The 362,604-nt window shown below is 43.7% G+C and carries 327 protein-coding genes, 3 tRNA genes, 1 rRNA gene, 1 other RNA gene, 1 pseudogene, 7 riboswitches and 1 other annotated feature (1 of these 341 only partly in view); of the genes and pseudogenes, 133 read left to right on the top strand and 200 right to left on the bottom strand.

Annotation, left to right across the window (positions count from 1 at the left end; translation table 11 throughout):
• On the top strand, positions 1-529 hold the 3' portion of the coding sequence (locus JOC33_RS04080) for a YpmS family protein (protein ID WP_205091117.1). The gene continues 107 nt to the left of window position 1, outside the view; only the last 529 of its 636 coding nucleotides appear in the window; its start codon lies beyond the left edge, outside the window; it ends in the stop codon at positions 527-529.
• A 42-nt stretch (positions 530-571) separates the two neighbouring features.
• Here JOC33_RS04080 and helD read toward each other — a convergent pair whose 3' ends face one another.
• Positions 572-2,893, bottom strand: coding sequence for an RNA polymerase recycling motor HelD (gene helD, locus JOC33_RS04085; protein WP_205091118.1), 2,322 nt, complete (start codon positions 2,891-2,893; stop codon positions 572-574).
• Positions 2,894-3,162: 269 nt separating this feature from the next.
• Here helD and cysK point away from each other — a divergent pair, with 269 nt between their 5' ends.
• Positions 3,163-4,092, top strand: coding sequence for a cysteine synthase A (gene cysK / locus JOC33_RS04090; RefSeq protein WP_205091119.1), 930 nt, complete (start codon positions 3,163-3,165; stop codon positions 4,090-4,092).
• A 130-nt stretch (positions 4,093-4,222) separates the two neighbouring features.
• Here cysK and JOC33_RS04095 read toward each other — a convergent pair whose 3' ends face one another.
• On the bottom strand, positions 4,223-4,834 hold the full coding sequence (locus tag JOC33_RS04095) for a trimeric intracellular cation channel family protein (protein ID WP_205091120.1): 612 nt from the start codon (positions 4,832-4,834) through the stop codon (positions 4,223-4,225).
• A 225-nt stretch (positions 4,835-5,059) separates the two neighbouring features.
• Here JOC33_RS04095 and JOC33_RS04100 point away from each other — a divergent pair, with 225 nt between their 5' ends.
• Both JOC33_RS04100 and sda read left to right on the top strand, forming a co-directional pair.
• Entirely contained in the window at positions 5,060-5,584 is a 525-nt protein-coding gene (locus JOC33_RS04100) for a helix-turn-helix domain-containing protein (RefSeq protein WP_205091122.1), read from the top strand.
• A 25-nt stretch (positions 5,585-5,609) separates the two neighbouring features.
• Entirely contained in the window at positions 5,610-5,750 is a 141-nt protein-coding gene (gene sda, locus JOC33_RS04105; protein WP_205091124.1) for a sporulation histidine kinase inhibitor Sda, read from the top strand.
• 84 nt (positions 5,751-5,834) lie between these two features.
• Here the strand turns inward: sda and JOC33_RS04110 are convergent, their stop codons facing one another.
• The 11 genes from JOC33_RS04110 to pxpB all read right to left on the bottom strand — a co-directional run bounded on the left by JOC33_RS04110 (position 5,835) and on the right by pxpB (position 17,709).
• Entirely contained in the window at positions 5,835-7,784 is a 1,950-nt protein-coding gene (locus tag JOC33_RS04110) for an aconitate hydratase (RefSeq protein ID WP_205091126.1), read from the bottom strand.
• A 160-nt stretch (positions 7,785-7,944) separates the two neighbouring features.
• Entirely contained in the window at positions 7,945-8,451 is a 507-nt protein-coding gene (locus JOC33_RS04115) for a DUF6933 domain-containing protein (RefSeq protein WP_205091128.1), read from the bottom strand.
• A 146-nt stretch (positions 8,452-8,597) separates the two neighbouring features.
• Positions 8,598-9,326 (bottom strand): trehalose operon repressor, encoded by a 729-nt coding sequence (gene treR, locus JOC33_RS04120; RefSeq protein ID WP_205091130.1) that lies wholly within the window; start codon positions 9,324-9,326, stop codon positions 8,598-8,600.
• A gap of 29 nt (positions 9,327-9,355) precedes the next feature.
• Positions 9,356-11,035: an alpha,alpha-phosphotrehalase gene (gene treC, locus JOC33_RS04125; protein ID WP_205091132.1), complete on the bottom strand. Its 1,680-nt coding sequence runs from the start codon at positions 11,033-11,035 to the stop codon at positions 9,356-9,358.
• A gap of 30 nt (positions 11,036-11,065) precedes the next feature.
• Positions 11,066-12,475: a PTS system trehalose-specific EIIBC component gene (gene treP / locus JOC33_RS04130; protein ID WP_205091134.1), complete on the bottom strand. Its 1,410-nt coding sequence runs from the start codon at positions 12,473-12,475 to the stop codon at positions 11,066-11,068.
• 20 nt (positions 12,476-12,495) lie between these two features.
• Positions 12,496-12,990 carry a PTS sugar transporter subunit IIA gene (locus JOC33_RS04135; RefSeq protein ID WP_205091136.1) on the bottom strand — a complete coding sequence of 165 codons (495 nt, stop codon included), beginning with the start codon at positions 12,988-12,990 and terminating at the stop codon, positions 12,496-12,498.
• Positions 12,991-13,176: 186 nt separating this feature from the next.
• A complete protein-coding gene (locus JOC33_RS04140) occupies positions 13,177-13,968 on the bottom strand; it encodes a putative hydro-lyase (protein ID WP_205091138.1) in 792 nt (263 codons plus the stop codon).
• A 33-nt stretch (positions 13,969-14,001) separates the two neighbouring features.
• Positions 14,002-15,195, bottom strand: coding sequence for an NRAMP family divalent metal transporter (locus JOC33_RS04145; RefSeq protein WP_205091139.1), 1,194 nt, complete (start codon positions 15,193-15,195; stop codon positions 14,002-14,004).
• An 11-nt stretch (positions 15,196-15,206) separates the two neighbouring features.
• A complete protein-coding gene (locus JOC33_RS04150; protein WP_205091140.1) occupies positions 15,207-15,983 on the bottom strand; it encodes a LamB/YcsF family protein in 777 nt (258 codons plus the stop codon).
• An 11-nt stretch (positions 15,984-15,994) separates the two neighbouring features.
• Positions 15,995-16,996 (bottom strand): 5-oxoprolinase subunit C family protein, encoded by a 1,002-nt coding sequence (locus JOC33_RS04155; protein WP_205091141.1) that lies wholly within the window; start codon positions 16,994-16,996, stop codon positions 15,995-15,997.
• Positions 16,993-17,709 carry a 5-oxoprolinase subunit PxpB gene (gene pxpB / locus JOC33_RS04160; RefSeq protein ID WP_205091142.1) on the bottom strand — a complete coding sequence of 239 codons (717 nt, stop codon included), beginning with the start codon at positions 17,707-17,709 and terminating at the stop codon, positions 16,993-16,995. Before pxpB ends, JOC33_RS04155 begins: the two co-directional genes overlap by 4 nt.
• 315 nt (positions 17,710-18,024) lie before the next feature.
• Here pxpB and JOC33_RS04165 point away from each other — a divergent pair, with 315 nt between their 5' ends.
• The 9 genes from JOC33_RS04165 to JOC33_RS04205 all read left to right on the top strand — a co-directional run bounded on the left by JOC33_RS04165 (position 18,025) and on the right by JOC33_RS04205 (position 29,767).
• Positions 18,025-19,209, top strand: coding sequence for an MFS transporter (locus tag JOC33_RS04165; RefSeq protein WP_205091143.1), 1,185 nt, complete (start codon positions 18,025-18,027; stop codon positions 19,207-19,209).
• A gap of 138 nt (positions 19,210-19,347) precedes the next feature.
• Positions 19,348-20,508 (top strand): CapA family protein, encoded by a 1,161-nt coding sequence (locus JOC33_RS04170; protein WP_205091144.1) that lies wholly within the window; start codon positions 19,348-19,350, stop codon positions 20,506-20,508.
• Positions 20,509-20,661: 153 nt separating this feature from the next.
• Positions 20,662-21,615 carry an oxygen-dependent tRNA uridine(34) hydroxylase TrhO gene (trhO, locus tag JOC33_RS04175; protein WP_205091145.1) on the top strand — a complete coding sequence of 318 codons (954 nt, stop codon included), beginning with the start codon at positions 20,662-20,664 and terminating at the stop codon, positions 21,613-21,615.
• A 164-nt stretch (positions 21,616-21,779) separates the two neighbouring features.
• A complete protein-coding gene (locus JOC33_RS04180) occupies positions 21,780-22,649 on the top strand; it encodes an SDR family oxidoreductase (RefSeq protein WP_205091147.1) in 870 nt (289 codons plus the stop codon).
• 184 nt (positions 22,650-22,833) lie between these two features.
• Positions 22,834-26,514: a nitrate reductase subunit alpha gene (locus JOC33_RS04185; RefSeq protein WP_205091149.1), complete on the top strand. Its 3,681-nt coding sequence runs from the start codon at positions 22,834-22,836 to the stop codon at positions 26,512-26,514.
• Positions 26,504-28,051 (top strand): nitrate reductase subunit beta, encoded by a 1,548-nt coding sequence (narH, locus tag JOC33_RS04190; protein WP_205091151.1) that lies wholly within the window; start codon positions 26,504-26,506, stop codon positions 28,049-28,051. Before JOC33_RS04185 ends, narH begins: the two co-directional genes overlap by 11 nt.
• Positions 28,038-28,583, top strand: a complete 546-nt coding sequence (gene narJ, locus JOC33_RS04195) for a nitrate reductase molybdenum cofactor assembly chaperone (protein ID WP_239533965.1) — start codon at positions 28,038-28,040, stop codon at positions 28,581-28,583. Before narH ends, narJ begins: the two co-directional genes overlap by 14 nt.
• A 6-nt stretch (positions 28,584-28,589) precedes the next feature.
• Positions 28,590-29,300 (top strand): respiratory nitrate reductase subunit gamma, encoded by a 711-nt coding sequence (narI, locus tag JOC33_RS04200; protein ID WP_205091153.1) that lies wholly within the window; start codon positions 28,590-28,592, stop codon positions 29,298-29,300.
• A 50-nt stretch (positions 29,301-29,350) separates the two neighbouring features.
• On the top strand, positions 29,351-29,767 hold the full coding sequence (locus JOC33_RS04205) for a hemerythrin domain-containing protein (protein WP_205091155.1): 417 nt from the start codon (positions 29,351-29,353) through the stop codon (positions 29,765-29,767).
• 615 nt (positions 29,768-30,382) lie between these two features.
• Here JOC33_RS04205 and JOC33_RS04210 read toward each other — a convergent pair.
• The 3 genes from JOC33_RS04210 to JOC33_RS04220 are packed head-to-tail and all read right to left on the bottom strand — an operon-like array spanning position 30,383 to position 33,287.
• Positions 30,383-31,216, bottom strand: coding sequence for an ABC transporter ATP-binding protein (locus tag JOC33_RS04210; protein WP_205091157.1), 834 nt, complete (start codon positions 31,214-31,216; stop codon positions 30,383-30,385).
• A gap of 14 nt (positions 31,217-31,230) precedes the next feature.
• On the bottom strand, positions 31,231-32,286 hold the full coding sequence (locus tag JOC33_RS04215) for a FecCD family ABC transporter permease (RefSeq protein WP_205091159.1): 1,056 nt from the start codon (positions 32,284-32,286) through the stop codon (positions 31,231-31,233).
• Complete coding sequence (locus tag JOC33_RS04220) at positions 32,283-33,287, bottom strand: FecCD family ABC transporter permease (RefSeq protein WP_205091161.1); 1,005 nt, start codon at positions 33,285-33,287, stop codon at positions 32,283-32,285. The genes JOC33_RS04215 and JOC33_RS04220 overlap by 4 nt, the downstream gene beginning before the upstream one ends.
• 200 nt (positions 33,288-33,487) lie before the next feature.
• On the opposite strand from JOC33_RS04220, the gene JOC33_RS04225 reads away from it, so the two are divergent.
• Positions 33,488-34,471 carry an ABC transporter substrate-binding protein gene (locus tag JOC33_RS04225; protein WP_205091162.1) on the top strand — a complete coding sequence of 328 codons (984 nt, stop codon included), beginning with the start codon at positions 33,488-33,490 and terminating at the stop codon, positions 34,469-34,471.
• A 451-nt stretch (positions 34,472-34,922) separates the two neighbouring features.
• Here JOC33_RS04225 and argH read toward each other — a convergent pair whose 3' ends face one another.
• The 3 genes from argH to thiD (JOC33_RS04240) form a co-directional block, all read right to left on the bottom strand.
• Positions 34,923-36,347, bottom strand: coding sequence for an argininosuccinate lyase (gene argH / locus JOC33_RS04230; RefSeq protein ID WP_205091163.1), 1,425 nt, complete (start codon positions 36,345-36,347; stop codon positions 34,923-34,925).
• Complete coding sequence (locus JOC33_RS04235; RefSeq protein WP_205091164.1) at positions 36,344-37,603, bottom strand: argininosuccinate synthase; 1,260 nt, start codon at positions 37,601-37,603, stop codon at positions 36,344-36,346. The genes argH and JOC33_RS04235 overlap by 4 nt, the downstream gene beginning before the upstream one ends.
• Before the next feature lie 620 nt (positions 37,604-38,223).
• Entirely contained in the window at positions 38,224-39,027 is an 804-nt protein-coding gene (gene thiD, locus JOC33_RS04240; protein WP_205091165.1) for a bifunctional hydroxymethylpyrimidine kinase/phosphomethylpyrimidine kinase, read from the bottom strand.
• A gap of 138 nt (positions 39,028-39,165) precedes the next feature.
• Between thiD (JOC33_RS04240) and JOC33_RS04245 the strand changes: the two genes are divergently transcribed.
• The 6 genes from JOC33_RS04245 to JOC33_RS04265 all read left to right on the top strand — a co-directional run bounded on the left by JOC33_RS04245 (position 39,166) and on the right by JOC33_RS04265 (position 44,187).
• Positions 39,166-40,308 carry a conserved virulence factor C family protein gene (locus JOC33_RS04245; RefSeq protein WP_205091166.1) on the top strand — a complete coding sequence of 381 codons (1,143 nt, stop codon included), beginning with the start codon at positions 39,166-39,168 and terminating at the stop codon, positions 40,306-40,308.
• A gap of 21 nt (positions 40,309-40,329) precedes the next feature.
• Positions 40,330-40,758: a BrxA/BrxB family bacilliredoxin gene (locus tag JOC33_RS04250; protein ID WP_205091167.1), complete on the top strand. Its 429-nt coding sequence runs from the start codon at positions 40,330-40,332 to the stop codon at positions 40,756-40,758.
• A 187-nt stretch (positions 40,759-40,945) separates the two neighbouring features.
• Positions 40,946-41,071: a hypothetical protein gene (locus JOC33_RS20510; RefSeq protein ID WP_275576959.1), complete on the top strand. Its 126-nt coding sequence runs from the start codon at positions 40,946-40,948 to the stop codon at positions 41,069-41,071.
• Entirely contained in the window at positions 41,068-41,871 is an 804-nt protein-coding gene (locus JOC33_RS04255) for a PD-(D/E)XK nuclease family protein (RefSeq protein WP_239533966.1), read from the top strand. The genes JOC33_RS20510 and JOC33_RS04255 overlap by 4 nt, the downstream gene beginning before the upstream one ends.
• Before the next feature lie 320 nt (positions 41,872-42,191).
• Positions 42,192-43,712: an acetaldehyde dehydrogenase ExaC gene (gene exaC, locus JOC33_RS04260; protein ID WP_205091168.1), complete on the top strand. Its 1,521-nt coding sequence runs from the start codon at positions 42,192-42,194 to the stop codon at positions 43,710-43,712.
• A 106-nt stretch (positions 43,713-43,818) separates the two neighbouring features.
• On the top strand, positions 43,819-44,187 hold the full coding sequence (locus JOC33_RS04265; protein WP_205091169.1) for a DUF779 domain-containing protein: 369 nt from the start codon (positions 43,819-43,821) through the stop codon (positions 44,185-44,187).
• 394 nt (positions 44,188-44,581) lie between these two features.
• Here JOC33_RS04265 and JOC33_RS04270 read toward each other — a convergent pair whose 3' ends face one another.
• From JOC33_RS04270 to hutP, 8 genes are all read right to left on the bottom strand, one after another.
• Positions 44,582-45,349, bottom strand: a complete 768-nt coding sequence (locus JOC33_RS04270; RefSeq protein ID WP_205091170.1) for a GNAT family N-acetyltransferase — start codon at positions 45,347-45,349, stop codon at positions 44,582-44,584.
• Between the two features lie 26 nt (positions 45,350-45,375).
• The gene (locus tag JOC33_RS04275) at positions 45,376-45,909 is read right to left on the bottom strand and encodes a DinB family protein (protein ID WP_205091171.1); all 534 of its coding nucleotides are present in this window, start codon (positions 45,907-45,909) and stop codon (positions 45,376-45,378) included.
• Between the two features lie 91 nt (positions 45,910-46,000).
• The gene (locus JOC33_RS04280) at positions 46,001-46,504 is read right to left on the bottom strand and encodes a hypothetical protein (RefSeq protein WP_205091172.1); all 504 of its coding nucleotides are present in this window, start codon (positions 46,502-46,504) and stop codon (positions 46,001-46,003) included.
• A gap of 335 nt (positions 46,505-46,839) precedes the next feature.
• The gene (gene hutG / locus JOC33_RS04285; RefSeq protein WP_205091173.1) at positions 46,840-47,775 is read right to left on the bottom strand and encodes a formimidoylglutamase; all 936 of its coding nucleotides are present in this window, start codon (positions 47,773-47,775) and stop codon (positions 46,840-46,842) included.
• Positions 47,765-49,027: an imidazolonepropionase gene (hutI, locus tag JOC33_RS04290; RefSeq protein ID WP_205091174.1), complete on the bottom strand. Its 1,263-nt coding sequence runs from the start codon at positions 49,025-49,027 to the stop codon at positions 47,765-47,767. Before hutI ends, hutG begins: the two co-directional genes overlap by 11 nt.
• Before the next feature lie 20 nt (positions 49,028-49,047).
• Positions 49,048-50,706: a urocanate hydratase gene (hutU, locus tag JOC33_RS04295; RefSeq protein ID WP_205091176.1), complete on the bottom strand. Its 1,659-nt coding sequence runs from the start codon at positions 50,704-50,706 to the stop codon at positions 49,048-49,050.
• Positions 50,707-50,719: 13 nt separating this feature from the next.
• Positions 50,720-52,240 (bottom strand): histidine ammonia-lyase, encoded by a 1,521-nt coding sequence (gene hutH, locus JOC33_RS04300; protein ID WP_205091178.1) that lies wholly within the window; start codon positions 52,238-52,240, stop codon positions 50,720-50,722.
• A 181-nt stretch (positions 52,241-52,421) separates the two neighbouring features.
• Positions 52,422-52,859: a hut operon transcriptional regulator HutP gene (gene hutP, locus JOC33_RS04305; RefSeq protein WP_205091180.1), complete on the bottom strand. Its 438-nt coding sequence runs from the start codon at positions 52,857-52,859 to the stop codon at positions 52,422-52,424.
• A 174-nt stretch (positions 52,860-53,033) separates the two neighbouring features.
• Between hutP and JOC33_RS04310 the strand changes: the two genes are divergently transcribed.
• The 4 genes from JOC33_RS04310 to JOC33_RS04325 all read left to right on the top strand — a co-directional run bounded on the left by JOC33_RS04310 (position 53,034) and on the right by JOC33_RS04325 (position 55,804).
• Complete coding sequence (locus tag JOC33_RS04310) at positions 53,034-53,213, top strand: H-type small acid-soluble spore protein (protein ID WP_205091182.1); 180 nt, start codon at positions 53,034-53,036, stop codon at positions 53,211-53,213.
• A gap of 223 nt (positions 53,214-53,436) precedes the next feature.
• Entirely contained in the window at positions 53,437-53,910 is a 474-nt protein-coding gene (locus tag JOC33_RS04315) for a DinB family protein (RefSeq protein WP_205091184.1), read from the top strand.
• 145 nt (positions 53,911-54,055) lie between these two features.
• Positions 54,056-54,604 carry a TetR/AcrR family transcriptional regulator gene (locus JOC33_RS04320; RefSeq protein ID WP_205091186.1) on the top strand — a complete coding sequence of 183 codons (549 nt, stop codon included), beginning with the start codon at positions 54,056-54,058 and terminating at the stop codon, positions 54,602-54,604.
• 60 nt (positions 54,605-54,664) lie between these two features.
• The gene (locus JOC33_RS04325) at positions 54,665-55,804 is read left to right on the top strand and encodes an MFS transporter (protein ID WP_205091188.1); all 1,140 of its coding nucleotides are present in this window, start codon (positions 54,665-54,667) and stop codon (positions 55,802-55,804) included.
• Between the two features lie 424 nt (positions 55,805-56,228).
• Here JOC33_RS04325 and JOC33_RS04330 read toward each other — a convergent pair whose 3' ends face one another.
• From JOC33_RS04330 to JOC33_RS04350, 5 genes are all read right to left on the bottom strand, one after another.
• Entirely contained in the window at positions 56,229-57,662 is a 1,434-nt protein-coding gene (locus tag JOC33_RS04330) for a PAS domain S-box protein (RefSeq protein WP_205091189.1), read from the bottom strand.
• Positions 57,663-57,788: 126 nt separating this feature from the next.
• Positions 57,789-58,610 (bottom strand): MetQ/NlpA family ABC transporter substrate-binding protein, encoded by an 822-nt coding sequence (locus JOC33_RS04335; RefSeq protein WP_205091190.1) that lies wholly within the window; start codon positions 58,608-58,610, stop codon positions 57,789-57,791.
• 20 nt (positions 58,611-58,630) lie between these two features.
• On the bottom strand, positions 58,631-59,296 hold the full coding sequence (locus tag JOC33_RS04340; protein ID WP_205091191.1) for an ABC transporter permease subunit: 666 nt from the start codon (positions 59,294-59,296) through the stop codon (positions 58,631-58,633).
• A complete protein-coding gene (locus JOC33_RS04345; RefSeq protein ID WP_205091192.1) occupies positions 59,286-60,299 on the bottom strand; it encodes a methionine ABC transporter ATP-binding protein in 1,014 nt (337 codons plus the stop codon). Before JOC33_RS04345 ends, JOC33_RS04340 begins: the two co-directional genes overlap by 11 nt.
• 79 nt (positions 60,300-60,378) lie before the next feature.
• Positions 60,379-60,488, bottom strand: a riboswitch (SAM riboswitch).
• 95 nt (positions 60,489-60,583) lie between these two features.
• Positions 60,584-61,366 (bottom strand): carbon-nitrogen family hydrolase, encoded by a 783-nt coding sequence (locus JOC33_RS04350; protein ID WP_205091193.1) that lies wholly within the window; start codon positions 61,364-61,366, stop codon positions 60,584-60,586.
• Positions 61,367-61,479: 113 nt separating this feature from the next.
• On the opposite strand from JOC33_RS04350, the gene JOC33_RS04355 reads away from it, so the two are divergent.
• The gene (locus JOC33_RS04355) at positions 61,480-62,652 is read left to right on the top strand and encodes a pyridoxal phosphate-dependent aminotransferase (RefSeq protein ID WP_205091194.1); all 1,173 of its coding nucleotides are present in this window, start codon (positions 61,480-61,482) and stop codon (positions 62,650-62,652) included.
• 578 nt (positions 62,653-63,230) lie between these two features.
• On the opposite strand, the gene JOC33_RS04360 is transcribed toward JOC33_RS04355, so the two are convergent.
• Entirely contained in the window at positions 63,231-64,250 is a 1,020-nt protein-coding gene (locus tag JOC33_RS04360; protein ID WP_205091196.1) for an AimR family lysis-lysogeny pheromone receptor, read from the bottom strand.
• 197 nt (positions 64,251-64,447) lie between these two features.
• Entirely contained in the window at positions 64,448-65,347 is a 900-nt protein-coding gene (locus JOC33_RS04365; RefSeq protein ID WP_205091198.1) for a phosphatase PAP2 family protein, read from the bottom strand.
• Between the two features lie 132 nt (positions 65,348-65,479).
• On the opposite strand from JOC33_RS04365, the gene JOC33_RS04370 reads away from it, so the two are divergent.
• Entirely contained in the window at positions 65,480-66,190 is a 711-nt protein-coding gene (locus tag JOC33_RS04370) for a nucleotidyltransferase domain-containing protein (RefSeq protein WP_205091200.1), read from the top strand.
• A gap of 108 nt (positions 66,191-66,298) precedes the next feature.
• Here the strand turns inward: JOC33_RS04370 and JOC33_RS04375 are convergent, their stop codons facing one another.
• The 4 genes from JOC33_RS04375 to JOC33_RS04390 all read right to left on the bottom strand — a co-directional run bounded on the left by JOC33_RS04375 (position 66,299) and on the right by JOC33_RS04390 (position 71,461).
• Positions 66,299-66,694, bottom strand: coding sequence for an HIT family protein (locus JOC33_RS04375; RefSeq protein WP_205091201.1), 396 nt, complete (start codon positions 66,692-66,694; stop codon positions 66,299-66,301).
• Positions 66,695-66,977: 283 nt separating this feature from the next.
• Complete coding sequence (gene nagE, locus JOC33_RS04380) at positions 66,978-68,915, bottom strand: N-acetylglucosamine-specific PTS transporter subunit IIBC (protein ID WP_205091202.1); 1,938 nt, start codon at positions 68,913-68,915, stop codon at positions 66,978-66,980.
• A 219-nt stretch (positions 68,916-69,134) separates the two neighbouring features.
• Entirely contained in the window at positions 69,135-70,856 is a 1,722-nt protein-coding gene (pabB, locus tag JOC33_RS04385) for an aminodeoxychorismate synthase component I (RefSeq protein WP_205091203.1), read from the bottom strand.
• A gap of 2 nt (positions 70,857-70,858) precedes the next feature.
• Positions 70,859-71,461 carry an anthranilate synthase component II gene (locus JOC33_RS04390; RefSeq protein ID WP_205091204.1) on the bottom strand — a complete coding sequence of 201 codons (603 nt, stop codon included), beginning with the start codon at positions 71,459-71,461 and terminating at the stop codon, positions 70,859-70,861.
• 197 nt (positions 71,462-71,658) lie between these two features.
• Between JOC33_RS04390 and JOC33_RS04395 the strand changes: the two genes are divergently transcribed.
• Positions 71,659-72,072, top strand: coding sequence for a hypothetical protein (locus JOC33_RS04395; protein ID WP_205091205.1), 414 nt, complete (start codon positions 71,659-71,661; stop codon positions 72,070-72,072).
• A gap of 22 nt (positions 72,073-72,094) precedes the next feature.
• Positions 72,095-74,329 (top strand): molybdopterin oxidoreductase family protein, encoded by a 2,235-nt coding sequence (locus tag JOC33_RS04400; protein WP_205091207.1) that lies wholly within the window; start codon positions 72,095-72,097, stop codon positions 74,327-74,329.
• A gap of 179 nt (positions 74,330-74,508) precedes the next feature.
• Here JOC33_RS04400 and JOC33_RS04405 read toward each other — a convergent pair whose 3' ends face one another.
• The gene (locus tag JOC33_RS04405) at positions 74,509-74,886 is read right to left on the bottom strand and encodes a DUF2512 family protein (protein WP_205091209.1); all 378 of its coding nucleotides are present in this window, start codon (positions 74,884-74,886) and stop codon (positions 74,509-74,511) included.
• A 274-nt stretch (positions 74,887-75,160) separates the two neighbouring features.
• On the opposite strand from JOC33_RS04405, the gene JOC33_RS04410 reads away from it, so the two are divergent.
• The 6 genes from JOC33_RS04410 (at position 75,161) to JOC33_RS04435 (ending at position 82,156) form a co-directional block, all read left to right on the top strand.
• Positions 75,161-75,319, top strand: coding sequence for a hypothetical protein (locus tag JOC33_RS04410; protein ID WP_205091211.1), 159 nt, complete (start codon positions 75,161-75,163; stop codon positions 75,317-75,319).
• Between the two features lie 186 nt (positions 75,320-75,505).
• Positions 75,506-76,708: a M20 metallopeptidase family protein gene (locus tag JOC33_RS04415; RefSeq protein ID WP_205091213.1), complete on the top strand. Its 1,203-nt coding sequence runs from the start codon at positions 75,506-75,508 to the stop codon at positions 76,706-76,708.
• A complete protein-coding gene (locus JOC33_RS04420) occupies positions 76,709-78,007 on the top strand; it encodes an amidohydrolase (protein WP_205091214.1) in 1,299 nt (432 codons plus the stop codon).
• Positions 78,000-79,259, top strand: coding sequence for a M20 family metallo-hydrolase (locus tag JOC33_RS04425; protein WP_205091215.1), 1,260 nt, complete (start codon positions 78,000-78,002; stop codon positions 79,257-79,259). Before JOC33_RS04420 ends, JOC33_RS04425 begins: the two co-directional genes overlap by 8 nt.
• Positions 79,249-80,553 carry a hypothetical protein gene (locus JOC33_RS04430; protein WP_205091216.1) on the top strand — a complete coding sequence of 435 codons (1,305 nt, stop codon included), beginning with the start codon at positions 79,249-79,251 and terminating at the stop codon, positions 80,551-80,553. The genes JOC33_RS04425 and JOC33_RS04430 overlap by 11 nt, the downstream gene beginning before the upstream one ends.
• A gap of 76 nt (positions 80,554-80,629) precedes the next feature.
• Positions 80,630-82,156, top strand: a complete 1,527-nt coding sequence (locus JOC33_RS04435) for an AbgT family transporter (RefSeq protein ID WP_205091217.1) — start codon at positions 80,630-80,632, stop codon at positions 82,154-82,156.
• Between the two features lie 56 nt (positions 82,157-82,212).
• On the opposite strand, the gene JOC33_RS04440 is transcribed toward JOC33_RS04435, so the two are convergent.
• The 9 genes from JOC33_RS04440 to JOC33_RS20715 all read right to left on the bottom strand — a co-directional run bounded on the left by JOC33_RS04440 (position 82,213) and on the right by JOC33_RS20715 (position 89,390).
• Complete coding sequence (locus tag JOC33_RS04440; protein ID WP_205091218.1) at positions 82,213-82,734, bottom strand: RDD family protein; 522 nt, start codon at positions 82,732-82,734, stop codon at positions 82,213-82,215.
• Between the two features lie 288 nt (positions 82,735-83,022).
• A complete protein-coding gene (locus tag JOC33_RS04445; RefSeq protein ID WP_205091219.1) occupies positions 83,023-84,312 on the bottom strand; it encodes a TRAP transporter large permease in 1,290 nt (429 codons plus the stop codon).
• Complete coding sequence (locus tag JOC33_RS04450; protein ID WP_205091221.1) at positions 84,309-84,788, bottom strand: TRAP transporter small permease; 480 nt, start codon at positions 84,786-84,788, stop codon at positions 84,309-84,311. The genes JOC33_RS04445 and JOC33_RS04450 overlap by 4 nt, the downstream gene beginning before the upstream one ends.
• Before the next feature lie 81 nt (positions 84,789-84,869).
• On the bottom strand, positions 84,870-85,892 hold the full coding sequence (locus JOC33_RS04455) for a TRAP transporter substrate-binding protein (RefSeq protein WP_205091222.1): 1,023 nt from the start codon (positions 85,890-85,892) through the stop codon (positions 84,870-84,872).
• Positions 85,893-85,947: 55 nt separating this feature from the next.
• Positions 85,948-86,499, bottom strand: coding sequence for a 6-phospho-3-hexuloisomerase (gene hxlB, locus JOC33_RS04460; protein WP_205091223.1), 552 nt, complete (start codon positions 86,497-86,499; stop codon positions 85,948-85,950).
• The gene (gene hxlA, locus JOC33_RS04465) at positions 86,483-87,121 is read right to left on the bottom strand and encodes a 3-hexulose-6-phosphate synthase (RefSeq protein WP_205091224.1); all 639 of its coding nucleotides are present in this window, start codon (positions 87,119-87,121) and stop codon (positions 86,483-86,485) included. The genes hxlB and hxlA overlap by 17 nt, the downstream gene beginning before the upstream one ends.
• 16 nt (positions 87,122-87,137) lie before the next feature.
• The gene (locus JOC33_RS04470; protein ID WP_205091225.1) at positions 87,138-88,091 is read right to left on the bottom strand and encodes a sugar kinase; all 954 of its coding nucleotides are present in this window, start codon (positions 88,089-88,091) and stop codon (positions 87,138-87,140) included.
• 13 nt (positions 88,092-88,104) lie between these two features.
• The gene (locus JOC33_RS04475; protein WP_205091226.1) at positions 88,105-89,124 is read right to left on the bottom strand and encodes a LacI family DNA-binding transcriptional regulator; all 1,020 of its coding nucleotides are present in this window, start codon (positions 89,122-89,124) and stop codon (positions 88,105-88,107) included.
• Positions 89,125-89,312: 188 nt separating this feature from the next.
• Positions 89,313-89,390, bottom strand: a complete 78-nt coding sequence (locus JOC33_RS20715; RefSeq protein WP_420825697.1) for a putative holin-like toxin — start codon at positions 89,388-89,390, stop codon at positions 89,313-89,315.
• Positions 89,391-89,531: 141 nt separating this feature from the next.
• Here JOC33_RS20715 and JOC33_RS04480 point away from each other — a divergent pair, with 141 nt between their 5' ends.
• Positions 89,532-89,936: a VOC family protein gene (locus JOC33_RS04480; RefSeq protein ID WP_205091228.1), complete on the top strand. Its 405-nt coding sequence runs from the start codon at positions 89,532-89,534 to the stop codon at positions 89,934-89,936.
• Positions 89,937-90,005: 69 nt separating this feature from the next.
• Here JOC33_RS04480 and JOC33_RS04485 read toward each other — a convergent pair whose 3' ends face one another.
• The 4 genes from JOC33_RS04485 to JOC33_RS04500 form a co-directional block, all read right to left on the bottom strand.
• Entirely contained in the window at positions 90,006-91,052 is a 1,047-nt protein-coding gene (locus JOC33_RS04485) for an ATP synthase beta subunit C-terminal domain-containing protein (RefSeq protein WP_205091229.1), read from the bottom strand.
• Positions 91,053-91,406: 354 nt separating this feature from the next.
• Positions 91,407-91,658, bottom strand: a complete 252-nt coding sequence (locus JOC33_RS04490) for a hypothetical protein (protein WP_205091230.1) — start codon at positions 91,656-91,658, stop codon at positions 91,407-91,409.
• A 90-nt stretch (positions 91,659-91,748) separates the two neighbouring features.
• Positions 91,749-93,065, bottom strand: a complete 1,317-nt coding sequence (locus tag JOC33_RS04495) for a diguanylate cyclase (RefSeq protein WP_205091232.1) — start codon at positions 93,063-93,065, stop codon at positions 91,749-91,751.
• A gap of 279 nt (positions 93,066-93,344) precedes the next feature.
• Entirely contained in the window at positions 93,345-94,169 is an 825-nt protein-coding gene (locus JOC33_RS04500) for an aldo/keto reductase (protein ID WP_205091233.1), read from the bottom strand.
• Positions 94,170-94,319: 150 nt separating this feature from the next.
• On the opposite strand from JOC33_RS04500, the gene JOC33_RS04505 reads away from it, so the two are divergent.
• Together JOC33_RS04505 and JOC33_RS04510 are read left to right on the top strand one after the other, a co-directional pair.
• A complete protein-coding gene (locus JOC33_RS04505) occupies positions 94,320-94,928 on the top strand; it encodes an HD domain-containing protein (protein WP_205091234.1) in 609 nt (202 codons plus the stop codon).
• A 14-nt stretch (positions 94,929-94,942) separates the two neighbouring features.
• A complete protein-coding gene (locus JOC33_RS04510; RefSeq protein ID WP_205091236.1) occupies positions 94,943-95,368 on the top strand; it encodes a CBS domain-containing protein in 426 nt (141 codons plus the stop codon).
• A gap of 35 nt (positions 95,369-95,403) precedes the next feature.
• On the opposite strand, the gene JOC33_RS04515 is transcribed toward JOC33_RS04510, so the two are convergent.
• On the bottom strand, positions 95,404-96,306 hold the full coding sequence (locus JOC33_RS04515; protein ID WP_205091237.1) for an NAD(P)/FAD-dependent oxidoreductase: 903 nt from the start codon (positions 96,304-96,306) through the stop codon (positions 95,404-95,406).
• Positions 96,307-96,458: 152 nt separating this feature from the next.
• Positions 96,459-96,560, top strand: a riboswitch (purine riboswitch).
• A gap of 85 nt (positions 96,561-96,645) precedes the next feature.
• On the opposite strand from JOC33_RS04515, the gene ade reads away from it, so the two are divergent.
• Entirely contained in the window at positions 96,646-98,373 is a 1,728-nt protein-coding gene (gene ade, locus JOC33_RS04520; RefSeq protein WP_205091238.1) for an adenine deaminase, read from the top strand.
• Between the two features lie 61 nt (positions 98,374-98,434).
• The gene (locus JOC33_RS04525) at positions 98,435-99,265 is read left to right on the top strand and encodes a 5'-methylthioadenosine/adenosylhomocysteine nucleosidase (protein ID WP_239533968.1); all 831 of its coding nucleotides are present in this window, start codon (positions 98,435-98,437) and stop codon (positions 99,263-99,265) included.
• A gap of 226 nt (positions 99,266-99,491) precedes the next feature.
• Here the strand turns inward: JOC33_RS04525 and JOC33_RS04530 are convergent, their stop codons facing one another.
• From JOC33_RS04530 to JOC33_RS04575, 10 genes are all read right to left on the bottom strand, one after another.
• The gene (locus JOC33_RS04530) at positions 99,492-100,352 is read right to left on the bottom strand and encodes a hypothetical protein (RefSeq protein WP_205091239.1); all 861 of its coding nucleotides are present in this window, start codon (positions 100,350-100,352) and stop codon (positions 99,492-99,494) included.
• A gap of 301 nt (positions 100,353-100,653) precedes the next feature.
• Positions 100,654-100,920 carry a hypothetical protein gene (locus JOC33_RS04535; RefSeq protein ID WP_205091240.1) on the bottom strand — a complete coding sequence of 89 codons (267 nt, stop codon included), beginning with the start codon at positions 100,918-100,920 and terminating at the stop codon, positions 100,654-100,656.
• 249 nt (positions 100,921-101,169) lie between these two features.
• Entirely contained in the window at positions 101,170-101,757 is a 588-nt protein-coding gene (locus JOC33_RS04540; protein ID WP_205091241.1) for a hypothetical protein, read from the bottom strand.
• 9 nt (positions 101,758-101,766) lie between these two features.
• Complete coding sequence (locus tag JOC33_RS04545; protein ID WP_205091242.1) at positions 101,767-102,957, bottom strand: ParM/StbA family protein; 1,191 nt, start codon at positions 102,955-102,957, stop codon at positions 101,767-101,769.
• Between the two features lie 474 nt (positions 102,958-103,431).
• Complete coding sequence (locus JOC33_RS04550; protein WP_205091244.1) at positions 103,432-104,415, bottom strand: Gfo/Idh/MocA family protein; 984 nt, start codon at positions 104,413-104,415, stop codon at positions 103,432-103,434.
• A 450-nt stretch (positions 104,416-104,865) separates the two neighbouring features.
• Positions 104,866-107,259, bottom strand: a complete 2,394-nt coding sequence (locus JOC33_RS04555; protein ID WP_205091246.1) for an immune inhibitor A domain-containing protein — start codon at positions 107,257-107,259, stop codon at positions 104,866-104,868.
• 283 nt (positions 107,260-107,542) lie between these two features.
• Positions 107,543-109,369 (bottom strand): ABC transporter ATP-binding protein, encoded by a 1,827-nt coding sequence (locus JOC33_RS04560; RefSeq protein ID WP_205091247.1) that lies wholly within the window; start codon positions 109,367-109,369, stop codon positions 107,543-107,545.
• Positions 109,369-111,084 (bottom strand): ABC transporter ATP-binding protein, encoded by a 1,716-nt coding sequence (locus JOC33_RS04565; protein WP_205091248.1) that lies wholly within the window; start codon positions 111,082-111,084, stop codon positions 109,369-109,371. Before JOC33_RS04565 ends, JOC33_RS04560 begins: the two co-directional genes overlap by 1 nt.
• A 105-nt stretch (positions 111,085-111,189) precedes the next feature.
• A complete protein-coding gene (locus JOC33_RS04570) occupies positions 111,190-111,786 on the bottom strand; it encodes a DNA-3-methyladenine glycosylase (RefSeq protein ID WP_205091249.1) in 597 nt (198 codons plus the stop codon).
• Positions 111,787-111,925: 139 nt separating this feature from the next.
• Positions 111,926-112,381 carry a hemerythrin domain-containing protein gene (locus tag JOC33_RS04575; protein ID WP_205091250.1) on the bottom strand — a complete coding sequence of 152 codons (456 nt, stop codon included), beginning with the start codon at positions 112,379-112,381 and terminating at the stop codon, positions 111,926-111,928.
• A 234-nt stretch (positions 112,382-112,615) separates the two neighbouring features.
• On the opposite strand from JOC33_RS04575, the gene JOC33_RS04580 reads away from it, so the two are divergent.
• Entirely contained in the window at positions 112,616-114,400 is a 1,785-nt protein-coding gene (locus tag JOC33_RS04580; protein WP_205091251.1) for a Xaa-Pro dipeptidyl-peptidase, read from the top strand.
• 63 nt (positions 114,401-114,463) lie between these two features.
• Here JOC33_RS04580 and rpoN read toward each other — a convergent pair whose 3' ends face one another.
• From rpoN to JOC33_RS04615, 7 genes are all read right to left on the bottom strand, one after another.
• A complete protein-coding gene (gene rpoN / locus JOC33_RS04585; protein ID WP_205091252.1) occupies positions 114,464-115,774 on the bottom strand; it encodes an RNA polymerase factor sigma-54 in 1,311 nt (436 codons plus the stop codon).
• A gap of 251 nt (positions 115,775-116,025) precedes the next feature.
• Positions 116,026-116,643: a thiamine phosphate synthase gene (gene thiE, locus JOC33_RS04590; protein WP_205091254.1), complete on the bottom strand. Its 618-nt coding sequence runs from the start codon at positions 116,641-116,643 to the stop codon at positions 116,026-116,028.
• A gap of 6 nt (positions 116,644-116,649) precedes the next feature.
• Entirely contained in the window at positions 116,650-117,414 is a 765-nt protein-coding gene (thiM, locus tag JOC33_RS04595; RefSeq protein WP_205091255.1) for a hydroxyethylthiazole kinase, read from the bottom strand.
• Positions 117,401-118,219, bottom strand: coding sequence for a bifunctional hydroxymethylpyrimidine kinase/phosphomethylpyrimidine kinase (gene thiD, locus JOC33_RS04600; RefSeq protein ID WP_205091256.1), 819 nt, complete (start codon positions 118,217-118,219; stop codon positions 117,401-117,403). Before thiD (JOC33_RS04600) ends, thiM begins: the two co-directional genes overlap by 14 nt.
• Entirely contained in the window at positions 118,216-118,905 is a 690-nt protein-coding gene (gene tenA, locus JOC33_RS04605; RefSeq protein ID WP_205091257.1) for a thiaminase II, read from the bottom strand. Before tenA ends, thiD (JOC33_RS04600) begins: the two co-directional genes overlap by 4 nt.
• Positions 118,906-118,979: 74 nt before the next feature.
• A riboswitch (TPP riboswitch) is annotated at positions 118,980-119,083 on the bottom strand.
• An 11-nt stretch (positions 119,084-119,094) separates the two neighbouring features.
• A complete protein-coding gene (thiW, locus tag JOC33_RS04610; RefSeq protein ID WP_205091258.1) occupies positions 119,095-119,589 on the bottom strand; it encodes an energy coupling factor transporter S component ThiW in 495 nt (164 codons plus the stop codon).
• A gap of 183 nt (positions 119,590-119,772) precedes the next feature.
• Positions 119,773-119,889, bottom strand: a riboswitch (TPP riboswitch).
• A gap of 163 nt (positions 119,890-120,052) precedes the next feature.
• Positions 120,053-120,769, bottom strand: coding sequence for a sulfite exporter TauE/SafE family protein (locus JOC33_RS04615; protein WP_239533969.1), 717 nt, complete (start codon positions 120,767-120,769; stop codon positions 120,053-120,055).
• A gap of 200 nt (positions 120,770-120,969) precedes the next feature.
• Between JOC33_RS04615 and JOC33_RS04620 the strand changes: the two genes are divergently transcribed.
• Together JOC33_RS04620 and JOC33_RS04625 are read left to right on the top strand one after the other, a co-directional pair.
• A complete protein-coding gene (locus JOC33_RS04620; RefSeq protein ID WP_205091259.1) occupies positions 120,970-121,665 on the top strand; it encodes a DsbA family protein in 696 nt (231 codons plus the stop codon).
• Entirely contained in the window at positions 121,658-122,083 is a 426-nt protein-coding gene (locus JOC33_RS04625; RefSeq protein WP_205091260.1) for a disulfide oxidoreductase, read from the top strand. Before JOC33_RS04620 ends, JOC33_RS04625 begins: the two co-directional genes overlap by 8 nt.
• 49 nt (positions 122,084-122,132) lie before the next feature.
• Here the strand turns inward: JOC33_RS04625 and JOC33_RS04630 are convergent, their stop codons facing one another.
• The gene (locus JOC33_RS04630) at positions 122,133-122,837 is read right to left on the bottom strand and encodes a DsbA family oxidoreductase (RefSeq protein WP_205091262.1); all 705 of its coding nucleotides are present in this window, start codon (positions 122,835-122,837) and stop codon (positions 122,133-122,135) included.
• 323 nt (positions 122,838-123,160) lie between these two features.
• Here JOC33_RS04630 and JOC33_RS20645 point away from each other — a divergent pair, with 323 nt between their 5' ends.
• Positions 123,161-125,095 carry a sulfatase-like hydrolase/transferase gene (locus JOC33_RS20645; protein ID WP_205091264.1) on the top strand — a complete coding sequence of 645 codons (1,935 nt, stop codon included), beginning with the start codon at positions 123,161-123,163 and terminating at the stop codon, positions 125,093-125,095.
• A 187-nt stretch (positions 125,096-125,282) separates the two neighbouring features.
• On the opposite strand, the gene JOC33_RS04640 is transcribed toward JOC33_RS20645, so the two are convergent.
• The 9 genes from JOC33_RS04640 to JOC33_RS04680 all read right to left on the bottom strand — a co-directional run bounded on the left by JOC33_RS04640 (position 125,283) and on the right by JOC33_RS04680 (position 137,148).
• Positions 125,283-127,067 (bottom strand): S9 family peptidase, encoded by a 1,785-nt coding sequence (locus JOC33_RS04640; RefSeq protein WP_205091266.1) that lies wholly within the window; start codon positions 127,065-127,067, stop codon positions 125,283-125,285.
• Positions 127,068-127,159: 92 nt separating this feature from the next.
• Positions 127,160-128,428 (bottom strand): MFS transporter, encoded by a 1,269-nt coding sequence (locus JOC33_RS04645; protein WP_205091267.1) that lies wholly within the window; start codon positions 128,426-128,428, stop codon positions 127,160-127,162.
• Between the two features lie 196 nt (positions 128,429-128,624).
• On the bottom strand, positions 128,625-129,944 hold the full coding sequence (locus JOC33_RS04650; RefSeq protein ID WP_239533970.1) for a murein hydrolase activator EnvC family protein: 1,320 nt from the start codon (positions 129,942-129,944) through the stop codon (positions 128,625-128,627).
• A 58-nt stretch (positions 129,945-130,002) separates the two neighbouring features.
• Positions 130,003-130,896, bottom strand: coding sequence for a permease-like cell division protein FtsX (gene ftsX, locus JOC33_RS04655; RefSeq protein WP_205091268.1), 894 nt, complete (start codon positions 130,894-130,896; stop codon positions 130,003-130,005).
• Between the two features lie 562 nt (positions 130,897-131,458).
• Entirely contained in the window at positions 131,459-131,791 is a 333-nt protein-coding gene (locus JOC33_RS04660) for a hypothetical protein (protein ID WP_205091269.1), read from the bottom strand.
• A gap of 57 nt (positions 131,792-131,848) precedes the next feature.
• Complete coding sequence (locus JOC33_RS04665; protein WP_205091270.1) at positions 131,849-133,375, bottom strand: Mur ligase family protein; 1,527 nt, start codon at positions 133,373-133,375, stop codon at positions 131,849-131,851.
• 30 nt (positions 133,376-133,405) lie between these two features.
• The gene (cuyB, locus tag JOC33_RS04670) at positions 133,406-134,122 is read right to left on the bottom strand and encodes a cysteate racemase (RefSeq protein WP_205091271.1); all 717 of its coding nucleotides are present in this window, start codon (positions 134,120-134,122) and stop codon (positions 133,406-133,408) included.
• 41 nt (positions 134,123-134,163) lie between these two features.
• Positions 134,164-135,708, bottom strand: a complete 1,545-nt coding sequence (locus JOC33_RS04675) for a UDP-N-acetylmuramyl-tripeptide synthetase (protein WP_205091272.1) — start codon at positions 135,706-135,708, stop codon at positions 134,164-134,166.
• 243 nt (positions 135,709-135,951) lie between these two features.
• Positions 135,952-137,148 (bottom strand): carboxylate--amine ligase, encoded by a 1,197-nt coding sequence (locus JOC33_RS04680; RefSeq protein WP_239533971.1) that lies wholly within the window; start codon positions 137,146-137,148, stop codon positions 135,952-135,954.
• 240 nt (positions 137,149-137,388) lie between these two features.
• Here JOC33_RS04680 and JOC33_RS04685 point away from each other — a divergent pair, with 240 nt between their 5' ends.
• Positions 137,389-138,342 carry an MBL fold metallo-hydrolase gene (locus tag JOC33_RS04685; RefSeq protein ID WP_239533972.1) on the top strand — a complete coding sequence of 318 codons (954 nt, stop codon included), beginning with the start codon at positions 137,389-137,391 and terminating at the stop codon, positions 138,340-138,342.
• A 327-nt stretch (positions 138,343-138,669) separates the two neighbouring features.
• Here the strand turns inward: JOC33_RS04685 and JOC33_RS04690 are convergent, their stop codons facing one another.
• The 3 genes from JOC33_RS04690 to gltB form a co-directional block, all read right to left on the bottom strand.
• On the bottom strand, positions 138,670-139,932 hold the full coding sequence (locus tag JOC33_RS04690; RefSeq protein ID WP_205091274.1) for a M48 family metallopeptidase: 1,263 nt from the start codon (positions 139,930-139,932) through the stop codon (positions 138,670-138,672).
• Between the two features lie 615 nt (positions 139,933-140,547).
• Complete coding sequence (locus JOC33_RS04695) at positions 140,548-142,032, bottom strand: glutamate synthase subunit beta (RefSeq protein WP_205091275.1); 1,485 nt, start codon at positions 142,030-142,032, stop codon at positions 140,548-140,550.
• A gap of 18 nt (positions 142,033-142,050) precedes the next feature.
• The gene (gltB, locus tag JOC33_RS04700; protein ID WP_205091276.1) at positions 142,051-146,640 is read right to left on the bottom strand and encodes a glutamate synthase large subunit; all 4,590 of its coding nucleotides are present in this window, start codon (positions 146,638-146,640) and stop codon (positions 142,051-142,053) included.
• Between the two features lie 505 nt (positions 146,641-147,145).
• Here gltB and JOC33_RS04705 point away from each other — a divergent pair.
• Positions 147,146-149,050 carry an LTA synthase family protein gene (locus JOC33_RS04705; protein ID WP_205091277.1) on the top strand — a complete coding sequence of 635 codons (1,905 nt, stop codon included), beginning with the start codon at positions 147,146-147,148 and terminating at the stop codon, positions 149,048-149,050.
• A gap of 73 nt (positions 149,051-149,123) precedes the next feature.
• Here the strand turns inward: JOC33_RS04705 and JOC33_RS04710 are convergent, their stop codons facing one another.
• The 7 genes from JOC33_RS04710 to JOC33_RS04740 form a co-directional block, all read right to left on the bottom strand.
• Positions 149,124-150,446, bottom strand: a complete 1,323-nt coding sequence (locus tag JOC33_RS04710; RefSeq protein ID WP_205091278.1) for a S8 family peptidase — start codon at positions 150,444-150,446, stop codon at positions 149,124-149,126.
• 162 nt (positions 150,447-150,608) lie between these two features.
• Positions 150,609-151,331: a 3-ketoacyl-ACP reductase gene (locus JOC33_RS04715; RefSeq protein ID WP_205091280.1), complete on the bottom strand. Its 723-nt coding sequence runs from the start codon at positions 151,329-151,331 to the stop codon at positions 150,609-150,611.
• A 53-nt stretch (positions 151,332-151,384) separates the two neighbouring features.
• Positions 151,385-151,996, bottom strand: a complete 612-nt coding sequence (locus JOC33_RS04720; RefSeq protein ID WP_205091282.1) for a YczE/YyaS/YitT family protein — start codon at positions 151,994-151,996, stop codon at positions 151,385-151,387.
• Between the two features lie 208 nt (positions 151,997-152,204).
• Positions 152,205-153,689 carry a Na+/H+ antiporter NhaC family protein gene (locus JOC33_RS04725; protein WP_205091284.1) on the bottom strand — a complete coding sequence of 495 codons (1,485 nt, stop codon included), beginning with the start codon at positions 153,687-153,689 and terminating at the stop codon, positions 152,205-152,207.
• 468 nt (positions 153,690-154,157) lie between these two features.
• The gene (locus JOC33_RS04730; RefSeq protein ID WP_205091286.1) at positions 154,158-155,417 is read right to left on the bottom strand and encodes a CYP152 family fatty-acid peroxygenase CypC; all 1,260 of its coding nucleotides are present in this window, start codon (positions 155,415-155,417) and stop codon (positions 154,158-154,160) included.
• A 463-nt stretch (positions 155,418-155,880) separates the two neighbouring features.
• Positions 155,881-156,705 carry a hypothetical protein gene (locus JOC33_RS04735; protein WP_205091288.1) on the bottom strand — a complete coding sequence of 275 codons (825 nt, stop codon included), beginning with the start codon at positions 156,703-156,705 and terminating at the stop codon, positions 155,881-155,883.
• A gap of 51 nt (positions 156,706-156,756) precedes the next feature.
• Positions 156,757-157,692 carry a hypothetical protein gene (locus JOC33_RS04740; RefSeq protein WP_205091290.1) on the bottom strand — a complete coding sequence of 312 codons (936 nt, stop codon included), beginning with the start codon at positions 157,690-157,692 and terminating at the stop codon, positions 156,757-156,759.
• 169 nt (positions 157,693-157,861) lie between these two features.
• On the opposite strand from JOC33_RS04740, the gene JOC33_RS04745 reads away from it, so the two are divergent.
• Positions 157,862-160,174, top strand: a complete 2,313-nt coding sequence (locus JOC33_RS04745; protein ID WP_205091291.1) for an EAL domain-containing protein — start codon at positions 157,862-157,864, stop codon at positions 160,172-160,174.
• A gap of 301 nt (positions 160,175-160,475) precedes the next feature.
• On the opposite strand, the gene pdxA is transcribed toward JOC33_RS04745, so the two are convergent.
• From pdxA to JOC33_RS04840, 19 genes are all read right to left on the bottom strand, one after another.
• Positions 160,476-161,468, bottom strand: coding sequence for a 4-hydroxythreonine-4-phosphate dehydrogenase PdxA (gene pdxA / locus JOC33_RS04750; protein WP_205091292.1), 993 nt, complete (start codon positions 161,466-161,468; stop codon positions 160,476-160,478).
• 21 nt (positions 161,469-161,489) lie between these two features.
• Positions 161,490-162,098, bottom strand: coding sequence for a class I SAM-dependent methyltransferase (locus JOC33_RS04755; protein ID WP_239533973.1), 609 nt, complete (start codon positions 162,096-162,098; stop codon positions 161,490-161,492).
• 35 nt (positions 162,099-162,133) lie between these two features.
• Positions 162,134-162,988, bottom strand: a complete 855-nt coding sequence (locus JOC33_RS04760) for an STAS domain-containing protein (RefSeq protein WP_205091551.1) — start codon at positions 162,986-162,988, stop codon at positions 162,134-162,136.
• Positions 162,989-163,042: 54 nt separating this feature from the next.
• Positions 163,043-163,531: a PaaI family thioesterase gene (locus tag JOC33_RS04765; RefSeq protein ID WP_205091293.1), complete on the bottom strand. Its 489-nt coding sequence runs from the start codon at positions 163,529-163,531 to the stop codon at positions 163,043-163,045.
• 179 nt (positions 163,532-163,710) lie between these two features.
• Positions 163,711-165,891, bottom strand: coding sequence for a malate synthase G (locus tag JOC33_RS04770; protein ID WP_205091294.1), 2,181 nt, complete (start codon positions 165,889-165,891; stop codon positions 163,711-163,713).
• A gap of 212 nt (positions 165,892-166,103) precedes the next feature.
• The gene (locus JOC33_RS04775; RefSeq protein ID WP_205091295.1) at positions 166,104-166,274 is read right to left on the bottom strand and encodes a DUF1427 family protein; all 171 of its coding nucleotides are present in this window, start codon (positions 166,272-166,274) and stop codon (positions 166,104-166,106) included.
• A 15-nt stretch (positions 166,275-166,289) separates the two neighbouring features.
• On the bottom strand, positions 166,290-167,357 hold the full coding sequence (gene mtnA, locus JOC33_RS04780; protein ID WP_205091296.1) for an S-methyl-5-thioribose-1-phosphate isomerase: 1,068 nt from the start codon (positions 167,355-167,357) through the stop codon (positions 166,290-166,292).
• 19 nt (positions 167,358-167,376) lie between these two features.
• Positions 167,377-167,979, bottom strand: coding sequence for a class II aldolase/adducin family protein (locus JOC33_RS04785; protein ID WP_205091298.1), 603 nt, complete (start codon positions 167,977-167,979; stop codon positions 167,377-167,379).
• Between the two features lie 16 nt (positions 167,980-167,995).
• Positions 167,996-169,420, bottom strand: a complete 1,425-nt coding sequence (locus JOC33_RS04790; protein ID WP_205091300.1) for an amidohydrolase family protein — start codon at positions 169,418-169,420, stop codon at positions 167,996-167,998.
• A 9-nt stretch (positions 169,421-169,429) separates the two neighbouring features.
• Positions 169,430-170,230, bottom strand: coding sequence for an MTAP family purine nucleoside phosphorylase (locus JOC33_RS04795; RefSeq protein ID WP_205091301.1), 801 nt, complete (start codon positions 170,228-170,230; stop codon positions 169,430-169,432).
• A gap of 75 nt (positions 170,231-170,305) precedes the next feature.
• Positions 170,306-171,160, bottom strand: a complete 855-nt coding sequence (locus JOC33_RS04800) for a nucleoside phosphorylase (RefSeq protein ID WP_205091303.1) — start codon at positions 171,158-171,160, stop codon at positions 170,306-170,308.
• On the bottom strand, positions 171,144-171,992 hold the full coding sequence (locus JOC33_RS04805) for an energy-coupling factor ABC transporter ATP-binding protein (protein ID WP_205091305.1): 849 nt from the start codon (positions 171,990-171,992) through the stop codon (positions 171,144-171,146). The genes JOC33_RS04800 and JOC33_RS04805 overlap by 17 nt, the downstream gene beginning before the upstream one ends.
• A 27-nt stretch (positions 171,993-172,019) precedes the next feature.
• Positions 172,020-172,868, bottom strand: coding sequence for an energy-coupling factor ABC transporter ATP-binding protein (locus tag JOC33_RS04810; RefSeq protein WP_205091306.1), 849 nt, complete (start codon positions 172,866-172,868; stop codon positions 172,020-172,022).
• Complete coding sequence (locus JOC33_RS04815) at positions 172,868-173,761, bottom strand: CbiQ family ECF transporter T component (RefSeq protein WP_205091307.1); 894 nt, start codon at positions 173,759-173,761, stop codon at positions 172,868-172,870. Before JOC33_RS04815 ends, JOC33_RS04810 begins: the two co-directional genes overlap by 1 nt.
• Positions 173,762-173,794: 33 nt before the next feature.
• Positions 173,795-174,883, bottom strand: coding sequence for a substrate-binding domain-containing protein (locus JOC33_RS04820; protein WP_205091308.1), 1,089 nt, complete (start codon positions 174,881-174,883; stop codon positions 173,795-173,797).
• 171 nt (positions 174,884-175,054) lie between these two features.
• Entirely contained in the window at positions 175,055-175,837 is a 783-nt protein-coding gene (locus JOC33_RS04825) for a fumarylacetoacetate hydrolase family protein (protein WP_205091309.1), read from the bottom strand.
• A gap of 180 nt (positions 175,838-176,017) precedes the next feature.
• Positions 176,018-176,635 carry a hypothetical protein gene (locus tag JOC33_RS04830; protein ID WP_205091310.1) on the bottom strand — a complete coding sequence of 206 codons (618 nt, stop codon included), beginning with the start codon at positions 176,633-176,635 and terminating at the stop codon, positions 176,018-176,020.
• A 457-nt stretch (positions 176,636-177,092) separates the two neighbouring features.
• Positions 177,093-178,004, bottom strand: a complete 912-nt coding sequence (locus JOC33_RS04835) for a branched-chain amino acid transaminase (protein WP_205091311.1) — start codon at positions 178,002-178,004, stop codon at positions 177,093-177,095.
• 71 nt (positions 178,005-178,075) lie between these two features.
• Positions 178,076-179,077 (bottom strand): DUF3231 family protein, encoded by a 1,002-nt coding sequence (locus tag JOC33_RS04840; RefSeq protein WP_205091312.1) that lies wholly within the window; start codon positions 179,075-179,077, stop codon positions 178,076-178,078.
• A gap of 372 nt (positions 179,078-179,449) precedes the next feature.
• On the opposite strand from JOC33_RS04840, the gene JOC33_RS04845 reads away from it, so the two are divergent.
• The 8 genes from JOC33_RS04845 (at position 179,450) to JOC33_RS04880 (ending at position 186,935) form a co-directional block, all read left to right on the top strand.
• Positions 179,450-180,193: a C40 family peptidase gene (locus tag JOC33_RS04845; RefSeq protein ID WP_205091313.1), complete on the top strand. Its 744-nt coding sequence runs from the start codon at positions 179,450-179,452 to the stop codon at positions 180,191-180,193.
• A gap of 148 nt (positions 180,194-180,341) precedes the next feature.
• Positions 180,342-181,931 (top strand): DcuS/MalK family sensor histidine kinase, encoded by a 1,590-nt coding sequence (dcuS, locus tag JOC33_RS04850; protein WP_205091314.1) that lies wholly within the window; start codon positions 180,342-180,344, stop codon positions 181,929-181,931.
• A 12-nt stretch (positions 181,932-181,943) separates the two neighbouring features.
• Positions 181,944-182,660: a response regulator gene (locus tag JOC33_RS04855; RefSeq protein ID WP_205091316.1), complete on the top strand. Its 717-nt coding sequence runs from the start codon at positions 181,944-181,946 to the stop codon at positions 182,658-182,660.
• Positions 182,661-182,799: 139 nt separating this feature from the next.
• Positions 182,800-184,128 (top strand): 2-hydroxycarboxylate transporter family protein, encoded by a 1,329-nt coding sequence (locus JOC33_RS04860; protein ID WP_205091317.1) that lies wholly within the window; start codon positions 182,800-182,802, stop codon positions 184,126-184,128.
• A 131-nt stretch (positions 184,129-184,259) separates the two neighbouring features.
• On the top strand, positions 184,260-185,174 hold the full coding sequence (locus JOC33_RS04865; RefSeq protein ID WP_205091318.1) for an AEC family transporter: 915 nt from the start codon (positions 184,260-184,262) through the stop codon (positions 185,172-185,174).
• A gap of 121 nt (positions 185,175-185,295) precedes the next feature.
• The gene (locus JOC33_RS04870) at positions 185,296-185,565 is read left to right on the top strand and encodes a hypothetical protein (RefSeq protein ID WP_205091319.1); all 270 of its coding nucleotides are present in this window, start codon (positions 185,296-185,298) and stop codon (positions 185,563-185,565) included.
• A 173-nt stretch (positions 185,566-185,738) separates the two neighbouring features.
• Positions 185,739-186,320 carry a TIGR00730 family Rossman fold protein gene (locus tag JOC33_RS04875; protein WP_205091320.1) on the top strand — a complete coding sequence of 194 codons (582 nt, stop codon included), beginning with the start codon at positions 185,739-185,741 and terminating at the stop codon, positions 186,318-186,320.
• A 216-nt stretch (positions 186,321-186,536) separates the two neighbouring features.
• Entirely contained in the window at positions 186,537-186,935 is a 399-nt protein-coding gene (locus tag JOC33_RS04880; protein ID WP_205091321.1) for a (deoxy)nucleoside triphosphate pyrophosphohydrolase, read from the top strand.
• Positions 186,936-186,950: 15 nt separating this feature from the next.
• Here the strand turns inward: JOC33_RS04880 and JOC33_RS04885 are convergent, their stop codons facing one another.
• The 3 genes from JOC33_RS04885 to JOC33_RS04895 all read right to left on the bottom strand — a co-directional run bounded on the left by JOC33_RS04885 (position 186,951) and on the right by JOC33_RS04895 (position 191,945).
• Positions 186,951-189,764: a DEAD/DEAH box helicase gene (locus JOC33_RS04885; protein WP_205091322.1), complete on the bottom strand. Its 2,814-nt coding sequence runs from the start codon at positions 189,762-189,764 to the stop codon at positions 186,951-186,953.
• A gap of 127 nt (positions 189,765-189,891) precedes the next feature.
• Positions 189,892-191,100 carry a M14 family zinc carboxypeptidase gene (locus JOC33_RS04890; RefSeq protein ID WP_239533974.1) on the bottom strand — a complete coding sequence of 403 codons (1,209 nt, stop codon included), beginning with the start codon at positions 191,098-191,100 and terminating at the stop codon, positions 189,892-189,894.
• A gap of 353 nt (positions 191,101-191,453) precedes the next feature.
• The gene (locus JOC33_RS04895; RefSeq protein WP_205091553.1) at positions 191,454-191,945 is read right to left on the bottom strand and encodes a DinB family protein; all 492 of its coding nucleotides are present in this window, start codon (positions 191,943-191,945) and stop codon (positions 191,454-191,456) included.
• Positions 191,946-192,034: 89 nt separating this feature from the next.
• On the opposite strand from JOC33_RS04895, the gene JOC33_RS04900 reads away from it, so the two are divergent.
• A complete protein-coding gene (locus tag JOC33_RS04900) occupies positions 192,035-192,703 on the top strand; it encodes a hypothetical protein (protein WP_205091324.1) in 669 nt (222 codons plus the stop codon).
• A 26-nt stretch (positions 192,704-192,729) separates the two neighbouring features.
• Here the strand turns inward: JOC33_RS04900 and JOC33_RS04905 are convergent, their stop codons facing one another.
• A complete protein-coding gene (locus tag JOC33_RS04905; protein ID WP_205091326.1) occupies positions 192,730-193,635 on the bottom strand; it encodes an endonuclease I family protein in 906 nt (301 codons plus the stop codon).
• A 36-nt stretch (positions 193,636-193,671) separates the two neighbouring features.
• Positions 193,672-194,922 carry a vWA domain-containing protein gene (locus JOC33_RS04910; RefSeq protein ID WP_205091328.1) on the bottom strand — a complete coding sequence of 417 codons (1,251 nt, stop codon included), beginning with the start codon at positions 194,920-194,922 and terminating at the stop codon, positions 193,672-193,674.
• A gap of 274 nt (positions 194,923-195,196) precedes the next feature.
• Between JOC33_RS04910 and desA the strand changes: the two genes are divergently transcribed.
• From desA to JOC33_RS04925, 3 genes are all read left to right on the top strand, one after another.
• Positions 195,197-196,252, top strand: a complete 1,056-nt coding sequence (desA, locus tag JOC33_RS04915; protein WP_205091329.1) for a Delta(5) desaturase DesA — start codon at positions 195,197-195,199, stop codon at positions 196,250-196,252.
• A 96-nt stretch (positions 196,253-196,348) separates the two neighbouring features.
• Positions 196,349-197,485 carry a sensor histidine kinase gene (locus tag JOC33_RS04920; protein ID WP_205091330.1) on the top strand — a complete coding sequence of 379 codons (1,137 nt, stop codon included), beginning with the start codon at positions 196,349-196,351 and terminating at the stop codon, positions 197,483-197,485.
• Positions 197,482-198,081 carry a response regulator gene (locus JOC33_RS04925; RefSeq protein ID WP_205091331.1) on the top strand — a complete coding sequence of 200 codons (600 nt, stop codon included), beginning with the start codon at positions 197,482-197,484 and terminating at the stop codon, positions 198,079-198,081. The genes JOC33_RS04920 and JOC33_RS04925 overlap by 4 nt, the downstream gene beginning before the upstream one ends.
• 253 nt (positions 198,082-198,334) lie before the next feature.
• Here the strand turns inward: JOC33_RS04925 and JOC33_RS04930 are convergent, their stop codons facing one another.
• From JOC33_RS04930 to JOC33_RS04940, 3 genes are all read right to left on the bottom strand, one after another.
• A complete protein-coding gene (locus JOC33_RS04930; protein WP_205091332.1) occupies positions 198,335-198,871 on the bottom strand; it encodes a DUF4352 domain-containing protein in 537 nt (178 codons plus the stop codon).
• Positions 198,872-198,904: 33 nt separating this feature from the next.
• Positions 198,905-199,258 (bottom strand): DUF4064 domain-containing protein, encoded by a 354-nt coding sequence (locus JOC33_RS04935; protein ID WP_205091333.1) that lies wholly within the window; start codon positions 199,256-199,258, stop codon positions 198,905-198,907.
• A gap of 111 nt (positions 199,259-199,369) precedes the next feature.
• Entirely contained in the window at positions 199,370-200,368 is a 999-nt protein-coding gene (locus JOC33_RS04940) for a helix-turn-helix transcriptional regulator (RefSeq protein WP_205091334.1), read from the bottom strand.
• Positions 200,369-200,530: 162 nt separating this feature from the next.
• Between JOC33_RS04940 and JOC33_RS04945 the strand changes: the two genes are divergently transcribed.
• Positions 200,531-200,854: a YrhK family protein gene (locus JOC33_RS04945; protein WP_205091336.1), complete on the top strand. Its 324-nt coding sequence runs from the start codon at positions 200,531-200,533 to the stop codon at positions 200,852-200,854.
• Between the two features lie 64 nt (positions 200,855-200,918).
• Here JOC33_RS04945 and metH read toward each other — a convergent pair whose 3' ends face one another.
• From metH to JOC33_RS04965, 4 genes are all read right to left on the bottom strand, one after another.
• On the bottom strand, positions 200,919-204,371 hold the full coding sequence (metH, locus tag JOC33_RS04950) for a methionine synthase (RefSeq protein ID WP_205091338.1): 3,453 nt from the start codon (positions 204,369-204,371) through the stop codon (positions 200,919-200,921).
• Positions 204,352-206,211 carry a bifunctional homocysteine S-methyltransferase/methylenetetrahydrofolate reductase gene (locus JOC33_RS04955; RefSeq protein WP_205091339.1) on the bottom strand — a complete coding sequence of 620 codons (1,860 nt, stop codon included), beginning with the start codon at positions 206,209-206,211 and terminating at the stop codon, positions 204,352-204,354. The genes metH and JOC33_RS04955 overlap by 20 nt, the downstream gene beginning before the upstream one ends.
• A 10-nt stretch (positions 206,212-206,221) precedes the next feature.
• On the bottom strand, positions 206,222-207,403 hold the full coding sequence (gene metC, locus JOC33_RS04960) for a cystathionine beta-lyase (protein WP_205091340.1): 1,182 nt from the start codon (positions 207,401-207,403) through the stop codon (positions 206,222-206,224).
• A 103-nt stretch (positions 207,404-207,506) separates the two neighbouring features.
• A riboswitch (SAM riboswitch) is annotated at positions 207,507-207,619 on the bottom strand.
• Positions 207,620-207,810: 191 nt separating this feature from the next.
• Positions 207,811-209,043 carry a molybdopterin-dependent oxidoreductase gene (locus JOC33_RS04965; protein WP_338054472.1) on the bottom strand — a complete coding sequence of 411 codons (1,233 nt, stop codon included), beginning with the start codon at positions 209,041-209,043 and terminating at the stop codon, positions 207,811-207,813.
• A gap of 155 nt (positions 209,044-209,198) precedes the next feature.
• Here JOC33_RS04965 and JOC33_RS04970 point away from each other — a divergent pair, with 155 nt between their 5' ends.
• Complete coding sequence (locus JOC33_RS04970; protein WP_205091342.1) at positions 209,199-209,555, top strand: hypothetical protein; 357 nt, start codon at positions 209,199-209,201, stop codon at positions 209,553-209,555.
• A 136-nt stretch (positions 209,556-209,691) separates the two neighbouring features.
• Positions 209,692-210,750, top strand: coding sequence for a hypothetical protein (locus JOC33_RS04975; protein ID WP_205091343.1), 1,059 nt, complete (start codon positions 209,692-209,694; stop codon positions 210,748-210,750).
• 223 nt (positions 210,751-210,973) lie between these two features.
• Here JOC33_RS04975 and JOC33_RS04980 read toward each other — a convergent pair whose 3' ends face one another.
• From JOC33_RS04980 to JOC33_RS04990, 3 genes are all read right to left on the bottom strand, one after another.
• Positions 210,974-212,110, bottom strand: coding sequence for a 5-methyltetrahydropteroyltriglutamate--homocysteine S-methyltransferase (locus JOC33_RS04980; protein WP_205091344.1), 1,137 nt, complete (start codon positions 212,108-212,110; stop codon positions 210,974-210,976).
• Positions 212,111-212,311: 201 nt separating this feature from the next.
• A riboswitch (SAM riboswitch) is annotated at positions 212,312-212,422 on the bottom strand.
• 78 nt (positions 212,423-212,500) lie between these two features.
• The gene (locus tag JOC33_RS04985) at positions 212,501-212,872 is read right to left on the bottom strand and encodes a YbaN family protein (RefSeq protein WP_205091346.1); all 372 of its coding nucleotides are present in this window, start codon (positions 212,870-212,872) and stop codon (positions 212,501-212,503) included.
• Between the two features lie 128 nt (positions 212,873-213,000).
• Positions 213,001-214,350, bottom strand: a complete 1,350-nt coding sequence (locus JOC33_RS04990; protein ID WP_205091348.1) for a dipeptidase — start codon at positions 214,348-214,350, stop codon at positions 213,001-213,003.
• Positions 214,351-214,489: 139 nt separating this feature from the next.
• On the opposite strand from JOC33_RS04990, the gene JOC33_RS04995 reads away from it, so the two are divergent.
• The 3 genes from JOC33_RS04995 (at position 214,490) to JOC33_RS05005 (ending at position 216,971) form a co-directional block, all read left to right on the top strand.
• A complete protein-coding gene (locus JOC33_RS04995) occupies positions 214,490-215,629 on the top strand; it encodes a M14 family metallopeptidase (RefSeq protein ID WP_205091349.1) in 1,140 nt (379 codons plus the stop codon).
• A 100-nt stretch (positions 215,630-215,729) separates the two neighbouring features.
• Positions 215,730-216,524, top strand: coding sequence for a TIGR00266 family protein (locus JOC33_RS05000; protein ID WP_205091350.1), 795 nt, complete (start codon positions 215,730-215,732; stop codon positions 216,522-216,524).
• An 87-nt stretch (positions 216,525-216,611) separates the two neighbouring features.
• Positions 216,612-216,971: a DoxX family protein gene (locus JOC33_RS05005; RefSeq protein WP_205091351.1), complete on the top strand. Its 360-nt coding sequence runs from the start codon at positions 216,612-216,614 to the stop codon at positions 216,969-216,971.
• A 398-nt stretch (positions 216,972-217,369) separates the two neighbouring features.
• On the opposite strand, the gene JOC33_RS05010 is transcribed toward JOC33_RS05005, so the two are convergent.
• Positions 217,370-217,564 carry a DUF378 domain-containing protein gene (locus JOC33_RS05010; RefSeq protein ID WP_205091554.1) on the bottom strand — a complete coding sequence of 65 codons (195 nt, stop codon included), beginning with the start codon at positions 217,562-217,564 and terminating at the stop codon, positions 217,370-217,372.
• Between the two features lie 142 nt (positions 217,565-217,706).
• Between JOC33_RS05010 and JOC33_RS05015 the strand changes: the two genes are divergently transcribed.
• From JOC33_RS05015 to JOC33_RS05040, 6 genes are all read left to right on the top strand, one after another.
• On the top strand, positions 217,707-218,396 hold the full coding sequence (locus JOC33_RS05015) for a response regulator transcription factor (protein WP_205091352.1): 690 nt from the start codon (positions 217,707-217,709) through the stop codon (positions 218,394-218,396).
• A complete protein-coding gene (locus tag JOC33_RS05020; protein WP_205091353.1) occupies positions 218,393-219,403 on the top strand; it encodes a sensor histidine kinase in 1,011 nt (336 codons plus the stop codon). The genes JOC33_RS05015 and JOC33_RS05020 overlap by 4 nt, the downstream gene beginning before the upstream one ends.
• 139 nt (positions 219,404-219,542) lie before the next feature.
• Positions 219,543-220,100, top strand: coding sequence for an NAD(P)H-dependent oxidoreductase (locus JOC33_RS05025; RefSeq protein WP_205091355.1), 558 nt, complete (start codon positions 219,543-219,545; stop codon positions 220,098-220,100).
• A gap of 410 nt (positions 220,101-220,510) precedes the next feature.
• A complete protein-coding gene (locus tag JOC33_RS05030) occupies positions 220,511-221,272 on the top strand; it encodes an ABC transporter ATP-binding protein (RefSeq protein ID WP_205091356.1) in 762 nt (253 codons plus the stop codon).
• On the top strand, positions 221,262-223,199 hold the full coding sequence (locus tag JOC33_RS05035; protein ID WP_205091357.1) for an ABC transporter permease: 1,938 nt from the start codon (positions 221,262-221,264) through the stop codon (positions 223,197-223,199). Before JOC33_RS05030 ends, JOC33_RS05035 begins: the two co-directional genes overlap by 11 nt.
• 455 nt (positions 223,200-223,654) lie before the next feature.
• The gene (locus JOC33_RS05040; RefSeq protein ID WP_205091358.1) at positions 223,655-224,275 is read left to right on the top strand and encodes an NUDIX hydrolase; all 621 of its coding nucleotides are present in this window, start codon (positions 223,655-223,657) and stop codon (positions 224,273-224,275) included.
• Between the two features lie 61 nt (positions 224,276-224,336).
• Here JOC33_RS05040 and JOC33_RS05045 read toward each other — a convergent pair whose 3' ends face one another.
• The 4 genes from JOC33_RS05045 to JOC33_RS05060 form a co-directional block, all read right to left on the bottom strand.
• Positions 224,337-225,326: a LacI family DNA-binding transcriptional regulator gene (locus JOC33_RS05045; RefSeq protein ID WP_205091359.1), complete on the bottom strand. Its 990-nt coding sequence runs from the start codon at positions 225,324-225,326 to the stop codon at positions 224,337-224,339.
• 70 nt (positions 225,327-225,396) lie between these two features.
• A complete protein-coding gene (locus JOC33_RS05050) occupies positions 225,397-226,227 on the bottom strand; it encodes a carbohydrate ABC transporter permease (protein ID WP_205091360.1) in 831 nt (276 codons plus the stop codon).
• Between the two features lie 18 nt (positions 226,228-226,245).
• Positions 226,246-227,133, bottom strand: a complete 888-nt coding sequence (locus JOC33_RS05055) for a carbohydrate ABC transporter permease (RefSeq protein ID WP_205091361.1) — start codon at positions 227,131-227,133, stop codon at positions 226,246-226,248.
• 87 nt (positions 227,134-227,220) lie between these two features.
• Positions 227,221-228,453 carry a sugar ABC transporter substrate-binding protein gene (locus tag JOC33_RS05060; protein ID WP_338054473.1) on the bottom strand — a complete coding sequence of 411 codons (1,233 nt, stop codon included), beginning with the start codon at positions 228,451-228,453 and terminating at the stop codon, positions 227,221-227,223.
• Between the two features lie 220 nt (positions 228,454-228,673).
• Here JOC33_RS05060 and bglX point away from each other — a divergent pair, with 220 nt between their 5' ends.
• On the top strand, positions 228,674-230,827 hold the full coding sequence (gene bglX / locus JOC33_RS05065) for a beta-glucosidase BglX (protein WP_205091362.1): 2,154 nt from the start codon (positions 228,674-228,676) through the stop codon (positions 230,825-230,827).
• A gap of 127 nt (positions 230,828-230,954) precedes the next feature.
• On the top strand, positions 230,955-231,704 hold the full coding sequence (locus tag JOC33_RS05070; protein ID WP_205091363.1) for a LysM peptidoglycan-binding domain-containing protein: 750 nt from the start codon (positions 230,955-230,957) through the stop codon (positions 231,702-231,704).
• 59 nt (positions 231,705-231,763) lie between these two features.
• Here JOC33_RS05070 and JOC33_RS05075 read toward each other — a convergent pair whose 3' ends face one another.
• The 3 genes from JOC33_RS05075 to JOC33_RS05085 all read right to left on the bottom strand — a co-directional run bounded on the left by JOC33_RS05075 (position 231,764) and on the right by JOC33_RS05085 (position 234,315).
• Positions 231,764-232,474 (bottom strand): GDSL-type esterase/lipase family protein, encoded by a 711-nt coding sequence (locus JOC33_RS05075; protein ID WP_205091364.1) that lies wholly within the window; start codon positions 232,472-232,474, stop codon positions 231,764-231,766.
• Between the two features lie 501 nt (positions 232,475-232,975).
• Complete coding sequence (locus JOC33_RS05080) at positions 232,976-233,338, bottom strand: VOC family protein (RefSeq protein ID WP_205091365.1); 363 nt, start codon at positions 233,336-233,338, stop codon at positions 232,976-232,978.
• A 71-nt stretch (positions 233,339-233,409) separates the two neighbouring features.
• The gene (locus tag JOC33_RS05085; RefSeq protein WP_205091366.1) at positions 233,410-234,315 is read right to left on the bottom strand and encodes an AraC family transcriptional regulator; all 906 of its coding nucleotides are present in this window, start codon (positions 234,313-234,315) and stop codon (positions 233,410-233,412) included.
• Positions 234,316-234,438: 123 nt separating this feature from the next.
• Between JOC33_RS05085 and JOC33_RS05090 the strand changes: the two genes are divergently transcribed.
• The 5 genes from JOC33_RS05090 (at position 234,439) to JOC33_RS05110 (ending at position 238,228) form a co-directional block, all read left to right on the top strand.
• Positions 234,439-234,987, top strand: coding sequence for a Gfo/Idh/MocA family protein (locus JOC33_RS05090; RefSeq protein WP_205091367.1), 549 nt, complete (start codon positions 234,439-234,441; stop codon positions 234,985-234,987).
• On the top strand, positions 234,924-235,505 hold the full coding sequence (locus tag JOC33_RS05095) for a Gfo/Idh/MocA family protein (protein WP_338054477.1): 582 nt from the start codon (positions 234,924-234,926) through the stop codon (positions 235,503-235,505). The genes JOC33_RS05090 and JOC33_RS05095 overlap by 64 nt, the downstream gene beginning before the upstream one ends.
• A 13-nt stretch (positions 235,506-235,518) precedes the next feature.
• Complete coding sequence (locus JOC33_RS05100; protein ID WP_205091369.1) at positions 235,519-236,310, top strand: sugar phosphate isomerase/epimerase family protein; 792 nt, start codon at positions 235,519-235,521, stop codon at positions 236,308-236,310.
• A 57-nt stretch (positions 236,311-236,367) separates the two neighbouring features.
• Entirely contained in the window at positions 236,368-237,237 is an 870-nt protein-coding gene (locus tag JOC33_RS05105) for a phosphorothioated DNA-binding restriction endonuclease (protein ID WP_420825698.1), read from the top strand.
• A 100-nt stretch (positions 237,238-237,337) separates the two neighbouring features.
• Entirely contained in the window at positions 237,338-238,228 is an 891-nt protein-coding gene (locus JOC33_RS05110) for a fructose bisphosphate aldolase (RefSeq protein ID WP_205091371.1), read from the top strand.
• 53 nt (positions 238,229-238,281) lie between these two features.
• Here JOC33_RS05110 and JOC33_RS05115 read toward each other — a convergent pair whose 3' ends face one another.
• The 4 genes from JOC33_RS05115 to JOC33_RS05125 form a co-directional block, all read right to left on the bottom strand.
• A complete protein-coding gene (locus JOC33_RS05115) occupies positions 238,282-238,869 on the bottom strand; it encodes a hypothetical protein (RefSeq protein ID WP_205091372.1) in 588 nt (195 codons plus the stop codon).
• A gap of 99 nt (positions 238,870-238,968) precedes the next feature.
• Positions 238,969-239,103, bottom strand: coding sequence for a hypothetical protein (locus tag JOC33_RS20515; RefSeq protein ID WP_275576960.1), 135 nt, complete (start codon positions 239,101-239,103; stop codon positions 238,969-238,971).
• An 82-nt stretch (positions 239,104-239,185) separates the two neighbouring features.
• A complete protein-coding gene (locus tag JOC33_RS05120; RefSeq protein WP_205091373.1) occupies positions 239,186-240,694 on the bottom strand; it encodes a malate:quinone oxidoreductase in 1,509 nt (502 codons plus the stop codon).
• Between the two features lie 512 nt (positions 240,695-241,206).
• Entirely contained in the window at positions 241,207-241,560 is a 354-nt protein-coding gene (locus JOC33_RS05125; protein ID WP_205091374.1) for a hypothetical protein, read from the bottom strand.
• 512 nt (positions 241,561-242,072) lie between these two features.
• On the opposite strand from JOC33_RS05125, the gene JOC33_RS05130 reads away from it, so the two are divergent.
• Entirely contained in the window at positions 242,073-244,166 is a 2,094-nt protein-coding gene (locus JOC33_RS05130; protein ID WP_205091375.1) for a DUF262 and DUF1524 domain-containing protein, read from the top strand.
• A gap of 89 nt (positions 244,167-244,255) precedes the next feature.
• Positions 244,256-244,624 carry a hypothetical protein gene (locus JOC33_RS05135; protein WP_205091376.1) on the top strand — a complete coding sequence of 123 codons (369 nt, stop codon included), beginning with the start codon at positions 244,256-244,258 and terminating at the stop codon, positions 244,622-244,624.
• Between the two features lie 309 nt (positions 244,625-244,933).
• Here JOC33_RS05135 and rlmH read toward each other — a convergent pair whose 3' ends face one another.
• From rlmH to ltaE, 6 genes are all read right to left on the bottom strand, one after another.
• Positions 244,934-245,413, bottom strand: coding sequence for a 23S rRNA (pseudouridine(1915)-N(3))-methyltransferase RlmH (gene rlmH / locus JOC33_RS05140; protein ID WP_205091377.1), 480 nt, complete (start codon positions 245,411-245,413; stop codon positions 244,934-244,936).
• Positions 245,414-245,522: 109 nt separating this feature from the next.
• Positions 245,523-246,224, bottom strand: a complete 702-nt coding sequence (locus JOC33_RS05145) for a DUF4352 domain-containing protein (RefSeq protein ID WP_205091378.1) — start codon at positions 246,222-246,224, stop codon at positions 245,523-245,525.
• An 80-nt stretch (positions 246,225-246,304) separates the two neighbouring features.
• Positions 246,305-247,735 (bottom strand): alkaline phosphatase, encoded by a 1,431-nt coding sequence (locus JOC33_RS05150; protein WP_205091379.1) that lies wholly within the window; start codon positions 247,733-247,735, stop codon positions 246,305-246,307.
• A 404-nt stretch (positions 247,736-248,139) separates the two neighbouring features.
• Positions 248,140-249,402, bottom strand: coding sequence for a S8 family peptidase (locus tag JOC33_RS05155; protein ID WP_205091380.1), 1,263 nt, complete (start codon positions 249,400-249,402; stop codon positions 248,140-248,142).
• Positions 249,403-249,757: 355 nt separating this feature from the next.
• Positions 249,758-251,014, bottom strand: a complete 1,257-nt coding sequence (locus JOC33_RS05160; protein ID WP_205091381.1) for a S8 family peptidase — start codon at positions 251,012-251,014, stop codon at positions 249,758-249,760.
• Between the two features lie 425 nt (positions 251,015-251,439).
• On the bottom strand, positions 251,440-252,465 hold the full coding sequence (gene ltaE / locus JOC33_RS05165; RefSeq protein ID WP_205091382.1) for a low-specificity L-threonine aldolase: 1,026 nt from the start codon (positions 252,463-252,465) through the stop codon (positions 251,440-251,442).
• A gap of 173 nt (positions 252,466-252,638) precedes the next feature.
• Between ltaE and JOC33_RS05170 the strand changes: the two genes are divergently transcribed.
• From JOC33_RS05170 to JOC33_RS05180, 3 genes are all read left to right on the top strand, one after another.
• On the top strand, positions 252,639-253,499 hold the full coding sequence (locus JOC33_RS05170; protein WP_205091383.1) for a DMT family transporter: 861 nt from the start codon (positions 252,639-252,641) through the stop codon (positions 253,497-253,499).
• 276 nt (positions 253,500-253,775) lie between these two features.
• Positions 253,776-253,973: a cold-shock protein gene (locus JOC33_RS05175; RefSeq protein ID WP_205091384.1), complete on the top strand. Its 198-nt coding sequence runs from the start codon at positions 253,776-253,778 to the stop codon at positions 253,971-253,973.
• Between the two features lie 188 nt (positions 253,974-254,161).
• A complete protein-coding gene (locus JOC33_RS05180; protein ID WP_205091385.1) occupies positions 254,162-255,595 on the top strand; it encodes an alanine/glycine:cation symporter family protein in 1,434 nt (477 codons plus the stop codon).
• 64 nt (positions 255,596-255,659) lie between these two features.
• On the opposite strand, the gene JOC33_RS05185 is transcribed toward JOC33_RS05180, so the two are convergent.
• The 18 genes from JOC33_RS05185 to JOC33_RS05270 form a co-directional block, all read right to left on the bottom strand.
• A complete protein-coding gene (locus tag JOC33_RS05185; RefSeq protein WP_205091386.1) occupies positions 255,660-256,502 on the bottom strand; it encodes an MBL fold metallo-hydrolase in 843 nt (280 codons plus the stop codon).
• A gap of 54 nt (positions 256,503-256,556) precedes the next feature.
• Complete coding sequence (locus JOC33_RS05190; protein WP_205091387.1) at positions 256,557-256,874, bottom strand: MGMT family protein; 318 nt, start codon at positions 256,872-256,874, stop codon at positions 256,557-256,559.
• 92 nt (positions 256,875-256,966) lie between these two features.
• Positions 256,967-257,476, bottom strand: coding sequence for a hypothetical protein (locus JOC33_RS05195; RefSeq protein WP_205091388.1), 510 nt, complete (start codon positions 257,474-257,476; stop codon positions 256,967-256,969).
• 88 nt (positions 257,477-257,564) lie between these two features.
• The gene (locus JOC33_RS05200) at positions 257,565-257,942 is read right to left on the bottom strand and encodes a hypothetical protein (protein WP_205091389.1); all 378 of its coding nucleotides are present in this window, start codon (positions 257,940-257,942) and stop codon (positions 257,565-257,567) included.
• 39 nt (positions 257,943-257,981) lie between these two features.
• Positions 257,982-258,170, bottom strand: coding sequence for a hypothetical protein (locus JOC33_RS05205; protein ID WP_205091390.1), 189 nt, complete (start codon positions 258,168-258,170; stop codon positions 257,982-257,984).
• 438 nt (positions 258,171-258,608) lie between these two features.
• Positions 258,609-259,832, bottom strand: coding sequence for a S1C family serine protease (locus JOC33_RS05210; protein WP_205091391.1), 1,224 nt, complete (start codon positions 259,830-259,832; stop codon positions 258,609-258,611).
• 66 nt (positions 259,833-259,898) lie between these two features.
• Entirely contained in the window at positions 259,899-260,693 is a 795-nt protein-coding gene (locus tag JOC33_RS05215; protein WP_205091392.1) for an MBL fold metallo-hydrolase, read from the bottom strand.
• A 15-nt stretch (positions 260,694-260,708) separates the two neighbouring features.
• On the bottom strand, positions 260,709-261,626 hold the full coding sequence (locus JOC33_RS05220; RefSeq protein WP_205091393.1) for a two-component system regulatory protein YycI: 918 nt from the start codon (positions 261,624-261,626) through the stop codon (positions 260,709-260,711).
• Positions 261,607-262,974 carry a YycH family regulatory protein gene (locus tag JOC33_RS05225; RefSeq protein ID WP_205091394.1) on the bottom strand — a complete coding sequence of 456 codons (1,368 nt, stop codon included), beginning with the start codon at positions 262,972-262,974 and terminating at the stop codon, positions 261,607-261,609. The genes JOC33_RS05220 and JOC33_RS05225 overlap by 20 nt, the downstream gene beginning before the upstream one ends.
• Entirely contained in the window at positions 262,971-264,803 is a 1,833-nt protein-coding gene (gene walK / locus JOC33_RS05230) for a cell wall metabolism sensor histidine kinase WalK (protein ID WP_205091395.1), read from the bottom strand. Before walK ends, JOC33_RS05225 begins: the two co-directional genes overlap by 4 nt.
• Before the next feature lie 6 nt (positions 264,804-264,809).
• A complete protein-coding gene (gene yycF, locus JOC33_RS05235; RefSeq protein ID WP_205091396.1) occupies positions 264,810-265,514 on the bottom strand; it encodes a response regulator YycF in 705 nt (234 codons plus the stop codon).
• A 164-nt stretch (positions 265,515-265,678) separates the two neighbouring features.
• Positions 265,679-267,103 (bottom strand): peptidoglycan DD-metalloendopeptidase family protein, encoded by a 1,425-nt coding sequence (locus JOC33_RS20650; protein WP_205091397.1) that lies wholly within the window; start codon positions 267,101-267,103, stop codon positions 265,679-265,681.
• Between the two features lie 645 nt (positions 267,104-267,748).
• A tRNA-Phe gene (locus JOC33_RS05245) sits at positions 267,749-267,821 on the bottom strand.
• Positions 267,822-268,288: 467 nt separating this feature from the next.
• Positions 268,289-269,578 carry an adenylosuccinate synthase gene (locus JOC33_RS05250; protein ID WP_205091398.1) on the bottom strand — a complete coding sequence of 430 codons (1,290 nt, stop codon included), beginning with the start codon at positions 269,576-269,578 and terminating at the stop codon, positions 268,289-268,291.
• Between the two features lie 280 nt (positions 269,579-269,858).
• Positions 269,859-271,217 (bottom strand): replicative DNA helicase, encoded by a 1,359-nt coding sequence (dnaB, locus tag JOC33_RS05255; protein WP_205091399.1) that lies wholly within the window; start codon positions 271,215-271,217, stop codon positions 269,859-269,861.
• Between the two features lie 28 nt (positions 271,218-271,245).
• On the bottom strand, positions 271,246-271,692 hold the full coding sequence (rplI, locus tag JOC33_RS05260; RefSeq protein ID WP_205091400.1) for a 50S ribosomal protein L9: 447 nt from the start codon (positions 271,690-271,692) through the stop codon (positions 271,246-271,248).
• The gene (locus JOC33_RS05265; RefSeq protein WP_205091401.1) at positions 271,689-273,665 is read right to left on the bottom strand and encodes a DHH family phosphoesterase; all 1,977 of its coding nucleotides are present in this window, start codon (positions 273,663-273,665) and stop codon (positions 271,689-271,691) included. The genes rplI and JOC33_RS05265 overlap by 4 nt, the downstream gene beginning before the upstream one ends.
• Before the next feature lie 35 nt (positions 273,666-273,700).
• Positions 273,701-274,645 (bottom strand): YybS family protein, encoded by a 945-nt coding sequence (locus JOC33_RS05270; protein WP_205091402.1) that lies wholly within the window; start codon positions 274,643-274,645, stop codon positions 273,701-273,703.
• A gap of 195 nt (positions 274,646-274,840) precedes the next feature.
• On the opposite strand from JOC33_RS05270, the gene JOC33_RS05275 reads away from it, so the two are divergent.
• Positions 274,841-275,656, top strand: coding sequence for a histidinol-phosphatase HisJ family protein (locus tag JOC33_RS05275; RefSeq protein WP_205091403.1), 816 nt, complete (start codon positions 274,841-274,843; stop codon positions 275,654-275,656).
• A gap of 252 nt (positions 275,657-275,908) precedes the next feature.
• Here JOC33_RS05275 and serA read toward each other — a convergent pair whose 3' ends face one another.
• The 9 genes from serA to JOC33_RS05320 all read right to left on the bottom strand — a co-directional run bounded on the left by serA (position 275,909) and on the right by JOC33_RS05320 (position 283,639).
• Positions 275,909-277,495, bottom strand: a complete 1,587-nt coding sequence (gene serA, locus JOC33_RS05280; RefSeq protein WP_205091404.1) for a phosphoglycerate dehydrogenase — start codon at positions 277,493-277,495, stop codon at positions 275,909-275,911.
• Positions 277,492-278,649, bottom strand: a complete 1,158-nt coding sequence (locus tag JOC33_RS05285) for a pyridoxal-phosphate-dependent aminotransferase family protein (protein ID WP_205091405.1) — start codon at positions 278,647-278,649, stop codon at positions 277,492-277,494. The genes serA and JOC33_RS05285 overlap by 4 nt, the downstream gene beginning before the upstream one ends.
• A 354-nt stretch (positions 278,650-279,003) precedes the next feature.
• Positions 279,004-279,231 carry a 30S ribosomal protein S18 gene (gene rpsR, locus JOC33_RS05290; RefSeq protein WP_028784459.1) on the bottom strand — a complete coding sequence of 76 codons (228 nt, stop codon included), beginning with the start codon at positions 279,229-279,231 and terminating at the stop codon, positions 279,004-279,006.
• A 24-nt stretch (positions 279,232-279,255) separates the two neighbouring features.
• Complete coding sequence (gene ssb, locus JOC33_RS05295) at positions 279,256-279,735, bottom strand: single-stranded DNA-binding protein (protein WP_205091406.1); 480 nt, start codon at positions 279,733-279,735, stop codon at positions 279,256-279,258.
• 12 nt (positions 279,736-279,747) lie between these two features.
• Positions 279,748-280,038: a 30S ribosomal protein S6 gene (gene rpsF, locus JOC33_RS05300; protein WP_205091407.1), complete on the bottom strand. Its 291-nt coding sequence runs from the start codon at positions 280,036-280,038 to the stop codon at positions 279,748-279,750.
• A gap of 145 nt (positions 280,039-280,183) precedes the next feature.
• The gene (gene ychF / locus JOC33_RS05305) at positions 280,184-281,284 is read right to left on the bottom strand and encodes a redox-regulated ATPase YchF (protein WP_205091408.1); all 1,101 of its coding nucleotides are present in this window, start codon (positions 281,282-281,284) and stop codon (positions 280,184-280,186) included.
• 202 nt (positions 281,285-281,486) lie between these two features.
• Entirely contained in the window at positions 281,487-281,684 is a 198-nt protein-coding gene (locus JOC33_RS05310) for a DUF951 family protein (protein ID WP_205091409.1), read from the bottom strand.
• An 11-nt stretch (positions 281,685-281,695) separates the two neighbouring features.
• On the bottom strand, positions 281,696-282,583 hold the full coding sequence (locus JOC33_RS05315) for a mechanosensitive ion channel family protein (protein ID WP_205091410.1): 888 nt from the start codon (positions 282,581-282,583) through the stop codon (positions 281,696-281,698).
• A 33-nt stretch (positions 282,584-282,616) separates the two neighbouring features.
• Entirely contained in the window at positions 282,617-283,639 is a 1,023-nt protein-coding gene (locus JOC33_RS05320; RefSeq protein ID WP_205091411.1) for a YkvI family membrane protein, read from the bottom strand.
• A 94-nt stretch (positions 283,640-283,733) separates the two neighbouring features.
• Here JOC33_RS05320 and yyaC point away from each other — a divergent pair, with 94 nt between their 5' ends.
• On the top strand, positions 283,734-284,330 hold the full coding sequence (gene yyaC, locus JOC33_RS05325) for a spore protease YyaC (protein ID WP_205091412.1): 597 nt from the start codon (positions 283,734-283,736) through the stop codon (positions 284,328-284,330).
• A gap of 637 nt (positions 284,331-284,967) precedes the next feature.
• On the opposite strand, the gene JOC33_RS05330 is transcribed toward yyaC, so the two are convergent.
• The 12 genes from JOC33_RS05330 to rpmH form a co-directional block, all read right to left on the bottom strand.
• Positions 284,968-286,008 (bottom strand): phosphotransferase enzyme family protein, encoded by a 1,041-nt coding sequence (locus JOC33_RS05330; protein WP_205091413.1) that lies wholly within the window; start codon positions 286,006-286,008, stop codon positions 284,968-284,970.
• 121 nt (positions 286,009-286,129) lie between these two features.
• A complete protein-coding gene (locus JOC33_RS05335) occupies positions 286,130-286,834 on the bottom strand; it encodes a DUF554 domain-containing protein (protein WP_205091414.1) in 705 nt (234 codons plus the stop codon).
• 71 nt (positions 286,835-286,905) lie between these two features.
• Positions 286,906-287,751 (bottom strand): ParB/RepB/Spo0J family partition protein, encoded by an 846-nt coding sequence (locus JOC33_RS05340; RefSeq protein WP_205091415.1) that lies wholly within the window; start codon positions 287,749-287,751, stop codon positions 286,906-286,908.
• Positions 287,732-288,505 (bottom strand): ParA family protein, encoded by a 774-nt coding sequence (locus JOC33_RS05345; protein ID WP_205091416.1) that lies wholly within the window; start codon positions 288,503-288,505, stop codon positions 287,732-287,734. The genes JOC33_RS05340 and JOC33_RS05345 overlap by 20 nt, the downstream gene beginning before the upstream one ends.
• Positions 288,506-288,709: 204 nt before the next feature.
• On the bottom strand, positions 288,710-289,579 hold the full coding sequence (noc, locus tag JOC33_RS05350) for a nucleoid occlusion protein (RefSeq protein ID WP_205091417.1): 870 nt from the start codon (positions 289,577-289,579) through the stop codon (positions 288,710-288,712).
• Between the two features lie 290 nt (positions 289,580-289,869).
• Complete coding sequence (rsmG, locus tag JOC33_RS05355; protein ID WP_205091418.1) at positions 289,870-290,586, bottom strand: 16S rRNA (guanine(527)-N(7))-methyltransferase RsmG; 717 nt, start codon at positions 290,584-290,586, stop codon at positions 289,870-289,872.
• Between the two features lie 18 nt (positions 290,587-290,604).
• Positions 290,605-292,494: a tRNA uridine-5-carboxymethylaminomethyl(34) synthesis enzyme MnmG gene (gene mnmG, locus JOC33_RS05360; protein WP_205091419.1), complete on the bottom strand. Its 1,890-nt coding sequence runs from the start codon at positions 292,492-292,494 to the stop codon at positions 290,605-290,607.
• Positions 292,495-292,523: 29 nt separating this feature from the next.
• The gene (mnmE, locus tag JOC33_RS05365; protein ID WP_205091420.1) at positions 292,524-293,900 is read right to left on the bottom strand and encodes a tRNA uridine-5-carboxymethylaminomethyl(34) synthesis GTPase MnmE; all 1,377 of its coding nucleotides are present in this window, start codon (positions 293,898-293,900) and stop codon (positions 292,524-292,526) included.
• A gap of 296 nt (positions 293,901-294,196) precedes the next feature.
• On the bottom strand, positions 294,197-294,928 hold the full coding sequence (gene jag, locus JOC33_RS05370; protein ID WP_205091421.1) for an RNA-binding cell elongation regulator Jag/EloR: 732 nt from the start codon (positions 294,926-294,928) through the stop codon (positions 294,197-294,199).
• The gene (gene spoIIIJ, locus JOC33_RS05375) at positions 294,925-295,689 is read right to left on the bottom strand and encodes a YidC family membrane integrase SpoIIIJ (RefSeq protein WP_205091422.1); all 765 of its coding nucleotides are present in this window, start codon (positions 295,687-295,689) and stop codon (positions 294,925-294,927) included. The genes jag and spoIIIJ overlap by 4 nt, the downstream gene beginning before the upstream one ends.
• 143 nt (positions 295,690-295,832) lie before the next feature.
• Positions 295,833-296,192, bottom strand: coding sequence for a ribonuclease P protein component (rnpA, locus tag JOC33_RS05380; protein ID WP_205091423.1), 360 nt, complete (start codon positions 296,190-296,192; stop codon positions 295,833-295,835).
• Positions 296,193-296,248: 56 nt separating this feature from the next.
• Positions 296,249-296,383, bottom strand: a complete 135-nt coding sequence (gene rpmH, locus JOC33_RS05385) for a 50S ribosomal protein L34 (RefSeq protein ID WP_205091424.1) — start codon at positions 296,381-296,383, stop codon at positions 296,249-296,251.
• Between the two features lie 879 nt (positions 296,384-297,262).
• On the opposite strand from rpmH, the gene dnaA reads away from it, so the two are divergent.
• The 8 genes from dnaA (at position 297,263) to JOC33_RS05425 (ending at position 307,858) form a co-directional block, all read left to right on the top strand.
• Complete coding sequence (gene dnaA / locus JOC33_RS05390; RefSeq protein ID WP_205091425.1) at positions 297,263-298,618, top strand: chromosomal replication initiator protein DnaA; 1,356 nt, start codon at positions 297,263-297,265, stop codon at positions 298,616-298,618.
• A 187-nt stretch (positions 298,619-298,805) separates the two neighbouring features.
• Positions 298,806-299,939, top strand: a complete 1,134-nt coding sequence (gene dnaN, locus JOC33_RS05395; RefSeq protein ID WP_205091426.1) for a DNA polymerase III subunit beta — start codon at positions 298,806-298,808, stop codon at positions 299,937-299,939.
• Between the two features lie 160 nt (positions 299,940-300,099).
• On the top strand, positions 300,100-300,321 hold the full coding sequence (yaaA, locus tag JOC33_RS05400; RefSeq protein WP_205091427.1) for a S4 domain-containing protein YaaA: 222 nt from the start codon (positions 300,100-300,102) through the stop codon (positions 300,319-300,321).
• A 27-nt stretch (positions 300,322-300,348) separates the two neighbouring features.
• Entirely contained in the window at positions 300,349-301,467 is a 1,119-nt protein-coding gene (gene recF, locus JOC33_RS05405; RefSeq protein WP_205091428.1) for a DNA replication/repair protein RecF, read from the top strand.
• Between the two features lie 9 nt (positions 301,468-301,476).
• A complete protein-coding gene (remB, locus tag JOC33_RS05410) occupies positions 301,477-301,770 on the top strand; it encodes an extracellular matrix regulator RemB (RefSeq protein ID WP_205091429.1) in 294 nt (97 codons plus the stop codon).
• 104 nt (positions 301,771-301,874) lie between these two features.
• Positions 301,875-303,782, top strand: coding sequence for a DNA topoisomerase (ATP-hydrolyzing) subunit B (gene gyrB, locus JOC33_RS05415; RefSeq protein WP_205091556.1), 1,908 nt, complete (start codon positions 301,875-301,877; stop codon positions 303,780-303,782).
• A 171-nt stretch (positions 303,783-303,953) separates the two neighbouring features.
• A complete protein-coding gene (gene gyrA, locus JOC33_RS05420) occupies positions 303,954-306,494 on the top strand; it encodes a DNA gyrase subunit A (RefSeq protein ID WP_239533977.1) in 2,541 nt (846 codons plus the stop codon).
• A gap of 278 nt (positions 306,495-306,772) precedes the next feature.
• Positions 306,773-307,858, top strand: coding sequence for an HD domain-containing phosphohydrolase (locus JOC33_RS05425; RefSeq protein ID WP_205091430.1), 1,086 nt, complete (start codon positions 306,773-306,775; stop codon positions 307,856-307,858).
• A gap of 42 nt (positions 307,859-307,900) precedes the next feature.
• Here the strand turns inward: JOC33_RS05425 and JOC33_RS05430 are convergent, their stop codons facing one another.
• A complete protein-coding gene (locus JOC33_RS05430) occupies positions 307,901-308,857 on the bottom strand; it encodes a YaaC family protein (RefSeq protein ID WP_205091431.1) in 957 nt (318 codons plus the stop codon).
• 176 nt (positions 308,858-309,033) lie between these two features.
• Here JOC33_RS05430 and guaB point away from each other — a divergent pair, with 176 nt between their 5' ends.
• The 6 genes from guaB (at position 309,034) to JOC33_RS05460 (ending at position 315,805) form a co-directional block, all read left to right on the top strand.
• Entirely contained in the window at positions 309,034-310,503 is a 1,470-nt protein-coding gene (gene guaB / locus JOC33_RS05435; RefSeq protein ID WP_205091432.1) for an IMP dehydrogenase, read from the top strand.
• A gap of 106 nt (positions 310,504-310,609) precedes the next feature.
• On the top strand, positions 310,610-311,941 hold the full coding sequence (locus tag JOC33_RS05440; protein WP_239533978.1) for a serine hydrolase: 1,332 nt from the start codon (positions 310,610-310,612) through the stop codon (positions 311,939-311,941).
• Between the two features lie 111 nt (positions 311,942-312,052).
• Entirely contained in the window at positions 312,053-312,937 is an 885-nt protein-coding gene (pdxS, locus tag JOC33_RS05445) for a pyridoxal 5'-phosphate synthase lyase subunit PdxS (protein ID WP_205091433.1), read from the top strand.
• A gap of 16 nt (positions 312,938-312,953) precedes the next feature.
• Positions 312,954-313,544 (top strand): pyridoxal 5'-phosphate synthase glutaminase subunit PdxT, encoded by a 591-nt coding sequence (pdxT, locus tag JOC33_RS05450; protein ID WP_205091434.1) that lies wholly within the window; start codon positions 312,954-312,956, stop codon positions 313,542-313,544.
• Positions 313,545-313,585: 41 nt separating this feature from the next.
• Positions 313,586-313,805 (top strand) — a binding site (T-box leader).
• A gap of 58 nt (positions 313,806-313,863) precedes the next feature.
• Positions 313,864-315,138: a serine--tRNA ligase gene (gene serS / locus JOC33_RS05455; RefSeq protein WP_205091435.1), complete on the top strand. Its 1,275-nt coding sequence runs from the start codon at positions 313,864-313,866 to the stop codon at positions 315,136-315,138.
• 574 nt (positions 315,139-315,712) lie between these two features.
• Positions 315,713-315,805, top strand: a tRNA-Ser gene (locus tag JOC33_RS05460).
• 126 nt (positions 315,806-315,931) lie between these two features.
• Here JOC33_RS05460 and JOC33_RS05465 read toward each other — a convergent pair.
• A complete protein-coding gene (locus tag JOC33_RS05465; RefSeq protein ID WP_205091436.1) occupies positions 315,932-316,615 on the bottom strand; it encodes a deoxynucleoside kinase in 684 nt (227 codons plus the stop codon).
• Positions 316,612-317,253, bottom strand: coding sequence for a deoxynucleoside kinase (locus JOC33_RS05470; RefSeq protein ID WP_205091437.1), 642 nt, complete (start codon positions 317,251-317,253; stop codon positions 316,612-316,614). The genes JOC33_RS05465 and JOC33_RS05470 overlap by 4 nt, the downstream gene beginning before the upstream one ends.
• A gap of 171 nt (positions 317,254-317,424) precedes the next feature.
• Between JOC33_RS05470 and JOC33_RS05475 the strand changes: the two genes are divergently transcribed.
• Positions 317,425-317,497: transfer RNA gene (locus JOC33_RS05475), tRNA-Arg, on the top strand.
• 182 nt (positions 317,498-317,679) lie between these two features.
• On the opposite strand, the gene JOC33_RS05480 is transcribed toward JOC33_RS05475, so the two are convergent.
• Together JOC33_RS05480 and JOC33_RS05485 are read right to left on the bottom strand one after the other, a co-directional pair.
• Positions 317,680-318,198 carry a DUF6241 domain-containing protein gene (locus tag JOC33_RS05480; protein WP_205091438.1) on the bottom strand — a complete coding sequence of 173 codons (519 nt, stop codon included), beginning with the start codon at positions 318,196-318,198 and terminating at the stop codon, positions 317,680-317,682.
• 452 nt (positions 318,199-318,650) lie between these two features.
• Positions 318,651-318,800 carry a hypothetical protein gene (locus JOC33_RS05485; RefSeq protein WP_205091562.1) on the bottom strand — a complete coding sequence of 50 codons (150 nt, stop codon included), beginning with the start codon at positions 318,798-318,800 and terminating at the stop codon, positions 318,651-318,653.
• A 172-nt stretch (positions 318,801-318,972) separates the two neighbouring features.
• On the opposite strand from JOC33_RS05485, the gene JOC33_RS05490 reads away from it, so the two are divergent.
• The 3 genes from JOC33_RS05490 to JOC33_RS05500 all read left to right on the top strand — a co-directional run bounded on the left by JOC33_RS05490 (position 318,973) and on the right by JOC33_RS05500 (position 322,813).
• Entirely contained in the window at positions 318,973-320,145 is a 1,173-nt protein-coding gene (locus tag JOC33_RS05490) for a CaiB/BaiF CoA transferase family protein (protein ID WP_205091439.1), read from the top strand.
• Positions 320,135-321,328 (top strand): acyl-CoA dehydrogenase family protein, encoded by a 1,194-nt coding sequence (locus JOC33_RS05495; RefSeq protein ID WP_205091440.1) that lies wholly within the window; start codon positions 320,135-320,137, stop codon positions 321,326-321,328. Before JOC33_RS05490 ends, JOC33_RS05495 begins: the two co-directional genes overlap by 11 nt.
• Before the next feature lie 72 nt (positions 321,329-321,400).
• Positions 321,401-322,813 (top strand): glycoside hydrolase family 18 protein, encoded by a 1,413-nt coding sequence (locus JOC33_RS05500; protein ID WP_205091441.1) that lies wholly within the window; start codon positions 321,401-321,403, stop codon positions 322,811-322,813.
• A gap of 184 nt (positions 322,814-322,997) precedes the next feature.
• Here the strand turns inward: JOC33_RS05500 and JOC33_RS05505 are convergent, their stop codons facing one another.
• From JOC33_RS05505 to JOC33_RS05520, 4 genes are read right to left on the bottom strand one after another with little or no spacing between them, the layout of a single operon-like run.
• Positions 322,998-324,164 carry a saccharopine dehydrogenase family protein gene (locus tag JOC33_RS05505; RefSeq protein ID WP_205091442.1) on the bottom strand — a complete coding sequence of 389 codons (1,167 nt, stop codon included), beginning with the start codon at positions 324,162-324,164 and terminating at the stop codon, positions 322,998-323,000.
• Positions 324,165-324,191: 27 nt separating this feature from the next.
• On the bottom strand, positions 324,192-325,691 hold the full coding sequence (locus JOC33_RS05510) for an aldehyde dehydrogenase family protein (RefSeq protein ID WP_205091443.1): 1,500 nt from the start codon (positions 325,689-325,691) through the stop codon (positions 324,192-324,194).
• Positions 325,692-325,718: 27 nt separating this feature from the next.
• Positions 325,719-327,377: a thiamine pyrophosphate-binding protein gene (locus JOC33_RS05515; RefSeq protein ID WP_205091444.1), complete on the bottom strand. Its 1,659-nt coding sequence runs from the start codon at positions 327,375-327,377 to the stop codon at positions 325,719-325,721.
• Entirely contained in the window at positions 327,374-328,552 is a 1,179-nt protein-coding gene (locus tag JOC33_RS05520) for an LL-diaminopimelate aminotransferase (protein WP_205091445.1), read from the bottom strand. The genes JOC33_RS05515 and JOC33_RS05520 overlap by 4 nt, the downstream gene beginning before the upstream one ends.
• Positions 328,553-328,735: 183 nt before the next feature.
• Between JOC33_RS05520 and JOC33_RS05525 the strand changes: the two genes are divergently transcribed.
• Positions 328,736-329,314: a cell wall hydrolase gene (locus JOC33_RS05525; RefSeq protein WP_205091446.1), complete on the top strand. Its 579-nt coding sequence runs from the start codon at positions 328,736-328,738 to the stop codon at positions 329,312-329,314.
• Positions 329,315-329,492: 178 nt separating this feature from the next.
• On the opposite strand, the gene JOC33_RS05530 is transcribed toward JOC33_RS05525, so the two are convergent.
• Together JOC33_RS05530 and JOC33_RS05535 are read right to left on the bottom strand one after the other, a co-directional pair.
• A complete protein-coding gene (locus JOC33_RS05530) occupies positions 329,493-329,708 on the bottom strand; it encodes a hypothetical protein (RefSeq protein WP_205091447.1) in 216 nt (71 codons plus the stop codon).
• 24 nt (positions 329,709-329,732) lie between these two features.
• Positions 329,733-329,990 carry a 2Fe-2S iron-sulfur cluster-binding protein gene (locus JOC33_RS05535; RefSeq protein WP_205091448.1) on the bottom strand — a complete coding sequence of 86 codons (258 nt, stop codon included), beginning with the start codon at positions 329,988-329,990 and terminating at the stop codon, positions 329,733-329,735.
• 212 nt (positions 329,991-330,202) lie between these two features.
• On the opposite strand from JOC33_RS05535, the gene JOC33_RS05540 reads away from it, so the two are divergent.
• From JOC33_RS05540 to JOC33_RS05590, 11 genes are all read left to right on the top strand, one after another.
• A complete protein-coding gene (locus JOC33_RS05540; RefSeq protein ID WP_205091449.1) occupies positions 330,203-330,409 on the top strand; it encodes a DUF1657 domain-containing protein in 207 nt (68 codons plus the stop codon).
• A 75-nt stretch (positions 330,410-330,484) separates the two neighbouring features.
• The gene (locus tag JOC33_RS05545) at positions 330,485-330,934 is read left to right on the top strand and encodes a YhcN/YlaJ family sporulation lipoprotein (RefSeq protein WP_205091450.1); all 450 of its coding nucleotides are present in this window, start codon (positions 330,485-330,487) and stop codon (positions 330,932-330,934) included.
• Between the two features lie 15 nt (positions 330,935-330,949).
• Positions 330,950-331,426, top strand: coding sequence for a stage V sporulation protein AC (gene spoVAC / locus JOC33_RS05550; RefSeq protein ID WP_205091451.1), 477 nt, complete (start codon positions 330,950-330,952; stop codon positions 331,424-331,426).
• A complete protein-coding gene (gene spoVAD, locus JOC33_RS05555) occupies positions 331,426-332,430 on the top strand; it encodes a stage V sporulation protein AD (protein WP_205091452.1) in 1,005 nt (334 codons plus the stop codon). The genes spoVAC and spoVAD overlap by 1 nt, the downstream gene beginning before the upstream one ends.
• Positions 332,427-332,777, top strand: a complete 351-nt coding sequence (gene spoVAE, locus JOC33_RS05560) for a stage V sporulation protein AE (RefSeq protein WP_205091453.1) — start codon at positions 332,427-332,429, stop codon at positions 332,775-332,777. Before spoVAD ends, spoVAE begins: the two co-directional genes overlap by 4 nt.
• A gap of 12 nt (positions 332,778-332,789) precedes the next feature.
• Entirely contained in the window at positions 332,790-332,996 is a 207-nt protein-coding gene (locus JOC33_RS05565; RefSeq protein WP_205091454.1) for a DUF1657 domain-containing protein, read from the top strand.
• Positions 332,997-333,011: 15 nt separating this feature from the next.
• Positions 333,012-333,872, top strand: a complete 861-nt coding sequence (locus JOC33_RS05570; protein ID WP_205091455.1) for a DUF421 domain-containing protein — start codon at positions 333,012-333,014, stop codon at positions 333,870-333,872.
• Positions 333,873-334,103: 231 nt separating this feature from the next.
• Positions 334,104-335,564 (top strand): PTS mannitol transporter subunit IICBA, encoded by a 1,461-nt coding sequence (locus JOC33_RS05575; protein WP_205091456.1) that lies wholly within the window; start codon positions 334,104-334,106, stop codon positions 335,562-335,564.
• Between the two features lie 34 nt (positions 335,565-335,598).
• Positions 335,599-337,692, top strand: a complete 2,094-nt coding sequence (locus tag JOC33_RS05580) for a BglG family transcription antiterminator (protein ID WP_205091457.1) — start codon at positions 335,599-335,601, stop codon at positions 337,690-337,692.
• Between the two features lie 11 nt (positions 337,693-337,703).
• On the top strand, positions 337,704-338,141 hold the full coding sequence (locus JOC33_RS05585; RefSeq protein ID WP_205091458.1) for a PTS mannitol transporter subunit IIA: 438 nt from the start codon (positions 337,704-337,706) through the stop codon (positions 338,139-338,141).
• A gap of 2 nt (positions 338,142-338,143) precedes the next feature.
• The gene (locus JOC33_RS05590) at positions 338,144-339,292 is read left to right on the top strand and encodes a mannitol-1-phosphate 5-dehydrogenase (protein WP_205091459.1); all 1,149 of its coding nucleotides are present in this window, start codon (positions 338,144-338,146) and stop codon (positions 339,290-339,292) included.
• Between the two features lie 629 nt (positions 339,293-339,921).
• Here JOC33_RS05590 and JOC33_RS05595 read toward each other — a convergent pair.
• A complete protein-coding gene (locus tag JOC33_RS05595; RefSeq protein WP_205091460.1) occupies positions 339,922-340,320 on the bottom strand; it encodes a hypothetical protein in 399 nt (132 codons plus the stop codon).
• Between the two features lie 148 nt (positions 340,321-340,468).
• Here JOC33_RS05595 and JOC33_RS05600 point away from each other — a divergent pair, with 148 nt between their 5' ends.
• On the top strand, positions 340,469-341,275 hold the full coding sequence (locus JOC33_RS05600) for a metallophosphoesterase (protein WP_338054476.1): 807 nt from the start codon (positions 340,469-340,471) through the stop codon (positions 341,273-341,275).
• Between the two features lie 13 nt (positions 341,276-341,288).
• Here the strand turns inward: JOC33_RS05600 and JOC33_RS05605 are convergent, their stop codons facing one another.
• Complete coding sequence (locus JOC33_RS05605) at positions 341,289-341,867, bottom strand: YkoP family protein (RefSeq protein ID WP_205091462.1); 579 nt, start codon at positions 341,865-341,867, stop codon at positions 341,289-341,291.
• Positions 341,868-342,061: 194 nt separating this feature from the next.
• Between JOC33_RS05605 and JOC33_RS05610 the strand changes: the two genes are divergently transcribed.
• On the top strand, positions 342,062-342,403 hold the full coding sequence (locus tag JOC33_RS05610; protein WP_205091463.1) for a YolD-like family protein: 342 nt from the start codon (positions 342,062-342,064) through the stop codon (positions 342,401-342,403).
• 32 nt (positions 342,404-342,435) lie between these two features.
• On the top strand, positions 342,436-343,152 hold the full coding sequence (locus JOC33_RS05615) for a nucleotidyltransferase domain-containing protein (protein ID WP_205091464.1): 717 nt from the start codon (positions 342,436-342,438) through the stop codon (positions 343,150-343,152).
• A 75-nt stretch (positions 343,153-343,227) separates the two neighbouring features.
• Here the strand turns inward: JOC33_RS05615 and JOC33_RS05620 are convergent, their stop codons facing one another.
• Together JOC33_RS05620 and JOC33_RS05625 are read right to left on the bottom strand one after the other, a co-directional pair.
• Positions 343,228-343,836: a hypothetical protein gene (locus JOC33_RS05620; protein WP_205091465.1), complete on the bottom strand. Its 609-nt coding sequence runs from the start codon at positions 343,834-343,836 to the stop codon at positions 343,228-343,230.
• 163 nt (positions 343,837-343,999) lie between these two features.
• The gene (locus JOC33_RS05625) at positions 344,000-344,191 is read right to left on the bottom strand and encodes a hypothetical protein (protein ID WP_205091466.1); all 192 of its coding nucleotides are present in this window, start codon (positions 344,189-344,191) and stop codon (positions 344,000-344,002) included.
• Positions 344,192-344,326: 135 nt separating this feature from the next.
• On the opposite strand from JOC33_RS05625, the gene aldA reads away from it, so the two are divergent.
• Positions 344,327-345,781, top strand: a complete 1,455-nt coding sequence (gene aldA, locus JOC33_RS05630; RefSeq protein WP_205091467.1) for an aldehyde dehydrogenase — start codon at positions 344,327-344,329, stop codon at positions 345,779-345,781.
• A 121-nt stretch (positions 345,782-345,902) separates the two neighbouring features.
• Here the strand turns inward: aldA and queF are convergent, their stop codons facing one another.
• Entirely contained in the window at positions 345,903-346,400 is a 498-nt protein-coding gene (gene queF / locus JOC33_RS05635) for a preQ(1) synthase (RefSeq protein ID WP_205091468.1), read from the bottom strand.
• Between the two features lie 61 nt (positions 346,401-346,461).
• Positions 346,462-346,508: riboswitch (PreQ1 riboswitch) on the bottom strand.
• Between the two features lie 257 nt (positions 346,509-346,765).
• On the opposite strand from queF, the gene acsA reads away from it, so the two are divergent.
• The gene (gene acsA / locus JOC33_RS05640; RefSeq protein WP_205091469.1) at positions 346,766-348,475 is read left to right on the top strand and encodes an acetate--CoA ligase; all 1,710 of its coding nucleotides are present in this window, start codon (positions 346,766-346,768) and stop codon (positions 348,473-348,475) included.
• Positions 348,476-349,023: 548 nt separating this feature from the next.
• Here acsA and hmpA read toward each other — a convergent pair.
• The gene (gene hmpA / locus JOC33_RS05645) at positions 349,024-350,259 is read right to left on the bottom strand and encodes an NO-inducible flavohemoprotein (protein ID WP_205091470.1); all 1,236 of its coding nucleotides are present in this window, start codon (positions 350,257-350,259) and stop codon (positions 349,024-349,026) included.
• A 209-nt stretch (positions 350,260-350,468) separates the two neighbouring features.
• Here hmpA and JOC33_RS05650 point away from each other — a divergent pair, with 209 nt between their 5' ends.
• The 4 genes and pseudogenes from JOC33_RS05650 to JOC33_RS05665 all read left to right on the top strand — a co-directional run.
• Positions 350,469-350,909 (top strand): Rrf2 family transcriptional regulator, encoded by a 441-nt coding sequence (locus JOC33_RS05650; RefSeq protein ID WP_205091471.1) that lies wholly within the window; start codon positions 350,469-350,471, stop codon positions 350,907-350,909.
• Positions 350,910-351,193: 284 nt separating this feature from the next.
• Positions 351,194-352,504 carry a lysine N(6)-hydroxylase/L-ornithine N(5)-oxygenase family protein gene (locus JOC33_RS05655; protein ID WP_205091472.1) on the top strand — a complete coding sequence of 437 codons (1,311 nt, stop codon included), beginning with the start codon at positions 351,194-351,196 and terminating at the stop codon, positions 352,502-352,504.
• Positions 352,505-352,600: 96 nt separating this feature from the next.
• On the top strand, positions 352,601-353,116 hold the full coding sequence (locus JOC33_RS05660) for a type 1 glutamine amidotransferase domain-containing protein (protein WP_205091473.1): 516 nt from the start codon (positions 352,601-352,603) through the stop codon (positions 353,114-353,116).
• Between the two features lie 239 nt (positions 353,117-353,355).
• Positions 353,356-353,616, top strand: a pseudogene (locus JOC33_RS05665) (transposase family protein); the annotation flags it as partial.
• Between the two features lie 293 nt (positions 353,617-353,909).
• Here the strand turns inward: JOC33_RS05665 and JOC33_RS05670 are convergent.
• A complete protein-coding gene (locus JOC33_RS05670; RefSeq protein WP_205091475.1) occupies positions 353,910-354,314 on the bottom strand; it encodes a PH domain-containing protein in 405 nt (134 codons plus the stop codon).
• Between the two features lie 60 nt (positions 354,315-354,374).
• Here JOC33_RS05670 and JOC33_RS05675 point away from each other — a divergent pair, with 60 nt between their 5' ends.
• Both JOC33_RS05675 and JOC33_RS05680 read left to right on the top strand, forming a co-directional pair.
• Positions 354,375-355,145, top strand: a complete 771-nt coding sequence (locus JOC33_RS05675) for a DUF3891 family protein (RefSeq protein ID WP_205091476.1) — start codon at positions 354,375-354,377, stop codon at positions 355,143-355,145.
• A gap of 3 nt (positions 355,146-355,148) precedes the next feature.
• Complete coding sequence (locus tag JOC33_RS05680) at positions 355,149-355,859, top strand: GNAT family N-acetyltransferase (protein WP_205091477.1); 711 nt, start codon at positions 355,149-355,151, stop codon at positions 355,857-355,859.
• Between the two features lie 36 nt (positions 355,860-355,895).
• On the opposite strand, the gene JOC33_RS05685 is transcribed toward JOC33_RS05680, so the two are convergent.
• Positions 355,896-357,185: a glycoside hydrolase family 18 protein gene (locus JOC33_RS05685; protein WP_205091559.1), complete on the bottom strand. Its 1,290-nt coding sequence runs from the start codon at positions 357,183-357,185 to the stop codon at positions 355,896-355,898.
• A gap of 167 nt (positions 357,186-357,352) precedes the next feature.
• Here JOC33_RS05685 and tadA point away from each other — a divergent pair, with 167 nt between their 5' ends.
• The 8 genes from tadA to JOC33_RS05725 form a co-directional block, all read left to right on the top strand.
• Positions 357,353-357,841, top strand: coding sequence for a tRNA adenosine(34) deaminase TadA (gene tadA, locus JOC33_RS05690; RefSeq protein WP_205091478.1), 489 nt, complete (start codon positions 357,353-357,355; stop codon positions 357,839-357,841).
• A gap of 45 nt (positions 357,842-357,886) precedes the next feature.
• Positions 357,887-358,152, top strand: an RNA gene (ffs, locus tag JOC33_RS05695) — signal recognition particle sRNA large type.
• Positions 358,153-358,379: 227 nt separating this feature from the next.
• Positions 358,380-360,062 carry a DNA polymerase III subunit gamma/tau gene (gene dnaX / locus JOC33_RS05700; RefSeq protein ID WP_205091560.1) on the top strand — a complete coding sequence of 561 codons (1,683 nt, stop codon included), beginning with the start codon at positions 358,380-358,382 and terminating at the stop codon, positions 360,060-360,062.
• Between the two features lie 18 nt (positions 360,063-360,080).
• Positions 360,081-360,398 (top strand): YbaB/EbfC family nucleoid-associated protein, encoded by a 318-nt coding sequence (locus JOC33_RS05705; protein WP_205091479.1) that lies wholly within the window; start codon positions 360,081-360,083, stop codon positions 360,396-360,398.
• An 11-nt stretch (positions 360,399-360,409) separates the two neighbouring features.
• Positions 360,410-361,006, top strand: a complete 597-nt coding sequence (recR, locus tag JOC33_RS05710) for a recombination mediator RecR (protein WP_205091480.1) — start codon at positions 360,410-360,412, stop codon at positions 361,004-361,006.
• 13 nt (positions 361,007-361,019) lie between these two features.
• Complete coding sequence (locus JOC33_RS05715) at positions 361,020-361,232, top strand: YaaL family protein (protein WP_205091481.1); 213 nt, start codon at positions 361,020-361,022, stop codon at positions 361,230-361,232.
• 69 nt (positions 361,233-361,301) lie between these two features.
• The gene (locus tag JOC33_RS05720; RefSeq protein ID WP_205091482.1) at positions 361,302-361,565 is read left to right on the top strand and encodes a pro-sigmaK processing inhibitor BofA family protein; all 264 of its coding nucleotides are present in this window, start codon (positions 361,302-361,304) and stop codon (positions 361,563-361,565) included.
• Between the two features lie 710 nt (positions 361,566-362,275).
• Positions 362,276-362,604: ribosomal RNA gene (locus JOC33_RS05725) — 16S ribosomal RNA — on the top strand; the annotation flags it as partial.

Consider the following 362,604-nt stretch of genomic DNA (forward strand, 5'->3'; position numbering starts at 1 on the left):
TTCTTACACGCTGGTTAACGTAGAAGGAAAAGAGGAAACAGAAGAAGCAGAGTTCACGATCGTTTCCACAAAAGAGAACCTGGAACAATTAGCGAACGAGTACCTGGATCAATTATCACAGCAAAGCGCTTTTGATTATTCTATTTCACTGGATAGAAGTGTGGAGCTGAAAGGCAATATCAAAGCATTTGATCAGACCATTCCATTGACAGTTTCTTTTCACCCGGAAGTCCAGAAAAACGGAGATATTATCTTGGAGCAAGAAGGCATTTCCTTAGGGAAGCTGCCACTCCCTAATAAAAAAGTGCTGGAATATGTGAAGAAAAGCTACAACCTGCCAGAATGGGTTATCGTGAATCCTAACGAAGAGAGCATCTATGTAGCTGTAACTGAGATGGAACCTGCCAGTAATTTTAATGTGGCCGTCGATCGTTTCAATTTAAAGACAAACCATCTGGCATTTAAAATCTCTGTACCTAATGATACTTTCAAATTCGCAAAACAGCTTGCTAAAAGAAACTTTGAATAAATTCAAATCGGCCAGGCACCTCGAAGTGCCTGGCTGATTTGATCATTCACGATAATATTCTGAAGGGACTCCCTGCAGGAATCTACTCTTTTCATTCATATAAACAATATCCAATTCATGCATAGCCCGCGTGCAGGCTGTATAGAATAATTTGCGCTCCTCTTCTTTGTCATATGTTTCATAGGAGGCTTCCGGTAAAATTACTGCGTCAAACTCTACTCCCTTCGCCAGATAAACAGGTAAGATAAGCAAGCCTTTTTCAAAGTTCTGTGACTCATTATGGATAAACCTGGCCGATCGGCTTTCCGATAACTTTTCATAAAGGCTATGGCATTCTTTTTTTGACCTTCCCAAAACAGCTATTGTCTGATGGCCTTCCATCTGACGTTGTGAAATTACACTCTCGATTGTCTTCATCCGCTCATGTTCATCTGCCGCGTAGTGGATGCGTGGTTTCCGTCCTTCCCTATTGAAGGCTTCAATCCTTTCTCCATCTGGAATCAGCCATTTAGTGAATTCTACAATCGGGCGTGTGGAACGGTAACTCCGCATCAAAGTCATACGTTCGACGTGTTTGCCAAAATGCGTTTCTTCTGTCAAAACAGAAGTGTGGCTGCCATGAGAATGGATGGCCTGGTTATAATCACCTAATAAGGTAAAACGAGCATACGGGAATAGACTCTTTATCAATGCAAATTGAAAGGGAGAGTAGTCTTGTGCTTCATCAATAAAAACATGCCGAATGACTGTATTCGCTTTACGTCCTTCTAATTGATCCTGCAAATAGAGATAAGGGGTAATATCCTCATGCCGAAGTTCCAGTTGTTTAAGCCTGACTTCTGTTTCTTTCTGGACCTTGTGCCACATTTCACGACTTATTCCATCTGGAGCATCTATTCTTTCTACCAATTGCTGATAGAGCTTCCTCATAAAGATGAAATTCATTTTTTTGATTTTCTGCCGCAGTGGTTTCAAACTTTTCTTCACAACAAGTTTAGTCAGCAATTTCTCTTCCCGCTCATAGTCATCAAATGTCTCATCATTGAACCGTTGTTCCTTTTCGAGTTTGTTATACGCATCTAAATAAACTTTTTTGTCAAGATAGGCCGCTTTTTCCATTGGCCAATCTTTTTTTCTTTCCTGCTTTTCCACCTTGTCGATTGTTGCGAGAAGCCATTCCATAACCTTTTCCATTCGGTTAGGGATGCTGATATCTTCGCTTAAACTGTAAAAATAGTCTCTGATTTCAGCCGCTTTAACAATCGTTTTCTTCCGGAATCTGATATTCCTGAAGACCATACCCTCCCGTGACAGGTGCCGGACATAATCATCAATGATCTGTTTAAAATCAAGACTTGATTTAAAAGTGATTCCAGACAGTCTTTCTTGATAACCTATTTGTGCAGTGAGCAGGCCTTCTAATTGTTCAAATGAGGTTTCGAGATCATATTCTTCATCGAGACGATGGGAGGCATACTCGTGAAAGGTCGTTTGCCGCATATTCTCTTCCCCTAATTCCGGAAGGACGGATGCCACATAACTGATAAACATTTGATTCGGCGAAAAAAGAAGGATTTGATCTGCATCGATTGTTTCCCTGTAACGATATAAAAGGTAAGCGATTCGCTGCATGGCAGCTGAAGTTTTGCCACTTCCCGCCACTCCCTGTACAACCAGCATGTTCTTTTTCTCATAGCGGATAATCTGGTTCTGTTCTTTTTGGATAGTGGCAACAATGCTCTTCATCTGGTTATCAGCATTTCCGCCAAGTACCTGTTGCAGCAGTTCATCGCCAATGGTTACACCAGTATCGAACATACCATTTATTACTCCATTTTTGATTAGGTACTGTCTTTTCAGTTCCATTTCCCCGTCGATTATGCCTTCTGGCGTTTCGTATTGGGCAGGTCCCGGTGAATAGTCATAATACATACTTGCAATCGGAGCTCGCCAGTCATAAATCAGGAAATCTTCATCTTCCCTGTCCATAAGAGAGCCTATTCCCAGATAGACAGATTCCTTACTGTTTGTTTCTTCTGAGAAATCAATCCTGCCAAAATAAGGCGAATCCTTGAGGCGTTTATAAAGCTTGACGGTTTTATGAAACTGACCGTGGCTTCTTTCTCGTTCAGAAAGTAATTCAGCCTGCTGCTTGATACTTGCATACGTTTCAATCACTTCATCAGGCTCATCAATGTTTACCGTAACATCATCCCAGAAATTTTTGCGCAATTCGATGATGTCTTCCTTCAAATGTCCTGTACTTTTTTCTAACAATAGTTTTTTTTCTTCAATCAAGTCAACAATACTGTCCACCCGCCGCTGTTCCTTACTCCATTCAAGTGATTTTTCATTATCTTCCACTAGAACCGCCCCCAGTTTCTAAAATTCCTCTATTGACATCCCTTTCGTAATCATGTAAAATTTAATGTGGGTAAATATTAAATAAATCAGACATGACCGATAGACGTTAATTATTTTACTATATTATGTAAGTAGACACAATACTAGAAGGACACTTTTGTGTCCTTTTTTTGTTGAGCTATTTAAACCCCAGTTCTCTAATAGGAATGATTTTCTTTCCTATGTTAAAATGTAGGCATGAATGAAATCAAAGAAGGATGTGGCCTGATATGCGTGTTGTAAATAATATCGCTGAACTGATCGGAGATACACCATTAGTAAAACTGAATAAGCTTTCTCCGGAAAATGGTGCAGATATTTATATGAAACTGGAAATGTTTAATCCAAGCGGAAGCGTCAAAGACCGAGCCGCTTACAATATGATTCTCCAGGCAGAAATGGACGGACATTTGAAAGAAGGTTCTGTAATTATTGAGCCGACAAGCGGTAATACAGGAATAGGGCTTGCCATGAGTGCGGCAGCTCGTGGTTATCGCTCCATATTAGTAATGCCTGATACGATGACACAGGAGCGAATCAACCTGCTAAAAGCATATGGTGCAGAAATCTATTTGACTCCGGGGGATGAAAAAATGCCTGGAGCAATTGAAAAAGCAAAGCAATTAGTAAAAGAAACTCCAGGGGGTTTTATGCCCATGCAGTTTGAAAATCCCGCAAATGCCGATGCCCACCGGGACACAACTGCCAGAGAAATCATCGAAGCCGTCGAAAATATCGGCCGTCCGTTTGCTGCTTTCGTTTCCACTGCTGGAACGGGCGGGACAGTCACCGGAACAGGAGAAGAACTCAAGAAACATTTCAAGGATTTGACTATTCACGTTGCTGAACCAAAAGGCTCACCTGTTTTATCAGGTGGAAAGCCAGGCAAACACAAACTGGTTGGCACCAGTCCTGGCTTCATCCCGGATATTCTGAACCAGAACGTCTATGATGAAATTTTTCAAATCAGTGATGAAGATGCTTATGACACCACACGGCGGCTTGCAAGGGAAGAAGGTATACTGGTGGGGACTTCAGCAGGTGCCGCTTGCTATGCAGCTATGAAAGTTGCTGAACGGAAAACAAAAGAAGAAATTATCATCGCAATTGCGCCTGATACTGGTGAGCGATACCTGTCTGGGGACCTGTTTAAATATTAAATACATGGTTGGTAAGTATTGCAGACTAACCAGTTGATCTATCAGTAAAGCGTGCTGAAATTCGTCTGGTTGACCAAGCCCGCATGGTTATTAATGCAGCTGCCCGCCTCTTTGAAAAGGGGCGGGTTTATTATATTCTATAAAGGTCCCGAAATCTGAGATGCCACCCGGAATGATAGGAAAATACCCTTAGTGCAATGACAAGAAAGAATAAAAGATACATTTGCCAGACCTGGTTTACATCTACCCAGTCCATTCCAATCACGAAACCTGCAAATAAAGCCCAAACAGCATATATTTCCTGGTGAAGAACCATTGGTTTTCGCTGCGCAAGTACATCCCTCGTCATACCGCCTCCTACTCCCGTCAAAATAGCCGCGAAAATGACACCTCCCAAAGGAAATCCAGCTGATAAGGCAAATGCCGCCCCTTGAATGGCAAAGGCAGAAAGCCCTATCGCATCTAAATATACATTCCACTTATCCCAGAGCATAACCCAGTTTTTCGGAAAAAAATATACGATTGCAATCGTTATAATGGCAATATAGAATAGATACCCTTGCTCCCAGACATGCACAACAGGAACATCAAGGGTGATATTCCTTATGATACCTCCCGCAAATGGAGTGGCAATCCCAAGCATGAAGGTGCCAAAAATGTCATAACGTTCCGTTAGTGCCACAATAGCCCCGCTGAAAGCAAAGGCTGCAACTGCGATTATATTCAATAAATCCCAATACATTATCCATTACTCCTCTACCACAGAAAGCTATGACACTTATCTTACCAATAATTTAAAGACATGCCTAGAAATCAGAATATGGCAATTGAAACAGGTTTCACAAATGGTAATATATCCCTAATAAAATAGAACTTTTTCACCGGTGTTGCAATTTGCCACAAGGATATTCTATGGTAATGGCGAATTATAAATTACTAACTGAAGTAACTACAGGTGGGAACAACTATGAGAAGATGGCTGATTAAATTAAGAAAAGAAAAATCCTATACCCAGCAGGAGGTGGCGTCCAACGTCCATATTGACCGTGCTTATTATGCCCAAATAGAAAATGGAACAAGAAACCCAAGCATTTATGTGGCAAAACAGATTGCCGCATTTTTCAACATTAATCCTTCTACTTTTTTCATGGAACATATCAGCGATCCGTTCCAGGTGGCAATAGCTAATTCTCCCATCATCGTGGCTCACAATGGGTTGGATTTACGATACACATGGATTTTCAACCCGCATAAGGACTTTGATCCTGGATTTATTATGGGGAAAAGGGATGATGAACTGGCCAATAACGATGGTACCGTTGCTCTCATGAAATTAAAGGAACAAACGATCAAAGAAAACAAACCAATGCGCAGACAAATTCAATTTCCACTTTCGGATGGATTAGTAACGTACGATATTTTCGCCCAGCCCATTCTGGATAATCATGGTAACGTAATAGGGGTGGCTTCAACTTTATCCCTGCTACCCTGACCTTTGGAAGGAGCGATAGCAAAGCATGGAAAGTTTATCATCTGAAATGTTGCTCCAAGCCTATCTTGCAGCCAAAGAACTGGATGTTGATGAGGCATTCCTCGACTTATTGGAGAAAGAAATGGATCGAAGACAAATAAAAATTGCATCTGATACAGCAAGATAAAAAGGGCCCGAAAGATGTGCCCAGCTTGAACAACCATTTCTCTTTCGGAGTCCCTTATAGAATGCAATTTAATGAAAAAGGTTTTTATTTTTCCAAACGATCTTTGACCCAGTTAATAAGACCACCCATAAGGATGAATTCCAATTGTCGTGGAGATAGAGCATGTTCCACCTTAATATTCTTACCTTTATCTTTTACCGTAACTTCAAATTGGTTCGACTTCGCCAGCTTTTCACGTAACTCATTGAACTGCAGGACATCCCCTTGTTCTAACTCTTCCCAATCCTCTTCGTTGACAAATGTTAACGGCAGCACTCCAAAATTGGCAAGGTTCTGCCAATGTATTCTGGCAAAATCCTGTACAATAGCTACGCGAAGACCAAGGTATCGCGGAGCGAGAGCGGCATGTTCCCGACTCGATCCCTGACCATAATTTTGCCCGCCGACAATTGCATGACCTCCTTGGGCCCGAATATCCATTGCACGATCATAATAGGTTTCATCTACAATCTCAAAGGAAAACTTACTGATTTCAGGAAGATTGCTTCGGTAAGGGAGGACACGGGCTCCTCCTGCCAAAATTTCGTCAGTGGAGATATCATTACCCATTTTCAGGAGAATTGGAAGCTCCATATCGTTAGGTAACTCTTCCATTTTAGGAATGGAAGCAATATTCGGACCTTTAACTAATTCCACTTGTTGCGCCTCGTCATGCGATACAGGCGTTTGAAGAAGATCTAAATCAACCGTAGGCTTTTTTGGTTCATCCACTTTCGGATAATCAAAGTCCAGTGACCTCGGGTCTGTAATCTCCCCGGTCAATGCGGAGGCTGCAGCTGTTTCAGGACTGACAAGAAAGACCCTGTCCTCTTTCGTCCCCGATCTTCCTGGAAAATTCCTAGGTGTTGTACGGAGACTATTTCTCCCGGTAGCAGGCGCCTGTCCCATTCCGATGCAGCCGTTACAGCCTGCCTGATGCAAGCGGCCCCCTGCCTGGATAAAGTTTGCAATATGTCCTTCTTTTGATAAGTCTAACAGCATCTGGCGGGACGTAGGATTAATATCAAAAGAGACGTTCTCATTAACTTTCCTGCCTTCAACTATTTTGGATGCGATTGCAAAATCTCTATACCCCGGGTTCGCAGAGGAGCCAACATAAGCCTGATAAATAGGTTCCCCTTCCACTTCACTTACTTTGACAACGTTTCCCGGGCTTGTCGGTTTTGCTATCATTGGCTCGAGCTTGGACAGATCAATCTCCTCTTCAATATCGTAAGTTGCATCTTTATCAGCCGTTAATTCTATCCATTCGTCTTCTCTTTGCTCCTGTCTCATAAAACGCTTCGTTTCTTCATCTGAAGGAAATACGGTCCCTGTAGCACCTAATTCTGCACCCATGTTGGCGATGACATGACGGTCCATGGCGCTGAGATTTTCTATCCCCGGGCCATAGTATTCAAATACATGGTTAGCCGCTGCTTTTACACCATGCCTGCGCAGCATTTCCAAAATGACATCTTTGGCGCTGACCCAGTTAGGCAATTTTCCAGTAACCTTCACGCCCCATACTTTCGGCATTTTTACATAAAATGGCTCTCCTGCAATGGCCATCGCTACATCTATTCCTCCGGCTCCCATTGCAAGCATTCCCATACACCCATTGGCACATGTGTGACTATCAGAACCAAGCAGGGTTTTGCCTGGTCTTGCCAGCCGCTGCATATGGACGGGATGACTTACTCCATTACCCGGTCTACTGTAATACAATCCAAACCGTTTGGCTGCACTTTGCAGGAACAAGTGATCATCAGGGTTCTTACTATCTTCCTGAATCAAATTATGGTCAACATACTGGGCAGAAGCTTCTGTTTTAGCACGGTCTACACCCATAGCCTCCAGCTCCAACATCACCATTGTCCCAGTCGCATCCTGTGTCAATGTCTGATCAATTTTCAGGCCGATTTCACTTCCCGGTTTCATTTCTCCTTCAAGTAAATGGTCTTTAATCAATTTCTGTGTCACATTCAACCCCATCAGACTTCCTCCTTTTCAAAAACTTATGCGCAGATAGCGTCATACCAATCATTTACCCGTAAAGAAATGGCATTATTCGTAAAAAACCAGCAATGCCATAAAAAATGCCATCCATAAGTTACGGATGGCTTTAAAAGGTTCGAATTAATAAATGTGGTCCTCATTTGTTCTCTTCAAAATATTTTTTAAAAGCCTCCAAAGGATAGGAATGCTTTAAATTAAGAAAAATCTGTTCATTATTTCGGATGTTGAGTTGGACAGCATCAATTTGTTCAAAGGTTTCATCCTCATAGAAGATATCACACACCTTTTTAAGCTCTACCATCCTTCCAATTGCTGTACGGTTATGCGTCTTTGTGTAGACGATTTCTTTTCCCGCTTGCATCATATCCTCAATGATATCCTGATCGATTTCCAGTACCCTTAGCAATTCCCTGAGGGAGCCCATTATCACCTGATCGATATTATCGAATTGCTCCCTTTTTAATCCGAGGAGTATCATATTAAGACCGGTCGCATCGTTTAGCAATAATACACTTTTCCTCCGTCGAAAGGTAAAGACGTTCATATGCCAGCGATAGATATCAGGGATATCGACTGCATCAGCTGGTTGAATTTCTTTCCTGAGTTCCTTTGCCATTTTTTGTGTTACGGCAATTTGCATCATGTTTACTCATCTACCCTTTCCATAGTTTGTCCCTTCAGCTTACCATTCCGTTATTTAAATTGAAAATTACAGCGGGTCTGCTACAAGTGAAAAAGTTTTATACGTTCCAGCCAAATGTTTTTTTCACAGAAAAAAGGTCCCCATTTTCACAGGAACCTTTCTCCTTTACTGCGTCTGGCAAAATCGACGAACCGGAACTTGTCCGGCCGATGCCTGGACTCTGTATATTGAAATAAAGTCGTATCCTCCAAGTAGACGAAACTTCGAATGACGACAACCTGATCGTGTGTCTCCACGTCTATGTGAGTCTCATCTTCTTCCGTTACAGGTTCGACGACGATTTCCTTTTTGGCGAAACTAATCGCAAGACCCAGATCATCCTCTATAAATGAATAAATAGAATCTTCACAGATCGTTTTCGTCAGTCTCTCCACAATATCTCCACGAATATAGTCTTTATCGAGAATGACTTTTTCTCCGTCCATTTCACGTGTCCGTACGATTTTCCAAACGTAGGAATCCTTCGGGCATTGCAGCAATTCCATAACCTTTTGATTCGGCTCTATCTGATATAACTCTACTACCCTGGTGTTGGTTTGTTGACCAGATTCCTCTGCCAATTCTTTGAAACTGGTCAGGCCGGAAACAGGAAACTCAATTTTGTTTCGGTCTAACACGATAGAACCTTTACCTCTTACCTTCTGGATGTAACCATTTTGTGAAAGCAGGTTCAGAGCTTTTCGAATTGTCTCCCGGGAAGTGCCATAACGGCTGCAAAGTTCATGCTCGGAGGGCAGCCGTTCTCCTGCCAGAAGCTTGCCTTCTCTTATTAACAATACGAGCTCTTGATAAATGTCTAAATACTTCTTTTTCATAGAATCACCAAAACCATTATACTCTCCGTTTAATGGATATGGAATACCAACGATTCGTATGGACGCAATTCAAACGAACCCACTTGTTCAGGTACCTCTTCATAATTGCTGATAAGAACGTCGATATTCTCGCCTTCAAAATTATGGTCATCCGGCAGCCGCCACTCGGTTTTCTTACCATAGAAATTATTGATTACTAACAAGGTTTCCCCGTTCCATTTCCTAATATAAGCGAAAATCTGTTCATCTTCTTTAAGAATCCACTCATAATCGCCATGGGTAATTATGTCATAGTCCTTCCGGAGTTGAATCAGCTTTTGGTAATGATGGAAAATGGAATTCTCTTGTTCAACTGCCTTTTCTGCGTTGACTTCCTGATAATTGTCCGCTACATCAATCCAAGGGATACCCTTCGTGAAACCGGCATGCTCCCCGGCATTCCATTGTACAGGTGTCCGGGAGTTATCACGGGACTTCTGTTTCAGTATAGAAAGAAGCTCCTTATCGGAATAACCTTGTTCTTTTAAAATTTTATACATGTTGAGAGATTCGACATCCCGATATTTTTCAATAGAGTCAAAATAAGGGTTCGTCATGCCGAATTCTTCCCCTTGATAGATATAAGGGGTCCCCTGCATCATGTGAATCGTTGTCGCAAGCATCTTCGCTGATTTATCCGGATAATTTACATCATCCCCAAATCGGGACAACGCTCGGGGCTGGTCGTGGTTATTCCAGAACAAGGCGTTCCAGCCCTGCCCTTCATTCATTTCTTTTTGCCAAATGGATAAAATCTGCTTTAACTGCTTGAAATCAAAATCAGCAACTGTCCATTTTTCACCATTCGGATAATCTACTTTCAAATGATGGAAGTTAAACGTCATACTCAGCTCTTTACGGTCAGGCTTAGTATAGAGGATGCAGTGTTCGATTGTCGTAGAAGACATCTCACCTACTGTCAATAAATCATAAGGAGCAAAAACTTCCCTGTTCATTTCCTGCAAATATTCGTGAACTCGGGGACCATCGGTGTAAAACTTCCGTCCATCCCCAGGCAATGTACTGCCGTCATCATCCGGGAACAATTGATTTTTGGAAATTAAGTTGATGACGTCCAGACGGAAACCGTCGACACCTTTATCTGCCCAAAAGCGCATCATCTCATAGACTTTCCTTCTTACCTCTTCATTTTCCCAGTTCAAGTCAGCCTGAGTCACATCAAATAAGTGAAGGTAATATTGGCCGGAGCTCTCATCATATTCCCATGCTGACCCGCCGAACTTGGACTTCCAGTTGTTCGGTGGGCCGCCATCTTTGCCATCTCTCCATATATAGTAATCACGATAAGGATTATCTTTTGATTTTTTGGCTTCCTGGAACCATTCATGTTCCGTTGAGGTATGGTTAACCACAATATCCATGATCAATTTCATTCCACGCTGGTGGACACCGGAAAGAAGCCTGTCCATATCTTCCATCGTCCCATATTCTGAGTGAATATCATAATAGTCACTGATGTCATAACCGTTATCTCGCTGTGGAGACTTATAAGGAGGAGTCAGCCAAAGTACATCGACCCCTAACTCTTTCAAATAATCAAGTTTTTCTATGATGCCTTGTATATCACCGACACCATTTCCTGTTGTATCATTGAAGCTCTTCGGGTAAATTTGGTAAACTACCGCCTTCTTCCACCAAGCCTGATCCATTTTAACACCACCAAAAATTATAGTTGTTCCTTAGCAATCCTTCGCCTTTTTTGCCCAGGCATATGTGACGATCAGGGGTACGATAATGACAATTGCCATTCCAATGAAGAAGTTGAACCAATCTCCATTACTGATAGATAGGAAGCCAGGTACACCGCCGATCCCAATGGAAGTTGCCGTTACTCCCGCCCAGGTTATATATGCACCAGCAATGGCTGAGGATGAGATTGCAATTACAAATGGATATTTAAATCTCAAGTTAACACCAAACAGCGCCGGCTCCGTAATACCCAGATAAGCGGAGAGCCCTGAAGTACCTCCAAGTCCCTTCAACTTCTCGTCTCTAGCTGCCAGAGCCATAGCAAATGCTGCTGAACCCTGGGCAATATTGGAAAGGGCAAGCATCGGCCACAAGAATGTGGTACCAGTATTACCGACAAGCTGAATATCGACAGCCAGGAACGTATGGTGCATCCCGGTAATGACCAGGACACCATAAAGGCCACCGTAGATCAAACCGCCAAGAACCGCAAATTGGTCAAATATGGATACTAACCCATCCGTCAAAAGATTACCGACATAAAACATTGCCGGGCCAATGAATAGGAATGTTAGAAAACCAGTGACAAGCAGTGTCGTAGGGGCAACGATCAAGAGCTGGAGAGAATCAGGTATTTTCTTCCGGAGCCAGACTTCCATTTTCGCCAGCACCCATGAAGCGATAAGAACTGGCAGCACCTGACCCTGATAACCAATTTTTTCAATTGTCAGCCCTAAAATATTCCATGTCGGAATATCACCGGCTTCTTTAGCACTTCCATAACTCCATGCATTCAATAAATCTGGATGAACAAGTACGAGTCCGAGAACGATACCAAATAATGGACTGCCGCCAAATTTCTTGACTGCTGACCAACCTAGCAAACCTGGTAAAAATACGAAAGCAGTATTAGCAATCAGGTTGATCATATTCGCAATACCTGCCCACTGCGGATAAACCTGAATCAACGATTGTTTGTCATAAAACACGCCTTCTCCGGCCAGGATATTGTTCAGACCCATCAAAAGACCAGCAGTAACAATCGCAGGCAGAATAGGAATGAATATATCTGCAAGCGTTTTGACAGCTTTTTGAAGCGGATTCATTTTTTCAGCTGAAGCAGCTTTAACGTCCTCTTTAGTTTGTTCACCGATACCTGCGAGACTGATAAATTCACCATATACTTTGTCAACGGTTCCTTGCCCGATGACAATCTGGAACTGTCCATTCGTTGAAAAGGAACCTTTTACAGCGTCAATATTATTCAACTTTTCCTGATCGACTTTACTTTCGTCATTCAGCGCTAGGCGTAAACGCGTCACGCAATGGGTGGCTGCATTGACGTTTTCCTTACCGCCAATGGCCTCCAGTATCTCCTGGGCCGATTTATTTAAATCCATTGTGTCTTCCCCCTGTAGAATTATTTGTCTTTAGGATTTATTTTCATAAACTCGGTTTCGCCTGCTGTTACACTGGCATTGTCATGATATTCCAATGAAAATTCGTTACTGTTGGTGATAATAACAGGCGTAATAGTGCTGGAGGCTTTCTCTTCAATCTTTTCAAGGTCAAAAGTCACCAATGTCTGCCCTGCTTTCACTTTATCTCCCTGCTTGACATGAGCTTCAAAGCCTTCCCCATTCATACCGACGGTTTCCAATCCAATGTGGACAAGAACTTCAACGCCCCCTTTGTTTTTCAAACCTACAGCATGCTTTGTAGGAAACAATTGAACAACTTCTCCATCGAAAGGCGCGACTGCTTTGCCCTCTGTTGGTTTGATGGCAAGACCTTCTCCCATCATTTTTTCTGAAAAAGTAGGATCCGGGACTTCTTCCAGTCCGACTACGCTTCCTGAAACAGGCGCCACTAAGGTTACATCTTTACTTTTATTTCCAAATAATTTATTTAGCATTAATAAAAACCTCCTATAATTAATTACTTCTAAATTTAACATGTATATACAAGCGACGAATTTATTATAATTTGTATATACATGTAATGCAAGCGTTACCAACTAATTTCTTAAAATAATTCCCCTTATCAATTTCTTTCCGCTGAGAGAGGTTGGAAAACACAATTTTTAATAAACAATTTTTCCTTAAAGGACGCTGTAATTCTCATTTTTCAGATCAGTGATGAACATGTGGCCTGGGGCATGAGTAAGCATCAGTTCTGGCTTCGACTTCATTGCAACAGCCTGAGGAGTCACACCGCAGGCCCAAAATACGGGTAGTTCTCCTTCTTTCACAGAAACACTATCTCCAAAATCAGGCTTCTCCAGGTTAGTGATTCCAATTGTTTCAGGGTTTCCAATGTGCACCGGCGCTCCATGAACGGAAGGAAACCTGCTGGTTACTTGTACTGCCCTTACGACCTTCTCTTCTCTGATTGGACGCATACTGACTACCATCGGTCCTTGGAACCTTCCAGCAGATACACAATCAATGTCAGTCCTATACATCGCTACGTTCTTCCCTTCTTCGATATGGCGAAGAGTAATATCATTTTCAAGTAATGCCTTCTCAAAGGTAAAACTGCAGCCTAACAAAAAGCCGACCATGTCCTCCTTCCAGTAGTCAATAATATCTTTCCGTTCATCGACTAACTCTCCATTACGAAAAACACGGTATTTAGGTACATCAGTCCTCAAATCCGCTTCGGGAGCTGCCATCCTTGGCACCGGTGAACCAGGTTCTGTTACATCTAGAACCGGGCAAGACTTTGGATTCCTCTGACAGAAAAGCAGAAACTCAAATGCCATTTCTTTTGGGAGAATGACCAGATTTCCTTGAATATATCCCTGGGACATGCCTGCAGTCGGTTCTGTCCAGCTTTGATTACGAATCATAAAACGAGATTCATAAGGCATGAGATTGACAGAATCAATCATAAACCTCCTCCTTTTCAACAGAAAAAGCATACATTAATCAAATAATCTAGGAATTCCTTCCACCATGGAAATGACGCCCATATAAGCCATTGCCAGGACAATAATCACACCGAATACGGTCATCCAGACAGGATGTTTATAATTGCCTACAATATTCACTTTATGTGCTGCGACCAGCATGACAGCAAGTGCAAGAGGGAGGATCAGTCCATTCAGGGAACCTACTAATATCAAAATACTTACAGGTTCTCCGACAGAAACAAATACCAAGGTGGAGATCGCTATAAAACCGACGATGAACCACTTCTGATAGGTTTCGATTGTCTTGCTGAAGGTCTTTATGAACGATACAGAAGTATAAGCAGCTCCCACAACAGAAGTTACTGCAGCCGACCACATGACAACACCGAAAATCTTATAACCGATATTACCGGCTGCCGACTGGAAGACAGAAGCAGGAGGATTGTCCGGATTTAGCTGTATACCTTGCGCAACTACTCCAAGGGCAGCCAGAAACAGGAAAATACGCATAATAGATGCAATTCCTATCGCCGAAATAGCACTACGATTGACATACCCAAGTGATTCCTTCCCTTTAACTCCGGCATCCAGAAGTCTGTGTCCACCTGCAAATGTAATGTAGCCGCCTACTGTACCACCGACCAGGGTAACGATCGCTAGAAAATCAATCGTATCAGGAGCAAACGATTTTACCACTGCTTCTCCTACCGGAGGCTGTGCAGTAAACATGACATAGACAGTGAGGCCGATCATGACAAATCCAAGAACTTGAGCGAACCGATCCATCACTTTTTTAGCTTCTCTGACGAGAAAAATCCCAATCGCCACAATGCCACTTAATAAAGCTCCCATTTTTGGCGACACGCCAAATAATACATTGGTTCCAAGACCAGCGCCGGCTATATTTCCGATATTAAATGCTAGTCCACCGGCAACAATTAAAGCCGAAAGCACAAATCCCAAGCCGGGAAGAAGTGTATTAGCAATATCCTGGGCTGGTTTTTCAGAAATAGCTATGATTCGCCAAATATTCAACTGAGCACCGATATCAATAATAATAGAAACTAAAATGACAAAACCGAAGCTTGCTGCCAGCTGTTCCGTGAAATGAGTTGTCTGTGTCAGGAATCCCGGCCCAATAGCGGAAGTAGCCATCAGGAAGGCGGCCCCTAGCAACAACTGCCGTCTTGACTGCTTGTCCTCCATGATGACCACTCCTATTCTGATTTTAAAAATTCTCCAATTCTCTTCTTTTCTATTCCAGCATCAGTTAATGCAGATGAAATGTAACTTGCAAATTCCAATGCATTTTCACCGTCGCCATGAATGCAGACTGTGTCAGCATCTATCTTGATGTCCTGTTGCTGGAGTGTTTTTACCTTTCCCTCCTTTGCCATCCGGATAACCTGAGAAACAGCCTCCTCATAGTCAGTAATTAATGCATCCGGCTGCTTTCTCGAGGTCAATGAGCCGTCCTTCTGATAGGTACGATCGGAAAACACCTCACTTGCGGTGCGAAGACCAGCTTTTTTCCCGGCCCTTACAAGTTCACTGCCTGCGAGTCCAAATAAGATCAATTCCGGATCGACTTTATACACCGCTTCGGCAATTGCTTCTGCCAGATCTTTCTGTTTTCCTGCCATATTGTATAGGGCTCCATGAGGTTTAACATGCTGCAGCTTTCCTCCTTCTGCTTTTACAAAAGCATTAAGGGCTCCGATTTGATAAACGACAAGATCATATGCATCCTGCGGATAAATATCAATATTCCTTCTTCCAAAGCCTTGCAAGTCAGGCAGTCCAGGATGAGCGCCTATTCCTACTCCTTTTTCAAGAGCCATCGTCACTGTCTTTCTCATGGTCGTCTGGTCTCCTGCATGATAGCCACAGGCTATATTAGCAGAAGTAATATAATCCAGGATTTCTTCATCTCTTCCCTTCACATAAGTGCCAAAGCTTTCTCCCATATCACAATTCACATCTATGACTGTCATGAACAAACCTCCTATTGAAATTTCAGGCGGATGCCTTGGATTAACTGATGTATTCTATATTCACGTTCCAGAAGCAGCATTTCCGCTTCCCGATGGGAAATTTCTACGAATTTCATTTTCTCCCCTGGCTTCATCTGGGCAATTACCGGCAGGTCGACTGTTGCTATCTGGGCAATTTTTGGATAGCCTCCTGTCGTCTGTCTATCCGCCAATAGAATAATGGGCTTTCCATTGGACGGCACCTGAACAGTGCCAAAGGATACCGGCTCTGAAAGCATGTCCTCACTTTTTTCTACATGCAGAGCTGGCCCTTCCAGACGATACCCCATCCGATCGGATTTGCTGTCAATTTGAAAATCTTCTTGAAAAAATGCTGCCTTACTTTCCTGATTGAACAAGTCAAACTGGCGCCCAGGCATTACCCGGACCGGCTGTACCTCCTGGGAAACGAGAAGGAATTCAGAAGCGATATACCAGTCCATGGAAGCGAAGCTGCTATCTTCTGCCTCCTGGCGCAGTTCTTCCATTATTTTTTGAGATCTTTCGGAAGCTTCTCCGAAAACTAATTCATCTGCTTCCTTCACAGCCCTTCCGTGAAACCCGCCAATCCCGGCACGTAAATACGTTGACTTACTTTCCATAACCTCCGGCACATCAAAGCCTCCTGCTACAGCAAGATAGAGCCGGCAGCCTTGTTTGGCCTGGCCAAACCTTAATTCACTTCCTGGTTTGACGTAAACTGGACGCCACATTTCCACACTCTCCCCATCAATGACTGGTGATAAATCTCCACCACATAGGGAAATCAGCCCTTCTTCCTGAAATTCAAGTACCGGCCCTGATAAAGTAATTTCCAAGGCTGCAGAATTATCCTTATTTCCAACCAGCAGGTTGGCGATCCGATGAGCGAGGGGATCCATAGCACCGCTGGTGATTACCCCGTATTTTTGATATCCCCGCCTGCCAAGATCCTGAATACTTGTCAGGAGGCCAGGCTTCAATACCTTTATCATTTCTCTTCCTCCTTATAAGCATCGAATTCTTCCCGGGTGATTGGCTTGAAATTTATTTTATCCCCGGCTTGCAGCAAGGAGGGAATTTCATTTTCCGGTCTGAATAGCGCTTTTGGTGTCTGACCGATCAACTGCCATCCTCCAGGTGTTTCAATCGGATATACTCCTGTCTGTTTTCCGGCGATACCGACTGACCCTGCCGAAATCTGAAGTCTCGGTTCCTTTCTGCGCGGGGTAGCTATTTCTTCAGGCATCCCCCCGATGTAAGGAAAACCAGGAGCAAAACCAATCATGTAAACTAAATAATCTCCACCCACATGGAGATCGATGACTTTTTCTTCGCTGATATCGTTCGACTCGGCTACATATGCTAAATCGGGGCCGAATTCCCCGCCATAACAAACTGGAATTTCTACTGTTCTCGGTGCTTCTGAGTGACTGGGGGTGATCTTTTCCAGCTCCTTTTCCACATAGGCGCACACAATCTCATATGCGTACAGAGAAGAATCCCCCTCCTTTTCCATCACTTTCATCGGATCATAATGAATCGCTACACTAGCAAAAGCGGGCACATATTCGATGACCCAGTCCCAGTTCATTTTCTCTAAATGGGCCGAAACACTTTTCACCCGCTCATGTACCTTTAAATTGATATCTTCCCCAAGCTCAATTAAGACTCCCTGATCTCCTAACGGATATAAATGATAGTCCAAATTCCCGCCTCCCTCATCGTACAGCGTTGCTGTTTTTATCTTTTATTAAGCCGTAAAATTACTGTATTTTCAAATAATTTAATAGTGTATATGTTATACCACTAGCATTCTCATATTAAACGCGTCGCTCCCCTGCTCTTCCACTACCTTCTTTCCTGTATGTCCATCTGCAAGTGCGTTTCCCTTTCCACCCTGCCGGGAATGTGTTATATATTTATAATGACAAAATTATTTAGTGTATCGAAATAAATTCATCGAAAGAAGTGGTTCATTATCGTTGACCAAGCACAACTTGCGAAACGAAACTTATTTATCATGTGGTTTGCCAACTTTTTCATAGCTGGCAGCATCACTATGGTTCTGCCTTTTTTATCTTTATATATTGAAACACTTGGTACTTTTTCTGATTCCTATGTGCAGCAATGGTCGGGCTGGGTGTTCGGAATCACATTTGTGACTGCCTTCATTTTTGCACCTTTATGGGGAAAGATTGGTGACAGATACGGAAGAAAAAAGATCTTGATCATGTCCGCCCTTGGGCTGGGATTTTCCGTGTTTCTTATGAGCTTTGTCACCTCTGTCCTGCAATTATTTCTGCTTCGCTTATTTATGGGGGTTTTCACTGGTTTCATACCGATGTCCCAGGCTCTGATTGCAACACAGACACCGAAAAATATTGCCGGAAGGACGCTGGGAACCCTTCAGACAGGGAGTATTACCGGGACACTGATGGGGCCATTACTTGGCGGTCTCCTGGCAGACTCGATCGGTTATGCCACTACCTTCCAGTGGACATCTATTGCCGTTGGAGTTTCTGCGGTGATTGTTTTGTTTGGAATCAAAGAATTCAAAGTGAAGGATAAAGAGGAAAGTAAATCAAGCTATTCCAGCAAGGAAGTCATTCGTCATATTATCCAGCATCCCTTGTTATTGATGGTGATGATCGTCTCCTTGTTTGTCCAGATCGCTCACTTCAGTATCCAGCCCATCCTTTCCCTTTATGTCGGCGAGCTGCATGGTCCCGAAAATCTTGCTTTTTTTTCAGGAATAGCATTTTCCGCTGCCGGTCTTGGAAACCTGCTGATGGCGAGACGCTGGGGACGCCTTGCTGATCGGATCGGATACGTAAAAATCCTGATCATCCTCCTTTTGATGGCAGGTATCGTATACTTTCCTGGTGCGTTTGTGACCAACGTCTGGCAATTAGTCGTGCTTCGCTTTTTACTTGGAGTATCAATTGGAGGGATCATTCCTGTACGCTCGGCTTATATACGTCAGGAAGCACCGATTTCCATGCAAGGAGAAGTACTCGGATATAATACCAGCATTCGCTTCTTAGGAAATATAATTGGCCCTGCGCTAGGTGGAATGCTGGCTGGGAATTTCGGTTTTTCCTCCGTTTTTTATGTAACCAGCACGCTTCTCGTCTCTTGTGGTATTATGATGTTTCTTGCCATGCATCGACACCCTGGGGCAGTCAAGCACGTACATTCCGTTTGAATAATGACAACAAACGTCAGCTTTCCTCCTTTTTCGAAGGAAAGCTGACGTTTTTCTTTTCAGGGAAGTAAATGAAGGTATTTTATACTATAATAAAAGGTAAATAGTCATAGACTTCTTTGAAAAGGGTGTCGATATATGCCTTCTAAACAAAAAACACTTTGCTTTATCTTTCTATTATTCTTGTCAGCATGTATGGGGCAGGAAGAAAGCACTCGAAAAGGTGCTGACCATGCCTCTTCCGACCGTAAAGTTACAGAAAAGGAAACACCTCCGCCAAAAAGCATAACAATAGCTGCTGTCGGTGACCTGCTGATTCACCGTCCAGTGTTTGAGGATGCCAAGACATCTTCCGGCTACAACTTCACTCCAATATTCACCCCAGTCAAAAAGTACCTTAAGGAAACTACTCTCACTGTCGCCAACCAGGAGACAATGATCGGCGGCAAGGAATTGGGATTATCAAGCTACCCAACCTTCAATAGCCCGTATGAGGTAGGCGACGCATTAAAAAATATTGGGGTGGATGTCGTTTCCATAGCCAACAACCATACCCTTGACCAAGGTGAACAAGGGATTAAGAACGCCATCAGCCACTGGAAAGCCATTTCTATGGTTTACACCGGAGCTTACCTGAATGAGCAGGACCAGAAAAACATCAGAGTTGTCCAGACGGAAGCAGGAATCGATGTCGCTTTTCTCAGTTATACTTATGGCACCAATGGCATCCCTGTTCCCGACGGAAAAGCCTATTTGGTCAATCTAATTGACAAAGCAGCCATAGAGGCTGATATCAAAAAGGCTGAGAAGCTATCCGATGCGATTGTCGTCAACGTTCATTTCGGTGATGAATATGAGCGATACCCGAATCAATCTCAAAAACAAACTGCTCAAATGATGGCTGACGCTGGGGCTGATGTCATTCTTGGCCATCACCCTCATGTGCTGCAGCCGATCGAAAGGCTTGAGGGTAAAAACGGAAACGATGCTCTTGTCATTTACTCACTGGGAAATTTCCTATCTGCCCAGGAAAACATCTACAGGAGGATTGGCGGCATTTTACAATTGGAGATGGAAAAAGCACCGAAGCAGGACAAACGTGAAATCATCATCAAGAATCCTGTCTTCATTCCAACTGTTGTAGATTATGAACTGAATGCCAATAACATTGCAGGTCGTGACTTCAGGGTGCTGCCGATGAGCAAAGCGGATGAATCGGTCATGCCTGATGTGAAAAGCATTCATAACGATATTCGTAAGCATATGTCCCAGTGGCTGCCAGAGCTGACTTTCAAATAAGTGCCCTCTCCCTCCTGTTTTTTCCAAACAGTCGATGACAGTTGAAATTCTGGGCAAAAGTGGATATGATGTATTGTGGTTTAGAAAACTCATACTTTCTTAATGTATAAAAAATGTTATCACACTTGCAATGTGAAACAGGAGGAATAAATAATGACAACAAAAGATTACCGCGTATTATTGTATTATAAATACGTAGATTTGCCGGAGTTTGAGGAATTCGCTGAACAGCACCTTGCCTACTGTAAAGAAATGGGGCTGAAAGGCAGGATTATCGTCGCACCTGAAGGTATCAACGGAACTGTCTCTGGAACAATTGAACAGACAGATGAGTATATGGCTCATTTACGAGCAGACAAACGTTTTGCAGACATGACATTTAAAATAGATGAAGTGGAACGTCACGCATTCAGGAAAATGCATGTCCGCCCCAAACCCGAATTAGTCAATTGGAGTATCGAGGATGATGATGTCGATCCGAAAACCTTTACCGGCAAGCATTTGAAGCCTAAAGAGTTTTATGAAATGCTCCAGGATGATGACACCATCGTCATCGACGGACGCAATGAATACGAATACCGGATCGGGCATTTCCGTAATGCGATAAAACCCGCTGTGAACACTTCCCGAGAATTCCCGGAATGGATAGAAAAAAATGCAGATCAGTGGAAAGACAAAAAAGTACTGACTTATTGCACGGGCGGAATCCGTTGCGAGAAGCTGACTGGCATCCTCAAGAAGAATGGGGTGGAAGATGTCTATCAATTAGAAGGCGGTATCACCACTTATAGTAAAGATCCGGAAACAAAAGGACGCTATTTTGATGGTAAAATGTATGTTTTCGATGAACGCATTGCCGTCCCAGTCAATCAAACAGAAGAAGATACCGTAATTGCTGAATGTGAACATTGTGGTAAAAAAGAAGATCGTATGATCAATTGCAGCAATCCGCTCTGCAACAGGCAATATGTATGTTGTGAAGAATGTGAAATTGAAAAACACGCTGCATGTACGGACGAGTGTCGTGAGCATCCAGAAAACCGCTGGGATGTTGAAAAAAGAAAACAAATCGATAAATATGAGCGTGCCCAATCACGCCAAGCATAACAACTCAGGTAAAGCCTGCAGAGAAGACAACTGTTTTCTCTGCAGGCTTTTTTTGTACCTATCACACGAATTCACAACTTTCCTCAAAGCCAAAACAAGGTTTATATCCTTCCTATATGTGGTAAATGACCACTATTCATCAAACATTTAGGAGGTAAGCCTACATGAAACCAACAGACCGTCAAACTGAAGGACAACCACCCCAGCAGCAGGAACGGCAGCCTGGTGTAAGAGGCGAAATGGATCCTCTTCCAATTTTGGAGGATGATGATTATAAAGGTAGTGATAAGCTGAAAGGGAAAGTCGCTATGATTACAGGCGGCGACAGCGGCATCGGCCGTGCGGTTGCTATCGGTTATGCCAAAGAAGGTGCTGACCTTGCCATTGTTTATTTGGAAGAGCATGGGGATGCCAAAGAAACGAAACAACGTGTGGAACAAGAAGGTGTCCGTTGCCTGTTGATTTCCGGGGATGCAGGGGAAGAAGACGTGGCGAAGGATGCCATCCAACAGACGATTGATGAATTCGGGAAACTGAATATACTTGTCAATAACGTAGCTGAGCAGCATCCTCAGGATGGTATTGAGGATATTTCAAAAGAACAATTGGAAAGGACATTCAAGACTAACTTCTATTCCTATTTCCACTTTACAAAAGCGGCTGTCCCTCATTTGAGCAAAGGCGACGCCATCATTAATACAACATCGATCAATGCCTACCGCGGAAATAAAACGTTGATCGATTACACAGCCACTAAAGGTGCTATCGTTGGATTCACCCGTTCCATGGCACAAGTACTCGTAGACAAGGGGATCCGTGTGAACATGGTAGCCCCCGGCCCGATCTGGACACCTTTGATCCCTTCATCCTTTTCCGAGGACAAGGTGGAAGAGTTCGGTACCAATACACCGATGGATCGTCCAGGTCAGCCGGTAGAGCATGTTGGAAGCTATGTCCTGCTGGCATCGGATGATTCCTCATATATGACTGGCCAATGTATCCACATAAACGGCGGCCAATGGATGAGCAGTTAAACACCACGAACCAGACAGCCCAAAGAAAATTTTTCTTTGGGCTGATTTATGTATTCATATTTGTGAATAATTGGTTAAATTTTCAGTAAATTGCGTTTAAAAACAGGATAATTTTGTTAACATAGAGATAACAAGGTTTTGAAATACATGTTTTACCATCATAAAAATGTAAGGAGATGGAAAAATGCCCAGAAAAACTCCACCATTTTTACAAAAGTTGAAGTACTTAGGTAAGACACAGCCAGAAACCGACCACAGCGAAATGTCTCCAAAATCACGGACTAATACAGAAAACTACTATCGAAGTCGCTGGCAGCATGATAAGGTAGTCCGCTCCACCCACGGGGTCAACTGTACTGGCTCCTGCAGCTGGAAAATTCATGTGAAAGACGGAATCATCACCTGGGAAACACAGCAGACAGATTACCCAACCACCGGTCCCGATATGCCGGAATATGAGCCCCGCGGATGTCCCAGAGGAGCAAGCTTTTCCTGGTATACATACAGTCCCCATCGCGTTCGCTACCCTTATATCAGAAGTTCCCTTTTAAAAATATGGAGAGAAGCCGTAGAAAGGCATAAAGATCCAGTTAATGCCTGGGCCTCTATCGCCGATAACAAGGAGCTATCCACTCAATATAAACAAGCACGCGGAAAAGGCGGTTTCGTCCGAGCAGAATGGGAGGAAATCGAAACACTTATTTGCGCCCAGCTTATATATACCATCCAGCAATATGGTCCGGATCGTATTTTTGGTTTCTCTCCGATTCCAGCGATGTCGATGGTCAGTTATGCAGGCGGCGGCCGTTTCCTTAACCTGATCGGCGGCGTATTGCTCAGCTTCTACGACTGGTACGCAGACCTTCCGCCAGCGTCTCCGCAAATTTGGGGTGAGCAAACAGACGTACCGGAAAGTGCTGACTGGTACAACTCCAGCTATCTGCTTGTCTGGGGGTCAAACCTCCCTCAAACAAGAACACCAGACTCCCACTTCATGGTCGAAGCCCGCTACAAAGGTACCAAAGTAGTAGCCGTAAGCCCTGACTACGCGGAGTTTGTTAAATTCGCAGATGATTGGCTGCCTGTCCAGGCTGGAATGGACAGTGCACTCGCCATGGCAATGACCCATGTTATCCTCCAGGAATTCTACATAGACCGTCATGTGCCTTATTTCGACAACTACGCAAAAACCTACACAGACCTTCCCTATTTACTGACATTAAAACAGACAAAACACGGCTTAAAAGCTGACCGTTTCCTTCGTGCCAGTGACCTGTCTCTAGCTACTGATAAGGCTGAATGGAAAACGATCATATATGATGAAAAAACAGGAGACTTTGGTGTTCCTAATGGTTCTATCGGCCACCGCTGGGACGGAAATAAAGACTGGAACCTGCTTAAAGCGGACAAAGTCAACAAAGTGGAAACCCTCTCCCCTGCTTTATCCATAGAAGGACATGAAGACACAATAGAAGAAATTTGCGTTGCAGCCTTTGAACAGGATGACAACCGCGTATTCAAAAGCCCGATCCCTGTCAAAAAGGTGGAAACGAAGGATGGCCCCACCCTTGTCACAACCGTATTTGACCTGATGTGTGCCCAAAGCGGTGTCAAAAGAAATTTAGCCGGAGAGACCTTTGGAGGGTACGAAGAAGACCGGCCGTACACACCAAAATGGCAGGAGAAATACACCAATGTCAGCTCAAAACTGGTAGCACAGATAGCACGGGAGTTCGCTCAGAATGCCATTGATAGTAAAGGACGCTCCATGATCATCATGGGTTCCGGCATAAATCACTGGTACCATTCCGACACGATTTACCGGGCGGTATTGAACCTTGTTCTGTTGACTGGTTCTCAGGGTGTGAATGGCGGTGGATGGGCGCACTATGTCGGCCAGGAAAAGGTCAGGCCGCTTGAAGGGTGGCAGACCATTGCTATGGCCCGGGACTGGGGTGGACCTCCACGTCTCCAGAACGGTACATCATTTTTCTATTTTGCAACAGAACAATGGAAATACGAAGAACAGAAAACCCGGGATCTTGCATCCCCGCTCATCGAAAAACCGAAATACCAGAACCTTGCCGATTACAATGTGCTGGCTGCACGTCTTGGCTGGCTGCCGTCCTATCCGCAATTCAACAGGAATTCAACTACCATGTATGACGAATCGAAATCACCGGAAGCGAACATCGATGATTTAGTTAATTCTATCAATGAAAAGAAAATGAACTTTGCTATTGAATCACCTAATGACCCTGTTAATTTTCCAAAAACGATGTTTGTCTGGCGGGCTAATTTAATTGGCAGCTCCGCGAAAGGCCATGAATATTTTCTTAAGCATTTACTCGGCACTCATGGTCATAATCTCAGTGAAGAAAACGACGATCTGGAAACTACCGAAATCAACTTGGACATTCCATCGGCGACAGGAAAATTAGACTTGCTCATTAACCTTGATTTCCGGATGTCCGGGACGGGACTATATTCTGATATTGTCCTTCCGGCAGCGACATGGTACGAAAAATATGACTTAAGTTCAACGGATATGCACCCTTTTGTCCACCCTTTCAACCCGGCGATTACACCACCTTGGGAAAGCCGGTCGGATTGGGATATTTTCAAGAAACTAGCCAAACGCTTCTCTACCATGGCAAAAACTTACTTGCCGGAAACTGTGAAAGACACCGTGTCTACTCCGTTACTTCATGATTCTACAGATGAAATTGCTCAGCCTTATGGCCAGGTAAATGACTGGAAAACAGATGGTACGAAACCAGTACCAGGTATGAATTTCCCTAAGGTCACGGTAGTAGAGCGGGAATACCATAAAGTCTTTGACAAATTCATATCCCTCGGGCCGAAAATCAAGGATTCCATCGGTGCCAAAGGAATGGCATGGGATGCAAAAGAGGAATACGAAAAACTTTTCGATATGCTTGGACCTTCAAAAAAATCCGAATATTATCAGAGCTGCCCGAGTCTTTACAACGATATTGATGCAGCGGAAGCCATTTTGACACTATCCAGTACTACAAATGGGTCCCTTGCCATGAAGGCTTGGAAAACACTTGAAGCAAAATCAGGCCAGAAGCTGAAGGACCTGGCTGAAGAACGAGCAGAGGAGCATATTTCATTCGCGGAAATCACTGCCCAGCCGCAAAAAGTGATTTCATCCCCGGTTTTCAGTGGGACAGAAACCGGTAACCGTCGCTATTCCCCGTTCACGACCAATGTGGAGCGAATGATTCCATGGCGGACGCTGACCGGACGACAGCACTTTTACCTGGATCATGAAACCATGCTTGAATTTGGTGAAGAACTCCCTACTTTCAAACCGCCATTGAAAAAAGCATCTTTTTACACAAATGATAATCAGCCAGCTGGAAATGAGAAAGAAATTACGCTTCGATACTTGACACCACATTACAAGTGGTCCTTCCATAGTACTTATGCAGACACCCTGCCGATGCTGACTTTATTCCGGGGCGGTCCGCATGTATGGCTCAATAACCTGGATGCCGATGAAGTAGGAATCAAAGACAACGATTGGCTGGAAATGTACAACCGTAATGGTGTCGTCGTAGCACGCGCTGTTACGAGTCACCGTATGCCTAGAGGTGTTGTGTTTATGTACCATGTCCAGGACCGGCTGATCAATGTGCCGGGATCGAAAATCACGAAAGACCGTGGCGGGACTTTTAACAGTCCGACAAGAATTCATATCAAACCTACACAAATGATCGGTGGTTACGCTCAGTTAAGTTACGGATTCAATTACTATGGCCCAACCGGAAACCAGCGTGATGAACAAGTACAAATCCGGAGAATGGACCGAAGCGAGGTGGATTGGCTTGAAGATTAAAGCACAGTTCGGAATGGTGATGAATTTGGATAAATGCATCGGCTGCCACACGTGCAGTGTGACGTGCAACAATACTTGGACAAACAGGCCGGGTGCAGAATACATGTGGTGGAATAACGTAGAAACAAAGCCTGGGATAGGTTATCCAAAAGAATGGGAGAATCAGGAGAAAAACAAAGGCGGCTGGGAAATGCGCAATGGCAAGCTTTCCTTGAAGGCTGGCGGAAAAGCCAATAAACTTCTGAATTTATTTTATAACCCGAACATGCTTGATATAGATGAATATTATGAACCTTGGACCTACGATTATGAGAATCTGGTCCACAGCCCGGAGAAGAAACATCAGCCGGTAGCCCGCCCTATGTCCCAACTGACTGGCGAATATATGGATATCCTGTGGGGTCCGAACTGGGAAGACGACTTGGCCGGTGTCCACGAAACCGGTAAAAGAGACCCTAACATGCAGGGCGTCGATGAGAAAGTTAAATTCGAGTTTGAACAGGCCTTCATGATGTATCTTCCTAGGATATGCGAACACTGCGTCAATCCGTCATGTGTCTCCTCCTGCCCATCAGGTGCGATGTACAAGCGCGAAGAGGACGGGATCGTACTCGTCGACCAGGATGCCTGCAGAAGCTGGCGGTTCTGCATGTCCGGCTGTCCTTACAAAAAAGTCTATTTCAATTGGCATACAAAGAAAGCGGAAAAATGCACTTTCTGCTTCCCTCGTATTGAGAACGGCGACCCTACGATCTGTTCCGAAACATGTGTCGGCAGAATCCGCTATATTGGAATTGTGCTGTACGATGCAGATCGTGTCGAGGAGGCTGCTTCCGTACCGAATGATCAGGATCTCTATCAGGCACAACTTGATCTGATTCTTGACCCGAACGATCCTGAAGTGATCGCCCAGGCTAAAAAAGATGGCATCCCAGAAGACTGGATTGAATCAGCACAAGAGTCTCCTGTCTATAAGCTGGCTTGTGAACAAAAAATCGCCCTGCCGCTCCACCCGGAATATCGGACCCTTCCGATGGTATGGTATATTCCACCACTTAGTCCGATCGTTGACGCATTTAATGGTCATTTTAACGACCTGGATCCAAATGTGGTCTTTCCTGCAATTGACCAATTCCGGATTCCGATCGAATATTTGGCGAATCTGATGACAGCAGGTGACACAAAGCTCGTTTCCCATGTGCTGAAGAAGCTTGTGGCCATGCGGACGTACATGCGCTCGGTGGACCTTGGTAAGGAGCCGGATACCACCTTAATTGATGAGGTAGGCATCTCTGAACAAATGGCCCGGGACATGTATGAATTATCAGCCATCGCGAAATACGGTGACCGATACGTCATTCCTAAGGCCCACCGTGAACAGGCAGAAGACATGTTCTCTCATCAGGGAAATGCCGGTTTTGATTTTATGGAAGGTTGTGAATCCTGTGCCCTGAACGGGGAATGGAAAGATCCATACGAATTCGGAGATTCTTACTGGGATGATGTCTCTGGAGGTGCGAAGGATGGAAGACAATAGAAATATACTTAAACTGTGCTCTATCTTCCTTCGCTATCCGGAGGAAGAATGGTACCAGCAGGAAGAAACATACCAATTCATCAAAAGCCTGAAAGACAGTCCGCCTAGAAAGAATCTTGAATATTTTTGGAATTACGTGACAGCAGTCTCATGGCTGGAGTACTGTCAAAATTATGTGAAGCAATTCGACTTCAGCAGAGAGCATTCCCTCTACCTTACTTATGGCGTATTTGGAGACAAACGGGAACGTGGCCTCGGGTTTGTAAAATTGAAACTAGAATTCGCTAAGGCAGGCTATTTCATTAAAGATGATGAGCTTCCTGATTACTTTCCCCTGATTCTGGAATTTCTCTCAGAAGCAGAGGATGAATTCATCCAAAAACTATACTATATCCATAAAAAGGCGATCGATCAGTTATATGCAGAGCTGAAAAATCAACGTTCCCCTTATGCGTATGTAGTCGCAGCAGCTTTAGAAACCTTGGACACCATCGTTGCAAGCCGTGAAGCCAAAACGATAGGAAAGGGATGAAGCTAGTTGACACCAATTGATTTTCTATTATGGGTTGCCTACCCGTATATTACACTTACAATTTTTATTGTCGGACATATCTACCGGTATAACCATGACCAATTCGGCTGGTCTGCACAATCCAGCCAGTTTTTAAAATCAGATCCTCTCTTGAAATGGGGAAGCATTCTGTTCCACTATGCCGTAATCTTCGTGTTTTTCGGTCACATCGGAGGTATTGTCGTACCCCAATCCTTCTATCCAATGATAGGCGTGACAGAAGAAATGTACCACTTTGGCGCAGTGTGGTTCGGAGGACTTGCTGGTGCCGCTATGGTTATCGGCGGTGCATTGCTAACCGCCCGCCGGCTGAAAAACAAACGTGTCAACAGAAACAGCTCCCGAAAAGACCTATTCGTGCTTTTACTCCTGGGTGTCGTTACGGTCGTCGGTTTCACCAATACAGCCTGGTATACAGCGACAGGCGGGGAATTTGATTATCGTGACACAATCGGCCCCTGGTTCCGTGGTATTTTAAGTTTCCGGCCGATGCCGGAGATGCTTGCTACTGCTCCTTGGGGCTTCCAGGCCCATGTTCTCGCTGCATTCACTTTGTTTGCTGTCTGGCCATTCACACGTCTTGTTCACGTATGGAGCCTGCCGCTTGAATATATCAAGCGCAGATACATTATTTACCGCCGGGGGCGTACCAATCCGGAAAGATCCAAGAGAGCGTGATAACGACGCGGTATTCATCTAAAAGACTTTCAAAAAAGGAATGATTATTGATGTCCGGACCTGCATTACGACAATTGAATGCCCACCGCTCCATTCATGAAGCGGCTTACGGGCAGGTAAAAGATATGACTGATGTTTTAAAACGTTTATACCAAGAGGGCAGGAATGAAGAAGGAAAGCAGGCGGAGGAAATCCTGATCGAACATTGGCGTGATCATATCATTTCCCATGCTGATTCGGAAGAGGAAGGTTTGTATCAGGACTTCAAAAAAAAATACCCGGAAATGAGTGAAACTATTGCGCAATTGACCAGAGATCACGACCTCCTCAGGAAAATCCTAGCGCAAATCGAAGCGGACCTAGAAAAGGAAGATAAAACGAAAGACCGTCTGGCTATGTATGATAGCCTGCTAATTGTCAACTGGCATCATAGCCGTGATGAAGAGCGCTATTTGTTAGGAGAGTAATAAATTTAAACTAGCTCAAAGCCTCATAATCAAAGGTAAACCCGAACAATTTGTGTACAAGTTGTTCGGGTATTTTGTTGTTGAAAATTCCTTTCTAATCTAGAAGAGCTTTTAAAGGTTGTTATATTTTTCGTTTTAATCTTTTGATTTTTGCCCCATGTTTATAACATCCCATCTAAAAAGTAGAGTTTACACTTTTCGACATCAAAATAGTGAAACATCGAGTCCATCACTATTGCTCTCATTGTAGAAGAAAATCATTCTTTTTCGATTTACCTCTGTTGATTCCACGATGAGCGTTCAGTGGTGACGCCTGCGGGAACAGCGCGAGCCGAAGGTCCACTTGGTCAAGGGATCTTCTTGACCAAGAAGGCTTGAGGACATGTCCGCGGCAAGCATCCACCGCTATGCGATTCACGAGAATCAACCGAATTGAAGCATAGACACGGATATGAGGTCGCCCCAACTTCGGGTTTTGAAAGCATGTGCATCCAAGCCGTGATGGCGATTTTTACAGCTAATGTGAAACGAATCGTTAAACTAATGAAGAATAGAAGGCACAAACCCCCTTGAAATTAGAAAAAAGCTTCTGCAACAGCAGAAGCTTGGTGTATATTAAGATGATATTTGACGTTGTTGTTCCTGGGCTACTTGCTTAACGATACAGCGCCCTTTGCCGTGGGGTATGCACATCGGCGTTCCGAATAAAGGATCTTCCCGGACATCACATGTCATTTCAAATACATCCTGTACCATCTGGCAAGTGACAATTTCTTCCGGTCTTCCTTGGGCATACACCTTTTTATCCTTCAGTGCAACGATATGATCCGCATATCTGCAGGCCAGATTGATATCATGCAGCACCATGACTACCGTGCGGCCATGTTCCTGGTTTAAATCAAACAATAGATCAAGGATTTCGATCTGGTGTGTCATATCCAGGTAGGTTGTGGGCTCATCCAACAGCAGGGTGTCTGTGTTCTGAGCCAATGTCATCGCAATCCATGCACGCTGCCGCTGTCCGCCAGATAAGGAATCGACAGAGCGGTCCTTCAATTCCATCAGGTTTGTCGCTTCCAATGCATGAACTACCGCTTCCTCATCCTGTTTTGACCACTGCCTGGCCCAGCTCTGATACGGGTAACGTCCCTGTTTTACCAGCTGCAGTACTGTCAATCCATCCGGAGTCACAGGGGTCTGCGGTAAAATGGCCATTTTCTTGGCGACTTCCTTCGTCCGCATTTTTGCAATATCCTTATTATCCAGCACGATTGTACCTGTTTTCGGCTTTAGCAGACGTGCCAAAGAACGAAGCAGAGTCGATTTACCGCACCCATTGCCACCAATAAGGACGGTGACTTCTCCTTTAGGAATAGTAATGTCCAGTGAATCAATGATGAGCTCTTCCCCATAGCCTAACGACAAATCATTAGCAATCAGCGTTTTCATATCATTCTCTCCTTTTAAGAGCGCTTGCTTCTATACAGTAAAAAGATGAAATACGGTGCGCCTATCGTTGCGGTGAATACACCTGCCGGAACTTCGAGCGGCGAGAACATCGTCCGCCCGATCAAATCAGCCCCCAGTACAAGTATGGCTCCAATCAGGGCTGAAACTGGTATCAATGCTCCATAAGAGGAACCCGCCAGACGTCTTGCGATATGCGGTGCCATTAGACCGACGAAGCCGATTCCGCCAGCGAAGGCTACTGCCACTCCGGTCATTGCGGTACACAAGGTTAGGAATATCAACCGGTCTCGCTGGAGATGAGCCCCTATCCCTGCTGCGGTTTCCTCCCCTAATTCCTGAGCATTGATTCTTCTTGCTACCAGTAATGAAAAAAATAGTAATACAAGAATTATAGGTATTAAGATTTTAACTTCAAGCCAATTAGCGCCATACACGCTTCCAGTCAGCCATATATTAGCCTGGGAAGCCCGGAAAATCGGTCCCATGATCATAAACATGGTAGTAAGCGCCTGTGCCAGTGCCGATATACCGATACCTATCAAAATCAAAGTCATCGGTGCTATTCCATTTTTATAGGCAAGTACATATACCATGAAACCTACTGCCAATGCTCCGAGAAAAGAAGCAAATGGCATCCACTGGATACTTACCGTAAGGGCATTGTCTTTATTACTGAACATAGCCAGAAATGCCACTACTGCTACCCCAGCTCCCCCAGTTATTCCGATGATATCCGGGGAGGCAAGTGGATTTCGAATCATACCTTGCAGAATTGCCCCACTAACCGCAAGCCCTATTCCTACAAAGATGGCAGTCAGAATCCGCGGCATCCGGAAGGAATTTACGATAAGAGCATGCATTTCCGTCCCCTCTCCTATGAATAGCTTAAGCACATCAACCGGGTGGACAAAAATTTCTCCCAAAGCAGCTGAAAACAAAAACAATATTAGTAGACCGATCAGCAGTAAACTGAATATGATGATCGATTTTGGATCGTAAATAAAGGAGAACCAATCTTTTTTTGTACGGAATACGCGATATCTGCTCATGTGCTTTTCAATCCTTTGCGGGCAATGTAGATAAAGAATGGCGTTCCGATGATTGCAGTCATGACACCGACCGGAACTTCTTCCGGCATGATGACATATCTTGCACTTATATCTGCAACCAGTAGTAATGCAGCACCTAAAATGCCTGCATATGGAATCACCCAGCGATGATCCTGCCCTACAATCGATCTTGCAAAATGAGGAACCACGATTCCAATAAAGCCGATTGGACCAGCGACGGCCACCGCTCCCCCGGCTAATAAAATAATAAGGATACCTGCCACCGCCTTAATCCATCCGGTACTCTGCCCAAGTCCCTGTGCGATATCCTCACCCATAATCAAAATGTTGATGTGGCGGGAAATGATCAGCGCACCGATCCAGGCAATAACCAGATATGGCAATACAGGCGTAAGGTTTTCCAGATCCCTTCCCTGAACGGATCCAGCCAGCCAGAATAACACTTCATCAAGAGCCTTTTCATTTAAAACCAGCAGGCCCTGTGTAAATGATGAAAACAAGGCAGCAATAGCTGCTCCTGCCAGGGTCAGCCGGATCGGGGTCAGCCCCTGCCTTCCAACTGCACCCACGATATAGACAATCAACGCTGCGACAGCAGCTCCTGCGAAGGAAATCCAGGTCATACCCTGCAAGGAAATCGCTTGAATATAGGAAACCGCCAAAACAACAAATAATGCTGCTCCAGCATTTATTCCGAATATCCCTGGTGATGCCAATGGGTTTCTCGTCAAAGCCTGCATTAATACGCCGGCTATCGCCAACGAGGCTCCGACACACCCGGCAATCAATGATCTTGGAAGTCTTACATCTCTAATGATGATATGTTTGTTGGTATGATCAAAGTGAAAGAAAGCCTGGTAAACTTCCGTCATTGCTACATCCGTATAACCCAAGACGACACTCGCCCCCATACATAAGATGAGCAACAGGAGTCCCCCAATGATTCCGGCTCCTTTCGCCTTGGCAGTCCTCAAAACCATAATAGTTATCCTCTCAAACGAAAACTAGAAATTTTCCCTACAATATTAGTCTATTTGTCCCTCTTCCCGCTGTCAATGATTTTGAGAATCATTTTCAATTCTGTAACAAAATCTTTGCAAAATCAGTTGACGAAGGCATCTTTTTTTTATAAGCTACTAATTGTGAATGATAATCATAATCAATTAGGGGAGAGTAGCATATGATAAAAAAATACTTACCAACTTTCTTATTACTGCTAGCTGTTTCATTGGTCCTGGGGGCTTGTGGCGGTACTTCTAATAAGGATGCTTCTGAGGACAAAGAAAGTGAAAGTAACCAGAGCTCGGAAGGTTTTGAACCATACACCGTTAAGCACGCCATGGGTGAAACGACTATCAAAGAAAAGCCTGAACGTGTCGTCATTTTGACCAATGAAGGCACAGAGGCATTGCTTGCCATGGGAGTAAAGCCAGTCGGTGCGGTAAAATCCTGGACAGGTGACCCATGGTATGACCACATTAAAGGCCAAATGGAAGGCGTTGAAGTAGTAGGTGACGAATCCAACGTTAATATTGAAAAAATTCTTTCATTGAAGCCTGACCTCATCATCGGTAATAAAATGCGCCAGGAAGATATCTATGAAAAACTGAGTAAAATAGCCCCGACAGTATTCTCCGAAACACTGCGCGGGGAATGGCAAACAAACTTTATGACATATGCCAAGGCTTTAAACATGGAGGATAAAGGTAAACAATTGATCGACGAATACAATCAGCGTTTAAGTGAGTTTGCTGAAAAAGCAGGTGACAAACTGAACCAGAAGGTTTCTGTCATCCGTTTCATGCCTGACCATGTGCGAATCTATCATAAAGACTCTTTCTCAGGCGTCATTCTTGAGCAGATTGGCTTTAAACGCCCGAAATCACAAAATAAAAATGATTTCATGGAAAAAGCCACCAAAGAACGGATACCTGCCATGGATGGAGACATCCTCTTCTATTTCACCTATGAAACTGGTGACGGGGCAGCTACCGAACTGGAAAAAGAATGGCTGAACGACCCATTGTTCCAAAACCTTGATGTTGTGAAAGAAGGAGACGTCCACGAAGTAAGTGATGCTATCTGGAACACAGCAGGTGGATATATCGCAGCGAATAAAATGGTCGATGATCTCGAGCGCATCATCCTGAACGAAAAAGAATAAATAAAGAAAAGTTTTTACCAGCCTCAGCTTGTGGAGTAACCTTTGGTTCTCCGCAAGCTTTTTTCTTGCCGCCAGGAACGAAGGACCCTTCCCTTTCCGCGGACGAGCGCCCGAGCTTCCTCGCTAAACCCACGATCGGCGATCTCGGCCCACTTGTTCTTCTGCAGGAGTGGGAGAGTCCTCGCTCCTTGGAAATTCCTTATGACGGAAAGAACTCTCCTTCATCTGGCTCACCTTTGCTAGATGAATCTTTTTCATGTTCTGGCAGGCAGTTTCCGTGCCTGACCAGCCCATCTTTTTTAAATCCAATACTTGCAGACCGTATCTTTTTTCTGAATTCCACGCAGTAAATGGACTTCTGGCATTTTGCTGTGCTTTTTATATTGGAACAAAAAACCAGGCTGCTGGATAATTTCTTAACCTGGCAGCCTGGTTTATGTTTTTGTCACAGTCAGTCGTCAAGCTTAACAGCGGCCTGAAGAGATTCCACCCAAGCCTCGCTTGTCTTGATCGATCTTTCTGCTCCTTCTATTTGATCTGTCACTCTGTTTTTCGCTGTGCCTCCTGCAATATCACGGGCTGCTACCACCGCTTCAGGAGTAAGTGCTTCATAAATATCTTCTTCGATATCCGGTGAAAAGCTACGGAATTCATCAAGAGATAGATCCAATAAATAGCGTCCTTCGTTAATGCAGTGAAGGACTACCTGCCCCACCACTGCATGGGCTTCACGGAAAGGCACCTGTTTGCCTACCAGGTAATCAGCTAGATCCGTCGCATTGGAATAGTCTTCTGCTACTGCTTTGTACATTGCTTCTTTGTTTACATCCATGGATGCAATCATCGGGGCAAACAAAGCAAGAGCACCTTTAAGCGTCTCGGCCGTATCGAACATTCCTTCTTTGTCTTCCTGCATATCTTTGTTATAAGCAAGCGGCAGAGATTTCAAGGTAGTCAGCATGCCCATCAGATTTCCATAAACACGCCCTGTTTTACCTCTTACAAGTTCGGCTACGTCAGGGTTTTTCTTCTGGGGCATCATACTGCTCCCCGTGCAGAAAGCATCATCCAGTTCAATGAAGTTGAACTCCGTGCTCGACCATTGTACGAGTTCTTCCGAAAGTCTCGACAAGTGCATGGACAGCATCGAAGCATTCGATAAATATTCCACTACAAAATCACGGTCGCTGACAGCATCCAGACTGTTTTCACATAGCCCGTCAAAATTCAGATGCTCTGCAACAAGCTGACGGTTAATTGGAAAAGTAGTTCCGGCAAGCGCGCCGGCACCAAGTGGCAGACGATTGATACGTTTAAAGCTATCCATCAAACGCTCTGCATCCCTCTGGAACATAAACACATACGCCATCATGTGATGAGCGAACAGGACAGGCTGTGCACGCTGGAGGTGCGTATATCCAGGCAATATCGTGTCCAGATTCACCTTCGCCTGTTCGACGAGCGATTTTTGCAGGGCTGCGAGCTGTTCTACTGTATCGACAACAACTTCACGCAGATAAAGGCGCATATCCAGGGCGACCTGATCGTTTCTGCTTCTTCCTGTATGCAATTTTCCAGCAACAGCACCAATTTCGTTATGGAGTAATTTCTCCACATTCATATGAATGTCTTCATGGGCGATATCCAGCTCGACTTTTCCAGCTTCCAGCTTATAATCAACTTTATTTAATCCCTCCATGATGATGGCTGCTTCCTGATGGGTGATTATCCCACAGGAAGCAAGCATATCAACATGGGCCATACTGCCAATGATGTCAAACCTGGCAAGCTTGCGATCGAAGCCGATGGATGCTGTATATTCTTCCACGAGTTGATTGGTCGCTTTCGTGAAACGACCTCCCCATAGTTTAGTCACGATTTAACCGCCTCTTTCAAGTCCAGCTTGACTTTATCAAGCGAACTACCCGTGATTTTTTTATCCTGTGTGACGGACGCATGGACTTTCGTCGGCAATCCCCATAGCTTGATGAATCCCAGTGCTGCTTCATGATCAAATGCATCATCAGGCTTGTAGGTAGCAAGGTTGAAATCATAGAGCGAGTACTCAGATTTACGGCCGATTACTTGCGCCTGGCCTTTGTACAGCTTCATCTTCACTTTCCCAGACACGTACGTTTGCGTTTCCTCTACAAATGCCTTCAGTCCGTCCATTAAAGGTGAGTACCAGAGACCTTCGTAAATCATCTGTGCGAATTTCTGTTCGATGATCGGCTTGAATTGTGCGACTTCACGCGGCAATGTCAAAGCTTCCAACGCCTGGTGGGACTTAATCAATGTGGTGGCAGCAGGCGTTTCATAAATTTCTCTTGATTTGATGCCGACAAGACGATTTTCCACGTGGTCGATACGTCCAACTCCGTGCTTGCCTGCTATTTCGTTCAGCTTCAGTATCAATTGGTCATACGGCGCCTGTTTCCCATTGATGGCTACAGGCTTACCTTTTATATAGGTGATTTCCAATTCTTCTGGTTCATCCGGGGCCTCTTCTGGAGCAACTGTCAAGTCGTATGCCTCTTCCGGAGGCTGTACCCAAGGGTCTTCAAGTACTCCACATTCGTTACTTCTTCCCCACATATTCTGATCAATGCTGTATGGGTTATCGACGTCGACTGGGACAGGGATTCCGTGTTCCTTGGCATAAGCGATTTCTTCATCTCTGGACATCGCCCACTCTCTGACTGGAGCGACAATTTTCAGCTCAGGATTCAAAGCAGTGATTGCCACATCAAATCTTACCTGGTCATTCCCTTTTCCGGTGCAGCCATGCGCAACAGCGACTGCCCCCTCTTTTTCGGCGATTTCAACCAGAATTTTGGCAATCAATGGACGGGACAACGCGGAAACCAATGGATACTGCCCTTCATACATGACATTCGCTTTAAGCGCAGGTAATAAATAATCTTCAGCAAACAGCTCTTTGGCATCAACAGTGTATGATTTTACCGCTCCGACGTCCAACGCTTTCTTTTTGACAAACTCAAGATCTTTTCCTTCACCAATATCAAGTCCTACTGCAATAACCTCATAATTATATTTATCCTGCAGCCACTTTACTGCGACTGAAGTGTCAAGACCGCCTGAATATGCTAAAACTACTTTTTCTTTTTCCATTACTTAAGCTCCCCTTTGCTGTGAAAATTTCTTCGCTCAAAATGAGATATGAATTATTATGCAATATAAAGTATATTAATTCAACCTTTATTCGTGTCTTTTTTAAAATTTTTTCTCCTATTTTATTTTTTAAAGAAAAAAAAGTGCAGGAAACAATGTTCCAGCACGCTTAAGAATATCGAATAATCTCGTCAGCTTTTTCATTACCATAATGCCCATTTAAACAAAACCTGGATGGTCACATAGGAGTAGCACGTTCTTGAAATCATCTGTTTTCTAGTAAGACGATCTTTGCTTTGGAAAAGCTCAGTTTCCCTGTCAGGAGCAGGGAGATCTGTAAGTATAGGAAAAGAATTATCTCAATCTAGCGATGATGACCAAGTAAAAGGAGAGTCCTTTTCTTACTAAATGAATTTACAGGAGCGAGCCCCCTTCCACTCCTGCGGAAGAACGAGGGAGCCGAGATCGCCGAGCGTGGGTTTCGCGAGGAAGCTCGGACGCTCGTCCGCGGAAAGGGAAGGGTAACTCGCTCCTTGAGGCAAGAAGAGCAGTTTGCTGGAAAACCAGGTACTTTTCCCAAGATGAAGTTCTCAAGAAACAATGTTCCAGCATGCTTCGTGTCATTTATAATTTTTTCGGTATGCCGCATGATTGGTTGAGCCGATTCCTCTGCCAAAAGAAAGGGAGTGTCGGATTGCCTCGGTGACAAAATTCTTGGCAAAGTCCACTGCCTGTTCCATGGAGCTGCCTTTTGCCAGCTCAGCTGCTATTGCTGCTGAGTAGGTGCAGCCTGCTCCGCTTGTATGAATCGTTTCCACCCGCTCGGCATAAAGCTCCTTAAATTCGTTTCCATCATAAAGAATATCGACTGCTTGGTGCGTGGTAAGAGAGCCTCCCTTGACCAGCACATACTCCGGACCAAGCTGGTGCAACGCTTTTGCTGCTTCCTTCATTTCCTCCGGCTCTTCCGGAACCTTGTCCTCTAATATCCTCCCTGCCTCGTTCAGATTAGGCGTAATGATGCTTGCTAAAGGGAAAAGCTTTTCTTTCATGGTTTCAATGGCATCATCCTTTAATAACTGCGATCCCATTTTACCGATCATTACTGGATCGACGACGATTTTTTTCACCCCGGAATCTTTTATCAGTTGTGCTATCAGATCAATAATTTCTGTGGTGAACAGCATGCCCGTTTTGATGGCATCGGACCCTACATGTTCCAGTGAAGCATGTACCTGGGCTTCTATGGAATCCAGTGATTGGGTAAAGATGCCCTGCTCCGTCCTAGAATTATTCGCAACGATCGCTGTAATAGCGCTCATCCCATAGACTTCAAGCTCTTGAAATGTTTTCAAATCTGCCTGGATGCCGGCACTTCCCTGGGAAGCGGATCCGGCAACCGTCAATGTCCGTGCCATTGTCATTACATAAAATCCTTTCTATCCTTATATATAACCATCTTACTACGGCAGCTTTCCAGCCACAAAAATTTGAATAATGGATAGTGTCGGCTAATTTTGATAAAATCATCATGAATGACAAGAACGAGAGGGGGAAATAGGATGAAAATTGTATCAATAGAACCAACCCCAAGCCCCAATTCGATGAAAATCAACTTGGATGAAGAGCTTCCTCAAGCTCAAACCTATAATTATAAACAGGGCGATGACCTCGATGAAGCACCAGCTCATGTTAAAGACCTGCTTTGCATTGAAGGAGTCAAGAGTCTTTATCATGTGATGGATTTTATCGCTCTCGACCGTAATCCGCGTGCTTCTTGGGAGGATGTGCTTCCCGAAGTGAGGCAGGTGCTGGGCACCCAGGAAGCGTCAACGGAAGAAAAACCGGAGGAGCCGTCACCTTCCGAGGATCCATTCGGTGAGGTAAAAGTATTCATTCAAATGTTCCGAGGCATTCCGATGCAAATCAAGCTGGACGATGGCCAGGAAGAAAAACGCGTCGGCCTGCCGGAAATGTTCATGAATGCAGCCATGGAAGCGTCGCCCGCCTCCCCAAACATGGTGATGGAGCGTCAGTGGGTCGAACAGAACCCCCGTTATGGCTCGATGGAAGAAATCGGACAGGAAGTAGCAGAAGAAATTTCTGCCAGCTATGATGCTGGTCGTCTCCAGTCATTGGTGAAACAGGCATTCGAGGAGGAACCATCGGAGGAAAAATCAGACGGTCAGTCTTCCCATGAGGTTACTTTGTCGACGCTGGACGATCCTGACTGGAAAGTCCGTTATGCAGCGCTCGATCGGATGAATCCGACATTTAAAGACCTCCCGGTTTTGGAAAAAGCATTAGATGACGAAAAGGGTTCGATCAGACGGCTTGCGACAGCCTACCTCGGTATGATTGAAGAACCAGAAGTACTCCCATACCTTTACAAAGCTCTGCACGATAAATCCGTTACAGTCAGACGGACGGCAGGCGATTGTCTGTCCGATCTTGGTTTTGAAGAAGCAACGCCCGAAATGATCAAGTCTCTATCCGACCCAAACAAGCTTGTCCGGTGGAGAGCTGCTATGTTTTTATACGAAATCGGTGATGAATCTGCGATTCCCGCCCTTAAGGAAACCATTAACGACCCTGAATTCGAAGTCCGTATGCAAGCCAAAATGGCGCTGGAACGTATCCAAGGGGGCGAAGAAGCCAAAGGCTCTGTTTGGCACCAGATGACAGAAGCGAGGAAAAACAATTAATACAATGAAGGAGGAAACACGATGAACGCCTATGAAGAATATATGAAACAAATGAGCCAGCCAATGCGGGAGGAATTGACCCGCGCAGGTTTTGAAGAGTTGACAACCCCGGAGGAAGTAGACGATTTCGTCAAAAGCACGAATGATTCAGCACTTGTGGTCGTCAATTCCGTTTGCGGCTGTGCAGCAGGGCTCGCCCGCCCTGCAGCAAGGGAGTCACTTGCATTTGAAAAACGTCCGGAAAAACTCGTAACTGTATTCGCTGGTCAGGATCGGGATGCCACTGCCCGTATGCGCGAATACTTTGAAGGAATCGAGCCTTCTTCCCCTTCCATGGCTCTTATGAAAGACGGAAAAGTTGTCCACTTTGTTCCGCGCGAAGACATTGAGGATCACGACGTAGAGGAAATCGTCAATAACCTTATCAAAGCCTATGAAAAATACTGCTGATAAAAACAGGAAAGCTGCCGAGGTAATTCGGCAGCTTATATTTTTGCCATGATTGCTGCCCAGCTTGTGGTCTGCTGACTTTTTTGTTATCCCTTCTTCCATAGCTGCAGCGCTGCCATGTTATAATTAGGATTAATTTCTTTCAGCAATTAAAATGTGCTTTTACCGAACGATTTGGAGTGATGAGATGTTTGAAGTAAAACCTTATCCGGAATTATCCTGGTCCATTTCCCGCCATAAAACATTGATGGAATGCCCGCGAAAATATGGCTACGTGATGCTGATTCCCTCTCAAAGCATACCTACCGTTTGAAAAAAATCACCAGTCTGGAAATCCTGTTTGGAAGTATCGTCCATGACACAGTTTACCAGGTGATCCAGCATATGTTGAATGGCGGGAGTATCCCGGCGGAAGATAAATTAGTAAATACGATTCGCAAGCAATTGAATCAGGGGTTTTTAGATTCAATCAAACGAGAACATTTGTGGTTCGATAAGCCGAAGCATTACACCATGCTGCATGAAATCTATTATTCACAGGATGACCAACTGCCAGATTATAAGGTTTCCAAAATTCAAGAGCGATTGCGCGCAGTCATGAGAAACTTTCTGAACAGCCGTACCTTCCAGGATATTCAGGACCAGCAGCGATTTTATTTTGTCGAATCGGAAAATTTCCGTTATATGAGCAGGCAAGGCGTCAAAATTTATATCGTGATGGACTTTGTCTATCGAGATCGTGAGACTGGCAAGTGGATCATAGTTGATTGGAAAACTGGTAAGGCTTCCGAAGAAGATCGTAACCAGTTAGCGCTATATGCGCTTTACTTAAAAGAAAAATTCGATATCGAATCTCTCGATGACATTGTTATCCGTAATGAATACCTGCTTGATGGGAGTCATAAGGAGCATCAGTTATCACCTTCTGAACTTTCAAATGTAGAAACATTGTTCAATATGAGCCTGACTGAAATGTCTCATTATTTGGCGGATATCTACGAAAACAAACCCTTGGACATTGAAGAATTCCCCATGCAGCAGGACGACAGAAAATGCGCCCGCTGTAACTACCAGGAATTATGTTTTGGAAGTACTCTCTCAAGATGTAAGTGAGTAATTCTGCTTACCTCACTGTAATACTCCTACTTTCTATTCATTTACTTCTTTACTTTTATGCGTTACAGTGTTGTAGAAAGGGTGACCTTCCTTTCCCCCACGCCTTCTGTTCAGCAGAAGGCTTTTTTTTATTTTTTTAACACCCCAGGAGAACCAGAATTTGTATACCCCGTGAGAACCAGAAAGCCACTAAAAATGCTAATAATTGACATTATTATGGCAGAGTGATAGACTCAAACCAAAATCTACGAATCTCTTTTTTTGTAGATTTTTGTAAGCGGTTTCAATCAAGAAAAATGTGAATGGAGGAATAGTACATGGTTTATGCATTTCCAAACACGGAAGGATCAATGGTTGAATTCAAGAAACGTTACGACAATTTCATTGACGGTAAATGGACACCTCCAGTCAAAGGACAATATTTTGATAATGTCACACCTGTTACCGGCCAGGCATTCTGCCAGGTTGCAAGATCGACAGAGGAAGATGTCGAGGTTGCGATTGATGCAGCCCATAAAGCAAAAGAGTCATGGGGGAAAACTTCTGTTACGGAGCGCTCCCTTATATTGAACAGAATTGCAGACCGAATGGAAGAAAACCTGGAAAAATTAGCAATCGCAGAAACGTGGGAGAATGGGAAAGCAGTCAGGGAAACATTAAACGCCGACCTGCCGCTCGCTGTCGATCATTTCCGTTATTTTGCTTCTGTCATTCGATCTCAGGAAGGCACTATCGGTGAAATCGATCAGGATACTGTTGCCTATCATTTTCGTGAGCCTCTTGGGGTTGTAGGTCAGATTATCCCTTGGAACTTCCCGCTTCTCATGGCAACATGGAAGCTTGCACCGGCTCTTGCTGCAGGAAACGCCGTCGTACTTAAGCCGGCCGAACAAACACCTGTCTCTATCCTTTACTTCTTTGAAATGATCGAAGACCTTCTTCCGCCAGGTGTTGTTAATATCGTCAATGGCTTTGGCTTGGAAGCTGGGAAACCGCTCGCCTCCAATCCACGCATCAACAAAGTCGCATTCACTGGCGAAACCACTACCGGCAGGATGATCATGCAATATGCTTCACAAAATATCATACCAGTGACCCTGGAGCTTGGCGGTAAATCACCGAACATATTCTTTGAAGATGTCATGCGTGAAGATGATGACTTCCTCGATAAGTCGATTGAAGGACTTGTTATGTTTGCATTGAATCAAGGGGAAGTTTGCACCTGTCCGTCCCGCGCTTTGATTCATGAGTCGATCTATGACAAATTTATGGAAAAAGCGATCGATCGTGTCAAACAAATTAAGACTGGCAACCCACTTGATCCAGAGGTTGCCATGGGAGCTCAAGCCTCTTCTGAACAGATGGAAAAGATTCTTTCCTATCTGGAAATCGGAAAATCCGAAGGTGCCGAGTGCCTGATCGGCGGTGACCGCAATTCCATGGAAGGCGACTTTTCGGAAGGGTATTACGTCCAGCCAACCATTTTTAAAGGTAATAATAAAATGAGGGTTTTCCAGGAAGAAATCTTCGGTCCAGTCCTTTCTGTCACTACTTTCAAAAATGAAGAAGAAGCGATGGAAATTGCCAATGACACGTTATACGGCCTTGGGGCTGGTGTCTGGACCAGGGATATGAACACAGCATATCGTTTCGGCCGCGGCATCGAAGCAGGAAGGGTCTGGACCAACTGCTACCACGCCTACCCTGCCCATGCGGCATTCGGCGGTTATAAAATGTCAGGTGTCGGACGTGAAAACCACAAAATGATGCTCGATCATTACCAGCAGACCAAAAACTTGCTCGTCAGCTATAGCCCGAAAAAACTCGGCTTTTATTAAAAAATTTGGCTTGTCGCTAAGTTCTTATAGCGACAGGCCTTAGTTTTACTTATACTTTAACAAAGTTAAGCTTTCTTAAAGTGTTAAAAAAGGAGCGTGACATACAATGGTTGAACGCGTAACAGCAACAGACAAAGCGCTTGAGCTGATTGAACAATTGAAGGAAAAACACGGTCCACTAATGTTCCACCAATCCGGCGGCTGCTGTGATGGCAGTTCCCCCATGTGCTACCCGGAAGGAGACCTGATCGTCGGAAATCAGGATGTGCTGCTAGGCAGAATCGGAGACAGTCCATTTTACATCCATAAAAAACAGTATGACTACTGGAAGCATACCCAGCTGATCATTGATGTTGTTGATGGTCGTGGAGGGATGTTTTCACTGGAGGGTGTAGAAGGAAAACGTTTTTTAAGCCGCTCCCGTCCGTTCACCGATGAGGAATATCAGGAATTGAAGACAGAAGGCGTTTTGTAAAGTACAAGAAGAAACCTCCGCATTCGAGGTTTCTTCTCAAGCTGTCGAGAAAGTCTCGACAGCTTTTTTTATCGGTTGCTTGGAAAAGAAAAAAGAGTGACTTTCTTATATACGTTAGGATAATATAAGATTTTTGCAAAAACCTTGACGTAGTAAAAATTTTAAAGTTCCAAGTATAAGAGGTTCTCTCTTTTTAGATTGGCCACTGTTGATTCCACGATCAGCGAGAGGTGGTGACGTCTGCGGTAACAGAGCGATCCGAAATTCCACTTTGGTCAAGCCAAGAAGGATTGAGGCCGTGCCCGCGGCAAGCATCCGCCGGCAAGCGATTGGTGAAAGCCAACAACAAGCTTTTAACGGCTTTGAAAAGAACCACATAATTTAAGGGGGGTCCTTAACGCACAGGTGCCTGGCAGCCATAAGAATAAGCAAGACACTTGAAACCGAATTTTTCTAAGATTGGTCTGCTCATTGGGCTGGCATCCACCATCAGATATGGATGCTGTTTTTCATAAGCTTTCTTAGCTCTTTCCGCTAAAAGTGCGCTATAATACCCTTTTCCACGGTATGGTTCTAATGTAGAGCCACCCCATAAACTGGCAAAAGATGAATTCGTCTCTAAATACATCCATGCCGCGCTTACTAACTTATCCCCATCATAGACACCATACAGATATAAGGATTCAGGGTCCTGTTGCTTGTCTCTTATAAGTCTGTTGCCTAAATCCTCATGGGACTCTTTCCAGACTTCCTCCTCTAATGCAATAATGTCTTCTATCCCGGCCTCACTTGTAATCTCCTCAACTACTGGAGAGCTGCCAGTTTGAAGCAAACCATTATTTCCTTCCAGTTTCAATACCATCAATGCTTCCGCCTCATCAATGGTAAATCCTTTTTCCTTCAAAATATCTACTAAATAAGGCGGAGTATCGTGGCTATAGACTTTCCATTCAAACTCTTGGCCGATCCCCTTGAAATATTCCACCTCTTGTCTGACAATTTCCCTCACTTTATCCTCCGGCAGGCTGGAATAAATGATGTAGCCACCTTCATCATGATTAGAAACATGACGGACCACATAGTCTGTTTCTTCCCTTGTAAACCCCGGCACTTCCGCTACGATACGGAGTTCCTTTTCAAATAAGGCTAGTAAATCATTCATACCTTTTCCCCACTTCTATTAAGAAATTACTTTTCTCCCTTTTTTAGTATACCTAAATAAGCAGCCCATGGCCCGACATCTTCTCTGTATCTTTCTGCCATAACACGTGAAATTTGAGAAATATGGGTAAGGTCGTGGACCACCCACGCAGCTATCAGTTCCCTTACCTTTACTGTCCCAAAGGCAGGATGGATGCCTGTTAGCTCCAGGTCTGTTTCCGGGTTCACCAATTCTTTCAGCTTTGTAATGTTCTGCTCACGAAGACGTTGGAATTCTGCCAGTCTCTTTTCGAGAGATTCCTGTTTCATAACATTCAAATGGGAAAAGCGGTCAAAAGGAGGGAATGGTTTGTTTTCTCCCTCTTGGTTAATAATTTCCAGCCTCGGTATCCAGTTCACCTTTTCCCCTTCGATGAGATGGTCAATTACTTGAGAAGCATTCCACGTACCTTCGCCTTCGTTACTCTTCAGCCATCCGTCAGGCAATCCCGATAAAAGATTCCTGACCGATACCGGTGTCCTTTCCAGAATCTTTATTGCTTCCCTCATCTCAAAACGCAATAAGCATCTTCCTTTCATAAATAATTAAATGTTGCAAATGGAGGTAAAAAAACACTCTTTAGTATCACATATAATCATTCCTTAGCCCCTGCTAGATTTCCTTTTTCTTTAAGATTAATTGCTCATAGAATTTCAGAAAACCGATGAAAATCAAAACAGATCCAATGACATTATAAGCAACCCTAAAACCGTGAATGACAAGGAATTCCTGTGCGGTTTGTTTTAAAAATTCAATCGAATGAACAGTTGTTCCTTCAATGAACATGATTTCATTGCGCGGCCATTCAAAAAGGATGGAAGTTGCTCCTTCGAAAATAATCATTACCATACTCCACAAAATCCAATACCTGGCCGGCTTAACTTTCCATGCAAGAATCAATGCGAGAATCCCGGTTAGTATACTGGCCATCCCCAGCGGCGGAAAATAAGTGTGCGGGCTGGCAACTTCCATAAAAGCCATTGCCGTTTTAAAAGACTGGGGAATATCGTGGAAAATGTTCGGATAGACCATGAAGGTATCGAGCAGGATGCTGCCGAGCATGATCCATTGTATCCAGAGATGGGATAATACCGATAAAAATGTAATTTTTTTCATAAAAACCTCTCCCTTTTTTCGAGTCTAGATGTATCATAAAAAACAAATCTATCCTTCCAATTAAGAGAAGCTTAAATAATTCTTAAGACTACACAAAAGTGGAAGCGCCTCGTTCACCCCCCGTCCAGCTTAAGACAAGCCTCGCCTTGACAATCTTTGTCACAGAGAGGAATGGCTTAAGACCTCGAGGGGGGGAGCTGGAGCTGGATGCAGCCTTTCAAAGAGTAACTCGCAGACACCAATCAGTAAATTCTGACCACAAAAAAACGAAGCTCCTATCGGGAACTTCGCTTATTTCTCTTAGGCTATTAAACTGTAGTTTGCTATTTCTAATTTTAAAATATGAATCGGAGCATGACATGGGCTGCGAGACGGCTGGTTATGTCGCGCACATCCTTAGAAGGATCGATTTCCACAATGTCCATCGCTTTCACTTTTTCATGCTGTGCTGCCAGACGGACGCTGGATAACAGCTCCCTGCTGGTCAAGCCTCCGGGACCGATAGCCGGGCAACCGGGGGCAAATGCCTGGTCGACGGCATCCATGTCAACGGATAAATAAATCATATCGACTTGCTGACTTAATCGCGTTAACTGCTCACTTATAATTCTATTCAAACCATACTGGTCGATGTCGTCCATTGTATAGACTTTAATCCCCTGTTCACGAGCATAATCATGATATGCCTTGGCATTGGAAAAATCGCGAATGCCCACCTGGACGAGGTCTTCTCCTTTTATTATTCCCGCTTCCAATAAACTCCTGAATGGTGTTCCGTTTGTACGCCCTCCATCTTCAAGGTTTCTAAGGTCATGATGGGCATCCCATTGAATAATGCCTACCCGGCCATAGTGCTCCTTGAATGCGGAAATGGATGGAAAACTGATGCCATGGTCACCGCCAAGCATGATGTATCTGTCACAGGCTTCCTTTTCGAGCATTTCTTCGATGCTGATCCGCATCCTCTCGAGCGATTCTTCTATACTAGTTGGATGAATAGGAACGTCACCGAAGTCTAATATCTTTTTTTCGGCAAAGTCTCGTTCCTGCTCTCCTGAATAAGTAGAATAGGAGGCTAAGGCACTTCTGATAGTCGCAGGGGCTTCTGCAGCACGTGATAAGGAAATGGACGATTTGGATGAAGGCAAACCGATCAAGCCAATATCACCACTATTTCCCTCCACGAATGGCTGCACGCATTCATTCACTTTTGTTGTATGCCGGTCTTTAAAAACCGCTGATTCTCCTGGCTTTAAGTAACTAAAAGACATGGCTGTCTGCTCTTTCCCAAACAACTTCACCATTTTTCATAACCGTTCGAGTGTGATTGACCCCATAATGGTAAGGTATATATTTATAGTTTGGTGCATCCCAAACAACAATATCAGCTGGCTTGCCAATTTCTATCGTTCCCGCCTGTTTTTCCATTCCTATGGCATGTGCTGCATTGACTGTGGCTGCATTCCAGATTTCTTCCGGAGTCATTTTTAATTTCAAAGCGGCAATCGACATGATCAGCTGCAGGTTTTCCGTGACACAGCTCCCCGGGTTGAAATCGGTCGCAAGCGAGACGGCAGCACCACTGTCGATCATCTTCCGGGCACGGGCATACGTATCCTTACCAAGGTAAAATGTTGTTCCTGGGAGAAGAACCGCAACGGTACTACTGTCAGCGAGCTTGGAAATACCAGCGTCAGAAGCCGCTACCAAATGGTCGGCACTTACAGCATCCATATCAACAGCAAGCTCTGTTCCTCCCAGTGGATCTATTTCATCAGCGTGAATTTTGACTCCAAAGCCTTTTTCTTTAGAAGCCTCCATGAACCTTAAGGACTGTTCGGTCGTAAATACCCCTGTTTCACAGAAAATATCTGTATACTGGGCCAGGTTTTTCTTCTTAATTTCATCAAGCAGGCCGATCATTTCATCCAGAAAAGCATCTTCCCTGCCCTTATAATCCTCAGGGATAGCATGTGGTCCAAGAAAGGTGGCTGTAATATCAAGCTTAGAGGTCTCATTCAATTTTTTAACGACTTTCAGCTGCTTTAACTCGGTTTTCTTATCGAGCCCGTAGCCACTCTTTGCTTCCATCGTGGTCACGCCGTGGGAAGCGATCCGCTCCAGATGGAATTTCCCTTTTTCAAATAACTCTTCTTCGCTTGCATCCCTGGTTGCCTGAACCGTAGACAGAATGCCGCCGCCCTGTTTCAGTATATCGAGATAGGCAACACCTGCCTGTTTGAGAGCCATCTCCTCTTCTCTGGACCCTCCAAAGACGAGGTGGGTATGGGGATCAACAAGCCCTGGGGATACCAGCTTGCCTTCCGCATCGATAACCCTGTCTGCTTCTTTTTGCCTTGACTCCTCATGGCTTCCTAACCAGGAAACCTTTCCTCCCGAAATTGCCACCGCCGCATTTTCCATAGTTTCGAGCTGCTTCATTGCTTCCCCTTTTAAAGGAGTTTCGGTATTCTTCGGAAGAAGCAACTGGCCAATGTTATTAATAAGTACATCATGTCTCATATGCTTTGACTCCTTTCCGTCTAATCCAGCATCGGTATATCTACATTTTTATCTTTAGCCACTTGGACAGCTTTGTCATATCCTGCATCGGCATGTCGGACGATCCCCATCCCAGGGTCTGTCGTAAGCACTCGTTCCAGACGTTCCTCAGCAAGTTCAGTTCCATCCGCGACGACAACCATCCCTGCATGAAGGGAGTAGCCCATTCCTACTCCTCCGCCATGGTGGACAGAAATCCATGAACCGCCGGCTGCAGTATTGACAAGGGCATTCAAAATTGCCCAGTCTCCCACTGCGTCACTGCCATCAATCATAGCTTCTGTTTCCCTGTTAGGTGATGCTACAGAACCACAGTCAAGGTGATCACGCCCAATGACGATCGGCGCTTTCAGCTCACCGTTCCGGACAAGCTCATTAATGGCTTTCCCCATCTTTACCCGCTCTCCATAGCCCAGCCAGCATATCCGGGAAGGAAGCCCCTGGAAGCTGACTTTTTCCTGAGCCATTTCAATCCAACGGTTAAGCGGTTCATTGTCGGGGAAAAGCTCTTTGATCAAACGATCGGTACGATAGATGTCTTCCGGATCGCCTGATAATGCTGCCCAACGGAACGGCCCCTTTCCTTCACAGAATAACGGCCGGATATAGGCCGGTACGAATCCTGGAAAGTCAAACGCATGTTTTACTCCATAATCTTTTGCTACCTGTCGTATGTTGTTTCCGTAATCAAAGACGATCGAACCTTTTTTCTGGAAAAATAACATCGATTCCACATGCTTTGCCATCGACTCTGAAGCAAGTGTCACATAACGCTTTTCATCAGCTTTCCGTAATTCCTCCGCTTCCTGCAAGGAATAACCTGCCGGGACGTAGCCATTTAACGGGTCGTGTGCGGACGTCTGGTCGGTCACAATATCGATTTCGACATTTCGCTTCAATAGTTCATGATGGATTTCAGCCGCGTTTCCTAGCAGACCGATAGATAGCGCTTCTTCCTTTTGTTTTGCCTCTTCTGCCCATCGGACTGCCTCATCAAGGGAATCCGTCATTCTATCGCAATATTTTGTCTGTAGGCGCTTCTGGATTCGTTGTTCATCGACCTCGACCGCGATAACTACACCTCCATTCATCGTGACAGCAAGCGGCTGTGCTCCACCCATGCCACCTAATCCCGCTGTAAGTGTAATTGTTCCTTTAAGGGAACTGTCAAAATGCTTTTTGGCAAGAGCCGCAAATGTTTCATAAGTACCCTGTAAAATTCCCTGTGAACCGATATAAATCCAGCTTCCGGCTGTCATCTGGCCGTACATCATCAGCCCCTTTTTATCAAGTTCATGAAAATGATCCCAATTCGCCCATTTTGGGACGAGGACTGAATTGGACAGAAGCACGCGCGGAGCTGCAGGGTGTGTTTTAAAAACAGCAACCGGTTTACCTGATTGGACAAGCATCGTCTCATCACTTTCTAACCTTTTCAGTGTTTTTACGATTGCATCGAAAGATTCCCAATTACGGGCAGCTTTCCCAATGCCGCCATATACGACAAGTTCTTCCGGCTTTTCTGCCACATCAGGATCCAGGTTATTCGATAACATCCGCAGCACAGCTTCCTGTTCCCAGCCTTTACACTCCAACTCCAAACCCATACGAGCTTTGATGTTCCGTGACGTTTTTTCCATCCTTGTTTCCTCCTTATTTCAATACTGTCCTATGAAGGGATGTATTCCATTCAAAACCACTTTCCTTAAGCCAAATGGCAAGCTTTTCAATATCCTCCGAAAAAATCCGATCTTCATCAATCGTTGGAACCACTTTCCGGCATGCCGCGTATAATTTACGTGTCATGGGAGACATATTATCCACGCCCCGATGTTCCACTGCCTGCATGGCACAGATCAACTCGACCGCCAGCACCCGTCTCAGGTTGGAAATGATTTGATAAGCATGACGGGCAGCAATCGTTCCCATGCTCACATGATCTTCCTGGTTCCCAGATGATGGGATGGAATCCACACTGGCCGGATGGGCAAGTGTTTTATTTTCAGAAACCAGGGAGGCTGCTGCATATTGCATGATCATTGCTCCTGACTGTAATCCTGGCGATGGACTTAAGAATGGCGGTAAATCACTTAGCTGTGGATTAACAAGCCGCTCAATCCGACGTTCCGAAATATTGGCCAGCTCTGCAACAGCGATTTTCATGAAATCCATCGCAAGAGCAATCGGCTGACCATGAAAGTTCCCTCCAGAGACGACCATCTCTCCATTTTCAAAAATGAGCGGGTTGTCTGTCGCTGCATTTGCTTCTATATTCACTTTGTCGTGAACATAATTGAGACTTTGCCAGGAAGCGCCATGGACCTGAGGAATGCATCGCAAGGAATAGGCGTCCTGTACACGTTCTTCCCCTTGCTTTGTAACCAGATTACTCCCTGCAAGAAGTGTCCTGATCCGTTCCGCGACAGTAATCTGCTCCTGGTAACCACGAGCTTCATGGATTGCCGGGTGGAAGGCATCTATTATCCCTCGCAGCCCCTCCATCGTCATCGCCGCAATCCACTCGCTTTGAATAGCGAGCTGTTCCGCTTCCAGAATATTGACAGCTCCCATGGCGGTCATTGCCTGTGTACCGTTGATTAATGCCAGACCTTCTTTGGCCTTCAACTGGATTGGCTCAAAGCCTGCTATCTCCAGCGCCTTTTTAGACGGCATCACTTTACCCTGGTAATGGACTTTTCCTTCTCCAATTAACACCAGGGCAAGGTGGGACAGCGGGGCCAGGTCTCCTGAGGCTCCAAGCGATCCCTGACTTGGTATAACCGGATGAATTTCCATATTGATCATCTGGCAGAGCCTTCTTACTACCACTTCACGCACACCGGAAAATCCCTTTAACAGAGCATTCAGCCTCAGCAAAACCATCGCACGTGATACCTGTTCTGGAAAAGGATTTCCAATCCCACAAGCATGCGACCTGATCAAATGAAGCTGGAGATCATGGACATCCTGCTCATCAATGGTCACATCACTAAACTTCCCGAAACCAGTTGTAATACCGTATACCGTTTTATGTTCTGCCACAATTTTTTCGACAGCCTTCCTGCTTGCTCTCACCGCATTTAGACTTGCTTCCGAAAGGCTTACCTTTTCCCCATCGTGACAGACACGTTTAATTTCATTAAGGGATAAGGATTTGCCATCCAATTCCACCATAAAGTCTCCTCCTCGCTGCTTTCGGATTAGAAAAACTTGGCTTGTCGCCTAGTCCTTATGGCGAAAGCCTTAGTTTTTCTTTTACTTGGGAGCTTTCTTAATGTACAAGAAAAAGGAGACGACAATGGCATAGTAAAGCCATGTCGCCTCCTCTTAACTTTTGACTGTAGGCAACAGTTTCTTATATATGATTGATACCAAGACCCATTGTTTCATGCTCCAAGCCTTTGACAGGTGCGCCGATTGTCCCGTAAAAAGCAACAGCGATCCATTCTCCTTCACCTTTTCGATCATAAGGTTCTCCGCGAACGACAGAAAATTTCAGTCCTACCGTCCGCATCATGTCGCCGATAGCAATCTGGCCGCGGGTCACACCTTCTAATGCTTCCAATATAGCATGGTACAAAGCGTGCGTTTCCCTATATACTTCTTCTGATATGATGCCATTCCGTTTAGCAGCTGTTTCAACAGATGAAATGACCTTCTGCATGTTCATCGATCCCGCTTTGCCTGTGCAATAACGTACTTCTTTGAACTGCTTATTAAACAGCTGAATTTCTTCCTCATCCAAAGAGGCCAATAAAACAGCCAGCTTCCCAATCTGAATCGTCTGCGCCACAATCTCCACCAAATTTCCATGTAATAAAATCGACTAATCACTATTATCTATTCTTTATTGTAACCGCTTTCTAAATTGTCTGTCAATCAGCAGACAAGCACTAAAAAGGATTTACTACTTGGTATATTTGCTTCCATTCGTTACAAACTAAAACCAATAATGGAGGTGTTACATATGGAAACGCATCGCGCCAAAGAAATCACAGATTCCCCGAACATGATTCCTGTCACCTATAACGGGACTCCTGTTTTTATCCAGCATGTCGATGAAAAGAACGAAACAGCGAGAATCTATCCCCTCGATTCCCCAGAGGAAGAACTCGAAGTTGCCGTCCGAGGGTTAAACGAGGAATAAAAAGGCTTAGTTGGTCTTCAAGCAGTAATAGAGAACGCAATGAAAGGATCGAGTATGAAACCACGCTGGTTTTAGGCTCGATTTTTTTTAAGAAATTCTTTTCTGGATATAGTAAACCGAGCCAAAGTGGTATTTCCTGCTTAATAAAGGATTTTAGGGACCCTTAGAGGAACATATAAAATAAAGAAAATTCCTTCAAACCTTTAAAAAGAGGAGTATGTTAATGCAAAAATTATTTGAATACAACTGGCAGGTGCGGGATGACTGGTTTACGTGGTGTGAAACGGTTCCGGAAAAAGAATTATTGAAAGAAAGGGTTGGCGGTGTTGGCAGCATTCTATATACACTGTTTCACATAGTTGATGTCGAATACAGTTGGATATGCGGATTGCAAGGCAAACCAGAACCTGAAGAGCCACCATTTGCAGCCTATTCAAGCTTACCCAAACTCCGGGAACTGTCGAACTTCTATCATAAAGATGTAAAGTCTTTTGTGACCTCTTGGAGAGATGAAATGGAAAACTGGAAGCTGACAGAAACAGCTCCCCATGGGGAAACGGTCAGTTTTCGATATGGCGAAGTTATGCGTCACGTCATTGTCCACGAAATCCATCATATTGGCCAATTATCTGTATGGTCACGTGAATTGGGCAAAAAGCCTGTTACGGCAAACCTCATTGACAGAGGGTTATATTAATAAAAATACTCTAGCACTCATTCAAAGACTCCGTTCAGAGACAGATAACAGCTTCTCCTAATAAAAATAGTTGACGAGAATATCGTGGAATTGATATTCTCTGTATAGAAAGGTCGTTCTACCTAATATAAGGAGAAGTGATGATATGACAGTAAAAAAAGACACATTACTTAAGGTAGCTGAGCGCTTATTTTATGAGCACGGATTTCGCGGAGTAGGACTGAAACAAATCATTAGTGAAGCGAATGTTGCAACAATGACGCTTTATAACCATTTTTCTTCTAAGGACAACCTGGTGGAGGAAGTCCTTAAGCAACGGGAGGAACGCTATTGGTCTTATTTGGATTCCCATGTAGAAATGGATTCAGATTCCCCTTTCATCCTTGCTGTTGAAGCTCATGGCCGTTGGTTAAAGGAGCAATCCTACAAAGGGTGCATGTTCTTAAGGGCAATAGAAGATTATGCAGGGACTGATAATGAGATAGAGAACATTGCAAGGGGACACAAATCAAAATTGCTCGAGTATTTTCAACGTCTGGCACAAAGGAAAGGGAAAGATAACGAACGAGATTTAGCTCATCAATTTACACTGCTGCTTGAAGGGACTACTTCCATGACCACATTGATTGGTGCAGAGAAAGCAACAGATCATTCTATTGCGATGGCGCGGACACTTGTCCAGCATACATCGTAATTTTTTCACCCATAAATTAGAAAGGTCGTTCTATATAATTCGAGGTTAAGGAGGGATACCGTGAAATTTTCCAAATTAGTTTTACCCGGTGTTACCATGATTGCTGTCACTTATGGATTGGCGAGGTTCAGTTTTGGGCTGCTTCTCCCTGAGATTAATAAATCACTTGAGATATCCGACTTGGTATCTGGGATGATTTCTTCGTTATTTTATTTAGCCTATTGCTTTACTATCATTTATTCCACGGTTATTACCACAAATGAAGGGCCAAGAAGAATGATTATCTCAGCTGGAATATCTGCTTTTACTGGGTTGTTTCTGATGTGTTTTTCTCCAAATGTATGGGTGCTTGCGTTAGGTGTGTTATTTGCCGGGGGAAGCACCGGCCTGGTGTCCCCTCCTTATGGCGCAGCGATTTCACTTTGGATCAAAGAAGATATGCAAAAACGAGCGAATACATGGATTAATTCAGGTACAAGCTTTGGCATCGGCCTTTCAGGAGCAGGAGCGATTTTATTAACATCAAATTGGCGGCTGACTTATTTCATTTATGCTATGTTGGCGTTGTTCATATTAGTTTGGAATTTTAATTCGATTCCGAAAGATAACAAAAATCCGGGATTAATGTTTAAAAAAGGTGAACTCTCCATAAAAGGTGTACAAGGATCGATTCCTTTGATTTTGGCATCTCTAACTCTAGGTATTTCCACATCAGCTTTTTGGACATTTTCCAGGTCATTCATTGAAGTGACTGGTGATTATAGTGAGTGGCAGCTTTCTGGATTTTGGGTAATATTAGGACTATGCGGAGTTCTTGGAGGGTTTTCCGGTTCATTAGTTGAAAGAAAAGGGTTACCTTTTGCATATAGGTTAGGAAGCATATCGATTGCCGCTGCTTCTATTATGCTATCTGTGTCACCTGGGAATTGGTTATTGTCTTACTTATCCGCCGGAATCTTTGGCTGCTTCTATATATTTTTAACAGGCGTCCTGCTCGTCTGGGGAATCCATGTATTTATATCGAATGCATCTTTAGGTATTGGCGCTCCTTTTTTACTTTTGGCGGTAGGCCAAGTAATAGGTTCCATACTTGCCGGATGGTTTGTTGGGTTATGGGATTATGCTGCCACTTTTATAATCTACGGATTAATTGGTTTCGGGGCTGCCCTTATTGGACCAAAAAAAGAAGTAGAAAGATAGTGTAATCAAAAAAGTCTGATTAGTAAAAGGAGGCTGGGAAAAAAATTAATTAAGCATAAAATAATCCGAACATTTTAGAAATCAGTTCGGATTATGTATGTGCTAAGAAATCGGTTTAACTACCGCTCCGTCCAAACACTTCGCTTTCCGCGGCACTGCCTCAGCTAACTTGGCCAAGAAGGTCGCTTGACCAAGTGGATCTTCGGCTCGTGCCGTTCCCGCAGGAGTATGCGTATTTGGACTACGCTAATGTTCTGTATATACAATTCTGTTCGCTTCTTATGCCAATATTTTATTAATGTTCCAACCTCTTCAGGTGACAGCTTTAATTATGTTTTGAGTAAAATACCGTTTACAATTTGATAATTATTTTTTTCCCAAAGTGTCTTTTCTCACGATAAAGATTTAAAGCAGTCGCTTTGTTTCATGTCACAGGCAGCTGAATTTCAACTGTTGTGCCTACGCCTTCACGGCTATCAATATGAAGAGAACCTTTGTGACTGTGAATAATGTTATTGGTAATCATCATTCCAAGTCCTGTTCCCTCCGATTTCGTCGTAAAAAATGGTGTAGTTACTTTCCTTAAAATTTCTCCCGGTATGCCTTCCCCTTCATCAATGAATTGAAGCTGCAGTCCCCTTTTCCCCGTAGTGATTCCGATTCTGAGGGTTCCTCCGTCCGGCATAGCTTCTATGGCATTTTTTATAATATTGATGAACGCCTGCTTCAGTTTATTTTCCATTCCGAAAACCATTGGGAGATCAGCATCTGATGATATTTGGATTGTTACCTTCCGGGTTGTTGCAAACATGTGCATCAGCCTGACCACTTGGCTGACCGTCTGAACAACATCCAACTCTTCCAACTCCTCACAGGATGGACGGGCAAGGGTAAGAAATTCGTTCAGCATTAAATTAATTCGATCAATTTCCGAAAAAATCAGACCTTCATATTTAGAAGCAGGGCCTTCTTCTTTATGAAGCTCTAACAGTTGAATAAACCCCTTCAGAATGGTCAGGGGGTTTTTAATTTCGTGGGCCACACCTGCAGCAAACTCTCCGACTAGATTCATTTTTTCATATTGCTGCAGCAGATAATTACTTTTCATTTCAAATTCTTTTTGTGCCGTGTTATCACGGAATACAACTTGGACCGCTCGCTGATTTTGGAAGTTTATTACTGTACCAGAACTAAGTATATCCATTCTTCTTCCTTCAGGGAGGTTCAATTTTAATTCGATGACACCTTCAGCCTCACCGCTTTCCAAAACTTTAGAGATTAATTCATGAAACCAGTCCCAGTCCTCCTCGTGGATGTAAGCTTTTAATGGTTGTCCAATGAAGTTCTTTTCTGAAACATTCAGCAAATTCATCGCTGCCCGATTGATGTACAGGAATTTCTCATTATTATGTATGACCATTGGGTCTGGTACTTCTGCTACAAGCTGACGATATTCCATTTCACTTTTTTTCAGTTCAGTTTCTTCTTTCTTTCGATCCGTAATGTCCTGAAGTTGGACAATCAAGTAAACGTCCCCATTTTCCTTATATACAGAAACACTCAGGTGTCCCCAGATCACCGTCCCGTCTTTACGGTAATATCGTTTATCCATTGCGTAGAAGTCGTGTTCTCCGAGAATCAGCGACCTGTTGTTATCCCTATTCATTTGATAATCATCCAGATAAGTGACATCTTTAACAGACATGCCAACTAATTCCTCCTCGGAATAACCAAGGATTCGGGCGAAGGATGAGTTAGCCATAAGAAACGTTTCTGTTTTATCCAAAATGGCCATTCCAATAAATGCATGAGAAAAAGCATTCATGAATGCACCTTGTTTAGCAATATTATCCAGCATAGGTAAGCAATCCCCTAAAATATATTTATGTTTACATTATAATACAAATGAGCAGGGAATCCTGTTGTTATTTGAAAAAAAATATGCCCTTCCCGGCTTTCATACCACCAGGCAGGGCATATTTCTTTATTCCATCCATTTCGGTTTACCAAAACCTTTGAATTCTTCATCAATCACTTTTTCAAATTGATCAGCTTTTACAACTTCAATAATATCTTTCGCAAGTTGGCTGTCTTTGTTCTCTGTTTTGACTACGACTCGGTTGCGGTAATCATCAGGCATGTTCTCAAGGGCAAGCGCTTCCTGCAAGTCCATCTTGGCAGCAAGGGCATAGTTTCCTGGAACAGCTGCTAAATCTGTACCTTCTACTGCTCGTGGCAGTTGTCCTGCTTCGATTGGCTGGAACTTAAGATTCTTTTTATTTTCGATGATATCTTTCTCTGATACAGTAAGAGGATTAGCCTCTGGGTCAAGTTTTACTAGTCCTTGATCCTCAAGAATCAAAAAGGCGCGGGCAGCATTCGTCGGATCATTAGGAACAGCGATGCTGGCCCCTTCTTTAATTTGTTCAATAGACGTAAATTTGTTGGAATAGATTCCCATTGGTGCTGTTGGTACAATCACAAGTCCAGAGAGCTTCATACCATGTTGTTTGGCAAAGGTGTCCATATAAATTTTATGCTGGAAAAGATTCGCATCCAGAGCACCCTTGTCTAACGCCATGTTCGGCTGGATATAATCACTGAATTCTACTACTTCCACCGTATAACCTTTTTCTTCAAGACCTGGTTTGATCGCTTTCTTGACCATGTCGCTGTATGGACCGGCGGTAGCCCCAATCCTGATGTTTTTATCTTCTTTTCCTTCCGCACTGGAACCGCCTGAGCCGCATGCTGCCAGCAGAGAGATGCTTGAGATAATAACAAGAAATAATAGAATATTCTTCATAGCTAGTTTCCTCCTAGTAGTTAACGTTTATCGACTAATTTAGCGAAGCGATCGCCCGCTAATTGCAGTATTTGTACAAATAAAATCAGAACAATGACCGTAGTGACCATAATCGTATTATCATAACGGTAATATCCGAAACGGATGGCCAGGTCTCCAATGCCTCCGCCGCCGACGACTCCCGCCATGGCCGAATAGGCAACCAGGCTGATAGCTGTCAGCGTCAATCCCTGAATAATGCTTGGCTTTGCCTCAGGGAGAAGCACGTCTTTAATGATCATCCACGGAGAAGCTCCGACAGCAACAGATGCTTCGATAACCCCTTTATCGATTTCCCTTAAGGAGGTTTCGACGATCCTTGCGAAAAAAGGAATGGCAGCTACTGATAAAGATACAGAAGCAGCAGTTGGTCCGATGGTCGTTCCAACGATCCATTGTGTAATAGGTATAAGTGCCACTAATAAAATAATGAATGGAATGGAACGAACCATATTAACGATGAAGCCGACGACTGTTTTGACTGGACCATTTTCTAAAAACAGCCCCTTGTCCGTGACGAATAGAATGACACCGAGCGGCAGACCGATAAGCACTGCAACGCCGAGCGAAATTCCGACCATGTAAAGCGTCTCCAAAAATGCCTGGTTTATTTCCGGCAGTAATTCAATGACATGATCAAGCGACACCTTTCAACACCTCCACCTGCTTCGTCCTTTCCTCAATATATTCAATAGCACGTTTTATTTCGACAGGGTCCCCTTTAAGCTCAAGGACAAATATCCCAAGTGGTATTTCCTGGATGTACTCGATCTTTCCGTGAAGGAAATTGCCCTGGACGGCATATTGCTTTAGCATATCTGAAATGACTCCCTCTCCGGCAGTAGTGCCTTTGAACTGGACCTTGACGAGTGTTCCTTCGACCTTTTCCAGAGCCTGATCCGGGATATCGAATTGAAGAATGCTGGAAGTGAATTCCCTCGTCAGCTCATTTTTAGGATCGGCAAAAATATCGTAGACGGAACCTTGCTCGACAATCTTCCCGTCCTGCATGATCGCCATTCTGTCACAAATTTCTTTGACAACCTCCATCTCATGAGTGATAAGAATGACAGTGATACCTAGCTCACGGTTGATTTTTTTCAGCAAAGCTAAGATCGATTTGGTTGTACTAGGGTCAAGGGCAGAAGTCGCTTCATCGCACAGCAGAACAGAAGGTTCGTTTGCCAACGAACGGGCGATACCGACACGCTGCTTCTGTCCGCCGCTCAGCTGGGATGGGTAAGCATCTTTTTTATCTGATAAGCCCACCATTTGCAACAGTTCGTTCACCCTGGCTTTTCTTTTTTTCTTCGGATAATGGGCGGCCTTTAAAGCGAATCCTATGTTTTCACCAATTGTTTTGGAGCTGATCAAATTAAAATGCTGAAATATCATTCCCATCTTTACACGCGCTTTACGCAGCTCCCGTTCCGGAACCCCCGTCAATTCTTGTCCATTCACTTTGACAGAACCGGATGATGGACGCTCAAGCAAATTGATGCAGCGAAGCAAGGAGCTTTTGCCTGCGCCTGAATAGCCGACAATGCCGAATATTTCGCCTTTGGCAACTGTCAAAGAAACGTTGTCAACAGCTGTAACGAGCTTCTCCTTTGAGTGATATTTCTTAACCAGATTCGTGATTTCAATCATTCTGTTCCCCCTCTTGCAGTAAAATAAATATGCCTCTTTCATTTTGAAAGAGGCATCGAATTAAAAATTAACTTTAATCGACTTATCTCTCAGAATGAATTTCATTCTGTAGGAAGTGGCACCGTTCCTTTTAATAAGGAGGTTGCCGGACGTCATCGGGCCTAATCCCTCAGTCGCTCTTGATAAGTAATTCGAATATGAAATTTTTCGTATGACAATCATCTTACCGATACAGGTTGTAAAAGTCAATATCTTTACAGTTGTAAAAAATATACACTGGACACTCAGCTGTAGCGGTCGGGACGGCGGTCTTCGAATATTGGTATTCGCTTTCGAATTTCGGTTACTTCGTCAAGGTCGATTGTTCCTGTCATGATTTCTTCCTGATCCGACGCTTCTGCAACAATTTCTCCCCATGGATCGATTATCATCGAATGTCCTGCAAAGGTATTTTTCGGATCAGCGCCAATACAGTTACAGGCAATCACATAGCATTGATTCTCAATAGCCCTTGCCTGCAGGAGTACACGCCAGTGATTCACCCGTGGTGCAGGCCATTCTGCAACCACAAACAACGCTTTTGCTCCTTTGTGGACAGGCTTGCTCATCCACTCAGGGAAACGAAGGTCGTAGCAGATGAACCCGGCAAGGGAATGACCGTCGAGATGAAAACCGCTTTCGTCCTCTCCCTGCTGAAGATATAAGTGCTCATCCATTAGTTGGAACAGATGCAGTTTGCTGTATTGATGGACCAGCTCCCCTTCACGATTGATGACAAGCAGGGTATTTCTGACACCATCCTCATGCTCACTTGCAACGGAGCCGCCAACTAAATGAATATCATGTTTTTTGGCCAGTTTTTGTAAAAAGTTCACTGTTTTTTCAGCATTTTTATCAGCAATTTCATCCAGACGTGTCAAGTCATAGCCTGTCGTCCACATCTCAGGTAATACGACAAGATCTGCCTGTTCCGCTGCTTTCGCAATTTTTTCTTCTGCTTTCTTATAATTTGTTTCTGGATCCCCATATGCGACATCCATTTGGATACATGCAACTTTCCAACTCAAAAATAGCCCTCCTCTATTATTTACGGTACTTTACAAACATTATTTTTCGTTATAACATTTTAAACTATAAATTGAAAGAAGTGTTAGAAAATTTGTAAATAAAGGGTGGCTTTATGAAAACATACGAACATTCCGATATGCTGAAGCAATTACCGGATCAGTTTTTTGCAATTCTTGCGGAACGCGTGCAAAAAGCAATTGCTGCCGGACATGATGTGATCAATCTCGGACAGGGAAGCCCTGACAAACCAGCCCCTTCCCATGTGATAGACCGGCTGAAAACAGCCGCCGAGGAAGACTCCAATCACCGCTACCCGCCATTTCGCGGAAAGCAGAACCTTTTGGAAGCTATTGCAGAATTTTACGACCGTGAATACGGTGTCGAAATCGATCCAAATACAGAAGTAGCTATTTTATTTGGCGCAAAGGCAGGTTTGGTCGAATTGCCCCAGTGCCTGATGAATCCCGGTGATATCATGCTTGTTCCTGATCCCGGTTATCCAGATTACTGGTCAGGTCCGGCGATTGCCAACGTCGATATGCACCCGATGCCGCTACGCCCGGAAAACGGTTTCTTGCCAGATTATAAAGAAATCCCTGAAGACGTTCTTAAAGCCTCTAAGCTGATGATATTAAATTACCCAAACAACCCGACAGGAGCGATGGCATCACCTGAATTCTTCCAGGATACCATTAAATTTGCTGAACAGCATGATCTTTGTGTTGCCCACGATTTCGCATATGGGGCAATCGGATTCGACGGGAACAAACCGGAAAGCTTCCTTCAGCAGCCTGGCGCGAAGGAGGTCGGCGTGGAGATTTACACCATGTCAAAAACCTATAATATGGCTGGATGGCGGATTGCGTTTGCTGTGGGTAACCCGTCCGTAATTGAAGCGATCAACATTATTCAGGATCACTACTACTGCAGTGTATTCGGCGCTGTCCAGGACGCTGCCGCTGAAGCACTCACTTCCTCCCAGAAAGGTGTCGATGAGCTTGTAGACCTGTATGAGGAACGACGGGAAGCACTAATAAAAGGGGCACACGCAATTGGCTGGGATGTCGATGCGCCAGAAGGGTCATTTTTCGCGTGGCTGAAAGTTCCGGAAGGGTATACATCTGAATCCTTTTCCGACCTTCTCCTGGAAGAAGCCAAAGTTCTTGTTGCCCCGGGCATCGGGTTTGGTAAACATGGGGAAGGTTACGTGAGGGTTGGTCTTGTTACAGAACAATCTCGTATTGAAGAAGCACTGGACAGAATTAAACAGCTGCATATATTTTAATAGCAAAATCGCGAAGCTTCCTGCCCCTCCGACATGTTAAGCCCTGCCTCAACGTGGCGTTCTTTATCACAGAGAGGATAAGTACGGAGGCTAATGTAAAATGGAAGATTTAGAAACGGTCTGTTTTTTTAAGAACTGTCTGTAGGGATTTTTATGTCCCTGCAGACAGTTTTGTCTATATTTTCATGGGATTCGTAATTCTCAATTCGTTAATAATTAGTTATTATGCAGTAATTTCATAGTATAAGTTAAGAAAGTAAATTTCTTTTGTACATTTGATTCTGTGATGAGCGATAGGCGATGACGCCTGCGGGAACAGCACGAGCTGAAGAGCCACTTGGTCAAGCGACTTTCTTGACCAAGTTAGCTGAAGTCGTGCCCGCAAGCATTCGCCGGCAAGCGATTCGGGAGAATCAACAACAAGTTTAAAGAGCTCCTTTCGATTATAAAGGGCTTTTTCAGAAGCTTTGGGGTAAGCGCTGGGAAGCTCAAGAGCGCTGCAAAAGGTAACCCACAACCATCCATTTTTATAATCAATACTATAGTAAAAGGCCTCCCAGCAGAAAGGGAGACCTTTTTTAACGCAAATATTTTTTATAATGCATCGGCAGCTTTGCAAAAAATTGGTCACAGTATTCTTTACGGAAACGGAAATGTGCTCTATTTAATGCAAAACTGTCATTACGAGCTACACCAAGATAGCATTCCTGAAAAGGCGTCAATGTTTCAAATGTCGAAAAAATCCTCTCTGCCTCCAGGTAATTTCCGGCAGCAACAGCTAAATGCCCGCTCTCCGTGACATTCCTGGTCGTAACATTTTCTGTCTTGCAATGATAAGCAGCAATAAATGGGAAAACGTTTTCTTTTATGACATGGTAAAGCCGTGACAACTGGTGCTCTTCCGCTAGTTCAAGCCCAGCCATTACATGTGACATTGCCGCATCATACCCGTTAAATACATCACACAGAGCAAGATCCCGGTAAACCCCACATTGGCGGTCGTAGGACAAAGCAGAATGTAAAATGCGGTAGGCATACTTCTTAGCAACAACAGGCATATCCGCTTTCCAATAATACTGGAACAGTACCTCATCGAGTCGGAGCTGAAAATAATATTTTACCAGGGGTCTTCGTATCCAATACAGCAAATCTTGTATTTCCTCGACATATTTATTCATTATGGCAAATTGACAGCAGTCATGATAACCATAGACCAGCAAAAATAAACGCAGGCCTTGAAGATGGGGATCCTGATATCTAAGTCTTTCAATTTTATGTAATTGTTTGATAGACAGCCTTTTATTGAACATCCGGTCACACAGTAATCCGTATAGTTGTTTATAGGAATTTTTCATAGATGCTTCTTCCAGCAACATTCTCATATCTGCTCTATACCCATTCATATAAAGGAATTCCAGAGCGATGGGCACTTCCTTTTTAGCCCTCAGATGCTGCATACAATAGTCCCTGGTCCGATCCGCAGCTATTTTCCGCGGTAATTCCCTAAGGAGTTGATGATAAATAGTATATATGCTTGAAGGGTCTTCCATCTGAATCCTGTCCAGCCGGCTTGGCTCAATAATCTGATAATCTGGCATAATTTCATCAAACACCTTTTTGAATTTATTTTCGTTATAGTTATAAAATCGTGGTGTCTTTTGTTTATTATCGACATATTTTGATAAAAGTTTATGTCGATTTCCATAAACAAATAGTAATGTTATTTATTGGCAGCGCTTCCATTAATATATAATTATAAAAGAGGATCAATACTGCATTTGATCCTCTTCTGCAATTACAAAAACAATCGAGGTTCAGGTATGCTTGATATTGAATTTGAACGGGGCTCCTCAACGTCTTCGATTAAAAGGGACCCACAGCTTTGATCAAATTCAAACGGTACAGCTTGTTCATATGGCGGGGGAGCAAGCTCAGCCTTTCGGTACTTTCTGTAAGGAGTATCGACCGGCAGTCTGTCAGACCCTTTTTCCGTTCGCAGCTGCTCCACTACAATCCTACCTATTTGCCGGCCCAATCTCAACCCCTGTTCATTATCAATCGGAAAATGTACACCCGCGTATAGGCGGGATTTGGCATCCTCCTCAGCAAGCTGTTGGATACGTCTTCTTTCAGCAGGAAAAAAATAGCTTAAAATTATTTCTGCAGCCCCAGACACAGTGGCATGGCCAGATGGATAGGATGGATGCTTCGGTGTACATATCACAGTAGCCAGATGCTCATCCAATTGATTCGGCCGGGGCACAAGCCATTTATACTTCAAATACCATGTCACCACAAGCGCGTCATTAATCCCGGTAAACAATGCACCGAGAATCCGTCCGGCCCTTGGCGCTTCCACTTTATAGGTATCAATTAGACGGTCAGCAATCGGAGCCCATTGTTTAGATGGAGGGCCGGAACCCCAATATCGTGCAATTACTTTCTTTTTATCCGTTAAATTTCCTAGAACTCGCTGTACTGTTTGCAACTGGTCATACCACTGGATTTTCTCAGGATATCGAATGTCAAAATCTACTATTCTTCCATCCAACGTCACAAAGTTTCCATTCTGATCATGTTTCAGGAAATATGTTTCCCACTTTCCAGCAGAGGGTTCAATACCTGAGGATGGAGGCCGCTTTTCCCCAGCATAGGAAAGCTCATTCCAGAGCGGGTATTTATTATTCTTTGTCATACTTTCACCTCATTTTTCTTTATCCTATGCTGATTTTCCTGCAAAGGCTGCAAAGAATGGATAAATAACCAATAAATGAACGCCGATCCTAAATAGAGCATAGAATAATTGGATGAGAGGAGCGGAACTGATATGAAACCAGCAATAAAATCCGTTGCCGAGAGATTCATAGCGGAGCATTTTCCTGAAGCAGAACTGGTGTTTATCGGCGGTAGTCATGTATGGGGGAAACCTACTCATGAATCCGATATTGATTTAGTCATTATTGATGAAAATCAGCATTCTTCTGGATTGTCCTGTCACAAATTCGAAGGCTGGAAGATCGAGGCTTTCCGTTATCATCCTTCCTCCCTCCCCATCCACTTCGAAGCAGCCAAATATAAAGGAATTGCAACACTAATAAAAATTTGCGCGGATGGATATTTACTGCTCGGTGATTCTGAAAAAGGAGAAGAGCTGAGAAGGGAAGCCGCAAACATTTATGAACATGGACCCTCCCCCTGGGGAGAAAAACAAGTGGATCAGGCCAGATACTTGATTACCGATTTGTTATCTGACTTTCAAGCTTCAGAAGATCCTCAAGAAGACATTTATATTGTGAACGAAATTTTAAACGAAATGACACAATTGATACTTAGAGCAAACAAAGAATGGATAGGCTGGGGTAAATGGAATGGCAGAAGGCTTTGGGAGAGCTTTCCACATATATCGGAATCTCTGACGCAAAGTTACCGCCAATATTTTCAAAAGGATGATAAAGCCCCTTTCATTGCAGCTGTTAAAGATCAGCTGGCTATGTTTGGCGGAGAGATATTTGCCGGATATAAAGAGGATTATTTATAATCTAAGACTGAATCCTGAACGTATGATTCAGTCTTATTTTCCAGTAAGCATAATAAGAACAATAGTGCTCATAGACAATTATCAGAAAGGCTTTAATAAAAATTATCTTCAGGCTTTTGCTCTTTTGTTCTCAGGCTGTTTTAACCAGTAACGGATCCCCTTGTATGCATGTGGCTCATCGGCAAAGCGCGGGATGACATGAAGGTGTGCATGGGGGATCGACTGGCCGCCTGCCTCTCCTGTATTCCAGCCGACACTGTAACCGTCCGGCTGGTAGACATCTCCCAATAATTCCTTTGCTCTTAGCAAGAGCTCCCGGGTATCCCTCCACTCTTTCTCGGTCAATTCGAACACATTTTCACGGTGAGTTTTAGGGATGATCAACCCGCTCCCTTCAAGGATTTTCTGCTCTGACTTTTTTTTTATATAATAGCATGTTTCGTTTTGTACAACGATCGTCTGATCGCCATCTTCCACAATGTTACAAAAAATGCATTCTTTCAAATATAATCCTCCTCCAGAGTTGTTGGCGGCATTCTACTTATCAACATAAAGAACGTTTGATGGCTAATATGGCTAATAAGTGAAGGTATTCATTGGCGTGATGAATCCAATTCGCCTTGTTCTCTCTTTGTTCCAACTACAGTATTTTCTTCTCGCAACCTTAAATCTCCTCCATACATTTTTCATTTACCCTCTTAAACTCCTCATCCTGTACCAGCCTTTACCGTTATATAGTTATAACAAAAAGAGCGGTTGTCCGACTTAGACAACCGCTCTTTATCATTTATTTAACATCAAGTATATTTTCCTGACTCGCTTTCACCAGCCCAGATTGTTTTACAGTGATTACTTCACCATTAGACAGGTTAGTAAAAACTACTGGCGTTATTGCAGAAGGGGCATTTGCTTTTAAATAATCCAAATTCACCTGCATCAATGGATCTCCTTTTTCCACTTTCTCTCCTTCAGACACCAATACTTCAAAACATTTTCCCTCCAGTTTCACGGTGTCTAAACCAATATGGACGAGAACTTCATGTCCACTTTCCATTCGCAGCCCGATAGCATGCTTCGTTGGGAAAATATTGATGACTTCTCCGTTGACAGGAGCAACAAATTGTCCATCCTCCGGTTCGACGGCAAATCCCTCTCCCATCATTTTTTGTGCAAAAACCTGATCAGGTACCTCTGTAAGGTCCAGCAATTTACCGTTTACAGGTGAAACTATTCCTTCTGCGTGTAAGCGCGGGATTGTTTCGACACCTTCAGATGATGGCTGAGGTGACGATCCTTCAGGATGGTCCATGTTATTACTGTCCATCCTCTTTCTCATAGCATCGGCAAGAAAATCGACAGTTGTACCAACGATCACCTGCAGATTCGTCTTGCTGAGTTTCATGACACCACTCGCCCCTTGCTTCTTCAGGGCATTTTCATTTACAGCATTTATGTCGTTAACTTGGAGGCGGAGTCTCGTTGCACAATAGTCGAGTGAGGTAATATTCTCAGGTCCGCCGAGTGCTGTCAGATAGTGATAAGCTTTGGTGTCATAATTTTTTCCGCTTTTACCACCTTCAGGCTTACCAATTTGCTGGCTTTCTTCAGCATAATCTTCATCTTCCTCTTCACGTCCAGGAGTTTTTAAATCCAGCTTGACGATCAAGAAGTAAAAAACCACGAAATAAATTATTCCAAAAGCAATCCCTTGTACAAAGAGCAGCAGCGGTTTTTCTGCAATTCCGAAGTTCAATACATAATCTATGAAACCTGCTGAAAAGCCAAATCCATGTCTGATATCCAGCCATAAGGAGACAATCATGGACAATCCGGTCAAAAATGCATGTACAACGTACAACAATGGAGATAAGAACATGAATGAAAATTCAATTGGTTCCGTTACCCCTGTTAAAAAGGATGTAAAAGCAATACTGAATAACATTCCACCTACAGCGGCACGACGATGCTTTTTAGCCGCCGCATACATAGCAAGACATGCTGCCGGCAGACCAAACATCATAATCGGGAAGAAGCCTGCCAGGAACCGTCCAGCAGAAGGATCTCCTTGTAAGAAACGATTGATTTCGCCGCGTACGGCTTCATCTGCACCAGGCGGCATATAAGAACCGAAGTCAAACCATACCATAAAGTTAATGACATGGTGCAGACCGATTGGAATCAGCAGACGATTGAAAAATCCGTACGAGCCGACGCCAAGTGCTCCGGCACCAAGAATCCATTCCCCTAATGCATTGATTGCATCCTGGATAGGCGGCCAAATAAATCCGAACACCCCGGAGATAAGAACCATCACAACGGAAGTGATGATAGGAACAAACCGTTTGCCTCCAAAGAAAGCCAGCCATTCTGGAAGTTGAATCTGATAAAAGCGGTTATATAACTGTCCGGCTACAATACCTGCTAACAGGCCGCCAAACACACTCATATCCAATTCATCCCCAAAAGAACTGAGCCCTCCCTTGAGTACAAGATAAGCGACAGCACCCGATAACGCTGCGGCACCGCTGCCATCTTTTGAAAATCCCATCGCCACACCTATGGCAAAGATTATTGGCAGATTGGTTAATATGCCGTTACCAGCTGCTGCGACAAATGCAATATCCAGCATATCCTCTGCGCCAAGGCGTACCAATAAGGCTGCTGCCGGCAGCATTGCAATCGGGAACATCAATGATTTACCGATTCTTTGTAAAAAAGCTAACATTCTTTCTCCTCCTAATAAATAATTATGGAAACGCTTTATTGGCATTATACCATCAACTCATATAGAGGTATAGACCACACAAACAGGAAATATTTATAAATATACCCGCAACTTGCAAACAAATGGTTGGAACAAGGTTTTTTTGATAATACGTGCGAAATATACTTGCTTATAGAGCTTACCCAGGAGCAGCGAATTTACCCCTCCTGGGGGTGCGCTTTATATAATTTGAGCTTTCACCCATCCTCGGACGCTGTTTATCATCCATACTGAATCAAAATCAAAGAGATGCTTTTTCTTAATCACTTTTTCTCTTAAAACTTTTTCATCCAATAATTTTTGTCGATAGGTTCCCTGTAACAGGCCACAACTTACAGGAGGTGTGAAGTATTCACCTTCACTCTCCACAACTATATTGCCAATAGTAAACTCAGTCAATTCATTATTTTCGTTATAAAGCAGTACTACATCGGCTCTTTCCGGCGCCCGGATTACATGTGACTCATATGCCTCCCGATTGGTTGTCTTATGATATAAGAAAGAATTTTCTGTGTTGATAGGCCTATCTGCCAAACTATACTTAATAGAATCCATCCTTATTACCGGCGCACTTTCGACATGAATTTCCCCTCTGTGATCCATTAACAACCGGACTTTGTGTGTACCTGAGGGAATCTTGTCAGCTATATCATCAAGTTCATTTATTACCCGGGAAATATCAATTAAAAAACCAAAATACCGGGCTGAGTCCGACAGTCGTTTTAAGTGATACTTCAGCAGAGGAAACTGCCCTTCCTCTAACTTTATAGATTCCAACAGCTGAAATACTTTTCTTCTTTCTGTCAACAGCCTTGCCTTCGTTTGCAGTTCTTCGTATTCACCTTCCGCAGTTGAATCCCATGTGATTCCTCCGCCAGCTCCATATATCGCTTCACGCTCCCTTTTATCAAGGACAACAGTACGGATTGGCACATTGAATATCGCTTCCCGATACGGAGTGATATAACCGATGGCCCCGCAATAAATTCCCCGTGGAGATTGCTCCAGCTCGTTTATGTATTCCATTGTACTTATTTTCGGTGCACCGGTGATAGAACCACATGGGAAAAGCGCTTCAAACCAGTCAAAAACACGCTTTCCTTCTTCCAGTTCTGCTTTGATTGTCGATGTCATCTGGTGGACGGTGGGGTATTTTTCCACTTCGAATAACTGTGGAACGGTTACTGTTCCCGGTTTTGCTATCCGTCCAATATCGTTCCGAAGTAAGTCTACAATCATTAAATTCTCAGCTCGTTCTTTTTCCGATTCAGTAAGTCCATTAACCAGTAATTGGTCTTCTTCAACCGTTTTGCCTCTTCTCGCCGTACCCTTCATCGGTTTCGCGATAATTTGCCTATCACGGATTTGAAAAAATAACTCCGGGGAAGCGGACAACACTGCATAATCGCCGATATCCAAATAGGCGCTGTAAGCCCCCTGCTGATTCTTATATAGTTGTTGATAGAAAGCATATTCATCCCCGTGAAAGGAAGCCTTCATCCGTGCTGTATAGTTGACCTGGTAAGTGTCCCCCGCCTCTATCGCGTTTTTAATCTGATTGATTCCACTTCCATATTCTTTCATATCAATATCCATCTTCCATTCTCCCACCTGGAATCCCCCATTTGGGTAAACCCGGCTTTTCGGAACATGAGCTTGTTCATATATTCCAAACCACACAAGTGGTGTCTTGGTATTTCCATGCACTTTGTAAGCCGGGTCAAAAGCTGGGGCTGCCTCATAAGCAATAAACCCTGCTGCATAATAACCTTTCTCTAAAGCCTTTTCTATGCGTTCGAAAGCCCCTTGTACTTCATGAATATAATCAGCAGTAACGATTTCCAGGGGTTCTGAAAAGGACAACGGTCTATCTTTAAAATCGAATTGTAAAAATGATTCCATCCCTACACCTTCTCTTTCTTTGAAGCTGTCCGCCATTTAACAGCATAATCATAATAATTTTTAAGCATCTGAAACCCGAAGTTCGTCATAATCGATTCCGGGTGAAACTGTACTCCTTCTACAGGGTAACTACGATGCCTCACTCCCATGATTGTCCCGTCTTCACCTGTCGCTGTGATATGCAGACATGGAGGAAGATCAGCTGGGTTGGCAACGAGTGAGTGATAACGGGTGACCTTTGCAGGGGAGGGCACATCGCGGTAAGTAATAGCTTGATCATGTTCAATGGCTGTCACTTTTCCATGCATAGGCTGATGCCCCTTCACGATACTTCCTCCATAATATTCGACAATAGCCTGATGTCCGAGGCAGACACCTAATATCGGTATTGTTGACTGATATATTGCAACGATTTCCTTGCATATGGCAGCTTTTTCCGGGGTCCCTGGACCTGGGGATAATATGATTAAATCAGGCTCCAGCTTATTGATTTGATCTGTCGAAATATGGTCATTACGCACCACTGAAACTTCCGCGCACAGCTGTTGGAAATATTGGGAAAGATTGTAGGTAAATGAATCGTAGTTATCTATGATGAGAATCATGTTTTTCACCGCTTTATTTAATGTCTTTAGCTTCTCTTATTATATCCCCTAAAGAATGATAAAAAAAGACTGATTGCCTCTCCTCCCCCCACTCCCCATTGACTTTCCAGTAATGGTAATAGTTTGTAATTTGTTTCTTCAGGGAAACGCCGAATTAAAGCTGTCTATGCACCTTACAAAGGGAAGGAGATAAGCATATGTCTTTGCGTGTCCATTTTCAATATGTGGGAAAACTGGCAGAAGAACTTCTCGAAGAGGCAGATTTAACCAACACCCCTTTAGAATACCGCTATCGCACAGCCCTCCGCGAAAAAGAAACACATGTAAGAAAAACACTTGATTTATTAAAACAAAAAAATCATGATCCTGATAATTTACTGAATGCTATTTCCATCGTCTACAAAAGTGACGAAGTAGAAAAATTGCATTTTAATGGCTGGAAGAGGTTATGCCAGCAAAACAAAACGATTAAGGAAGAGGTCCTTTCAAAACTGGAAACCAAGTTTTCTCGAATGAAGACAGAACTCGAAGAAGCAGTCCCTTATGTAAAAAGCATTGCAAAAGGTCATAAGGACAGCAGAATTATCGTCCCTGCTCTATACCGGGATTAAATTTTGTAAGGAGGAGTCTACAATGACAGGAAAAGAAAATATTCCAGACGCTAATGTTGAAGCAAATGAGAATGTTGATCACTGGGTGCACAGTACCTGCAACTTATGTTCCATTGGATGCGGGTGTGAAATCGGAGTTAAGGATGACAAAATAGTCGGAATCAAAGGGGAGGTTTCTCACTCCATTAATATGGGGAAGCTTGATCCGAAAGCAAAAGATCAGTGGTATGCAAATTACAGTAAAGATCGGCTGCTTACTCCGATGGTCCGTAACGAAAACGGGGAACTGGAAAAAGCGACATGGGAGGAAGCAATGGATCTGATGGTCGAGCAAGCCAAAAAAACTTTGAAGAACAAAGGGCCGGATGGTTTTTCAATCTACTCCACTGGTCAAGGGTTCCTGGAGGACTTCTACACAATCGCCAAAGTTGGGCGGGCTGGAATCGGTACACATTTACTTGATGCCAATACCAGATTATGCACGGCCACTACGGAATGGTGTTTGCTCCAATCATTTGGTTCAGATGGAGTTCCCGCATCATTTGAAGATTTCGACCACGCTGAAACAGTGATGTTGTTCGGACATAACCCGGCAGAAACAGGTACCGTTTTATTTGATAGAATCATGGAGAGAAAAAACAGGACAGGTAAACCTTACTTAATTGTCGTTGATCCCAGGGAAACCGCATCTGCAAAAGAAGCAGATCTTCACTTGAGTTTGAAACCTGGAACAAATGCGGCACTCTTAAATGGAATCATTCGTCAAATCATATCAGATGGAAACATTGATCGTGACTATATTAGCAGAAATACCATCGAGTTTAACAGTATGCGCAATTCCATCGAGGAATGGACACTTGCGAAAACCTCAGCAATGACAGGTATACCGGAAGAACAGCTTACTCTGGCAGCTAAGGTACTGGGAGAAACTCCTTCCCTTGTATCCACCACCCTGCAAGGAGCATTCCAGAGCAGTGATGCTACAACAGCATGTGTGGCCATCAATAATCTGCATCTTATGCGCGGCCTGATAGGAAAGCCAGGATGTGGTCCATTCCACATGGCTGGTCAGCCAAGTTCTTCTGGCAATCGTACTGTAGGCGGTGTCGGTACTTATCCAGGGAATCGCAATCCTGCCAACCCTGATCATTTGAATGAAATGGCAGAATTATGGAATATTGATGCAGAAAAACTCGAAATCGGACCAGAAAAAGGAATCATGAAACAGATTGAAATGATTGAAAATGATAAAATCAGCTTTTTCTGGAACATCCATACTAATCCACTGGTATCGTTACCAAACAGACAACGTGCCAAAAAGGCGTTGGAGAAAGCCTTTGTCGTAGTACAAGATCCATTTTTAACTGAAACGACAGAAGTGGCGGATATTGTCCTGCCGCCGGCCATGTGGGGAGAAAAGGAAGGCACAATGGAAAACGCAGATCGTACCATCAATTTATTAAGGAAGGCAGTGGAACCGCCTGAAGGTGTCAAATCAGATTTTGAGATATTAGTAGAGTTCAGCAACCGTATGGGCTTTAAGGATAAAGACGGTAATCCATTAATTCAATATACTACTCCAGAGGAAGCCTTTGAAGAGTGGAAAAAGGTATCTAAAGGACGCCCAAGTGATATGTCCGGTATGACCTATGAATTATTGGAAAAAGAAAAAGGCATTCGCTGGCCGGCAACGGAAGACAAACCCGAAGGAACAACACGCTTGTATGAAGATCAGACCTTCCCCACCAATATCGACTATTGCCAAAGCTTTGGAAAAGATCCAATCACAGGAAGGCCTAAAACAAAAGCAGAATTCCAACAGAAAAATGCCGATGGGAGAGCCATTTTCCAACCCACCTATTACTTTGGTTCACCTGAAATGCCACAAGATGAGTATCCTTTCTGGCTAAATACTGGCAGGCTGCTCTGGCACTGGCATACACGAACGAAAACTGCCCGTTCTAAAAAGTTAGAAGAAAAAGCACCTCGAGCTTATGTGGAGATGAATGAGGATGACGCTTACTCTCTTAGAATCAATCAGGATGACCTTGTACGCGTCACTTCCCCACGAGGCGAAATTCAACTGCCTGTCCACGTTGATAACAGAATTAATCAAGGTGAGGTATTCATTCCTTTCCATTATGGAAATTGGGACGGTGAGCAATCGGCAAATGAAATGACCATGGATGTTGTCGACCCTGTATCTCATCAGCCTATTTTGAAACAAGCTGTCTGTAAGGTCGAAAAAATTTCATAAATCGGCCGGAAGAAAAAACCATGTCAAAAATTCCACTTACATTAAATACGAGGCGCACTTCCTTTCCCACCGGGAATGAGAGCATGGTTTTATATTGGAATTTCCCTCAAACAAAATGACTCTGCTTCACCTAGCTCACCCTGGCTAGATGAAGCAGAGTCTTTTTCACAGTCTCTATTTCAATAATTATGCAATTGAAACGGCCGCTTCTTATGCAGCACTAATTTAGCGATATGCTTGTGGAAGAACCATTCTCCTAACGCAAGTACAGCAGCAGTAAGGATGCCCGCCTGTACGAGGGAGACCATATGATTTGTCAAAGCGAGCCCATAACCAAAAACAACAGCGAACACCAAGACGAAATCTGTTATAGTCGCCATACTGTTACCTGTTTTTGGGAAGATGTTTAAATCCCCTATAGGATAAGATAGACCCCCTACTACTGCGGTCAGAATTAATACATCTATCAACGAAACATTAAAAACAAACCCCAAAATCACAAGCAAGACAGCAAAAGTCATAACCCCCTTGATCGTCAAGGCTTTTAGGTGGTCCATCTAACCCCTCCTTTTTGACTCATCCTATGGAAAAAGTTTCCCATTATTTTTTTGTGTAAACTTATCTAACCAAGTAGTAACAAAATTGTAAACTAAGCCCATTTCATGGAGAGTAACATCAAAAACTATGTTTTAAGACACGCTTCACCGGATATAACTTTAATAAGCATAAGCTAATGGCGCATTATTGCTTGAACAGTTAGCAAACAACTGATTTGCTGGCTGAAAAAGTCAATGAAGCGTCATTTTCATTTTCCTTGAAAAGGTGATTCGAATGGCAAATGAACAAGAACGTTCCTACAGAAATTCTGATCCCCCTGAACAAAAAAGCAAGGAACAAGACCCTAATAAGGATATTGATCCACAACGCGAACAAAGTGAAGCACAGAAAAATAAATCCAGCGAAAAAAACCCTGACGACTTTAATGGATAGACCTCTTCCCCCGTCACTAAAACAGGCTCCTGACATATAAGGAGCCTGTTTTAATTATATTTTCCCATTTCTGAAAATTTAAAATATATCCGTGACATATTTATTATTTTTGTTATACTGTTTTGTAATGAGTCATTTAAGGAATATTTACGGAATATTTCCTTAAATAATTAGAGGAGTGCAATCATGGTAATAAATACTATTTCGGGTCATGTGCAGGAAATAAAGAATGAAATTATCGAAACCAGGCGAAAGTTGCATCAAAACCCTGAACTGAGTGGAGAAGAATATGAAACGTCTGCGCTAGTCCAGCAAAAGCTTGAGGAATACGGTATCCCTTATCAAACCGGCTTCGCTGGAACTGGTGTACTTGGCATTATAAAAGGATCTTCGCCAGGGAAGACTGTAGCGCTCAGGGCTGACATGGATGCTTTGCCAATCCAGGAAATGAACGATCTTCCCTTTACTTCACAAAAAGAAGGTATCATGCATGCCTGTGGACACGATGCCCATACTGCCATGCTTTTAGGAGCAGGCTATACGCTTCGACAAATGAAAGAACAGATTAACGGGACTGTCCTGTTAGTTTTTCAGCCCTCGGAGGAAAATGCTCCTGTCGGTGGAGCTCAGCAGATGATGGACGATGGAATATTTTCAGAATACAGACCAGATGTTATTTATGGCCAACATGTATGGCCGACATTGCCAGTGGGTGAAATTGGCGTCCGCGATAAGGAGATGATGGGTGCTTCTGACCGCTTTAAAGTGACAGTGACCGGTCGAGGAGGGCATGCAAGCATGCCACAGGAAAGTAATGATGCCATCATTATCACAAATCAGATTATTTCGAGCCTCCAAACGATTGTTTCGAGAAATGTCGACCCTTTGGAAGCGGCAGTCGTAACCATCGGAAAAATAGAAGGTGGTTATCGATATAATGTCATTGCCGATAAAGTGACATTGGAGGGCACTGTGCGCACCTACCTCCCCCAAATCAAAGAAAAAGTGAAGGATCGCCTTCACACGATTATCCGGCAAACTGCCTCCGCCTTTGATGGTAATGCCGAAATAGAATACCTGGATGGCTATCCGGCGACAATCAACACACCAAAATGGGCAAACCAGGTACGTATGTCCGCCCAGGAATTATTAGGAGAACAAGCTACACCGGATGTAGCACCTGTGTTAGCAGGGGAAGATTTTTCCCGGTTCCTGCAAAATATTCCTGGAGCATTCATATGGCTGGGAACACAAATACCAGATAAAGAAAACCAAAAGCCGCTCCATGACCCTCGTTTCCAACTGGATGAACATGCTCTTCCAAATGGATGCAAGCTTTTAGCAAAAGTAGCAATCGACACACTGACCAATCTAAAAGGGAGTGATTAAATGAAAGATGATTTCATGGCCCGCGTGTTACCAGACCTTTTCACATGGCGAAGGTGTCTTCATCAGCAGCCTGAACTTGGTTTTATGGAGTACAAGACAACTTTTCTGTTAAGTAAAGAATTAGAGAAGCTGGGGTTTGAACTGCATATAGGCAAGGACGCTTTAAAGAGTGAGTCACGTCTTGGATTACCAACAGAGGAAGAACTGAATGAACAGGAACAAAAGGCATTAAGATGGGGGGTGGATGAAGAATCATTGGAAAAAATGAGTGGGGGAAACACGGGACTGGTAGCCATTTTAGACACAGGCAGGCCGGGAGACCATGTCGCCTTTCGTTTTGATATTGATGCGCTTCCTATTAACGAAAGTGAAGATTCCAGCCATTTACCTTTCCAAAAAGGCTTTCGTTCCCGGGAGCATGATGTGATGCATGCATGCGGACATGACGGCCATACTGCGATCGGTATTGGTGTCGCTCGTTATATCTCCGAAAAGAAAGATACATTAAGAGGGAAATTCACCTTGCTTTTTCAGCCCGCGGAAGAAGGCGGCCGTGGTGCAAAGGCTATGACAGATAAAGGATGGCTGCATGGGGTCCATCGCTTCTATACAGGTCATATCGGAATAGAATCGATGCCGGCCGGGACGATTGCCGCAACAACAGAAGGGTTTCTGGCTTCCTCTAAAATGAATATCCGTTATAAAGGGACAGCTGCCCATGCAGGCATGAAGCCGGAGGATGGAAAAAATGCGCTGCTCGCAGGGGCTACCGCAGCCACACAACTATACGCTATTCCCCGTCATAGCGGCGGCACTACGCGGATTAATGTTGGCAGGCTGGAAGCAGGAAGAGGAAGAAATATCATCTCAGATACAGCCTATTTAGAAGTGGAAACACGGGGAGAAACGAAAGATATCAACAACTATGTGTGGAATGAAGCAAAAAGGATGCTGCATGCGTCTGCCTCCATGCATGACGTTGAATTAGATATTGTTTTTGTTGGGGAAACAGAGGAAATTAACTGTGATGCAGGTATGATCGACCGGGTTACTCATTTTTGTGAAAAAAGTGATTACGTCCAAAGAGTCCTTCCTGTCGCTCCTGTATCCGGTTCCGAGGATGCAAGTTTCATGGTAAATGCGGTGCAAAAGCAAGGTGGGGAAGCTACCTATATGTTATTTGGCACCCAGTTACCTTACGGGCATCATCATCCTGCTTTTGATTTTGATGAGGCTGTACTCCCTGTGGCTTTGGATACTTTTATCCATATTTTAAAAGGGGGTTCGTCCTATGAGTGATATAAGAATGTGGCTCGAAAAAAAGCTTCTGCAATTGAATCTTACAAATTCCATGGATGTCCCTGAAGGGTTTACAAGACTCAGCTATACAGAAGATGAAGCAAGGGCTCACCACGAATTTCGTTCCATTGCAGCTGATTTGGAATTATCGACATTCACGGATAACGCCGGAAACCAGTGGGCGGTATGGGAAACAGACAGTAATGCCCCTACTGTAGCAGTAGGCTCTCATCTCGATACGGTACATAATGGTGGTGGTTATGACGGTGTCGCAGGAGTATTATGCGGGCTTGCCGCAGTAAAGATACTTAAGGATCAACATTTTACACCGCAAAAAAACATTGCCATCATCTGCTTTGCTTCAGAGGAATCAGCAAGATTCGGGGTATCTACAATTGGCAGCAAGGCCATTGCAGGATTGCTGGACAAAGAGGAGCAGGCGGGAGTGACGGATGCTGAAGGGACTACCATAAAAGATGCTGTAAACAGCTTTGGGGCAGATTGGGATGTTATAGAACAAGCTGAGCAGACGAAAGATGCTTTAGAGAGTTTCATTGAACTGCATATTGAGCAGGGAACCCGAATCGAAAACAATAATGCTGATATTGGGATTGTCCGTGGTGTCGCCTGTCCAATTCGATTAAAAGTAACAGCAAATGGGATGGCCAATCATACTGGTACTACTCCAATGCATGCACGGAAGGATGCATTTGCAGCCATTTCTCCCTTAGTCAGCTTTGTGGAACAGGAAGCCAAAATGGTCTCAAGTACAAAAGCTATACCGCTGGTTGCAACTGTCAGCACCGTCAAACTATGGCCCAATGCTATGAACGTCATTCCAGGAAAAGTAGAATTTGGAATTGATATCAGAAGCGTGGATGATGCTTCCAAGCATAATATGGTAACTGCTATAACAGCCTATTCCGCCCAAATAGAAGCGAGAACAGGTGTGGAAATCGTGATTGACACATTGGTTGATAATAATTCTGTCTTCCTTGCTCCTTCCATTCAGGAAAAGTTAAGACAAGCGAGTCAAAACCTTGGATTTAAGTCGTTACTGATGGATAGCGGCGCAGGACATGACGTCATGAATATGGCAATGAAATGGCCATCAGGACTGATTTTTATACCGTGCGAAAAAGGTATAAGTCATCACCCTAATGAGCATGCACGGTTAGAAGACCTTCAAAAAGGTACACATGTCATAGCTGAGTACTTACGAAAGGAAACAGGTGAGATACATGGAAACTAAAATCGGAGTTATTGGGCCAAAGGATTCTATGGAAAGAATTCAGTATGTCGCCCAGGAATTTAAAAACATTGAATTCATTCCATTCATTTATGAAAAACTTTCAGACATTAAAGGCATCCTTTCCAAACATCGCCATGAAGTCGACCAATGGTTCTTTTCCGGAGTACTAAATTACACCTATGCAAGTGAAAACGGACTGATAACAGCAGATGAGGCGAGCTATCCACCATTGCATGGAGCCAGCTTTTTCGGAGTATTGCTAGAAGCACAATTAACAGAAAATAAAGTCTTTAAAAGCGTTGGGATTGATACTGTATCCAATGAAGAAATTGAAAAAATTCTTTCCTTTTATCATTTAGAGCCGCTCACCTATCACAACCACCCTTTTGAAGGCTACAACCACATAGAAGATCTCGTAAATCACCATAAAACTTTATATGAACAAGGAAAGACAGAAGTGGTCATTACTTCCATTAAGAATGTCTATTACGAACTGAAAAACCTCGGTATTCCGGTGTTTCGGGTAACCCCTTCTTACCTGTCCATACGGCTGATCATTCAATACCTGGAAGAACGGGCCCAATCGAACAGGTATCGCAATTCCCAGATAGCTATAATTGGATGCAAAATCCTCTTTAACCTTGATAAACTCGACGAGGTCTATTATTCCTTCAAAATGAAACACCAGGAACTTGATTTAAAACGTTATCTATTAAAAGTCGCTGAAAAAACAAATGGATCACTGATGCAGCTTGGGGATGGTTTATTTTTCATTTTTACAACACGTGGCGAAATGAGTGAAGCAGCATACGAGGATCTAGTCAGTTTAATGGAAGATTTAAAGTTACAGGCTGACATCGACTCGAACATTTCCATCGGATTTGGAGAAACAGTATCCCAGGCTGAACAAAATGTACGACTGGGGTTCCGAAACAGCAAGCAGTATCCCGAGGCAACTATCCTTCTGGTAGACGAAGACCAATCCATCACTTTAAAAAGCAGGCAGACGGAAGACCTCTCTTACCAAACCAGGGAAACAGGCATTTCGTGGCGTGAAAAAATCAAGGGAGCCTCCATCAGCCCTGGTGTAGTTTCAAAGATCCTTGCCTATACCAGTCAATACCATCGCCCCCAGTTTACTTCTCAGGATTTAGCACGATGGCTCCAGAGTTCGGAGCGAAACGGACGCAGAATTATAACTGAGATGGAAAAGGCTGGACTTATCGAGCAATGTGGAGAAGCTCAATCAGGAGAACGCGGACGACCAAGGAAGGTATTTACTTTTATTAAATAGCTCTCAGGCATTTCCAAATCACTATTTCGGAATATTTTAGGTAAATTTCCAAAAATAACTAGAAAGGGTGAAGAAAATGACTACACAAACGAACACTTCAGGAGGAAAGGGTTTAAATCGATTTTTGAATGTGATCGAACGTGCGGGAAACCGCTTGCCAGATCCTTTCATGCTATTTGTCTACCTGGCTTTTTTTGTCATCATATTGTCCTGGGTCATTTCTCTTTTCGATGTAACATTCACCAAACCAGGCGGCGAAGAAACCGTTGCCATTAAAAGCCTGATTTCCGGAGAAGGTCTCCGCTATATTTTAAGTTCGATGCTGGAGAACTTTGTCGGCTTCAAACCGCTTGGACTGGTACTTGCTATGATGCTCGGAATCGGATTGGCGGACAAAGTTGGCCTGCTTGAGACAGCAATCAAAAGCACAATTTTAAAAGCGCCCCCTGCCCTTATCACTTATGCTGTCATATTTGTCGGTATCCTAGGTAACCTGGCATCCGATGCTGCCTTTGTCATCGTACCTCCCCTTGCAGCAATGGTATTTTTCACGGTAGGCAGACACCCGCTTGCCGGTCTTGCAGCTGGCTTCGCCGGAGTTGGGGCTGGTTTCACTGCAAATATCATTATTGCCGGAACAGATGCTTTGCTATCTGGTATTACTACCGAGGTAGTCCAGACACTTGACCCTGATATGGTAGTTACGCCAGTGGATAACTGGTATTTCATGATGGTTTCTGTCGTTGTCCTTTCCATAACTGGAGCCTTAATTACGGAAAAAATAGTAGAACCGAGGTTAGGACAATATGATGGTAAAGGTGGAACAGAGCTGGAAAAGTCTACATCTATAGAAAAACGCGGTTTGCGTAATGCAGTAATTGCAGCAGGTATTTTTATTGCTGTTTTGTTAATCGCTTTATTTTTCCCAGGCACCCCGTTAAGAAATGATGAAGGCGGCCTTATTCCTTCCCCGTTTCTGGATGGTATTGTTCCAATCATCCTGCTGTTTTTCATTACGGTCGGTATCACCTATGGGAGAACAGTCAATAAAATTGAAAGCAACAGGGATATAGCTACTTTCATGAGTGAAGCAATGAAGGATATGTCAGGGTTCATTGTCCTTATCTTCGCAGCCGCACAATTCATCGCTTACTTTGACTGGACTAATATTGGTACATGGATAGCGGTCAGTGGAGCTAGCTTTCTGGAATCTATTGGGTTAACGGGAATTGCAGTTATTATCGGTTTCGTACTCCTTACTGCGGTAATGAACCTGTTAATATTCAGCGGCTCTGCCCAATGGGCACTTGAAGCACCAATTTTCGTAAAAATGTTCTATCTATTAGATTTTCATCCAGCATTCATACAAGCGGCATTTCGTATAGCCGATTCTTCAACAAATATTATTACTCCAATGAATCCATATATCATTATCGTACTGGCATTCATGAAAGAATACGATAAAAAAGCTGGCCTTGGTACATTGATTGCCTTGATGCTCCCATACAGTATTATCTTTCTTTCCGTATGGATCGTGCTGTTACTTGCGTTTGCTTTTTTTGGAATTCCATTCGGACCAGGCATCCATATGTACATGAATTAAGAAATGCGCCCAGGGTATAGTGCCCTGGGCGCTTAATTTTGTGATTTTCTATTTTTCTATTCATTCTTAACTATCACTGTCGTTCCAGCCGCCATATCATAAATGTTTTTTCTCTTTTCATTAAACAACGGAAATACCAGATATGCTATTGCTGTCAAATTAGCAGCACTGAGGGCAAACAGGGCAGCCCCTTCAGGAAAATCAGTCGGCATTACTAAGCGCCAAATGCCAAAATGAGCAATTTCCCAGGGTAAGAATTTTACCGCAGAGCGGATGGCAGACTGGAAAACCCCTATCCTTCCCCCTGCTTTATTAATTACGTGGAGCCCTAAAACTCTTTTTCCCCATGACCCTTGCCAGCTTGACTGTTCACTGATAATAAAATACAGGGAGACAGGCAGTGTCATCATAAAGAAACCTAGTAATTGGGCAATCGCAGGAGACTCAGAGAACAAGCGCTCCATATCTGTCCAAAGTAAAAAGGAAATGCCTCCTACCACCAGGACTCCATATGAAGCGATAAGGACATAATCGATCAGGAAAGCATATATTCTTGATTGAAAAGAGGCAACAGGCAAATGAAGCACTCCTTTGCATATGGTTTCCTCTTATTCTACCATTAGATTTGCTAAATATTAGACAAGACTTTTTTGCCTTGTTGAGTCTCACCAATCGCTTGCCGGTGGATGCTTGCCGCGGGCACGGCCTAAAGCTATAGTGGATCTTCGGCTCGCGCTGTTCCCGCAGGCGTCACCACCTCTCCCTCCTCGTGGAATCAACCATGCTATAACCGTATGTTGTTATGCGATTAATTCATTTACCTTCATTGAACAGCCAACACCTAACGTCTTAGCTGTCTGAATTATTCAAAATAATCCCGGGTTTATTTTCTGAGGTAAATAAAATGCAATATCCGGGAAGAATGCTAATCCGAACAATACTACTAATATGACTGCGATATATGGCATGACCGCACCGAACGACCGCTCTATCGACAGCTTCCCTATTTTTGCTGCCAACAATAAACACAATCCATACGGCGGTGTTACCAGCCCCACAGCCAATGTGATTACTGTAATCAGCCCAAGTAATACCGGGTCTATTTCAAAGGTGATGGCCACAGGAAGTATAACTGGTATGAACAGAATCATGGCTGGAATTGCGTCCATAAATGTTCCGATAAACAAGAAAAACGCTATGATAATAAGAAGGAAAACCCACTTACTATCAATATTTTCTGTAAAGAATTGATTAGCCCATGCAGATAATTGATAATAACTCATCAGTTCCCCAAGCGCACTAGCTGCCGCCAATGCGAATAGAGACAGCGAACTGAGTGTAATGGTGTCAATCAGGATTCTTGGAAAGTCTTTCAACTTCAATGTTTTGTAAATAAACATTCCTACAAACACGGTATATAGTGATGCAAATGCAGCGGCTTCTGTTGCTGTGAATATACCGCTGATAATCCCGCCAATCAGGATGACCGGCGTCATCATTGCCGGAATGGTCTGGACGAACTGCTTCATGAAATTCTTGGCAGACGCACGCTGATAAGTCGGATAACCCCGCTTTAGAGCAAGCATATAGACAATCGCCATCATTCCTAGTCCAATCAACACACCAGGAACGATACCGACGATAAATAATGCCCCTACTGAAACATTGGTAAGACCTGCATAAATGATCATCGGGATACTAGGCGGGATGACTACCCCTATCGTCGAAGAGGCAGCAGTGACACCTACAGCGGTCTCTTTATCGTAACCCTGCTTTTTCATGCTCGGAATCAGAATTTTCCCCACACCTGCTGTATCTGCCTGTGCCGCACCGGACACACCGGCAAATAGCATTGAAACCAGAATATTAGCATGTGCCAATCCTCCGCGGATGTGTCCTACGACAGACAGCGAAAAATCAATCAGTTTCTGTGAGATCTGACCGCTGTTCATGAGGTTAGCAGCCAGAATGAATAAAGGCACCGCTATAAGCACGAAAGAATCCAGCCCATTCAGCATTTTCACAGGAACTGTGACTTCAGGTATATATGGAATATTCATGATTCCTAACATCGCCACAATTCCGATTACAAACGCAATAGGAATGCCGATAACCATTAAAATGACAAATAAACCTACTAGTATCGGACCAATCATTCGACTGCCTCCTCTCTATTAAAATTCTTTATGGTTTGGAAAATATTATTCAGTATATAGATGACCATGGTTCCCCCCATAATTGGCACAGAAATCCATACATACCCCATCTTCATTTCTGAAAGAGATACCCAATTATAGTTCCAGAAGCTTTGAACAGCTTGCATTCCGTAAAAAAAGATCGCAAAACTGAAAGCTAGCAATATCAAATCATTGAAAATATACAGGGAATTGCGCTTTCTCCCTTTAAGCTTCTTCAATAATAGATCAAATTTGAAGTGCTCTCGTCTATTCACCATGACCGCCGCTCCCATAAAGACTGACCAGATGAATGCATAGTTTGCCACTTCACCTGTCCAGACCACCGATACTCCTAAGTATCTGGTGATTACCTGAATGAGAATGGCAATGAAAAAGATACACAGAAATAAGATTCCTATTGTCAACTGTATACGTTCCAGCCATTTAATGAACATGCTATTCTTACCTCCTTAAGAGTTATAAGGAAAGGGCACTTATAGGTGCCCTTTGTATTCCCTTAAACTCCATATTGCTATTTATTTCAACTCTCTGATCTTCTTCAGCATTTCTGTTGCTCCGATTTCTTCAGCAGTCTTATCTTGAAGAGGTTTAGCCAGTTCGATAAATGGTTTACGGTCGATTTGGTTGACCTTCGCCCCATCCTCAATAGCTTTTTGTTTATATTCCTCTTCCTGTTTTTTGACAGCTTCTCTTTCTGCTTTTACAGACGCCTTTGCAGCTTCCATAATGATCTCTTGCTGTTTTTTGCTGTAAGATTCAAATTTCTTTCCATTGACCAGCAGGAAACGGGTCGTGTAGTCATGTGCTGTTTCGGTAATATACTTTCCGTTTTCTGTTTTGTGGTGGTTTTGCTGCACAAAATAAGGATAAGCATTCTCGGCTGAATCAACGACATTCTGCTCAAGAGCCTGGTAAAGTTCACCCCATGCTACGGAAGTAGGGACAGCTCCCGTCTGTTCCCAATAGCTTGCTACAGCACCAGAAGTCTGTGTCCTGAATTTCATGCCTTCAATATCTTCCATGGATTGAAGAGGTTTCTTACCGTAATAATGACGTACACCTGCTGACCAATATCCGAGCAATTTGAAGTCGTTATTGGACTTTTTATTAATGATTTTTGCCATCTTATCGCCAACTTCACCATCGACTACTTTTTCCCAATGCTCATAGCTGTCGAACATATACGGGATAGCAAATAGATCGATTTCATCAATTCCGGTTTTACTCATGAAACCAGGGGATACAAGCACAACATCTGCACCGCCGAGCTTAAGTTTCTCGACAAGCTCGGACTCGCTTGTCCCAAGTGTACCAGCATGTACTTCAACTTCTATCTTTCCTCCAGACTTCTCTTCAGCTACTTCTTTGAATTTCAGTAATCCTGTTTGATAAGGGTTTTCCGGAGATGTCTGGTTGTGGGCTGCTACGATTTTTATCTTTCCATCTCCGCCCCCTGCTCCGCTTCCTGAACCTCCACAGGCCGTCAATGTAAACAGCCCGGCTGCAAGGGTTAAAAATAGTGCGATAAATTTTTTCATATTATGAATCTCCCTTCCAAATAATTGAATTCGCTTTCATAAAGGATAGTAGAATTTATTCCATGTTGGCATGTCTTTCTGTCATCTCTTTATATCCATTTTCATCCGTATTAAGGGTGTGGATGATGACAGCATCAAGCAATAAATGAACAGATTGATCGAATTGATTCCCCAGCGGCTGAATTGTTTCTGGCTCATTCGGTTTCCGCTTTTTCGTGGCTGCTGGTATCGTCAATACGCCTTCACTTAAACCTGCAAGTTTTGACTCTGGATTGGTTGTTATCAAAAACACATTAGCCCCTGACTCTTTAGCTTTCTCTGCGTATTGGACAATGGACGACGTTGTTCCAGAACCTGAAATTGCCACGAGTAAATCACTTTCTCCAATACTTGGTGTAATGGTCTCTCCCGTTACATAGACTTCAAACCCGCCGTGCATCAAGCGCATAGCAATCGCTTTTCCCATTAAACCAGAACGTCCTTCACCGGTTATGAAGATGCGCTTACTGTTTTTTAAATGCTCCGATAAATCAATGGCCTCGTTCTCGTCAACAAGACGAAGTACTTTTGAAATCTCTTCACTGACCGTATCAATTACCTTTCTCATGATCCCGCATCACCTCTTTCAATTCCCGGGCGGCTTTTTGTCGATCCTTTTGCTTTGTTATAGCAGAACCGACGATGACCGTATCCGGTTGATATACCAGCACTTCCGGCAGGGACTGCAAATTTATCCCGCCAGCCACTGCGATTTCCATCGCATGAGTATCTTCTACCAATGAAAAAACCTCTTTGCCCATTGTCCCTGTTTCCTGCATATCTTTTCCAAAATGGATACTGACCAGATTAACACCAAGACTTCTCAACTGCTCGATTCTTTGTTTATTTGTAACACCAAGCAGGTCTACCATTACCCGCTTGTTGTGCTCCCGGGCAGCTTCCAATGTGTCCGAAATGGTTTTATCAGCTGCGAAAGCCATTACCGTCATGATGTCTGCTCCTGCTTCGAAAGCCTGGGTGGCTTCAGCTCTCCCAGCGTCACAGGTTTTCATATCGGCAACCAGTGTCTTATCGGGATAAGTCTTTTTTATCTGTCTTGTTAATTCCATGCCATATTCCTTGATGATGCCAGTACCTATTTCAATCCAATCAATATTATCACTCGTCTCTTTTAAAATCCCGAAACATTCTTCCTTCGTCAGACGATCAAGCGCCAGCTGTAAATTCATTACCTCACCTCCCAGACTATCTTTCTATCAATTCTTTTTCTCCCATTTGGATAAGTACCTCTTCCAGATAAGGAAGCCCTTCATTATCGCCATCTACACTGACAACCATGGAGCCGATTGTATTGGCAAACTGTAAAACCTTATCCAGCGGCCATTTTTGTAAAATACCATAAACGAATCCAGCATCGAATCCATCACCTGCCCCAACTGTGTCTACTACCTTGTCTGGTATAACAGCGTTCGCTGTTACCATCTCTCCTTTGTGATAGCCGACAGCTCCTTCGTCACCAAGCTTTATGGCAACAGTTTCAATATTATAATTACTGCTCTCCCGGAAAATTTCCTTTAGATCATCTGTGCCAAATAACAGTTCTGCTTCCTCTAAGCCGGTTAATAAAATATCTACATATGGGAGAAACTCTACCAAGGCAGCTTTCGCCTCTTCCCTGCTCCATAGTTTCAGACGGATGTTTGGATCAAATGAAACCATGCTGCCGCTTTCTTTTGCCAGCTTACAAGCGTATTTAATCAGTTCGATGTTTTTGGCTTGATCAATCGCCGGAAACACCCCAGTGATGTGAAGCAGGTTGGAATTCTTGATAGCTTCCGTATCAAGGGTCGCTTTCGTCAGCGTACTGGTAGGAGAGTTTTCCCGGTAATAAAAAGTCCTCCCGCTTCCATCTCCTCTCACCTCTTTGAAATTCAATGATGTCGGATACCCCTCCATCATCTTTAAAGAAGTGACGTCGATGCCTTCCCCGCGGACAAAATTATGAATATATCTGCCAAACTCATCATTGCCAAGCCTGCTTATCCATCCTGTATTTAACCCCAGGCGAGCACAGCCGATAGCAAAATTCAGTTCAGCTCCACCTACCTTCCGTTCAAATGAAGTGGCATATCTCATTGGTCCTTTATGGGAAGGGTCAAACGTAATCATGGCATCTCCAATTGTTATGACATCCTTCATGCTTATCCTCCTTTCATCCATTTCGGTATCCAACCGAATCCCTGACCATCAATTGCGGTTCAAACCGATAATCAGGAAGGTTGTCCTTACCTTGCTTCTTGCTGATTTTTGTAAGTAACACATCCGCAGCTTTTTTTCCCATCTCAAATGTAGGCTGAGCCACAGTAGTAATGGATGGCGTATAGAAGCTGGCGAATGAGACATCATCAATACCAATGACTGCTAAATCTTCAGGTATTTTAAGTCTGTTCTGTTTGACATATTTCAATATTTCAATCAATGCCAGGTCATTTCCGGCAACTACAGCTTCAGGAGGCTCTTTCAAAGAAAGCATACTTTTCATCCCGTCCTGAATCTGTTCCAGGTCAAGGCTTTTCATATATTCCTTTTGTACAGGCAAGCCATTGTCATTCATAGCTTCCTTGTAGCCTTCGATTCTTTCTACTCTTGGAGAAAGATTACGGATAATTGATGTGGTCATGATGCCGATTCGCTTATAACCTCTTTCAATAAAATGCTCGACTGCAAGCCTTGCTGCTTTTTTATTTTCCAGCATGATGGAGGAAACAGGAATACCTTGAACTTCCCTGTCGACAAAGACTACCGGATATTTTTCATCCAGCATTTTTTGATACAATTCCTTGTTACCACCAGTAGGGAAGATGATAATTCCATCCACCTGCTTGGCGCGAAGCATTTCCATATATTTTTTTTCTTTTTCCGGGTTGTCATCTGCATTACAGACAATCAGATGGAAACCATGCTCATTGCAGGCATCTTCAATGGCCCGGCTGACCTCTGTAGAAAAGTTATGAAGAATATTGGCTACTATCACACCAATCGTTTTCGTTGATTTCTGCTTTAAACTTCTGGCTACATAATTAGGCTGGTAACCCAAATCCTTAATCGCCTGTTCAATCCGCTGTTTGGTTTTTTCGCCCATATAGTCATAGCGTTTATTTAAAAATTGGGAAACAGTACTTTTAGATACCTTGGCATGCAAGGCCACATCAGCAATTGTTACCGGTTTCATGACAACCTCTCCAAGCTCTTAATGTATTAAATTAACTAACAATGGTTTTAATAAATCGGTTTAGTAAATCGGTTTAGTGACATTATAGATGTTGTGTAAGCGTTTTACAACCCTAAAATCGAAATTCCAAAATAATCATGAAAAGGCAAAAAAAGAAACACGCTGAAGGAGCGTGTTCGAAAAGGGAATCAATCATCAAACTTCAGGACAGCGATTACAAACATTCCGAAGCTGAGCATCAACGACAATACTTCAAAAGTATTCATGTTCTACCGCCTCCTTATGTAAAGCTTCCCCTGACCCAAGATTGTCCTATACACATTATTTTATTTTTTATTTAAAAATGGCAAAGGAGATTTTTCAGTCTTTATCGAAAAATAACTTTGACAAAAAAAGGAGGTTTATATATGACGGAACTGCACCGCGTTGGTACTACCTACATACCAGTAAAGAATCCGAAAGAGGCAGCAGAATGGTACCAGGATAATTTACATGCACGCATCAACCATTTAGATGAGACCAAAGCAATTCTGGACCTTGCCGATCAAAGTTTTTTTCTAGTGAAAGGGAAAGCAAAGCAAACTGCGAATTTCCTCACTTTAAAAGGGGTGGAACATTTTACCCTGACATTTGAAGTGAATGGAAGCGAAGCTCTTAAATCCTTGCATCACTCTTTCCAAAAGAAAGGAATAGAGGTAGGCGATATTGAAAACCGGGGACATCCAGGGTTGAATTTTGTATTCAAAGACCTTGATGGAAACATGTTTGATGTGTGGAGTGAATTAAGTCCGAACTTTAAACTCAAAAAGTAGTTAGGAAGGCTGCCAGAAGTATCGGCAGCCTTCCTTATCTCTGCTATAGGAATAATGGAAAGAGATAAATCATACGACACTTCCGATATAACGCAATTCCCCGGATTCTTTTGAGTCCAAGGAGCCATCAATAATCTTCCTGACATCTTTAATGGTATCCTGCAAGGCTACTGTCTCGCCTTTTTGTCCGGTAAATGCTTCTGCTACATAGAACGGTTGTGTCAAATAGGCTTCCAGCAATTCCCCTCGTTTATAGGTTATGGTCTCCACACGCGGGATACTGTCTATTCCTTTTACATTGACCACTGCCCTTAGCTCCCGGTATCTCCTTAGCAGTTTTTGCGCACGCTGCTGAATCTGCTGATGTGTTTGATCCAGATGTAATCCTTCTAAAACGGATGAAGTAGAATAGATGGGATTAACTGCAGGAAACAGTTGTCTTGCGGCCAGGTCAGCATCCAGTTGAAGCAGCGTTTCCAATGGCCCATAAGGAAGTTCTTCGTCTACTACCTCTCCTTTCAAATCTACTAACAGGGTAGTCACGGAATCCATGCCAACCTGCTGAAGTCTTTCTTGCAGATCAAAAATCTCACCAGTCAGAACATGGGAGCGATCTGCAGCAAATATAATATTCTTATCCGGCGAGGTTCCAGCTATCACTTGATAGGCAACATCGATCGTTTCTGGAAGAGAATCTGCGTATTCTGTAATGTCTTCCACCTCTTCATGTTCCTCTTCCGGCTTCAATAATACTGTCATGTAGTTTTCTTTCCTTAACCGATGGAACAATTCCGCCAAAATCACTAATTGACCCATACCCGGCCGAGCCACCAGGCCCACAGTACCCCCTTTTGCTAATGGAGCGAACAAATCAAGCGTTTTAATACCGGTCTCAATCATGTCAACCTTCTCCCCTCTAATTATCAACTCATCAAGACTACATTCTGCCAGTGAAGCTAACGTGACTAAAGTACGTACTTCTGCCCTGCCTACTGGTATTTTTCCTGTACAAAGGTTGGACACTGTTGCCGGCCTTAAGCCTACTGAACGGGCTGCACTGGTCAAGTTCGGGACTTTTCTTCGAAGCAGCGCCACATTTAATCGAATGTCTTTCAATACACTCACCACCTTATTACTCTTAATAGTATGTTAAGTTACTCTAAAAAGCAACATTTATTTACTCTACAACGTAATTATTATTACAAGTAGGGGGGGTTTCAATGAATAAGACTAAGGGACAGCAGTCTTGCTCTCCCCCTGAAAGCTTAAGGTAAGCCTCGCCGCTCTTTTCAGACCTTCACTTCTATCATTCCTGACCAATTAGAAACACAGGCATTCACTTGTCCTTTCGTGAATGCCTGTGTTTTCTTCTACTAGGAACTTTAACATCTGCACTACGTTGATGGACTTCTTTGCAAATACTTCCCCAACGCAAAAAAACGACCACCTTATGGTCGCCGAATGACAATACTAGTGAATGTTCGAACGTTTTTGTTCCGGTTTTGTGAAAACCATGGCAATCAGGGATAGAATGCTCACTATTCCGCCAATAATCATGATTTTATCGCCTATTCCTCCCGTAATAAAAAATGTACCGATAAGTGAGGCAGTAATACATATAAGTGAGAGCGTGTAAAAAACCCCTACCACTTTAGATTTTTTGGCATGTTTAGTAAAGCCAAGGGTTCCGATAAGGCATAATAACACTGCAACCAGTATCAAGGCTGACCAACCTTTCTGCATCTGAGCTTATAATAGTCTGTTCAGTTGGTTTACCCGGCTTTCCGATAAATCATGCTCCTATCATTGGGATTAACTATATTTTTTAGCAGGGTCATAAATACAAACGCGATTTTTCCCGGACCCTTTCGCCTGGTATAGTGCTTTATCCGCGTAACTGATAAGCTCCTGTCCATCTGATCCGTGCAGGGGAAAAAGAGACACCCCGATGGAAACCGTTACGTGAAAGCTCTCTCTATTAAGGATCACTGGCTTTAGTACCTGATCAAGTATTCTCTGTGCTACCCGTTTCACTTGTCCATGATTTGCACCAGGTAATAAGATGACAAACTCATCGCCACCAATTCGGGCAAAAACATCCTCTTTTCGAAGAATCTTTTTCACCCGCCTGGTAATAATAATCAAGGTTTCGTCCCCAACAAAGTGACCATGAGTATCATTAATTTCCTTGAAGTTATCAAAATCCAGATATACTATAGCAAATTCCCTGTTTATCTCGGATGCTTGCTCCACTTCTTCCTGCATTTTGGAAAAGAAAAATCTTCTGTTATATATTTCTGTCAACTGGTCACGATACGCCAGTATTCTCAGTTGATCCTGTTGTTCCTTACGCTCTGTGATATCGCGACAAATGGTTTGGACTGCAAATTTCCCGCCATATTCAACCCGGGCGGCATGGATTTCAACAAAAAATGGAGTTCCATCAACTTTATGAAAGCAGTGCGTATTTGGACCTGATTTCATGCCAGTAGCCAGGATAGATTTAATTCTTTCCTTAATCGTGCTGGCTGAGTCTGTATGGATAAAACGATATATGTTTTGTCCCACCATATCCTCTTTTGAAATTGCGTTCACCAATTGAACTCCTGCATCGTTCAGGTATATGATTCGATCCTGTTCATTATGGACAAAAACAGCATCAGGCGACATTTCCACAAGACTCCGGTAACGGTTCTCCACTTCCTTCAATAACCTTTCATTTTCTTTAAGTTGGTTATTTTTCCGGAAAACCTGGATGTTTTTCACGATAATAACTAAGCGGTGGCATTCCTTCCCTTGACCTAAAATAGGGTGAACAGTCAGCTCCCCTTCAAAACTCAAACCATTTCTGGAAGTAATTTCTTCCCAGTGCCTTGTCTTCAACTTAAGCGCCCGTCCCAATCGTTCTCTTAGAAAACCGCATGTAATTGGGTCATGGACTTCTCCAATCGAACTCCCCACAACCTTAATAGAGGAAGAAAAATACTTTTCAGCTTCCCTATTCACGAAAACATAATAAAATTCGCCGCCCTTCTTTTCAAATACACCAATTCCATCGCTGACTGCATCTAAAAACTCTTTGGCAAAGACTCCATTATTTTTGAACAGATCGGCTGAAAATATGTCCACTCTTCTCCCCCCTTATGTTCAAACTCCCATAAAAGCCCATATATATAGTGCTTATAACTTATTTAATGATACTATTTACCTACCTTATACATATTACTATATACTTTAGAACAAAACTTATCTACTAAAATTATCGAAACAATCAATAATTTTCTAAAAATTTTATTATTTATAAAAAAAAATGACCCCGTTTTAATAACGGAGTCACTAAATAGGGAGCAAAAATTAAAGCTTTTCAATCTTCAGGTACAGTTCACTTTTCGACATCGTGTTTTTTACTCATCTAATATTCATTTCTGAAGGTAGAGGTCCTTTTCTTTCATTTCTGTCCAGACTATTCATTTCATTTATTTCATTCGTGTTCAACTCAAAGTCAAAAACCTGGAAATTTTCTTCAATTCTTGATGGCGTAACAGATTTTGGAATTACAATCGTATCATTTTGCAAATGCCAGCGTATGATGACCTGGGCTGGAGTCTTGCCGTGTTTTTGTGCAATTTTTCTTATAACGTCATCCTTCAGCACCTCTCCCCCCTGCATCAAAGGACTCCATGCTTCTACATAAATACCTTGCTGCTTGCAAAAATCCTTTAATTCGTGCTGGGCTAAATATGCATGGCATTCCACTTGATTCAACGCAGGAAGAACGTCGCACTCATCTAATAAACGCCTGAGGTGCTCTATATCAAAATTACATACTCCAATGGCTTTCACTTTTCCTTTGTGATAAAGCTTTTCCAGTGCTTTATAGGTATCTACATACTCGTCAAACTCCGGGGTTGGCCAATGGATTAAATATAAATCAACATAATCAAGTTCAAGCTTATCCAGACTTTCTTCCAATGCCAATAGTGTTCTTTCATACCCTTGGTCACTATTCCAAACTTTTGTCGTTATAAATAACTCTTCCCGTGGAAGTCCACTTTCCTTAATCGCTTTCCCGACACCCCGCTCATTTTTATAAATGGCAGCTGTATCAATTGAACGATATCCTGTTTCCAGCGCTTTTTTGACAGCTGTAACTGCCTCTTTCTCTTCCACCTGCCACACCCCAAAGCCAAGCTGCGGCATTTTCACACCATTATGAAGGCTGATCTTTTCCATCAATGTCCACTCCCTTTTTTAATTAAAGCTCTGCTTCATGTTGGCTTAAGGAACCTGCTATTCTAAGGAAGTTAACAGAACTTTTGTGTAGTGTACCATAACTGTTTCGGGTAAAGCCTACTAAAGGATTCCAAAATCGGAGGGAGCATTATGCTGAAAAAAGCAAAACTTTTTGCAGAAAAAGCCCATGAAGGGCAAAGACGAAAGTCAACAGGTGAGCCGTATATTACGCATCCTATACGGGTCGCTGATATTTTAATGGAAGCAGGATTCAGTGATGAAGTGGTCTGTGCCGGTTATTTGCACGATGTAGTCGAGGATACGAATGTTACGTTAAACGATATCCAACATGCTTTCGGCAACAGTGTTGCAAACCTTGTTGCCGCTCACACAGAAGACAAGAAGAAATCCTGGAAAGAACGCAAACAGCATACGATAGATACAGTGAAAACCGGTTCGCTCGAGGTGAAAAGCCTGATTGTTGCTGATAAACTGGATAACCTTTTGTCAATGGAAGCGGAATATGCTGCAAAAGGAGAGGAGATCTGGAAACACTTCAACGCCGGTTATGAAGCTCAACAGTGGTATAACCAGGGTATAGTCAGCCATATGAACAAAGGATTAATAGAAAGACCCGCATTTTTTACAACATATGAAAAGCCGTCAGAAGATTTTTCTGATTTTACAAATCAATTACAACTTAACATTGACGTTTTAGGAATCCCAGTTATTGGTTATTGTTTACTGAAAGATTCCTAAAGGAGGTAATTCAGATGGCAGTACTGCAAGAAGTTATGACAGAAAACGTGAAAAGCTGTAAGCCAGGAGAAGACCTTCAAACATTAGCGCGAATGATGAAAGAAGAAGAGGTCGGCTTCCTTCCGATCGCCAATGAAAATGAATATTTAGGGGTAGTGACAGACCGCGACATTGTAGTTAAAGGTTTAGCAAAAGGATCACCCGACCAGGTGAAGGCTGCAGATATTATGACTGAAAATGTTATAACAGGATTACCTGACATGGAGGTTCAAGAAGCGGCAAGACTCATGCAGGATCATCAGATACAACGTCTCTTGGTAGTAAAAGAAAAGGATGTCAAAGGTGTGGTTTCACTGGGTGATTTAGGTATAAATGATGCTGAAAATACAGTCGGTGACACTGTAAGCGAGATGAAAAAAGGACAAGCGAATAACGCTTGAGGCAAATAAAGCAGTCCGGTATCTGCCGGTCTGCTTTACTTTTTTTCCAGTAAATATTTATGGATCCATATTGCTGCCTGGTGGCCATCCCCCATAGCAATGGCTACTTGTTCAGAATGAACAGCAACGTCTCCAGCTGCCCATACCCCTTCAACATTGGTCATTTTGGTCCTTGGGTTGGAAAGTATATGTTTGTTATGAAAAAGCTCCACTCCCAGCCCTCTGGCCAGTTCGGACTTAACTTTATTCCCTCCAAACGCAAGGAATGCATAATTGCCGGTAACCTTTGTCCCATTTTTTAAAATTACTCCATGTAAATGGCGTCCATCGCATAGTACTTTTTCTACGGATTCACATATATAAGTTACATTGTTTTCGTTCAACTTCTCCATTAGTTCCTCGTCGACATCCCTTTGTTCATGATTGATGAATATCAGTTCGTTCGTCCAATACGTCAGAGCCATTGCCAAATGTGCTCCAGGGTTGCCTGTTCCTAATACAAGAGTACGCTTATTTTTCACTTCGTGTCCATCACAGTCCGGACATATGAATACACTTAAACCAAGGCAAGGAAACAATGGCAAGAATTTAGGCGGGATGCGATCCACTACTCCTGTAGCCAGTAACACCGAGTCAGCCTCTATTGTCTTGTTAGTGGTTTTAACCATAAATTTTCCGTCTTTTTGGGCAACATCTACAACAAGGTCCTCCATAAACATTACACCAAAATCGATTGCCTGTTTTTTTCCAATACTTCGAAGTTTTTGCCCACTGACACCTTCCGGCCATCCAAGTATATTATGGTAACAATGACTTAAATTCGACCTTCCCTTATCAGAATCAACAACTATTATACGGTGAGAATACCGTCCCAGCTGAATGGCAGCCTGCAATCCAGCAATCCCACCGCCCACGATGACGCAATCATACTTTTTCATCTTCTTCCCCCTCATCCATTCATCATCTCCTTAGTTTCACTTTAAATTTTCTTCTGATACACGCAATTATTAATTTGAAAATTTTTATTGTTTAGTCAATTCATAATCCCATTGACACCATGAGCACCTCTATGTAGAATTTGAATTACTTTCAACCGAATAAACGAACTTTTCGTATAATCTTGGAGATATGGTCCATAAGTTTCTACCAAACTACCGTAAATAGTTTGACTACGAGAGGATTGGATAGATTAGTGCAATTGACATTAATCCTCTTCTCTATGTCAAACTCCAGGAAAAACCTGGAGTTTTTTTATTTTTCAGGAGAGGGTGCTAAAGATGAACAAACAGGTACTGAAGAAACGGATAGCCGTAGCAGATAAAGAAATACCCGCTGACTTGGTCATTAAGAACGGGAGAATCGTCGACGTATTTAATAACGAAATCTTCAAAGCGGATATTGCTATTACAGATGGCACGATCGTTGGCATCGGTGAGTTTGAAGGAAAAGAAATTCTTGATGCAAAGGGCCGCTACGTTTCACCATCTTTTATTGATGGGCATGTCCATATCGAATCTTCGATGCTGATACCCAGTGAATTTGCAAAAGTTACTGTCCCACATGGCGTGACTACTGTTATTACCGATCCTCATGAGATTGCCAATGTCTCCGGAAAAAAAGGCATTGAGTTTATGTTGGCGAACGCTGAGGGTATTTCCCAGGAAATTTTATTTATGATGCCTTCGTGTGTTCCAGCCACCCCTTTTGAAAATAACGGTGCCACATTGACTGCAGAAGATTTAACCCCTTATTTCCAGCACCCTAAAGTCTTAGGTCTGGCTGAAGTGATGGACTATCCTACTCTTCGCTCTGGCGATAACAGTATAGTCGATAAAATTGCCGCCAATACCGGAGGATACACTGACGGGCACCTGGCTGGACTTAATACTCATGCAGTAAATGTCTATCGTGCTGCAGGGATAAAAACGGATCATGAATGCACTACATCTGAGGAAGCGAAGGAACGTCTCCAGAGAGGTATGTATGTCATGATAAGAGAAGGATCGGCCTCAAGGGATTTACAGAGATTAATTAATATTGTTACACCATATAATGCCCGACGCTGCCTTTTTTGTACGGATGACAAACATATCGATACTCTTGTTAATGAGGGGAGCATCGACCATAACGTCAGAAAGGCTATAAAACTTGGTCTTGACCCGATTACTGCATTGCAAATGGCCACTTTGAATGCTGCTGAATGTTATGGGCTTACAAGAAAAGGAGCAATTGCCCCGGATTTTGATGCAGATTTTCTTTTGCTTGATGATTTGGAGACTTTGAAAATTTCCGAAGTTTATAAAGGTGGAAAACTGGTTGCCAAAGAAGGTACTTATCTAGGAGATGAATCTGTTGCCAACAAACACTTCAGCAAGCTCACTGGATCCGTTAACATACCGGAACTTACTGAGAAAGATATCAAAATACCATTAACCCAAAGCCAGGCAAAAGTTATGGAAATCGTGCCCAATTCTATTCGTACAAATAAGCTGATGGCTGATGTAGATATGGTAAACGGCTTCTTTATACCGTCCTCCGATAAAGACTTCTTGAAAATAGCAGTAGTCGAACGTCATAAATGCACGGGAAATATTGGCTTAGGAATAATTAAAGGGTTAGGGTTGAATGCAGGAGCGATTGCCACCACTATAGCCCATGATTCGCATAATATCGTGGCTGCCGGAGCAAATGACAGGGATATAATACAAGCTATCCAGGAACTTAAGCACATTCAGGGAGGGTTAGCAGTTGTAGTAGATGGGAAGGTGGCAGCATCCATCCCCCTTCAGGTAGGCGGGTTGATGTCCAGCCAGCCATATGACGTCGTTTATAAGCAAGTCCATCAGCTCCATGAAGTAATGGCAGAGCTAGGATTCAAAGGGGATTTCGATCCTTTTTTAACCCTTGCCTTCATGACTCTGCCGGTTATACCTACCTTGAAACTGACGGATTTAGGATTATTTGATGTAAATAAAGGTTCACATGTTAATATCCATGACGAATGAAAAATGTCTGCGATAAGCATTCATATAAATAAAAAATCACATCACTAGAAGGAGTTGCAGAATGAATATCATTACCTACAGTAAGCAAGCATTATTTATGTTCATCCTTTTATTCACACTGATCGGGTGTTCCTCTCAAGGAGAAGATAAAGCTCAAGCCGAGACAAATAACGCAGACAAAAAAAAGAGCGAAGACATCGTTGGTATCATTGGTCCTATGAAAGAAGAAATCGCCTTATTGCATGAAGACATGAAAGTGGAATCTGAGGAGAAAGTCGCTGGAATGACCTTTTACGAAGGAACCTTAAATGGACAGGACATCGTTCTAGTACAGTCCGGTATCGGGAAAGTAAACGCGTCCATGGCTGCTCAATTATTAATCACCCAATTTGAAGCAGATAAACTGATTAACTCGGGTATTTCCGGTGCACTTCATCCTGATGTGGCACTTGGGGATATAGTTATTTCCAAAGATACCGTTCATCACGACATGGACGAAACAGCAAAAGGGCTTGAGCCAGGCGTAATTCCACGTATGGAAGAAAGCTATTTCAAGGCGGATGAACAGTTAATAACCCTGGCACAGGAAGCAGCAAAAAAGCTGGACAATGATATCCAGGTATTCACTGAACGAATTGCGACTGGAGATCAATTCATAGCTGACGAGGAAAAAAAGCAATGGATTCTGGATACGTTCAATGCTTATGTAGTGGAAATGGAAGGTGCCGCCGTTGGACAAGTAGCTCACCTCAATGATGTTCCTTATATCGTCATCCGCTCGGCTTCAGATGATGCAGGAGAAGAAGCTTATGTAAAATGGGAAGATTTCAAACAGGATGCCATTGATAATTCCTCATTCATTATCAAAAACATGCTGAAAAATATGGAATAACAACAAAAGCCGGAAGCGCCTTGCTCACTCCCGACCAGCTTAAGCCAAGCCTAGTCGTGACGTTTCTTTGTCACAGAGAGGATCGGCTTAAGACCTCGAAGGGGTAGGCGCTGGAGCTGGATGAAGCCCACTATAGAGGGTTAATCCACAGCCATCCATTTATTAAATTTCTTAATCACACAGAAAGACGCCAGCCACTTCCTATTATGGATGCAGGCTGGCGTCTTTAGCTTTCCGATTTTTCTAAAGAATATAGACCTAATTCCGCAAACGAAAATAATAATAATTCGAATTCAATTCCTAAAGAAGCCCCAGCTGATTTATAATCTGCTAACTTTTCCTTTAATTCGTTTTTTACGCCTTCCTCAAACGAATTGACAATGACAAACGTGACAATTAATTTTTTATTGTCGGGAAGTAATTTCTTATAGTCGAAAGATTGTTGTAATAAGCGGTCTACAGAATGTACGACAGGTTCAAACGGAAACGGAGAATGAGGAATGATTTTTGAAGTACAGACTACACAAGCATCTGCCAGCTCAATCAGACCATCAAATTCAAACTGCTGACTATCCCCAATGATGCGTATATGCCTTTGAATAGGTTTATTATAGGCTCTTTCGATTTTCTTAAATGCAAATTCTTCAGCAATCAGCGCAAGCTGAACAGGTTCTGGCTGAGTATGTGGAGATGCTATTACCATTTCAGCATCATCCCTTGCTTGCCGTTCCTCATTTTGAAATCCTTTAAGCTCTTTCAACTTCTGCTCAAACACTTCATTATGGGAGACAAATTCTTTCTTATAGTCAAAATAATCCTTATTTCCCCTGATAATCGCTATCAGATTTTGCAGGTAATCGAGACGGGTCACAGCTGTCGCAACAATGAAAATCCCTGCCAGGTAACTCCATTCACTATCCGAAAAAAGACATAGCCCTAGTAGTAAAAATAAGCCTCCGACCTTCAAGGCATGCGACATCCATTTCTTCCGGAATGAAGCAATCACACTGATAAACCCCAGCAAAATCGCAACTGCAGCTATCCCTTCCCTGAGGGTGCTGGGAATCAATATCTCGATGCTCCCCACCTCCTGTCGCTCTTTACTACATTATATGTACGCCCAAAACTGACATAACGTTATTTTTATGCATGATAAATAGGCCAGGCACCTATTTCCGCAGAGGTCCTGGCCTCTATGTTCTGTATTTTATTATTTAAATAGGCATACCCCTCCCTTGAATCAGCTGCCCCTTTTAACGAAAACACATACTTGTGATGAAAGGCGGATTTCCGTTTTTTTAGAGTGTCAGGTGTCCTCTAACAATTGTCCACCATCATCTTAAGTATTAATAAAATACATCTCTATGTGAATGGATAATTTTTATACTTTATTCAATAAGTACCTCTGGCGGCCCTCTATCCGTAACTCGTCCCAGCGATTGTGGCTCTACATAAATACTTGTTCTTCTGTTCAACTGTGCATTTTCCATATCCTCCACAACTACTCGGAAGGATCTTTCCCTGACTTCATCCAGAACATTGCCTCCTAAAAGATTTAAGCTCAGTAAGCTGCGCTGGTAACGAAGCATTCCTATTCCCATTAAAATCACTAGCATCGCCATTACCTGTGAAATCATTTCAGAATTGATGATCATTTCCTTTTCACTCCTTTTAATCTAATTTAGTGGTGACTAACTTGCTCCTCCTTTCCTGCTTTTTTGTGTTATTACACATATTCGTCCTCCTCTTTTCTTTCCCTCCAGGTCTATATACCTATTCGATAGACAGGATTCTTTAAACAATCCGATGGTTTTACGGCATTAGTGTTTTCAAAACATCGTTCGCTCAAAGTAGACAAAAAAAAGACCTTCATGAAAAGCAGGAACTTTTCAGAAAGTCTTTGTTTAACTATTCATTTTGGAAAGGAAGCCGCCCAGAAGGTCATCGTCCGATTCATCCTGGTCAGGCTCCTCTGATTTCGTATGATGGATTTCCTCTTTCATCTGGTCAAAATTCAATTCATCCAATGCCCGGTCCATATCATCCCATTTTTTATCATCATTTTGAAGATCACTTACAGGTGTGGCTTTGTCCGATTCTTCCGTGGCAGCAGTTTCTTCCTGTAAATAGAGTGCCTCATCAATATCAACGGCACTGCTATTCAAGGAAGCAAGCAGCGCTGTCGCACGAACTGGATCGGCGAGCAAATGATGAATGACACTGCCGAGTAACGCTTCAGAGTGCTCGTGCTTAATCCAATTACGCTGTTCCTTCGTAAGTTGTCTTGGAAGTGGTATCGTAATGGTTTCTCTTTCCTTTGAAAGCGACTCATTGACCCCCTGCAAAACAAACTGAGCTATCTTGCTTGAAAAATTCCTTCTTTCGGTTTCTTTCAAGTTACTCAGCTGCTTCAGCAGATGATCCGGCGTATCAGAAGGGACACGAAAAGTAATCGACTGCCCCCGCTGTATACCTTTTTGTGAATTACTCATACAATCACCCTATTTAGATGAAGAAGCTTTTTGTTTTTCACCTTTTTTCTCTTCTACTTTCCGGTTTTTACGAATGTAGTCGGAAATCAGCTTATAGTAAGCATTAGACATCATCCAGATGCTCTCTTTCTCATCTTCGAAAAATTCGATATTAAATCCATCCAGATTATTATTCAGACTCTTCAGGTAATCTTTCAGTACAGAAGCACCACCACCGACAAAATAGCATATTTCAGACTGGGAATTCTTCTGCCAGACATTACGAAGGAAACGGTATTCCTTCTTAGCAAGTTCAAGTAAAATTCGATCGGTAATATCGTGGACACTTGTCCGGCTGCCTTTCACCATGATGTGGTTCCGGTCATTCTTCCTGGTAATGATATCGACAACGTCTCTTCGGCTGTCCAGCTCAACGCCATGTTTACTGCGAATTTCCTCCCGGATCGCTTCCAATGATTCGGAAACACCCAGGTTGAATCCCTGCGCCTTATCATCATCAACATTACGATTGCGGATGACAGCAATATCTGTAGACAAGCCACCGATGTCCTGAATAAGGATCTGTTTATCAATTAAATCTTTGTTAATGATATTTAAATCATTATCCATGACAAGGTTCACATAAGCAGCGAAGCCTTCCGGATATACTTTTACTTCGTCAAACTTAATGTTGACCTTTTTCCCTTGATACTTTGGTGTTACCAGGAACTCCACCTGATGAACGGATCCAAGCAGCTGGGAACGATAGCCCACATCTTTGCCTTCTTTTACTTCTCTAAGTGGAAGTCCTGTTCCAAGCGTGTAATTAGCATCGATGACACCATTATTTGTTTTGAACCCTTTGTCTGGTGTATTTCCATTTACTGCATCTAAAGCAAGGGAAGCAAACAGCATTACCAATGTCTGGTCTTCCTCTGATTTACTGCTTCCAGGATCGATTTCAGTTGAATTATTACTTTTTGTTGCCAATGTACCTACACGATAAATGGCGTTATTTTCTTGCAGGGCAGGGGAGTGAACACGAATGTGAATGTTATCAATCGGATCTTTGTCATCCAGTTCCTCAATTCCAATTACTGGACGATCTTCAATATCTCTCGCGATTACATTTGGTATGTATAAGTCGGAGTCCAGTTTTCCAAAGAGTGCCTTGACAGCATCATTACCAACATCTACAGCTGCAATTCTAGAATTAGTCATAGTTAACAACTTTCCTTTCTAATTTTGAAGTTACTTACAAGCTTCGTGAGCAACTAGACTTTTATTACTGTTACTAGATTTAAAGTTATCCGAGATTACGCCAACCGTCAATAAGAAATTAGTTGCACACAATCACGTACACTTGCGTACAAAAACGTACACTTGAACACATTTCCGCACACATGCCTTAAAAACAATATGTATACACTTTTGTATACTTGCACACTGATTTGCATACACAAAGTATACTTTTTGTTTACATGTGTGCATTATTGTATACATGAAATGCATGGTAATATAGGCTTATCATTCCAGTGGGTAATTCAGCATATAAAATCGAGTTTGTGACAGAAGAAGAATGGGGGGAAAGGGGAAAGTTGAGAAAAACATGATAAGAAAGGAGCGAATGTGAAGGAAAATAGAGAATAAAAAAAGGCATTGCAGAAAAGCAATGCCTGAATTTCTAATGATCTATTATTGATCTGCAGGATAAGTGATACCAATTTGCTTCCTGGCTGTTTCTATAGTTTGGATTGTTGCAAAAGAGTGAGAAAAAGAATTGATAGAGGATTCCCTTTTACCTTCTTTGATAAGGTTAATGAAGGCATCCACTTCATAATACATAGATGGATAAGCGTATTCCTTGGTAATATCCTCTTTTCGACCATCTTTATACCGAATTTCGACAAAAGCTGGATCCGAAATATTATCAATCAGGATGCTGCCCAGCTCCCCTTGTATTTCAGAGGGGGAAAAAGAGGTCGAAATCTTTGAATGCATCACGACGCCTTCCATTTCCTCATATTGAAATAAAACACTTCCCTCTCCATCTACCCCTGTTTCCAGTTTCACACCGGAAGCCTTGGTCTGATGGGGAGTCCCAAATAAAACTATCATGGGATAGATGCAGTAAACACCTAAATCCATCAAGGACCCATTTGAAAAAACAGGGTTGAATGTATTTAAAACTGTACCTTCTTTGTAGGCATCATAGCGCGATGAATATTTACAATAGGTTCCGACATATCGTCTTATTTTCCCTATCTTACTAAGGTGCTGCTGGATACTTAGAAAGTTAGGAACAAAAGTTGTTTTCATGGCTTCCATCAATAAAACGTCATTTCTCCGCGCTGCTGCAAACATTTTTTCAACTTCTGAGGATGTGGAAGCCAGGGGTTTTTCACAAAGAACGTGCTTCCCACAGTTCATCACAGTGATCGACTGGCTGACATGGAGGGAGTTAGGGCTTGCAATATAGACAGCATCTACATTAGCACTGGCTGCCATTTCTTCAATGTCGGTATATGTTTCCGCAGCTCCATACTTGTCAGCAAAAACTCTTGCTTTTTCATTTGTACGTGAATAAACGGCTGTAAGCTTAAAATCCTCCATATCTTTAACATGTTCAAGTAGTCTTTCTGTAATGAAATTCGTACCGATCACACCAAAACGTACCATAATCTCTTCCTTTCTCCCTAATAATCTTAAAGCACTTCTATACGCGATATAGGCGATCCCGTTATTACTCTAATAGCTTCTAAGAGGTAGTGTACCATAACCTGTCTCTCTCCTGTAAAAAACGCTTGAAAAGAGTATATAAACCATCCTTATCGGAGGGCTTTCGTTTGCGTAGGAACCACTGTTTTTACTGCAAGTTTTATTTTGCCGCCTGGAGCAAAAGACCCTTCCCTTTCCGCGGACGAGCGCCCGAGCTATCTCGCAAAACCCACGCTCGGCGATCTCGGCTCACTCGTTCTTCCAGAGTGGAAGAGGCCCCGCTCCTTGGAATTCCTCCAGAAAATAAAAGCCCTTGTTCACTTAGCTCATCTCGCTAGGTACTGGAAAAAATAAACTATGAAGAGTTTTTTTGAAAACCTAAAAGCCACCCTTAATCGGGTGGCTTTTTTATCATTTATATATCAGCACTTTGCCTGCTGTTCCGTCATCACTTTGACCGACAACCCTGAATTTCAACCCATAACCCGGTACATTGCGTCCGGCATCTGTCATGTCTTTATTACTGTAATCAAATCTATCATCAAAAAGCGGTGTCCGCTTTGTATGGTTATCCTTCATCGTAATTCCTATCAGGTCAGAGTAATCAAGATACATTTTCTCCGACTTATTCAATGAGAAGGCTGCATCATGGACCTGGTAGCGAGTGGAACCGGCTAAACCATCACTCCAGTAGTTTGTATGCTGTTCTGCATCCACCACACCCAGGAAGCCGTCTCCTGGATGTACTCCCGTCCAGTTGTTGTCATAGCTTTCGTCTACATACCAGACTAACAGGCCAGCGTCATAAGACATAAGGCTTGAACCGCGTCGGATATGAGCGAGTCCTTCGTCGACTCCATTGTGTGAACGCCATTCCAGCAGGTAATAATGTTCGAAAGTGCTTGAACCTGTATCAACGGCAAATCCATCCAAAGTAAATGCACCAGATTGACTTTCCGCACCATCAGTCAGGACTTCCGTTCCGTCGGAGGTCACCTTTATGTTGTCTACATACATCCCGTCCAAAGATGTCGCCCAATCAGTCATGTACCGAAATTGGATATGGATTTTCTCTCCAGCATATGAGCTAAGGTCAATAACTTCATGTATCCATCCATTACTTGTGCCGGTATATCCAGGGAGGTTCTCTATTATATCAGGATAACCCTCTTCTACAATACCCTCGCTTGTGTACGGAGTATCAAGCGACTCCCATGTGGAGCCTCCATCCTCTGATATTTGTACCATTCCATAATCCCAATTTTCTTCAATGTTATACCATATATCATACTCTAAAGTTGCTGAAGTTTTATTTCTTAAATCTATCACCGTAGACTTCATCGAGTGGTCAATTTCATCTCCATTGCCGCCATAGTACTCAAATTCACCATCAGCAGGAGTGTTTGTCACGGTAACTTTATCAGGCAAATTCACACGTACGGCATCATTGTTTGTCCCTTTGGAAGATGCTTCGTCAAGCAACACACTGGTTCCTTTACTGGTAATATCATTGGCATGCACAGTCGACCCGCTCAGCCAGTTACTTTCTGGCATAGAAGATTGTAAGAACTCTTTTGACCAGGCACTAAAGCCAGTCGGTTCTGTACCTGGCACTTTTCCTGCCCAGCTTCCGCTTGCCATGATAGACCAGTAGGCAACAGCTTCACCGCTGCCCGAATAAATCGTATCATACTCATCAGGAAGGCCAAGGTCATGGCCATATTCGTGAGCGAACACACCAGCTGCTCCGTCAGCAGGTTCAATGGTGTAATCAAATGCAGCCAATTTGCCGCCCCAGTAATCTACCTCTGCACTGGTATCAGGAAGAGTTGTGATTTCTGCTAAACTCCAGCGGTGGGACCAGATCGCATCTGCACCAAGAGCTCCCCCTCCCGCTTCTTCCCCGACAGAGGAATGAACGATCATCAGATGATCAATCATACCATCGGGTTCCCGCTTATTGCCATCCCCGTCAAGATCATAACGGTCTTCCTGATCATATTCTGCAAGATTTACATCTTGATCTGCAGCAACCTCCTCAAGTGCTTCTAATACCAGTCCTCTGGCATCCGTATCATTATCGCTGCTGTTGTTAGCCCCATATGCCGCCGCAGGCTTTGAAGCCTCATACCAGCCGGCAACCTCACCTTCTATAGAATAGCTTCCTCCTGACTGCTGCTCATAAAATTGTTTAACGGATAGCAGATCTTCCCCATTGGGACCCGTATATCCATTGTCTCCGAACAACATTTGTTCATAATGTTCTTTCTGATATTCTTTATAATACATATCGGTATCGGAAGGTTTTATATTAGTTGCCGGGAAATGAGGGAATTCTATTAATATAGCCAATACTTTATCTGTTCTGACTTCCCCATTCCAGTTTTCTTCTTGTAAGGAATCGACCTCGTTTTTCTTCGCCTGTCCAAGTTTATTACCTGACCCGCTGGTGACTCCATTTTCTTTCAGCTGTTGTTTGAGTTTAGCGGCTTTTTCTTTATCACTCTTTGTTAAAGTTTTATCTTTCGTTGTATTCCCACGTTTTTTCAGGTAATCCCTTAGAGCTTTTTCCGCTTCCCCAATAGTTGCATCCTTTGCAATTTTCCCATCTTTTTTCAGCATTTCTATCAATCTTTCATCGTTTGCGATGCCCAGATCGATCGGTGTTCCTTGATAGGTAGTCTGCAAATTTGATTCTGTCATGTTGGCATCAGCCTGCTGAACAGGAGAAGATGCACCAAACAGGAAGGTGCTCACTCCAATAACCACAGCTAATACCGTGGACGTGACTTTTCTCTTTCTCAAAACCGTTTCCTCCCTCAAAAGAGTGATATGTAAAATCAGCGTTACTAGATAAATACTAGATTTATATTTGAATATTGTAAATATTTCCAACAAAACTAGTCACATACCCTTAATAGATGGCATGAATCTTCCTATTACGCCTCTACAAAAAGAATTTTAAAGGCGTGAATTTGACAAAAAAAGAGTCCTATGACGATGAAAAACATCTTATTGAATGAGGATAATAATAGAAAAAGGAGGACACAGAAGCCTGTTTTCAAGACTTTTGGGTCCTCCCTTGTATTTACCCCGTATCAAGCGTTTCGTTCTGCTGGGTCCGCACAAGATCAGCATAGAAGCCGCCTTGTTCGAGTAGTGAATCGTGGTTCCCTTGTTCAATGATTTCCCCGTGGTTCAATACCAGAATCTGATCTGCTGACCTTATCGTGTTGAGTCTGTGGGCGATCACGAAACTGGTCCTTCCCTCCATCAAAGTTTTCAAGGCATCTGTGATTTTCATTTCGGTAACTGTATCAATGCTGCTCGTTGCTTCATCAAGTATAAGCAGGGATGGTTCTGCAAGCATGGCCCTTGCAATGGATATCAGCTGTCTCTGCCCATGGCTGATCCCTTTTCCATCAGAATCCAATACCGTATCATAACCCATCGGGAGCTTTATGATAAATCCATGAGCATTGGCAGCTTTTGCTGCCTCCTCAACTTCCTCATCAGTCGCCTCCAGACGACCATAGCGCAAATTTTCACGGATGGTAGTATGAAACAACGTGGCATCCTGAAGGACCACCCCCATCTGGCTGCGTAAGCTGTCCCTTGTAATCGTTTTGATATCTTTACCGTCTATCATAATTTTTCCACGGTTTGTTTCATAAAACCGAGACAACAGGGAGATAATCGTCGTTTTCCCGGCACCTGTTGGGCCTACCAGTGCCACAGTATCTCCTTGTTTGGCATGAAAGCTGATATTCTTTAATGTTGACTCTTCATCCTTGTAAGAGAAATAAACCGAATCAAAGGTGATATTCCCGTTTATCTGCTTTATGGAATCAGCTTCCTTTTCATCTGCGTTTTCTTCTGCTTCATCAATGATTTGGAAAACCCGCTCTGCTCCGGCAACCGCTGATAGAATCATATTGAACTGGTTGGCAAGATCATTCAATGGCCTGGTGAACTGCCGTGAATACGTCGTAAAAGTAACGATCACCCCGATAGAAATGGCACCATTCAATGCAAGCAGACCTCCAGCACCAACTATAATGGCGAAGCTCACATTGTTCAGCATGTTCATAAGTTTCGGTATAAACCCGGAATAAGTCTGGGCCCAGTAACTGGAGTGCTTCAGGGAATTATTTTTTTCCTCAAATTCCTGGATTACTTTGTTTTCCCTTGAAAACATTTTGACGACCAAATGTCCGGAAAACATCTCCTCGATATAGCCATTCATTTCACCGAGGTCTTTTTGCTGGTCTTTGAAATATTTCCCTGTCCGTTTTGTGATCCACTTCATACCAAAGTACATGACAGGCACAATGGTCAATGTGAGGAGGGTAAGCAGCGGGCTGAGCCAGACCATCATGATGATGGTTCCTGTAATCGTTACAATGCTGGTGGTAAACTGTACGACAGAGGTATTGAGCGTCCTGCTGACATTCTCCATATCATTGGTCAGCCTGCTCATCAGCTCCCCGAATTGCCGTTCCTGAAAAAATAAAACCGGTAAGCGCTGCAGATGGGAGAATAGGTGGTTTCGCATGTCAAAAACCGTATTTTGAGCAATTCCGATCATCCAATAATTTTGCAGCCACAGGCTTAAAGAGTGGCAGACATAAACTCCTGACAGGATAGCAATCATACGGAGCAAAGTGCTGGTCTTAGGGTCGGCTATAACCTTATCCACGGCGACTCCAAGAAGGTAAGGACCGAGCAGAGAAAGAAGCGAGCTGACCATAATGATACCGATGACGAAAAAGAAAAGCCTTCTCTGCTTGGCCATATACCCCCAGATCCGTTTTAACGTATCTTTAAAATTTTCAACCTTAGGAGGTCTTGTTCCAATGCCATGATGTCTTGGAGGAGAGTGGCGTCCGCTTACCTTGGCAGATTTGTCTGACATCAAATCGCCTCCTCTCGCTGTTGAGATTGGTAGACCTTCTGGTAATAATCATTATGGTTTAATAGATGCTGATGGGTCCCTCTCGCAATAACTGTCCCCTCGTGCATCAGCAAAATCTGATCAGACTCTTTCAAGGAACTGATCTTTTGGGCGACAAGTATGATTGTACAATCCTGCTGTTTAAGCGTCTGCATCAGTTTATCTTCGGTATGGGCATCAAGGGCACTCGTACTGTCATCTAAGATTAGTATCTTAGGATTACGGATTAGCGCCCGGGCTATCGCCAGCCGCTGCTTTTGTCCTCCAGAAAAACTTACCCCTTTTTGGCCAAGTTTTGTATCATACCCATCTGGGAGAGACATGATAAAATCGTGAATTTGAGCCTGCCGGGCAGCTTCCTCCACGGCTTCCATAGTGGCGTCTTCCTTCCCCCAGCGAATATTTTCCCCCACACTGCCTGAAAACAAGTGGTTTTCCTGAGGAATGAGGCTGATCTGCTTTCGAAGGGAAACTGGGTCATATGCCTCTATCGGCTTCCCATCAATGTAAATCTTTCCAGATGAACGCACATGAAGCCGGGGAATAAGGTGAAGCAAAGTGCTTTTCCCAGAGCCCGTTTCTCCCAATATTCCGATAACATCTCCTGCTTCTGCCTGGAACGTCACATCATGTAAGTCTGCTTCCTTCACACCCGGGTAAATAAAGCCCACTCCTTCAAATGTAAGCGCGCCTTTGATCGCCAGCACTTCACCTTTCTTTTCTAAAAACTCCTGTGCCGGAGCATCCAATACTTCACCAATCCTGGTGGCGGAAGCTTTTCCACGTGAAAACGTCATAATCAGAAAAGTGAATACAGAAAAGGTAAACATCATCTTTGTTGCGTAATTAATGATAGCGACTACTTCCCCCGCTTTCGCCCCTCCCGTATCCAGTTCCATCGCTCCGAACCATAGGATGATTAAGATGATGATGTTCATGCCGAGCATCACTACAGGCATTGCCAATTCCATCAGCCATAAAGCTCGTTTATTTACATCCATCAACGAATTATTGACGTTACGAAATCGGCCTTCTTCATACTTCCCACGATTGAAACCTTTGATCAGACGGATACCTGATAAGTTCTCACGAATGACGGTATTCGCCCGGTCAAGCTTGGTTTGTACGCGCCGGAACAGCTTGACTCCTTTCGTAAGTATCCAGAATAAAAAGAGGAGGATGACAGGAACAGAAACGAGCAGAATCATCGCTAACTGTTTATGTACTGTAAACGCCATGACAAGACCGCCAATGATGAACAATGGCGCCCTTAGAGCAATTCGCATGCTCATGAAAATCAGGTTTTGGATCTGGGTGACGTCGTTCGTCATTCTTGTTATTAACGAGGGTGTTGAAAAGGATAAAAAATTATTGTTCGTAAAGTATTGAACTTTTCGGAATAGATCGCTACGCATGTCATAACCGGCACCCTGACTGACATTGGCGGAAAAATACGAATTGATCACTCCTGCTGCAAAGGCAATAAAAGAAATACCCAGCAATACCCCGCCCCAAACGGCAACAGTTCTGAAATCCTCCTGCATGATTCCATCATCAATGATTTTCGCCATAAAAAGCGGCTGGACAAGTTCCACAATTAGTTCGACAATCATTAAAAACAATCCGATCCACATCGATGTTTTATATGTATAAGCGTAAGAAAATACCCGTTTCATCTGTTGTCCCCCGATAAATCTGAAAGTTCCTATAATTATACAGGAAAAGAGCTTCCAGAGCGATATTTATGCTGTTCTATCGAGTTTATGGTGCTATCCCGCATGTTATCTTCGTGATTTCGAGACAAAACGATTTCCTGTAACCCAGAAGCGCCACGGATAATCCCTGGCTTCCCCGCTATTATCGATACCCACGCGAGGACCAGCAGTGACTGAGTCCGGCTTTTTGCCATCCGCGATATAAAGAGGCGGCTCCCAGAAAGGACGCCCATAGTCAGGTTTTATAATACCCAGCGCTTTTGTTAATTTACCTGGACCATTTGTCAGATCCAGTTCTTTTTTGTTTTCCCCGCGTCTCTTATACATCAATTCTATTCCAATGTGTGGCTCTACTGCCCGTATGAGAATTGCTTCCGGCTCCAGCACGCCCCCGCTCACAACATTTACCAGACAATGGGTATGCATGACATAAGTATAGACATAGCCCGCCTGGCCGAACATGACTTCTGTACGCTTTGTCTTTCTGTTACCATAACTATGAGCAGCCCGGTCTCCTGGCCCGATATATGCTTCCGTTTCGACGATATATCCTGCAGCAGTACCATCATCTGTTTCTTTTATAAGCAGTTTACCTAATAATGCCTCGGCCAGCTCAAGTGTCGGCTTTTCATAAAATTCCATGGGTAATGGCTGAAAATCCATATGCTCACCTTCCTTCCTATTGCCTGTTACCTTTAATTGAATGTTTTACACCACTTTCCTGACTGAGGTTAAACCAAATTTAAAAGGAGCTCAATTTAAGCTCCTCATAAATACTTCGTCAATTATTTCCCGGGAAATCTTAACGGCCGCTGACAGAATCACGATGGAACCGGCCATTTGCCTGGTAGAGGAGTTTTTCCGGAACAACCTCTTCAATCATCGGAAAAATCGTGCGCTCCTCTAAACGGACATGAGCATCAAGCAATTCTCCCAACTCCCGGAATTGCTCTGCAGATAAGCGAGCCTGCTCACGAAGTTGTTCGACCATTCCCCGAATTTTCGCATGCTGAATGAGCATTTCCTTCACTGGCTCCTGATCAACATCACCATAATGGGCAAACAAAGGCAGTAAAACTTCTTCCTCATCACGAAAATGATTGCGCCCATTTTGTTCCCAAAATTCGATGACGCTCCTTCTGTAATCCTGAAGGCTCTTTTCCGCTTTTTCCGTTCCTGCCTTCTTCAACTCAACTGCCGTCACCAGCGCGTGGTGGTGATGATGTGATAAAGGATACAATGCTTCATGCCGCTTCATTCATTTCATCCTCTCAGTTAATATTTGTATATCCAATTCTTTCTCTATTATACCTTATCAACCTTAAGAAAGAAGTGATGAAGCCCACTTGATTTTTCCCCTTCCTGGCAAATTTCCCGTGAAATTATTCCTACAATAACATGACTTATGTATGAATTTCAGACTTTTCAATAAATTTAGTCATATTTTGACTTATACTCTTGTTATCACGTGTTTTAAAGGGAGGAATTTGGTGTGAAAAAGTCAGGATTAATACTTACCCTTTGTGCCGGACTAATGATGCCGGCCACAGTGGGTGCAGCCACCGACCATGACAACACGGATACATACAACACGAAAATTGAGGTCGAAAATGGCATGACACAGCCGATTTATGCAATGGAAAATTCCGTACAGGAAGAGGTTTACATCGAAACATCGGTTGATAGTGACAGTGATGGAGAAAAAGATCGTGTCCATGCTACAATCATCCGTCCTGGGGCGACAGAAACTGGCGCTGATGTCCCTGTCATTTACAGCATGAGCCCTTATCGTGCAGGTCTTAATTTTCCACTGGAATTCTATGATGTGGACCGTGAATTAAATGTAGTCGATCATCCAGGTAAGCCGATGCTTACAGGAAATGGAGCAGATGCGGGACTGCCCGGATACCTGGATGATTACTTTCTCCCGCGTGGGTACGCGATAGTTTTGGCAGAAAGCATCGGAACCGGCGAGTCAGAAGGATGTGCAACCACTGGCGATTTCCGGGAGATTGAAGGTACTAAAGCGGTAATAGAGTGGATAAATGGAAATGCAAAAGGCTACAATGCCCAAGGAGAAGAAGTAGCCGCCGACTGGTCAACCGGAAATGTAGGCATGACTGGTGTTTCGTACAATGGCACACTTCCAAATGCAGTGGCAACCACCGGGGTTGAAGGACTAAAAACCATCGTGCCGATTGCAGCTATCAGTGACTGGTATGACTATTACCGCTCCAATGGTGCTGTCATCGCCCCTGGCGGATATCAGGGAGAAGATACAGATGTCCTTGCCAAAGCTGTCCTGACAAGAGACAATCCGGAAGAGTGTGCTCCGGTTATCGAGGAATTAACGGAAGGGCAAGATAGAGAAACAGGTGACTATAACACTTTCTGGGATGCCCGTAACTATGTGGATGACGTTAAAAATATCGAAGCGAGTGTACTTCTTGTCCATGGGTTGAATGATTGGAATGTAAAAACAGAACAGTTTTCCCAGTGGTGGGATGCTTTGAAAAAACATGACGTTCCACGGAAAATGTGGCTGCATCAATACGGTCACAGAAGTCCATATTCTATCCGCCAGGAAGAGTGGCTGGAAACATTGAATAAGTGGTTTGGCCACTGGTTATACAATATTGACAACGACATAATGGAAGAGCCGACTGTAGATATTCAGCGTGAAGATCTATCATGGGAGACAATGGAAACATGGCCTGCCCAAAATGCGGTGAACACCAGACTTTATTTTGAAAAAGCAGAAGACAGTATTGGGACTCTTAGCTATTCTCCTGTTCCGAACAACAAAAAAATAGAGGATTTGATTGTCGATGCACCAGAGCGGACGGCAACGGAGCTGGTCTCTGATCTGGCTGGTAATGCAGAAAACATCGGTGCTTATCTTACTGAGCCCCTGGCAGAAGACCTTCGATTGAGCGGAGTGCCTGAAGTATCCATTCGGGCAGAGTTCAACAGACAGACAGCGAACCTCACTGCACTTTTAGTCGATCATAGTGCGGAAGGAACGGAGATAGTCACCCGCGGTTGGATGGACCCGCAGAATATCAACTCCGATTGGAAGTCAAAAGCATTGCGTGCATTCAAAGAATATAACTTCCAATGGAATATGCAGCCGGATGATTACGTATTTGAAGCAGGACATCAATTAGGTGTCGTCATCATTTCAACAGATTATAACTATACCCTCCGTCCTGACAAAGGAACAGAAATCACATTAGACCCAGCAAGCAGCTATATTAAACTGCCGCTGGTAAGGTAATATACGAAGCACCCCGGGAGAACCAATATATGGTTCTCCCGGGGTGCTTTTAGTAAGAGCTTCTTATGTTCTCTCTTTTCGTTTGGCGGAGGAAGGGATGTGGAGCTCTTCCCTATATTTAGCTACTGTTCTTCTTGAAATAGTAATGCCTTCCTGTTTCTTGAAATAATCGGCTATCTTCTGATCGGAAAGCGGCTTTTGTTTATTTTCAGATTGAGTCAATTGCTCCATTAACAGCTTCACTTTGGAAGAGGATGCTTCTGTTCCATCATCCGCTTGCAATTTTGAAGAGAAAAATTCACTTAACTCATAGCAACCGTACGGTGTCTGTATCACCTTATTAGTCCGCGCCCGGCTTACCGTTGATTCATGTACCCCGACCTTGTCAGCCACCTCCTTCAACGTCAATGGCTGTAAAGATTCCGGTCCGTATTTTAGGAAAGGGGCTTGTTTATCGACAAGGACCTCCGTCATTTTCAAAATAGTAGCCCGACGTTGTTCTATACTGCTAAGAAGCCATGTAGCTTGTTTCAAATGCTCCTTAATATATTGTGAGGCAGGGCTTTCCTTTTTCAGCAAGTCACGATAATAGTCATTTATCCTGACATTTGGCAGGAAATGATCGTTTAAGGTGATCATGAATTCCCCCTCATCCTTATTGACGATAATATCAGGGATTAAATAGTTGGGAGGAGTTAATTCGGACTCGCTGAACGGGCGGTGTTTAAGGGTCTGGATGAACTTGGAAACTTCCCGGATATCCTCCAGGGTCACCTGAAGTTTTTTTGCGAGTACAGACCATTTTTTTTCAGCGAAAATCTGCAAGTATTCTCCTGCAATCTGAGCTGCAAGTGGATGGGGGGCTGGATGCTCCTCAATTTGCCAGAGTAAAAATTCCCGCAGGTTTCTCGAGCCGGCACCAGCAGGTTCGAACTGTTGCAATTGGCTGATTTCCTTAGTTACAGTTATTTCATCTCTGTTAAGTTGTTCAGCTATTTCTGACACACTTAGTGGTAAAAAACCATAATCATCCAAATTCAGTACCAGGTAACGGAGCAATTCTTTATCTGTTTTGCTGTCCTTTAACCATCCAATTTGATCTATCAAATCTTCCCGAATCCCTTTATCGCCTGAAGAAATGAATGCGAGATTATCCTGGGTTGTTTTCCCTTTCCCTGCAAATGTGGTGCTAGATTCAAAGTTTTTATGGGAAAAGTCGTTCATTTCACATTCAATTAATGGATTTTCCAGAGATTGTTCTTGAATATACTCTGCTAACTCCACTGTCGTATACTGCAGTAGAGAAATGGCCTGACGCAGCTTTGTTGTCATGGTGATCTTCATTGTCTGTCGCTGTTTTAAACCAAGCTCCATCTTATTCCCCTCCTGAGAAAGCACTTGTACGCGCTTACATATTTGCAGTCGACTAACTTGGCAGATTACGTTTCTATTCAATCTTGGCCTATTTTGCAAGGATTTTCAAGACAATGCAGTATTAGAAAACGCACATCCACTCGTCTTTTTGTGAATGTGCTAATCTTTTCTTAATATTTAATAAAGACTATTCTTTTTTAGCGTATTAAAAAACCAAGGAGAACCGTCGTTTTGCTCTCCTTGGGTATATGTTACAGGCTTCGTACCGCTTTTTGGATGTCTTCTGCTTTTGTAATAGCTGTGATTACAGAAATACCCGAAGCACCGGCTGTCAGCACAGATGAAGCATTATCGGTGGTAATCCCGCCGATGCCGACAATTGGAAGATTAGGGTGTGTCCTATGGAGATGTGCGATCCATTCGACACCGACCGCTTTTTTGGCATCTTCCTTTGTGGAAGTAGAAAAAACCGGCCCTGCTCCTAAATAATCGACTAGGTGAAGTGGGCTTCGCTCAACTTCTTGTTCGTTAGACACAGAAAGGCCAATGATAATGCCAGGAAAACGTCTTCGTAAACTTTCCACATGTTCATCATCCTGTCCGACGTGGACTCCATCCACTTCAAGAGACTCAATCAAGTGAACATCGTCATTCACGAAAAATAACACATCTTTATCGTGACAAAGCTTTCGCAGTTTTCTCCCAAGCTCCAGCTTCTGTTTCCCCTGCAGGGAGCCCTTTCCTTTTTCCCTGTACTGGAAGGCAGTGATTCCGCCTTCGATTGCTTCCTGTAGAAGCTCAACAGGGTTCCGATCACAATTCTGGCTGCCCATGATGAAGTACTTCCGCAGCCTGGCCGCAAGTTCCATTCTTGCTTACCTCCTTTCGAGGGTTTCCATATCCATGGTAAGTGCATCGATAAATCGCGGCAGAAATGTTCCGGGACCCTTTACGAGTTCCGTTTCAGCCGCGTATACAGCAGCTTGTCCGTAAAAGGCCACTGCTTCTAATGCCTGTTCTATTTTGTCACCTTCTACCGCCAGGCAGGCAGTGATTACAGAACCAAGCAGGCAGCCTGCCCCGGTGATTTTTGTAAGAAAGGGATGACCGGTTTCATTTTTCAATACTTTCTCCCCGTCACAGATGACATCTACCTTTCCAGTAACGATTGCCATTGTTCCATATTGATCTGCAGCTTTTCGGGCGATCGTTTCTACATCCCCTTCTCCCAGAGAATCGACCCCACGGGTTTCCCAGGGAATGTCGACAAGATGGGCAATTTCTCCTACATTTCCTTTAATAGCCGTCGGTCTGACCTGCTTCAATATTTGTTTCAGCGCATCTGTCCGAAACGGGGTTGCTGCTGCACCGACAGGATCGAGGACGACTGGGATTCCCTTTTCATTAGCTGCTTTTCCTGCAGCAATCATGGCTGGCAGTTCACCTTTTGTGATCGTGCCGATATTGATTAACAATCCATCAGCAATCGCTGCCATATCAGCAGCTTCCTCCGTTTCTTTTGCCATTACTGGAGCTCCACCGAAGGCCAACAAACCGTTGGCGGTAAAATTCATAACAACCTGGTTGGTCAAATGATGGATGAGCGGCTGTTTATTTCTTACTTCATCAATTACGGCCATTTTTTATCTCCTCCTGCTCCCGTTTTGCCCAGTGATTCGTTGGGCCGCTGCCGCTCCCTAGAGGAAAGGCATGTTTAATGGCAGCTGTTACAAATTCTTTGGATTGTTGAACTGCTTTTACTAATGGCAGTCCTTGGCTTAAATAAGCAGTTATGGCCGCCGAGTAGGTACATCCTGTCCCGTGCGTATTAGTAGTTGCAATCCTTTCAGCTGTAAAGGTATGCATTTCACTTCCATCATATAAGAAATCGACAGCCTCTCCTTCCAGATGCCCTCCTTTGACAAGAGCAGCACCTGTACCCAGTCGTTTCACTATCAGCTCGGCAGCTAGTTTCATATCTTCTGTAGAAGCAATCTTTTCATTGAGAATAAACTCTGCTTCAGGGATATTCGGTGTCACCACGGAAGTAAGAGGCAATAAATTTTCCCGTAAATATTCCCTGGCGTCCTCATCGATCAGCGGATCACCGCTCGTTGCGACCATCACAGGATCCATCACATAAGGTGCATGAAATGCGGGGATCATTTCCCGGGCGACCTTCATCATCTCCACGTCAGCAATCATACCTGTTTTAAGTCCATGTACAGGCATATCACTGTGAATGGATTCCAGCTGCCGCCTGATCATATGTGGCGGAAGATGATGCACATCCTGCACTCCTGTGGTGTTTTGAGCGACAACCGATGTAATCACCGACATACCATAGCTCTTCAACTCCTGAAACGTTTTCAAATCTGCCTGAATACCTGCGCCACCGCTCGGATCGGTTCCCGCGATAGTCAAGGCACATGGTATAAACTTCATTGTACACCCACCCCTTCTTTAACAGGCCATTCTTCACAGGTATATGCCATTTCCCAAAAATTAAGTTCCAGCTGGCAGCTCTTCCGGAAAGCTTCTTTCATGCGGTTTTTTTCAGCCTGGGAAGCATCAGCTGCTAATTCATCGAGTCTTTTGCGCATTTTTCTTGTTGTCTCTCCCACTTCATCATCCGCGTAAAAACTGATCCAAGGGTAGAAGGCATGGTCTTGTTCGGGCTTATATTTGGCAGTGAGTTCTTTCCCTATTTCAAGGTATGTCCAGGGACACGGCAATAACGCAGCCAATATTTCACCCAGCCCTCCAGTTTGAGCGTGATGCATCATGTGCTTGACATAATGATCTGCTGTCGGCGGTAGAGGGTACCCTTGCAGTTCATCATAACCGACGCCGATTTGTTCACAAAAGTTATGGTGCGGGTGAATCTCACTATTTAAAATGAAATTAATTTGCTCATTGAAGAATTGGATATCACTTCGTTCTGTGGACTTGGAAACAGCAATGCCATAGATTTTCATGAAAGCGTTAAGGTATTCATAATCAGCTTTAATATAATTGGAGATGGCTTCAGCGGGAACTTCTCCCCTGCCGATTCCATCAACAAACGGATGTTCAAATATTTTTTTGAAGGTCTCCTTATTTTCGTCACGAAGGATTTCAGTGAATGTCATGGTATTGCCTCCTTTTAAATGGTAAGGAAGCTACTAGGGGAATTCAGTAGATAGAAAGAAGGTAGAATGCAAGGTTCTTTCCTCGACTACTTCCCTGCGCTGGCATTATCCAGATCAGGTTCCAAGGGACCAAGGATTTAATCCTTATCTCAGCTCATCAGCGCCCCTAGTAGTTTTCCTTATGTGGTTTTAATAGCTGCGGACTTTTTGCAGCTGTTCCAGTTTGACCCGTGTTACCACGAACCAGCCAATGACTGCTCCTGTGAAGCTGCTGACAAAGAAAGATGGCAAAAAGAACAGAGCTCCTACCGAACTTCCCATCAGAATGTTTGCAAATGGTACAGAGCATAATGCCCCGATCACACCTGTTCCAATGACCTCCCCCGCTGCTGCCCAGCCCTTTTGCTTAAAGCGTTGGTACAGAAGCCCGGCTAGCCCGGCACCGATCATGCCACCAGGAAATGCGAGTAACGTTCCAAGACCGAGCATATTACGCAACAGCCCAATCATGAAAGCAATGATGACGGCAGGTACCGGGCCAAGCGTGACTGCCGCCATGACGTTCACCGCATGCTGGACTGGATAAGCTTTCGCCACACCCGCGGGGAACCAAAGAAGCTGGGCACCAAGCGTTCCAATAGCTACGAATACAGCCATAGTGGTCATCAACCGCGTCCTATTCATCCACTCCCTCCTTCCATCACCAGGGGAACCCCACGCTGACAACATCTACCACCCCGCGAGAACCAGATAATGCTAAAATATCCAAATTATGTTTCTCGCGGGGTGTAAGAAAAAGACTCAATCCGGCCAAACAAAAAACCAGATCCGCGCTGGGACCTGGTCTGGTATCGTTTAAGAAATAGACAAATGTTTCGACTACTTCCCTACGCTGGTATTAACCAGATCAGGTCCTTAAGGGTCGGACGGCTTCTGGCGCCTTCCTCTCAGCCCACGCATTCCGGGGCCCCCCTAGTAGTAATAGTTGATATAAATATATTCTTCTACATCATATCAAAGTATCTAATTATTCTCCACTCCTATAAAATAAACTTACCGGAAAATAAGGAAATAAACCATAAAACGTTCAAATAGTTTACCAATTGCAGATGTCCATGATCTTGAAATAGGTGAGCAATTAATGTTTTTAAAAGCTGTTCAATAGTAAATATATTCCTGTAAATAATAACAAAACAAAGACTAAGCCTTGGAACAGTCGTTGATTTATCTTTGAAAATATAACTTGTCCGAAAACCAGTCCGATACTAACGAACGGCAGCGCATAAAGACTATAAAGCCAGGTGACAGCAGTAGTGCCTGCTACGGAAGCCTGGATGAGCAGGCTGACAAAGTAAATGAATAGGTAAAAGGCAAGTGTCGTTGCCCTTAGTGTCGCCTTGTTCGTTTCTGTTCCAGAAAAATAAAGCAATAATGGTGGACCTGGCATGCCCAGACTGGTTGTCAGTACTCCTGAGAGCCCACCAGCAATAGTATCCCTTCGCTGAGATGGGCGAATCCGAAATCGAAATAGCAGCAGGATTGTCAATGATAGAATAGTAAAACTGATGGACATTTTTAACAGATTAATATTGGCGGCCATAAAAACTATAATTCCTACCGGTAAACCGATGACACTCCCTGCCAAGATCCTTTTGAAAACTTCTATGTCCACATCTTTCCATAGCTTTACAACCAAGATGCAGGAAATAAATAACGATAGGATCAGATTTATTTGAATCGCTTCTCTTGGCTGGAAAAGAAGCAGCAAAAAAGGCGTAGCCATAATAGAAAAGCCAAAGCCTGTCGCTGTTTGTAAAATGGATGCTATTAAAATAATGATGAAAAACACGATTAGCTCGTCCAACAAAACACCCTCTGACAACATTTCCAACTATATAACCGGGAAAGCTATTACTTTTCTTTCCTAATACAAAGTATTAAGATAAATATGTGAAAAAATATTACTATTTATATCGTTATAAGCTATTATCTTTATGGTACCATGTTGATGAAAACCTTCGCAAAACAGTGAAAGATTACTACATATAATTTGGGAGTGAAAGTATGGCGCAGAACAATAAAGGATCTATGAAATTCATCGTAATATTAACCGTAGCGGTCATCGCGATCATCGCTGCATTCGTAATTGTCGACAACATGACCAAGGAAGAGACTGCAGAAAATGACACCTCAACACCTGCTGAGCCACCATCCATCGAAGGTCAGCCAACTCTCGGTGAAAAGAATGCACCAGTTCAGATAGTCGAATTCGGCGACTACAAATGCCCTTCCTGTAAGGCATGGAGTGAGCAGGTGTACCCGCAGTTGAAAGCGGATTACGTTGATTCAGGCAAGGCAAGCCTGTCCTATATCAATGTACTTTTCCATGGAGAAGCTTCAGAGCTTGCAGCAAAAGCGAGTGAAGCCGTCTATAAACAAGCCCCGGATCATTTCTTTGAATTCAGTAAAGCTGTATATGAAGCGCAGCCTGAAAGTCATGAGGAAGAGTGGGTTACAACTGAAAAACTGTTGAAAATCGCAGGGGAAACAGTTCCAGACATCGATCTGGAACAAATGAGAGAGGACATGGAATCCGAAGCAATCGCACAAGAAGTGCAAAAGGATTCCCAAATGGTTGAGGAATATGGCATCCGGCTGACTCCAAGCGTAATGATTAATGGACAACTTGTAGAAAATCCGTTCGATTATGAGAAAATCACATCCATCATAGAAGAGGAGTTAGAGGGAAACAATGAGTGAGCCGACTAAAAAGCCAAGCTACCTGTTGTATGTTGCCTGGCTGGCAGCTTTAATAGCTGCTCTCGGGAGTCTGTATTTCAGTGAAATAAAAGAGTACATCCCTTGTGAACTGTGCTGGTATCAGAGAATATTCATGTATCCCCTAAGCATCATACTTGGAATTGCGACCTATTATAATGAACGGAATATCATCAAATATGTTCTGCCATTATCTGTCATCGGCGGTTCGATTTCCATATTCCACTACCTGGAGCAGAAGGTGCCTGGATTTGCACAGATAAAACCATGTGCCAAGGGAGTACCGTGCAGCGCAGAATACATCAACTGGCTGGGTTTCATCACCATCCCTTTTCTGTCATTAATAGCGTTCACGATAATCACAGTTGCTTTGATTGCCGCTTTAAAACAAACTAAATAATGTAGAAAACAAGCCAGGAACACTTCCTCTAGTGTTCCTGGCTTTTTCATTAACAGCTGTCATCCGTACACGATTCACCTGTCGAATCGTCATGTAATTTTTGAATAGCAGGCTGTTCATTTTCTTCTTTCCAAACCTTTTCTAAAACTTCCAGGAAAGTATCGGGAGACTGGGCACCGGAAACCGCATACTTATTATTAAAAACAAAAAATGGTACGCCTTGGACCCCAATTTTCGTCCCCTCCTGCTGGTCCAAAACCACTGCTTCGCGATAGGTTCCTTCTTCAAGCACCTGCCTTGCTTTCCTTTTGTCTAAACCAACTTCTTCTGAAAGCTTTACCAGTTCATCATGGTCCCCGATGTCACGTCCATCGGTGAAATAAGCCTTCATCGCCTGTTCCATGAAAACTTCCATTTTACCCTGGCTTTTCGCATAATGACTTAAACGATGAGCATCTTCTGTGTTAGTCGGAATCACATCATCAAAATTATATTCAAGCCCTGCCGCATGCGCCTGCTCTGTCATTTGGTCATGCATCGATTTAGCCTGGTCTACGGAGACATTGTATTTTGCAGCTAATTTTTCATGAATGCTAGTATTTCCATCTCTTTTGAACGAAGGGTCGAGCTGAAAGCTTTTGAATGAAAGTTTTATTTCCTCACGATGTTCAAACTTCTCCAGGGCGCTCTCCAGCCGCCTTTTCCCAATATAGCAAAACGGACAGACAATATCTGACCACACTTCTATTTTCATTTGTGATATTCCTCCCTTAAAGGCAGCAGTTAACCAATACATAAATAAAACATTCTATTCCGAACGGAGCGTATGGAATTTCTTTCGTTGATTTCGAAGATTACTTCGCCGATTCCGGATCTATTCCGCGCATTCCGAATCTTCATACGACAATTCCTGCCTTACCTTCTGATAAGGTATGGTAATTATAGCAAACCGACCCGATTTATTGCGAAAAAGCAGCTTCCCCAGGATGCTTTATTCAATAATAGATGAACTGTCTGCTGCATACAATAGGACAACGACATGCTTGACCGCACCATGAGCGAAAGGGGAGCTTTACTGTGAATATAATCTCTGGCAAGGCTTATATCATCATCTATCTTTCACTTGCAATATTCTCCATGGAAATGATTCTGAGACTTGCTTCAGGAGGGAGATTTTCCTTTGGTAATATCTTAATCTCGCTCACCTTTTCCCTGTCAATCGCCATTTTATTTTATTTTATCAGCAGCTTATTCCAGGAAAAATACAATCATTTGTTAAGCCTGATATTACTGGGATTAACCTCATTTATTTTTTCCTCCCAGTTGATCTATTTTAAATTTTTCAAAACTTATTACACCCTGTACTCGGCAGGAAATGCCTCACAAATATTGGAGTTCTGGCGAGATATCATGGCCCTTTCCATCAAACACCTGCCGTGGCTTACCTTGTTAATGCTACCCACATTACTTTTCGCTTTCTATGGGAAAAAGCTTTTCTCCTTCAAAAAAGTGACCGGATCCTACCGAATATCATTGGTCTGTGCTGTGATGCTGACACATACTATCTCCTTAATAAGCCTGTCCACAAGCGGCAAAGAGCCTTATTCTGCCTATGATTTATATTATAAAAATAGTGCTCCTATCCAATCTACGGAACAGCTTGGCCTGCTGACAACTATGCGAATCGACTTTCAGCGCCTGGTATTCGGATGGGAACCTTCCCTTGAAGCAACACCACTGGATAAAAATGCGTCAACAGAATCAGAGGCAAATATGGCTGAGCATAATATCCTTCCGATTGATTTTGAAAAACTCCTTTCAACAGAAACGAATCCTACGCTAAAAGAGATGCATCGTTATTTCTCAAATGTGGAGCCGACGGAAAAGAACAACTATACAGGTAAATATAAAGGCTATAATTTGATTTTCATTACTGCAGAAAGTTTTTCTCCCTATGCCGTACATAAAGAGGTAACACCGACACTTTATAAGCTGGTAAACAAAGGATATAACTTCCCAAATTTTTATAATCCATCGTGGGGAGTCAGTACTTCAGACGGTGAATATGTCGCCTGTACCAGTCTCCTTCCGAAAAGCGGGGTGTGGAGCTTTTTTAAATCAGGAGACAATCACATGCCGTTTGCGATGGGGAACCAGCTTAAACAGCTTGGTTACAAGACAGTTGCCTACCATAATCATACCCACTCCTACTACCGCCGGGATATTTCCCATCCGAATATGGGCTATGCGTACAAGGGAATCGGCAATGGCCTTGATGTGAAAAAGACATGGCCTGCGTCTGATTTGGAAATGATGGTAAAAACGAATCCCGAATATATCAATAGCCAGCCTTTCCATGCCTATTACATGACGGTAAGCGGACATATGCAATATAATTTTCAAGGCAATAATATGGCAGCCAAAAATAAAAAATATGTAGACGACCTCCCATACTCCGAACAGGCAAAGGCATATCTAGCGACTCAAGTCGAGTTAGACCGTGCCCTTGAACATCTTTTAGAGCAGCTTGAACAAAAAGGAATCGCTGATCAAACACTGATAGCACTTAGTGCAGACCATTATCCTTATGGCCTCGACAAAGAAACCATCGACGAGCTTGCCGGCCATCCAGTGGAAGAGAATTTTGAACTGTATAAGAGCCCATTCATTCTTTATACAAAAGGAATGAAGCCAGTTACTATCGACAAGCCCGCTTCCAGCCTGGACATTATCCCCACATTGTCCAATCTCCTTGGGCTGGGTTATGATTCGAGACTTTTGATGGGAAGAGATATTTTCTCCGATGCAGATCCGCTTGTGCCATTTTTGAATAAAAGTTTTATCACTGAAAAAGGACGCTACAACTCGATCACAAGAGAGTTCACCCCGGCAAAAGGAATAAAAGTCGACGAGGAGTATTTGAAACAGATTGCGGCGGAAGTCGAGCGCAAGTTTTATTTCTCTGCAAAAATTTTGGAAACTGACTATTACCGGAAGGTGCTGGCCAATTGATGGCTAGGAAAATAATGGCCCAGGTGTTTGGCAATTTTATTTTCGACATCATTTAGTGCGCCAGTCCTTATGGCGAGGACCGTAGTTTTACGTATACTTTAATTTTTTTACAAAGTTAAACTTTCATCAAACATAAAAAAGTCATCTGTCCCGTAAGAACACACAGGACAGATGACTTTTCACAAGTTTATCCAATATATTGGTCAAAAAACTCAAGAACTTTCCGATACACTTTTACTTCGTTTTCTTTTTTAGAAAATCCGTGCCCTTCATCCTCTAATACGATGTATTCTATGTCACGCCCTTTTTCTTGCAGGGCTTTCACGATCTGATCGGATTCCGCTTTTACCACCCGTGGGTCGGTAGCTCCCTGGATGACAAGCATTGGTTTGCTCATCGTATCGAGATAATTAATGGGTGAATCAGCCTCTAATCGTTCTTTGTCTTCCACTGGATCGCCAACCCACTGCTTCATAACAGGCTTCCAATGCTCAGGTACCGAATCGATGAAGCTGAACAGGTTGGAGGGTCCAAAAATATCAACAACTGCCTTGAAGTACTCAGGATGGCGGCCATGTAGCAAAAGCGCCATATAGCCTCCGAAGCTTCCTCCCATTAAAAGGATCTTATTTCTGTCTGCATAGCCTTGTTCAATCAGCCATTCCAGTCCTTCGATATTATCGAGCCTTGGACCGTGCCCCCAGTCTCCTTCCACCATTTTCTTGTATTTTAACCCATAGCCTGTCGATCCACGGAAGTTAGGTGCGAAAATACTGTAGCCGCGGTGAACGAGAAATTGGAAAAGGGAACGGAAAAATGCACGCTCAGATGCCTGTGGACCGCCATGCGGCCAAAGAATGACATGGCCGTTACTCACATCGGGATCAGCCTTGAAAAACAACGCTTCTATCTCGAGTCCGTCGAACGATGGATAAGTGAGGATTTCCGGTTGTTTCAGATCTTTTTCTTTCACACCTGGAACTCCATAGTTAGTGAGCGGAACCCATTTTTCATTATCGTATTTATATAGGTTGAATGGCCTGGTGGAGGTACGCCCCATCAAGTAAAGATTCCCCGATTTTGCCACATGCAATTTTTCAATGACACTTGTCGGAATATCAACTTCCGCCATCTTCCCATCCGACAGTCGGTAATTATACAATTTATCTTGGACACCTTTTTCACTGGTAATATAAAGAGTTTGCGTGACTTCATCGAACTTAAGATCGGAGAAGTCTTCTTTCTCCCGCTCAGCGACTTTATGAAATTCCTTTTTCTCGAGGTCAAAGTGCGCTAAATAAGAAAAATCCTCCTGATAATTTGTAATCATATAGATTTCCTTTTCCGATACAAATACGGCAGCAGAAACGGTATGTTGCGGTGTGGCAGCTGGAGTCAATAAAATTTCCTCGTCTCTTCTTCTTACGTAAGCGAGTGTATAAGTATTTGCAAAATGCTTTCCATATATAAAACTGGCTTCCTCGGGACTTTTATCCATAAGGTAAGTCGCTGCATCCTTTCCATGAATAACCACTTCTTCCTCACCTGATATCAAGTCGTAACGATAACTCTTCATGTAGGTTGCATCGTCTTTTGTGGAAGTGTAATACACATTTTTCCCGTCTTCAGATAGCAGCGGCAGCATATGGCGCTTTCCGTCTGCCATTCGAATCGGCTTCAAGTCTCCACCCTGCGGCGGTAGTGCATAGATCTGCCCGTTTTCATCTCCGTCCTGATCGATGACAGCAAGAATGAATTTTCCTTTTGGATCATAAGCAAGTTCGTAGCAGCTTTGATTATGAAAGGTTAAAGGGTACGGAAAGTTATTGGGGAGGTCCATTCCCCACAGGTTATAGCTTCCATTCATATTCGTACTGAATACAAGTTGAGATTCATCAGGACTTACAGTAAAAGTCTGGATGCCGAACGTTTGGAAAAAATACTCGACATCCGGTTTAGAAAAAGTGATCATACCTCGTCTCCTCCTATGCATTTACAAAAATAGACACTTTTAATCTATTCGCTGTATGGGAGCCTGAACCCTATCATTTTTGTAAAATAATCTCAGTCTAACTGTTTGATCTCTTTATAACGGAACAGAATAAAGAGAGAATACAAGACAACCAATATGGAGCCGACTGTCATAATATGATCGATGGGCACACCTACCGATAATACGAGAGAAGTGATCGCATAGCTAACTGGTATCAGCCCCATAGATGCCAGCGAAATAAGCCCCATGACCCTCCCTAGCACCTTATCATCAACAATACTTTGGATTGCGGAAATAAAAGGTATATTCGAACAGGATAAACATACACCAAATAGTCCAAGCATAACTATCGCCATCCATAGATTAGCAGATAAGCTTAACCCTGCAAAAAAGAAACCAGAAATTATCAATGATATTATCCCAACCATCCCTCGCCTGTGTTTGATATTCAAAACACCTACAATGATGGAACCGATGAGCATCCCGACTGCCAATCCTGCTTCCAGCATACTGAAGTCTATTGCAGTTCCTTTAAGAATTGTTTTTACAAATAAAGGGAGTCCCATCGACATCGGACCGACAAGAAATAAATTCAGGAACACGGTCGTTAAAATGACTAAAGTCAATACCTTAGATTCCTTTACATAAGCCACTCCCTCCCGAAATGTGTCCCAGAAGCCCTGTTCCTCGCCATCCCGCTGGCGATCCGTATCTGTAACACGCATAAAAAACACCAATATGCTGGCAATCAACAGCATAACCGCGGTAGTCGCAAATACTATTTCATAATTACCAAACGCAATGATGATTCCAGCCAGCATCGGTGCCAGAATGAAAGAAGTCTGATTCGTCATCTGGATGATGGAATTGCCGCGAGTAAGGTTTTCCTTTTGAATGATTAATGGGATGACAGCACTTTCCGCAGCCCAGAAAAATGCATCTAGAATACCAAAGAACAAGGCAAACCCCACGAACGTCCATAATGTTATTTCCCCGAAAATAAACCAGAGAACAAGCCCTGCAAGAAGAAGACTCCTGGAAAAATCGGAGAGGAACATGATTTTCGTTTTACTGAACCTGTCGGCCACAGTTCCGCTGATAATCATGAACAATACACGAGGAATGCTTGCAGCTATATAAATCATCCCTAGAGAAGCTTCCAAATTCAAAAAGTTAACAACGTACCAGCTCTGGGAAAATAAAAAGAAAGATATCCCAAAACTTGATAATAATGCCGCTCCCCATAAAAGAAGAAAGTTCTTATTCCGAAAAACGGACGGTGCTGTCTGTTCCTGTCGCAAATCCTGTCCTTCATTACCAGCCAATTGTTTTACCGCCAACCTTACCACGCCCTTTATTCGAGTTAATGATAGTTTATTAGATAGCCAGATCAGCGGCGATGCTCTCAAGAATGATTTCCTTTCAGTCTTAAGGCTGAATCTGGACGCGACAAAAGCGGAAGTGCCTGTTTACCCACGACTAAAACAAAAAAAGTATCACACCCGATTCGGATGTGATACTTGATAAAACATATTTTTAAGGCAGGTATGGCAGTACTGGCACTGCGTTGGAACGAGAGCCATTCCACGGGCCTTCATGAATTTCAAAATGTAAATGCTGGCCAGTAGAGTTTCCTGTGTTCCCCATGTGCCCAAGGAAAGTACCTTGAGAAATAGATTGTCCGGCAGAAACAGCAGGAGCGTTTCTCATATGCGCATAAACGGTCGTGTATTGCTGCCCGTTTATGTAATGGCTCATGAACACAACATTACCATAGCTGTCATCATAGAAAGCACGAATGACTGTACCATCTGCAGCTGCGCGGATAGCAACCTTACTATTAGTTGCAATATCTAACCCGGAATGGAATCGTCCCCAGCGTTGCCCGACTGTTGACGTTACAATACCTGATGTTGGCCAGCTGAAGATGCTTCCACTAGATGATGCTTTTGTTTGTACCGGCTCTGGTTCAGATTGAGTGGATGCTGATGCCTGGCTGGACTTTTCTTCTTCTTTTGCCTCAGCTTTACGTTGACGTTCTAATTCCCTTTGTCTTTCAAGCTCACGCTGTCTCTCTAATTCGCGTTGACGCTCAAGTTCTTTCTGACGCTCAATTTCCTTTTGAATGGCAGCTTCCTGTGCTTTTAAAGTTTCTGCTTCTTCTTCAAGGCTCATCGCATGGTTGTGAAGTTCTTTTTCTTGTTTTTCAAGAGATGCCATCAGTTTATCTTGTTCAGCTTTTTGAGATTTAAGGTCTGCTTTTAATCCTTCCAATTCTGCAAGTTTATCCTGAAGAGATGCAAGTTTGCTTTCTACTTCAGCTTTCTTTTGCTTGACTGCTTCCTGGTCTGCTTTATGCTGTTCGAGGATCTCTTTATCCTGTTCCGCAATTGTGTTCAAAGCAAGAACCCTGTCCAGAAGGTCGCCGAAGTTTTTGGCTCCCATCAAGACTTCCAGATAGTCAATGCTTCCGCCGTTTTGGTACATAGCTTTTACACGTTCTTTCAGGAGCTTGTCCCGTTCAGCGATACGCTTTTCCAGTACAGCGATTTCTTCTTTAAGCTTTTCGATGTCTGCTTTCGTCTGATCGACTTCGCTTTGTTTCGTGGCAATTTTAGATTCTGTTTCTTTCACTTGTTTTTCTAGTTTTTCTATTTCATCAAGAACTTGTTCCTGCTCTGCCTGTATATCACTTATTTCCCCTTGTGTTTCTTTCTTTTCCTGCAGTTTGTTTTCCCGTTGTTCCCTTACATCTTCCAGTTTTTCCTGGTTTGATTCTGCAGTGGCGATACCTGGCAACGCAGGCATTACTCCAAGACTTAACGACAATGCGGCTAATAATACTTTACGCTTCAAATCCTCTTCCTCCCCAAGGTGTTTCCATTTATTTTTTATTTGTAGTTATCTGTTTCATTTAAACTTTCAAGAACTTACGAATGGATGTCATGCTGCCCCAAAGGCCGATGACAATCCCCATTAGCGCTAACAACCCTGCTACCTGTAATACAAATGGATAAACAGGAAGTAAGTCGATGAATAAGGTCGGATATCTGGTTACGATTTCTGTGTAAATATAATCGTATCCGAATATTACAAACGCTATCGGGATTGCTGCGCCCAGTATCCCAATCATGATTCCTTCAAATAGGAATGGCCAGCGGATGAACCAGTTTGTTGCACCAACCAGTTTCATGATTTCGATCTCTCGACGGCGGGCGACAATTGTGATTTTAATTGTATTGGCAATCAAGAACATTGCAGTGAACAACAAACCGATAATCAGTCCAATACCAATGTTACGCATCACATTCATAACATTGAAAAGTCGTTCGACAGTTTGCTTTGCGTATTCAACATCAGCAACGCTCTTGAAATTCTCAATAGATTTTGCAACTGACAATGTGTCTTCCGGGTCAGCTGTTTTAACTACGTAAGCGTCATTTAATGGATTCTCATCTTTTAATGAGGCAAAGACTTGACCTTCATCTCCTAGGCTTTCTATCAGCTGTTGCAGCCCTTCTTCTTTTGACTGATACTCTACAGAAGCAACTTTCGAAATTCCTTCCAGTTCATTGCGAAGGGTTTCTTTGGCTTCTTCATCTGCAGTTCGTTCGATGAAAACTTTAATCTCGACATCTTCTTCAATTTGTGTACCAATCTCATTCAAATTGAATAACAAGGCAGCGAAAACACCTACAAGCAGCAAAGTGACTGTGACAGCAGAAATGGACGCAAATGACATCCAGCCGTTACGAGCCAGGTTTTTGACGCCTTCTCTTCCATGACGCCCGAAGGTTTTAAGCTTCATATCCGGCTTCACCTCTAACTGCTGCAAACAAAATACTACTCACAAGCAATCTATGTATGTGTTTCTTTGTTGCATCTATTAACTGAAAAACTTTCCTGCTATTAAGACCTATCAAACTTCCATCTTGCATTACGATCAAGCTTAATCACTTCCTATTAAAAATTCTTGGTGTATGTTCTTGGATTTCGCTTTGAGAAAACTGGTTTTATTGCTTCATTTATCCAAAACTCATTATAACAAAGAAATTCGCCAATATTAGATTAATTTTTATTACATTTATGTTTCATTTTTTACGTGAATGTGACACAAAACTTATTTTTTCTACAAAATTCTCTGTAGAACCTTGTCGAATGATGTTTCTACTAATTTAATTATAATTACCTTTGTAATAATCAATAACTTTAATAGACAACAAGAAATGATGGTTTTAGGAACTCGAGGGGGAAGGTGCTGGAACTGAATGCCACAAAACCGCAAGTGGCTCGCTCAGCTTAAGAAGCATTAAAAAAACACCCCGGGACATCCAAATAATGGATGTCCCGGGGTGTAACCCAAAAAACTCTTAGGGCTTTATGCTTTTTTTTGCATTTCTAGGCGATTTAGATTTTTTCAAACGTGCCAGTTCATGCTCCAGCCTTCTTTTTTCTTTTTGGATAGCGATCATTTCCGGAGATTCTTCTTCCCTATCGCCAGAAGCTGGATGAATGTGAACTTCATACCATGCTTTCTGGTCATTACCTGAAACTTTTGGATTCCCTTCAATTTTTGCTTTAGGGAATTTTTTCTTCACAAAATCCAATTCTTCCGGAGACAATCTCAATTCCCTGAAATAGACACCGTCACTAAATGATTCCTCCAGGAAAATATTGAACCTTTCCATCTCAACGCCTTTCATTCAACTTCCCCCTTAATATAGGAATGTTGCAAATAACTGGACATACCGGCGTACTTCTTATTCTGTGGAAAAGATTGTTTGTCTGAGCTCCACTTTACCAGCTTCTCTCTGGTTCAGTTGATGCAAGGCAATTTCTGCCCCATGATCCATTCCCTGACAACCCCCAAGGAGTACAAGATCTTCGGATTCAATACTGGCAAGGGCGTGTGTAATAGCTTCTGGCAATTCATCATACAGGTGGACGGTTATCCCGGCATCTTCCATCACTTGCTGGAAAATTTCCACTTCTTCCTCTTGAACTTTATCCTTTTCTGTCACGTGGGAAACACTTGAAGTAGCGGTGATTTCGTCCACACCTAGCTTGGTTGCCCATTCAGCGATTGTTTCAGCATTTTCTCGGTTGACTTCAATGCCTCTGGCCCCACGGATCGCATAAATGAGATGCAGATTGTTAAAATCCATATATTTCAGTGTTTCCAGCGTAACATTAATGTTTCCTGCATTAGCGAAATGATCATCAAGGACCTTTACATCCTTATCGTAAATCATTTCAAACCTGCGTTCGACACCGCCAAAGGTTCTAAGTGTTTCCTGGATTGTGGAAATGGAAACACCGCTAAGAAGACCTGCGGTTATCGCTGCCATGGAGTTATATACAGAATGTAGTCCGGGCACAGCAAGTTCCATATCGAACTGACAAGGTTCATATTCCCTTCCCTCTGCATAAAATGGTTTGACAATCTCCACAGTGAATTTGGCTCTGCCTGTTGATAAATCCAAATTTCTGCAGGTTAAATGACCATGATCGCTTTTCACCCCATAGGTGACCGGCGTGGCCATAGTCTCTCCAATCAGCGACGAAGAGTATGGGCAGTCCAGATTAAGAACAGCAAAACTGCCCTCCCTGGCATTCCGTATAAGCTTTGATTTTGCGGCAAAATAGTTTTCGAATGAACCATGATCCGCAAGGTGCTCTCTGCTGACATTATTCAGCATGACTATATCATAATCGACCGTCTCCACTCGGTACATATCCATAGCGATGGAGGAAACTTCCATACTGACATGAGAAACATCATTATCTGCCATCTGGGCAAGGTAATTCTGTAAATCTAAAGATTCCGGTGTGGTCAATTCTGATGGAATGTAAGAATCATCATTTTTAATCGAAACCGTACCGATCAATCCTGTTCGGAAACCGTGATTTTCCAAAATGGCATTGGTCATATAGGAAGTTGTTGTTTTACCGTTAGTAGCAGTAATACCTATCATTTTCATTTTTTCAGATGGAGACCGGTAAAAGGCAGCTCCGAGCTGCGCCAGAGCCTGGCGACTGTTTCCTACAATATATTGTGGAATGCTCATGCTCTCCTGGTAATCTTCCACGACCGCTGCGGCTGCCCCTTTGGAAATAGCCTGAGAAAGATATTTATGTCCATCTGTTTTGTATCCTTTTACACAGACAAACAAATCTCCCTGAGAAACCTTCTGTGAATGATAGGATACTCCTGTGATTTCCAAATCTCTATGATTCATAGATTCCTTTACTGTAATTGCCTGGAGAAGCTCTCCTATTCTTACCATGTAACTACCTCTTTCCTTCTATCACCAATGTCATTTACTGCTAAGCGGAATAGACGCCGTTCTAACAATGGAATCTGCAATTACTTCCATCGGATCGATAAAGGGTTTTGTAATGTGGTATGGCTGTAATACCAGCCCCACTTCAGTACAGCCTGAAATAATGAGCTCTGCCCCGTTCTCAATCAGCTCTTCAGCAGACTCCTGCAAGAGTTCAAGCGGCTCACCATAAGTGATCCCGCTTTTGATGCCATTCTCTCCGTAAATAGCACGCATCACCTTTTCATTTTGAGTGACGGTATTTGGATAAATCACTTCGATATTATCCATGTATTTCTCAAACAGACCTGTTTCCAATGTACCGGAAGTAGCCAGTACGCCTATCTTTTTAACCTCTGGAAAGTTAGCAGATATATATCTCCTTAACTCGACAAAAGCATTCATAATAGGGAAGGACACTTCCTTTTGAACATAGTCTATGAAGTAATGTGCAGTCATACAGGGGACATATGCAATGTCAACACCTGCCCGTTCCAGGTTCTTCGCCGTCTCGACCATTGCCGGTACAGGACTTGCCCCGCCTCTGGAAATGGCTTCTGTACGGTCAGGTATTTTAGGATTGCTGTCAATGATCACCCGAAAATGTTCCTGATCTTTTCTTGCATTTGTCGCTCGAATGACTTTCAAGTAGCCATCCGCTGTTGCTTCCGGGCCCATCCCCCCGAGTATGCCTATAATTTTGTCGTTCATGATCAGTTCCCTCACTTAACTATATGGCTCTGTTTCTGATTTCATCCTAAAATTCCTGCAACTCTGTTTTCCAAAGGCTTGAAAAGTTTTTCTTCATCTATTTCAGGGCGTGCTTCCTTCATCTGATTAAGGGCAATGTTGGCCCCAAAATCCATTCCCTGACTGCCGGCAAGGAGAACGATATCATCCGCTTCCACTTCGGATAATGCATGGGATATGGCATCATCCAATTCTTCGTATAAATGGACTTTCACCCCGGCTTCATCCATTTCTTCCCGGAAGACCTCTATCTCTTCGTCTGTGACCTTATCTTTTGTTGTAACATGGGAGCGGCTCAGGGTTGCCACAACCTCCCCTATACCAAGTTTCGGCGCCCATTCGGCGATAGCTTTTGCGTTTTCCCTATTTACAGTTGGACCCCGGTTTCCCCTGATCGCATAAACAAGCTTTAGGTTTTTAAATTCCATTTTTTGCATAGTGCTTAAGGTAACATCTATATTACCGTTGTTGGCAAAGTGGTCATCAATAATCTTAAAGTCATCCTCGAAGATGATTTCAAAACGTCTTTCGACCCCGCCAAACTGCCGCAAGCTTGTTTGAATGGTATTTACAGGAACGCCAGAGACAAGCCCGACAGTAATAGCAACCATCGAGTTATAAACAGAGTGATAACCGGGCGTAGCCAGTTCAATATCGAATTCCTGCGGTTCAACTTTCACCCCATTCACCTCAAACGGTTTGCGAACCTCCACCGTAAACTTGGCCCTTCCAGTGGAAAGGTCAAGGTTTTTACAGCAAAGATGCCCGTCCTCTTTTTCCACACTGAAGGTCAGCACCTGCGCCTTGGTTTCATTGACAAGCGAGGAAGAATAAGGGCAATCCAAGTTCAACACGGCACATTTATCCGGGCCGGCATTGCGGACCAGGCTGGCCTTGGTATTGAAATACTCTTCAAAAGAACCGTGCAGGTCAATATGCTCTCGACTGATATTGTTTAGTGTAACAATATCGAAATCAACGTTACCTATACGATGAAGATCAAGTGCAGATGAAGAAACTTCCATCGTAACATGCGAGATGTCACGCTCTCTCATTTGGGCAAAGTAATGATGCAAATCCAGTGACTCCGGAGTCGTCAATGTGGCAGGCTCCGCATAGTCACCCATTTTCACCACAACAGTACCGATCAAGCCGGTTTTCCATCCATGTTTTTCAAGAATGGCATCCGTCATGAACGAAGTAGTCGTTTTACCGTTCGTAGCTGTAATACCTACCGTTTTCATGGATTGGGAAGGGTGTCCGTAAAATGTATCGCTCATTGCGGCCAAAGCCAAACGACTGTTTTTCACCCGAATTTGCGGGATATCCCACCCATCCTGTAAATCTTCCACGATTATAGCCGCTGCCCCGTTTTTGACAGCCCCACCAATATAATCGTGGCCATCTGTTACAAACCCCTTGATACAAACAAATACATCTCCAGGAGTAACATCGTTGGAGTTATAGGCAATCCCTGCAATGTCAATGTCTTTTTTATTCTCGCTTTCTATTATGTCGACTGATTCGAGCAATACATCCAGCTTCACATTGATTTCCTCCCTTCCTGCACCATGACTCTATTCGACCTATTTCAAGTATATGGTAAATAAATGCTTTTCATAGTTGTCCATTATATCATAAACTCCCATATGACTAACATAGAAAAAGCTATTCAAACAGGATAATTATCCTGTTTTTAGGCAAAAGGGCCCATTTCACTTTATAAGTATCGATATTTCATTATTCCCGATACTTACCGTGCATAAAACGGATACTTTTGTCTGGCGGCTTTATGCACTGCTTTTGTTGGTAAATTTATTTGTAACAAGCCCAAACAATTTTTTAAAGAAAGCAAAGGCTGGCTTTGGATCTTTGGCATCCCAGATGGCATAGGCTTTCGGTTTGAAATACGATTGGAGAATTGCTGCCGGTCTAAGCTGACCGGTTTTGATATACTCCCTTACAGCAAGCAGGTCCTCGTATGCATACCAGAATGTATAGCCGGTATCTTCCTTGACCGCCTTTGAATCAAGCGGATCACCGATCAACTCGCGATACGTGATATACGGAAAGTTGATGCCTGTTTTGAAGAGAAGGCTGTTAAGGTTCGTAATTCGAACGTTCACTTCAATCAAATAATACTCCCCTGTTTCCGCATCTTTCTTCAATTCCATCTCAGCAAAACCTTTATACTTGGCACCTTCCAAAAACTTCGCGCCAATGTCATAAAGTTCCGGAATATATTTTTGCTGTGTATATACCGAAGCACCATAATTTATCGGAAACTGACGAAGCTTCTGGCAGGTCACCCAGTGCGTCACTTTTGAATCCTGATTCAAATAGGCATCGAAAGTATACATATGATCATCAAAGCCAGGAATAATCCGCTGTATGATCACTTCCAAGTCTTCATCTTTTGCCTGTTTGACTTTTTCTTTAAGCTCCTGCTCGTCATATACTTTAAAAAGTTTTTGCCTGAATTTAGAAACAAAAGCAGGTGAATCAACCGGCTTGACAAGGCAAGGGAATTTAATTATTTCACGGACTTTCCCCATAAACTCCGGGTCGTCTGCAGCGACTGTTTCCGGCACTCTCACTCCATGCTCTGTAGCAAGCTTATGTAAGGCACCCTTGTCCATCATTTTCATATAAAGACCCTGCTCTGTTTGTGGAATCAAGTAAAACTTCCGCAGTTCATCCAGATGTTCATCCATAAATTCGACATAAGGGTCTGCGGTTGGAATCAATACCGGAGGGCTGCTCTGCTTTTTAGCGTAATCGATCAAAAAAGTCAAAAGCCCCTCTGGGTCTTTTTTGTAATGTGGACCAACAAGCATTTCCGACAAATATTTGGAATGAAATCCGTACGTGCCTTCTGTGCCATAATCCACTGCGGCAACATGCACGCCATGCATTCCCAGGCAACGAATCGTGCTTAATCCTATATAATAATTAGCTCCGAGTACCACCGCTTTATTATCCATCATAAATCCCTCATTTTTCACTAGTTTGATTATTGGAAGTAATACCTTTATTTTATCACATTTATACTGCCCGAAAAGGGTCAAGGGTCCGAACCCCTTAATATCGTTCACACGCTTTTAAAACACCATACCGGCGAAGTTATTCACTCTCCTTAACGGCAACAGCCTGTTTGCCAGAATATTCCGTAAAATCGTATAATAAGGAAGGATAGTTCACTTCAACGACTAAGGAAGGTGATGGATTTGGGAAACAAGGCACCAATAAATGCAGGAAATCAGGTACATCTCATTGATGGTTTTGACTTAGGGATGCCCGGACGGACAGGTACATATGTATTGCAGGGAGACAGCCTGACCCTGGTGGAAACGGGTCCGAGCCCATCAGTACCTCACATAATTAAAGGGCTTAAAGATTTACAACTGGACCCAGACGAAGTGAAGTATATCGTGTTAACTCACATTCATCTGGATCATGCTGGTGGAGCGGGTTTACTGCTGAAGGAGTGCCCGCAGGCTCAAGTAATTGTTCATCAGCGCGGAAGCAGGCATCTGGCTGATCCTTCCAAATTAATTGCTGGAGCACGGGCAGTTTATGGTGATGCATTCGATGAATTGTTCGACCCTGTTTTACCTATACCAGAAGAACGTATAACCGTTAAAGGGGAAGGGGATACCCTGACTATCGGAGAAAACCGCGTTCTGGAGTTTTTCGACACACCAGGCCACGCCAAACACCACCTGGGCATATATGATTCATGGAGTAATGGGATATTCACCGGAGATACGGTTGGCATACGTTATCATCAGACAGAAGATTGCGGCGTAACTTTTCATTTGCCTTCCACCTCACCCAATCAGTTTGACCCTGAAGCCATGCAGATTTCCATAGACCGGGTACTAGAGATGAATGTTGATTGCATCTATTTTGGGCATTTCGGAAAATCTACAGAACCAGAAAGAGTCCTTCGAGAAGTTTCCCAGTGGATCCCTGTTTTTGTAGAAATAGCCGAAAAACATTATTCAGATAATGATCCTCATGAGTCGATCCAGCAGCATTTGCATGAAAAAGTCACTAACTTTTTGAACGCGCACGACGTACCTGATAGCCATCCAGTCTACGAAATTTTGAAGATTGACCTTGAAGTTTGTACGATGGGACTGATCGATTATTTAAATAAGAAAAAAGATAAATCATAAACTATAGCGGAAGCGCCTGGATCACCCCCGACCAGCTTAAGACGAGCCTCGCCGTGACGCTCTTTGTCACAGAGAGGATCGACTTAAGACCTCGAGGGGGTAGGCGCTGGAGCTGGATGCGATAAAAGCGGAAGCGCCTGGATCACCCCCGACCAGCTTAAGTCAAGCCTCGCCGTGACGCTCTTTTGTCACAGAGAGGATCGACTTAAGACCTCGAGGGGGTAGGCGCTGGAGCTGGATGCGATAAAAGCGGCTAAAGCAAAACAGGCCTGCCCTTGATTATAAGGGGGGCCTGTTTTTATTAGTTCTCCTATTCCTTGCTATATATTATTCTTCCTTTTGGTAATTCTCCAGCATATGAATTCTTTCCATCATTGTTGGATGGCCATAGCTTAGATATTTTACAAGGGCAGGTGGATTAACCGTGCTCAAGCTGTTCACCGTCAATTCCTGAAAAGAGCCGACAGCAGCATCGACATCCTCTGTCATTTCTATCGCGTACTCATCAGCATCCTGCTCTGCCTGACGTGAAATGGCAAGCTCAATTGGAGTAGCCGCAAATGACAATAACGAAAATATAAGCAATAGGGCAGGAAGGGAGGCAATATCGGAAACTTCCTTTACTCCCCAGGATTTCCCCCAACGCCGTACAGCTGCATGAAGCAGTCTGTAGCCGAGATAAAGTCCGATAAGGCTGGCAGCTATGGAACCTGCAAGCATATAGAATAGATGATCCATCACATAATGGCCGATTTCATGAGCCATGATGAACAATACCTCTTTGTCCTCCAGCTTATTCAGTGTTGTATCCCATAAAACGATACGCAGATTCGAACCGATGCCATTGACGTAAGCATTCATTGCGTTCGTTTCCTCCGACATATTCACTTCATATACACGATCTGCAGGAACACCTGCCTGCTCTGCCAATGACAGAATTTTTTCCTCCAGATCAGGGTTGCTTAGCCTGGAAAAATCGTTATAAAGCGGATCGATGACCACCGGCTGAATGAACATCATAAAGATAAGAAACGGCACGAGCAGTCCCCAGGAAAACAACCACCAGCGTCTGACGAATTTTCTCATTAAGAAATAAAGCACCGTAATCAGAACGGCTGATATACCGACATTGAGCCAAAAGCTGATAAGTTCATCGCGCATCCAGCCGGAAAAGCTTTGAGTAGAGATACCATACGCCAAAGAAAGCCGTCTGCTTATATAGTCGATGGGAAAATTGCACAGCCACATCAATATAGTCAAAAACAGTACATAAATAGGTATTTGGACAAAATGCTTTTTGGAAACCCGCTCCCCGAACTGCTTCAGCATCCGGGATAACCCAAATACGAGAATACCTCCATAAACCAACCATTCAAGCGGAATGCTGACTAGATATAAAAATGACTGGAATCTTGAATATTCCTGGCTAAGTGCAAGTTCTTTTTCCGTCATAAACGTAGATGGATCAGCTGATGTTCCCTGATATGCTTCAGGGACTCCATAGGCCGACCACCAGAACAGATACGCTCCAATGACCAGGGCATAAAGAATATATAGACCTGCCGCCCAAAGCACAAACTTTTTTTTCAAACGACCACCCCCACTACTTGTACTATATATATAAAGCATATGTAAAAACAAACAAAACTGAACACTATCCTTACGAGACTGATCCATAAACAAGTAAAGTGAGCATTGGCTTAAGACATTGTGGTGGTAAGCGATTCCCTTTCCACCGGGAAGACGACAAGTCTCCTCGGGCCTTGCCCTGCAGGGACTCGTCAGCGCTAGCGTGCGAGAAATCAGCGGAACAAACGCTAGAATCAGCGGAACGAAGCCGATATCAGGGGTTCAAAGCTTAAAATCAGCGGACGAGGCAAGAAAAGCAGCGGTAGAGTGCCAACAATTAGCGGAGTGCCACCTCTAATCAGCGGAGCAATAAGCAATTCCAGGAACAGGCTTCCTGTTATTCCTATCCCGAATTATATTCAAAGAAAAAAGCTGCCGAGATTTTCTCGGCAGCCTGGAAACCAGACGACATTCTTCTGGTTTTTGTTACTATTAATATCCTTGTGGGAGTGAATGTCGTAAGTCACCAGGAAAAACGGCCAACCGAAATACTTATCGAAGTTTCACAAAGAAAATCGGTCGTCTGTCCACACTGGTATTCCTTACTGGGGGAGGACTTGTAACTCCATCACTTGTTTATGGTAATTCCGTTGTCCCCATCAAATAACGGTCACATTCCCGTGCGGCTTCACGCCCTTCATTGATTGCCCATACGATCAAACTTTGGCCGCGGCGAACATCTCCTGCCGCAAACACACCTTCTACATTAGTCGTATATTTTCCATATTCTGCTTTAACAGTGGAGCGTTCTGTCGTCTCCACGCCAAGCTGTTTAATCAGATCCTGCTCAGGTCCTTTAAAACCAATAGCCAGCAATACTAAGTCAGCAGGCCAGACTTTTTCTGTTCCGGGAATTTCATCTCTGATTTTTTTCCCATTTTCATAACGAAGTTTCACATTAACGGTATGGACCTCTTTAACGTGCCCGTTTTCGTCTCCGACAAATTTCTTCGTCATGACTGCGTACGCCCGGGGATCATCACCCAGGACAGCCGCCGCTTCTTTGTGCCCGTATTCAACACGGTGAACGATCGGCCATTGTGGCCATGGATTATCCTCATCATCACGCGCGGATAATTTCTTATCGTAGATATCGAATTGTGTCAGGCTTTTACAATTGTGACGGACAGAGGTAGCCAGACAGTCCGTACCTGTATCACCGCCGCCAATGACAATGACATCCTTATCCTTTGCAGAAATATAGTTGCCATCTTCATGATTGGAATCAAGCAGACTTTTAGTGTTCTGGTGAAGGAAATCCATCGCATAATGAATTCCTTTCAATTCACGTCCTTCGGCAGGAATGTTGCGGTGGACGGTTGACCCCCCGCATAGGATAACGGAATCAAAATCAGCCCGAAGCTGCTCCTCCGTCACATCTTTTCCTACTTCGGTATTGGTGACAAACTCGATACCTTCCGCTTCCAGAATCTTGACACGACGCTCGACAATTTCGTAAGAGAGTTTCATTTCCGGAATACCATAAGTCAGAAGCCCGCCGACACGGTCATGACGTTCATATACTGTCACCCAGTGACCCGCTTTATTAAGCTGGGCCGCAGCTGCCATTCCGGCTGGGCCAGAGCCTACAACCGCAATCTTCTTACCGGTACGCTTGGATGGAGGCTCAGGCTTGACCCATCCCTCTTCAAAGCCTCTCTCGATAATGGAACGTTCTACCGTACGGATGGCAACGGGCGATTCATTAATCCCTAGTACACATGCCCCTTCACATGGTGCAGGACATGCAATCCCTGTAAATTCAGGGAAATTGTTTTTTTCATGTTCTTTTTCCAGTGCTGCCTTCCACTGGCCACGGTAAACCAGGTCATTCCATTCCGGAATTAAATGATTGACCGGACACCCTGTTGTCGAACCGTTTATTTCAGTTCCTGTATGACAAGTAGGAACGCCGCAATCCATGCAGCGTGCCCCTTGTTTTTTAATTTCATCTTCTGTCATCGGAGCGGTATAATCTACCCAGTCCTTTGTACGTTCAGAAGGGTCACGTTCGCGTTGTGACTGGCGCTCATATTCCATAAAACCTGTAGTCTTTCCCATCGTATCCCCCTCCTTTATTTATTTGACGAGTTCTTTTCCTCGTTGACTTTCTTCAAATGCTGTCATTTCAGCATCAAATTTACTCATGCCTGTCCCCTTCAAATTAGCAATTCGTTCTTCCATTTCAAGGAAAGCCGTTGGAATGACTCTGACGAATTTAGAGACATAAGCATCCCAGTTATCCAGGATCCGGTGTCCTTTTGGACTATTCGTATATTCCACATGTTTTCTAATCATGTCATATAACTCCTGGATTTCAATTGGATCCGCCAATGCCTGAAGCTGGATCAGTTCTTTGTTGCACTTGCTGTCAAAGGCTTCCTCGCCTTCATCGAGAACATAAGCGACCCCTCCAGACATCCCTGCACCAAAGTTCCGGCCGGTGTCACCAAGAACAACGACCTTACCGCCGGTCATATACTCACAGCCATGGTCTCCGATACCTTCGACAACCACCTTTGCTCCGCTGTTTCTTACGCAGAACCGCTCACCGGCAAGTCCGTTAATATAAGCTTCTCCACTAGTCGCTCCATAAAAGGAAACATTTCCGACAATGGTGTTTTCTTCAGGAATGAAGCTTGATTTCGATGATGGATAAACGATGATTTTACCACCGGATAATCCTTTTCCAACATAGTCATTGGTGTCACCGATCATCCGCAAGGTCATGCCCCTTGGAATGAAAGCACCGAAGCTCTGACCTGCAGAGCCATTGAAGGTCAAACGGATAGTGTCCTCCGGAAGGCCTTCTGCACCATAACGACGAGTGATTTCACTTCCAAGCATCGTCCCGGTTACCCGGTTGATATTACGGATCGAGAACGTAGCTTCTACCGGCTCTTTATTTTCCAGTGCTTTTTTACAGCGAGGAATCAATTCCTGCTGGTCCAGTTTGTCAGGAAGTTCATGGTCCTGCTCCCGGACCTTATACGTTCCTCCACCTTCTGGAACGATTGGCTGATATAGAAGTGCGGTGAAATCAATATCCTTTGCTTTCCAATGATCGATATCTTCCTTCGGCTCAAGAATGTCCGAACGCCCAATCATTTCATTAATAGAACGGAACCCAAGCTCTGCCATCAACTCTCTCGTTTCCTGTGCAATGAAACGCATGAAGTTAGCGACATGATCAGCGTTACCGTTGAATTTTTTTCGTAATTCCGGATTCTGAGTCGCAACCCCGACAGGACATGTGTCCAAATGGCAAACACGCATCATGATGCAGCCAAGAACAACAAGCGGGGCCGTTGAAAATCCATATTCCTCGGCGCCAAGCAAGGTCGCATATACAACATCGCGCCCGGTCATCATCTTACCGTCTGCCTCGAGGGCAATCCGATCGCGAAGATTATCAAGCACCAATGTCTGGTGAGTTTCCGCCAGGCCGATTTCCCATGGCAGTCCTGCGTGTTTGATACTTGTCCGAGGTGCTGCTCCCGTTCCACCGTCATAACCGCTGATTAATACATGATCGGCTCTTCCTTTTGCTACACCAGCAGCAATCGTACCGACACCTACAGCGGATACCAGTTTGACACTTACCCTGGCTCTTGGATTGGCGTTTTTCAAGTTATGAATCAGCTCGGCCAAATCCTCGATCGAATAAATATCGTGGTGTGGCGGTGGAGAAATCAATTCCACACCAGTGGTAGAGCCCCGTACTTCCGCGATCCACGGATAAACTTTCTTACCAGGCAGGTGGCCGCCTTCTCCCGGCTTAGCCCCCTGGGCCACTTTAATCTGAATTTCATCAGCGTTAACCAGATAATTACTGTTAACGCCGAAACGGCCAGACGCAATTTGCTTGATTGCACTTCGGCGCAGATCCCCATTTTCATCTGGGGTAAAGCGATCGGGGTCTTCCCCGCCTTCACCGGAATTGCTTCGCCCGCCAATTTTATTCATAGCTACGGCAAGGGCTTCGTGTGCTTCCTTACTAATGGCGCCGAAGGACATCGCGCCTGTTTTGAACCTTTTACAAATATCTTCAACCGATTCCACTTCTTCTACTGGAATGGACCTTCTTTGTTTGAAGTCCAGTAATCCGCGCAAAGACTGAAGATTGTTTCGTTCGTCTGTCAGCAGCTTGGAATACTTTTTAAACAGCTGGTAATCATTGCTGCGGCAAGCGTGCTGCAATAGATGGATCGTATGAGGATTATATTGGTGATCCTCTCCATTTTCACGATACTGAAATTCATCTCCGGAATCGAGATACTGTTCGGTGATCCGATGTTCCCCATAGGCGCGTTCATGGCGCATCAATACTTCTTTCTCTATGATATCCAGCCCGATTCCACCAAGTCTTGAAGCAGTACGAGTGAAATACTTTTGAATGACATCTGTATTAATACCGACCGCTTCAAAAATTTGTGCACCACGGTAACTTTGGATAGTGGAAATCCCCATCTTGGACAGAACCTTGACGACACCTTTCGTCACCGACTTGATATACTGTGCAACTGCTTCCTCAAATGTAACGCCTTCCAAGTCTCCTTTTTCTATCAGGTCATGCAAGGAATCAAAAGCAAGATAAGGGTTGATTCCTTCTGCTCCATAGCCGAGCAGGGTCGCAAAGTGATGGACTTCACGAGGCTCTGCAGATTCAAGGAGAATGCTGACCTTGGTACGCGTGCCTTTCCTGATCAAATGATGATGCAAGCCAGATACGGCGAGCAAAGCTGGAATGGCAGCACGCTCTTGATTAACCCCGCGGTCTGATAAAATCAGCAGTGTGGTCCCCTCTTCTACAGCTCTATCTGCTTTTTCGAACAGCCTTTCAAGGGCAACTTCCATCGCTCCTTGCCCTCTGGCGTCGAACAAAATGGATAGAGTAGAAGCTTTGAAACTATCAACGTTCTGTTGACGGAGGGTTTCCAGCTGGTGATTGGTCAATGCCGGTGTTTCGAGCCGGATATGCCGGCAGCTTTCAGGCTTCGGATCGACAAGGTTCCCTTCAGCACCGATCGTCGTCCCGACTGCCGTCACAATTTCTTCCCTGATCGCGTCGATCGGAGGATTGGTTACCTGGGCGAAAAGCTGCTTGAAGTAGTTATAAAGCAGCTGTGGCTTCTTTGACAGGACGGCGAGCGGGGAATCGTACCCCATAGAACCGACTGGATCGCGTTTATCTGTGATCATAGGCTTCAGAATTTTATTCAACTCTTCCGTTGTGTAGCCGAAGGCAATCTGCTGGTCGAATAGACGATCATCAGTTGTCAGCGGCTTTGTTTCTTTCGGTTCTGGAAGATCTTCCAAATCCATCATATTATTGGAAACCCATTCATCGTAGGGCTGCTCTTTAGCAATCTGCATTTTAATCTCTTCATCCGGAATGATTTTTCCTTCCTCTAAATCAACGAGGAGCATTTTACTCGGATGCAGCCTGTCTTTATATTCAATGTCATCTGCAAAAATATCTAAAGCCCCTACTTCCGAACCAAGAACGATCATGCCATCTTTGGTGACATAATATCGAGCCGGGCGCAGACCATTACGGTCCAGACATGCACAGATTTGTTTTCCGTTGGTAAATACCAATGCCGCCGGACCATCCCATGGCTCCATCAATGTACTATGGTATTCATAAAAATCGCGTTTTTCCTGTTTAATAGATGTGTTATTAGCCCAAGGTTCAGGTACCATCATCATCGCTGTATGTGCTAAAGAACGGCCCGACAAATGCAGGAATTCAAAAGCATTATCAAACATAGATGAATCACTGCCATTTGAATCAATGACGGGCATTATTTTTTCAAGGTCTTCTTCATTGAAGTATTCGGATTGACAAAGGGTCTGTCTTGCCCGCATCCAATTGACATTTCCGCGTAGGGTATTAAATTCTCCGTTATGAATGGTGTAACGGTTTGGATGGGAACGTTTCCAGCTAGGGAATGTATTGGTACTGAAACGGGAGTGTACTAAAGCTAGCGCGGATTTGAAATCAGGATGATTCAAGTCGATATAGAAGGAATCCAGCTGTTCGGGAATGAGCATTCCTTTGTAAACAATGGTCGTCGTCGATAAGCTGCTGATATAAAAATCATCGAAGCCATCTTTACTGGAGATTTCAATCTCTGCACGCTTACGGATCACGTACAACCTTCTTTCATAGGAGAGCCTGTCTTCCAGCTTTGTTTTTGGAGCAAGAAAGACTTGCTTGATGAAAGGTTTCGTCTTCTTTGCACTATCCCCGACAAACGAGTCGTTAACAGGAACCCTTCTCCAGCCCAGCACCTGATGTCCTTCTTCTTCTATGATGCGTTCGAATATTTCTGTGCTCTTATCACGTACTTCGGAGTCCTGCGGGAAAAAAACCATCCCGACACCATATTCTCCTTCATCAGGCAGTTCGATATTTTCTTTTTCACATTGCTTTAAAAAGAATCGGTGAGGGATTTGTGTCAGTATACCTGCACCATCCCCTGAATGAACATCAGCAGATTGTCCTCCACGATGCTCCAGATTACAAAGAATTGTTATCGCATTTTGAACGATATCATGGGATTTTCTTCCGTTGATATCTGCGATCATACCAATCCCGCAGGCCTCATGTTCATTTTCAGGATGATAGAGCCCCTGAGGAATAGGGTAGCCATGTTTTTCCATGAATGCGTCCTCCTCTATTATCAAAAGCTTTTTAAATTGTGGTGAATGTGTAAAAATTCAGTCTTTTCGGAGTTTAAGGATTAGTATACCATGAAAACGGGAAAAGGTTATAGCCTTAAACAACAACTGCAACTTTTGACCTATACAATGTTACAAAAAAGACAACGCTTTCATGCGTTTCAAATCCTATACGAGGCTAATAATGGCGTGGTATCAGTCTTTTTTTAAAATTTTTCAAAAAAATCCAAATCATTATTACCGTATCTTTACATTTATTAATCCTACGTTTACATTTCACTTCACCGGGAATGGTGAATATCAGAGAAGCAGTGACGAAATTTGTTTAAAAGAAAAACTGGCATTCTATACTATTATGGTAGAAACTATGAATATACTGTGAACAAATCTGGAAGAGGTTGACTTTTAGCGCTTATTCCGTTAAGTTTAAGACTTGATTCATGAAAAATTAACTCTGTCACAAATACAGCAGGGAGGAAATACAAAAATGAATGAAAGATTCAACAAAATGTTCCGAAGTGGGTTATTCTTTTTTGTCGCAGCTGTTCTGTTGTTATGGGCAAAAACCTATTTAACTTTAAAATACTCATTCTCTTTAGATATTGAAAATACGATGCAGGAAATCATCCTGATCCTAACACCGTTAGGTTCGATTCTATTTTTCTTAGGACTCAGTTTCCTATTTTCCAAGAAAAGAAGAGTCAAAGCTTTCTTGACTTTATACTTCATCATGTCGTTTGTATTATTTGCAAATGCCGTTTATTACCGCTTTTTCAGTGATTTCATCACGATTCCGGTATTGATGCAGTATAAGAACTTCCTGGAACTAGGTGGAAGTGCCAAAGAATTGATGGGATTTACTGATCTATTATTATGGGTAGATTTCATCGCACTAGTCGTTTGGGCGAAAATCCAAAAGAATCATTTAGTATTGGCACTGAAGAAACGGACAGTGACTGCCATTTTTGCTACTGCCCTGCTTTCCATGACCATTAACTTGAGCCTTGCAGAAGCAGAACGTCCGGAACTGCTTACCCGTACTTTTGACCGTGCCATGCTCGTAAAGCTGCTGGGTATTTATAATTTCCACGTCTATGATGGCGTTATGACTGCTAAAACACAAACGCATAGAGCGTTTGCTGAAAGCAGCGAGCTCTCTGAAGTACAGCACTATACGAATGCTGAAAAAGGCAAGTCTGACAAGTACTTCGGTGCAGCAGAAGGAAAAAATGTCGTACTTGTTTCCATGGAATCTCTACAAAATTTCGTTATTGATTATAAATTGAATGGACAAGAAGTGACACCATTCCTGAATGATCTCGTAAAAGATGAAAACAGCCTGTATTTCAGCAATTTCTACCATAATACAGGGCAAGGTAAAACATCTGATTCTGAGTTTATCGTCGACAATTCTCTCTACGGTTTACCGCGTGGAGCTGTGTTTACAACTAACTCTGGTAATGAATACAACGCCACCCCTGAAATCTTAGGGGAAAAAGGATACACATCAGCTGTATTCCACGGAAACAACGATAGTTTCTGGAACCGTGATGTGATGTACAAGTCGCTTGGTTATGATCACTTCTTTTCTGAAAAAGATTATAACGTTACACCAGAGAATTCCGTAAACTATGGATTGAAAGATATTCCATTCTTTGAACAATCCATTCCAAAAATCAAGAATTTAGAAGAACCATACTACACCAGGTTCATTACGCTGACACACCATTATCCGTTTGTACTAAACGATAAAGAAGATATTATGATAGAACCAGCCAACACAGGTGATGGTACTGTCGATCGTTATTTCCAGACAGCACGCTATATGGATGAGGCCTTGAAACAATTCTTCCAGGATATGAAAGAAGCTGGCGAATATAAAGACACAATCTTTGTTTTCTATGGTGACCACTATGGTATCTCTACCAACCATAATAAAGCCATGTCTAAAATCATGGGTGAAGAAATCCGTCCTTTCGAAGAAAAACAGTTGCAGCAAGTGCCGCTGATCATCCATGCCCCGGGACTTGACGGGAAGGAAATGAAAACAGTCGGAAGTCAAATTGATTTGAAACCGACAATTCTTCACTTGCTTGGGGTCGAGACACCAAATGATGTCCAGTTTGGTACTGACCTTCTAGCAGAAGACCGTAAAGATATCGCAATTTTCCGTGATGGAAGTGTCATCACAGATGAGTATGTATACGCAGGAAAAGAGAATATCTGTTACGACAAGCAAACAGAGAAAGAAATCAAAACCTCTGTCTGTAAACCACTAAAAGAAAAAGCACAAAAAGAACTAAGTCTTTCAGATAAAGTCGTATACGGTGACCTCTTGCGCTTCCTTGACGAAAATGCAAAAGCAATCGAACAACAATCAGCAGAAAAATAGCGACTACTACAAATAAAGGCCACCCCGGGACATCCAGTATTTGGATGTCCCGGGGTGGCCTGTTTTTTTTACTTCAAATGGACTTTTCTGCATTGAGATACCCATGTCCGTAGATATTAGGGTCCATTCCACTTTTGCGGTCGGCACCTTTTAACAATCTGGATTTAATTATGTCAGGGGATGCCACAGGGTCCGCCTCCTTCATTAATGCGATTACTCCTGCACAAATCGGTGTCGCCATCGATGTCCCTGACATGGTAAAATAATTTTCCTCTACTCTGTTCATTTTCTGCGCTTTATCAATAAATGATCCCGGAGATCTTAAAGAGGTGATGTCAACGCCTGGAGCCAGGATGTCAGGCTTTACTACTGCATAGATGGTTGGTCCCCTGCTTGAAAATTTCGCGACTTCATCGTCTGTCCTCTCATCTGCAGTACCCTGATCATGATAGGCTCCTACTGTTATCACCTTGTCGCTGAGTCCAGGACTTGCGATCGTTTTAGGTTCGGGGCCCTCATTCCCGGCAGCTGCACAAACAACAATACCTTCCGCCCAGGCTGCCTCTACAATTTTAACCATCGGATCTTCATTTTCATCAGAAAATGTTTGCGGGGAACTGCCCAATGACATGCTGATAATATCAATTCGAACATCCGGATTATCTGTATTATGCTGTATACACCATTCTACGCCTTTCATGACGGTTTCCAGAGAACCAGCTCCCATTTTGTCCAGCACTTTGACTCCGACAACATTTGCCTCTGGTGCTGGACCACGATATTTACCTCGGGAAGCCTGCCCATTTCCTGCTGCATCACCTGCACAGTGGGTACCATGCCCATTGTCATCATACGGTGTTACCCGATCATTAACGAAATCGACAAATCCGGTGATCCGCCCTTCTAAATCTTGATGGGGGTGAATGCCTGTATCAATGATAGCTATGGTCGTTCCCTTACCTGTAAGAGTCTTTCCTTTACGAACTATGTTTTGAGCACGGGCTGATCCAACTGCTACATCCAGGCAAGTTCGGACCTCCCTGTTCAAATATACCTTACGTATGTGTGTGCAGTTTTCCAGCATATCCTCAAGACCACTGAGACTTACTTCGGCACTGCAGCAACAAACCCTGGAGAAGTCATGCCTTACCTTACACTTCGAATGTCGTTCCATGATTTCATGGACCTTTATACAATCAGCTTCATAATAATATTCTTCAAACTCTATAATGACTGACAGCTTCTTATTTTTCTTTACGTATCTTTCCACCATGCGATGCATGAAACAAGGGGTCCACTTAAAGGGTCGATATATATGCAGTATTTCGTCCCTCAGGGGTTTCTCAAGCTTATTTGCATGATTTCTGACCATCTGTACCATGGAGTAACCAAACATCTCTTATCCCGCCTTCCTAAAGCTTTTCCTATAAACTATGAAAGCGGGATAAGCTAGGGAAAGGTGGATGCCCCAGGTCCAATAAAAAATAGGGAAATTGCATGTCCATATGAAAGAGTTCCCCGGGAGAACCAAATATTGGTTCTCCCGGGGAACTCTAGATTAAAATGGATTAGTTGCCCATTGGGCAGAAGTTTTTATAAAGATACGCGGGTGCAGCTTTAATTGAGCTACCATATATTCTGCCAAGTCTTCCGGCTGCATGTATTTCTCTTTCTCTTCTTCTGTAGGGTTACCTTTATTGGTAAGCTCTGTCGCTACCATGCTCGGTGTCAAGGCGAATACACGGATATTATGCTTCCTCACTTCCTGCATCAGGGATTCTGTAAGTCCGAGCAGCCCGAATTTCGAAGCGCTGTAAGCACTGGAACCAGCTGTTCCTTTCAACCCGGAACTCGATGATATATTGATGATATCACCGCCGTTTTTCTTAATAAGTTGAGGAAGGACCTGCCGTGTTACGTAATAAACACCCATCAGATTAACATCGATAACCCGCTTCCAATCCTCAGGTTCAATTTCCAAGAAGGAACCATAGGTGCCAATTCCTGCATTGTTAATCAGAATATCTGCTGGTCCCAAGCTATCAGTCAACTTTTCAATAGCCTGTTCCACTTCTTCAGGAGAGGAAACATCAGCGGCAGCATAGGCTGCTGAGATGCCATGCTGTTCAGCCTCTTCCGCCACTTCTCTCAGAGTGGTTTCAGTAGTTGCCAAGAGCCCCACATTTACTCCTTCTTCAGCTAGAGCAAGTGCTGTTGCACGTCCGATACCTCTGGCTCCTCCGGTTATGAAAGCAACCTTGCCTTTAATCGATTGTCCCATGATAGAATGCTCCTTTCCATTGGTCATACCTACATTCTAACAAAGACAATCGATTATGAAGCCAATCGTGCTTTAAACCGTGATACCGGCTTGTAGAACATTTGGATGAGCGGACCGATGGCAAAAGCTACAATTACCGTACCTACACCAATCGGCCCACCGATTATAATGGCAACTATCATGATAGATACCTCTATTACTGTCTTCGAAAAAGAAAGGCTTTTTCCCGTTCGGAACTGGACGGCCATCATCAAATTATCAATCGGGTTCCGTGCATAATTTGCCTGAAGATATAAAGAGATCCCGCTGGCAATGATAACGATTCCGCCTAGCAGCAACGAAATTCTCATAGGAAGGAGTAATTCATTAATGTCTGCAAAAACAATCAGCAGCCAAAAGTCAATGAAAATACCAATCATAAAAATCGTAATGATAGCTGAAAAGTCCGGTTTCTTATCTAAAAGAAAAGCATTGATTAAAATTAATATAAAGCCGCCGATAAACATCCACGTACCGACAGTCAAGCCCAGGTTCAATTTGAGTCCGACAAAAAAAGCATCCCAAGGACCAACGCCAAGATCCGCCAAAATCATCAGACTGATGCCAAAGGATAGAAAAATCAATCCAGTCACATAAAACCCAGCAGTTATTACTCCATTTTTCATGATTGCACCTACTTTTTCTTATTTCACCTGGATATCATACCACAAGCTGCTTTACCAGGCTACATTAGAAAAACTCGCATTCACTCGACCCTGCGTGAATGTATTCGTATTCTTATACTGGCAACTTTAACACTTTCACTACGACGAAAAACTTTTTGCAAAAAAAAGTTATCCTGCCACTTTTTTGTGACAGGATAACCGGTTGTATTTATGCTTTGTAATCTTTTGGCTTGATTTCCTCCCCATTTTTGCCACTATAGCGTAATCCCCAGCCTGTTAAGGCAGCAATCAGCATAACAGTCAGCAGTCCCCAGCCTTGGAAGACAAACGGAAATACTTCTGTCGGGCTGACAACGGGCAAGAATTCATATTCATCTGCAGCACCCTTGATAGTTGCCCAAGCTAGGAGTACACCCCCGCTCCATGGGAAAATGTATCCTAGTGAAGATGTAACTGTATCAAGAAAGTTAGCTCTACGGTAAGGGTGGATATTCATTTCCTTACCCAGCTTTCTGACAAATGGTGCAGCCGCAATTTCTGCTGCTGTATTGATGGTAATGAAAATGTTCAAGAAAGCGACGATACCGTAAATGGACAACTCAGCCCTGCGGACAACATTTTTGATGATGCCGAGAAAGAAGTTCTTGATAACCTCCATTGTCCCTGCAACCTCCATTAAATGCGCGGCCGCAAGAATGAACAGGATTAAGATTGCCATATTAAAATATCCGCCGATACCACTCATCAGAGCACCTTCTATAACAGCTTCTCCTGCATCATTACGATAGACATGCAGCACCTCAGTCAGGCTGGTCCCTGACAAAAAGATGAATACAATCGAGGCCAGTATTCCCCATGTCAATGATGTCAATAAATGCTGGCCGGAAAGTGCCAGATATAGCACCAGGATAAACGGTACCAGCATCAATAAACCATTTGCAGACACCTGACTCTTTATCTCAGCAAGTGCCTGCTGGTTACCACCGTTGCCTCCTCCACCAACAAGAATAAATAGAATAAGTGCCGGAATTGCGGCTGTGATGGAGTATTTAAAACGAGAACGAACGACTCCAGGAACGTCAGCCTCCTGTGTCGTAGCGGATACAATCGTTGTATCAGAAACTGGTGCCAGGTTGTCCCCAAAGACCGCGCCACTTAGAATCGCTGCCAGCAATATAACAGGATCTGCGCCGAGAATGACACCTGCCGGATACATAAGAATACCGAATGTAGCAACAGTCCCGTAGCCGGTACCAACTGCTGTAGCGAACAACGCGGAAAGGATAAAGGTCAATCCGACAAAGGCACCGCCTTCAATACCTGTCTGAAATCCAAACCAGATTAAACCTTCGACAAGTCCTCCAGCTGATAACAGCTTCGCAAACATCCCCGCCCAAAACCAGGCGATGACAGCAATGACACCGATCGGCTGTGCCATTCCAGAGAACAGACTCTGAGCGTAATCAGACCATTTTGATTTACAGAAAAACAATCCGATTGCCACACCGATTACCATACCAAGGACTAAAGCTTCCTCAGTTACCAGCTTAGTGACACTGAGTACTATCGCCCAAATGATAAAGAAGATAAGGGGAATTGTCGCGGTAAAAACTCCACCTCTGAATTCTAGTTTGTTTACTTTTTTTTGTCCTACTGCTTCATCAATGACTTCTTCTTGATGTTTTTTTCCCACTATTCTCCCTCCAAAGTATAAAATTTTGTGCCACCCACCATTATGACATAAATAAAGCGTTTTCAAAAATAAAGATCTGCCAGGTTATTTTTTACAGGCGGGTTAATTAGCGATGGACGTGCCCCAATACCTATTCGAAGTCTCCTCTTTTTTTATGACAGGAATGAAGCCGGAAGCGCCTTATTCACTACACAGAGGTGCTATGGTGGTATTACTGCCGGCGGATGCTTGACGCGAGCACCGCCTCCTCTCGCTCATTATGGCACCATCCATAATATAACCATATGTAATTATATACTTCAACGTTGGCCAATCTAAAGAGAAGGATTTTATTTAGTTATTAGAAACTCGCATTCACCCGTGAGCTTGTTATTTTATAAACTTGGAAAAGAGAGGCTGTCAGGTAATTTTACTAAACGAAAAAAAGCCCTCTCCTGTTTCTTGTCGGAAAGGACTGGCCAATTTGGATCAAGCTGAGCTTATATTGGTCAATATAACACCACTTTGGGGAAGGGATGGCATCCTGACGAGGCTGTAATTCAGATCCTGTTCAGGAAGTTCAAAATTCACTTTGTTAACAAGAAAACCCAGACTATCTTTCATGACCTGAATAGTGATCCATTCGCCGGGACAGCGATGGTTTTTATAATAATCCCCGCCGCCTTGTGGAATCAGGTCAAACATTCCGCCAGTCCATTCCTTGAAACGTTCAGGATGGAATTTCTCGGGGTTCTCCCATAAACGAGAATCATGATTGGTCCCATAAACGTCCATCAATACTAGTGTTCCTTCATGAAATTTTACTTCATTCCAGATAAAACTGCGCCTGACACGAGCCCCTAGAAATGGCCCAAATGGATAATATCTCCTTACTTCCTGGACAAACCATTGATAAAATTCGTCATCTGCATTTTTGATTTTTTCCTGATATTCCGGATGGTCAGTTAAGGCAACCACACTGAATGCAATATAATCCGTAATAGCGACAATCGGTCGCAGCACGTTAATCAATTCTACTGCAGCCATATGGGAATCCATCTGTTTTCCTGCGATATCACGATGAAAGGCCATCGCATAAGCAGCTGTACCTTCATTTACATCCAGTTTTCCTGCACGAATTTGTTCAATGACAGATTGGATCCACTTTTCTCCTCGTTTCCGTGCGCTTCTGCCTTGCCAGTGCCTCGGACCAACAGCACCGAAAGCATCGACCATTTTCCAAAAATCATCTGCCCGTTGTTTCACTTCCTCCTCTTGTAGAGGCACACCAGCCCATTTGCAGGCAGCCTTGCACAATAACTGTTTGGTTTCCTCAAATAAAACAACTTTGTCTGCCCCTTGCCAGTCTCTAGTTTTTTCACGCCATAGTACATTTGTGATTTGACTAAGCCTCTCAAGTTTGTCAGGAGTCATCAATGACATGAATAAAAGTTTCCTGTGCTCATGGGAATTCCCATCCATGGACTGTATCGCATTTTCTCCAAAGAGTGTTTTCTGGATCCTTTTAGGAGCTGCCCCCTTACGATGGAATTTCTCCTTATCATAAAATATCTCTGCAGCCTTTTCGCCACTCATACAGAGGACTTTCTCTCCCAACAGCCTGGTTTGAAATATATCCGTCCCATATTGGCGGCATCTGTTTGGGATGAATCGGTAGCCTTCCTTTAACAAAGCAATACTATTATCAATGCTCTTTTCCTTAGGGATATCTCCAAACGATTGAAACATTTGCCGCATCTCCTTCTCTTTTATGTATGATTGGTTCGAGTAATTTCAAATAATTTTCCCTATAAAAATCAGGATAAACAACTTCCAGTAAATTTCCTTTTTATCCTTAGAACAAAAGCGGAAGCGCCTTGCTCACCCCCGACAAGCTTAAGACAATCCTCGCCGTGGCGGTCTTTGTCACAGAGAGGGTCGGCTTAAGACCTCGAGGGGGTAGGCGCTGGAGCTGGATGATACAAAAGCGGAAGCGCCTTGCTCACCCCCGACAAGCTTAAGACAATCCTCGCCGTGGCGGTCTTTGTCACAGAGAGGGTCGGCTTAAGACCTCGAGGGGGTAGACGCTGGAGATAGAGGAAAACCTCCGCAAAAGAATTACCACAACCATCCATCTCCCCAGACAATAAAAAAATGGCTGTCGAGAAAACCTCGACAGCCTGAACAACCCCCAATAGCCGGGCGCTTTGTTTTATAGTACTTCATCCAATGAAATTACAGTAACGTCTTCATCTGTACTTTCTACCTCTTCTGTTGTGTCCTCTGTTGTTTCATCTGTTTCTTCTGTTACTTCTTCTTTTGTTTCTGCAATTTCTTCCGTAGTTTCTTCTTCTACTTCAGTCTTTTGCTCTGCTGCCACTTCTTCTTTTACTGCCAAAACTGCAGAGTTTTCGGATGCGTTTGCTTTTGCTGTTGCGCTGGCATTCTCTGCCGCTTGAGAATTGACTTTGTTTTCTAGAGATTTGTGGACTTCTTCTTCTACTGCGTCTTTAGCTTTTTCTTCTGTCTTTTCTACTTCTTCTGTTACTTCTTTCGTTGCTTCCTCTTTTTCTTCTGTGACTTCTTCTTTTGTTTCTGCAGCTTCTTCAATAGTTTCTTCTTCTACATCAGTCTTTTGCTCTGCTGTCGCTTCTTCTTCTACTGCCAGGACTGCAGAGTTTTCGGATGCGTTTGCTTTTGCTGTTGCACTGGCATTCTCTGAAGCCTGTGACTTAGCTTTATTAGTTTTGGATTTGTTTGTTTTCGCTTCTTTTTGGTCTGCTTCTACATCACTTGCTTCTTCTTTAGCTGCGGCAGCTACTACTGAATTTTCATTCGCATGTGATTTTGCAACTGCACTGGCATTTGCTGCACCTTTGGCTTTTTTGGTTTTATCTTGTTTAGCTTCCGCTTGTACTTCTACTTGGACAACTTTTTTACCTTGGGAAGATGCTGCCTCTGTCGATTGTACACCTGCGAATGCTCCAAAAGTCAATGTCCCTGCAATTACTAGTGATTTCACCCAAACGTTTTTCATGGTTTATTCGCTCCTTAATTTTAATTTTTGTTGATCTTCATCTGATTAAAATTAAGAAGCTGCTTGTGGCGGTTGTGCCGGAGGGGCATTCACCCATTGATCACGAATAAATTCGGATCGGAATTCGATAATTTGCGACTGGGGAGTAAGAACCGTGGAATTTCCAGGCAGACTACCCTTCCAAAACAACGTCGTAGTGGTTTGCCCCCCAGTATCGCCACTTCCTGCAGATACAGGCGATGGAGCAGAATATAATCCAGTTCTATGTATCTGAGCAATTGGCGTTTTCTGGGGATTTGGATAGGGTTGTTGCTGTCTTTCCCGGTCGGATTCCTTTTGGCTTTTATCTTTTGGCAAGTTAGCCAATTCATCACCCTGTTGTGCTTCATCCGCCTCAGTTGTGGTTTTCCGTCTCTTATGTTTTTGGTCACCAGTCTTCTCTTGTGATTCATAATCCTGTACACGCTTTTTAGTGTCAGCCGCAATTTCAGTGTTATCGGCCTTGTTCTGTTTTTTATTGTTAAGCATCTTTCCAGCAGACGAAGGATTATTTTCGGCTTTCTTTTCCGAAAGACCTTTCTTCGCAGGTTTTTCAGCTGTTTTCTTGTAATGGCGATTTTTTGCTGGCGCTTTTTTGTTCAAGCTATTTCGTGCCTTTTCCACCTTTTCTTCAGCTTTATTACTTGCCTGTGCCGGTAGTTTGTCTGCTTCAGATTTGCGGTTTACCGATGCTGCTTTTTCCAGCCCTTTTTGGACTGGCTTCTGTTCTTCAGGCGTTTTACCGGGTGCTCCCTTTCTGACCGTTTCTGCGATTTCCTTTGTCTGATCAGAAAGTTCTTCTTCAATGGGATGAGGCTGCCCCTTCTTGGCATTAGTCTGTGGGGAAACCTCATCAGGAATTTTTCCCTTGTTCGCAAATATATCATTTGGAATGAAAAATACCGCCAACACCACTACAAAAATATATATCAGTGGCTTTATGCGCATTTACTCACCCCCTTCCTCTACTTATAAAATTTCTTTTTCGACAACCTTTTTACGGCCGTTTTCTGAAAATTTGAGATTGTTCTTTGTAAAGAAGTAGTCTGACAAAAACTCAAAAGTATTATTTTTTCAGCCGATATATAAATTACTACAAATAAAGAAGGTGCCCAGTGTGAAAGTACAAACACAGGCTTTTATCGTGATAGGAGTATTTACTGCACTATTTCTATCATTTTTATATTTTGTTATAAGGCCGCAACTACTGGATGAAGCGAATCGGTTCGACAAGAAGTCATTACAGGAAAACATCACTCGAGTAGAAAATTATATTGAATTGGAAAAAGATAACCTCTTACGCCTTAGCCGGGATTGGGCCGTCTGGGATGACACTTACAGTTTTATCAATGAAGGGGATGAAAGCTACATCATTTCAAACTTAGGAGACGATACATTTTCCAATAACCAAATTCAATACATGTTATTTTTAAGCGATCAATATGAAGTGATCCATCAAAAAGGTTACCAATTCGCGCAAGATGAAAAGCTGGAAATTGAACCCTCCTTTTTAGAGGGACTGATAACTGAGATCCAGAAAAACGACGGTAAAAACAGAACTTTTTTTCAAAGTAACAACGGCAAAATGTTAATGCTGAGCACCTACAATGTCGCTAGAAGTGACGGCACGGAAGAGGGTAATTCAGGAGTGCTTGTAATGGGTAGGATGATGAATGACGCCTACATTGAACAAATTGAAGAATCGCTGTCCATAAACCTGGCCATTTCTCCTGAGGCAGCCATAAACTCCGTGAAAGTGACCGGACCAAACACTCTGAGGGGCGGTATGCAACTTCAAGGAGGATCCGATAACTCCGTCCTTCAACTGGCAATTACCGGGAACAGAACTTTTTACCATGAGAGAGTATCAGGTTTAGGGGTACAGATGTTGTTTCTTACCCTTGGTCTATGCACTCTTTCAATGTTGCTGTTTGTAATTTTCAAGTATTTCGCCATCAATCCTGTCAGTCAATTGTCGAAGCAAATGAAAAGTATTCAATTCGACGATAATTTTTCTTCAAGAGTATCCATCAGCCGTAGAATCAACAAAGAGATAAGAGATTTAGAGAGTTCCATCAACTCCATGCTGACTACTCTGGAAACAACCCATGGCAAGGTTTTGAAAATGGCCTATTATGACCAGCTGACTCAGTTATCCAATCGATTCTACCTTTATCAGGAATTTCCGCGCTTTGTTAAAAGCACACAGAAAAACACCGCCATTCTTTTTTTTGATCTGGATGGCTTCAAAAGGGTGAATGACACGTGGGGACATGAGGTAGGAGATGTACTCCTCACTCATGTAGCTGAACGATTGAGGAATTACTTTTCAGAAAAAAAAGTGATTATTTCCCGGATTGGCGGGGATGAGTTCGTGGTGGTCACCACTTACAATGATTTTGATAGTTTAAATGAAACGATTGACGAAGTCAGGGAACTTCTTAATAGCGAATATGCACTCGGCCATATCAAAACATATATATCAGCCAGTATTGGGGTCAGCATTTACCCGACAGACGGCGAATCACTGTTTACACTGCTCAAATATGCGGACATGGCGATGTATGAAGCGAAAACCAACGGCAAAAACAAGTTTGTCTACTACCATGAACTATCAAGTGAAAGTCAATACAACCAGTTGACACTATTAAAAAATGAAGTGCATTTTGCCCTGGAGAAAAACCAACTTCGACTTGTTTACCAACCTATATATAGCAGTGAAAGCCATCAGATGGGTGGTTTAGAAGCACTCCTGCGCTGGGATCATCCTGACAAAGGTACTATCCCACCAGATACATTCATACCACTAATGGAGGAAAATGGTTGCATTCATGAAGTAGGCATCTGGGTGTTGAGGGAAGGACTAAAACAGATGAGTGAGTGGAGGGATCAATTCCATCAGCCTCTTTCATTATCGATCAACTTCTCCAAAGTTCAACTTAAATATGCTGAAGATTTCTTAGATGTACTCGATGAATCATTGTCAGAATTCCGTTTCCCGCCAGATTGTCTGTATATCGAAATCACGGAAAGCGATGTAGCAACTTACAATGACGATATCGTTTATTTCATACGGGCCCTTCAACAACGCGGAGTACGTGTAGCCATCGACGATTTTGGCGTCGGAACATCCTCGCTGTACGGTTTGAGAGACCTGCCAGTAGACAGCATCAAGATCGATCGCAGTTTCATTCAACGTATTCCGGAAGATTCCTTTGATGCAAGTCTCCTGGCAGGTATCTACAGAATTTTGAACGAACTCAAAATCGATATCGTCACCGAAGGCGTAGAAACAGAAGAACAGCTAGACTTTATTGTTGGAAACAGCATCACCAAAGTACAAGGATATTATTTCAGCAAACCGGTTGACCCTTCCACCATCGAGGAAATGCTTCATCTGAACAAAGATTTATTAAAATTCAAAGGATAACCGGCTCCATTGATGCTTGTTGTTGATGCTTACGAACCGCTTGCCGGGAGATGCTTGCCGCGGGCACGGCCTCAAGCCTTCTGGGTCAAGATAAGACTTCGAGGGATAAGCGGTTGAGCTGGATGCAGCCCGTTATATAGTTAACCATCACCATTTATTTTTATTAAAAGCTTAGATTAAGACAAAAAGGTCTGAATGGGAATAAAAATCCATCCAGACCTTTTTTAAAATCATACCTTTTCTAAACCTTCCGTTTTTACAGCAGCCTTATTAATGGTCAGTCTTTTTTTCATATAAATGTTTAAGTCAGTTCTACCGCCTGCCGAATGGCTTCCAACATACTCTTCTCATCAGCTGTCCCTTTTCCGGCAATGTCAAATGCGGTGCCGTGGTCCACACTGGTGCGAATGATTGGTAGCCCAGCAGTGATATTGACCCCCTCGTCCAGCCCGAGAACTTTAATCGGACCGTGCCCCTGATCATGATACATAGCCACGACAATATCAAAATCTCCACGTACAGCCCGAAAAAAGAGTGTATCTGCAGGCAGCGGCCCAGAGACATCCATCCCCTCTTCCTGGGCACGACTAACAGCAGGAATAATTTTCTCCTCTTCTTCTCCATAGCCGAACAGACCATTTTCTCCTGCATGGGGATTTATACCGCAAACAGCAATTTTTGGCTTTGGAATACCTGATTTCAAGAGGGTATGATGTGCCATTTTGATAACCTGATAGACTCTGTCTGGTGCAATGAGATCAATGGCTTCTCTAAGGCCAACATGTGTCGTAACGTGAATGACCTTCAACTTTGGCGAGGAAAGCATCATGGCATAGCTCTCTGTACCAGTAAGTTCGGCCAGGATCTCCGTATGACCAGGGTATGGATGACCTCCTTTATGAAGTGCCGTTTTATTAATAGGAGCGGTGACAATGGCATCAATTCTGCCCTCATTCGCAAGCTCTATTGCCGTCTTTAAATATTCATAAGCTGCATGACCTGCCTCTGCTGATACTTCTCCGAATGAAAGATCCTCAGGAAGGAGGTTCAGATCATAGCAGAGTATCTCTTGGTTACTTCCCAGACTGGCAATAGCATCGGTTTTATGGACCTGTCTAAATAAAATGTCTGTTACCATAATGTCTGCAGCTCGCTTCAGGATTTTCAAATCCCCAATGACAACAGGGATACAATCACTGCTATATCGTCTATTTTGCAAGCTTTTGATGATGATTTCCGGGCCAACACCAGCTCCGTCCCCCATCGTGATTCCGATAATAGGTCTGCTTCGCATAATCCATCTCCTTAGAGGCAGCTAAATTGTGGCGGTTACGCAAACACAGTTTACTGGTTTCATCTGTCTGATGTGCGTGTGAATGTTGCGATAGCCGGCAGCTTGTAAATTTTCTTTAATTTGCTGGCCAAATTCTTTTACGGTATTCTGATCGGCTCCTCGCATTCTGGGCTGGACGGTAATGGCAATTTTTCCTTCTGGCTTCAATAACTTCTGTAATTTTTTTAATGAATCCACAGGCTCTTCCCAAAACATGATGTTATTGATGGAGAGAATGTGGTCAAACTTCCTTTTAAATGGCGGCGGAGAAGATACATCAGCTAGAATTAAATCCACTACTCCATTCTCGATAGCTTCCTTATTTCTTTTTTTCGCCTGTCTTAACATAACTGAAGATATATCAATTCCAACGATTCTGCCCTCTGTAATGGTCCGGGATAACGATTCAATTGCTCTTCCCGGACCGAAACCGACCTCTAATGCCCAATCATCTTTTCTAAGGTTCAGTAAGGAAACCGTCCAAACGCTTTTGGCTGGCTCTCCCGCCATTAAGAGACCGGCAAGTCTACCCATACATCCTGCAGGCTTCTTAAACTGCTCCACAAACTTGCTTAAGAAATTCATTGCCATTTACCTTCCTTCTCCCGAAAATTTGCAGGCAGATTTTATAAGATAATCTCAGAGGATTCAGGCCCAGGGGAAACAAAGTATTCACTCAGTGCCTGTTGAAGGGTGCCAAGTGTTTTGGTGTCTTTATTAAATTGCATATCAGCATTGGTCATCTCCCGGACAATTTCCTTTCTTAATCCTGTAATAACCGTATTACATCCCATCATGGATATACCATCGATAATTTTCATCAAATCTCCAATAATTGCCCTCTCCATCGTGGCAATACCAGAAAGATCCATGATCAAGGTCTGGATTCTTAACTCAGCAACTTCCGTCAGCACTTTCTCCTCCAGAATTTCTGCACGATGCGTATCAACCGCACCGATCAATGGCAGGATACAAACGGACGGATTGATCGGAATGATAGGTACAGATAAATTTTCCACCAATTCTCTCTGGGCATGCAACAAGGAATCCTTGTATGTAGAATATCGGATAAAGAAGGTGTTCAAAAATGTATCAACCCGATTATTTATTTCTTTTTCCAGCCGAAAAAAGTCGGCGATTTTACTTTGGCCCGTAAATTCATAGTACTTTTCGATAAAATACCAGATCGTACGGCGGATTGCCTGCACCCACTCCAGTTTAAAGGATAATGCCATGGAATGTGTGGCCCAGGCAATGCCTTCCTGTTCAGCGAATTTTTTCAGATTCTCATCTTCGCCGTCGATAATATATACGACCAGCTTATGGGCGTTATTGACAAGGTCAATGTTCCCGACCTGGAGGATTTCGTTAATTTTATCCTTTACATTAACCGCCTCGGTTAATAAAGTGTTTTCAAATAATTGGCTGTTTTCTTCAAAGAAATTCTTGAGTTGATAAGAAGGTTTAAAAGAATATTCCATCATAACTACCTCCACGATTTTTTCTGCTTATTCATTTTCTATGATAAATGCATATTAAGACTGTTTTTCTTGTCCGAAAGTATCCGGCATAAGTGCAGCAATTACTTCCCCTTCTGCACAACAAACATTCTCCGCATATACTTCCGTAACTACCTTGAACTTTTTAGGATGTATTTCTTCCACTTTTCCAATTGCCCGTAATGGTACTTCCTGCGGGGTAGGCTTCCTATACTTAATTTCAAGCGATGCGGTCACAAACCTTGGCGCTTCTGTCCCGTCCCCGGGTTCGTGTCCATTTTTCCGATGTAAAGCTAGTGAGGCAGAACCTGTGCCATGACAGTCTATCAATGAAGCGATAATCCCACCATAGACGTAGCCTGGAATGGCTTTATGTTCTGGCCTTGGAGTGTATAGGGTTATCGTCTGATCCCCTTCCCAGCCTGTCCGGAAATGATGGCCATCTTTATTTAAACGCCCACATCCATAGCACCAGGAAAAATCATCAGGATAGGCATCCTGGATGGCATGCTCTACTTTCCTCATCTCGTACCTCCTATTAGCATGTTTGTAATCATCTTACAATAATTATGAACAAATTGCGTATCTATACGCTCGACTAAAAAAATACTCCTCTACATAACACTTCTACATTTTAATATAAATTCCTTTCCGAATGACAACACCCCGGGACCTCCAATTTCTGGATGTCCCGGGGTGAACTTTTACTTGTTAACGAAGTGTTGTTGTTTGGATTCGATTCGTCGTTTATGCAAAATTGGTTCGGTATACCCGTTTGGCTGGTTGATGCCATCGAATATCAAGTCGCAGGCAGCCTGGAATGCGACTGATTCTTCGAAGTCGGCGGACATTGGCTGGTAGTCCGGATCGCCGGCATTTTGTTCATCAACCACTTTAGCCATACGATAGAGTGTCTCCTGGACTTGTTCTTTCGTGACGATACCATGATGGAGCCAGTTGGCCATATGCTGACTGGAAATTCTGAGTGTTGCCCGGTCTTCCATCAATCCGATGTTGTTGATGTCCGGTACCTTGGAACAGCCGACACCATGGTTGATCCAACGGACGACATAACCGAGTATCCCTTGTGCGTTGTTATCCAGCTCTTCCTGGACTTCATCGCTGTTCCAATCAGTAACAGGAGCTGTCGGGACTTCCAGGATGCTGTCACGCACATCCGTAATGTTTTCTTTGATTTTATTTTGGACTTCCCGAACGTCAATCATATGATAATGAATGGCGTGAAGGGTGGCTGCTGTAGGCGAAGGCACCCAGGCAGTATTCGCTCCTGCCTTCAGCTGGCCGCTTTTTTCATCGATCATGGATTTCATCATTTCCGGCATGGCCCACATGCCTTTACCGATTTGGGCGCGGCCTTGAAGTCCTGTCGCAAGCCCTGCCTGGACATTTGACTGCTCATAGGATTTCAGCCATGTGGAGGTTTTCATGTCTTTCTTCCGAATCATAGCTCCTGCTTCCATGGATGTATGGATTTCATCACCGGTTCTGTCCAGGAAACCAGTGTTAATGAAAACAATTCGTTCTTTAACTTCAGCAATACAATTCTTTAAGTTCAATGTTGTCCGGCGCTCTTCATCCATGACCCCGATTTTTATCGTATATCTCTCTAAACCAAGCATATCTTCAATTCGATTGAAAAGCTTGTTGGCAAAAGCCACTTCTTCTGATCCGTGCATTTTCGGTTTGACGATATAAATAGAGCCTTTTTCAGAATTCTGGAACTTACCATTCCTAAACAGATCATGCTTGGCAATCAGGCTGGTGATGACACCATCCATGATACCCTCTGGTACCTCTTCGCCATTTTGGTCAAGAATGGCGTTTGTTGTCATTAAGTGACCGACATTGCGCATAAACATCAGGGAACGGCCATGCAGGGTGATATCTTCGCCCTGTGGTGTAATGTAGCTGCGATCCTGTCTCAATGTCCGTGTTACAGCCCGTCCGCCTTTTTGAAAGGTAGATTTGAGAGTTCCTTTCATCAGCCCAAGCAAATTAGCATAAACCTGAACTTTGTCTGCGGCATCGACGGCGGCAACGGAATCTTCACAATCCATGATTGTCGTTGTAGCCGCTTCCATGCAGATATCCTTTACCCCTGCATTATCTGTTTTTCCGATAGGGTGGTAACGATCAAATTGAATTTCGACATGAAGGCCGTTGTTTTCCAACAGAACGGCTGTCGGTTCGTGGGTAGAACCCTGAAACCCTTTGAATTTGCCAGGGTTTTTAAGGTTTGTTTTACGAGTATCCTGGAAGGAAATAACCAGATTTTCGTTTTCAACCGTATATCCAACAGCATCTTGATGTGAGCCATCAACTAATGGAAAAACATCATCTAGGAACCCTTTCGCGTATGCGACAACTTTTTCCCCTCGGACAGGGTTAAATTCCCTGCCGCGATCTGCCCCGTCTTCTTCACTGATTACGTCTGTTCCGTAAAGTGCATCGTACAGGCTGCCATAACGAGCATTTGCAGCGTTCAAGGCATAGCGGGCGTTGTCTACAGGCACTACCAGCTGTGGTCCTGCCTGCTTTGCAATTTCATCATCCACATTTTCCGTAGTAATTTCAAAATCGGCGACCGGTTTCTCCAAATAGCCGATCTGCTCTAAAAAGGCTTTGTACTCTTCCTGGGTGTAGCTTCCTTGCTTTTCTTTATACCAGTTATCAAGAGTCGTCTGGATGGTGCTTCTTTTTTCCAGCAAAGATTTATTTTCAGGAGTAAGCTCATTGATCAAAGTCTCGAAATCCGTCCAGAATTGTTCATCTGCTACACCGCTGTCAGGCAGAGCCTGAGCTACGATGAACTCATACAGTTTGGAATCTATTTGCAGGTTTCCTATATTTACATAGTTACTCATCCATCATCCTCCTTTTAGAAAAACTTGGCTTGCCGCCAAGTCTATATGGCGAAATCCTTGTTTTACTTATACTTTAGTCCTTTAACTCAAACAAATTTCCCTAAAGTGTTAGAAATCTAGCATTCACTCGTTTTTTCGTGAACATCATACTTCGATTTCCTAAACCCGCTTTGTCCAGGGGCCTCTTTGGTTTTTAACGTATGATCTATCACCTATTGGATTCTTACCAGTACTGCTTCTACAATTCGGCCACCAACATATACTCCTGCCACACCAAGCACTCCGGCGAGAACGGGAGGAGCAGGCAGTGGCAATTTGATCAATTTGAACACGATGCCGATCACGATGCCGGCTATCAAAGCTAGAATTGCTTCCCTTACCATGGTGCGGCCTCCTTTTTATATGTTCACTTTTTCATTTAATCGGTTTAAGTTTTGCTCAAATGGAACTGTGATGACACCCTTTTCTGTGATGATGCCAGAAATCAGTCTGCTCGGCGTAATATCAAAAGAAGGATATAGAGCATCCGTACCTTCAGGAGCAATCCTGACTCCCTGGATCTGCACTACTTCATCCGAGTTGCGCATTTCCACCTCGATTGCATCGCCGCTTGGTGTATCAAAATCAATAGTATGGCTTGAGGTAGCTGTGTAGAAAGGAATACCATGCTCTTTAGCCGCAAGTGCGTGCATGTATGTCCCGACTTTATTAGCAAGATCACCGTTTGCTGAAACTCGGTCGGAGCCGACGACAATTTTATTGATTCTCCCAGTATTCATGCAAAATCCTGACATGTTATCGGTAATCAAGGTATGTGGGATACCGAACTTTTTCAGTTCATATGCTGTAATTCTCGCACCTTGCAGGTATGGACGAGTTTCACAGGTATAGACATGGATATTCTTTCCCTGCTCATGGGCTCTGCGGATCACGGATAAAGCTCTACCACCATAACCGGCTCCGCCCAATGCCCCCGAATGGCAATGGGTCATGATCGTATCGCCATCTTCAATCAGGCTGGCCCCGTGTTCCCCCAGCTTATATTCAAAATCAAGCTGTCTGTCAATGATTGCTACAGCTTTCGCTTCAAGCACATCGACCAACTCGCTTCCGGTTCCCTTGACAGCAGCTGCCATCTCGTCGACAGTCTTCATCAGATTGACAGCAGTCGGTCTCGTACTTTTTAAAAGGACACCGGCTTCACGTACTGCCTCCGGATTACCGTTTGACTGATAAGCAGCTAAAAACATCCCGTACACCCCACAGATTCCGATTGCTCCGGAACCGCGGATCATCATGGAACGAATGGCATCACCAAGCTGTTCCACATTTTCCATCGTGTTTATTTCTTCTTTAAAAGGTAATTTCGTCTGATCAAGTAATTTCAATGAACCTGCTTCGAACCAGAGTGGCAGTGCAAGTGCTTTTTCCTGGTATCGAACAGCTAATTCCTCTATCGCCCGCATGATGAAATCTCCTCCTTTATCAGCTAGTCACCGCGACATTAGCCTGCAGCTGTGACACAATAAATGCCTGTTTAGCAGTAGCTTCTGCCAGGTCGACAACGTTATAGGCTGCTTCTAATGTCGGTCCAACAGAACATACTCCATGGTTTTTCATCAGGGAAATTTTAATATCAGGGTATTGCGTGAAAACATCTGTAACGTGCTGGGCAAGCTCTTTTGAGCCTGATGGTGCCACATCTGCTACTGGCACATGTCCCAGCAGTTTCTGCGCTGTGACAGTCGGCAAAGGAAGCTCCATACCAAGGCAGGCATATCCAATGGCATAATTCGGATGGCAGTGGACAACTGCGTTTACATCAGGACGAACCTTGTAGATACCAAGGTGGAAGCCGATTTCCTTTGAGGGTTTTCCCTGTCCTTCAATCACTTCTCCATTCATATCAACTACAAGAGCGTCTTCCCGGCTGACTTCTCCGAGACTGATGCCGCTTCGTTTAATCAAAACGTGATCCGTACCTGGAATCCGTACACTGATATTCCCGCCTGTCGCCTGTGTGTAACCTTTTTGGTAAACCTTATGTGACACGTGCTGGAGTTCTTTTTTTAATAATTCTAATGACATTCTGGGTTCCTCCTGTTCATTTAAAAACTTGTCCGAAATACGGTTTCAACTCATCTGCGAATGCTAATGCGTCCGCACAATTTGCAATCATTTCATTTGAGCGGCCACCGACACGTTCGAAAAGCGTCTGTTCATCAAAAGTAAGTATTTCCTTATGACGAAGCACCCATCTCCCTTTGATCATCACCGAATCTACTGAACTGCCATTTTCATGAAATACCAGCTGCCTGGCTGGGTCATGGACAGGCGTCCAGGTCGAATTCTGTTTTTTAAGGAAGACAAGGTCGGCATCATATCCTTGCGAAATCTTCCCTCGCTTACTTGTGCCACCCATGATTTCAGCTCCGCTGGTTATCGCCATCGCAAGTGCTGTTTCTGCTTTTAACCAGTCCGTGTATTGATTACTTTCTTTGCGCTGGAGCAAAGTGGCGAGCCGCATGGCCTCAAATAAGTTATGACTCGTTCCGCAATTACTGGCATCGGTACCCAGTCCTACGGGAATCCCTTTTTCCAAAAATTTCGGAATCGGAGAGGTTCCGCTTCCTAGAGTCATATTACTTGCCGGATTATGGACGACAGAAACACCACGCGCCTGCAGCAGCTCGATTTCTTGTTCAGAAAGCCAGATAGCGTGGGCGACAGACAGCTTGTCATTAAGCACCCCTGCTCTATCAAGGTGTCCGATAAGTCCCTGGTCGTAAGTGCTGTCACCGAAGGTTTTCTGGATATTTGTCTCCAGAAGGTGGGTTTGTATGTTCAAGTCATGCTTGCGACTTAATCGTGCACATAAAGCAAGAGACTCTGCACTGCAACGCTGTGGCGCATTAGGCCCGAGCATGATTTGGATCTGATCATTCTTTCCATGCCATTCTGCTATCAGTCTTTCAAAAAATGCTTCCATTTCACTGATGGATGGCGGCTTTTTTGTTTCCAGTCGTTTTAGAATCGATGATGGCAACTCCAGTTGAAGAAACTGGTGGTCCGGAATATCATGAAGCATCGGGGCAAAAGCAGCATGAAGACCTGATTTTTCATAAGCATGCAGTGCTGCTTCCACTCTCGGCAAGTGTGGAAAGTGATCGATGCACCCTGTTACACCATTCCGGATCATTTCAGCCGCCCCAAGCAACACCGCATCCTGGATATCCTGATCAGTCAGCGAATGACCGTAAGCGACGGTGTAAAGTGACCACATCTCTAGAGGCAGGTCGCTTTCCGTTCCTTTTAGCAGGTTAGAATAAGAATGGTAATGGCCATTTGTCATGCCAGGGATGATCAAGTACCCGCTCCCATCGATGACTTCCTCCACCTCTAGTGCATCTGGGAGCTCCCCTTCAGGGAAAAGATGTTTGATTTTACCCTCGTCAATGACAAGGCTTCCATTTACCAGCTCGAATCGTTCCATGGACAGCCATTCGGCATTGGTTATCAGCGTATCCATTGTTCTGGGTTAAACGTTCGTCGTTTCTGCTTTTTTCAGTTTCTCTTTACGTGCAGCCAGCGCTCTTTCGTATGCTTCATGGGCAATTGATGGTTTGTCATCTGTCGCAAGCTCAATCGTTTTCAAAAATAATTGTTTGATTTTTTCCTGATTATCCAGCACAACGTTTTTGTGCGTATCCAAATCTGGCGGAACATCTGTCGTACCCGCCGCGAGGTCAGTAGAGATAACGACCACGGCATAAGCAATGCCAAGCTCCCTCGCTAAAATTGCTTCTGTCGCATTGGTCATACCGACGACATCCATGCCCCACTGCTTGTAAACGTTGATTTCCAAAGAAGTCTCATAACGCGGACCATCAACACAGATGTAATTTGCTTTAGGTACAATGTCGATATTAAGTTCGTCAGCAGCGGCTAAGAAGGTATTGGTCAGATCAGGGCAGTACGGCTGTGTAATCTCTACGGAATACTTTCCGTATGTAGTCACACGTTTGGTCGTTGCATCCATGAATTGATCAAGCATCGCCAGTGCTCCTACTGGAATTTCAGGGTTCAGTGATCCAACCGCACACATGGCGATGACGTGATCGACGCCAAGCTCCTTCAGTGCTAGCATATTAGCACGGTAGTTGATTTCGTGAGCGAGACTGTCATGGGATTTGCCGTGTCTCGGAAGGAAAAAGATTTCCTTACCTGCATGCTGGCCTTCGTACACTACAGCTTCTCCGTATTCTGTAGCTATTGTTCTCTCTTTCATATCATCTACTAAGTTATAAAATCCTGTACCTCCGACAATACCAATTTTCATTTAAATTCCTCCTCTATCGCTATTAGACTATTTTTAAGATAATTGATTTTTTAATAGTAAAATTATGCCCCTAGTTTAAGCCTGGTTTAGCAGGGAAGGGAAAAAGTAGGCTTTTCCTGAGCGTTTTTTCAGCTCATCCCAATGGCTCAGAATTTTTGTAGCTTCCGTCGCTACAGCGATGGACTGTGCCACACCTTCTCCTTTGTATTCAAACTCATCCTTCACACGGTTAGCGACAGCTGTGAAAATCGCTCCTGCACGGAGGTTGAACAGACTGCTAAGTGTCAATACTGTGGATGCTTCCATCTCAAAATTGAGGACTCCAGCCTTTTGCATATCCTCCATGATTGTTTCCATCCAGCTTTGGCGGTAATTGTTAAAACCTGGACGCCCTTGCCCGCAGAAGAAGGAGGCAGCTGTGTATCCGATACCGACATGGTAATTCACGCCAAGCCGTTCTGCTGCTTCGATCAATGCCATGACAACTTCCTGATTTGCGACAGCCGGATATTTGTGATCAACATACTGATCGCTTGTCCCGTCATAACGGACAGCCCCGGCACAAATAATAAGGTCACCAGGTGCAATGTTCTCCTGCATGGCTCCACAAGTGCCGACACGAAGGAAGGTTTCTGCACCGATTTCAGCCAGTTCTTCTAAAGCACTTGCTGTCGAAGGACCTCCTGCCCCGGTCGAGCAGGCGGAAATTCCGACGCCATCGACTTTTCCCGTGTATGTCACATGCTCACGGTACGTTGCAATATGCTTTTTTTCGTCCCACAATGCCGCCATCTGGGGTACTCTCTCTGGATCCCCAGGCAATAGCACGTATTTTTCAACGTCTCCCGGGCTGCACCGAATATGGTATTGGGACCTATCTGCATTTTCTGGTCGATTCGCTTTTGCTTTCCATTTAAGATCTTGTGCCAACTTTGACATCCTCCTCTTGATTTGCTTCCATCCACTCTAAGATCGATTCCACTGTCAAATAGGTCCGATTGGGATCGAAATGCGAGATTTCATTTGCAAAATGGGTAATTTGCGGAGGCTGGAGACCTGCTTCAGCCATGATATTCTTATCTGAAAACACAACGCTTGCGTGGTCATCAGCGATTTTTTCACTCTGGTTCATGACAACCGTCCGGCAATTCAGCTCGCCAATCAGGTGCATATCATGAGTGATCAACACGACGATGTGACCTTCTTCTTTGAACATCTTCACGAGTTCAAGCACCCGTTTACACCCTTTATGGTCCTGGCCTGTGGTTGGTTCATCCAGCACAATGACTTTCGGTGAAACGGCCATGATGGAAGCCATCGCCACTTCTTTTCGCTGGCTGGAATTCAAGTCGAATGGATTGTCGTCCAGACGGTCGTGAAGCTGGAACAGTTCAATTGCCCGCTGTACACGCGTATCTGTCTCCTCTTCTGACATTTTCAAGTTTTTACAGCCGTATGCCAGCTCTTGCCTGACGGACGGAAGAAATGTCTGGTGGTTCGGATTCTGGAACACATAGCCGACATGGCTGGAAAGCTTAGAAATTCGTTCTTTCCTGGTATTGAGGTCACCAATTTTCACTTCACCTGTCGTCGGTTTCAATAATCCGTTAAAGTGCTTGACCAGTGTCGTTTTCCCTGAGCCGTTACTTCCCAGAATCGCTACGATTTCCCCTTCATGAATATCAAGGTTGATGTCCTTAATGGCGGTCACGCCGCCTGGATATACGTGGGAAACATTCTTCACTGAGATATAGGGTTCCATTACATTCACCTCCACGTTTTTCTAAAGTTATTTGTAGGCGCTTTCAAAGACTTCAATAGATTCCTCTACTGTCGTGGACAATTTCAACTTCTGTCCGAACTGTTGATTGTATCTTGCCAGGAATTCGGTGACCTGAGGTGCATGCAGGGTCAAATCATGAAGCATTTCTACATTTGTAAAAACTTCCTCTGAAGGTGCGAACATTCTGATTTCACCTTCACTAAGCACCAGTACTTTGTCGCAGTAAGCGGCAATCCGCTCTACTTCATGGTCGATGATGATGCCGGTCATTCCGTATTCCTTCAAGTTCTTCAACACATCGTACACTTCGTTTTTACCTTTTGGATCCAGCATGGACGTAGGCTCGTCCATAATCATGATGGTTGGTCTCATCGCAAGCACAGAAGCGATCGCCAGGCGTTGCTGCTGTCCGCCAGATAAAGCAAGCGGGCTTCTTTTTTCAAATCCGACCAGTCCTACCTGCTCAAGGGCATCCTTAATTCTGATGAGCATCTCATCTCGTGGGACGCCGAGATTCCCCATTCCGAAAGCGATCTCCTCTTCAATCGTCATTTGGCTCAGCTGATTTTCCGGCTCCTGGAAAACAAAGCCGACCTGCTCGGACATTTTGGCGACGTTGCTTTCACTGACATCTTCTCCGTTGACGCGGACCGTGCCTTCCATTTCACCGTTGATGACCTGTGGAACCAGGCCGTTTACACACATGGCAAGCGTCGACTTGCCTGCACCTGTCGGACCGATTATTCCAAGGATTTCCCCATGGTTGACTGAAAAATTAACATCCTTCAATACTGGAGCTTCTTCATCTGGATAAGTGAATGTCAGGTTTGATACTTCAATAGCTTTTTTAGCCATTAATTAGCCCCTCCGATCTTTCCTTGAAGTTGTTTATACAGGAACTTGACGATCATAAAACCGAACACGATCCAAGTTCCAATTAGCGAGTAAGTTAAGAGGGCGTCAGTTGTCAGATGCAGCGACCCCATGGCAAACAACTTCACATAGATTTCGAAAGCCAGAATCGCCAGCATTCCAATCAAGAACGAATAGTCGAGAGAACCAATCCTTGTTTCACGTAAACTGGTTTTTGTTCCTTTCCGGCTGAATGCGCGGCATTCCAGCACATAAGACAGCTGATGTACCTTCATAAAGGTGATAATGAATAACGGAGCAAACATTGGCACGAGATTTTTCACCCGCTGGATAATACTCCCTTTAACATCCAGGCATCTTGCCTGCTGGGCTTCCATAACAATCTTCGCCTCTCGCGCGATGATTGGGATGATCTGGAAGGTAGATAACAAGATAAACGCAAACGAGTGAGGGACTTTCCACTTCACTAGTGCTGATGCCATATCAGAAGGGTGGGTCGTCATGACGAACAGTACAGCAGCTGTACCGATCACCAATATCCGAAACGACATTACAGAAGCATAAACCATTGATTCATACTTGAAGGTCAACCCTCCAAATATTTCAAAAACGGGAGTGACACCGATAGGGTTGTAAATCCCGTGAACTGTCATGATTAACACAGCAAATAGCAATAAGAATTGAATCGAAACGAGATAAGGCTTGACCACTTTTGCCAACAGCACTAGCGGAAACAGTGCAACGAGGAGCAATAATTGAAGTGCCGGATCGTTAAGTATGAACGAACTGATGACGACAAATATTACAAAAATCATTTTCGTCCGTGGGTCCAGACTATGAATCAAGCTATCTTTCGGCATGTATAAACTATTCACGTATCTTCCTCCTTTTCCCTGGTTAAGGGTATGCTAGGACTTTACAGCTTTCTTTATTCTCTGAGTCGATCCACGTTCCACCAATGTTGGCTGGAATGTGATGCTTTCTTTGAAGTTCTTGCCATCTTTTACAATCTGAACTGCAAGTTCCACTGTTTTTTCCCCCATTTGTGCGATAGGCGTCCGAATTGTAGTTAACTCTGGAAACACAATCTCAGCAAATTGGGAATCATCAAAGCCGATTACGGAGAGATCTTCCGGAATACGCAGCCCCAGTTCCCTTGCTGCCTTATACACCCCGACTGCTATTGCATCGTTTGCTGCAAAGATAGCAGTCGGTCTATCTTCCTCAGCAAGCAATTTTTTCCCTTTTTCAAATCCACTGTCAATTTTAAACTCATCCAGCTCGATATACGTCGGGTTGGAAGTAATCCCGTTATCCTCCAGGGCTGCCAGATAACCCCTTTGACGTTCAATCGTCGAATAGGAATCAGGCTGGCCGCCGATATAGCCAATTCTTTCATGGCCCAGATCAATCAAATGGCGAGTAGCCGTGTAGCTTCCTTCAAAGTTATCGACGAGCACCTCATCCAGACGGACATTTTTCACTTTACTCCCAAGGATGATGATAGGGAGATCTGGTCTTGACTTCATTACTTCCCTTACGTTCATGTCATTGGTTTCTGGCGTGGAAAATATGATGCCATCAATCCCTTTTCTGATCAGAAAATTCAGGTATTCAGATTCCTTTTCCAAATCATTATCCGTGTTGCAGAGAATGACATTGAAGCCAAGCTTGTGAGCCTTATCTTCAATCGCCCGAGTCAATTCCCCATAAAAAATGTTCTTTATATCCGGGATAATCAAACCAAACGTCTGTGTCTGCTTTTTGATCATAGCAGTCGCTACCATGTTTTTTTGGAACTTCAATTCTTCAACTGCTTTATTGACTCTTTCCTTTACATTGGCGCTTGTGTAACCACTGTTATTCAGCACCCTGGAAACTGTTGATATAGAAACATTTGCCGCTTTAGCAACATCTTTGATTGTTACCACTTGTCCCACTTCCCTACCTTTGATGTGGAAACGTTTCCCTATAGTGACAGGAGAACCATTCAACACATGAGGTTCCTCCTTGTTGAAAACGCTTGCCTGATACTATCATTATACGTTTACCGACCTTTGCTTGCAATAATTTTCTGAAAATTGTTACGCTTATTGCATTTAAAAACTGCATTGGAATACTGAGAAAATGTGGAAACGTTTTTACATAAAGGCGGAAAACAGGAAGCTTTAAACTTGGGACGGCTGTTTTATCTTCACTACCTTGTTCTTCAATGAACCGATTCCGGCAATTTTACATTCGATTTCATCATTTTCTTTCAGAAACTCTGCACCGACAGGGCTTCCAGTAAGAATCACATCCCCTGGTTTCAGGGTCATTACATTACTTAAGTAAGCAATCATTCTCTGGGTAGTGACAATCATGAGGTTTGTCGGGCTGTCCTGCTTTTTCTCACCATTATGCACTGCCTGAATCTCTGCGCTATCTGCATCAAACTCTGTTTCGATCACTGGGCCAAGAGGCGTGAAGGTATCGAATGATTTCCCAAGCGTCCAGTGGCCGTCTTCATGAAAATATTGCGGTGCAGTGACATCATTAGCAACCGTATATCCAAATATATAGTCGAATACTTCCTCTTCGCGGATAGAAGCTGCTTCCTTACCAATCACGACGGCAAGCTCTGACTCAAATTTCACTTCATCAATTGTTTCTGGTAGTTGTATCGACTCACCAGGCCCGATTACAGAAGAGTTCGGCTTAAAGAAAAAAACCGGCATATCTGGTCCCTTTTCAGGAAGGTCTTCCTTTTTCGCAACGTAGTTGGCTCCAATGCCAATCACCTGATTCGGTTCAAGAGGCGCTGCCAAGTCAACTTCTTCCTGTGAGAAATGTTCACCGGTATAATCCCACTTATGAAACATATTCCCGCTAATTTCTTTAATTTCACCGTCGGTTAAAATCCCCTGCCTGAGTTGTTGTTGATGTTTATCCTTGAAACGTACAAATTTCACTGACTTCCACTCCTTATTGGTTAATGGAAAAAGGCCAAAAACCTATTTGACCTTTTTCCTTTTCCATTGAGCACTCTTGCTTGTATATACACCAAATTTTGTTATAAAATTATACTTGAGCAATAAGAGAGCATCGATCAACAACTCCCCTAAAAAGTTTGTTGATTTGATGTTCTTTTTTTATGCAGAAATCTTCTTACTCGCGTTCTTCTTATTTGTCATACCGATTTTCTCCCTGATATCTTTTGCATTAGGCAAGTATCGGACTGGGAAGATTTTCAGAATCATCCACACAATCCAGAACGTCAATACCTTGTCTGCAACTGTACCTGGAAGATTGGCGATGAACGCCGCGTTAAAGATTTCCTGCCCAGAAGCAATCAGTCCTGCTGTAAGTACGTCGACCGTATGTCCTGAGAATCCACCAAATACATAAACAGAAATGACTGTTGCAAGTGCGGAAGCGACTATACCAGTGACAGCACCTGAAGCAACAACCTTCCACCCTTTCTTGAACCAGCCCTTCTTGTAAAAGAAGTAGGATAAAAAGGCAACAAGTATTCCAACTAAAGCAAACGGGATATATGTCCAGCGAACAATAAGAGCTAAGATGACATTAGTCATCAGGGCGGTTGCAGCACCCCATAACGGTCCAAGAACGATTGCATTCAAGACAGTACCAATATTATTCAGGAATAATGGTAGCTTCAGCATCTCTACGATCGAGTTGGCTACCCAGTTGAGGGCTATCCCTGCTGGAATCATAGCCACGATGAAACTGGAATTCTTTTTCAACATGATTGAATTAAACCTCCTTTATTAATATCGCTAACGGTTGACGGTCAGGTCAGCAGCCCACCTCCTCTATGTAATGAACTTAATCTCCTTTTACCAACAGTTCTCACCTGTCTAAAGGCTTGTACACTGCATGTAAAAACGTTTCCACATTAAGGTAAAAAATATTGCCTTCTCTCAGGAAAACGCTTTCTTAAAGAGAATTATACCGATAGCAAGTCTCAATTTCAACAATATTTTGAAAATTATTGTCGATTTATACCCACTTTGTTATTTAATAAAACCTGTTTTTGGTTGATACGGCCAAAGATATAAAGCTATATGTGCTTATGAAGTAATCTATATAACAACAAAAAAATGAACCAAAAGAATTCGGTCCATCTCCTTATCATGATCTATTATTTTCCATATTCACCCCATAGATTATCCTATTCTGCGACTAAAATATGGAATCGTTTTTCTAATCCTCATAAACCGGAAAAGTATAACTCTCGTAAATAGAAATCTCCCTTCTCACCAATTGGTCATATATACGCTGGATACGGGTAGTAACTGGTCCAGGCTCACCGTCACCAATTTGCCTGCGATCGACTTCAACTACAGGTTTGATGCCTACAGCTGTTCCTGTAAAAAACACTTCATCAGCCTCATAGACTTCCACCCTTGTAAAACTCTGCTCTACTACTGTCATTCCAAGCTCTTTTCCAGCAATCTGCATTGCTGTATCCCGCGTAATCCCTGGCAATATATCATCCGATATCGGTGGAGTGACAACAAAGTCCCCCCTCACAATAAAGATGTTTTCGGCAGCTCCTTCACAGACATTTCCCTCTGCTGTTAAAAAAATCGCTTCATCAAACCCATTCATATCTGATTCATGAATGGCAAGCGCTGAATTTAAATAGCCAGCTGTCGGTTTCACTTGCGGTGGAATCATATTGCTGCCAATTCGCGTCCAGGAAGAGATGCATGTCCGTAAGGCGGGTTTAGGCTCATATTCCGTAAAAACAAGATAAATGGCCAGATGATTGAAGGGGTCATTCAAATCTGGCCGCAATGTGTTTGTCCCTTTAAAACAAATTGGCCGAATATAAACATCCTGTTTCACCTTATTTATGATTAGCAACTGCTTTATAATTTCTGCTAGTTCCTCTACTCGATAAGGGATTGGAATAAATAGAACCCTTCCGGAATGATGAAACCTGTTCAAGTGATCTTCCAGGCGGAAAACAAACAATTGCTGCTGTTCCTCGTTCCAGAAACCCCTGATACCCTCGAAACATCCCAAGCCATAATTTAAACCTTTGTTTTTAACGTTGACCGTCGTCGCCCGTTCATCAATAAACCGGCCATTATCAAACATGTAGACCATAGGATCCCACCTTAGTCCTTTATACAACTATATGTATAAACAGGTGGCATATACGTCATCTCACATTATAATTAATTGGTTGTCAATGAATCACGGTCTACTGCCTGAGGAGGCTGTTCCATCCATCCATGATCGATCATGATATTTGCTCCGTCTTCCACATAAGCCCCTAAATCCCCGAGGAATTTGCCATACATAGCTCCCAAATCCCTTCTTCCATTCAGGGAGATGGCGTTTCCATAGGATCTAACTTTCATGGAAAACATGTCGATCTTGTGAGCTAACATTAATTTATCTGAATAAGGCGGTGTAATAGAAGTTGTCACTAAGTGGTCCAATAGTGACGGTGCCGGCAAATTATCATCGTTCAGCTTCTGGGTATTCACCTCTATATGTTTATCTGTAATCTTTTTTCCTCTGATAAAATAGTTTTTAATCCGTTTATCTACTGCTGTTTGACTGAAAGCAATCAATAACGCTTTGCTGGTGATATTGTTATCGATATTATCGTACAAATGTGTAATTTCAAGGGCATGTAAGGGTCTTGTTTCCCCCATAAAACCTTTAAGATAACTTTGTTTTTTGACAAAATCCACTTTTTGCGGTGGTGGAATCGGAGCAGGGTCCATTAAATTCCCTCTGCTCAGTATCACATTATTGATATCAGAAATAAGGTTTGCTGTCGCTTCGGAGGTGTGAATAAAAAATTGTCTGATATCTTTTCGTGACATTAAAGGAATAGCAATGGAATAAATGCTTAATCCCGCTTTGCACGTATAACGCAGATAATGGAGATAATACTGATCCGAAAAAAGCCGTGGTGCAGCTAAATCTACGTCTGCATTTGTAAAGCCAACAGGGTGTGGGATATTTTCCTTCTTGAAAATATCAGTGATTTTGTTCATCAGTTTATCACTTAAGTTGTAAGCGTTCCTGACGACCCTTTCAATATTTTTATCCTCCACATGCTGAAGGTAATGACCAAGAATGCATTTTCCCATTGAATTCCCCATATAAGACACCCAAAGTTTCCCTAATTCCGCTGCAGTCAATGGTTTTTCATTAGTGAACATGAACCTACCTCCACATTAATTTCCCTTAGTGTATCTTTCTTAGAAATTTTCATTCCTCTGTCACTAATATAAAGTAATTTTTCCCAAACAACTCTTGGCACCCCAGGAGAACCAGAATCTGGTTCTCCTGGGGTGCCATTATTCTGTAAAAAAGTTAATATCTTAGCTTAATGTGGATGCAACCTCTTTACAGGATTTCTCTGTTAGACTGGAAATTGGTTTGAATAAAGGTGATTCTTTAATTATTCATTCGGCCAAACATTGCTGGAAAAATTCAAAAAAGCAGACTTCTATCTATTTAAGCACTTCACCTTTTTTTAAACTGAAAGCCCACATTCTATCTAGGAATTGACATCCTAAGGAGGCATTCCCATGTACAACTCAAAAAATTCTGCACGAAAATATGTGATTTCATCTGCGTTAATAGCATCGCTGGCATTTTCCCCCGCTGTAAACGAAAGGGTATTTGCCAAGGTTGATTCCGAATCAATTCCACAGGAAGAATCAAGTAAATCTACTGTAGAGCATATGGAACTATGGGATACCGGGCAAGAGGTAACCTCATTACAATCTGACTTGAAAGAACTCGGTTATTATACTTACCACCTTGATGGAAGTTTTGGCCCGATTACAGAAGCTGCCGTTAAAGCATTTCAATCTGATCAGGGACTTAAAGTAGACGGCTTAGCCGGCCCTAAAACAATGGCTGCATTGGATGACATAACCAGTGATTCCAACGAAACTGAAACAGCTTCTCAATCTGAAATAGTTTCTACCGCAAAAAGTCTGATTGGTACACCATATGTCTGGGGAGGGACAACACCAGAAGGGTTTGACAGTAGTGGTTTCATCCAATATGTCTTTGCACAGACTGGTATTGATCTATCCAGAACAGAGCGGGATATGTGGAAATATGATGGGGTAACTGTTGATTCTCCAAGCATAGGAGACGTTGTTTTTTTCGAAGGAACATATGATGTAAACGGGGCTTCCCACAGCGGAATTTATATCGGTGACAATAAAATCATTCACGCAGGAAGCGATGGAGTGGAAATCACCGATTTAAACTATGACTATTGGCAAAACCATTATTTAGGAGTAAAATCGTTCGATTAGTTCAAACAACGTGACAGTGCATAATAAGAGGCACCCCGGGAGAACCAGATTCTGGTTCTCCCGGGGTGCCATTTTTTTGTAAACCATATGATTCGTCTTCCAATTGCATTAAAATATAAGACACCGACTTTTACAGGGAGATGAGCAAATGCCCCGCCCCCGCTTCAGATTAAGTACAGTCATTATGTTTTTTGTATGTGTGGTAGTTTTGCTTTCATTACTAATTACTGACCTGCTGATTACTGATACTACCAGTGAGAACATTGAACAACAATTAGAAGAAAAGGCTCAAATTGTTTCTCGTACTGTTGCAGAATCGAGCATAGTAAAGCAAGGTCTCGAAAATAAAAGAGCCGACCAGGATATCCAGGAATATGCGATGACAATCCAAAAAGCAGCCGATGTGATGTTTGTTGTGGTAATGGATATGAACGGTATCCGCAAATCCCACCCAGAACCTGAGCGTATTGGGAATCACTTTGTGGGTGGCGATGAAAAAGCAGTACTTCAAGGTAAAGAATATACGTCCATTTCCACCGGGACATTAGGAAAATCATTACGTGCGTTTACACCAATATATGATGATACGAACAACCAGATTGGGGCTGTTGCAGTCGGTATATCACTACAGGCGGTTGAAACCTCCATCAAACAAAGTCAAAAGCAGATTTTTATAGGATCTATTATTGGTATATTAGTCGGCATCATTGGAGCATTCTTTTTGGCTCGATACATTAAGAATAGCCTGTTTGGCCTTGAACCATTTGAAATTGGAAGGATTCATGAAGAACGAAACCAAATGCTCCAATCCGTTCACGAAGGCATTATTGCAATAGATAAAGATGCCACCATCGTCTTGGTTAACAAATCTGCACAGACCATCTTAAAAAAAGCCGGTTTGATGAACAAGGAACCGACCGGGATGAATATTAATGAATTTTTACCTGGCACGATGTTAAATCGCGTACTTGAAAAGAAAGAACAGGAGCTTGATAAAGAACAAACTATAAATGGCGTTTCTATTATCACCAATAGAGTTCCTCTTATTGTAAATGACCAAGTGATTGGTGCCATCGCGACCTTCCGTGATAAGACCGAAGTCAATCAATTGGCAGAACAGCTGACAGGTGTGCAAATGTATGCTGATACATTGCGCTCTCAATCCCATGAGTTCATGAACCAGATGCATGTGCTGTTAGGTATGATTAAAATGAAAGAGTACGATAAGGTAACAAATTTCATTACGAAACTGGTGGATCATCAGGTCCATGAGGTGCGGAATGTAACAAAATTTATCAAGGACCCTGCTTTTGCAGGCTTTATTATAGGAAAAATAAGTTACGCAAGAGAATCTAGTGTACATCTGGATTTAGTTTGTGAGACAGAAATTCCAGCTCCCAATGATCCTTCCCAAACCCATGAGTTGATAACTATCCTTGGCAATATTGTTGATAATGCCATCGAAAGTGTTGCTGACAGTACGAAAAAGGAAATTCATTTGCGTCTGTCCTATATTGATGGCCTGTTAACGATGGTAGTCGAAGATACTGGAACCGGTATCCTGACACAAAATCATGAAGATATATTTAAGAAAGGTGTTTCCACAAAAGAAGGAAGCCATCGGGGGTTTGGCTTATTTCTCGCCAAAGCAAGTGTAGATAATATGGAGGGAACGATTGAAATCGACTCTTCCTCCGAAAAAGGAACGATTTTCACTATAATCATTCCATACGAATAAGGAGGTGTTCCATTGATCAAAATTTTAATCGTTGAGGATGACCCGATGGTAGCGTCTTTAAACCAACGGTATGCTGAAAAGATGGAAGGATTCACAATCACAGGTATTGCGGCTAACACAGAAGAAGCACTCCAATACCTTGCTGAAACAAAAATCGATCTTATACTATTGGATGTTTATATGCCAGGTCAAAACGGGATAGATTTTCTTAACATAGTACGGAAAGAAAACGAAGATGTCGATGTTATTCTGATAACAGCCGCATCGGACATACACCAGATTCAACAGACTCTGCGGCTCGGAGCTGTCGATTATCTCATTAAACCTTTTGAGTTTGATCGTTTCGAAAAGGCACTTTCCCAATACAGAGCCCATTATAAGAAATTAACTACGGCAGAAAACATAAGCCAAAAAGAGTTAGATACTATTCTGCATCATAAGAATCCTGCCAATAAACCAGAAAGCAATTGGAATGAGCTGCCAAAAGGGCTTACCAAAAACACCTTGAAAACGATTCACGATATTATTCTTACCATTAATAACGAAACTTTTTCCACGGAAGATATAGCGGAGGCCTCCAATATATCAAGGGTTTCTGTCAGGAAGTATTTGAAATTCCTGGCTGAAATCGATTATTTGGAAGAAGACCTCGTTTATGGCGTCGGACGACCAATCTATCAATACACCATAAACACGGCGAACGTAGATATGATCTCTCGTTTCTTTTAAAGCAACCAATTTGGTTGCTTTTTTTAATTACAATAATAAAAATACTTTCGTAACATGTGAAAGTTATGTGAATTTTCTTAAGATGAAGAATATCACTTGTAAGCGGTTTCTGTGAAAATTTTTTTGAGGAGTGTAATTAATGGGAGAAACGGCAAGACAAATGACTCACGATCGTACAGAAAAAGATTCTGTTCAAGAAGCCAGTACTGTATCGAAGGGGATCCAAATATTTAGTATGCCGGTGCTTTGGTTCGGATTTTTTGCTGCTATAACCATTATCAGCCTATATACCGGTAATTTACCCGGAGGTATGATTGGTAGTTTGTTATTAATGATAGTGTTTGGTGAGCTGCTTGGTTGGATTGGCGACCACACCCCTATAGTTAAGACATTTCTTGGCGGCGGTGCAATAGTAGCCATTTTTGGAGCTGCATTCATGGTGTATGCAGGGCTCTTGCCCGATGCTTCAATTACTACAATGACCCAGTTCATGAAAGACGGGGGTTTTCTGAATTTCTACATTGCTGCATTGATTACAGGTAGTATACTAGGTATGAATAAGAGAATTCTTATGAAGGTAGGTTTGCGTTACTTCGTGCCGATTATCGGAGCAGTTGTAGGGGCTATGGTAATTGCCGGCTTCTTAGGTTCCTTGGCCGGTTTTTCCCTGCGAGATGCAGTACTTGTGATTACGATGCCTATCATGGGCGGTGGCATGGGAGCTGGTGCCGTTCCTATGAGCCAGATTTATTCCGAAATGATGGGAAATGATCCAAGCTATTATATTTCCATTTTAGTCCCGGCACTTGCGCTAGGAAACGTATTTGCTATTATCCTTGCAAGCATTTTAAATATGCTTGGGAATAAAATTCCATCTCTGACAGGGAATGGTCAACTGGTAAGAGGTTTCAGTTACAAGGAAGAAAAGCAGACCTATGACATTCAAAAAATGGGGATAGGGCTGCTCGCTGCTATTACCTTCTTTGCCATCGGGGGATTACTTGGAGATTTCATTCCCCTTCACCCCTACGCATTGATGATTATTGTAGTAGCCATTGCAAAAATCGCTGATATCATACCAAAAAATGTCATTGATGGAGCAAGCCAGTGGTACAAATTCGTTGCCAATAACTGGACACTTGCCCTCCTGTTCGGAATCGGAATTGCTTATACGGACTTGAATACCGTTCTGGAAGCGTTGACCCTTCCATATATTCTGACCGTTTTCGGTGTTGTTCTTGGTGCCATTCTCGGTGCAGGAATACTTGGAAAGCTTGTAGGTTTTTACCCTATTGAAGCAGCTATCACCGCCGGTCTGTGTATGGCGAATATGGGAGGTACAGGGGATGTGGCTGTACTTTCAGCTTCAAGAAGAATGGAATTGATGCCATTTGCGCAAATTTCCTCTCGCCTCGGCGGAGCGTTGATTTTATTGCTGGCAGGCTTGATTATACCTCTATTTAGCTAGCATTAGGCAAATTAGTATACGATTAAGCAAATTTGATGTTTAATTAATGGAAGTACTCTTGATAACGGAGTGGCTGTCTTTGGAAATCTTCAAGGACAGCTATTTCTATTTATAAAAACGTGGTGAAATATATGGAAGTTATTTTAATAGTACTACCGGCATTTATCATCTTTGGGATTGGATATATTGGACAAAAGAAAATTGGCTTTGATAGAAATTCCATTTCTACTGCTGCCTTGTATTTAATGTACCCTTTCCTTGCATTCGAGACATTTTATACAAACCCTGTAACGATTGACTACTTTTACATCCTTATCTTCTGTTTATTATTGATGGTCATATTGATCACTTTGGTAAACGTCATAGCTAAACTCCAAAGCCAGTCAAAATCCAAGTCGTCGGCACTGATGCTGGCCAGTGTGTTTATGAATAGCGGAAACTATGGTGTACCGATTATTTTATTCGCCTATGGAGAAGCAGGAGCAGATTTTGCCATCATCATGATGGTCATCCAATCATTATTGATGAATACAGTGGGGCTCTACTATGCGGCAAAAGGAAGCAGCACGGCTGATTATAGTGTGAAAGATTCGCTTATTAAAATCGGAAAAATGCCGATCAACTATGCAGTAATACTTGGATTGTCCACGCAATTTATTGATATAAAGCTACCTGAATTTCTTATGCAGGCAGTAAATATGGTCGCAGATGCTACCATACCCACTATCATGCTGGTACTGGGTATGCAGCTGGCGACACTGACCAGGAGTGTCGTCAACTGGAAAGAGGTGTCCACTATCTTTTCTATTCGTTTGGTTGTTTCACCAATATTAGCTTTTCTGCTGACCATGATGCTGGATTTGAATGCCATGTTATCGAGTATTCTAATTGTCCTTGCTGCTATGCCGACAGCAGCCAATACCACCATGTACTCCCTACAATTTGATACAGAACCGCAACTCGTATCCTATAGTACATTCGTGACAACGCTCGCAAGTCTAGTTACCGTCCCTATTATGCTTTGGATTGTCGGTGCAGTCTCCTGATCCTTTCCCCGGAAACAGCAACCCTGTTGTTCCGGGGTTTTTAGGTTTACCTGTTATATGTCTCTTATAATGCCGGATTGTCTGTTTTCTTCATTTGAAGAACAGCCTTCAGCAAGTCGCGGTGCTGACCCTGTTTGTCCCCATCCTACAGCCGAAAATGAACCACTTTTCAGAAATTGTTCAAACGATTGTTCAATCAGGATCGTCCTCTCATGAAAAAGTCAAGACACTTCTGTATGAAGGCTACCAAAGTGACTTTTTCTCATTTGTAATCGCTGTTTTTCCGGATATGGGTGCAGTATTTACAGAAGATCACAATGAAAAGCTAAAGGGCATCCAGCAAAGGACAACTGATTACAATACCCAAGCACCTTCTACTTTTGCTTCCTAAAAACACCCCTGGGGTGCCTAATATTTGGAAATCCTGCTCCAGTACAAAGCCGTCCACTAGTTCTATTTCGTCCAAAACAGTCAGTAATTGAAAAGAAGTTTATTCTTACAGGTTTTGTTGCATAGAAAGAAGAATAGAATATATGGGAGACGTATTTTAAGGAGGCGGATGAAGTGGAAAAAATGGCAGTGTTCTGTGGTTCCAGGAGTGGAGCATCTGAAGTTTATGAACAAGGCGCTGCATTACTTGGAAAAGAAATGGCAAAAAGAAATATAACGCTTGTCTACGGAGGATCCAGCATAGGCATCATGGGAGCAATTGCAAGTACAGTTATGGAGAATGGAGGACAAGCCATTGGTGTAATGCCAGACTTTTTGGATAAGAAAGAACGGACGAATCAAAACTTAACCGAGTTAATCGTTGTAGAATCCATGCATGACAGAAAAGCCAAAATGGCCGAACTTGCAGATGGATTTCTTGTTTTACCAGGCGGGGCCGGAACACTGGAAGAATTCTTTGAAATTTTCACCTGGGCACAGTTAGGATTACATGAAAAACCCTTTGGACTCTTCAACATAAACAACTACTATACCCCTCTTATCGAATTATTCAACCATATGGCAAAAGAAAAATTTCTAGACGAAAAACATCGTTCCATGGCAATTGTCGATAATGACCCTGCTCAATTACTGGACAGACTTGGTGGATTTGAACCGCCTAAAATAAATACCACTATATCTGAGGAGCAGACGTAAGAAAAAATGTGTTGGAACAAAAACTTACCCAAATAAAATACGATCGATATATACCATTTAAATTTTGTGTTCAGAAATCAACGTTTTAGCGGCTCTGTCCACATCCTTTGCTTTTTTCGGTGGGGACACCTCTGCTTCCTCCAAAAGGTAACTGTCTTTCCCCCAGAAATCTATATGATATCATTAGTTTAGACTTTTGGAGAAAGGATTGTTCTCATGAAGAAAAAAGTTAAAGTTGTTGCTGCCATCATCGAAAACAATAAGGATGAAATTCTATGTGCTCTCCGCTCACCGGAAATGCCCATTCCTAATATGTGGGAGTTTCCAGGTGGAAAGGTTGAAGAAGGCGAGGATCTGCAAACGGCAATAGAGCGTGAAATACAGGAAGAGCTTTCTTGCGTAATCAAAGCACAAGAAGTTTTTAATGATAATATTCATGAATACGACTCTTTCATTATTCATTTAATTGCTTTAAAAGCAAACCTTATAGACGGGGAGCCAACTGCGAGTGAACATTCTGAACTTGTATGGCTTAAACGTGATAATTTAAAAACACTAAATTGGGCACCAGCAGATATTCCTGCTGTTGAACAACTAATGGAAGAAAAGGTGTAGATGGCTTTTGTCCAACTACACCTTTTCAGTGAGTTCAACATATAGCTGTTCTGGTACTCGCTGCTCTAATTCCAGTTGCGCCTCAATGGGTTTATTGCCTGAATATGAAATTGTATTTCCTTTCCCGATATAAATAAATGGCTCCCGAATTCCTCTCTCGATTTCTTTGTATTTACGGACAAACAGATGAAGGTTAATACGATTTTCCTCATTTTTGATAATATTTTGTCCGATCGGAGAAGCTTGAGAGGTCTGATTCGGCGTTTCCCACTGAAATTGAATAGGAGTAATAAACTGGTCATTGTAGTTTACACTCTCATCTATGTCCGCATCTTTGTGTAAGTCAACAAATAAAAAGTAATTCCTGTCATTCTTTAAAAGTCCTGAGCCACGAAACGAAGAATGGCTTTTTCTATAATTGGACAGTAAAGCAACCTCGGCCATTGTATATTGTTCATATAATTTAAAATGTGGTCTCCCATAGTTAGCAGCTCCAAACTCCCTTTCATAACGAAACAACCCATATTCAATAACATCAAAGAAATAATCATAATAATCCGGGTTGGACAAGATTGCTTTAAGGACAGAATTTCTTCGTAACACCTCTCCATCCCAATGGAAGAGTTTTGGGACGTCGTTTTTTTCACGAGTATCAAAATAGTCCTGATTCAAAAACTCCATCGAGTGGCGTATATTTTCTTCTGCTACTCCCTCCACCCATTTCAATATCTCCCTTTTTGCTTTCTTTAGGGTTATCGAATCGTGATCAAGTAAGTAATGTATAATGACAAAATCAAACGGACGTTTGATTGGAAGCATTTTGGACAGCCACTTTAAAGATTTTTCAAATAAATCATCTGCCAACAAAAGCTTTAACTCATTATCTTTTTCAGCTTTAGCTATAAAATTCACATACGTATTTTCTTTTCTAATAAACTTGACCGGATCAGGTGCTCCGTCATATTTATAATAGTCCATAAGCCAGAAGGGAACCTTCCCTTGTCTGATTTTTTTAAACTCAAAGTATTGTTCTTTCAGGTATTTGCTTGACATGAATTTTTCTTGATCTATTTGCTCTAGTATCCGTTCGGCTGATATCTTATCCATTTGAATATGGGTAGCACCTGGCAAATGAGCAAAACCAGTCGATATAGCTACTTTGAGGCTTTCTTTATCATAATAACGCTCTCCATTTAAGGCGACGGCTATTAGAAATGCTTTCGTATGATTTCCAATAAAATCGAGTACAGTCAAAAAGTGCTTGTCAGGATATTTGCGCAGACCCCTCCCCAGTTGCTGGATAAAAACAATCGGTGAGTTAGTGGGTCTCAGCATCAGTACCGTATTCACAGAAGGAATATCCACCCCTTCATTAAAAATATCCACAGTAAATATAAATTGCAGGGGGTTAGTCTCATTCTCCAGTTCTTTAATACACTGCCGCCTTACTTCTGAAGAATCGTCACCTGAAAGAAAAGCACTTGGATAGCCTTTTTGATTAAATTGTTCAGCCATAAAACGTGCATGCTCGAGAGTGGCACAAAAGCCAAGCCCTTTGCGCTTTTTGCCATCATGTCCATAGAATTCCATTTTATCAATAATAAAGTCTACTCGCTCATTAATTTGGAGACGCCTGGCAATCTCCTGTACATCATCAATGGAAAGATTACTTAAATCTATTTCATCAATATCTGTAATTCCAAAGTAATGAAACGGGACGACAATGCCATCGTCTAGGGCATCGTGGAGACGCACCTCGAGTGCAACATTTTGATCAAACAAATCAAAGATCGAGTGTCCGTCTCCCCGCTCTGGCGTGGCCGTCATTCCTAACATAAAAACGGGGTCGAAATAGTCGATTACCCTTAGATATGAATCAGCGGTAACGTGGTGTGCCTCATCATAGATGATATAATCAAACTCATGAGGATTAAACCTATGATAATGATTCGATAGAGTGCGAATATTCGCAAAGATATAGTCTGCGTTACTATCTTTTTGAGTCCCAGTCAAAAGTCCAAAAGAAATATCAAACCCATGCATCAGCTTTTCAAATGTTTCCTTTGCTTTTTGGAGGATTTCTTCACGATGTACCACAAACAATAACCGTTTAGGCCTAAAATGTCGCACATCAAAAGCTGACATGTAGGTTTTTCCCGTACCTGTTGCAGCTATTACAAGTGCTTTTTTCTCGCCTATTCCTCTTAACCTATTTAAATTATCCATCGCCCTTCTCTGCATAGAATTAGGAGTTATGTATGCAGCTTTTTCATAAATAAGGCTTTCTTTATTGGTCATTCGCTGCAAATTAAGGAAATATTCCTTATAATCGTGCAAAAATTCCTCTGTTACTTCATTGCTGCGTTTCCATAAAGCCTGAAACTCACTAATTACCTGTTTCATAAAGGCAGTATCCTGTTTGGAAATAATTTCAACATTCCACTCGACGTTACTTTTCAATGCCGATTGCGTGACATTAGACGAACCAATGAACACTTTATAATAGCTCCCATATTCGAAAATATATGCTTTCGTATGAAATCCGATAGTCTGGTCCGTAACAAAAACTTTTAAATCCACATTCTTGAATCCCCTTACCTTTTCTAATGCTTTTGGATCGGTGAAATTTAAGTAAGTTGAAGTTATAATTTGCCCGGATACTCCGCGTTTTTCTGTTGCTTTTAATGCCTCTAGAAGAAGCTGTATTCCACTAAAGTTCATGAATGCTACACTAAAATAGAAACGATCACATGTTTCTAATGATGATGTCAGCTCTTTTAATAGATTAGTTGAATTAGAGTTTAATATAAGCTTTTGTTCTCTTTCCATTTATACTCCCCTAACCATGTCTTTCCTCCTATTGTAACATTTTACACACACTCTCCATGATCTCCCTATATGAATTTTAAAAAACCAGACCTGAATATAACCCAGGTCTGGCTTTCTATAGATTTTCTTATAGACCATAATCCTGATCGCGATCAGTCAATGGTATATCATCATAGCGGTCAGCATCAATTTCATAGACATCTCCTGTTGCTACACCGTTAATGATGCCGTAAACCCCAAGCTCAACTGCCTTTACTAATTGGCCTTTCTTTTTCTGCCCATAGCTCTGTGTCTGACCAGTAACTTCAAATAGCACAGCACCACTTCCGTTAAGGGCGAAAGAGCCTAACGCTGTACCAGGCAGGTCTAAATTTTGCGGATACAGCGATATATTGCCAAATGGGGAATTCCCACGCTGTTGTAGTGCCTCATATGCAGCAACGTTCAATTGTTTAGAAAATTCCTCATTATAAGTATCTGCATACTCACTATATTTCTCCCCTGCTTCACTTTCCGGGTGAGGGACAAATTCAGCGGAGATAGAAAGGGTTACTGGTTCACCGCTCCCTTTGATGTTATAGACGCCTTGATGATGGAGATCAACGAATACATCTACTTTACCGAATTCTTCCATTAAACCCTTATAGACATCGCGGACCGTCTGAGCTTCAGGCGTAATATACCATCCTGGCAAAGAGGAGTTCCCAGGAAAATCCTCGGCTTGTGGAACATAATCTAAATCGGGATTAAAATCCCTGTTCATATCAAAGCCTGGATTGGAGGCATAATCCCAGTATTTATTTGTATAAGTATAGTAGTTCCAGGAAGGCTCAGCCTCACTTAATTGCGGAAAGTCTTCCACCACTTCGCTCCAAGACATATCATTACCACGACGATTCAGTTCGGTTGCATCCGGATTCACCATCGGCATCGCAACAATCGTTACCTCTTCTCTTAACTTTTTCATTTCGGGAGAATTGGAGCCAAGATCCTGCAGTATGTTCAAAAGAGCAGCTGTTCCAGTTTTCTCATTCCCATGGATTTCACTTTGCAAAAGAAGCACTTTATCCCCTGTTCCCACTCTTGCTGTATAGATTTCCCGGCCTTGATTAGAATAGCCGGCAACCTCCACATCGACGACCCCTTGACTGCTATTTTCAATTTGGGTCAGTTTATTGCTCAATTCCTCATGACTGATAAATCCTGAGATGGAGTAGTTTTGGTTGACCGGTGTTCCAGGATTTGTACCTGACGAATCAGCATAGACGGGTGTGACTAATCCTGCAGTCAATACAAGCGAACTGCAAAACATTGCAACTTTCTTCTTTTTACTCAATGAAGGACCTCCTCTTTAATTTCGAGATTGTTATACATAATTCTTTCTTTTTCTCTGGTCTCCTTGTAAAAAAATAAAAACAGACCGATCGCCTCATCAGACTAGGGCATTTTTTCCGGTACAAAGGTAGGTCAGAGCACCCTGCAAAATCAAACGCTGGAAGTGTCTTGCTCACCACCGATATATTGGGCAATCTCGCCGTACGTTATTGTCACGGGGAGGCCTGGCTTAAGGCATCCAGGGGGCAGGTGCTGAATCTAGAGGAAGAACTCTGTAAGTGTTATCCACACCATTTTCTATAATTTTGAGACATAAAAAAGCGCTATCCAATATAATCGGATAGCGCTCTGATTCTATATGTGCTTTTCCGGGGGAATTAAGTCAGTATCTGTAGGCGTATATCCTAATTGACGCGCCCTTGAAACAATTTGCCCTTTATGGTGGAATTCATGCGTCATGGTATGCGTGAACAACCAGAGGGGCGTCAACTGTTCCTCTTCCTCCTGCCAGGAAACTTTCCCTGATATTTTTTGATCAAACCTTCCTTCATAAGTATCCAAGAAGCGAAACACCAACTCATCCACCTCTTTAAAAAGCTTTCTCATTTCTTTAGCATTTCCTACTTTATTCAGGTCGACCATCTGAGCGCTTTCCTTTAACCCGAATTTCCCTAACCAGGAATGATAACATTCCGCGACATGCACATGCAGATTCCTTATAGATCCCCAACCAAAACCCTCTATTTCCTTAACATAATCCTGAGCTTGTATTTGATCACAAAATTGAAAAAGTGACTCTCTGGTATCCTTGATTAACTTATACTGTTCTTTTAATAAATGCATAATAATATCCTCCAATTCTTTGTTCTATGTAAAGGAAGGCAGGCTCTTGTTATAATGGCTACCATCTACTAACTCAACTGGGGGCGATCGTGATGACAAATATAAAGGTAGGTCTTGCAGGAATTGGTAAGTTAGGCAGCGCAATGATTAAGCTTTGGGAGAAGACGAACACTCCAATTGGAATTTATCACCCATCTCGCGAACGAATCACTACATTCATAGACTCACATCCCAACTGCTTTCCTATTGAAATAAAAGAATGTGATTATCTCTTCCTGGCTATCCCGGCGAATTGTATTTACCCATTCATGACGGAAATCTTGTCCTACCAGGAGATACCCTATGATACTATCTTCATAAACATGGCAACTTCGTTAAATACAGATGAACTGAAAAAAGCTTATCCAGATCTTAATATCCAAGGATTAAAGTTTATGGGTCACGCTGCAGACCTGCGTACAAATGGCAATGGACTGTTTCTTTCCGAAGAAGAATTCACGAAAGATTTCATGAAATTCTTTAACCCTATCGGAAAAATTGAAAAAGGCAGCGAAGGAATGGTGACTCACGTCAACAAACTTGCTACCTATCAAGCTGTCAAAGCATCGATTGAACTTGAGAAGGCATTTAAAGAACAGAAACTTCCAGACAGATACAAGGAAAGAGCTTTATCTTCTCTGTTCCCCGAGGTCGTCAAGGCTTACAGTAAAGGGCAGCTTGGGCATTTTGCAGAAGATATACTCAAAGAATTAAAAGATTAGTAATGTTTCACGTGGAACATTTTGGATTAACAACCTTCAATCCTTTTCAAAACTATCATCTTTTTGGGAAAGTCAATATATGGATTTCTATTGCCTTGTATTTCCTGAATAGCACGATTACGGTGAAATTCATAAATGTCAGGAGGGTAGGCTTCATGCCATTTAAATAAAAGACCGACATCTATTTTTTGCCTGTATCGTGCTTCCATTTCCCCTGGGTATCTTAGTAAAAAATAAAGCATTGCCCTGGCTACTGTGCCCTTTGCATATTCGGGTTCAAAAAAGTTGTTTTCGGCTTTACCACACTGCTTTTCAATACGCTGCATATTCACTTCTTTGCCTTGGTAACCATGAAAGTCATGGTAGGGATAATTACTTCTGATTGAGTTACATACTGGCTCGCAGGTAAAAAGGTGATGGATGTCTCCTCGCATCGGTTCCTGTTCATTAAACCAGGACTGGGGTACAGCATGCTCACAGTTATATTTCATCATTTCCTTAATCGCTTCTACACTGCTATTATTTAATTCCTCTATCTGCAAAAGCTGTTCCCTGCGCTTTAAAGAAACTTGATGGTCTTCCCAGATAACTTCTTCTGCGTCCCTTACCCTGCCTGAATAAACACTCTTAAGCTTCCCATCAGAGCGTAGATCCACCCACGGATAAACATATTCGCTCGGGTCATAACGCACCTGATGGGAATGGGTTTCTTTTAAAAGCCTTGTCAGTGTATGACGTAACGCTCCTGCGCTAGAATTACTAAAATCAATTCCCTGATAATAGCGTTCGGCTTCAAGACGATCCTTTTCCTTGTCATAATAGGCTAGTTTGTTATTCTCTATAACTTTTTTCTTACTTACCAATTTCGAATGAATGGAATGAACCCGCTCGCTGTCAGTGGTCACTGGAAGAAGCCTTTCCTCTGAAACCATAGCTGCCCTCCTTTTTGCAGAGCACAATTCCTACATTCAGCTCCGTTTTTTCCGTTTCATCTGCCGATATTTCTCAGCATGCAGCGTTTTTCTGGTCTGTTTTGAATAATCAAAGTCAGCGAGTTTTTCAAGAATGGATTCCGATTCTTCCAAAAGCTCCTCATCTCCAAGTTCATTTGCACGGTTTTGCAAATTTATAGCGCTGCTATATAATAGATTCTTTCCTTTTTCGATATTTCCTTCATCGAAAAGGAGAATAGCTTTCTCCAGGATTTGAGCCGATTTAGTAATTTCCACTTGGTGATCTACCATCTTGTTGCTGGCTTTGGATAACTTTTCAATGTCAGAGGTATAGTGAATGGGGACTTCATTTTGAAAATTGTAGTGATTTAATCCATCCGTCACATCCACAAAGGAACATTCTATATGGAAAATATTGTTAATTCCCTCGCCATGGGGTGGAATCTTACACTCGAGCAGGAGTGATTTCGTTTCCTCAGCATAAATATCACCTAACCGCACTTCTATTCCTGCTTCGGATTCTTTCGGTTCATAGCCATAAACACGATCAACCACTACTCCTTCTGCCGGCTTGATCGTCAGAGATAGATTCTGGGCAACCACCGAAAGCAGCCCTTCCAGTTCCTCCGCAAATATATCCGGGATTTTTTCTACTTTATCTATGAAATGAAAGTTCCCTTTACCAGCATCAGCGATTCCTTCCATTAATTCTTCATCAAAATGTTTACTGACACCCATCGTGGTAATGATTGTACCTGCAGTATTATATTCTTCAGCCAATTTTTTCAACCTTTCATAAGAAGTAATTCCCACATTCGCCAGACCATCAGAAAGCAGGATAACACGATTGACATAGTTTTCTGTCGCCTGTTTCATGATGTTTTGGCTACCGGCCATTAATCCTCCACTTAAATTTGTCATCCCCCTTGTTGCTATGGAATCAACCTTGTTTTTAAGAAAATCCTTGTTAGTTACATGCTGTGGTGGAAATACCGTTTCTACCTGGTCATCAAAAATAACGACATTCATCACATCCTGCCCAGATAACTGGTTGATTACAAACTTGCTTGCTTCTTTACAATATTGGAGCGGTTTTCCGGACATAGAGCCGCTTCGATCAAGGACAAGAGATAAGTTAATAGGAAAACGGTTAAGTTTTTTGGCCTTGGCGGCTTTAAACTCGAACAATACAAATACAGATTCCTTCCCATTAGTCGGTACATAAGGATATTGATGGGAATAAGAAAAAGTGACATTTCCACTCATATAACAACACTCCCCTAAATGATTGGTATCTTAAGCGTATCATCATTTGGTCGTAGACCCTCCCTAAAAACAGGCAGGGTTCGTGTGCACGACCATAATATCCACATATCGGATATTATGGATTTTTCTGTTTCTCCACCCATGATAAATATCATGGGTCCTACCTGACGTTTATGTCTTACAACCATGACATTTTTTTTCTATCATTAAGAAAGAAATTAAATTGCGAGAAATTTTTTATCAAAAAAGTCTGTAATGATAAGGAGTTAACAATATGAGCGCAAACAAACAAGCACAACTGAGAAAAAATGTTGCTGCGTTCGCCAAGCCTGATACAGTTGCTGGCGTCCGACAGCTCTTAAACACGCTGATCCCATTTTTCATGATCTGGTTTATTGCTTATCAAAGCCTTGCCATCTCCGTATGGCTTGCGCTTCCACTAGCTGCTATAGCTGGTGGTTTCGTTGTCCGGATTTTCATCATCTTCCACGATTGCACCCACCAATCCTTTTTCAAAAATAATAAATGGAACCGTGTCGTCGGGAATATTACAGGTGTTCTCACCCTATTCCCTTTCGAGAAATGGAAAAGAGAGCATTCCATCCATCACGCTACCAGCGGTAACCTGGATAAACGCGGTACCGGTGATATTTGGGTAATGACCGTCGAGGAATACAGAAAAGCTTCCATTTGGCAGCGTGTGGCGTATCGATTATACCGTAATCCAATTTTAATGTTCGGCTTCGGTCCACTATACCTGTTTTTCTTTACAAACCGTCACAACCGTAAAGATGCTAAGAAAAAGGAACGAAGAAATACCCACCTTACCAACCTGGCAATTGTGATTATTTACAGTCTGATGATCTGGCTGATCGGGTGGAAAGCATTTCTTCTCATTCAAGGTCCAGTCCTCTATATTTCTGGCATGCTAGGTATCTGGCTGTTCTATGTACAGCATCAATTTGAAGATTCTTATTTTGAGGAAGAAGACGAATGGGACTTTGTCAAAGCTGCTGTCGATGGGAGTTCTTTTTACAAGCTTCCGAAAGTGCTGCAGTGGATTTCCGGCAGTATCGGGTACCATCATGTTCACCATCTAAGCCCGAAAGTACCAAACTACCACCTGGAAAAAGCCCATGAGTCCACACCGCCGCTGGAAAAAGCAACTACGATCACTCTTTCTACCAGCCTTGAATCAATTCGCTTCCGTCTTTATGATGAGAAGAATAAAAAGTTTGTCAGCTTTAAAGAAGTAAAACATTTATTGAAAGAGCCAAAGAAGACAACAGCAAAAATAGCTCATAAAAGTCCGAGCTTCCAGCAGAAATGATTTTTACAGCCTAAACACCCTTCCGTTAAGCATGGAAGGGTGTTTTCCTGTAAAATATACATATAATGAAACAGGACAAATAAGAAGGAGTGCCTTATGCAGAACTGGTATCACATCGTCCCAAAGAATACAGGCCTTAGCATCTATATATGGATCATCTTTTGCGGCCTGCCCTTTTTTTTCATATTTAGATCGTCATCGATTCGAGATATAATCCTGGGCGTTATCATGGTGCTGTTGTTTTTCCTTGCCTATCGTCTGTCATTCATTTCCGACAGCAAGATGGTCTATGTGTGGGTGGGTATCGAGATGACAATAAGTATCGTGATGACCATTCTGTTTGGATACATTTATTTCTCTTTGTTTCTCGCATTCTTTATCGGCAATTTCAAAAACAGATTAGGATTCATCATCTTGTACATCATTCACCTTGTGAGCACAGTAACAACGATCACCTTTGTATTTATCGAAAAATATAATGAACTTTTCCCACAATTACCGTTTATCATCATCAGTGTTCTTGGCGTCATTTTACTTCCTTTTACCATTTACTTCCGTAATAAACGGATTCTGCTCGAAGGCCAGCTTGAGGATGCAAATAAGCGTATCTCTCAGCTGCGGGTTATTGAAGAGCGGGAGCGGATTGCCCGTGATTTACACGATACACTTGGACAAAAACTTTCTTTGATTGGCCTGAAAAGTGACTTGGCGAAAAAATTGATAGATGCAAAGCCAGAAAAAGCAAAATCAGAAGTTCAGGATATTCACCAAACGGCCCGGCATGCGTTAAAAGAGGTGCGTGAAATGGTATCAAGTATGAAAGGCGCTAAATTAGAGGATGAAATCATCCGGGTCAAACAGCTCCTTGAGGCTGCTGGTATTGCCTTTCATTTGGAAGGTGATGCAAGTCTGAATCATTCACCTCCTCTCATAGAAAACGTCATCAGCATGAGTTTGAAAGAAGCAATAACCAACGTTGTAAAACATAGCAAGGCGGAAACATGCTGGGTTAGCATCGAACAGACAAGAGAAGAAACCCATATTACAATTAGAGACGATGGAATAGGAATCTCAAATAAAGTGAAAACCGAACAAAGACATGGGCTTCAAGGTATGAGAGAACGACTTGAATTCGTCAACGGCACCCTGGAAATTGAGTCATCGAACGGAACAACCCTGCATATTAGAGTTCCGAATGTTATCCAACAATCCAAACAGGAGGGATTAACGTGATTCGCATTATCATTGCTGAAGATCAAGGAATGCTGTTAGGTGCGCTTGGCTCCCTGCTGGATTTAGAAGAAGATATGGAAGTAATCGGTAAAGCTAAGAACGGAGAAGAAGCAGTTAACCTTGTTCATGAGAACAGCCCTGATATTTGTATCATGGATATAGAAATGCCGATGAAAAGCGGACTGGAAGCTGCAGAGGAACTAAAAGATCACCCTTGCAAGGTTATCATCCTGACGACCTTTGCAAGATCAGGCTATTTTGAGCGGGCACAAAAAGCTGGAGTAAGAGGTTATTTGCTGAAGGACAGCCCTAGCGAGGACCTGGCAAATTCCATTCGTACCATTATGGACGGCCAGCGTGTCTTTGCGCCGGAACTGGTCGACATGGCTTACGGTGATGAAAACCCGCTGACGGAGCGGGAGAAACAAGTCATCCAGCTGATGGCTGATGGAAAAAACACAAAAGAAATTTCCAAACAGCTGTACATCACACCCGGAACTGTTCGTAACTATATTTCTGTCATTCTCGATAAACTGGAAGTCGGCAACCGTATAGAAGCCATTTCCCGTTTCAAAGAAAAAGGCTGGTTTAAATGACGAATCCATTAACGCCGGACCATCAACTATGCCTCTAGTACCCTGGAGGCAATCCATTTTGGATAACTAGGGTACTTTCTTTTTTTTGCCACAGAAAGGATCGGCTTAAGACCTCGAGGAGGTAGGCGCTGGAACTGGAAGAATACTGCCCTACGGGATATTTATAGTTTTTAAAAAGCCTGCTGATACAGCAGACTTTTGACTAACATGCGACTTCAATTTTTTGCTTTTCTTATTATTCTATTAATCTATCTTATTTTTTAATCTGGTTCTTTTCTATTTTCCAAATTGCCTGCCCATTCGTGAATGGATCGTCAAAAATAAACTCATAGTATTCCGATTCGGTAACATCAAAAACTATTTCGCCTTTCATACTGCGCCCGGCCCCAAGTTCTCCATCAAGACTTCCTTTCCCATCAGCTGCAATAGCCTGGTCTTGCTGGTAACCGTCACTTGTCATCAGACTCATATTCATAATCGTTGAAATGGCAGCTGATTTTTCACCGGTATTTTCTATATTCAATTCAACTGCCAGAAACTTATCGTTTTCTGCCGTAAAAAACTCATCGCCTGGCAGCACCCTGGCAGAGGTCAAGGTAATGTTCAGTTTATCAAAGCTTACCGTGTCTCCCAGCGTGAAGGACTCCTTTGTTTTTTCTTCCTTTTTATCTGCTGTTTCTGTTTCAGCCGGTTCTTTTCCATCCACTTTTTCTACAGAACTTTCCGTTGCGCACCCACTCATCAGGATGGCTGCAAATAAAGTTAACCCTATTGTTTTTATCCATTTCATGATTTTTTCTTCCCTTCTAAAGAGATTACCACTTTAAGCACTTAATTGGGCTTTAGCTGTTTTATCTTTTCTTACGACACCCATGATACCTGCGATGCCGATTAACACGGCTGGAATCAGATAAAACATGGAAATACTGATAAGACCTCCAACAGCTGCAATGATCAGCATGATTCCGCCTGCTTTCGCTTTGTTCCGTACGACAACTGCACCTACTACTGCCAATATGGAAAACAGGAATGCCATCCAGCCTAATCCACTGATTTCACTAGTACCAGTACTGTTTAATGCTGCATCAAGACCACCTAGAAAAAGTGCCATGATAGCTCCAATAAAACCAAATATTCCACCAATAAGACCTAAAACAAATTCTGCTGTCCTGTTCATAAATTTACCAACCTCCTGGTTTGTTAATGTAAATAAATCGTATCACCCCATAAAAAGGAGACCTTTACAAAAAAATGCAAAGGTCTCCCGCTAATTTCCAGGTAAGATTTATTAATGATAGAGATGATAAATTTTTTCAGCTTCCTGCTTCATACGCTCTCTCAGTTCCTCCGGAGCAAGAACTTCAGCACTTTCCCCCCATGTCAGCAGCCAGCCGACGAGGCCATCGCTGATAACGGCTTTTGTTTTAATTGAAAAATAACCGTCATCCCCTGCTTTGATAGGAATGTTTTTACCAAAACGATCAATGATGACATTGATCAGTTTGTCGGCAAATTTGATTTCAATCCATTGTTCCTTTCCGGTAAACATGTGGAATAGCTGATGTGTATATTTAGATATATCAAAGTCTTCTTTTTGCACAAACTTTTCATCTGTCACATTTAACTTGACCATACGATCAACACGGAAATGACGAAGTTCTTCATGTTCCCGGGACCAGCCGATCAGATAATAATAATCTCTGTTCCATACCAGGGCATAGGGATGCAGCCCGTAAACCTTCCCGCCCCTGCTTAACAGAAATTCTTTGTGGATATTATACCGTCCGTATTGAAATTGTATCGCCTTTCGATCATTGATGGCATTATGTAAATCATAAATGATGTACTTCACCATATTGGACTGGCTGTGGGAGGTTTCATTGTCCATATGAATCTGATTTTCCAACTTTTCCGCCAGATGCATGCTGGTCAACTGTTTGATTTTATCGATCAACTTAGCTTTTTCCGATTTGGTAATGAAACGCGCCGAAATTACTGCATCACTTAACAGGCGAAGCTCCTGAATTTCGAACAGTCGGTTTTGATAACTGTAATACTTTGGCTTCCCATTCATTTCCTGATTGACGATCAGATCGATCACTTCAGACTCTTCAAATATAAGCAGGTCATCCTTGATCAAACGTTTATTGAAATCATATTGCTGGTCAAATTCATCATGTAGTAAATCGACAATTTCATTTAGGGTTAATTCATTATCTTCATCGGTATACTTTTCTAAAAGGCTTTTCAATACAAGTACCCGTTCTCTTGTTGAAAGCTTGCTCATTTCCTGACCCCCATCAGCGAAAATATACTTCATTACTTTTTTTCGATGTTTTTCATTATTTTCCTGCCATATGAGGGTAATAATGATGCATGACCGAGGTTATAGGTTTCGTAACCCGGTAAAGCGTTTATAAGTATATTGTAACGAATAGGAGGGATCACAATGGGCCGTTCGGATAACCAACAGTCAAATGCTTCCATTAACGAACAGACCCGAGAAGAATACGTTGAGGAAAGAATGAAAGATCATTCTAATTTTTATAAAGAAATATATCATAATTTATATACCATTAATGACTTCACCTTAGGATTATGGTTCTTTATCGGCAGTATTTTCTTTTATTTTGAGCCTTTGAAGCACTGGGGAGTCACTTTATTCGTAGTGGCAAGTTTCCAGTTCATACTGAAACCTACCATACGTCTGGTACACGAGTTCAAAGCAAAAGAACATTACAAAAACCAATACGATGAACAGCAACATTCTTAGCAAACAAAAAACTTCCCCAGGACAACCAAATAATGGTTCTCCCGGGGAAGAACTGTGAGTCTTTCTAATGCACATTAAAGTACCTTGCTTCAGGGTGTGCGAAGACGATGGCGCTGACGGATGCTTCCGGCTCCATCATACACTCTTCGGTCAGCTCCACCCCGATGTCTTCCGGCTTAATAAGTTCAAACAGCTTCTTTTGGTCCTCCAGTTCCGGGCAGGCAGGATACCCGAAGGAAAAGCGCTGTCCTTGATATTTAGCAGAAAAACGGTTCTGCATCGTGAAATCTACCGGATCTGGGAAGCCCCATTTATCCCGCATCAGCTGATGTACCTGTTCAGCGAGACCTTCCGCAGTCTCGAGAGCCAGTGCCTGAAGTGCGTGGCTTTCCAGATAATCCCCTTTCTCTTTCAATTCCACTGAACGCTGGCGGATTCCCTTTCCGGCTGTCACGGCAAAAAACCCTACATAATCCATTTCATCACTGGAGACCGGGCGGAGATAATCAGCAAGACAAAGGAATGGTTCCCGGTATTGACGCGGAAACTGAAAGCGCCGGATGATCGTCTTTTTATCTTCCGGGTCATACACAATTACATCATCCCCATCCGACTGGGCAGGAAAGAATTGATACATAGCTGATGGCTGTATCCAATTTTCTTTTTCAGCTTTCTGCAATAAATCATCGACGACTTGCTGTAAATGAAGAGCCTTTTCATTGTTTTCAGCAAGCAATCTGGATACTTTACCTTTCAGTCCAAGGTGATGGCCGATCAACATCTGCTGATTGATATACGGCTTGATGCGATTCACGGAGTAGTCCCTTAAAATATGGCGTTTTAGATCATGTGGAACATAGACCTGTACTTCCTGGGAAACTGCAGATTTTGGTTTAACTGCTACTGCAGCACCTCCTTGAGAAGATGTCCGCTCTGAAACACGTCTTTCCGCTTTTGCCTGTTTTTCTTTTAATTCCTCTAACAGTACAGTACGTTCTGTTTTATCACTGAGACGATTCGTCAGGGAAAGCCCATCCATGGCATCCTTTGCGTAGAAAACCGGTCCGTCGTATTGTGCGGAAATTTTTGTATCGGTAAATTTTCGTGAAAGTGCCGCTCCGCCAACAAGTATCGGAATCGATATCTGCTGCTGCTTCAGATCCTGTGCGGTCAAAACCATCTGCTGGGCGGATTTAACCAGCAGGCCGGATAATCCGATATAATCAGGGTTTTCTTTCTCTACTTGTTTGATCAGATCCGGCGGTGTCACCTTGATGCCAAGGTCGACAACTTCAAACCCGTTGTTACTCAAAATAATTTCAACGAGATTTTTACCGATGTCGTGAACATCACCTTTAACTGTTGCTAGCAGCACCTTTCCTTTTTTATTGGAAGAATCCTGCTTTTCCATATGGGGTTCAAGGAAAGCGACAGAAGCTTTCATCACTTCCGCACTCTGCAGTACTTCAGCAACAATCAGCTGGTTATCATTAAACAGGCGTCCTACCTCTGCCATCCCTTCCATAAGTGGCCCGTTGATGATTTTCAAAGGAGTGGGGTATTCTTCCAGCGCCTTCTCTAAATCAGGAATCAACCCTTCCTTTGTTCCCTCGACAACGTAATAGGCGAGCCTTTCTGCAAGTGACATGGTGGAAGTCGGAGCACTCACTTCTCTTTTCTTACCACGGTAAAAAGCAGTAAAATCAGCAAGTGACTCATCGCTTGTCGTAAACAGTAATTTATTCGCAAGGGCAATTTCATCCTCCGAAATGGATGCGTACCGCTCCAGTTTTTCAGTATTGACGATCGCATAATCCAGCCCTGCTTTCGTACAGTGATACAAGTAAACAGCATTGAGCACTTCCCTTCCGACCGGAGGAAGGCCGAAAGACACGTTACTGACCCCAAGAACAGTCTGGCATTCTGGGAGATGTTCTTTGATCAGACGGATTCCTTCAATGGTAGCTTCCGCAGACCCGATATACTGCTCATCCCCTGTTCCGACCGGGAATACAAGCGGGTCAAAAATGATGTCAGCCGGATTCATCCCATATTTTTCAACGAGAAGATCACGTGAGCGGACGGCAATTTCCAATTTCCGTTCTGCGGTCACAGCCATTCCTTCCTCGTCAATCGTACCGACGACAACGGCCGCGCCATAGCGATGGACCAGTGGGATGATCTCTTCAAACCGTTCTTCGCCGTCTTCCAGGTTGATGGAATTGATGATCGCTTTACCCTGGGAGTACGTAAGTGCTTTTTCAATTACTTCTGTATCCGTAGAATCGATAACCAAAGGAACTTTCACCTTATTGACCACATATTTCATGAATGCTTCCATATCCTCTACCTCATCACGGTCAGGATTGGCAAGGCAAATGTCTATGACCTGAGCACCTTTTTTCACCTGGGCTCTCGCAATTTCTGACGCTTCTTCAAACTTTCCTTCGATGATCAGCCGCTTGAATTTTCGCGAACCGATGACGTTAGTACGCTCCCCTATTAAAATAGGCCGGCTGCTATCATCTTCGTAAATCAATGGTTCAATTCCGGAAACAGCATGGGGATGCGATTCAGGTGCAGTGCGCGGTTCTTTCCCTATTACCTTGTCAGCAATCGCTTTGATATGGGCAGGAGTAGTACCGCAGCAGCCCCCTACTACATTCAGCCAACCCTTATCAATGAATCCGGAAATCTTGGCGGCCAATGATTCCGGAGTTTCGTGGTAGTTGCCTTCTTCATCAGGTAAGCCGGCGTTTGGATAACAGCTGACAGCGGTCGTTGCCAAGTCTGACAGGGAACGAACGTGATCACGCATGAATTCAGGCCCCGTGGCACAGTTCAACCCGACTACTGTAGGCTTCATATGCTCTAAAGAAAGATAGAAAGCCTCAATGCTCTGTCCGGCAAGCGTTGTTCCCATCGGCTCGATTGTTCCGGAAATCATGAGCGGCACCCGCTCGCCATGCTCCTCGACAGCCCTGCTGATGCCAAGGTAAGCTGCCTTTACGTTAAGCATATCCTGAGAAGTCTCGAGCAGCAGGATGTCAACTCCGCCTTTGATCAGTCCTTTTGCCTGTTCATGGTAGGACTCTACCAGTTTTTCGAAAGTAGTGCCGCCGGTTACAGACAATGTTTTGGTTGTCGGTCCCATCGCCCCAGCCACAAATCGCGGGTGTTCTGCCGATGAATACCGCTCTGCTGCTTTTTTTGCGATTTCAGCTGCTTTTTCATTTATCTCTGCAGCAAGATAACCAAGCTCATATTCATCAAGTACGATGTCCGTTGCGCCGAACGTATTGGTCTCAATGATATCCGCACCTGCTTCCAGATAATCGGCATGCATAGATTCGATCAATTCAGGAGATGTGAGCACAAGATACTCATTACAGCCATCATAGGCTTCCCCACCAAAATCCTCCGGTGACAGATTCGCCTGCTGGATCAATGTTCCCATGGCACCGTCCATGACCAGAATTCTGTTTTTCAGCTGTTGTTCAAATGATGTGAATGCCATCAGAAACCTTCCTTTCCTGTGATTGCTCTTTTTCCTTGATATAATTCGTCAATTCTACAGTCATTTCATATTGCAAAAACGGTGTAATTAAGTAGATGCCATTAAAGAGGTCAAATGCGACATCGATCAAAGCCTTGGCAATTGCGATACCCTCTTCCCGCGAACGCTGTTTGTCTCCGTTATAGTGTTCCATCCTTTGCCTGATTTCCGGAGAAAGCTCGATTCCGGGAACCTCGTTATGCAAGAATTCAGCATTCCGCGAGCTGGTCAACGGCATGACGCCAATATAGATGGGAGCAGGTACATGTTTGGTAGCTTCATAGACTCTGAGAAGCTGTTCCTCGCTATATACTGGCTGACTGATGAAGTAATCCGCCCCATAGGTGATCTTTTTTTCCAGCCGTTTGACGGCACGGTCGAGATTTCGGACGTTCGGGTTAAAAGCTGCCGCAACAGAAAAGCTCGTATTCTGCCCCAGTGACTTCCCTGAAAACGAGATGCCTTTGTTGAATTGCTTGATATAATAGATCAAGTCAAACGACGATAGGTCATACACAGAAGTTGCCCCTGGGAAGTCCCCGATCTTCGTCGGATCCCCTGTAATGGCGAGCACCTGGTTGATACCAAGTGTATGAAGGCCCATCAAATGTGACTGCAGCCCGATCAGGTTGCGGTCCCGGCACGCGATGTGGACAAGCGGACGGATATCGAATTTCTGCTTGATCAGGGAGGCCATCGCTGTGTTACTGATCCTTGGAGATGCGAGAGAGTTATCAGCAAGCGTGACAGAATCAACCCCCGCCTCCTTCAAAGCCTGGGCTCCTTCCAGGTAGCGGTTAATATTCAGGCGTTTCGGCGGGTCAAGCTCGACAATCACTGAATTTTGCCGCTTTGCGATTTCAAATAAATGAGGCTCCCGCTCCTGTTCTTCTTCGACTATGGCTGTTTCAGGTGTTTTCACCTTCACTTCCTTTGTCCTGATCGGTCCCAGCCCTTTCACTGCATCAGCGATAGCCTTGATATGTTCTGGAGTTGTGCCGCAGCAGCCGCCAATCAAGCGGGCACCCTGGGCGTGCAGAGAGTTTGCGCTTTTATGAAAATAGGCAGGATCCGTACGGTAAACAAGACGCCCATCCTGAAATTCCGGCAAGCTGGAATTAGGGTACGCAGACAGGACAGCTTTTTCAGGAAGTGGGACATCCTCAAGAGCTTCGATCATATGATAAGGACCTAGCCGGCAGTTGACGCCAATCACGTCGGCACCTGCTTCTTCCAGTAGAGATAATGCTTTCGTCAGAGGTGTTCCGTCCTGAAGGACACCTGGCTCATGCATCGAAACCTGGGCGATAATCGGCAGGTCGGTTGCCTTCCGGGCGATTTCTATAACCGCGAGCAGCTCTTCTAAATCGTAATAGGTTTCAAACAAGATACCATCCACTTCCTCAAACAGCATACAATACAGCTGTTCCCGGAAGCTGCGCTTTATTTCGACCAGAGCAGGTGTCTGTTTTTTAAAGCCTCTAATTCCACCTATTGTGCCGACAACGTAAGCATTCTCCCCAGCTGCCTGCTTGGCAAGTTTTACGGCAGCCGCGTTGATTTCTTTCACCTGGTCCTCCAGTTCATAACGGGACAATTTGAAATAGTTGGCACCGTAAGTGTTTGTCTGGATTACCTCAGCGCCTGCACTGACATAAGCCCGGTGAATGTCCAGTACTTTTTCCGGATGGGACAGATTAAGCTCTTCAAAGCATTGGTCGACGCCATACGAATATAGCAGTGTCCCCATTGCCCCGTCCCCTATTAAAGTTCTATTCTGTAATGCTTCATTCAGTCTCACGGTCAACCTCCTATTCAACCGCCAGCTTGTGGCGGACCTCGTGAATTTTTTCAAGTGCCTGATTGAAATCACCTATCAGGTCATCAGGATTTTCCAGTCCGACTGATAATCGCAGGAGCCCATCGGTGATTCCCCGCTTCAGCCGCTCTTCTATAGGCATGGAGGCATGAGACATCTTTGCAGGATAAGACAGAATGGACTCCACTGCCCCCAGGCTGACGGCAAAGACAGGAATTTTCACATTTTCAACAAACTGACGAACCGCGTCCCCATCCTTCAAACGGAAAGACAGGACAGCACCCGGCCCTTGCGCTTGATAAGCATGAGTGGAATGGCCGGGATGACAGGTGAAACCAGGGAAATACACTTCTTCAACGGAAGGATGCTTTTTCAAAAATTCCGCTATCTGACGGGCGGATTGGGATGATTGGGTAAGCCTGCAATGTAAAGTTTTCAAGCCCCTCAGTACAAGCCAGGAATCGTGTGCGCCAAGAATGGATCCGAACGCATTTTGTAAAAAGGCAAGTCTGTCACCGAGTTCCTTATCTTTTGCCACTGCAAGCCCGGCAACGACATCGCTATGACCGGCAATAAATTTGGTAGCACTGTGAAGGACCAGGTCTGCACCGAGTTCAAGCGGCCGTTGTAAGGCAGGTGTCATGAAGGTGTTATCGACGAAAGTCAGGCATCCATGTGCTCTTGCAAGTTGTACCACTCCCCTGATATCGGTAATCTTCAGGTGAGGATTCGATGGTGTTTCCACGTAAAGAACCTTTGTATTCGACTGAATGGAGGTAGCTACCTGTTCAAGATCAGTCATGTCGACGAAGGTATGCTCGATTCCAAAACGTCCGAGAACTTCACTGACCAGGCGGAAGGTTCCTCCATAGACGTCTTCAGAAATCAGGACGTGATCTCCTTTGGAAAGCAGTGTGAAAGCTGTTGAAATTGCCGCCATTCCTGACGCAAAAGCAAGCCCTCTTGCCCCATTTTCGAGTTCTGCGATTGTATCCTCCAACGCTTCACGGGTCGGATTGCCGGAGCGGCTGTAATCATATTTTCCCGGCTGGTCAAAATCATGCTGGTGGAAGGTAGATGCCTGCTGGATCGGTACGCTGACCGCTCCGTTCTGCCCATCAACCTTGTGGCTATTGTCAAGCAATCGTGTTTGAAAAGTACGCTGTTCAGTCATTTTTAATTCCTCCTTATGATTTTCACTCGGGCAGATGTAAGGAAGCTTATTTAAAAATAAAAAAAGCCTTCTAAGAAGAAGACTTTTGAGCTTTCAAGTTTTCTTCTCATCTGCCAAGCCGCCTATAGACAGCTTGCTGGATTTAGCACCAATCTGGTCGAACCAGTGGTTGCTGAGGCTTCATCGGGCCAGTCCCTCTACCTCTCTTGATAAGAATCAGCGATATAGAATTGTGTTTTAGGAAAATCTTTCTCCCCAATTTACACTACTTGTTTATATTTTACAAGACATTTTTTAAAAAAGAACAAATTTTTAGAAAACTGTTGGATTGATCACCCCGGGAGAACCAGTTTCTGGATGTCCCGGGGTGCCTCTCCTGTCAAAAACTGGTTCTCCCGGGGTGGGTTTTATATTTTCACCCAGGCGTTTTTTTTGTAGCCTCGTTTTTCCCAGTATCCTGTATGGGGTTCAGCGATCAATTCGATTCGGTTCAGCCATTTAACGGATTTATAGGCATACATTTCCGGGACGATCAGCCGGACCGGTCCGCCGTTTCGATTCTCGATCAGCTTCCCATCTATCAGCAGGGCGACCATCACTTCATCCATCATAGCCTGTTCCAGAGTCAGGGAATCCGTATACACACCATCCTGGGAATAAAACTTTACATACTTCGCTTTAGGATGCACATTTGCCTTACTCAGAATATCCTTCAATTTAATTCCTTCCCAGGTTACCTTGTACACACTCCACCCGGTGACACAATGGAAGTCAGAAACCTGCACTTCCCTCTTCAACTGTAAAAACTGCTCCCAATTCCACTCTTTTGGATGATTGACAAGTCCATCTACTTGAAAGGAAAAATTGGCTTCTGTAACCTGCGGCATTTTTGTAACCGTGTAATAGCGGAACTCTCCTTCCCTTCCTCCGCCAATCGGAGGCTTTGAGTCAGGCAAAGGTTGAGGTAAAGGTGAGAATGCCTTTGTCAGGGGAAGTTCAGAAGAGTTGTTCAAAGTAGCAAGACCCAAATGGGGCTTCAGCCATTGATAAATAAATGGCGTCATCCCGATCGCAATCGCTCCGCCGGTTCCCTTTCTTAGCAGCGTCCTGCGATCCATCATCGGATTGTTATCTTCAATGACGTACCTTTTTTCCTGATCCTTCTGTAGTCGGCGCTTTTCCATTTCCTTGAACCATTGGGATCGGGTGATGCTGTGGTAAAGAAGATACGGGACACCGAGGTACGTAAAAACATCATGAATGAACAGAGCAGCAGAACTCATTTCCGGACCAATCTCCCTATGGTAGGTCAGTGCAATTCCGGAAACCATCAGCATCACTAATATAAAAAGGACCACATATAAGTTTCGTTGATTATTTTTTCGTTTTCGCAAAGTTTGTAAATGCTTTACCATTTTTGGGGTATACACTACCAGAGGCAGGATGCTCACGAATCCGATCCAAATATGGATGTCCTTCACCCAAATTCGGCCTTGAGGAAACCATTGGCGGAAATCAGTCGACAAAAGGACAAAGCCAGTGACCGCGAGTATAACGAACAGGACTGCATTCCAATGATGCAGCTGCTTCAGCTTTTGGCCAAACTTCCGCTGCTTTTTATAAAATACTTCCTTGTCCACTCTGCATCCTCCTCGTTTATATCGAGTACTTTTATTAAGCATACCACGGAAGAATGGCTTAACCCGAGAAGCAATGTGCCACTACTGCAGGAATAAGCATAAAAGTTCCGTGTATTTCAAAAAATAGAAACAACTCGAGGAAGGAGTGTGTCCCTGTGACAAGTTTATTGGTAAAAGCAGTAATCATCCCAGCGATATTAATTTTCGCGATGTATTTTTCCAAACATATCAATTATGGATCTCTTTGGCAGGCAATTATCGTATCAGCAGTGTTGATTGCTGTTGGATTAGCAACGGAATATTTTCTGCTGCAGGAAAAAACATTCAAGCTCAGTGTTGCGCTTGATTTCATCACGACTTTCCTTATTCTTTGGGGATCATCCAAATTATTTGAAGGGGCTTCCGTTACCCTAATTGGAGCCGCGGGACTTACGATTATCTTTGGTATCAATGAGTATTTGCTGCACCGGCACTTGATCGGCAGTGGAAAAGCAGCGAAGACATCTGCTTAGAAAAGGAGCTCTCGGGCTCCTTTTCCTATGTCCAGGAGATACCTTTTTATAGAGACACTCACCCATATCCCATCCCCGCATAACGTATTACACAGGGAGAAACAGGACTCATGAACTGATAGGGGAGCGTGTTAAAGTGGAAGGGAAACAATTTCATTATTTTGCAGGGGACCACACGGCAAAAGGGTTTTATCCATTATATGAATCCAATTTCCAGGGACTGGACCGTCTGATAAGGCTGACAGGGACATCAGGCTACATGAAGTCAGATTTACTGCAGAAGATAGCCGCATTAGGGGAAGCGAAAGGTCATGAAATGGAAATCATCCATAGTTCCTCCGATAATAATGCATTGGATGGGGTCATACTGCCGAGCTTGAAGCTTGGCATGTATAATGGAGACGTTTATGGAGGTGCGGGGGAAGAGTTCAACCTCGATAAAGCTTTAGAACAAGAAGTCCTGCAAGATCAGGAAGATGCGATTTTAAGTTTGAAGGAAAAAATGGAAAGTGAGTACTTGTCTGCACACGCTTCCTTTGCCACAGGGCTGCACATCCATGACGGCCTTGAGGAAATCTACATTAATCAGATGGACTTTTCCAAAGCGGATCAGACAGCAAATGAGTTGATTGACAGATTCTTTGGAGATACGAAAGCTTTGGAAAAAAAGTCGACTGTAAAACACCGATATTTTGGTGCTTCCACCCCGGAAGGAGTAGTCGATTATATCCCTAATCTTACCGAAGAACTTCACAAGCGATATTTTATCAAAGGCCGTGCCGGAACAGGAAAGTCTACACTGCTGAAGAAAATGGCATCCGCTGCTGAGGAGCTTGGTCTGGATGTAGAAGTGTACCATTGCGGGTTTGATCCGGAAAGCCTTGATATGATCATTGTCCGGGAATTGAGCTTCTGTATTTTTGATAGTACCGATCCTCATGAATATTTCCCCGAAACGTCAAGAGATGAAATCATCGACCTCTACCTCAAAACGGTAACGCCGGGAACCGATGAAAAATACGCAACAGCCATTATGGAGTTGAATCGCAGCTATAAGTCCTATATGAAAGAAGGTATCCGGACGCTGCAGGAAGCCAATAGCCTGAATAAAGAGCTGGAAACCATGTATGCGGAAGCGATGGATCAGGCAAAATTTGCAGCGCTATTTGACAGCTTAAAAAAGGAACTGGATTAGACGCAAGCTGTGAACTAGGTACAGAATAAAAAATTTAATACAAAGGAAAATCCGAACAATGATTGTACAAATTGTTCGGATTTTCCTTTGTTCAATAATCTCACCGCTTCGTCCCTATCCTTCACTTTCCTTGAACATGGCTTCAGCCCGTGCTGTTCCCATAGGAGTCTGCGGACATGGACTACGCTCTAGAACTGATGTAGACTCTTTATTTTATTGTTCATCATTCGTCTGCTTTATTAGATTTGTCCAAGCCCCAGACTTCTTCAGCAATTTCCATGACATGCCTGATTTTTGCCCATTGTTCTTCCTCGGTTAAATCATTGCCTTCCTCGGTCGATGCAAAACCGCACTGAGGGCTGAGACAAAGCTGATTAAGCGGGACATATTCACTAGCTTCTGCAATCCTCTCTTTGATCCGTTCCTTATCCTCGAGCTCTGGTGTTTTCGTTGTGATCAAGCCAAGGACCAGCTGGAGGTCATCTCTATTGACGAAGCGAAGCGGCTCGAAACCGCCGGAACGTTCATCATCGTATTCGAGGAACAAGCCATCTACGTGCAGTTCCCCAAAAATTGCTTCCGACACGGCATCATAGCTCCCGGAAGCAGAGTAAGTCGAACGGTAATTCCCTCGGCAGATGTGCATGGTGATGACCATATCCTCCGGCCGTTCTCTAATGGAGTCATTGACTGCTTTTACGAATAGGCTGCGCAATTTCTCAGGATCCTGCCCCCTATCCTGAATTTTCTGAAGGCCCTCTTCTGAGAAGAAACCTGCCCATGACGTGTCATCAAGCTGCAAGTACCGGCATCCAAGATCATAAAATGCCTGTATTGCCTGACGATAGGCACGGGTAAGATCATGGACCAACTCCTCTTCCGTCTGGTAGATCGTCTGATCAATTTCTCCTCGAAACAGCAGCATGTTCGGGCTTGGGATTGTGAATTTAGCGGTGTGTTCCTTGCCAACTAATTCTTGTAAGAATCGAAAATGGTCAAGCATCGGATGATCGCCGAAACCGACTTTATTTACGACCCGGACAGCGTAGGGTTTTGTTTCAACACCTTTGAACTGAATACCTTTTTCCGGCTGATAACCTTCTACCCCTTCAAGACCTTCTAGAAAATCAAAGTGCCACCAGGCTCTGCGGAAGTCTCCATCGGTGATCGTTTTTAGCCCAGCTTCCTTTTGCTTTTCCACCAATCTTGTGATTTCCTCATCTTCTATTTTTCGCAGCTGCTCATCGGAAATAATACCGTTCGCTTTTTGCTCCCGAGCCTCCTTCAAACGTGCCGGTCGCAGGAAGCTGCCAACCTGGTCCCCTTTGAATGGCGCATGTATTGTTTTGAGTGTTGTCATATTGTCCGCTCCTTTCCGTTGTTGATATCCAATTCTCCCTGAGAATTTCCATATTAGAAAAACTTGGCGACACGCCAAGTCCTTATGGCGAAAGCCTTAGTTTTACTTATACTTAACCCTTTAACAAAGTTAAACTTTCTTAAAGTATAAAAAAGCCCCTTCTAAAAATAAGAAGAGACTTTTCTTGCCAGTGCTGTCCGCTTCTTATCTTTCAGGCTTTTTCGTATAAAAAGCCTGCTGGAATTAGCACCTTGTAGCATACAGGTTGCTGAGGCGTCACAGGGCCATACCCTCCACCTCTCTTGATAAGAAAAATATGAAATTTCAAAAAGGATTTATCTGGTATCCTATCAATTTTTGGAATAAAAAGAAAGGCTTTTGCCTGAATATTCATCTGCGGGTTGGAAAAGAAAGCATCACCCAGGTGAAAAAGGCTGCCGTTATGATTAGAATTACCCTGACAAAAATCACTTCGACCACAGCAAAGGCTGAAAATAGGATGGACACCCAAAGCACGGTTACTCCGATGATTTTTGCCTGAAGCGGTATCCCTTTCCCGCTGCGGAAATCCTGGATATATGTGCCGAACCATTTGTTATTCAACAGCCAGTTGTATAGCTTATCCGAGCTCCGCACAAAGCAGGCTGCCGCAAGCAGCAAAAACGGAGTCGTCGGAAGAAGCGGAAGAAGGATGCCCAGGGCCCCGAGAAACAGAGACAGGCAACCGCCAATGATCAGGATGATTCTCAGGAATTTTCTCATGGCTCGAACACGCCTTTTTAAATAGTAGTAGTTAATGTTTGGTCTCGACTAACTTGATTCTCAAGAAATATTATAAGGCGAGATTTCATCCCTTAGATCCCGTTCCTTGCAAGCAGACCCAGCGATGATTATAAGTATCTCAGATACTCGCACACGGTTTCTATGCCTTTTTCAAAGTTTTCCAGATGAAAATGCTCGTTCGGGGCATGCAGATTTTCCGATGGCAGGCCGAATCCCATCAATACGACCGGCGCAGACAACACGCGTGCGAAATTCTCGACGATCGGAATCGAGCCACCCTCCTTCGGGAACAGAGGACGGACGCCATATACTTTTTCATAAGCATCGGCCGCTTTTTGGATCATGGCATCTTTGGAATCAAGAGCTACAGGTTTTGCCTGAATAAATTGTTTCAGGGTAACGTTTGCTCCAGCTGGCTTGTGGTCATGAAGGTGCTGTTCAATCCGCTCATACACCTGCCCGGGATCTTGCTCTCCGACAAGACGGCAGCTGATTTTCCCGCTTGCCTCACATGGAATGATCGTTTTGATGCCTTCTCCCTGATATCCCCCTGACACCCCGTTTATTTCCAGAGTCGGGCGGATACCTGTCCGCTCATGAAAGGTGAAGCCTTGTTCTCCGTATAAGGCTTTCAGTCCAAGGTCCTGTTTGGTTTTTTGCTCGTTAAATGGAATCTCGGCGACTTCTTTCCGCAGTTCTTCTGTCGGTTCCGGTACTCCCTCATAAAATCCTTTTACTGCTATTTTTCCATCTTCTTCATGCAAGGAATCAAGCAAATGAATAAGGGCATGAACTGCGTTCGGAACCCCGCCTCCATAGACCCCTGAATGGAGATCACTGTTTGCCGTTTTCACGTTCACTTCCATCGCAAGGGCTCCTCGAAGAGACGTGCAGATGGCCGGCTGCCCGGGTTCAAGGAAGGAAGTGTCCGAGATGACCACCGCGTCGGCTGTAAGCTTTTCGCGATTGGCATCGATGAATGGTCCGAGATTCGGACTAGCAATTTCCTCTTCCCCTTCGACACAGAACTTAATATTGACTGGCAGTTCTCCGTTTTCCTCAAGCAACAGTTCCACCGCCTTGATATGAATAAACAACTGCCCTTTGTCGTCCGTCGCACCCCGGGCGAAAATTTTCCCATCTCTGATTTGCGGTTCAAAAGGCGGAGTCTCCCACAGATCAAGCGGTTCCGGCGGCTGGACATCGTAATGTCCATAGACAAGCACCGTCGGCTTCCCTTTTGCATGCATCCAATCGGCATAAACAATCGGATGCTGTTCAGTCGGAATGATCTCGACATTTTCCATGCCGGCCTTGGCAAGGGAACCTGCCACCCAGTCCGCTCCTTTTTTAACGTCACCTTTATGCTTATCCACTGCTGAAATGCTTGGTATTCTCAAAAACTCCTGGAGCTCCTTGATAAACGTTTCCTTATGTAACTGTATGGTTTCCTTCACGTTACACCCTCCTTTATCACACTCACTACCCCAATTATAAGCGAGTGACAACGTATTTAACAAAAATGTAATCAAAATTGGTGTTTTACTTCCCTTTGATGCGGTAAAGGTTCAAGAAAATGGAAAGGATTGATGTTTCATGAAAACCTCTGAGGAATATTTTTCCACTACCTATGAAGAATCTCGGCAAAATTTCCGCAGCCATCTCGATAAAATAATCACGATGTGGCCGGAAGCTGAATTAACAAGTGAAGCAATCGGACAAGAACCCGATAATACGATAGATATGATACATGCACAAGCGCGAACTGACCCTGAGCAGGTCATCGTGATGACCACCGGCGAGCACGGTATCGAGGGCTATGGCGGAGCAGCGGTTCTTGACCTGTTCGTCCATGAGTACCTTGAAAAAATAGATCCGAAGACAACAGGCATCTGCCTGATTCACGCCTTGAACCCTTGGGGAATGCGGAATCATCGCCGTGTAACGGAAAATAATATCGACCTGAACCGGAACTATTTCTATGAAGATAATGCTATCCCAGAAGATATCAATAAGAATTATGAAAAGGAAAAAGGGCTTTTCCTGCCTGACGGAAAAATAGAAGATTTGGAAAACCAGCGCAAGGAATTACATGGGCAGCTGCTTAACGCCCTGGCGGAAGAAGGATATAGCAGAGTCAAAGAGGCAAAAGGTATGGGGCAATATGAATTTGAGCGTGGTGTCTATTATGGCGGACAGGCAGAAGAGGAAACCACGAAATTTTTAAAACGTGTGCATCGTAACATGTTACATGGCTACCCGAGGGTCATTCACATGGATTGGCATACGGCTCTCGGTCCAACCAATGAGGTGACTATGCTGGTTTCTGAAAAGATCAGCGATGATGAAGAACAATTGAAAAAAGACTACCAGCTCGATAACGTCGGAATCATTTCTTCCGATAATGTAAAGGGAGATTCAAAGACTTATGTCAATAAATTAAGAGAAGAAGAGTACCCGGACACATACCTTTTCTCAGGCTTGTTTGAATTTGGAACCTTTGGGGATGACAAAAAAGCTGAATTCAGGGAATTCATGACGATCATTCTGGAAAACCAGCTTTACTGGGAAGGAGCAGAAAAAGAAGAAGACAGGCAGTGGATTTTGGATGAATTCCGCGAGATGTTCTACCCGGATGAAGCAGAATGGCGCGAGTCAGTAATCAAGGAAGCACGAAGAGCCATTGAAGGCGTTTTAAAACAAGAAGGTGTACTGCATATAAGAGCCGGCAGGTAATCAGCCGGTTCTTTTGCTTTGCCAAACAGTGAAAAATTTATGAAACCTCTCCCCCAGCCATTCGTAATATCTAGTATTCCAATAAAGGAGATGTTGGCGAATGAATAACCATGACATAGATTATAAAATTTACGGGGATGATATGCAGTTTGTCGAGGTGGAGCTTGACCCCGAGGAAACGGTGATCGCCGAAGCGGGAAGCTTGATGATGTTGGAGGACCGGATCAGAATGGAGACGATCTTCGGTGATGGGTCAGGCAGCAGCAAAGGTTTGATGGGTAAATTGATCGGCGCAGGCAAACGTGTCATCACCGGGGAAAGTCTGTTCATGACCACCTTTACGAATGAAGGTCAGGGAAAAAAACATGTTTCATTCGCCGCTCCCTACCCAGGAAAAATCATCCCGATGGATTTGAGCGAACTACAAGGGAAAGTAATCTGCCAGAAGGATTCCTTTCTTGCCTCTGCCAAGGGAGTAGCTGTCGGCATCGAATTTCAGCGGAAACTCGGGACCGGCTTCTTCGGCGGGGAAGGCTTTATCATGCAGAAGCTGGAAGGAGACGGAATGGCATTTGTCCATGCCGGCGGAACGATGCAGAAACGGAAGCTGGAAGCCGGCGAAACCCTTCGTGTCGACACAGGCTGCCTGGTAGCAATGACAGGTGATGTTGACTATAACATCGAATACGTCGGCGGAGTCAAAACAGCGCTGTTCGGCGGGGAAGGCCTCTTTTTCGCTACATTGAGAGGACCTGGAACTGTCTGGGTCCAGTCGCTCCCATTCAGCAGACTCGCAAGCCGCGTATTTGCTGCCATGCCTTCTAAGGGCGGCGACAAAGGAGAAGGCAGTGTTGCCGGCGGAATATTCGATTTGCTTGGCGGAGACCGAAACTAGGAAACTATTAGCTTTCCTTTTTAATAGAAAAAGATTAATCATCGCCTGCCCCCTGCCTGCATAAGGTTGTACAAAGGGGGTATTTTTTTGCGAAAAACCATCCCGACCAGGAAGCTTATCCAATATGTCGTTGCTTTTGTTTTTATCACTTCCGGCTTGATGAAACTTTTTGGCACCGGGCTTGGGGAAGTATTTATTCATCTCGGTATTCCCTATCCCCTTACCATCATGCAACTGCTGGCTGTAGTGGAAATAATCTGTGGAATACTTCTGATATTAGAAAAATATACGAAACAGGCGGCACTTGTGTTAATTGCCGTGATGATCGCAGCTGTCATACTTACGAAAATCCCCGCCTTGCACCAGGGATTCATCAACGCCTTGTTTCAGTCCCGACTGGATGTAGTCATGCTTGTGCTGCTGTATATCCTGTATAGGAGACAGTAAAAAATGTTGGGACATAAAACAGATGAAATATGTTAGTTCACTGTTGAAATTCTTCACGTCAAACATGAAGTGGTTTTTTGCACAAGGAAAAAGGGTGATTTTCTTTGAAATTAAAGAAAATCATCCTTTTTAAATTGACCGCTGTTAAAGTTTCTAATTATAAACGGTTATGTCATGGTTGATTCCACAAAGAGCGGGAGGTGGTGACGCCTGCGGGAACAGCGCGAGCCGAAGATCACTTGGTCAAGCGATTTTCTTGATCATCGCTTTAGGCCGTGCCCGCGGCAAGCATCCACCGGCAAGCGGGTAGGTGAGAATCAACAATCAAAACTTTAAAAAAATCCTTTCGATTATAGAGGACTTCTTTCTAGCTCCGATCAATCGCATGGCTTTTTATATTACTTCACTTTTTTGATTAATGAAAAGGAATAGATTGCAGCCAGGCCAACAAGGATATATACGATTCGTGCTACCGGACTGTCCATCCCGCCGAAAAGTCCGCCGACAAGATCCCATTGGAAGAGTCCGACCAACAGCCAGTTTAATCCTCCAACTATTATCAAGATAAGTGCCAATACATTCATTCCATTCATCCTTTCCAGTTTTGTATAACTATTGTTTAATTTATGTATAACCTTTTTCTTCACTCTTCAAACTTTTTACAACTAATAAAATACCTTCAATGTGCAATCAGCTTACTTTTGCTATAATTTCCATAGAAAGGTGGTGGTTCTGTTGTTTAAGATTTTCCTGATTGAAGATGATGCCTCCCTTTTTTATGAAATCAAAGAACGCCTCATCCAGTGGGAGTATAAGGTCCATGGAGTAGAGGATTTCAATAAAGTTATGGAGACATTCAGCTCCGTAGAGCCGGATCTTGTCATCATCGATATCCAGCTTCCGAAATTCGACGGGTTCCATTGGTGCCGGATGATTCGTGAGCATTCCAGCGTACCTATTGTTTTCTTATCCTCGCGCGACCATCCGACTGACATGGTGATGTCCATGAATCTCGGAGCGGATGATTTCATTCAGAAACCATTCCATTTTGACGTATTAGTTGCAAAAATCCAGGCGATATTGCGCCGCGTTTATAACTACAGCAGCGAAGGACCTGCTTTGAGAACCTGGAACGGTGCTGCCATCGAATATGAACGGAATCGTGTCAAGAATAAGGAAGGAATCAGTGAACTGACAAAGAACGAAATGTTCATCCTGAAGCTACTGATCGAAAATAAAAATAAAATTGTCAGCCGTGATGAACTGATGAACCGGTTGTGGGATGATCATCGGTTCGTCAGTGATAATGCTTTAACGGTGAATGTTAACCGGCTCAGGAAGAAGCTTGCTGAAATCGGTCTTGGGGATGCGATTGAAACAAGGGTTGGACAAGGCTATATCGCAATGGAACAGATGAATCCATGATCTGGAAGTTTTGTAAAGAGCGGTTAAGCTGGATCCTATTCTTCCTATTCTTGCAGCTGCTGGCCGTGCTGCTCGCATACCTTGACACTACCCTGCCATTACGGGGAATGCTTTATTACGTTTTTCTATCGACCCTGTTCTTTATCGTCTTTCTTATCATTCGTGGTAAAAAGGAATTGAAATTCTACAGGGAACTGGAGGAGCGGGAGGAAGATGCGGATATAACCAGCCTCCCCTATCCGGATAGTCCGTTTGAATCCATTGTTGAAAAGAGCATTACCGAGCCAGTGGAGCGTCTCCGGACAGAAATCCGCTCCCAACGTACGCTGCTGGAACAGGAAAAAGATGAGCTACTGGCCTGGATCCACGAGGTGAAGACACCGCTGACGACAATGCAGCTAATCATGGATAGAATGTCGGACCAGGAGCTCAAAAAGCAGCTGATGCGGGAATGGCTGCGGATCCATTTTTTACTCGACCAGCAATTACACCAAAAGCGGATTCCGACGATTGAAAATGACCTTTTCATTGAAAAAGTGAATCTTGAACCGCTCATCTTCCGTGAAATACACACCCTCCGTTCCTGGTGTATGCAAAAAGGCATCGGATTCGAAACTGATCTGCCGTCAGAAGCGGTGCTAAGTGATGGAAAATGGCTCGCTTTCATTATCCGCCAGCTGCTGACAAATGCGGTAAAATACAGTGAGGAAGGATCGGAGATCAAAATTATCAGCTTTTCCCAAAACGGCAGGGTGTCAGTGAAAGTTACCGATACAGGCAGAGGAATAGAGTCCCGTGACTTGCCGAGAATTTTTGACAAAGGTTTTACCTCAACCACAAAGCATGAGGAAAATGCGGCAACGGGCATGGGATTGTATCTGGCTGAACAGGCTGCTTCCACCCTGCATATTACGATCGACGTTGACTCCACGCCAGACCGAGGCAGCACCTTCACACTCACTTTCCCCAAAGAAAATGAATTCCTGCACATCCAAGGCTTACGTTAAAATAATATAAAAATTAGTTATGGGGAAAGCCGGACATATTATTAGTCTTAGAAAAGGGGAAGATACTTACATAGTGTTTGACCCAGGAAACCTCCAGGATAAAATATAGACACAAAAAGCTTTAAAAGGAAGGGTATAGATGGAAAATGTCCTCGTCATCAATGGACACGAGTATTATAACCATTCAAAAGGACATCTTAATGGAACTCTTTTTAATAACATTGTTGAGCTATTGTCTGCCCACTACGAAGTGAAAACGACAGTGTTACAAGAGGGTTTTGACAAAGGTGAAGAACAGAAAAAAGTTATATGGGCTGATTATGTGATCTATCAGACTCCCATTTACAATTATAGTGTCCCCGCATTGTTTAAGAAGTATATAGACCAGACCCATGAACATGGGGTTTATTTTCGTGGAAATACGGAAGAATACGGCATCGGCGGGGGATTATTGTCAGGGAAGCGCTATATGTTTTCAACAACATGGAATGCGCCCTCTAAAGCATTCAACGACCGCAATGCTTTTTTTGAAGGCAGAAACGTGGATGACATTCTTTTTCATCTACATTTGAGCCACAAATATGCTGGTATGGAAGGGATGAAAACCTTTGCGTGTTTTGACGTCAAAAAAAATCCGGATATAAACTTTTACTTAGATGCTTTAGAAAAGCACTTGAGTCAATATTTCCATATTTAGCTTATTGAAAAAAGAAGATCACGCTCCTTCTCAGGCTGTCGAGTAAATCTCGACAGCTTTTTTCCTTTGTATACTATTTCGGATAGTCCCAAGGGCAAGCCTGTGTCAGAAACTCCGCTGATTCTAGCTCCTGTTCCGCTGATATCTCGCACGCTACCGTTAATGGAAAAATGAAAAATCCGATATCTTCGGGCATGAATGTACAGAAGGTGTGGCTGGCACTGGGCCCAGGAAAGGCACACAGCTCCTGGCGGTAGAAAACGCAGTTTGAGGAAAACTAAGAGTTTCTCCGCAATTAAGGTTAAAGTGACAAAACTGTCACTCGCATTTTCTTTTTGTTAGGAGAATGAAAGGACATGCAGGCCCGCAACCATATACAATAGAGTCACCAACAACTCGGGGGTAATCGAATGACTGTATTGGAAGCAAATAAAATTCATAAAAGCTATGGAAATAAGTTCACCAGGCAGGAAGTATTAAAAGGAATCGATGTATCGATAGATAAGGGAGAGTTCCTGACAATCATGGGTGCATCAGGCTCCGGAAAGACGACGCTCTTGAATGTGCTGTCATCTATTGATCGCGTCAGCCACGGGACCATACATATCGAAGGAAAGGAATTAACCGGACGTAAGGAGAAACAGCTCGCCGAATTCCGTAAGCATCACCTGGGATTCATTTTTCAGGAATATAATCTGCTGGATACGTTGACCGTCAAAGAAAATATCCTGCTGCCCCTGTCGATTACGAACGCTTCAAAAAAAGAAGCCAATGCCAAGTTCACATCCGTTGCTTCTGAACTGGGCATTGAAGACGTCCAGCATAAATATCCAAACGAAATTTCCGGCGGCCAAAAACAACGGACATCGGCAGCCCGGGCGTTCATCCACGAGCCGAGTATCATTTTTGCGGACGAACCGACTGGCGCTCTGGATTCGAAGTCAGCATCCGATTTATTGGATAAAATGAGTGAACTTAACCAAAAACGCAAGGCGACAATCGTAATGGTGACCCACGACCCGGTTGCAGCCAGCTACAGCAGCCGCGTCATTTTCATCAAGGACGGACAAATCTATACGCGGCTATATAAAGGTGACCAGACGCGTTCATCATTTCTGAAGGATATCATGAAAACGCAAGGGGTATTGGGCGGGGTTCAATATGAACACTAATCAACTGATTTTACGCAACCTCCATAAAAATATTAAAAACTACTACCTCTACGTGTTTGCGCTTATTTTCAGTACTGCATTATATTTTGCCTTTGTCACGCTTCAGTATGACCCGGCCATGGATGAAACGACCGGATCTATTAAAGGGGCAGCCGCAGTCCGTGTGGCTTCGGTTCTCTTAATCGCTATCGTGGCCATTTTTCTCATTTATGCCAACAACCTGTTCATCAAACGCAGAAGCAAGGAAATCGGTCTTTTCCAGTTGATCGGCATGACAAAGAACCGCATTTTCCTGATTTTAAGTATGGAAAATTTTCTTGTCTATTTCGGTTCCCTTCTCATCGGTACGCTCTTTGGATTTGCTGTTTCGAAGCTAATCATGATGATACTGTTTAAAATCATGGGAATCGATCAAGTGGCTAGCTTAAGCTTCTCTATAGCAGCATTTCTGCAGACTGTCGGTGTATTTACTGCTGTTTATCTTATCATTATGCTGGTGAACTACCTTTACATAAGCAGGCAGACGATTCTCTCCCTATTTCATATCAAATCGAAAACGGAAGCACGAGAGAAAAGGATATCTATTTTCGAAGTAGTGATCGGCCTGTTCGGCATCGGTTTAATTGCGCTCGGCTATTATGTCTCCTCCCGGCTATTCAGCGGTGATTTTACATCGATCCAGGAACTGTTCACCGTCATGCTGTTCATTCTTGTCTCCGTCATTATCGGTACATACCTTTTTTACAAAGGGTCCGTTCGCTTTCTTGCCAACTTGATCCGGAAAAATAAAGGCGGCTATCTGAACATCAACCAAGTGCTGTCCTTGTCCTCCATCATGTTCCGTATGAAGTCGAATGCACTGTTGCTGACAATTATCACGACGGTGTCTGCCCTTGCAATCGGGTTATTATCACTAAGCTATATTTCTTACTATTCTGCTGGAAAAACTGCTGAAAGCAATACACCGGCAGATTTCAGCTTCGTAAACGAAGAAGACTTGTCAGTATTTACCTCCGCTTTAAAAGAGGAGGGAATCCCGTTCAACAAGGAAACCATCAAAGTGTTAGTAGCAAAAGTCAAAATCGATGACATCGTGAATGGGTCAGCAGCAAGTCTCCCAGTCGAAGACGGAGTATTGCCTATGCCGATTGTCAGCGACGCGTCCATTCCGAAACTAAATGTCGGAGAAAATCAAATTTTGTTCACTGGTTACAGTGACGCCATGAAGCAAATAGTCCAGTTCTCAAGCTCAGGGACCATTGTCCTTCATACTGCTACTCAATCTTTTAAGCAGCAATACATGGGACTTGCAAAGGAAGATGTCTTATCCGGATATTTCACAAAAGGGCGTCCGACAGTCGTTGTAGACAAGGCATTGTTTGAGAAGATAGCCCAGGACCTCAACAAGGAGCTGCAATTTAATGCGGACTATGCCGGGATTAATGTGCAGGATGAAGATATAAAAATAGCTAATGATATTTTCCAAAGCCTGGAGGGGATCCAGAGATCTGGAAACTCCTCCCAGTTTGCCCTGTTGAACAGGCAAAAAGAGAACATGGGACTGATTATGTTCATTGTTGGTTTTCTTGGGTTGACATTCCTGATCACCTCTGGGTGTATCCTTTACTTTAAGCAGATGGATGAAGGCGACGAAGAACGTCCAAATTATACGATTTTGAGAAAACTCGGCTATACCAGAGGTGATCTGTTAAAAGGAATCCAGGGTAAACAAGTATTCAACTTTGGTATTCCCCTCATCATTGGCCTGTTCCACAGTTACTTTGCAGTCCAATCAGGCTGGTTTCTTTTTGGGACCGAGCTCTGGGCACCAATGTTTATTGTTATGGGGCTGTACGCCGGTCTCTATTCCATTTTTGGGGTCTTGTCGGTACTTTATTATAAAAAAGTCATCCGTCATTCCTTGTAGGACAATTAGCCCCACCGCCTTTGGGGGTGCTACTGAAAAGGTAAAAAAGGATATGATTTTTATAAAGGGCTGTCCATAAGTCTATGACTAATTGGGGCAGTCTTTTCTATAATTGTTGATACCAGAAAAGTATGGTTGGGAAACGACTCCCTATCCGCAGGGAAGATGACAAAATTCTCCTCGGGCATCGTCAGCCTTTACTCTCCTGCAGGGAGTTTCATCGTTTCCATGCCCGAATTGGCAATCAACAATGCAAAGATTTTCTTTTTCAGGTACTAAAAAACGGCAAGCATCCGTCGGTAAGCGATTCATGAGAACAGCTCTTTTCGATTTTAAAAAATTTTTCAGTATCCCTATTCGATGACCAGGGTCTTTTTTATACATAGGCGCATGCTGGTAGGATGTTGTTTCCAGCTTTGATATAGTAAAAGGATAGAAAGTTCGAGGTGACTGGAATGGACATAAAGAAAAAACTCAAAAACCACACCCCTACCGTGCTTGGCAGCAAGGAGTTCGCAAAGTTCGCAGTCCTTTTGCCACTTATCGAGCACGAGAAGGAACCCCATGTCCTGTTTGAAGTACGCTCCCATCAAATGCGGCGACAGCCAGGTGAAATCTGTTTTCCCGGCGGCAGAATCGAAGGAGAGGATACGACGGCGAAGGAAGCAGCTCTCAGGGAAACAAAGGAAGAATTAGGAATCGGGGAAGAACACCTTTCTGATGCCTATCCCCTGGATTACCTTGTCTCCCCGTTTGGCATGATCGTTTATCCTTTTGCCGGTTATTTGGACGTCACTACATCCAACCTTAAACCAAATCCGATGGAAGTCAGTGAAGTATTTACGGTCCCGCTCTCATTTTTTAAAAAGACAAAGCCGGATATCCACCACGTCAACTTCCAGGCCAGCCCGGAAGAAAACTTTCCTTTTGATCTGATTCCATTCGGAAAGGATTATAATTGGCGTTCCCGCAGTCTTGAAGAGTATTTCTATGTATATGGCGATAAGGTGATCTGGGGCATGACAGCCCGGATTCTTGCCCATTTTATCGACCTGATTACATCTGATAGAACTTAAATTAATTGTCAGTCCCAAAAATAAAAAAGCTCCAGACCCATGGGGCCGGAGCAAATACAAATCATTTATTTTTTACCGATTGCCGTTCAATAAAGTCCGTAGCGAGCTTATACGTTTTCTCTACTTCTTCCCCGGCAAGCATCTGGAAAATCAGATGGACGGCCAGGGAACCGGCTTCATACTTCGGCTGGCGGATGGTCGTCAGCGGCGGCTGGACATAAGAGGATATCTGGATATCATCAAACCCGATGATGGAAATATCTTCTGGCACTCGGATATTCTTCTCCTGGAAAGCCTGAAGTCCTCCTAAAGCCATTTCGTCATTGGCATAAAAGATTCCGTCAGGGAGGTTCTGCTGGGCAATCAGCGTTTTCGTCGCCCGGTAGCCCCCTTCCCTGGTGAAATTCCCTGTAAGCTTCCACCGTGACTGGTAGGTGACATCAAAATCTGTCAGCGCCTGGCGGTAACCTTTGAAACGTTCCTCGTTGTCATGGGAATCCAGCGGCCCGCTCACATAAGCGATGGAACGATGGCCTTTTTCCAGCATATAGCTGGCTGCATCATATCCTCCCTTGTAGTTGTTTACCTCCGCATGGATGACGTACGGGCTGTCCACTTTTCTATCTAATACAACAATGGGAAAGTCCTTCCTTGCTGAAGCCTTAATCACATCTGTAGTGATATTATTCGCAAGGACGATTGCCCCATCGACTCTCTTTTCTTTCAAAAATTTAGTCGCCGTTGACTTAGGTCCGCCTACTGAACTGCAGGCGACCAGATCGAAACCGTTCGATACGGTCACATCTTGTACCCCTTTTATCAATTCAGAAAAATAAGGGCCGGATAAATCGCTCAATATCAACGCGATTGTATTCGTTTTCGCCCTTTTCAAATCAGAGGCGAAGCCATTTTTCTGGTAGTTCAATTCCTGTGCCGCCTTCAGCACCTTTTCTACGGTCGCAGAACTGACCTTGTTGATTCCGTTCAAAGCATACGATGCTGTCGATACAGCGACACCGGCTTTTTTGGCAACATCCTTGATCGTAGCCAAACCTTCACCCCCTCTATTACCGTAACAGCTTCTATCATTATTTTACATGTATTACAGCAGTGGCATGCACTTATTTGATTCCTGACATGGTAAAGCCTTCGACGATGTATTTCTGGAAAAAGGCGAAAATGATGATAATCGGCACCACCATAAATGCCGCTCCCGCCATTTGCAAGGCAAAGTTATTGGCATACTGGCCTTGGAGGAGGGACAACCCGACGGATAACGTATAAAGACTCTCATCGTTTGCAATAATCAACGGCCAGAGGAAGCTGTTCCATCCTGCAATGAATGTCAATATTCCCTGAACAGCGAAAATCGGCTTCGCAATCGGGATGACCAGCCGGAAGAAAATGTACCATTCCCCCGCCCCATCAAGCCGTGCCGCTTCAATCAAATCATCGGGTATGGTCGTCATGAACTGGCGGAACAAGAAAATACTGAAGGCCACGGCCAATCCCGGCAGAACGATACCTGTCATTGTATTGGTCAGACCCATGGCATTTAGAATCAAGTAAACAGGAATCATCGTAACCTGGCCAGGAATCATCATCGTGGCCAGCACGAGATAGAAAACCTTTTCCCTGCCTTTGAAATCATATTTGGCAAATCCATATCCGGCCATGGCATTGAACAATAACCCGATAAATGAGAAAAACACGATGACCAATGTGTTTCTTAAATAGACAGCAAAGTTCATATTGGTGAATAGATTTATATAATTTTCAATAGTGGGGTTATCAGGAATGATCGTCGGCGGAATCGCCAGCACTTCACTTTCCGGCTTGAATGAACTTGAAATCATCCATAAAAAAGGGATAGATACGAGTATCCCGCCAAAAACAAGAATGCATGTGACGATTGCTTTTTCCGTCCTGCTCTTTTTCGTCGCTGCAGCCATTTACTCCACTCCTCTCTATTAGTATTCCGTATCCGATTTCCGAAGCTTGAACTGGAGGACAGTCACGATGATGATCATCGCAAACAACACGAACGATCCCGCAGCCGCATAACCGAATTGGCTGAACTGGAAGCCTTCCTTATAAATGAAAAGCGCGATGGACATCGTTCCATTCAGCGGTCCGCCTTCAGTCATGACAAACGGCTCTTCGAAAAATTGCATCCATCCGATCAGCGTCGTCACCGAAACGAAAAACGTCGCATACCTCAATAACGGCAAAGTGACGTGAAACAGCATTTGGATACGGTTCGCGCCATCAATTTCAGCAGCTTCATAATAGGATTTCGGTATCCCCTGCAGCGCTGCCAGGAAAATAATCATGTTAATGCCAATCCCCTTCCAGACAGCAAGGATGATCAACGAAATTTTCGCGATCGTCGGTTCCCCGAGCCATGGAATATTTTCTACGGAGAGAAAGGATAACAGGTAATTAAACAGTCCATATTCGGTGTTATATAAATAGCCCCAAATAACAGCTACGGCAATGATGTTCGTAATCGAAGGCATGTAATACACTGCCCGGAAAGTCGTAAATAGCCAGTTAGACCCGTAATTAAGCAGTAATGCGATCGATAAGGAACAAATGATGACCAGCGGGACACCGATAATGACATAAAAGAATGTATTATAAATGGATTTCAGGAAAGTATCATCGGAAAATAACTGTTTATAATTCTCGATACCGATAAACGAAATCGAGGACCAATCTGCAAGGCCCTTCAAATTCATGTCAGTAAAACTGATGACAAGGGCAACACCGATCGGAATGACACTGAAAACAGCCAACAAAATGACCGCCGGTGCGATGAACATATAAGGGTGTCTATTTTTGTAAAGTTGATTCATGGCAAACCACCTGACCTCTGGAGTATAAAAATAGAGAGATGGAATGAAAGGCTCAACCGACTTCATCCCATCCCATTCACAAACGAGTTATTTTTCCAGTATACTTTGTGCTGTCTGATTGAACTTCTCCAGTTCTTTCTCTATATCTGCGCCGCCTTTGACAATCCGTTCTATCGTGGCCAGCAGCTCCTGGGCAATTCGTTCAAATTTAGGCGTTTGCAAGCCTGCCTTCGCATTTTCCAACTGTTTTCCGAATGTGACATAAAGCGGATTTTCCTGCATCATCGGATCCTTCCACGCCTCTTTCACAGCAGGAAGCGTGCTTGAAACCTCTGTCCACTTAAGCTGTGTATCCTTTTGTGACATGAATGCGATATATTCCAATGCACCATCTACATTGTCTGCACTATCAAATACAGAGAAGATGGAACCACCCATGAATGAGGTGTTTGTCTCCTTTTTCGGCATGACAGCGGTCGCCCACTTGCCTTCTAAGTCTGGAGCCTGGTCGTTGATAATGTTGATCATCCAAGGACCACTGAAAAACATCGGCTTGGAGCCGTCTTTAAAAGCCTGCACGATATCTTTCCCTTGCTGAGACTGGCTGATGCCTTCTCGAAAGAAGCTTGTATAGTACTCAATCGCTCCTTTAAATTCGGGAGAGTCAAAGTTCAGCTCATTTTCTTCAAGATTCGCTTCGTATCCATTCTGCCAGGCAAAAATGAACGGGGTCGACTGGTCGTTCATATCAATATCAAGCCCATAGGAACCTTCACCGCGATCTGCAAGCTTACTTGCAGCATCTTTCAACTCTTCCCAGGTCTTCGGCGGCTGATCATAGCCGACTTCTTTCAATAGGTCTTTCCGGTAATACAGTACCCGCGTATCCACATACCAAGGAACACCTACAATCTGATCTTTATACTGCATGATGGATTGGGCGCCTTCGAAAAAGTTCTCTTTCGCGAAGGTCGGGTAATCCTTCATATGTTCGGAAAGGTCTTTCAAAGCGCCGGCTTCTGCGAATTCCGCTACCCAGGTTGTCCCCAATTGAACCACATCAGGGCCGTTTCCAGAAGCGACTGCTGTCAGCAGCTTGTCATGTGCAGTATCCCAGGGAATTGCCTGGACATCGACCTTATAATCGGAATTCTCCTCAAATTTTTTACTGAATTCCTGAAGCATCTTCCCTTCTTCTCCCATTGCCCATACTGTCACTGTCTTGTCGTCTTTCCCGGATGAAGAATCATCTCCACCTGAACAACCGGCCAGGACAGCTGAGATTATCGCTACCAGCAAAACCAATAATTTACCCTTCACTATCAAGCACCCCTTTTTGGTGAATTTTTATTGAAACGTTTCGATACATGCATTATAATTTATTCTGAATCCGCTTTCAACTACTTTTCGGAAATTTTTGAATATTAGTTGCTTACCTTTCCAAAAGAAGGTATTGATAATTGACGCGGAAAAATTACACGTTTATACTTCAGTTAACATTTTTTCGAAACGTTTCACTTTTCACATAGGAGGATGTCAAATGACAGAAGCACAATTGAAAGATTTACTGACTCAGATGACAACTGAGGAAAAAGTCGGTCAGCTCCTGCAGCTTGCCACCCCATTTTTCAAAGGGGCATCAGACCGGGGGGAAATCACCGGACCGATGGAAAACATGAACATCAATGAAGAAGATATCAAACATACAGGATCGGTCTTAGGAGCTTCCGGTGCCAGGGAAACAATCAATATTCAGAAGACTCACCTTGAAGAAAACCGATTAGGGATTCCTTTATTATTCATGTCCGATATCATCCATGGATTCAAAACGATTTTTCCAGTGCCGCTGGCAATCGGCTGTTCCTGGGATATCGAACTCGCCGAAAAAAGCGCAGCCGTAGCTGCAAAGGAAGCAGCTGCTTCCGGGGTTCATGTTACGTTTGCCCCGATGGTGGACCTTAGCCGGGACCCAAGGTGGGGCCGAGTGATGGAATCGACTGGAGAAGACCCTCACCTGAACAGTCAATTTGCCCGCGCGTTCGTCAGAGGTTTTCAGGGGGATTTGGATAATGATGCCCATAAGGTCGCTTCCTGCGTGAAACACTTTGCCGCATATGGCGCCCCTGAAGGAGGGAGGGATTACAATACGGTCGATATGTCAGAGTGGATGCTCCGTGAAAATTACCTTCCGGCCTACAAAGCTGCCTTGGAAGAAGGCTGCGAGATGGTCATGACCGCGTTCAATATCCTGAATGGAATTCCGGCAACCGGAAATGAAAGTCTGATGCGGGGTATTTTGCGAGAGGAATGGGGATTTGACGGTGTACTTATTTCAGACTGGGGAGCCGTCAAAGAATTGATTCCTCACGGCGTTGCAGAAGATCAGAAACAGGCAGCAGAACTGGCATTAAAAGCTGGTGTTGACATCGAAATGATGACTTCCTGTTATACAAACCATGTACAAGAGTTGATTGAAGAAGGATCGTTGGAAGAAAGTACACTAGATGAAGGTGTCCTCCGGATTCTTCAGTTAAAAAATAAATTAGGCCTTTTCGATAACCCTCACCGGTTCGCAAGCGAGGAAGATGAAAAGAAATATATCCTTTCACCAGAGCATCGCAGGGCCTCAAGGGAGCTTGCAGCAAAATCAATCGTCTTGCTGAAAAACGAAGACGTGCTTCCGCTTAATGCAGAGAAAAAGGTTGCGCTTGTCGGTCCGTTCGCAAGCAATACTGATATCCTCGGCCCATGGTCCTGGGGTGGATCTGCAGAAGATACCGTAACTGTCGAAACGGGGCTGAACCAACAGCTGAAAGACCTTGCTGTAGCCAAAGGTACCGATTTGCGAGATGGCAACGAAGAAGATTTAAAGGCTGCCCTTCAAACGGCAGAACAAGCAGATGTGGTCGTCGTTGCTCTGGGAGAACACTCCGATTGGAGCGGGGAAGCCGGCTGTCTCGCCGATATAAGACTGCCAGAAGTTCAGCTCGACTTGTTGAAAAAAATGAAACAGCTAGGCAAACCGGTTGTAGCCGTATTATTCAATGGAAGACCGCTTGATTTGCGCGAAGTAACCGAACATGCCGATGCCGTGGTCGAAGCCTGGTATCCAGGTACAGAAGGAGGAAATGCCGTTGCCGACATTCTCCTTGGAAAAGTGAATCCGTCAGCGAAACTTTCTATGTCGATGCCATATTCCGTCGGCCAGGTGCCCGTCTATTACAACAGCTATAGCACCGGCCGTCCGAAAGACGCGCCTGACGCACAGGAGCGCTACGTCTCCCAGTACCTCGACATTCCGAACGAGCCGCTGTTCCCATTCGGATACGGGCTAAGCTACAGCCAGTTTGAGTACGGGGAGCTCCAATTGTCTGCAGACCGCATGACGAAGGAAGATACTTTGACCGTTACCGTGGACGTAACAAATGTAAGTGACATTCCTGGCGAGGAAGTCGTCCAGCTTTACGTAAGGGACAATGTCGGTCAGGTAGTAAGACCGACGAAAGAACTGAAAGACTTCCGGAAAGTGGCCCTCCAGCCTGGTCATACAGAAACAGTCACCTTCCAAATCACAGAGCCCCAATTGAGGTATTATCATGCCAACATGGAACATACCAGCGACCCAGGCGAATTCACAGTATTCGTCGGAACAAACAGCCAAGACGTAAAAGCAAAACGTTTTCGACTGGAATAAAAAAGGGGACAGTCCCTCGACGCTTTAACGCGCCGGGGGACTGTCCCTTTTTTCATAGACGTTCACCCATCAGGCGATGAAAGAATACCATGGTACTAATGTATACGCAGAAAGGAAGGAAAAAAGCATGAATCATCACCACTCGCGCAGCCATGGATATATAATTCAGCCTGGTGATACTTATCCCATGTTAGCTCAGCGATTCCAGGTATCTATAAACGATATATTCGCTGCTAACCCAGGAATCAACCCCTACTATCTATGGGTGGGCCAGCAAATCAGGATTCCTGGTGCACATTCTCCTTACAGCACACGCCAAACCAAAAAGTGCATCAGTCCCGCAGAAATGGAACTGAAAAGCAGCATGCGAAGCCTCTGGGAGGAACACGTGGCATGGACCCGTATGGCCATCATCAGCCTGACGTTCAATTTGCCGGATGTCGATGAAGTCATCACCCGCCTGCTTCAGAATGCAACAGACATGGGTGATGCCCTGAAGCCTTTGTATGGGGATGAAATTGGTGATCAGTTCGGGGATTTAGTAAGAGAGCATCTACTGATTGCAGCCGACCTCGTCAAAGCTGCCCTGGAAGGAAACCAGCAGGCGGCAATGGAAGCAGAGAAAAAATGGTACGCCAATGCAGACCAGATTGCAGCATTTTTGAGTACGATCAATCCATATTTAACGGAAGAAGAAGTAAAGAAAATGTTTTACACACACCTTGATCTGACTAAGACAGAAGCAGTCTTAATGATCAACAAGGAGTATGAAAAGGATATCCAGGTGTACGATGAAATTGAAGAACAAGCCTTAGGCATGTCGGACGCCATCACAGATGCCATCGTAAAACAATTCCCCGAAATGTTCCGAAACTAAATTCGAAAAAAAGGGACAGTCCCCCGCTGCTTTAAAGCGCTGGGGGACTGTCCCCTTTTTCAATCGTTTTTACTTTTGTCGAGCTTTTTCCAGAATTCTTTGGCAACAGCTTGGTATCCTTCTTCGCTTAAGTGGATATTACTTGGGTTCGGTAAATACGTTTGATAGTTCTTAGCAATAATGTCCTTTGTCGGTACATACGTGTCACCGTTAATAAGGGTTGCCAATTGGATAAGGCCATTCAAATTGTTCAACAGCTCTTCTAATTGTGGCTGCTGTTCTGCCGGTGCATAAGGAAATGGATTATAGTAACCCATTACGTAAACTTTCGCGTTCGGGTTGTGTTGGTCAATGGCAGCTAGAACGGCATTTAGATTAGTTGACACAGTTTTAAGTGCAGCAGGAAGTTTCGCAGGGTTCGGTAATGCACTTAGTAAATCATTCGCTCCGATATCGATGGTGATGAATTCCGCTTCTTGTATGTTATTAAGAACAACATCTTGTTTAATAACTCCTAACAAATGATCGGTTGTGGCGCCAGGGACGGAAAAATTATCGTAATCAACCATATACTGGGACTGCCTTAACCGCTCAGTAAGGTAGTCGGGATATCCCGCTCCAATCTCGTTATCAGGGGTTACACCTCTAGCTAACGAATCTCCCAAAGCCACATAGTCCACAACTTTTTTGGCCGGACCTTTGGCGAATACGTCCGATGGCAGAGAAACAGACAACATCAAAACAACAAGCAGTGCGGCAAGTTTTTTCATTCGTCATTCATCTCCGTTCGTTCTTTATATAGTACAATATGATCATACCAAAGGCCTCCCGCAAAGACAATAAACTTTTCATTGCTTACACTCATGTTTTCCCGATAGCTGACAAACATGCGCCTGATCCAGCTAGGACAAAGGAACCGTTTTACAATACTTAGCTATTCTTTGTTTAATTTGCGGGTTTTTTCACCCTTGATTCGAGAATCCTTTCAGCTTCTGTCTGCTATATTTTTCTGGGAGCTATAAACTCTACAACTTCATAGAAGGATGGCTTGGACACGTGTTTCACTGGCTGAGTACGCACTTTCCTTGCGTGAACACGCGTTTCGCTGATCGGGTACGCGTTTTTCCCACTTGAACACGCGTTTCACTAGCCGAGTACGCACTTTCCTCTTCTAAACACGCGTGGACTCTAAGCAGACACGCGTTTTCCATAATTGAATACGCGTATTCAAGGGAGCCATATGTATTTCACGAATAATCTCCTTGCACCCATCACCCCTTAAGCAAAAATTCATTGCCGTCTTCGTCACTAAAGGTTACAAATGTGCCCCACTGCATTTCTTTCGGTTCTTCTTTAAAAGCTATGCCATTGTTCTTCATTGTCTCGTATGTTTCGATCACATCGTCGCATTCGAATACGATGGATGCCTTCATACTTTCTGATCCTTTCATCATATGCTTTGGATAAAGGACCAGGCGTGTACAGGCATTCTTTGGGGCTACTTCCAGCCAAACAGCATCTGGTCCCATCGGATGTTCTGCAAATACTTCAAAGCCTGCTTTCTCTGTCCAGAATTTTTTCGCCTGCTGCTGGTCTTCGACATATACGGCTACTGTTCCAAGGTTTGTAATCATGTTCATCCATCCTTTTCATTATTTATTCAGCTTCGGCAAGCTTGAGGTGCATCCCGGGACTGTCACGTATTTTATCCATCCGGATATTTGCTCCTTGCTTTCCCTCTGGGTGCTGTAGCTGGACCATCTCTGCCATCTTCCTGCCTCCTAGGATGATAACTCTTTAAGAGATATTCTCTCGGTGACACGCCTGTATACTTTTTAAATCGTTTATTAAATGTGCTCAACGACTGAAAGCCGCTTTCGTAAGCGATATCTGTCATGTTCTCGGCAGTGGATCGTAGGAGGTCCATGGCATGCTGGACACGGAGGCGGTTGAGGAATTCATTTGGTGTGAGCCCGGTCAGCATCCCGAATTCTTTGTAAAAAGCAGTACGGCTTAACCCGATGAGTGACGCCGCCGTTTCCAGGTCGACAGGCTTTTGATAATTATCCAGCATATGACCAACCATTTCTGCAATGGCTGTGGAGGACTGTCCGGGGCGGCAGGCTGCTTGTTTCCTGACGAAATCGTGGACGTGAAGCAATATATCAATAAAAGACATGAACTGGCGTGTGACCCAGGCTTCCTCCCCGCTCTCCTGTGCCTCCATCGCCTTTTCAGCAGAAGTTTTAATGTGTTTGGCATGGCTTGAATCAAAAGGGATACGACAAGGAAGATTTCTTTCATAAAATGGGGCGAGCAGCTTGCTTCCGTCAGGGATTTTGCGCAGAATCCCCGGGGTGAACAATAGAAGAATGCATTCGAATGGCTGATCTTTCTGGGCATAGCTCCAGTGAGGGACAAACGGCCTGCACAGAAATATATCCCCTGGTTTCCCCTCATAGGTCTGATCCCCGAACCTGTATTCCAAATCGTTCTTAAGAAGAATACCGATTTCAAGACAATCGTGGATATGTAAGTCATGTTCTTCGTGGGAACCCCATACACGGCAAAAAGCAAACGACCTCTGCAAGCGCAAATGTTCTACATACAAGTGATCCACCCCCTTTATTCTATCTTAACCTCTTTTGTACAAAATGAGGAGTTTCCCTCCCATATCGATGAGAATTTTTCATTCGAATCATGGTAAGGTGTCTTAAAAATACGAGGTGAGACAATGAGACTTTACATTATCGGTGCAGGTGTCATTGGACTGACCCATGCGGCCGCCGCCAAAAAAATCTCCAAAGACTTTTCTATAAAAGTCGCAGATACAAGTCCAGCAGCACTGGCAACGTTTCAGGCTCAGTACCCGGATGCAAATACTTATCCAAATGTACAGGAGATGCTCGATTCAGAAGAAGCAAAGCCTGATGATATCGTGATCATTGCCACCCCGCCATTTGCCCATTATGAGCCGACATTAGCAGCCATCAAATCGGGCAGGCATGTCCTGTGTGAGAAACCGCTCGCGATGAGCCTTTCGGAAGCGGAGGAAATGACGGCGCTCGCAGAAGAGTCGGGAAAATATTTAGGCTGCTGCAGTGTCCGTTTTAAAGGGATGCGCCATATGGAAACCGTCAAAAGCATCCTGCAGTCCGTGCGCTCGGGGAAATCTACCACTGCACTTTTATCAACAAGTGGGAGCGCAGCCGCTCAGGGATCGAATACCAGCCGCAAAGCAGGTGGTTCCTCGATTCCTCCAAAAGCGGCGGAGGCGTATTGATGGACTGGGGGCCATATGATTTTGCCACCTTGCACGATATTCTGGGTCCGGCATCGCTCGAAATAAACACGGCATGGACCGCCAGACCAAGGACTGGAGCGGACCCGGCCGACTGCGTATTCGATGTCGAAACGCATGTCGGTGCAAGCATCACTTGCCGTAATAACGGTCAAAACATTCATATTCATTACGAACGGGCTTCCTGTGCCCACGGGGAAGGTTACGTCCGTGCGGAAATCGAAGGCACGCTTGGCTCTTTCAGCTGGACGCCATTCGATTCCAAACAGCCGGTTTTCCGCCGTTATGACAAAAATGGACAACTTGTTACAGAGGAAATAAAAACAGGACCGCGGAGTGAATTTACCATTTTTGATAACCCGCTTCTTCATTTTTATCGAAAAGTGACCGGGCAGGAATCCCATGCCAACGTAAATCGGGATGCACTGGCGAATTTCAGCTGTATCCCGGCCATTTATAAAGCTGCCGACACCGGCAAAAAGCAAACGATCACTTACTAAGGAGGACTTTTTCTTGCACATACATGGATTTTCGACCAATATGTACGGCTGGATCGAACGTTGGAAAATGGATGGCAAAAAGCCGGACTGGGGTGAAATATTTGACGCATGCAGAGAAGCAGGGCTTGATGCGGTGGAAATCGATGCGACACCAGAGAAACACAGGCTGGCCCGTGCCTGCGGTCTGTCCGTATCTGCTTCCTATCTTGGTCTCCCCTTGCACCTTCCATTTGAAGAGCTGGATATTCATAAAACCGTTTTACCTTTTGCCGAACGACTTGCTGCAACAGAAGGCACGGACTTAATCCTGAATGCCGATCCGATTGATTGGAAAAGTCCAGTCCAAAAAACAGAGGAGCAATTCCAGTATCAAGGCGAAAACTTATCCCGAATTGCCGAACTTGTCACTCCCATGGGGCTGGAGGTTTGCCTCCACAACCATTCTACAGACAGTTACACCGCAGAAGGAGATTTACGGTCTGTCATCGATTATGCAGATAAAAATGTCGGGCTCTGTGTCGACACCGGCTGGGCCCATGTGGCTGGAATGAACCCGATTGCATGGATTACCAGCTATCCTGAACGTATTTTCGCATTCCACTTCCGAAATCACCGCGGTAACGTTCCGACGGAAGATTTGCTGGAAGGCGAGCTTGACATCGAAGCAGTAGTGGATGCGGCAAAAGCAGCTGATTATGAAGGCTGGTTCTCCCTTGAACTCTGGCATCCGGAAGAAACCCGGCCAGAACGGTCCATGACAGAGGATGTCAGAAGGTCGATTGATTATTTGAAAGAGATTATCTAAAACAAATAGATAAGCTGTTATGTTAAAATGGAGCAAAGCTCGAGGGGGGTGAATGTTATCAATAAACAAGCATTCCTTCAAAAAATTAAGCAGATTCGCACTGCCACCAACAAAGGGGCACGCGCTCCCCATAAACCCTTGCTGCTCCTCTACGCACTCGGCAGATACCAGCAATACGGAGAAATTCTCCTCCCCTACAAGAAAACACACCCAAGATTGAAACATATGCTGGTGGAATACGGCCCGCCCGTCAAACAAGTGAAGACCTCCAACCCGTTTGTCCGCTTGAAAAACGATGGCATATGGGAAGTGACACCAGACATCGACCACCGCACGAATTTCTCGGACCGGAGTCTACTCGATGCCGATATCCATGCATCGTTTACAAAAGAAGTCCTCGACCTGTTTGCAGCAGACCCCTCTGCCATAACGGAAGCCGCTGTTGCCATTCTCGACAACCATTTTCCAGAAACCTATCACGAGGAATTGCTGGAAGAAGTCGGCTTACATATCGAATACGGTATACGAAGATATCGAAAACGGGACTCCGCCTTCCGACAAAAAGTGTTGGCAGCGTATGGAGAGCAGTGCTGTGTCTGTGGGTTCCAGGCGAAACTCCATGACAAGGTGGTCGGAATCGAAGCGGCCCACATCAAGTGGCATCAGGCTTACGGTCCAGATGAGGAAAACAACGGACTCGCGCTTTGCTCCCTGCACCACCGCCTTTTTGACAAAGGAATTTTTACCATTGATGACGACAAGGTACGGGTCGCTTCTGAAGCGACAGGAAAAGGCACGTTCCAGGAGCTGGTCCTTGATTTCGATAAGAAAAAAATCAGGAAGCCGGCCTCTTCCCTCTACCTGCCAAGCCCTGAATTCATAGACTGGCATGTCAGAGAAGTTTTTAAAAGTTACCAGGCTCAATAACCGGATTTCCGAAGAACAAAGTTTTCTGTTTTAAAAATGGCCGGATAACGGTTAAAGTAATGGTAGACGATTTTTTAAATACGTAAAAGGAGTGGAGAACATGAATCAAGATCATTTTGACAAAGTCAAAAACGGTAAAGGATTTATCGCAGCACTCGACCAAAGCGGTGGAAGTACACCAAAAGCACTGGCTGGCTATGGCGTTCCGGAAGATTCTTATTCCGGCGAAGATGAAATGTTCGACCTGGTACACGAAATGCGGACACGAATCATCACGTCTCCTGCCTTCAGCTCAGATAAAATTCTTGGTGCCATCCTATTTGAACAGACGATGGACCGCGAAATCGAAGGCCAGTATACCGCAGATTACCTTGCATCCAAAGGCATTGTGCCATTCCTGAAAGTCGATAAAGGACTTGCCAACCAGGAAAATGGTGTCCAAGTCATGAAGCCGAACCCTAATCTGGATGAAACCCTGCGCCGTGCCAATGAACGGAACATTTTCGGTACTAAAATGCGCTCTGTCGTCCATGAACCAAATGAAGAAGGCATCAATGCTGTTGTGGATCAGCAATTCGAAGTCGGAAAACAAATCATCGCTGCGGATCTGGTTCCAATTATCGAGCCGGAGGTAAACATTCACAGTGAAAACAAAGAAAAGTCCGAAGAAATCTTAAAACAAGAAATCCGCAAACAGCTGGACGAGCTGTCTGAAGACCAAAACGTCATGCTTAAGCTGAGCATTCCAACGAAGGCTAATCTGTATAAAGAATTGATCGACCATCCACGCGTCGTTCGCGTCGTCGCCCTATCCGGCGGTTACTCCCGTGACGAAGCAAATGAAAAATTGAAAGAGAACGACGGCCTGATCGCAAGCTTCTCCCGCGCGCTTGCAGCTGATTTGAGAGCCAATCAATCAGACGAAGAATTCAACGAGAAACTACAGCAAGCTGTTGATACGATTTATGACGCTTCCGTCAATAAAAAATAAAGATAATATAAAATGCCTGTCCCCGATAATGGAGACAGGCATTTTTATATGCATTATTCCAATTTCCGCACCATTCCTTCTACTGTACGGCGATCGACGACATGCTCTTTCCTTCCCCAGATAATCAGCGTATATCCCAATAAAAATGCCATCGTACCCTCCAGTGAACCGATAAAAGTATAGGTGGCCACTTTATGTTCAAGGAAAAACTCAGCAGCACTTAACCCATAGATTCCGATTGCCAGCATATTAAATAGCAGAAAAACTGATTTTCTCTCAAAAGAAAGCACGCGTGTTTTCCAGTCCACACGCATAAACATACTCCAAAAACGAAGCGAAATACCGAACATAAGTACATTTAAGGCAGGCAGCACCCACATATGATTAGGAAGCAGGATATCATAACCCGCACCTATGCCTAAGAAAAGTATAGAAATCAATAACGGATAATGCGTCCATCGCATTGCCGTTTGCAGGTGATAGTTAAACCAATACTTCTTTTTATTGATCAAATAAATCACCAAAAAAGGCAAAAGAAGTTGCATGAACAGCTTATTTATTAAGCTTATGACCGGGAAAAATGCAGCAAGGATTCCGGCTATTGTAACAACAAAGACTATACCCGCGCACATTTTTCGCATCCGATTTCACTCCTGTGAACTTTTATTGGCATCTTAGGTTACCGTAGAACATCACCATTCCAAACTTCCGCTTTTTCAGTTTTTACCCGTTTTTGTAAATTATGAATCGATATTTTTACGGCCACTGACAGAATCTGCCATTAGACGATAACCCAAACCTTTATATTTCAAATCCAGTAATGCCGCGATTACAAAAAGTGCTCCTACTAATGTAAAAATGCATTTGCTTTTCACCTTTTCCTCCCCCTTCCTAAATCAATAATAAAAGGAAGCATACATTCGCCAGGACAACTGGCAAATCATGCTTCCTTTTTATTTACGAAGGCACTTGTTTTTCATTGGATACATCCAGCTGAAGCGCCTTGCCTGTTGTCGTTTCAATTTCTTTTAACAGCTCCGGGTTTTCCGATAAAGAAACGCCATAAGATGGAATCATTTCTTTTATTTTCGGTTCCCATTCTTTGACATGCTGCGGGAAACACCTTTCCATTAACTCAAGCATGACAGAAACTGCGGTGGAAGCACCTGGAGAAGCGCCTAGCAAAGCAGCGATCGTTCCATCAGCGGAACTGACGAGCTCCGTGCCGAATTGAAGGGTTCCTTTCCCATCGTTCTCGGTATCCTTGATTACCTGGACACGCTGCCCTGCTGTGACTAAATCCCAATCCTCGCTTTTCGCGGTCGGAATGAACTCTTGCAGCTCTTCCATGCGCTGTTCCTTGGACTGGATCACTTGCTCAATCAGGTATTTAGTCAAGGAAACGTTTTTTACTCCAGCCGCTAACATGGTAGCAAGATTATCCTTCTGCACCGATGTCACCAGGTCTAATAGAGAGCCGGTTTTCAAGAACTTCGGTGAGAAGCCGGCAAATGGTCCGAAAAGCAACGAGGCTTTACCATCAATCATTCGTGTATCAAGATGTGGCACAGACATTGGCGGCGCACCGACTTTTGCTTTTCCGTAAACTTTCGCATAATGCTCATCAATCACTTCCTGATTATTACACACCATGAACTGTCCGCTTACCGGGAATCCACCAACGCGTTTTGATTCCGGAATACCGGTTTTTTGCAGTAAGTGGAGACTGCCGCCACCAGCACCGATAAAGACAAAATCCGTCGTATGATATTCGATCTTATCGTTAGCGATATCATGCACTTTCACTTCCCACAAACCGTCGCTGGTACGCGTAATATTCTCGACACTATGTTTATAGTTGATTTCCATACCCTTATTCTCTAGGTCGTCTGTCATCTTTTGCGTCAATGCACCAAAATTGACATCTGTTCCAGAATCAATTTTAGTTGCCGCTATCGGCTGCGTGACAGTCCGCTCTTTCATCATAAGCGGAATCCACTCTTTTAATTTTACGGAATCATCGGTATACTCCATCGCCCGGAACAATGGATTATCCACCATCGTCTTGTAACGCTTTCTTAAAAAGGACACGTTTTGTTCACCCTGTACGAAACTCATGTGAGGAAGCGGGATGATAAATTCCCGCGGATTACTTATCAATCCCCTGTTCACAAGGTGTGCCCAAAACTGCTTGGATACTTGAAATTGCTCATTCACTTTAATGGCCTTCGAAATATCTATAGAGCCATCTGGCTGTTCCTTCGTGTAGTTAAGCTCACAAAGTGCCGCATGACCCGTTCCGGCATTGTTCCATACATTGGAGCTCTCATTCCCCGCACTATCAAGCCGTTCAAAAACCCGGACATTCCAATCAGGTGCTAACTCTTTTAAAAGCGCCCCTAAAGTAGCACTCATAATGCCAGCACCAATTAAAATAACGTCTGTCTTCGTATATTGTTTGCTCATTTCTTTCAAACTCCCCAAATTTAACGGAAAGATGCAAAGTTTAGGTTGATGCATGCAACAAGACAAAGTTCGCCCAGAGTTTACACCCTTCCTGTAATTTATAGCCATACCTAGTGTATCATTAATTTTAAAAGATTAAAATATTGTTACTATTCCAACCAGGTTTCCAACAATATTTCATACATTTATCAGGATAGCCACAAAGTATATGAAAGAAACTTAAGGGCCGAGAAATATCCCGACCCTTAAGTTATTCACTATTTATTGTTTGCTAAATATTATTGACTGCCCAGCTCAGGAAGTCTTATTATGCTAATGGCTATACCAGTTCTTCTAAATAATACTAGTCAACTTTAATGCCAATAATTTTAAAATATTTTATATCAAAAAAGCTCTGACGTTAATCTAATATAAACATCTACAATAACGGAGTCTCTAATTCTCATAAATACTCAATTTAATATTTCTTTGTTCACAAACCCATTCTAGAGCAGGGTCACCTTCAGAACATATTATCCTACAATGTATGAATTTATCGCATACTCCCTTTTTAACATGTCATATCCAGCAATAATCTGCCCTATAACTAACCTATTGAGTTTGTTCTTAACCTCTATCACTTCTAATTCATAGTTGGAAGTAATTAATGAATTAAATGTGTCCTCGTGATTCTTGTAATTATATATAACACTTTCATTATTAGGAAACACCACACCATCAAACCTTCTTGCCTTAGAACCCTTCGACCAGATATTATTTCTACTGTTAGATCCAACTGGGACCTCTAAAAATAAATGACCTCCACTCTCTTCAAAATACTTATTTAATAATATATCTTCATTAGTTCTTGGAAATTTTCCAGTCATAATTTACCCCCTTATATAAAAATTTCATCTATTGCTATCACGATGATTTTCTATTTGACTTTATTTCTAAATTTTGAAAACAACCTTCCTTTGGGCATGATTTTACTATTATCTATATTCTTGTATTTGGCAATCAATTTATGTAGTAAATGGCAATCGGCAATATACGAATGGCAGTATGTTTATTCTATGCCTAGGAAACTTGACATGGAACCTCTGTGGTTAAGAAAATCCTGCAACGGAGCCAGTTGGGGCTTGCATAGCTAACCAACCTAACTTAACCACCCCTCCATGTAAAGTTGTATTTATACAGGAATTAATGTATAGCCCCGATTGCCAAAACATACATTTTTTAAATGCCATCTACAATATTCTTGTGGTTTGGTTTAATCTTAGCGAACTTGACTTTCCTGTGTCCTAATTCAAAAAAATTGTAGAGACTAAAGAAGGTTATGAGAATGTATTAAATATTTTGATATAATTGAGGTATTAATTCAAATGGGGTGAATTAAATGAAAGCAACAGAAACTAACCTATTACAATTTCTTAAAGGTCCAAAACAATTTGTAATTCCTATATATCAACGTACATATAGTTGGACTAAAAAGCAGTGTGCACAACTATGGGAAGACATTGAGAGGGCTGCAAAGGACGAGAATTTATCTGGACACTTTATGGGTTCGGTCGTTTATGTAGAAAAGGGGCTTTATCATGTAACTTCAGTCCCTAAGTTATTAGTTATTGATGGCCAACAACGTCTAACAACCCTTAGTTTAATTCTCAGTGCTTTTTCTCAATTAATCGAAGAAGAGGAAAAAGAAGCGACTTTAATAACCGCTAAAAAAACAAGAAACTACTATATCTTAAACCAAGATGAAGAAGAGGAGGAACATTATAAACTCCTTCTGACACAGAAAGATAGAAATACCTATATTGATTTACTTGAGAAAAGAGAATTAGACCAGGAATATTCTAATAGAATAGTAGAGAATCATAATTTTTTTAAAGAAACCATGAAGAGAAGTGAGTTGTCTTTAGATGAAATCTACACAGGCATCAGTAAATTAATTATGGTAGATATTTCATTAGACCGAGACAAAGACAATCCCCAATTGATTTTTGAGAGCTTAAACTCAACCGGCCTTGACCTCTCACAAGCTGATTTAATCCGCAACTATTTCCTGATGGGCTTGGAAGAAAAAGATCAACAAAGGTTGTATAAGGATTATTGGTATAAGTTAGAGAAAAGGTTTGGCCATTTAGAAGATACTCGTTATTTTGACCGCTTTATCCGTGATTATTTAACGCTTAAAACCGGCAGCATTCCTAAGATTGGATTTGTATACGAAGAATTTAAGAGTTATGTTCAGCAAAATCCACATAAATCCATTGATGAGGTTATCCAAGATGTATTTAAGTATGGGAATTATTATATAAATCTAACACTAGGAGAGAATGATCAATTACTGGAAGAGGGATTTAAAGATATTCGCACCCTAAAAGTTGATGTTTCTTACCCATTCCTTCTTAAAGTGTATGATGACTATGTGAAGAAGGTTATTGATAAGGAAGAATTTCTAGAGATTCTTACAATAATCAGCAGTTATGTGTTCCGACGAGCCGTATGCGGTATCCCTACAAACTCTCTGAACAATACATTCGCTTCATTCATTAAAGAAGTTGATGAATCTAATTATATAAATAGTTTAAAGGCTTCATTATTAGTAAAAACAAGCTATCGACGTTTTCCACCTAATGAAGAATTTAAACGTGAGTTAGTTATAAAAGATGTTTACAACTTTAGAAACCGTAATACATTACTGCGGAAACTTGAAAATTTTGATAGGAAAGAACCCATCAGTGTAGAGAACTATACAATTGAACATATTATGCCACAAAATAAGAATATATCATTGGAATGGCAGAAAGAACTTGGGTCCGATTGGAAACAAACCCATGAAGTATACCTGCACACTCTCGGTAATTTAACACTCACTGGTTACAATTCAGAATTAAGTGATCGATCATTTAAAGAAAAGTCAAAACTTAAAGGTGGTTTCAAAGATAGTCCATTATGGTTGAATCAGAGTGTAGCAATAAAAGAAAAGTGGGACGAATCTGCTATTAAAGAAAGAGCAAACATTTTAGCTGAAAGAGCACTAAAAATATGGCCTTCTCCCGATTTGAATGAAGAAGAATTATTAAAATTTAAAACACAAAATTCACCAGATAATGAAATAGGGTTTAACTTAAATTATCATAGGAATTCCTTCAGCCCGGAAACTTTTGAAACCTATGAAGAATTGAGAATGATAATATTGAACCTTGATAGTGGTATTACAGAGGAATTTAAGAAATATTATATTGCATATAAAATAGAGGGAAGAAATTTTGTTGACATCGAGCCTCTAAAAGCCCATTTAAAAATTTGGTTAAACGTAAAAGCGAATAGTTTACATGACCCTTACCATCTAACAAAAGATGTATCCAACTTAGGTCATCGAGGAAATGGTGATCTAGAGTTGAAGATTTCCCCTAATGTAAGCCTAGAACATGTCATGTATTTGATCAAACAATCTTATGAGCATAATATTGAGTACGCTTAAACTTTCATTAAAGAAAGCAAAAAAGGTTCCAAAGTAAGGAACTTTTTTTGCTTTCTATCAAACCGTTTTACGGGTATAAAGAATGATGAATGATGTACTACATCATGCCGCCGCCCATACCCTTATTCCTACTAAAATCAAGCCGGCAAGAAGCTGAGAAAACATTTATTTCATTAGGTTTATTTGAAATGCTGGATCTTCTTCTTTATGAAGTAAAAGGCGGAAATAACCCTGAAATATTTATCCGTGTTAACTCCCAGTTACAAATTGAAAGTACGATCAAACAACCCGAACTTTATCAAAACACGATATTAAATAATGTTCATAAACGTCATAAAATTTCAGTGGCCATGTTAACATATTTGTTTAATAACCAAGTAGGGACCGATGAATTTTGGAATTATATTGAAGACTACTTCCTAGGGAAGGTACCACAGGAAGTATTGGAAAGTGTTTAATGTTGGGACCTAAAATAGTTAGTACCGTTATTTAAGATAACGGTACTAGCTCTTTTCTTTTAATGACAATACAAGAGATTTTACACTAAAACCTCTTTATCCAATATCACTAATGTTGTATTAATGTAGATTGAAAACTCAGTTTTCTTATGTCTCTGCCTAAAGTAAAAAAAGAAAACCCACCTAACAGAAGGTTTTATTCATTTGGTGTTTTTATAAGTTGCAAAAAGTCCGGCTGTTCCCTTTAGCATAATTTGATAACTTATATAGCCTCTCTATCATGAATTACTTCCACTCTCTGCTATACCACTATTTATGGTACGGTTCCCCCCTATTTATTTTAAAAGCCCGATACACCTGCTCCACTAACATCAACCGCATCAATTGATGAGGGAAGGTCATCTTGGAAAAAGACAATCCAAAATCACTTCGTGAGAGTACGTCTTGACTCAAACCTAACGACCCGCCAATTACGAAGGCGACTTTACTTTTACCGTAGGTAGCCAGGTCATCAAGTTTCTTGGCGAGTTTTTCTGAGGTGAGCATGCTGCCTTCTATTTCGAGGGTGATCACGTAGGCGTCCTGGTTTATTTTAGCGAGGATTCGCTCGCCTTCTTTCCGCTTCACTTCTTCCATGTCTGCTTCGCTCAAATTTTCGGGGGCTTTTTCGTCGGGTACTTCGATGATATCCACGGAAGCGTAGGGCTGGAGTCTTTTGACGTACTCCTGGATGCCTTGCTTTAAGTATTTTTCCTTCAGTTTTCCAACCGTGACGATGGTGATTTTCATATTTGGTTCCTCCATCTATTGTTCGTTTGGTTTTAGTGTACCATAAGCTTTTATCCGGCTGATTTCATACAAAAACATCCACTGCAGCTGTCCTGCAATGGATGTTTTTTCAGTTAAAGGAAATGGTGATCGATTTCGCATCCGCAATGGATTCTTTGTCCTGAAACACATCGCTAGTGTATATGGTGACTTTGTTCAGTTCTTCTGGCTTTGTTTCTTTCAGGATAAAACCGAGCTGGCCTTTCCTTACTTCTCCTGGCTGGTAGTCGCCGTGGAGGTTTTCGATATAGAAGTCATCCTTAAAGGATTTCTTTTCGCCGGTATTGGTTTCTATATGGGAGACGGGTGCGAAATTGACCTTCTCTTCCGAAGTGTTCTTGACTATGACGCGAACTTTCAAATAGTTGAAGTTTTTTTCGTGATTGGTATAACCATGGAAAAAGTCGATCAGATCAGGGGAAGGCCGATAATTCAAAACCTTCGCTCCTTTGATCGTCACTTCCATTTTTCCTGCTTGGAGGGTTTTATCTTCAGGAGCATAGGCTAAGAGCTCGATCTTCCCGTCCTTATCCCTGTGGGTCTGACCGATTTCAGTCAGCTCGCTGTCATCCGGTGCCTGGGGGCTTTCAATGAACGTGTCAGGCTCATCTTTTTCTGTCGCTGTTTGTTCTTCTGTTTCCTTTGTTTCTTTTGTTTCCTCTGTCTGTTCAGAATCATCTTTGGTTTCTTCCGTGGAGCCATTCGCCTTTTCGTTATTCGAGCAGGCCGTCAGTAAAACAAGCGCGGTTACCAGCAGTAAGATGTGCTTCATGGTTGTCCTCCTGTTTTTCCCTTTATGTAAAGAAGCCCCGTTGGGAATCAGCGGGGCTCTTTGGTGATTTGACATAGGTTTTATTTGTCGTGATGCTTATGTTTTCCTTTATGTGCTTTCAATAGTTCAAACAGTGTGTCGCCTGTTGCTGTGTTTTCCTGCAATCCGGCAAATTCATCGCTTTGCGGGCCATAGGCATAGACGTTAACATCGACACCGGTGTGACCGCCTGTTGTCCATCCTGTACCGGAGCGGACATCATAAATGTTTTCGATGGCATTATCGACGGCATACAAGTCAATGGATCCGTCCTTAGGCTGAGCTGCTTCTTTTACAGATGCGATTTCTTCTTCAGTCAGATCAAGTCCGGAATATTCATTCAGCACTATTTCCACGTCTTCTCCGTTTACAATCTGCTGGGCCATATAATCCGGGGTACGCTCCGCTGCATTAATGACCTCTGGATTGAAGACATATTCGCCGTCACGTCCGATCGACATGCCGCCTGTGGAATGGTCAGCTGTTGTTACCACAATGGTATGCGGGTCTTTTTTCGCGAACTCAATCGCTGTCTGGAAAGCTTTTGCGAAGTCGCGCATTTCACTCATGGCTCCGACGACATCGTTATCATGGGCTGCCCAGTCAATCTGGCTTCCTTCGACCATCAGGAAGAAGCCGTTTTTATCCTTCTTCAATTTTTCAAGGGCAGTCTGTGTCATCTGGCTTAAGGATGGGGATTTCTCATCACGGTCAATCGCTTTAGCCATCCCCTTTGGCGCGAATAGTCCGAGCAGCTGCTCATTATCGGCCTGGAGCATTTCTTCTGTCGTATCTACATAGGAGTAGCCATCTTGTTTGAACTCTTCTACGAGGTTACGGTCGTCGCGGATAAAATAGCTTGTCCCGCCGCCAAGCATGACGTCAACTTTATGCTCGCCATTGACGAGTTCATCGTAATAATCATCAGCGATTGCATTGTAGTTATGTCTGGATTCATCATGCGCACCAAATGCTGCCGGAGTCGCATGGTTGATTTGGGATGTTGCGACTAGTCCCGTTGCTTTCCCTTGTTCTTTTGCTTCTTCAAGGATCGTTTTCACCCTGTCTTCTTCGAGGTCGACACCGATTGCTCCGTTGTAGGTTTTAATACCGGAGGCCATCGAAGTTGCCGTGGCAGCGGAGTCAGGAATGTTTTCCTTCACATCGCCTTCTCCTCCGTCATAGTAAGGATCCCAGGAGTATGTTTTTTGTGCGCCTACCATGTATGGATCAAATACAGTCGGTTCCATCTTTTTGGTGGATGGATCGTCGTTGACATAACGCAGCATAGTCGTAAACGCCGGTCCCATGCCATCCCCTACCATGAAGATGATATTCTTAACTTCTGCATTATTCCCGTTATGCTTTTTCGCTTCGACATCCGGGGCATTGGTTGTCGCAAATCCCGCGAATACAAGTGACGCTGCTGCTGCAACTGGAAGCAATTTCTTCCCAAGCTTTTTATAATTCATAGAATCCTCCCCAATAATGATAGTTTCCGAAAATACAAGATATGTAGATTCACTCTCATTTTATTGGGGGCTTGGTAATTATTTCAACAATAAGGCGTAAAAATTTACATAATCCATACAATTTAGCCAGTGAGGTGATAGAAAAGGCCTGTCTATAGATAGTAAAATAGAAGGGGGTTTTCATAGGTAGACTTGACTTTTTACACATTAGAAAAACTTGGCTTACCGCCAAGTCCTTATGGCGAGAGCCTTAGAGTTTTACTTATACTTTAATCCTTTAACATAAATAAACTTTCTTAAAGTACAAAGAAGGACGCCGCCTGGACGTCCTTCTTTGTCTCACGTGTACTAGGGGGCACACATTAGATATATACAAAGATGGAAAACCACCTTGTATCCAATAATCAGTTAGCTAACGGAAAGCCGAAGCCGGAAGCGTAGTCATCTCCTGCTGCTGCGCCTGTGCCGCCCAGGATGTCATTGGCAGTGGCACGGCTTTGCAGCTCTTCTCTTAATGCTGCATTACTGAGTCCAGGGTTTTCTGCCCAGACTTTTGCTGCGAGGCCGGAAATGTGCGGGGTAGCCATCGATGTTCCGCTGATGGTGTTATAGCCGCCATCGTTCCAGGTGGATTCGATTGCTGCGCCAGGTGCTGACAATTCGACGTCCAGGCGTTCGATTTGGTAATCACCGTCTGTGTCCGGGTTGCCGCGGGAAGAGAAGTCAGCGACACGGTAGGTGCCATTTTCCTGCACATCTTCCAGGGCAGCGACAGCAACGGCATTTTCAAGGGCGCCAGGATATCCAATCGTATTGGCATCAGGTCCGGAGTTCCCTGCTGCTGCAACGACGAGTGCGCCGTTTTGATAAGCATAGTTCACAGCTTCTGTAATTAGGCTGCTTTCTGAGCTTGATCCGAGGGACATGGAAATGACGACATTCACGCCTCGCGCTTTTCCTTGATCGGCGGCATGGCGGATCGCGTTGGCGATATCATCCGAGAAGCCGAAGCCAAGGTCGCCGAGCACTTTGTAAGACCATAGTTTTGCGTCCGGAGCGACACCGTAAATGCCCTGTCCGTCTGCTCCTCCATCGGCAAGCACCGTACCTGCAACATGGGTGCCGTGGCCGTTGATATCATTACAGGAACCTTTTACAAGGGAGAAGAAGAAACGGCTGAAATCTTTACATTGCTCAACGTTCCCAGCAAGGTCGACATGATCGGTCATCGTTCCGGTATCGAGTACAGCTACACGGATGTTGTCTCCGCCATCGGTCGCTGTAAGACCGGCGTTTTGATAGATGGCCTCCATCCCCCATGGTGTCTGGTCAGATGGTGCTGTGGTACGTGCTGCCTCGGCCTGAGGCTGGTCAATCAGGGAAACTCTTTCTACTTTGGAAATGGTTATATTTTTATTTTTCTGTAAAGCTTCATATTGTTGTTCGGTGACATTAGTGGTGAAACCCTGCTTACCGAATTCCCAGCGGACATCATGCTTTTGTTTCATGATTCGTTCCACGTGTTCATTATTCGACTGGATCAATACGCGGACCCAATCCTTCCCGTTCTTTTCATGCTGGTCGGTTGCAGCCATGGCACTAACAGTGAACAAAGACAATATCAGTACAGCTGTGGTCAATAGAAACGCTAACTTTTTCACGGACATATCCACCTCTTTTAATTTTTTTAGGTGTGGCGTCTGTCGCTGAAAATATCGCTCGTGGTGATTCCACTTTTTTCGGAGAAATTTTACCCTTAAAGAAACTTTAGCATAGTGAGTGATTGGTTTACTTGAGCAGGTAGAAGGAAAAGCGTGAGCGAATTTACCTAAATTGGCTCGAGAATTAAACTTGATTCGCGCGGACCTAAATTGGCACATCTGACGACTGGCATTACGACCAATGAAGAAGTTAAACAGGTAACATGCAAAAACGGACGCTCGCTGGCGCCCGTTTCTGCTCTCATGTATAGTAGGGGGTCACACGAGATTTATACAAAAGTGGGGGTCACTTTGTATACCATTAGTTCGCTAGTGGGAAGCCAAACCCAGAAGCATAGTCATCGCCAGTTGCAGCGCCGTAACCGCCAAGGATATCATTGGCTGTGGCACGGTTTTGCAGTTCAGCACGGAGCTGATCATCGCTTAGTCCAGGATTTTCTGCCCAGATTTTCGCTGCTAGACCGGAGATATGCGGAGTCGCCATGGATGTTCCGCTGATGGTGTTATAGCCGCCATCATTCCAGGTCGATTCGATGGCCGCACCTGGCGCGGACACTTCCACATCCAGACGCTCGATCTGGTAATCCCCGTCTGTATCGGGGTTACCGCGAGAAGAGAAGTCAGCGACACGGTAAGTGCCGTTTTCCTGGGAATTCTGAAGAGCAGCTACCGCTACTGCATCCTGAAGTCCGCCCGGGAAGCCGATCGTATTGGCATCAGGACCAGCGTTACCCGCTGCTGCTACAACGAGGACGCCATTATTATTTGCGTAAGTGACCGCATCAGAAATCAACGTGGATTCGGAGCTTGCCCCGAGAGACATGGAAATGACGAGGTTCACACCTTTTGCATTTGCCTGGTCAGTCGCATGTGTGATGGCACGGGCGATGTCATCGGAATATCCGGAACCACGGTCGGTCAGCACTTTGTAAGCCCAAAGCTTCGCATCAGGAGCTACGCCGTAAATGCCAAGCCCGTCAGACCCGCCGTCAGCAAGCACCGTACCTGCGACATGGGTACCGTGGCCATTTCCGTCCCCGCAGTCTCCTTCAATCAATGGAGAACGGTTATGGCTGAAGTCCTTACATTGCTCGACGTTCGATGCCAAATCGACGTGATTGACATTGGCGCCGGTATCAAGGACGGCAACACGGATATTGTCACCACCGTCGGTTGTCTGAATAGTGTCGTTGTTATAGATCGCTTCCATTCCCCACGGGGTTTGATCGGATGGAAGCGCACTGCGTTCGCCTGTTTTCACTGGTTTTTCAGCTATGGATACCTTTTCCACTAATGAAACTTCTATGTTTTTGTTCTTTTTCAATGCTTCATATTGCTTCTGGTTTACGTTTGTCGTAAATCCTTTTTCACCAAAATTCCAACGGACATCGTAATTCTGTTTAGCCTGTTTGGCAGCAGAATCATGCTTCACATCAATCAATACGCGGAGCGTGTCCTGTTTCTGAGCCTGATTTCCTTCGGGAGCTGCTAAAGCCCCGGCAGCGAATGTGCTCATGACCAGGATCGCCATCGTCATCGATAACAAAATTCGCTTCATAAGTGTCTCCACCTCATCCATTAGTTTTTGTCGAATTGTACAAATTTTGTTTAATTTTGAATATTTGTATAATTCGATAAATTACATTCTAGCAAAAGTAAATTCTTTTTGATTGAGTAAGTAGACGCAAATCCATGTGTGTAAATACCTAATTTTGGTATTTAGTAGATTGCTCCTCCCCTCTGATAGATTAATAAAAGTTGTGGTTGTGTCTGAATATTCTGTTACTTACATATAAAATTCTAGCATACTTAAGAGACTTGTATATTGGGAAAGACGGCCGCCAAAACGCCAATTAACATGCATTTTTGACACTAATTTTCCCAAGGGGTTATGAATTGACAAAACCTGAAGGCTTACGGGGGATGAAAAACGGCATTTAAAAAGCCCAGCCGCATAAAACGACTGGACTAAACTCTTCTATTCTATCGATTCACCAGCTGCTGGATTTTGGTGAGGACGTTGTCGATATCTTTACCTGAAATAGGATAATGGGTGACGAACCGGACAGTGTGAGGGCCGAACGGGACAGCCAGGACGCCCTCATCCTTCAAAGCTTCCAGGAATTGCTCCGCTGTATATCCCGCTTTTTCCGTATTCACGAGAACAATGTTCGTCTCGACCTTATTCTCAATTTCAAGACCAGTGATATGGGAGATTCCGGAGGCCAATAGTTCTGCATTCTCCTGATCCTCTGTCAGCCGCTCTGTCATTTCCTCCAATGCGACAAGCCCGGGCGCTGCGATGATTCCCGCCTGCCGCAAGCCCCCACCGAGACGTTTCCGCCATTTCCGTGCTTTCTTAATGAAATCTTCTGAACCGGCGATGATCGATCCGACCGGTGCTCCGAGTCCTTTTGACAGACAGAACTGGACAGAATCCGTAAGCGCTGCATATTTATCTACCGAAATACCCGTCGCCGCAGAGGCATTGAACAGCCTTGCGCCATCCAGATGGACAGGGATATGGTGCTCCCGGGCGATCTGGGTGATCGTTTTCATATTTTCGATAGGGAGAACAGCGCCGCCTGCTTTGTTATGGGTATTCTCCAGGCAGATCAATCCTGTTTCAGGAAAATGGATGTCTTCCGAACGGATAGCTGCTGCGACGTCAGATGGATCCATTGCACCCCTTACTCCAGGCAGTGTGCGGGGCTGGACACCGGCAAGTGCTGACATGGCTGCTCCTTCGTACAGAAACAGGTGGGCATTCTGTTCGAGGATGATTTCATCTCCGGGATTACAATGGGTCAGAATGGCAATCTGGTTCCCTTGAGTACCACTCGTCACAAATAGTGCCGCTTCTTTGCCGAGCATTTCCGCAGCCCGCTCCTCGAGACGATTGATCGTCGGATCCTCTCCATATACATCGTCACCGACTTCTGCTTTATAGGCGGCTTTCCGCATCGCTTCCGTCGGCTTGGTTACTGTATCGCTTCGTAAGTCAATCATGGCGTCTCCTCCATCCCTTTTAGCTTCTATGAAAAGTGTACTAGATTATTTGTTTCGATACCAAGATAACGATCGCCAAAATGCGAGCAATTCCCTTTTCTGCGGGTTATTTTTGTATTAGGATGGTTAAAGTGTGTAACAGATAACTTTGTTTGAATAGATGGAGGACCATTATGAAGGACAGAAATAAAGGGATACTTTTACTATTGATATCGGCGTTCGGCTTTTCCGTGATGGCGGCGTTCGTCAAGCTGTCCGGGGATCTGCCGGCGATTCAGAAGACGTGGTTCCGGAATATCATTTCCGCGGTCATTTCCTTCGGCTTCGTCATGTATTATAAGGAAAGCATGTTCGGAAAAAAGGAAAACCAGAAATTCCTCCTGCTCCGTTCTGCCATGGGGACGATTGGGATGGTGCTGTTTTTCTATTCCATCGATGAACTGGTGCTGTCGGATGCCGACATGCTGAATAAATTGAGTCCGTTTTTGACGATCATCTTTTCTGCAATCTTTTTAAAGGAACGGATCCTGCCCTTCCAGATGATCGCGATCGTCGTTGCTTTTGTAGGGACGCTGTTTATCATCCAGCCGCAGTTTTCCATTGATATCCTGCCATATTTGGGAGGGGTGCTTGGGGCTGTGTTTGCGGCCGGGGCCTACACAGTACTTCGGGTGCTTGGCGATAAGGAAAAATACTATACGGTCGTCTTTTATTTTTCCTTTTTCACGACCATGGCACTGCTCCCGTTTTTGATTATTTTTTATGAACCGATGAGCGTGAAGCAGCTGATCTACCTATTGCTTGCCGGTGTATTTGCAACGGTCGGCCAGTTCGGGATTACGATCGCCTACAAGTTCGCTCCTGCGAAGGAAATTTCGATTTTCTTCTATTCTACGGTCGTCTTCTCAACACTGCTCAGTATCATCGTCATCAACCAGGTGCCTGACTTGATGAGCATCATCGGTTATATCATCATTTTCGCCGCCCTGCTATATATGTACCTGAAAAACAACCAGCTCGACAAAGAGAACTAACAGCATACCCCGTGAGAACCAGATATTGGTTCTCACGGGGTGGGGTGAAATCTATATAGCGAATTTGGCAGAAAATCGTCGAAAATTGTAAGAAAAGGGGATCTGGAAAAGTTTTTCCGGGATTCGCTTGCTTTTATCATACCCGGGTGATATGATTAGATCACTTGATTGTTCGGTATATGAGTGAGGGAAGAAAAAGTGATTTTCGTCTTGAATGAATATGAAGAGCAAGAATAGTAATACATTTGTGGGTCACCACAATCAGGAGGAATTTTCATGGTACAAGGTACAGTTAAATGGTTCAACGCAGAAAAAGGATTCGGTTTCATCGAAGTAGAAGGTCAAGACGATGTATTCGTTCACTTCTCTGCTATTCAAGGCGAAGGCTTCAAATCACTTGAAGAAGGTCAAGCAGTTACTTTCGATATCGAAGAAGGCCAACGCGGACCTCAAGCTGCTAACGTTCAAAAATAATTGACGTTACAAAAGGGACTCCTGTCACAGGGGTCCTTTTTTTGTGCGCTTTTTTCAGCACCTATTCATCGCTCTCCTGCCCGCATGGTAATTCTTTTTTCCTATTTCCGGAAATGTATCGCATTAGCCTATTGAAAATGGGGTAAGCAATACTAATGCTTCGTTCAACAAAAGGAAAGGAGAATACGATGGAAAACTTGCTGTCATTGATTGAAACTGGAGTAGCAGAAATATCGAACTTTTTATGGACATACTTATTAGCCGGCCTCCTGGTGGTTGGAGGAATCTTTCTTACCATACGATTGAAATTTTTCCAGTTTCGTTTCTTCGGCCACGTTTTGAACAAAACGATTGGCCAGATTTTCAAGAAAAACAGGCATGAAGGGACGATTACGCCGTTTCAGGCCTTCACATCAGCGCTAGCTTCGACCGCTGGTGCTACCAATATTGTCGGTGTACCGCTTGCAATCGCCCTCGGTGGACCTGGGGCGCTTTTCTGGATGTGGGCTGTCGCTTTACTCGGTATGGCCACACGTTATTCAGAAATTCTCCTTGGCCTGAAGTACCGTGAGAAGAATGAGGACGGTGTCTGGGTTGGCGGCCCCCAATATTACATTAAAAAGGGACTAGGCTGGGATAAAGTAGCCATCATTTTTGCGTTATGCCTCATGCTGGAAGCTTTCCCTAGCGTCATGGTCCAGACGAATTCCATTGCTACGCAAATGGAAGGTGCCTTCGGGTGGCCTACTGCCATCACTGGTATTTTTCTTACGATTATCGTAGGAGCTATCATATTTGGAGGTATTAAACGGATCGGGAAGGTAACAGACAAATTCGTTCCATTCATGGTAGTGACATATGTATTAGGCTGTTTGATTGTCATCCTTGCCAATATCACGGAGCTGCCGAATGTGTTCGCACTGATATTCCAGCATGCATTTACACCGATTTCAGCAGCCGGTGGGTTTGCCGGTGCTGCCGTCGCCCAGGCTATCCGCTGGGGTATTGCCCGTGGCCTTTATTCCAATGAAGCAGGGCTAGGCACCGGACCAATCGCTCACGCGGCTGCCCAGACAGACCATCCGAGTAAACAGGCACTATGGGGGATATTTGCCGTATTCATCGATACGATCGTCATCTGCTCTGCAACAGGGCTGGCTGTCCTTTCCTCAGGAGCATGGAGGGAAGTTGGCGCAGACAACGCTTCTTCCATGATCAGTGTTGCGTTCGGCGATATTTTCGGTGAACAGTTCGGCGGGACATTCATTGCCATATTCCTGTTATTCTTTGTGATGACAACGATCGGCGTACTTATCTTCTATGGAGAAAAACAAGCAGAATACCTTTTTGGGTTAAAAGCATCCAAATGGCTGCGAGTCGTTTATATCCTGTCGGTTTATTTAGGGGCAATCGGCGGACTGCAATTTTTATGGCAGTTCCTTGATATCCTTCTTGCTGCAGTAGTGCTTGCCAATGTCATTCCAATCCTGTTCATGAATAAAGAAATCAAAGCAATTACGGAAGATTATGTGGAACGGATTTATTATGGCAAAGGCGGCAAACCTAAAGTCCAGTTATTTTCAGATGAGTCGACAGACCATCATAAAGTCTCAAATGAATAAGTGTAACTGTAAAAAAATACCCCAGACTTGCCGGCATGAAAGCAAGTCTGGGGTATTCCTTTTTTCACGTGTCATTTTTCTTCCCATCCACGAATTTTCCATGATCGGGAATGGCTATTTTTTCAAAATCCTGGACTAACCGGCTCAAATTTTCCCTCAATTCTTCTCCTGCCATCGGATGGCCATGTCCGGTAACGGCGATATTCGGCTTTAACGCCTCCAGTTTTCTGACAGAATCCCAGGCTGCATCCCAGTCCGTTGTCAAATATCTCGGGGGTCCGCTGATTTCCATTTCCTGAGTCAGAACCTTGAAGAGATATTCTTGTTTTACGGTAATAAAGGCATCACCGGCAATCATTGTCCGATCTTTTTCCCGGAAAAGCGAAACATGGCCCTGCGTATGGCCAGGTGTATGCACCCATTGCCACTCAGGCATGTGGGGAACGCTGCCGTCATCTGGAAGCTTATAGACGTTTGATCCGAGATCAATCCCTTCATTGGGGAACATTCGTGACATTTTTGCTACCAATCCGCCCTCGACACTTGTATCAGGCTCGGGGTAATCCATTTGTCCGGTCAGAAAAGGCAGTTCCAGTTCATGGGCATACACGGGAACATTCCAATAATCGACCAGCTCCTCAACCGCTCCGACATGATCAAAATGGCCATGGGTCAAAATGATTGCTTGCGGTTTCTTACCTTCTCCATATAATTCACTGGCTGTCGCGATGATCTGTTCCGCCGACTTAGGCATCCCGGCATCGACAAGCACCCATTCATCCGGACGCACCGGGCTTCCGACAAAACACAGGTTCACCACCTGGATAGGCAGGCAATGGATATCAGGTGTTATGGGCTGTTCTAGCCCGCTTGAAACAGATGTCACAGGTATCAATCGATCTTTCATCAGGCAATCCTCCTTCGGGCATTGTTTTTAGTCTGTTCCCAGAAGGGAGGTTTATTACGCCTTCTTTTTATCCGGATGGTACTGATATGCTTTCAAATCCACCTTATTGCCCAGAACTTCAAGTCCTTCATTTTCCAGTAACAGACACTGTTCGTGGCTTGCCTCTGAATCCTTGATCGCAATCTCACCCTTGGCGTTGATGACCCTGTGCCAGGGGAGCTGGTGTTTTCTGCTCATAGTGTGAAGGACACGGACAACCTGCCTCGCTCCTCTTGGACTGCCGGCAAGCTTGGCAACCTGTCCATAGGTCATTACCCTTCCTTCCGGGATAGCGGCAATGATATCAATGACTTCTTTCGTGAATGGCTGCATGGATAAAAATCCTTCCTTGATTACTTTGTTTACATTTTACCGTGAGCTCCTGGCCGATCAAGAGTCACTGCCTTTCCGTATTCGTGCAAAGCCTAGTATACAATTGGAGAAACATCGACAGCATCAGAAGGCATTTTATGAACAGCGTAGAAGTATCCATTTTCTTCGGATACCTCTAATTCTTTTACGGCCCCATTTCCTGAGAACTTCATTTTTTGAATTGAGGAATCAAATGTTTCTCCGATCAAAATGGAGAAGACCTCTCCTGTTTCCGTTTCCATTTCAAAGCTGGAGGTAGAATAAGCAAGTTCTCCACTTTTTTCAAAATCAATGTATGGCTGGCTTCTGTTCCAACCATATCCTTTTTCGCTTTTAGCTATGTACGCTACACCTATACTTCCCGTATGATCGTAAAATACCAACGTTTCACCATCAAAGTTTTCAATAGATAAAATTGATTCAAGCTCTTCTCCCTCTTGTTTTAACCCTGTTTCGATGGCTGCTTCTTTTGTCTCGTGCCACTCTATTGTGGGTTCTTGATTGCAACCTGCAACTAAAACGGTTAGGAAAAGGCTGAGAACCACATAAACAGATTTCCCCAAACAACCCACTCCTTCTTATTAACATATCGATCATTAACAAAGCACTTATTATTTGTCTGGAAGCAAATTTCTCCTGTCATTTTTAACTTTAACTAAATTTGTTTACCAGGAAAATATCAATCATAAGGAATAAGAAACAGATAAAAGCACTCCCGTATATGTATCTTTTTTTCTCATTGCTCCACCATAGCGCCAAAGAAATAAGCGCAAAAACAATTATGCACACCTGGACTTTTTGAATCCTGTTTTGCCTTTGAAACAAGTTAAGCGCTTCTTTAGGTTCACCTGTAAACGGCCGCTCACTTACCTTCTTCCCATACCAATTATAATTAATTATTTGATGACTGGAAGTTTCCTCGATATACTCAAGCTTTTTATAACCTAATACAGGCATTTCAATAGAAAAGGCAAATAATGAACCCGCTATTACAAAAAGTAATATCTGTGCGATCGTCTTTCTTTTCAAAAAAATCCCCCTTATCCTACTTAACTTAAGTATTGAACCTTACATCAACTTTTGTTTTTCTTTTTCTTTTCCGAATAAATGATAAAAACTCATTTCAAATATGATAAAGCCTACTACAATAGCTCCTAGATATGGAAAGGGCGAATTAATTGCTAAGAGAATAAATAAACACAAAGCAAAGGTAGCTAATCCAGCACTTATCGAGTATTTAATGTAGTTATTACTCACCACTAAGTCCTCCCTTTGTATAACCTACGAACAGACCTTTATGAAGTTTCAAAAGTGAGCTTACCTGAGACTTTATTTACCATAAAACTCCTTTATCTTGATGCCTATTCTTGTCCACATGGGGAAAAAAGAATTTTCCGATTACTTACCCACAATTATCCACAGATTTATACACACAGCTTGTTGATTTTAATTTATTCACACCTATTTGCATCATATGAACAGGTTATACACAGAAGTTATACACATATACACAGGTGTGAACAGCTATTTAGTATAGGAATTGGTGTTCGCTACTATATATATGACATTTATCCTCATGTTACTCACATCTTGTGGATAATATTTGAGTTATCCCTCTGCATCAAAAAAGGTGCCTCCTGGAACCTACGCCCCTTTATCAGGGTTTTCGCGTTATTCCATGAGGACACCTCTTCTTTAAAAGTCTTCTTGTGATGCGAGCGTGACAGTCGTTTCTTGCTTTTCTCCGTTTCGGTAGAAGGTGACTTTCATTTCCTCTCCTACTTTTTTCTTCTGGTAGAGATGCTGTCTTAGCTCAATTATGTTTTTGATTGGTTCACCATCCAGGGCAACGATAACATCCAGCGGCTTGAGACCGGCTTTAGCTGCAGGTGACATCGGTTCGATATTACGGATATATACCCCGTTTTCCACATCTTCCGGCAGCTTCAATGTTTCCGTCCTGTCTGCAGATGATACATCAGACAGAGAGTATGCTTCTACACCCAGGAATGGACGGGTGATTTTCCCGTCTGCTTCTAGCTCTGCGATGATCGGCTCAGCATAGTCGATTGGAATCGCAAAACCAATGCCTTCGACCGCTGAACGAGCGATTTTCATGGAATTGATTCCAATCAGCTGCCCTTTAATATTAATCAAAGCGCCGCCGCTGTTCCCCGGGTTGATTGCCGCATCCGTCTGAATGACTTCTGCCTGCCAGTCCGGCTGTCCGTCGCCATTGAAATCCTGCGGAATCGCCCGTTGCTTTCCACTGATGATCCCTCTTGTCACAGAACCGGAAAAGCGCAGACCAAGCGGGTTCCCAATAGCTATTGCCGGCTCCCCAACCTTGAGGTTATTTGATGATCCGAGTTCAATCGCTTTGTCTACCTGATCGGAAGACATCTCCAACACAGCAAGGTCAGTAAACAGGTCGCTTCCGACAATTTTCGCTTTTACGCGGGTTTCATCAGCTAACACGACTTCTACTTCATCTGCTCCCTGAATTACGTGATGATTGGTCACCACATAGGCTGTGTCTCCGTCGATTTTATAAATGACGCCTGAGCCTGTCCCTGCTTCCCCTGTCTCCTCCCCTTGGAGGAAGCCGCTCCGTGTCTGCAGGTTTACTACCCCGACAACGGTCGGGGCTACTTCTTCCACCACTTCAGTGATTTGTGTGGTCACGTTCACTTTGACATTTTCTGTCGATCCTGTTAGATTCTCCCCTTCTTCTACAAGGCCAGTATCATCCTCCGGTATCGTCATATCATAAGGAAGTAAATTGGATTGTATCAAAGCGGGCAATGCTAATAATATTAATACCGCTCCTAAAATAATACCGATGATTGTCGGCATTACCCAGCTTTTTCTTTTTTTCTGCTGCCGGGTGTGTGGCGAATGATCGTCATAATACCCCATCGTCCTCAACCATTCCTTTCCTGCTTATTTGTTTTCCTCCTATATATTTTTCCTAAATAGGAATATCTAAACAACATATAAGGCTGTCGGCTGCTTCGGATCCGTATCGTGGAGTTCAAGCCGGCGGCCAACTTCATACCCGTGTTCCGTCAGCACGTTACTGACAGACATGCGGGCAAGATCCTTCATATTGTTATCTTGACTTAAATGGGCCAAATAAATACGCTTTGTTCGGTCAGTAATGATATCGGTCAAGGCAAGGGCACAATCCTCGTTGGAAACATGACCACTGTCCCCGAGGATTCTCCGCTTGATATTCCATGGATAACGCCCCATCCGCAGCATGCTGACGTCATGATTCGATTCGAAAATGTAGGCGTCGGCATCTTCGACCGTTTTTTTGATCCGCTCGGAGACATAACCCAGATCCGTGACAAGTGACACCTTTTTTCCATCGTGACGAAAGGAATAGAACATAGGATCGGCAGCGTCATGGGAAACGCCGAAGGATTCAATATCCAAATCGCCGAATTTACGAGCTTCCTCCATGCCGAAATGGAATTTTTGATCGATGGAAAGTTTTCCAAGGTAGCCCTCCATCGCTTTCCATGTCTTTTCGTTGGCGTAGATCGGCAGGTTATATTTCCGGGCGATGATGCCGAGCCCCTTTATATGATCGCTGTGTTCATGGGTGACAAGTATCTTGGTCAGTTCTTTCGGATTCACCCCAATTTCCTTAAACCCCTGGTCCAGTCTTTTGCCGCTCAAGCCGGCATCGACCAGTATCTTTTCTTGTTCCGTTTCTATATAAAATGCGTTCCCCGTGCTGCCGGAAGCAAGCACACTAAAACGTAAGGTCATCGATCGACCCTCCATCTATTCATTGTTATCATTATTTTGCTGCTCTTCAGCAGACTGTTCCTCTCCATTCGTGCCTTCTGGCTGGTTGGTAATCGGAGTGGTGACCCCGATTGTTTTTAATGCATCCACGACAAATTCATCTTCAGCAATTTCCACGACTGTCCCTTCCCGGGCATTGACGAAATGATCTTCTTCTCCGTTAACAGTAACTTTCCATGTAGGGGCAAATACCTGAACACCAGAGTCTTCTCCTGGTTCTGGCTGGATCTTAGAATGGTATCCGATTTTCATATCGGTAACTTTGTCTCCAGATGTGATATAACCAGTATCATAAAGTTGATAGACCGCCTGAATCGGTGGTATCGAAAGCTCTTTTTCCTTATCGATGTTGATATTCCCAAGCCTTGTCTGGTAGTAACCCGTAATGGCCCCATCCTCGACAATGTACATCAATAACCCGCTTTCATTATAATAAATGGTTTTATCGTTACTCTTTTGGAAAAAAAGAATCACGTTTAAATCTTTGTTCCAGCCCCAGTAGGAATACTGGTCACTGTAAATCGTGACATCTTCCACCTTATCGAGTACTTCTTCACCTGAAGCGCCTTTTTCAATTGGAACGGCTTCATCAAACTGGACATAAAGCAGATTATCTGTCACGAATTCAGGGGTGATCCCTTTAAAACCTTTGATTGCTTTCATATCTTCCTGAGAGAAGTCAGCCCTGCGCCCATTCATCAACGACACTTCCGGACTTGTTTCGGGGACAGACGAATAGTCGATATCCTCTAAATCAAGCTGTTCTTTGATCGTTGTATTATCATTTGCACTTTGGACATCCACTTCAATTTTACCGAGGAACTGCCCGAGCAGAAAGAGATCAAGGACAAGGAAACTCAGGATGAAAATTGTTTTAATTTGACCCCATTGCATCCTTATCCCCCCTTTGCTCCTGTGGTAATTCTCCCTGATTTGTATCTATATGGGTCCATTTCCCATTTTGGAGGGCAAACCAGGCAGGCTTAAGCATATAGACATCATCATATGCATTCTCAAGTGGTACAAGCCGATACCCGATCCTGATATCTTGTATCTGACTTATAGGAATAGAAATGCCCCGCTCCAACATGGCAATGATTGCCTGACCGGATTCCAAAGTGACATTCATCGCTCCGTCTTCGTCTGAAGTATTGTATTCCCGGTCAATGAAACGTAAGGGACGTTCATACATGTAAACCTGATCACTTTGATAAGCCACATTTATGGTCGTAAGATCGCTCTTATTTAAAATCGGAACCCCTTTATAAGAAAGTCGGTAAGTGACCTGCTGTTTGGCCTGATCTGATATATCATACAAGTGATAGCTTCCTGTCCAGCCCTCATGGTCATTGACAAAGTTGAGGCTGGTATTCAGCAGTTCAAAGGGTTCCATCTGCACTTCAGTCGAAGGTGCATTGATATCAATATAAGAAATGCTGTTCGCATCCGGGGCGATGGTCAATTCCTTATAAGCGGCCGAATAACGGACAGTCCCGTCTTCCCGTTCGTTCCTGATGACCTCATCCGGGTTCAGCAGGACATTAATCAACGGAATGACATCAATCCGGCTGACGGAAATATTGTGCTTTTTCATGGTAACCTGATTTTTCGGAATGAATATTCTATCCGTTTTCCCTTGGTTAAATAGAAGAAGCTCTGTCTTGTTATTGAATGTGTATAACTGTTCTTCTAATTCCTGATATACGCTCGTCGACTGGATTTCTGCCCGTACACCTGTGTTTGTATCTTCGGAAAGGAATAACACTTCTTCAATTTTATTGTTGTCCTGGTCAAGAATGAAGAATATCCGTTTAAACCCGCCAATCGGGATACTGATGGACTCATCTTCATTGACATTGAAGATACTGGTAATCACCTTATTCGGCAATTCCACAGGAAAAGCCACTTCTGTCATTAAGGCTTCATCAGGGTATTGGTCCATATCAACCGTTTCAAAATCAAATAGGGTCCAATTGTGAAATTGATTATAAAAGTTTTGCACATCCAGCTGGTTAGAAAAGGTATAATGGCCGCGCGCATTATGAAAAATAACATCGCTTGGCGCAACTATATCGGTCATTTTTGAGGTGGTTCCGCCAATTTTTGTTTCTTCGACAATATTATCACCTGTTTCTTCCAGCTCCTCAAGCTCCGGCTGAAAATTCCATAAAGCCACGGTGAGGAACAGGCTGAAAGCAATAAGAATGATTAAAATAATCGACTTCAATGTTTCGAAATTCATTTGCCACCCCTCCGCTTCTTCTTCATGAGAGGAAGTGTGAAGATAACCGTCGTACCATGGTGCTCCTTGCTTTCTGCCCAGATTTCTCCGTGATGCGCCTCAATCATATCCCGGGCGATGGCAAGGCCGAGTCCGGTTCCGCCAAGTTTTCTTGTCCGGGCTTTATCGACCCGATAGAACCGGTCAAAGATTTTGTCGACTTTTTCAGCAGGGATTCCCATGCCTTCATCGGACACGCTTACCTGCAGCTTGTTTCTGACTTTTTGGACACGGAAGCGGATGGTTCCACCCTCTGGGGAGTATTTGATCGCATTCGAAATGATATTGTCCATAACCTGGGTGACTTTGTCCTTATCAATCCAGACATAAATTTCTTCACGAGGCAATTGGCGTTCGAATACGATATCTTCTGCTTTATTCATTTCAAAACGGTCGATGACATGGTGATAAAATTCAATGAATTCGATACGTTCTTTAAGCAAGTCATAGCCCTGATTATCCATTTTTGTCAATTGGAGCAAATCGTTGACCAGACGGATCATCCGCTCGGTCTCATTTTGGGTAACCTCTAAGAAACGTGGGGCAATTTCTTTGTCCTGCCATGCCCCTTCTGCCAATGCTTCTATATAACTGCGCATGGTCGTAAGCGGTGTACGAAGTTCATGAGAAACGTTCGACACGAATTCGCGCCGTTCCCTTTCGACTTTTTCCTGCTCCGTGACGTCGCTGATTACGGTAATGAAACCATTCATATGCTGGTATTCATCGAGTACAAACGAAAAATTTGCCTTCAGTACAAGGTATTGGTCATCCGTACTCATATCAATCAGCATGGAGCCGGCGTCCTGGACCTCTGAAATATCAGAAATCTGATCATTGATATTCAACACATCAATCAAGGATTGCCCCTGGACCTCTTCAAACGGCTGGCCAATCAGTTTGGAAGCAGGAGTATTCATCAAGGTGATTGCTCCAAGCCTGTCCGTCGCAATGACCCCATCAGACATGTTGGAAAGAACTGAGCTGAGCTTGCGCCGTTCCCCTTCCGTCGTCGCCTGGGCTAATTGGAGTTTTTCGTTGAGGTCGTTAAAAGTCACAGCCAGTTGCCCGATTTCATCGGTTCCATAGACATTGACCTTCTGGGAAAAGTCGCCGGTCGCCATCACTTTCGCCTGTCGCCGCATCTCTGTAATCGGTTTTGTGATTGTCCTCGCTACCAGGATACCGAGAAGCGCCGTGATGGTAATTGATAAAGCTGTACCTTTAGCAAAAATACCATTGATTTCACGCAGCTGCTGATAAATTTCATCCATCTGGGCTTCTAAATAAATAGCCCCGACAACGGAATTATCAGGTGCTTTGATGGGAAAAGTCTTTTTTAGAACACGATCGCCGTCATCCATTACTTCCTGTTCGTTTGTATCGCCAAGCAGTAACGTACTCTGGATATTCCGTTCATTCGTCTTCTTGCCGACGTCATCCTGTTCATTGATATGCTGTCCATAAGCCGCCAGAATCCTGCTGTTATTATCAACGACCAGAATTTTGGAAATGTCACCATCACGGCTGTCAAAATCACTCAGGATGCTTTGAACGGCTGACTCCAGGGAGGGGTCGTCCTCCCCGCGTTCTTCCTGGAATGCCTGTTCCAGGCTGTACTTCAGCCATTTGATGCGGTCATCAATGGAACTTATAAAGTTTTCCTTCAGGTTGCTCTCTAAATTATTAACAAAATAAACTCCAATGACCTGGATACCCAGCAATAAAAGCAGGATATAAACCAGGATGAGTTTCAACCGCACCGATTGGAAAAAACCAACTTTCTTCATACAACACTACTCCTGCTCTGGATTGCGTAAATAGTACCCTACGCCACGGCGTGTGACGATCCATGTTGGATTACTTGGACTCTCCTCAATTTTTTCACGTAATCTTCTTACTGTGACATCGACTGTACGTACGTCTCCGTAGTAATCATAGCCCCAGACAGTTTCCAATAGATGCTCACGGGTCATCACTTGACCGATGTGGCGTGCCAGGTAATGAAGCAGCTCAAATTCACGATGGGTCAGCTCTATGTAATCCCCATCACGCGTTACTGTATAAGCATCTGGATGGATGACTAGACGGCCAACCTTGATGTCTTTCGTCTGGGTTGCACTATCTTCCGGCTCCTGAAAGCGGCGGCGTAAATTCGCTTTTACCCGGGCAATCAGTTCGCGGTTATTGAACGGTTTGGTAACGTAATCATCAGCCCCAAGTTCAAGACCAAGTACTTTGTCGATTTCCGAATCCTTGGCAGTGAGCATAATAATCGGCATATTATGGGTCTTGCGTACTTCCCGGCAAACCTCATTCCCATCCTTATTCGGGAGCATGATATCGAGCAGTATCAAATCCGGGTCCTCCTGATTCGTAAGCTCAATCGCTTCGTCTCCATCATAAGCACAGACAACCGTATATCCCTCTTTCTCCAGATTGAATTTCAATATATCTGCAATTGGTTTCTCATCATCAACAACTAATATTTTCTGACTCATTCCATTCACTTCCCTTTTAATATCCTTTTTTTATATACGCTTTTAGTTCATTCTAACTTATTTTTTCCTAAATGTCTTTTTTAGCCATATAAGTGACAGATTTTCCACAAAAATTACTAAAATACCGCGCTGCCAATAATGGAGCGCGGTATAAAAAATTATATTTAATTAGAAACATAATTCAAGGGGTTCTTGACGCTGCCATTTTTATGGACTTCAAAATGGAGATGCATCCCGGTTGAATTACCGGTGGACCCCATCACGCCGATCTTCTCTCCTGCCTTCACTACTTCCCCATCTTCGACACTAACGGAAGCCAGATGGAAATAATACGTTTCATAACCATTGTTATGATCGATGACAACTCTATTTCCATATTCTCCATCATTATAGCTAACCTCGGAAACAACCCCGTTGTCAGCAGCTTTGATTGTACGATCACTCACACCGGAAATATCAATCCCCTTGTGCATGCGTCCCCAGCGCTGTCCCATTTCACTTGTAATGATGCCGCCGACAGCAGGCCAGACAAACGAACCATCGCCACGGGAAGGTTTTTGCTTAGTCCCTTTAAGAATGATTTCTTCCACCGGGTCTTCGATGATCGTTTCTTCGATAATTTTCGTTTCTTTTTCTTCTCCATTTACAATCGTCTTCGTATAGCGGATTTCTTTTTTGCCATCGGAGCCCTCTTGCTTTACTTCTGACTCCCCGATGTAAAGTTCGTCTGTTTCGACTACTTTTTTATCGTGCTCGATTGTTTCTTCTCTCATTCCCTCTTTTTCGACAATGACGTCAACATACGGACCTTTTTGTTCTACTTTCACTTCCTGATCCGCTTCAAGCTTATTACCAAGAGATAGAGTACTGTTCAAAAGCATGAAGTCCTCAGCTGAAAGGTTGTAAAAATTGCTGATTTCCTCGAGGGTCTCCCCCTCTTTTACTTTGTGAATGAATTCTTCTTTGTCTCCTGTTTTCAATACTTCCACAGCTTCTTCAATCTTCATTACCTGTTCCGGTTTAATTCGAGCTTCCGAATAAGAAACTTTTTCTGATAAATTAATATCGGTAACGACTGAGTCCCCTGGTTTCATATCTTTTTTCTCATTTGTGTTTGAAACCAGCTCTATCTGGGTAGATTTATCAGTGTACTCGGTTTTAAGCTCTTGAAGGGCTGTTTCTGCAGCCTTTTTAGTCGGAAGGTAAGCAACAGTTTCACCATTTACTTGAAGTGCTGTTGTTTTCACTTCTATGGCGACCTCCTGTTTGATCTCTTCAAGAACTTTCTTGTTGTCGTATTCTGGTGTAAATGCCTGCTCAGTTACATAAGTGACTTTTTTAGATGGAGCAAGTTGGTAATCTTCAAACTTCTCTTGTTTTTCGGAGATCTTTCTATCAATGTAATCCTGTATTACGCTTTTATCTTTCACCGTTCCTATGTATTCGCCGTCCACATAGACATGGGAAACCGTAATGATATTCTCCTCAGCGTAAACTGACCCGATCATCACTCCAAAACTTAACAGTGTAGCAAGTGCCAACTTGGTCATGAACACACTTCTATTCCGTATAGTATTTAATTCCCTCACTCAAAAGTCCTCCTAAAATTCTTACAGTCGATCTATGGTTTTCTTTGTCTATTTTTCGTCCAGTTAACAATCTACCATAGGAAAAGTCCCTTCGAAATAGGGTACAACAAGATGTAACACACTTATAATAAGCGTGGTAAAAACCGGTAGAACTTCCAGTAACGATAAAGATTTTTAATGTATAAAAACTCTTTTTGTGTAAGTTTACCCTGGTTATTTTTGTCATGTTTTGCAAAACTGTTACAAGGTTTGTCGAAAGAGGGATTATCCAGATTTTGGGGCGTTAGGGGAAAGATTCTCATTCATCGCTTGCCGGCGGATGCTTGTCGCGGGCACGACCTCAGCTAACTTGGTCAAGAAGATCGCTTGACCAAGTGGATCTTCGGCTCGCGCTGTTCCCGCAGGCGTCACCGCCTCTCGCTCATCATGGAGTCAATCATGATAAAACAGTATGTTGTTACAAATTTCAGAAGTAGGCAATCAAAAAATCAGGTAAAAACCCACTTTTTTTGGTGGAAAAATATAAGCTTTGTCATCTTAAGGAAGAGTGTTATAAACCAGGCTAAAATCAAGGAGTTATTCAAAACAATGAATTTAAATAAACCAAAAAAGCTGCCGAGAAATTTCTCGACAGCTTTCTTAGAGTGGCTTGGGACGGAATCGAACCGCCGACACACGGATTTTCAGTCCGTTGCTCTACCGACTGAGCTACCAAGCCATATAGTAATTATTCTATTGATTGTTTCACCTTGTTGTACGCCTCGCAAAGCCGGCACGGATGTTTTCAAATTGTAATAAGCCGTAATTTTAGCGACAACGTGGTTAAGCATACCATAAACTTAAAAGAGAGCGCAATAGATTCTAAAGATTCTTCTGTTAGTTAAAGAGAAGTAATAGGAATTGATACGTAGTCTTCATCGACGCTTAGAAAACAACATATTTCCGCTTCAGAAAAAACAGGTTGAAACTGAAAAAGCATGCTGAAAGAACCGTAGACTCCGTGGAAACAGCACGATTGGAAGAAAGCGGTCTTGCTTGAGCCTTGTTCACGGACAGCGTAGGATATTGATGAAGCAGTAATGGTGATTCAATGAAAAAAGAAACCCGAATATTCTTCGGGTTTCTTTGAATAAAAGATTATTGCCTCAGACTCGAAAGGACTGTGTGGAAGCCCATTTTTCTATATTAGTCACTGTAAACGCTACGCACAATATTTGTTTGGGAACGGTCCGGTCCTACAGAGAAAATGGACAGCGGAATTCCAGTTAACTGAGAAATCCTCTCCACATAGTGGCGCGCATTCGGAGGCAATTCATGAAGGCTTTTCACTCCAGTAATATCCTCCGTCCAGCCAGGCATTTCCTCGTAAACAGGTTCACATTCTGCAAGTATCTTCAGGCTTGCTGGGAATTCCTCCATGATTTCTCCGCGATACTTATAAGCTGTACAGATTTTCAACGTTTTTATTCCTGTAAGGACGTCGATAGAGTTCAAAGACAGGTCGGTCAATCCACTGACACGGCGGGCATGGCGGACAACTACGCTGTCGAACCAGCCGACACGACGAGGGCGTCCGGTGGTCGTACCATATTCTCTGCCTACTTCACGGATCTGGTCTCCGGTTTCATCATTAAGTTCGGTTGGAAATGGCCCGTCTCCGACACGTGTCGTATATGCCTTGGACACACCAACGACATGCTTGATTTTAGATGGTCCAACTCCAGAGCCGATAGTAACTCCGCCTGCAATCGGGTTAGAAGAAGTGACGAACGGATAAGTGCCCTGGTCGATATCGAGCATAACGCCTTGAGCTCCTTCGAACAGCACTCGTCGTCCTTCATCGAGATTATCGTTTAACACAACAGATGTATCGCATACGTATCGCTTAATCTGCTGGCCATATTCATAGTACTCTTCTAAAATATCGTCTACATTCATTGCCTCTGTATCATATAGCCTCTCAAAATAGCGATTCTTCTCGGCCAGATTGGTCTCCAGCTTTTCACGGAAAGTCTCTTTGTCCATTAAGTCGGCGATACGAATACCGACTCTCGCAGCCTTGTCCATATATGCTGGACCGATTCCTTTTTTCGTCGTGCCGATTTTGTTTGCACCTTTTTCTTCTTCCTGTAAAGCGTCAAGCTTCAGGTGGTATGGAAGAATGACGTGGGCACGATTGCTGATGCGGAGATTATTTGTAGAAACACCTTTATCATGCAGGTATTCCAATTCCTCGATCAGCGCTTTCGGGTCGATGACCATTCCATTTCCAAGCACGCAAATTTTATCTTCAAAGAATATTCCTGATGGGATCAAATGCAGTTTATACGTCACACCGTCAAATTTTATCGTATGGCCGGCGTTGTTGCCTCCTTGATACCTGGCAACCACCTCAGCGTTTTGTGATAAAAAGTCTGTAATTTTACCTTTTCCTTCGTCGCCCCATTGGGTTCCGACAACTACTACTGAAGACATAAGGCACCTCCGCCACAATATTTTAATCTTTAACTTATTTATTGTCAGATACTTTGTAAGTTTATCAATTGTAGCTCCATCCGTCAATGTAATTGCCGAACAATAAAATTTTATTTCATACATTTGTTCGGGATTACAAGAGCATAGTCCGGGATTCAGAAACTCATTCCGTCTTTTTGGCCTGAATTAAGTAATAAAACATGGGGGAACTCTCCATATCGGCGGGCGATATGCGAAAAGGTAAGCATTTGCTAGATTGCTAGCTTATGCTTACCTTTGTTCATGCTGGTGGTATATCGCTTTCCTGGTAACGATGGTCGAGGTCGACGAATTTGTTGTACTGTTTTACGAAAGCAAGTTCTACGGTTCCGACCGGGCCGTTACGCTGCTTAGCCAGGATGATTTCTATATTATTATTTTCGGATTCTTGCTCATAATAGTCTTCCCGGTACAGAAAGCCGACGATATCGGCATCCTGCTCGATACTTCCTGATTCACGCAGATCGGACATCATTGGACGTTTGTCCTGTCGTGACTCTACACCACGGGAAAGCTGAGATAATGCAATGAGCGGAACGTTGAGTTCCCGAGCCAGACCTTTCAGTGACCGGGAAATCTCTGATACCTCCTGCTGCCTGTTTTCCTTCGAATTTGCGCTTCCTTGAATGAGCTGTAAGTAGTCGATTAAAATCATGCCAAGGCCATGCTCCTGTTTCAATCGTCGGCACTTGGAACGAATGTCACTTACCCGGATGCCCGGTGTATCATCGATATAGATACCTGCATTCGATAAGCTTCCCATCGCCATCGTCAATTTTCCCCAGTCTTCCGCTTCAAGGCTTCCGGTCCTGAGCTTCTGAGCATCGATATTCCCTTCCGCACAAAGCATACGGGAAACAAGCTGGTCCGCTCCCATCTCGAGACTGAAGATAGCGACATTTTCTTCGGTATTGATGGCTACGTTTTGGGCGATATTCAGGGCAAAGGCTGTCTTACCCATGGAAGGACGGGCAGCGATGATGATCAGGTCGTTCCGCTGGAAGCCAGATGTGATCCGGTCCAGATCCCTGTAGCCGGTCGGGATTCCTGTCACGCCTTCCGTGTTGTTATGGAGTTGTTCAATGTTGTCATAAACATCAATCAGGACGTCCTTAATATTCTTGAAAGCACCTGAATTCTTTCGCTGGGAAACATCGAGGATGCTTTTCTCCGCATCGTTTAATACACCATCCACATCTTCTTCCTCTGAGAAGCTTGAGGTGACAATATTGGTCGCTGTTTTGATCAATCGGCGCAAAATTGCTTTTTCATCGACAATACTTGCGTAATATTCAATATTAGCTGCAGTCGGAACGGAATTTGCGAGGTCACTTAAGTAAGACACGCCGCCTACTTCTTCCAGTACTTTTGCATTGGAAAGTGCAGTTGTGACAGTGACGAGGTCAATCGGCTCCCCTTTATCGGCGAGCCTTAGCATCACCTCGAAAATCCGTTGATGGCCGGCACGGTAAAAATCGTCTGACATCAATTTCTCTGAGGCACTGGACATCGCTTCCGGCTCTAAAAAAATCGCACCGAGAACCGCTTGTTCTGCCTCAATATTATGAGGCGGAGTGCGATCGTTCCAAAATTCACTCACAGGAATTTCCCCCTAGATAAAGAAAAGCTCATGCTTCTTCCACGTGTACCTTGATGGTACCTGTCACTTCTGGATGCAATTTCACTGGTACATTCGTGTAACCGAGGGAACGGATCGGCTCGTCCAGTTCAATTTTACGTTTGTCGATTTTAATTTTATGGGTTTTCTTCAGTTCATCTGCGATTTGTTTGCTCGTGATAGAACCGAATAATCGTCCGGCGTCTCCTGATTTTGCTGTCAGCTTCACTTCCAGCTTTCCCAGGGTGTCTTTCAGTTGTTCTGCTTCTTCCAGTTCTTCCTGCTCCAGCTGCTTTTCTTTATTTTTTTTCGCCTGCAGTTCTTTCATATTTCCTGTTGTGGCTTCTTTTGCAAGATTATTTTTTAACAGGTAGTTGCGGGCGTACCCGTCTGAAACGTTCTTCACTTCCCCTTTTTTCCCTTTGCCTTTGACATCTTGTGTGAAAATAACCTTCATTCTGGTGATCCCCCTTCAAAATATTCATCGATGATATCTTCAAGCAACGCCTTTGCATCGCTGATGGTTGTATCCTCCAGTTGCGTCGCCGCGTTCGTCAAATGGCCGCCCCCGTTCATCCGCTCCATGATAACCTGCACGTTTACATCGCCAAGTGACCGCGCGCTGATCCCGATTCTTCCGTCCTTCCGTTCCGATATGACAAAGGAAGCGACAATACCGCTCATCGTCAGCAGCGTATCAGCTGCCTGAGCGATCAGCACAGGGCCATAGGTTTCCCCTTCAGCTCCAGCAGAGATGGCCACACCATCGCGGTACACCTCCGCTTTTTCAATCAAATGACTTCTCCTGACGTACACATCCAAGTCTTCTTTTAAGAATTTCTGGACAAGGACGGTATCGGCACCCTTTGAACGTAAATAGGAGGCAGCATCAAACGTACGCGACCCGGTTCTTAATGTAAAGCTTTTGGTATCGACAATGATGCCGGAAAGCAAAGCAGTCGCTTCCAGCATGGTCAGCTTCAGTTTTTTCGGCTGGTATTCAAGAAGCTCGGTAACTAGTTCGGCAGTGGAAGAAGCATATGGTTCCATATAAACAAGTGTCGGGTCGGCAATGAATTCCTCCGCTCTCCGATGATGGTCGATGACTACCACATGCTCGGTACGCTCCAGCAGCTTTTCTTCGACAACCATGGAAGGCTTATGGGTATCTACCACTACGAGCAGTGTTTCATTATTGACCATTTCCAGTGCGTCTTCCGGAGAAATGAAGTTCGACCACAACTCCTCATCTTCTTTTACTTCTTCAATCATCTTATCGACACCTGTATCGATTTCATCTTCATCCAATACGATGAAGCCCTGCTTATCATTGGCCTGAGCGATTTTCAGAATACCGATAGAAGCCCCGACAGCATCCATATCGGGCGATTTGTGCCCCATGATCAATACACGGTCACTTTCCTTGACTAGTTCTTTCATTGCGTGGGAAATGACTCTGGCACGGACACGGGTTCTTTTTTCCATTGGATTGGTCTTACCGCCGTAGAAGCGGACTTTTCCTGTATCGTCCTTGATGGCTACCTGGTCGCCGCCACGCCCCAAAGCCAGGTCGAGGCTCGACTGGGCGAGTTCTCCAAGCTCAGGAAGGCTGACAGGGCCAACCCCCGTACCGAGGCTTAAAGTAAGCGGGACATTATGGTCCGAAATCAATTCCCTCACTTCATCAAGTATCTCGAATTTCGATTTTTCTAATTGGTAAAGGATTTCCTGATTCATGACTGCCAGGAAACGCTCTTGTGATGTCCGCTTCAAGTAGATGCCATATTCATTCGACCATTTATTCAAAATCGATGTCACCTGGGAGTTGATATGGCTCTTGGCCGTATCATCCATCCCCTGGGTGATTTCTTCGTAGTTATCAAGAAAAATGATAGCTAAAACGGTCTGTTCATTTTGATAGAGGTTTTGGATTTCCGTCTGTTTCGTCCGATCAAAAAGGTATAAGAGCCGTTCATCCTTTTTGATCATGATCTGGAATTCATAATCATCTATCGTCATCCAGGCTTCTTTTTTGCCCTCTTTGATACTGGTTACCAATTGTTCAGATAACTGTTCCAAAGAATTGCCGACGAGTGTTTCTTCTGCTTCCGTAAATTTATTCATATATGGATTGGCCCATTCGATTTTATAATTTTCACTGAACAGGACGATTCCAAGCGGCATCTCTAATAAAGCTTCCTCGCCGACTTTTTTGACTCGATAGGAAAGCGTCGATATATATTCCTCGGTTTCATTGATCATGTTCTGCTCTGCTCTAATGGTATAGTAAATCGATGCAGCCAAAAGCAGCGTCATCATCAGTCCGAGTTCCCATTGGTAATACCAAATGAAACCGAGCAGCACAATGGAAATCGTATAGATGATCCAAAAGTGCCCACTGATCTTTGGTTTTTTTAATGAATTCGGCATGCATGTCAGCTCCCACTATCAATATCAAACCATCATCATTTTCCTTTAATGCGTTCACGTAACGAAAATCCTATATCAATTATACCTAATATCCTGATTAGATAAAGTAGAAGTCCTGGAAAAAGTATTGTTATAACTACTGATATGATTGGCACTGCCTTGGATAGCTTCTTTACATAAGCATAATAGAAGATGAATGCAAAGCCTTGCAAAGCAATCAGCAATCCTGTGACGATGAAAATATTCAATCCTGCGATATAAATCATATTATCACTTTCGGTAAACATCCATGAAGCAATCATTCCAAGAAAATAATACCAAAGTACGGCAGTCGGAAGCTTGTAATTCCTGAACTTGGTAAAATGGAAGTTCTGCTGATCAATCCGGTTAATGATTTTATAGCCGATCCACTGGCTGAGAAAAGCCATGGCGATACCCATGATGGCAAACAGGCTTGGAATGATATCCGGGAACTGCCTGATCTGTTCTCGAAGGGCCTGAAGCTGCTCATCGGATGTTTCGCTTGAGCCCATAAAATTTTTCATCATCTGCTCTGTCATGGAAAAGGACTCATCGAGCAGTGTACGAATTTCTTCGATCCAATTAATATCAAATAACAGCTGTGTGATCAAAAACAGGGAAACGATGCCGAGCGTAAATCCGACCGTCCCTGCCGCCCACGTTTCATAAGCTGAACGCTTCCGATGCATCGCTGCACCGACGAATAACCCGCCTGAGCCGATCATCAGTGTCACCGGCAGGGAATAAATGGTTGCAAATAAAGATGATAAAATCGCTGCCACTATCAGCATGGTAAGACCCGGCTTCCATCCATGCCGGTAACTATATAGGATAAACGGAACGGGTAATACAAAAAATACCACCGCTCCAATAAACGGGACAAAAACGTTTATCAATAACAATATCAGATAAAGCCCTGTCATTAAAGCCCCTTCCGTAATCTGTCTGGAACCCATCATTTTCCAATACACCTCGTTTTTCTCTCTGTTTCAAACCCTTTTCCTGGGGCTGTAATCTTTCTCCATTAATAAGTACCACTTAATTTTAACATGTTTGGGCAAAGGAGAATAAGAATTTATCCTTCATCCTTTGCCGAGACTCTGATAGTCTGATATGATAAGTCAAAATCAGCGAGCAGATAGGGGAGAAATCATATGCGTACTGACTATCACGTACATATGCACGAAACTGGGGACTTTTCGACAGACTACCTTAGGGAATATTTAAAAAAAGCAAAAGAAGAAGGCATTGAGGAGCTTGGAATTTCCGAGCATGCCTATTTCTTTAATGAAACGAACAGCATTTTGACCAACCCCTGGGTCGACAATCGGAGAGGACTTGCTTTCAAAGATTACCAGGCCTTATTCGACAAAGCAGAAGAAGAAGGTCTTTCCGTCAAAATGGGGATTGAAATGGATTATACTCCTGGAAAAGAAGCGGAAATGGAAAAATTCATCAATGCCCATCCCTTCGATTATGTCATCGGTTCTGTCCATTGGATTGGGGAGTGGGGAATCGATTTGGCAACCTTCCGGGAAGAGTATGAGAAAAGGGATATAAATGAAGCCTACCGCCTTTACTTCGATCAGGTCGTCACCCTTGCTGAATCCCGACTGTTCGATTTTGTCGGCCACATTGACTTGATCAAAATCTTTTCCTACTGGCCAGACGACGAGGAATTTTTGCATGCCCAATATGATCGCGCCGTACAAGCACTTGCAGCGTCCGGCACCTGCATCGAAATAAGTACCGCCGGGCTTCGGAAACCGGTCGGAAGGATTTACCCGGAACCATTGTTATTGAAAAAATGCTATGAAGCTGGTGTGGGAATCGTATTATGTTCTGATGCTCATAAACCGGACCATATCGGGTACCAATATGACAAAGCTGTTGAACTAGCAAAATGGGCCGGATACGATGAACTGCAGGTATTTACTCAGCGCACGGCCAGAACAGTACCTCTGGACTAATAACTAAAGCGTAAGCGCCTTGCTCAACCCCGACCAGCTTAAGCCAAGCCTCGCCGTGGCGCTCTTTGCCACAGAGAGGATCGGCTTAAGACTTCGAGGGGGTAGGCGCTGGAGCTGGACGAAATCGTCTCCGAAAGGTTATCCACTACCATGCATTTTTATATTAACCCTTTAACAAAGTTAAACTTTATTAAAGTGTAAAAGATCCCCCATAACCAGGAAGTTTAAAACTTCTGGCTATGGGGGATTATTTTATAGCTTTAAGCTATGAACCTGACGTATCTCTTCCATTTGGTTGATTTTTTCCATACACGGCTCATCGAGCTGTTTATCGACAGACAACACCATCACCGCATGCCCGCCGAGATCAGTCCTCCCAACCTGCATGGTTGCAATATTGACATTATCCTCGGCAAGAAGGTTCCCAACTTTACCGATGGCACCAGGCTTATCATGGTGACGGATAACGACAAGATTCCCCGAAGGCTGGACGTCAACGGAATACTGATCCAGCTTGACGATTCTTGGGCCGAGCCCGTTGAGCAGAGTTCCTGAAACCGATCGGGTTTCTTCGTTGGTCTGGATTTCAACGGTAATCAGGTTCGTGAAACCTCTGGAGTGTGTCGTTTTATGTTCTTCGATGATGATACTGCGATCACTTGCTGCCATGAATGCATTGACTTCATTAATCCGTGCACCCAGATGGAGTCTCAGAATACCTTTAACCGTGTTTCGAGTTAGAGGGGAAACCTCATTATCCACCAGCTCACCAGCATAATAAATGTTGATTTTCTCAAGCACCCCACGAGTCAAACGAGAGATGAACTGGCCTAGCTTTTCTGTCAAAGAAAAATAAGGGGACAATTCCTCCATCACTTCCGGGGAGAAGGAAGCGATATTGACAGGGTTGCGGGCATTTTTATCATGAAGAATATCCACGATATCTTTGCTCACGTCAATGGCTACATTCTCCTGGGCTTCGATTGTACTCGCGCCTAAATGAGGCGTAGCAATTACCTGATCAAGTTCAAACAGCTTATGTCCAATCGCTGGTTCGTTTTCGAATACATCCAATGCCGCCCCTGCAATTTGGCCTTCTTTTAATGCTTCATAAAGGGCATCTTCATCGATAATACCACCGCGGGCACAGTTGATGATCCTTGCAGTCGGCTTCATTATTTCCAAGGCTTCACGGTCAATCAAATGCCTTGTTTCTTCAATCAATGGCGTATGGACGGTGATAAAATCCGCCGCTTTTAATACATCTTCGACTGTACCGAAGTCGATGCCTAATTTCTGTGCTTTTTCTTCTGTCAAAAATGGGTCATAACCGATCACTTTCATCCGCTGGCCTTTCGCTCGTAAGGCTACTTCCCGGCCAATCCTGCCCATTCCGATAACTCCAAGGGTTTTATCCTTCAGTTCGACACCGACCATGGATTTCCGTTCCCATTTGTCGTTTTTTAACAGACTGTATGCCTGGGGAATATTCCGCGCTAACGCCATAAGCATTGCCATGGAATGCTCTGCAGCAGAAATTGTGTTGCCATCAGGAGCATTGACAACAATGACTCCATGCTCTGTAGCAGCATCCAGATCAATATTGTCCACTCCAACACCAGCCCGGCCGATCACTTTCAGGTTATCTGCCTTTTCGACAATTTCCCGGGAAATACGTGTCTGGCTGCGCACAATTAAACCATCCACGTCTGCCAGTTTTTCTAGCAGCTCCTCATAATTCATTCCCGGAGTATTGATCACTTCAATATCTTCCGCTTCAAATAACGGCGCCAGACCTTCTTCGCTTAACGGGTCACAAATTAAAACACGAAAACTCATTCTCCGCTTACCCCTTTCCAAACTTTCTCTGCTGCTGCTACACCACTGCCAGGGTCGATGTTCTTTCCAACCTGCTGTAAACCGGATTCCAGTATGCCAATGATTTGCAGTACATCAGCGGGAAGGCAATATCCCATATGCCCGATGCGGAATATTTTTCCTTTCAAATGCTGCTGACCGCCGGCAAGTAACAAGCCGAATGAGCCGTGAACGTTTTTACGAAGTTCTTCGGGATCAAAATCATCTGGTTTTACCGAAGTCACAGTAGGAGAGCCAGCTTCATCGACTGTAAGTAATGGCACATCTAACGCCCTTAAAGCAGCCCTCGTCATATCCCGAAGTAACAAATGGCGTTCATGGATATTTTCAAGGCCTTCCTCATGCTGGATATTCAATACTTCCTCCAAGCCCATCAATAAAGAGAGAGCAGGTGTAAATGGCGTTTGATGGTCTTTCCACTTACTGCGGTATTTACGTAAATCCAGATAAAAACGTGGACGTTCGGTCTCCTCGATTGTCTTCCATCCTTTTGCACTTGCTGCAAAAAATGCTAATCCAGCCGGCAGCATCATCGCTTTTTGAGAACCTGAAACAAGTACATCAATTCCGTCCCGTTTGATGTTAATGTCGACGCCTCCGACAGAAGATACACCATCAACAATCACCAGTGCGTCCGATTGCTCACGGACTTTTTCAGCAATCTTTTGGACAGGGTTCAATACACCGGTAGAGGTCTCACAATGCGTGATAAAGACAGCTTTGATACCAGGGTGTCCCTCCAGGAATTTTTCTACTTTTGCAGGGTCCGCTGCAGTTCCCCATTCCATCTCAATTTTATGAGTCTTCACCTGATATGCGTCACAAATGCTTGCGAATCTGGCTCCAAAGGCTCCAGTCACCAGGACAAGCACCTCATCTCCTGCCTCGGTCGTATTAACAACAGCAGCCTCCAATGCCGATGTACCGCTTCCGGTCAAAACGATCACATCTTCATCCGCTCCGAATACCGGATTCAGCTTTGGGGCAATCCGCTGCAACAGGTCTTTGCATTTTTGACTGCGGTGGCCAATCATCGGCTGGGACATGGCACGATCTACCCGGGGAGGTATGGGTGTAGGTCCAGGTATGCGCAGAATTTCCTCATGGACTTGCATCGTCATTCTCCTTTCCATATGTAGACTTAAAATTTGCTTCAATGGTTTCCTTTACTAAAGTGAATATTCCCTATCGTAACAAACCTTTTCCGATTGTCAATAAATTCTTACTATTTCTCCAACGGCCCTAAAAATGCGAAACAGCCGCTTTCCCTTTCATGGTTTCATAGGAAACGCTTACAAGTAAATTAGAAAAAATCGGATACAATCGTCCTTCGGTGAATGCTTTATACGAAGAACTTAAAAATTTTAACTATGGCGGGAGGTTTCTTTGTAAAATTTATACTTTTTGAATGCATAAAAAAACTCGGATGAAAGGAATGCACCTCTCATCCGAGTTCCGGTAGAAATCAATTACTCAGTAACATATGGCAAAAGAGCCATTGTACGAGCACGTTTGATTGCTTTAGTCAATTTACGTTGATATTTAGCAGAAGTTCCAGTTACGCGGCGAGGAAGAATTTTTCCACGCTCGGAAACGAAACGTCTTAGTAGATCAACATCTTTATAGTCAATGTGTGTAATACCGTTCGATGTGAAGAAACACACTTTCCTGCGCTTTGCGCGACCACGACGTGCCATAGGTGATTCCCTCCTTGCTATTGTTTAGAATGGTAGATCATCGTCTGATATATCAATTGGTTCCCCTTGATCTGCGAAGGGGTCTTCATTGTTGTTATTATTCTGGTTCGACCTGAAGTCGTTTTGTTGGCGATTCTGATTTTGCTGGAATCCAGATGAACCTTGTCCTCCCCCTTGGGAAGAACCTTTTGTTTCTAAGAACTGTACACTGTCTGCGACGACTTCGGTGACAAACACCCGCTTGCCTTCCTGGTTATCAAAGCTGCGGGATTGCAGCCTTCCATCGACACCTACGAGGCTTCCTTTATTCATGAAGTTCGCGAGGTTCTCGGCAGCGCGTCTCCAAACGACACAGTTGATGAAGTCAGCGTCACGTTCACCTTGCTGGTTCGAAAAAGGTCGATTGACAGCAATGGTGAAATTGGCGACTGCCACCCCGTTTGGTGTATAGCGTAGGTCCGGATCCCTCGTTAATCTGCCGACTAATACGACACGATTTAACATCAGAATCACTCCTTATTGATCATCTTCGCGTACAGCAATATGACGGATAATGTCATCAGAGAACTTTGCTTGACGATCAAATTCATTGATAGCTTCACGATCGCCTTTGAAATTGATGGTTACATAGATACCGTCACGGTAGTCGTTGATTTCATAAGCAAGACGGCGCTTACCAAGCTCTTCGACTTTTTCTACCTCCGCACCATTGTCAGTCAGGATACCACTGAAGCGTTCAACGAGTGACGCTTTAGCTTCCTCCTCAATGTTTGGGCGGATGATGTACATGATTTCGTAATCTCTCATCCGTTTTCACCTCCTTATGGACTTAGCGGCTCCTTCTCTATCAAAGGAGCAAGGAGTAATTTATCGTTAATTACTCACAATGTTGTATTATATCAAATAGCAACTAAAAAAACAACACTATTTAACGGGGAAACGGAATCTACGCTTATACGTTGAAACGGAAGTGGATGACATCCCCATCTTTGACCAGGTAGTCCTTCCCTTCCAGCCGGACTTTCCCTTTTTCACGGGCAGCGCCCATCGTTCCAGCTTCGACGAGGTCTTCATAGGAAACGGTTTCTGCACGGATGAAACCACGCTCGAAGTCTGTATGGATGATACCGGCAGCTTGCGGCGCTTTCATCCCGAGGGTGAACGTCCAGGCACGGACTTCTTGTTCTCCGGCAGTGAAATAGGTTGCCAGTCCGAGAAGGTTGTACGTCGCTTTGATCAGCTGGTCCAATCCGGATTCTTCGATGCCGAGGTCATCTAGAAACTCCTGTTTCTCTTCTCCATCCAATTCTGCAATTTCTGATTCTATTTTGGCACAGACGACGATTACTTCTGCATTCTCCTTGGCAGCAAACTCGCGGATTTTTTCGACTTGCGGGTTTTCTGTATCGGTTCCAATTTCATCTTCACTGACATTCGCTACATAAAGGATCGGCTTGATTGTCAACAGATGCAATCCTTTGACGATTTTCAGCTGCTCGTCTGTAAAGTCGATGGCGCGGGCCGGTTTTTCTTCTTCGAACGCATCCTTCAATTTGGTTAATACGTCGTATTCCGCAACGGCTTCTTTATCTTTCTGGCGGGCCATTTTAGCTACACGGTCCATCCGCTTCGTCACAGTTTCCAAGTCTGCGAGAATCAATTCCAGGTTAATGGTTTCGATGTCGCTGATTGGGTCGACTTGTCCGGAAACATGGGTGATGTTCTCATCCTGGAAAGCACGGACGACGTGACAGATAGCATCCACCTGTCGGATATGGGAAAGAAACTGATTACCAAGACCTTCCCCTTTGCTCGCTCCTTTGACGATACCGGCAATATCAGTGAATTCGAATGCGGTCGGAACGGTTTTTTTCGGCTTGACGAGCTCCGTGAGCTTGTCAAGCCTTGGATCTGGTACTTCCACTATACCGACGTTTGGATCTATGGTACAAAACGGGTAATTAGCAGACTCTGCGCCTGCCTGTGTGATTGCGTTAAACAATGTAGATTTGCCTACGTTGGGCAAACCGACAATTCCTGCTGTTAATGCCATAAAAAACTTCCACTCCTTAAGGATTTACATACATGTACGTTGGTCATCCCAATTATAAGTGACAGACTATAAGAATGACAAGTAAGGTAAAAATAGAAAACAAGGGTATTGTACACCCTTGTTTTCCAAATTTGCCTGGCAGTTTTTAATTTTTTAAAAGATAGACTTTCGTAATTCGACTAAATTTCAATTTTTCTGGGAGTCACGTTTCAGCTCGTTCGACAACACGCTTCATTTTGGTTTCGAAACGACGTCGCGGCAATAAGGTACTGTGATCACATCCAAGGCATTTTATACGGATATCTGCCCCCATACGGATAATTCTCCACCTGTTTTCCCCGCATGGATGCGGTTTCTTCATCTCAACAACATCGTTCATCTGGTAATTCTTATCAGCCACGACGATTCCTCCTATACTTCCACCTTTTGGTCTTTTTCTTGATCATGCCGGGAATACATGACGATTCTAGGGAATGGAATTTCAATGCCTCTTTCATCCAATCGGGTTTTTATTTCTTTACGCAGCATGCGCCCGATCATCCAATGCTGCATGGGATAGGTTTCTGCAATAACGCGCATAATCACTTCCGATGTTCCCAATGCCTGTACCCCAAGTAATTCCGGTGTCGCTATTAAATCTTCATATTTTTCCGGCATTTCGTCCAGTAGTTCCGCTATTATTTTCTCTGCTCTGTCTATGTCCCCTTCATAAGCAATTCTTACATCAACGACAGCGATACTGTTATGAATGGAATAATTGGTGACCTGGGTAATACTTCCGTTCGGAATGATATTCAACTCGCCAGTCCAGCTTTTTATTTTAGACGTACGCAAGCCGATTTCCTCGACAAACCCTTCGACGCCTGACGTTTTCACATAGTCCCCTACAGAAAACTGGTCTTCAAAAATTATAAAGAAGCCAGTAATGACATCACGGACAAGATTCTGGGCACCAAAACCGATGGCAAGTCCAGCAACTCCAGCACCGGCGAGCAGCGGACCTATTTTCAACCCGAAAACTTCCAGAATCATGATGAAGGCTGAGAAATAGACGATATACGTGAGTGTATTCACGACGAGCTTTACTAAGGTGTCCTCACGCCTTCTCGGAATACTGAATGGTCCCCGCCTTCTCCTTCTGAAAAATTGGTTGACACCCTTTTTGGCAAGCTTCACGATTGCGTATGATATCAGCAATATCAGAAGGATTTTTAAAAAGCCTTTCCCGGTGATGACCCAAAGTTCTGGTCCGAATATATATTCACTTGTTTTCTCCCATTGATCCTGAATTATATCCAAACCATTACCTCCTGTTTTTTCCACGTGGTTGAGTTATGAACCCATTTTATATCGATTTAAGATTGGATACAACAGAAGTGATGAGAGAACATATAAATTTAATATTCCGTACAGGGGATAAAGGTACTCGATCAGAGTTGAAAAGCCGAACGAGGTAAACGGAAGCATGAACGCGAGTGCCATCATGGCAAGAATCCAAAGCGGGAGGTTGAGAAGTTCACGGAATCTCGTAACCAGCCCAAGAACCCCGGATGCTGCTGTCGTAAAAATGGCGATCCATAACACGAGCGACATGAACAGGAACATTTCATAGGGGTAATTTTTCAAAATGGCGAACAAAGGAATTTCATATAACAGGATTTCATCAGATATTTGGATGAGACTGTTGTTATAAATATAGGAAATCGCACCAAGTATGAATCCGCTCCCAATACTCGCGACCCAAATTTCACTTTTATGCTTGACTTCGCTGCCTACAGCCCCAAGCACAGCAATAAGCGGAAGGATATTGAGTGCAGTGAAGGGAAAGGCTGCCAGCCAATTTTCCATTTCATGCAGATGGTTGAACAGCGTCAGGTTCTGATTAAATGTAAAAAGGGTAAGGATAAATAATAAACCGATAATCAATACTGGCAGGATGAAACTGTTGATGGAGAGAAGTCCCCGGATATCCCAGATGAAAAGCAAGATCAATGGAATGACAATCGCTAACACACCTATCCTGTAGGAAAAGTTGAATGCCTGCCAAGTAGCACCGCTACCTGCCAGCATAACTACGGTTGTTGTAAAAAGGTAGAGGATGATCATCCAATCATAAATACCGGTCAGCTGCCTGCCGACGATGACACGGAGTACAGGTAAATAATGACTTGCCTTTTTTTCATAGCTGATTGATAGAATCACATAACAACAGATAGAAAACAAAACCGCGAACATTATGATAGCAAGTCCACTTTCATGGCCAAAAAATTGCCACAGCTCCCGCCCGGAAGCATATCCCGCCCCAATTGTCGTACCCATGATCAAGAAAAGCCATTTCATGCCTGATTTCCACATATGTCCGCTCCTCCACCTTCAAAGTATTTTGGCTATGTATAGAATTGAAAAAACTTTTATATACTAATACCAATATGTGTTTGGAGGAAAAGCTATGAATCTTCGGGACAGGTTTTTACTTAAAGAAACACGGCATCTATATTCAGACCCTTCTGTTGTCCGGCAATTAAGTGACCGTCTACTGGAGCTGATTCCTCCAGAACAGGAAATCGTGATCGTATGTATCGGAACAGACCGTTCCACGGGCGATGCTTTCGGTCCATTGGTGGGATCGATGGTAGCTGACCAGAACTTGAAAAATTTCACGGTCTACGGAACGCTTGCCGAACCAGTTCACGCGCTGAACCTAAAAGAAAAATTAGAACAAATCAGAAAAAAGCATGTGCAGCCATTCATCATTGCCGTTGATGCCTGCCTTGGAAAATCGACTTCCATCGGTATGATTACGGTTGCCAAAGGAGCAATTTCACCAGGTGCTGCGATGCAAAAAGATCTCCCTAAGGTCGGTGATGTGGCCGTCAGCGGTATTGTAAATGTGGGTGGTTTCATGGAATATTTTGTACTTCAAAACACTCGTCTGCACACGGTGATAGAGATGGCGGCACGATTATCGCAAGTATTTCGGCGTGTCGACACCAAGTTGAAGCTTCGGAATGGCACAGTCGTTTTTCCCAATATTTCAACAAAATAGACGTAAAAAGCCACTGAACAACTGAACAGTAGTATTAAAAAGGGACTGTCCCATAAGTCTGAAATAGACTTATGGGCAGCCCTTTGTTTTTTATTGATACCGAAAATGTATGGCAGGGAAACGATTCCCTTTCCGCAGGGAAGACGACAAGTCTCCTCGGGCTTCGCCCTGTGGGGCCTCGTCAGCCTTGCCTCTCCTGAAGGAGTCTCATCGTTTCCCTGCCAAAGCTAGCAATCAACAATACAAAAATTCTTCTTTTTTCCATGCGAAAAAAACTACATAGCAAAATCAATTCTTTGTGGTATTTCATTCAAAGAGGCCCTTTTCGTATGTTTCCAAAAGATTTGCCCCATCTATCCCTTCATAAGTTGTACAATGCATTTCGTAATGGTATGAATTCATTTTACAAGAGAAAGAGTGACTTTCTTTTATACTCAAAGAAAATCACTCTTTTTAAATTGATCTCTGTTGATTCCACAATGAGCGATCGGTGGTGACGCCTGCGGGAACAGCGCGAACCGAAGATCCACTTGGTCGAGTGACCTTCTTGACCAAGTTAGCTGAGATCGTGCCCGCGGCAAGCATCCACCGACAAGCGATTCTTAAGAATCATCAAATTTCTTGGGCTTATTTTGTCTTATATAGTCTTTCCGCTTTTTGACTGATGAAGTCTATGGAGAATCTTATCATACGATATTTCTGAAATGAGTTCATTTCGCAGTATGCGTTCCCGGATTTGCCGGACCAGGACGGCTTGTTTTTCATTCAAATTCGCCATATCCCATTTCTTATGAAAGACCGTGTAAAGCACGAAATCGCGCAGCCGTAAAAACAATGGAATTCGTTTGATCCATTCCTGGTCGAGGTGATTTTCCTTCTGGTACCCCTTCAGAAAATGAAACAGAAATTCCTCTCCATAACGGGAGCGAACCTCATAGCTATCATTCCGGTGCTTCCCCCAAACTGGATAATACAGTGGAATCGCAATATCACTTGCATAATAATGATAAGTGGAATCGTCAAAATCGAATACGTGTATTTCTCCGTTTTCATAAAAGAAATTACCGGAATGAAGATCAGAGTGTATGAGACCGAAGCTTTCTTTTGTTTCCGGTAGATCTTTCAATTCGGTGATGAGATCATCCGCCACGGAAATTATTTCACGGTCACGGTCTACATCAAGGTAAACGTTGAACTTAAGTAAATCTTCTTCATCCCATCGTTCTCTCCGGCTATCTCCTGGCTCGTAATCTTTAGTGACCTGATGCATCTTTCCAACGGTTTCTCCCCATTTTTCAAACAGTGCCGGCCCAAACAATGGATCATCCATTTTCACCATGTTCCCTGGAGCTTTTTCAAACAAGCAAACGAAAAAGGCTGTATCAGCGATAGGGATTTCCTCCACAAGACGTCCAGCAGAAGATTCATGGACAAGAGATACGTTGAGTCCTTGGTCATGGAGATGATTGACCCATTGCAATTCCGCTTCTACATCCTGCCTGCTTCGGTGCGACGAGTGGGTAAGGCGTAAAATAAATGGCTGTCCGTCCCTTTGTACTTCAAATACGTAATTCTCAAAGTCACCAAGCTTTTTGGCTTTACTGACATCAGCATGGTATCTCGCAGCAGCTTCGTTCAGAATTTCTTCAGAAAAAAGCACTTCAATCCACTTTTCCATGGTTCCACCTCTTCATTTTTTCATTCAGATGATTATATTCTCTATTGGCCACGTTCTGTCCTTTTTTAAAAGAGATAATTCCATGAAGTTTCCTGTATCTTTATGCCGTTCGCTCATTTGTTTAAAAAAGTTCCATGATATACAGTATGATACCAACGGTGAGTAAGGCAGGCAGCAGGTTGGCCACCCGGATGTTGGTCAGCTTCAATAAATTCAATCCAATGGCAACGATCATCAAACCGCCTGCCGCTGTCATTTCAGTAATAAAGGTATCGAGCATCGCATCAGGAACCCAGTTGGTAATAAAATTAGCCGACAACGCGATCCCTCCCTGATAGAGTACTACTGGAATAACAGAAAATATTACTCCGAATCCAAGGGTGGTCGTCAGGACCAGGGCAACAAAGCCATCTATGATAGATTTGGTTATCAACACTTCATGATCTCCACGAAGTCCACTGTCAAGGGCACCAATCACCGACAATGCGCCAATAACAAAAATCAGGGACGCAGTAATGAACCCCTGGGCGACTGTAGATTGGGACTCTGGGCGGGAAAATTTACTTTCGATCCATTTACCGATCCGTTCCAGTTTATCCTCTAAGTGTGTCCCTTCTCCGATAATGGCTCCAGATAACAGGCTCAAAAGGACGATGACAATATTTTCTGTCTGAAACCCCATTTGAAGACCGATCAAAATGACGGACAAACCTATCCCGTTCATAATCGTTTCTTTATAGCGCTCTGGAATTTTTGTAAAAAATAAGCCGAGCACTGTTCCTGCAATAATACATATCCCATTTACAATCGTACCGAACAAAACCATACTTACAACCCCATCTATGTAATTATAAAAAAGAGCCTGGTTTTAGAGGTTCAACCAGGTCGATGTAGATATTACGATTCGAATTTATTCAAAATTCGTTCAAGATCATCATCTGTAAAAAATTCTATTTCTATTTTCCCTTTTCTTTTTCCACGGTGAATTGTGACTTCCGTACCAAAGTGTTCCCGCAAGGAATTTTCTTTTTCCCGGAGAAAAACATCTTTTTTTGTCGTGCCTTTTCTGGCTTTTTCTTTTCTTTTATTTTCATTCAGCTGGGTGATCAACAGCTCTACTTGCCTGACATTCAAAATTTCTTTCCGGATTTTTTCTGCGACCGGGATAAGCTTTTCTTTGTCTTTTAATCCGAGCAGTGCCCTGCCGTGTCCCATGGATAACTCGCCTGTGTTTATCCATTCGCTGATCTGTGTTGGCAAGGAAAGTAAACGGACAAGGTTAGCGATATGAGACCGGCTTTTTCCTAATCGTTTCGCCAATTGTTCCTGCGTAACACCAAGTTCCCTCATCAAGGTTGCGTAAGCCTGGGCTTCCTCAATAGGGGATAAATCTTCCCGCTGCAGGTTTTCCAGTAAAGCAAGCTCCATCATTTGCTCATCGGTCAGATCGCGGATGACGGCAGGAATCGTTTCTAAACCAGCCTCTCCTGCGGCACGGAACCGTCTTTCACCTACAACTATTTCAAAGCCTTTGATGCTTTTTCGGACAATCAACGGCTGGAGGATGCCATGCTCTTCAATTGATTCCTTCAACTCTTCAATCGCGGATGCATGGAAAGTCTTCCTTGGCTGATATGGATTTGGACGGCATGCTTTGATGGGAATCTCCTGAATCGTTTCTTCTTTTTTCTGCTCCAACTCCGGGAAGAGTGCATTGATGCCTTTACCTAACCCTCTCGCCATTAGCAATCACTTCCTTTGCCAATTCTAAGTAAACCTCAGCACCTCGTGACTTTGCATCATATAAAATAATCGGCTGCCCATGACTGGGAGCCTCACTTAACCGGACATTACGGGGGATGATAGCTCCGTAAACTTTATCCTGAAAGTATTTTTTCACTTCCTCGATCACCTGGATGCCAAGATTTGTGCGTGCATCCAGCATCGTCAGGAGGACACCTTCGATCATCAGTTTTTTATTCAGGTGTTTCTGGACAAGCCGGATGGTATTCAATAGCTGACTTAACCCTTCCAGGGCGTAATATTCGCACTGTACCGGGATGATGACCGCATCGGAAGCTGTCAGTGAATTGATGGTAAGAAGCCCGAGTGAAGGTGGACAATCAATGATGACATAGTCATAATTTTCCTTCACCTCATCAAGTGCCTGCTTCAAGCGTACTTCACGTGAGATCGTTGGAACCAGCTCTATTTCAGCGCCTGCAAGCTGAATTGTAGCAGGAATGACATCCAGGCTTTCGACCATGGTAGGTGTGCACACTTTTTTTGCTCCCAGGTCATCGACCAGTACATTGTAAATGCATTGGTCCATATCCCCCTTATTTATTCCGACTCCGCTGGTCGCGTTGCCCTGTGGATCGATATCAACAAGTAAAACCTTATGATTCAAATATGCGAGACAAGCACTTAAATTCACAGCTGTCGTCGTCTTTCCAACGCCGCCTTTCTGATTGGCGATGGCGATTACTTTCCCCATGATGTCACCTACCTGATTTCTCTTGTTATCTCTATTAATCTTTCCTTTCTAACATAAAAGTTAGCGATGATTCTCTTAGAAAAACTTGGCTTGTCGCCAAGTCCTTATGGCGAAAGCTTTAGTTTTGTTTATCCTTTAACAAAGTTAAACTTTCTTGAAGTGCAAAAAACACCCATCTTTCAAGAAAAGATGGGAGCCTTTAGATTATGATCTTTTCTTAGGTATTTTAATGGTGATTTGGTAATAATCATCGTGATCCTGTTCTTCTGTATCCAGGTTGATACCTGTATCATTCACCATATTTAATGACTGCCGTATGGTATTCATGGCTATACGGATATCTTTATTGACTCCCTTCATGCGGGGCTTCTTTTTAGGCTGCTTTGGTTCTTTTTCCTTTTGGATCCTGTCTTCCGTCTGCTTGACGTTCAGTTGTTTTTCAATGATTTCTCTCAGGATTTTTTCCTGGATTTCCGGGTCTTTGACAGCGATTAACGCGCGGGCATGACGTTCTGTAATTTCCTTATCCATGATTGCCTGTTGGACAACTTCTGGCAGCTTGAGCAGACGCATTTTATTAGCGATCGTCGACTGGCTTTTTCCAAGGCGCTGTGCCAGGGCTTCCTGTGTCAATTCATGGATTTCAATCAAACGGGCATAGGCCATCGCTTCTTCAATGACCGAAAGCTCTTCCCTTTGCAGATTCTCAATCAAAGCTACAGACGCTGTTTCCGCATCATTCATATCACGAAGAATAGCAGGAATCGTTTCCCAACCAAGCGATTGGACAGCTCTCCAGCGCCTTTCCCCTGCGATCAATTCGTAATCCTCTTCATTGAGCTGACGGACAACAATCGGCTGGATCATACCATGGGTGTGTATCGTTTGAGCCAATTCGCTGATTTTTTCATTATTGAATACAGAGCGTGGCTGGTAACGGTTTGGCTGGACACGTTCGACAGGGATCTGAACAACTTCATCAGAATTGATTTCCTTTCCCTCTTGAACCTCAGATGCTTCTTCTTCTTCTGATTTATCTCCCAGGCCAAACAAGCGACTGAAAGGATGTAACATGATCAGACACCACCTTTTTGCGAGCATGCACACTCATATTGAATTTGTTCCACGTGAAACAATCATCTCATATAGAAAAAAGCGCTGCAGAACCTAAAGACTGCTGCGCGTGAGTATGCCTTTTCATTTCCTAATTTATTTTATCATATTTCTCTATCAAAAAGTATCCAACAGATATAATATTTACTATTTTTGTGGAAATTTAGTTTAATAGAAACATAAAAAATCGAAGCACTGCTCTCCCTTTTTCGGCAAGACTGGTGAGACAGCTGCTTCGATTTTTCCTGTTGTTATACTATCGGAGATTTGTTTGGGACCCCTGCTTTTCTTGGATATTTCTTCGGTGTTTTTCTGCGCTTTTCTATGATTGCAATATTTCGTTCACTATTTTCTTCAGGAAGTTCAAACGTGTACACCTGTTTCACGTCTCCTCCGACAGTCTGAATCGCAGGCTTGGCATCCTCGAGTTCTTCTGACAAATTCGGCCCCTTCATTGCCAGGAACAGTCCGCCTTTTTTGACCAGCGGCAGGCACAGTTCACTTAACACAGACATCCTGGCAACAGCACGAGCCATTACAAGATCATAGTTCTCCCGGAATTTTACGTTCTTGCCGAAGCTTTCCGCCCGATCATGATAAAAAGCGACATCGTCCAGTTCTAATTCGTGGGCTAAGTGGTTCAAGAAGGTGATCCGTTTCTTTAAAGAATCGACGATTGTCACTTTCAGCTCGGGAAAAACAATTTTTAGCGGGAGACTTGGAAACCCGGCTCCCGCCCCGACATCGCATATCGTTATCGGTTCAGAAAAATCATGGTAAAAAGCTGCTGTAATGGAGTCATAAAAATGTTTCAAATAGACGCCTTCTTCATCGGTGATTGCAGTAAGATTCATTTTTTCGTTCCATTCGACTAGTATTTCAAAGTAATGGCGAAACTGCTCTTGCTGTTTATCGGTCAGTTCGATTCCTTTTTCTTTTAAGGCATTTAGAAAGGTATGCTTATCCATTGGTCCATCCTTTCCCAATTATTCGTTGGATACTTTGGCAATTTTCCCTTGTTCGATATATACAAGCAAAATCGAAACATCTGACGGGTTGACTCCGGAAATACGGGAAGCCTGGCCAACCGATAACGGGCGGACCTCTTTCAACTTGTCCCGTGCTTCTGTAGCAATACCATGAATGGCATCATAATCGATGTTTTCCGGGATCTTTTTATCTTCCATCTTCTTCATCCGCTCGATCTGCTGCAGTGCTTTTGCGATATAGCCGGAGTATTTGGTCTGAATTTCTACTTGTTCTTTGACATCTTCCGGTAATTCTTTATCTGCAGGAGTCAACGTTTCAATCATTTCATAAGTCATTTCCGGCCTTTTCAGTAAATCAGATGCCCGGACAGCTTCTTTTAGCGGAGTTCCTCCTGCCTGTTCAACAATCTTCTGCACCTGTTCATCAGGCTTTAGGATTATTCCTTCCAGCCGCTTTTTCTCCTCATCAATCAAGCGTTTCTTTTCCTGGAACTTTTCGTAGCGTTCGTCAGAAATCATCCCGATACGATAGCCGATTTCAGTCAGCCGCAAGTCGGCGTTATCGTGTCGGAGCATGAGGCGGAATTCGGCACGTGAGGTCAGCAGTCGGTAAGGTTCATTTGTCCCTTTGGTAACGAGATCATCGATCAGAACTCCGATATAAGCCTGGGAGCGATCGAGAATCAATGGATCTACATCAGTTGCAAGAGCAGCAGCATTGATACCAGACATGATGCCTTGTGCGGCTGCTTCTTCATAACCGGATGTTCCATTGATCTGCCCTGCTGTAAACAGGCCTTTGATATTTTTCAATTCCAATGTCGGCCACAACTGTGTAGGCACGACGGAATCATATTCAATCGCATAGCCGGCACGCATAATTTCCGCCTTTTCAAGACCTGGCACCGTTTCGAGCATTTTTTTCTGGATGAATTCCGGAAGTGATGTCGACAGTCCTTGGACATAGACTTCTTCCGTATTTCTTCCTTCTGGTTCAAGGAATATCTGGTGACGCGGTTTATCGTGGAAACGGACCACTTTATCCTCGATAGACGGGCAGTAACGCGGCCCTGTTCCTTTAATCATACCAGAGTACATCGGCGATAAGCCGAGGTTTTCATCGATGATTTTATGGGTGTATTCATTGGTATACGTCAACCAGCATGGAATCTGATCCATGATGAATTCAGTCGTCTCATAGGAAAACGCACGGGGCACATCATCTCCAGGCTGAATTTCCGTTTTAGAATAATCAACAGTATGGCTGTTGACACGCATTGGTGTTCCTGTCTTGAATCGGACCATTTCAACACCGAGCTCTTCAAGATGCTCGGATAATGAAATTGTCGGCCGCTGGTTGTTCGGTCCGCTCTCGTATTCCAGGTCGCCAATGATGACTTTTCCGCGCATGAACGTCCCGGTTGTCACAATGACGGACTTAGCGTAATAAGCAGCTTTCGTTTCTGTTTCTACCCCTTTGACTTCTCCGTCCTCTACAATCAGTCGTTCGACCATGCCTTGACGGAGGGTCAGGTTTTCCTGGTTTTCCAGGGTATCTTTCATTTCCTGTATATATAAGGGTTTATCAGCCTGTGCGCGCAAAGCACGAACTGCAGGTCCTTTTCCTGTATTGAGCATTCTCATCTGGATATGAGTTTTATCGATGATTTTACCCATGATTCCGCCAAGTGCATCAATTTCACGAACGACAACACCTTTTGCGGGACCGCCAATTGACGGATTACATGGCATAAAAGCAACCAAATCCAGATTCAATGTGAGCATGAGCGTTTTTGCCCCGCGTTTTGCGGAAGCAAGCGCTGCTTCACACCCTGCATGCCCGGCACCAATAACGATAACATCATAACGTCCAGCATCGTAAGTCATTGGTTGTCAGTCTCTCCTTTTTAAAAAATTTATTTTCCAAGACAGAATTGTGAAAACAATTGATCAATCAAACTTTCATGGACAGTATCTCCGACAATTTCTCCAAGAATCTCCCATGTTCTTGTAACGTCTATTTGGACGACATCTATCGGCATTCCCATTTCCATTCCGTTCAGTGCTTCCTCCAGAGAGCGCTTCGCCTGTTTCAACAATTGGATGTGGCGGACATTCGACACATACGTCATGTCACCTGCATCAAGCTCTCCTTCAAAGAAAACATCGGCGATCGCCTGCTCAAGTTCATCAATGCCTTCTTCTTTTATCAAGGAAGTCGTTATCAATGAATGATCTCTGGCAAGCTCACGGACACGTTCCATATCAAGCTTTTCTGGAAGGTCGGTTTTATTGACGATCACGACAACATCTAAATCCTCAACGGCTTCAAAGAGCTTCTCATCTTCCGCTGTCAGCTCATCCCCATAGTTTAACACAAGGAGAATCAAATCAGCTTCTGTCAATACCTGGCGCGATTTTTCGACCCCGATCCGTTCGACAATATCCTCTGTTTCTCGAATTCCTGCTGTATCGACAAGGCGGAGCGGTACTCCGCGTACATTGACATATTCTTCAATGACATCCCGTGTCGTTCCAGGGACTTCCGTGACAATCGCTTTATTTTCATGGACAAGGGCATTCATCAAGGAAGATTTTCCGACATTCGGCCGTCCGATGATGGCTGTAGCAAGACCTTCCCGCAAAATTTTACCTTGCTGGGATGTCTGAAGAAGTTTTTGAACTTCCTGAAGAACTTCTTTCGTTTTTTCTTCCATCATTTGATGGGACATTTCTTCCACATCATCGTATTCAGGATAGTCGATATTCACTTCCACATGGGCAAGCGTCTCCAGGAGCTGCTGGCGGAGACTTTGTATCAGCTTAGACAGCCTTCCGTCCATCTGCTTTAAAGCGACATTCATCGCCCGGTCGGTTTTCGCCCGGATGAGATCCATGACAGCCTCAGCCTGCGAAAGGTCAATCCGGCCGTTTAAAAAGGCACGTTTCGTGAATTCCCCCGGCTCGGCAAGTCTGGCCCCCTGAGACAAGACTATTTCCAGAACGCGATTCACGGAAACAAGCCCGCCGTGACAATTGATTTCGACAATATCTTCTCTGGTGAACGTCTTTGGACCACGCATGAGCGATACCATCACTTCTTCCGCTGCTTCCTCTGTTTCTGGATCGATGATTTTACCGTAGTGCATCGTATGCGAAGTTTGCTTTTCTAATTTTTTCCCTTCAAACAGATGGTCAGCAATGGATATCGCATCTGGACCGCTCAGTCTGACAATCGCGATCGCTCCCTCTCCCAATGGAGTCGATATCGCTGTTATCGTATCCGTATCCATACGCCCACCTCCTTTTTTAACATATCTAGAGTAGTGTATATCAGTTATCCACATAGGAATTTTTAATAATGTCACTAACTTATTAGATTACCACATTTCCCTCTCATTTGAAAAGATTATCAACAACTATGAAAAAAGCATTTCCTCCTATTAGGTTGTCCACATGTGAATAACTCGTATTCATTTTATTAAATTTATTCAGCATTATAAAAGCATTCAATATTTTACCCCTTCAACAACCGGAGTGCACACAAAAAAAATCCGCCAGCAGTGCTGACGGAGGCAGGATAATTCTATTATTTTACCGGCCGGATGACCACGTAACGTTTAGGTTCGTTTCCAGCGGAATAGGTTTCAACCTGGTTATGATTCTGCAATGCGGTATGAATGATCTTACGTTCGTAGGATGGCATTGGTTCAAGCTTGACATCTTCATTAGTGCGCAACGCCTTTTCAGACAGCCGGCCAGCCAGGGTTTCTAATGTATCCTTGCGTCGGCTGCGGTAGCCTTCCGCATCAACTACGACGGTATAATAGTTATTCGTCTGGCGGTTGACTGCAAGATGCATCAAATATTGCAGCGCGTTCAGCGTCTGTCCACGTTTCCCGATCAGCATGGCGATTTTTTCACCGACGAGTTCAAAATGGATATCCCGCCCTGATACTGTGGTCTTCACTTCAGCTGGAGCACCCATTTGTTCAGCAATCGATGCCAGATATTGTTCCGCATTTTCGATAAAATCGTCAGGATCACCGGCTTTTTCAGCAACGGTCTCTTTTTCGACGGTTTCGACCGGCACTTCTACCGATTGGTTATCTTCTGTGTACTCAGCTTCGGCCGGTTCCTTCACTACAGCATCGACACGCAACACTTTTACGATCGACGGCTTGCTGCCAAAGCCGAAAAAGCCTTTTTTACCTTCATCAATGATTTCAACTTCAACCTGGTCCCTTGATGTTTGTAACTGCTCTAATGCTGATTGGACCGCATCTTCAACTGTTTGTCCAGTAGCAGTTATTTGCTTCACTTGGCTTTTCCTCCCGTTTCTTGTTTATCCATCATTGGTTTACGGATAAATACCGTTTGGGCAATCATGAACAAGTTACCGACTACCCAGTATAGGGCAAGTGCAGATGGGAAAAAGAATGCGAATGTCCCGATCATAATCGGCATGAGATAAAGCATCATTGTCATTTGCGGGTTCTGAGCAGCAGCGGCGCCGGCCATCATCAGCTTCTGCTGAAGGAATGTCGTCAGCGCGGTAACAACTGCAAGAATGTAACTCGGTTCTCCAAGCTCCATCCAAAGGAAGCTATGGGTTGCGACTTCCGGTGTCCGCATGATCGCATGATAGAAACCGATCAGAATCGGCATCTGTACGATTAACGGCAGGCAGCCTGCCAACGGATTGACTCCATGCTTTTGGAATAGCGACATGGTTTCCTGCTGGAGCTTCTGCTGTGTCTGGGCATCCTTAGAACTGTATTTTTCACGGAGCTCTTTCAATTCTGGCTGGATGTCCTGCATCGCTTTCGAGCTTTTCAATTGTTTCACGTTTAACGGTAATAATACTAGTCGAATGATGATTGTAATGATTATGATAGACAGGCCATAGTTCTCTCCCGTCACATCAGCAAAATATTCAATTGCCTGGGATAACGGCCAAACAACGTATTCATTCCAAAAACCGGTACTGTCTTTTGTAATATCTTCATTAACCTGGGTACACCCTGTCAATAAAGCGAGTATTGCAGGCATGGTTAACAGCCACAAAACCTTTTTGCGCAACGTCCCTTCCTCCTTACTTCTACTACAACCCGCTGCAGCGGGGCGATTCATCGGCGGCACTGATCGTACCATTTTAGTAGGTCGTAAATTTTCAGTTTTAATCTATTAAACATTTTAGCATTTTAACAGGTCGTAATTCTATATCAAATCTTAGACTTCTTGTCATTTGTCATGATTTTCGACTTGGACAATACGTGTGTAAGACTTTTCTTAATCTGATGAAAATCCATATCCTTTGTTGGTTTCCGGGCAATAATAACCAGATCATATCGTTGATCTATGGCATCGTCCAGTTCATGGAGAGCTTGTCTTAAGTATCGCTTGATCTGGTTCCTGACGACGGCGATCCCTATTTTTTTACTGACCGACAGTCCTACGCGGAAATGAGACTGCTCGTCGTTCTTCAAATAATAGAGGACGAGCTGGCGGTTAGCGAATGATTTCCCTCTCTTGAAAACCTGTTGGAATTCTTCATTTTTTTTAATCCGGTACGCTTTCTTCATTGGTTGAATCCTCCACTTTTACGAGAAAAAAAGACCACTGACTTGATCTCAGTGGCCTATGCAGATAATACTTTTCTTCCTTTACGGCGACGACGAGCCAAAACTTTACGTCCGTTCTTAGAACTCATGCGCGTGCGGAAACCGTGTACTTTCTTACGCTTACGATTATTTGGTTGAAATGTACGTTTCATTATATAGACACCTCCTGGTGAAATTGTTCTACATTCAATGCTAAAAGGCAGTCCAATTAATTATAAAGAACCCTGGGGAGGAATGTCAACTTATAATTTAATCTTTCCTCCATCCACTTGATCTCACAAAAAATTATAGTAAGTAAGCTTGCATTCACTCGTATTTATTCGATTGTAAGTTTTTTTTGAACTTAGACCATACAAAAACCAAGTCGAAAAGCTCCTTTGCAAAAAAAATTTATACTTTTTTCTTAAATGAATTAAAAGAAGCACCAGAGCTTCCTTCCATAGAAAATTTCCCTGCCAGATAGAATTCATCTGTATTATAACAAGCCTGTTCCATAACACAAATAGGACAGGTGAAACTGGATGGCCACCTTGCATTTTTCATCGAAATTGTGGATAATCCACAAAGGCTGTGAATACATTTTTCGACGGATTCTGACTATCCACACCATATATTGACAACCTAATCACAAAATATAGTGCTGTGGATATTTTTTATCTACAACCTGTTGTGATTGTGGATAAACATAGGAAAACCGTTGCAACTCTAGGATTTATTTGGTATTATATTTGTGTTTTAAGCTTGAATAATTGTTTCCCGGAATAATTCTTTTCCACAGGTTGTGGATAAATTGTGGACATTCACACACAACCCTGTAAACAGAGTTATACACAAGTATGTGGATAATGAAAATAATTTATTTTATTCCTATCAAGACGGTTTTAAACTGTCCACAAGCTTACTAAATAAAAATCTACTTTTACGATTTTCAATTATCGACGTTAACCGCCTTTCGAGCTTTTTTCGCACGTTCGAAAATAGAACGAGAGGTTTTTTGTTTCTGTGCAACTGGATGAAAGGGGTGAAGGGATTTGGAAAATATCCACGAACTCTGGGATGGTACCCTTGAGAAAATGAAAGAAAAAATCAGCAAGCCAAGCTTTGAAACCTGGCTGAAGGCAACAAAAGCTGATTCTTTAAAAGAAAATACATTGACGATCGTCGCTCCCAATGAATTTGCAAGGGACTGGCTGGAAAACCAATATTCCAAATTAATCAGTGAAACATTATATGAAGTGACTGGGGCTGAACTCGAAACTAGATTCATAATTCCTGAAAACAAAGACCAGTCTCTTGATGAAGTGAAGCTGGCAGCAAAAAAAATTCCGGAAGTAAAACAAAATGACGGAGACGAGTCCCCCCAAAGCATGCTGAACTCGAAATATACATTTGATACATTCGTCATCGGATCCGGCAATAGGTTTGCCCACGCAGCATCTCTGGCGGTAGCGGAAGCTCCAGCCAAAGCCTATAACCCTTTGTTCATATATGGGGGGGTCGGCCTGGGAAAAACCCACTTGATGCATGCGATCGGCCATTATGTTCTGGATCATAATCCGAATGCAAAAGTAGTCTATCTATCTTCTGAAAAGTTCACGAATGAATTCATTAATTCCATCCGTGACAACAAAGCCGTCAATTTTCGTAATAAATATCGCAGTGTTGATGTCCTATTAATCGACGATATTCAATTTTTAGCTGGAAAAGAACAAACTCAGGAGGAGTTCTTCCATACATTCAATACACTGCATGAGGAAAGCAAGCAAATCGTCATCAGCAGTGATCGACCGCCCAAAGAAATTCCGACACTGGAAGACAGGCTTCGTTCCCGTTTCGAATGGGGGCTGATTACAGATATCACACCTCCAGATCTCGAAACGCGAATTGCCATTCTGCGTAAAAAGGCTAAAGCAGAAGGACTCGACATCCCAAACGAAGTCATGCTTTATATCGCCAATCAAATTGATACGAATATCCGTGAGCTGGAAGGTGCGTTAATCCGCGTAGTTGCCTATTCCTCATTGATCAACCGTGATATAAATGCTTCTCTGGCAGCCGAGGCATTAAAAGATATTATTCCAAGCTCGAAGCCGAAAGTTATTACAATTGGAGATATACAAGAGATGGTAGGGGAAAAATATCATGTGAGATTAGAAGATTTTGCAGCGAAGAAGCGGACAAAACAGGTAGCATTCCCGCGGCAGATCGCCATGTTTCTTTCCAGGGAACTGACCGATTATTCCTTGCCTAAAATTGGGGAAGAATTCGGGGGAAGAGACCATACCACAGTCATACACGCTCACGAAAAGATTTCAAAAATGCTTGCGCAGGACCAGAATCTTCAGAGGGAATTGGATGAAATCAGAGAGCGTTTGAAATCCCATTAATTAGCACTCATACTGAATATGTGTATAAATGATTCTTATTTGCCAACAGTCTATCCACATGTGGATAGACTTTGTTTCCTGGTAATTTCTGAAGTTATCCACATAATCACAGGCCCTATTACTACTATTACTATTTTTTTATTAATAAAATATATATAAATAACGATTCTTTAGGAGGAATTTTTCCATGAAATTCATTATCCAGCGAGATCAGTTGATGGACAGTGTCCAAAATGTAATGAAAGCCATATCTTCAAGAACGACAATTCCAATTCTGACCGGTATGAAATTAGAAGCGAGTGAACAAGGGGTCAAACTGACTGGAAGTGATTCAGATATTTCTATCGAATCTTTCATCCCTGCAGAAGAAGATGGCATTGTCCATGTCGAACAGATCGAACCAGGCAGCATCGTCCTCCAGGCAAAGTATTTCCCGGATATCGTGCGGAAGCTTCCACAAAAGACGGTTGAAATAGAAACGGATGACCGCAGGAACGTAACAATTCGTTCCGGCAGTGCTGAATTTCATTTGAATGGCCAGGATGCAGAGGAATATCCACAATTGCCACAATTACATACAGAAGAAAGCTTCGAAATTCCAATCGATTTGTTGAAAAACCTGATCAGACAGACCGTATTCGCTGTTTCAACTTCAGAAACACGGCCAATTCTCACAGGTGTTAACGTAAAAATTGAGGATGGAGAACTGCAATTTACAGCCACTGACAGTCATCGTCTTGCTTCACGAAAACTTCCTTTAGAATCAAACCTTACATTCGGAAGTGTGGTTATCCCTGGTAAAAGCCTTACTGAATTGAATAAAATTTTGGGAGATTCCGAGGAAAATATCGAAGTAAGCATTACGGATAACCAAGTATTATTCCGTACGAAGCATCTTTATTTTCTATCACGGCTGCTTGATGGGAATTATCCGGAAACATCCCGCCTGATCCCTGATGAAAGCAAGACAATTGTTATCATCGATGCCAAAGAATTTTTACAGTCGATTGACCGTGCATCTCTTCTTGCAAGGGAGAACCGTAACAATGTCGTTCGTCTGATTACCAAAGAAGATAACAGAGTAGAAATTAACGGGAACTCACCTGAAGTGGGAAATGTCGTGGAAGAAGTAAGTGCAGAATCGATAGAAGGGGAAGAGTTAAAAATTTCCTTCAGTGCCAAATACATGATGGACGCGTTAAAAGCACTCGGAACTGATCAGGTAAAAGTTGAATTTACCGGCGCCATGCGGCCATTTTTAATCCGTGCCATCGATAATGACCAAGTATTGCAGCTGATCTTGCCTGTACGGACATATTAAACGAAATCACTAAAAACGGAAGAGCGGCGTTATAAGCGATAATAGCGTCGGGCTCTTCCGTTTTTGCTGTCCATGCGTCATAAAGTAGGCTCTCTTTTCTTTCAGGCATTTCTTTAGTAAAATAGATAGAAGGTCAAACTATATGAATTAGGGTGAGAAAATGCACGATAAAATAGAAATTACTACAGAGTATATCCAGCTTGGCCAATTCCTTAAGCTTGCGAATGTAGTGGAATCGGGCGGAATGGTGAAATTGTTCCTTGCTGATTATGAGGTCTATGTGAATGATTCTCTTGAAAACCGCCGCGGACGAAAACTGTATCCCGGAGATCGGGTGGAAATTCCTGAGGCAGGTACCTTCGAGGTAATTAAAGAGAACTGATCGGTTACTGGCAGAAAGGATATTGGCATGCATATCAAAGAAATCAAGCTGCGTTCTTTTCGGAATTACAATCAAATTGAATTACAGTTTGACGATAAAATTAATGTCATCATAGGAGAAAATGCCCAGGGGAAAACAAATCTTATGGAGGCTATCTACCTTTTAGCTTTTACGAAATCTCATCGGACGCCAAGAGACAAGGAACTTATCCAATGGAGCCAAGAGTATGCTAAAATAGAAGGTAGTGTTATAAAAAGGAATCGTCGTTTTCCGCTTGAGATAATTTTGTCGAAAAAAGGAAAAAAAGCTAAACTCAATCATTTGGAACAGAAACGTCTCAGTGATTACATCGGGGCGTTGAATGTAGTTATGTTTGCACCTGAAGACTTGAACCTTGTGAAAGGTAGTCCTCAGGTGCGTCGTAGGTTTATTGACATGGAAATCGGTCAAATCCAGCCTGCATACATTTATCATCTTGCCCAGTATGTGAAGGTGCTGAAACAGCGGAACCATCTGCTCAAGGACCTGCAGCGGCACCGACAGACGGACAAAACAATGCTTTATGTGCTGACCGACCAGCTGGTTGAGCATGCGGCAACTATCCTTGAGAGGCGCTTTAAATTCTTGAAGCTGCTCAGGAATTGGGCAGGCCCGATCCATAAAAGCATCAGCAGATCGCTTGAGACTTTGGAAATACACTATGAGGCAAGTGTACAAGTATCAGAAGATATGAAATTGGAAACAATAGTTAATAGATATCAAGAAAAGTACTCGGAAATAGAAGACAAGGAAATCGACCGTGGGACGACATTGGCAGGCCCCCACCGCGATGATCTCCTCTTCCATGTCAACGAAAAGAACGTCCAGACCTACGGCTCACAAGGGCAGCAACGGACGACAGCCTTATCTCTGAAACTTGCAGAGATCGAATTGATTCACAATGAAGTGGGTGAATATCCAGTCCTGCTCCTGGATGATGTTTTGAGTGAACTGGATGACTACAGGCAGTCCCATTTGCTGCAGACTATCCAGGGAAAGGTCCAGACTTTTGTTTCAACCACGGGCATTGATGGAATCAATCATGAGGCAATGGCCGGGGCAGAGATTTTCCGTGTTGATAATGGCACAATCGAAACAGAGAAATGAGGTGGAAGGTTGTTCATTCATATTGGTGATGACCAGGTAATCCGCTCAAAGGATGTAGTAGCAATAATTGATCATAACTTAATATCGTCTTCATCCATCATCGAAGAGATGATTTTCAATCAGCGGAAGAATAAAAATGTGATCGAAAATCAGGCCCAAGATGCCAAGGCAATTGTCATTACCCAGGATGAGATTTTTTTCAGTCCGTTATCTGTGATGACTTTGAAAAAACGTGCCAACATGATGGCTACTTTAAATAAATTGGAAGATTTCTCAGAAAAAATCATCGACGAAGAAGCATGAAATAACGTTGCTGCGATAGCAGTACAGGTTATGGATTTATTTTTCCAGGATGAGAACATAAACTTCTGGAGGGAATGTAGGTGAAAACCGTGAGTGAAGAAGCAATGAAAAATATCGAGTCTTATGATGAAAACCAGATACAGGTGCTGGAAGGTTTGGAGGCTGTACGTAAACGCCCGGGAATGTACATCGGTTCCACCAATGAAAAAGGCCTGCATCATCTTGTATGGGAAATCGTCGATAACAGTATCGATGAAGCGATGGCCGGCTATTGTGACACAATTGAAGTGATCATCGAAGAAGATAACAGCATCACCGTCACGGATAATGGTCGGGGAATTCCTGTCGGTATGCATGAGAAAGCTGGACGCCCTGCAGTGGAAGTAATCATGACGGTGCTCCACGCCGGGGGTAAATTCGGCGGCGGCGGATATAAGGTTTCAGGCGGCCTCCATGGTGTCGGGGCTTCTGTCGTAAATGCGTTGTCCACCTATTTGGAAGTGTTTGTTCATCGTGATGGAAAAGTCCATTACCAGAAATTTGAGCGCGGCGTTCCTATTGGTGAGCTGGAAGTGATCGGAGATACGGATATCACGGGAACACGTATTCATTTTGACCCGGATCCGGAGATTTTTTCAGAGACGAAGGAATACAACTATGACACACTTGCCCATCGTCTGCGGGAGCTTGCGTATCTGAATAAAGGATTGACGATAACCGCTCTGGATAAACGTGATGAATCCGAGAAAAAGACATTTTATTACGAGGGTGGAATCGTTTCCTATGTCGAGCATATGAACAGGACGCGGGAAGTATTGCATGAGCCGTTCTATGCGGAGGACGAACAGGATGGAATCACTGTCGAAGTTGCTCTTCAGTATAATGACGGATTTGCAAGCAACATCTATTCGTTTACGAACAATATTCATACGTATGAGGGCGGTACTCATGAATCAGGTTTTAAGACCGGCTTAACTCGTGTGATCAACGATTATGCCCGCCGGAACAATATGTTTAAAGAAACAGACCCGAACTTAACAGGGGATGACGTCCGGGAAGGATTGACCGCAATCATTTCCATCAAGCATCCGGATCCGCAGTTTGAGGGGCAGACGAAAACGAAACTCGGAAATAGTGAAGCGAGAACTGTTACAGACGCCTGTTTCTCAGAATCTTTTTCCAAGTTTCTGTTTGAAAATCCATCCATGGCGAAAAGTATCGTAGAAAAGGGTTTGATGGCATCCCGTGCCAGGATGGCGGCTAAGAAAGCCCGTGAATTGACACGGAGAAAGAATGCTCTGGAAGTATCCAACCTGCCGGGTAAGCTTGCTGACTGTTCTTCCCGTGATCCGAAAATCTCTGAATTGTATATCGTTGAGGGTGATTCTGCCGGAGGATCCGCAAAGCAGGGGAGAGACCGTCACTTTCAGGCGATTCTTCCATTGCGGGGAAAAATCATTAACGTGGAAAAAGCAAGGCTGGACAAGATTCTTTCCAACAATGAAGTGCGCGCAATCATCACAGCGCTTGGAACCGGGATCGGTGAAGAATTCGATCTTTCTAAGGCCCGGTACCATAAGCTTGTCATTATGACTGATGCCGACGTCGATGGTGCCCACATCAGAACGTTACTGTTGACCTTTTTCTACCGTTACATGCGGCCATTGATCGAAAGCGGCTATGTGTATATCGCCCAGCCGCCGCTATACAAAGTGACACAAGGAAAAGCCATTCATTATACGTATAGCGATAAACAGCTTGATGCCTTACTGGCTGAGCTGCCGAAATCTCCGAAACCAGGCTATCAGCGCTACAAGGGTCTTGGGGAAATGAATCCGGAGCAGCTTTGGGAAACAACCATGGATCCGGAAACCCGCACACTAAAACAAGTCAATATGGAAGATGCCATTGAAGCAGATGAAATTTTCGATATATTGATGGGGGACAAGGTGGAGCCACGGCGTAACTTTATCCAGGATAATGCACAATATGTCAAAAATCTCGATGTCTGATTCTATTAAAGGTCGGGCTAAGCTGAAACACATCTTCAACCAGCAGATACAATAAACAATCACAAAAACAGTCCCACTTTACATGAGTCCGGGACTTTGATGGATGACAATACATGAAGGCTGCAGCAGATTTGCAGTCTTCCTTCCTCATCTGTGATAGGAGGTAATTTCATGGTGGATCAACCAAATCGTCCACGCGTCCAGGAAGTAAATATCAGTCAGGAAATGCGGACATCATTTCTCGACTATGCGATGAGTGTCATCGTAGCAAGGGCTTTGCCGGACGTCCGTGATGGACTAAAGCCTGTCCATCGCCGTATATTATATGCCATGCACGACCTTGGCATGCATTCCGACAAGGCATATAAAAAGTCAGCCCGTATCGTCGGTGAGGTCATTGGTAAGTATCATCCCCACGGTGACTCGGCGGTTTATGACACGATGGTACGTATGGCACAGGATTTCAACTATCGTTACATGCTTGTAGACGGGCATGGCAACTTCGGTTCTGTAGATGGTGACGCGGCTGCTGCCATGCGTTATACCGAAGCCCGGATGTCCAAGATTTCGATGGAAATTCTGCGTGATATCAATAAAGATACAATCGATTACACCGATAACTATGATGGGGCCGAAAAAGAACCAATCGTACTCCCATCCCGTTTTCCAAACCTGCTTGTAAACGGTACATCCGGTATCGCGGTCGGTATGGCGACCAATATCCCGCCTCATCAGCTAGGCGAGGTCATTGATGGCGTGCTTGCTGTAAGTAAGAATAAAGACATTACTATTCAGGAATTGATGGAAAACCATATTCATGGACCGGACCTTCCTACTGCCGGACAGATTCTCGGTCTTAGTGGTATAAGGAAAGCCTATGAAACTGGTAAAGGCTCCATTACCATAAGGGCAAAAGTAGAAATCGAAGAACAGGCAAACGGTAAATCCCGTCTGATTGTTACCGAATTGCCTTACCAGGTCAATAAAGCGCGATTAGTGGAAAAAATCGCAGAGCTTGCCCGTGATAAGAAGATCGACGGTATTACCGATCTCCGTGATGAATCAGATCGTAACGGCATGAGGGTTGTCATCGAACTGCGTAAAGACGTCAACCCGAACGTACTTTTAAATAATTTATATAAACAAACAGCCTTACAGACGTCCTTCGGGATCAATATGCTGGCATTGGTTGGCGGACAGCCGAAAGTGCTTAATCTGAAACAATGTCTGGAGCATTATCTGGATCATCAGAAAGTAGTCATCAAACGCCGCACAGCTTATGAACTCCGAAAAGCAGAAGCCCGGGCTCATATTCTGGAAGGTTTGCGGATTGCTCTGGATCATCTTGACGAAGTGATCAAACTGATTCGTGAATCACAGACGACCGAGATTGCGCGCGAAGGCTTGATGACACGTTTTGAGCTGTCAGAAAAGCAGGCTCAGGCGATTTTAGATATGCGTCTGCAGCGTCTGACCGGTTTAGAACGGGAAAAAATTGAAGAGGAATATAAGGGATTGGTTGATTTAATAGCCGAACTGAAAGCGATTCTCGCCGATGAAGAAAAAGTATTGGAAATCATCCGTGAGGAATTGACCGAAATCAAGGAACGTTTCAATGATGAGCGACGTACAGAAATTGTCGTCGGAGGCACAGACTTTATTGAAGATGAAGATTTGATTCCTGTCGAAACAATTATCGTGACGCTTACCCATCAAGGGTATATCAAACGACTTCCTGCATCCACGTACCGAACGCAGCGACGCGGCGGGCGCGGTGTCCAGGGTATGGGGACCCATGAAGATGATTTCGTGGAACACCTATTATCCACATCGACGCATAATACGTTACTTTTCTTTACGAATAAAGGGAAGGTATACAAAGCGAAGGGCTATGAGGTGCCGGAGTTCAGCCGGACAGCAAAAGGAATTCCGATCATCAACATGCTTGAAATCGAACGGGATGAATGGATCAATGCCGTCATCGCCGTAGAAGATTTCGTGGATGACTGGTATTTCTTCTTCACGACTAGAAAAGGTGTCTCCAAGCGGACTTCTATATCCCAGTTTGCCAATATCCGAAAAGGCGGTCTGATTGCTCTTAATCTCCGCGAAGAGGATGAATTGATTTCTGTCCGTCTGACTAATGGCGAAAAGGATATCATGATCGGCACGAATAACGGTATGCTGATCCGTTTCAATGAGGACCAAGTCCGGACAATGGGCCGGACAGCAGCTGGAGTCAAGGGGATCTCCCTCCGTGAAGGAGATGAGGTGGTTTCGATGGAAATCATCGAAAATGACCTGGAAGTCCTTACTGTGACTGATAAAGGCTTCGGTAAACGAACGCCAGCATCAGAATACAGAATCACCAATCGTGGCGGTAAAGGAATTTTGACTTGTAACCTGACAGAAAGAAATGGCAAGGTTGTCGCAGTGAAGGCTGTGACCGGAGATGAAGATGTCATGATCATCACAGCAAGTGGTGTGTTGATCCGGATGCCGATCGAAGGTATTTCAGAAACTGGCCGTAACACACAAGGGGTCCGTCTTATCCGACTACAGGAAGAAGAAGCTGTTGCTACAGTAGCAGTACTCGAACCTGAAGAGGAAGAAGAAATAGAGGAAATGGAAGCAGCAGTTGAAGCAGCAGATGAAGTGATTGAAGAAAACGTGGAAACTGAATCTGAGGACACAGAAACCGAAGATGAGTAGAACAACTGGATAGAGTTACAGCAGAATGGCTGTCCCATAGCAGTGCCCCGTCACGTTATGGGGCAGCCTTTTCTGACACTTTAAGAAAGTTTAACTTTGTTAAAGGATTAAAGTATAAGCAAAACTAAGGCTTTCGCGATAAGTACTTGGCGAAAATCCGAGTTTTTCCAATTGTTATTAATGATTAAGATGGAGTGGGATTTGAAATATTTGAGAGTCCTTTTTATCAGTTGAAACAGACTGAATTCCCATCCATCAAATATAAAGGGGGAGTACAGGTGCGGGTACATCCAACGCAAATCATACCAGGCTGCATCATTACCAGGGATGTGATCGGCAAGACTAATCGTCCGTTGGTTCCGAAAAACACCGTTGTCCAGGATATACATATCAAAGTGCTTCAAAAATTCATGGTACCGCATGTGGAAGTCGGACCTAAGCTATCATCAGGAGATCCATTCTTTCCTGAATATCCAATGGAAGAGGCAGAAACAGCTCAAAAAGCGGAGATGGTAACGGAGGTCTCTTTTACAGAAAAATACCTGCAAGCAGTAAAAGATTACCGAAAATGGTTTAACAACTGGCAGGGAGGAGCCCCTGTCGATATCCAGCAAATACGGGATAGGATTATGCCCTTACTGGAATTTGCGAAGGGGTCAAAAAAAGATATTTTCCAGCTCCATCACTTTTCAACAAAAAATGATTATCTCTTCCATCACAGCGTAGCAGTTTCCGTGATTGCTGCATTTTTAGGAGAAAAACTGAAGCTGAGCCACGGGGCGTGTATCCAGCTCGGGCTAGCAGGACTGTTAAGTGATTGTGGAATGGCAAAAGTGGACAAGCGACTGCACTTTAAACAGGAACCCCTTTCAGAAGAAGAATATAAAGAAGTGAAAAGACACCCCACTTATTCCTACCGGATGATAGAAAATACAACAGCATTGAGCCATGGGGCTAAGCTTGGGATACTCCAGCATCATGAACGTTTAGACGGTAGCGGGTATCCCCTTGGTTCGAAAGGGAAGAAAATCCATCAATTCGCGAAAATCATTGCGGTGAGCGACATGTATCATGCCATGACTTCTGAACGCCCCTACCGTAAAAAGCAGTCTCCCTTCAAAGTGCTCGAAGAAATGATCCAGGCGCAGTTTGGACAGTTCGAACTAACTGTTGTCCAAATGTTTATCGACAGCATGACCAACTATTCGACTGGAACAAAAGTGAAGCTATCTGACGGTCAGACAGCTGAAATCATTTTCGTCGAATCGGCCCAGCCGACAAGGCCGATGGTCAGGCTGGAAAATAATGATATTATTCAATTGAAAGAATTCCAGGATATCTTCATTGAGGAAATACTGGATTGATAAGATGGGCTGTTCCTATGGAGCGGCCTTATTTTTTTGCCTTTAAGATCCTGCATTGTTTTCCGATTGTAGCCAGGCTGCTATCATCTTTTCCATTTTGGCAGCTGTCACTTCCATGAAGGCAAGTACAAATGAGTAATCCTCAGTGTCTCGAATTTGGTGCAGATCCATCCACCATTCGACTTCATAGCGGCAAATCATACTCAAATTATAAAGGACGATATAATGGATCATCACTTCAGGGAGATGGTCCATTGCATCTCTGGATAATGAAGTATAAAAATGATGGGAAGTACTTGAGAAATAGAATGGATGGGACAAATAGGGAACTAATGGTTCTTGCAAAGCTATTTTAACCTTGCCATCCTCCAGCGCCCAATTGGAAAAATTATAACGGGAGAATCGCTGTTTCAATTTCCGTTCTGTAAGAGAGTGACCATCAAGCGCTTTCAGGGGAAGCTCGACTGCAGTATCACCGGCCGCCAGCATTTCCAATAAGGGAATGCTCCCTTTCCAATGATAGATAGGAGACATTTCCGGTATCAATCGCAGCAGCTGGTCCATGTTCGTTTTATCATTTTGAAAAGGAGAGCAGTTGAATAGAGTGGAACAGGCATAGGCGAATAAGCCATTTGGCTGGATTTTCACTTCATCCTGGAGAAAGGAATAATTCTGCTTTTTCTTTTTTCTTGTCGTCAACCCGTGAGCCAATACTTTAGTGGATGGGGGATAATCCGGATCCCTGACGAGCAGGCAGGCTTTCAACAAGTGTCCAAGTCCGTAGAATAATAGCACTGGCTGTAAGGTGGCAGGAGAGTTTCGGCCGGCAGCAAGGAAAGTCTTGCCGTGTTCTAAGAAATAGCAGAAACGGTCGCTATTTTTATAAGCTTTATGACTCGCTTGTTCCTTCCCCTGTCTTTCATAGCTGCCAGCAAGAAATTTCCGGGCATTCGGAACAGCCTGTAAATATGTTAGAAAAGACTGATTATTCTGTCTCAAAACACTTTCCCCTCTCACAACGGAATGCTCCCGTTCATCCATGATTTTACGGTTGAAAAAGCCGGATTGTTGGCGTATTGTAAATAACAATAAGAAGTTATGTCAGTCATTGCTACCACTAGCTTAACCCATTTTATCCCAAACTATTTAACCATGAAAAAAGGAGAGGATCGAGCATGCGTGAAGATAAGTTCGCCAAGGAAGGTTTGACGTTTGATGATGTACTGCTAGTTCCGGCAAAATCGGAAATTTTGCCTCGGGATGTGTCAGTGGCTACGGAGCTGTCACCGAGTCTGAAATTGAACGTACCAATTTTGAGTGCCGGTATGGACACGGTCACTGAAGCAAAAATGGCAATTGCCATGGCACGCCAGGGAGGACTTGGTGTCATCCACAAAAATATGTCCATCGAAGAACAGGCGGAACGTGTTGATCGTGTGAAGCGGTCCGAAAGTGGGGTTATCTCAAACCCATTTTACCTGACACCTGAAAACCAGGTGTTTGCAGCAGAGCATCTGATGGGTAAATACCGCATTTCCGGAGTCCCGATTGTCGATAATGAAGAGAATCAGCGCCTGGTTGGCATCATTACCAATCGTGACCTTCGTTTTATTGATGACTATTCCATGCAGATTTCTGACGTCATGACCAGTGAAAATCTAGTAACAGCACCAGTTGGTACAACATTAGATGAAGCAGAAAAAATCTTGCAGCAGTACAAAATCGAAAAACTGCCTCTTGTCGATGAACATGATGTGCTAAAAGGCCTGATCACCATTAAGGATATCGAAAAAGTGATCGAATTTCCTCATTCCGCTAAGGATTCACAAGGCCGGCTTTTGGCTGCAGCGGCAGTCGGAGTCACGGCTGATGCCATGACTCGTGTGGATAAGCTTGTCGAGGCGGGCGTTGATGCATTGGTTGTCGATACAGCCCATGGTCACTCTCAAGGCGTTCTTGATCAGGTAGCGCGTATTCGGGCCAAGCATGACCATGTCAATATCATTGCAGGTAATGTGGCAACAGAAGAAGCGACCCGTGAATTAATTGAAGCTGGTGCTAATATCATCAAAGTAGGAATCGGTCCAGGCTCGATATGCACAACCCGTGTGGTAGCAGGCGTTGGTGTTCCTCAAATCACCGCTGTCTATGATTGTGCCAAAGAAGCCAGGAAGTATAATGTCCCAGTCATAGCCGATGGCGGTATCAAGTATTCCGGGGATGTCGTCAAGGCGCTTGCTTCAGGCGCACATGCCGTTATGATCGGAAGCATGTTCGCAGGAGTATCCGAAAGTCCTGGCGAAACAGAGATTTTCCAGGGACGCCGCTTTAAGGTTTACCGTGGAATGGGGTCAGTCGGTGCAATGGAAGCAGGCTCGAAGGATCGCTACTTCCAGGATTCTGAAGAGAAGAAAAAACTTGTCCCTGAGGGTATTGAAGGACGCGTTCCTTATAAAGGGCCACTGGCTGATACCCTGCATCAGCTTGTAGGCGGCCTTCGTTCGGGAATGGGTTACTGTGGTACACCAGATTTGGAAACCCTGCGTAACGACGGAAAGTTCATCCGCATCACAGGTGCAGGATTGCGGGAAAGTCATCCCCATGACGTACAGATTACAAAGGAATCTCCGAACTACTCCGTTTAACCTAGATAATTTATAGTAGACAGGGACTTTTCCCTGTCTATTTTTTTATGTAAACCTGTGATAAAATAACAAAGATGCAAAAAATATACCGTGGAGGTCGAGTAAGTTGAAATTTAAGTTTAAAACATCATGTGCAGTCATCCTGGCTATCATGATCACATTGATAGGATTTGTCCAACCTGACACTACATATGCACAAGTAGATATAGAGGCGAAATCCGCCATTTTAGTAGATTTCAATACTGGACAAATTCTATTTGAAAAGGAAGCAGATTTGACGCTGCCTCCGGCCAGTATGACAAAGATGATGACAGAATATTTAGTTTTGGAAGCGATCGAGGAAGGTAAAATTTCCTGGGATACGACTACGCAAGTCAGCGATTATGCCTATTCTATTTCGGCTAATAGTAATTTTTCAGGGGTCGGATTGACGCAGAGCCAGGATTATACGGTGCGCGAATTGTATGAAGCAATGGCAATCAATTCCGATAATGGTACGACTATTGCCTTGGCTGAGCTTGTTGCTGGATCGGAAGGCGAATTTGTTAAAATGATGAATGCAAAAGCGAAGGAAATGGGTCTTCCTGATTACAAATTTGTCAATTCAACCGGATTGCCTAATAGTTTACTAGGAGAAAATCACCCGGAAGGTACGGAGCCCGATGCAGAAAATCTGCTTTCAGCGAGATCAGCTGCACTTCTTGCTTATAACCTCATAAAAGATTACCCGGAAGCAATGGACTTTTCAAGTATTACGAAGACAGAATTTGACGGACAGGAAATCATCAACTGGAACTGGATGCTCCCTGACATGCCTGGATACTTGTCCCAATTCGGCTATAAAGGCATGGACGGAATGAAGACGGGCTATACAGAACTTGCCGGGAACTGTTTCACAGGGACTGCAGAACGTGACGGACGCCGTCTAATTTCTGTAATTATGAAGGCTGACAGCCGTGCGTCCCGTTTTGAACAAACACGTCAATTACTGGATTATGGTTTTAACCAATTTGAAATTAAAGAAATGTACCCTGCAGGTCATCAGCTTAAAGAAAAAGCAGCACTGCCTGTTACAAAAGGTAAGGAAGAGCAGGTAGCAGTCGAAACAGGTGCTGTTCTTAAAACCGTTGTAAAAAGCGGGGAAGAAGAAAATTATAAGTTGAAATACACCTACGATGAAAAGCAACTGAACAAAGATGATCAATTGACCGCGCCGGTAGAAAAAGGAGCAAAAGTTGGTACAGCCACGCTTGTTCATACTGGAGGAAAAGAACTTGGAAACATTGTTCCTGATGAAAAGGGCAGCCAGAGTGTAGCAGTGGTTACCTCTTCTGCTGTAGAAAAATCCAATTGGTTCATGTTGTCAGTCGGGGCCGTCGGTGACTTTTTCGGGGATATTTTTAACGGTGCAGTAGATACTGTTACAGGATGGTTTTAATCCCGATTTCATGAGTAGGAATTTGGATAAAGATACGTTATAATTGTCAAGTAGACTGAAATTCAAATTTTTAGTAAAAATATATAACACAGGGAAATAGGAGGAGACATCATGTCAAGATTAGGTACGGACAGAGTAAAACGCGGAATGGCAGAAATGCAAAAAGGTGGCGTCATCATGGACGTCGTAAACGCCGAGCAGGCAAAAATAGCAGAGGAAGCGGGCGCTGTAGCAGTTATGGCCCTTGAACGTGTTCCATCAGATATCCGTGCAGCAGGCGGAGTGGCACGTATGGCAGATCCGACTATTACTGAAGAAGTATTGAACGCCGTTTCCATTCCTGTAATGGCAAAAGCACGTATCGGCCATATCGTGGAAGCACGTGTGCTTGAGGCTATGGGCGTTGATTATATTGATGAGAGTGAAGTATTGACCCCAGCTGACGATATTTACCATATCAACAAGCGGGACTTTACCGTTCCATTTGTATGCGGATGCCGTGATCTTGGAGAAGCGACCCGTCGTATTGGAGAAGGTGCTTCCATGCTCCGTACTAAAGGGGAACCAGGCACAGGAAACATTGTGGAAGCCGTGAATCATATCCGTAAAGTTCAATCTCAAATCAGCCACCTTCGCAGTTTATCAGAGGATGAGGTAATGGTTTATGCCAAAGAAAACGGAGCGCCATTTGAAATCTTACTGCAAATTCGTGAAGAAGGCCGCTTGCCAGTTGTAAACTTTGCTGCCGGCGGTGTAGCTACACCATCAGACGCAGCACTGATGATGCAGCTTGGAGCAGACGGCGTATTTGTTGGATCCGGTATCTTCAAATCTGATAACCCAGAAAAATTCGCCCGTGCGATTGTCGAAGCGACAACACATTATGAAGACTACAAGCTTATTGGGGAACTTTCCAAAGGTCTTGGCACAGCGATGACTGGCATTGAAATGTCCACATTGACGCCAGCTGACCGTATGGCCGACCGCAGCCAATAAAAAGGAGACATGCATCATGATTAGAATTGGTGTGTTGGGGCTTCAAGGAGCGTTTCGTGAGCATATCCGTTCCGTAGAAGCTTCCGGTGCTGAAGGCATCATCATCAAACGTGTAGAACAATTGAATGACATTGATGGCTTGATTATTCCAGGCGGCGAAAGCACAACGATGCGCCGTCTGATTGATAAATATGAGTTTCTTGAACCGTTACGCCAATTTGGAAAACAGGGCAAACCAATTTTCGGAACTTGTGCAGGGATGATCCTGCTCGCTTCTGAAATTGCTGGCTTTGACCACCACCATCTGGGATTGATGGACATTAAGGTAGAACGGAATGCGTTTGGACGCCAAAGGGAAAGCTTTGAAGCCGACCTTGATATCAAAGGAGTGGCAGAGGCTTATAACGCTGTCTTTATCCGTGCGCCATATATTTTGGAAACAGGTGCTGGAGTAGATGTTCTAGCTTCTTATAATGACCGGATCGTCCTTGCACAGCAAGGTCAATACCTTGCCTGTGCGTTCCACCCGGAACTGACGGATGATCATCGATTGACGGCTCATTTCGTCACCATGGTGGAAGAGTCGAAAAAAACGCTTGCATCCTGATAAGAAATTCGCTATTCTTTATAAACAAACAATTGAAATGAAAACTTGCAATGACAGGAAATAGTAACAGGGTACCTTTCTAAAGAGAGTCAGTGGCTGGTGGGAACTGACGGAAGGAAGCTGTGAATCCATCCTTGAGCTGATTTGCTGAAAACGCCAGTAGGCAAATCCGGTGATTCGCCGTTAACGAAGTTGAGCCGGGAGACATTAGAAGTCTCCAATCAGGGTGGTATCGCGGGAATTGAAGCTCTCGTCCCTTTTTCAGGGATGGGAGCTTTTTATTTTGATAAAAACAACCAATTAAAGGAGGAAGCATGCCATGTTGGACATGAAGTTTTTACGTAACAATTTTGAAGAAGTGAAAAGCAAGCTCCAAAATCGCGGGGAAGACTTGAGTGATCTTGACAAGTTTGGCGACCTCGATAGCAGACGACGTGAACTGATCCTGGAAACAGAAGAGTTGAAAGCAAAGCGGAATGATGTCTCTAAAGAAATTTCTGTATTGAAACGTGAGAAGAAAGACGCGGAACCGATGATCAAAGAAATGCGGGAAGTCGGTGACCAGATCAAGGAATTAGATACCGAATTAAAAACGGTTGAAGAACAGCTGGAAAACCTCTTGCTTTCCATCCCGAATATCCCACACGAAAGTGTACCAGTCGGCGAGGATGAAGACGATAATGTCGAAGTCCGTAAATGGGGTGAACTTCCAGACTTCGGGTTTGATGCAAAAGCCCACTGGGACCTGGCAACAGAGCTTGATATCCTTGATTTTGAGCGGGCATCCAAAGTCACAGGAAGCCGGTTTGTCTTTTACAAAAAACTGGGAGCAAGGCTTGAACGGGCATTGCTGAACTTCATGATGGATCTGCATGCTGATGAGCATGGCTATCAGGAAATGCTGCCTCCCTACATGGTCAATCGTACGTCCATGACAGGCACAGGCCAGCTGCCGAAATTTGCAGAAGATGCTTTCAAAATTGCTGACTGGGATTATTACCTTGCACCGACAGCAGAAGTTCCCGTAACCAACTACCACCGGGAAGAGATCATGGATGCTGCTGATTTACCGGGAAAATATGTCGCATTCAGTGCCTGTTTCCGCTCTGAAGCAGGATCTGCCGGCAGAGATACCCGCGGCTTGATCCGCCAGCATCAGTTCAATAAAGTAGAGCTCGTCCAATTCGTTAAACCGGAAGACTCTTATGATATGTTAGAGGAACTTACAGGCAACGCGGAAAAAGTCCTGCAGCTGTTGAAATTGCCTTACCGGGTTATGAGCATGTGTACCGGTGATCTTGGCTTCACTGCAGCTAAAAAATACGACATTGAAGTCTGGGTGCCAAGCTATGACACATACCGGGAAATCAGCTCCTGCTCTAATTTTGAAGATTTCCAGGCACGACGCGCAGGCATCCGTTTCCGCCGGGAAGCAAACAGTAAGCCGGAATTCGTCCATACGTTGAATGGCTCTGGTCTCGCTATCGGACGTACAGTCGCTGCTATTTTGGAAAACTACCAGCAGGAAGATGGAACAGTGGTCGTCCCAGAAGTCCTAAGACCATATATGGGCGGAAAAGAAATAATCAAGTAATATATGGAGGAGTTGCTTAAATAAATCCTTTATAATCTAAAGTGCTGTTAAAACTTATCGTTGATTCTCACGAACCGCTTACCGGCAGATGCTTGCCGCGGGCACGGCCTCAGCTAACTTAGTCAAGGAGATCGCTTGACCAAGTGGATCTTCAGCTCGTGCTGTTCCCGCAGGCGACACTGCCTCTCGCTCATCGTGGAACCAACATTGATATAACGGTATGTCGTTATTAACGTCAACAGTAACCCATCTAAAAATTCACTTGATATTTTCCCTACACTTAAGACTTTAAAATCAAATAAAAAACGGTCTGTTTGGTCAGAGTAAATCCAAACAGGCCGTTTTTTCAATCATACCTTTTCAGAAACCAACATTATTCAGGGGCACATTTTAAATGTTCGGGAATCTTTGGTCACAATCAGATGAATATTGGCTCTGATATAAATATGCCAACGTAACCTTTTTATATGATTTTTCTTGCTATGCCATAAAATTATCGCAAAATTAATTCTTTTCACATGTCCGTTGACAGCTCGACAAATTTAATGATATATTAATTTTTGTCGGACAAGACGGAGGAGTACCCAAGTCTGGCTGAAGGGAGCGGTCTTGAAAACCGCCAGGGGGTTTACGCCCCGCGGGGGTTCGAATCCCTCCTCCTCCGCCATATATACAAACAAAGCGCATAAATTTGGAGATTATATGAAAAACGAAGGACAATTTGTCCTTCGTTTTTTCTGTTCTTCCTAAAAAAAAGCCGTTACTTTATAAGTAGCGGCTTTAATAACTTCTATTATGTCAAAAGACGGCTTGAACGCCATTTACGGGACTGATTGATGAAGTGTCCAATCTTATCCAAAATTGGCTCCAGGCTGTTTTCATCCTGAACTAGATCATAATCAGCAATGTTGAGACGAAGAACCGGGCAAGCATTGAAATTGTCGATCCAATTTTCATAACGCTGGTACATTTCCTCCCAGTATTCGACAGGAGTCTGCTGTTCCATTGGGCGTCCCCGGCTTTTGATACGGGTAAGAATGTCTTCAAAAGAGCCTTCCAGGTAAATCAATAAATCCGGATGTGGAAAGTATGGGGTCATCACCATGGCATCAAACAAATTGGTGTACGTTTCGTAATCGATTTCTGACATTGTCCCTTTTTCATAATGCATGCGGGCGAATATCCCTGTATCCTCGTAAATGGATCGGTCCTGAATGAAGCCGCCACCGTATTCGAAGATTTTTTTCTGCTCTTTGAAACGTTCTGCCAGGAAATATATCTGCAGATGAAAGCTCCAACGTTCAAAATCATGATAAAACTTGTCCAAATAAGGGTTCGTTTCTACTTTTTCCAGGGAGGTCCGAAATTTAAGGGCATCTGCCAGCGCATGGGTCATCGTTGATTTTCCGACACCGACCGTCCCGGCAATCGTAATGACACTGTCGTGAGGAATGCCGTATCGTTCTCTTACGTTCATTTGATAACTTCTCCTTTACATAGATGCTGTTCGACCTCGCTGAGAATGTCATTAAGGTCCTCCTGGTGTTTTATGAAATCCATGTCATCCCCATTGATGCGGATGACAGGAATCTCCGGGTGGGTCAGTTCAAAGTGATCCATGAATTTTTCATAGTCCCGGGAAAGTTGTTCCAGATAAGATGGCTGAATATTCGCTTCCACTCCACGGTTACGCATGCGAATGCGCTCCAACAGCGTATCCAGGCTGGCGTCGAGATATACCATCATGTTCGGTTTAGGCATATCATGAGTAAGTATGTCGTAGATTTGCGCATATTTTTCAAATTTGTCTTTTTGCAATGTCCTGCGGGCAAAAATCATGTTTTTAGAAATATGGTAATCGGCAACTACCGATTTATTGCATTGTAAGTATTTTTTCTCGATATCCTCGAGCTGTTTGAACCTGTTACAGAGGAAAAACATTTCCGTCTGGAAACTCCATTCCTCTATATCATCATAAAACTTGCCCAAAAAAGGATTCTCTTCGACAATTTCCTGCAGCAGCTGAAAATTGAAATGGGAAGCGATCTTTTTTGACAAGGATGTTTTTCCTACCCCGATCGGGCCTTCCACAGCAATGAAAGGTATTTGTTCCATCTTTCTTCCTCCTTAACCATTCAGAGACAAAATTCGAGACGTTCTGACAGACAGGTTATATTCTACCATACAATTGTAGCAATTTGAGTAGCCAGGCAGATTTTATTAACGGGAAAATCTTTTCAAATCACAGGAAATTTTGTATAATATAGTTTGTGCCTTCATTACATTGCCCCCGTAGCTCAGGGGATAGAGCATCGGTTTCCTAAACCGTGTGCCGCAGGTTCGAATCCTGCCGGGGGCGTTCTTATAATAATTATACGAAAGAAAAAATTGTCTTGTCGCCTAGTCCTTATAGCAAAGGCGGCCTTCGTTTTACTTATACTTTATTCCTTTAACAAAGTTAAACTTTCTTAAAGTGCAAAACAAGCCCACCGTTTCCCTGAAAAGGAACGATGGGCTTTTGTATGATATTCTGGGAATCACTTAATAATTTTTTTCTATATACTCCTGTTCTTCTGCCTCACTTAGTAAACCGGTAGCTTTGCCGATTGTACCTCCTTGTAATTGCCAAATTCGATTATGTGCGTTGACGGCATTGTCAAAGTTTCCTTCATCCCAAGGTTTGAGAATATCCCGATAAACATCTTCGAATTCATAGGTTTCGGTCCCTTCAACAGCAGTGAGGATCGCTAACATCTTATCGATTCGTTCAGGTGTTATCTGCAGTTTTCCCCATTTTTCGTCAGCTTCGACTTTCTGATGGGTCAAATGATGGATCATGGACTGGAATTCGGTCTCTGAAGGGACTTCGGATGGTGTGATCTCCTGGTCTTGTTTCCCTACATTATTCAACATTTCTTCGTGTTTCGCTTCTGTTGCTTCTTCTTCTCCACTTGCTTTTTCTTTATTCGTATTGAAAACTGCCAGGAAAATATAAATGCTCGATGCGATAAGGACTAATCCTATGGCAGTTCCAAATATCCACCAATATGATTTTTTCATTAAAAATCCCCTTTATCAGATTGTTTCCGTACCTTTGTAACACTACATTAACAAATTTGAAAAATTATGTAAATTTAAATGACGCACAATTAGGTAGAGAAAAACGGATTTTTTAGGAAAGTCATGGTTTAAAAAGCGGTCGGTATGGAGTTTTGTGCCATACCGACCGCTTTGTCTTTCACTTTATGGGGTTCTATGCCCTGTCATGTTAGTAAGTACCCTCTTCCTGAAAGCTCTCACTCTTTTAGACTCGCTGTTGAAATTTATAATGCCTCATTGTTAATCCCGCTATAAAGAGGCGGTTACGACAGTGAGAAAAGATCGAGCCGAAGACACTTGGTCAATCTTCTTGATCGATCATAGCTTAAGGCCTTGCCCGCTGCACGTATCCGCCGGCAAGCGATACTCGAAAATCAACTTCCAGTGGTACATGTGGTAATGTGCCTTTTCTCTTAACGATGTGTGTAAGCAATCAAAATCACGGGTTCATTGGAACGGACCTGAAGCTTCTTTTCTAAATCCTGAACTTGTTTCAGCATTTCTTCTGTCAGCATAGCTGTATCATAATCTTCCATCGCTAATAGTTTATCTTCCAGACGCATATTATAACCTCTTTCTGTTCGTTGTACACATAGGGTATGCGTATGTCGTAAAGTTAAACATCCTGTATTTTGGACATGTTAGGGAGCTGGGATTCATACATATAGAACAGCGGGATATGCGATTTTTTTATTAAGCCTCTACGAGGACGAGCCAGAGTGAGGAGGGGCAGTGATGAGCGGAGCTTTGGAAGGAATTAAGATACTTGACCTGTCACGGGTTCTAGCTGGTCCATACTGTACCATGATTCTTGGGGATCTCGGAGCAGAAGTGATTAAAGTGGAAGCTGCAGGCGGCAGCGATGAGACGAGAAAATGGGGACCACCATTTCAAAATGGAGTGAGTGCTTATTATTTATGCGCCAACCGGAATAAAAAAAGCGTCACCATTGACCTGAAATCAGGTGAAGGAAAAAGAAAGATTGAACAGCTGGTTTCATCTTGTGACGTGGTCATCCACAATTTCAAGACAGGAACGATGGAACGGCTGGGATTTGGATATGAGCAATTAAAAAAACAAAATCCCGGTCTTATATTTTGTGGCATCACAGGATATGGGGAAACAGGCCCTTATAAGGATCTCCCTGGATATGACTTTGTTATTCAGGCGATGAGCGGGTTGATGAGTATAACTGGAGACGAGAATTCCGGGCCGCAAAAAGTCGGCGTGGCTATCACTGATATTTTAACGGGATTATATGCCTGTATTGGTATTTTGGCAGCTTTACAGGAGCGTACACAATCAGGATTTGGTCAAAAAGTCGATCTTGCTTTATATGACACAGCAGTCAGCTCGCTTGTTAATATAGCCAGTAATTATTTGATGTCAGGGAAAGTGCCTGAACGGCTAGGAAACCATCATGCGAATATCGTTCCTTACCAGACCTTTCGGACAGAGGACGGCGAAATGGTGATTGCTGTAGGCAATGACCGGCAGTTCCAGCGTTTGTGTGAATTGGCAGGGAAACCAGAATTGTCTGCCGATGAACGCTATCGGACAAATCCTGCCAGGGTAGCAAATCGCTTTGAGCTGAAAAAACAGTTACAAGAAGCGTTTTTACAGAAACCGACAGTTTATTGGAAATCTGTTTGTGATCAGGAAAACATTCCGTGCGGTCCAATTCAGAACCTCAGGGAGCTTGAAAGTGATCCGCAAATGGCAGCAAGAGAGATGTTTCAGGAAATGGATCACCCGACTGCAGGAAAAATAAAGGTGGTTGGCAGCCCTTTAAAGCTTTCTCGGACGCCTGTTGCATATAAATCCCATCCGCCAGATCCAGGAGAGCACGATGAATGGCTAAAAGAATTTTTAACCAAGGAATCAGGAGGGACAAAGGATGAATTTTGATTTTACAGAAGAACAGCTGCTTTTAAGAAAAACTGTCCGAAGTTTTGTCGATAAGGAAATCATGCCATATATACAGGAATGGGATGAACAGGGGAAATTCGATCCAAGTATATATAGCAAATTGGCGGACTTAGGGTTGATGGGAGTATGTATTCCGGAGGTTTATGGGGGAAGCGGAATGGACTATAATTCTCTCGCTATCGTCTGTGAGGAGCTGGAAAGAGGGGACACGGCATTTCGTACAGCTGTATCGGTCCATATCGGTTTGAATTCACTCACCTTACTTCAATGGGGAAATGAATGGCAGAAGCAGAAATACCTTATTCCTCAGGCACAAGGGGAAAGATTAGGTGCTTTCGGTTTGACCGAACCGGGGGCGGGTTCTGATGTAGCAGCATTGCAGACTACTGCCAGAAAAGAGAAAGATTATTACATTCTGAACGGTCAGAAAACCTGGATATCGCTATGCGATACGGCCGATCACTTCCTTGTTTTTGCTTATACCGATAAACAAAAAAAACACCATGGTATTTCCGCCTTTATTGTTGAGAGAAATACACCCGGATTTTCCTCCAAAGCGACCAAAGGAAAGCTCGGCATCCGTTCTGGAAATACAGGAGAGTTGTTTTTTGAAGATATGAAAATATCGGAAAGGAATCTGCTGGGAAAAGAAGGGGACGGTTTTAAAATTGCTATGGCTGCTTTAGACAACGGCCGATTTACTGTAGCCGCCGGGGCCTGCGGACTTATCATGGCATGTCTCGAGTCGAGTGTCGAATATTGTCATGACCGCGAAACCTTCGGAAAGGAGATTGGCCGGCATCAGCTCGTCCAGCAGATGATCGCTAAGATGGAAGCAGGACTGCAGATGAGCAGGCTGCTTGTTTATAGAGCAGGTGAACTGAAAAATCAGGGGAAACGTAACACACGAGAAACCTCGCTAGCCAAATGGCAGGCATGCGATTTTGCCAACCAGGCAGCAGATGATGCAGTCCAAGTACACGGGGCATATGGCTATTCCAATGAATATCCGGTAGAACGTCATTTGAGGAACTCCAAAGCGCCTGTCATCTACGAAGGGACCAGGGAAATCCATACTATAATGCAGGCAGAGTATGTACTTGGTTATCGAAAAGATAAGCCACTTGATCACATGTTACCCGCCTGGCCGTATGAATCTTAATCGATTTTTACCGGAGCCTTCGGTGTGCTCCGGATTTTATATTGGAAATAAAGGATATGGGGGAGAATGTAAATGCTCATTCATGTGGTAGAAAGCGGGGATACATTATGGGGGCTAGCCCAGCATTTTGGGTTAACTGCAGGAGCAATCGCTGATGCGAATGAATTGGAATCCCCGGATCGTTTACTGATCGGTCAGGCACTCATAATTCCTGTCACGGCCAGGCAGCATATAGTTGGTCCAGGTGATACATTGTGGCGTATCGCCCAATATTACCGTGTACCTCTGCCGGCAATCATTCAGGCAAACCAAATTGCTGATCCTGACGTGCTTACAGCAGGGCAAAGTCTGATCATTCCTGCACGTTCCCATACGATTCAGCCAGGTGAAACACTATGGGAAATCGCCAGGCGATACGGTACGACTGTTGCAGAAATTGTAAAGCTGAATGGGATTCAAGATCCTGCGCTCATTTATCCGGGGACTGCCATATCGCTTCCTTTTCCTAAACCGGCTATCGAGGTGAATGCTTATACGATTAATATAGGGGAAACCGGTGCTGAAGATATCCGGGAAGTTGGAGACTTATTAACGTATGCGAGTCCTTTCGCGTATATCATGCGGGAAGACGGTAACTTGAACCCTATTAACGATCAGGCTATTATCGCTGCAGCTTATGAGGAAAGGGTTGCACCGATGATGTGTATTACCAACTTTACCTATCTTGACCCAGGCTCAGACCTTGCCCGGACAATCCTTTCAAGTGTAGATATACAAAATGAATTACTATCTAATATTATAACAACAATGGAAAATAAAGGATATTTAGGTTTGAATATTGATTTTGAAAATGTATATCCGGCAGATCGTGAAAAGTACAATCAATTCCTGCAGCGGGCGGTGGATCGCCTGCATCCATACGGCTATTTTGTTTCTACAGCCCTGGCTCCAAAAACAAGCGCAGCCCAGAAAGGACTGTTATACGAAGCACATGATTACGAAGCGCATGGTAGAATTGTCGATTTTGTCATTTTAATGACCTATGAATGGGGGTACAGGCTCGGACCGCCGCGGGCGATATCTCCTCTGAATGAAATACGGAGAGTTCTTGATTATGCTGTATCTGTCATACCGAGGAATAAGATATTCATGGGATTTCAACTGTATGCCCGTGACTGGGTGATTCCTCATGTGGAAGGGCAGGAAGCAGAGACATTTGACATGCAGAAGGCTGTCCGACGGGCTATCAGCTATGGAGCAGCCATTCAATACGATACAGTTGCTGAATCACCGTTTTATCGTTATGTCGACGAACAGGGTATCCGCCATGAAGTCTGGTTCGAGGATGCGAGAAGTGCGCAGGCAAAATTCGACACTGTTAAAGAGTATGGGCTAAGGGGCGTCAGTTATTGGGTTTTAGGCTATCCATTCCCGCAGAATTGGGTGCTGCTTGAAGAAAACTTCCGTATCAAAAAAATCATCTGACAAGAAAAAAAGGCTGATTCAGGGATAGCGGACCCTGAATCAGCTTCTTTGTTCTGATTGTTGCAGAGATTTTACAAGTTAAACAGGGAAATAACTACCACAAAGAAAAGCCGTGGGGAATTCACTTTTCTCCACGGTTTTTCCCATTATATATGTTTTGATTTAGAACCTGCAGCTGTACCCTTTATTTAAGTATTTCTTTTGTTTGCCGGGATTCATGGATGGTGACACCGCGCTTCGCCATTTCGGCAATATAATTATTTCCCGGGACGATTTGCTCTGGTGGATAGACACCACGTTTGGTAATCGTACCATTTCCAAGCATCTGAGCGACGACTGAAATGGTATTCGCGGTTGCTCGTGCCATGGCTGTTACGTTATTGGTCCGATCCTTGAAGGTAGTCATTTCATAAGAAAATGTTTCTGTCAGACCGTCTTTTTCCCCGGTTACCTTTACGCGAAGCAATACAGCATCATCTTTATCCTTGAGGTCAACGATCGGGTCGAGCACCTTGAGGAATACCTCTCTGGGACTTACATTCCTTCCTTTGATGTCGACGAAATAATCATTACGCGTCAAATTCAAATCGACAAGAAGCTTGAATTTTTCAGCATGGCCTGGATAGCGGATCGTTTTATATTCCAATGTCTCTACTTGTGGAAACGAATGGGATAATGTCGAGGTTCCGCCTGCTGTATGGAACGCTTCTAAGGGTCCGAACCTGTCGAAATATACTTTTTCTATTTCTGATAATGAAGGAATTTCTTGTTTCATTCCATTCCTGATGATCAGCGAGGGGTCGGTGTAATGGTCGAATACCCCTTCCATGGAGAAAACATGGTTATATTCAAATGGCGGTTCAGGCTGGACTGGAATTCCACCAACATACAGCCGGATTGCCTTCAGTTTTTCAAGTTTCCCAGCACCATAGCCTGACAGAATATTGATCATCCCAGGTGCGACTCCTAAATCTGGAATGATGGTGACACCGGCAGCGTTCGCTTTGTCCTTCAGTTTAAGGACACGGTCGGTCATATGGCCGATATGCCCCCCAAGATCAACACTATGGACCCCTGCATCAATTGCTTTTTTGGCGACAATTTCATTAAAGGAATAAAACAAGGCATTGATGATAACATCATAATTGCTGATAAAATCTCCTAATTCCTGCTCGTTCCCAGCATCGAGGCTCGCTGCTGATAAAATCGGGCTGTCGAGCTGTTTCACTACTTTTTCTGCTTTTTCCTTATCAATATCTGCGAGTGTCACTTTGGTGACACCTGGACTTTGACAAAGATCCCGGGCGGCTTCTTTTCCCATCAGTCCAGAACCTAGTACTGCTATTTTCATAGAAAAACCCCCTTACTGCTGATCAAATTATTCCGTATCAATTTGTGCCCGCTGAAGTCTTCCGCTGAAATCAACATAAATGCTTCTCCACTCTGTGAATACGTCCAATGCAGCCAGGCCGGAATCTCGGTGGCCATTACCTGTACCCTTCGTCCCTCCGAATGGCAGATGGATTTCCGCGCCGGTCGTACCTGCATTGACATATACGATTCCTGTATCCAAGTCACGCTGGGCCGTGAACACCTGATTGATGTTTTGCGTGAAAATGGAGCTGGATAAACCGAAAGTTACGTTATTGTTCACGTCAATCGCTTCTTCAAGACTGCTCACTTCTATTAAAGAAACGACTGGGCCGAAAATTTCTTCTTTAGCAATTCGCATATCTGGACGCACATCTGTAAATAGGGTTGGAGCATAGTAGTGACCGGAAGAGTATTTATCTTCATTTAGAACATATCCGCCAGCAAGAAGGGTAGCGCCTTCCTGTCTGCCGATATGGACGTAGCGATCTACTTTTTCCAGTGCCTTCTCATTGATGATCGGGCCGACTTTCACACTTTCATCAAGTCCATTGCCGATGGTAAGCTGCTCCATGGCAAGCAGCAGCCGCTCGGTAAGTTCCTCTTTGACATCTTCATGGACGATGACACGGCTGCATGCAGTGCACCTTTGACCGCTTGTCCCAAAAGCACTCCATAATATCCCTTCGACAGCAAGGGATAAATCCGCGTCATCCATGACGATTACAGCATTTTTACCGCCCATTTCGAGCGAAACTTTCTTCAATTTCATGCCGCATTTACTTGCGATGACCCGGCCAGTATCATTGGATCCGGTAAAGGATATGACCCTGATATCATCGTGGTCAATCATGGCTTCCCCGACTTCTGCTCCTGATCCGAAGACAACATTCACAACTCCTGCCGGTAAGCCCGCTTCTTCAAATATTTTCGCAAGTTCATAAGCCATCAACGGTGTTTCCGTAGCAGGTTTCCAGATGACACTGTTACCAGCCACAATAGCAGGGAATGACTTCCAGGTTGCAATAGCTATCGGGAAATTCCATGGTGTAATAATTCCGACTACACCGACGGGCGCCCGGGTGCTCATGGCGAATTTGTTTTTCAGCTCGGAAGGAGTAGTTTGTCCAAAAAGGCGGCGTCCTTCTCCGGCCATATAGTAGGCCATATCGATTCCTTCCTGCACTTCCCCCCGGGCTTCTTCAATGACTTTGCCATTTTCCATAGTAAGTATGCTTGCCAGTTTTTCTTTCCGTTCCTTCATGAGGGAACCTACCCGGAACAAGAGTTCCGCTCGTTGTGGTGCCGGAACCAAAGCCCATTCTTTTTGGGCTTTCTTTGCGGCTGTCACTGCTGCGAGGACATCTTTTTCTCCTGATAGCGGTACACTTGTAATCGTTTTTCCTGTTGCAGGATTACGTACAGGGGTGTAATCGTTTTTAACTGGCAGCACCCATTCTCCATCAATATAATTCACCAGGCGCTTTTCAATATTAGGGTTTTCCATGGTTTGTGTAACCTCCTTATTTGAATTTCATCGGGTCCGTAATTGTGTAATCGTGCGTGAGATAGTGATCTGCTCTTTATCCATTGGCACTTCAATCACTGTTGGCCTATTATTTTTAAGTGCCTTATTAAAGACATATTTAAAATCCGCCATACTATTCACGAAAAAACCATCAGCTCCCATGCTTTTCGCTAATTGGGAAAATTGGACAGTGCCTAATTCCGTGCCGGATATTCTATTCGGAAAATGAATTTCCTGATGCATGCGAATAGTGCCATACATTTGATTATTAAAAACGATGCTGATTATGGGGATTTGATAACGAACGGCAGTCTCTAATTCCTGTATGGTCATCATGAATCCGCCGTCACCGGATAAAGAAACGACTGTTTTACCAGGAAAAGCAAGCTTGGCACCGAGTGCAGCAGGCATACCATACCCCATCGCGCCTGAAGTCGGACCGATATATGTTCTCTTTTTTCTAAATTGATAAAACGTATGGAGCCAGCTTGCAAAATTACCGGCATCATTGGTGAGTATGGCATCCTCCGGCAGTGCTTTTTGGAGATGAGCCATCACTTGGCTGTTGTCAATCAGCTCCTGGTCAACTTTCAGTTCAAGGTGGGAGGCTTTTTCGTAATGCCTTCGCCGTGTATTCGCCCAGTCTCGTGAGTATGATGGCAGTTCCAATTTTAAAAGAGCGGATAGGGCTGCCTTCATATCGGCAACGATACCGATCTCAGGCGGAAAAACACTTCCTAGAATAGAAGCATCAATATCAATATGGATGAGCGTTTGCTTATTAGAGATGATAGAGTAATCTTGTGTCGTCACTTCTGACAGTCTCGTTCCAAGGGCTATAATGGCATCTGCCTGTCGAACGGTTTCCAGTACCTCAGCATTTGTTCCCAGCCCCAAATGTCCGACATATAATTCATGGTTATTTGGGAAAACATCGTGTCTCCGAAAGGCTGCCATTACAGGTATTTGATATTTTTCAGCAAAAGCGAGGAGCTCATCCTCGGCATAGGCACTCTTGATTCCGCCTCCCGCGATAATAAGCGGACGTTTACCCTCTTGAAGACATGCTGCCACAGAATTGATCTCCTGATGTGATGGGGAAGGGGCCGGTCTGTTTACCGGGTTACTGAATACTAGATGGGCCTCTTGTTTCAACATATCTTCCGGCAAGGAAACGATGACTGGACCGGGGCGTCCTGATTGGGCAATCCGAAAAGCACGCTGCACTAATTCAGGTACACGGCTGGCGTGGGTGATCTCAACAGACCATTTTGCAATCGGCTTGAAAAATTGCACCAGATCCACTTCCTGGAAGCCTTCCCTGCCAAGGAAATGACTATCTACTTGTCCTAAAAAGACAACCATCGGTGTTGAATCCTGAAAGGCGGTATGCACGCCGATCGACAGGTTAGCTGCACCAACACCTCTGGTTGCCATAACAACACCTGGCTTTCTGGTCGCTTTGGCGTAACCTTCAGCCATGAAAGACGCTCCGCTTTCATGCCTTGTAGAAATGAGATCGATGCTGTTTGTTTCATAAATGGCATCTAACACAGGGAGATAACTTTCCCCAGGCACACAAAAAACCTTTGAAATGCCTTCTATTTCAAGACTGTGCACAATACCTTCTGCGCCTGTCATTGTTGCCTGCCTAATAATACTCATGATTTACTCCCCCCTGGCTGCACTGCCTTCATTCGGTCAGCAGCCTCCTTCAGCCGATTGGTTTCAACAGAGAGTGAAATTCGGAAATAGCCTTCTCCAGAGGGTCCGAATGCGTTACCAGGAGTGATGATGACTCCGGCTTCTTCCAGCACTTTTTCCGCAAAGCCTGCGGAGGTGAATCCGGCGGGAACGGGAGCCCAAATAAAAAATGTACCTTTAGGTTTTTGGACGGTAACACCAATTTCATTTAATGCCTCAAGCATAATCGCCATGCGCGCGTCATAGATGGTAATGTTCTCTTCTACCGCTGAAAAATCACTGTACAACGCTTCAGCACCTGCTTTTTGTATCGGAAGGAACTGACTGGTGTCGGTGTTGCTTTTAAAAATGGAAAGCGCTTTGATCAAATCTTTGTTTCCGACAGCGTAGCCGATCCGCCATCCTGTCATGTTGAAGGTTTTGGATAACGAACCGAATTCAACGACTTGTTTGGCTGCCCCGGGAATTTGCAGGGCACTCGGTGCCTTGTAGCCGTTGAATGTCAGGGAGCTGTAAGCAGCATCGTGAATCATGGCAAGGTTATATTTTTCTGCAAATGCAACAGACTCTTCAAAAATATCAAGGTCTGCAGTGGCGGCTGTCGGGTTACTTGGATAGTTCAGGATCATCAACGTGGCATCTTTGCGAACGCCTTCCGGAACGTTGTCAAAATCAGGCCGGTAATTTTTTTCGGGATCCAGCTTCAGAAATTCTGCTTTACCACCAGCCAGATGGACAGCAGACTGGTAAACAGGATAGCCAGGATCCGGTATGAGAGCTGTATCCCCTGGATTCATAACAGCAGATATCATATGGGCAATGCCTTCTTTTGAGCCAATCAGAGCCAGGATTTCTGTATCAGGATCCAGAGCAATGTCATAGTTTTTTTGGTAATAATGTGCGACAGCCTGGCGAAATTCTAAACAGCCGGTATAGGGGGAATAAACATGATTGGCAGGTATCCGGACTTCCCGGACAAGTCGATCTATAATGAATGAAGGAGTCGGTAAATCTGGCGCACCTATTCCTAAGTCGATAACATCGACGCCTTGTGCTTCTAAATCTCGTTTCTTTTTTTGGAAGATAGAAAATAAATACGGTGGTAAACTGCTGATCCGGTCAGATATTGGCGGCACCCCATCCTCCCCTTTCTATTTGAAATATAGTTCATTATATGAGCGTGATGGACAGGTTTATGTTTTATTTTCGGATTTCTATCGATAACCTGTGGATGGTAATGTTGGAAAATATTTAGTAATGATAGGGCGCTTATATCATGTTAGGTTGTAATGGATGAATTTTCAGAGGGAGGTAGCAACATGAGTTTCAAAAATATGATAATATCAGCCCTTGCAATCGTGATTTCTCTAGGAATCACAGCACAGGTACATGCAAGCGGCCAGACTCATACAGTCAAAGAAGGGGAATCACTATATAAAATTGGTGTGCAATATGGAGTTTCTGTAGTTGATTTGAAAGAAGCAAATGATAAGGAAAACAACATGATTATGACAGGAGAAACACTTACCATCCCAGCTACTATCACAGCTTCGGAGAAGGATCTATTGGCAAGATTGGTTGAAGCTGAAGCGAAAGGGGAGCCATACAGTGGTAAAGTTGCTGTTGCAGCAGTTGTATTAAACCGCGTGGACAGCGATCTATTCCCGGATTCCATCCATGGGGTCATATACGATGGTTATCAATTTTCCCCAGTGCTGAACGGCACTATCAATCAACCAGCGAGTGAAGAATCCAAGCATGCCGTAGAAGAGGCACTTGCCTATCATGGTCTCGGACATGGTTCTTTGTTTTTCTATAACCCGGATAAAGCTGACAGTTCCTATCTCGAATCACGTGAAGTTACCACAATCATTGGTGACCATGTATTCTCCAGATAATATAAAGTCCTGAATGACTAAAAAATCGCCTCACTTTTCGTTATTGTAGGCTTGACCGCTTACATTATAACGATTGAGGCGATTTTTTGTATGAAAGAAATCTTTTTTCATTGTGGATCACCTATTTGGGAGAGGCTGCCCACTCTGTTTAGATTGGTTGCTGTTAAAGTTTATAAAGCTATACAGTTATATCATGGTTGATTCCCCGATGAGCGAGAGGCGGTGACGCCTGCGGGAACAGCGCGAGCCGAAGATCCACTTGGTCAAGTGGTCTTCTTGACCAAGTTAGCAGAGGCCGTGCCCGCGGAAAGCATCCGCCGGCAAGCGATTCGGGAGAATCAACAACAAGCTTTAACAGCTTCTTTAGGTTATAAAAGACTTTTTCATTGGCCACGTTCATCCTATTAGGTTGTCTTCTCTATTTCAATGGTACGGTCTGGCAGGCGAGGCGGTAGCCTTCAGGCAGTTCATCCTCGATTTGTTCGTGTTCTTTTGGAGTCGGCTTGTTCACAATTTCTTCGCCTTTCACCAGTTCTACCTTACAACGGGTGCAATTCCCTTTTTGGCATTTATAATCAAGCGGTACCTCTTGTTCAAAAGCGGTCGCAAGCAGGGACTTTCCTTTAACTGGTTCAATTGTGTAGACATTGCCTTCCTGTTTTACTTGAATTGCCATGGTGTAATCTCCCTTTCTATTCTGGTATGTTCGAAAAGCTGTCTATTGCCTATTGTATGGTTTCATAAGCTTTCTAACAAGTTTATTGGTATCCCCGCTATAACTTTTTTATGAATGTAAGGAAATCACATTTTCAAAAAAAAGGAAATCATAAAACCATAAGAGTAGAAGAAAATAACATTTGTAAAAAAAATAGTAAAGGAGAGAGATTTATGACAGTAATCAGTGATGTCAAGCAGACGATGGCAGGACTGAAAAGTGCCCAGGCCAGCTTTGAAACATTCGCATTGGGAACGGAAAACCAGCAGGCGAAACAGCTGTACGAACAGGCTGCTCAGCAAACACAGGCAATCATCGATAATTTGGAACCGAGAGTGGCGGAAATCGAGCAGGAGGAACCGCAATATAGACAACAATAATGGGGAAGGATAAGCAAAAGGTTAGCATATGGGCTGGCCTTTTCTGTTATTCGACCGTTAAAGGTGGTGAAGGGAATGTACTGGCTATTAAGTGTTGTAATTACAGGTGCTTTGCTGGCCGGATGCCAGAATCAGCCCGGTGCAGAGCCGGGAGCTGGAATTAACGATCCGATAAAAGTAGGAACAGCAGAGATTGTTAATCAGGATATTGCCCGAAATGCAGAAAAGCAATTAAAAGAGGAGAATCATCTTAAAGATGTCCAGGCTGTCAATGATGGAAAAAAGCTTTTGATTGCTGCCCAGGTTCCCCATAATGAACGGTTTTCTTTGAAAAAAATCGAAAAGAAAATGAACAGACAAGCGAAAAAGCAATTTCCCGATCATGAGGTGACACTATCGATGGATAAAAAAATCCATTTAGAAGTCATGGAGCTGAAAGGAAAGCTCAGTGAAGGTGGTATCGGAAAGAAGAAATGGAAGAAGGAAATAGAACGGATCATTAAACTTTCGAAGGAAAAAACGTAAAGAAGGTGCCCGGCAATGGCTGATAAAAAAAAGAATCTCACCCCTGCGCAACAAGAATACCAGCAATTCCAAAATCAGCGAGAAGTGAAGCGGCCAGTTTTAAAGAATTGTGTCAAAGCTTTTTTTGTCGGCGGATTCATCTGCCTGATCGGTCAATTCATTCAAATGTTCTTCATTTATAATTTTAATTTCACGGAAGAAACGGCAGGAAACCCGACAGTCGCTGTCATGGTATTCATCGCTATGCTGCTGACCGGATTTGGTGTGTATGATCGAATGGCGCAATTTGGCGGTGCAGGTACTGCAGTCCCTGTTACAGGCTTTGGGAATGCAGTTATTTCTGCAGCTATCGAGCACCGTACAGAAGGGTTCATCCTTGGTGTGGGAGGCAATATGTTCAAGCTCGCTGGATCTGTAATCATGACAGGTGTTTTCGCGGCTTTTCTCATTGCTTTGATCAAGACGATTCTTATTCAGTGGGGTGGGTTGTAATGGCAACATGGGTCTTTGAAAAACGGCCGGTAATCGTATCCACAGGAACAGTCGGGGGACCATTTGAGGCAAATGGAAAGTTAGCGGATGACTTTGATATCCTCCATGAGGATATTTGGCTGAAAGAAGATACCTTTGAAAAAGCCCATAAAGTAATGCTGGAAGAAGCAGCTATGCGGGCTATCGAAAAGGGGGAAGTCACGAAAGAGCAGGTAGAGTTTTTTCTGGCAGGAGATTTGATCAACCAGATTACGCCGACAAGCTTCGCTGCCAAAACAGTGGGTGCTCCATACCTTGGTTTATTCGGGGCATGTTCGACGTCGATGGAAGGATTGGCATTAAGTGCCTTCCTCATTAACCATGGCGGCGCTTCGTGTATTTTAACGGGCTCTTCCAGCCATAATGCCGCCGTAGAAAAGCAGTTCCGCTACCCGACGGAATATGGAGCACAAAAACCGCCCACTTCCCAATGGACAGTTACCGGAGCAGGAGTATCGCTAGTGAAAGATAAGGGAGAAGGCCCTGTTGTAACTTCGGCGACGATCGGCAAGGTGGTTGATATGGGCTTGTCTGATCCCTTCAATATGGGAGGAGCAATGGCGCCTGCTGCTGTCGATACGATCGAAACTCATTTGAAGGAAAGGAATATTACCGCTTCTTATTATGATTTGATTGTGACTGGTGATTTAGGGCACATTGGCCGCGAGGTGGCTCTCGATTTGCTGAAAAAACACGGCACCGACATCAATGAGGAGCAATTTCAGGATTGCGGATTGATGATTTACCGGGAAGGACAGCCTGTTTTGGCGGGTGCAAGCGGAGCTGGATGCTCGGCTGTTGTTGTATATGGACATTTATTAAACCGGATGAAAAAAGGAGAAATTAAGCGGATGCTTGTAGTTGCAACCGGTGCTTTGCTCTCTCCGGTAACTTTTCAGCAAAAAGAAACAATTCCGTGTATCGCTCACGCTGTTTCTATTGAATTTGGAGGTGGGGAGGCATGATTTTCTTTTGGGCATTCGTTGTCGGGGGACTGATCTGTGTAATAGGTCAGATCATGTTCGATGTTTTTAAGCTTACTCCTGCGCACACGTTAAGCGCCTTAGTGGTGTTGGGAGCAATTTTGGACGGGTTCGGTCTGTATGAACCATTGATAGATTTCGCCGGAGCCGGGGCAACCGTGCCGATTACAAGCTTCGGGAATGCGCTGGTTCACGGGGCAATGGAAGAAGCAGAAAAGCATGGACTTGTCGGAGTGGTTACTGGAATGTTCGAAGTGACAAGTGCCGGTATTTCAGCGGCAATCATCTTCGGAACAATTGCAGCAATCATATTCAAACCTAAGGGTTAAGGAGCGGTTAAGATGACGATCGGTGCAGAAGTTAAGCAATGTCTAGCCATGCTAAAAAGCATGGAAGCAGGACTTTCCACGCTTGCCCTTCACAGTAATGATGAGGAAACAAAGCGGCTGTTTCATGAACAAATGCTTGTAATGGAGGAAATCAAGCAGGATATCAGAGAACGGGTAAGCAAGCTGGAAAGGGAGGAAGAACAATATAAAGGCTTTTAAAAGGAGGATTCCGGAATGCCAGATTGGTTAGAAGTAGTTGTAAGAGGTTTCCTGTTTGTAATCATCTTGTTTTTAATGACGAAACTTCTTGGTAAAAAGCAATTGTCCGAGCTGTCTTTTTTTGAATATGTCACTGGCATCACCATCGGAAGTATTGCCGCCGAAGTGATCATGGGACTCGATAATAACATCTGGCACGGAATTATTGGCATCCTGATATTTGCCGTACTGCCGTTTTTTACTGAAATCCTGTCGGTTCATTCTAAGCGAGTCCGGGATTTTGTAGAAGGCAAAGGGACTGTCATCATTAAGGATGGCAAAGTGCTTGAAGAGAATTTGAAAAAGGAAAAGTACACCACGGATGAACTGCTTCAATTGTTGAGAGAGAAAGATATCTTTGATATTGCCGACCTGGAATACGCCGTATTAGAAGCAGACGGAAAGCTGAGTGTGCTTCCCAAAAAGGATGCCCGCCCTGTTACACGCAAAGACCTCGGTATGCCCGCTATCAATGAAAAAGAACCCCATACCGTAATTATGGACGGAGAAATATTAGATGAGCCTCTAACTTCAGCTGGGAAAAATCGCGGCTGGCTCAAATCCGAGCTGGACAAACTCGGGGTGACACTGGAAAATGTTTTCCTCGGCCAGATCAATGCTTATGGGGAACTTACCGCCGATTTGTATGATGACAAAATTCAGGTCCCATCTTCCCAGGAAAGACCGCTCCTGCTTGCCAGTATGAAAAAATGCCAGGCGGACCTGGAGTTGTTCGCACTGGCCACAGATTCAAAAGAAGCCAAAGATATGTATAAGAAAAATGCTGAAAGGCTGGAAGCATCGATTGCCAAATTAAGCCCTTTGCTGAAGGGGTAGGCTATCGGTTTTGCTTTCAGCTTTTTCATTGTTTCTGTTGGCTTGGAAAGGAGCAATTGTGTTTTTTACTGCTTTTGACAAGTGTTTCTCAAGGTACTTATTAAATTCTGTCACGTTACCTCTGCCAAACATGCATTTAGATTGTATTGAGAAAAGCATTGTAACCGCTTTATGATGAAAATACAAAGAGATTAAAATCTATAAATTTAAAGAGACGAGGAGGAACTTTTTGTGGCAGAGCAAACAGGTGCAAGAGCAAAAGTTCAACGGTTTGGAAGTTTTTTGAGTGGGATGATCATGCCCAATATCGGAGCATTCATCGCTTGGGGTCTGATTACAGCATTATTCATAGAAACAGGCTGGACTCCTAATGAGGATTTCGCGAAGCTGGTAGGTCCAATGATCACCTACTTGCTGCCACTGCTGATCGGTTTTACCGGGGGTCGAATTGTCCATGGCCTCCGCGGCGGTGTCGTCGGGGCGACAGCGACTATGGGTGTCATCGTAGGAGCGAGCATTCCAATGTTCCTTGGTGCCATGCTGATGGGGCCGCTTGGCGGTCTCGCGATCAAGTATACGGATAAGCTGTTTGAAGGCAGAATCCGTTCTGGATTTGAAATGCTAGTCAACAACTTCTCCGCAGGAATTGTCGGAGGAATCCTGGCTTTATTCGGATTCAAGATTATTGAACCACTTGTTTCCGGACTGACAAAGGTTTTGGCAGCTGGGGTAGAATTCATGATCAATGTCGGATTACTTCCTTTGGTCAACCTTTTCATTGAACCAGCGAAAGTTCTCTTTTTAAACAATGCGATTAACCATGGGATTTTAAGTCCGATTGCAGTGGATCAGGCACAGGAAGCAGGAAAATCCATTCTGTTCTTGTTAGAAACAAATCCTGGCCCTGGGCTTGGTGTCTTGCTTGCGTTCATGGTATTCGGAAAAGGAATTTCCCGGCATACTGCACCAGGTGCTGCAGTCATCCATTTCCTTGGTGGTATTCATGAAATTTACTTCCCGTACATTTTATCGCGCCCGCTTCTATTGTTAGCTCCGATGGCCGGAGGTGTTGCTGGAACAGCTACGTTCGCAGCGTTTGGTGTCGGTTTGACGTCTACGCCATCACCAGGAAGTATTTTCGCCCTATTGGCGTTGACGCCTAAAGGCAACTTTATTGGTGTCATCCTTGGTGTCCTGGTTGCAGCAGCTATTTCCTTCGCAGTTGCTTCCTTAATTTTGAAAATGAGCAAACAGGAGGAAGAAGAAGACTTAGATGCGGCTACTGCTAAAATGGAAGCAATGAAAGGGAAGAAAAGCAGTGTAGCAGGAACCCTGGCAAAAGAAGATGAAAAAGAAGAGGACCCTGTCAAAGAGACACCGGCAGACAAAGTACCGGAAGTCGATTATAGTGAAGTTGACAAAATTATTTTTGCCTGTGATGCCGGTATGGGATCCAGTGCCATGGGTGCATCCTTGTTAAAAAATAAATTCAAGAAAGCGAACATCGATATTGATGTAACGAATATGGCGATCAATGACCTTCCTGATGATGTAGACATTGTCATTACCCATAAGGACTTGACGGATCGTGCAAGGAACAAGGTGCCAGGAGCTTATCATATTTCTGTCGAAAACTTTTTGAACAGCCCGAAATATGATGAACTCGTAAATGAGCTTACGGAAAATAATTAATAGACGAAGAATGGGATGAGGGAGGTGAGCAGGAATGTATATGACCGGTCGTGAACGGAAGCTGCTGGAAATTCTGTTGGATGCAAGCCAGGAAGTATCTGTGAAAAATCTGTCAGAGGAACTTGATGTCAGTACAAGAACCATCCATCGTGATATGAAAAATGTCGAGGATATCCTTAACTCGTATGACATTCAGCTGGATAAAAAGGCAGGAAGCGGCTTTGTCATCGCTGGCACAGATGCTGCGATGACAGAGTTGAGGGCAGCCATCCATGAACAGGCATCCCTGGATTATACTCCGGAAGAACGGCATGTTCTGTTGCTGTCAAGGCTGCTTGAGGCAAGGGAACCGGTGAAACTGGTGGCCTTGGCTAACGAACTTGGCGTGACAGTTGCCACTCTCAGTAATGACTTGGATAAAATGGAAGTAGAGCTGAGTGATTTTCACCTGTCCTTAGTCCGGAAAAGGGGCTACGGGGTGGAAGTCCGGGGCGATGAAGCCGCCATCCGGGAAGCGATCAACCATCTTATTATGGAACACATGGATGAGCTTGATTTCCTTACTCTATTAAGGGAAAAGGTGAATGACCCTGCTCAATCTCCCATTGATGAAGTATCCAGCCAGCTTCTCGGCATGGTGGATAAGGAAAAATTGAAGCAGATTGAGAAGCATCTGGAAGAGTTACGGGATAAACTGCCTTATCATCTTGCAGACAGTGCCTATATAGGACTGCTTGTTCATCTTGCCCTCGCATTAGAGCGGGTCAGACTCGGTGAGATGATTGATATGGACCAGTCCCATTTGGAGAACATGAAAACTACAAAGGAATATGCGTTTGCCAGTGAGTTGATAGATAAATTGGCAAATGCATTTGAATTTGATATTCCAGAGGCTGAAATCGGTTATACGACAATGCATCTGATGGGGGCAAAAGCAAGATTCCATAAGGACTACACGATAGAAGAATCAAGTATAAGCGTCGCTTTTAAAGCGAAGCAGCTCATTGAAATTGTGTCTAATGACATTGGGTCAGATTTGCATCGGTCGCCAAGACTGCTCAACGATTTAGTCGTTCACTTGAAGCCGAGCGTGTATCGGCTCCAGCAGAATATGGGGATCCAGAATCCACTGACAGAGCAAATATACGAAGACTACCCTGAATTATTTCAAGTAGTGAAGAAGGCGCTTGATGACATTTTTCCTGAGCTTACTTTTCCAATAGAAGAGACAGCGTTTGTTGTCATGCATTTTGCCTCCGCGTTATTGAATATGGAAGATCCAAAAAGCCTTCATGTACTGGTGGTCTGCTCAAGCGGAATCGGCACCGCCAAAATGCTTGCAGCAAGATTGAAGCGGGAATTCAAAGATATCGAAACGGTCGAGCACCATTCTCTTTTCGATTTGGAACAGCTTGATCTTCAAACGTATGACATGATCATTTCGACGGTTCACTTGAGAAATATGGAAGAATATATCCAGGTAAATCCAATTCTTCCCCCAGGGGACATTCATCGAATTGAGCATGCCATTCGTAAAGTAAGGATTTCCGGCAGAATAAAAAAACAGGAACAGCAACCGGAAAAAATTGTGGAAGCAGATGATACGTTACAGGCAATCCGCAATTCGGTCGAAACCATTCAGCGCTATGCAACGAGCGTTAACCAGGTTCTGGACGGATTACTCGTTGAGAATATAGAAGCAGATGACCTTTCGGATGCATTGAGAAAAGCATGTGCACAATTGTCACAAACAATAACCAGCCCTGATGAGGTAGTCAAGCAATTGGCAGCCCGCGAACAACTGGGAGGTCTCGGCATACCTGAGACGAAACTGGCGTTGTATCATACGAAAAGTGAACATATCGAGAAGGTATCCTTCACCATTCATTACTTGAAACGTCCACTTGTGATTACAGGCATGGACCAGGAGGATATGAAGATGGATACGATGCTTTTGATGCTGGCCCCGGAAGGACTTCATCAAGAAGGGCTGGAGGTAATGAGTTTTATCAGCTCATTGATTGTAGAGGAAGAGAAATGTATCGCAATATTGCAGTCGAAGGATGAAGAAAGGATCATTCATTACCTTTCAAACCAGCTGCATCAATTTTTTAAGAATAAACGATAGGGGAGAAAATTATGTCTGAAACTATTTTGAAAGAAGCCAATATCCAATTGAACCAAAGTCTTACCGGGAAAGAAGAAGCTGTCCGTTTTGTCGGCGGTATCCTTCACAAGGAAGGCTACGTTACGGAAGATTATATCGAATCGATGCTTGCAAGAGAGGAAATCACCTCCACGTTCATGGGGAATCATGTCGCCATCCCCCATGGAACCGAAGAAGCTAAAAAATCTGTGAAAGAAACTGGCATTTCTGTCGTAACCGTACCTGATGGAGTAGATTTTGGCGGCGGCAATATAGTGAAGCTCCTGATCGGGATCGCGGGTAAAGGTGATGAGCACTTGGAGATCCTATCGAAAATCGCCATCGTCTGCTCTGAAGAAGAAAATATTGATAAAATTCTCCAGGCCGACTCTAAACAGGAAGTAATCTCCATATTCAGCGAGGTGGAATAACTATGAAGGCACTTCACTTCGGAGCAGGGAATATCGGGCGCGGATTCATCGGCGCGCTCCTTTCCCAGTCCGGTTATGACACAACGTTTGTAGATGTCGATGAAAAATTGATCCAGCTCATCAATGAGCGGAAATCCTACCATGTGGAGATTGCCGGCTCCAACGAAAGCATCCAGGTCAATAACATAGCCGGCCTTAACAGCCTGAAGCAGCAGGAGGATGTAATCGAAGCAATTGCCGAGGCAGACCTAGTGACAACAGCTGTTGGTCCGGCAATTTTGAAAGTGATTGCACCACTTTTGGCAAAAGGTCTGGAAAAAGTAGTGGACAATGGCAGCCGTCCATTGAATGTAATTGCCTGTGAAAACATGATTGAAGGCTCTTCAAAGCTTCGTGGATACGTATTAAATGAATTGGATGGCACCGTTCAGGAAAAGGTCAAAGAGCAAATCGGATTTCCTGATGCTGCTGTTGATCGAATCGTTCCTGAACAGAAGAATCAAGATCCTTTGACCGTCAAAGTAGAGCCGTACCATGAATGGGTTGTGGAAACGAAGGATATTCGAGGCGATTTACCGGAAATAACCGGTATTCATTATGTTGGTGACCTGACTCCTTACATCGAGCGAAAGTTATATACAGTAAATACCGGTCATGCTGTTGCCGCCTACCTTGGTCATTACCATGGTTTAGAGACGATCAAGGAAGCTATGGACGATCCTGCCATTTTGGAAAAAGTAAGGGGAACGCTTGGTGAATCAGGAGATGTACTGATTAAAAAATATCAATTTGATGAAAGCGAACATCACCATTACGTGGATAAAATCATCGAGCGTTTCCTGAATCCAGCCTTGTCTGATTATGTGACTCGGGTAGGGCGTGCCCCGATCCGAAAGTTAGGTCCAGACGACAGGCTTGTCGGTCCTGGGCGAGAGTACGTTCAATTATTTAAGAAAGCTCCAGACTATTTAGCAGAAGTCATTGCGTCAGCATTGCTGTATCAGAATGACAGCGATCCGGAAGCAGAGGAGCTTCAGAAGAAAATTAAAGCTGTAGGTGCGATCGAGGCATTTACTGAGATTGCTGATCTGCCTATGGACCATCCATTGACAGTCCGTGTAAAGGAAATATACAACCAGCTTTCCAATTAAATATTTTTTCTTTAGGTGGCTGTGAAAGATCTTTTCTATTAGGAAGACAGTAAGGTCCCTCGGGTTACACCGAAGCAACTGGTAATCGGGAGATGTAGGTAAGGTTTGGCTTTTAAAAAAGCGGTCAATCCTCGCTGTGATAAAGAACGTTACGATGAGGATCGGCTTTAGCTTTTCAGGGGGTGGGCAAGGCGGTCCTGCTTTTGATTTAACTTTCAGGGATTTTATGCCCTCTATACCTTCATGAGTCTTTATGTAGTGTTTTTTGAACATGAAAAAAGGGTGATTTTCTTTAAAATCAAAGAAGATCACCCTTTTTAGATTGGCCGTTGTTAAAGTTAACAATACACGGTTATATCATAGTTGATTCCACGAATAGTGAGAGGCCGTGCCCGCGGCAAGCATCCGCCGGCAAGCGGTTCGTGAGAATCAACAACCAACTTCAACATCTCCTTTTGATTATAAAGGGCTTTTTTCAGTGGCTCCGGTTACACCCCGGGGCCTTTTTCTGCTTCCAGACAACATTTCTATTTCATATTTGTATATAAAAAAATCGCTCCATTCGCTAAAATGTAAGCGATCTAATGCAGCTTCAGTCTATTTCTATATTCTCCTGCTAACTTCCTGTTTCATCCTTCCTTAAGGCCAATATAAGGAATCTTCTGATCACCGACGACTGCTATAAGAACAGGACTGTTGTTTTCCTGCAGTTCAAATATCTCCGTTCCAACAGGCAGGTTGGTTGCTATCCCTGTGCCGAAATCCTCTCCTTCATGATAGGTGCCGGTGATTTCCAATACTTTTTCTCCAATTTCTAACTCCAGTTTCCTCATCCATTCAATATCTTCCGCATTTTCATAGACAACATTTTCAAAAGCAAAGATATCCCCATCTGGATGGTCGAGCAAGTACATTTGCGGGGTAGTTTTCATGACAGTTTCTGAGTCGACGGACTCTTCCTGTACACTGCATGCTGCTAGCCATAAACTAACGAGGCCAATAAAAGCCAACCATCTGCCAGACTTCATTTCCCTCCTCCTTTCCTGCTGTTTTTCTTTTATCATACCAAAAACCAGGTCATAAAAGCGTAGAAAGAAACTGCATTGGAAACAAAGCCACCAATTGCCAGTTATCTAGCTGCCAAACGTCTGTATAATGGAATTTGGAGGTGGAATTGTGAGTCTGTTACTGCTTTTCATACCATTTATCCTGATCGGCATTCATGCCGCCTATAAAAATACCAGGCAAGTTAATATAAATAGAATTGATGTTGGAGCTACAAAATATACCGAAAGACCGCTCCATATTTTGCATATTTCGGATATGCATCTTGAAAATATTTCGATTACAGCAGATGAGCTTCATGAAAGATTAAAAGGAGAGTCTTTTGACCTGATTGCGTTGACAGGAGACTTCCTCGACCGGAAATGGACAATACCAAAGCTTGTGCCGTACCTGGAGGTTTTCCAGCGCCTTGCACCTGTTCATGGCATTTATGCTGTTTTCGGCAATCATGATTATGTACTTCGCCCCCATAATTTTGAAAAATTGAAAAGCACCTTGCAAGCTTATGGGTGCCAGACGCTGCAGAATGAACAGGAACGCCTCATGATAGACGGCAGACAAATCAATATCGTTGGCATTGATGATTACAGCACTGGTCGCAGTGATCTGGAAGCTTCCTTTAAAGAGGTGGAAGAAGGGTATACACTAGTCCTGACCCATGACCCGAATGTTGTCCTTGAAATGGCTGGATATCATTTTGATTACTTATTGTCCGGACATTTCCATGGCGGACAGATTCTTTATCCGAAGGCTTACCATCTGGCCAAAATGGGTAAGCTGCCACGGATGGATATGGTAAAAGGCCTTCAAAACTATCAGGGTAAAGCGTTTTATATCAGCGAAGGGCTTGGTCAGACCGGGCTGAACATCCGGGTAGGAAGCCGGCCGGAAATCACCATGCATCAACTCGCAGAATAAAAGCCGAAGACGCCTACATGGTGTATTCGGCTTTTTTGCTCTGGTATCTATTTTCAAGGTCTGTACGGGACATGTAAATATATTTAGGCTGGTGCTTTTTCAAATATTTCAGGGATGGCGGCCGCATACACAGAGTGCTGATAGCAATAAATGACATTAATTTCAGCGAGCGATAGAAGGGGCTCTCGATAGCAATAATTTCGAACCCAAGCCGTTCACAGCCACTGTTCAGGGCTGTGATGCCAACAATGCCTTTGATCTCATTGACACGCTTATGGGAAGTAATGAACGAAACGAGGTCAGGCAAAGAGTGCTGAACAGCTTTATAAATATAGCGGGCTTTTTGAATATCGTTTTTCATCCCGCGCATTTCATTGATCAGCCGGATATTATGCAGATGTATTTTGATCAGCTGGTCATTTTTCTGAAGGAGCGTACCGTCAGCCAGCTTCCTCTGTTTTCCTTTATAAGCGACCAGCTTGACCCGAAAGATGTTATTAATTTTATTTTTAGACCGCACATATGTCAGGCGGCTCATTCGGTAGTATAATGGATCCAATAAGGTCCAGATGTCAACAAGGTACTGTTTCATAAATGACTCCTCCACGATGATGTATGTCGCCTATTATTTTTTGGCTGCAGCACCCATTTTATAGATGGCAAATTGTAGCTATCCGGGGAGTTTCCAGTGTTAATTTATGGAATTCAAAAAAATCAGCTTTACCCTTTTAGAAACTTTGGATATAATGAGAACAAACGTTCGAAATTATGACGGGAGGGGTAAGGATGGATGGCCAGAACAGGGATCGCGGTACAATCAAGTGGACATCATTGATGCTGCCGGAGCATGTTCAGCTTGTGAAAGAACTTTGGAAAGAAGATGAACGCGTAGAGAAGGGAATCATCGATGAGCAGAAGGCCGTTGAAATTGACTTCCTGATCCAACGGGCGATGAATGATAATTTGACAGTGGAAATTACTTATCATGACGGCTTTGAGCATCAATATCAGAAAGGTAAAATCAATTCAATCTGCACATTCAGAAAGCGATTGCACGGTATGGATGCCAATACCAGGGACATATTCTCGATTGATCTAAACGATATTATCGATATCACTATCCAATGATTTCAGGTAAGAACAAGGGGGGAAAGGGGCTTATGAAGCTCGATGCAAAAGAGGCAGCTGAAAAGATAGTTCATACGTATTATCCTCATTGTGAGGTGGCATTGTTGTCCGGAAGCGTGGTCAGGGGGGAGGCAACCAAAACCTCTGATTTGGACATCGTCCTTTTCGATGACCAACTCCTTTCCTCCTACCGGGAATCATTTCATGCCTATGGCTGGCCTGTTGAGGTATTTGCCCACAGCTTTTCCTCGTATCAAAAGTTTTATAAAAGTGACTGTGAGCGCGGCCGTCCTTCCCTGCCGCGGATGGTGGCAGAAGGTTATGTCATAAAGGGAGATGCTGTAAAGCTGAAAGAAGAAGCGGAACAGCTGCTCGCTAGTGGCCCGGCCTCATGGGATGAAAAGAAAATTTGGGAGAAACGTTATTTCATCACAGATGTGCTGGAGGATTTCATTGGATCAGAGGACAGGGCGGAGGAAATTTTTATTGTCAACAAAATGGCGGACCTCATCCATGAATTTGTGCTCAGGACTAACAGGTGCTGGACGGGCGATTCTAAATGGGTGATTAAAGCAATCCAGGCATACGACCCCGTGTTTGCCAAGGGTTTCGTGAAGTCGCTTGAGCGCTATTACGTTCACGGTGAAAAAGAACCTCTGATCAAACTTGTCGATGAAGTGCTGGCTCCTTATGGAGGAAGGCTGTTCGCTGGATTTTCACTTGGAAAAAAAAATGAAAAGCAGACGTAAATAAACAACCATGACAGGTTGAAAGCGTAGGATATTGGAAGGGCAGTGGGCTAAGTATATTGCTTGATTAGACTGTCATTGTCTCTTCCTGATTTCTGCAAGGTTGTCACGGATAGCTGCACCGGAAGCTTCGGCGCTGCTGATGATTTTACGCTGGTAATCCCAGAGCGACTGGCCATATGAAATTTCGATTGTTTCGCCGTCATTCAGATGGAAAATGATTTGTTTCAAAAAGATGGTACCCTCATTCTTTTCGTATACTTTATCGATTTCCTGTACATCGCTCCATTGATACTTTTGTTGCTCCCATGCGAATAGGGTGTTGTAGGCAAAGCCGTTCTTTTCGAAAAAATAATAATTGTTGATTGCCAGTATAATCAACAGGATAGCAACAGGAAATCCGGCAATAAGCATCCAATGAGGTGCTTTTTTATTTTTATCTTCCCGCTTGAATTTGAAAATAATATAGATGCTCAATATAATGGAAATCCATAAAAAACTTGCACCAAGTGTAATATAAGCTGAAGGTGGCCCCTGAAACACCCAATGCTCTCGTGAAAAGAAGAAAATGTCCTGAAAAATAGCTAAAAGTGCGAAAGGTGCAATAAAGCTTAATACGAAGCTTATGATAATGATGGCGATTATCAAATAGTTAATCTGTGAACCTTGATCCACGGTGTACATAAAACTCCCCCCACGCCGAATAAGTAAAATTTTTACAAAATTCAAATTAATTATACGCGCAGCCATCAGAATGTACAACGGAAAGTTCGGTTAAAAGGAGTATTTTTCATCACAAAAAAAGCTTGCAGAGAGTACGTGGTTTCTCTGCAAGCTTCAGAAGCTATTATCTGGCTTCTTTTCGAGCGGGTGCTTCTGTCCAGGCAACCCATCCTGCTGATAAAAAGACGATGGTGGCTGCCAGGAACGTCACCCCGATAATCATATTCTCTACTAACATCAACATGACACCAGAAGTAAATGCGTTCATGATTCCTATAGCGATGAACATCCAGGAGGCAAGACTCTTCTTACGCACGATGATCACCCCATTTTCAATAGGTTACTTTCAGTATAATCGAATTGCTGCTGCCCGTACATAAGCAGATTAGCGTGTTTAGTGCAGGAAAATAGGTGGAAAATATTGTACAGAAAGCAAAGAGGAGGATTATTCTTGCAAACACACAAGTTATATATTGATGGGCAGTACGTAGAATCTACAGGAAATGAGTGGCTGGACATTATTAATCCGGCGACTGAGGAAGTGATTTCTCGGACGCCGCGTGGCACGGAAGAAGACGTAGACAGGGCTGTTAAAGCAGCCTTCAACGCTCAAAAGGATTGGGAGATGACCCCGAATATTGAACGGGGGAAAATCGTCCGGGCACTTGGCGATAAAATCGAAGAACAGCGTGACCGGTTTATCGAATTGCTTCAGGAAGAACAGGGAAAAGATTATGAGCTTGCCAGCGGAGAAGTGGATCTTGCTATTGATTATTTCCGTTATATGTCTGAATGGGCACGCAGGATAGAAGGAGAAATCGTTCCAAGTGACCGTCCGAATGAGCAAATTCATATTTACAAAAAGCCGATTGGCGTAGTCGGTGGCATTGTTCCGTGGAATTTTCCAGTATTCATTTTAGCCCGAAAAGTAGCGACTGCACTGGTTACTGGATGTACCATCGTGCTTAAGCCGAGTCAGCAGACGCCGAACACCGCCATGGAATTCACTAAACTGGTTGATAGCATGTCAGAAATCCCAAATGGCGTGTATAACCTTGTGACGGGTACAGGATCAGAAATCGGCAATGCACTTGCATCTCACGAAAATGTACACATGATTTCCATGACTGGCAGTGTTCCAGCAGGTACAAAAGTGATGGAGGCTGCGGCGCAAAATATTACGAAGGTCAATTTAGAGCTTGGCGGTAAAGCACCGGCGATCGTTACAGAAAATGCCGATCTGGATTTGGCAGCAGAGAACATTATGATTTCCCGGCTGGCCAATAACGGTCAGGCATGCACAAACGCGGAGCGTGTGTATGTCCATGAAAGTGTAGCGGATGCATTCCTTGAAAAATTAAAACAAGAGATCGAAGGCGTGACAATTGATGATCCCCTTGCCAATAAAGAGGCGGATGTCGGTCCGTTAGTCAGTCAGGAACGGAAGGAAAAAGTAGCAGAAATGGTAGCCGCCGCCGTTGAGGAAGGTGCCGAAATCGTAACGGGAGGCGACAGTCCATCCGGCATGGATAAAGGTTTCTTCTATCAGCCTACTGTTTTGAAAAACGTCAGTCAGGACATGGAAATCATCCAGGAGGAGATTTTCGGTCCAGTTATCCCTGTCAGCACTTTCAAGTCGCTTGATGAAGCCATTGAGCGTGGAAATGACACGAAGTATGGCCTTTCTTCTTCTGTGTACACAGAAGATTATCATGAAGCGATGCGTGTCGTAAACGAGCTGAAATTCGGGGAGACCTTCATCAATCGTGAAAACTTTGAAGCAGTCCAAGGCTACCATGCCGGTATGCGCCAATCCGGCTTAGGCGGAGCTGATGGAAAGCATGGGGTGGAAGATTTCTTAGTCACCCAGACCGTCTATATGCAATACAAGCAGGATAAACAATAGGGGAAAACAGCCCGCTTTCTGCATCCAAGCGGAAAGCGGGCTGTTTTACCTGCCATACATAAATATAAAAACAGGCTGTCTCTTTTGTCTGAATAGACGTTTGAGACAGCCTGCTTATCGATTAGCGATTATCAACTTTTTCCGGATACAGATCATGGTTCATCAGCCGCTGTTCTGCCATCTGTTCGAATTTTGTCCCTGGTTTACCATAGTTACAGTAAGGGTCGATGGATATCCCGCCTCTTGGAGTGAATTTCCCCCATACTTCGAGATATCGTGGATCCATAAGCTCAATCAGATCATTCATGATCATATTGACACTGTCTTCATGAAAACCGCCATGGTTACGGTAGCTGAACAGGTATAGCTTCAGCGATTTGCTTTCCACCATTTTCTGATCAGGGATATAACTGATATAAATTGTTGCAAAATCAGGCTGTCCAGTTTTGGGGCACAGTGTGGTGAATTCAGGACAGTTGAATTTCACGAAATAATCCCTGTCCGGATGCTGGTTATCGAATGTTTCTAATACTCCAGGGTCATAGTCGAACGAATAGCTTGTTCCCTGACTTCCCAATAGAGACAGGTCTTTTAAATCTTCGTCTTTCCTCCCGGTCATATTCAAAATCTCCTTTCTATTAAAAAAGCCACATCCTAAGGGATATGGCTGATAACGACATATATCCTTAGTTTTTTATCGAGGGTTTGAGCTAAGAACCTCTCCCATCCAATGATAGGTTTATATACCGTACTGCCCATTAATTATAGAGCGGCCCAATTGCCCTGTCAATAAAGGGAAGTATCCTACTTTTTGGCAAAAGTTGTTGCGAATTACTTTAAAACTTTTTGCAAGTATTCTAAAATGATAAGTAATTCACGAATTTTTAGAAAAGTCCAAATTGAGCAGCAGTCCACACATTCAACGGTGGGAGTTTTTTTGCCAGTAGAAGAAATCGTTTACAAAATTTTTAATGAGGTGATTCAATGGACATGCAACCAATTCCAGCACGCGAAGGCAATCACAACATGAAAGATTACAAAGATACTTATGAAAAATTCCAGTGGGACAGCGTCAAGAGTGAATTCACCTGGAGTGAAACAGGCAAGGTGAACATCGCTTATGAGGCGATCGACCGTCATGCAGATAATCCTGCCAAAAAAGATCAGACTGCATTGATTTATTCGTCTCCGGATCGTGAAGAAAAACTTACCTTTGAAGACTTGAAGCTCAAAAGTAACCAGTTTGCAAATGTACTTAATAAATATGATGTAAAAAAAGGCGACCGCGTCTTCCTGTTCATGCACCGCAGCCCTGAATTTTATGCTGCTTTTCTGGGAATCCTCAAAGTCGGCGCCATTGCCGGTCCGCTGTTTGAAGCGTTCATGGAACAGGCAGTAAGAGATCGCTTGGAAGACAGTGAAGCAAGCATGCTGATTACCACACCGGAGCTCCTTGATCGTGTTCCTGTGGATGACTTGCCGCATTTGAAACAAATCGTCCTGGTCGGTGGAAACTCCGGCGATGGTTATATTGACTATCATAAGGAAATGGACCAGGCTTCCAAGGATTTTGACATAGAATGGGTTGATTTGGAAGACGGGATGCTGCTCCATTACACTTCCGGTTCTACCGGAAAGCCAAAGGGTGTCTATCATGTCCATAACGCAATGATTCAGCACTATCAGACCGGTAAATGGGTGCTTGATTTGAAGGAAGATGATATTTACTGGTGTACAGCTGACCCAGGATGGGTAACAGGGACAAGTTATGGTATTTTTGCACCATGGCTGAATGGGGTTACCAATATTATTCGTGGCGGACGATTCAGCCCGGACGATTGGTACGGTACGATTGATAAATACAATGTATCCGTCTGGTATTCTGCGCCGACAGCTTTCCGTAAACTTGTAAGTGCTGGCGAAGATGTCGTCAAAAAACATGACCTGTCTTCTTTGAGGCATGTGCTAAGTGTCGGAGAACCCCTCAACCCTGAAGTAATCACATGGGGAATGAAAGCATTCGACCTGAGAATCCATGATACATGGTGGATGACAGAAACCGGAGCAATGCTGATCTGTAACTATCCGACTATGGATATGCGCCCAGGCTCCATGGGCAAACCTTTCCCGGGAGTTGAGGCAGCAATCGTCGATAATGAAGGGAACGAACTTCCTCCAAACCAAATGGGGAACCTCGCCATTAAAAAAGGATGGCCATCCCAAATGCGTGCCATTTGGCAGAATCCAGGTAAGTTTGAAAGTTATTTCCTTGGAGATTGGTATGTATCAGGAGACAGCGCTTATCAGGACGAAGACGGCTATTTTTGGTTCCAGGGTCGTCTCGACGATGTGATCAATACCTCTGGTGAACGAGTGGGTCCATTTGAAGTCGAAAGCAAGCTGATTGAACATGAGGCTGTTGCTGAAGCAGGGGTTATCGGTAAACCTGATCCTGAGCGCGGCGAAATCATCAAGGCGTTTATTACGTTAAATGAAGGCTATGAGGAATCTGATGAACTACGGGAAGAAATCCGTCAGTTTGTCAAAAAAGGACTCAGTGCCCATGCAGCACCGAGAGAAATAGAAATCAAAGATACGATTCCTAAGACGCGGAGCGGTAAAATTATGCGCCGTCTGTTGAAATCCTGGGAACTAGGGCTTCCAACAGGGGATACGTCCACACTAGAAGAATAATCAAAAAAAGGGCGCTCACAAGAGCGTCCTTTCAGTTTGCAGAGAAACTCTATGTTGTTCTACAAGTTATATTTTTATGCTCATTTACGGGGGCGAAATCACTCGCTTTCCGGGGACGAACGCCCGAGTCTCCCCGTGAACACACATGAGGCCAGTTAAAAAGCCTTTTCTAATCTAAAGGAGTTATTAAAGTTTGTTCTTGATTCTCAAGAATCGCTTATCGGTGGTATAAGTAAAACTAAGGCTTTCGCCATAAGGAATTGGCGACAAGCCATGTTTTTCTAATATGTAAAAAAGTAGATCTTTGCATTGTTGATTGCCAATTTGGGCAGGGGAAACGATGAGACTCCTGCAGGAGAGGCAAGGCTGACGAGGCCCCGCAGGGCGAAGCCCGAGGAGACTTGTCGTCTTCCCTGCGGAAAGGGAATCGTTTCCCGGCCATACTTTTCCGGTATCAACAATTAGAAAAACTCAAGAAGCTGCCCATAAGTCTAATTCAGACTTATGGTACAGCCCCTTTCTTTTCTATTTATTAAAACTTTATTTCTTTAGCTCTCAATATCACCTTTAGGTCCGAAGAACTCGTAGTTGATACGGTCAGCTGGCACGTGCCATTCTTTTAATGCCTTGTTGACTGCTCTCATGAATCCTTCTGGCCCGCAGAAGTAAAAATCTGCATTCTGCGGTACTACTGACTGAAGCCATGGCAGGTCGATATATCCTTCCTTCGTGTAGAGCATTGCTTCCATATCTTCTTCAGTCGGAGAATCATAGATGATATAGGTTTTTACGTTTGAAAGTTGATCCGCTTTTTTCATGTCATCCTTTAAGGCATGGAAGCTGCCGTTGCGAGCTGCGTGAATGAAATGAACTTCACGGTCGGACTTTTCGTTGATAAGGGTTTGGAGCATGCTCATCATCGGTGTCAGTCCTACTCCACCACTAATGAGGACGAGCGGATTTTTTGATTCCTTATCCAGGAAGAAGTCTCCGGCTGGCGCACTGACAGGAAGAACATCTCCTTTTTTTACTTGTTCGTGGAGGAAGGTGGAAACCTTTCCTTCAGGCAGTTCCTCTGTCCCATCCTCCCGTTTCACACTTATCCGGAAATATTCTCTTCCAGGTGAGTCAGAGAGGCTGTACTGGCGAAGCTGCTCATATTTTTCTCCAGGCATTTGTGCTTTTATGGTTAAATATTGTCCAGGCTTGAAGGTCGGTAAAGCACCGCCATCTACAGGCTTTAAATAAAAGGAAGTAATGACATCGCTTTCCTTCACTTTATCAAACACTTCAAAGTCACGGTAACCGACCCAGCCGCCTTTTTTCTCTTCGGTTTCCTTATACATGGCCGCTTCGACTTGAATAAAGGCTTCTGCAATTTCACCATAAGCGACCCGCCAAGCTTCCATAATATCATCGGTTGCTGCATCTCCGAGCACATCTTTAATTGCAAGAAGGAGGTACTTTCCAACAATCGGGTAATGTTCTGGTTTGATATTCAAGCTGCGATGTTTGTTGGCAATTTGTTCAACAGCCGGCATGATCTGGCTCAAATCATCGATATACTGGGCTGCGGCATATACAGCACCTGCTAGTGCGCGTGGCTGTTTACCTTCTTCTTGATGGGTCATATTAAAGATGTTTTTGAGCTCTGGATGCGCTTCAAACATCAATTGATAGAATCGAGTCGTAATTTTCTCTCCATGCTCTGCCAGGACTGGTGCAGTAGCTTTGACTGTTTTAATCGTCTGTTCATCTAACCTCGTCATTGTTTGAGTAGCCATATTTTAAATAACCCCTTTACGTATGAAAGATGTATTTTGTGTACATCTTTATTGTAAAAACAATTTTAGCACTAAAGCAATATTGTAAATACAGGTTTTTGTGACGATTCCGTTAACGTTTCACATGAAACAATTAATTTGTCGAAAAAGACATTATTATAACGATGTGGTACGATGAGAAAAACAAAGATGAGGGAGTATGACTTTTTATGCGTCTGAAAAAATACACCGACTACGCCTTGCGTGTATTAATTTACACCGCTTCCAAACCGGAAGGGGAGCTTGCGAGCATCAAAGAAATTTCGAGGGTATTCGACATATCAGAAAACCATTTGGGGAAAATCGTCCACCAGCTGAACAAATTGGAGCTTATTGAAACCATAAGAGGACGATTAGGCGGACTTAGGCTTGCGAAAAATCCAGAAGAAATAAATATAGGCAGCGTCGTCCGAACGATGGAAGATGATTTTCTGCTGCTGGAATGCTTCGACAGGGAAAATAATGAATGTGTCATCACGCCTGGCTGTAAGTTGAAGGATGTTTTGAACGATGCCTTGAAAGCGTTTTTAAACGTTTTGGATCACTATACCCTGGCTGATCTGCTTGAAAACCAGGGGGTTTTGAAACACCTGATGTCCATTGCCGATTGAGAAGGAACCGCCTGAGCAGGCGGTTTTTAATTTTACACTTTTAGAAATTTTAACTTTGTAAAAGAATTAAAGTATACGTAAAACTAAGGTTTTCGTCATAAGGACTTAACGGCAAGCCAAGTTTTTCTAACGTTCAGGAAGGATATAACCTTAGCAAAGAAGCCTTCAAAGTTGGGAGAATTTTTAAGTTCAAATTATAAGAGAAAAACCAGCGTTTCACGAAAGAAAGAGTGAATGAAATTTGATAATAAAAAGGTGAATGATAGACAGGAGTGGGACTTTATATGGATGATATGTATGATGTGATTGGCATCGGAATAGGACCGTTTAATCTGGGGTTGGCCGCACTGATGGATAAAACTGAATTGAATGGTATTTTCTTTGATAAAACTTCTCAGTTCGACTGGCACCCCGGTATGATGATAGAAAAGATGGATCTCCAGGTACCTTTCCTAGCAGATGTGGTGACTTTGGCAGATCCAACAAGCCCGTATTCTTATTTAAATTACTTACGTGAGGAAAATCGGTTATTCAAATTTTTCTTTTATAGTGAATTTAAGGTTCCAAGACAGGAATACAACGATTATTTGAAATGGGTGGTTTCTCGTCTGCAGGGGCTAATGTTTAACCATAAGGTCATCGATGTAGTCGATCACCCTCAGGCGAATGACCCCCATTATGAAGTAATCGTAAAAGATATAGAGCACGGCATCGAGAAATCCTATCATACCAGGCATGTGGTTATGGGAACTGGCAGTAAACCGCTAATGTTAAAAGATATGACAGGCTTGCCCGAAGAAGATGTGCTTCATACCAGCAAGTATTTGTACCATAAGGAAAAGCTGCTGAATTCAGAGCACGTAACGATCGTGGGTTCCGGACAAAGTGCAGCAGAAGTTTTCCTTGATTTACTCCAGGAACAGGAATATCGCGATGATATGCATCTGACCCTGCTGACACGTTCAGCAGGATTATTTCAACTGGAAAGCGCCAAGCTTGGCCAGGAGTTTTTTTCACCGGATTACGTCGATTATTTTCACGAGCTGCCTTTCGATAAACGAACTGATTCACTGGAGATGCTAGGAAGCCTCCGGAAAGGAATTGATCCTGATACATTGAAGGGATTATACCGTACACTCTACCATAAGACGACAGGATCAAAAAAAGCGAATATTACAATCCAGCCGATGACAGAAGTCCAGGAAATCACCACGGCAGGTCAAGGGTATCAGCTGCAATGCCATCAATGGCAAAAGGATTCTCATTTCACCTATATGACAGACAAGGTGGTACTTGCTACCGGTTATAGACCGCATATCCCTGATTGGTTTCTGGAACGTTTTCAGGATAAAGTCGAATGGGAAGATGATAAGCGGTACCAGGTCACTAGAGATTTTCGCCTTGTTTTTCATGATGACAGAAACCATCACTTTTTTGTGTCTACTAATCTTACGCATACCCATGGAGCAGGGGCAACGAATCTTGCCCTGGCAACCCAGCGGAACATTGAAATCATCAACAAAATAGCTGGTAAACAAATTTATGAAGAGCAGCGGAATACAATTTTTCAGCAGTTCACTATGGAGGATAATTAACAAAAATATCCTTTTCCCAGTTTAAATCTTTCCGTTGCGGGTACATCAAAAATGTGACTTCATTAATCATTAAGGAAGATGAAGGAGGATTTTTGTATGGGTAAGAAAATTGCATGCCTGATGACAGACATGTTTGAGGATGTAGAATATACAGATCCGGCGAAGCAATACCAGGAAGCCGGACATGAAGTAGTAACAATCGAGAAGGAATCTGGTAAAGAAGTGACAGGGAAAAATGGTGACGCTAAAGTAAAAATCGATAAAGGAATCGATGACGTGAAGCCGGATGACTTTGATGCTTTGTTTTTACCAGGCGGTTTTTCTCCGGATCAACTGCGTGCGGATGAGCGATTTGTAAAATTCGCCAAACATTTCATGGATGAGAAAAAGCCGGTTTTTGCTATTTGCCACGGACCTCAGCTGCTTATTACTGCCAAGACCCTGGAAGGCCGCAAAGCTACCGGATTTACCTCCATTGCAGTGGATATGGAATATGCCGGTGTTGATTTTCAGGATAAAGAAGTTGTCGTCTGCGGTGATCAGCTCGTAACAAGCCGTAACCCGGATGATATTCCGGCATTCAACCGTGAATCTCTTGCACTTCTCGGCTGAATAGTAAACTCTGAGACGATAAAAAGAAGGTCTCCCCCTGGTGGCCGCTGAAAAACTGAAGATTTATAAGGTAGATTAAAAAAAGGCTGTCTCAAAAGTCTAAAATAGACTTACGGGCAGCCTCTTGTTTTTGGCTCTAATATATGTTGGGGTTTTAGAAAATTCGGCAAAAAAAATACACGCAAACTCCTATAACCTTTAAACTTGAATTGTCGAGAAACAAGCAGTAAAGGAGTTGCGTGTACATGCAGTTTAACATGACTTTGCCAGGATTAGAAGAAGTGAATATCACAAAATCTGAGGAAGTGGAGGGTGCTCTTCTTCTTCATATTACGGTTCCAAAGAAGGCCCAACGATGTCCTCTTTGTGGAGAACGTACCAGTCGCATACATGATTACCGTACACAGAAGATTCAACACTTAAAGGTTTTCGAACGGACCAGTTATCTGTTTTATCGTAAAAGACGTTATGTATGTCCGTGTGGGAAGCGATTCTTAGAACCTGTTTTTTTACACTTTTAGAAAGTTTAACTTTGTTAAAGGATTAAAATATAAGTAAAACTAAGGCTTTCGCTATAAGAACTTAGCGATAAGCCAAGTTTTTCTAATTGTTGATACCGGAAAAGTATGGCTGGGATACGATTCCCTTTCCGCAGGGAAGACGTCAAGTCTCCTCGAGCTTCGCCCTGCGGGGCCGTGCCCACGGCAAGCGATTCGAGAGATTAAACAAACAGCTCCTTAAAATTATAATGGACTTTTTTCATGGCCTTTCCATTGGGCAGCAATTATATTTATCAAATCTCTATTCTCGCATTTGGACATCGTTCTTTCAGTACTTGCCTTAACCTTTCCTCATCTTTTGGTGCAGAGACGCGGAAGGACTCATTGGACCCTGTAACCTCCAGTCTTTTCAATGTCCAGGAAGGGCTTGCCAGTGGATTATAGCTGTAAGTCACCGATCTAATATCATAAAGTGGAAGAGACTTTTTGATGGGACCGAAATGGGAGTTGAAGGCAACATCGGTAACTTCATGGTATGATTGAAATAACGCCCATATCATAATGGCCTCGATTACAATGATGAGGACCAGTCCGACCCATCCTTCGTCCGGATCCATATAAGCAAAAATGGCGGCAATGGGGATGAGGATGGTGACAAGTATCACGAGCAAGGGGTTCTTTTTTACGGCAAATTTCATTTTTTCACCTCATTCAGAAAGTTAAATATACATAGAAGTTTTTGACGGGAGGAATACGATATGATTGTCAATCAGTTTGACCAGCATTTTTTAATGTTTGCCCAACATGATCATGCGCTGGGGTCAGGTGTGCTCGTAGATAATTGGAAGCAGGATTTCCTGATTCGATCTAAACTGAGAGAAGAGGCTGACTGGGCTGTTGCCCAGCATGACCGCGCCTGGATTCCCCTCGATAAGCGTCCGATTTGGAACGAGAAGAAAGACCGTCCGTATTCTTTTATTGATTACCCGCTTCAGGAAAAGCTGGATGCTTATACCCGGGGGATTGACAGCATTGCCAAAGAGTCTTCCTATGCTGCAATGCTTTGTAGTCTTCATTATAGCTCATTTTTTCCTGCTGACACGAAGGACTCGACTATCCAAGCCTTTCTAGACCATGAGAAAGAGCGGAGGGAAAAGCTGTCTGAAAAGCTGACAATCGATGTACCCAAAGACCTTTACGATCGTCATTTCAGACGGCTGCAGTTTTGTGATGATCTTTCGTTATATATATGTATGCAGGAGCCTGGTGTCTCGAAGGAAAAGGAGCTGTCCTGGTTTAAAAACGGCTTTCGCCAATCTTTCGACTTTGCTCCGGATGGGATGATGGCCCACTGGCTGGATTCAGAAACTGTTTCGGTCCAACCGTTTCCGTTTGAGCGGATTTTTGAACTGAATGTTCCATATCGTATTGTAACAAAGGAGGCAATTGCTCAAAAAGGATTGCAGAAAGCCTGGGAAACAGCAGATATAAAAGAGCGTAAGGTGACCCTCGTTCCAGGGAGGAAATGATCTATGTCACTGGAAGCAGAGTTTGGTGTCAAGATATTAAGAGGAAATGACTACGCAGTAATAGAAGAAGCAGAAAAGGTTCCCTTCGTGAGGTTTGAGGAGTTAATTTATAATGCCAAAAAAAAGCTCGTTCACGAGGAGCTGAAGAAAATTGTCCTCGTCCTGGAAGGAGATCTTGATCGACTCGTTTTGGAAACGCTAAAGAACGAAGGATTTCAGCATACCAAGAAGCGCTGCCGCTATGAATTTGACTTCCAAAAGCCTTTTCCCTTTCCTTTAGACAGGCGTATTTGTCTCCAGTCGATTGATGAGATTGGTGAGACTGCTTTTTTATCACTTTGGGAACAGGCTGCCGGTCGCTCCCAGGCAAAACGAGATTACACCAGTTTAAAAAGCGAGTTAGGCAAAACATACAAAAGATCTTGCTATGGCATTATTCTTGAAGATAAAGGAATCGGAATAGCTCTTCCCCATATCGAGCCAGGCACCGAGCAGGAAGGCAGGCTGTTTTTCATCGGTTTGATTCCCGCTTTTCGGGGTAAGGGGTTTGGAGTAGAGGCTCACCGCCATGCATTATATATCTTAAAAGAACGATTCCTGGCAGAAAATTATGTAGGGATGACCGATGAAGATAACCTTCCAATGAAACAAATCTTTTATGCCAATCACTGCATTAAAACAAGTGATGTTAACATATTTACCTATGAAATATAAAGAAGCGGTCCAAAAGTTTGGGCCGCTTTCCTTATGTCATTCCAATTTTTCGACATTGAACTGCTCATTTAACAACACCCAGTTTTGCGGGAAGGATAGCCCCAGTTTCCAATAGCTGACACCTTTCAATCCCAGTTCTTTCACGAGGTCGAATTTCGCCTGAATGGATCTGGCATCCTCGAACCATACCTCATGGCGGTTCCCTTCGTTATCCTGGTAAAAGTAGAATGGTGCCTGGGCTTCCTGGTCGTACTGAATAGCGACGTTGTTTTCCCGGGCTCGCTGAATCGCCTGCTGGGGGCTGAGGGCTTCTGCAAACTCCCCGCCTTCAACAAAAGGAAGTGTCCAGTCATAACCATAAAGGTTCTGCCCTAGCAAGATCTTTTCTGCCGGCATCTCGGTAAGGGCATACTCGACTACTTCACGCACTGGACCAATTGGTGACACGGCCATGGGAGGTCCCCCGCTGTATCCCCATTCGTACGTCATCAAAACGACAAAATCGACAATTTCCCCATGGGCAGCATAGTCATGTGCTTCATACCATGCCCCCTCTTGCTCTGCACTTGTTTTTGGGGCAAGGGCAGTGGAAAGGAGAAAACCTTCCTGGCTGAGACGTTGTTTGGCTTTTCTTAAAAAGTTATTGTAGTCCTCACGGTTCTCAGGAGGCAAAAATTCAAAGTCAAAATGGACGTCCCTGTAACCGCCTTCCCGTGCAGTTGTCACAATATTATCAAGCAGTGTATTCTGGACGTTTTCATTTGTTAAAATCGTCCTGCCTAACTCTGCGCTGAACCCTTCATCAGTAAGGTTAGTTACAACGAGCATCAGGGCCGTATTATTTTCTTCAGCAATTTGCCTGAAGTTATTAAGCGGTGGTGCTTCCAGACTTCCATCTTCCTGAACCCGGTAGCTGAATGGTGCCAGGTAAGTCAGAAGAGGACTTCGCATCCTGGCTGCGCCCTCCAGCGTTGGGGAAACTTCGCCTCCTGTCGGCTCAATATAGGCATTGAAAGTAGCTGTTGTTTTTGGCTGTGGGGGAATGTATAACCGGAGCCCGACCTGCAATATAGTATCGGTAGAAATCCCGTTGATTTCCGCAAGCTGTTCGGCTGTTGTATTGAAACGCTGGGCAATGGAATATAAACTGTCGCCCGGCTGGACAAAATAGAACTGACCGACGATTGGAATGACCAGTGCCTGACCGACGACAAGCTGACCGGGTGCTTCCAACTCATTGGCATCAATAATCGCCTGGGGAGTTGAATTATATAAATTAGCGATCGCAAATAGACTCTCTCCACTTTGTACAACATGAATCTGCATCATGCCACTCCTTTCCTGAATTAGTCCTTTATCAGTTTATGAACAGGATAGGAACGATTATGATTTGATTGGGCAGAATAATTGATACTTGCACCTGCATAGTAAATTAGCGATACTAAAAGAAGTTGTAACTGAAAGTTATCATAATGAAGAAATGTGTGATTCCTATGCATGAAGATGAAAAGTGGATGAAGATTGCTATCGAAGAAGCTTACAAAGCAAAGGCGGTGGGGGAAGTTCCAATCGGAGCAGTAATTGTTAAAGATGGAAAGGCAATTGCTTCTGGCTATAACCTCAGAGAAACGAGCCAGCTCGCATCCTCCCACGCAGAGTTCATTGCCATCGAACAGGCAAACCAGGCAGTCGGAAGCTGGAGGCTGGAAGATTGTACATTATATGTGACATTAGAGCCTTGCCCCATGTGCGCCGGAGCAATCTTGCAATCGCGTATCCCTCGTGTGGTGTTCGGTGCCTTTGACCCGAAAGCAGGCTGTACGGGCACATTGATGAATCTGCTTGACGACGAGCGCTTTAATCATAAATCGGAAGTTGTCGGCGGCATACTGGAAGATGATTGTGGAGGGTTGCTCTCTGAGTTTTTCCAGGAGCTAAGGCTAAGAAAACGGCAGGAGAAGAAATCCAGAAATTCACAATGATTTTATCATTGATTTTATACCGAAAAATAGTTATACTGTAATATGCCGTGCTAAGCGGGGAGGTAGCGGTGCCCTGTACTCGCAATCCGCTATAGCGAGGCCGAATTCCCACCCGAGGTGGTGTGGCCTTAAGGTCTGCCTCAAGTTAGTGGTGTTGACACCCAGGTCCTGCGCAACGGGAACCAGCGAACCCTGTCAGGTCCGGAAGGAAGCAGCAGTAAGCTGACCATCTCGTGTGCCGCGGGAGTGCCTGGGTCGAGCCATGAGCTTGAGTAACGCTTAGGGCTGCACCATCGACGGTGGGTGCACGGCTTACATAGGAGAAACTCACCTGGTATCCAGGTGAGTTTTTTTCATGTCTAAGAAATTATAAAAATTCCTACTTACTAAAGAACCATGTATTTTAAGTAATAAAATTGAAACGGGATAAGGTTTTCATCTCCGATCGGATTCAGGTATAATAGGGGAGAAACCATGGGTGGACGCGACTGAAAAGCGGCTGCACCAGCTGGACAATGGAGTAAAGGAGAACGACCTTATGAGTTATCAGGCATTATATCGTGTATGGCGCCCCCGCAATTTTGCTGACGTCGTTGGACAAACGCATATTACGCGGACCCTGCAGAATGCGATCATGCAGGATAAATTTTCCCATGCCTACCTTTTTTCAGGCCCGCGGGGCACTGGGAAAACAAGTGCAGCAAAGATTTTCGCCAAAGCGGTCAACTGTGAGCGTTCTCCGGTAAAGGAACCCTGCAATGAGTGTCCGGCATGCCTCGGGATTCAGGACGGTTCCATTTCTGACGTTATTGAAATTGATGCGGCATCTAACAATGGGGTAGAACAGATCCGGGAAATCCGGGATAAAGTCAAATATGCTCCGAGCGCAGTACAATATAAAGTATATATCGTGGATGAAGTACATATGTTATCCATCGGGGCATTCAATGCCCTTCTGAAAACGCTGGAGGAGCCTCCAAAACATGTGATATTCATCCTGGCAACCACCGAACCTCATAAGATTCCATTAACGATCATCTCTCGCTGTCAACGCTTTGATTTTAAACGCATTTCTCAGCAGGCCATGGTGGAGCGGATGGAAACGATCATTGCGAGCGAAGGAATCACTGTGAACCGAGAAGCTCTGGAGGTTGTGGCCTTAACGGCTGAAGGCGGGATGCGGGATGCACTCAGTCTTCTCGACCAGGCAATCTCCTATAGTGATGACGAAGTTAGCATCGATGATGTGCTGGCAGTAACGGGGTCTGTATCCCAGCAGAAACTTGCAGGAGTAATCGATGCCCTGCATAATCAGGATGTCAAAGGCGCACTGCAGCACGTAGACGATTTAATCCAGAACGGGAAGGATCCAGGACGTTTCGTTTTTGACTTGATTTATTACTTGCGTGACATTTTGCTATATAAAAGTGCTCCTGGGCTGGAAGACAGCCTGGAACGCGCGATTCCGGATGAAACATTTAAGGAACTCGTTGAGCGTTTAGAGCCGGGATGGATTCAGCAGGCAATCAAAGAGCTTAATCAATGTCAGCAGGAAATGAAATGGACGACCAGCCCGAAGGTGTTCATTGAGATTGCCATGCTTAATTTAGCAGACAACGATAGTAAAGAACCAGCGGAAGCAGAAGCCGTTAAGCGACTGGCCAGAAGAATGGAGGAAATGGAGCGCGAATTGAAACAGCTCAAACAAAATCCTCCGCAGGCACACGCCCAGTCAGCGCCACAGGAACAGAAACGGCCACAACAGCGCGGCGGCAGGAATGGGTTCAAGGTTCCATACGAACGAATTCGCACTGTTCTTAATGAAGCTTCCAAAGACCAGCTGAAGAAAGTCCATTCCCAGTGGGCGAATTTCATGGATGCCTTAAAGCAGAACAATGCTCCGGCCCATGCAACTTTATTGAACAGCAAACCGAGAGCAGCTTCCGAAAAGGGGCTTGTGTTAGCCTTCAGATATGAAATTCATTGTTCTCTGGCGCTTGAACATCAGCAGACGATCGAACCCCTGTTGGCTGAGTTCATTGGGACGACGGTATCCATCATCCCGATTCCTGAAGCGAAATGGCAGGAGTTACGGGAAGAATATATCCGTAAGCAGAGAAGTGAAGGATCACCTGATGAGGAAGAAAGTAAAGAAGAAGATCCGTTGATCACCGAAGCCCGTAAGCTGGCCGGTGAGGATTTAATAGAAATACATGATTAAATTTAAGGAGGAATTACCATGCGTGGTGGAGGAAATATGAATAACATGATGAAGCAGATGCAGAAAATGCAGAAAAAAATGATGAAAGCTCAGGAAGAGCTTCATGAAATGACATTTGAAGCGACAGCCGGCGGTGGAATGGTTAAAATCACTGCTAACGGGAAAAAAGAAATTACAGATATTGAAATCGATGAAGAAGTCGTTGATCCTGATGATGTGGATATGCTGCAGGATCTCATCCTTGCTGCAACCAACGATGTATTAAAACAGGTTGACGACAAAACGAACGATACAATGGGACAGTTCACTCAAGGCTTGCCTGGAGGAATGTTCTAGGAGGAATTCTGATGTATTACCCAGAACCGATATCCAAGCTGATCGATAGCTTTACAAAATTGCCAGGGATCGGCCCGAAGACGGCGGTCCGACTGGCTTTTTTCGTTTTGAATATGGAGGAAGATGACGTCCTTGATTTTGCAAAATCCCTGGTAAATGCCAAGCGGGAACTGACTCATTGCAGTATCTGCGGGCAAATCACCGACCAGGATCCATGCTCCATTTGCCAGGATGAGTCTAGAGATAATTCTCTCATATGTGTAGTCCAGGATCCGAAAGATGTCATTGCGATGGAAAAAATGAAGGAATTCAGCGGGAAGTATCATGTCCTGCATGGTGCAATTTCACCGATGGATGGAATTGGGCCGGAAGATATCAATGTACCGAGCCTGTTGAACAGACTGAAAGATGAAGGGGTGGAAGAACTCATATTGGCGACCAACCCTAACATCGAAGGGGAAGCAACAGCTATGTACATTTCCAGACTTGTCAAACCATCTGGAATCAGGATTACCCGCCTTGCCCACGGACTTCCTATGGGCGGAGATTTAGAATATGCAGACGAAGTGACCCTTTCCAAAGCAATGGAAGGAAGACGAGAGCTATAAGGAGAAGAAGCGGATGTTCAGACGGAAAAAAATTAAAAAAGAAATGGACCAACAGTTACTGGCAGATATATACTATCTGAAACAGGAATGGACCCATTTAAGAAATATCATCGACCATAGTGTGGAGCCGACAGAAGAAGGTCTGCGCGATGTCGCTCTGGCTGAAGCGAAGTATTTTTATTTATTAAGAGAAGCAAGACACCGCCAATTAAGTGCTCTTTCTTAATGGAAGTGTGCTAATACTCTTTTGCAGTTCATAGCTTATATAGTAAGGACAAGCAAAGGAGGAGTTAGCATGGATCCGTTGATAGTGATCAGTGGATTGGTATTGGCAGTCGTACTGATATTGATACTTGGCGCCCCCATCAAACCTATGAAGTGGGTAGGCTTTATTGGCGTTAAAGTGCTGATAGGTGTGTTATTGTTATTTTTCGCTAATGTATTCGGTGCAGGCATCGGCTTGCATATACCAATCAACTTGTTTACCACGGTTGTAACTGGTTTATTGGGTGTTCCAGGGCTGCTGTCACTGACAGCTCTTCATATATGGATACTTTAATGAAGGCGAGGGGTTGCTCCTCGCCTTCAGGCTGTCGAGAAACTCTCGACAGCCTGATTTTCTTTCCTTTTTCACCGCACTTATTTGTTTTCCTATTGATAAGAAGTTGTTTAGGTGGTGATTTTCAAGGGAAGAACGACAAAAATGTAATGGAAATAGTAACGATTGAAGAGCTGGTTCCGTTATAGCTAGAGCGAAGGAGCCCAGACCGTGACACTCCTGCTTAAAAACGGGCGACCCGAGACCCCGCAGTGTGGGTTTCACGAGGAGGCTTGGGCGTTCGTCCGTGGAAAGGGAATGGTCTGGCACCTAGCGGCAAGAAAAAGGGAGTGCCTGCTCCTCGCCTTTTTCTTTTTTGCCTGAGTCTCGCCGTTCTACTACTTAATCTAGAAGGATCCTTCTTCAACTAAGGTGAAGTTAGAGTGTTTAAAAAAACTTTAAAAAAAGTGTTGCATGAAACTTCCCGGCATGGTACATTATTAAATGTCGCTTCAAGAGAGCGACCCAATCAAATAAAAAATCATGAAAAAAGTTGTTGACTTAAAAACAACAGCATGATATATTGATTAAGTCGCCATTTTGAGCGGCGGACAAACATTTGATCTTTGAAAACTGAACGAACCAACCAGTACGTCAATTCGATTTCTTCATTATATGGGGAAATCAAACAACGCACGAAAAAGTGCACAATGAGCAAGTCAAACTTTACTTTTATGGAGAGTTTGATCCTGGCTCAGGACGAACGCTGGCGGCGTGCCTAATACATGCAAGTCGAGCGCGTGAAGCAGGTGGATCCCTTCGGGGTGACACCTGTGGATCGAGCGGCGGACGGGTGAGTAACACGTGGGCAACCTGCCTGTAAGACTGGGATAACCCCGGGAAACCGGGGCTAATACCGGGTAATACCGGACTCCGCATGGAGTCTGGTTGAAAGATGGCTTCTTGCTATCACTTACAGATGGGCCCGCGGCGCATTAGCTAGTTGGTGAGGTAACGGCTCACCAAGGCGACGATGCGTAGCCGACCTGAGAGGGTGATC

Origin of the sequence: Thalassobacillus pellis, assembly GCF_016908295.1 — a bacterium.
Classification (GTDB): Bacteria; Bacillota; Bacilli; order Bacillales; family Halobacillaceae; genus Thalassobacillus; species Thalassobacillus pellis.

Coding starts and splice junctions, on each gene's coding strand:
- cysK (WP_205091119.1), top strand. CDS start 3,163: ATGCGTGTTGTAAATAATATCGCTGAACTGATCGGAGATACACCATTA.
- JOC33_RS04095 (WP_205091120.1), bottom strand. CDS start 4,834: ATGTATTGGGATTTATTGAATATAATCGCAGTTGCAGCCTTTGCTTTC.
- JOC33_RS04100 (WP_205091122.1), top strand. CDS start 5,060: ATGAGAAGATGGCTGATTAAATTAAGAAAAGAAAAATCCTATACCCAG.
- sda (WP_205091124.1), top strand. CDS start 5,610: ATGGAAAGTTTATCATCTGAAATGTTGCTCCAAGCCTATCTTGCAGCC.
- JOC33_RS04110 (WP_205091126.1), bottom strand. CDS start 7,784: ATGGGGTTGAATGTGACACAGAAATTGATTAAAGACCATTTACTTGAA.
- JOC33_RS04115 (WP_205091128.1), bottom strand. CDS start 8,451: ATGATGCAAATTGCCGTAACACAAAAAATGGCAAAGGAACTCAGGAAA.
- treR (WP_205091130.1), bottom strand. CDS start 9,326: ATGAAAAAGAAGTATTTAGACATTTATCAAGAGCTCGTATTGTTAATA.
- treC (WP_205091132.1), bottom strand. CDS start 11,035: ATGGATCAGGCTTGGTGGAAGAAGGCGGTAGTTTACCAAATTTACCCG.
- treP (WP_205091134.1), bottom strand. CDS start 12,475: ATGGATTTAAATAAATCGGCCCAGGAGATACTGGAGGCCATTGGCGGT.
- JOC33_RS04135 (WP_205091136.1), bottom strand. CDS start 12,990: ATGCTAAATAAATTATTTGGAAATAAAAGTAAAGATGTAACCTTAGTG.
- JOC33_RS04140 (WP_205091138.1), bottom strand. CDS start 13,968: ATGATTGATTCTGTCAATCTCATGCCTTATGAATCTCGTTTTATGATT.
- JOC33_RS04145 (WP_205091139.1), bottom strand. CDS start 15,195: ATGGAGGACAAGCAGTCAAGACGGCAGTTGTTGCTAGGGGCCGCCTTC.
- JOC33_RS04150 (WP_205091140.1), bottom strand. CDS start 15,983: ATGACAGTCATAGATGTGAATTGTGATATGGGAGAAAGCTTTGGCACT.
- JOC33_RS04155 (WP_205091141.1), bottom strand. CDS start 16,996: ATGATAAAGGTATTGAAGCCTGGCCTCCTGACAAGTATTCAGGATCTT.
- JOC33_RS04165 (WP_205091143.1), top strand. CDS start 18,025: ATGTGGTTTGCCAACTTTTTCATAGCTGGCAGCATCACTATGGTTCTG.
- JOC33_RS04170 (WP_205091144.1), top strand. CDS start 19,348: ATGCCTTCTAAACAAAAAACACTTTGCTTTATCTTTCTATTATTCTTG.
- trhO (WP_205091145.1), top strand. CDS start 20,662: ATGACAACAAAAGATTACCGCGTATTATTGTATTATAAATACGTAGAT.
- JOC33_RS04180 (WP_205091147.1), top strand. CDS start 21,780: ATGAAACCAACAGACCGTCAAACTGAAGGACAACCACCCCAGCAGCAG.
- JOC33_RS04185 (WP_205091149.1), top strand. CDS start 22,834: ATGCCCAGAAAAACTCCACCATTTTTACAAAAGTTGAAGTACTTAGGT.
- narJ (WP_239533965.1), top strand. CDS start 28,038: ATGGAAGACAATAGAAATATACTTAAACTGTGCTCTATCTTCCTTCGC.
- JOC33_RS04205 (WP_205091155.1), top strand. CDS start 29,351: ATGTCCGGACCTGCATTACGACAATTGAATGCCCACCGCTCCATTCAT.
- JOC33_RS04210 (WP_205091157.1), bottom strand. CDS start 31,216: ATGAAAACGCTGATTGCTAATGATTTGTCGTTAGGCTATGGGGAAGAG.
- JOC33_RS04215 (WP_205091159.1), bottom strand. CDS start 32,286: ATGAGCAGATATCGCGTATTCCGTACAAAAAAAGATTGGTTCTCCTTT.
- JOC33_RS04220 (WP_205091161.1), bottom strand. CDS start 33,287: ATGGTTTTGAGGACTGCCAAGGCGAAAGGAGCCGGAATCATTGGGGGA.
- JOC33_RS04225 (WP_205091162.1), top strand. CDS start 33,488: ATGATAAAAAAATACTTACCAACTTTCTTATTACTGCTAGCTGTTTCA.
- JOC33_RS04235 (WP_205091164.1), bottom strand. CDS start 37,603: ATGGAAAAAGAAAAAGTAGTTTTAGCATATTCAGGCGGTCTTGACACT.
- thiD (WP_205091165.1), bottom strand. CDS start 39,027: ATGACAATGGCACGGACATTGACGGTTGCCGGATCCGCTTCCCAGGGA.
- JOC33_RS04245 (WP_205091166.1), top strand. CDS start 39,166: ATGAAAATTGTATCAATAGAACCAACCCCAAGCCCCAATTCGATGAAA.
- JOC33_RS04250 (WP_205091167.1), top strand. CDS start 40,330: ATGAACGCCTATGAAGAATATATGAAACAAATGAGCCAGCCAATGCGG.
- JOC33_RS20510 (WP_275576959.1), top strand. CDS start 40,946: ATGTTTGAAGTAAAACCTTATCCGGAATTATCCTGGTCCATTTCCCGC.
- exaC (WP_205091168.1), top strand. CDS start 42,192: ATGGTTTATGCATTTCCAAACACGGAAGGATCAATGGTTGAATTCAAG.
- JOC33_RS04265 (WP_205091169.1), top strand. CDS start 43,819: ATGGTTGAACGCGTAACAGCAACAGACAAAGCGCTTGAGCTGATTGAA.
- JOC33_RS04270 (WP_205091170.1), bottom strand. CDS start 45,349: ATGAATGATTTACTAGCCTTATTTGAAAAGGAACTCCGTATCGTAGCG.
- JOC33_RS04280 (WP_205091172.1), bottom strand. CDS start 46,504: ATGAAAAAAATTACATTTTTATCGGTATTATCCCATCTCTGGATACAA.
- hutG (WP_205091173.1), bottom strand. CDS start 47,775: ATGTCTTTTAGTTACTTAAAGCCAGGAGAATCAGCGGTTTTTAAAGAC.
- hutI (WP_205091174.1), bottom strand. CDS start 49,027: ATGAGACATGATGTACTTATTAATAACATTGGCCAGTTGCTTCTTCCG.
- hutU (WP_205091176.1), bottom strand. CDS start 50,706: ATGGAAAAAACGTCACGGAACATCAAAGCTCGTATGGGTTTGGAGTTG.
- hutH (WP_205091178.1), bottom strand. CDS start 52,240: ATGGTGGAATTGGATGGCAAATCCTTATCCCTTAATGAAATTAAACGT.
- JOC33_RS04310 (WP_205091182.1), top strand. CDS start 53,034: ATGGAAACGCATCGCGCCAAAGAAATCACAGATTCCCCGAACATGATT.
- JOC33_RS04315 (WP_205091184.1), top strand. CDS start 53,437: ATGCAAAAATTATTTGAATACAACTGGCAGGTGCGGGATGACTGGTTT.
- JOC33_RS04320 (WP_205091186.1), top strand. CDS start 54,056: ATGACAGTAAAAAAAGACACATTACTTAAGGTAGCTGAGCGCTTATTT.
- JOC33_RS04330 (WP_205091189.1), bottom strand. CDS start 57,662: ATGCTGGATAATATTGCTAAACAAGGTGCATTCATGAATGCTTTTTCT.
- JOC33_RS04335 (WP_205091190.1), bottom strand. CDS start 58,610: ATGAAGAATATTCTATTATTTCTTGTTATTATCTCAAGCATCTCTCTG.
- JOC33_RS04345 (WP_205091192.1), bottom strand. CDS start 60,299: ATGATTGAAATCACGAATCTGGTTAAGAAATATCACTCAAAGGAGAAG.
- JOC33_RS04355 (WP_205091194.1), top strand. CDS start 61,480: ATGAAAACATACGAACATTCCGATATGCTGAAGCAATTACCGGATCAG.
- JOC33_RS04360 (WP_205091196.1), bottom strand. CDS start 64,250: ATGCCAGATTATCAGATTATTGAGCCAAGCCGGCTGGACAGGATTCAG.
- JOC33_RS04365 (WP_205091198.1), bottom strand. CDS start 65,347: ATGACAAAGAATAATAAATACCCGCTCTGGAATGAGCTTTCCTATGCT.
- JOC33_RS04370 (WP_205091200.1), top strand. CDS start 65,480: ATGAAACCAGCAATAAAATCCGTTGCCGAGAGATTCATAGCGGAGCAT.
- nagE (WP_205091202.1), bottom strand. CDS start 68,915: ATGTTAGCTTTTTTACAAAGAATCGGTAAATCATTGATGTTCCCGATT.
- pabB (WP_205091203.1), bottom strand. CDS start 70,856: ATGGAATCATTTTTACAATTCGATTTTAAAGATAGACCGTTGTCCTTT.
- JOC33_RS04390 (WP_205091204.1), bottom strand. CDS start 71,461: ATGATTCTCATCATAGATAACTACGATTCATTTACCTACAATCTTTCC.
- JOC33_RS04395 (WP_205091205.1), top strand. CDS start 71,659: ATGTCTTTGCGTGTCCATTTTCAATATGTGGGAAAACTGGCAGAAGAA.
- JOC33_RS04400 (WP_205091207.1), top strand. CDS start 72,095: ATGACAGGAAAAGAAAATATTCCAGACGCTAATGTTGAAGCAAATGAG.
- JOC33_RS04405 (WP_205091209.1), bottom strand. CDS start 74,886: ATGGACCACCTAAAAGCCTTGACGATCAAGGGGGTTATGACTTTTGCT.
- JOC33_RS04410 (WP_205091211.1), top strand. CDS start 75,161: ATGGCAAATGAACAAGAACGTTCCTACAGAAATTCTGATCCCCCTGAA.
- JOC33_RS04415 (WP_205091213.1), top strand. CDS start 75,506: ATGGTAATAAATACTATTTCGGGTCATGTGCAGGAAATAAAGAATGAA.
- JOC33_RS04420 (WP_205091214.1), top strand. CDS start 76,709: ATGAAAGATGATTTCATGGCCCGCGTGTTACCAGACCTTTTCACATGG.
- JOC33_RS04425 (WP_205091215.1), top strand. CDS start 78,000: ATGAGTGATATAAGAATGTGGCTCGAAAAAAAGCTTCTGCAATTGAAT.
- JOC33_RS04430 (WP_205091216.1), top strand. CDS start 79,249: ATGGAAACTAAAATCGGAGTTATTGGGCCAAAGGATTCTATGGAAAGA.
- JOC33_RS04435 (WP_205091217.1), top strand. CDS start 80,630: ATGACTACACAAACGAACACTTCAGGAGGAAAGGGTTTAAATCGATTT.
- JOC33_RS04445 (WP_205091219.1), bottom strand. CDS start 84,312: ATGATTGGTCCGATACTAGTAGGTTTATTTGTCATTTTAATGGTTATC.
- JOC33_RS04450 (WP_205091221.1), bottom strand. CDS start 84,788: ATGTTCATTAAATGGCTGGAACGTATACAGTTGACAATAGGAATCTTA.
- JOC33_RS04455 (WP_205091222.1), bottom strand. CDS start 85,892: ATGAAAAAATTTATCGCACTATTTTTAACCCTTGCAGCCGGGCTGTTT.
- hxlB (WP_205091223.1), bottom strand. CDS start 86,499: ATGAGAAAGGTAATTGATACGGTCAGTGAAGAGATTTCAAAAGTACTT.
- hxlA (WP_205091224.1), bottom strand. CDS start 87,121: ATGAATTTACAGCTGGCGCTTGATCGTCTGACGAAGGAAGAATGTTTC.
- JOC33_RS04470 (WP_205091225.1), bottom strand. CDS start 88,091: ATGAAGGATGTCATAACAATTGGAGATGCCATGATTACGTTTGACCCT.
- JOC33_RS04475 (WP_205091226.1), bottom strand. CDS start 89,124: ATGAAACCGGTAACAATTGCTGATGTGGCCTTGCATGCCAAGGTATCT.
- JOC33_RS20715 (WP_420825697.1), bottom strand. CDS start 89,390: ATGAATACTTTTGAAGTATTGTCGTTGATGCTCAGCTTCGGAATGTTT.
- JOC33_RS04480 (WP_205091228.1), top strand. CDS start 89,532: ATGACGGAACTGCACCGCGTTGGTACTACCTACATACCAGTAAAGAAT.
- JOC33_RS04500 (WP_205091233.1), bottom strand. CDS start 94,169: ATGGAAAAGATCAGCCTTCATAATGGTGTGAAAATGCCGCAGCTTGGC.
- JOC33_RS04505 (WP_205091234.1), top strand. CDS start 94,320: ATGCTGAAAAAAGCAAAACTTTTTGCAGAAAAAGCCCATGAAGGGCAA.
- JOC33_RS04510 (WP_205091236.1), top strand. CDS start 94,943: ATGGCAGTACTGCAAGAAGTTATGACAGAAAACGTGAAAAGCTGTAAG.
- JOC33_RS04515 (WP_205091237.1), bottom strand. CDS start 96,306: ATGAAAAAGTATGATTGCGTCATCGTGGGCGGTGGGATTGCTGGATTG.
- ade (WP_205091238.1), top strand. CDS start 96,646: ATGAACAAACAGGTACTGAAGAAACGGATAGCCGTAGCAGATAAAGAA.
- JOC33_RS04525 (WP_239533968.1), top strand. CDS start 98,435: ATGAATATCATTACCTACAGTAAGCAAGCATTATTTATGTTCATCCTT.
- JOC33_RS04535 (WP_205091240.1), bottom strand. CDS start 100,920: ATGATCATCAATTCTGAAATGATTTCACAGGTAATGGCGATGCTAGTG.
- JOC33_RS04540 (WP_205091241.1), bottom strand. CDS start 101,757: ATGAGTAATTCACAAAAAGGTATACAGCGGGGGCAGTCGATTACTTTT.
- JOC33_RS04545 (WP_205091242.1), bottom strand. CDS start 102,957: ATGACTAATTCTAGAATTGCAGCTGTAGATGTTGGTAATGATGCTGTC.
- JOC33_RS04550 (WP_205091244.1), bottom strand. CDS start 104,415: ATGGTACGTTTTGGTGTGATCGGTACGAATTTCATTACAGAAAGACTA.
- JOC33_RS04560 (WP_205091247.1), bottom strand. CDS start 109,369: ATGTCAGACAAATCTGCCAAGGTAAGCGGACGCCACTCTCCTCCAAGA.
- JOC33_RS04565 (WP_205091248.1), bottom strand. CDS start 111,084: ATGAAACGGGTATTTTCTTACGCTTATACATATAAAACATCGATGTGG.
- JOC33_RS04570 (WP_205091249.1), bottom strand. CDS start 111,786: ATGGATTTTCAGCCATTACCCATGGAATTTTATGAAAAGCCGACACTT.
- JOC33_RS04575 (WP_205091250.1), bottom strand. CDS start 112,381: ATGAAGCGGCATGAAGCATTGTATCCTTTATCACATCATCACCACCAC.
- rpoN (WP_205091252.1), bottom strand. CDS start 115,774: ATGGAGCTTGGTTTAAAACAGCGACAGACAATGAAGATCACCATGACA.
- thiE (WP_205091254.1), bottom strand. CDS start 116,643: ATGGAACTTGCGGCCAGGCTGCGGAAGTACTTCATCATGGGCAGCCAG.
- thiM (WP_205091255.1), bottom strand. CDS start 117,414: ATGGCCGTAATTGATGAAGTAAGAAATAAACAGCCGCTCATCCATCAT.
- thiD (WP_205091256.1), bottom strand. CDS start 118,219: ATGAAGTTTATACCATGTGCCTTGACTATCGCGGGAACCGATCCGAGC.
- tenA (WP_205091257.1), bottom strand. CDS start 118,905: ATGACATTCACTGAAATCCTTCGTGACGAAAATAAGGAGACCTTCAAA.
- thiW (WP_205091258.1), bottom strand. CDS start 119,589: ATGAATAGGACGCGGTTGATGACCACTATGGCTGTATTCGTAGCTATT.
- JOC33_RS04620 (WP_205091259.1), top strand. CDS start 120,970: ATGGCGCAGAACAATAAAGGATCTATGAAATTCATCGTAATATTAACC.
- JOC33_RS04625 (WP_205091260.1), top strand. CDS start 121,658: ATGAGTGAGCCGACTAAAAAGCCAAGCTACCTGTTGTATGTTGCCTGG.
- JOC33_RS04630 (WP_205091262.1), bottom strand. CDS start 122,837: ATGAAAATAGAAGTGTGGTCAGATATTGTCTGTCCGTTTTGCTATATT.
- JOC33_RS04640 (WP_205091266.1), bottom strand. CDS start 127,067: ATGATCACTTTTTCTAAACCGGATGTCGAGTATTTTTTCCAAACGTTC.
- ftsX (WP_205091268.1), bottom strand. CDS start 130,896: ATGAAGCTTAAAACCTTCGGGCGTCATGGAAGAGAAGGCGTCAAAAAC.
- JOC33_RS04660 (WP_205091269.1), bottom strand. CDS start 131,791: ATGAAAGGCGTTGAGATGGAAAGGTTCAATATTTTCCTGGAGGAATCA.
- JOC33_RS04665 (WP_205091270.1), bottom strand. CDS start 133,375: ATGGTAAGAATAGGAGAGCTTCTCCAGGCAATTACAGTAAAGGAATCT.
- cuyB (WP_205091271.1), bottom strand. CDS start 134,122: ATGAACGACAAAATTATAGGCATACTCGGGGGGATGGGCCCGGAAGCA.
- JOC33_RS04680 (WP_239533971.1), bottom strand. CDS start 137,148: ATGATGGATAATAAAGCGGTGGTACTCGGAGCTAATTATTATATAGGA.
- JOC33_RS04695 (WP_205091275.1), bottom strand. CDS start 142,032: ATGGGAAAGACTACAGGTTTTATGGAATATGAGCGCCAGTCACAACGC.
- gltB (WP_205091276.1), bottom strand. CDS start 146,640: ATGGAAAAACATGGCTACCCTATTCCTCAGGGGCTCTATCATCCTGAA.
- JOC33_RS04705 (WP_205091277.1), top strand. CDS start 147,146: ATGAATGAAAGATTCAACAAAATGTTCCGAAGTGGGTTATTCTTTTTT.
- JOC33_RS04710 (WP_205091278.1), bottom strand. CDS start 150,446: ATGTTTGGTTACTCCATGGTACAGATGGTCAGAAATCATGCAAATAAG.
- JOC33_RS04715 (WP_205091280.1), bottom strand. CDS start 151,331: ATGGGACAATCGATTAAAGGCAAGGTTGCTTTCATAACCGGAGGAGCC.
- JOC33_RS04720 (WP_205091282.1), bottom strand. CDS start 151,996: ATGAAAAATGGAGTAATAACTGCTGGGTTTTATGTGACTGGATTGATT.
- JOC33_RS04730 (WP_205091286.1), bottom strand. CDS start 155,417: ATGTTTCAATCGTTTGGAGATATCCCTAAGGAAAAGAGCATTGATAAT.
- JOC33_RS04735 (WP_205091288.1), bottom strand. CDS start 156,705: ATGAAAAACGTTTGGGTGAAATCACTAGTAATTGCAGGGACATTGACT.
- JOC33_RS04740 (WP_205091290.1), bottom strand. CDS start 157,692: ATGCGCATAAAGCCACTGATATATATTTTTGTAGTGGTGTTGGCGGTA.
- pdxA (WP_205091292.1), bottom strand. CDS start 161,468: ATGCGAAGCAGACCTATTATCGGAATCACGATGGGGGACGGAGCTGGT.
- JOC33_RS04755 (WP_239533973.1), bottom strand. CDS start 162,098: ATGGCAATGAATTTCTTAAGCAAGTTTGTGGAGCAGTTTAAGAAGCCT.
- JOC33_RS04760 (WP_205091551.1), bottom strand. CDS start 162,988: ATGGAATATTCTTTTAAACCTTCTTATCAACTCAAGAATTTCTTTGAA.
- JOC33_RS04765 (WP_205091293.1), bottom strand. CDS start 163,531: ATGAGGAAAGTAGAGCATGCCATCCAGGATGCCTATCCTGATGATTTT.
- JOC33_RS04770 (WP_205091294.1), bottom strand. CDS start 165,891: ATGAGTAACTATGTAAATATAGGAAACCTGCAAATAGATTCCAAACTG.
- JOC33_RS04775 (WP_205091295.1), bottom strand. CDS start 166,274: ATGGTAAGGGAAGCAATTCTAGCTTTGATAGCCGGCATCGTGATCGGC.
- mtnA (WP_205091296.1), bottom strand. CDS start 167,357: ATGCGGGCGATAGAGGAATTAGCTGTTCGATACCAGGAAAAAGCACTT.
- JOC33_RS04785 (WP_205091298.1), bottom strand. CDS start 167,979: ATGTCATTAGAATTATTAAAAAAAGAACTCCAGCACGTGTCACATAAG.
- JOC33_RS04790 (WP_205091300.1), bottom strand. CDS start 169,420: ATGGATACGCTGATAACCAATGCCGAATGGCTGTCCATGGAACGATTC.
- JOC33_RS04795 (WP_205091301.1), bottom strand. CDS start 170,230: ATGAAAATTGGTATTGTCGGAGGTACAGGATTTTATAACTTAGTAGAT.
- JOC33_RS04805 (WP_205091305.1), bottom strand. CDS start 171,992: ATGGAACCCTATATCTCAGTGAAGAATGTTTCCCACGTATATCCAGGC.
- JOC33_RS04810 (WP_205091306.1), bottom strand. CDS start 172,868: ATGGCTAAAAAAGCTATTGAAGTATCAAACCTGACATTCACTTATCCA.
- JOC33_RS04830 (WP_205091310.1), bottom strand. CDS start 176,635: ATGTTGAAAAAGAATTCCAGTTTCATCGTGGCTATGATTCCAGCAGGG.
- JOC33_RS04835 (WP_205091311.1), bottom strand. CDS start 178,004: ATGGTCTACATGTTTGATAATGGCCGGTTTATTGATGAACGGGCGACG.
- JOC33_RS04840 (WP_205091312.1), bottom strand. CDS start 179,077: ATGTTCACTAATGAAAAACCATTGACTGCAGCGGAATTAGGGAAACTT.
- JOC33_RS04845 (WP_205091313.1), top strand. CDS start 179,450: ATGTACAACTCAAAAAATTCTGCACGAAAATATGTGATTTCATCTGCG.
- dcuS (WP_205091314.1), top strand. CDS start 180,342: ATGCCCCGCCCCCGCTTCAGATTAAGTACAGTCATTATGTTTTTTGTA.
- JOC33_RS04860 (WP_205091317.1), top strand. CDS start 182,800: ATGGGAGAAACGGCAAGACAAATGACTCACGATCGTACAGAAAAAGAT.
- JOC33_RS04865 (WP_205091318.1), top strand. CDS start 184,260: ATGGAAGTTATTTTAATAGTACTACCGGCATTTATCATCTTTGGGATT.
- JOC33_RS04880 (WP_205091321.1), top strand. CDS start 186,537: ATGAAGAAAAAAGTTAAAGTTGTTGCTGCCATCATCGAAAACAATAAG.
- JOC33_RS04885 (WP_205091322.1), bottom strand. CDS start 189,764: ATGGAAAGAGAACAAAAGCTTATATTAAACTCTAATTCAACTAATCTA.
- JOC33_RS04900 (WP_205091324.1), top strand. CDS start 192,035: ATGACAAATATAAAGGTAGGTCTTGCAGGAATTGGTAAGTTAGGCAGC.
- JOC33_RS04905 (WP_205091326.1), bottom strand. CDS start 193,635: ATGGTTTCAGAGGAAAGGCTTCTTCCAGTGACCACTGACAGCGAGCGG.
- JOC33_RS04910 (WP_205091328.1), bottom strand. CDS start 194,922: ATGAGTGGAAATGTCACTTTTTCTTATTCCCATCAATATCCTTATGTA.
- desA (WP_205091329.1), top strand. CDS start 195,197: ATGAGCGCAAACAAACAAGCACAACTGAGAAAAAATGTTGCTGCGTTC.
- JOC33_RS04920 (WP_205091330.1), top strand. CDS start 196,349: ATGCAGAACTGGTATCACATCGTCCCAAAGAATACAGGCCTTAGCATC.
- JOC33_RS04930 (WP_205091332.1), bottom strand. CDS start 198,871: ATGAAATGGATAAAAACAATAGGGTTAACTTTATTTGCAGCCATCCTG.
- JOC33_RS04935 (WP_205091333.1), bottom strand. CDS start 199,258: ATGAACAGGACAGCAGAATTTGTTTTAGGTCTTATTGGTGGAATATTT.
- JOC33_RS04940 (WP_205091334.1), bottom strand. CDS start 200,368: ATGAGCAAGCTTTCAACAAGAGAACGGGTACTTGTATTGAAAAGCCTT.
- JOC33_RS04945 (WP_205091336.1), top strand. CDS start 200,531: ATGGGCCGTTCGGATAACCAACAGTCAAATGCTTCCATTAACGAACAG.
- metH (WP_205091338.1), bottom strand. CDS start 204,371: ATGGCATTCACATCATTTGAACAACAGCTGAAAAACAGAATTCTGGTC.
- metC (WP_205091340.1), bottom strand. CDS start 207,403: ATGACTGAACAGCGTACTTTTCAAACACGATTGCTTGACAATAGCCAC.
- JOC33_RS04980 (WP_205091344.1), bottom strand. CDS start 212,110: ATGACAACACTCAAAACAATACATGCGCCATTCAAAGGGGACCAGGTT.
- JOC33_RS04985 (WP_205091346.1), bottom strand. CDS start 212,872: ATGAGAAAATTCCTGAGAATCATCCTGATCATTGGCGGTTGCCTGTCT.
- JOC33_RS04995 (WP_205091349.1), top strand. CDS start 214,490: ATGAAAACCTCTGAGGAATATTTTTCCACTACCTATGAAGAATCTCGG.
- JOC33_RS05000 (WP_205091350.1), top strand. CDS start 215,730: ATGAATAACCATGACATAGATTATAAAATTTACGGGGATGATATGCAG.
- JOC33_RS05010 (WP_205091554.1), bottom strand. CDS start 217,564: ATGAATGGAATGAATGTATTGGCACTTATCTTGATAATAGTTGGAGGA.
- JOC33_RS05020 (WP_205091353.1), top strand. CDS start 218,393: ATGATCTGGAAGTTTTGTAAAGAGCGGTTAAGCTGGATCCTATTCTTC.
- JOC33_RS05025 (WP_205091355.1), top strand. CDS start 219,543: ATGGAAAATGTCCTCGTCATCAATGGACACGAGTATTATAACCATTCA.
- JOC33_RS05030 (WP_205091356.1), top strand. CDS start 220,511: ATGACTGTATTGGAAGCAAATAAAATTCATAAAAGCTATGGAAATAAG.
- JOC33_RS05035 (WP_205091357.1), top strand. CDS start 221,262: ATGAACACTAATCAACTGATTTTACGCAACCTCCATAAAAATATTAAA.
- JOC33_RS05040 (WP_205091358.1), top strand. CDS start 223,655: ATGGACATAAAGAAAAAACTCAAAAACCACACCCCTACCGTGCTTGGC.
- JOC33_RS05050 (WP_205091360.1), bottom strand. CDS start 226,227: ATGGCTGCAGCGACGAAAAAGAGCAGGACGGAAAAAGCAATCGTCACA.
- JOC33_RS05055 (WP_205091361.1), bottom strand. CDS start 227,133: ATGAATCAACTTTACAAAAATAGACACCCTTATATGTTCATCGCACCG.
- bglX (WP_205091362.1), top strand. CDS start 228,674: ATGACAGAAGCACAATTGAAAGATTTACTGACTCAGATGACAACTGAG.
- JOC33_RS05070 (WP_205091363.1), top strand. CDS start 230,955: ATGAATCATCACCACTCGCGCAGCCATGGATATATAATTCAGCCTGGT.
- JOC33_RS05075 (WP_205091364.1), bottom strand. CDS start 232,474: ATGAAAAAACTTGCCGCACTGCTTGTTGTTTTGATGTTGTCTGTTTCT.
- JOC33_RS05080 (WP_205091365.1), bottom strand. CDS start 233,338: ATGATTACAAACCTTGGAACAGTAGCCGTATATGTCGAAGACCAGCAG.
- JOC33_RS05090 (WP_205091367.1), top strand. CDS start 234,439: ATGAGACTTTACATTATCGGTGCAGGTGTCATTGGACTGACCCATGCG.
- JOC33_RS05110 (WP_205091371.1), top strand. CDS start 237,338: ATGAATCAAGATCATTTTGACAAAGTCAAAAACGGTAAAGGATTTATC.
- JOC33_RS05115 (WP_205091372.1), bottom strand. CDS start 238,869: ATGCGAAAAATGTGCGCGGGTATAGTCTTTGTTGTTACAATAGCCGGA.
- JOC33_RS05120 (WP_205091373.1), bottom strand. CDS start 240,694: ATGAGCAAACAATATACGAAGACAGACGTTATTTTAATTGGTGCTGGC.
- JOC33_RS05125 (WP_205091374.1), bottom strand. CDS start 241,560: ATGACTGGAAAATTTCCAAGAACTAATGAAGATATATTATTAAATAAG.
- JOC33_RS05130 (WP_205091375.1), top strand. CDS start 242,073: ATGAAAGCAACAGAAACTAACCTATTACAATTTCTTAAAGGTCCAAAA.
- JOC33_RS05135 (WP_205091376.1), top strand. CDS start 244,256: ATGATGTACTACATCATGCCGCCGCCCATACCCTTATTCCTACTAAAA.
- rlmH (WP_205091377.1), bottom strand. CDS start 245,413: ATGAAAATCACCATCGTCACGGTTGGAAAACTGAAGGAAAAATACTTA.
- JOC33_RS05145 (WP_205091378.1), bottom strand. CDS start 246,224: ATGAAGCACATCTTACTGCTGGTAACCGCGCTTGTTTTACTGACGGCC.
- JOC33_RS05150 (WP_205091379.1), bottom strand. CDS start 247,735: ATGAATTATAAAAAGCTTGGGAAGAAATTGCTTCCAGTTGCAGCAGCA.
- JOC33_RS05155 (WP_205091380.1), bottom strand. CDS start 249,402: ATGTCCGTGAAAAAGTTAGCGTTTCTATTGACCACAGCTGTACTGATA.
- JOC33_RS05160 (WP_205091381.1), bottom strand. CDS start 251,014: ATGAAGCGAATTTTGTTATCGATGACGATGGCGATCCTGGTCATGAGC.
- ltaE (WP_205091382.1), bottom strand. CDS start 252,465: ATGATTGACTTACGAAGCGATACAGTAACCAAGCCGACGGAAGCGATG.
- JOC33_RS05170 (WP_205091383.1), top strand. CDS start 252,639: ATGAAGGACAGAAATAAAGGGATACTTTTACTATTGATATCGGCGTTC.
- JOC33_RS05175 (WP_205091384.1), top strand. CDS start 253,776: ATGGTACAAGGTACAGTTAAATGGTTCAACGCAGAAAAAGGATTCGGT.
- JOC33_RS05180 (WP_205091385.1), top strand. CDS start 254,162: ATGGAAAACTTGCTGTCATTGATTGAAACTGGAGTAGCAGAAATATCG.
- JOC33_RS05185 (WP_205091386.1), bottom strand. CDS start 256,502: ATGAAAGATCGATTGATACCTGTGACATCTGTTTCAAGCGGGCTAGAA.
- JOC33_RS05190 (WP_205091387.1), bottom strand. CDS start 256,874: ATGCAGCCATTCACGAAAGAAGTCATTGATATCATTGCCGCTATCCCG.
- JOC33_RS05210 (WP_205091391.1), bottom strand. CDS start 259,832: ATGGGGTATTATGACGATCATTCGCCACACACCCGGCAGCAGAAAAAA.
- JOC33_RS05215 (WP_205091392.1), bottom strand. CDS start 260,693: ATGACCTTACGTTTTAGTGTGCTTGCTTCCGGCAGCACGGGGAACGCA.
- JOC33_RS05220 (WP_205091393.1), bottom strand. CDS start 261,626: ATGCAATGGGGTCAAATTAAAACAATTTTCATCCTGAGTTTCCTTGTC.
- JOC33_RS05225 (WP_205091394.1), bottom strand. CDS start 262,974: ATGAATTTCGAAACATTGAAGTCGATTATTTTAATCATTCTTATTGCT.
- walK (WP_205091395.1), bottom strand. CDS start 264,803: ATGAAGAAAGTTGGTTTTTTCCAATCGGTGCGGTTGAAACTCATCCTG.
- yycF (WP_205091396.1), bottom strand. CDS start 265,514: ATGAGTCAGAAAATATTAGTTGTTGATGATGAGAAACCAATTGCAGAT.
- JOC33_RS05250 (WP_205091398.1), bottom strand. CDS start 269,578: ATGTCTTCAGTAGTAGTTGTCGGAACCCAATGGGGCGACGAAGGAAAA.
- rplI (WP_205091400.1), bottom strand. CDS start 271,692: ATGAAGGTTATTTTCACACAAGATGTCAAAGGCAAAGGGAAAAAAGGG.
- JOC33_RS05265 (WP_205091401.1), bottom strand. CDS start 273,665: ATGCCGAATTCATTAAAAAAACCAAAGATCAGTGGGCACTTTTGGATC.
- JOC33_RS05270 (WP_205091402.1), bottom strand. CDS start 274,645: ATGATGGGTTCCAGACAGATTACGGAAGGGGCTTTAATGACAGGGCTT.
- JOC33_RS05275 (WP_205091403.1), top strand. CDS start 274,841: ATGCGTACTGACTATCACGTACATATGCACGAAACTGGGGACTTTTCG.
- serA (WP_205091404.1), bottom strand. CDS start 277,495: ATGAGTTTTCGTGTTTTAATTTGTGACCCGTTAAGCGAAGAAGGTCTG.
- JOC33_RS05285 (WP_205091405.1), bottom strand. CDS start 278,649: ATGCAAGTCCATGAGGAAATTCTGCGCATACCTGGACCTACACCCATA.
- rpsR (WP_028784459.1), bottom strand. CDS start 279,231: ATGGCACGTCGTGGTCGCGCAAAGCGCAGGAAAGTGTGTTTCTTCACA.
- ssb (WP_205091406.1), bottom strand. CDS start 279,735: ATGTTAAATCGTGTCGTATTAGTCGGCAGATTAACGAGGGATCCGGAC.
- rpsF (WP_205091407.1), bottom strand. CDS start 280,038: ATGAGAGATTACGAAATCATGTACATCATCCGCCCAAACATTGAGGAG.
- ychF (WP_205091408.1), bottom strand. CDS start 281,284: ATGGCATTAACAGCAGGAATTGTCGGTTTGCCCAACGTAGGCAAATCT.
- JOC33_RS05320 (WP_205091411.1), bottom strand. CDS start 283,639: ATGTGGAAATCAGGCATGAAATGGCTTTTCTTGATCATGGGTACGACA.
- yyaC (WP_205091412.1), top strand. CDS start 283,734: ATGAATCTTCGGGACAGGTTTTTACTTAAAGAAACACGGCATCTATAT.
- JOC33_RS05330 (WP_205091413.1), bottom strand. CDS start 286,008: ATGGAAAAGTGGATTGAAGTGCTTTTTTCTGAAGAAATTCTGAACGAA.
- JOC33_RS05335 (WP_205091414.1), bottom strand. CDS start 286,834: ATGGTTTTGTTCGGTACGATTGTAAATGGGATATGTATTATTGCAGGA.
- JOC33_RS05340 (WP_205091415.1), bottom strand. CDS start 287,751: ATGGCGAGAGGGTTAGGTAAAGGCATCAATGCACTCTTCCCGGAGTTG.
- JOC33_RS05345 (WP_205091416.1), bottom strand. CDS start 288,505: ATGGGGAAAGTAATCGCCATCGCCAATCAGAAAGGCGGCGTTGGAAAG.
- noc (WP_205091417.1), bottom strand. CDS start 289,579: ATGTTACATCCTTTCAGTCGCTTGTTTGGCCTGGGAGATAAATCAGAA.
- rsmG (WP_205091418.1), bottom strand. CDS start 290,586: ATGGATAAGCATACCTTTCTAAATGCCTTAAAAGAAAAAGGAATCGAA.
- mnmG (WP_205091419.1), bottom strand. CDS start 292,494: ATGACTTACGATGCTGGACGTTATGATGTTATCGTTATTGGTGCCGGG.
- mnmE (WP_205091420.1), bottom strand. CDS start 293,900: ATGGATACGGATACGATAACAGCGATATCGACTCCATTGGGAGAGGGA.
- rnpA (WP_205091423.1), bottom strand. CDS start 296,192: ATGAAGAAAGCGTACCGGATTAAAAAAAATGAAGAATTCCAACAGGTT.
- rpmH (WP_205091424.1), bottom strand. CDS start 296,383: ATGAAACGTACATTTCAACCAAATAATCGTAAGCGTAAGAAAGTACAC.
- dnaN (WP_205091426.1), top strand. CDS start 298,806: ATGAAATTCATTATCCAGCGAGATCAGTTGATGGACAGTGTCCAAAAT.
- yaaA (WP_205091427.1), top strand. CDS start 300,100: ATGCACGATAAAATAGAAATTACTACAGAGTATATCCAGCTTGGCCAA.
- recF (WP_205091428.1), top strand. CDS start 300,349: ATGCATATCAAAGAAATCAAGCTGCGTTCTTTTCGGAATTACAATCAA.
- gyrB (WP_205091556.1), top strand. CDS start 301,875: ATGAAAAATATCGAGTCTTATGATGAAAACCAGATACAGGTGCTGGAA.
- gyrA (WP_239533977.1), top strand. CDS start 303,954: ATGGTGGATCAACCAAATCGTCCACGCGTCCAGGAAGTAAATATCAGT.
- guaB (WP_205091432.1), top strand. CDS start 309,034: ATGCGTGAAGATAAGTTCGCCAAGGAAGGTTTGACGTTTGATGATGTA.
- pdxS (WP_205091433.1), top strand. CDS start 312,053: ATGTCAAGATTAGGTACGGACAGAGTAAAACGCGGAATGGCAGAAATG.
- pdxT (WP_205091434.1), top strand. CDS start 312,954: ATGATTAGAATTGGTGTGTTGGGGCTTCAAGGAGCGTTTCGTGAGCAT.
- serS (WP_205091435.1), top strand. CDS start 313,864: ATGTTGGACATGAAGTTTTTACGTAACAATTTTGAAGAAGTGAAAAGC.
- JOC33_RS05465 (WP_205091436.1), bottom strand. CDS start 316,615: ATGAACGTAAGAGAACGATACGGCATTCCTCACGACAGTGTCATTACG.
- JOC33_RS05470 (WP_205091437.1), bottom strand. CDS start 317,253: ATGGAACAAATACCTTTCATTGCTGTGGAAGGCCCGATCGGGGTAGGA.
- JOC33_RS05480 (WP_205091438.1), bottom strand. CDS start 318,198: ATGAAAAAATCATATTGGTGGATATTTGGAACTGCCATAGGATTAGTC.
- JOC33_RS05485 (WP_205091562.1), bottom strand. CDS start 318,800: ATGCGTCTGGAAGATAAACTATTAGCGATGGAAGATTATGATACAGCT.
- JOC33_RS05490 (WP_205091439.1), top strand. CDS start 318,973: ATGAGCGGAGCTTTGGAAGGAATTAAGATACTTGACCTGTCACGGGTT.
- JOC33_RS05495 (WP_205091440.1), top strand. CDS start 320,135: ATGAATTTTGATTTTACAGAAGAACAGCTGCTTTTAAGAAAAACTGTC.
- JOC33_RS05500 (WP_205091441.1), top strand. CDS start 321,401: ATGCTCATTCATGTGGTAGAAAGCGGGGATACATTATGGGGGCTAGCC.
- JOC33_RS05505 (WP_205091442.1), bottom strand. CDS start 324,164: ATGAAAATAGCAGTACTAGGTTCTGGACTGATGGGAAAAGAAGCCGCC.
- JOC33_RS05510 (WP_205091443.1), bottom strand. CDS start 325,691: ATGGAAAACCCTAATATTGAAAAGCGCCTGGTGAATTATATTGATGGA.
- JOC33_RS05515 (WP_205091444.1), bottom strand. CDS start 327,377: ATGAGTATTATTAGGCAGGCAACAATGACAGGCGCAGAAGGTATTGTG.
- JOC33_RS05525 (WP_205091446.1), top strand. CDS start 328,736: ATGAGTTTCAAAAATATGATAATATCAGCCCTTGCAATCGTGATTTCT.
- JOC33_RS05535 (WP_205091448.1), bottom strand. CDS start 329,990: ATGGCAATTCAAGTAAAACAGGAAGGCAATGTCTACACAATTGAACCA.
- JOC33_RS05540 (WP_205091449.1), top strand. CDS start 330,203: ATGACAGTAATCAGTGATGTCAAGCAGACGATGGCAGGACTGAAAAGT.
- JOC33_RS05545 (WP_205091450.1), top strand. CDS start 330,485: ATGTACTGGCTATTAAGTGTTGTAATTACAGGTGCTTTGCTGGCCGGA.
- spoVAC (WP_205091451.1), top strand. CDS start 330,950: ATGGCTGATAAAAAAAAGAATCTCACCCCTGCGCAACAAGAATACCAG.
- spoVAD (WP_205091452.1), top strand. CDS start 331,426: ATGGCAACATGGGTCTTTGAAAAACGGCCGGTAATCGTATCCACAGGA.
- spoVAE (WP_205091453.1), top strand. CDS start 332,427: ATGATTTTCTTTTGGGCATTCGTTGTCGGGGGACTGATCTGTGTAATA.
- JOC33_RS05565 (WP_205091454.1), top strand. CDS start 332,790: ATGACGATCGGTGCAGAAGTTAAGCAATGTCTAGCCATGCTAAAAAGC.
- JOC33_RS05570 (WP_205091455.1), top strand. CDS start 333,012: ATGCCAGATTGGTTAGAAGTAGTTGTAAGAGGTTTCCTGTTTGTAATC.
- JOC33_RS05580 (WP_205091457.1), top strand. CDS start 335,599: ATGTATATGACCGGTCGTGAACGGAAGCTGCTGGAAATTCTGTTGGAT.
- JOC33_RS05585 (WP_205091458.1), top strand. CDS start 337,704: ATGTCTGAAACTATTTTGAAAGAAGCCAATATCCAATTGAACCAAAGT.
- JOC33_RS05590 (WP_205091459.1), top strand. CDS start 338,144: ATGAAGGCACTTCACTTCGGAGCAGGGAATATCGGGCGCGGATTCATC.
- JOC33_RS05595 (WP_205091460.1), bottom strand. CDS start 340,320: ATGAAGTCTGGCAGATGGTTGGCTTTTATTGGCCTCGTTAGTTTATGG.
- JOC33_RS05605 (WP_205091462.1), bottom strand. CDS start 341,867: ATGAAACAGTACCTTGTTGACATCTGGACCTTATTGGATCCATTATAC.
- JOC33_RS05610 (WP_205091463.1), top strand. CDS start 342,062: ATGGATGGCCAGAACAGGGATCGCGGTACAATCAAGTGGACATCATTG.
- JOC33_RS05615 (WP_205091464.1), top strand. CDS start 342,436: ATGAAGCTCGATGCAAAAGAGGCAGCTGAAAAGATAGTTCATACGTAT.
- JOC33_RS05620 (WP_205091465.1), bottom strand. CDS start 343,836: ATGTACACCGTGGATCAAGGTTCACAGATTAACTATTTGATAATCGCC.
- queF (WP_205091468.1), bottom strand. CDS start 346,400: ATGACCGGGAGGAAAGACGAAGATTTAAAAGACCTGTCTCTATTGGGA.
- acsA (WP_205091469.1), top strand. CDS start 346,766: ATGGACATGCAACCAATTCCAGCACGCGAAGGCAATCACAACATGAAA.
- hmpA (WP_205091470.1), bottom strand. CDS start 350,259: ATGGCTACTCAAACAATGACGAGGTTAGATGAACAGACGATTAAAACA.
- JOC33_RS05650 (WP_205091471.1), top strand. CDS start 350,469: ATGCGTCTGAAAAAATACACCGACTACGCCTTGCGTGTATTAATTTAC.
- JOC33_RS05655 (WP_205091472.1), top strand. CDS start 351,194: ATGGATGATATGTATGATGTGATTGGCATCGGAATAGGACCGTTTAAT.
- JOC33_RS05660 (WP_205091473.1), top strand. CDS start 352,601: ATGGGTAAGAAAATTGCATGCCTGATGACAGACATGTTTGAGGATGTA.
- JOC33_RS05670 (WP_205091475.1), bottom strand. CDS start 354,314: ATGAAATTTGCCGTAAAAAAGAACCCCTTGCTCGTGATACTTGTCACC.
- JOC33_RS05675 (WP_205091476.1), top strand. CDS start 354,375: ATGATTGTCAATCAGTTTGACCAGCATTTTTTAATGTTTGCCCAACAT.
- JOC33_RS05680 (WP_205091477.1), top strand. CDS start 355,149: ATGTCACTGGAAGCAGAGTTTGGTGTCAAGATATTAAGAGGAAATGAC.
- JOC33_RS05685 (WP_205091559.1), bottom strand. CDS start 357,185: ATGCAGATTCATGTTGTACAAAGTGGAGAGAGTCTATTTGCGATCGCT.
- tadA (WP_205091478.1), top strand. CDS start 357,353: ATGCATGAAGATGAAAAGTGGATGAAGATTGCTATCGAAGAAGCTTAC.
- dnaX (WP_205091560.1), top strand. CDS start 358,380: ATGAGTTATCAGGCATTATATCGTGTATGGCGCCCCCGCAATTTTGCT.
- JOC33_RS05705 (WP_205091479.1), top strand. CDS start 360,081: ATGCGTGGTGGAGGAAATATGAATAACATGATGAAGCAGATGCAGAAA.
- recR (WP_205091480.1), top strand. CDS start 360,410: ATGTATTACCCAGAACCGATATCCAAGCTGATCGATAGCTTTACAAAA.
- JOC33_RS05715 (WP_205091481.1), top strand. CDS start 361,020: ATGTTCAGACGGAAAAAAATTAAAAAAGAAATGGACCAACAGTTACTG.
- JOC33_RS05720 (WP_205091482.1), top strand. CDS start 361,302: ATGGATCCGTTGATAGTGATCAGTGGATTGGTATTGGCAGTCGTACTG.